The 461,373-nt window shown below is 62.8% G+C and carries 403 protein-coding genes, 8 tRNA genes and 2 pseudogenes (2 of these 413 only partly in view); 144 read left to right on the forward strand and 269 right to left on the reverse strand.

What is annotated here, in order from left to right; genetic code table 11:
• Positions 1–391 carry the 3' portion of a hypothetical protein gene (locus tag AEQU_RS08980; protein WP_041714669.1) on the forward strand. The gene continues 158 nt to the left of window position 1, outside the view, so 391 of the gene's 549 nt are visible here — the last part of the coding sequence; the start codon falls outside the window, past its left edge; its stop codon occupies positions 389–391.
• Positions 392–887: 496 nt separating this feature from the next.
• Here the strand turns inward: AEQU_RS08980 and AEQU_RS08985 are convergent, their stop codons facing one another.
• Positions 888–2,087, reverse strand: a complete 1,200-nt coding sequence (locus tag AEQU_RS08985) for a competence protein CoiA family protein (RefSeq protein ID WP_022740614.1) — start codon at positions 2,085–2,087, stop codon at positions 888–890.
• A 1-nt stretch (position 2,088) separates the two neighbouring features.
• Positions 2,089–2,805 (reverse strand): TetR/AcrR family transcriptional regulator, encoded by a 717-nt coding sequence (locus AEQU_RS08990; RefSeq protein ID WP_244874821.1) that lies wholly within the window; start codon positions 2,803–2,805, stop codon positions 2,089–2,091.
• Positions 2,806–2,941: 136 nt separating this feature from the next.
• Between AEQU_RS08990 and AEQU_RS08995 the strand changes: the two genes are divergently transcribed.
• Together AEQU_RS08995 and AEQU_RS09000 are read left to right on the forward strand one after the other, a co-directional pair.
• Positions 2,942–3,904 (forward strand): DUF5692 family protein, encoded by a 963-nt coding sequence (locus AEQU_RS08995; RefSeq protein ID WP_022740616.1) that lies wholly within the window; start codon positions 2,942–2,944, stop codon positions 3,902–3,904.
• A gap of 318 nt (positions 3,905–4,222) precedes the next feature.
• On the forward strand, positions 4,223–4,705 hold the full coding sequence (locus AEQU_RS09000; protein WP_022740617.1) for a peptide-methionine (S)-S-oxide reductase: 483 nt from the start codon (positions 4,223–4,225) through the stop codon (positions 4,703–4,705).
• A 25-nt stretch (positions 4,706–4,730) separates the two neighbouring features.
• Here AEQU_RS09000 and AEQU_RS09005 read toward each other — a convergent pair whose 3' ends face one another.
• The 4 genes from AEQU_RS09005 to AEQU_RS09020 all read right to left on the reverse strand — a co-directional run bounded on the left by AEQU_RS09005 (position 4,731) and on the right by AEQU_RS09020 (position 8,703).
• A complete protein-coding gene (locus AEQU_RS09005; protein ID WP_022740618.1) occupies positions 4,731–5,402 on the reverse strand; it encodes a Fic family protein in 672 nt (223 codons plus the stop codon).
• 86 nt (positions 5,403–5,488) lie between these two features.
• Positions 5,489–7,093 carry a glutamine-hydrolyzing GMP synthase gene (guaA, locus tag AEQU_RS09010; RefSeq protein WP_022740619.1) on the reverse strand — a complete coding sequence of 535 codons (1,605 nt, stop codon included), beginning with the start codon at positions 7,091–7,093 and terminating at the stop codon, positions 5,489–5,491.
• Positions 7,094–7,275: 182 nt separating this feature from the next.
• Entirely contained in the window at positions 7,276–8,151 is an 876-nt protein-coding gene (locus tag AEQU_RS09015; protein WP_022740620.1) for a tyrosine-protein phosphatase, read from the reverse strand.
• A gap of 174 nt (positions 8,152–8,325) precedes the next feature.
• On the reverse strand, positions 8,326–8,703 hold the full coding sequence (locus AEQU_RS09020; RefSeq protein WP_022740621.1) for a sulfurtransferase: 378 nt from the start codon (positions 8,701–8,703) through the stop codon (positions 8,326–8,328).
• Positions 8,704–9,011: 308 nt separating this feature from the next.
• Between AEQU_RS09020 and AEQU_RS09025 the strand changes: the two genes are divergently transcribed.
• From AEQU_RS09025 to AEQU_RS09045, 5 genes are all read left to right on the forward strand, one after another.
• Complete coding sequence (locus tag AEQU_RS09025; protein WP_022740622.1) at positions 9,012–9,416, forward strand: ArsR/SmtB family transcription factor; 405 nt, start codon at positions 9,012–9,014, stop codon at positions 9,414–9,416.
• Between the two features lie 70 nt (positions 9,417–9,486).
• Positions 9,487–9,714 (forward strand): cation transporter, encoded by a 228-nt coding sequence (locus AEQU_RS09030; RefSeq protein ID WP_022740623.1) that lies wholly within the window; start codon positions 9,487–9,489, stop codon positions 9,712–9,714.
• An 8-nt stretch (positions 9,715–9,722) separates the two neighbouring features.
• Positions 9,723–11,750 carry a heavy metal translocating P-type ATPase gene (locus AEQU_RS09035; protein ID WP_022740624.1) on the forward strand — a complete coding sequence of 676 codons (2,028 nt, stop codon included), beginning with the start codon at positions 9,723–9,725 and terminating at the stop codon, positions 11,748–11,750.
• Positions 11,751–11,961: 211 nt separating this feature from the next.
• The gene (locus tag AEQU_RS09040) at positions 11,962–13,212 is read left to right on the forward strand and encodes a baeRF8 domain-containing protein (protein ID WP_022740625.1); all 1,251 of its coding nucleotides are present in this window, start codon (positions 11,962–11,964) and stop codon (positions 13,210–13,212) included.
• Between the two features lie 82 nt (positions 13,213–13,294).
• Positions 13,295–14,212, forward strand: coding sequence for a patatin-like phospholipase family protein (locus tag AEQU_RS09045; RefSeq protein WP_022740626.1), 918 nt, complete (start codon positions 13,295–13,297; stop codon positions 14,210–14,212).
• A gap of 242 nt (positions 14,213–14,454) precedes the next feature.
• Here AEQU_RS09045 and rplL read toward each other — a convergent pair whose 3' ends face one another.
• The 22 genes from rplL to AEQU_RS09160 form a co-directional block, all read right to left on the reverse strand.
• Complete coding sequence (gene rplL / locus AEQU_RS09050) at positions 14,455–14,832, reverse strand: 50S ribosomal protein L7/L12 (protein WP_022740627.1); 378 nt, start codon at positions 14,830–14,832, stop codon at positions 14,455–14,457.
• 91 nt (positions 14,833–14,923) lie between these two features.
• Positions 14,924–15,445, reverse strand: coding sequence for a 50S ribosomal protein L10 (rplJ, locus tag AEQU_RS09055; RefSeq protein ID WP_022740628.1), 522 nt, complete (start codon positions 15,443–15,445; stop codon positions 14,924–14,926).
• Between the two features lie 407 nt (positions 15,446–15,852).
• Positions 15,853–17,310, reverse strand: a complete 1,458-nt coding sequence (locus AEQU_RS09060; RefSeq protein ID WP_022740629.1) for a helix-turn-helix transcriptional regulator — start codon at positions 17,308–17,310, stop codon at positions 15,853–15,855.
• 432 nt (positions 17,311–17,742) lie between these two features.
• On the reverse strand, positions 17,743–19,371 hold the full coding sequence (locus AEQU_RS09065; RefSeq protein WP_041714671.1) for an FAD-binding protein: 1,629 nt from the start codon (positions 19,369–19,371) through the stop codon (positions 17,743–17,745).
• A 290-nt stretch (positions 19,372–19,661) separates the two neighbouring features.
• Positions 19,662–21,857 carry a hypothetical protein gene (locus AEQU_RS09070; RefSeq protein WP_022740631.1) on the reverse strand — a complete coding sequence of 732 codons (2,196 nt, stop codon included), beginning with the start codon at positions 21,855–21,857 and terminating at the stop codon, positions 19,662–19,664.
• A 173-nt stretch (positions 21,858–22,030) separates the two neighbouring features.
• Positions 22,031–22,438 (reverse strand): type II toxin-antitoxin system VapC family toxin, encoded by a 408-nt coding sequence (locus AEQU_RS09080; RefSeq protein WP_022740632.1) that lies wholly within the window; start codon positions 22,436–22,438, stop codon positions 22,031–22,033.
• 9 nt (positions 22,439–22,447) lie between these two features.
• On the reverse strand, positions 22,448–22,681 hold the full coding sequence (locus AEQU_RS09085; protein WP_022740633.1) for a hypothetical protein: 234 nt from the start codon (positions 22,679–22,681) through the stop codon (positions 22,448–22,450).
• 141 nt (positions 22,682–22,822) lie between these two features.
• Positions 22,823–24,139 (reverse strand): histidine--tRNA ligase, encoded by a 1,317-nt coding sequence (gene hisS, locus AEQU_RS09090; RefSeq protein WP_022740634.1) that lies wholly within the window; start codon positions 24,137–24,139, stop codon positions 22,823–22,825.
• A gap of 168 nt (positions 24,140–24,307) precedes the next feature.
• Positions 24,308–25,417, reverse strand: a complete 1,110-nt coding sequence (leuB, locus tag AEQU_RS09095) for a 3-isopropylmalate dehydrogenase (RefSeq protein ID WP_022740635.1) — start codon at positions 25,415–25,417, stop codon at positions 24,308–24,310.
• Between the two features lies 1 nt (position 25,418).
• The gene (locus AEQU_RS09100; protein ID WP_022740636.1) at positions 25,419–25,919 is read right to left on the reverse strand and encodes a 3-isopropylmalate dehydratase small subunit; all 501 of its coding nucleotides are present in this window, start codon (positions 25,917–25,919) and stop codon (positions 25,419–25,421) included.
• Between the two features lie 11 nt (positions 25,920–25,930).
• Complete coding sequence (gene leuC, locus AEQU_RS09105; RefSeq protein WP_022740637.1) at positions 25,931–27,217, reverse strand: 3-isopropylmalate dehydratase large subunit; 1,287 nt, start codon at positions 27,215–27,217, stop codon at positions 25,931–25,933.
• 401 nt (positions 27,218–27,618) lie between these two features.
• On the reverse strand, positions 27,619–28,521 hold the full coding sequence (locus tag AEQU_RS09110; RefSeq protein WP_022740638.1) for a peptidoglycan-binding domain-containing protein: 903 nt from the start codon (positions 28,519–28,521) through the stop codon (positions 27,619–27,621).
• Between the two features lies 1 nt (position 28,522).
• The gene (locus AEQU_RS09115; RefSeq protein WP_022740639.1) at positions 28,523–29,578 is read right to left on the reverse strand and encodes a polyprenyl synthetase family protein; all 1,056 of its coding nucleotides are present in this window, start codon (positions 29,576–29,578) and stop codon (positions 28,523–28,525) included.
• Between the two features lie 170 nt (positions 29,579–29,748).
• Positions 29,749–30,054, reverse strand: coding sequence for a type II toxin-antitoxin system RelE/ParE family toxin (locus AEQU_RS09120; protein WP_041714673.1), 306 nt, complete (start codon positions 30,052–30,054; stop codon positions 29,749–29,751).
• Positions 30,044–30,283: a type II toxin-antitoxin system Phd/YefM family antitoxin gene (locus AEQU_RS12510; protein ID WP_144079485.1), complete on the reverse strand. Its 240-nt coding sequence runs from the start codon at positions 30,281–30,283 to the stop codon at positions 30,044–30,046. Before AEQU_RS12510 ends, AEQU_RS09120 begins: the two co-directional genes overlap by 11 nt.
• Positions 30,284–30,613: 330 nt before the next feature.
• Entirely contained in the window at positions 30,614–31,345 is a 732-nt protein-coding gene (locus AEQU_RS09130; protein WP_022740642.1) for a hypothetical protein, read from the reverse strand.
• A gap of 10 nt (positions 31,346–31,355) precedes the next feature.
• Entirely contained in the window at positions 31,356–32,102 is a 747-nt protein-coding gene (locus AEQU_RS11940) for a TorD/DmsD family molecular chaperone (RefSeq protein ID WP_051353420.1), read from the reverse strand.
• Positions 32,103–32,174: 72 nt separating this feature from the next.
• Complete coding sequence (locus tag AEQU_RS09140) at positions 32,175–32,837, reverse strand: 4Fe-4S dicluster domain-containing protein (protein WP_041714674.1); 663 nt, start codon at positions 32,835–32,837, stop codon at positions 32,175–32,177.
• Positions 32,838–32,851: 14 nt separating this feature from the next.
• A complete protein-coding gene (locus AEQU_RS09145) occupies positions 32,852–35,332 on the reverse strand; it encodes a molybdopterin-containing oxidoreductase family protein (protein ID WP_022740645.1) in 2,481 nt (826 codons plus the stop codon).
• A 309-nt stretch (positions 35,333–35,641) separates the two neighbouring features.
• Positions 35,642–37,000, reverse strand: a complete 1,359-nt coding sequence (locus tag AEQU_RS09150) for an ATP-binding protein (RefSeq protein WP_022740646.1) — start codon at positions 36,998–37,000, stop codon at positions 35,642–35,644.
• A gap of 180 nt (positions 37,001–37,180) precedes the next feature.
• Positions 37,181–37,891: a response regulator transcription factor gene (locus AEQU_RS09155; protein WP_022740647.1), complete on the reverse strand. Its 711-nt coding sequence runs from the start codon at positions 37,889–37,891 to the stop codon at positions 37,181–37,183.
• An 85-nt stretch (positions 37,892–37,976) separates the two neighbouring features.
• Positions 37,977–39,692 (reverse strand): ATP-binding protein, encoded by a 1,716-nt coding sequence (locus AEQU_RS09160; protein ID WP_022740648.1) that lies wholly within the window; start codon positions 39,690–39,692, stop codon positions 37,977–37,979.
• 235 nt (positions 39,693–39,927) lie between these two features.
• On the opposite strand from AEQU_RS09160, the gene AEQU_RS11945 reads away from it, so the two are divergent.
• The gene (locus AEQU_RS11945; protein ID WP_022740649.1) at positions 39,928–40,599 is read left to right on the forward strand and encodes a sortase; all 672 of its coding nucleotides are present in this window, start codon (positions 39,928–39,930) and stop codon (positions 40,597–40,599) included.
• Positions 40,600–40,752: 153 nt separating this feature from the next.
• Positions 40,753–40,835: transfer RNA gene (locus AEQU_RS09170), tRNA-Leu, on the forward strand.
• Here AEQU_RS09170 and AEQU_RS09175 read toward each other — a convergent pair.
• The 7 genes from AEQU_RS09175 to AEQU_RS09205 form a co-directional block, all read right to left on the reverse strand.
• Complete coding sequence (locus AEQU_RS09175; RefSeq protein WP_022740650.1) at positions 40,836–41,786, reverse strand: Ppx/GppA phosphatase family protein; 951 nt, start codon at positions 41,784–41,786, stop codon at positions 40,836–40,838. It lies immediately after the preceding tRNA gene.
• Between the two features lie 25 nt (positions 41,787–41,811).
• Positions 41,812–42,750, reverse strand: coding sequence for an FtsB family cell division protein (locus AEQU_RS09180; RefSeq protein ID WP_144079486.1), 939 nt, complete (start codon positions 42,748–42,750; stop codon positions 41,812–41,814).
• 99 nt (positions 42,751–42,849) lie between these two features.
• Positions 42,850–43,230 (reverse strand): metal-dependent transcriptional regulator, encoded by a 381-nt coding sequence (locus AEQU_RS09185; protein ID WP_022740652.1) that lies wholly within the window; start codon positions 43,228–43,230, stop codon positions 42,850–42,852.
• A 109-nt stretch (positions 43,231–43,339) separates the two neighbouring features.
• A complete protein-coding gene (locus tag AEQU_RS11950) occupies positions 43,340–43,642 on the reverse strand; it encodes a hypothetical protein (RefSeq protein WP_022740653.1) in 303 nt (100 codons plus the stop codon).
• Positions 43,643–43,658: 16 nt separating this feature from the next.
• Positions 43,659–45,995 carry a ferrous iron transporter B gene (gene feoB / locus AEQU_RS09195; protein ID WP_022740654.1) on the reverse strand — a complete coding sequence of 779 codons (2,337 nt, stop codon included), beginning with the start codon at positions 45,993–45,995 and terminating at the stop codon, positions 43,659–43,661.
• Between the two features lie 146 nt (positions 45,996–46,141).
• Positions 46,142–46,372: a FeoA family protein gene (locus AEQU_RS09200; protein WP_022740655.1), complete on the reverse strand. Its 231-nt coding sequence runs from the start codon at positions 46,370–46,372 to the stop codon at positions 46,142–46,144.
• Positions 46,373–46,518: 146 nt separating this feature from the next.
• A complete protein-coding gene (locus AEQU_RS09205) occupies positions 46,519–46,800 on the reverse strand; it encodes a FeoA family protein (protein WP_225885503.1) in 282 nt (93 codons plus the stop codon).
• A 197-nt stretch (positions 46,801–46,997) separates the two neighbouring features.
• Between AEQU_RS09205 and thrC the strand changes: the two genes are divergently transcribed.
• Complete coding sequence (gene thrC / locus AEQU_RS09210) at positions 46,998–48,572, forward strand: threonine synthase (protein WP_022740657.1); 1,575 nt, start codon at positions 46,998–47,000, stop codon at positions 48,570–48,572.
• 28 nt (positions 48,573–48,600) lie between these two features.
• Positions 48,601–48,945 (forward strand): winged helix-turn-helix domain-containing protein, encoded by a 345-nt coding sequence (locus AEQU_RS09215; RefSeq protein ID WP_022740658.1) that lies wholly within the window; start codon positions 48,601–48,603, stop codon positions 48,943–48,945.
• On the opposite strand, the gene AEQU_RS09220 is transcribed toward AEQU_RS09215, so the two are convergent.
• From AEQU_RS09220 to AEQU_RS09295, 17 genes are all read right to left on the reverse strand, one after another.
• The gene (locus AEQU_RS09220) at positions 48,942–49,235 is read right to left on the reverse strand and encodes a hypothetical protein (RefSeq protein WP_022740659.1); all 294 of its coding nucleotides are present in this window, start codon (positions 49,233–49,235) and stop codon (positions 48,942–48,944) included. The two genes, AEQU_RS09215 and AEQU_RS09220, sit on opposite strands and share 4 nt — an antisense overlap.
• A complete protein-coding gene (locus tag AEQU_RS12330; protein WP_306766846.1) occupies positions 49,232–49,813 on the reverse strand; it encodes a DUF192 domain-containing protein in 582 nt (193 codons plus the stop codon). Before AEQU_RS12330 ends, AEQU_RS09220 begins: the two co-directional genes overlap by 4 nt.
• Positions 49,705–50,151 carry a hypothetical protein gene (locus AEQU_RS09225; protein WP_041714675.1) on the reverse strand — a complete coding sequence of 149 codons (447 nt, stop codon included), beginning with the start codon at positions 50,149–50,151 and terminating at the stop codon, positions 49,705–49,707. Before AEQU_RS09225 ends, AEQU_RS12330 begins: the two co-directional genes overlap by 109 nt.
• Positions 50,151–50,591, reverse strand: a complete 441-nt coding sequence (locus AEQU_RS09230; RefSeq protein ID WP_022740661.1) for a hypothetical protein — start codon at positions 50,589–50,591, stop codon at positions 50,151–50,153. The genes AEQU_RS09225 and AEQU_RS09230 overlap by 1 nt, the downstream gene beginning before the upstream one ends.
• A 3-nt stretch (positions 50,592–50,594) precedes the next feature.
• A complete protein-coding gene (locus AEQU_RS09235) occupies positions 50,595–52,736 on the reverse strand; it encodes a molybdenum cofactor biosynthesis enzyme (RefSeq protein WP_158318409.1) in 2,142 nt (713 codons plus the stop codon).
• Complete coding sequence (locus AEQU_RS09240) at positions 52,687–53,202, reverse strand: TadE/TadG family type IV pilus assembly protein (RefSeq protein ID WP_022740663.1); 516 nt, start codon at positions 53,200–53,202, stop codon at positions 52,687–52,689. Before AEQU_RS09240 ends, AEQU_RS09235 begins: the two co-directional genes overlap by 50 nt.
• 14 nt (positions 53,203–53,216) lie before the next feature.
• Positions 53,217–53,441 (reverse strand): hypothetical protein, encoded by a 225-nt coding sequence (locus AEQU_RS09245; RefSeq protein WP_041714676.1) that lies wholly within the window; start codon positions 53,439–53,441, stop codon positions 53,217–53,219.
• Entirely contained in the window at positions 53,405–53,647 is a 243-nt protein-coding gene (locus AEQU_RS12805) for a class III signal peptide-containing protein (protein ID WP_022740665.1), read from the reverse strand. Before AEQU_RS12805 ends, AEQU_RS09245 begins: the two co-directional genes overlap by 37 nt.
• A 30-nt stretch (positions 53,648–53,677) precedes the next feature.
• Entirely contained in the window at positions 53,678–54,628 is a 951-nt protein-coding gene (locus AEQU_RS09255; RefSeq protein ID WP_022740666.1) for a type II secretion system F family protein, read from the reverse strand.
• Positions 54,628–55,614, reverse strand: a complete 987-nt coding sequence (locus AEQU_RS09260) for a type II secretion system F family protein (RefSeq protein WP_041714677.1) — start codon at positions 55,612–55,614, stop codon at positions 54,628–54,630. Before AEQU_RS09260 ends, AEQU_RS09255 begins: the two co-directional genes overlap by 1 nt.
• Complete coding sequence (locus AEQU_RS09265; protein WP_022740668.1) at positions 55,578–56,909, reverse strand: TadA family conjugal transfer-associated ATPase; 1,332 nt, start codon at positions 56,907–56,909, stop codon at positions 55,578–55,580. The genes AEQU_RS09260 and AEQU_RS09265 overlap by 37 nt, the downstream gene beginning before the upstream one ends.
• 12 nt (positions 56,910–56,921) lie before the next feature.
• Positions 56,922–58,238, reverse strand: a complete 1,317-nt coding sequence (locus AEQU_RS09270; RefSeq protein ID WP_022740669.1) for a CpaE/TadZ family protein — start codon at positions 58,236–58,238, stop codon at positions 56,922–56,924.
• Positions 58,235–59,050: a Flp pilus assembly protein CpaB gene (cpaB, locus tag AEQU_RS09275; protein ID WP_022740670.1), complete on the reverse strand. Its 816-nt coding sequence runs from the start codon at positions 59,048–59,050 to the stop codon at positions 58,235–58,237. The genes AEQU_RS09270 and cpaB overlap by 4 nt, the downstream gene beginning before the upstream one ends.
• Positions 59,051–59,247: 197 nt before the next feature.
• A tRNA-Val gene (locus tag AEQU_RS09280) sits at positions 59,248–59,322 on the reverse strand.
• Positions 59,323–59,485: 163 nt separating this feature from the next.
• Positions 59,486–60,706, reverse strand: a complete 1,221-nt coding sequence (locus tag AEQU_RS09285; RefSeq protein ID WP_022740671.1) for an ABC transporter permease — start codon at positions 60,704–60,706, stop codon at positions 59,486–59,488.
• On the reverse strand, positions 60,693–61,880 hold the full coding sequence (locus AEQU_RS09290) for an ABC transporter permease (protein WP_022740672.1): 1,188 nt from the start codon (positions 61,878–61,880) through the stop codon (positions 60,693–60,695). The genes AEQU_RS09285 and AEQU_RS09290 overlap by 14 nt, the downstream gene beginning before the upstream one ends.
• A 9-nt stretch (positions 61,881–61,889) precedes the next feature.
• Entirely contained in the window at positions 61,890–62,945 is a 1,056-nt protein-coding gene (locus tag AEQU_RS09295) for an ABC transporter ATP-binding protein (protein WP_022740673.1), read from the reverse strand.
• Positions 62,946–63,069: 124 nt separating this feature from the next.
• Between AEQU_RS09295 and AEQU_RS09300 the strand changes: the two genes are divergently transcribed.
• The 5 genes from AEQU_RS09300 to AEQU_RS09320 all read left to right on the forward strand — a co-directional run bounded on the left by AEQU_RS09300 (position 63,070) and on the right by AEQU_RS09320 (position 67,155).
• The gene (locus AEQU_RS09300; protein ID WP_022740674.1) at positions 63,070–64,227 is read left to right on the forward strand and encodes a sensor histidine kinase; all 1,158 of its coding nucleotides are present in this window, start codon (positions 63,070–63,072) and stop codon (positions 64,225–64,227) included.
• Entirely contained in the window at positions 64,224–64,913 is a 690-nt protein-coding gene (locus AEQU_RS09305) for a response regulator (RefSeq protein WP_022740675.1), read from the forward strand. Before AEQU_RS09300 ends, AEQU_RS09305 begins: the two co-directional genes overlap by 4 nt.
• A gap of 144 nt (positions 64,914–65,057) precedes the next feature.
• A complete protein-coding gene (locus tag AEQU_RS09310) occupies positions 65,058–65,444 on the forward strand; it encodes a helix-turn-helix domain-containing protein (RefSeq protein ID WP_022740676.1) in 387 nt (128 codons plus the stop codon).
• Complete coding sequence (locus tag AEQU_RS09315; RefSeq protein WP_022740677.1) at positions 65,441–66,364, forward strand: DMT family transporter; 924 nt, start codon at positions 65,441–65,443, stop codon at positions 66,362–66,364. Before AEQU_RS09310 ends, AEQU_RS09315 begins: the two co-directional genes overlap by 4 nt.
• A gap of 95 nt (positions 66,365–66,459) precedes the next feature.
• The gene (locus AEQU_RS09320; protein ID WP_022740678.1) at positions 66,460–67,155 is read left to right on the forward strand and encodes a pentapeptide repeat-containing protein; all 696 of its coding nucleotides are present in this window, start codon (positions 66,460–66,462) and stop codon (positions 67,153–67,155) included.
• Between the two features lies 1 nt (position 67,156).
• Here AEQU_RS09320 and AEQU_RS09325 read toward each other — a convergent pair whose 3' ends face one another.
• Positions 67,157–68,140 carry a DMT family transporter gene (locus AEQU_RS09325; RefSeq protein ID WP_051353423.1) on the reverse strand — a complete coding sequence of 328 codons (984 nt, stop codon included), beginning with the start codon at positions 68,138–68,140 and terminating at the stop codon, positions 67,157–67,159.
• A 245-nt stretch (positions 68,141–68,385) separates the two neighbouring features.
• Between AEQU_RS09325 and AEQU_RS09330 the strand changes: the two genes are divergently transcribed.
• Positions 68,386–69,273, forward strand: a complete 888-nt coding sequence (locus tag AEQU_RS09330) for a LysR family transcriptional regulator (protein WP_022740680.1) — start codon at positions 68,386–68,388, stop codon at positions 69,271–69,273.
• Positions 69,274–69,728: 455 nt separating this feature from the next.
• On the opposite strand, the gene AEQU_RS09335 is transcribed toward AEQU_RS09330, so the two are convergent.
• The 5 genes from AEQU_RS09335 to AEQU_RS09350 form a co-directional block, all read right to left on the reverse strand.
• On the reverse strand, positions 69,729–70,934 hold the full coding sequence (locus AEQU_RS09335) for a Fic family protein (RefSeq protein ID WP_022740681.1): 1,206 nt from the start codon (positions 70,932–70,934) through the stop codon (positions 69,729–69,731).
• Positions 70,882–71,460 (reverse strand): hypothetical protein, encoded by a 579-nt coding sequence (locus AEQU_RS12515; protein WP_144079488.1) that lies wholly within the window; start codon positions 71,458–71,460, stop codon positions 70,882–70,884. Before AEQU_RS12515 ends, AEQU_RS09335 begins: the two co-directional genes overlap by 53 nt.
• Before the next feature lie 334 nt (positions 71,461–71,794).
• On the reverse strand, positions 71,795–72,667 hold the full coding sequence (locus AEQU_RS09340) for a dimethyl sulfoxide reductase anchor subunit family protein (protein ID WP_022740683.1): 873 nt from the start codon (positions 72,665–72,667) through the stop codon (positions 71,795–71,797).
• Positions 72,667–73,329, reverse strand: a complete 663-nt coding sequence (locus AEQU_RS09345) for a 4Fe-4S dicluster domain-containing protein (protein WP_022740684.1) — start codon at positions 73,327–73,329, stop codon at positions 72,667–72,669. The genes AEQU_RS09340 and AEQU_RS09345 overlap by 1 nt, the downstream gene beginning before the upstream one ends.
• 3 nt (positions 73,330–73,332) lie before the next feature.
• Positions 73,333–76,479, reverse strand: a complete 3,147-nt coding sequence (locus AEQU_RS09350; protein WP_022740685.1) for a molybdopterin-containing oxidoreductase family protein — start codon at positions 76,477–76,479, stop codon at positions 73,333–73,335.
• Positions 76,480–76,764: 285 nt separating this feature from the next.
• Here AEQU_RS09350 and AEQU_RS09355 point away from each other — a divergent pair, with 285 nt between their 5' ends.
• The 8 genes from AEQU_RS09355 (at position 76,765) to AEQU_RS11955 (ending at position 88,451) form a co-directional block, all read left to right on the forward strand.
• A complete protein-coding gene (locus tag AEQU_RS09355; protein ID WP_022740686.1) occupies positions 76,765–78,282 on the forward strand; it encodes a helix-turn-helix transcriptional regulator in 1,518 nt (505 codons plus the stop codon).
• Positions 78,283–78,336: 54 nt separating this feature from the next.
• Positions 78,337–79,878 carry a helix-turn-helix transcriptional regulator gene (locus AEQU_RS09360; RefSeq protein ID WP_022740689.1) on the forward strand — a complete coding sequence of 514 codons (1,542 nt, stop codon included), beginning with the start codon at positions 78,337–78,339 and terminating at the stop codon, positions 79,876–79,878.
• A 136-nt stretch (positions 79,879–80,014) separates the two neighbouring features.
• Positions 80,015–82,291: an oxidoreductase gene (locus AEQU_RS09365; protein ID WP_022740692.1), complete on the forward strand. Its 2,277-nt coding sequence runs from the start codon at positions 80,015–80,017 to the stop codon at positions 82,289–82,291.
• A gap of 438 nt (positions 82,292–82,729) precedes the next feature.
• Complete coding sequence (locus AEQU_RS09370; protein WP_022740696.1) at positions 82,730–83,584, forward strand: hypothetical protein; 855 nt, start codon at positions 82,730–82,732, stop codon at positions 83,582–83,584.
• Positions 83,585–83,660: 76 nt separating this feature from the next.
• A complete protein-coding gene (locus AEQU_RS09375; RefSeq protein WP_022740699.1) occupies positions 83,661–84,386 on the forward strand; it encodes a TorD/DmsD family molecular chaperone in 726 nt (241 codons plus the stop codon).
• 84 nt (positions 84,387–84,470) lie between these two features.
• Positions 84,471–85,115 (forward strand): 4Fe-4S dicluster domain-containing protein, encoded by a 645-nt coding sequence (locus AEQU_RS09380; protein ID WP_041714678.1) that lies wholly within the window; start codon positions 84,471–84,473, stop codon positions 85,113–85,115.
• Between the two features lie 15 nt (positions 85,116–85,130).
• Complete coding sequence (locus AEQU_RS09385; protein WP_022740707.1) at positions 85,131–86,126, forward strand: 4Fe-4S binding protein; 996 nt, start codon at positions 85,131–85,133, stop codon at positions 86,124–86,126.
• Between the two features lie 174 nt (positions 86,127–86,300).
• Positions 86,301–88,451 (forward strand): UvrD-helicase domain-containing protein, encoded by a 2,151-nt coding sequence (locus AEQU_RS11955; protein ID WP_022740710.1) that lies wholly within the window; start codon positions 86,301–86,303, stop codon positions 88,449–88,451.
• 931 nt (positions 88,452–89,382) lie between these two features.
• Here the strand turns inward: AEQU_RS11955 and AEQU_RS09395 are convergent.
• Genes AEQU_RS09395 through AEQU_RS09405 form a run of 3 tightly spaced genes read right to left on the reverse strand, consistent with a single transcriptional unit; the run spans position 89,383 to position 93,821 of the window.
• Positions 89,383–90,267 (reverse strand): dimethyl sulfoxide reductase anchor subunit family protein, encoded by an 885-nt coding sequence (locus AEQU_RS09395; RefSeq protein WP_022740712.1) that lies wholly within the window; start codon positions 90,265–90,267, stop codon positions 89,383–89,385.
• Positions 90,267–90,929: a 4Fe-4S dicluster domain-containing protein gene (locus tag AEQU_RS09400; RefSeq protein WP_022740714.1), complete on the reverse strand. Its 663-nt coding sequence runs from the start codon at positions 90,927–90,929 to the stop codon at positions 90,267–90,269. The genes AEQU_RS09395 and AEQU_RS09400 overlap by 1 nt, the downstream gene beginning before the upstream one ends.
• Before the next feature lie 3 nt (positions 90,930–90,932).
• The gene (locus tag AEQU_RS09405; RefSeq protein ID WP_022740717.1) at positions 90,933–93,821 is read right to left on the reverse strand and encodes a molybdopterin-containing oxidoreductase family protein; all 2,889 of its coding nucleotides are present in this window, start codon (positions 93,819–93,821) and stop codon (positions 90,933–90,935) included.
• A 323-nt stretch (positions 93,822–94,144) separates the two neighbouring features.
• Here AEQU_RS09405 and AEQU_RS13150 point away from each other — a divergent pair.
• Together AEQU_RS13150 and AEQU_RS09415 are read left to right on the forward strand one after the other, a co-directional pair.
• Positions 94,145–94,195: pseudogene (locus tag AEQU_RS13150) on the forward strand (hypothetical protein); the annotation flags it as partial.
• A gap of 90 nt (positions 94,196–94,285) precedes the next feature.
• Positions 94,286–95,011, forward strand: coding sequence for a LysR substrate-binding domain-containing protein (locus AEQU_RS09415; protein ID WP_041714680.1), 726 nt, complete (start codon positions 94,286–94,288; stop codon positions 95,009–95,011).
• A 112-nt stretch (positions 95,012–95,123) separates the two neighbouring features.
• On the opposite strand, the gene AEQU_RS09420 is transcribed toward AEQU_RS09415, so the two are convergent.
• The 3 genes from AEQU_RS09420 to AEQU_RS09430 form a co-directional block, all read right to left on the reverse strand.
• Positions 95,124–96,983 carry an FAD-dependent oxidoreductase gene (locus tag AEQU_RS09420; RefSeq protein ID WP_022740725.1) on the reverse strand — a complete coding sequence of 620 codons (1,860 nt, stop codon included), beginning with the start codon at positions 96,981–96,983 and terminating at the stop codon, positions 95,124–95,126.
• A gap of 192 nt (positions 96,984–97,175) precedes the next feature.
• Positions 97,176–98,453, reverse strand: coding sequence for a 4Fe-4S binding protein (locus AEQU_RS09425; protein ID WP_022740728.1), 1,278 nt, complete (start codon positions 98,451–98,453; stop codon positions 97,176–97,178).
• A gap of 245 nt (positions 98,454–98,698) precedes the next feature.
• A complete protein-coding gene (locus tag AEQU_RS09430; protein WP_022740729.1) occupies positions 98,699–100,195 on the reverse strand; it encodes an ATP-binding cassette domain-containing protein in 1,497 nt (498 codons plus the stop codon).
• A gap of 750 nt (positions 100,196–100,945) precedes the next feature.
• Here AEQU_RS09430 and AEQU_RS09435 point away from each other — a divergent pair.
• From AEQU_RS09435 to AEQU_RS09455, 5 genes are all read left to right on the forward strand, one after another.
• Positions 100,946–101,320 (forward strand): GntR family transcriptional regulator, encoded by a 375-nt coding sequence (locus tag AEQU_RS09435; protein ID WP_022740732.1) that lies wholly within the window; start codon positions 100,946–100,948, stop codon positions 101,318–101,320.
• Positions 101,321–101,333: 13 nt separating this feature from the next.
• Positions 101,334–102,218, forward strand: coding sequence for an ABC transporter ATP-binding protein (locus AEQU_RS09440; protein WP_022740735.1), 885 nt, complete (start codon positions 101,334–101,336; stop codon positions 102,216–102,218).
• Complete coding sequence (locus tag AEQU_RS09445) at positions 102,215–102,919, forward strand: ABC-2 transporter permease (protein ID WP_022740737.1); 705 nt, start codon at positions 102,215–102,217, stop codon at positions 102,917–102,919. The genes AEQU_RS09440 and AEQU_RS09445 overlap by 4 nt, the downstream gene beginning before the upstream one ends.
• 267 nt (positions 102,920–103,186) lie before the next feature.
• The gene (locus AEQU_RS09450; RefSeq protein WP_022740739.1) at positions 103,187–103,675 is read left to right on the forward strand and encodes a MarR family winged helix-turn-helix transcriptional regulator; all 489 of its coding nucleotides are present in this window, start codon (positions 103,187–103,189) and stop codon (positions 103,673–103,675) included.
• Between the two features lie 53 nt (positions 103,676–103,728).
• Entirely contained in the window at positions 103,729–105,114 is a 1,386-nt protein-coding gene (locus AEQU_RS09455; protein ID WP_022740741.1) for an MATE family efflux transporter, read from the forward strand.
• Positions 105,115–105,245: 131 nt separating this feature from the next.
• Here AEQU_RS09455 and AEQU_RS09460 read toward each other — a convergent pair whose 3' ends face one another.
• From AEQU_RS09460 to AEQU_RS09490, 7 genes are all read right to left on the reverse strand, one after another.
• Positions 105,246–108,290: an ABC transporter permease gene (locus AEQU_RS09460; RefSeq protein ID WP_022740742.1), complete on the reverse strand. Its 3,045-nt coding sequence runs from the start codon at positions 108,288–108,290 to the stop codon at positions 105,246–105,248.
• A complete protein-coding gene (locus AEQU_RS09465; RefSeq protein ID WP_022740744.1) occupies positions 108,287–108,970 on the reverse strand; it encodes an ABC transporter ATP-binding protein in 684 nt (227 codons plus the stop codon). Before AEQU_RS09465 ends, AEQU_RS09460 begins: the two co-directional genes overlap by 4 nt.
• Positions 108,971–109,143: 173 nt before the next feature.
• On the reverse strand, positions 109,144–110,151 hold the full coding sequence (locus tag AEQU_RS09470; RefSeq protein WP_022740747.1) for a sensor histidine kinase: 1,008 nt from the start codon (positions 110,149–110,151) through the stop codon (positions 109,144–109,146).
• 99 nt (positions 110,152–110,250) lie between these two features.
• Positions 110,251–110,922 (reverse strand): response regulator transcription factor, encoded by a 672-nt coding sequence (locus tag AEQU_RS09475; RefSeq protein WP_022740750.1) that lies wholly within the window; start codon positions 110,920–110,922, stop codon positions 110,251–110,253.
• A gap of 437 nt (positions 110,923–111,359) precedes the next feature.
• Positions 111,360–112,814 carry a bifunctional phosphopantothenoylcysteine decarboxylase/phosphopantothenate synthase gene (locus AEQU_RS09480; RefSeq protein WP_022740754.1) on the reverse strand — a complete coding sequence of 485 codons (1,455 nt, stop codon included), beginning with the start codon at positions 112,812–112,814 and terminating at the stop codon, positions 111,360–111,362.
• Between the two features lie 283 nt (positions 112,815–113,097).
• Positions 113,098–114,015, reverse strand: coding sequence for a 3-phosphoglycerate dehydrogenase (locus tag AEQU_RS09485; RefSeq protein WP_022740757.1), 918 nt, complete (start codon positions 114,013–114,015; stop codon positions 113,098–113,100).
• Between the two features lie 174 nt (positions 114,016–114,189).
• Positions 114,190–114,828: a TetR/AcrR family transcriptional regulator gene (locus AEQU_RS09490; protein WP_022740760.1), complete on the reverse strand. Its 639-nt coding sequence runs from the start codon at positions 114,826–114,828 to the stop codon at positions 114,190–114,192.
• A gap of 353 nt (positions 114,829–115,181) precedes the next feature.
• Between AEQU_RS09490 and AEQU_RS09495 the strand changes: the two genes are divergently transcribed.
• The gene (locus tag AEQU_RS09495) at positions 115,182–115,622 is read left to right on the forward strand and encodes an IS1096 element passenger TnpR family protein (protein ID WP_022740763.1); all 441 of its coding nucleotides are present in this window, start codon (positions 115,182–115,184) and stop codon (positions 115,620–115,622) included.
• Here the strand turns inward: AEQU_RS09495 and AEQU_RS09500 are convergent.
• Together AEQU_RS09500 and AEQU_RS09505 are read right to left on the reverse strand one after the other, a co-directional pair.
• Positions 115,611–116,456, reverse strand: coding sequence for a hypothetical protein (locus AEQU_RS09500; RefSeq protein WP_022740766.1), 846 nt, complete (start codon positions 116,454–116,456; stop codon positions 115,611–115,613). The two genes, AEQU_RS09495 and AEQU_RS09500, sit on opposite strands and share 12 nt — an antisense overlap.
• A gap of 10 nt (positions 116,457–116,466) precedes the next feature.
• A complete protein-coding gene (locus tag AEQU_RS09505; protein WP_022740770.1) occupies positions 116,467–117,162 on the reverse strand; it encodes a SanA/YdcF family protein in 696 nt (231 codons plus the stop codon).
• A 173-nt stretch (positions 117,163–117,335) separates the two neighbouring features.
• Here AEQU_RS09505 and AEQU_RS09510 point away from each other — a divergent pair, with 173 nt between their 5' ends.
• A complete protein-coding gene (locus tag AEQU_RS09510; protein WP_022740774.1) occupies positions 117,336–120,086 on the forward strand; it encodes a PAS domain-containing hybrid sensor histidine kinase/response regulator in 2,751 nt (916 codons plus the stop codon).
• A gap of 224 nt (positions 120,087–120,310) precedes the next feature.
• Here the strand turns inward: AEQU_RS09510 and leuS are convergent, their stop codons facing one another.
• Entirely contained in the window at positions 120,311–122,884 is a 2,574-nt protein-coding gene (gene leuS, locus AEQU_RS09515) for a leucine--tRNA ligase (RefSeq protein WP_022740777.1), read from the reverse strand.
• 152 nt (positions 122,885–123,036) lie between these two features.
• Complete coding sequence (locus tag AEQU_RS09520) at positions 123,037–123,270, reverse strand: hypothetical protein (RefSeq protein WP_022740781.1); 234 nt, start codon at positions 123,268–123,270, stop codon at positions 123,037–123,039.
• Positions 123,271–123,353: 83 nt separating this feature from the next.
• Between AEQU_RS09520 and yihA the strand changes: the two genes are divergently transcribed.
• A complete protein-coding gene (gene yihA, locus AEQU_RS09525; protein ID WP_022740782.1) occupies positions 123,354–123,938 on the forward strand; it encodes a ribosome biogenesis GTP-binding protein YihA/YsxC in 585 nt (194 codons plus the stop codon).
• A gap of 326 nt (positions 123,939–124,264) precedes the next feature.
• On the opposite strand, the gene AEQU_RS09530 is transcribed toward yihA, so the two are convergent.
• Positions 124,265–125,254: a TDT family transporter gene (locus AEQU_RS09530; RefSeq protein WP_022740784.1), complete on the reverse strand. Its 990-nt coding sequence runs from the start codon at positions 125,252–125,254 to the stop codon at positions 124,265–124,267.
• 211 nt (positions 125,255–125,465) lie between these two features.
• Here AEQU_RS09530 and AEQU_RS09535 point away from each other — a divergent pair, with 211 nt between their 5' ends.
• Positions 125,466–126,347, forward strand: coding sequence for a LysR substrate-binding domain-containing protein (locus tag AEQU_RS09535; RefSeq protein WP_022740788.1), 882 nt, complete (start codon positions 125,466–125,468; stop codon positions 126,345–126,347).
• Between the two features lie 300 nt (positions 126,348–126,647).
• Here AEQU_RS09535 and AEQU_RS09540 read toward each other — a convergent pair whose 3' ends face one another.
• The 4 genes from AEQU_RS09540 to ngr form a co-directional block, all read right to left on the reverse strand.
• Entirely contained in the window at positions 126,648–128,165 is a 1,518-nt protein-coding gene (locus AEQU_RS09540; protein ID WP_022740792.1) for an IMP dehydrogenase, read from the reverse strand.
• 107 nt (positions 128,166–128,272) lie between these two features.
• Positions 128,273–128,605 (reverse strand): hypothetical protein, encoded by a 333-nt coding sequence (locus AEQU_RS09545; protein WP_022740796.1) that lies wholly within the window; start codon positions 128,603–128,605, stop codon positions 128,273–128,275.
• Between the two features lie 190 nt (positions 128,606–128,795).
• Positions 128,796–129,605 (reverse strand): alpha/beta fold hydrolase, encoded by an 810-nt coding sequence (locus tag AEQU_RS09550; protein WP_022740804.1) that lies wholly within the window; start codon positions 129,603–129,605, stop codon positions 128,796–128,798.
• A 216-nt stretch (positions 129,606–129,821) separates the two neighbouring features.
• Positions 129,822–130,430, reverse strand: a complete 609-nt coding sequence (gene ngr / locus AEQU_RS09555) for a nigerythrin (protein ID WP_022740807.1) — start codon at positions 130,428–130,430, stop codon at positions 129,822–129,824.
• Between the two features lie 165 nt (positions 130,431–130,595).
• Here ngr and AEQU_RS09560 point away from each other — a divergent pair, with 165 nt between their 5' ends.
• Positions 130,596–132,029 (forward strand): aminopeptidase, encoded by a 1,434-nt coding sequence (locus AEQU_RS09560; protein ID WP_022740810.1) that lies wholly within the window; start codon positions 130,596–130,598, stop codon positions 132,027–132,029.
• A gap of 293 nt (positions 132,030–132,322) precedes the next feature.
• Here AEQU_RS09560 and AEQU_RS09565 read toward each other — a convergent pair whose 3' ends face one another.
• From AEQU_RS09565 to ptcA, 3 genes are all read right to left on the reverse strand, one after another.
• Positions 132,323–133,528 carry an agmatine deiminase family protein gene (locus tag AEQU_RS09565; protein ID WP_022740813.1) on the reverse strand — a complete coding sequence of 402 codons (1,206 nt, stop codon included), beginning with the start codon at positions 133,526–133,528 and terminating at the stop codon, positions 132,323–132,325.
• Between the two features lie 25 nt (positions 133,529–133,553).
• Entirely contained in the window at positions 133,554–135,074 is a 1,521-nt protein-coding gene (locus AEQU_RS09570) for an APC family permease (protein WP_022740814.1), read from the reverse strand.
• Positions 135,075–135,137: 63 nt separating this feature from the next.
• A complete protein-coding gene (gene ptcA, locus AEQU_RS09575; protein WP_022740818.1) occupies positions 135,138–136,208 on the reverse strand; it encodes a putrescine carbamoyltransferase in 1,071 nt (356 codons plus the stop codon).
• 321 nt (positions 136,209–136,529) lie between these two features.
• On the opposite strand from ptcA, the gene AEQU_RS09580 reads away from it, so the two are divergent.
• On the forward strand, positions 136,530–137,498 hold the full coding sequence (locus AEQU_RS09580; protein ID WP_022740822.1) for a helix-turn-helix transcriptional regulator: 969 nt from the start codon (positions 136,530–136,532) through the stop codon (positions 137,496–137,498).
• A 123-nt stretch (positions 137,499–137,621) separates the two neighbouring features.
• Here AEQU_RS09580 and AEQU_RS09585 read toward each other — a convergent pair whose 3' ends face one another.
• From AEQU_RS09585 to AEQU_RS09615, 7 genes are all read right to left on the reverse strand, one after another.
• Positions 137,622–138,461 (reverse strand): hypothetical protein, encoded by an 840-nt coding sequence (locus AEQU_RS09585; RefSeq protein ID WP_022740826.1) that lies wholly within the window; start codon positions 138,459–138,461, stop codon positions 137,622–137,624.
• A gap of 796 nt (positions 138,462–139,257) precedes the next feature.
• Positions 139,258–139,548, reverse strand: coding sequence for a YerC/YecD family TrpR-related protein (locus AEQU_RS09590; RefSeq protein WP_022740830.1), 291 nt, complete (start codon positions 139,546–139,548; stop codon positions 139,258–139,260).
• Positions 139,548–140,471, reverse strand: a complete 924-nt coding sequence (locus AEQU_RS09595) for a branched-chain amino acid transaminase (RefSeq protein WP_022740833.1) — start codon at positions 140,469–140,471, stop codon at positions 139,548–139,550. The genes AEQU_RS09590 and AEQU_RS09595 overlap by 1 nt, the downstream gene beginning before the upstream one ends.
• Before the next feature lie 126 nt (positions 140,472–140,597).
• On the reverse strand, positions 140,598–141,983 hold the full coding sequence (locus AEQU_RS09600; RefSeq protein ID WP_022740836.1) for an MFS transporter: 1,386 nt from the start codon (positions 141,981–141,983) through the stop codon (positions 140,598–140,600).
• Positions 141,984–142,169: 186 nt separating this feature from the next.
• Positions 142,170–144,404 (reverse strand): carbohydrate-binding domain-containing protein, encoded by a 2,235-nt coding sequence (locus AEQU_RS11960; RefSeq protein WP_022740840.1) that lies wholly within the window; start codon positions 144,402–144,404, stop codon positions 142,170–142,172.
• A 279-nt stretch (positions 144,405–144,683) separates the two neighbouring features.
• A complete protein-coding gene (locus tag AEQU_RS09610; protein ID WP_022740843.1) occupies positions 144,684–145,379 on the reverse strand; it encodes a DUF4956 domain-containing protein in 696 nt (231 codons plus the stop codon).
• Positions 145,380–145,630: 251 nt separating this feature from the next.
• Positions 145,631–146,575, reverse strand: coding sequence for a polyphosphate polymerase domain-containing protein (locus AEQU_RS09615; protein ID WP_022740847.1), 945 nt, complete (start codon positions 146,573–146,575; stop codon positions 145,631–145,633).
• Positions 146,576–146,878: 303 nt separating this feature from the next.
• Here AEQU_RS09615 and AEQU_RS09620 point away from each other — a divergent pair, with 303 nt between their 5' ends.
• Together AEQU_RS09620 and AEQU_RS12965 are read left to right on the forward strand one after the other, a co-directional pair.
• Complete coding sequence (locus tag AEQU_RS09620) at positions 146,879–147,553, forward strand: response regulator transcription factor (RefSeq protein ID WP_022740850.1); 675 nt, start codon at positions 146,879–146,881, stop codon at positions 147,551–147,553.
• Positions 147,554–147,559: 6 nt separating this feature from the next.
• Complete coding sequence (locus AEQU_RS12965) at positions 147,560–149,203, forward strand: sensor histidine kinase (RefSeq protein WP_022740853.1); 1,644 nt, start codon at positions 147,560–147,562, stop codon at positions 149,201–149,203.
• A 181-nt stretch (positions 149,204–149,384) separates the two neighbouring features.
• Here AEQU_RS12965 and AEQU_RS12810 read toward each other — a convergent pair whose 3' ends face one another.
• Both AEQU_RS12810 and AEQU_RS09635 read right to left on the reverse strand, forming a co-directional pair.
• A complete protein-coding gene (locus tag AEQU_RS12810; RefSeq protein ID WP_022740856.1) occupies positions 149,385–149,675 on the reverse strand; it encodes a cytochrome c3 family protein in 291 nt (96 codons plus the stop codon).
• 395 nt (positions 149,676–150,070) lie between these two features.
• Entirely contained in the window at positions 150,071–151,795 is a 1,725-nt protein-coding gene (locus AEQU_RS09635) for an FAD-binding protein (RefSeq protein ID WP_022740860.1), read from the reverse strand.
• Between the two features lie 280 nt (positions 151,796–152,075).
• Between AEQU_RS09635 and AEQU_RS09640 the strand changes: the two genes are divergently transcribed.
• Complete coding sequence (locus tag AEQU_RS09640) at positions 152,076–153,500, forward strand: helix-turn-helix transcriptional regulator (RefSeq protein WP_041714685.1); 1,425 nt, start codon at positions 152,076–152,078, stop codon at positions 153,498–153,500.
• Between the two features lie 324 nt (positions 153,501–153,824).
• Here AEQU_RS09640 and AEQU_RS09645 read toward each other — a convergent pair whose 3' ends face one another.
• From AEQU_RS09645 to AEQU_RS09680, 8 genes are all read right to left on the reverse strand, one after another.
• Positions 153,825–154,109 carry a type II toxin -antitoxin system TacA 1-like antitoxin gene (locus tag AEQU_RS09645; RefSeq protein WP_022740867.1) on the reverse strand — a complete coding sequence of 95 codons (285 nt, stop codon included), beginning with the start codon at positions 154,107–154,109 and terminating at the stop codon, positions 153,825–153,827.
• 5 nt (positions 154,110–154,114) lie between these two features.
• Positions 154,115–154,384 carry a hypothetical protein gene (locus tag AEQU_RS09650; protein ID WP_051353425.1) on the reverse strand — a complete coding sequence of 90 codons (270 nt, stop codon included), beginning with the start codon at positions 154,382–154,384 and terminating at the stop codon, positions 154,115–154,117.
• Positions 154,385–154,849: 465 nt separating this feature from the next.
• Entirely contained in the window at positions 154,850–156,049 is a 1,200-nt protein-coding gene (locus AEQU_RS09655) for a 4Fe-4S binding protein (RefSeq protein ID WP_022740872.1), read from the reverse strand.
• Between the two features lie 62 nt (positions 156,050–156,111).
• Entirely contained in the window at positions 156,112–157,182 is a 1,071-nt protein-coding gene (locus tag AEQU_RS09660) for a 4Fe-4S binding protein (RefSeq protein WP_022740875.1), read from the reverse strand.
• A 12-nt stretch (positions 157,183–157,194) separates the two neighbouring features.
• A complete protein-coding gene (locus tag AEQU_RS09665; protein WP_084280665.1) occupies positions 157,195–157,947 on the reverse strand; it encodes a 4Fe-4S dicluster domain-containing protein in 753 nt (250 codons plus the stop codon).
• 454 nt (positions 157,948–158,401) lie between these two features.
• Complete coding sequence (locus AEQU_RS09670; protein WP_022740880.1) at positions 158,402–159,313, reverse strand: dimethyl sulfoxide reductase anchor subunit family protein; 912 nt, start codon at positions 159,311–159,313, stop codon at positions 158,402–158,404.
• Positions 159,314–159,319: 6 nt separating this feature from the next.
• Positions 159,320–159,979 carry a 4Fe-4S dicluster domain-containing protein gene (locus AEQU_RS09675; RefSeq protein WP_022740883.1) on the reverse strand — a complete coding sequence of 220 codons (660 nt, stop codon included), beginning with the start codon at positions 159,977–159,979 and terminating at the stop codon, positions 159,320–159,322.
• A 15-nt stretch (positions 159,980–159,994) separates the two neighbouring features.
• Positions 159,995–163,639 carry a molybdopterin dinucleotide binding domain-containing protein gene (locus AEQU_RS09680; RefSeq protein WP_022740887.1) on the reverse strand — a complete coding sequence of 1,215 codons (3,645 nt, stop codon included), beginning with the start codon at positions 163,637–163,639 and terminating at the stop codon, positions 159,995–159,997.
• 365 nt (positions 163,640–164,004) lie between these two features.
• Between AEQU_RS09680 and AEQU_RS09685 the strand changes: the two genes are divergently transcribed.
• Both AEQU_RS09685 and AEQU_RS09690 read left to right on the forward strand, forming a co-directional pair.
• Positions 164,005–164,958 (forward strand): hypothetical protein, encoded by a 954-nt coding sequence (locus AEQU_RS09685; protein ID WP_022740890.1) that lies wholly within the window; start codon positions 164,005–164,007, stop codon positions 164,956–164,958.
• A 9-nt stretch (positions 164,959–164,967) separates the two neighbouring features.
• Positions 164,968–166,920 (forward strand): UvrD-helicase domain-containing protein, encoded by a 1,953-nt coding sequence (locus AEQU_RS09690; RefSeq protein ID WP_022740894.1) that lies wholly within the window; start codon positions 164,968–164,970, stop codon positions 166,918–166,920.
• A gap of 345 nt (positions 166,921–167,265) precedes the next feature.
• Here the strand turns inward: AEQU_RS09690 and AEQU_RS09695 are convergent, their stop codons facing one another.
• Both AEQU_RS09695 and AEQU_RS09700 read right to left on the reverse strand, forming a co-directional pair.
• Positions 167,266–167,976 (reverse strand): TorD/DmsD family molecular chaperone, encoded by a 711-nt coding sequence (locus tag AEQU_RS09695; RefSeq protein WP_022740897.1) that lies wholly within the window; start codon positions 167,974–167,976, stop codon positions 167,266–167,268.
• A 4-nt stretch (positions 167,977–167,980) separates the two neighbouring features.
• On the reverse strand, positions 167,981–168,817 hold the full coding sequence (locus AEQU_RS09700; protein WP_022740899.1) for a PD-(D/E)XK nuclease family protein: 837 nt from the start codon (positions 168,815–168,817) through the stop codon (positions 167,981–167,983).
• A 331-nt stretch (positions 168,818–169,148) separates the two neighbouring features.
• On the opposite strand from AEQU_RS09700, the gene AEQU_RS11965 reads away from it, so the two are divergent.
• The 4 genes from AEQU_RS11965 (at position 169,149) to AEQU_RS09720 (ending at position 173,791) form a co-directional block, all read left to right on the forward strand.
• The gene (locus AEQU_RS11965; protein WP_022740903.1) at positions 169,149–169,664 is read left to right on the forward strand and encodes a hypothetical protein; all 516 of its coding nucleotides are present in this window, start codon (positions 169,149–169,151) and stop codon (positions 169,662–169,664) included.
• Positions 169,665–169,896: 232 nt separating this feature from the next.
• A complete protein-coding gene (locus AEQU_RS09710; protein ID WP_022740906.1) occupies positions 169,897–171,780 on the forward strand; it encodes a helix-turn-helix transcriptional regulator in 1,884 nt (627 codons plus the stop codon).
• Positions 171,781–171,802: 22 nt separating this feature from the next.
• The gene (locus tag AEQU_RS09715; RefSeq protein ID WP_022740909.1) at positions 171,803–172,120 is read left to right on the forward strand and encodes a LysR family transcriptional regulator; all 318 of its coding nucleotides are present in this window, start codon (positions 171,803–171,805) and stop codon (positions 172,118–172,120) included.
• A 228-nt stretch (positions 172,121–172,348) separates the two neighbouring features.
• The gene (locus AEQU_RS09720) at positions 172,349–173,791 is read left to right on the forward strand and encodes an FAD-binding protein (RefSeq protein ID WP_022740912.1); all 1,443 of its coding nucleotides are present in this window, start codon (positions 172,349–172,351) and stop codon (positions 173,789–173,791) included.
• A gap of 113 nt (positions 173,792–173,904) precedes the next feature.
• On the opposite strand, the gene AEQU_RS12765 is transcribed toward AEQU_RS09720, so the two are convergent.
• Both AEQU_RS12765 and AEQU_RS12770 read right to left on the reverse strand, forming a co-directional pair.
• Positions 173,905–174,516: an ATP-binding protein gene (locus AEQU_RS12765; protein WP_197536794.1), complete on the reverse strand. Its 612-nt coding sequence runs from the start codon at positions 174,514–174,516 to the stop codon at positions 173,905–173,907.
• Between the two features lie 128 nt (positions 174,517–174,644).
• The gene (locus tag AEQU_RS12770; RefSeq protein ID WP_022740919.1) at positions 174,645–175,460 is read right to left on the reverse strand and encodes an AlbA family DNA-binding domain-containing protein; all 816 of its coding nucleotides are present in this window, start codon (positions 175,458–175,460) and stop codon (positions 174,645–174,647) included.
• Between the two features lie 214 nt (positions 175,461–175,674).
• Between AEQU_RS12770 and AEQU_RS09730 the strand changes: the two genes are divergently transcribed.
• On the forward strand, positions 175,675–176,199 hold the full coding sequence (locus tag AEQU_RS09730) for a hypothetical protein (protein WP_022740922.1): 525 nt from the start codon (positions 175,675–175,677) through the stop codon (positions 176,197–176,199).
• A 140-nt stretch (positions 176,200–176,339) separates the two neighbouring features.
• On the opposite strand, the gene AEQU_RS09735 is transcribed toward AEQU_RS09730, so the two are convergent.
• The 3 genes from AEQU_RS09735 to AEQU_RS09745 form a co-directional block, all read right to left on the reverse strand.
• On the reverse strand, positions 176,340–177,230 hold the full coding sequence (locus AEQU_RS09735) for a sensor histidine kinase (protein ID WP_022740926.1): 891 nt from the start codon (positions 177,228–177,230) through the stop codon (positions 176,340–176,342).
• Between the two features lie 135 nt (positions 177,231–177,365).
• Positions 177,366–178,505: a hypothetical protein gene (locus AEQU_RS09740; RefSeq protein ID WP_022740930.1), complete on the reverse strand. Its 1,140-nt coding sequence runs from the start codon at positions 178,503–178,505 to the stop codon at positions 177,366–177,368.
• Positions 178,498–179,433 carry an ATP-binding cassette domain-containing protein gene (locus tag AEQU_RS09745; protein ID WP_022740934.1) on the reverse strand — a complete coding sequence of 312 codons (936 nt, stop codon included), beginning with the start codon at positions 179,431–179,433 and terminating at the stop codon, positions 178,498–178,500. Before AEQU_RS09745 ends, AEQU_RS09740 begins: the two co-directional genes overlap by 8 nt.
• A 118-nt stretch (positions 179,434–179,551) precedes the next feature.
• Between AEQU_RS09745 and AEQU_RS09750 the strand changes: the two genes are divergently transcribed.
• Together AEQU_RS09750 and AEQU_RS09755 are read left to right on the forward strand one after the other, a co-directional pair.
• Entirely contained in the window at positions 179,552–180,328 is a 777-nt protein-coding gene (locus AEQU_RS09750; RefSeq protein ID WP_022740937.1) for a response regulator transcription factor, read from the forward strand.
• Positions 180,329–180,551: 223 nt separating this feature from the next.
• On the forward strand, positions 180,552–182,609 hold the full coding sequence (locus tag AEQU_RS09755) for a tetratricopeptide repeat protein (RefSeq protein ID WP_022740940.1): 2,058 nt from the start codon (positions 180,552–180,554) through the stop codon (positions 182,607–182,609).
• Between the two features lie 6 nt (positions 182,610–182,615).
• Here the strand turns inward: AEQU_RS09755 and AEQU_RS09760 are convergent, their stop codons facing one another.
• Positions 182,616–184,163, reverse strand: a complete 1,548-nt coding sequence (locus tag AEQU_RS09760) for a helix-turn-helix domain-containing protein (protein WP_158318410.1) — start codon at positions 184,161–184,163, stop codon at positions 182,616–182,618.
• 246 nt (positions 184,164–184,409) lie between these two features.
• Between AEQU_RS09760 and AEQU_RS09765 the strand changes: the two genes are divergently transcribed.
• A complete protein-coding gene (locus AEQU_RS09765; protein ID WP_022740942.1) occupies positions 184,410–186,434 on the forward strand; it encodes an FAD-dependent oxidoreductase in 2,025 nt (674 codons plus the stop codon).
• Between the two features lie 297 nt (positions 186,435–186,731).
• On the opposite strand, the gene AEQU_RS09770 is transcribed toward AEQU_RS09765, so the two are convergent.
• Positions 186,732–188,825, reverse strand: coding sequence for a glutamine synthetase III family protein (locus AEQU_RS09770; RefSeq protein WP_022740943.1), 2,094 nt, complete (start codon positions 188,823–188,825; stop codon positions 186,732–186,734).
• A gap of 214 nt (positions 188,826–189,039) precedes the next feature.
• Entirely contained in the window at positions 189,040–190,551 is a 1,512-nt protein-coding gene (locus tag AEQU_RS09775) for an FAD-dependent oxidoreductase (protein WP_244874822.1), read from the reverse strand.
• Between the two features lie 395 nt (positions 190,552–190,946).
• On the opposite strand from AEQU_RS09775, the gene AEQU_RS13155 reads away from it, so the two are divergent.
• Complete coding sequence (locus AEQU_RS13155) at positions 190,947–191,201, forward strand: helix-turn-helix domain-containing protein (RefSeq protein ID WP_084280671.1); 255 nt, start codon at positions 190,947–190,949, stop codon at positions 191,199–191,201.
• Positions 191,132–191,836, forward strand: a complete 705-nt coding sequence (locus tag AEQU_RS09780) for a LysR substrate-binding domain-containing protein (RefSeq protein ID WP_022740945.1) — start codon at positions 191,132–191,134, stop codon at positions 191,834–191,836. Before AEQU_RS13155 ends, AEQU_RS09780 begins: the two co-directional genes overlap by 70 nt.
• A 78-nt stretch (positions 191,837–191,914) precedes the next feature.
• Here AEQU_RS09780 and AEQU_RS09785 read toward each other — a convergent pair whose 3' ends face one another.
• The 12 genes from AEQU_RS09785 to rplM form a co-directional block, all read right to left on the reverse strand.
• Positions 191,915–192,181 carry a hypothetical protein gene (locus tag AEQU_RS09785; RefSeq protein WP_022740946.1) on the reverse strand — a complete coding sequence of 89 codons (267 nt, stop codon included), beginning with the start codon at positions 192,179–192,181 and terminating at the stop codon, positions 191,915–191,917.
• Between the two features lie 5 nt (positions 192,182–192,186).
• A complete protein-coding gene (locus tag AEQU_RS09790; RefSeq protein ID WP_022740947.1) occupies positions 192,187–192,462 on the reverse strand; it encodes a hypothetical protein in 276 nt (91 codons plus the stop codon).
• Between the two features lie 204 nt (positions 192,463–192,666).
• Positions 192,667–194,028, reverse strand: coding sequence for an MFS transporter (locus AEQU_RS09795; RefSeq protein WP_022740948.1), 1,362 nt, complete (start codon positions 194,026–194,028; stop codon positions 192,667–192,669).
• Positions 194,029–194,054: 26 nt separating this feature from the next.
• Positions 194,055–194,987: a rhamnulose-1-phosphate aldolase gene (rhaD, locus tag AEQU_RS09800; RefSeq protein WP_022740949.1), complete on the reverse strand. Its 933-nt coding sequence runs from the start codon at positions 194,985–194,987 to the stop codon at positions 194,055–194,057.
• 9 nt (positions 194,988–194,996) lie between these two features.
• Positions 194,997–196,250 (reverse strand): L-rhamnose isomerase, encoded by a 1,254-nt coding sequence (locus AEQU_RS09805; RefSeq protein WP_051353427.1) that lies wholly within the window; start codon positions 196,248–196,250, stop codon positions 194,997–194,999.
• A 68-nt stretch (positions 196,251–196,318) separates the two neighbouring features.
• Complete coding sequence (locus tag AEQU_RS09810; RefSeq protein ID WP_022740951.1) at positions 196,319–197,833, reverse strand: rhamnulokinase; 1,515 nt, start codon at positions 197,831–197,833, stop codon at positions 196,319–196,321.
• 309 nt (positions 197,834–198,142) lie between these two features.
• The gene (locus AEQU_RS09815) at positions 198,143–198,433 is read right to left on the reverse strand and encodes a molybdopterin-binding protein (RefSeq protein WP_022740952.1); all 291 of its coding nucleotides are present in this window, start codon (positions 198,431–198,433) and stop codon (positions 198,143–198,145) included.
• A gap of 7 nt (positions 198,434–198,440) precedes the next feature.
• The gene (locus AEQU_RS09820) at positions 198,441–199,250 is read right to left on the reverse strand and encodes a molybdopterin-dependent oxidoreductase (RefSeq protein ID WP_022740953.1); all 810 of its coding nucleotides are present in this window, start codon (positions 199,248–199,250) and stop codon (positions 198,441–198,443) included.
• Between the two features lie 9 nt (positions 199,251–199,259).
• Positions 199,260–200,921, reverse strand: coding sequence for a molybdopterin-dependent oxidoreductase (locus tag AEQU_RS09825; RefSeq protein WP_022740954.1), 1,662 nt, complete (start codon positions 200,919–200,921; stop codon positions 199,260–199,262).
• Positions 200,922–201,042: 121 nt separating this feature from the next.
• Entirely contained in the window at positions 201,043–202,536 is a 1,494-nt protein-coding gene (locus tag AEQU_RS09830) for a hypothetical protein (RefSeq protein WP_022740955.1), read from the reverse strand.
• Positions 202,537–202,941: 405 nt separating this feature from the next.
• The gene (gene rpsI / locus AEQU_RS09835) at positions 202,942–203,334 is read right to left on the reverse strand and encodes a 30S ribosomal protein S9 (RefSeq protein WP_022740956.1); all 393 of its coding nucleotides are present in this window, start codon (positions 203,332–203,334) and stop codon (positions 202,942–202,944) included.
• 2 nt (positions 203,335–203,336) lie between these two features.
• A complete protein-coding gene (gene rplM / locus AEQU_RS09840) occupies positions 203,337–203,771 on the reverse strand; it encodes a 50S ribosomal protein L13 (RefSeq protein ID WP_022740957.1) in 435 nt (144 codons plus the stop codon).
• A gap of 777 nt (positions 203,772–204,548) precedes the next feature.
• On the opposite strand from rplM, the gene AEQU_RS09845 reads away from it, so the two are divergent.
• The 4 genes from AEQU_RS09845 to AEQU_RS09860 all read left to right on the forward strand — a co-directional run bounded on the left by AEQU_RS09845 (position 204,549) and on the right by AEQU_RS09860 (position 207,096).
• Complete coding sequence (locus AEQU_RS09845) at positions 204,549–204,806, forward strand: type II toxin-antitoxin system Phd/YefM family antitoxin (RefSeq protein WP_041714688.1); 258 nt, start codon at positions 204,549–204,551, stop codon at positions 204,804–204,806.
• A complete protein-coding gene (locus tag AEQU_RS09850; RefSeq protein ID WP_022740958.1) occupies positions 204,790–205,161 on the forward strand; it encodes a type II toxin-antitoxin system VapC family toxin in 372 nt (123 codons plus the stop codon). Before AEQU_RS09845 ends, AEQU_RS09850 begins: the two co-directional genes overlap by 17 nt.
• A 141-nt stretch (positions 205,162–205,302) precedes the next feature.
• Entirely contained in the window at positions 205,303–206,169 is an 867-nt protein-coding gene (locus AEQU_RS09855; protein WP_022740959.1) for a ZIP family metal transporter, read from the forward strand.
• 231 nt (positions 206,170–206,400) lie between these two features.
• On the forward strand, positions 206,401–207,096 hold the full coding sequence (locus AEQU_RS09860; protein WP_022740960.1) for a DUF3800 domain-containing protein: 696 nt from the start codon (positions 206,401–206,403) through the stop codon (positions 207,094–207,096).
• A 363-nt stretch (positions 207,097–207,459) separates the two neighbouring features.
• Here the strand turns inward: AEQU_RS09860 and AEQU_RS11970 are convergent, their stop codons facing one another.
• The 5 genes from AEQU_RS11970 to AEQU_RS09885 form a co-directional block, all read right to left on the reverse strand.
• Positions 207,460–207,735 carry a type II toxin-antitoxin system Phd/YefM family antitoxin gene (locus AEQU_RS11970; RefSeq protein WP_022740961.1) on the reverse strand — a complete coding sequence of 92 codons (276 nt, stop codon included), beginning with the start codon at positions 207,733–207,735 and terminating at the stop codon, positions 207,460–207,462.
• Positions 207,736–207,859: 124 nt separating this feature from the next.
• Positions 207,860–208,156 carry a hypothetical protein gene (locus AEQU_RS09870; protein ID WP_022740962.1) on the reverse strand — a complete coding sequence of 99 codons (297 nt, stop codon included), beginning with the start codon at positions 208,154–208,156 and terminating at the stop codon, positions 207,860–207,862.
• A 24-nt stretch (positions 208,157–208,180) separates the two neighbouring features.
• Positions 208,181–208,450: a hypothetical protein gene (locus AEQU_RS09875; protein ID WP_022740963.1), complete on the reverse strand. Its 270-nt coding sequence runs from the start codon at positions 208,448–208,450 to the stop codon at positions 208,181–208,183.
• A gap of 9 nt (positions 208,451–208,459) precedes the next feature.
• A complete protein-coding gene (locus AEQU_RS09880) occupies positions 208,460–208,861 on the reverse strand; it encodes a hypothetical protein (protein WP_041714689.1) in 402 nt (133 codons plus the stop codon).
• 67 nt (positions 208,862–208,928) lie between these two features.
• Entirely contained in the window at positions 208,929–209,447 is a 519-nt protein-coding gene (locus AEQU_RS09885) for a TlpA family protein disulfide reductase (RefSeq protein WP_041714690.1), read from the reverse strand.
• Between the two features lie 420 nt (positions 209,448–209,867).
• Here AEQU_RS09885 and AEQU_RS09890 point away from each other — a divergent pair, with 420 nt between their 5' ends.
• The 5 genes from AEQU_RS09890 (at position 209,868) to AEQU_RS09910 (ending at position 214,334) form a co-directional block, all read left to right on the forward strand.
• Positions 209,868–210,407: a DUF2975 domain-containing protein gene (locus AEQU_RS09890; protein WP_041714691.1), complete on the forward strand. Its 540-nt coding sequence runs from the start codon at positions 209,868–209,870 to the stop codon at positions 210,405–210,407.
• Positions 210,408–210,417: 10 nt separating this feature from the next.
• Positions 210,418–210,687 carry a helix-turn-helix domain-containing protein gene (locus AEQU_RS09895; RefSeq protein WP_051353428.1) on the forward strand — a complete coding sequence of 90 codons (270 nt, stop codon included), beginning with the start codon at positions 210,418–210,420 and terminating at the stop codon, positions 210,685–210,687.
• 124 nt (positions 210,688–210,811) lie between these two features.
• On the forward strand, positions 210,812–212,098 hold the full coding sequence (locus AEQU_RS09900; protein ID WP_022740967.1) for a class II glutamine amidotransferase: 1,287 nt from the start codon (positions 210,812–210,814) through the stop codon (positions 212,096–212,098).
• A gap of 3 nt (positions 212,099–212,101) precedes the next feature.
• On the forward strand, positions 212,102–213,607 hold the full coding sequence (locus AEQU_RS09905; RefSeq protein ID WP_022740968.1) for a glutamate synthase-related protein: 1,506 nt from the start codon (positions 212,102–212,104) through the stop codon (positions 213,605–213,607).
• 4 nt (positions 213,608–213,611) lie between these two features.
• A complete protein-coding gene (locus tag AEQU_RS09910; RefSeq protein ID WP_022740969.1) occupies positions 213,612–214,334 on the forward strand; it encodes a GltB/FmdC/FwdC-like GXGXG domain-containing protein in 723 nt (240 codons plus the stop codon).
• Between the two features lie 178 nt (positions 214,335–214,512).
• Here the strand turns inward: AEQU_RS09910 and AEQU_RS09915 are convergent, their stop codons facing one another.
• On the reverse strand, positions 214,513–216,162 hold the full coding sequence (locus tag AEQU_RS09915; RefSeq protein ID WP_022740972.1) for an FAD-dependent oxidoreductase: 1,650 nt from the start codon (positions 216,160–216,162) through the stop codon (positions 214,513–214,515).
• 472 nt (positions 216,163–216,634) lie between these two features.
• Between AEQU_RS09915 and AEQU_RS09920 the strand changes: the two genes are divergently transcribed.
• Positions 216,635–218,029: a response regulator transcription factor gene (locus tag AEQU_RS09920; protein ID WP_022740974.1), complete on the forward strand. Its 1,395-nt coding sequence runs from the start codon at positions 216,635–216,637 to the stop codon at positions 218,027–218,029.
• Positions 218,030–218,031: 2 nt separating this feature from the next.
• Here the strand turns inward: AEQU_RS09920 and AEQU_RS09925 are convergent, their stop codons facing one another.
• The 3 genes from AEQU_RS09925 to AEQU_RS09935 all read right to left on the reverse strand — a co-directional run bounded on the left by AEQU_RS09925 (position 218,032) and on the right by AEQU_RS09935 (position 220,720).
• On the reverse strand, positions 218,032–218,259 hold the full coding sequence (locus tag AEQU_RS09925; protein ID WP_022740975.1) for a hypothetical protein: 228 nt from the start codon (positions 218,257–218,259) through the stop codon (positions 218,032–218,034).
• 242 nt (positions 218,260–218,501) lie between these two features.
• Entirely contained in the window at positions 218,502–219,428 is a 927-nt protein-coding gene (metA, locus tag AEQU_RS09930) for a homoserine O-acetyltransferase MetA (RefSeq protein ID WP_022740976.1), read from the reverse strand.
• 8 nt (positions 219,429–219,436) lie between these two features.
• Positions 219,437–220,720 (reverse strand): O-acetylhomoserine aminocarboxypropyltransferase/cysteine synthase family protein, encoded by a 1,284-nt coding sequence (locus AEQU_RS09935; protein WP_022740977.1) that lies wholly within the window; start codon positions 220,718–220,720, stop codon positions 219,437–219,439.
• Between the two features lie 263 nt (positions 220,721–220,983).
• Between AEQU_RS09935 and AEQU_RS13160 the strand changes: the two genes are divergently transcribed.
• A complete protein-coding gene (locus AEQU_RS13160; protein WP_161959486.1) occupies positions 220,984–221,163 on the forward strand; it encodes a type II toxin-antitoxin system HicA family toxin in 180 nt (59 codons plus the stop codon).
• A 29-nt stretch (positions 221,164–221,192) separates the two neighbouring features.
• Positions 221,193–221,642 carry a type II toxin-antitoxin system HicB family antitoxin gene (locus tag AEQU_RS11975; RefSeq protein WP_022740978.1) on the forward strand — a complete coding sequence of 150 codons (450 nt, stop codon included), beginning with the start codon at positions 221,193–221,195 and terminating at the stop codon, positions 221,640–221,642.
• Between the two features lie 15 nt (positions 221,643–221,657).
• Here the strand turns inward: AEQU_RS11975 and AEQU_RS09950 are convergent, their stop codons facing one another.
• A complete protein-coding gene (locus tag AEQU_RS09950) occupies positions 221,658–223,331 on the reverse strand; it encodes a response regulator transcription factor (RefSeq protein WP_022740979.1) in 1,674 nt (557 codons plus the stop codon).
• A gap of 220 nt (positions 223,332–223,551) precedes the next feature.
• Here AEQU_RS09950 and AEQU_RS09955 point away from each other — a divergent pair, with 220 nt between their 5' ends.
• Entirely contained in the window at positions 223,552–225,294 is a 1,743-nt protein-coding gene (locus AEQU_RS09955; protein WP_022740981.1) for an FAD-dependent oxidoreductase, read from the forward strand.
• Between the two features lie 100 nt (positions 225,295–225,394).
• Here the strand turns inward: AEQU_RS09955 and AEQU_RS13060 are convergent, their stop codons facing one another.
• The 5 genes and pseudogenes from AEQU_RS13060 to AEQU_RS09975 all read right to left on the reverse strand — a co-directional run bounded on the left by AEQU_RS13060 (position 225,395) and on the right by AEQU_RS09975 (position 231,683).
• Positions 225,395–225,880 carry a putative ABC transporter permease gene (locus AEQU_RS13060; protein WP_280508361.1) on the reverse strand — a complete coding sequence of 162 codons (486 nt, stop codon included), beginning with the start codon at positions 225,878–225,880 and terminating at the stop codon, positions 225,395–225,397.
• Between the two features lie 27 nt (positions 225,881–225,907).
• Positions 225,908–226,951: pseudogene (locus tag AEQU_RS13065) on the reverse strand (O-acetylhomoserine aminocarboxypropyltransferase/cysteine synthase family protein); the annotation flags it as partial.
• Positions 226,952–227,172: 221 nt separating this feature from the next.
• Entirely contained in the window at positions 227,173–228,108 is a 936-nt protein-coding gene (locus AEQU_RS09965; protein ID WP_022740987.1) for a dimethyl sulfoxide reductase anchor subunit family protein, read from the reverse strand.
• A gap of 3 nt (positions 228,109–228,111) precedes the next feature.
• Positions 228,112–228,726 carry a 4Fe-4S dicluster domain-containing protein gene (locus AEQU_RS09970; RefSeq protein ID WP_022740991.1) on the reverse strand — a complete coding sequence of 205 codons (615 nt, stop codon included), beginning with the start codon at positions 228,724–228,726 and terminating at the stop codon, positions 228,112–228,114.
• Positions 228,723–231,683, reverse strand: coding sequence for a molybdopterin-containing oxidoreductase family protein (locus tag AEQU_RS09975; protein ID WP_022740995.1), 2,961 nt, complete (start codon positions 231,681–231,683; stop codon positions 228,723–228,725). The genes AEQU_RS09970 and AEQU_RS09975 overlap by 4 nt, the downstream gene beginning before the upstream one ends.
• Before the next feature lie 331 nt (positions 231,684–232,014).
• On the opposite strand from AEQU_RS09975, the gene AEQU_RS11980 reads away from it, so the two are divergent.
• The gene (locus AEQU_RS11980; protein ID WP_022740998.1) at positions 232,015–232,956 is read left to right on the forward strand and encodes a LysR family transcriptional regulator; all 942 of its coding nucleotides are present in this window, start codon (positions 232,015–232,017) and stop codon (positions 232,954–232,956) included.
• Positions 232,957–233,030: 74 nt separating this feature from the next.
• Here AEQU_RS11980 and AEQU_RS09985 read toward each other — a convergent pair whose 3' ends face one another.
• A complete protein-coding gene (locus AEQU_RS09985) occupies positions 233,031–234,596 on the reverse strand; it encodes a putative ABC transporter permease (RefSeq protein ID WP_022741001.1) in 1,566 nt (521 codons plus the stop codon).
• A 412-nt stretch (positions 234,597–235,008) separates the two neighbouring features.
• Positions 235,009–235,929 carry a hypothetical protein gene (locus AEQU_RS09990; protein ID WP_022741007.1) on the reverse strand — a complete coding sequence of 307 codons (921 nt, stop codon included), beginning with the start codon at positions 235,927–235,929 and terminating at the stop codon, positions 235,009–235,011.
• 142 nt (positions 235,930–236,071) lie between these two features.
• Here AEQU_RS09990 and AEQU_RS12970 point away from each other — a divergent pair, with 142 nt between their 5' ends.
• Both AEQU_RS12970 and AEQU_RS10000 read left to right on the forward strand, forming a co-directional pair.
• Complete coding sequence (locus tag AEQU_RS12970) at positions 236,072–236,653, forward strand: response regulator transcription factor (protein ID WP_022741011.1); 582 nt, start codon at positions 236,072–236,074, stop codon at positions 236,651–236,653.
• Between the two features lie 13 nt (positions 236,654–236,666).
• Complete coding sequence (locus AEQU_RS10000; RefSeq protein WP_022741014.1) at positions 236,667–237,104, forward strand: virulence RhuM family protein; 438 nt, start codon at positions 236,667–236,669, stop codon at positions 237,102–237,104.
• On the opposite strand, the gene AEQU_RS10005 is transcribed toward AEQU_RS10000, so the two are convergent.
• Positions 237,101–237,907, reverse strand: a complete 807-nt coding sequence (locus AEQU_RS10005) for a spermidine synthase (protein ID WP_051353429.1) — start codon at positions 237,905–237,907, stop codon at positions 237,101–237,103. The genes AEQU_RS10000 and AEQU_RS10005 overlap by 4 nt on opposite strands.
• 164 nt (positions 237,908–238,071) lie before the next feature.
• On the opposite strand from AEQU_RS10005, the gene AEQU_RS10010 reads away from it, so the two are divergent.
• Positions 238,072–238,383: a hypothetical protein gene (locus AEQU_RS10010; RefSeq protein ID WP_022741020.1), complete on the forward strand. Its 312-nt coding sequence runs from the start codon at positions 238,072–238,074 to the stop codon at positions 238,381–238,383.
• Positions 238,384–238,655: 272 nt separating this feature from the next.
• Here the strand turns inward: AEQU_RS10010 and AEQU_RS10015 are convergent, their stop codons facing one another.
• On the reverse strand, positions 238,656–239,786 hold the full coding sequence (locus tag AEQU_RS10015) for a hypothetical protein (RefSeq protein ID WP_041714694.1): 1,131 nt from the start codon (positions 239,784–239,786) through the stop codon (positions 238,656–238,658).
• A gap of 68 nt (positions 239,787–239,854) precedes the next feature.
• Positions 239,855–240,538, reverse strand: coding sequence for a YiiX/YebB-like N1pC/P60 family cysteine hydrolase (locus AEQU_RS11985; protein WP_022741028.1), 684 nt, complete (start codon positions 240,536–240,538; stop codon positions 239,855–239,857).
• Positions 240,539–240,860: 322 nt separating this feature from the next.
• Between AEQU_RS11985 and AEQU_RS10025 the strand changes: the two genes are divergently transcribed.
• From AEQU_RS10025 to AEQU_RS10035, 3 genes are all read left to right on the forward strand, one after another.
• Positions 240,861–241,586, forward strand: coding sequence for an RNA polymerase sigma factor (locus AEQU_RS10025; protein WP_144079489.1), 726 nt, complete (start codon positions 240,861–240,863; stop codon positions 241,584–241,586).
• 124 nt (positions 241,587–241,710) lie between these two features.
• Positions 241,711–242,247: a hypothetical protein gene (locus AEQU_RS10030; protein WP_144079490.1), complete on the forward strand. Its 537-nt coding sequence runs from the start codon at positions 241,711–241,713 to the stop codon at positions 242,245–242,247.
• Positions 242,248–242,639: 392 nt separating this feature from the next.
• Positions 242,640–242,921, forward strand: a complete 282-nt coding sequence (locus AEQU_RS10035; RefSeq protein WP_022741040.1) for a hypothetical protein — start codon at positions 242,640–242,642, stop codon at positions 242,919–242,921.
• A 163-nt stretch (positions 242,922–243,084) separates the two neighbouring features.
• Here AEQU_RS10035 and AEQU_RS11990 read toward each other — a convergent pair whose 3' ends face one another.
• Complete coding sequence (locus AEQU_RS11990; protein ID WP_022741043.1) at positions 243,085–243,828, reverse strand: helix-turn-helix transcriptional regulator; 744 nt, start codon at positions 243,826–243,828, stop codon at positions 243,085–243,087.
• Between the two features lie 214 nt (positions 243,829–244,042).
• On the opposite strand from AEQU_RS11990, the gene AEQU_RS11995 reads away from it, so the two are divergent.
• Positions 244,043–245,089 (forward strand): PD-(D/E)XK nuclease family transposase, encoded by a 1,047-nt coding sequence (locus AEQU_RS11995; protein WP_022741046.1) that lies wholly within the window; start codon positions 244,043–244,045, stop codon positions 245,087–245,089.
• A gap of 340 nt (positions 245,090–245,429) precedes the next feature.
• On the opposite strand, the gene AEQU_RS10050 is transcribed toward AEQU_RS11995, so the two are convergent.
• The 3 genes from AEQU_RS10050 to AEQU_RS10060 form a co-directional block, all read right to left on the reverse strand.
• Positions 245,430–246,092: an HAD family hydrolase gene (locus AEQU_RS10050; protein WP_022741049.1), complete on the reverse strand. Its 663-nt coding sequence runs from the start codon at positions 246,090–246,092 to the stop codon at positions 245,430–245,432.
• Positions 246,093–247,376, reverse strand: coding sequence for a homoserine dehydrogenase (locus AEQU_RS10055; RefSeq protein WP_022741052.1), 1,284 nt, complete (start codon positions 247,374–247,376; stop codon positions 246,093–246,095).
• Positions 247,377–247,659: 283 nt separating this feature from the next.
• Entirely contained in the window at positions 247,660–248,055 is a 396-nt protein-coding gene (locus AEQU_RS10060; RefSeq protein ID WP_022741059.1) for a molybdenum cofactor biosynthesis protein MoaE, read from the reverse strand.
• A gap of 241 nt (positions 248,056–248,296) precedes the next feature.
• On the opposite strand from AEQU_RS10060, the gene lysA reads away from it, so the two are divergent.
• The gene (gene lysA, locus AEQU_RS10065) at positions 248,297–249,652 is read left to right on the forward strand and encodes a diaminopimelate decarboxylase (protein ID WP_022741063.1); all 1,356 of its coding nucleotides are present in this window, start codon (positions 248,297–248,299) and stop codon (positions 249,650–249,652) included.
• 215 nt (positions 249,653–249,867) lie between these two features.
• Positions 249,868–250,368, forward strand: coding sequence for a nitroreductase family protein (locus tag AEQU_RS10070; RefSeq protein WP_022741069.1), 501 nt, complete (start codon positions 249,868–249,870; stop codon positions 250,366–250,368).
• Between the two features lie 2 nt (positions 250,369–250,370).
• Here the strand turns inward: AEQU_RS10070 and AEQU_RS12000 are convergent, their stop codons facing one another.
• Positions 250,371–251,984, reverse strand: a complete 1,614-nt coding sequence (locus AEQU_RS12000; RefSeq protein WP_144079491.1) for an Mbeg1-like protein — start codon at positions 251,982–251,984, stop codon at positions 250,371–250,373.
• Between the two features lie 92 nt (positions 251,985–252,076).
• Here AEQU_RS12000 and AEQU_RS10080 point away from each other — a divergent pair, with 92 nt between their 5' ends.
• Together AEQU_RS10080 and AEQU_RS10085 are read left to right on the forward strand one after the other, a co-directional pair.
• Complete coding sequence (locus AEQU_RS10080) at positions 252,077–253,540, forward strand: sodium-dependent transporter (RefSeq protein ID WP_022741080.1); 1,464 nt, start codon at positions 252,077–252,079, stop codon at positions 253,538–253,540.
• Positions 253,541–253,658: 118 nt separating this feature from the next.
• A tRNA-Leu gene (locus AEQU_RS10085) sits at positions 253,659–253,742 on the forward strand.
• 56 nt (positions 253,743–253,798) lie between these two features.
• On the opposite strand, the gene AEQU_RS10090 is transcribed toward AEQU_RS10085, so the two are convergent.
• The 12 genes from AEQU_RS10090 to AEQU_RS10145 all read right to left on the reverse strand — a co-directional run bounded on the left by AEQU_RS10090 (position 253,799) and on the right by AEQU_RS10145 (position 265,996).
• Positions 253,799–254,308: a GNAT family N-acetyltransferase gene (locus AEQU_RS10090; protein ID WP_084280685.1), complete on the reverse strand. Its 510-nt coding sequence runs from the start codon at positions 254,306–254,308 to the stop codon at positions 253,799–253,801.
• A gap of 205 nt (positions 254,309–254,513) precedes the next feature.
• Complete coding sequence (locus tag AEQU_RS10095) at positions 254,514–255,461, reverse strand: beta/alpha barrel domain-containing protein (protein ID WP_022741084.1); 948 nt, start codon at positions 255,459–255,461, stop codon at positions 254,514–254,516.
• 149 nt (positions 255,462–255,610) lie between these two features.
• Complete coding sequence (locus AEQU_RS10100) at positions 255,611–256,390, reverse strand: TVP38/TMEM64 family protein (RefSeq protein ID WP_022741087.1); 780 nt, start codon at positions 256,388–256,390, stop codon at positions 255,611–255,613.
• Between the two features lie 152 nt (positions 256,391–256,542).
• The gene (locus tag AEQU_RS10105) at positions 256,543–257,361 is read right to left on the reverse strand and encodes a PRC-barrel domain-containing protein (RefSeq protein WP_022741091.1); all 819 of its coding nucleotides are present in this window, start codon (positions 257,359–257,361) and stop codon (positions 256,543–256,545) included.
• Between the two features lie 3 nt (positions 257,362–257,364).
• A complete protein-coding gene (locus AEQU_RS10110) occupies positions 257,365–257,937 on the reverse strand; it encodes a YtxH domain-containing protein (protein WP_022741095.1) in 573 nt (190 codons plus the stop codon).
• A 157-nt stretch (positions 257,938–258,094) separates the two neighbouring features.
• A complete protein-coding gene (locus AEQU_RS10115; protein WP_022741099.1) occupies positions 258,095–259,096 on the reverse strand; it encodes a D-alanine--D-alanine ligase family protein in 1,002 nt (333 codons plus the stop codon).
• Between the two features lie 40 nt (positions 259,097–259,136).
• A complete protein-coding gene (locus AEQU_RS10120) occupies positions 259,137–260,573 on the reverse strand; it encodes an aminotransferase-like domain-containing protein (protein ID WP_022741101.1) in 1,437 nt (478 codons plus the stop codon).
• A gap of 1 nt (position 260,574) precedes the next feature.
• Positions 260,575–260,976: a cyanophycin synthetase family protein gene (locus tag AEQU_RS10125; protein ID WP_022741105.1), complete on the reverse strand. Its 402-nt coding sequence runs from the start codon at positions 260,974–260,976 to the stop codon at positions 260,575–260,577.
• Entirely contained in the window at positions 260,969–261,814 is an 846-nt protein-coding gene (locus AEQU_RS12005) for a hypothetical protein (RefSeq protein ID WP_022741108.1), read from the reverse strand. Before AEQU_RS12005 ends, AEQU_RS10125 begins: the two co-directional genes overlap by 8 nt.
• A gap of 6 nt (positions 261,815–261,820) precedes the next feature.
• A complete protein-coding gene (gene serS, locus AEQU_RS10135) occupies positions 261,821–263,116 on the reverse strand; it encodes a serine--tRNA ligase (RefSeq protein WP_041714699.1) in 1,296 nt (431 codons plus the stop codon).
• Between the two features lie 169 nt (positions 263,117–263,285).
• A complete protein-coding gene (locus tag AEQU_RS10140; protein WP_022741115.1) occupies positions 263,286–263,480 on the reverse strand; it encodes a DUF6724 family protein in 195 nt (64 codons plus the stop codon).
• Positions 263,481–263,578: 98 nt separating this feature from the next.
• Complete coding sequence (locus tag AEQU_RS10145; protein WP_022741118.1) at positions 263,579–265,996, reverse strand: bifunctional serine/threonine protein kinase/MFS transporter; 2,418 nt, start codon at positions 265,994–265,996, stop codon at positions 263,579–263,581.
• A gap of 416 nt (positions 265,997–266,412) precedes the next feature.
• Between AEQU_RS10145 and AEQU_RS10150 the strand changes: the two genes are divergently transcribed.
• Positions 266,413–267,249: a deoxyribonuclease IV gene (locus AEQU_RS10150; RefSeq protein WP_022741120.1), complete on the forward strand. Its 837-nt coding sequence runs from the start codon at positions 266,413–266,415 to the stop codon at positions 267,247–267,249.
• A 126-nt stretch (positions 267,250–267,375) separates the two neighbouring features.
• Here AEQU_RS10150 and AEQU_RS10155 read toward each other — a convergent pair whose 3' ends face one another.
• The 8 genes from AEQU_RS10155 to AEQU_RS13070 form a co-directional block, all read right to left on the reverse strand.
• Positions 267,376–268,182, reverse strand: coding sequence for a hypothetical protein (locus tag AEQU_RS10155; protein ID WP_041714700.1), 807 nt, complete (start codon positions 268,180–268,182; stop codon positions 267,376–267,378).
• 137 nt (positions 268,183–268,319) lie between these two features.
• Positions 268,320–269,786: a GAF domain-containing sensor histidine kinase gene (locus AEQU_RS10160; protein WP_022741132.1), complete on the reverse strand. Its 1,467-nt coding sequence runs from the start codon at positions 269,784–269,786 to the stop codon at positions 268,320–268,322.
• Positions 269,787–269,855: 69 nt separating this feature from the next.
• A complete protein-coding gene (locus tag AEQU_RS10165; protein WP_041715521.1) occupies positions 269,856–270,716 on the reverse strand; it encodes a sulfite exporter TauE/SafE family protein in 861 nt (286 codons plus the stop codon).
• 13 nt (positions 270,717–270,729) lie between these two features.
• On the reverse strand, positions 270,730–272,175 hold the full coding sequence (locus tag AEQU_RS10170) for a glycosyltransferase (protein WP_022741140.1): 1,446 nt from the start codon (positions 272,173–272,175) through the stop codon (positions 270,730–270,732).
• Between the two features lie 158 nt (positions 272,176–272,333).
• Complete coding sequence (gene rsgA, locus AEQU_RS10175) at positions 272,334–273,347, reverse strand: ribosome small subunit-dependent GTPase A (RefSeq protein ID WP_022741143.1); 1,014 nt, start codon at positions 273,345–273,347, stop codon at positions 272,334–272,336.
• Positions 273,347–274,204 (reverse strand): hypothetical protein, encoded by an 858-nt coding sequence (locus tag AEQU_RS12010; protein ID WP_022741146.1) that lies wholly within the window; start codon positions 274,202–274,204, stop codon positions 273,347–273,349. The genes rsgA and AEQU_RS12010 overlap by 1 nt, the downstream gene beginning before the upstream one ends.
• A complete protein-coding gene (locus AEQU_RS10190; protein WP_022741149.1) occupies positions 274,201–275,721 on the reverse strand; it encodes a TrkH family potassium uptake protein in 1,521 nt (506 codons plus the stop codon). Before AEQU_RS10190 ends, AEQU_RS12010 begins: the two co-directional genes overlap by 4 nt.
• Positions 275,722–275,732: 11 nt before the next feature.
• Positions 275,733–275,864: a hypothetical protein gene (locus tag AEQU_RS13070; RefSeq protein WP_270357011.1), complete on the reverse strand. Its 132-nt coding sequence runs from the start codon at positions 275,862–275,864 to the stop codon at positions 275,733–275,735.
• A gap of 380 nt (positions 275,865–276,244) precedes the next feature.
• On the opposite strand from AEQU_RS13070, the gene murB reads away from it, so the two are divergent.
• On the forward strand, positions 276,245–277,165 hold the full coding sequence (gene murB, locus AEQU_RS10195) for a UDP-N-acetylmuramate dehydrogenase (RefSeq protein WP_022741151.1): 921 nt from the start codon (positions 276,245–276,247) through the stop codon (positions 277,163–277,165).
• Here murB and AEQU_RS10200 read toward each other — a convergent pair whose 3' ends face one another.
• The 5 genes from AEQU_RS10200 to AEQU_RS10220 all read right to left on the reverse strand — a co-directional run bounded on the left by AEQU_RS10200 (position 277,166) and on the right by AEQU_RS10220 (position 285,685).
• Positions 277,166–281,008, reverse strand: a complete 3,843-nt coding sequence (locus tag AEQU_RS10200; RefSeq protein ID WP_022741154.1) for a phosphoribosylformylglycinamidine synthase — start codon at positions 281,006–281,008, stop codon at positions 277,166–277,168.
• 81 nt (positions 281,009–281,089) lie between these two features.
• Positions 281,090–281,809 (reverse strand): hypothetical protein, encoded by a 720-nt coding sequence (locus tag AEQU_RS10205; protein ID WP_022741158.1) that lies wholly within the window; start codon positions 281,807–281,809, stop codon positions 281,090–281,092.
• Between the two features lie 155 nt (positions 281,810–281,964).
• Positions 281,965–282,846 carry a phosphoribosylaminoimidazolesuccinocarboxamide synthase gene (locus tag AEQU_RS10210; RefSeq protein ID WP_022741161.1) on the reverse strand — a complete coding sequence of 294 codons (882 nt, stop codon included), beginning with the start codon at positions 282,844–282,846 and terminating at the stop codon, positions 281,965–281,967.
• A 497-nt stretch (positions 282,847–283,343) separates the two neighbouring features.
• Positions 283,344–284,903, reverse strand: a complete 1,560-nt coding sequence (locus AEQU_RS10215; RefSeq protein ID WP_022741165.1) for a sensor histidine kinase — start codon at positions 284,901–284,903, stop codon at positions 283,344–283,346.
• Positions 284,904–284,974: 71 nt separating this feature from the next.
• Positions 284,975–285,685 (reverse strand): response regulator transcription factor, encoded by a 711-nt coding sequence (locus tag AEQU_RS10220; protein ID WP_022741169.1) that lies wholly within the window; start codon positions 285,683–285,685, stop codon positions 284,975–284,977.
• 262 nt (positions 285,686–285,947) lie between these two features.
• Here AEQU_RS10220 and AEQU_RS10225 point away from each other — a divergent pair, with 262 nt between their 5' ends.
• Entirely contained in the window at positions 285,948–287,273 is a 1,326-nt protein-coding gene (locus AEQU_RS10225) for a twin-arginine translocation signal domain-containing protein (protein ID WP_022741170.1), read from the forward strand.
• Between the two features lie 181 nt (positions 287,274–287,454).
• Here AEQU_RS10225 and AEQU_RS10230 read toward each other — a convergent pair whose 3' ends face one another.
• On the reverse strand, positions 287,455–288,687 hold the full coding sequence (locus AEQU_RS10230; RefSeq protein ID WP_022741173.1) for a glycoside hydrolase family 3 N-terminal domain-containing protein: 1,233 nt from the start codon (positions 288,685–288,687) through the stop codon (positions 287,455–287,457).
• Between the two features lie 230 nt (positions 288,688–288,917).
• On the opposite strand from AEQU_RS10230, the gene AEQU_RS10235 reads away from it, so the two are divergent.
• A complete protein-coding gene (locus AEQU_RS10235; protein WP_022741176.1) occupies positions 288,918–289,580 on the forward strand; it encodes a cytochrome c biogenesis CcdA family protein in 663 nt (220 codons plus the stop codon).
• 36 nt (positions 289,581–289,616) lie between these two features.
• Positions 289,617–290,468, forward strand: coding sequence for a TlpA family protein disulfide reductase (locus tag AEQU_RS10240; RefSeq protein WP_022741178.1), 852 nt, complete (start codon positions 289,617–289,619; stop codon positions 290,466–290,468).
• Between the two features lie 104 nt (positions 290,469–290,572).
• Here the strand turns inward: AEQU_RS10240 and AEQU_RS10245 are convergent, their stop codons facing one another.
• Positions 290,573–292,210 (reverse strand): FAD-dependent oxidoreductase, encoded by a 1,638-nt coding sequence (locus AEQU_RS10245; protein WP_022741180.1) that lies wholly within the window; start codon positions 292,208–292,210, stop codon positions 290,573–290,575.
• A gap of 181 nt (positions 292,211–292,391) precedes the next feature.
• On the opposite strand from AEQU_RS10245, the gene AEQU_RS10250 reads away from it, so the two are divergent.
• The gene (locus tag AEQU_RS10250; RefSeq protein WP_022741183.1) at positions 292,392–293,894 is read left to right on the forward strand and encodes a response regulator transcription factor; all 1,503 of its coding nucleotides are present in this window, start codon (positions 292,392–292,394) and stop codon (positions 293,892–293,894) included.
• Positions 293,895–294,038: 144 nt separating this feature from the next.
• On the opposite strand, the gene purB is transcribed toward AEQU_RS10250, so the two are convergent.
• Entirely contained in the window at positions 294,039–295,388 is a 1,350-nt protein-coding gene (purB, locus tag AEQU_RS10255) for an adenylosuccinate lyase (RefSeq protein WP_022741186.1), read from the reverse strand.
• Between the two features lie 249 nt (positions 295,389–295,637).
• On the opposite strand from purB, the gene AEQU_RS10260 reads away from it, so the two are divergent.
• Positions 295,638–295,728, forward strand: a tRNA-Ser gene (locus AEQU_RS10260).
• Positions 295,729–295,970: 242 nt separating this feature from the next.
• Here the strand turns inward: AEQU_RS10260 and AEQU_RS10265 are convergent.
• The 3 genes from AEQU_RS10265 to AEQU_RS10275 form a co-directional block, all read right to left on the reverse strand.
• A complete protein-coding gene (locus AEQU_RS10265) occupies positions 295,971–296,333 on the reverse strand; it encodes a hypothetical protein (protein ID WP_022741192.1) in 363 nt (120 codons plus the stop codon).
• A gap of 132 nt (positions 296,334–296,465) precedes the next feature.
• On the reverse strand, positions 296,466–297,530 hold the full coding sequence (locus AEQU_RS10270; RefSeq protein ID WP_022741193.1) for a 4-(cytidine 5'-diphospho)-2-C-methyl-D-erythritol kinase: 1,065 nt from the start codon (positions 297,528–297,530) through the stop codon (positions 296,466–296,468).
• Positions 297,527–298,063 carry a nucleoside deaminase gene (locus tag AEQU_RS10275; RefSeq protein ID WP_041714702.1) on the reverse strand — a complete coding sequence of 179 codons (537 nt, stop codon included), beginning with the start codon at positions 298,061–298,063 and terminating at the stop codon, positions 297,527–297,529. The genes AEQU_RS10270 and AEQU_RS10275 overlap by 4 nt, the downstream gene beginning before the upstream one ends.
• A 135-nt stretch (positions 298,064–298,198) precedes the next feature.
• Between AEQU_RS10275 and AEQU_RS10280 the strand changes: the two genes are divergently transcribed.
• Positions 298,199–298,286 (forward strand) — tRNA-Ser (locus AEQU_RS10280).
• Positions 298,287–298,371: 85 nt separating this feature from the next.
• Here the strand turns inward: AEQU_RS10280 and AEQU_RS10285 are convergent.
• A complete protein-coding gene (locus tag AEQU_RS10285) occupies positions 298,372–299,799 on the reverse strand; it encodes a citrate synthase (protein WP_022741195.1) in 1,428 nt (475 codons plus the stop codon).
• A 189-nt stretch (positions 299,800–299,988) separates the two neighbouring features.
• Here AEQU_RS10285 and AEQU_RS10290 point away from each other — a divergent pair.
• From AEQU_RS10290 to AEQU_RS10305, 4 genes are all read left to right on the forward strand, one after another.
• Positions 299,989–300,065: transfer RNA gene (locus AEQU_RS10290), tRNA-Arg, on the forward strand.
• 268 nt (positions 300,066–300,333) lie between these two features.
• Positions 300,334–301,701, forward strand: coding sequence for a magnesium transporter (locus AEQU_RS10295; RefSeq protein ID WP_022741196.1), 1,368 nt, complete (start codon positions 300,334–300,336; stop codon positions 301,699–301,701).
• 9 nt (positions 301,702–301,710) lie between these two features.
• A complete protein-coding gene (locus tag AEQU_RS10300) occupies positions 301,711–303,072 on the forward strand; it encodes an NRAMP family divalent metal transporter (RefSeq protein ID WP_022741197.1) in 1,362 nt (453 codons plus the stop codon).
• A 310-nt stretch (positions 303,073–303,382) separates the two neighbouring features.
• Positions 303,383–303,868 (forward strand): Rrf2 family transcriptional regulator, encoded by a 486-nt coding sequence (locus AEQU_RS10305; protein WP_022741198.1) that lies wholly within the window; start codon positions 303,383–303,385, stop codon positions 303,866–303,868.
• Between the two features lie 107 nt (positions 303,869–303,975).
• On the opposite strand, the gene AEQU_RS10310 is transcribed toward AEQU_RS10305, so the two are convergent.
• From AEQU_RS10310 to folE, 8 genes are all read right to left on the reverse strand, one after another.
• A complete protein-coding gene (locus AEQU_RS10310; RefSeq protein ID WP_022741199.1) occupies positions 303,976–305,622 on the reverse strand; it encodes a Na+/H+ antiporter NhaC family protein in 1,647 nt (548 codons plus the stop codon).
• Positions 305,623–305,931: 309 nt separating this feature from the next.
• Positions 305,932–307,512 (reverse strand): sodium:solute symporter family protein, encoded by a 1,581-nt coding sequence (locus AEQU_RS10315; protein ID WP_022741200.1) that lies wholly within the window; start codon positions 307,510–307,512, stop codon positions 305,932–305,934.
• A gap of 99 nt (positions 307,513–307,611) precedes the next feature.
• Entirely contained in the window at positions 307,612–307,890 is a 279-nt protein-coding gene (locus tag AEQU_RS10320; RefSeq protein ID WP_114540098.1) for a hypothetical protein, read from the reverse strand.
• A gap of 125 nt (positions 307,891–308,015) precedes the next feature.
• Entirely contained in the window at positions 308,016–308,936 is a 921-nt protein-coding gene (locus AEQU_RS12645) for an alpha/beta fold hydrolase (RefSeq protein ID WP_051353433.1), read from the reverse strand.
• A gap of 11 nt (positions 308,937–308,947) precedes the next feature.
• On the reverse strand, positions 308,948–311,170 hold the full coding sequence (menD, locus tag AEQU_RS10330; protein WP_022741203.1) for a 2-succinyl-5-enolpyruvyl-6-hydroxy-3-cyclohexene-1-carboxylate synthase: 2,223 nt from the start codon (positions 311,168–311,170) through the stop codon (positions 308,948–308,950).
• Between the two features lie 75 nt (positions 311,171–311,245).
• The gene (locus tag AEQU_RS10340; protein ID WP_022741204.1) at positions 311,246–312,529 is read right to left on the reverse strand and encodes an isochorismate synthase; all 1,284 of its coding nucleotides are present in this window, start codon (positions 312,527–312,529) and stop codon (positions 311,246–311,248) included.
• 559 nt (positions 312,530–313,088) lie between these two features.
• Positions 313,089–313,364 (reverse strand): ACT domain-containing protein, encoded by a 276-nt coding sequence (locus tag AEQU_RS10345; protein ID WP_022741206.1) that lies wholly within the window; start codon positions 313,362–313,364, stop codon positions 313,089–313,091.
• A gap of 107 nt (positions 313,365–313,471) precedes the next feature.
• On the reverse strand, positions 313,472–314,035 hold the full coding sequence (folE, locus tag AEQU_RS10350) for a GTP cyclohydrolase I FolE (RefSeq protein WP_022741212.1): 564 nt from the start codon (positions 314,033–314,035) through the stop codon (positions 313,472–313,474).
• Between the two features lie 115 nt (positions 314,036–314,150).
• Here folE and mscL point away from each other — a divergent pair, with 115 nt between their 5' ends.
• Positions 314,151–314,630: a large conductance mechanosensitive channel protein MscL gene (gene mscL, locus AEQU_RS10355; protein WP_022741216.1), complete on the forward strand. Its 480-nt coding sequence runs from the start codon at positions 314,151–314,153 to the stop codon at positions 314,628–314,630.
• A 166-nt stretch (positions 314,631–314,796) separates the two neighbouring features.
• Here the strand turns inward: mscL and AEQU_RS10360 are convergent, their stop codons facing one another.
• The 8 genes from AEQU_RS10360 to AEQU_RS10395 form a co-directional block, all read right to left on the reverse strand.
• Positions 314,797–315,972 (reverse strand): MFS transporter, encoded by a 1,176-nt coding sequence (locus tag AEQU_RS10360; protein WP_022741218.1) that lies wholly within the window; start codon positions 315,970–315,972, stop codon positions 314,797–314,799.
• 6 nt (positions 315,973–315,978) lie between these two features.
• Positions 315,979–316,677: a Crp/Fnr family transcriptional regulator gene (locus AEQU_RS10365; protein ID WP_022741222.1), complete on the reverse strand. Its 699-nt coding sequence runs from the start codon at positions 316,675–316,677 to the stop codon at positions 315,979–315,981.
• 120 nt (positions 316,678–316,797) lie between these two features.
• Positions 316,798–317,358, reverse strand: coding sequence for a 4Fe-4S dicluster domain-containing protein (locus AEQU_RS10370; RefSeq protein WP_041714703.1), 561 nt, complete (start codon positions 317,356–317,358; stop codon positions 316,798–316,800).
• A gap of 7 nt (positions 317,359–317,365) precedes the next feature.
• Positions 317,366–319,828 (reverse strand): molybdopterin-dependent oxidoreductase, encoded by a 2,463-nt coding sequence (locus AEQU_RS10375; RefSeq protein WP_022741230.1) that lies wholly within the window; start codon positions 319,826–319,828, stop codon positions 317,366–317,368.
• Between the two features lie 192 nt (positions 319,829–320,020).
• Positions 320,021–320,491, reverse strand: a complete 471-nt coding sequence (rlmH, locus tag AEQU_RS10380) for a 23S rRNA (pseudouridine(1915)-N(3))-methyltransferase RlmH (RefSeq protein WP_041715546.1) — start codon at positions 320,489–320,491, stop codon at positions 320,021–320,023.
• 136 nt (positions 320,492–320,627) lie between these two features.
• Complete coding sequence (locus AEQU_RS10385; RefSeq protein ID WP_022741238.1) at positions 320,628–321,416, reverse strand: exodeoxyribonuclease III; 789 nt, start codon at positions 321,414–321,416, stop codon at positions 320,628–320,630.
• Between the two features lie 66 nt (positions 321,417–321,482).
• Positions 321,483–323,183, reverse strand: coding sequence for an LCP family protein (locus AEQU_RS10390; protein WP_244874823.1), 1,701 nt, complete (start codon positions 323,181–323,183; stop codon positions 321,483–321,485).
• A gap of 230 nt (positions 323,184–323,413) precedes the next feature.
• A complete protein-coding gene (locus tag AEQU_RS10395; protein WP_022741248.1) occupies positions 323,414–325,639 on the reverse strand; it encodes a MurT ligase domain-containing protein in 2,226 nt (741 codons plus the stop codon).
• A 375-nt stretch (positions 325,640–326,014) separates the two neighbouring features.
• On the opposite strand from AEQU_RS10395, the gene AEQU_RS10400 reads away from it, so the two are divergent.
• Both AEQU_RS10400 and AEQU_RS10405 read left to right on the forward strand, forming a co-directional pair.
• A tRNA-Thr gene (locus AEQU_RS10400) sits at positions 326,015–326,090 on the forward strand.
• A gap of 63 nt (positions 326,091–326,153) precedes the next feature.
• On the forward strand, positions 326,154–328,796 hold the full coding sequence (locus AEQU_RS10405; RefSeq protein ID WP_022741250.1) for an excinuclease ABC subunit UvrA: 2,643 nt from the start codon (positions 326,154–326,156) through the stop codon (positions 328,794–328,796).
• On the opposite strand, the gene AEQU_RS10410 is transcribed toward AEQU_RS10405, so the two are convergent.
• From AEQU_RS10410 to AEQU_RS10440, 7 genes are all read right to left on the reverse strand, one after another.
• A complete protein-coding gene (locus tag AEQU_RS10410) occupies positions 328,769–329,188 on the reverse strand; it encodes a DUF4405 domain-containing protein (RefSeq protein ID WP_022741253.1) in 420 nt (139 codons plus the stop codon). The two genes, AEQU_RS10405 and AEQU_RS10410, sit on opposite strands and share 28 nt — an antisense overlap.
• Complete coding sequence (locus tag AEQU_RS10415; protein ID WP_051353528.1) at positions 329,175–329,537, reverse strand: hypothetical protein; 363 nt, start codon at positions 329,535–329,537, stop codon at positions 329,175–329,177. Before AEQU_RS10415 ends, AEQU_RS10410 begins: the two co-directional genes overlap by 14 nt.
• A 149-nt stretch (positions 329,538–329,686) precedes the next feature.
• The gene (nrfD, locus tag AEQU_RS10420) at positions 329,687–330,889 is read right to left on the reverse strand and encodes an NrfD/PsrC family molybdoenzyme membrane anchor subunit (RefSeq protein ID WP_022741259.1); all 1,203 of its coding nucleotides are present in this window, start codon (positions 330,887–330,889) and stop codon (positions 329,687–329,689) included.
• A gap of 15 nt (positions 330,890–330,904) precedes the next feature.
• Positions 330,905–331,525: a 4Fe-4S dicluster domain-containing protein gene (locus AEQU_RS10425; RefSeq protein WP_022741263.1), complete on the reverse strand. Its 621-nt coding sequence runs from the start codon at positions 331,523–331,525 to the stop codon at positions 330,905–330,907.
• A 15-nt stretch (positions 331,526–331,540) separates the two neighbouring features.
• Positions 331,541–334,027 (reverse strand): molybdopterin-containing oxidoreductase family protein, encoded by a 2,487-nt coding sequence (locus tag AEQU_RS10430; RefSeq protein WP_022741266.1) that lies wholly within the window; start codon positions 334,025–334,027, stop codon positions 331,541–331,543.
• Between the two features lie 161 nt (positions 334,028–334,188).
• Positions 334,189–335,094, reverse strand: coding sequence for a LysR family transcriptional regulator (locus AEQU_RS10435; RefSeq protein WP_022741269.1), 906 nt, complete (start codon positions 335,092–335,094; stop codon positions 334,189–334,191).
• Positions 335,095–335,355: 261 nt separating this feature from the next.
• A complete protein-coding gene (locus AEQU_RS10440; protein ID WP_022741272.1) occupies positions 335,356–336,936 on the reverse strand; it encodes an FAD-dependent oxidoreductase in 1,581 nt (526 codons plus the stop codon).
• 203 nt (positions 336,937–337,139) lie between these two features.
• Between AEQU_RS10440 and AEQU_RS10445 the strand changes: the two genes are divergently transcribed.
• The 3 genes from AEQU_RS10445 to AEQU_RS10455 all read left to right on the forward strand — a co-directional run bounded on the left by AEQU_RS10445 (position 337,140) and on the right by AEQU_RS10455 (position 340,796).
• On the forward strand, positions 337,140–338,063 hold the full coding sequence (locus tag AEQU_RS10445; RefSeq protein WP_022741276.1) for a LysR family transcriptional regulator: 924 nt from the start codon (positions 337,140–337,142) through the stop codon (positions 338,061–338,063).
• Positions 338,064–338,228: 165 nt separating this feature from the next.
• Positions 338,229–339,227: a Fic family protein gene (locus AEQU_RS12015; RefSeq protein WP_022741279.1), complete on the forward strand. Its 999-nt coding sequence runs from the start codon at positions 338,229–338,231 to the stop codon at positions 339,225–339,227.
• Between the two features lie 132 nt (positions 339,228–339,359).
• Entirely contained in the window at positions 339,360–340,796 is a 1,437-nt protein-coding gene (locus AEQU_RS10455) for an MATE family efflux transporter (RefSeq protein WP_022741283.1), read from the forward strand.
• Between the two features lie 95 nt (positions 340,797–340,891).
• Here the strand turns inward: AEQU_RS10455 and AEQU_RS10460 are convergent, their stop codons facing one another.
• A complete protein-coding gene (locus tag AEQU_RS10460) occupies positions 340,892–341,461 on the reverse strand; it encodes an NAD(P)H-dependent oxidoreductase (protein ID WP_022741287.1) in 570 nt (189 codons plus the stop codon).
• A gap of 522 nt (positions 341,462–341,983) precedes the next feature.
• On the opposite strand from AEQU_RS10460, the gene AEQU_RS10465 reads away from it, so the two are divergent.
• Complete coding sequence (locus tag AEQU_RS10465; RefSeq protein ID WP_022741290.1) at positions 341,984–342,349, forward strand: DUF488 domain-containing protein; 366 nt, start codon at positions 341,984–341,986, stop codon at positions 342,347–342,349.
• A gap of 153 nt (positions 342,350–342,502) precedes the next feature.
• On the opposite strand, the gene AEQU_RS10470 is transcribed toward AEQU_RS10465, so the two are convergent.
• The 3 genes from AEQU_RS10470 to AEQU_RS10480 all read right to left on the reverse strand — a co-directional run bounded on the left by AEQU_RS10470 (position 342,503) and on the right by AEQU_RS10480 (position 346,915).
• Entirely contained in the window at positions 342,503–343,888 is a 1,386-nt protein-coding gene (locus AEQU_RS10470; protein ID WP_301289909.1) for a uracil-xanthine permease family protein, read from the reverse strand.
• Between the two features lie 447 nt (positions 343,889–344,335).
• Complete coding sequence (locus AEQU_RS10475; RefSeq protein WP_022741296.1) at positions 344,336–345,457, reverse strand: aminotransferase; 1,122 nt, start codon at positions 345,455–345,457, stop codon at positions 344,336–344,338.
• 21 nt (positions 345,458–345,478) lie between these two features.
• The gene (locus AEQU_RS10480; RefSeq protein ID WP_022741299.1) at positions 345,479–346,915 is read right to left on the reverse strand and encodes a basic amino acid/polyamine antiporter; all 1,437 of its coding nucleotides are present in this window, start codon (positions 346,913–346,915) and stop codon (positions 345,479–345,481) included.
• A 350-nt stretch (positions 346,916–347,265) separates the two neighbouring features.
• Between AEQU_RS10480 and AEQU_RS10485 the strand changes: the two genes are divergently transcribed.
• Entirely contained in the window at positions 347,266–348,234 is a 969-nt protein-coding gene (locus tag AEQU_RS10485) for a helix-turn-helix transcriptional regulator (protein WP_022741301.1), read from the forward strand.
• Positions 348,235–348,281: 47 nt separating this feature from the next.
• Here AEQU_RS10485 and AEQU_RS10490 read toward each other — a convergent pair whose 3' ends face one another.
• Positions 348,282–349,304 carry a VanZ family protein gene (locus tag AEQU_RS10490; RefSeq protein WP_022741304.1) on the reverse strand — a complete coding sequence of 341 codons (1,023 nt, stop codon included), beginning with the start codon at positions 349,302–349,304 and terminating at the stop codon, positions 348,282–348,284.
• Between the two features lie 214 nt (positions 349,305–349,518).
• Between AEQU_RS10490 and AEQU_RS10495 the strand changes: the two genes are divergently transcribed.
• Positions 349,519–350,106 carry an LOG family protein gene (locus AEQU_RS10495; RefSeq protein ID WP_051353434.1) on the forward strand — a complete coding sequence of 196 codons (588 nt, stop codon included), beginning with the start codon at positions 349,519–349,521 and terminating at the stop codon, positions 350,104–350,106.
• Positions 350,107–350,127: 21 nt separating this feature from the next.
• Here the strand turns inward: AEQU_RS10495 and AEQU_RS10500 are convergent, their stop codons facing one another.
• From AEQU_RS10500 to AEQU_RS10510, 3 genes are all read right to left on the reverse strand, one after another.
• Positions 350,128–351,531 carry a GGDEF domain-containing protein gene (locus AEQU_RS10500; RefSeq protein ID WP_022741310.1) on the reverse strand — a complete coding sequence of 468 codons (1,404 nt, stop codon included), beginning with the start codon at positions 351,529–351,531 and terminating at the stop codon, positions 350,128–350,130.
• A 263-nt stretch (positions 351,532–351,794) separates the two neighbouring features.
• Positions 351,795–353,285 (reverse strand): DUF2252 domain-containing protein, encoded by a 1,491-nt coding sequence (locus tag AEQU_RS10505; protein ID WP_022741314.1) that lies wholly within the window; start codon positions 353,283–353,285, stop codon positions 351,795–351,797.
• Entirely contained in the window at positions 353,285–353,614 is a 330-nt protein-coding gene (locus AEQU_RS10510) for a thioredoxin family protein (RefSeq protein ID WP_041714704.1), read from the reverse strand. The genes AEQU_RS10505 and AEQU_RS10510 overlap by 1 nt, the downstream gene beginning before the upstream one ends.
• Before the next feature lie 355 nt (positions 353,615–353,969).
• Between AEQU_RS10510 and AEQU_RS10515 the strand changes: the two genes are divergently transcribed.
• Positions 353,970–355,268: an MFS transporter gene (locus AEQU_RS10515; protein WP_022741323.1), complete on the forward strand. Its 1,299-nt coding sequence runs from the start codon at positions 353,970–353,972 to the stop codon at positions 355,266–355,268.
• Positions 355,269–355,560: 292 nt separating this feature from the next.
• On the opposite strand, the gene AEQU_RS10520 is transcribed toward AEQU_RS10515, so the two are convergent.
• Positions 355,561–357,777 (reverse strand): cation:proton antiporter, encoded by a 2,217-nt coding sequence (locus AEQU_RS10520; RefSeq protein WP_022741326.1) that lies wholly within the window; start codon positions 357,775–357,777, stop codon positions 355,561–355,563.
• A gap of 436 nt (positions 357,778–358,213) precedes the next feature.
• Here AEQU_RS10520 and guaA (AEQU_RS10525) point away from each other — a divergent pair, with 436 nt between their 5' ends.
• The gene (gene guaA / locus AEQU_RS10525) at positions 358,214–359,194 is read left to right on the forward strand and encodes a glutamine-hydrolyzing GMP synthase (protein ID WP_022741328.1); all 981 of its coding nucleotides are present in this window, start codon (positions 358,214–358,216) and stop codon (positions 359,192–359,194) included.
• A 635-nt stretch (positions 359,195–359,829) separates the two neighbouring features.
• Here the strand turns inward: guaA (AEQU_RS10525) and AEQU_RS10530 are convergent.
• Positions 359,830–360,039 (reverse strand): hypothetical protein, encoded by a 210-nt coding sequence (locus AEQU_RS10530; protein ID WP_022741331.1) that lies wholly within the window; start codon positions 360,037–360,039, stop codon positions 359,830–359,832.
• Positions 360,040–360,251: 212 nt separating this feature from the next.
• Here AEQU_RS10530 and AEQU_RS10535 point away from each other — a divergent pair, with 212 nt between their 5' ends.
• From AEQU_RS10535 to AEQU_RS10560, 6 genes are all read left to right on the forward strand, one after another.
• Entirely contained in the window at positions 360,252–360,470 is a 219-nt protein-coding gene (locus tag AEQU_RS10535) for a hypothetical protein (protein ID WP_022741334.1), read from the forward strand.
• Between the two features lie 139 nt (positions 360,471–360,609).
• A complete protein-coding gene (locus AEQU_RS10540; RefSeq protein WP_022741337.1) occupies positions 360,610–361,845 on the forward strand; it encodes an alpha/beta hydrolase family protein in 1,236 nt (411 codons plus the stop codon).
• 18 nt (positions 361,846–361,863) lie between these two features.
• Positions 361,864–362,625 carry an MBL fold metallo-hydrolase gene (locus AEQU_RS10545; protein ID WP_022741340.1) on the forward strand — a complete coding sequence of 254 codons (762 nt, stop codon included), beginning with the start codon at positions 361,864–361,866 and terminating at the stop codon, positions 362,623–362,625.
• 23 nt (positions 362,626–362,648) lie between these two features.
• Complete coding sequence (locus AEQU_RS10550) at positions 362,649–363,137, forward strand: MarR family winged helix-turn-helix transcriptional regulator (protein ID WP_041714705.1); 489 nt, start codon at positions 362,649–362,651, stop codon at positions 363,135–363,137.
• Positions 363,138–363,192: 55 nt separating this feature from the next.
• A complete protein-coding gene (locus tag AEQU_RS10555; protein WP_041714706.1) occupies positions 363,193–363,852 on the forward strand; it encodes a nitroreductase family protein in 660 nt (219 codons plus the stop codon).
• 269 nt (positions 363,853–364,121) lie between these two features.
• On the forward strand, positions 364,122–364,460 hold the full coding sequence (locus AEQU_RS10560; RefSeq protein ID WP_144079493.1) for a hypothetical protein: 339 nt from the start codon (positions 364,122–364,124) through the stop codon (positions 364,458–364,460).
• Positions 364,461–364,540: 80 nt separating this feature from the next.
• Here AEQU_RS10560 and AEQU_RS10565 read toward each other — a convergent pair whose 3' ends face one another.
• Complete coding sequence (locus tag AEQU_RS10565) at positions 364,541–365,152, reverse strand: helix-turn-helix transcriptional regulator (RefSeq protein WP_022741346.1); 612 nt, start codon at positions 365,150–365,152, stop codon at positions 364,541–364,543.
• Between the two features lie 219 nt (positions 365,153–365,371).
• Here AEQU_RS10565 and AEQU_RS10570 point away from each other — a divergent pair, with 219 nt between their 5' ends.
• Entirely contained in the window at positions 365,372–365,839 is a 468-nt protein-coding gene (locus AEQU_RS10570) for a hypothetical protein (protein WP_022741349.1), read from the forward strand.
• Positions 365,840–366,367: 528 nt separating this feature from the next.
• On the forward strand, positions 366,368–367,750 hold the full coding sequence (locus AEQU_RS12775; RefSeq protein WP_244874849.1) for a GNAT family N-acetyltransferase: 1,383 nt from the start codon (positions 366,368–366,370) through the stop codon (positions 367,748–367,750).
• A 70-nt stretch (positions 367,751–367,820) separates the two neighbouring features.
• On the opposite strand, the gene AEQU_RS12540 is transcribed toward AEQU_RS12775, so the two are convergent.
• On the reverse strand, positions 367,821–368,045 hold the full coding sequence (locus AEQU_RS12540) for a TetR family transcriptional regulator C-terminal domain-containing protein (protein WP_158318412.1): 225 nt from the start codon (positions 368,043–368,045) through the stop codon (positions 367,821–367,823).
• A gap of 84 nt (positions 368,046–368,129) precedes the next feature.
• Positions 368,130–368,285, reverse strand: coding sequence for a 3-methyl-2-oxobutanoate hydroxymethyltransferase (locus tag AEQU_RS12545; protein ID WP_144079494.1), 156 nt, complete (start codon positions 368,283–368,285; stop codon positions 368,130–368,132).
• Positions 368,286–368,475: 190 nt separating this feature from the next.
• Here AEQU_RS12545 and AEQU_RS10580 point away from each other — a divergent pair, with 190 nt between their 5' ends.
• Positions 368,476–368,925, forward strand: a complete 450-nt coding sequence (locus AEQU_RS10580) for a zinc ribbon domain-containing protein (RefSeq protein ID WP_022741359.1) — start codon at positions 368,476–368,478, stop codon at positions 368,923–368,925.
• Positions 368,926–369,029: 104 nt separating this feature from the next.
• Here AEQU_RS10580 and AEQU_RS10585 read toward each other — a convergent pair whose 3' ends face one another.
• Positions 369,030–369,887 (reverse strand): AraC family transcriptional regulator, encoded by an 858-nt coding sequence (locus AEQU_RS10585; protein ID WP_022741363.1) that lies wholly within the window; start codon positions 369,885–369,887, stop codon positions 369,030–369,032.
• A gap of 344 nt (positions 369,888–370,231) precedes the next feature.
• Between AEQU_RS10585 and AEQU_RS10590 the strand changes: the two genes are divergently transcribed.
• A complete protein-coding gene (locus AEQU_RS10590; RefSeq protein ID WP_022741366.1) occupies positions 370,232–370,705 on the forward strand; it encodes a GNAT family N-acetyltransferase in 474 nt (157 codons plus the stop codon).
• On the opposite strand, the gene AEQU_RS10595 is transcribed toward AEQU_RS10590, so the two are convergent.
• Positions 370,683–372,092 (reverse strand): MFS transporter, encoded by a 1,410-nt coding sequence (locus AEQU_RS10595; protein ID WP_022741368.1) that lies wholly within the window; start codon positions 372,090–372,092, stop codon positions 370,683–370,685. The two genes, AEQU_RS10590 and AEQU_RS10595, sit on opposite strands and share 23 nt — an antisense overlap.
• 260 nt (positions 372,093–372,352) lie before the next feature.
• Positions 372,353–373,003, reverse strand: a complete 651-nt coding sequence (locus tag AEQU_RS10600) for an HAD family hydrolase (protein ID WP_022741371.1) — start codon at positions 373,001–373,003, stop codon at positions 372,353–372,355.
• A gap of 161 nt (positions 373,004–373,164) precedes the next feature.
• On the opposite strand from AEQU_RS10600, the gene AEQU_RS10605 reads away from it, so the two are divergent.
• A complete protein-coding gene (locus AEQU_RS10605; RefSeq protein ID WP_022741374.1) occupies positions 373,165–373,992 on the forward strand; it encodes a PmeII family type II restriction endonuclease in 828 nt (275 codons plus the stop codon).
• A 52-nt stretch (positions 373,993–374,044) separates the two neighbouring features.
• Here AEQU_RS10605 and AEQU_RS10610 read toward each other — a convergent pair whose 3' ends face one another.
• Positions 374,045–375,409, reverse strand: a complete 1,365-nt coding sequence (locus AEQU_RS10610) for a DNA cytosine methyltransferase (protein WP_022741377.1) — start codon at positions 375,407–375,409, stop codon at positions 374,045–374,047.
• Between the two features lie 203 nt (positions 375,410–375,612).
• Between AEQU_RS10610 and glsA the strand changes: the two genes are divergently transcribed.
• The 3 genes from glsA to AEQU_RS12020 all read left to right on the forward strand — a co-directional run bounded on the left by glsA (position 375,613) and on the right by AEQU_RS12020 (position 377,798).
• On the forward strand, positions 375,613–376,581 hold the full coding sequence (glsA, locus tag AEQU_RS10615) for a glutaminase A (protein WP_022741380.1): 969 nt from the start codon (positions 375,613–375,615) through the stop codon (positions 376,579–376,581).
• A 63-nt stretch (positions 376,582–376,644) separates the two neighbouring features.
• Positions 376,645–377,397 (forward strand): NAD-dependent protein deacylase, encoded by a 753-nt coding sequence (locus AEQU_RS10620; protein WP_022741383.1) that lies wholly within the window; start codon positions 376,645–376,647, stop codon positions 377,395–377,397.
• A gap of 2 nt (positions 377,398–377,399) precedes the next feature.
• Positions 377,400–377,798, forward strand: coding sequence for a hypothetical protein (locus AEQU_RS12020; RefSeq protein WP_022741387.1), 399 nt, complete (start codon positions 377,400–377,402; stop codon positions 377,796–377,798).
• 18 nt (positions 377,799–377,816) lie between these two features.
• Here the strand turns inward: AEQU_RS12020 and AEQU_RS10630 are convergent, their stop codons facing one another.
• Positions 377,817–378,767: a restriction endonuclease gene (locus AEQU_RS10630; protein WP_022741388.1), complete on the reverse strand. Its 951-nt coding sequence runs from the start codon at positions 378,765–378,767 to the stop codon at positions 377,817–377,819.
• Between the two features lie 102 nt (positions 378,768–378,869).
• Here AEQU_RS10630 and AEQU_RS12360 point away from each other — a divergent pair, with 102 nt between their 5' ends.
• On the forward strand, positions 378,870–379,166 hold the full coding sequence (locus AEQU_RS12360; protein ID WP_084280710.1) for a type II toxin-antitoxin system RelB/DinJ family antitoxin: 297 nt from the start codon (positions 378,870–378,872) through the stop codon (positions 379,164–379,166).
• A 27-nt stretch (positions 379,167–379,193) separates the two neighbouring features.
• On the opposite strand, the gene AEQU_RS10635 is transcribed toward AEQU_RS12360, so the two are convergent.
• A complete protein-coding gene (locus AEQU_RS10635; protein WP_022741389.1) occupies positions 379,194–380,120 on the reverse strand; it encodes a HipA domain-containing protein in 927 nt (308 codons plus the stop codon).
• Between the two features lie 177 nt (positions 380,121–380,297).
• On the opposite strand from AEQU_RS10635, the gene AEQU_RS10640 reads away from it, so the two are divergent.
• The 3 genes from AEQU_RS10640 to AEQU_RS10650 all read left to right on the forward strand — a co-directional run bounded on the left by AEQU_RS10640 (position 380,298) and on the right by AEQU_RS10650 (position 382,352).
• Positions 380,298–381,158 (forward strand): DegV family protein, encoded by an 861-nt coding sequence (locus AEQU_RS10640; RefSeq protein ID WP_022741390.1) that lies wholly within the window; start codon positions 380,298–380,300, stop codon positions 381,156–381,158.
• 15 nt (positions 381,159–381,173) lie between these two features.
• Positions 381,174–381,713, forward strand: a complete 540-nt coding sequence (gene thpR, locus AEQU_RS10645; protein WP_022741391.1) for an RNA 2',3'-cyclic phosphodiesterase — start codon at positions 381,174–381,176, stop codon at positions 381,711–381,713.
• 165 nt (positions 381,714–381,878) lie between these two features.
• On the forward strand, positions 381,879–382,352 hold the full coding sequence (locus AEQU_RS10650) for a flavodoxin (RefSeq protein ID WP_022741392.1): 474 nt from the start codon (positions 381,879–381,881) through the stop codon (positions 382,350–382,352).
• Between the two features lie 116 nt (positions 382,353–382,468).
• Here the strand turns inward: AEQU_RS10650 and AEQU_RS12155 are convergent, their stop codons facing one another.
• A complete protein-coding gene (locus AEQU_RS12155) occupies positions 382,469–383,137 on the reverse strand; it encodes a TetR family transcriptional regulator (protein ID WP_022741393.1) in 669 nt (222 codons plus the stop codon).
• A 205-nt stretch (positions 383,138–383,342) separates the two neighbouring features.
• On the opposite strand from AEQU_RS12155, the gene AEQU_RS10665 reads away from it, so the two are divergent.
• Positions 383,343–383,867 carry an HsmA family protein gene (locus tag AEQU_RS10665; RefSeq protein WP_022741394.1) on the forward strand — a complete coding sequence of 175 codons (525 nt, stop codon included), beginning with the start codon at positions 383,343–383,345 and terminating at the stop codon, positions 383,865–383,867.
• 130 nt (positions 383,868–383,997) lie between these two features.
• On the opposite strand, the gene AEQU_RS10670 is transcribed toward AEQU_RS10665, so the two are convergent.
• Entirely contained in the window at positions 383,998–384,753 is a 756-nt protein-coding gene (locus tag AEQU_RS10670; RefSeq protein WP_041715585.1) for a MerR family transcriptional regulator, read from the reverse strand.
• Positions 384,754–385,256: 503 nt separating this feature from the next.
• A complete protein-coding gene (locus AEQU_RS12025; protein ID WP_022741396.1) occupies positions 385,257–386,009 on the reverse strand; it encodes an SOS response-associated peptidase family protein in 753 nt (250 codons plus the stop codon).
• A gap of 277 nt (positions 386,010–386,286) precedes the next feature.
• On the opposite strand from AEQU_RS12025, the gene AEQU_RS10680 reads away from it, so the two are divergent.
• Positions 386,287–386,652 (forward strand): arsenate reductase family protein, encoded by a 366-nt coding sequence (locus tag AEQU_RS10680; protein ID WP_022741397.1) that lies wholly within the window; start codon positions 386,287–386,289, stop codon positions 386,650–386,652.
• 137 nt (positions 386,653–386,789) lie between these two features.
• On the opposite strand, the gene AEQU_RS10685 is transcribed toward AEQU_RS10680, so the two are convergent.
• Positions 386,790–387,281, reverse strand: a complete 492-nt coding sequence (locus tag AEQU_RS10685) for a hypothetical protein (protein WP_022741398.1) — start codon at positions 387,279–387,281, stop codon at positions 386,790–386,792.
• A 12-nt stretch (positions 387,282–387,293) separates the two neighbouring features.
• Positions 387,294–388,811, reverse strand: a complete 1,518-nt coding sequence (locus AEQU_RS10690; protein ID WP_022741401.1) for a molybdopterin-dependent oxidoreductase — start codon at positions 388,809–388,811, stop codon at positions 387,294–387,296.
• 217 nt (positions 388,812–389,028) lie between these two features.
• Here AEQU_RS10690 and AEQU_RS10695 point away from each other — a divergent pair, with 217 nt between their 5' ends.
• Together AEQU_RS10695 and AEQU_RS10700 are read left to right on the forward strand one after the other, a co-directional pair.
• Complete coding sequence (locus AEQU_RS10695; RefSeq protein ID WP_022741404.1) at positions 389,029–390,495, forward strand: helix-turn-helix transcriptional regulator; 1,467 nt, start codon at positions 389,029–389,031, stop codon at positions 390,493–390,495.
• A 63-nt stretch (positions 390,496–390,558) separates the two neighbouring features.
• Positions 390,559–391,440, forward strand: a complete 882-nt coding sequence (locus tag AEQU_RS10700; protein WP_022741407.1) for a Fic family protein — start codon at positions 390,559–390,561, stop codon at positions 391,438–391,440.
• Positions 391,441–391,932: 492 nt separating this feature from the next.
• Here AEQU_RS10700 and AEQU_RS10705 read toward each other — a convergent pair whose 3' ends face one another.
• On the reverse strand, positions 391,933–392,592 hold the full coding sequence (locus tag AEQU_RS10705) for a hypothetical protein (RefSeq protein WP_022741410.1): 660 nt from the start codon (positions 392,590–392,592) through the stop codon (positions 391,933–391,935).
• Positions 392,592–394,259, reverse strand: a complete 1,668-nt coding sequence (locus tag AEQU_RS10710; RefSeq protein WP_022741414.1) for an FAD-dependent oxidoreductase — start codon at positions 394,257–394,259, stop codon at positions 392,592–392,594. The genes AEQU_RS10705 and AEQU_RS10710 overlap by 1 nt, the downstream gene beginning before the upstream one ends.
• Positions 394,260–394,464: 205 nt before the next feature.
• Between AEQU_RS10710 and AEQU_RS13165 the strand changes: the two genes are divergently transcribed.
• A complete protein-coding gene (locus AEQU_RS13165; RefSeq protein WP_425304132.1) occupies positions 394,465–395,613 on the forward strand; it encodes a hypothetical protein in 1,149 nt (382 codons plus the stop codon).
• A gap of 154 nt (positions 395,614–395,767) precedes the next feature.
• Here AEQU_RS13165 and AEQU_RS10720 read toward each other — a convergent pair whose 3' ends face one another.
• Entirely contained in the window at positions 395,768–396,238 is a 471-nt protein-coding gene (locus AEQU_RS10720) for a YbaK/EbsC family protein (protein ID WP_022741420.1), read from the reverse strand.
• A gap of 84 nt (positions 396,239–396,322) precedes the next feature.
• On the opposite strand from AEQU_RS10720, the gene AEQU_RS10725 reads away from it, so the two are divergent.
• From AEQU_RS10725 to AEQU_RS12975, 3 genes are all read left to right on the forward strand, one after another.
• The gene (locus tag AEQU_RS10725) at positions 396,323–397,363 is read left to right on the forward strand and encodes a threonine aldolase family protein (protein WP_022741424.1); all 1,041 of its coding nucleotides are present in this window, start codon (positions 396,323–396,325) and stop codon (positions 397,361–397,363) included.
• 237 nt (positions 397,364–397,600) lie between these two features.
• Positions 397,601–397,765, forward strand: coding sequence for a rubredoxin (gene rd, locus AEQU_RS12160; RefSeq protein ID WP_022741427.1), 165 nt, complete (start codon positions 397,601–397,603; stop codon positions 397,763–397,765).
• A gap of 448 nt (positions 397,766–398,213) precedes the next feature.
• A complete protein-coding gene (locus AEQU_RS12975; RefSeq protein WP_244874824.1) occupies positions 398,214–399,242 on the forward strand; it encodes a DUF559 domain-containing protein in 1,029 nt (342 codons plus the stop codon).
• Between the two features lie 850 nt (positions 399,243–400,092).
• Here AEQU_RS12975 and AEQU_RS10735 read toward each other — a convergent pair.
• The 5 genes from AEQU_RS10735 to AEQU_RS12650 all read right to left on the reverse strand — a co-directional run bounded on the left by AEQU_RS10735 (position 400,093) and on the right by AEQU_RS12650 (position 407,476).
• Complete coding sequence (locus tag AEQU_RS10735) at positions 400,093–401,610, reverse strand: APC family permease (protein WP_022741433.1); 1,518 nt, start codon at positions 401,608–401,610, stop codon at positions 400,093–400,095.
• Positions 401,611–401,684: 74 nt separating this feature from the next.
• Positions 401,685–403,982, reverse strand: coding sequence for an APC family permease (locus AEQU_RS10740; protein ID WP_022741436.1), 2,298 nt, complete (start codon positions 403,980–403,982; stop codon positions 401,685–401,687).
• Between the two features lie 178 nt (positions 403,983–404,160).
• The gene (locus AEQU_RS10745; RefSeq protein ID WP_022741440.1) at positions 404,161–405,507 is read right to left on the reverse strand and encodes a C1 family peptidase; all 1,347 of its coding nucleotides are present in this window, start codon (positions 405,505–405,507) and stop codon (positions 404,161–404,163) included.
• Between the two features lie 87 nt (positions 405,508–405,594).
• Complete coding sequence (locus AEQU_RS10750; protein WP_022741444.1) at positions 405,595–406,953, reverse strand: C45 family autoproteolytic acyltransferase/hydrolase; 1,359 nt, start codon at positions 406,951–406,953, stop codon at positions 405,595–405,597.
• Between the two features lie 364 nt (positions 406,954–407,317).
• Positions 407,318–407,476, reverse strand: a complete 159-nt coding sequence (locus AEQU_RS12650) for a hypothetical protein (RefSeq protein WP_158318413.1) — start codon at positions 407,474–407,476, stop codon at positions 407,318–407,320.
• An 86-nt stretch (positions 407,477–407,562) separates the two neighbouring features.
• Between AEQU_RS12650 and AEQU_RS10755 the strand changes: the two genes are divergently transcribed.
• Positions 407,563–408,882, forward strand: coding sequence for an MFS transporter (locus AEQU_RS10755; RefSeq protein ID WP_022741448.1), 1,320 nt, complete (start codon positions 407,563–407,565; stop codon positions 408,880–408,882).
• 539 nt (positions 408,883–409,421) lie between these two features.
• On the opposite strand, the gene AEQU_RS12780 is transcribed toward AEQU_RS10755, so the two are convergent.
• Both AEQU_RS12780 and AEQU_RS10765 read right to left on the reverse strand, forming a co-directional pair.
• A complete protein-coding gene (locus AEQU_RS12780; RefSeq protein WP_022741450.1) occupies positions 409,422–409,967 on the reverse strand; it encodes a hypothetical protein in 546 nt (181 codons plus the stop codon).
• Between the two features lie 152 nt (positions 409,968–410,119).
• Positions 410,120–411,763, reverse strand: a complete 1,644-nt coding sequence (locus tag AEQU_RS10765; protein ID WP_022741453.1) for an FAD-dependent oxidoreductase — start codon at positions 411,761–411,763, stop codon at positions 410,120–410,122.
• Between the two features lie 432 nt (positions 411,764–412,195).
• On the opposite strand from AEQU_RS10765, the gene AEQU_RS10770 reads away from it, so the two are divergent.
• Positions 412,196–413,578: a helix-turn-helix transcriptional regulator gene (locus AEQU_RS10770; protein ID WP_022741457.1), complete on the forward strand. Its 1,383-nt coding sequence runs from the start codon at positions 412,196–412,198 to the stop codon at positions 413,576–413,578.
• On the opposite strand, the gene AEQU_RS10775 is transcribed toward AEQU_RS10770, so the two are convergent.
• On the reverse strand, positions 413,532–414,500 hold the full coding sequence (locus AEQU_RS10775) for a LysR family transcriptional regulator (RefSeq protein ID WP_041714708.1): 969 nt from the start codon (positions 414,498–414,500) through the stop codon (positions 413,532–413,534). The two genes, AEQU_RS10770 and AEQU_RS10775, sit on opposite strands and share 47 nt — an antisense overlap.
• Positions 414,501–414,655: 155 nt before the next feature.
• Between AEQU_RS10775 and AEQU_RS10780 the strand changes: the two genes are divergently transcribed.
• Together AEQU_RS10780 and AEQU_RS10785 are read left to right on the forward strand one after the other, a co-directional pair.
• On the forward strand, positions 414,656–416,587 hold the full coding sequence (locus AEQU_RS10780; RefSeq protein WP_022741461.1) for an FAD-dependent oxidoreductase: 1,932 nt from the start codon (positions 414,656–414,658) through the stop codon (positions 416,585–416,587).
• A gap of 158 nt (positions 416,588–416,745) precedes the next feature.
• Positions 416,746–418,419: an FAD-dependent oxidoreductase gene (locus AEQU_RS10785; RefSeq protein WP_022741465.1), complete on the forward strand. Its 1,674-nt coding sequence runs from the start codon at positions 416,746–416,748 to the stop codon at positions 418,417–418,419.
• Between the two features lie 39 nt (positions 418,420–418,458).
• Here AEQU_RS10785 and AEQU_RS10790 read toward each other — a convergent pair whose 3' ends face one another.
• Positions 418,459–419,118 carry a hypothetical protein gene (locus tag AEQU_RS10790; RefSeq protein WP_022741468.1) on the reverse strand — a complete coding sequence of 220 codons (660 nt, stop codon included), beginning with the start codon at positions 419,116–419,118 and terminating at the stop codon, positions 418,459–418,461.
• The gene (locus AEQU_RS10795) at positions 419,119–419,982 is read right to left on the reverse strand and encodes a DUF364 domain-containing protein (protein WP_022741472.1); all 864 of its coding nucleotides are present in this window, start codon (positions 419,980–419,982) and stop codon (positions 419,119–419,121) included.
• A 216-nt stretch (positions 419,983–420,198) separates the two neighbouring features.
• Between AEQU_RS10795 and AEQU_RS10800 the strand changes: the two genes are divergently transcribed.
• Genes AEQU_RS10800 through AEQU_RS10810 form a run of 3 tightly spaced genes read left to right on the forward strand, consistent with a single transcriptional unit; the run spans position 420,199 to position 423,153 of the window.
• The gene (locus AEQU_RS10800; RefSeq protein WP_022741476.1) at positions 420,199–421,179 is read left to right on the forward strand and encodes a FecCD family ABC transporter permease; all 981 of its coding nucleotides are present in this window, start codon (positions 420,199–420,201) and stop codon (positions 421,177–421,179) included.
• Positions 421,176–421,961, forward strand: coding sequence for an ABC transporter ATP-binding protein (locus AEQU_RS10805; RefSeq protein WP_022741479.1), 786 nt, complete (start codon positions 421,176–421,178; stop codon positions 421,959–421,961). Before AEQU_RS10800 ends, AEQU_RS10805 begins: the two co-directional genes overlap by 4 nt.
• A gap of 22 nt (positions 421,962–421,983) precedes the next feature.
• Positions 421,984–423,153 carry an ABC transporter substrate-binding protein gene (locus AEQU_RS10810; protein ID WP_022741482.1) on the forward strand — a complete coding sequence of 390 codons (1,170 nt, stop codon included), beginning with the start codon at positions 421,984–421,986 and terminating at the stop codon, positions 423,151–423,153.
• A gap of 141 nt (positions 423,154–423,294) precedes the next feature.
• On the opposite strand, the gene AEQU_RS10815 is transcribed toward AEQU_RS10810, so the two are convergent.
• The 5 genes from AEQU_RS10815 to AEQU_RS10835 all read right to left on the reverse strand — a co-directional run bounded on the left by AEQU_RS10815 (position 423,295) and on the right by AEQU_RS10835 (position 428,201).
• Positions 423,295–424,554, reverse strand: coding sequence for an ammonia-forming cytochrome c nitrite reductase subunit c552 (locus tag AEQU_RS10815; protein ID WP_022741485.1), 1,260 nt, complete (start codon positions 424,552–424,554; stop codon positions 423,295–423,297).
• Positions 424,555–424,705: 151 nt separating this feature from the next.
• Positions 424,706–425,449 (reverse strand): response regulator transcription factor, encoded by a 744-nt coding sequence (locus tag AEQU_RS10820; protein WP_022741488.1) that lies wholly within the window; start codon positions 425,447–425,449, stop codon positions 424,706–424,708.
• Positions 425,436–426,956: an ATP-binding protein gene (locus AEQU_RS10825; RefSeq protein WP_022741492.1), complete on the reverse strand. Its 1,521-nt coding sequence runs from the start codon at positions 426,954–426,956 to the stop codon at positions 425,436–425,438. Before AEQU_RS10825 ends, AEQU_RS10820 begins: the two co-directional genes overlap by 14 nt.
• Positions 426,957–427,107: 151 nt before the next feature.
• Positions 427,108–427,662, reverse strand: coding sequence for a flavin reductase family protein (locus AEQU_RS10830; protein WP_022741495.1), 555 nt, complete (start codon positions 427,660–427,662; stop codon positions 427,108–427,110).
• 137 nt (positions 427,663–427,799) lie between these two features.
• The gene (locus tag AEQU_RS10835; protein ID WP_022741498.1) at positions 427,800–428,201 is read right to left on the reverse strand and encodes a pyridoxamine 5'-phosphate oxidase family protein; all 402 of its coding nucleotides are present in this window, start codon (positions 428,199–428,201) and stop codon (positions 427,800–427,802) included.
• 127 nt (positions 428,202–428,328) lie between these two features.
• Between AEQU_RS10835 and AEQU_RS12385 the strand changes: the two genes are divergently transcribed.
• The 3 genes from AEQU_RS12385 (at position 428,329) to AEQU_RS10850 (ending at position 430,058) form a co-directional block, all read left to right on the forward strand.
• Positions 428,329–428,868 (forward strand): winged helix-turn-helix transcriptional regulator, encoded by a 540-nt coding sequence (locus AEQU_RS12385; protein ID WP_022741502.1) that lies wholly within the window; start codon positions 428,329–428,331, stop codon positions 428,866–428,868.
• 565 nt (positions 428,869–429,433) lie between these two features.
• Positions 429,434–429,715: a type II toxin-antitoxin system RelE/ParE family toxin gene (locus AEQU_RS10845; protein ID WP_022741509.1), complete on the forward strand. Its 282-nt coding sequence runs from the start codon at positions 429,434–429,436 to the stop codon at positions 429,713–429,715.
• Positions 429,690–430,058 carry a HigA family addiction module antitoxin gene (locus tag AEQU_RS10850; protein WP_022741512.1) on the forward strand — a complete coding sequence of 123 codons (369 nt, stop codon included), beginning with the start codon at positions 429,690–429,692 and terminating at the stop codon, positions 430,056–430,058. Before AEQU_RS10845 ends, AEQU_RS10850 begins: the two co-directional genes overlap by 26 nt.
• Before the next feature lie 170 nt (positions 430,059–430,228).
• Here AEQU_RS10850 and AEQU_RS10855 read toward each other — a convergent pair whose 3' ends face one another.
• From AEQU_RS10855 to AEQU_RS10880, 6 genes are all read right to left on the reverse strand, one after another.
• Positions 430,229–431,086, reverse strand: coding sequence for a pyridoxamine kinase (locus AEQU_RS10855; protein ID WP_022741516.1), 858 nt, complete (start codon positions 431,084–431,086; stop codon positions 430,229–430,231).
• 114 nt (positions 431,087–431,200) lie between these two features.
• Positions 431,201–432,262, reverse strand: coding sequence for a nucleoid-associated protein (locus AEQU_RS10860; protein WP_022741518.1), 1,062 nt, complete (start codon positions 432,260–432,262; stop codon positions 431,201–431,203).
• A 9-nt stretch (positions 432,263–432,271) separates the two neighbouring features.
• Positions 432,272–433,141 (reverse strand): GH25 family lysozyme, encoded by an 870-nt coding sequence (locus AEQU_RS10865; RefSeq protein ID WP_084280735.1) that lies wholly within the window; start codon positions 433,139–433,141, stop codon positions 432,272–432,274.
• A 26-nt stretch (positions 433,142–433,167) separates the two neighbouring features.
• A complete protein-coding gene (locus AEQU_RS10870) occupies positions 433,168–434,772 on the reverse strand; it encodes a helicase HerA-like domain-containing protein (RefSeq protein ID WP_022741520.1) in 1,605 nt (534 codons plus the stop codon).
• A 180-nt stretch (positions 434,773–434,952) separates the two neighbouring features.
• Complete coding sequence (locus AEQU_RS10875; RefSeq protein ID WP_022741521.1) at positions 434,953–435,765, reverse strand: ABC transporter permease; 813 nt, start codon at positions 435,763–435,765, stop codon at positions 434,953–434,955.
• Positions 435,762–436,631 (reverse strand): ABC transporter ATP-binding protein, encoded by an 870-nt coding sequence (locus tag AEQU_RS10880; protein WP_022741522.1) that lies wholly within the window; start codon positions 436,629–436,631, stop codon positions 435,762–435,764. Before AEQU_RS10880 ends, AEQU_RS10875 begins: the two co-directional genes overlap by 4 nt.
• Positions 436,632–436,825: 194 nt before the next feature.
• On the opposite strand from AEQU_RS10880, the gene AEQU_RS10885 reads away from it, so the two are divergent.
• From AEQU_RS10885 to AEQU_RS10895, 3 genes are all read left to right on the forward strand, one after another.
• Positions 436,826–437,350 (forward strand): ferredoxin domain-containing protein, encoded by a 525-nt coding sequence (locus tag AEQU_RS10885; RefSeq protein ID WP_022741523.1) that lies wholly within the window; start codon positions 436,826–436,828, stop codon positions 437,348–437,350.
• Between the two features lie 187 nt (positions 437,351–437,537).
• A complete protein-coding gene (locus AEQU_RS10890; protein ID WP_244874825.1) occupies positions 437,538–438,956 on the forward strand; it encodes an RNA-binding domain-containing protein in 1,419 nt (472 codons plus the stop codon).
• 78 nt (positions 438,957–439,034) lie between these two features.
• The gene (locus AEQU_RS10895) at positions 439,035–439,502 is read left to right on the forward strand and encodes a hypothetical protein (protein ID WP_022741528.1); all 468 of its coding nucleotides are present in this window, start codon (positions 439,035–439,037) and stop codon (positions 439,500–439,502) included.
• Between the two features lie 129 nt (positions 439,503–439,631).
• Here the strand turns inward: AEQU_RS10895 and AEQU_RS10900 are convergent, their stop codons facing one another.
• The 3 genes from AEQU_RS10900 to AEQU_RS10910 are packed head-to-tail and all read right to left on the reverse strand — an operon-like array spanning position 439,632 to position 440,581.
• Positions 439,632–439,844: a DUF3791 domain-containing protein gene (locus AEQU_RS10900; protein WP_022741532.1), complete on the reverse strand. Its 213-nt coding sequence runs from the start codon at positions 439,842–439,844 to the stop codon at positions 439,632–439,634.
• Positions 439,841–440,080, reverse strand: coding sequence for a hypothetical protein (locus tag AEQU_RS10905; RefSeq protein ID WP_114538962.1), 240 nt, complete (start codon positions 440,078–440,080; stop codon positions 439,841–439,843). Before AEQU_RS10905 ends, AEQU_RS10900 begins: the two co-directional genes overlap by 4 nt.
• Positions 440,081–440,086: 6 nt before the next feature.
• Positions 440,087–440,581 (reverse strand): DUF3990 domain-containing protein, encoded by a 495-nt coding sequence (locus tag AEQU_RS10910; protein WP_041714709.1) that lies wholly within the window; start codon positions 440,579–440,581, stop codon positions 440,087–440,089.
• Positions 440,582–440,816: 235 nt separating this feature from the next.
• Here AEQU_RS10910 and AEQU_RS10915 point away from each other — a divergent pair, with 235 nt between their 5' ends.
• Both AEQU_RS10915 and AEQU_RS10920 read left to right on the forward strand, forming a co-directional pair.
• Positions 440,817–440,996, forward strand: coding sequence for a topoisomerase DNA-binding C4 zinc finger domain-containing protein (locus AEQU_RS10915; RefSeq protein WP_022741543.1), 180 nt, complete (start codon positions 440,817–440,819; stop codon positions 440,994–440,996).
• 151 nt (positions 440,997–441,147) lie between these two features.
• Positions 441,148–441,654, forward strand: a complete 507-nt coding sequence (locus AEQU_RS10920) for a MarR family winged helix-turn-helix transcriptional regulator (protein WP_022741546.1) — start codon at positions 441,148–441,150, stop codon at positions 441,652–441,654.
• Positions 441,655–441,820: 166 nt separating this feature from the next.
• Here the strand turns inward: AEQU_RS10920 and AEQU_RS10925 are convergent.
• Positions 441,821–441,898 (reverse strand) — tRNA-Met (locus tag AEQU_RS10925).
• A gap of 180 nt (positions 441,899–442,078) precedes the next feature.
• On the opposite strand from AEQU_RS10925, the gene AEQU_RS10930 reads away from it, so the two are divergent.
• Positions 442,079–443,083 (forward strand): DMT family transporter, encoded by a 1,005-nt coding sequence (locus AEQU_RS10930; RefSeq protein WP_022741550.1) that lies wholly within the window; start codon positions 442,079–442,081, stop codon positions 443,081–443,083.
• On the opposite strand, the gene AEQU_RS10935 is transcribed toward AEQU_RS10930, so the two are convergent.
• The 15 genes from AEQU_RS10935 to AEQU_RS11005 all read right to left on the reverse strand — a co-directional run.
• On the reverse strand, positions 443,084–444,508 hold the full coding sequence (locus tag AEQU_RS10935; RefSeq protein WP_022741554.1) for an amidophosphoribosyltransferase: 1,425 nt from the start codon (positions 444,506–444,508) through the stop codon (positions 443,084–443,086).
• Positions 444,509–444,647: 139 nt separating this feature from the next.
• Positions 444,648–447,371, reverse strand: coding sequence for an AMP-binding protein (locus AEQU_RS10940; protein ID WP_022741558.1), 2,724 nt, complete (start codon positions 447,369–447,371; stop codon positions 444,648–444,650).
• 84 nt (positions 447,372–447,455) lie between these two features.
• Positions 447,456–448,295 (reverse strand): 1,4-dihydroxy-2-naphthoyl-CoA synthase, encoded by an 840-nt coding sequence (gene menB / locus AEQU_RS10945; protein WP_022741562.1) that lies wholly within the window; start codon positions 448,293–448,295, stop codon positions 447,456–447,458.
• 187 nt (positions 448,296–448,482) lie between these two features.
• Positions 448,483–449,556 (reverse strand): type IV pilus twitching motility protein PilT, encoded by a 1,074-nt coding sequence (locus AEQU_RS10950; protein WP_022741566.1) that lies wholly within the window; start codon positions 449,554–449,556, stop codon positions 448,483–448,485.
• Positions 449,557–449,575: 19 nt separating this feature from the next.
• On the reverse strand, positions 449,576–450,136 hold the full coding sequence (locus AEQU_RS10955) for a hypothetical protein (protein WP_022741569.1): 561 nt from the start codon (positions 450,134–450,136) through the stop codon (positions 449,576–449,578).
• The gene (locus tag AEQU_RS12035; RefSeq protein ID WP_022741573.1) at positions 450,129–450,905 is read right to left on the reverse strand and encodes a hypothetical protein; all 777 of its coding nucleotides are present in this window, start codon (positions 450,903–450,905) and stop codon (positions 450,129–450,131) included. Before AEQU_RS12035 ends, AEQU_RS10955 begins: the two co-directional genes overlap by 8 nt.
• Complete coding sequence (locus tag AEQU_RS10965; protein WP_022741577.1) at positions 450,905–451,531, reverse strand: DUF4860 domain-containing protein; 627 nt, start codon at positions 451,529–451,531, stop codon at positions 450,905–450,907. Before AEQU_RS10965 ends, AEQU_RS12035 begins: the two co-directional genes overlap by 1 nt.
• Positions 451,528–451,851 carry a hypothetical protein gene (locus tag AEQU_RS10970; RefSeq protein ID WP_041714710.1) on the reverse strand — a complete coding sequence of 108 codons (324 nt, stop codon included), beginning with the start codon at positions 451,849–451,851 and terminating at the stop codon, positions 451,528–451,530. The genes AEQU_RS10965 and AEQU_RS10970 overlap by 4 nt, the downstream gene beginning before the upstream one ends.
• Before the next feature lie 5 nt (positions 451,852–451,856).
• Positions 451,857–452,909 carry a type II secretion system F family protein gene (locus tag AEQU_RS10975; RefSeq protein ID WP_022741584.1) on the reverse strand — a complete coding sequence of 351 codons (1,053 nt, stop codon included), beginning with the start codon at positions 452,907–452,909 and terminating at the stop codon, positions 451,857–451,859.
• Between the two features lie 19 nt (positions 452,910–452,928).
• Positions 452,929–453,921: a transglutaminase-like domain-containing protein gene (locus AEQU_RS10980; RefSeq protein WP_051353439.1), complete on the reverse strand. Its 993-nt coding sequence runs from the start codon at positions 453,919–453,921 to the stop codon at positions 452,929–452,931.
• Positions 453,922–453,925: 4 nt separating this feature from the next.
• Complete coding sequence (locus AEQU_RS10985) at positions 453,926–456,922, reverse strand: response regulator (RefSeq protein ID WP_022741590.1); 2,997 nt, start codon at positions 456,920–456,922, stop codon at positions 453,926–453,928.
• A 16-nt stretch (positions 456,923–456,938) separates the two neighbouring features.
• Positions 456,939–457,301 (reverse strand): Hpt domain-containing protein, encoded by a 363-nt coding sequence (locus AEQU_RS10990; RefSeq protein WP_022741594.1) that lies wholly within the window; start codon positions 457,299–457,301, stop codon positions 456,939–456,941.
• A gap of 31 nt (positions 457,302–457,332) precedes the next feature.
• Positions 457,333–459,441 carry a bifunctional diguanylate cyclase/phosphohydrolase gene (locus tag AEQU_RS10995; protein ID WP_022741598.1) on the reverse strand — a complete coding sequence of 703 codons (2,109 nt, stop codon included), beginning with the start codon at positions 459,439–459,441 and terminating at the stop codon, positions 457,333–457,335.
• Positions 459,442–459,483: 42 nt separating this feature from the next.
• On the reverse strand, positions 459,484–460,719 hold the full coding sequence (locus AEQU_RS11000; RefSeq protein WP_022741602.1) for a phenylacetate--CoA ligase family protein: 1,236 nt from the start codon (positions 460,717–460,719) through the stop codon (positions 459,484–459,486).
• A 512-nt stretch (positions 460,720–461,231) separates the two neighbouring features.
• Positions 461,232–461,373: the final stretch of a response regulator transcription factor gene (locus AEQU_RS11005; RefSeq protein WP_022741608.1), read on the reverse strand. The gene runs 590 nt beyond the window's last position; 142 of the gene's 732 nt are visible here — the last part of the coding sequence; its start codon lies beyond the right edge, outside the window; the stop codon is at positions 461,232–461,234.

Genomic DNA, 461,373 nt, shown 5'->3' on the forward strand with positions numbered 1-461,373 from the left:
GCAAATCGACAACTACGAGAAGCTACAAGAAGTTGTTCTCGATTGCGCAAGGGCAAATGTCGTCGAATATATTCAAATTAGGGATCTTTATGCTACCGGCGTCACGCATGCAGAGGTACGAACCGATGAAGAGAAGAGCGAACTGTTGCGATTGAGCCAGGTCCAATTTTCGATCCTCTGCGATAGGGTGCTTAGCGACAGAATTCGCTCTCTTGCGAAAGAATTCAATAGCGCAAGCAGCAATATGGTTCTATTTGCACGCAACAGCCGAGAATTGGAGGATGCTTTTCTTGCATATAGAACCGCCACAGATGAACTAATTGACGGCATAGGCACAGAACTGCGAAAACTGCTTGCTTCCGAGGCCTCGACGACAAGCACCACAGCATAATGCAAGCAGTTGATGGCAGCGAGCGGTACATAAACATGCAGGATTGAAGATTGACGAGCAAGTATTATGATTGCAGAAGTCAAGACTGAGAGCTGCCGTAACTTAAGAAACATTGATGTGCGGCTTGATGTCCTTTTCCAAGACCGCGCACCGCTCCGGATGAAATCGCCTCCAATGAAAAATGGACCCTGCCGTAATGGCATAGACGCCCATACTGGAGCATCAGAAAATACGTCGCATATTCATCTATAGGAATGCAAGGCGACGTAAGCTGACGAGCTATTTGACGAGCTATTAGAGCTATTGAGGACAAAGCGATATTGCCGAGCAGAGCAACGTTGAAGCCACCGGCCTCATCACAGGACCCATCGCGAAACAAAAGATCAAAATAGAGAGCAAGCGCACCTACACACGTCAAGAAAATCGAATTGGTGCGTACGGCGTATGCACTTTTGAGATAGTGCGAAGCTGATTTTTAATTGCGCAACAGCTGTTCCTATCCATACAACCCGGCGACATGCGAAAAACCCGCTAGCTTCACCACTATTTCCGACTGCCCAGCGCATTCAAAACATATCCCGCGATTCCAGACACAGCCAGTGTCGCCGACGGCGAACTCGTCGGCTGGACCCACTTTGCCGCATTTCTCGCACCGATACCATCGTTTGCCGCCCAGGCCTCTTGCCGGCCTCCTCACATCGTCCACGATGGGGGCCATTATTTCGCGGGCACGATCCATGTCGCTGAGGGCCTTCTGGCGACGCGCTTCATCTCTTATCGACCTCCCCTGCACGGGATGCGCTTCTTCCCAAGCCTCGCGCGCTGCCTCCCTCTCTGCTGCTGCCTTTGCCGCCTGAGCCAGCTGCGCCCGTTCTTTTTCGGCCCTCTTGGCGGCCGCCAGGCGCACCTTCTCTCGCCTCGCCTGATCGATGACGGCTTTTCGTTCCTTCTCTGCATCTGCTTTTTGTCTTTCTTCTTTCTTGCGCTGCGCATAGAGTGCCCACGCCCGATCGCCAAGCTCCTTCGCCTTGGCATTCCACGCCCATTCCAGATGCCGCTGGCGCCTCCCAGACAACAGCTCCTCCATGACCTCTTTGCTTTGGATCCTGACCGCAAGCTCTTCGCGGTCGTAGTGTTTTCCTTCCAAGGTCTTCATCGAACGCATCAAGCTGCGAAGGCCAATCCTGACGATTCCCCGGCACTCTTTTCTAAGACTCGCGATTTGCTCGCCGTCGAGAACGTGCACCAGCTCGGGAACGAACACGTATCGGGCATTGCCGCGGGATGTTCGGATCTCTAAGGCAATGGCTGGGGCTTTTCTGCCTTCCACCTCAATTTTCTCCGCACAGCACACCGGTAGTTCCATACCCTCGGAAACCTTTTCAGGAAGATGCGTTCCTGGCGCCTCGTAGGCCAGCTCCGGAAACCAGACGCGCCCACGTTCTCTTATGACCTCCAGGGCCAATTCGGCCAGCAGGTATTCAGCCGACCATGCGCACGTGCCGCCGATATGGGCGAAATGGTGGATCTTCTTCTTGCCGTTGTTGCGAGCGATGAGTGGCTGGCCGCACCCCGGATCAGGGCACACGCACCCGCACGCCTTCCCGTTCGGAGCATCGTCCACATGGACGAGCTCGCCAGTCGTCACACTTCTACCGTAGAGAATCGGCAGGCTCTCACCCCAGACATCGCTCATCTTATCCCTCCCCCTTCCCAATCGGCGCCATGTCGAGGCGCAGGGTTTGCTCTATCACTTTCATGAGGACGTCGTCTTCTATCTGGGGATTCATCTTCACGAGGCCCACCAAGCCGAATATCACGACGCAGAACATCTCGCGCACCAGCTCGATCTCAATCCGATGATAGGCCGCGTACTCCTTCGCGATGTGGTTCGCCAGGCAGTCCGCCGTCTCGCGCGTAGCGCGCACGTCGAAGGCGTCCCGCACGCCCAGCTCCTCCAGCACGCCTATCATCGGGCGCGGACGTCCCGTCCCGTCGTAGAGCGAGTACCGAAACGTCCGGATGCACTTCTTCAGCGATCCCGACGTGTCGCCGAAGACCCTCGCCTCGTTCCACACGATCACGCTTTCGACCAAGTCTTCCACGTAGTCGTCGATGACCGCCTCAATCAACCCGTTGCGGTTCGCGAAGTGGTAGTAGATAAGCTCGCGGGTGACGTTCGCCTCCTTCGCGATGGACGCGATGGAGGTCGCCCGCACCCCTCTCAGCTCGAAGAGCTTGCGCGCCGTGGCCACAATCGCGCCCGGCGTGTCGGTCAGGCGCCGCGATTCCTTCAGGTCGCGGCGCCTCTCCCGTACGCAGCCGGCCGCCTGCAGCGGCGTCATCTTCCCATAGTCGTGCACCATCGTCATCCCCTGGAACGCCCCGTCTCTTCTCCGCGAAATGTCCTGCACAAATCATAGCCTTTTGTGAAAAATTGCGATACCGGCATTTGCTAGACTTCAAACAAACCGACCCGTACACGGGCGCATCGCAAGCCGCATTCCCGCTTCTGAAACGCGCGGGCACATGCCGACGAAAGGAGACCCCATGGGCATCCTCTATCAAGCAGCCGATCCGATTTACTGGGTCATTTGGCTCTTCGTTCTCTTCTCCCTGATGGCCTTCAACGAGCTGGGGCGCGTCAAGCTGTGGTGCGGGCTCGCCCTGTTCGCGGTCGTGCCGATTGCGCTCACCCTGTTCGTGTGGCCCGTAACCGCCGCCCCCGGCAACGAGTACGGCACAGGCACCTGGTTCAACTGGGTGAAGACCTATTCCGCGCTGGCAGGGTGCCTCGGGTTCATCGCCCTGCGCTTCGTGAAATGGCGCGGCAAGGACGGCAAGACCCACTACCTGTACGAGAAGCGCTGGGCGCTGTGCTTCCCGCCGCTCATCCTGGCGATCAACATCGCCGAGGCGGTCATCCGCGATTTTCAGGTGTTCAGCTTCGGGCTGTGGCAGGGCGGCGTCGTCGAGAACCTCTGGACGATATCGGGCCCGTGGAACATCATGAACGGCATCGCGGGCATTTTGAACATCCTCACCATCTGCGGTTGGTTCGGCATTTTCATTTCGAAGGATCCCTCGAAGGACATGATCTGGCCGGACATGATCTGGGCCTGGATCATCGCCTACGACCTTTGGAACTTCGCCTACACCTACAACTGCATCTCGGACCACTCCGCCTACTGCGGCCTGGCGCTGCTTCTGGCCTGCACCATCCCGACGTTCTTCATCAAGCGCGGCGCGTGGCTGCAGCACCGGGCGCAGACGCTGGCGCTCTGGATCATGTTCGTGATGACGGTGCCCCAGTTCGCCGACGTGCTCGCCCCCATCCCGACCACGCACAACCCCACGGCGTTCTTCGTGGTGAGCCTGATTGCGCTGGCATCGAACATGGCGCTGGCGGCCTACCAGCTCTATCGCATCCGCAAGCTGAAGCTGAACCCGCTGAAGGACCAGATCTACGCCGGCACGAAGACTTACCAACGCATCGCGGAGGAGAACGAGTAGGAGGGACGCGGATACTAAGGCCACCAAAGCCATCGCGTTTCCCGAGGGCACGATCCACGCCATCTCGCATGGCACCGGGGTCGTGCCCTTCGTAATTCTCTCCAGGGGGTGCGTTCCAGGCACCACATAGGGCAACCCCGGAAAACAGCTATCTGTCGGCAACAGATGCGGGGCACTTGGCCGTCGCCGCAAGCTTCTCCGGCAGTCTAACGACACTTTATCGCGATAATTAGTCGTTAGAAAGTGAACAGCTGCGCTAACGACACATTCCTATCGTTAGCGCAGCTGGCTCGCACGTGTATTTCAGGAGGCCGACGCATGCAGACGATATACTTTGCCGGTGGGTGTCTGTGGGGCGTGCAGGCGTTCGTCAAGACGCTGCCCGGGGTCGTCGCCACGGAGGCGGGGCGGGCGAACGGGGCCGGCGATAGCCTCGAGGGGCCCTACGACGGGTACGCCGAGTGCGTCAAGGTGACGTTCGACGAGGGCCACGTGACCGTGACCGAGCTGATGGGCTACTTCTTCGAGATCATCGACCCCTACAGCGTGAACCGGCAGGGCGCCGACGTCGGCGAGAAGTACCGCACCGGCGTCTACAGCGAGGATCCCTCCCACCTGCGTGAGGCGGAGGCCTACATCTGGGCGAGGCCCGACCGCGACCGGATCCGCGTCGAGGTGCTGCTGCTTGCCCGCTACGTCCCGAGCGCCGAGGAGCACCAAGACCACCTGGACAAGTTCCCCAACGACTATTGCCACATCCCCAGGGAGCTCATGACGAAGTACCTTCAGAAGGTGGAATAGCTTTCTCCACTTGTGCCAAACGCTGCTATAGCTCGGCAAATCTTTCCATACGCTCGGTCTCCGCCTCAGACAGGCGGCGCAGCATGGCGGCCAGGCCGTCGTAGTCGCTGCGCGCCAGCAAGTCCATGTAGGCGGCGCGCTCTTCCACGGGGATCACTACCGGAGCGAGACCGGCTCGCATGAGCCCGCGGTTTACGAGGATGCGACCCGTCCGCCCGTTGCCATCTTCGAAGGGATGAATTCTCTCGAAGCGGATATGGAAGCGGGCCTCGCGCAGGAAGGGGTCTCCTCCCTCGTCGTGGTTGTACTCGTACACGAGCTGCATCATGAGCTGGTTCACTTGATTGGCGGCCGGCGGCAGGTGCTCCGCCCCGCGAATGATCACCTGGCCGTGACGATAGTCGTCGATGCCGCTTATGTTGCGGTTGATATCCCGCGCTATGGCCTTGACGAGCCGCTCCGAAAGAGGGTCGTCCATATTTTCCGATGCCGTGGCCAGGGCGTACTTGTGGTTGATCGCCTCGTACAGCTCGCGAGCCGTAGCCGTCACCTTCAGAGTATTGTCGTTCCAGAGGATGGCATAGGTCTCGGCAAAGGACAGCGTGCTGCCCTCGATGGCGTTCGAGTGGTATGTGCTGCGCGTCACGTAGTCTTCGAAATAGGCCTGGTGATCACGCATGAATTGCAGGACATCCACGGGGCGCTCCTCATAATGAAGCGGGCGCCCTCGCTGTAGAGAGCGCCCGCCAGGATGATCAAGCATCGGAGGGAAGAAGGGAACCTCTACTCCCACTCGATCGTTGCGGGCGGTTTGCTGGTGATATCATACACCACGCGGTTCACGCCGGGGACTTCGGCTACGATGCGGCCGGAGATGCGGGCTAGGACGTCGTAGGGCAGGCGAGCCCAGTCGGCGGTCATGGCGTCGGAGCTCTCTACGGCACGCAGGATGACCGGGCGGGCGTAGGTGCGCTCGTCGCCCATGACGCCAACGGACTTGATGTCGGGCAGTACGGCGAAGTACTGCCAGACGCTGTGCTCGCTGTTGCGCTCGCCCGTCTCGGCGAACAGGCGCTCGTTGTAGGCGTCCAGCTCCTCGCGGACGATGGCGTCGGCGTTCTTCAGGATGTTCAATTTCTCGGCGTCCACGTCGCCGATGATGCGGATGGCCAGACCCGGCCCCGGGAAGGGCTGGCGGTGCACGATGTAGTCGGGCAGCCCCAGCGCCGTGCCCAGCGCGCGCACCTCGTCTTTGAAGAAGTGGTCCAAAGGCTCGATCAGATCGAAATGCACGCCCTCGGGAAACGGAATCAAATTATGATGCGACTTGATGGTGCTCGCCTTCCCGCCGGTCTTGCGTGCGCCGCTCTCGATGATGTCGGGGTAGATGGTGCCCTGGGCCAGGTACTTCACCGGCCGACCGTCCTGGGCCAAGTCCTCCGCCACGGCGAAGAACTCCTTCCAGAACTGCGTGCCGATGATGCGGCGCTTCTCCTCCGGGTCGGTCACGCCGGCCAGAAGCTCCAGATAGCGCTCCTCGGCGTGCACATGGATGAAGTCCACGTCGAACTGCTTCGTGAACACCTCTTCCACTTCCTCGGGCTCGCCCTTGCGCAGAAAGCCGTGGTTCACGAACACGCAGGTCAGCTGCTTGCCGATGGCGCGGGCGCACAACGCCGCCACCACCGATGAGTCCACGCCGCCCGAAAGGCCTAAAACGACGCGGTCGTCCCCCACTTCGGCGCAGATGGCCTCGATGGAGTCGTCGATGATGGAGTCCATAGTCCAATCGGGCTCAAGCTCGCATACGCCGAACAAGAAGTTGCGCAGCATGGTCTGGCCGAACTCAGTGTGGCGCACCTCGGGGTGGAACTGCGTGGCGAACAGGCGCCGCTCGGGGTATTCCATGGACGCCACCGGGCACACCTCGGTGCGCGACGTGATGGAGAAGCCCTCGGGCACGCGGCTCACGGCGTCGCGGTGGCTCATCCACACGGTCTGCTCGCCGGGGGTGCCGTCGAACAGCGCCGACTCGCCCGCCCGCGTGATGACTGCCGGGCCGTACTCGCCCTTCTCGGTGTGGCCCACTTCCCCGCCGAGCGCCACGGCCATGGCCTGCTGCCCGTAGCAGAAGCCGAGCACGGGAATGCCCAGGGCGAGGATCTCCGGGTCGATGGAAGGGGCGTCCTCCGCGTACACCGACGCCGGACCGCCGGACAGGATGATGGCCGCGGGCGCGATGGCTCGCACCTCCTCGGCCGTGATGTCGCAGGGCACGATTTCGGAATACACGTGCGAATCGCGCACGCGACGGGCGATGAGCTGCCCGTACTGGGCACCGAAATCGACGACGATGACTTTCTGTTCCGGGGTAGCGGACTCGGCCACAATGCCTCCTTGGGTCGCGAAATGTTCGAGGGCGATTTTACACCTCCCCGCGCGCAGAGGTATTTCTGCGAGGTAAAATGTCGAGAAAGTGCGGAATGGATGGAGGATAGGGAGATTAGGGCAGACCAAGGTCTGCCCCTACGGGCGGACAAGCGAGATGGCGGGATGCAGCGCCGGATGACCTACCGGAGATACTTCGCCCGCAGGGCCTGGCGCTTCTCGGGGCCGAAATCCAGGGCCTCGGCGAGGTAGGCATCGAAGGAGCCGTAGTTGGCGTTCACCGCCGCCAAGGCGCAATCGTAGTAGTCGTTGTAGGCGTAGAACAGCGAGTCGATGTCCGCATCGAGCCCCTTCATGAGACCCAGCTTCTTGCTGATGGCGTCGACGATCCCCTCGGCGCGGTTGCGCGCGAACAAATTCGTGGCCAGGTAATCGGCGCGCACGTAGGCCTCGGGCACCCCGAGCGCCCGCTCCACGATAACCGCGCCCAGGCCAGCCCGGTCCTTGCCCTCGGAGCAGTGCCACAGATACGCCCCGCCGTCGCCTTCCAAAAGCACCTCGAGAAACGACGTGTAGGCCTGCCGCCCCGCGTCGTCCAGCAAAATCTGGGGGTACATGCTTCGCACCAGCTCGTGAGGACTGGCGTTGTAGCTGGCGAAGGTCTTCAAGTCCTGGGCCACGCCCGCGCCGTGGGTAATGCCGATAGTCTCGCCGGACAGCGCCGGGAAGTCGTAGAACACCACGCCTTCCATAAGCTCGCGGGGGTCGGGCTCCTTGTCGCGCTCGAGCTGGGTGCGGAAATCGATGACGCCGGCCAGGTCGTAGTCGCCCACAAGCCGCGCCAGGTCCTGCTCGCTCGCCTTGTGAAGGCACCCGCTGCGGATGAGTTTCGCCGGCGCGATGCGGCGCCCATCGGCCGCCGGCATGCCGCCCAAATCGCGCGTGTTGTGCAGCCCTTCGAAGGGGATGTGCCCGAATTCGGGGAACCCGGGGATGGGGTCGGGCATATCCAACGGCGAGGACTCTTCCTCGTCGACGCGCTTCTCTTCCGTGGTCATGGCGGCCTCCTGTCTCGGCGAGCGCGGGATGCGCCCGCATCGATATCTCCCGCTTATGGTAGAGCAGCGAAGGGCCGCCCGCTACAAGCAGACGGCCCTTGTCATCGTTTCGTCGCGACGAACGCGCCGACATCGGCAGCGTCGAACGCTCGGCCGCAGGTCTTCGCGCTCTCCCTAGGACGCCTTCGCGAAGGCGACCGACGAGGCCTCCACAGGACGCGCCGAATCGCGCATCCAGTCGTTCATGCTGCCGGCATACAGATACAGCTTGCTGTAACCCACCGACGCCAGGTAATCGCAGGCGATCTTGGCGTGCACGCCCATCTGGCAGTACACAATGACCGCGTCCTCGGGGAAAATGCCGTTGTCCTGGAACATCTCGGCCAGCTCCTCGGCCGGATCGTCCGAGGCGGCGGCCACATCGAGCCGAATATTGATAGCCGAGGGAATATGGGCCGTGTCATAGCGCAGCGGCGGTCGCACGTCCACGATGGGCATGCGTCCTATCTCGCGCTTCACGAAGTCGGCATCGACGATTTGGTAAGCCTTCATTGCAACACCTTTCAGATTCGCATCGGGCGCGATGGGACAGCCATCCGCGCCTTCTTCCCCGCCTCGTATCAATGATTGGGAGATAGCCGGATCGTGTACGAGACAAAGGCATGCGACACTGCGTCCTATCGCGTTTTCTGCCTTCAATGGTAGCTTTGACACGCCTTCCGATGGCGACGGAGCCGTTACGCTTCCCCTTCCGTTGCTCTTCCAAACGAAATCTTTTATTCCTCCCCTTGACAGATCGGTGGCGGTGCCTATACTTATGAACAGTTGCTCATATGTTTAATAGTTTGCAAGGAGTCAAGATGGACGAACCGACAGCCATAGAGAAAGAAGCCGGCAAAATCGTGGAAGGCGCCTGCGCGTCGCTGGAGGCTTGCCCCTGCGGCTGCAATCGCGAGGCCACGGCCAATCTGTTCGCAGAGATGCCCGACGAGGAGCTGCTGTTCGACGTTGCTGACCTGTTCAAGGCCTTCTCCGACACCACCCGCATCAAAATCCTGTTCGCGCTCATGGGCGGCGGCCTGTCCGTCGGCGACATCACTGCCGTCGTCGGCTGCACCCAAAGCGCCGTGAGCCACCAGCTGCGCACGCTGAAGCAGGCGCGCCTCGTGAAGGCCACCCGCGACGGCAAAAACGTCATCTACGCCCTGTCCGACGACCACGTCTACACCATGCTCGCCCAGGGCATGACCCACGTGTGCGAGTAACCCTGTCCCCCTTGCGATTCACCGAACCGCCCGCCACTATCGAGTGGGAACAACATTGAAAGGAACCATCATGCGCAAGTCATTCAAACTGGAGAACCTCGATTGCGCCAACTGCGCCGCGAAAATGGAAGCCGGCATAAACGCGTTGCCCGGCGTGAACAAAGCATCCATCAGCTTCATGACGAGCAAGCTGACGATCGACGCGGACGCCGCCGACGCGGAGGCCCTAGCCGCCATCGTCGACGCCGCCCAGTCCGTCTGCACCAGCTACGAAAAAGACTGCCGCATCGTCCGTTAGGATTCCCCATGAACCCGAAGCAGAAGAAACTCCTCACCCGCATCATCGTCGCCCTCGCGCTGTTCGTCGCCATTGAAGTGGCGGCCCAGACCGAAGCGCTTGCCGCCACCTTTGGCACGCCCGGCGATGTGTACGCCGAGTTCGCGCTGTTCCTCATCCCCTACCTCATCGCCGGCTACGACGTCATCGCCGGCGCGCTGCGAGGCCTTGTGCACGGGCACGCGCTGGACGAGGACTTCCTCATGACCGTGGCCACCTTCGGCGCGTTTGCGCTGGTGCTGTTCCCCGACACCGAGCCGCACATGGCCGAAGGCGCGGCCGTGATGCTGTTCTTCCAGGTGGGCGAGCTATTCCAAAGCTACGCCGTGGACAAGTCGCGCCAGTCCATCGCGGACATGATGGATATCGCGCCCGAGTACGCGAACGTCATGGAGGAGGGCAAGCTGAAGCAGGTGGATCCCTTCGAGCTCGCCCCCGATGACGAGTTCATCGTCATGCCCGGCGAGCGCATCCCGCTTGACGGCACGGTGCTGACCGGCGAAAGCCAAATCGACACGGCGGCGCTCACCGGCGAGTCGGTGCCCCGCACGGCGCGCCCAGGCGACGAGGTCATCTCCGGCTGCGTGAACCTGACGGCCAAACTCGTCGTACGCGCCACCAAGCCCTTCGAGGACTCCACGGTAAGCCGCATCTTGGAATTGGTGGAAAACGCCGCCGAGAAGAAGGCGCGCACCGAGAACTTCATCACTCGCTTCGCCCGCGTGTACACCCCCATCGTCGTGGGCGTGGCCGCTGTACTCGCCATCGTGCCTCCGCTGTTGTTCGGCGGTCAGTGGTCCGACTGGATCTTGCGCGGACTCACCTTCCTCGTGGTGTCGTGCCCCTGCGCACTGGTCATCTCCGTACCGCTGTCGTTCTTCGGCGGCATCGGCGGGGCATCACGCCTCGGCATTCTGGTGAAGGGGTCGAACTACCTGGAGGCCCTGGGCTCCACCGAAACCGTCGTGTTCGACAAGACTGGAACCTTGACCGACGGCACCTTCTCCGTGACCGAGCTCATCGGCGCCCCTGGCGTAAGCGAGGCCGAGCTTGCCGACATCGCCGCCGCAGCCGAGACGTTCTCCACCCATCCCATCGCGCAATCGGTGCGGGCCTATCGCGACTCCCTGACGACCGACGCGCGACCGGACAGCGACAACGACGCGAATCTGGCGCAACCGGACAGCGACTCCACCACGACCGGCGCGCGACCGGACAGCGGCTCCATCACAACCGCCGAGCGGGTGCGCGACGTCCGCGAGATCAGCGGCCAGGGCGTGGAAGCGGTCGTGGACGGACGAAACGTGCTCGTGGGCAACGGTAAGCTCATGGCGGCCCATGACATCGCCTTCACGGCCACCGACGTGCCAGGCACCGTGCTCTACGTGGCCGCCGACGGCACCTACCTGGGCGCCATCGTCATCGCCGACACCGTGAAGCCCGACGCCGCCCGCGCCATCGCCGATTTGCGCGCGGCCGGCGTGAAGAAGACCGTCATGCTCACGGGCGACCGCACACCCGTGGCCCGGGCCGTCGCCGCCGAACTCGGCATCGACGAGGTGCACGCCGAGCTGCTTCCCCAAGACAAGGTGGCCGAGGTGGAGGCGCTTCTCGCCCAAACCGAGCGCGACACCAATGGCAAGGGCAAGCTCGCCTTCGTGGGCGATGGCATCAACGACGCACCCGTGCTCACCCGCGCCGACATCGGCATCGCCATGGGCGCCATGGGCTCGGACGCCGCCATCGAGGCCGCCGACATCGTGCTCATGAACGACGACCCCGACGACATCGCCCGCGCCATTCACCTGGCGCGGCGCACCATGGGCATCGTCTGGCAGAACATCGTGTTTGCCCTGGGCGTCAAGTTTGCCGTGCTGGTGCTGGCCGCCTTCGGCATCGCCAACATGTGGATGGCCGTCTTCGCCGACGTGGGCGTGGCCGTCATCGCCATCTTGAATGCCATGCGCGCCATGAACGTGAAGCGCTATCTCGACTAAAGGCGACTAAAGGCGAGCGGCTAAATCAACTTTAAACTGCATTTCGGCAACCGCCCGTTCACAGGCTGGCTCATAGCCCCCGATTTTCCTCGTCGGGGGCTATGCTCTTTTCAGCACATCAGTTGCACCACGCGCCGTCGCCTTCCAACCGCAACGGCACGGCGACACTGCTGCGCGCACTTTGTGTTCCCGACCACTTTGGAGGTTCGTCATGAAAGACGAGAAGGAGACCTTGCGGAAGACCGCCGATAGCATTCACGTGATGGAGGACTTCGATCCGGCCATCCTCGCTGATGTGACCGCGCCCGTCGTGTCGCTCTATATTCCCGTGCACCATACCGAGCGCGAGGAGCGCCGCGACATCTGGGATCGCGACATGTTCAAGGATCTGATGAAGGACGCCGAGCGCACCCTGGCGGAAAGCTACGACAAGGACGCCTATAAGGGCATTGTGGAAAAGGCCGACTACCTGCTGGCGCATCCGGACATGCCGCTTTGGCTGCATGCCGGCGAGGGTCTGGGCTTCCTCATGAACAACGACGACATCTACGTGTACAACCTGTTCTTCGCCCCCGATCCCATGGTGGCCGCCGGCGACACCTACTTCGTCAAGCCGCTTTTGCGCAACTTCCAGTACGGCACCGAGTACTATGTGCTGGAACTGGGCAACGACCGCTTCAGCTGGGTGAAGGGCGACCGCACCCATGTGGAGCGCCAGCAGCTGCCGCAGGAAGTGCACGACTTCTTCAGCGAGCTGTTCGCCAACAGCGACGACATCGCCGCCGACGCCCGCAAGGGCGAGAAGGGCGCGCTGGACTACATCTCGCTGGAGGGCCACATGGGCCAGTACCACGACCATCAGTCCCGCAACGAGGTGAAGAAGGACGACGCCCTGCCGTGGTTCCGCTACGTGAACCAGGCCGTGAACGACTACCTCGTGCGCGATGACGCCACCCCCATCATCCTGTGCTGCGACGAGGAGTACGAGCACGCCTTCCGCAAGCTCTCCACGCTGCGCCACCTCCTGCCTGTCGGCATCAAGAAGGATCCCGCCGGCCTCGACGGCAAGGCGCTTCTGGAAGAGTCGCTGGCGGTGATGGACGGCATCCGCGATGCGAACATCAAGGAAGTCGCTGAGAAGTTCGGCGCCGACGCGGCCCATGGCAAGGCCTCGGACGACTTCGACGCCATCGGCATGGCGCTGGCCGAGCGCCGCGTGGGAGCGCTGTTCCTCGTGAAGGGCAAGATCCTCCCCGGCGGCTTCGACATCAACACCGGTACCGTCACCTTCGACGGCGATCCGAACCCGGTCGATGACGGCTACATCGACCCGGCCGCGCCCGACATCACCGACGCCTTCGCCCAGGCGGCACTGGCTCAGGACACCCACATCTACATCGTCGAGCAGAACCAGATGCCCACCGACCAGCCCGTCGCCGCCCTGTTCCGCTACGCGGAGTAACGTCCGCGGCGGCGCGACAAATAGCTATACTGAAAGGGAGCTCTTACGGGCTCCCTTTTCTCATGCCCTTAAAGGAGCTTCCATGACCGACCCCGCCCAACTCGCCGACCTCGCCATCAACCAGCCCGATGTGGCGCTCATCTTCGAGGGCGGCGGCATGCGCAACAGCTACACGGCGCCCATGGTGGTGGAGCTGCTCGCGCGCAACCTGAACTTCGGGTGCGTCTACGGCATCTCGGCCGGATCCAGCCATACGGTGAACTATCTGGTGCGCGACGCCACCCGTGCCCGCGCCTCGTTCGTCGAGCTGGTGAAGTACCCACGCTTCGGCGGCTGGGGCAGCTTCTTGCGGGGCACCGGCTACTTCAACAGCCCCTACCTTTACGAGGAGCTGATCGAAAACGCGCCCGCCGACGACCCCATGGCCTTCGACTGGGGCACCTTCGCCACCAACCCGGCCGATATGCACATCGAGGCCATGGATTGGGACACCGGCGAGACCGTCGCCTGGACCCGCGCCGATGTGAAGGACGCCCACGACCTGGGACTGAAAGTGCGTGCATCGTCCACCATGCCCCTTTTCATGCCGCCCACCACCATCGACGGGCACACCTACATGGACGGCGGCATGGGAGATAGCTGGGGCATCCTGCTGAATGCCGCCCGCGCCGACGGCTACGAGCGTTTCTGCATCATCCGCACCCAACCGCGCGGCTACCGCAAGCACGCCATGAGCCGGGGCGCCCAGGCGCTCTTCCGCTCGGCCTTCCGCAAGCATCCCATCGTGGCCGAGCGCACCATCGCACGCTGGCAGCCCTACAACGAGCTCTGCGACGAGATAGAGCAATTGGAAAAGACAGGCGCCGCTTGGGTCTTCTACCCCGACACCATGGACGTCACCAACAAGACCACCGACTACGACGCCCTCGTTCGCTCCTACGAAACCGGCCTCGCCCAAGCCCAGCGCGACATCGAGTCGTTGGAAGCGTGGCTTGGCTAAAGCCCGAAATGAGCAAAATACCCCCTTTCTCGTAGCCTTTAGAAAGGGCTAGAGTGGATCGAACTCGCTCTACCTGGGAAAACGCAAAGAACTGTACCCGTTCTGCTTCTTACAATTACGAGAAGTGGGTCTTTTTGCTCAAAATCGGCAGTCGAACTTTGGGCAGACCAAAAAGGGACCCCGCTCGAAAGCGGGGTCCTTGCAACCGAATCGGTTGGGAGAAGCTTTTCGCGAAAGCGAATTTACTTCAGGGTCACAGCGGCGCCGGCCTCTTCCAGCTTGCCCTTGATCTCCTCGGCCTTCTCCTTGTTCACGCCCTCGGCGACAGCCTTCGGAGCGCCCTCGACGACCTCCTTGGCCTCCTTCAGGCCCAGGCCGGTGATCTCGCGGACAACCTTGATGACGGCGATCTTGTTGTCGCCGAAGCCCTCGAGCACGACGTCGAAGTCGGACTTCTCCTCGGCGGCAGCGCCACCCTCAGCCGGAGCGGCGGCGGCCACGGCCACCGGAGCGGCGGCGGACACGCCAAAGGTCTCCTCGATGTCCTTCACGAGCTCGGAAGCCTCGAGCAGGGACATCTCCTTCAAAGCCTCAATGATCTCTTCACGAGTAACAGCCATGTTAGTTTCCTTTCAAAGGGGGCCGGCACCTCTTCGCGCCGACCGTCATTTCTTCTTGCGTTACGCGGCCCGTCTCAGGCCGCCCGAGCTGTTAGGCAGCTTCCTTCTGCTCGGCCACGGCCTTGACGACCTGGGCCAAACCGCGCGGCACACCGTTGATGGTGGTAGCCAGACCGCGAGCGACGCCGGAGATGGCACCGGCGATCTGAGCCATGAGCTGCTCGCGAGAGGGCAGAGAAGCGATAGCCTCCACCTCTGCGGCCGACACGGCAGCGCCTTCCATCAGGCCGCCCTTGATCTCAAGGTTCTCGTTGGCCTTGGCGAAGGTCTTCAGGGCCTTAGCCGATGCGGCCGCGTCGTTGCCGGAGAACACGAACGCGCTGGGGCCGGCGAGCATATCGTCGAGCGTCGGCAGTTCGGCCTCGGCAAGCGCCAGGTGAACCAGCGTGTTCTTGTAGACCTTCAGCACCGAGCCGGTCTCGCGAATGTCGCGGCGCAGCTGCTGCATCTCCTTCACGGTGAGACCGCGGTAATCCACGACCCACATGGCGGAAACGCCGTCGAGATCCTCCTTGATGCTGGCGAGCATCTCCTTGTTCTGAGCGTTGGGCATGTTGTACGTACACCTCCTTCTCAAGCTTATCCGGGTTCCGCACCTTGGTGGGTGGGCCGCAAGCCTGAGAAGCGAAAACGGCCCCCGCCCATAAGACGGAGGCCGCACGTATTCACGGAAGCGAATCTGTCGACCACCTCGGCGGGCCGCTTGCGCGATTAAACCGAGCCGTTGCGCCGGGTGTCGCCCCTTTCGGAACGCCCCGCAGGCGGTTGCAGACTCGGTACCTGCTGTCTTAAGTAGCGGAACATATCTGTTCGTTGCACTGCCCACCTTTGGGCAGCTCGTCTATTCTAGAGCGAATCCCGCCCGTGTCAACGGGTTTTTCTCCCCTCTTCAAAAAACCCGCGCGAGCGGCATGCCCGAATGGCATTCTTTGGATGCGCTATGGGCGCCTTAGGGGTGCGCTACGAGGGCACGCCCAGCAGCTCGAAGAGCTCCTTGCGGGAATTGATGCCCATCTTCTCGTAAATATGGCGCGTGTGCGCTTTGAAGGTACCCTCGGCGATGAACAGCTCCTGCTGGATGACGCGCCCGGTCTTCCCCTCGGCCAGAAGCGCCAGCACCTCCTGTTCGCGGGGGCTCAGCCGGTAGGTGGCCGACAGCTCCTCCACCCGCTGGCCCACGCGCTCTTCCTCGGCCGTGCGCTCGATAAGACCGCCCTCTTCCAGAATGTCCACGCCCCACTTGCTCGCCAGCTCTTTCTCCGAGAACAGCAGCACCGTGGCCGCCAAAATGAGCACCGACACGATAATCGTCACCACAAAGTCCTGAGTGGCCGCAGGCAACCCCGCTTGCGCAAGCAGCCCCGGAACCTCGCCGCCGACCACTTGAAAAAGTTGTTCGGCGTTCTTGATCGCCATGAAGACCACGATGGCAACGCCAAGCCGTCGGGAAATATCATAGAGCAACAGCACCACGAGGAACGACATGAGCGAGTAGCTGATGGCGATGAGATAGCTTGACGCCGCCGCACCGAGCAAGCTTTGGGCCGGCACCAAAAGAAAGCCGCACACCATGAGCACCACAGGCGACCGGTACAGAAGCCCGATGTTAAACCGGCGCGAGGCGAAGTAGGCCGTGAGGAACAGCACCGCCATGAGGATGAACGTGGAAAGCGACGAATGTCGACCCGCGCCCCACGCCAGCTGGTTCGCGCGCATGCCATAGGCGAAGGCGTACAGGCCGTACAGCACGAACAGCTTCCACGGATAGGAGAACTTCGGCACACCCCGCTTGGGTCGTTCAGCCGCGGGAATCCGCTCATAAGCTCCATGCAGATACAGCGAGGCAAGCACGGGAAGCGCCACTAAAGCCGCACTCGCTTGCCACACGCCCATGCCCTGGCAGAAGAACGTGATGACAACCCCAAGCAGCATAGCCCCCGACAGAAACAGGAAAATCCGCAGCAGACTAAACGAGCATAGAACCTCAGCAGCCAACAGCAAAAAGAGGCCGTATCCCACCCCCGCAGCAAGCGAGCCTCCCACCATCAGAGAAAACGACGCTTCGGGCACCCACGGGGCCAAGACTACGGCAATCGAAGCCGCGAGCATGCACCCGAACGACACGAACTTCATCATGCGATTCTCGTTGAGGGGAATGAAGCGGCGGAACAGCAGCACCAGCAAGATGCTCACGACAATATAGGCAAGATCGAAGGTGAAATGAGTGTCGAACGACCAAGGAATCGCCGCTGCGACCGCAGCGCCTCCCGCAGCGCCTCCCGCAGGGCCGCCAATCGCCCCGGCACTTGCCCCCGTGAAGGTCAACGTCGCCCAAGCGCGGGCGCACCCGTAAGCCATCACATAACGGCGCCCGCCCCGCAAAAGCGCCCGGCGATCTTCCACGTTTTCATTTTTCACGCTCGCAGCCCCTTTGCAACCCTTGCGTCAATCTTACCCGCCCATTATGGCAGAAATTTCGAGTTGTTAGACATGCCCCTGCTCACGCTTGAACCAAACTATCGCTTTTCGCCTTTCAAAAGGCAGAAACGCCTCTTTCGAGTTCCTCTTTCGCTGAAATCAGGCTGCCTTCAGGGAGCAAATGTCTAACAACTCGAAATTTTCCCCGGAAAAGATGCCCCGCATTTTCCGGAAAGCCCCGACTCAAAGCAAGCCCCGCCTCTTCCATGTTCCCGGCCCGACGGAAACAGCAAAGCCGACGCCCGGTGAGGGGCGTCGGCTCAGAGGGAGGGTACGGAAAACTCGATGCGGGACATACGAGCACGAGAACCCGGGGGTGGCCCCCGAAAGCTCAGGCAGTCGAGTCCCGCAATTCCCGCCGAATCCTGCGACCTACAGGCCGGCGACGTAGCGGCCCGTGGCGAAACCGGTGGTGATGGCGCGGCCCACCGACAGGCCCTCGATGTCCATCGGGTAGTTGCTGTTGCCGAAGAAGGGACCGGAGGCGTTGCCGACGGCGAACAGGCCCTCGATCGGCTTCATGTCGACGTCCAGGCACTGGAAGTTGCCGTCGCACCACAGGCCGTCCACCAAAGCGTCGATGTTGTTCGCGCCGCGCGGCACCGCGTAGCAGGGGGCCTCGATCGGCACCATGTACTCGTCGCGCTTGCCGAAGTCCTCGTCGCCGTTGCCGGCAGCCACCAGCTCGTTGTAGCGGTTGATGGACTCGACGATGGCCTCCACGGTGTAGTCGTGGGCCCAACCCTCTTCGTCGGCGTAAGCGATCATGCCCTCGGCCAGCTCCTCCAGCGTGTCGCCCTTGATCCAAGCCTCGGGATCGACGTTGCGGTAGGCGTTGTGGATGGAGATGTCGGAGAAGTCCTTCCAGGCATCGTAGTGCTCCTCCCAGTTCGTGGGCACGATGGAGAAGAACTTGGCGGCCGTGGACTCAGCGAAATCGACTTCGGCCAGGTACTTGTTGGTGAACTCGTTCAGGTAGCCCATGCGGCAGCAGCCCTCGTCCATGAAGCGCTTGCCATGACGGTCGAGGAACAAATACGGCATCTCGAAGCGCACCTTCGGGCCCTCGCCGTGCACCATCTTGGTGTGCGAGGCCGGGCACATCTGGGCGCCGGCCCACATGGCGGCCTTCAGGCCCGTTCCGTTGCGGAAATCGACGGCCTGATGCAGGCCCTTCGCGTCGGGGGTGTAGTAGTACAGCATCTCGGAATCGCCCACATAGTCGCCGGCGGCCATGATGACGCCCTTGTTAGCGCGCAGCAGCACGTGAGTGCCGTCCTTGGTCTCGCCGATGGCACCCGCCACGCGACCGTCCTCCACGAGCAGCTGCACGCAGGGGGTCTCGAAGAAGATCTCGGCGCCCTCGGCCTGCACGGCGTCGCCGATGACGAGCGCGCCCTTCTGATGGCCCTCGTCATGGAAGTAGGTGTTGGCGTGGAAGAACACCTCATGACCGTTGCAGTTCACCGTGTAGTCGTAGGGCTTCGACTCGCTGCCGCCCTTGGCCGCGGCCTCGGCCCACCAGGCCAGCGCCTCCTGGGAGTTGCGGGCCCAGGTCTCTACCTGGCCCAGGTTGGCGCGGTAGTCGCTCTTGTAGTTGATGAAGGACAGCACCGCCTTGATGCCGGCCTCGTTCGTCTTCGTCAGATCGATGGAAGCGCCCATGTTGCCGGCGGTCTGCACGATGGAGAGGCTCTGCAGCGCGCCCACCGTGGCACCCGCCTCCAGCGCGGCGTGCATGGCGGAAAGCCCCGACTCGCCCGCGCCGACGACCACGACGTCGTAGGTGTGCTCCTCATCGAACTCGGTGATTTCGGCCGGCTTCTGCAAAAAGCTCGGGCCCACGTAGGTAGATCCGTCCTCGGCAGCGGCGGCGCCCGTGCTCGCCATCTTCTGCTGGGGAGCGCAGCCTGCAAGCGCGCCGGCGCCGGCAGCGGTGATGGCGGCCAGACCGCCGAACTTGAACAGGTCGCGGCGAGAAACATTCATTCCGTTGGTCATGATGGGTCCCTTTCCCTCACTCGTGACGCCGAGCTTCTCTGAAAGCTCGGTTGCAGCGTCCGTGCTGCGTTGGTTTGCGGAGAAGCTTTTCGCTTCGCCGCCGCAGCTCCCTCGCTGCACCACGCACTATGGACGCCTTGGCAAATCCACGCATCGACCAAGCGGGAAAAAGAAGTTTAAAGCTTTAAACCCTCCTATAAACCTTCATGTTGAACTGGGAAAACAAGAAGCGAGCGAGATTACTCTCGCTCGCTTTAAACCCTGAGAATTACGTTGATCCCGAAGCGCCCCTAGGCCACTTTCTCGGTGTCCTCGCCAGAAGCAACGTCGGCAGGCGTCTGGGCGGCCCCGTTATCCTGCACCACGTCGTCCTCGGGCTCGCCGGAGGCGTTCTCGTCGCCGGTCCGAGCCTCGCCAGTCGCGGCCGCACCATCACCGGAAGCGCCCGCGGCGTCCTCGGTCGCCGGCGCCTTGCCGCCCTCGCCCAGGATCTCGTAGGCCGGGCTCACGTTGGAGCCGGCGGCTTCCACGTACGTGAAGTTGATCTCGTCGCCCACCTTGTAGCCGACGATGTCCAACAGCCCCGGCAGCGCGAAATCGAAGATGGAGCCGTCCTCCCCTTCCACGGTCAGGTAGAAGTGGGTGTTGCCCTCGATGACCGCCTGATTCATGGAGCGGATGGTGCCCTTCACCGTCACTACGTCGGTCGCACCGTCTCCACTCTCAGCCACGACACCGTTGGTGGCGAGCAGCGCCTCGTAGGCCTTCTGGGTGTCGGCCACCGTATCGCCCACGGCCACGTTCTGGTAGCGCTGGATGTCGATCATGGCGAACTTCTTCACCAGGCCCGCGCCGTCCTTCAGGGCCATGAAGTAGGTCGGCTGGTTCGACACGTTGATGAGCAGCGGGAACGTGGAGGTGTAGCGCAAGTTCTGCACCTGGCCCTCGGCGGACTGCATGGCAGAGTCCTCCGTGGCGCCCGAGACGCTGTAGAAGTGCGACTCCTGGGTGCGCTGGTTCACCAGCACGAAGCCGATGATGGAGTTGTCGGCCGTGGCAGAGGTGACGCCGGTGTACACCCACACGTCGTCGTCCTTGGCGATGTAGTTGTAGCCCAGCGTGCCATCGGTGCCGGGCGTCGTGCGCACCACGCCCTCCTGACCGAGGAACGAGTTCAGCCAGCCGTTGTTGTAGGCGCCCCACCAGTTGTACTGCTGGATGAGCAGCTCAGCGGGGAACACGCGGTCGACCCACTCGGGGCAATCGGCCACAGCGAGATCCTGGGTCTCGCCGGTGGTGGCGTCGCACAGCACCACGCGGCTGATGGTCTCGCCACCGAAGAGGCCAATGGTGAAGTCCTTCACGGGACAGATCCACCAGGGGTGGCCGTCCTCATCGATTTCAAAGGACTTCTCGCCGAACATATAGAAGGGATAGGACAGCTGCACGTGGCGGTCGATGTTGCGCACGAGCGGCTCGGACTGCGAGTAATAGATGGGGCTGTCCTCCAGACGCACGATCTCGGCGTCCTGGGTGGTCATGTTCACGAGCGCGTAGGCCGGGATGCCGCCCTCGCGGTTGGTGAACCACTTGAACAGGTCGGCGTAACCCAAGGGGCTCACGCGCACCGGCGTCCCCTGGTAGTTGATCTGCGAGTACAGGTTCGACACCTCGAACTGGCTGACGTACTCGGGGATGGAGCCCATCTCGCGGTTGCCCAGCAAAATGGCGGAATCGCGGTCGATGACGGGAATCTCCGAATAGTTCACTTCCTTGATGTCCTGGGCAAACTCCAGCGTGTCGGTCTTCAGCACGTTGGAGTACTTCTCGGCGTTGCCCGGGAAGATCGCCATGGACATAAGGGCGCCGATGGCCACGAGCGCCACCACCGCCACGGGCACGAAGGACAGAATGCGGAAGGTCTTCGCCTTGCCCTCGTTTTTCGTCACTTCTTTGGTGCCCGTCTTGTACTGCTTGGAGCGCATCCAGAAAACGAGGAACAGCGGCAGCAGGATAACGATGAAGACGAAACCCCAGAAGTCCGTGGAGTGAATGTTGATGGCCGGATGGAACCACCAGTAGGCACCGGCAATGACGAGCAGCGCCAGCACGATGATGAGCGCCAGCCATTTCTTAGAAGGCAGGTGGAAGTCGTTGGCGAGGAACTCGAAATCGACCGTAGGGCCACCATGGCCGCCATCGCCGCCGTCACCGGAGCCGGAGCCGCCATGGCCGCGACCGCCGCCGCTGCCCGCACCCCCGAACCCGCCGAAGCCTCCGAAGGGAAAGCCGCCGAAGCCGCCCACACCGCCGCGCGAGCCCGACGCTCCCGCGCCGGCGCCCGAGCCAGAGCCCGAGCCGGAGCCCGGCGTCTGCGGCCCGGACGATGCCGCGCCCGACGCGCCGGCGCCCGAGCCCACGCCATCGGTGTTCATGCCCGACTGGCGCAGCGCCTCAAGCAGCGAATCCAAACCAGATTGTGCCACGTAACTCATCCTCTCTTATCGGCCGCAGCGCACCGCGCGGCGACCTCGTCCTGGGGCCCCGTTGGCCCCGTAGAAGGTTTCGTGACACTATACAGGAAGGCCCCGCGCCAACACCCAACCCGTCAAATACCCGAAAGAAAACCACGGGCCTGAAGATTTTCTTCACTGCGACCTTAAAAGTCTACCTCTGCCCACGACTCTAGAAGCAGTCCCTCGACGCGTCGGAACTCCCTCGTGTTGTTCGAAACGAGCGTCGCGCCATGGGCAAGGGCCGTTGCGGCAATCAGCAGATCGTTCGGCCCGATCATGCAACCGCGCCGCTTCAAGTCGGCCCGGACTCGCGCGTAGCAGGCGGCGCACCGGGAATCGAAGGGAATGATGTGCAGCGGCGACAAGAGGCTCTCTACAAAATAGCGGCCCTCTTCGGGATTGTTACTGTTCTCGGCCCCGTACAGCAGCTCGGCCTCGACGATAGCCGGCACGCCGAACAGATCCGGCGAGCTTTTCCGCATGATCTCCTGGGCCCGCGGCAGATGCCCCCGCATGATCTCGATGCACACATCGGAGTCGAAGAAATACATGACGGCCCCTTACGCGAACAGAACGATCTCGTCGAGGTCTCCCTCTTCCTCGGGGACGACGAACGTCGGATCCTTCAGACAGCCGTAGACGTTATCCCAGTAGCCTGACGGCCAGCCGCGCCCTTCCCCACTCTCGCGAATGAGCCCCGTCACGTACCTCGACATCGACTGATGCGCCCGAGACGACTTCTCGCGCAGCATTTCCATGGTCGGCTCATCCAGATACAAAGACAACTGCGGCATAGCGCACCTCCTTTATACTTGCAATCCAAGTATACTTGCAGCTATACTTGCTGTCAAACCCGAAGAAACAGGAAAAGCTGTCGACGCATCGCCGCATCGACAGCTCCCTCTTTGACGCCAGAAAGCAGAGCGAGAAAGTTCCTACAAAATCGCGCGACCCAGCTCGCCGACGACTTCTTCCAGGCACACCTTGGCCTCGGTGTGGGTGGCCATGTCGCGCAGAGTCACCTCACCCGCATCCAACTCGTCGGGGCCGAGGACGGCCACGCGGGCCGCACCCAGCTTGTCGGCCAGCTTGAACTGGCTCTTCAGCGAGCGCTTCTGGTGATCCATCTCGGTCGTGAAGCCGGCGTCGCGACATTCCTGCACGAGCGCGAAGGCTCGAGGACGCACGGAATCGTCGACGCAGGCCACGAACAGGTCGCACCTCTGGGCCCGCGGGAATTCCACGCCGGCCGCTTCCAGGGCCAGCACGCAGCGCTCGAAACCGAGCGCGAAGCCGAGGCCCGGTGTGGGACGGCCCCCCACCTCCTCGGCCAGCTTGTCGTAGCGCCCGCCGCCGCCGATGGCGTTCTGGGCGCCCATGCCGTTGTCCACCTGCACCTCGAACACCGTGCGGGTGTAGTAATCCAGGCCGCGCACGAGCTTGTAGTCCTCCTCGTAGACAACCCCGGCGCCATCGAGCAGAGTCTTCACCGCATCGTAGTGCTCGCGGCACTCGTCGCACAAGTGGTCGGTGATCTTCGGTGCATCAGCCATAATGGCCGCGCACTGGGGGTTCTTGCAGTCGAACGCCCGCAGCGGGTTCACCTCGGCGCGCGTCATGCAGGTGTCGCACAGCTCGTCGGCGTGCTCGTCCATGTAGGCGCGCACGAGCTCGCGGTAGGCCGGACGGCACTGCTCGCAGCCCATGGAGTTCAACAGAAGGCGCATGGAATCGCGCGGGATGCCCACCTTCTCGTAAAAGCACATGAGCATGATGATGGCTTCGGCATCGATCGTAGGCTCCTCGGCGCCCAGGCACTCCACACCCACCTGATTGAACTGGCGCTGACGCCCCTTCTGCGGGCGCTCGGCGCGGAACATCGGGCCTGCGTACATGAGCTTCGCCGGGGCCGCGCCCTGCGGCACCAAATCGTGCTGCACTACGGCGCGCACCACACCGGCCGTGCCCTCGGGGCGCAAGGACAGGCGGCTCTTCGCCTTCGGGGCCTTCCCCTCTTCCACCCAGCGACGCAGATTCTCACCGGAAATGGCCGTGAACATCTCCTTGGACACCACATCGGTGGCCTCGCCGATGCCGCGGACGAAGAGCTCGGTCTGCTCCATGATGGGCGTTTCGATGGGCAGATACCCGTAGGTGCCGAACACCTCGGCCGCCGTCTGCTTGAACTGATTCCAGAACAGCGCCTCGTCGGGCAGAAGATCGCGAGTCCCCTCGGGAGCGTTAATGGCCATGGTGATATCCTTTTTCGTCGACGGGGCTTTGCGGCCCTGGTAAGTGAAACTTCGGGTATTGTAACGCAGAAAGGACGACCCCGCAGGCCGCCCTTTCCCAATGGTTTTGCAAGTTTAATCCCAGCGGCGATGGCGGCGAGCCGACAGGCCGACGAAACGGGCGAGGCGCTACAGGTGCTCGACCACCAAGTCGCCCATCTTCGCGGTGCCCACAACCTTGTCGGCCGGGGTCTCGGCGTCCTTGATGTCGCCGGTGCGCCAGCCGGCATCCAGCACCTCGGTGACGGCACGGCGGATGTCGTCGGCGGCCTCGCCCATGCCGAAGCTGTAGCGCAGCATCATCTCCACGGAAAGGATCTGTGCCAGCGGGTTGGCGATACCGCGCCCGGCGATGTCCGGCGCGCTGCCGTGGCTCGGCTCGTACAGGGCCACGCCGTCGCCCAAAGAAGCGCTGGCGAGCATGCCCAGCGAGCCCGTGATCTGGGCGGCCTCGTCAGAGAGAATGTCGCCGAACATGTTCTCGGTCACCACCACGTCGAAATCGGCAGGGCGGTTGATGAGCTGCATGGCGGTGTTGTCCACCAGCAGGTCTTCCAGCTCCACATCGGCGTAGTCGGCGTCGTGCACGCGGTGCACGATCTCGCGCCACAGGCGGCTCGTCTCCAATACGTTGGCCTTGTCCACGCTCGTCACCTTCCCGCGACGCTTGCGGGCGATTTCGAAGGCCTGGCGGGCGATGCGCTCGATCTCGTACTCGGAGTACTCCAGCGTGTCGTAGGCGCGCTGGCCCGGCGCTCCGTTCACGCCGGCGGCCGGCTCGTCGTAGAAGCGCTCGCGGCGACCGAAGTACAAACCACCGGTGAGCTCGCGGACGATCATCATGTCCACGCCGTCGACGATCTCCGGGCGCAGCGTGGAGGCGTCGGCCAGAGCGTTGAAGATCTGCACGGGACGCAGGTTGGTGTACAGGCCCAGCTCCTTACGGATGCCCAAGAGCCCCTGCTCCGGACGCGGGGCGGCAGGATCGGTGGTGTCCCACTTAGGGCCGCCCACGGCAGCCAGCAGCACCGCGTCGGAGGCGCGGGCCGCATCCAGCGTCGCCGTCGGCAAGGGCTCGCCTGTCGCATCGATGGCCGCACCGCCGATGAGCGCGTCGGTGTGCTCGAAGGCGGTGTCGTACTTCGCACCCACGGCGTCCAGCACCTTCACGCCCTCGGCAATGATCTCCGGCCCGATGCCGTCGCCGGCCAATAAACAGATCTTGTAGGTAGTCGTCATGCTACGCGTCCTTTCCGAGCTTCTTCTGCCAGCGGGGCACGAGGCCTCCCGCGTTGATGATCTCCATGAGGAACGGCGGGAAGGGCTGGGCCGTGAAGGTCTCGCCCGTGGTCTCGTCGGTGATGGTGCCCGCATCGGCGTCCACGCTCACAACATCGCCGTTGCTGATGGCGTCCACGGCCTCGGGGCATTCCATAATGGCCAGCCCCGTGTTGATGGCGTTGCGGTAGAAGATGCGCGCGAAGCTCTTGGCGATGACCACGTCCACCCCGGCCGCCTTAATGGCGATGGGGGCGTGCTCGCGCGATGAGCCGCAACCGAAGTTCTCATCGGCCACGATGATGTCGCCGGGCTGCACGTTGTTCACGAATTCCGTGTCCAGATCCTCCAGGCAATGCTTCGCCAGCTCCACCGGATCGGAAGTGTTCAAATAGCGGGCGGGAATGATGACGTCAGTGTCGATGTCGCGCCCGTACCGGTGCACGGTTCCCTTGAATTTCATGGGGCTTCCTCCTACTCCGCCGCGTCCGCGACGGCTTCCAAATCTTCCGGAAGGCCGATGTGGCCGAGCACGGCCGAAGCGGCGGCCACGGCCGGCGAGGAGAGGTACACCTCGCTGGTGGGGTCGCCCATGCGGCCGACGAAGTTGCGGTTGGTGGTGGCGATGGCGCGCTCTCCGGCAGCGAGGATGCCCATGTAGCCGCCCAGGCACGGCCCGCAGGTGGGGGTGGACACGGCGCAGTGGGCGTCGATGAAGATGTCCATGAGCCCCTCGGCGATGCACTGCTGGTACACCTTCTGGGTGGCGGGGATGACGATACAGCGCACGTCCGGATGCACCGTGCGGCCCGCGAGCACGGCTGCGGCCTGGCGCATGTCGGCGAGGCGCCCGTTGGTGCAGCTGCCGATGACGGCCTGGTCGATCTTCACGTCGCGAGCCTCGGCCACCGGGCGCGTGTTGCTCGGCAGGTGCGGGAAGGCCACCGTCGGCACGATGTCGGCGGCGTCGATTTCGACGACCTGGGCGAACTGCGCGTCGTCGTCGGAATAGTAGGCGGTATAGGGCCGCTCGGCGCGCTCGTCCAGATAGGCGCGGGTCACATCGTCCACGGGGATAAGGCCCGCCTTGCCGCCGGCCTCGATAGCCATGTTCGAAATGGAGAGGCGCTCGTCCATCGGCATACTTTCGATGGCGCTGCCCGTGAACTCCATAGCCTTGTACAGGGCGCCATCCACGCCGATCATGCCGATGATGTGCAGGATGACGTCCTTGCCGGTGACGCCGGGGGCCAGCTCGCCGTTGATGACGAACTTGATGGTCTCGGGCACTTTGAACCAGGCCTTGCCCGTGGCCATGCCCACGCCGGCATCGGTGGAACCCACCCCCGTGGAGAACGCGCCCAGCGCGCCGTAGGTGCAGGTGTGGCTGTCGGCGCCGATGATGAGGTCGCCCGCGCCCACGACGCCCTGCTCCGGCAGAAGTGCGTGCTCCACGCCCATGCAGCCCACCTCGTAGTAGTGGATGATGCCCTGCTCGCGCACGAAATCGCGCACGATCTTGGCTTGCTCGGCGGACTTGATGTCCTTGTTGGGGGTGTAGTGGTCGGGCACGAGGGCGATCTTGGTCGGATCGAACACCTTGTCGGTGATCTCGCGAACGGTCTTGATGGCGATGGGGGCCGTGATGTCGTTGGCGAGCACCAGATCCAGATCGCATTCGATCAACTGGCCCGGTTCCACCTCATCCAGCCCCGCATGGGCGGCGAGAATCTTCTCCGCCATGGTCATGGGACGAGTCAAGGGATGCTCCTTTGCGCGCGGTAAACATTACTCTCAAACTCGGCTATTGTAGCACCGCGCGCTTTTCCGCTTTGTTTCCTCGCCCGCGAACACGGTAATTTCCACGCAAAAGCGCTCGTCGCCTTTTCCGGGTCTTTCAAACCCCTCTTTTCGGGATTTCGCCCGCGAATGCCACTTCGACCCCGAAATGGCCGATCCCGATCCCCCCCTTCTGCCATTTCTGCCCTCAACTGGCATTTTTCTGCCACTTGAGGCCCGGAATGACGCACCTCCATCCCGCAGGTCGACCATTTCGGGGTCGAACTGGCATTTAGTCCGGATAATCCGAAAATGCCGCATCTCCAATAGCGATAGTTCCGACAAGCGCAATCGATAGGCTCCCGCAGGAAGTCACCTGTCGTCTACTCCTGCAAGGCGGAGCAGAGGGCGTCGAGCAGCGTGATGGCGTAGTGCTGGGCGGAGCGCTCCGGGCCGGCCTCTAGCCACATGGTACCGGGGAGCAGCACCGACACGCGGGGCCAGCTCGCATCGCGGGCCACATCGACGGCCGAGGCCAAACGCAGCCCTAGCGTATCCTCTTCCGCATAGGACACCAACGGCACCCCGGCCTCGGCGTCCGTCGCGCTCAGCAGCACGTGCACGAGCATCATAGACGCGTCCGGCGGTACCGAGAGCGCGTCGGCGCTGATGATCTTGGAGGCGGGATTGGTGGCCTGAGCCACGTTCGACATACGCGAGGCCACGGCCCGAGAGAACTCATCGGTGCCGAACAGGCACACGGCGTTGCGCTCGAGCACATCGGCCGCACGGGCGAAGCCCAAATGGCGCACCGGGCTGTGAGTAGCTTCCTTGCCGACCCAGGAGTGGGCCAGGTTGCGCAGCGCCGCATAGGTGTAGGCGCCGGCGATGCCATCGGAGGGCAAACCCAAGTTCAGCTGGAAGCGACGGAGCGCCTCTTCGGTGTGAGCACCGAAGATGGCATCGCGGGTGCCGTAGAAGAACCCGAGCGCGCCCAGCGCTTGCTGCAGCTCAAGCACGTCGTGCCCGTGGAAGTAGGGCATGCGCAGATACAGCGTGCGGTCGCCCAGATTGTAGGTGGCGTCTACCAGCGCCGCCCACACCTTCTCGGTCACCTCTTCGCTCGGCGGGAGCGCCGAGGCAGCGAGGAACTCGGCCAAAGCGGCGGCGGTAGCGTCATCGAAAATGCCGGTGATGGCGTCCTCGGGAAGATGCCCGATGCGGGCCAGGCGCGTCTGCACGTCCTCGACGGCGGCGCCAGTGTCGTTTCTCTTGATAGGTTCCATGTTACTTCAACCTGTTCACGAACCAGTCGGCCATGGATACGAGCAAGTCGCGGTACTGCGAAGGGGGCAACGCCCCGGCCAACCGCGCCTTGGCATTCAGCGTCAGATCCTCGGCAAAGGTGCGGGCGTAATCGATGGACCCCGTCTCCTCCATGATGGCCACGGCCTCGGCGAGCACCTCCGGGTCGCGCTCCTTCGACGACAGGATCTCGACGAGACGCTCGCGCGCCTCGGGCGCCGCGTTCTGCAGGGCGTGCACCACAACCAGCGTGCGCTTGCCCTCGGTGATGTCGCTGCGGAAGTCCTTCTTCTTGGCCTCGTCGGTGCCCACGAGGTTCAGCAGATCGTCCTGAATTTGGAAGGCGAGGCCCGTGTCCAGACCGTAGCTGCGCAGGGCTTCCACGATCTCGTCGTCGGCGCCGCCCACAATGGCGCCCACGGCCAGGGGCACAGCACCCGAGTAGTGGGCCGTCTTGTGGATAGCCATGGTGAGGTAGTCCTCGGGCGTGATGTCGTAGCGCCCGTCGCGGGCCCAACCCAGATCGAGCGCCTGGCCCTCCACCGTGCGGCAGGTCATGGCGATGAGCTCCTTGATGACGCGCACCTTCACGGCGTCCTCCAGAAGCGGATCGTTCACCACCGGGCCGTTCACCATGGAAAGGGCCAAGTCCCCCATGTTGATGGCCAGCCCCAGCCCCTCGGTGAGGTGCAGGCAGGGCTCGCCGCGGCGCAGCTCGGCCTCGTCGGCGATGTCGTCGTGAATGAGAGCCGCGGAATGGAAATGCTCGATAGCCGCGGCGGCAGTGGCAGCGCGATCGGGATTGCCGCCCACGGCCAGGCAGGCCGCGAAGCAGATGAGCGGGCGGTGGCGCTTGCCCGCGTTCTCACTGTAATGGTAGAGCGGATCGTACAGGTAGCGATCCATATCCCCATGAGTCCCATGGGGAATGTAACTGTTGATCAGCTCCCCGACCGGATCGGCATAAGCTTTCAAATAGTCTTCGAACGTGACGGGCGTCTCTTCGACGCTGGCGAGGATTTCTGAGATGTTCTTCATAGCGCTTTCTTGCCAGAGGGCGGTCGTTTCAGCATCGAACCATAATACCACGGGCTCACGGCCCCGCACCGCGCGATCAGCCCACCGACAAGAATGTAAGATTTGACGGCGAGGGCAAACAGCCGGCCGCCAATCAACTTCTTTCCGCAGGGGCATTCGAGCAGCACTTCCTACAAAAGACGGGTGTAATCCCGCGAGCGATGGATAATGCGACAGACGACTATCTGCCCATCCGCCACCTTGTACAGCACAAGATAGTTCTTCACAGGAGCGCACCGGTAACCCAGCTCTGCTAGCTCAGGAACGCGAGAAAGGCCATACAACTCGGGAGTCTCCGTCACGAGGCTCACCTGCTTGTCGAATTCCTCCATAAAATTCCGCGCAGCCTGCTTGCTCTGCAACACGCCGACGAGATATCCGACGATATCGCGGTACTCCTGCTGAGCCTCGGCCAATATGGCCTTCCTATAGGCCATATTCTTCCCTCACCGCAGCAGCAAAGTCATCGTAGTCGTCATAAGTCCCCGCCGCCAACTCGCGCTCGGCCCTCATGACATGAGACAGCAGGCGTGCCCGCACCACCTCGTCTTGCATAGCGCGATACTGCTCTTCGCTGAGACAGTGGAATACCTCGCAGCCGTTCTTCGTCACCGTCACATCGCGCTCACGCTCGACGAGTTCGGCGAACTCGGCCGTATTCTTCATGCTTCTTACGGGAACGCACACTGACATAAAGACTCCCTTCATAGCGTGGCCTAATTGTACCACACCCACGAAAGGCTTCATGGCGGCCGTCATCGCCGCCCCCGTTGCCAGACCACTCTCACCATATCTCATTGCCCACCAACTTTCTTCGGAATCGCTTTGCTAGCTCTTTCGATAAAGGAGCCTAACAGAGCCGAACCGCAGAAATGACGCGGGAAAGTCCCGTTTCGTTCCTCGCGCCGACCGCAATCGAGTCGCAACCATGAACCACGCGAGCCCCAGCCGAAAATGCCAGGGCCCGCTCTTGGGAGACTATTCGGTTCGCAGCAGCTAGGCGGCGCAATCTCTGGCCTCAAGATCGTCGACCGGCGCAGTGGCCGAGACGCCTACCGCAGCAACGACGCGTCGGTCGATGAGCGCCCGGCGCACCCGCAGCACGGCGTAGGCACCGAAGACCACCGTGTACACCGCCACAGTGACCAGCGCCGCCTCGCCGCCGCGGCTCGCAGCCGGCGCGAGCATCAGCATCAGGTGCACGTACACCAAACCGAAGAACACGTAGGCCCACCGCTGCAGACGCTTCCAGCTTTCGGTGCGCATATGCTTTTTCACGAAGCCGAACGACGTCACGCCGAGCACCAACAGCAGAACAAGCAGCGCCAGCGCCACCACCAAAGCACTCAGCACGTTCGCCCCCATCGCGCCCCCGAGCCGCGGAGCATAGGAGGCCAGATACACCGCCATATGTCCGCAGGCCAGAATGCACGCGAGGATGGAAAGCTCCGCACGCACCGGCTTCAGCCACTGGTGAACCCGAGAGCCTTTCGCGAACACACCGATGTACATAACCACCACGAACAGCGCCAGCGACAGCATGCACTTGCCCATAAGCAGCGTGAGCGGACTCATCACCGCGCGCGGCAGCAGCCCCTCAATACCCGCGATATACGCCACATCCGCCACCACGGCCAGGGCGTAGAACGCCACGGGCCACTTATGCAACGGCTGCCGCAGCGCGAGCACAGCAACAATAGTCGCCACGAGAACCATAAGAAACGTCACGGACTACCCCTTACCTTTGTTGCAGGCCCTCGCGCTCATTGAGCGCGGCCAGCAGAAGATGCCCGTAAGCAGCGAGTGCGCCATAGAAGCGCTTGGTTACGACATCGATCTTTCCTGTCTCAGCGAGACGATCGACCTCTTCGGCGGTGCGCTTGAAGAAATCCGGCATCCACTGGGAGACGTGCGCGCAAACGAAATCCGCAGACCGATCCCGCCAGAGCGCCGCGCTTTCCTCGTCGCCCTCACGCAGCGCCTTCGCCTCGCTGCCGATCAGAAACGAAAGAAACGCCCATTCGTTCCAGACGCTATCGCAAGGCTCAGTCTCGGCATCCTTCGGGAGGACGCCACTCTCGCGCATAGTCCGCTCGACGCGCAGGGTCAGCGCTGAGCGAAACAGCGCCGGCTCCCCAGGTACGCCCGCACGCACATGGATAAACGCGCTCTCATAGGGAAAGACAGCCACCCCGCTTCCCTGGCGAACGTAGAGGAGCGACCACGCTCGTCGAAGGGCGCTGCACAAGGCGTCTACCTCCTCGTTCCCAACGCACCCGAACCCTTCACAGAGTATCTCGACAGCGTCTCCTTGCCCGTCGCCGTGCTCTGAGACGATATCTCGCGCGCAGCCTATTGCATCGTCACGTACCAGCCCACTTGTCACGGCCAAAGCCAAATCGCTATCGGGAAAACGCGTCAAGGCACCCATCAGCTCGCAGCCATCGGCCAAACCGATCGTCTCTCTCATATTTCCCGCACCCACGAAGCCTCCTTGCAAAGAGGCGGGCACCGCACCCATCGACACCCGCCTTACGTACCGCCTTAACGCCGGCGTCTACTTCAAGTAGTAGACGTTTGGACTTGTCCCCGCCGACTCCATCATAAGATGGAAGTCGCGACCTTCGATAGCCTTCGATACCGCAGAATCGGGATCATCGAGATCGCCCCAATAGCGGGCACGCCCTGGGCACAACTGCATACAAGCCGGCTCCTCCCCCCGATCGATGAGATTCTTACAGAACGTGCACTTCTCCACCGTGCCGGGCGTATGGGGCGGCGCATCGAACTCGCCGACCTCAACCTCAAGATAATACTCAGGGTTGTCGCTAATCAAACTGCGAACACCCTCGTAGGGACAAGCCTTGATGCACGACTCACACCCAATGCACAGATCAGTATCGACGAACACGATACCGTCTTCTCGCTGCTGGGTCGCGCCGGTGGGGCACGCGCTCAGGCAAGCAGGCTCCGCGCAATGCTGGCACTGCATAGGCAGGAAGTTCAGCGTGCAATTGGGGAAGGTGCCGCCAGCGTTGTCGTTGGCAAGAGCGCCGCGCGACACGGCGGTGCCAATGCTGTCAAAATCGTCATCGCCTTTGGTGTACACAACGTTGTACGTCAGCTCCTTCGGCAGATTGTTCGCCATTTTGCACGCCGCAGCGCACGCCTGGCATCCAATGCAACGACGAAGGTCGATCGCCATTCCGTATCGAGTCATCTATCTCAGCCTCCCTAGAGCTTCTCAATGGCCACAGCGCAGTCGAAATAGGACTGGTTTCTGCAAGCCTGGTTGTAGTCGTTGAAGGTCGTGCGGGCAAGATCACCGTCAATGTGCTCACGGGTCAGGAAGCTGCGCGGGCAATGAACCGCTTTGCGCTGCTGACCGGGATTAAGAACAGCCAGCATGGTAACCGAACCGCGATCATTGTAGAGGCGAATGGTGTCCCCCTCTTCGATGCCGAGCTCGGCGGCGTCTTCCGGATTGATGCGGCAAACTGGCGCGGCCTCGAACTCCTTCAGATAGTCCACGTCGTACCACTGAGTATGAGCGCGGGTGCGCATATGCTCACAGCAAATGGTGAAGGGGAACTTCTCGCGAATGGGATTGGAGAGATCGGCCTCGCGAGCCGGCTCCCAGAACACGGACAACTTCTCTTTCTCCAAATCCAATTCCTGGCCCATATTGTAGTCGGGCTGCGGCGCCTCGCGGTAAAACATGGCGCGTCCCGTGGCGGTTCCAAAAACGCCGCCCTCGAAGGCGATAGTGGGATCGTTGTCGCAGCGCAGGTAATTCTTCTCGCGAATCTTGTCGATGGTGATCCCCTTTTCCTGCCCATAGGGGGTGGAGAGGACAACGTTCAGATACTCGTCGGCGGTGAACTGGAAGAAGTCACCGTACCCCATAGCCTCGGCGATGAGCTTGTATATCTCAAAATCGGGCTTGCTTTCGTACAGCGGCTCGACGGCCTTCTCGTTCCACAGCAGATAGGGGTTGCAGTAGTAGCGCACGCGCAAATCCTCGGTCTCGAACCAATGGCAAGCGGGCAGCAGGATATCGGCATACAGCGCGGTATCGTTCATGGTCATATCCTGGATGACGATGAACTCGATCGCGTTCATGAGCTCCAAAGTCTTGTTCTGATCCGTTTGATTCGAAACAACGTTAGTGCAAGAGGCATAGAAAGACTTGATGGGGAAGTCCTCGCCAAGCTTTTTGCCCGTGGGCACGATGTTATTGCAGAAGTCGGTCCAGTTGAGAATGGCGCCGACGCCTTGGGGAACTTCGCCCGTGGCGCTCGGCATCGTAATGCAGGCCTGCACGTTGCCCTCTCCAAAGTTCGGCTCGCCGGTGAACAGACCCGAACCCGACCGACCCATCTGGCCGGACACGAGCAAGAGAGAATTGACGCATTTCGAGCTGTACATGCCGTTGTTGTAGTGGTTCAGGCCGAACTTCATGTCCGTCTGAACATCGCCTTCTTGCGTGTAAAGGTGCGCGAGATGCTGAATGTCCTCAACGCTCACACCAGTCACTTCAGAAGTGTGCTCCAGCGTCCACGGCTCAACAGCTTCCCGAATCATCTCCATTTCTGTGCGCACCGCGATGCCCTCGATCGGAGCCACGCCGCCAAGCGCGGGCTTAGTGGCCTGGGCCAGAGGCACGGCGCTGGAGCTCGCCTCATCCCACACTACATACGGGTCGACGGGAATCTCTTGGCCCTGAGCATTAGTAGTGGTCTCAGTTGGCTCCACGCCCAAATCGCTCATGCGCAAGAACATACCGTCTTCCTTGATCAGCAGGGGCGCCTCGGTGTGGTCGCGCAGGAAATCAGTCGCCTCCCAACCTTGCTCGAAGATCTCGCGAATAGCACCGAGCGCCAAAGCGCCATCAGTAGCCGGATGAACAGGGATGAACCAGTCGGACTTCGAGGCCATGGTGCGATAAGCGATGTCGATAACAACAAGTTCAGTGCCGGCGTCACGGGCTTCGAGGAAGAAGTGAGCGAGCTGCTTCTGGGACACTGCCGTGTCACCACCCCAAATCACATGGTGTTTGGCGTTGATGGCGTCTGATGAGCGATTGCCGTAGGGGCCAGCTCCGAACATGTAGGCCCAGGACATCGGCGTAGCGATATCGCGATCCGGCAGGACCCGGCTCGCACCCATGACATTCAGAAGTCGGGCCATGACAGAACCTTCCGGCGCACCGCCGCCGAGCGTACCAGTGTTGCCGCTGCCCAAGAAGAACGCAATGGACGTGGGGCCGAACTCTTCCCGATAGCTCTTCCATTTCTCAGCGATTTCAGCAATCGCCTCATCCCAGGTGATACGCTCGAACTCCCCGCTTCCGCGCTCGCCCACGCGACGCATGGGGTACTGCAAACGCTCGGAGCTGTACACGCGAGCGGGCTGGACAAGGCCCTTCGGGCAAATACGATCGAACTCGGGGCCGTCATCGAAGTGACCCGCTGTCGTACGAACCACGCGACCATCGCGCACATGAACATTCAGATAGCAGCCCTGACCGCACTGGGCACGGCATGCGCCCGCATAGATCTGGGTCTCCGGAACCTCCACCGGCTCCTCGCCCGTTTCCGCCAGCGTCTCCTTGGCGGGAGCACAACCGACAAGCGCGCCGGTTGCCGTCAGTGCGGCCGCCCCCTTGATGAAGTTTCTGCGCGAGAAACTCATGCCCGTTTTCGATTCGGTCATGTTCTGACTCCTCTCTCTCCCTCGCGGGCTCGGACGACGCGACGCAGGGGAGGGGTCGTAGCGTCACGTCGTTCGAGCAGGAAAAGTCTCCTCGTTGGACTTTTCGATGTTCCCATTCTGCCCAAGCCCCCGATTAATAGCGATACGCCGTGCCTAAGCTTTGCGTTAAGTTGACCTTAACCGGAGATTAAGACGTCAATCGGCAATGGTTTTGATCAGGGCGTTTTAGGATTTGGCGTCGTTTTACTTTAGGATTTGGCACTCGGTACAACTCGCGCGACCCGAGCGACCCAGCATACCCAACGGCACCTAAATCTTTGGCAACGTCACCTTCGGCAGCTCTGCCTCGGGAAGCAGAACCTCTTCAAGGCAAAACTGCGCGTACCATGGCAGATAAACAACCTTCTCATCCACTTCGATGTTCAAGCGAGACAGCACGATGCCTCGAGGGATACCGAACTCTTCCGAGGCCAGCAGCTTATCGAGGGCCGCATGGGCTCGCACGCTCGCACCTGATTTCACTTCCAGAGGCACCACTTCCCCGGCACGGCCCTCCGTTAGAAAGTCGACCTCTCCCCTCTTGCGGCTCATGGAGTAGTACAACGGATAGCCGGCCGCCACCAGCTGCTGGGCGACGACGTTCTCGAACACAGCGCCTTGGTTCACCTGGCGCTCGTCGAAATACACGGCTCGCGCAAGACTTTGAGGATAGCGACTCACCAGCATGCCGGTATCGGACTCGTACAACTTGAACAGCCCCGGCCGCTCGGTTGCCTTCAGAGGCGCCTTCGGATCGGTCACTTGATCGCATTTGAGCGCCACCCCCGCCGACGTGAGCCAAACGAAATCCTTCCGATAGCTCTCGTAGCGAGCCTCGTCATCGATGGAGTTAAGCACAAAACGCCTCGTACCGCTATCAAGCTGCAGGGGCAGCTCATCGAAGATGGACTCTACATTCAGCGCCCGCGCACCCGCGTACTTCTTGATGTCGTGACGGTAGCTTTCCACCAGCTCGTCTTGAAGGACTCGAACCGCCGCCAAGTCGCCGCGCTTGTCGGCAAACTCCTGAATGGCGCCGGGCATACCGCCCACCACCACATAGGTGCGGAAGTAGGACAGAAGCGCATCGTGAAGATAATCGGGCACAGGCTGCAGCGCGCGGCAAGAGGTGCGCACTGTTTCTAAACCCTCGCGGCTCACCCCGACAGCCCAGCAGAACTCCTCGAAATCCATCGGATGCATGACCAGCTCCGTCACGAAGCCCACGGGATACGAGCGCACTTTCCGCAACTCGGTTCCCAGCATCGAGCCAGAGAAGGCGTAGTGGAACCGCCCGTCTTCCACAAGAAACTTTGCCATGGTGATGATATCGGGAAGCTCCTGTATCTCGTCAATGAAAATGAGCGTCCTCCCCGGTTCGAGGGGCGATGCGGCCATCAGCGAAATCCGACTTAAAAGCTCCTCGGTGTTCCGGGCATTGGCAAGCGCCTCCTTCGCGGCAGGATCGCTGTAGAGGTTCACTTCCACAAACACGTCGTAGCAGGTTTCGCCGAGATGGCGCACCAGCGTACTTTTACCGATTTGGCGCGCGCCGCGCACCAGAAGAGCCGTGCGGTCGGCCGACCTGTGCCACCGGAGCATTTTTTCGTAAGCCTTGCGCTCGAACATAACGCCCTCCTTCGCCTATTCTGTAGCGGCGATTCCTGCTTTTCCAAGCATCATTCTACGTTATGCAGAAATTTTTCGAGTCAAAATCCTACATTATGCAAAGATTTATTTGAATCAACCCCTACATTATGCAAAAATTTCTCAATCTGAGCCAAATTGAGACTCGCGCCGAAATCGCCGCTATCCCAAGGTGTCGGCCATTTTGTAGCCGACGCGCTGGACGGTCAGCAGGTACTTGGGCTCGCTGGGGTTCTCCTCTATCTTCTCGCGGATCTTGCGCACGAACACGGTGATGGAGTTCGAATGCGCGTCCACCTCTCCTTCGCCCCAGATGTACTCCTGAATCTGGCTGCGGGTGAACACCTTGCCCGGGTGTGTCGCCAGAAAGGCCACGATCTCGAACTCCTTGGTGGTCAAGTTCGCAGGCCGGCCGCCCACAAGTACCTGGTACTCGTCGAAGCGCACCTCCAAGTCGCCGATGGTCACCGATCCGTCGCGGGCCGTGCAGCGGGCGAACTCGATGGTGTCCTTGTGGCGGCGGATGTGGGCCTCGATGCGCAGGATGAGCTCGGTGGCGTCGAAGGGTTTGGTCACGTAGTCGTCGCCCCCGGCCCGAAACCCGATGGACTTGTCCACGATGTCGTTTTTCGCCGATAGGAAGATGATGGGAATGCGCCGCTCCTCGGCGCGGATGCGCGTGCACAAGTCGAACCCGTTCATGCCCGGCAGCATGACGTCCAAAAGCAGCAGGTCCGGCTTCTCGGTGGCGAGCATCTCCAGCCCCGACTCTGCGTCGGTGGCCCCGCAGTACTCGTAGCCGCTCTTCGTGAGCAGCTTCTCGATGGCCATATGCAGGCTCTTCTCGTCGTCGATGAGCATCACCTTGTACACAGCCGCCTCCTCGTCTCTCGTGCTACGCGGCCCCAGGGCGCCGCCGCGCCGGCCACTTACCGACCGGCACCCTCGCCCGGCCCGCTTATTCGTCCTCGTCCAACTCTACCACGGCCGCGGCGGGAATGCGCACGGTGAACGCGCTTCCCTCCCCCAGCACGCTTTCCACCGTCACCGTATACCCCTGGGCCACCGCGTACTCGCGCACGAGCGCGAGCCCCAGCCCGCTACCGCTGTAGATGCGCGTCGCCGAGCTGTCCACCTGGAAGAACCGCTCGAAGATGCGCTCCTGGTTCTCCGACGCGATGCCGATGCCGTTATCGGACACCGTCACCAGCACATCCCCCGTGGCCTCCTCGCGCACGGCGGCGATGGCCACGGTGCCCCCGGCCGGCGTGAACTTCACCGCATTGCTGCCCAAGTTCTCCAGAATGCGCAGCATCTTCTCGTAATCGCCGGAAACGAGCGGCACGTCCGGCGCCACCGTCGTTGTCAGCATCACCCGCGCCCCCACGGCCAGAGGGCCGATAGTCCCCTGAGCCGAAGCGACGATGTCGCCCAAGTCCATCAGCTCCATGGACACCGCCATGGCCCCCGCGTCCGACCGCGCGATGTCCAGCATGTCGTTGATCATCCCCAGAAGCACCGAGCTGGACTTGCGCACCTCCTCCCAGCTGCGCCGCTCCTCCGCATCAGCCCCACCCGATTCCAACGCAATCTGCGCCAGCGTGATGATGGAGGTGAGCGGGGTGCGCAGCTCGTGGTTCACCATGGAGAGCAAATCGCTCTTCACCTGGGACTCCTTCGCCAGCTTCTCGCTTAAGGCCTCCAGGCTGTCGCGCTGGGCGGCCAGCTCCTCGTTGGCGCGGCGCAAGTCCTGGGTACGCGCCTCCACCTGCTCTTCCAGCCCCCCATAGGTGATGCGCAGCTCGCGGGCCATGGCGTTGAAGCGGTCGATAAGACTCGCCATCTCCCGCGCCGTGCCCGCATCGTCCATGGATTGCGCGAGCCGGCCCTCGCCCACTTCCCCGAAGGCCCGCTTCATGGCCTCCAGCGGGCGCAGCACGAACACGGTCATGAGCCCGAAGACCACCAGTCCGATGAAGGTGGCCAGAAGCAGGAAGAATCCCACGTCACGGATGACGTTCTCGCGCAGGGCCTGGTACTGCTGCTCCAGCGGAATGACGATGCTGATGGCGCCGCCGATGGAATCCAGCGTCCAGCCCTCCTTCGGAAACCCGGTGATGTCGATCTCCCCGGCCGGTTCGCCATGGCACTCAAGGCAGCTCTCGTTTACCCTGAGCGCCTGCACATAGCGGAACTGCGCGGCGCCGTTGTCGGCCGAAGTTTGGGCGCGGTCGACCTCGGCCGGGTCGTCGCTCACAATGCGGAAGAACTCCTGAGTGTCCTTTTGCTCGTTGAACAGGGCCAGCGCCTCGGTTTCGAAGGCATCGGGCTTGTCCTGAGCCCGGCGCGGCTCGAAGTTCGTGTAGCGGATGGAGTAGTTGTTGCCCGCCGAGAAGATGGCGCCGACGCTCTTGCCGACGATGGCGCAGTGCAGCCCCTTGAACTCGTAGACGCCCGTCGTTGTGTTGTTGATGGTGTGCTGGGAGTTGTCCATGAACTCCCACACGGCGTCCATCTCGCGCGCGAAGGTGCGCGCCTCCTCGGCGAGCGAGTCCTCCATGTTCTGGGTTTGCATGCGGATGTCGAAGAGCGTGAACACCGCGGTGGCCACCACGAACACGAAGGTGAGCACGAGCAGCGATACCACTCGCAAGCTGATATTGCGTATCCTCATGGCCACCCCCTCGCACCGACAAGATTCTCCAAGTTCCCATGGTAACCCGACGCCTGTGCACCGCAGCCTAAGTTTTGCCTAAGCTTTCGATTAACAGGATATTAAGGGATGAGGGGTGGAAATCTTGACGGGAAGTCGATAAAGTGAGGGCAAAAGCTTCGGCGCGCTCCTTGTTCCCTGTCGGCGGCGCGCATCGGGGCTGCACCGAGAAAGCATCGTGGAAAGGAAGAGCCTCGTGAGCCTTCGCCCCCTCCTCGCATCGCGAAAGGCAGCCAGGGCCTTTGCCCTGGTTCTCGCGGTGTGCCTGGGGCTGTCCATCATGCTGGGAGCCGCCGCGCCCGAAAGCGATGCCGACGAGGTGCCGCCCTTCCGCTTCACGGGGCGCATGGGCCAGGGCGTGTGCGACACCTTGTGGGTGTGGGCCCACCACCTTGATGAGGCCCGCCAGGATGTGCTCACCGAGCAATCCCTGCAGGCAGCGCGCCGGGCCGAGCCCGCACCTTCGGCCGACGACGACAGAACGCCCAATGCCGCAAGCAGCCTCATCTGCTTCCTCGGCGAGGAAGTGCCCTATCGCCAGGGCGAGCCAGCCGACATCACCGCGCCCGACGGCTACGCCAGCACCTGGGTGGGCACCGGGTGCGTCTCCGACAACGCGAACACCTACTTTATCGGCCACAACCCCGGCGTCTTCGAGCGCGTCATGGATTTGGAAATCGGCGACAAGATCACCGTGTTCGACGACGACGGCGCCTCGCGTACCTACTACGTGTTCGACACGCTCTTTCTGCCCAACGGGTCGAACTACTTCGTCTACGAGGGCCGCATCGCGCCGACCGGCGAGACCATCACCCTGCAGACCTGCACCGGAGACAACCAGCGGGTGCGCTGCGTCATGGCCCGCTAGGGGCGACGGGCGCGAGCCCCGCGCGGCTTGGCGGAAGCAGAGGACAGCAGAGACGCGCGCCATTGGAGACGTCCGGCGCGAACCTCGCGCGACGCTCCCCTCGGTCGTGGTATCATGCGTACATTCGTCGTCATCGGACGGCACTCGATGCGCGGGGGCGTGGCGGAATTGGCATACGCAGCGGACTTAAAATCCGCCTCTTCGGATTGTGGGTTCGAGTCCCACCGCCCCTACCATCAATCTTCCCGGGCGGCCTCGAAGATCATGCCGTGGAGGATGTCCGATTCGCTGGCCGTGTAGGCGTCGGCGCCGGCCAGAGCCAGCACCTCTTCCAAAATGACGAATCCGGCCACGATGACGCCGGCGCGCTTCGGGTCGAGGCCCACCGTAGCCTTGCGCTCTTCCAGCGGCTCGGCGGCCAGACGTTCCTCGATGGCCGCAAGCTCTCCAGCAGCGACAACGGCCTTGTGCACGCGGGAGGAATCGTAGACCTCCATGGCCTCGCGGATGCTCACGACGCTCGTGGCCGTGCCGGCCACGGCCACCACGCGGTCGATGGCGAACCCGGCGGTGGCCAAGCCTTCGAAATACGGCGCCATGGTCATGCGAATCCACTGACGGGCCGCATCCATCTGGTCTGGCGTCGGCGGATCGTCGCGGAAGAACCGCTCCGTCACGCGACGGCACCCGATGTTGAAGGAATGGGAAGCAACGGGATCCTCGCCGAAGCTCCCGGCGACCACCTCCGTCGAGCCGCCGCCGATATCGACGACGAGCAGGTTCTCGCCGGGGAAATCGCTGGAGGCGCCCAAGAAGGTGAGCTGCGCCTCGCGGGAGCCGGGGATCACCGCCAACGTGACGCCGCGCTCTGCCAAGCGGGCCGCGAACTCAGGGCCGTTGGCCGCATCGCGGGAGGCTGAGGTGGCCATGGCGATGAGCCGGCGCACCGGATGCTCGGGGGTATCGTAGCGCGCGAGCACCTCCAAGTAGCGATCCACGCAGGCGAGCACCCGCTCGATAGCCGCCTCGGACAGGCGCCCCGTAGCGTCCACGCCCACGCCTAGATCGGTGATGGCGTACTCCTTGTCCACGTCGATGATGCGTCCGTCCTCCACGTCCGCCACAAGAAGACGGCAGGTCACCGTCCCGATATCCAGGGCTCCATAGCGCCCATCAGCGTACGTCATATCGTGCTCCTGTCGATGTTCAACCTTATTCCACGCCGAAGAGGGGGTCGAGGAGATCCGAGTACCAGGTGTCGGGGGCGGTGATGTCCTCGGAAACGATGTTGCCGCGGAACTCGGAGGCCTCGTCTTTCTCGTCCAGCCCGCTCACGGACACGGCGTGCTCGCCCTCGTGCACCCAGCCGAGCTGCGTGCGGGCCGCGTCCTCGATGCCGGCCTCGGTGGAAAGGGCATCCACCGACGCCTCAATGGCGGCGTTGCGCTCCGTGACGGCCTCGTACTCGGCGGCGAGGCGGTCTCGCTCGCGGATGTCCTGATAGAGCTGCTGGGCCGGCCCGTAGAGGAAAGCCGCCCCCAGCCCCAGGCACAGAACCGCGGCGCAGGTGACGATGAAGGGCGCCCGAGTAAAAAAAGGAGCTTTTGCCTCGGGCATCTTGACGCGCCCGGAGGCGCCCGATTCCTTCTGCTGCATCCGAGACGAACGGCGGTGCGACGAGCCCATCTCGCCTTTGTACACGGCGGCGCGCGGACCGGCTTGGGAGGCGTCCGAGGGCTTGCCGGCCTCGTACTGGCGATAGTAGGCGCGACCCGCCCGCTCTTTCGCGCGCTGGCGGCGCTTCTTGCCGAACCGGGAGGTCAGGCGGCCCAAGGGCCCCAAGGGGGCTTCCAGCTCCTCGTCGTCGACATCTGCGGCGCGCACGGCCCCGCGCGATTCCAAAGAGCCCGGCCCGCGGTGGGCGTCGCTCATGGAAAGGGGCGCGTAGCGAGAACCGGATGCCGGCGCGGCGAACGACCGGGCCGAAGAGCGCCCGGCGCTTGCGTCTCGACCGGTCACGCGCACCTCGAAATCCGGGTCGTCGGCGAAGCGGCCGGCATGGGCGCGCACAGGCGGCGTCTGGCGCGCACGACGATCCGACGCAACGCGTCGCGCTGTGTCGAAGGAAACGATATTCGCCTGTCGTGGCACGGGAGTTCGCTCGTCCTTTCGCTGCCGGGGTTCGTTTCTGGTGCGGGTAGTCAGTCGAAAGCGGGTAGATTATCGGTCAGGCGCCGAGGCGCCCCTTGCTCACAAGTCGAGGCTACGGACGAACGCGCCCCATTTCTCGAAGGAGGCATCGCTGATGGCGTGTTCCATCTGGCAGGCCTCGACTTCCGCCACCTCGGGTTCGATCCCCAAGGCCTTGGTCAGAAAGTCGAAGAGCATGCGATGGCGGTCGAGCACCGACCGACCGTAGGCGTAGCCCGCCTCGGTCAGCGTGATGTCGCCGTAGTGCGGTTGCACGACCAGCTCCTGCTCCTTCAGAGCGGAGATGGCCTTGTTCACCGACGCTTTGGAAACGCCCAGCTTGTTGGCCACATCCACCGAGCGCACGGGCGCGTCGGTCGTGCCGCCCAGCATGACGATGGCCTCGAGGTAATCCTCGTGGGACATGGACGTTTTCACCACAGCAATCTCCTTATCGAACAAGTCAGATCATCATAGCACGGCGCGCGAAGAAAAAAGAGGCTCGGAGCCGAAACTTCCGAGCCTCTTTCACATTGTCTTCGCCAAACGGTTACGGACGGCGCGGGGCCTGATCCCCCACGGCCTTGGCGGCGGCTTGGGCCATGGCCTCGGCCGCCTGGCAGCACGGCGGCATCTCGTCACCGGCACCCGTGCCGTTGATGCGGCTTAAAACGGTCGGTCGAACGGCCGAAGCGCAGTGGGAGCAACCGGCGCAGCCGCCTTCCCCATCGCCGCAGTGGTCGCCGCAGTCGCACAGGCCGCGGCGCGTCATGCGCCGGATGGCGAGCACCGCCAGGGCCAGGATGACCAGAAGGATGACGACGGTGGGGAAATTGAGGCTGAGCTCTTGCATAATGGCTCCTTGCAACTTAGGCGTTCTTTCTCGCCGCTTCAAGCTTGCCCACGCCCTTGGGCTTGGCGGCCGGGCGGAACAGCAGGTACAGCATGCCCGCGGCCACCACGACAGCCAACGCCGTGAACGGGCCGAAGGCGATCTCACCGGCGATAAGGCCGCCGAACTGGTAGATCATGAGGCCCACGCACCAGGCGAAGGCGCACATGTAGCCGATGGCGGCCCAGGTCCACTTCGCCGACATCATCTGGCGACGGATAGTGCCGATGGCCGCGAAGCACGGCGCGCACAAAAGATTGAAGGCGCAGAAGGCCATGATGGCCGCCGAGCTGCCGCCGAGCATGGCGGCAAACGAGGCCCACAGCGACGGGTCGGTCTCGCCGATTTCCTCGCCGAGGCTCGTGATGACGCCCACGGTGGCCACGACATTCTCCTTGGCCACAAGGCCCGTGATGGAGGTGACGGTAGATTCCCAGTTGCCGAAGCCGAGCGGCGCGAAGATCCAGGCGAGCAGGTTGCCGAGGCCGGCCATGAGGCTGTACTGGATATAGTCGTCAACCTCGGGGTCGAGCAGGCCGAAGGAGCCCTCGTAGAAGCCGAAGTTCAGCAGGAACCAGATGACCATAGAGGACAGGAAGATGATGGTACCGGCTTTCACCACGTAGCTGCGCACGCGCTCCCACATGGAAAGCAGCACGTTCTTTACCGTGGGCAGATGGTATTGGGGAAGCTCCATGATGAAGGGGGCGACCTCGCCGGAGAAGGCGCGGAACTTCTTCAGGATGATGCAGGATAGGATGATGGCGAACAGCCCCAGGAAGTAGAAGACGGGGGCGACCCACCAGGTGGCCTCGTAGTCGCCGCCGGCCAGGGCGCCGAAGACGAGCGCGATGATGGGCAGCTTGGCGCCGCAGGGGATCATGGTCGTCGTCATGATGGTCATGCGGCGGTCCTTCTCGTTCTCGATGGTCTTGGTGGCCATGACCGCGGGCACACCGCAACCGGAGGCAATGAGCATTGGGATGAAGGATTTGCCGGACAGACCGAAGCGGCGGAACACGCGGTCCATGATGAAGGCGACGCGGGCCATGTATCCGCAACCCTCCAAGAAACCGAGCAGGATGAACAGCACGATCAGCTGCGGGATGAAGCCGATGACGGCGCCCACGCCGGCGATGATGCCGTCCAGTACGAGCGACTGCACCCAGGGAGCGGCGCCGATGGATTCAAGCCAGCCGCCCACCACGACGGGCACGCCCACGTGGTAGAGGCCGTAGTCGGCCGGATCGGGCTCCTCCAACTCGCCGGCTTCGAAGGCAGCCACGCCCTCGTCGGTCTCGAGGATGCCCTCGAACTCCTCGACAGCGGCTTCGTACTGTTCGGTGCCGGTGTAGAGCCAGCCGTCGCCGAACAGGCCGTCGTTGGCCCAGTCGGTCACGATGGTGCCCACGGTGGACACCGAGATGTAGTACACGAGGAACATGATGGCGATGAAGATCGGGATGCCCAGGATGCGGTTGGTGACCACGCGGTCGATCTTCTGGGTGGTGGTCATGGTCTTCGGGGACTTCCTCACGCAGGCGTCACAGACCTCCGTGATATTGTCGTAACGCTCGTTGGTGATGATGGACTCGGCATCGTCGTCCTCCGCATCTTCCAGACGCTCGCGGATGGCGGCGATCTTCGAGAGCGCGGCGGCCGGCAGGTTCAGCGCGTCGATGGTGAGCTGCTCGCCTTCCAGGAGTTTGATGGCGTACCAGCGGGCGTGGCGGCCCTTGATGGCCGCGCCGGCCACGTCGATGACCTGGGCTAAGGCCTCTTCCACCTCGTTGGTGAAACGCAGGGTGGTCGCAGGGGCGGCGCCCTTCTTGCCCGCCTCGATGGCGGCCTTCACGACCTCCTCCATGCCGCGGCCCTTGAGCGCCGAGGTCGGCACCACCGGGCAGCCCAAGCGCTTGGCAAGGGCATCGACGTCGATCTTATCGCCGTTTTTCTCCACGAGATCCATCATGTTGAGGGCCACGACGGTGGGGATGCCCAGATCGATGATCTGGGTGGTGAGGTAGAGGTTGCGCTCGAGGTTCGTCGCGTCCACCAGGTTGATGACCGCGTCCGGTTTGCCGCTCATGAGGTAGTCGCGGGTGACGATCTCCTCGGGGGTGTAGGGCGAGAGCGAGTACACGCCGGGCAGGTCGGTGACGACCACCTCCTTATCGGCGCGGTAGCGGCCCTCTTTTTTCTCAACGGTCACGCCGGGCCAGTTTCCCACGTACTGGTTCGCGCCGGTCAGATCGTTGAACATGGTCGTCTTGCCGCAATTGGGGTTGCCGGCAAGGGCAATGTTGATAGCCATGATCAGCCTTTCCTTCTCCAAAAAACCGTTGTTCGCCGGGCCCTTCTCGCGCCTCCCAATGCGCGCCGCGGCGAAGACAGAAGTTAGATAAAACTAACTAGAGGGGAGAAAAAATGCGCCCTCGGGCGCAGGGGGGTGCGGTTCCCCTAGGATACGAGCACGTTTTGCGCCTCGTCCTTGCGAAGCGACAACTCGAACCCGCGGACAGTCACCTCGATGGGGTCTCCCAAAGGCGCCACCTTGCGCACGTAGATACCGGTGCCCTTGGTGATGCCCATATCCATGATGCGGCGCTTGATGGCGCCCTCGCCCACCAGGCGGCGCACCGTCGCCGATTGCCCCACGGGCACATCGCGCAGGGTCTTGTCCTCAGCCATGTTCTTCCTTTCTGTCCTCTCGGCGATTCCGGTTGATTGGGTCGGCACGACAACGTAGGCGCCCCGCGGCGTCCGTCATTGCGATCGCGCGACGACGCGAACGCCTCTTGACGCCCATCTTTGCGGGCGCGAACGGGCGTGCCTTCTTATGAAACGATGATCTTCGCGGCCACCGATTTATCGAGCGCCACACTCGCGCCCTTGATCTCCACGATGAAGTTTCCTGCCTGCTCGGAAACGACGGACACCTTCGCTCCCTCGACAAACCCGAGGTTCTCGAGATGATGGTGCACATCGCCCTTTCCCCGCACGCGGACAACTTGAGCGGCATCGCCGCGACGCAGGAACGTCAGCGGCATCGGCTGGCACGACGCGCCCGCGCTGCTGGCCCGGCAGACGGCGCTCTCCATAACCATCGCATTGCTCATGATGACTCCAATCAATGTTAGCTGCATGCAACATTGTATTGTAGCCAAAAGTTAGACTATGTAAACCCTAAAAGTTTGCTTTTTCATACTTTGTCACGTGAGCGCGAAACTCGCACAGTCCGCCTGAAACGCCCCTCCAAAGAGCGGGCGACGTGGTATCCTTTATCCTATCTGACCTCTTTGAAGAAGGATGATTCATGGCGCAACGCATCGATCGGGCCGCCTCGTTCGGCCAGAACCTGTACGTGGACACGCGTGGAGCAGCCGGCGAGCCGGTGCCTTTCACCCAAGCCGTCATCAACGGCCTGGCCCAAGGCGGCGGTCTCTACGTTCCCGAAGAGCTGCCGACGCTGAGCCTTGACGAGATCTGCGCTCTGGCGCGTCTCCCCTACGCCCAGCGGGCGGCCGCCATCTACAAGGCGTTCAACGTCGACCTGCCCGACGAGGCCATCGACGAGCTCATGGGCCGCGCCTATGGCGACAATTTCGACGATGAGGCCATCTGCCCTATTACCTCACTGGACGAGAGCACCCACATCCTGGAGCTGTGGCACGGGCCGACGAGTGCCTTCAAGGACATGGCCCTGCAGTGCCTACCCCACTTCTTCTCGGCCAGCGCCGAGAAGCTGCGCGAGGAGGGGACGCTCGATCACGAGTTCATGATCCTCGTGGCCACCTCCGGCGACACCGGCAAGGCCGCCCTGGAGGGTTTCAAGGGCGTAGACGGCGTTTCCATCGGGGTGCTGTTCCCCGATGGCGGCGTGAGCGACATCCAGCGCAAGCAGATGGTCACCACCACCGGAGACAACGTGCAGGTGTGGGCCGTGCGCGGCAATTTCGACGACTGCCAGACCGGCGTCAAGCACGCCTTTGCCGATGAGAAGTTCGCCGAGAAGTTGCTGGACGAGTACCGCATCGCCCTTTCCAGCGCCAACTCCATCAACTGGGGGCGGCTGCTGCCTCAGGTGGTCTATTACATCTCCAGCTATGCCGAACTCGTGGCGGCGGGCAAGATCGAAGCCGGATGCCCCATCGACGTGTGCGTTCCCACGGGCAACTTCGGCAACATCCTGGCCGCTTGGTACGCCAAGCAAATCGGGGTGCCCATCGAACGGCTGCTGTGCGCCAGCAACGACAACCGCGTGCTCACCGACTTCATCAACACCGGCACCTACGACATCTCCGACCGCGAGTTCATTCTTACCTCCTCTCCCTCGATGGACATTCTCGTCTCCTCCAACCTCGAGCGCCAGCTCTTCGAGCTCACGGGCCGCAATGGCGAGGCTATTCGCCAGTGGATGGCCGATCTGGCCGACGCCCGCTGCTTCCGTGTAGACGCCGAGACGTTCCACCGCGTGCGGGAGAACTTCAGCGCCGATTCCGTGGACAACGCCACCTGTCTCGCCACCATCCGCGAAGTGCTCGACGCCCACGACTACCTGCTGGATCCCCACACCGCCGTGGCCTACGCCGCCGCTCAGAACCTGCGCGGCGAGAACCCCGTCCTCATCGCCTCCACGGCCCACTGGGCAAAATTCGGCAACAACGTCTACCGGGCGATTCACGGCATCGAGCCTTCTGGCGAGCTGCCCGCGGACGTGGCCGCGCTCACCGGTTGCGAGCTGAACAAGCTCATCGCCGAGGAAACGGGCAAGCATCACATCCCCGCCGGACTTGCCAACCTGGATACAATGCAAGTACGATTCACCGAAGTTATCGACAACGACGTCGAGGCCATCGAGGACGCCGCCGAGGCGTTCCTCACCCGCTAGGCCTCCCGGGAACGGAAGCGATGCCATCATGGGCCAGTTGAAGAACCTCTCCACCACCGTCCGCCTCACCGTGGCGAACCCCTCTTCCGAGAACAAGTCCGCCTTCGGACCGGGCATCGCCAAGCTCTGCCTGGGCGTGCGCGAGATGGGCTCCCTCAACGCGGCCGCCAAGGGCATGCGCATGGCCTACAGCAAGGCCTGGCGCATCATCAAAGACACCGAGGAGACACTCGACGTGCAGCTCCTCCTGCGCGACGGGGCTCACGGCTCCACGCTCACCGAGGACGGAAACCGCCTCCTCGATGCCTACCTGGCCATCGAGGAGCACCTCTCAGCCGAGGCCGATCGTCTCTTCAAGGAGATGACCCGCTAGACGGGCTCGATCTCTATGGTAAGCGAACTCCCCCGGGGCTGAAGCCCCTCGGAGCGCACGCGCAGACGCCAGCCAGGAACGCTCATCTCCTGGGCGGTGGGGGCGGCAGAACCGCCTTCGCCGCCTCTGCTGGCAGCGCACTCCCCTTCCCCTCCATCTACGGGCCAGGGCACTGCCTTCGCAGAGCGGGCCGCCTCGAGAGCCGGATCGCTGCCGAAACGGTACAGGCACCCGAAGCACGTATCCATGTCATCGAACAGGGTGCTCTCGCAAACTGGGCAGATTTTCATCGATGTCTCCTTCTCTTGGTTTCGTTCTTAACCGCTCCTCTGCCGCCCGACGTTTCCGGAGCGGCCTGAGTTCTTGCGAGAGCGGGCGCCCTCGGCTTTCTGCGTCGCGGAGCATCGGGGAGCAGGCACACATCGCCTCGGACGAACCAGGGCCCCGGCCGGGCAAAGCGCTCCACTACCGCCCAGGCTCGACCGCAACGCAGGCGCGCCCCCGGCAGCACGAGACGATGAACCGCTATCACCCGGCCCCTCCTGTCGAGAAAGGCAACGTCCAGAGGATGCCGCATCGTCAGCGTGTGCACATCGCGACAGCGCGGGAACACCATGACCGTAGAATCCGGCCTGCGTCCCGCCAATCCGCGCAACCGCAGAAGCGGACTTGAAGCTACCACCCATCGGCCCTCGAAGGGGGCGCGATCGCCATCCCTTACCGTGCAAAGACGCGCAAACGCCGTTTTTGCGTCTCCCCTCATCCCATCGGCGCATTTACTTGAAGGACCACGCATAGCACGTCGCCCACCCATGTGCAGCTGAGTGCGAGCCATGAGCACCGCCCTCCTTCCTTGACTCCCGTCCATACTCCTTCTTGGCCACTGGCTACCAGTGCCCACCCGCGTTCCTCCAGCTCGCCAACGAGGCGATTGGGCAGGCCGTCCCCCTCCTCAACGAAGGAGACCACCGACCAGTCGTCGTTGGCCCGCAGCTCCTCGCGACCGTCCACATCAACCACTTCCTCGGCGAACCAGTTGGGGGCCTCCCACGCCGCGCGCAGACCGACGTCGGGCTCAAGCTCCCCTGGCGCCCCGGGCAGCATGGCCTCCCCCATCGGTTGCCCCAAAGCCAGAGCGAGCAGGGGGGCCAGGACAAGCGCGAGGGCACACCCGAATCGACGGCGCCATGTCTTCCCGGCACCCATCAGAGCAGCACCCCCGGCCGATAGGCGTCCACCGTCAGATCGACTTCGTGGACGAGCCTCGGAAGCGAGACACCGAACACCTCGTCTTTAAGCCCCAGCCCGAAAAGCGTAGGGGCAAAGGAGAGACGTCCGCAATAGCGCTGATAGGAGCCTGCCCGCCCCTGAACCGTTACCTCGATTGCCAGGTTGGAAGTACCCAAAGCCCCCTCCAGCTCGCTTTCCACAAGAGCGGCCACCTCGGCCGGCCCCTGGCCCGCATCGGGCGACGGAGCATAGGCGCAGATGGCTTGACGGGCCAGCTGGTCAAAAGCCGCGCATGCCTCGAAAAACGACAGCGCGTTCACGACGATGACGGCGAGCACAATGGCCACGGGAAGGACGACAGCCAGCTCGACGGTAGCCTGACCCGCATCCCCGCGCTCCTTTCGCAGAACGTCCATAGCTCACTCCCATCTCTCGAGATACGTCGGAGCGCCGACGATGTTGCGCAGGGCTGCGAAAGCGCCATCGACAAGTCCGGTCGCTCCTTCGGCCAAGGTGGCGGGGAGGGTCACCGTCAACGGAACCGAGACCCCTGTCAGAGGAATCTCGACAACCGCAAGGGTGATCTCCAGGGAGGCCAAGCGCTGATAGGCCTCGTCGCTCACCCGCTCCGCTAGCAAACCGAGGGCATCGCTGGAGGCCTCGGGGCGCGCCAATGCCTGCTCGCGCAGAGAGAGGTACCGGGCTGACCAGTCGCCGCCGCCAGCGCGCGCCACGGCTTCCGTACCGGCAAGAACTGGCTTGAGGGGAGCCGTGTCGGCCGGCTCGAGGCCCACCGCCTCGAGCCCTTCGCGAAGGCCATTGGCGGCCCACTCTCCCAATCCCGTCGAGCCGGCGAGCGGTATGCCCGAAAGCACGGCCGCCACCCCGTTTTTCAACCCTTCGGTGCCGCTGCTATAGGCCTCCAGGACGCCGGCCCATCCGTCCAGCACCAAACCGCCGACGCCGGAGAGAGCAGAGCCCGACCCCGACAGATCGTCGAGCAAGTCGCCTATCACCGACGCCTCCTCGCCCTCGTCCCGGATGAGCGTCGCCGCCGACACCGCGGCCCGAGTGCCCAGCGTGCCCGAGGGCGCAAAAGCGCTCTCGAAGGCGGTCGGCTCCGACGTTCCCGTCGAGACGACGAAGGCGATGCACCCCGCCGCTCCGGGAGGATCCGCTTTAATGCGGAAGGCGCCCGCATCGCCGAGCGCGGCCAGAACCTCGTCCAAAAGGCCCTCCGCGTTGCCCTTCGCCGCGCGACTCAGCGGCTCAGCATCCGCTCTCGCCTTCTGGTAGTCGGCAGCAGCCTGGGCGACGGCGTCGTAGTGGTACTCGAACCCATTGTCGATGGAGGTGGAGGCCGAGGCCACCGATCCTAAGGCGCTCGCTGTGAACTTGCAGGCAGGGCAGGTTTCGAAGGAGCCGGACTCCCACTCCTCGGCCGACCCGTAATAGTCCACGAGCCCCGCCTCCGGGCAGCCGTCCCAGGCATGCATCACCGGCAGCTCTCCATCGACGGTCACCGGGTAGACGGGCTCGGTGTACAGCCGCGTGGCCCGCATCTGCTCGGTGTTCCGCGGAAAGCGGGGGAACGACGCTGAGAAGCCGTCGGCCGTCTCGTGGACGAAGGCCTCGCGCAGCTCGCTTACGGCATAGGCGTAGAATCGCTTGCGCAGGGCGCTGCGGGCCTGCTCCTCGGCAGAGTCCGAGGCAGGACGCTCGCTCAGCAGCCGCTCGCGGTAATAGACTCGCGCCCGTTCGAGAGGCACGGAGAACGACCAACTGTCCACCGAGGCGAACAGAGGGTTATCGGCACCGCTCAGCCCTGCGAGGCGCCCCGCGCGCTCGTACATGCAATAGGACGGATTGTCGCCGCAGTCGCGGGCGAAACCCCGGGCCCGGGCTTCCTCGGCGGCACGCGCCGCCTCCTCGGCCCGGGACGCCGCCTCGGCAAGCTCGCCCTCGCCCGCTTCCACGGCCTCCTCCATGGACTCCTCGACCGCGCTCGCCCCTGACGCAATAGACGATCCCTCGCCGGGCAGCAGCAGGGCCATGGCCGCATAGCCGCTCCCCTCACCATTGGCCGCCGTCACCGCCGCACCGTTGGCCGCCGCGAGAAACGGCAGCGCCCGCTGCAGCGCCTCCAGCCCCTCGCAGGCCTTCTGGGAGAACGCGTCGCGCGCCTTGAGCACCTTCTGGCCGGCCGAAACGAGCTGGCTACCCAACTCTGCCGCCGGCGGGACGCACAGGGCGACGACGCCGGCCCCGTACGCAATGTCCCCCAGAAGCGTGAGTGACAGCACGGCGGCATCGGCCACGCGCACGGCCACCATGAACTCGGCCACGGGGTTTAAGGCCGCGCATGCGGCGGCATCGGCCACCTCCTGCACCTCGGCACCAGCGGCGTGGATGCGGTACACCTGAGCCGCTGAGAACAGCAGCGACAGAGTGACGAGCAGCGCCACGGCCATGCCGGCCGTCGTCGAGCCCTCCTCGTCGCGGAATATCGACTTACCCTTCATGGTGCCATTCACCTGCCTTTCCATTGACGCTCGCGCCATTCAATGATTCCTGAGCCCACGAGGCGCGCGTCGGCGCCGTCGCCGTCACCTCCACCACTAAGTTGCCCCGCTCGTTCACCATCCCGAGCAGCGTCGCCCCTCCATCCAGCAGGGGAAGCGGCCTCACCTCCGTCCGCACGGTCACCCGCGCGACATCCGCCGCACCACCGCCCTCGCAGCGCACCTCCCATGTGCAGCCGGAGTCATGCACGTGGAAGACGTCGAGGGGCGGGATCGCCCCCAAGCGGCGGCGCACGTACTCCTCGCAAGTCGCCGCATCGCCGTCGCTCGTCGCCAGAAGCCGGCAGCCCTCGGCCGCCGCACCGGCCATGACCATGCGGTCGTACAGCACGATGCCCGGCTGCACGAGCAGAAGAACGAGCAGGAAAACCACCGGCAGGGCCACGGCGGCCTCCACCGTCGACTGGCCGCGCGCATCGCGAGCCCTCGCACCCATCCGCCCCATTGCCTCGCACCTCCTTAAAACACGAGCACATCGGCGATCCACGTGGCCGCCCCAGCGAGATGATGCGACGCCGAGGCGAGCCCATGATCGACGAAAAGCCCCTGGGACAAGGCCCGCCAGAGCGCCGCCCCGGCAACAATCACGCATAGGAAAGCCGCCGCGACGATGGCGTACTCCACCGTGCCCTGACCGCGCTCGTTTCCTAAAGGCTGTTTATTCCCGAGGCGATGGCGTCCCAAAGCTCTTGCAGCTTTGGCCGGAACAGGGTGATAGCGATGATGGCAATGACCACGAGCACCCCAACGAGAATGGCGTACTCGGTCGTCCCCTGGCCGCGCGTGTCCGCCAAGCACGAGCGCACCGCGGCGCACCACGCGCGTGTGCGCCGATCGACCGCCTCCCGCGCACCCGCTACTTTTCTCACAACGGATTCGAGCCTCTTCATGTCGCACTTCCTTTCTCGTTCGTTTCATCTTCAAAAGCCCCCCGCCAATTCCAGGAGCACCGGCCCCAGCACGAGCATGAGCATGGCGGGCAGGATGAGCACGCCGGTGGGAACCATCATCTTCACCGGCGCCTTCGCCACCGCCTCCTGGCGACGCGCCTTGTATCCGCTGCGAGCCTCCCGCGCCGCGTCCTCCAAGTTGTCGGCCATAGTCGCGCCGAAGCGCAGGGAGCGCACAATGTTCTCGATCACCCGGGCGAGCAGCGGGGAGGCGTAGGAGTCGGCCACCTCGCGCAGCGCCTCCGGCCGCGATGCCAGGCCGCAGGCCCATTGGCGCTGGGCGCTTCGGAACGCATCGGCCAACTGCGTGCGGAAATACCCGGTGTACAAATCGAGGCTGCGGTCGAAGGACATTCCGCTGCGCATGCCGAGCGCCACCACGTCGAGCATCTCGGACAAGTCGCATTCCATGGCCTCGGCTCGCCGGCAACTTCGCCGCTTCACCGCCCAGGGCAACGCCCTCCACCCGGCGGCGGCGCCGATGACAGCGAGCAGAGCCGCCAGCTCGGTCGTCGCCGTCAGCCCCACTGCACCGCCGAGAACCGCGCCGCCGAGCATCAGGCGCACTCGCGCCTCCCCATAGCCCGCAGGCGACAGCGCGCCGCCAAGACCGGCTGCGGCCAAGCGACGGTCGGGCAAGGGCCGCTCCCGTAGAGACGACGGCGACAGGAAGCGGAACAGCGGACTTCGGGCCCGCTGGGACAGCTCCGCCGCATAGGCGACTATCCGCGCATCCACTCCTTCTTCCCCGACTGCTGCGGCACGGCCGGCCTGGAGCGCGGACGACCCTTCCACCACCGCCGCGCGATGACGGATGCGACGCCGCCATGCCCCGACGATGCGCGAGGCCATACCTCCGAGCAGCGCCGCCGAGCCGACCGCAACGACCGCCGCCGCTCCCTGCGCCCAACTTACATCCATCACGACCGCCTCCCGCCCGCGTCCAGTATCCGATGCACCAAGACGACGCCGGCCACCTGCATGACCAGAGCCGCCGCCAGAAGAGCCATACCCGCCATGCTCTCGAAGAACGGCGAGAGGAAACCGGGGCTCATAAGCGAGAACAGGGCGATAAGCACGAACGGCATCGCCGTGACGATGCGCGCTGACAGCTGGGCCTGGGCCGTCTGCACCTTGAGGGAGCGGGCAAGATCGATCTCGCTTTCCACCGACTCCCGGGCCGCATCGAGCACCGCCGCAAGACTGCCGCCGCTCCGATGCTGCACGTCCAGGGCAACGGCCACGAAAGCGAGTTCCGGCACATCGGCCCGCTGACGAAACAGCGCCAGCGCCTCCGAGGCCGTGCCCCCCGTCTGAAGCACCAGGGCCGCCGAGAGGAACAACTCGCCGAGAGGACCCTTCATCTCCGAGGCCGTCTGTTCCAGCGTCTGCATGAGGGAGAGCCCCGCCCGAAAGCACACGCCCAACGAGCGCAGCGCATCGGGAATCTCGTCTCTCAAGGCGGCCTCGCGCCGTTCTGCATCGTTTTTCACCGCAGCGCAGAGCGCCACCAGGGCGCACCCCGCCACCGCCGCCCCGAATACCGGCGATGCGGCCACCACCCAGCCGGCGACAAGCAAGGCAAGGCAAGCGCCCAGAACCAGCGAGAGCAAGGCGTCGGACGTCGAGGCATAGCCCCGCTGCTCCAAGGCCATCCGCGCCCACAGGACATAGCGCCGCACCGGCTCGCGGCGCAGGAGCGCCTCGGCGACCGGCCGCAAGCCCGAAACCCCGTGGCGCAAGCGCCAAGCAAGTCCGGGGTGGGCGACTCCCCGACCGCCTTCGGCCGCAAGGGCCCAGGTGCGGCGAAGGCGCTCATGCCGAACCGTCGCAAGCCGCGCGACCAGATATCCCGCCGCCCCCGACGAGGCTACGCCGACTGCCGCAAGTCCAACGACCGCATCCATGCCTTCACCTCCCGTCTGTCCGCCAGGCCCATGGGAGCCAGCCGGTCGACCCACTGCGGATAGTCCAGCCAAAAGCCCGCTTCCTGGCCCACTTCCCACCGGTACAGCGTGCGAACGACGCAGCGGCGGCGCCCGTGGTCGAAGGACACCTCGGCGATCTCGGAGATGCAGCGGGCGCCCCCAGGACGGCGCGCCGTCTGCACGATCAGATCTAAAGCGTTGCCGATCTGCGCCTCGATGGCATCGGGAGGCAGCTCCACGGCGAACCGCACCATGGTCACCAGGCGCTCCACCGCCTCGCGCGGGGCGTTGGCATGCAGCGTCGTCAGCGATCCGTCGTGGCCCGTGTTCATGGCCTGCAGCATGTCGATGGCCTCGTCGGAGCGGCATTCGCCCACGATGATGCGATCGGGCCTCATGCGCAGGGCGTTCACCACCAACTCCCGTATGGTCACCTCGCCGGTGCCCTCGGCGTTGGGCGCCCGAGCTTCCAAGCGCACCACGTGGGGGTGCTCGTCGAACTTCAATTCGGCGGCATCCTCGATGGTGATGACGCGCTCCTCGTGGGAGATATGGCAGGAAAGGGCGTTCAAGAGCGTCGTCTTGCCGCTGCCCGTGCCACCGGAAACCGCAATGGAACGGCGCGACCCCACAGCCCAAATGAGAAACTGCTCTACCGTCTCGTCGAACGAACCTCTCGCTTTCAGCTCGGCCAGCGTCATGACGCGCCGCGTGAAGGCGCGAATGGTGAGCAGCGGCCCATTGAGGGAGAGCGGCGGCAGCACCGCGTTGACGCGATGGCCCTGGGGCAAGCGGGCGCTGGCCATGGGCGACGATTCGTCGACCCGCCGGCCCAAAGGGCCTAAAATGCGATCGATGAGCGCCCGCACCTGCTCGTCGCTCTCGAAGCTCACGCTCGCTCGGGACAGGCGGCCGTCGCGCTCTATGTACACGCTGTCCGTTCCGTTGACCATGATCTCGGTCACCGTCTCGTCGGCAATCAGATCCTCCAGCGGCCCGAGCCCGAACACCGTGCTGATCAGGCCCTCCACCAAGTCGCGGAACACCGCGGGCGCAAGCGCCTTCCACGGATCTCGCGTCGAGAGCCTCCGGCAGGCGGCCCGGATCTCGTTGCGCGCCCGCTCCGGGCTGTCGACGGCGATGAGCGCGACCCTATCCAGGGGAACCAGCTCGCCCACGGCCATCCGCAAGGACTCGAGCCCCGTTGCCACGCGCTCATCGTCTTGCTGCTCGCGGGCGTCTTCCGCCACGCGAACCCATTCCAGAAGAGACATTTCCTCACCTCCTTACGATGCGTCCTTGGCCAAGGCGGCCTCGCGACGGCTCGTGCGACCCTTGCGTTTTCGCTGCTTGCCCCGCAACCCCGCGTCTGCCTTGGGCGCCAAGCCGATGCGGGCGAGAGGAGCCTGCACCCCCGCACTTGCAGGACGAGAAGCCAAGGGCAGCAGCTCGTCGAGAACACCCTCAATGCTTATGCACAAAGGGCTCGAAGCTTCTACCAGGCTCTGCGCCATGCCCGCGCCGAGCAGCTCCTCCACTTCGCGACCGCCGTCGGCCAGCTCCGCTACATGGGCCCCATCCAACGCACTGGACACGTCGATGGACGTGAAGGGCGCATGACGCGTGCAGCGGTTCACGGCGAGCAGAAACGATCCCGTTGCAATGCCGCAGCGCAGGCACAAATCGAGGGCATGGCGGCAGGCACGTACCGAGGAGGCGCGCTGGTCGACGAGGAACAGGGAGGCGGCAGCCCGCTCCAGCAGAAGGAGATGCACGTCGTCCCAGCCGCCTCCCGTGTTCGCAACCACGAAATCGAAGGAGGCGACGAGGACGTCGATGACCGATCCCATGGAGGCCGCTACGACCTCCGAGCGCTCCAGTGCCCGCGGGGCGCTGACAAGCACCAGCGGCGCCCCACTCAGCTCGTCGGGCACTGCTCCCGTTCTCGCAACTTCTTCAGCCGGCACCGACGGAGCGTCTCCCATCAGGGCCGCGAGATCCCCAAACTGCAGATCAGCGTCGAGCAGCGCCGTGCGCAGGCCGCGCCGAGCCCCGAGAAGGGCCGCAAGGGTCGCCACCGTGCTCTTACCCGCACCACCGCTCCCGCTCACCACCGTCAGCAGAAAGCCCGCGCGATTCTCTTCCGGCGTTTTTGCCGTCGTGAGAGCTTGTCGGACGCCTTCGGAGTCGGGTAGCGCCAGCGCGACGGATTCCCCATCGCCCCTGTCGCCATCGATGTTGCGCGCAGCTTCTTTCAGCAAACGCTCCCCCAGCTCCGCGGGGGACACGATGCCGTCCAGCTCGGCGGTCTGAGCCCGGGAGGCCACCGATCCCGTGCGATCCGCCGTCACAAGATAGACGGCCGTCTGCGGACTGTCGCGCTTGCAGGCCGCAGCGAGATTAATGGGCTCTGCCCCTTCGCAGCACGACACCCACACGGTATCGAAATACTCCTCGTTGACGCGCCGACGAGCCGAAACCGCCTCGGCGCACACTTCCACAGCCAGCTCCTCCAACACCGAAGAAAGCGAGGTTGCGCCGTCTTCCGCCATCGGCAGACTCTCGCCGTGGCCGCAGAGCAAGTAACGCTTGCGCTTCGTCATAGGTTCGCTCCTTCCCCCGTCGCCCCATTCTCAGGCGCCGCCGGTTGCCCAGAAGCGGAAGGCGCCTCGGCGGCGGGGCCCTCCACAGGCGTCTCCGCCGAAGCCGACGGCTCTGCCGCCTCCTGCCCCTGAGGCGCCGCTTCGCGAACCTCCCCTTCCGTCGAACCGTCCGATAGCGCGCTGCCGCCTAAAGCCGGCAGCGCGAAATAAAGTTCCAAGTTCTGCGCCGCCGCCACGACCTCCTGCACCCGCTCGGGCTCGACGGCCAACGTAACCCACTCCGCCGTCGCCCCCGATTCGGACGCAGCGCTCGTGGCCAGCACCAGAGCGCCGCCCACCAGCTTGGTCGTGGACACGGGGCCCGTGGCGTACACGTCCACTTCCATACCCGGCTCCACCGAACCACCCACGGCCTGCACGGGCCGCGCCGGCACGCTGATGGCGGCCATGCCCGCAGGCACCGCCAGTTCGGAGTCGGACACCTCGGTGCGCCGGAAGCAGAGGACTTCCCCCTTGATGACGTTCGAACCCAGACGTCTACCGATGATTTGGGAGGAATCAGTCACGGCAGTGTCGGGCAGAAGATCGGCCACCCACATCTTCGTGACGACGGCCGAGGCGTCCACCACCTCGCCCGCCGCCAAGTCGCGCTTGGCCACGCACACTTCCACCTGATCGCCCCCATAGCGCTCAAGCGCCTCGGCTCGGGCCGCGTCCACCTCCCCGCGCACGCTGGCCAAGTAGAGGGCCACGCACAACGCGCAGCACAGCCCGCAGGCCAGAGCACCCCATTTCGTCTTGTTGATTGCCATCGCTTCTCCTGACTTTCGGAAACGATGACATCATGCAAGATCACGACCGTAAAAATGACGCGGGAATGTCCCGTTTCGTTCCTCGCGCCGACCGTCATGGAGTCGCATCCTCGACCGCACTGGCGTCCCAAGGGCGAGGGGAATGCCAGGGCAAACAAGAAAGCCCCAGGCAACTCGGGGCTTTCTGCTTCAATTCATGGTGGTCGCGGAGGGATTTGAACCCCCGACCTTGTGCTTGTAAGGCACCTGCGCTCCCGCTGCGCCACGCGACCGAACATATTACGCGCCTAAATGCGCGAGTCCGTATTGTGCCACAAGTTCCCCGCCGGAGCAAATGGAAAGCAGGGCGCCGAGACGATAGCGCATCCCGCGCACCTCGCGGCACAGCGCCCACGGCGCAGCGTGCGGCGCGATCCCGGCACGGCGCCCACGGCTCTACCTCGGCACAGCGGCCGCGGCATTGCCGCCGGCGTCGTCGCTGGTCGCGCGCATCCGGCCCACCACGAGCGCCGTAACGAAGACGGCCGCCGCGAACAGCAAGAGCACGCCGACCGCAAGCGCGACGCCTTCCGCCGCCGACCCCGTCGCGTCGCCCACTGCCGCGCGCAGGCCCTCGCCGAGCCAGTACACCGGCGTGAAGGTGGCCACGACGCGCACCGCCTCGGGCATAAGATCCAGGCTGATCCACGTGCCGCCTAGAAACGTCAGCACCATGCCGGTGATGTTGCCCACGGTGTTCGACACACTCTCGCCGCAGCCCAGCTGTCCCAGCAGAAACGCGATGGCCAGCGGGATGAGCACGAACACGAGCTCCACCGCCAACACGCAGGCAAGATCGGCCGGTGCGAGGGTGAATGCGGAATAGCCGAATGCGACAAGGCCGATGCCCATGATAACGGCCCACACGAGAAGCGCCACGACGAGCCCCGCCGCCGCCTTCTGCAGCCCCAGACCCAAGCCCGAGGTGGAGGAGACGGCAACGCGCCGCCGCACGTCGGTGCGGTTGAAGGCCCCCATGAGAATGCCCACCGACACCACCACGGCCACCGTGAGCGGGTAGGCGCTCCACATAAGGTAGAAAACGAAGGCCTCGCTCCCCACCGCCGCACCCGGGACGGAAACCTCCTCGATGCGCGGCTCCTTCTGCGCGGAGGCCTCGGCCTGGGCCACCAGCGCCTCCGGCGATGCGTCCGGCTCGAGCACCGCCGCGGCCCGCACCAGCCCCAGATACTGGTTCACCTGGGTATCGACCAGCGTGGCCGCCATCGATTGGAAGCTGAACACCGTCTCAAGATGCGGGCCGTCGCCGCCGTCGCGGGCCGCCGCCAGGTAGCCCTCCTCGAACCCGGCGGGCACGATGAGCAGATAATCCACCAAGCCCGTGGCCACGGCATCCTGGCAGGCCCGCGCCTCGTCGGCCACCTCAACCGACGTTCCCCGCTCTTCGAGGAACGCCGCCACCGAGCGCGACAAGTCGCTTTGATCCCGATCGATCACCGCGAAGGGCACCTCGGCCGACTCATAGCCCGCACTTGTCGCCGGCGGGTACACGCCGCTGGTGATAAACAGGCCCATGAGGCTCAAAAAGCCCACGTACACCAGCAGATAGATGGGATGCTTCGCCACCACTTCCAAGGCATATCTACAGGCTTGCATAGCGCTGCCTCCTCACGAACAGGGCCCCTACGGCGAACAGCGCAGCCGAGAACAGGCCGATGAGCGCCACGTTCCCCGCGAACACCTCCAGCCCGTCGTAGTAGTACAGGCTGTAGAACATATCGCAGATGGCCTTCGCCGGGTTCAGCGAGGCCAGCACGGGGAATTCCCGCGAGACCATGTCGGCCAGCTCCATGCAGGGCTCGCCGTAGAGCCCCGTGAACAGCGAGAGCAGGCACACCACCCCGGTGAGAATGCCCGTCTTCGATCCCACATCCAACTTGGGGAGTGACCCGAGCGCCGTGCCCAGGGCGCAGGCGAGCAGCGATGCGGCGCCCAGTCCCGCCACGCACAGGCCCTCGCGGCCGGCGAAGTCGACCCCCACGACAAAACGCGTGTACAGAAACGCGATGAGCAGGCAGCAGAACGACAGCAGCCAGCAGGCCAGAAGCGTCGCCAGAAGCGTGCGCGTGCGCCCGATGGCCCCCAGCGCCCGCCGCGCGCCCAACGGCGAGAGGTTCGGCTGGGTCCAGCAAACGGCCACCACGGCGATCTGGGCGCCGAACAGGGCCGCCATGGCGAACAGCGCGTAGTAAAAGCGCACCGACTCCTTGGGCGCGGCGTGGGTGAGCGAGACCTCCTCAGTCGCATCGACGCTCGAGAACAGCGCCTCCAGACGGCCCGGATCGGCGAAGGCCCCGGGGTTCTCGCGGGCGACGGATGTCATCAGGTCGGCATCGCGCACATAGGTGCCCACCACTGATTCCAGGATGCTGCGATCGATGGCGTCCATATCCGTCGTCTGGCCGATCTGCAGCCCCGGCGCCAGGGACAGCACCGGCTCGCCGTCCTCGTCGACGGAGAACACCCCCATCACCTCGCCGTCGACGAGGGCCGATGCGGCCGCCTCCCCATCGGCGAAGCGGCGCACGTCCAGCAACTGATCGTCGCCCCTTTCCCCCAGCGCCTCCGCCACCGCTGAAAACGGCGACGCGCCCCACGCCTCATCGGCCACCACGCCGGTGGGCACGGGGTCGAACTCCATGGCGCCGTCCAAGTTCGCGAACATGAACATGAAGATGGTCGCCATGAGGATGGGGAAGGCCAAAGACCAGATGAACAGGCTCTTCTCGCGAACGAGCGCCCGCAACGTGCTTGCGAACAACGTGCCCATAGCCCGCTCCTAATCCCTCAGCTCTTTACCGGTGATCTCGAGGAACACATCGTTTAAGGTGGGCGGCTCGGCATAGACGCGGCCCACGGCGCACCCCGCGTCCGCAAGCACGCCCAGCACGTCGCCCACGTTGTGGCCGCCCTGCTCGCACTGCACGACCAGCTCCGGCTCGGTGTAGGTCACGCGCCGCACATGGGGCAGCGAGGCCAGGCGCCCGCGCACGGCATCACCAAGCGCCGCCACCTCCACGATGATGCGCTCGCCGGCCCCCACCAGGGCCTTCAGCTCGACATTGGTGCCCACGGCCACCGATCGGCCGCGATCCATGATCATGATGCGCGAGCAAATCTCCTCCACCTCTTCCATATAGTGACTCGTGTACACCACGGTGCAGCCCTGCGCGTTCATGCGGCGAATGCCCTCCAGAATGGCGTTGCGGCTCTGCGGATCCACCGCCACCGTCGGCTCGTCGAAGAAGGCGAGCCGGGGCCTGTGGGCGATGCCGCAGGCGATGTTGAGCCGCCGCAGAAGGCCGCCGGAGAGCTTGCGCGGGCGGAACTTCACGTAGTCCTCGAGGCCCACGAACGCGATGGCCTCGTCCACGAACCGCGCCCGCTCGCGCCGATCGTCCACGTACAGGGCACAGAAGAAGTCGATGTTCTCCCGCACGGTGAGCTCCTCGAACAGCGCCACGTTCTGCGGCACCACGCCGATCTTACGCTTCAGGTCGTAGCGCGTGGGCGTCATGGGCTCGCCGAACAGGCAGATGTCGCCCTTGTCGAAGGTGAGCAGCTGCAATATGCAATTGATGGCCGTCGTCTTGCCCGAACCGTTCGGGCCCAAAAGCCCGAAGATCTCGCCGGGCTCGATGCACAAATCGAAGTGGTCGAGCGCCACCACGTCTCCGTAGCGCTTCACCAAGTTGCGCACCTCGACGATGGGCGCCGACATAGCGCCGGCCCGTGCGCTATCGTCTCTCGCGCAGTCGCCCTGCGCGCCATCCTGCGTGCCATCGATCCTCAGCGCGCCGGTCCGCGCGCTGCCGTTCGTAAGCTCGCCGTCCATGAGCGCTCCTTCCCCTATTGGTCATGGCCCCATTATTCCAAGAACCGCCGCGCCGCAGAAGTGCCAAATGTCACGAATGTCGACGTGCCCCTTGCTTCGCGAACGTGCGCCTTATAATGGCCCCATGGATAGAATCGTCGACGAGATCGTTCTCTTCGGGCTGGGGCTTCCCCTCCTTCTGCTCGCTCCCGCTGCCCCCGCAGCCGTAGCGGCGCCGCTTCTCGCCCTCATCGCCACGGGCGCGCTCGAACTGCTCGATCGCGGCGAAGGCGGTGCGCAGCGCCAGGCCCCTGCCAGCGCCGCAAGCCCTGCCAGCGCCGCGCGCTTCATCCGCGTCGCACGTCCCGCCATCGCCGCCGCCTACCTCATCGCCGCGCTCGCCGCGCCGGCCCTCGCCGCCTTCGTGCCGCTTCTGGCCTACGCCGCCGTGGCGCAGAACCTCGGCCCCCTGCGCTTTCTGTGGCCCGCGGCCCTCCTGGGCGCCGCGACGTCAGGGAGCGGCGCGCTGGCGGCAGCCGCCCTTCTGCTGGGAGCGCTCGCCTGCCTGGCCGCCCGGCGCACGACCAAAGTTCAAACCGAGCGCGCCTCGCTGCGCCAATGGCGCGACGCCGTGCAGGAAGACCGCCTCGCGCTGGCCGAGCAAGCCCGCGACCTCGCCGAGCGGCAAGATTTGGAAGTGAGCTGCGCGGTGCTGGCCGAGCGAGCCCGCATCGCGCGGGAGATCCACGACAACGTCGGCCACCTGCTCACCCGCTCGGTGCTGCAAATGGAGGCCCTTGCCGTCACGCACGAGGACGATCCGGCGCTTGCCGAAGAGCTGGCGGCGGTCGGCGCCACCCTCCACGAGGCCCTCGGCACCGTGCGGGCCAGCGTGCACGACCTGCACGACGAGGCCTTCGATCCACAGACCACCTTGGCCGAGCTGATCGGGGAATTCCCGGGGATCGTCGGCGCGCTCGCCTTCGAGGCCGAAAGCCTTCCGCGCCCTGTCGCCCTTGCCGTCGTGGCCATCGTGCGCGAGGCGCTCGCGAACGCCCGCACGCACGGGCGCGCCACGAGCGTCGCCGTCTCCCTCCTCGAGTTCCCCGGCTTCTATCAGCTCGCCATCGAGGACAACGGACGCGCGGCGAACCTGGTCGGCGAGGGCGGCCTCGGTCTCACCTCGATGGAAGAGCGCGCGACGGCCTTGGGCGGCACCTTCTCGTTCGGACCGTTGCCCCCACCGCGCACCGGCTCCCGCGTCTTCGCCACCTTCCCCAAAACCCAGGAGGTTCGCCCATGAGCGCCCCATCTCCCCTTTCCGTCGTCATCGTGGACGACGACGAGTTCGTGGCCCAATCGCTGCGCACGATACTGGAGGCGCGCGGTAGCGTGCGCGTGGCGGCCCTCGGCACGAAGGGGGCCGAGGCGGCGGCGCTTTTCAACGAGCACCGCCCCGACATCATGCTCCTCGACATCCGCATGCCCGACCTGTCGGGCCTGGCCGCCGGCGAGGCCATCCTCGCCGCCCACCCGAAGGCGCGCATCGTTTTCCTCACCACCTTCGCCGACGACGACTACATCGTGCGCGCGCTGGCGATCGGGGCCCGCGGTTACCTCATCAAACAGGAGGCACGCGGTCTGGCCGAAGCGCTGCATTCCGTCATGGAAGGCCAGATCGTCCTGGGATCCGATGTCACCGACCGCGTGAGCGCGCTCATCGGGCAACGGCCAGCGAACGGCGCCGGAGCCGCCTTCGACGACTCTCTGTCGCACCCCGATAACAGCCAGGCCGCCCCCGCCTTCGCCGAGGGCCTCACGCAGCGCGAGCGCGATATCGCCGAGCTCATCGCCGAAGGATTCGACAACCGCGAGATCGCGCAGACGCTGTTCCTGTCCGAGGGCACCGTGCGCAACCACATCTCGGCCATCCTGCAGAAGTGCGGCCTGAGAAACCGTACCCAGATCGCCATCGCCTGGTGGAGGTAGGCCGCAGCGCCATCCGCTCCCCACCGCCCGCGACGTTCCCCGGCGCCCTCAACGTCCGCAAGACCGCATGGTGCGCCGCTGCAATTTCATGCAAGAAATCTGCGGGCAAATGGCTATCATCTCTCCTTGTTATGGAGATGACTCATGCCCCACATATTCAGCAGCCCCGCCACCCCCGGCACCGCGAGACCGTGCGCTGCGGCCGGCCTGGACAAGTACCGCGCCCTGCGGTCGTTCACCGCCGCCTTCGGGCTCACACCCATGCGCTATCTGACTTCGCTGCGGGTGGAGTCGGCCCGCGAGGCGCTCGCCAGCGGTGCCAGCTGCGCCGAGGCGGCCCTGGCGGCAGGGTTCTCCGACCAGGCTCACCTGACCCGCGCCTTCAAGGAGCGCCTGGGGATGACGCCTGGCTTCTATCAACGGGCCGTCACTGAATCCAGCGTCGGCGCCGACCGGGCCAAGGGCGCCCCATTGTCCCCCTCTACCCCGAGAGGCTCCGTCGATTCGTCACCCGAGCAGGTGCGCCCATGAAAGCGCACGCGCTCGCCCTGTTCACCATCCTCGTTTGGAGCACCACCTTCGTCGCCACCAAGGTGCTGCTCGCCGCCGGGCTCACGCCGCTGTGGATTCTCGTCATCCGGTTCGCTTTGGGTTTCGCCGCCCTCAGCTGCCTGCGCCCGCACCGCCTGCGCCTGGAGAATCCGCGTGACGGCCGCTTGTTTGCCGCGGCGGGCTTTACCGGCGTGGCCTGCTACTTCCTGCTGGAGAACGTGGCGCTCACCTTCACGAGCGCCACGGCCGTCGGCGCCATCTGCGCCACCTCTCCCCTCTTCTGCGTCCTCATCGCCCTTGCGCGCGGGCAGCGCCCCGCCTCCCCCGCGAGCTTCGCCATCGGGTTCGTCCTGGCCATGGGCGGCATCCTGCTCGTCGGCACCGCCAGCGGTGGGAGTGCCTTCACGGGAAGCACCGCGGACAACCTCATCGGCTGCGGGCTGGCCTTTATCGCCTCGCTCGTGTGGGCCGTCTACTCAACCCTTGTCAGCCGCATCGCCGAAGCCGGCTACGAGACCCTGACCGCCACCAAGCGCATCTTCGCTTGGGGCCTCCTGTTCATGGCCCCGGCCCTCCCCTTCGCCGGAACGTTTCCCGCAGAAGCTCTCGGGAACCCCCTCGTCGTCCCGAACCTGCTCTTCTTGGGGCTTCTCGCCTCTGCCGCCTGCTTTGCCACCTGGAACTTCGCCGTGAAGCATCTCGGCGCCGTCGTCACGAGCACCTACATCTACCTGGTACCGGCGCTCACGGGCGCCGCCTCAGCCCTCGTGCTCGGCGAGCCGATGACGCCTCCCATCGTCGGCGGCGTCGCCCTCACCATCGCCGGCCTCATGCTTTCGAACCGCAAAGGCTCTCGCCGAGGGCAACGCCGCGGCCGCGCCTCGCCCTCCTCTTCGTAGACGTAGTACAATGGCCGGAGCGTCAAGGGATCGCTGCTCGCACCAGCAGCATGGCCCTCACGCACCACCATCGCCATGTCGAAGAAAGGACCCCCGTGGCCGCTATTCCCGATCCCGTCCAAACCGCCTACGAGACGGCGGCGGCCCAGCGCACCTTGTCGCTGCCGACCATCCCGGAAGAGCTGCGCGCTCTGGAGGCCGACGACTTGCGCGGCGGCGCCGACGAGCCCCTGGAGGCCATCGACGCGAGCGGCCTCATCATCGCCGACGAGAATTTCTCGGAGCTGCAGGCGGCCCACGCCCGGTTCGCGAATTGCTTCCTCTCCTGCTGCGACTTTTCCGGCTCGCTGTTTACCGATACGGTATTCGAGGGATGCGACTTCGCCAACAGCTACTTCGATAGCGCCGGATTCACCCGCTGCACCTTCAAGAACTGCAAGCTCACAGGCGCGTCGTTTATGGAGGCGAACCTGGAGCACGTGGCCCTTGAAGACTGCACGCTGGACTTCGGCGCCTTCAACCGTTGCCGTTTCTGGGCCGTATCGGCCACGCGCTGCGATTTCTCCGGCGCCGACATGGCCGAGATGGAGCTGCACTACGTGACCCTGGACGACGACCGCTTCATCGGCACGAGCTTCTTCCGCACGCCCCTGCTCGGGCTCGATTTCTCCACCTGTCAGCTGGAGGGCGTGGCGCTCTCCGACACCATGGCGGAAATCTACGGCACGAAGATGAACGTCTACCAGGCCGCTGCCCTGGCCCGGCGCCTCGGCGTCATCGTGGCGGAGTAGCCTAAGCCGCCATCCTGTCGTCGCGGCGCTTCGACACGAGCAATCTCGGGCGCGGCACGGCTCGACGGGAAACGACGACGGGAGCAGCCGGAGCTGCGGGAGCGCCCGTGCGTCCGTCGGCCCAGGTGGCGGCCACCACCGTGCCCACGATGACCGCGGCACCCAGAAGCCCCATCGCCGAAAGCGTCTCTCCCAGGAACAGATAGGCGAATAGGGCCGTGAACACCGGCTCGCCGGTCAGCAGCAGCGACACCGTCGTGGAAGAGAGGCGGTCGAGCGCCAAGCTCTGCAGGAAGAACGCCAGGCAGGTGGAGAACAACGCCAAGAACACGATGATGCCCCAGGCCACCGGCCGCACGGCGGCCACGTCCAGCATCGGCTCCCACGCCAAAGCGCACCCCAGGCACAGCGCGAAGGCCACGGCGATCTGCGTGCCGGCCACCGTAACGGCGTCAAGCTCGGCCAGCGCCTGCTTGCCGAACACGAGCGCACCGGCCAGCGCCACCGACGACCCTAAAGCCAGAAGCTCGCCAGACCCCACGGCGAGGCTGCCGCCCTGGCTGCACAGAAGGTACAGGCCGCCGGCTACTCCCACCTGAAAGGGAATGATGGCGCGCGGGTAGCGGGAGCGCTCCACCACCGTCGAGAGGAAGGGCGCGAACACCACCGGCAGCGCCACGAGGAACCCCACGTTGGTGGCGGTGGTAAGGTCGAGCGCCACGTTGCAGCACAGATACGAAATACCCATGCACAGCGCCTGGGGCAGCCACAGCCGCACCCTCACGCTGCGAAGCCGCGCGATGATGCGACGCCCGAAGAAGAGGGCGAACACCGCCGTGGCCAAGCCGAAGCGGACGGCCAGGCACCACAGAGGCGTGATGGAGTCGTAGGCGAACTTCGTCACAGCGCTGCCCGATCCGAAAATGACCACTTCAATGAGCACGAAGACCACGAACGGCCAACGCGCCTGCTTCCAATGACTCATGGCTCCTCCTCTCAGCTTCGTCGCGGCCCGCATCCGGCACATGGCGGCACGCAACCTCCTTCAAAGCGCAAAAAACCAAGCCCCACCTGGGGCGTTCTTTCTCTGAATTTGGAACGATGGCTATACTAAACTCCGAGTAGGGAAAAGTAAAACGAGACTTCTTGTAAAACATTTTAAGAAAGTCTTATAATTGTGCAGACGCACAACACAGAGCAGGCTTATCCGCACCCCCAGGGAGACACCTTATGGCCAATCAGAAATACGACGCTTTCCTCACGGTGGCGCGCCTCGGCAGCTTCAAGGCCGCTGCCGAGGAATTGGGCTATACCCAGGCCGGCATCAGCTACCTGGTGAACGCCCTGGAAAAGGAGCTGGGACTGACGCTCTTTTTGCGCGAGTACGGAGGCGTGCACCTGACCACCGAAGGCCGCGAAGTGCTCGGTCTTGTGCAGGCGATCAACGCCGACGAGCACGCGCTGGCCACCCGCGTGCGAGAGCTCGCCGACCGGGAGGGCGGCCTTGTACGCGTGGGCGCCTTCACGAGCGTGGCCATCGAATGGTTCCCCTCCATCGCGCGGGCCTTCCTCGACCAGTATCCGAAAATCGACCTGAAGCTTCTGTGCATCGACGACGAGGAGGAGCTCGTGAACGCCGTGTGGGAGGGCCGCGCCGACTGCGCCTTCTCCATCGCGCCCGAGCGGCGCAACCTGGAGGCGGTGCCGCTGCACACCGACCCGCTGCTTGTGGTGCTGCCGCCAGACCATCCCCTCGCGGGCGCCCCCTTCTTCCCCACCGAAGCCTTAGCCCGCGAGCCCTACGTGCAGCTGCAGGGCAACGCGCGCCCCTCCGAGATGGAGGCGCTGTTCGAGGCCAACGGGGTCACCCCCAACGTGCGCTTCACGGTGGACTCCGACTACGCCGTCATGTCCATGGTCAGCGCCGGCCTGGGCTTCTCCGTGCTGCCGAGCCTCATTCTGTCGCGGCCCCTGTTCCCGCTCGCCGTGCTGCCCGCCGAGCGCGAGTGCTCCCGCGAGATCTCGCTCGCCGTCCGTTCGCGCGAGGCCGCCTCCGCCGCCACCCGCGCCTTCGCCGAAGTCACCCGGGAATGGGTGGCCGCGCGCTACGCGAGCTAGCACCAGCTTCCGAAATGCATACTTGAGAACGGCCGCCCAAACTTGCTTTTTCGCCTTCTGCGCGGAGAAAAGTGCGATCGTGCGAGTCTTTTGAGCCGGGAAAGAGTCCTCGTGCAAGAAAAAGTGCGATCATGCGAGTTTCGAAAGCTCTGAAACTCGCACGATCGCACTTTTCTCCGCACGGAAGAGATAATTCTCGTCCTGGATCTTCGATAACTGCGACTTCTTGCGCACGTAACGCCCCTTCACCAAAGACGGAAAGCCCCGGAGGAAGGCGATTCGCACTGCAAGGGGTTTGGGGATGCGAAACCTACGCCGTCGGCGACTGCGCAAGTCCCTTCAACATCGCCATGGCCGTTAGAGCCGGCAACGATGCGGACCGCGCAATTTAGATCCCTAAACTAAACTCGCCCTCCCCCAACCGGGGCAGCCCCTCCGAGTTGCCCCGGTTTTTGCTATCGACCGTTGCTCGCCATAAGGCGGCGGATGCCGGCGATGCTCGATATCTCATCCAGAAGATCCACGGCATCGGGGGCCTGGTAGAAATCGCCGCGCTGCGCCCGCCCTAGCGGCCGCAGAATCTCATAGGAGCACGCACGATTGATGAGATCGGTCGCCGCGCGGCGCGTCATGCCAAGACGCTGGGCGATATAAGCCGAGTCGACGACGGGCTGCTCCCACAGCAAAGCCGGCAACTCGTGAATCTTGGCACCCGCGCGTTCGGCAATTCTCTCCCTCCACGCGTCGTCGATCTCCGCAACCCGCGCAGACGTCAGAGAGGCTATCACGATGGCAGAGTCAAGCGCGTCGGCGAGCTGGTCGATAATAGGCTCGGGGTCGCCCTGCTGGTAACTGCTGAGCGCCTGCATGTAGCGATCGACGTCGTGCAGCAAACCCGCCGAAACCGGCACCGTTCCGTGAGTGAGTACGCCATCTATCTTGAGCATTCGATGGAGCAGCGTCCGGCCCGTTCTCCCATTGCCGTCGATGAAGGGATGGATGGTCTCGAACTGCGCATGGACGATGGCGGCCTTCGCGACGGGATCAGCGGAATCGATCTGCGCAAACCGACACAAGTCATCGAGACACTGGGAAACACGTTCGGCAACGGGAGGGACGAAAAGCGCCTCATGGGGGCTGTAGGGCGTACCGCCAACCCACACCTGCTCCTCCCGCAGGCGACCCGCAAAAGGCGCGTCGGTGCGCCCGAGAAGAGTTTTGTGAATGCCGCAGATGCCCTCTGGCGTCAGCCCCCCGGGCAAAGCGAGCGCCCGCCGCATCGCATCGATGTTCGCGGCGATGATCTGCGCATTCTTCGGAGCCGATTCCGACAACCCGGCAAGGGCGATATTGCGCGCGCTGGAAGTGAGGTTCTCGATCTGGGAGGACGCCGCCGACTCGCTTCTCAACAGCAAACTCGGCACGTTGAAGGAAAGGCGCGCTTGCTGCTCATCGAAACGGGCGAGGCGCGCGCGAATGTCGGCAAGGCGCTCCGTCTGCTCCGGAGTAAGCGGAACGGAAAGACCCTCCAGCGAGACGGGAATGGCCGCAAGATACGTCGGCGTGATCTTGCGACGCCTCGCTTTGGGCACGAGCATGAGCTCTTCATCATCCCGAACCCAGGGAACCTCTTCGCTGCCGATAGCGGGCCACGTCGCCATGCCATCCTCCTTTGCCCACGATTTCGCTTCCGCAATTTAACCATAGCGGAAGTGAAAGAATATTCACTTCCGCTAATTCAACATAGCGGAAGCGAATCGATTTCGCTTCCGCCCATCGGAACAAAGAGAAGCGAATCGAAAAAGCCGCCATCGAGCGGCTTTTCTGCTGCCGGCCGAGCGCGAGTGCTCCCGCAGCATCTCGCTTGCCGTCCGCTCGCGCGACACCGCCTCGGCCGCCACCCGCGCCTTCGCCGAAGTCGCCCGAGAATGGGTCGCCGCGCGCTACGCGAGCTAGCACCAGCTTCCGAAATGCATACTTGAGAACGGCCGCCCAAACTTGCTTTTTCGCCTTCTGCGCGGAGAAAAGTGCGATCGTGCGAGTCTTGAGGGCCGAGAAAGAGTCCTCGCGTAAGAAAAAGCGCGATCGTGCGAGCTTCGAAAGCTCTGAAACTCGCACGATCGCGCTTTTCTCCGCACGGAAGAGATAATTCTCGTCCTGGATCTTCGAAACCGCAACTTCTTGCACTCATATGAAAGCAAGAAGTTCTGACCCACCGAAAGCGCCGGTTCACAAAGCGAAGAAAGCCCCCAGTGGGGGCGATTCGCGTTTGCAAGGGGTTTGGGGATGCGAATCGCGCCCACCGGAGGCTTTCGGGATCGGGGGGTCGGGAATTAGCAGCTGCTCTTCCGTAGGGGCTGACCTTGGTCAGCCCTCCTCAACAAAGACAATCTTTCTCAGTCGGGAGGGGCGACCAAGGTCGCCCCCTACGGGGATGGACCAGCACAAGTTTCTCAGTCGGGAGGGGCGACCGGGGTCGCCCCCTACGGGTGCCAACCGGAAGACCGGCCTCCCTCGTGCTCTAGAAGAACGGGTAGATGGACACGCCGGTCATGTAGAACACCGCGCGCAGGGCGAGCGCGCTCACGAGCACGCAGGCCGCGCCCACGGCGCCCCACACCTTCCAGTCGCCCTTGGCGCGCCCGGCCAGCGCGGAGCCCAGGCCGGCCACCGCGGCCACGATGGCCGTGACGGCCCAGGCCACAGACGCGCCGGAGAAGGGCGCCGTCGAGCCGTCGGGAGTGATGTCCATGGTCGGGCTCGTCGGGTCGAACCAGAACTCCACCGCCGTGTAGGAGCCAGCCGTGGCCTGCATGGCGACGAGATAGGCCACCACGAGCACCACGTTCACGGCCTGGCCGATGAGGTTCGCCTTCGCATCGAGGTCGGACGCCTCGTCGCGCACGGCGCAGATGAGCGCCATGGTGGCCGGGCCGAAGCCGCAGGCCGCGCCGAGCAGCGAGGCGATCTGCAGCACGGAGTCCCAGGCGGGCAGCGAGGCCATCATGTAGGAGTGGCCCATGACGATGACGAGAATCGCCGCCACGACGATGCCGATGGCGGAAAGCCACGCCGACACGCGCGCCTCGTCACCCGCGCGGCGCAGGTACACGAAGTAGACGACCATGACGACGGCGAGCACCACGATGGCGATGAGCTCCTGGGTGATGCCGCTGGTCAAGTGTCCGAAGCCGTTGAAGATGCGCTCCCAGTGCTCCAGATGGAAGAACACCGCGATGCCGCCCACGACCAGAAGCGCGGCCGAGGTGATGAGCGCCGGCATCTGGGCGCGGCCGCCCTTTCCGCGCAGCGCCCAGAGGCACTGGGCCGCGAACAGGCCGGCCGCCCAGGCCAAGAGCGTGGTGAACAAGATAAGGGGCCATTGCAGTTCCATTATTCCCCACCCTTCCAGTCGCGGTCGCGCAGGATGTAGGCGAAGTGCGGGCCGTTGCCCACATCGGGCAGGTGGTGCACGTCGGCCTCGGTGTACTCCTTGGCCATATCGCCCAGCTTCACGCGGTTGCCGGTGTACAAATTGTCATAGGAGCGATCGACGTCGTAGCCGATCTCCGGCGCCTCGAAGGAATCGATGCCCTCGTCCAAGTCGCCGAAGAAGCGGGCGCGGCCGCCGCACTGGATGACGCACTGGGGCAGGCCGCCCTGGGCGGTGATCTGCTCGCAGAGCGTGCACTTCTCGACAACGCGCTCCTCCTCGTTCAGGTAGCGCACGCCGTAGGGGCAGGCCATGGCGCAGAACTGGCAGCCGATGCACTTCGACTTGTCGATCTGCACGGTGCCGTCCTCCAGCTTGTGGGAGGCGCCCGTCGGGCACACCTTCACGCACTCGGGGTTCTCGCAGTGCTGGCACTGCACGGGCAGGTAGTACATCTCCACGTCGTGGGCGCTCGTGGCGCCGGCCTTCAGGCTCGGGCCGATGCGGAGCACCTTGTTCCAGTACGAGCCGATCGGCACGTTGTTCACGGCCTTGCACGCGACCATGCACGCCAGACAGCCCACGCAGCGGTTCAGGTCGGTGACGATTGCTTTGTTCGCCATGGCTTAGGCCTCCTCTCGGATATCGTAGTTGGGCAGCCATTCCTTCAGGCGCGGGTCGGAGGCGTCGCAGATGATCTGGGTGCCGTCCTCCGGCGCGCAGGGGATGACCTTGCCGTCGGGGCAGTTCTCGGGCGTGGCCTTGTAAATCTTCACCGGCACGCCGCGCATATGGTGCGAGCTGATGAACTTGTCCTGGCCCTCCGGGTCCCAAATGCACTCGATGTTGGAGAGCAGGCAGCCGTGGGTCGGCGCCGACAACTCCGGGAACCACCAGGCATGCTCGGCGTTGGCCCAGCCGGGGGCGATGCCGTGGTACAGATCGACGCACTGGCGCACCTTGCCCCACGCGGTCTCGATCCAGGCCCAGTCGCCCTGCTTGAGACCGAGCTTCTCGGCGTCGGCGGGGTTCAGCTCCAAACGCGGCGCCGGCCACAGCTCGCGGCACCAGGGCAGCTGGCGATGCTCGCTATGGAAGTACACCGGGATGCGGCGGCCGGTGGTGAGGATGATCGGGTACTCCTCAAGATCGATCTGACCACCCTGGGCAGAGGACGCGGGCGGCTCGTAGTTCGGCATGATCTCCTTCATCACGTCGAACTTGCCCGGCTCGAACTGGTTGGCCATATCGAGGCAGAACGTCTCGAACTCCATGGACCAGAAGCTCACCAGGCCCGTCGGCGTGGGGCAGCCGAAGTTGTTCACTGGCTGGCCGGTTTCGGGATCGGTCGACCAGGGAGCAGCCGTGCAGGCGTCCTTGCCCATGCGCATCCAACCAGTCTCGAAGCGGCGGTAGGTTCCCCAGCGGTTAGGCTCGATCACCTTGGCGTTGATCCAGCCGTTCTCCTGGAAGTCGTCGCGGAAGTCCTCCCAATGCTCCCACTTGCAGCCCGGATAGCGGTCGCCGAAACCGGACACCTCGTTGTGGGCCTGGAACCAATCCTCCAGACGGTCGTCGTGATGGTAGGCACCGGGCGCGTCGCCGGCAATATTGGTCCACGTGCCGTTGGGGTTGCCCTGCTTCTCGATGGCCTCGAAGATGAGGCGGTTGATGTCGTAGTCGAACTTCGTGTCGGCCGGCGGCTCGATGCAGCGCTGCGTGAGCCCGATGCCGCCCGAAGCGCCCTGGGACACGCGGATGTTGTTGATCTCGGTCCAGTGCTGGCACGGCAGGATGATGTCGGCCATCTCGGTGCCGGGGTGATGGAACATGTTGATGTCCACCCAGAAGTCCAGCTTCGAGAGCGCCTCCCACGCAAGCGTCGCGTTCGACATGTTCATGAACGAACCGGACTCGTTGATGCCGCCCTTCAGCGGGTACTCGCCCTCGCCCAGGCACGCCTTCCAAATGCAGGTGGCGTCGGCCCACTCGTTGTAGTACGGCAGAATGGGGAACTTCTCGGCGCCGATCATGTTGCCCAGCACCTCGCGGCGATCCGGGATGTTCATCGGATCGACCTGCTTGTCGGCCAGATACATCGGCGGGCACATGGGCTCGCCGGTGAGCGCCTCCATGCCCTTCAGCGTCCACTTCACCTCCTGGGGCATGTTGGTGCCGGGAGCGGCCGTGGCCTGCTCGTCGACCGGCGTGCGGGAAAGGCCGCGGTTGCCGGCCGGGCCGTCGAAGTTGCCCGAGGAGTAGATGAGGTTGAGCACCGCGCGAACCGTCTGCGCGCAGTTGCCGATCTGATCGGGCGCCAGGTTCAGGTGGATGCCGCCGTTGCCGTAAGTCTGGCCCTCGGGACGCGTGGCCCACACCGTGCACGACTCCTCGATGAGCTGCGGGTCGAGACCGGTGATCTCGCTGGCCCACTCCGGGGTGCAATCGGCCACCGACTTGGCGAGGTAGCTCCACACCGGGCGCGCGATGTGCTTCGTGCCGTCGGCCAGCGTCACCTCGTGCTCGCCTTCCAGATCGAAGTCGATGCCGGCCTCTTCCAACTCCCAGTAGGAGATCGGCGGCAGGTAGCCCTCCTGCGAGGTGCCCGCGTACACCACTTCCATCTGGTCGCGGGTGGGGGCCACGTGGTTGCAGCCCTGCCACTGGGTGGTGTCGGTATCCCAGTACACCAGGCCGCCCTTACCGTCGTTGGCCTTCTTGTTCCAGGCCATGAACTTGTGGGGGCTGCCGCCCTCTACCAGATCCATCTCCTTCAGAAGGCGCGTCTTCAGCTTCGTGCCGATAAGATCCTGCAAGGCCGGAACCTGAATCGGCGAGGAGAGATCGAGGTAGCGGCCGCCCGTGGGCTCCATGTCCTCCACCACGAGCAAGGACGCATCGGTCCAGCGCTTCACGAACTCCCAGTCGATGAGATCCTTCTCAATGAGAATGTGCTGCCAGGCCAGCGCCAGCGCACCGTCGGTGCCCGGCTCCAGGTTCAGCCAGTAGTCGGCCTCCTTGCCCGAGCCGGACAGGCGCGGGTCGATGCAGATGTGCGTCTCGGCGGCGCTCATGCGGTCCACCAGGTTGCGGCAGCTGTCGTCGTAGTTCGAGTTCTCCGGCGCGGTGCCCCACTGCACGTACACGCGCGGCCCGTCGCGCAGCGCCATCCACGGGGCGCCGTCGACCGAGCTGATCCAGCCCATGAGACGACGCGGGCCCTTGCAGATCTCGGACGCCACATGGGCGTTGGGGGTGTCAAACAGCCACTTGTAGAACGCGTAGGGGCCGTAAACCCACTGGCGGGACGTGCCGCACATGTTGAAGATGGACTGACCGCCGTACTGGTCCATGATCTCCTGGAACTTCGAGCCGATGGTTTCCATGGCCTCATCCCAGGTGATGCGCTGCCAGCCCGGCTCCTCGCCCTTGGGGTTGGTGCGCTTCATGGGATGGTAGATGCGGTCGGGGTGGTAGGCCGCCTGCAGCGACGACTGCGACTTGCCGCAGCAGTTGCCCGACGACTGGAACGACGACTGGTCGCCCTCCACCTTGACGGCGCGCCCGTTCTCCACCGTGACCCACACGCCGCACTCCATCTTGCCGCAGCCGCGGCAGCACGTGCGCACGCACTTGATCTCGCTGCCGCGGCTGGGCGCCTCGGCGTCCTCGGCGAGTGCGGCGCCCGGCACCGCGCATCCGATGACCGCCGTGGCAGCCGTGGCCGCGGACAGCTTGGCGAAGGTACGGCGGCTCAAGTTGAGCTTACCCATCTCTCCTCCTTTTTCTCTCATCCTTTCGGGCGCCCCGGACGGGTCGCCCACGTTGACATAGTGGCAAAATCAGGCCCCCGCCGCATCATATGTTTGCCATGATTTTTGAGTTTTCCCAGATGAGAGCTTTATTAGTCCCATGAAAAGGTCGGGGGCAAGCACGGGGTTTCGCCGTATAATTTTTGCCAAGGAAAAGGGGAGTTTTCCTTGAGGAATTCCAGGGAAAGGGCTCTCGGCGCGCACATGCGGCGACCGCCCTACCATTCTTTCTATCGAGGGGGTCGCGTGAGTTTTCGTTCCATCTCAGAGAACCTGAACGCCTACCGCGAAGAAGCCGGCAGCCATCCGGTGGCCCTCGATCGCGTGCTCGGCTTTACCTTTATTCGCGCGTGGGTATACCTCATGTTCGTGGGCGCGGCCGCCAGTTCCATGACATGGAGCGGCGAGCAGATCCCGCCTTTGTTCTACGTCGTCTCCACGGCCAGCCTCTGCGCCGTGCTCTTCGGGAGCGCGCTGGCCGGCGAGCGCTTCGTGCGCTTCATGACCCATCCGGCCGCGCGCTTCGCGGCACCCGCGCTCACCACCGGTGGAACCCTGCTTCTCGCCTCGTCGGCGGCGGGCACCGGAGCGGCCCTCTCTTTCGGCATCTTGGGCGCCATCACAACCGGCATCGGCTCGGGGCTGATCGATCTGGGCTACGGCGAGTTGTACCGCAACGAGCCACCCGCCCGCGCCACGTTCGAGGTGCCCCTGGCCTTCTTTCTGGCCGCTGTGGCGTTTTCCCTCGTCATCATGCTGCCGTCAGTTGTTGGCTGCCTCATCTGCTCGCTTCTTCCCGCCATTTCCGGCTGGATCCTGTTCGTCGAGCAGCATGCCTGGTCGCGCAAGCACCAAGCCAGCGTCCTGCCCATCGATTTCGACCTGAAGTCCTTCGCCTGGCGCATCGGCGTGTGCGCGTGCTTGGTGGGCGTGGCCGACGGCATGGTGCGGGCGGCGTTCCTCTCGTCGAACAACCTGAGCATCCACGTGTTTTTGCAGTGGCCCCTGGCCGGCGCCGGGCTGCTCACCATGGTCATCGTGTACGGCGCCGCCCTGCTCTCCTCCGAGCAGAGCACGCGCACCATCTACAAAGCGGCCATCTGCGTCATGGCCTTCTTCTTCATGCTCCTGCCCGTATTCACCAGCGCGCAAGACGTGGAAAGCGTGCTGGCCCTGGCAGGCTACGGCACCTTCAACGTGCTCATCTGGATGCTTCTGGCGGAGATCTCGTCGAACTACCGACTCTCTTCCACCGAGGTGTTCGGCATCGGGTGGGGCATGGTCACGCTCGGCGTGCTGCTCGGCTCCATCGCCGGCAACATCGTGGATCGGTTCGCCCCGTTCACACCACAATTCCTGAGCCTCATCGCCCTTATCGCCACCATGGCGGTGCTGCTCTCGTTTCTGTTCGTGTTCCGCGAAAGTGACCTCATCGCGCTGACCGAGGAGCCGGAAAGCGAGGCCGAAAGCGCCGAAGATCGCGCGCTCGCCAGCTCCAGCGACGTACCTCCCGCAGCTAGCGACAACCCCCGCCCGCGCTTCCAGGACCGCTGCTTGGAAGTGGCCGCCGCCTTCGAGCTGTCGCCGAAGGAGACCGAGGTGATGATACTCTTCGCCAAGGGCCGCTCGGCCGCCCGCATTCAAGAGGAGCTGTTCATCTCGAAGGGAACCGTGAGCACCCATTTGCGCCACATCTACCAGAAGATGGACGTCCATTCCAAACAGGAAATGCTCGACGTCATCGAAGGCGTCATAAGGGAGTAGGGCCTTCCCCTTTTCTATGCCTTCAGTATAATAGCGGGCGGAAAGGAGGGGACTATGAGTTTACGAGGGCGCACTGCGCTCATTGTCGCGGGTGCGGGAATGAATCTGAGCACCTACGGTATCGGCGTGTGGGGCGACAGCGTGCTGCTCTCGAGCGGTTCCTTCGTGGGACCGGCCCTCGCCGCGCTGTCGGACATCTATCTGCTCTTCTCGGCCCTGGGCCTGTTCGGCGCCCTTATCGCCCGGGTGATTATTGCCGTCGCGTCGGGAGCGAGCAACCATCGCTACCTCGCCTGCGGGCTTGGACCCATGGCGATGGCAGCCGCACTATTCATATCCGGTGTTTGGAACACCTCAGGGCTTCTAGTGGCCCTAGCGGCTTTCTGCGTCGGCTGGAGCTTCGCCTGCCAGAGCCTGTTCTGGGTGACGTCAATCTCTTTCGAGCCCAAGCAGATGCGCACGATCTTCCCTTTGGAACTAGCCTGCGCAGCCGCGTTCAACGGACTATTCGTCATCGGCTTCATGGACAACCAGGGGCTGTTCCTCGGGTTGTGCATCGCCCTTTCCGCCGCCGCCAGCGTAGCCCTGGTGCGCCTTGATCAAAAATGTGAGCAGCCGAAAATGGTGCCCGTAGCGGGATTCTTCGAGAGCCGCTATGTGCCTGCTTTTCGCACCTTTGCTGAGGTGCTATTCTGCGTGGTGGCCCTTCAGACCATAGCCCCCACTCTGAACTACATGGGGTTTTTGGGAGATCTTTCCCCGATCGAACAGCAGCTGGTCGTAGCAGGAGCCAAGCTCGCCGCCGCCGTGGCCCTCGTAGCCATCCTGCGCTTCTCGAAGGCGCCGCTGCTCTCCGTCCAGGTGTTCAAGGTGGTCACGCCCGTGCTCATCCTGTTACTGTTCGCCGTGCCCTTTGCGCCGGCGCCCTACCTGCTCGGACTGTTGGCAGCGGGTTCTTGCTTGCATTTCGTTGTAATGAACTCGCTGTTCTGCATTGACGCCATCGCTATCGCGCAACGGCACCGTCTTGTGTTCGAGGCGTTCTACGGCGCCGGCTACCTCTTACTCATGGGCTTTTGCTCGGTGCTGGAGAAAGTCATGCCCCAGCTTCTGGCCGCCGGCTCCTCCGCCGAGCTGCTGCTGGTGTTCGGGGTGTTCTTCTCCGTGTACGTGCTCAGCATGGTGCTTGTGTTGGTGCGCAGACGCCGCCGTGATGAGGATGGCGGCGCACTGCCGTCCGACCGTTTTGTACCAGATGCAGACACGCGGAGAGATGCTTCAGCGACGCTCTCGGAAGCAGAGCCTTCCTCGGGCATCGCCACCACCGAAGATGCTCCCGCCCCTCTACCTATTGCCGAACGCGTAGGCATCGTACAACGGAAATTCGGTCTGTCCGACAGGGAGGCCGAAATCGTGCTGCTCATAACACGAGGACGCAACGTGCCAGCCATTGCCGAGGAACTCGTTATATCCCAAAATACCGTGCGCACCCACATAAAGCGCATCTATAGAGCTTGCGGCGCTCACGCTCGCCAAGAGCTTATCGAGCTCTGCGAGACTGCGGAGACCGAAAAGGACTCCCTCTCCCAGGATTAGACTGGATCAGATCGTATCACCAGGTAAATCACCCATTCATCCCGTGAATCACCCATTTTGAGACACCTATCAATCCTCTTTTTGCCCTATCGTCTTCCCGTCGCAAAAAGCGATGAAAGACGAAAAGGAGGGTCTTATGTCGAAGATTACCGAAGGCGGCCTGTCGCGCCGCCAGTTCCTGACCGGCTCGGCGCTCACCGCCGGAGCCGTAGCCTCGCTCGGCTTGGCCGGATGTGCCCCAAAAGCGCCGACGGAGGCACCCGCGACCGGCGAGAGCGATCTAGCAGCCACCGGCGCCGACGGCACTACCGTACGCGCCCATGCAGCCCAGTTGAATCCTCAGTCTGATCCGAAACCGGTATCGAACACCACCTGCCCCTCACTGTTTACCGAGTGGAAGATGGGCTCGCTCACCTTGCCCAACCGCGTGGTGAAATCGGCTGCCGGCTATATCGGCGTCACCTCGCAGGGCATCACTGGCGACTTGCACATGCAGCACTACGGGAAGTTGGCCGCCGGCGGCGCGTCAGTGGTCTACTGCGACGACTTCGCCGAGCTGTACGATCACTTCCGCGCTATTCCCGACGTGGGCAAGTTCACCGACTGGACCGACGAGGATCTGACGGCCTTCGCCAACAACATCAAGGAAAACGGCGCGAAGGCAGGCTACCAGCTAGCCACGATGGGCCTCGTGTTCAGCGGCTTCGAGCCCGATCCGACGGCCATCTTCCAATCCTCCGACTGCATGGATATGACCGCCGAGGAGATCAGCAACCTCATTGCCGACACCATTAAGGCGGCAGCCACCCTGAAACGCTGCGGCTTCGACTGCGTGGAGGTCAACGCAGCCGGCGAGAATGTCGGCCAGACGTTCATGTCCCGCAATCGCAACAAGCGCGAGGACGATTACGGCCCCCAGACCTTCGAAAGCCGCACGCGCTTCGTCTGCGAGATCGTGCGCGGCATCAAAGCCGAGTGCGGCGAGGACTTCCCCGTGCAAGTGCTCATCAACGGTGTCGAGGAGAACGATAAGGCCATCGGCGACAACGCCTTTTTCACTACCGTTGAAGAGAACAAAGAGATGTGCAAGCTCATCGAAGCCGCCGGTGCCGACTCGCTGCATATCCGCATCGGGCCCTGCGGCCAGCACGTGGCCGAGTTCGCCGGCGACTTGTACTTCTGCGGTACCGGCATCGAGGGAACGACCGGCTATGGTACCCAGTTCGATTTCACGCGCCATTGGCAGGGTATGCTAAAGGCCGATCAGTCGGGCCTCGGCATCATAGTGCCCGTGGCCGCTGAGATCAAGAAAGCCGTGAGCATTCCCGTGGGCGCTGTCACCTACATGGATCCAGCTCGCGATCCCGAGTTCTTCGAGAGTCTCATCGCCTCCGGCGAGCTAGACTTCATCCTGATGAACCGACCGCTGTCGGTGGACTACGATTACCTGCACAAGCTGGAAGAGGGCCGCATCGATGAGATCCGCCCCTGCACCCGGTGCATGCACTGCCATTGGGATGCAGCCGATGACGGCAACCTCACTTTCAGCTGCCGCACCAACGCCGCCCACCCCTTCCGCTTCGTCACCGGGCAGCTGACCGGCAGCTACGATCCCGAGCCAGTCGCCACGGCGAAGAACGTGGTAGTCGTGGGCGCCGGCCCTGCTGGCCTCGAGGCGGCGCGCGTAGCCGCCGAGCGCGGACACTCCGTGACCCTCTACGAGAAGAAGGGCTCCGTGGGTGGCCTTCTGGAATTCGCCAATAACGTGAAGGGCCCCCATGAGAACCTGTCGGTGCTGCGCAGCTACTTCGAGCGCCAAATGGAAGTACTCGGCGTAAACGTGATGCTGAATACCGAGGCCACCGCCGACATCATCGCCGAGGCCTCCCCCGATATCGTAATCGCGGCCACCGGTGGCGTGCGCGACACCTTGGGGCTGTCCGACACGGCCGGCACCAAGGTGGTGGGCATCGACGACTTCATGATGGCCGACATTGCCGAGGAGGTCGTCATCGTTGGCTCGAACGTGCAGGCCATCGACGCCGCCATGTACCTGCTCGCCCAGGGAAAGCACGTGCAAGTGGTCACGCCAAACGCGGCAAGCGCCATCGGAGCAGGTCACTCGTTCTGGGTGAAAACCTTCACCCAACCCAACATGAAGGCCTTGGGCGTACGCTTCTGGCCCGAGGCGACTGTGACCGCCGTGAACGACGGCTCCGTCACTGTGAAAACGGCCACGGGCATCGAGCAGGAAATTGCCTGCGGCACCGTAGTCGAAGCCCTGGACTGCCTGCCGAATGACAACCTCAGCACGGGACTCTCCTGCGAGGTAGTCACCGTCGGCGACGCGGCGCGCCCCTTCAACATCGGCGAAGCCATCTGCTCCGGCAACGCCGCCGCCCGCGCGATCTAGATTCGACCCAAAAGCTCGGCCGCCTAGACGTCGCACTCAATCTCAGTCCTCCCCTTCAATCGGGGCAGCTCCCCCCTCCGAGCTGCCCCGATTTTTATCGCCACCTGTAGCCCGGAGCCACTTTTTGGCATCGCCGCTCGGACTTCCCGGCATTTTCTTGGGTCGGGCTGCGGGTATTCTGGCAGAAAGCCGCGTCGGGCTGCGGATTCGGAGCAAAAACCCGCAGCCCGACGCGGCTTTTTGCCAGGCAGACTGATGGCGCGGGGGAATTTCCCCCCCTTGACGAATCCAACAGCCCTCGGCTACTATGCGCTGTGGGGATACCGCCCGAATTCTCGGACGGACAATGTTTGCAAAAGTCGAACCTCGGGGGCGAGGTTCATCTCTCGCTGCGTGCGAGAGGGAAGACTGCAAGCATTTGTTCAAAGGGCGGATGATATGAAAGACACTTCCTCGTTCCTCGATCTCGCATTAGACGATTCTCTGGGCTTCGACCCTCTGGGCGCCTTCGACGATGATGTCGAAGAGGATGCCGAAGAGGTAACCGAGGGCTATTTGGGCACGCCCCACACCGATGACCCGACACCCGTTGTGGACACCCGCCCCGCGTCCGAGCGCATCGCCGACCTGTTCAGCGCTATGGCGCCGCGCCGTCGCACGCTGCTCGGCATGATCGCCTTTTGCTCTGCGCCTCAGACCACCGACGCCTTGGATGCTGAGGTGGATCGCCTGCAGGCGGACAACTTCTCCGTGTACTCCCCCGCTTCGCTCGCGAACTTGCTCGAGCGCGCCGGAGCCCTCGCCCGCGTGACCGCCGACGGCGAACCGTACCCCGAGGGCGACCCGGAGCCGGTGCTCGTGGAAGTCGACGGCGCGTCCTACTACGAGGCCGGCGAGGCGCCGGAGGTCTGCTGGCTTGCCACTGCGGACGGCGCGGCCTACGCCGAGGCCGACAAGCCCCTCGACCGCCTGACCGACCTGCTTTCCGAGGACGCGAAGTACGCCACGATCTACGAGCGCATTCTCGGCCTTACCGCCCAGGAGAGCGGCGCCTCGATGCCGACCATCAACGAGGCCGTGGACAACGACGAGCTGCTGAAGAGCCCCCGTCTGTACGCGCCCCACTTCATCGACAAGCTGGAGAAGTGCGACGCTGTGGAATGGCGCGACAAGAGCTGGCGCATTACCGAGGTCGGCCGTGCGGGACAGCGCATCGTGGCCGACCTCGTAGCGGCCCAATCCGCGCCCGAGCCCGAGGCGCCGGCCGACAAGACCGCTGAGGACGCCCAGTAGCGCGACGCCTTCCACCGTTTCCTTTCCGGCACCTAAGGGGCGCCCGCGCGCCTCATCGAGAACAGAGGAGATTCCCATGACCGACACCGCAACCACTGCCGCCGCAGCAACCCCCGCCGCCGAAGAGGCGACCGACCTGGCCGCGCTCGCCGAGCTCACGGCCCAGCGCTCGGCCGTCTACCGCCTGCTCGCTCGCCTGTACCGCGTGGAGGTAGACGAGGAGTTTTTGGCCGAGCTGAAGGCCATGCGCTTCCCCGCCGCCACGGGGAACACCGCCGTGGACGCCGGCTACCGCGCCATCGCCACCTACCTGTCCGGCGCCGATGCCCATGCCGTCACCGATCTGGCCGTCGATTACGTGCGTGCCTTCATCGGCCACGGCGTCGATGCCTACTCGGCCGCCTACCCCTTCGAGTCGGTGTACACGAGCCCCAAGCGCCTCATGATGCAGGAGGCCCGCGACGAGGTGCTGGCGGTCTACCGCAGCGAGGGCCTGGACAAGCTGCCCAGCTGGAAGGAGTCCGAGGATCACATCGCGCTGGAACTGGAGTTCATGGCCGTGCTCGGCGACCGCATCGTGACGGCGGCCGAGACGGCCGACGAGGCGGAGGTGGAGCGCCTGCTTTCCACCCAGCGCAACTTCCTGGAGGATCATTTGGCAAGCTGGGCGCCGCTCATGACCGCTGATCTGCGCCGCTTCGCGCAATGCGGTCTCTACCAGGGCCTCGCCAGCCTGACCGACGGCTTTCTGCAGGTGGAAGAGGAGTTCTTCGACGAAATTTTTGAAACCGAGGGCGAATAGCCGCGCAGCCGAAAGACAACATCCAACGAGGTCGACACCGACCATCCATGACGACGAGGGCGAATGAGAGAGGAAGAGAAGACCATGGCAGACACCGAAAACACGGCGGCCCCGAAAAAGGAGGGGCGCCCCGTCATCAGCCGCCGCGCGCTGTGCGTGGGGCTCGGCGGCACGGCGGCGCTTCTGGGCCTGGGCGCGGTGCGCTACGCCGGCAGCGCACCACTCGTGCGACCGCCCGGAGGCCAGGACGAGGAGGCGCTCGTCTCGGCGTGCATTCGCTGCGAGAAGTGCTACGAGGTGTGTCCGCGCGGCGTCATCGCCCCGGCTCATCTGGAGGACGGCATCCTGAACATGCGCACACCCGTCATGAACTTCGACGCGAACTGGTGCGATTGGTGCACCGAGGAGAACGGCGGCAAGCCTCTGTGCGTGGCATCGTGCCCCACCGAGGCGCTCAAGGTCGGCTCGACCCCCGAGACCGGCGTGCTCGGCGTGGCGGAGCTCAACCAGGACCTGTGCCTGGCCTACCGCCTCATCGGCTGTCGGTTCTGCTACGACGCCTGCGAGTTCGAGGCCATGGAGCTTGACGAGAACAACCGACCCTACGTGATCGCCGACGCCTGCAATGGCTGTGGGGCCTGCGAGAGCGTCTGCGTGTCGCTGCAGAACGGCTCCATCTCCGCCGGCGCCACCGAGCGCGCCATCATCGTCCGTCCCCTCGAGTCGTAAAGGAGGGCCGCACCTGTGAACACCAAGCGACTCCGCACTATCATCCCCCTCGCCGTCATCGGCGTCATCGGCGTGGGATTCGCCACCCATGTGGGCGTGGGCACGCTGTCGGCCATCGGTTGGCAGGACATCTCGCTTCTGTGCCCCTTGGGCGCGCTCGCGACTATGATCGCCACGAAGACCCTGCTCCCCCGCGCGGTCATCTCAATCGTCATCGCGCTCGCCCTCATTCTGCTGCTCGCCCGCGCCTTCTGCGGCTGGATCTGTCCCGTGCCCGTGGTGTCGAAGATCCGCGGCATCTTCTCGAAGAAGACGTCGAACACTGACATGACCGGCACCGGCGTTTTGCCCGCCGACGAAAATCCGCTGGTGAAAGCTGCGAAGGGATCGGAGGCCGCCGACGCGCCCGCGCCCCTTTCCGCCGACGAGCAAGCGGCCCTCTCCGGCTGCGGCCACAGCTGCTCTTCCTGCGCCGAGAAGCGGGCGACGTTCGATTCCCGCCACGTCATCTTGGGCGGTTCGCTGCTCTCGGCGGCCGTCTTCGGCTTCCCCGTGTTCTGCCTCATCTGCCCCATCGGGCTCACCTTCGCCACCATTGTGCTGGTCATGCGCCTGTTCGCCTTCGGCGACGTGGCCTGGGGCGTCATTCTCGTGCCGGCGCTCTTGCTCGCCGAGGTGGTGTTCTTCCGCAAATGGTGCAGCAAGTTCTGCCCCATAAGCGCGCTCATGAGCCTCGTGGGCAAGGCAAACCGCACCTTCGTGCCCGCCATCGACAACGCGAAATGCCGCGAGAGCGCCCAGGGCACCTCCTGCGAGGCATGCGCAGCCGTGTGCCCCCAGGGCATCAACGTGCGGCATCCCGAGGCCGGCATGAGCTTCTCGGAATGCACCAAGTGCCGCGCCTGCGTGGAGGCCTGCCCCACACGTGCCATCACCATGCCGTTTCTGCCGAAGAAAGCGGCGCCTTCCACCGTTGTCGTGGAGGACGACGAGACCGTGCCGGCAGCCTAGGGCAAGCCCGCTCGCGTCGTCACCCCTCCTGCGACGCGAGCGGGGCGCGCGTTTCCGCGACGCCGCGCCCAGGAAAGATCGCCCTGCGCGGTCTTTCCCCGTCAGCCTGCCGCCCGGGGCCGGCTGACGGGGAAAGACACGTTGAACGAGCCCTTTGCGGAAGAGAGGAATGCTATGACGTTGGAACTTGCCCCCACCCCGACCGCCGTACTTGTTGAAGGCGGCGTCGGCTGCGGGAAGACCACCGCGCTCATCGCGCGCGCGGCGACGCTTTTGGAAGATGGCGCGGTGCCGAAGGACATAATGGTACTGGCCGCCACGCCGGATGCGGCCCGCGTCTTGGCCGCACGCCTGACCGAGGCCGCCGGCGAGCGCGGAAGCGCGATTGAGGTCACTTGCGCCCGCGAGGTGGCCTTAGGGCTGCTCGCCAGCGAGGAGGGCCGCGCCTTCAGCGGGCGCGCCGGGCGCCTCGTCACGCCGGTAGAGCTCGGCTTCATCATGGAGGACATGAAAACAAGCGGCCTGAAGCAGCGGCGCCTGCGCGAGATGCTCAAGTTCTTCTACCGCAACTGGACGGAACTGGCCGGCGGCGCCGACGATAATGACCGTTGGCTCATTCCCGGTGAGGAGGCCGATACCCACGCGCTTCTGAAGGACGTGCTACGCTTCACCGGCGGCATCCTGGAACCGGAAGCGTCGGCGATGGCCGTGCGCTTTTTGCTCGCATGCCCCGAAGTGCTGGCCAGCGTACAGCGAGCCCACGTGCTCGTAGACGACTACCAGATGCACTCCCGCGCCTCCCAGCATTTAGCGAATCTGCTCGCCCGCGATTCCGTCATTGTGGCTGCTGATCCCGCTGCCGTGGTAGAGGTCTTCGACAGCTACCCCTACGGTGAGGGCATCGGCGAATTCACCCAGGCCAACGAGGGTTGCAAACGCATCGTGCTGAACGAGAGCTACGCCTGCGCTGCGGCTGCGCGAGCCGCAAGCCGCCTGCGCGCATCGCTGGATGCGGGCGCGGCACCCTTGGGCGATGCGGAGGCGGAAAGCGACGCCCCCTCGCCCTCCCAAAGTGCTTCATCCGCGACGTCGGGCACGACGGCCACGCCGACCGTTCCCGACCGCGCAGCAATCGCCGCCTCGTTCACGGCTCTGAAAGCCACCGACCCTGCCGCAGAAATGGCCTCCGTGGCCGACGCCGTGCAGACCGCCCTGGAGGCGGGAGCCGACCCCTCCTCGATTTACGTGCTCGCTTTCCATCCCGCTTGGGAGCGCCGCGTTGCCCGCGCGCTTGAGGCCCGCGGCATTGCGACGGCGACGCCCGTCCGGGGGCGCGTGGCCGCGGGCGACTACCGCGACCTTGACCGCTGCGCCGCCGCACGCCTGCTGACGGCCCTCGCACTGGTCGCCAACGCGCATGACGCCCTGGCGTGGCGCGCCTGGTGCGGCTTCGGCGACTACCTGGCCAACAGCGCGGTATTCGCCGATATGCGCGCCGAGGCCGACGAGCAGGGCAAGGATCTCGTCGCGATGCTCGACGAAGTGGCAGCCGCCGCGCCCGAAGAGGGATTCCCGGGCACCGGCATCGGCCGCGTCCTGGACGCCTACCGCACGGGCCGCACCCTCATCGAGCAAGCCCAGGGTTTGGAAGGCGACGAGCTGATCGGCGCCCTCGCCTCCGCCCTTAACTTGACCGGCGAAAACGGCGAGCACGCGATGCAGCTTGTCCGCGCCCTCACCGCTCCCGAGCCCGAGCCTGTTGTATCCACTTCCGGCACCTCTTCCGATGCGAACGCGCCCGTGCCCGCACCGTCAATCGCCGTCGCGCCAACCTCTTCCGAAACGGATACCGCTGCGCCGAGCGACGCCCAAACCCTGATCGCTCGAGCCCGAAACCGTATGAGCGCCCCCGCCTTCGAAGCCGCCGAAGGCTGCGTGCTTGTCGGCGACAGCGCGCACCTGACAGGCCGCGCGCCCGCCATGCTGGTGCTCGCCGGCTTCACAAACGGCTTCTTCCCCACGCGCGACTTCTTCGACGCCACCGTAACCACCCCGGACAAGCAGAAGCTCGTCCGTGCTACCGACACGCGACGCCTCTACGCCGCCGCAGGCAAAGCGACACAGCGCCTGGCGGCCAGCTGGTTCACTTCCATCGGACTCGTAGAGGCCGAGACCCTGAAGCTGGAAATCGGCCGCGTGAAGCTTCGCCGCGGCGAGCGCATCGCCGTCACCACGCCGAGCATCTACCTGGCCGACATCGACCCTAGCGCAGAAAGCCGCACCGTCGAAGTCGCCAAAGCCGCAGCCACAGCACCCTCGTCCTAGACCACTCGGAAAAGGCGACACGGCCGCCCCGCCCTCCCCCTCACGCACCCCTCGCGTCGGGACGGCCGCCCTCGCCGCATACGTCGGCCTCGGCATTCATTCGCCCGCCGAGGCCGGCACCCGTCAAGAAAGCCCCCGTCAGGGGAGGCTCGCGCTGCAAGGGATCTGGGGAGCGCGAACCTCCCCCTCCGGGGGCTTTTATTGCCCCTCTCATCCCCTTGTTAGCTCATTCCTCATTTGCTCGTCGTGTTTTTCTTACAGAATGGGATGACGCAAGATTCTAGAGAACCAAATTGTGCTACAGTTTATCTAACAACGACGCCATCCTGCGCGGATGGTTGGAAGTCGAGCCGGTGTACCCGCGGTGGCGTGGGAGCTGGCTCGTCGCTTTTATCGAGGCCTGTCGATCGCTGCAAACAATTTCGTGGATCACCGTCGATCTCTCAGTATTTGAACGCTTTGCTTCAGCTCAAACCCCCCCAAACGCGGCTCCGTGACAGAAAAGGGCCTCCTCGTGCAGGTTTTTGGACTTATACAGACATTTCCAATCGGGAAAACCAGAGCCCCGAACGCAGCCGTCCATTCCTTGTCGTATTTCCCCTGGTCAGGCGTTAGCCACAGAACGCCTTTCCCTCCATGCCAGCATGCTCCGCGCCCTCGAATGTCTGTATAAGTCGAGAAACGTGCACGAGAGGCCCAGCTTTTGTCACCGCGATGGGAACGGAACTCCTTCCAAGCGGCCGCGACGAACGCCATCGGCGCTAAGCGCCGGCCCGATCCCCCGTGGGCCCGCGCCGCGAACGCAAAAGAGCCCCCGCCGGGGGCCGGTTCGCTGTTTGCAAGGGGGTTTGGGGAAGCGAACCGGGCCCGGCGAGGGCTCTCGGGGAAGGGGCGTCCGGCGCCCGGAGGGAAGGGCGCCGGACTCGTCGGGCTAGTAGAACAAGCACACGGAGGCGCCCACGGAGTAGAAGGCCATGCGCAGGGCCACAGCGCCGACGACGGCCAACGCCACCGTCACGGCGCCCCACAGCTTCCAGTTTCCGGATCTTTTGCCCAGAACGGCTGTTACGATAGGAGCGATGGCGCATATCGCCGCCACGACCGCCATGGCCGCAGACTCTCCGGCAAAGGGCGAGAGCGCCGCCATGTCCACCATGCCCGCCGTAGGGTGCGTGGGGTCAAAATAGGTTCCGACCTCGGTGTAGGCTTCCGTCGATCCTTCCATGACCAGCAGATAGGCCACCGACAGCACCGCGTTGGCCGCAGCGCCGACCACCGCGCCAAGTGCAATGCCCCGACCGACGGCCTCGTCGCGCACCGTCTCGATGACCGCGAACGTGGCCGGCCCGAGAGCGCAGGCGACTCCGAGCAGCGACAGGGGGCCGAGCACCGTGTCCCACGCGGGACGCGCCTCCATCATGTAGGAATGCCCGGTGACGAGCACCGTCACCGCAGACGCTATGACCATCAGCGCAGCAAGCCATTTCGGCGCGGCGACCGCATCGGCCGCTCCCTCCGACTTCCGCAGCATCACGAAAAGGACGACCATGAGCACGGCCATGACCACAATACACACGAGTTCCTGGGTGATACCGGAAGTCGGGTTGCCGAAGCCGTTGAAGATGCGCTCCCAGTGCTCCAGGTGGAAGAACACCGCGACGCCGCCGATGGCCAGAAGCACGACTGAGCCGATGAGCGCCGGCAGTTGGGCGCGCTTGCCCTCGCCGGACAGCACCGCCAACCCCTGAGCACCGAACAGACCGGCCGACCAGGCCACAAAGGTGGTGAACAAGATAAGGGGCCATTGCAATTCCATTATTCTTCACCTTTCCATTCGTGGTTGCGCAGGATGTACAGGAAGCTGGGATCGTTGCCCACGTTGGGCAAGTGATGCACATCGGAGTCGGTGTAGGGCTTGGCGATATCGCCGTAGGTGCAGAACTCCGAGAGCACCGCATCGTAGCCAGCATCCCCGGCGATGGACACCTTGCCCGCCCCGACGAAGCTGTCGAGACCCTGCTCAAGATCACCGAAATAACGGGCGCGGGCGCCGCACTGGGCCACGCACTGGGGCAGCTCGCCTTGGGCGATTTTCTGCTCGCAAAGCGTACACTTCTCTACCACGCGCTCGGTCTCATTCAGGTAGCGCACGCCGTAGGGGCAGGCCATGGCGCAGAACTGACACCCGATGCACTTCTCCTTGTCAATCTGCACCGTGCCGTCCGCCAGTTTCTGGGAGGCGCCCGTCGGGCACACTTTCACACAGGCGGGGTTCTCGCAATGCTGGCAGGTTACCGGCAGAAAGTACGTGTACACATCCGGAAACTGGGCTCCCTCGCTATCGGGAAACGGCCCGATGCGCAGCACTTTGTTCCAGAAGGAACCGATTTCCACACCGTTGACGACTTTGCACGCCACGCTGCAACCGAGGCAGCCCACACAGCGGTTAAGGTCGGTGAGGATCGCATACTGGGTCATGGCTTACTCCTCCCCCTCGAAATTCAATTTCGCCCATTCCTTCAGGCGCGGATCGGTGGCGTCGTGGATGATCTCGGTGCCATCGTTGCCGCAGGGACACGGATTTCCGAAGGGCGAGTTCTCGGCCGTGGCCTTGTAGATCTTCACCGGATAGGCGCGCAGATAGGATGTGGCCGAGTGCCGGTCGCGCAGATCGCGACTCACCAGGCAGTTCACGCCGGACAACTCAAAGCCGTGGCCCGATTGGTTCAACTCGGGGTACCACCATTGATGCTCGCAGTTGATAACGCCCGGCTCGATGCCCGCATAAATGTCGGCCACCTGGCGAATCTTGCCGTTCTCGTTCTCGATCCACACCCAGTCGCCCTGCTCGATCCCGTACTTCTCCGCATCGCTGGGGTGAATCTCCATGCGCGGCACGGGCCACTGCTCACGGCACCACGGCAGCTGGCGATGCTCGGAATGGAAGTACACGGGAATGCGGCGCCCGGTGTTGCAGATGAGCGGGTACTCCTCCTCAAGCTCGGGACGCTCGGTGCGCGACAGGGGCGCCTCGGCGTAGTTCGGCAGGATATCGTCGGGATTCTCGGGGAAGAAAGTCTCCATGGTGGTGTTCCACAGCTCCATCTTGCCCGTGGGCGTTTGCATGCCCGGCTTCATATCGGGACGCAACATGCCCAGCTGGTAGCGGCGGTAGAAGCCCCAGGTGCCCCCGTAGGCCGGATCCATGGTCTTGCAATCGGCCCAGCCGTTGGCCTGGAAGTCGTCGGTAAGCTCCTTCCAGGTCTTGCCGGAAGCCTGCACGTACCAGTCGCAGTACTCCTCTTCCGTGGGCCACGGGTTGTCCGGATCGGCCGAGAACGGCACGCCCATCGCCTTGTAAAGATTGATGTCGAAGTTCAGGTCGTACTCCACCTCGCCGGGGCGCTCGACGCACTGGACGTTGTAGCCCATGCCGCCGGATGAGCCCTGGGAGGGACGCGTGGCGTTGATCTCGAGCCAGTGGGCGCAGGGCAGAAGCAAGTCGGCACGATCGGAAAGGGGCGTGTGCCAGAAGTCGATGCAGACGAAGAAATCGAGGCCCTTGAACGATTCCCAGTTGTACAGCGAATTCGCCATGTTCATGAAGTCGCCGGACTGGGCGATGCCGGCCACAATGGGATACGGGTCGTGGGTCTGCATCTGCTCGTAGGTGGCATTGGCATCGGCCCAGTACTGCCACCAGTTCAGCACGGGGAACTTGTCGATGCCGGCCAGCTTCGCCAGCGTGGCCTCGTCCAAAGGCTCGGTACCGCCCATGTTGATGTTTCCGGCGAAGTTCACCTGGGGCGCCGTGAGGAAGCTCGTAGTGCCTCCGCGGTTGCCCGCCGGGGTATCCCAGTTGCCCGTGATGCCCACAAGGCAATCCAGCGCGCGAGAGTTCTGTATGGCGTTGCATCCATGCTCGATGGCGAGCATGTAGCCAATGCCGCCGTTGCCGTAGCCCGTCTCGGGACGCAGACGCGTGGCATAGGTCGTGGCCGCCTCTTCGATCTGCTCGGCGGGAATGTGAGTGATGGCCGCCGCCTTGTCGGGTGCGTACTGGGCGCAGCGCTCCTTGAAATGCTCCCATACCGGACGCACGGCATGCGTCGAGCCGTCGGCAAGCGTGACTTCGTAGGAGCCTTCAAGGGCGGGGTCTATCTCCGCCGCGAACCCATCGGCCTGGGTGAATCCCGTCTGGTCGGGCACCCAACCTTGGGCCACACCAGGGAACAAGTGCTTCTGCTGGGCCTCCTTGCCACGCACGAGTCCCGCCTCCGCAGACCACGTCTCGCCTTCCCAAAGCATGGTCTCGGTATCGAAGTACGTGAGCCGGTTGCCGATCTTATCCCAACACATCATCTTGAGCGGACTGCCGTCGGCCACAAGATCGGACTCCTTCAAAAGCCGTGTCTGCGTCTGGAACACGCCGGCCTGGAACTTGGCGCCGAAAGGCCCCGGGGTGGGTTCCATGTCCTCTACCACGAGGAAGGGCGCGTCGGTCCATTTCTGCACGAACTGATGGTCCCATAGATCCTTCTCGATGATGACGTGCATCCAAGAAAGGGCCAGCGCGCCATCGGTCTGGGGATAAAGCGGCTGCCAGATATCCGACTCCTTGCCGAGGTTCGTCAGGCGCGGATCCACCGTGATGAACTTGTCGGCGTACATGGCCATGTCCACCGTCTGACGGCAGGAGTCGTCGTAGTTCGACATCTCGGTGGAGCCGCCCCAGCGCACCATGACCTCCGGCTGATCCACCGTGGCCTGCCAGCTGAAAGCATAAGCCGAGTTCATGAGCGTGGCGAAATGACGCGGCCCCTTGCACACCTGATAAGGCGTCACGCGATTGGGGCTGCGGAACAGAAGCGGGAACACGCCGTAGGCGCCCATGCACCAGCAGCGGCTCGTGCCCGACATCATCATGATGGCCTCGCCGCCGAACTTGTCCATGATCTCGCCGTACTTCTCGGCCATGGTAGCGTAGGCCTCGTCCCAGCTGATGCGTACCCAGCCCGGATCGTCGGCGTCCTTGGGGTTGGTGCGCTTCAAGGGGTACAGCACGCGGTCGGGATGATAAGCCGCTTGGATAGACGATTGCGACTTAGCGCAGCAGTTGCCGCCTGAAGTGAAGCAGCTGGTGTCGCCCTCCACTTTCACGGCGCGGCCGTTCTCCACGGTGACCCACACGCCACACTCCATCTTGCCACAGCCGCGACAGCAGGTGCGGATGCGCTTGATGTCGCTACCTTGGGTGCCCGCGTCCGCCTCAGCAAAGGCAACCGCCGTCCCCGCCGAAAGCCCGGTCGCGATAGCGGTGGCAGCTGAAAGCTTCATGAACGTACGACGTGAGAGTGCTCTTGTCTTCATGATTGCCTCCTCCTATCTTTCTCTTTTCTTCCCCTGTCCTCAAGGGGCACAACGCCAGTATGGGAAGCAAACGGAGGTGTCAGATCGGCGCATTCGGAATACTGATTCCGCGTTGCCCACTGATTCCGCAGAAGCAACGGTAATTCCCAAATAGAATCAACAAGGCGCGGCGCAATAAAGTCGAAAGACCGGCCCGACGCCTCCTGGCGTTATAATCGGCAAGACATGTAAAGGAACGAGGGGGCATCGCTATTCATATCGAGTATTACAACGAGTTCATCACGCTGGCAGGCGAACTCAACTACCACAATGCAGCCGAGCAGCTGCACGTCTCCCAATCGGCGCTCAGCAAGCACATCGCGGAGCTTGAGCGCTACCACGGCGTACGCCTGCTTGAGCGCGACCGCACCTCCGTGCGGCTCACCGCGAAGGGCGCGGTTTTCCTCGAGCAAGCCAACGAGCTCATGAGCGCCCATGCGGCCCTTATGAATCTTTTCTCCCAAAGCGACGACGCGCCCGCGCTCTCCATCAGCGGCGTGCTGGACAGCCCTATCGACTTCCCCTTGGTTTCACGGGTGCTTGAGCTGTGTCAGGAAGAGGGCATGGCGAAGATGCCGACCTTTCTTCCCTGCGAGTCGGTGTCCCTATCGGATCAAGTCGATATCCTCCGTCGCGGCGAGGCCAATTGCGCTCTTATTTTCACTACGCCCGATGCCGTCGGGGAGCTGCCCGACGACATCGGGCTGCAGAGCCGTGAGGTGTTCCGCATCCCCATGGACGCCATCGTGCAGCGCGACCATCCCCTTGCCGATCGCGACCGCCTCACCATGGACGACCTGGACGCCCAAACAATCATCCGCATCATCGGCCCGCGCTTTTCCACGGCATGGTCGAGCCTTGAGGCGCAGCTGTCCCGCGCTGCCATCCACGTGAAGACGAAGCTTGCACCCGCTTCGTCGGCCTACGAGTACGTTACTTGGAACCCCGAAGAGGCCGTTCTGCTCGTCCAACGCGCTCCCGTGTTCTCCACCGCCATGCAAAGCGCCAGCTGTTTGCGCATTCCCATCGAGGACGAGCGTTTGCGTCTGCCCCTCACCGCCATCTATCCCGCCGGCGCGCCTTCGCAGGAGTTGTCCACCTTTCTCGACAAGTTGGAGCAGACATACCGGGAGGCTTTCGACCCGTCGTAACCAGAGAGGACTCTCCAGGGCGAGCGCTCGATCCGACAGAAAGAGCCCGCGGTTCTGAATGAACCGGGGCTCTTTTGCTCGCCGCTGGAGGGAGGATCAGGGCGGCGAGGCGCTAGATGCCGTCGACGCAGTTGCGCGCGGCCACGTAGGAGAGCGTCGTGGAATGGCCCGAGAGGCTCATGGGCACCTGCGGCGCGTAGATGTTGCCGTAGAAGCAGCCGGCCGGGTTGCCGCCGGCGTACAGGCCGGGGATCGCCTGGCGGTTCACATCGAGCACGTGCAACGCCGTGTCGATTTCCAGGCCGCCCACCGTCGTCATCCAGGAGGAGCCCATCTCGGCGGCGTAGAACGGCGGCGTGTCGATGGTGGTCATCCACTCCGCGGGCTTGTAGAAGTCGTCGTCGGAGCCGACGGCGCACAGCTCGTTGTAGCGGGCGAGCGTCTCCTTGAACTTCTCGCCGTCGAACTTGCCGTTGTCCCATTCGGGGGCGTTCATCTTCTCGACGAGCTCGTCGATGGTGTCGGCCTTGATGAGAAGGCCCGCCTCCACCATCATCTCCGAATGCTCGTCGGTATCGATGCCGTCCACGAGTCGGTCGAACTTGTGAGGCTTCACCTTGGTCTCGGAGTCGCCGTCCCAGAAGGCCCAGAACAGGCCCTCCGGCTGCTTGTCGATGGTGGGGCCGCTCATGAAGTAGCCGATCTCCTCGTTCATGAAGCGCTCGCCCTTTTGGTTCACGTAAAGCACCGGGGCGAGGGCGTTGGAAGGAAGGGCCCATTCCACCCACGGGGTAATGAAGGCCTGGGACTCGGTCTGCATCATGCGCTCATCGCTGCGCATGACGGCGGCCGGCGCCACCGTCCCCATCATATGGGACACGTACTGACCCGGATCCTCCATCTTGGCGCCGACCCACACGCCCATCTTGTGGCCGTCGCCGGTCATCCACTTCTGCCAGGTGCGGCAGGTGCGCAGCCCGATGGGATAGTAGTAGCCGACCATCTCGTCGTCCCAGTCGAAGCCGCCAGTGGCGAGGACGACGCCCTTGGCCGCGTTGATGCGCACGTAGCCGTCGGGTCCCTTGGCAATGCAACCGGTCACGCGCTTGGCCGGGTCGTCCTCCCAGCCCTCCTCGCGCTCGAGTTGCTCGGCCGTGGTGTTGAACAGAAACTCGGCGCCGGCGTCGACGGCGTGCTGGTAGACGGGCGTGAGCCAATCGGCATCCGAGAGGTCGGGGCGCCCCCACAGGCACACGCCCGGCGCCTCATTCTCGCCCACCTGGTGCTGCAGGGCGTACATGTTCCAATAGGAGTCGCTGTAGATGCCGCCCGTCTTCTTCATGTCCTCGGCGCTCTCAGCCACGGTGTCGAAGTGCTTGTAGTAGCCGTAGTAGCCGCCCACGCGCACGGGGATGCCAGAGGCCTCGATGATGTCGGTGAGGTAGTCGCCCGCCTCACCGGATTCGTCCAGCCACAGCCTCACGATATCCTGCTTCGATGTGGCGTTGGCTCCACCGAAGATGTCCTTGACGATGACGGCCTTCTCCTCCTCGGTGCACAGCACGCCCAGCTCCTTGAGCTTCTTCGTGCCGAACCACGACATACCAGTCGGACGCGTGGCGCAGGGCGCCGACCCCTTCTCGACGCAGATCACCTTCGCTCCCTTGTCGGCCGCGATGGCCGCGGCGGGGCAACCAGAGATGCCGGCGCCGATGACCAGCACGTCACAATCGATCGTCGAGGCAATCTCGTCCTCGGGAACGGGATCGGGCTTGGCCATGGAGGCCGGCAGCGTCTGGCCGTTCAGCTCGATGGTTTTCGATGCTCCGCCCCCGACTGTCGAGGCCAAAGCGTCGTCTTTCGCCTCCGTCGGCGAAGTCGGTGCGCAACCGCTGATGCCGACAGCAGCCGTAGCCGCCGCAGCCAATCCCGCTCCTTTGAGGAAGCTCCTTCGAGAAACATCGTTTTTCATCGCAATCCCCTTTCAAATCGTCCTTCTTTGCCCTCGGCCTTTCCTCGGGCGATAAAACGATCTTAAAGGGATGCTTCGGTTACGCCTCTTTCGCTTCGGGAGCGCTGATTCGCTTTTGGCCAGATCACCGCTTGCAGCAATCACCGCCCACGAATCGGAATCAACGGGCCAGCGACTCGGTTCTTTGCTTCTCTACCTCTCGTAGACGTTGGGGACGCCGAGGAGGTCGCTCATGGCGTTCACGATGGACTTCGGGTCGTTCACCTTGCGCTTGCGGGGCTTCATGGGAATGCGCTCCGAGCGGCCGCGCTTGGTCACGTCCGTGGCGAACACATTGGTCGAGAGGGTCAGCGCGCCCGTCGGGCAGATGTTCTCGCAGCAGTGGCATTGCACGCAGCGACCCGTGTAGTGGTCGATGCCGAAGGGCCTGCCGGTCTCGGCGGCGGTGGCGGCGTCGCCGAACTTGCGGATGGCCTCGGTGGGGCAGAAGGTGGCGCACATCTGGCAGGAGGTGCACTTCTCTGAATCGATGATGACGTGGCTGAACAGGCGGGTGTCGATCATGACATCTTCCGGCCTGCCCAAATTGCTGAGGGACAGAAGCAGCCGCCCGCGGCGCTCAGGCAAGAAGTGGGGCAGCGTGCCGTCCTCGGCCACTTTTGCGAACTTGGGCTCTTCCGGCTCTTCGGCACCCAGCTTCTCGCGCACCACGTGCTCGGCGGTGATGGCGGCCGCGGCGCGCGCCTCGTCGCGCACCGACGAGAAGAACCCGCGGCGACCCGTGTCGAACTCCGCGGGCTCCACTCGGCGCACCGAACGAGGTAACTTGCTCGCAAGCTTCACCGACACGTCGCTGCCCCAGGTTTCCAGCAGAAGCGCGGCGGTATCGCACACAAGTTGGGCGGTGCGGTCGGGAGCAGCGCCCTCCGCCTCGGCAGTCTCCGCAGCCCCAGCGTCTTCGGCACCGCTCTCCTGCGCCGCTTCTTCGTCGGCGCCGGCATCCGCGACCGACCCTTCCACAGGCCCGGCCACCAGCGCAATAGACGTCGCCCCGCCCGCAGCGAGCACGGCGATGAGGCTCTCGTCCACCCGACCCAGGCTCTTCACCACGACCACCTTCGCCGGGTCGTACTTGCCCTCGGCCGCCGCTTGCATAGCAGCATCCATGATGACCGCCGCGCCGTCGTTGGCCTGCATGGCCGCCACGGCCGCGCGCAAAAGCTCCTTGTCGTCGGGCTTCTTCGACTCCAACGCCGCCGTAGGACACACGGTGGCGCAGGTGCCGCACCCGACGCAGTGCTCCGGGGCCACGGCCAGATCGTTACCTTCCACGCGGATGGCACCCGTAGGACACGCCTCGGCGCAGCGACGGCAGGAAGCGTTGCGATTGCGCACCACCACGCACCGGCTCGGCTGCACGGCCAGCGACTGGCTCTCAAGCTTCTCGAAAAGTCCCAGAATGTTGTCCATGGATATCCTCCCTCTGTGGGTTAATTGGCACAACGAAATACGGCCGCCTCTAAGGGCTAGCCGCGTCGCTCCTCGATATCCATGTCAAAGATCAAAGAGGGCCGAATCGTTGCGGTCATGGTGGTTCCTTCCACAAATCATCGTCCCCAAACCCACTGCTCAGTATGGCGAAAACACCCCGCTCTGTCAACGGGAAGGCGGCGCAAAGTCGGCAAGGCAAAGCGGCTTCCTGCGGCTCTCGCATCCTACCGCCAGCCCATTGTCAGGACCGACGTCTCCGGAGACGATTCGGAAATCTCCCAGCACACCGACGTCGTCGCCTCAAGCAGAGCGGCGTCGTGGGACACGAGCAGCAAGGCGCCGGGAAAGGCGACCAGAAGGCGCTCCAGGGCCTCGACGGACCGAAGGTCCAGGTAGTTCGAAGGTTCATCCATGACGATCAGCTCCGGCTCGTCGAGCATGCCGAGGCCGAGCATGAGCTTGCGCATCTCGCCCGGGCTCGTTCGCTCGCCTTCCACCAAGCGATCGGGATCGGAATTGAGCGCCGCGGCCACCGCCAGCACCCGCCCCCGACTACGCGAATCGAGGGAGGCCAATCGAGAAAGCGCGTCGCGGCACTGCTCGGCGGTGGGCTCCTGCGGGATGACGAGCACCCGCGCGGTCGGGTCGATCCGCCGTGCCACCTCACTCACCAACGTGGTCTTCCCGACACCGTTGGGGCCGGTCAGGGCGATGTGATCGGTGTTCCCGATGGAAAGCGGAGGCACGAGAAGCTGACGCTCCCCCAGAGCTAGCGTCATTTCCGGCTGGCGGTAAAGAACCTTGCGCGCGCTCGGCTCGGCGCGCATCCACAAATCGCCGTCATAGCGCTTTTCCACCTTCACCTGCGCCAGCGTCTCCTCGGCACAAGAGAGGCGGCTCTCCATACGGGAGCTGAGCTTGCCGGCCACGCCATCCTTTCCCGTGTAGACGGCCAGCTTGACGCGCTCTTTCCCGCTATGATCCTTCGGGTCGAGGTTGCGGCAGCTGCGCATGCCGGCCGCGCGCGAGGCCTCCTCCCGACGGCGCTGGGCCTCCCCTGCGAGACGTTTTTTCTCACGCCTCGCCCGTTCGCGCTGACGAAGGGCCGTTCCCCGTTCGAGTTCCTCCTGACCGCGCCCTTGGCTGTAGCCGCCGGGCCGCGCCGTCAGGCGACCCTCTGCCATGAACAGACACTGCACGCAGAGGGCATCGAGCAGGGCACGATCGTGGGAGATCAGCAGGCCCACGCCCTTGAAACGCGCGAGAGCCGCCGTGATTGCCTCACGGGTCGAGGCATCAACGTGGTTGGTGGGCTCGTCCATAATAAGCAGATCGGGACGCTGCCAGAGCGCGCAAGCTGCCTGCAGCCGCTTCTGCTGGCCGCAGGACAAGGTGTCGTAGCGCCACGGCCAGTCGTCTTCCACACCCAAATCACGGCGAAGGGCCACGGCGTCGCGGTCGTAGGCGGCCGCGAAATCATAGAGCGCGTCCGGTTCCGCACTCGCGTCCTGCTCGCAGTAGACGCTGAACAGGTGCGGCGCCACCGTGCCCCTATCGGGAGTAAGCCGCCCGCATGCAATGCGCGCGAAGGTCGATTTGCCGCATCCGCTGTCGCCCACCAGCCCCGTCCAGCCCCAGGGCAGCGTGGCCGACACGTCGCGCAACACGGGATCGACGCACGAAGGATAGGCGTAGGCAAGATGCTGAAGTGATAGTTGCATGAGAACCTCCTCGCAAGGAGGCCATGCGCTGGTGCGCAGGAAAAGACAGAGCTAACGATGCGGCACCCGCGAGCATGGCCGTAGAGTCATACCGATAAGGGGCGCCCAAAGGGGCATCGTTAGTTCTTCATGCACCGAATCCTCTCTCGTGCCGGCGCTTGCCAAAGGCTCCGGCGGAACAGTGCCCCTATTTTGGCGAGGGCGCACCGCTTTGTCAAGGTGGAAGCATGCGGGAATGCGCAGGCGAAGTGATTCAACGAACCATTGCGACGAGGCAGCGCACTTTCCATCTCCCGACAGATCCGAGCCGATCCCGAGCCTGCAATTCCCTCATTCAGACAAGAAAGCTCGCGCACGAGGACAAGATTTTCGAGTTGTTAGGCATGCGCCCGCAAAACACTGTCAGGATTCATCATGCCGTAAAACCACTTCGTCGTAAAACACCAGGTCGCAATTATTCTAACCAAACACTAAACTTCCTGTCGCGCTCTGCATCTCTCTTCTCATGTCTAACAACTCAAAAATCTGTACCGCAACCGACGGAAATCTTTTCCGGCGGCCTTGACGGCTGTGTATAGGTGTGTATATACTATGCATGTAGGGTATATACACTATTCACGCCCTCGCCGTACCCGGGACGCCGGGGCGGCGAGGGCCGAAACCAGGACGGCACATCGCCGCACCTTCGACGATCGTCCCAAGGACGAGCGCTGCCGGGGCTCGCGATACGCCGTCTGCGAAAGAGGCACCTTGGACATCATTATTTCAAACGGAAGCAGCGAGCCCATCTACGAGCAGATCACGCGCCAGATCAAGGCGGCCATCATGGCCGGCGACGTGAACGAGGGCGACCCCCTTCCCTCCATCCGCGCCCTGGCGAACGATTTGCGCATCAGCGTCATCACCACCAAACGGGCCTACGCGGAGCTGGAGGAGGCCGGCTTTATCGACACCGTGCAGGGCAAGGGTTCCTTCGTCGCCGGAGGAAACCTGGAGCTTCTGCGCGAAGAGCGGCTGCGCCAGGTGGAGGGACACCTCGCCCGCGCCGTGGCCGAAGCGGAAAACGTCGGCATAGAAGCCGCCGATCTGCACGCCATGCTGGATGTGCTGCTGGAAGAAAACTGAACGAGGAGCGAACATGTCTTACCTCATGGAAATAGACAACCTGGGCAAGCGCTACGATGACTTCGAGCTTTCCGGCGTGAGCCTGGCCGTGGAACCGGGCTGCGTCGTCGGCTTCATCGGATCGAACGGCGCCGGCAAGACCACCACCATTAAGGCGATCCTTGGCATCATCGCCGCAGACGCAGGCACCGTGCGCCTGTTCGGGCAGTCCGTTACCTGCGGCAGCGCGGCGCTGGACGCCATCAAGTCCCGCATCGGCATCGTGCTGGACACCTGCGCCTTTCCCGACACCTGCCGCGTGTGCGATGTGGGCGCTATCGGGCGGGCAGCCTACCGCGAATGGGACGCCGCCCAGTTCGCCGCCTTGTGCGACCGCTTCAACCTGGCCCCAAAAAAGAAGGTGAGCGAGCTCTCGCGTGGCATGGGCATGAAGCTGACGCTGGCCTTCGCGCTCTCGCACAACCCGGAGCTGCTCGTGCTGGACGAGGCCACCGCCGGGCTCGACCCCATCGCCCGCGACGAGGTGCTCGACCTGCTGCGCGACTTCATGGCCGAGGGCGACCGCGGCATCCTCATGTCCACCCATATCACCTCCGACTTGGAGAAGATCGCCGACGAGGTCGTCTGCGTCGATGCCGGCAGCATTGTATTTTCGGCCCCCAAGGATGCCATTACCGACGAGGCCGGCGTGGCCCGCTGCCGCGTCGCTGATGTGACCGCCATTCTGGACGCCGGCTTCTTCGCCCCCGGCGAGGCCCGCATCCTGCGCCACGACTACGGCTGCGACGTGCTCGCCCCCGACCGCTTCGCCTTCGCCCGCGCCTTCCCCGACATCCCCGTGGACAAGGCCACCATTGAAGATTACATGACCCTCACTTTGAAGGGAGAATCACGATGAAAGCCATGATTGTTTCCGACTTCGCCGTCCTGCGGAGCGCCATTCTGCAACTGCTGGGCATCTGCGCCATCATCGCCCTGTTCATGGGATACGCCATGGGCACACTCGTGGGAGGCGCCGCCGCCATTGCCGCCATGCCGCCGTTCATGCTACTGTTTTCTCTTGCCGCCACCGACGAGCAGAACGGCTGGGAGCGCTTCCGGCTCACCCTGCCCCTCACTCGCCGCCAGGTGGTGTTCGGCCGCTACGCGAGCCTCGCGCTCGTCGCCATCGGCACGATCGTTTTCGCCCTGACACTGTCGTTCCTGCTTCTGGGCGTGATCTCCTGCGTGCCGGCCGGCGTGCTGCCCGAGGGGCTGACACCGGCTGAAAATCCGCCAGCAGCCCTCGTTGGGAGCGTCGTGGGAGCCGTAGGCGTCATCACATTGGGCATGGCCGTCACGCTGCCGCTCATCATGCGCTTCGGCATGACCCGCGCCACCCGTTTCGTGCCCGTGGTCGTGGTGATCGCCCTCGCTTTGGGAATCGGCTTCTTCGACGCTGGCATCCAGCCCACCGGCGTGCTCGCCGACCTCGTGCAGTGGCTCGACACCGGCAACAACTACCTCTTCCTCGCCGCCGCCCTGGTAGCCGTCGTCGCCCTCATCTACGTGGCCAGCGCCCTCGTCGCCGCCAAGCTCTACGAGAAGCGCGAGTTCTAGCCTCAGAAGCCCGAGGCGCCTTCCGTGCGCAAAAAAGTGCGATTGTGCGAGTCCTAGCCCCCTTTTTCGAGGCGTCGTGCAGAGAAAAGTGCGATCGTGCGAGCTTGAAACTCGCACGATCGCACTTTTTTGCGCACTAACTCGGCAATCGCCACCGAGAGGCCTTGGAAACCTTGTGAATCTCTTGCTTTGGTCTGATTTCGGACTATACTAGCGAACTCGTTAGTCCGAAATCAGACCAATCGCATTTTGAGGTACAGAAAGCCCATGAACGCCGACAAGATCGCACTCAACGAAAACACCGCGCTCGACGAGAAAAGCCAAATCGCGGAGACAATCCGCGCCATCGATGATTTCTACCGCCAAGCTGACGAGTTGTATCGCCAAACCGCGTGGCGCATGGGACTCCCTGATTGCGCCTTCGATATCGTGTACGCGCTCGTCAACGAAGATGGGCTCACGCAGAAGCAGTTGTGCGAGCTCGGATTCTCTTCGAAGCAAACGGTGCACTCGTCTATCAAGCGCATGGTCGACAAAGGCGTAGTCGAGCTGCGAGGAGACACGCCCCGCACTCAACGCGTTTATCTGACTGGTTACGGGAGAAAGCAGTACGAAGCCCGCATTCAAGCCGTACTGGCCGCCGAGCATGAAGCCGTCGCAATCTTCACCGATGAAGAGCAGCGCCAACTTACCAGCGCCATGAAGCGCTACATCAACGCGCTGAACGAAAACCTCTCGGCTCTCACCTTCCACTAGAGACGCCCGCTTTCCTTGCTTGTTCTGCCCTCTTTTCTCCGAAAGGTTTCCCCATGTCAGTCGATATGTCCAAACATTTCTCCACCAGCGCCCTCATACGGTTCACGCTGCCCACCATCGCCATGATGATCTTCACCTCGTGCTACACCATCGTGGACGGGTTCTTCGTGTCGAACTACGCCGGCAAAACGGCGCTCGCCGCCGTGAACCTGATCTTCCCCGCCGTCATGATTTTGGCCTCCGTGGGCATGATGATCGGCACCGGGGGCAGTGCCCTTGTGGCCAAGACCTTGGGCGAGGGCGACCGGCCCCGAGCGCGGCGCCATTTCTCGCTGCTCATCATCTTCGCCTTCGTCGTGGGCTCGGTGCTCTCCCTTGGCGGCTGGTTCTTCATGGAGCCCACGGCCACCATGCTCGGCGCCACGCCGGGAAGCCAGATGCACCACGACGCCGCGCTTTACGGCCGCATGATGATGATCTCGCTGCCGTTCTTCATCTTGCAGTACGCCTTCCAGAGCTTCTTCGTCACGGCGGGCAAGCCCAAGTACGGCTTTCTGGTCATTGTGGCGGCCGGCGTGGCGAACATCCTTTTGGACTTCCTGTTCGTCGGCGTGTTCGGCTGGGGGCTTCCCGGTGCGGCGCTCGCCACGAACATCGGTGAACTCATCGGCGGCGGCATTCCGCTCGTCTACTTCGCCCGCAAGCGCTCGACGCACCTGTACTTCGTGCGGCCGCATCTGCGCTGGCCCGTCATCGGGAAGGCCTGCGCCAACGGCTCGTCGGAAATGGTCACCAACATCGCCATGAGCCTCGTGGGCATCCTATACAACTGGCAGCTTCTGCGCTTCATCGGCGAGGACGGCGTGGCGGCCTACGGCGTCATCATGTACACCGTGATGATCTTCTCGGCCGTGTTCATGGGCTACTCCGTGGGTACTTCCCCGCTCATGAGCTTCCAGTACGGCGCCCAGAACCATACTGAAATGCGCTCGCTTCTGTGGAAGAGCCTCGGGATCATCGGCGTGGCGAGCATCGTCATGTTCCTGCTCGGCCAGTGGCTCGCCGCCCCGCTTTCGGCCATCTTCGTGAGCTACGATGCGGCCCTGCTGGAGCTCACCGTGAGCGCTTACAAGCTGTACGCCCTGTGCTTTCTGTTCATGGGATTCGCCATGTACGCCTCGGCGTTCTTCACGGCGCTCAACAACGGGCTCGTCTCGGCGCTCATCTCGTTTCTGCGCACGCTCGTGTTCCAGGTGGCGGCCGTCATCGTACTGCCGATGCTGTTCGGCATCGACGGCATCTGGCTCTCGGTAACGGTGGGCGACGGGCTCACGTGCCTGGTGGCCGCCACGTTCATGATCGCCCTGTCGGGCCGCTACGGCTACCGCAAAGGCGGCCTGAGCCCGAAGGCGAAAGCGAAGGCAGAAAACGGGGACTAGGCCACGTTTTCTGCATCGTAGTCAACTTATCTGCATCATTTCGGCACCCCTTGATGCAGAAACCAAGTTTACTCGGGCGGGTGGGGGACGCAGCGCACCCTCACCCGCCTTGCTTGATGTCGCAGCACCTCCTACACAGCGTCGGCGCGTAGGGCCTCTACCACGTTGTCGGCGCGACAGCGGTGCATGCCGTAGGCCACCGATGCACCCACGGCGACCACGGTCATGGCGGCGGCCAGGGCCACGTAGTTCCAGGGCAGAGTGAAGGGCAGCCCCGTCATGGAGCCGGAGATCACCTGCCACAGCAGGAAGGACACGAGCAGCGACAGCAGCACGCCGGGCACGAGGCCGCGGATGCACCAGGCGACGCATTCCTCGGCCACCATGGCGCGGAACTGCCGGTTCGAAAGGCCCACCGACTTCATGACGGCGAACTCGCGGCGGCGCAGGATAAGGCTGTTGGTCACCGTGTTGAACACGTTGGCCATGGCGATGAGCGCCAGAATAACGGCAAACAGCAGGCAGAACACGTTCACCACCGTGGCAATCATCTGGTTGGAATCGCGCTGCTCGATGTAGTCGTTGAAGGAGTAGAACGCCAGCCCATAGGGGCTCTTGTCGTGGAAGTACGCGCTACCGGCCGTCGCCAGCTCCTCGGCAAGCGCGCCATGATCGCCATCGGCCGAGTCGAAATAGCTATAGAAGATGGGGGACGTGCTGCCGAAACCCTGGTAAGCCGCCATGGACTCGGGCACGATGAGCTGCAGGCCCTCCCCACGGGCACTGGCGATGGCAGGCGCCTCCTCGGCCAGGGCAACAACCTCGACGGAGACCGTCTGCACCTCCGCCTCCTCCAGAGGAAACCATTCGACCCCGTCGTCATCGCCTTCAAGGTAGGGCTGGAAGGCGAAGGCCTCAGCATTGCCCTCTCCGGATGTTGCGCCGACGCCGATGCCCGCCGCCGGCTCGCCGTGATAGGTCACCGCCGTAAGGGCCTCCAAAGTGCCCGGCTCTCGCAGCACGTTGAGCAACTGGTAGACGCTGCCATTGTTGCCGTAGCCCTGGGCCAGGGCGATGGCCCGCAGGTGAGCCGGATCGCGAAAGTCGGCGGGGTCAAGCCCCAAGCTCTTCGCGTAGTCGTCGAAGGCGGCGTCGTCGAGGTAGGCTACCGACCCCACGGTGCCGACGCGGCCGTCGGCCATCTTGCCGCCCATGCCGTTCTCCTGATCGACGAGGGCCTCCCCTGCCATGGCCTCGGGCAGCATGGCGTACAGCCCCGTCCCCATTTTCCAACCCACAGGCTGGGCGCCTGCCACCTGGGAGAGGTCTTGGAAGGCGCCGGCGAACACCTTGGCCTGTGAGGCGAACAACTCGTTGTTCGCGGTCGCCACCGCCTCCGGCGTCGTGGGAGCGGCGGGCTGGGTCGCAGCGGCATCGGGGGTCGCAGCGGCGTCGGCGCCCGTCGCGTCGCCATCGCCGGCTTGCGCGTCCCCGTCGGCCGTACCCACGTCCTGCGGCGTCTCCACATCGAGCTGGGCCATGACGCCCACCTCGCCGGCCATCTCGCCGCCGCCGGTCACAACGTCGGTCAGGGTGCCGAGGAACACATTCAGCGAGCCGGCGGTCATGAGCAGCACGATGGCCAACGCCAGCGACACCGAGGCCGCCCGGCCCTTCCCCGTGCCGCGCTTGCGGTTGATGCGCGCCAGCATGCCGCCGACGCCGAGCACGCGCCCGGCCGCCCCGCGCGTCTTCCACAGCGACGAGGCCCCCGTGCACTTCGCGGCCCGCGCCGCCCCACGCTTGGAAACGCGGCTACCGCTGGCGGCCCGCAGCGAGTCGATGATGTTCGTACGGCTCGCTCGCTTCGCCGGAATCCACACGGACACGAGCACCGTGACGAACGTGAGTACCGAGGCCGCCGCCAACACCCAGCCGTTCACGGCCACGCGGAAAGCCACTTCCCCCGAGCCGGCCAGCTGGGAGATGGCCGGCCCAAGCGCCGCGAAAGTGGCAGCGCACCCGGCAAGACCGATGAGAAGCCCGCAGGGGATGCCGATGACGGCCACGATGGCCCCTTCCAGCACCACGGCCCGGCGCAGCTGACGACGCGACGCGCCCACCGAGGACAGAAGCCCGAACTGCTTGATGCGCTCGGCCACCGAGATGTTGAAGGCGTTGAAGATGAGCGACACGCACGCCACCACGATGACCGCCGCCAGCACCATAACCAGGCCGTAGAACGTCGTCCAAATGGAGGAATCGCTGGAAATGCCCATGTAGCGCAGCATGGCAACGTGCAGCACAACGTGCTCGTCGGGGAACAGCGCCTCTGCGGCTTCTTCCACCTGCTGGGTGTTGGCCACGTCGTTCAGCGTGAAGAACACGTCGGTAAAGGCGTCGGGCGCAGCGCTCCCGGCGGTCACGCCCACCATGCCTGCCGCCGTGGAAAGGGCGTAGCCCGGACGATCGTAAAAGCCCACGACAGTGTAGGTGCGCTCTTCGGTGTTCGCGATCTCCTCGTTGAAGATGCTGCCGTCGATGTCCGCCTCCAGCACGCCCATGGAGGAGTTGAGCGGCGTGCCGTCGGTGATCTCGCTCTCGTGGGCCTCCCCCTGCACGCCCCACGAGGCGGTCATGGTGCCCGCGGACATGAATCCCTCCTCGCCCGGGGCGAGCCGTGCCACCCGCTGGCCCACGTCGAAGGTGACCGCATCGCCGAGGCTCACGCCCCCGTAGTCGTTCCACGTGGAGAAGAGCATGATCTCGTGGTCGTTCTCGGGCAGGCGCCCCTCGCTGGGTTCGATGCCGCAGATGTCGCCCACGTCGCCTTCAATGGAGCGGATGGCCAGATAAGTTCCCTGGGTATTCTGCTGGTCGGCGGTCAACTTGGCGAAGCCTACATCGCGCATAATCGCCGTGCCGGCCACCTGCGGGTCGGCTTGAGCGTCGACGATCTTCTCGTCAAGCGCCGAGCTGCCATCGGCTTCCACGCAAGCCATCCACGTGCCGGCCAGGTGCGCCTCAGAACGATAGAGATAGTCGTTCAGCGACACATAGGTGGTGAGCACCGCCGTGAGCAGGGCGGCGGCCAAGGCCACGCCGGCTATGGTCACCAGCGTGCGCACCTTGTTGGCGCGCAGGCTCTTTACGGTGAAGTTCGTCGTGGCGTTCATCGGCGGATCCTCTCGTCGCGCACGATGCGGCCGTCCTCCACGGCGATGATGCGATCGGCGGCCAGCGCGATCTCTTCGTCGTGGGTGATGACGATCATGGTCTGGCCGAACTCGCGGTTGGAATCGCGCAGAAGCTGCATGATCTCACAGCTGTTGCGGGTGTCCAGGTTGCCCGTGGGCTCGTCGGCGAGCACTACCGCCGGCGCGTTCATGAGGGCGCGCCCGATGGCCACGCGCTGCTGCTGGCCGCCGGAAAGCTGGCTGGGCAGATGCCCCTCGCGGCCGGCGAGCCCCAACCTTTGCACGAGGCCCTGCAAGCGGCCCGCGTTCACCGTGCGGCCGTCCAAGGCCACGGGCAGCGTCATGTTCTCCACTACGTTCAGCACCGGCACGAGGTTGTAGAACTGGTACACCAGCCCCACCTCGCGGCGGCGGAACACCGCCAGCTCCTCATCGGAGCGCGCGTACACGTCGGCGCCGTTCAGCAGCACATGGCCCGAGGTGGGCCGATCCACACCGCCGATGAGGTGCAGCAAGGTTGACTTACCCGAGCCCGACGAGCCCACGATGGCCACGAACTCGCCCTCTTCCACGCTGAAGGACACGTCGTCCAGGGCGCGGGTGGCCGCCTCGCCCTCTCCGTAGATTTTCGTCAAGTGGCTGACCGTCAAAATGTCCATGCCAGATGCCTTTCTTCTCCTGGTTTCCCAATCTACGGAACAAGTATGGCGGCCCCCCATTGCCGCCCCCTAACGCGCCCATTACGGTAATGTAATTAAAAGGCTTAATGCTCGAAATTTGGAACACTAACGGGCCTAATGTCCCAAATTTCGAGCATTAACAGACGCGCCACCTATACCACGAGTTTCGGGAAGGCGATTTCGAAACGGGCGCCGCCGGCGGGGTTGTTGGAGGCACGCAGGGTGCCGCCCTGGGCGGAGACGAGGGCCTGGGCCAACGAGAGCCCGATGCCGAACCCGGCGGGCTGGGCGACGTTCGCTTCCTCCACGGCCCCTCCCCGGTAGAAGCGCTCGAAGATGTGGGGCAGATCCTCCGGGGCGATGCCGGGGCCGGTGTCGGAAACGGCAATAGTGGTGGCCAGGGCGTCCTCGCTCACGGCCACGGTCACCGTGCCACCGGGAGGGGTGTGCTCCATGCAGTTCTTCGCGATGTTCTCCACGGCCTCGGCAGTCCACGGCGCATCGCCCTGGAAGGTGGCGGTCTCGTCCAATTCCAGCACGAGATTCACGTCGCGCAGATCCATGGCGGTGGCCAGAGGCGCCACCGCCCGGCGCGCTACCTCGGCGCCCCGCACCTCGCGCTGCTCCACGTGCATGGCGCCGGCATCCACCTTCGCGATCTTCAGCAGCGTGGTCACGAGCCACGAGACGCGCTCGATCATCGATTCCAGCTCGCGCACGGCGCGTTTGCGCTCGCGGGCATCGTCGGCGCGCTCCACCACGGGCAGCATGAGGGTGATGGCCGTGAGCGGCGTGCGAATCTGGTGGGACACGTCGGCCAGAGAATCGGCCAGCGCGTTGCGCTCGCGGGACAGCTGGTCGCGGGTGCGCGAAAGGCGCGACACCATCTTCGACAGCTCGTTGGCGAGCACCGCCACGTCGCCCTCGCGGCAATTCGAGAAGCCCACCGTGCGGCCCGAATGCAGCACCTCGTCGATCTCCTCGGCAAGTCGGCGAATCTGGCGATGGCGGTACAGCGACACCGCGAGGAACACCGCCAGCAGCACCGCGCCCGTGCCGGCGACCCACGGCTTCGCCTCGCTCGGCGCCGCCCACGCGAGCACGGCCATGAGCGCCACCATGACCGCGCACTGGCGCAACAGCGTCGATGCGGAGCCCACGCTACTCGCCCCCTCGTGCCGCGGCGGCGCACTCCATCAGCCACACGACGCACTCCATCGGCCACACGGCCTCAGACCACCGAACTCGCGCCATCGCCCCTACTCCCCCACCTTGTAGCCAAGACCGCGCACGGTGACGATGAGTTCAGGCTCGGCGGGGTCGGTCTCCACCTTCTCGCGCAGCCGTTTCACATACACGTTCAGGGCGTTGTCCGACACGTACTCCCCGGCGCTGTCCCAAATAGCGTCGCGCAGGTTCTCGCGGGTGACAAGCTTGCCCTTGCGCTGGAGAAAGTACAGCAGCAGGCGGTACTCCAGCGCCGAGAGGAACACCTCGCGGCCGCCCTTGGTCACCGTCGCCGAGGCCACGTCGAGCCTCACGTCGCCGGCGGTGAGCACGTTGGAGGTCGGGGCCGTGCGCCGCAGCGCTCCGCGGATGCGCGAGATGAGCTCGCGGGCGCGGAAGGGCTTGGCGATGTAGTCGACAGCCCCCATGTCCAGCCCCGCCACCGTAGAGTACTCGTCATCGGAGGCAGTGAGGAAGATGACGGGCATATCCGGCGCCGCCTCGCGGGCCGCCGCGCACACGGCGAACCCATTGCCCTGGGCCAGCGTCACGTCCAGAAGCGCGATGTCGAAGTCGTCGGCCGCCAGCGCCGCGCAGGCCCCGTCCTGAGTCGCGCAGGAACGTACGACAAAACCCTCGCCTTCCAAAAGGTCAGTGAGCGCCCGCACGATGGCATGGTCATCCTCAACCAGCAGAATCCGCATGGTGCCCCTTTCCACGTGCACGTCGCCACAATCAGCACCCGAGCCGCTGCGCCCGATGCCCCTTTCTCGTTCGCCACCATGATAGCGTCCTATTATGGGAAACTGTGCCCGAACGGCGAGAAAGCAAGTCTCCTTACGAATTCGTAATTAGCCGCAATGGAGACCCCAATACCTGCGTCATCGAAGCCTACGCCATCTCATCGAAACGCGCACTATTCCTCGCTTCAGAAAAGGCACACCCAATAAGGATGCCATTTTTTTCGAGTTGTTAGAGTTGTCAGCCCTAAAAGCAAGACCATTTCGCCCCTGGCTGCTCTCGGTTTTTGCTCCCATCTCGCAAAACCCCAGGTCACCAAAAGCCTGAACCGGCAGCGTACGACCGCCGCTTCGCGCAAAACTCTAACAACTCGAAATTCTCGTCCAAAACGGCGATGCCTCTATTCCAGATGCGCGGCCACCACTTCCACGAGGCGCTCGGCTACGGCGCGTTTGCTCATGAGGGGCAGAAGCACGTCGTCGCCTTCCGTGACGAGCCACACCTCGTTGTTGTCGGTGCCGAAGGCGAGGCCGTCGCCCACCTGGTTGGCCACAATCATGTCAGCGTTCTTCTTCTTGAGCTTGGCATGGGCGTTCATGAGCACGTCGTTGGTCTCGGCGGCGAAGCCCACCACATACTGATCGGGACGCTTGCCCGCGGCCAGAGTGGCCAGGATGTCGGGGTTCTCCGTGAGAGGTACGTTGGCGAGCGCCGCATCGTCGCGGCCCTTCTTCAGCTTGCGGTCGGCCGGGTTCGCCGGGCGCAGGTCGGCCACAGCGGCGGCGAAGATGGCAGCGTCGGCAGCCGGGAACACGGATGAGGCGGCAGCCAGCATGTCGCGGGCCGTCTTCACGGGCACCACTTCCACGCCATCAGGTGCGGCGAGGGCCACCGGGCCCGACACGAGCACCACCCGCGCGCCGGCAGCCGCAGCGGCCTCGGCGATGGCATAGCCCATCTTGCCCGAGGAGTAATTAGAAATGTAGCGCACCGAGTCGATGGGCTCCACTGTGGGGCCCGCCGTCACAAGCACCGTGCGACCAGCGAGCGCGCCCGCGGGCATGGTGGCCGCGCCATCGGCCACGGCGGCCGGCAGCGGGGTGTCGGGAGCGGCAGCAGTTGGGAGATCCTTCGACTCCGAGCCTTCGGCGCTCTGCTCGGGATAGCACGGGGCGGAAGCGCTTGCGGCAGCGTCCTCAGTGGAAGACGCAGAAGCCGACGCGCGCGCAGCATCGATCTGCTCCATCACGGTCGCGAACGGCACCTCACCGTGCTGCTCACAGGCCTCCCGCAGGGCGTCCAAGCCCACGCGCTCGGCCAACAGGGCCAGCGTCTCGCGCACGATGACAGCGGGATCGGCCAAACGACCGCGACCCACATCGCCGCAGGCCAGATAGCCCGCGCCCCCTTCGATGAAGCGCACGCCCCGGCGGCGCAGCGTGGCCATGTTCTCCTGGGTGGCCGCCGCCTCGTACATATGCACGTTGGCCGCCGGCGCGATGGCCAGCGTCGCCGTGGTCGCCAGGGCCGTCGTGGAAAGCAAGTCGTCGGCAATGCCGCAGGCCACCTTCGCCATTACATTGGCCGTGCACGGCGCGATAAGGAACACGTCGCATTCCTGAGCGAGCGAGATATGGTGGATGGGGTCGGACGGGTCATCGAACAGATCCACCGCCACCTTCTCGTGGGTAAGCGCCCGGAAGGTCACGGGGTCGACGAAGTGCGTGCCGTGCTCGGTCATGACCACCTTCACCCGCACGCCCGCCTTCTGCAGCCCGCGCACGATTTCCCCGGCCTTGTAGGCCGCAATGCACCCGGTCACTCCCACCAATACGCAAGGCCGCTCCACACTCATCGCCCTCTCCTTCCAAGAAGTTTTCCGCCTATTATAGGCGAACCAACTGGCTAATTCGAATCGCATCAGCCAGCGAAGGAGAACGCCCTCTCGGCGACCTCTTATCGCCCTACGGAGAACGCGGCCGTTAAGAAGCAGATTCTACTTCAGCAGCAACGATGTCGGGATGGTACCGACCCATGTGCGTCATCTTCTCTGCTTCTTTTGCCGCATTCGCAGCAGGATCAAGCGATAAGCGGGCGACGAGAGAGCGCTCTACTTCGCCACCCGCATTACCGAGTTGCTACATATTCACGCAGTGGATCTTCTCGCCGCGCTCGAGGTAGGCCATGACTTCCTCGACGGCCATCTTGGCGCAGTTATCCTCGGCCTCGGCGGTGGAGGCGCCCAGATGCGGGATGACGATGGCGCGCTCCATCTTCACGACGGCCGGGTTGGCGAAGTCGGTCACGTACGCCGCCACCTTGCCGGACGCCAGGGCCTCGGCCATGGCGACGTCGTCGACCAGCACATCGCGGGAGAAGTTCAGGAACACGACGCCGTCCTTCATCTGAGCGATGGCGTCGGCGTTGATCATGCCCTTGGTGGCAGGCAGCGCCGGCACGTGGATGGTGATGAAGTCGCTCTCCTTGAGCACCTTCGGCAGGTCGGCGAACTCCACCGTCGGGGAAATCTGCTCGTGCACGGTGATCTCGTCCATGGCCGGATCGTAGCCGATGACCTTCATGCCCAGCGCCTCGGCGGACTGCGCCACCAGCTTGCCGATAGCCCCCAGACCAATGACGCCCAAGGTCTTGCCCAGAATCTCGCCGCCCGCGAACTGCTTCTTGGCCTTCTCGGCGGCCTTGCCCACGTTCTCGTCGTCGGCGTTGTCGCGCACCCACGCCACGCCGCCGATGATGTCGCGGCTCGCCAGCAGCATGCCGGCCAGCACAAGCTCCTTCACGGCGTTGGCATTGGCGCCCGGCGTGTTGAAGACGGCGATACCGGCCTCGGCGAACTTGTCCAGCGGGATGTTGTTCACGCCAGCGCCGGCGCGGGCCACGGCCTTCAGGTTCGCGGGCACTTCCATCTCGTGCATGTCGGCGGAGCGCACGAGGATGGCGTCGGCCTCGTCGATGTTCTCGGTGACCTCATAGTTGTCGGTGAGCAGGGCCAGGCCCTCAGGAGAGATGTTGTTCAGGCAGTAGATCTTGTACACGAAAAGCTCCTTTCAGTAGGCACCCCCAGCATACCGCGAACTTTAGCGCGCTAAAGCAACAGTTGCGCTGACGGAGAAAAAGCGGTTTCGTGCGGCGGCGGGCAAGGGTCGGCGGCGCACGCGGGTGGCGGCGCACGCGGGTGGCGGCGCAAGGACGGCAGAAGCCCCGGCCCCCTACGCGTTGGCGTGGTGCACGTAGTCGCAAATGCGCACGGTAAGCGAGCGCTCCGCCGCCGCAAACGCCTCGGCGCAGTCGCAGCCTTCCTCGGCGCGCTGTTCGGCCTCGCGGATGTAGTGCAGCGTCGTCGTGAGCACCATGCCCACCACGGCCACCGCCTCGAACGCCGCATCGATATCGCCGCGAATGCTGCCCTCGCGCTGCCCGCGCTCGATCTGCCCGCGCAGCACCGCCAGCAGGCGCTCCTCCAAAGCGCGCATCGGCTCGGACCATTCGCGCCCGCGCCGCCACAACTCCGACACGAGGATGCGCCCGAATCCGGCGTTGCGGAAAATAGTCGCGGCGAAAGAATCCATCATGGCCGTAAGGGCTTCCACGGCCGAAGGGGCCTTACCAGCGATAGCCACAAAGTCGTCGACGATCTCGCCAATGCCCTCCACGAGGATGCAGGTGGCGATATCGGCCTTGCTGGAGAAGTGGTAGTAGGCCACGCCCTTCGAAACGCCCGCCACCTCCACGATGCGCTCCACCGTCGTGTCGGCGTAGCCGCGTTCGGAAATGACCTCGATCGCCGCATCCAGCAATTGGCGCCGGGTGGCGTCCGCCTTGCTCGTTCTCCCCTTCTGCTGGGCCATGCCCCACCTTCCCGCCCGCGCAACCGACAATGCCGCGTGCAAAACGCCTCGACCGGCTCCGCGCCGTCGGGCAACCACTCATTTTGGTCATCGCAGCGCAGCTGCGGCCATTAATCTCTCATCAACGAGGAGAGACGCTGCTGCGATGATAATACCGGGCTCCCGCAAGACCGGGCGCCCCGGCGAAAGACTCACCAAATCCCTTGAATTCCTGACTTATTTACTTAGTGTAAATAGACACCTTATCCCTGCTTGAAGCTACTTTTTCGGCCAATTTCAACCATTTGATTTCCCTTAGGGAAAACTCCTGTTACAATGCCCCCGTCATGAGGAGGACGAGAAAGGCTCGAGTCGTGACCGCCAAGATCATCGAATTTCCCGGCCAATGGTGGCGCGCGCCCGAAGCGACCCCGCGCGAGGGGGTCTTTTCGAATGCTGCGCTCACCCTCGTTATCGGGCCGGCGGACGACTCCTCCCCGCAGTGCAGCGCCTTCATGAGCGCCGACGAGACCCTTGCCGACCTGCATCGGCTCATCATCCAGCACTTCGGGTGGGACGACGCCCACAACTACTTCTTCAGCCAGGGCTGCGACCGCTACGAGGATCCGTTGCTGTTCGCCACCCAAGATCGCGTCTCGGCCCGCTGCCGCCGCATCTACTGCGCCGCCGACGTGCCGCTGAGCCGCGTGTTCAATCGTCCAGAGGCGCCGCTCTACTATACCTACGCGCTGCCGAATGGCCGCGAACTGAAAATCGTCCTCGACGACACCGTCGCCTTGAAGCTATTCGGCTGAACCGCCCCGCAGCGCCTCGTCGCGCAGCGGCTCCGACGTTCCCGTGCGCTTAAACGCGTGCTTGCCGGCCAGCAGCGGCGGAGCCTTCCGCACCCAAATGGAACCGAGGCGCAAGCCCAGCAGGCGGGCGCGCGACCGAATGGCCTCGGAGTACGCCTCCACGATCGGCTTCGTCTGCGCCACGTCATCCACGTAAAGAAGCAGCCGATAGCGCTTCTCCCCCTGTCGCTTGCCATCCCGAACCGCCGTCTCGCCAGTTGGTCCCGCGGCGAACATCTCCCGCACCGAGGCACCGCGAACCTTCTCGAGAAGAGCCCAGGCCAGCTCGGTGTCCTCGAAGACGAGAAACACGGCCCGCTTCACGATATCCAAGGCCCGCGCCTCGTCCTGGTACTTGAGCCCGTCACGGTTGCCGGGAACGCAGGCGCTCTCCCCTTCCTCCCACAATTCCGGAAACAGCCGCCGCTGGCGCATATCCCATTTCGCAGGGAAGAAGCGCAGCTCGTTGACGGCGAAACCCTCTTGCTCCAAGTTCATGAGCAGTACCGACTGCCAGGCGTCCACCTCGGTGCGCGCCATGGCGTCGTCCAGGTACATGCCGAAGACCCACCAGTCCTTATGGCGGTCGGGCCCTTTGCGGGGGCGCTCGTCCTTGGCGATGTAGATGCCGTTGGTGTGCATGAGGACGAACCGCCCCACATCCGGGCGCAAACGCCACGTGCGCTCCACGGCGGCGCGGAAGCGATCCTTATTCCGCGAGCGCTTGAGAGCTGCGGCGGCTTCAGGACCCCAACTGGCAATGGTTCGGTCCAGTTCAGTGCCTAGCGTCTGCACAAGCGCCCCCTCACGTCAGATCTCCGGAATCGTTCAGCGATACCGCCTCGCCGGCCGTGTCCACGGGCAGGCGCAAAAGCGCCGCGTAGAAGTCCTTCGTGCGGGCGAGCACCTCGCGGATGCTGTAAGCCCGCTGGTTATCGTAGGCCCCCTTGTCGCAGGGCACGCCCCACGCCTGCATGCCCAGACAATCGGCAGCGAACATGGCGCGATACAGATGGTAGGCCTGGGTGGCCACGATGATGCGGTCCGCCCCGAACACGTGCCGCGCCCGCCACATCGACTCGTAGGTGGTGTTGCCCGCATGGTCTACGTACACGTCCTCGCTCGGCACGCCCAATTCAACGCAGTACGCCTTCATAGCATCGGACTCGTTATAGTGGGAGGTGCGGTTGTCGCCGCTGACGATGATGGCCCGGGCCGCACCGCTCTTGTACAAGTCGCAGGCCACTTCCAGCCGATCGGCCAAAATGTCGCTCGGCGTGCCGTCGGCGTACACGCTGGCCCCCAGCACCACCACGGCATCGGCGGCATCGCCGGCCAGGACCGTCGCCGCGCCTTCCACGGTAACTACCCGATCGCGCGTCGTGGCCACGGTGACCACGTTGGCCACGCCCACGATGAGCACCGCCAGCGCGCAGACGGCCAGCAGCACGCGAGCGCACCAGCGCCACCAGGGCACGGGTCGGGCGTTGTCGCGGGCCACAGGCCACCTCCTTCGTAGCATCGGAAAAGCGGGGTACACTATAGCAAAAATTCAAACTTGTCCAGTGGTGCGGGAAGTCATCCCTGATAAAGTTGGTATACTACACAAGTTGAGAAACCGTTTCCTCGTTGTTACGGCAACGACACGTTGAGCAACTCCAAAGGACGCGCGCCATGTACCATTGCCCGGTGACTTTCTATCTCGTGGGCCTGCCCGACGAGATCGCACGCATTATCGAAGATGCGCAGCCGCAGCCAAGCTTTACGCACCATTTCACGCGCAGCGATGAGCCCGAAGAGGCGCTCACCGCCCAGGCCAGCGCCATTTTCGCCGATGCCACGGGCCACGATGCCGCCGCCTGGGCCCGCGTCTTCGCCGCTCACCGGCAGGCCACCACAACGGTCACCCTCATCGTCACCCACGACCAAGTGCCCGCCGTCGAGCCCTACTTCAACGACATCGCCGACCTGTGGATCGCGCCCTTGAGCGCCGCCGAGGCATCCTGGCGCTTCAACCATTGGCAGCGCGCCTGCAAGCGCTACGCCGACTCCTGGGAGACAAGCCAGTATTTGGAAGCCACCATCAACTCTATTCCGTCGCTTGTATGGTACAAGTCCAAGGACGGCATCCACCACAAGGTCAACGACGCCTTCTGCGCCACGGTGAACAAGACCAAAGAACAGGTGCAGGGCCGCGGGCACGCCTACATCTGGGACGTGGAAGCCGACGATCCCGCCTGCATTGAATCGGAGCGCCGGGTCATGGCCGCCAAGTCCACCATCGTCTCGGAGGAGACCGTGCAGACCAGCGACGGCACGCGCCTGCTCACCACGTACAAGTCGCCCCTCTACAACATCGACGGCTCGGTCATGGGCACCGTCGGCGTGGGCATCGACGTCACCCAGGAACGCGCCTACGAGGACGAGATCGTCGAGAAGAACCGCACCATGGAAACCATTTTCACCACCATGGACTGCGGCGTCATCACCCATTCGCTCGACGGCACGCGCCTGCTCGGCATCAACCAGGCGGCCCTGGACATTTTGGGCTACGATTCGGCGGAAGACCTCATGGCCGCCGGCTTCGACATGGTGGCCCCCTCGGTCGTCGACGAGGACGCCGGGAAGATGCGCGAATCAATCGCCACTCTGAAAAACGTCGGCGACTCGGTGAGCACCGAGTACCGCGTGCGCCACGACAACGGCGACATCGTGCACGTCATGGGCAACGTGAAGCTCATCGAAAGCGATGGCGAGCTGCTCTTGCAGCGCTACCTGCTCGATTACACGGACAAGAAAAAGGAAGAAGTGCGCAAGGAGCGCCGCCAGCGCGATCTCATCCAGGCGCTTTCCGAGGACTACCTGCTCGTGTGCTCCTTCAGCCTGGACACCAAAGCGGGCGAGGCCCTGCGCGTCAGCGGCGACAGGCTTCGCAAGCTGGACGAGCTGTTCGCCGGCGAGCTCAATCTCGACAGCTGCCTCGGCGGATACATCAATGAAGCTGTCGTGGAAGAGGACCAGGCCATGCTGCGCGACGCGCTTTCGGCGGAAAGCCTCATCACGCGCCTGACCGACGAGAGCCGTATCCATGTGAACTATCGCATCAACCACGGCGACGTTACGGAGTACTGCCAGGCCACCGTCGTGCGCGGCGGCGATTGGCCCCAAGCCCACAACATGGTGCTGGGCCTGCGCAGCGTCGACGTGCAGACCCGCGAGGAGATGAAGAAGAAGGCCCTGTTGGAAGAGGCACTGACCCAGGCCAACAAGGCCAACGCCGCCAAGAGCGCCTTCCTCTCGAACATGTCCCACGACATCCGCACGCCCATGAACGCCATCGTGGGCTTCACCACTCTGGCTGCCAGCCGCCTCGATCAGCCGGAGAAAGTGGAGGAGTACCTGAACAAGATCAAGTCCTCCAGCACGCATCTCTTGAGCCTCATCAACGACATTCTGGACATGAGCCATATCGAGAGCGGCAAGGTCTCGCTGGACGAGCAGCCCTACAACCTCGTCGATCTTCTGGACGATCTCTACAGCATCATTCAGGCCGAGACGAGCGCGCGGCAACTGTACTTCTCCATCAATACCGAGAGCGTCCGCCACACCGAGGTGCGCTGCGACAAGCTGCGCATCAACCAGATTCTCTTGAACTTGCTGGGCAACGCCCTGAAGTTCACGAATCCCGGCGGATTCATCAAGGTGACGCTGGACGAGCTGCCCGGCGCGCCAGTCGGCTACGGGCGCTACCGCTTCACCGTGTCGGACACGGGCATTGGCATGAGCCCCGAATTCGTCGAGCACATCTTCGACCCCTTCGAGCGCGAGCGCACCTCCACCATCAGCGGCATCCAGGGCACGGGGCTCGGCATGGCCATCACGAAGAATCTCGTGGACATGATGCACGGCACTATTTCCGTGAAGAGCACCCAGGGCAAGGGCACCTCGTTCACCGTTGAGCTGACCTTGCAGCTGGCGTGCGAGGGCGCGACCGCAGCGGCCCAAGAGGCCAAGACCCAGCACGTCGACCCGAGCCACCGGCTGCGCCACAGCCGCATCCTGCTCGTGGACGACAACGACCTGAACCGCGAGATCGCCATCACCCTTCTGGAGGACGAGGGCTTCACCGTGGAATACGCCGTGAACGGCTGCGAGGCGGTGGAGAAGATCATGGACGCACCATCGGGGCACTACCAGCTGGTGCTCATGGACGTGCAGATGCCGGTCATGAACGGCTACGAGGCCACCAAGGCCATCCGTCGCCTAAACGATCCGACCCGAGCGCAAGTGCCTATCCTCGCCATGACCGCGGACGCCTTTGAAGAGGATCGCCAGAAGGCCCTGCGCAGCGGCATGAACGGCCACCTCACCAAGCCCGTCGAAATCGACAAGCTCTTCGAAGCTTTGGACGAACTGCTCAGCTAGCATCGCTCGCTGCGGGAGGGCGGACCCGCTCGCAGGCCTCTGCGCGCCCTGCGGAGAACGCCGTTAGTTAAAGAAATAGCCCCACGTCAGCAGCAAGCGTGCTGGGATGGGGCTATCTTTTGTGCGTTCCTTCCGCTATTTCCTTTAACGGCGTTCGCAGCAGGATAAAGCACCAAGCGGGCTGCGAGCGGGTTCGTCCTCCCGCAGCCCACAAGAAGTCGCAGCTACACCGCGACGATGTTCACCAGACGGCCGGGGACGTAGACTTCCTTCTTCACCGTCTTGCCCTCAAGGGCGGCGGCCACGGCCTCGCGAGCGGCGGCGAGCACCTCGGGCTCCGGAGCGTCGGCGGCCACGGTCACGCGGCCCTTGATCTTGCCGCAGATCTGCACGGCCAGCTCCACCTCGTCGGCGCGGGCCTGATCGGGGTCGTATTCCGGCCACGGCTGGTCGTAGACGAATCCCTCGCGGCCCAGCGCCTCGCGCCACAGCTCGTCGGCCAGATGGGGCGTGAACGGCGCCACGAGCTTCACCAGCACCTCGGCCACTTCCGCGTCGAGCGCGCGATGGTCTTCGCAGGCGGCGCGATCCTCGGGGCTGAACGCACGCAGGTACTCGCCGGCGGCATTCGACAGCTCCATGATGGCGGCGATGGCGGTGTTGAAGTTGTTGCGCTCGATGTCGGCCGACACCTTCTCCACCACGCGATGGCGCTCGCGAATGAGCTTCTTCGCCGCGGCCACGGCCGCCTCGTCAGCTGGCTTCTGCGCGAACAGCGTCTCGTCGCCGGCCTTGCCGCACAAGTCGTGCACCTGGCGCCACAGACGGTTCAGGAACTTGTACATGCCCGGCAGGCCGTCCTCGTTCCACAGCTTCTCCTTCTCGGGCGGCCCCAAGAACAAGATGTAGGCGCGCACGGCGTCGGCGCCGTATTCGGCGATCATCTCCTCCGGCGAGACCACGTTGCCCTTCGACTTGCTCATCACATCGCCGTGGGCGTCGAGCACCATGCCCTGGCACAACAGGTTCGTGAAGGGCTCGTCGAAGTCGAGCAGGCCGCAGTCGCGCAGCACCTTGGTAAAGAAGCGGCTGTAGAGCAGGTGCAGGATGGCGTGCTCGATGCCGCCGATGTACTGGTCGACGGGCATCCAGGCGTTGGTCTTCTCCGGATCGAAGGGCGCGTGCACGTTGTGCGGGTCGGTGTAGCGCATGTAGTACCAGCTGGAGCACGTGAAGGTGTCCATGGTGTCGGTCTCGCGCTTGGCCGGGCCGCCGCATACGGGGCAAGTGGTGTTCACGAACCCGGCATGGGTGGCCAGCGTCTCGCCGGCAGCCAGGTCGATGTCCTCGGGCAGGCGCACGGGCAGATCTTCCTCGGGCACGGGCACCACGCCGCACTTCTCGCAGTGGATAGCGGGGATGGGGTTGCCCCAGTAGCGCTGGCGGCTGATAAGCCAGTCGCGCAGGCGAAACTCCACGGTGCGCTTGCCGCGGCCCATTTCTTCCAGCGCGGCCACGATGGCGGCCTCGCCCTCGGAGTGCTTACCGCCGGTCATGCCCGTGTAGGGGCCGGACTGCACGAGCATGCCCTCAGCGGCGTAGGCCTCCGGCCAGTCGACCGTGGTCACCACGCGGCCCTGCTCGTCCTTGAGCTGCGGGTACAGCGGGTCGTCCTCGGGCAGAATGATGGGGATGATGGGCAGATCGTACTTGCGGGCGAACTCGAAATCTCGCTGGTCGCCGCAGGGCACGGCCATGACGGCGCCGGTGCCGTAGTCGGCCACGATGTAGTCGCCCACCCACACGGGCACCTTCTCGCCGTTGATGGGATTCACCACGTAGCGGCCCGTGAACGCGCCGTGCTTCTCGTGGTCGCCCTGGGCGCGTTGGACGGCGGTCACCTTCTTGGCCGCCTCAACCAGCTCCATGACCGACGCCTCGTATTCGGTGCCTTCCACGAGGCCGCGGAGCAGCTTGCTTTCCGGCGCCAGCAAGAAGAAGCTGCAGCCGAACAGCGTGTCGGCACGGGTAGTGAACACGGTGATAATATCGTCTTCCGTGGGCTCGGCCGGCGCGTTGCCGTCGCGGTCGCACAGGATGAAGTCCACGTTGGCGCCCTCGGAGCGGCCGATCCAGTTGGCCTGCTGCTGCTTCACGCGCTCGGGCCAGCCTTCCAGCTGATCCAGGTCGTCCAGCAGCTCCTGGGCGTAGTCGGTAATCTTGTAGTACCACTGGGTGAGATCGCGCTTCTCCACCTCGGAGTCGCATCGCCAGCAGCGACCCTCGATGACCTGCTCGTTGGCGAGCACGGTGCCGCAGCTCGGACACCAGTTCACCGGCGAGTTGCGACGCTCCACGAGACCGCGCTCCCAGAACTTCAGGAAGATCCACTGGCCCCAGCGGTAGTACTCCGGATCGCACGCCACCACCTTGCGATCCCAGTCGTAGGAAAAACCCATGCGGGAGAAGCTCTTCTTCTGGGTCTCGATGTTCTCGTAGGTCCAGATGGCCGGATGGCTGTGATGCTTGATGGCAGCGTTCTCCGCTGGCAGACCGAAGGCGTCCCAGCCCATGGGATGCAGCACGTCGAAGCCCTGCATCTTGGAGTAGCGGGCCACCACGTCGCCATAGGTGTAGTTGCTCGCATGCCCCATGTGCATGTCGCCGGAGGGATACGGGAACATCTCCAGGACATACTTCTTGGGCGCATCGGAATTCTCCGGCACCGTGTACAGCCCGGCCTCTTCCCAGGCCAACTGCAAACGGGGCTCGATCTCATGGGGGTTGTAGGCTTTCATGGCACTCCCTCGAAAACGTGGCTTTCGACCGCGCGCATTCCCCGCGGCCGTGAGTTGATTTCCCCATTATAGCCATGATGCGCTCTTGGAAAAGGGGCGCCAGCGCTCGACCGCGCCCCTCACGGGACAGACGGCGGCTATACGTTCCGCCCCTAGCGCACCCGGCGCAGAGAAGCGCCGCAGTTCCAGCAGGTCTCCCGGGAACCGTCGTTGTCGGCAGCGCACACGGCACAGGTGCGGCGCCCCAGCGGCACCTCCTCGGGCACGGCCCCCGGCAGGGGTACGTCGGCCTCCTCATCGGCCAAGCGCGCCATGGCGGCGCGAATGCCCTGCACGCCCGTGATGTGCGCCACTTCCAGCGCATCTTTCCTATGATTTGCCGTCATTTCCGCGCCCCTTCGCCCTTCGATCGTCCAATTCAAGTACCATGATAGCGAAATACCGCGATCCCCTCCGCGAAGGAGCACCCATGAACTTCCACAACGCATCGTTTAAAGCCGCTTACGGCACCTCGGAGCAGCTGCCAGCATCCACAGGTCCCGAGGTTTCCTTTGCGGGACGCTCGAACGTGGGTAAGTCGTCGTTGCTCAACAAGCTCATGTACCGCAAGGGCCTGGCGAAGGTGTCGTCCACGCCGGGCAAGACGGCCACCATCAACTTCTACGATGTGGACGGCCACGATCTCGTGGATCTGCCTGGCTACGGGTACGCGAAAGTGTCGAAAGCAGAAAAGGGCCGGTGGAGTGAGCTCATCGAGGGCTACTACAATCAAGATCGTGACTTCGCACTCGTGGTGTCGCTCATCGACATCCGCCACGAGCCCTCGGCGCTCGACCGCAACATGGTTCAGTTTCTCATGGACGCCGAGCTGCCCTTCGCCATCGCGCTGACCAAAGCGGATAAGCTGTCGAAGCAGCAGCAGATGAAGCAGCGCGCCGCCATCAAGAAGGCGCTCAAGCTGCCAGGCGGCGTGCCCATGGTGGTGACGTCGTCGGAGAAGGGCGACGGCATCGACGAGCTGCGCGCCCTCATCAACCGCGCCATCGAGAGATAAGGGCCGCAAGCCCTGAGACGCGTCGCAAGCTCCGAGGCGTACCGCAAGCTCCGAGGCGTACCGCAAGCTGAAAGCTCATCCCCCATGGAGCACAATATGGCGGGATTTCCCGATTTCCACCTCGTGAGGTATGCATTAGCGTGGCAATCGGGAAATCGCGGCGATGCCGAAGGCGCTGCCGATGGAAATCGGGAAATCCCGCCACAAACGAGACTCCCCTCCAAAAAGGAGAGCGCCCCAGTGGAGGACCGGGGCGCTGAGGAGAGGAGGGGCCGTCGTTGGCCAGAGCAGAACGTCGGGCCGGCGAGGCGATAGGTGTTCAAGCGTTATTCGGTGACCTCGACAGTGAGAGCCGCAGGAACCTCGGGACGCGTCTTCGGGGCCTTGGCCGCCTTCGGCGTACCGAAGAAGAACTTCATGAAGTGCACGAAGACGTAGGCGACCATCACGGCGGCGAACAGCGTCTCCACGGCGATGAGGGCCTCGATCGCCGGGAGCGCCGGAATGGAGTAGCCGGCAGCGTAGAGAGCCTGCACGCCCTTGCCGAGCGCCATCGCGGAGATGACGAAGGGGAAGGTCATGGCTGCGTAGCTCGGATAGAACTGCAGGGCGAGGAACTTCGGCACCCGGGTGACGACGCCGATGAGCATCAGCTGGCCGAGGCCCATGAGCACGGCCACGAACACCAGGTTCGGATCAGGCATAACCGACAGATATCCCATCAGCGACAGACCCATAGGAGCAGCATAGATGCAGAACAGCGGGCGAGCGCCTTCGGGGATCTCATGCTTGATGTAGCGCATCGTCACCACGGCGAGCAGCACGAGGTAGCAGGCAAAGCCGAACCAGAAAATGCCCTGGCCGAAGGCCTCGGCGCCGAAGACGGGAGACGTTACAGCCGCCACGATGATGCCCACGTAGCAAATGAAGTACGTAGGAAAGACCTCGGTGAGCTTGAAACGGCGGATATAGTACAGGGTAAACCACGTCATCAGCACGAAATGCCCCGCCACCGCCGAGCACCACAGCCCGAAAGCCGGCACGATAGCCACGGGAGCCAAGTATCCGGCCAGCTGCATCAGCGTCATGAAGAACGTGGCAGAAACACTTGCGAAAACGGAGTTCTTCATGTCCTCGCGAAGCATGGAGGGGAACATGATCAGCTTGGCGACGAGCATAGCCACCAAGAAGAGAGACAACGCCCCGCAAGCAATGTGGGCGATCTCGGCATAGGGTTGAAGCAAGTTGCCCAAAGCGGCCAGGCCCAAGGCCACGCCCGCTGTGGGGATGGGTACTTTCTTGATAATGTCGCGCATAGAGCACCTTTCGTCGGGGCCTTTGGAGCCGGAAATGTCTCGACCACGAATCGCCGGAGATAACGCAACGACCCGCAGGAGTAGGATGGCTTTATTATGCGCGGTTTCTTACCAAAAGAAAACTTATATATCATTATGTAGCCATTAGAGAAGTTTATTGATATGCTACCCGAGTCCCTAAGGAACCACCGCACCCATCGAAGGAGACGCAATGCAGGACTTTCGCGTAAAGACGTTCCTCACCGTGTGCCGCACTCTGAACTACACCCGAGCCGCCGAGGAGCTGGCGCTCACCCAGCCGGCCGTCTCCCAGCACATCACATACCTGGAGCGCGAGTACGGCGCGAAGCTGTTCACCTACCATCGCAAAAAGCTGGAGCTGACACCGGCGGGGCGCGTCCTGCGCGACGGGCTAGCGACCATGGCCCACGACGACGTGCTACTGCACGAGCGCATCGAGGAGGTGGCCCATGGCGCCACGGTCAAGCTGCGCATCGGCATGACGCTGACCGCCGGCGAGTACGTGGTGGCCCGGCCCCTCGCCCGCTGTCTGGGCGCCCGACCCGACATTCAGGTCACCGTGCGCTCGGGCGGAACCCAGCACCTGATGGAGCTCCTCGACGCGGGAACCATCGATTGCGCCTTCGTGGAAGGGCTCTTCGACAAGGCCCGCTATGCCTCACGCCCCTTCTCGTCCGAGCGTTTGGTGCCCATTTGCGCGGCCGAGCATCGCTTCCCGCGTACGCCACGCACCCTGGAAGACCTCTTGGGCGAACGACTCATTCTGCGCGAGGAGGGCAGCGGCAGCCGCAACGTGCTTGTCCACGCGCTCGCTCAGCGCAATCTCTCGCCTGCCTCCTTCGCCGATCATTTCGTCGTGGAAAGCCTCGATATCATCAAGATATTCGTCCAGACCGATCTTGGGATTTCCTTCGTCTACGAGGCCGCCGTGCAGCGGGAGGTGCAAGAGGGCACGCTGCGCGTTATCCCCCTCTCCGATGCGGGCATCTTTCACGACATCAGCTTCATTTACCTGCGCGACAGCATCTACGAGCAGGATATGGAAAACCTCTTCGCCGCTTTGAGCGCCTAGGGGCGCCGGGGCGCGATGCTCGCAGGCCGATCATTCGAAGCCGCGTCAATCTGGCAAGTTTTCTTCGGAATTCGACACCTATCATTTTATCTCAGCAATTGGCATATCGAATAGTGTTGATCTTTTATCGCCTATAAACAAAATCGAGGGACTGCCAATATACCGCAGCCCCTCGATAGGGTCGATCATGTCGAAAACCTCGAAAAGCTCGCCTCGGAAGCTACAGCCTCTTTACGCGACCCTCGGCACCGCCCCCGCCATCCTCGCGACAGCATACAGCGGCGCAAAATCCCGGCCGGTTTAGCGGGTGTTGCTCGCGTAGGGGGCCTTGTCCTTCAGCAACACGTCGTGGGCGCCGCCCTCTACGATGGAGGTGGCGGACACCAGCGTGAGCTTCGCCTTGTCTTGGAACTCGGGAATGGTGAGCGCACCGCAGTTGCACATGGTGCTCTTCAGCTTCAGCAGGGTGATAGCCATGTTGTCCTTCAGGCTGCCGGCGTAGGGCACGTACGAATCGACGCCCTCTTCGAAGGACAGCGACTTCTTACCGCCCAAATCGTAGCGGCCCCAGTTGCGGGCGCGAGCACTCCCCTCGCCCCAGTACTCCTTCATGTAGGTGCCGTTCACCATGACCTTGGCCGAGGGGCTCTCGTCGAAGCGGGCGAAGTAGCGGCCCAGCATGACGAAGTCGGCGCCCATGGCCAATGCGAGCGAGATGTGATGATCGTACACGATGCCGCCGTCGGAGCAGATGGGCACGTAGATGCCGGTCTCGCGGAAGTACTCGTCGCGGGCCTTCGCCACTTCAATGGTAGCGGTGGCCTGGCCGCGGCCGATGCCCTTGGTCTCGCGGGTGATGCAGATGGAACCGCCGCCGATGCCGATCTTCACAAAGTCGGCGCCCGCGTCGGCGAGGAAGCGGAAGCCCTCGGCGTCAACCACGTTGCCCGCGCCGATCTTCACGTCGTTGCCGTAGTGCTCGCGCACCCATTCGATGGTCATCTTCTGCCAGTCGGAATAGCCCTCGGAGCTATCGATGCACAGCACGTCGGCGCCGGCCTCGACAAGCGCCGGCACGCGCTCGGCGTAGTCGCGGGAGTTGATGCCCGCGCCCACCATGTAGCGCTTGTGGGCGTCCAAAAGCTCGTCGGGATTGGACTTGTGGGAGTCGTAGTCCTTGCGGAACACGAGCGCCACCAGATGGTCGTCCGCATCCACAATGGGCAGCGAGTTCAGCTTGTGATCCCAGATGATATCGTTGGCGGCCTTCAGAGAGGTGCCATCCGGAGCCACCACGAGCTTCTCGCGCGGCGTCATGAAGTCGGCCACCTTCTCGTCCATGGACATGCGGGAGAGGCGGTAGTCGCGCTCGGTCACGATGCCGAGCAGCTTGCCGTGGGCGCTTCCGTCATCGGTGACGGGCATGGTGGAATGCCCGTACTGCTCCTTCAGAGCCACTACCTGCTCGAGCGTCATGTCGGGGGAAAGGTTTGCGTCGGAGGTGACGAAGCCGGCCTTGTAGTCCTTCACGCGGGCCACCATGGCGGCCTCGTCCTCGATGGATTGGTTGCCGTAGATGAACGACAGACCGCCCTCGGTGGCGAGCGCCACGGCCATCTTGTCGTCGGACACGGCGGCCATAATGGCGGAAACCATCGGCACGGAAAGCGAGAGCGGGCACTCCTCCTCGCCCTTGCGGTATTTCACCAGCGGGGTCTTCAGGCTGACGCGCGCCGGAATGCAATCGGCCGGCGTATGGCCCGGAACCAGCAGGTACTCGTTGAATGTGCGGGACGGTTCATCGAAATAGTAGGCCACGGCTGCGCTCCTTCTTCCACTCGGTGCCCTAACGGGGACGGGCGGCCGTCGGTGCCACGACGACCAAGTGTTTCAACCCACGCTCCCCGCAATGAGTAATTGACTCATTATAGGCCGAGACGGGACCTGGTGCCAGACCCGCCGCAGACCCGCCCCATTTTTTCGGCAGCGGTCGAAGGCGCGGCGGCCGCGACGAGCGCGAGCGCCGGAAAAGGGAAGGAGCCCCGAGAGGCTCCTTCTTGTCGCATCCGTCGCTGCCAAGCCTGCTTGGCTCGCGCTCGGCTGTACTTCACCGAACCATGAGCGCCGTGCCCGCAGGCGAACCCGTTGTAGCGCGGCTTAGCCGCCAACGTTGCTTCCTCGGCCGACTGCCGCCACACGACATCGCTTTTCGGCTTCGCCGCCTGCACCGGATGCGCCTTCTTCCGCTTCTTCGACATTCCTCTCACCTCCTTCACGTTATGGCTTCTTCAGCGGAAGCATTCTAGCAGAATCTGACCAGCCAGAGCCGTCTCTCGCACGATCGTTTGGAAGTTGGCAAGGCGAGCGCCGAACATCTGCGCCCGATCATTTGCAAGCTGCGAGGCGGCCGCGAGTGCCTGAAGCCGCCGCAATCCGCTGGGTGCAATCTCAGTTGCCGCCGAGCGCCTCTTCGATGATGGCGTTCACGGCAGCTGGATTATCGGCGTTGGAGTTATGGGCGGCGCCTTCTACCCAGCGGATGGGCAGGCCGGTGCGCTCCGACCACAGCTCGTTGTACTTGCGGACGAACCCCGTGCGGTCGAGTTCGCCAACGATCAACGTGAGCGGAGCGGTCGGCGCGGCGTACTCATCGCTTCTCACCACCTCGGCCAGCATGGCGAACCCATGGGCGGAAAGCCGGCAGTACTCCCCTTTCTCGTAGCCGGCCAGGATCGAGCTCATGATGGCGCGGCCCTCGGGAGTTGCGGCATTGCCCTCGGTGCTCGTCTTCTTAAGCGTCCCCCAGGGGTACAGGTAGAACATGCGCGTCACGAAGGGCAGACAGGCCAACTCCCACCGCTTGTAGTAGTCGCGGCCGAGCGGCGCGGAGTCCACCGACACGATGCCGCAGGCGCGCCCCGGGAACAGCACGTCGAACACCTGAGCCACATAGCCGCCCATCGACTGACCCACGAGCACAGGTGCACTGACGCCTTCTGCCTTCATGATCTCCCCCAGCCAACGGGCTAGCTCAGGCAGCGAGAAGTCCAGCGGAAACGGGCGCGACTCACCATGGGCCGGCGCGTCCCACACCAGGCAGTTGACACGGCCCTCGAAGTGCTCGATCTGCGGCGCGAACAGGCGACGATCCGCCGTAAGCCCCGGCAGGAACACCACCCACGGCCGCGTCGCATCGGGTGCATCGCTTACCCAGTAGACGATCTTTCCCCGCCCCGTATCGAAACTCGCCTTCCGCATGTTCTCGCTCTCCTTTCGCCGCCGAACGACACCCAGTATCGCACATTGCCGGCAGAAGAAGCGCGAGGGCCGACCCCTGCGAAAATGCTCAGCCACAAAGCCCATCCCCGTGTCCGTCGCTCGCGTCCGGCAACAGCGAGAAGCACCCATGCGCACGAAAAAAGCGACCGCCCCGAAGGACGGTCGCATGAGGTGCGCGCTATGCGTACGAACGATTTAGAACTTGCGGAACTTGTCGGCCGGGGTGAAGCAGATGGGGCACTTCTCGAAATCGTCGCCCTTGTGGATGTAGCCGCAGATGGGGCACAGGTAGTAGGCCTCGTCGGTGGGAGCGTCGATGTTGTTGTAGGCGTCCATGTACAGCTCGGCGTGCACGGCCTCGGCGAGCTTGGCGCGGGTGAACACGAACTCGGCCTTCTTGTTGCCCTCCTCCTGAGCGACCTTGATGAAGCTCGGGTACATGTCGGAGGTCTCGTAGATCTCGCCCAGGGCGCCGGCGATGAGGTTCAGGTCGGTAGCGATGCCCTCGGCCTCGGGAGCGGCGGGGCGCTCGTAGCCCGGCTCGATCTCGGCGATCACGCCGGCCTCAAGGCCGATGTGGATCTGCTCGGCGGCGCTGGTGGCCTCGAACAGGCGGGCGATCTGGTCGAAACCCTGCTCCTTGGCGGCAGCGGCGCAGGCGGCGTACTTGGCGGACGCGCCGGTCTCGCCGCACACGGCAGCCTTCAGGTTCTCAAGCGTGGTGCCCACCTCGGTGATGGACTCGGGAACCACGTCGAAATTGCTGGAGTTCTCAGCGGTAGGGATAACGTCACGCAGATTCATGGAATCTTCCTTTCTTAAGCATCGACGACATCGTCTCAATGTCTGGGTCATTATAGTACGGCGCTCCCGCCCCGCGCATCGAGAAAGCAGGATGTAACAATTTCCAAACTTTTCCCCACAGATTGGTTCATACTGTGTTCGATCGCACAAGAGAAAGGATGTTACGTGGAACGCGAAGTGGCTTGGAAGAAGTACGACGAGGCGTCGCTGGACGAGCTTGAGGCGCTGGCCGTCGACTACATCGATTTCATCTCCGAGAACAAGACCGAGCGCGAGTGCGCGGCGGCCGCCATCGCCGCTGCTGAGGACGCCGGCTACGATTCGCTGGCTGATTGCATCGCCGCCGGCACGCCGGTGGGCCCGGGCAGCAAGCTGTGGGCCTGCGCCCAGGGCAAGGCCGTCATTCTCGTACATGTGGGGGCCGCACCGATCTCCGAGGGCATGAACATCCTGGGGGCGCACATCGACTCGCCGCGCCTCGACATCAAGCAGAATCCGCTGTATGAGACGAACGACTTCGCGCTGCTGGACACGCACTACTACGGCGGCATCAAAAACTACCAGTGGACGGCGCTGCCGCTGGCGCTTCACGGCGTCGTGGCCAAAACCGACGGCGAGGTGGTGGAGGTGAACATCGGCGACGACCCGGCTGACCCGGTGTTCTGCGTGACCGACCTGCTCCCCCACTTGGGTTCCCAGCAGATGGATAAGAAGGGCTCGAAGGTCGTGGAAGGCGAGGACTTGGACGTGCTCGTGGGCAACCGGCCGCTCGCCGCGACCGACGCCGACGAGGCGGACGACGGCGCCGGGAAAGCCGAAGGCGACAAGGCCTCCAAAGATCCCGTGAAAGCCTACGTGCTGGCGCTTCTGTCCGACAAGTACGGCATCGCCGAGGAGGACTTCCTCTCAGCCGAGCTGGAGGTAGTGCCCGCCGGCCGCGCCCGCGACCTCGGCTTCGATCGTTCCATGGTCATCGGCTACGGCCAGGACGACCGCGTGTGCGCCTACACCTCCCTTGCGGCCCAGCTGGCCTTGGGCGACGACATCCCCGCCCGCACCGCTGTCTGCGTGCTGGTGGACAAGGAGGAGATCGGCAGCGTGGGCGCCTCCGGCATGGCCTCGATGTTCTTTGAAAACACCATCGCCGAAATCATGGCGCTCGCCGGCGAGAGCAGCCCGCTGCGCCTGCGCCGCGCCCTCACCCGCTCGCGCATGCTGTCCTCGGACGTGTCCGCCGGATTCGACCCCGCCTACGCGAGCGTCTTCGAAGCGAAGAACTCCGCCTATCTGGGCTGCGGTCTCGTGTTCAACAAGTACACCGGCGCGCGGGGCAAGAGCGGATCCAACGACGCCTCGGCCGAGTACGTCGCGCTCGTGCGTCGCATCATGGACGACGCGGGCGTGAGCTTCCAGACCGCCGAGCTGGGCCGCGTGGACGCCGGCGGCGGCGGAACCATCGCTTACATCCCCGCGAAGTACGGCATGGACGTCATCGACTCCGGCGTGCCCGTGCTTTCGATGCACTCCCCCTGGGAAGTCACGAGCAAAGCCGACATCTACGAGGCCCGTCGCGGCTACGAGGCGTTCCTGCGCGCATAAAGTTCGCGGGAACCGAGGCTTCGACCGACTCATGCAATCGATGAGCGATTTTCGGACGGTTTTTTCGAGTTGTTAGGGTTCGGGATGACCATCCGAAAGAACCGGATGCAGATGATCGTGTGGCGACCTGGGGTTTTGCCGTTGTGTTCCCTAAACCGAGCGGCGAGAGGCCCTTTCCGCTTCCCCCACGACTCTAACAAGTCGAAATTCTTGCATAAAAAAAGGGGGCGGCTCCTTATCCCGGAGCCGCCCCTTCCATCATCGGAGGATGTCGAGCCGAACGCGCGAAGCCCCTACGCCGTGGGCTCCTGCTGGGTGATGCAGTGGATGTTGCCGCCGCCGAAGACGACCTGCTCGGACTGCACGCCCACGCACTTATAGGCGCCCGCGCCCCACACCTCGTCGTAGATCTCCTGCAGCGTCTGCACCGCCAGCGCGTCGTTCTCGTCGCCGTACTGGGGCACGATGACGCCGCCGTTGGTCACCAGGTAGTTCATGTAGGAGGCGATCAGCGGCTCGTCGGCCACGCGCGGCTCGGCGTTCTCGTCGACGTCGATGGTGTCGCAGGAGGCCTGGTCCATGTACAGGGGATTCGCCGGCATGGGGAGCTTGTACACCTTCAGCTGGCGTCCCTTCGCGTCGGTCGCCGCGGCCAGGGTGTCGTAGGCCTCATGGCACTGGCGGTAGAAGGGGTAGTCCGGATCGTCGGTCCAGATGACGGCCACCACGCCCGGGGCGATGAAGGTGGCCACGTCGTCGATGTGCCCGTTGGTCTCCTCCGGGTCGATGCCCTCCTTGACCCAGATGACCTTCTCTACGCCCAGATACGCCTTCAGGTGCTCGTCCATGTAGGCGCGCAGCTCCTCGCTCCAGGGCTGGAACTTCTTGGCGTAGGCGGGCCAGATGGTGTCCTCGTCGGCCTCCTCGGCGAGCACGGCGGACGCGGTGCGGCCCGGGGAGAGCAGGCACTGGTCGGTGACGATCACGGTGCCCTCGCCGTCGACCGTGATGGAGCCGCCCTCGAGGATCATGTCGTCTGGACGGTAGCGCACGCAGCCCGTGAGCTGGGCCATCTTCGCGGCGATCTGGTCGTCGGCGTCCCACGGGAAGTACAGGCCGTCGATGAGGCCGCCGTAGGCGTTGAAGTGCCAGTCAACCGCGCGCTTGCCGCCCGCCCCGTCGGTGACGAAGGTGGCGCCGGTGTCGCGGAACCAGGCGTCGTTGGTGGTCATCTCGACGACGGTCACGGCGTCGTCGTCCTCGAAGGCGGCCAGGCAGTTGGCGAAGTCGGCCTCGTTGGCGCACATGGTGACCGGCGTGAACTGCGAGATGGCCCGCGCGATGGCGGCGTACTGCTTCTGGGCCGGCTTGGCACCGTGGGCCCAGGTGTCGGTGCGGTGCGGCCAGCCCATCCACACGCGGTCCTGCGGGGCGAACTCGGCCGGCATGGAAAAGCCGTCGGTGGCGGGGGTGGAATCGGACTCGTAGATGGTCTTCATAGGGGATCCTTTCGGAGTAAATCAGCTAGAAAATCTTCTCAGACTTGCCGTCGTCGGCGGCGAGGATGGCCTCAATCTGCGCGGGGTCGGCTGGCTCGAGCTGGTCGGACTCGCCTTCGGCCTCAGCAGCCAAGCGCTCAGCGGCCATCGCGGGCGTGAGACCCTTGAACTCTTCTTTGCGACCGCGAGCACTCACAATACGCACCACCTCGCCCATGATAAGGAACACGACGAAGATGGCGAGCATCGGAACCTTGTCGGCCACTTCTTCGGCCGACAGCGGAATGACCGTGGCCACGCAGGCCAGCACCAGCTCGATAACCGGGATGGCCAGGATCACCTTCGCAGCCGTGCCCGAGAACGGGAAGCGGTACACGCGGGGGCGATTCGCATCAACCTTGCGCAGCTTCAAAAACGCCGGGAACATAGGGATGTAGGTGAGCAGCAGGAACACGACGGAGGTGGCGAACAGCGTCCAGAACAACCCGTCGGAGATGGCCTCGTTGGGGATGAGCTGGATGAGCAGCACAGCGGTTGCCACGATGCCGTTGACGATGGCGGCGCCGGTGGGCATGCCGGTCTTCGGGTTCTCGTGGGCGAACACGCGGGGCATGTTCTGATTCTTCGCGGCGTACTGGGCCACGGCGTTCACACCGAAGGACCAGGAGGCCATGTTCGCGAACAGGGTGATGAGGAACACCACGGCGATGATGATGATGAAGATGGGAGACGCCTCGCCCACCATGGTCATCACGGCCACGATCATGCCGAAGTCCGGGTCGATCTGGTCAGCCGGAATGGCAGCGCCGATGCCGAAGCCGCAGAACAGGTAGATGGCGCCGATGGCCAGGCCGCCCAAGATGATGGCCTTGGGGATGTCGCGGGCGGGGTTTTCCATGTCCTTGGCGAAGGTGCAGACCACCTCAAAGCCCATGAAGTTGAAGATGATGATGGACAGGTATCCGAGCGCCGCCGTGTTGGTCACATCCGGCAGGAAGGTCTCGGGAGCCATGGAGCCGGCGAACCCGTTGGTGCAGGCAAACCAAATGCCCAGCACGCCTACGGACACGGCCACGAGCACCTTCAGGATGGCGCCGCCGTTCAAAATCCACTCGGAATCGGACACCTTCGAGAAGCTCATGAACACGACGACCCATACGAATGCGATCTCGATGCCCAGCGTGAGCCAGATGTTTGCTTCGATGTCGGCGCCGAAGATCATGCCGAGAATGGGCGGGAACAGCGTGGCCAGGCTGGCGATCCACAGAGGGAAGTTGATCCAGTAGTACCAGCTGATGCGGGCGCCCCATTTGTCGCCCAGCGCGTCGCGTACCCAGTCGTAGATGCCGCCCTCCGAATCGTAGGTGGTGCCGAGCTCGGCCACCACCATGCCGTAGGGCAGAAGGAAGGTGATGATGAGGAAGATCCACCAGAAGAACTGCTGGTTGCCGATGGCGGCGGCAGGCGCGGCGGCCTCGCACACGAACACGACGCAGATAACGGACAGGATAACGGACATAAAGGAGAATTTCTTCTTACCACTCATAGGGGTAACTCCTTGCATTCGATAAGAGTCGGGAGAGTTGCGGCTCTCCCGACTCCGCGTGTCTTACAGGCCGTGCTTGCCGAGCTTCGCCATGCACTCGTCGATGGTGGCGCGGTAGGCGGTCGCCTTCCCCTCGTCGGGCTCGCTCTGCGGGCACAGGGTGGCCAGGATGGCGCGAATGGAGTGCTTGCGGTTCTCGGCCTCGTCCCAGCACAGGCTGCGCGCCGGGTCGTCCATGACCTCGTCCACCACTTCCTCGCCGCGGGTGGCCGGCAGGCAGTGCATGAACTTGGAATTGGGGCCGGCGGCGTCCATCATGTCCGGGGTCACCTGGTACTTGGGGTAGAACACGTCCATGTAGCTGTCGCCCTCGACCTCGTCGTCGTAGAGGCCGTACCACACGTCGGTGTAGACGAAGTCGGCGCCCTCGATGACCGAGATGTCGTCGGAGATCTCGATGGTGCCGCCGGAGACCTTGCAGTTCTCCTCGCCGATCGCCATGAGCTCCTTGCCGAAGGCGGCGCGCTCCTCGGGCGTGCCCACGTGCAGGCCGCCGTCGCAGATCTGGTGGCCCTTCGGCCCGAACTGCGCGAAGTCCATGCCGATCTTGGAGCAGATGAACATGAGCGAGACGCACACCTGGGTGGCGTCGCCGACGAAGGCGAGCTTGCAGTCCTCGATCTTCTTGCCCTCGGGCAGGTTCTCGACCATGGTCATGAGGTCGCCGAGCTCCTGGGTGGGGTGGTTGTACTCGCTCATGCCGTTGATCACGGGCGCCGCGGAGTACTTGGCGAGGTCGACGACGTCCTTGTGGCGGTCGACGCGGGCCATGAGGATGTCCACCAGCGACCCCATGACGCGCCCGGAGTCCTCGATGGACTCGTGACCGCCCAGCTGGATGGAGCCGGGGCCGAAGAACTGCGCGTGGCCGCCCAGGTCGGTCATGGCCGTCTCGAAGGAGATGCGGGTGCGGGTGGACACCTGCTGGAAGATCATGCCGAGCGTCTTGTGCTTCAGCAGCAGCGGGTACTCGCCGCCCTCCTTGATGAGCCCCTTCATGGCGATGGCGAGATCCACCATCCCGAGCAGCTCCTCCTTGGTGAAGTCGTTGGTGTCGATGTAATCCTTGACCATGGAAATCCTCCTTGGACTCGCGGGGCCGTCCTGCCCCTTGCAGGACTGAGCACCCCTCAAGCGTCCCCGGGATCGGCGGGGCGCTCCTCTTGGCGCACAGCATGGGCCGCACCGCAAATTTTGAAAAGAAATAAGCAAGATTATTTTTTCTTTCCCGCTAGACGACCCCTATCTAATCCGAAATAATCCCCCCGTTTAGAGGTGATGAACGGGGATGTGTGGTATGAATAGGGCATCCGCTTACACTGCCTCGCGCGAAAGCGCGCAGACAATCTAATCTCCTTGCATCCAGAAAGTTCGATAGCGCGGAGGAGGCTCGCTATGGAGACAGCGTTCTACCTCTACACCATCGTTGTGATGCTTTCCTGCGTAGCCTCAGGCTCGGTTTCGCTCTCGGCCTATTTTGTCTCGCGCCGCAAAGCGTTTCTTTATGCCGCGATTATGCTGCTGTTCTATTTTCTCGATCTGGCCCTTATCTTCCAGTACGAATACTTAGGCCAGAACACGGAGTACTCGATCGCCCAGTTCTATACGATCGACCACCCTCAGCTGAAAATGATTTTGGCCCTAGGCACCCTTGAGTCCATATGGCTTATCCTGTGTGATTTCATGAACGAGCGCCGGCGCGCGTGGCGCCTTGTGCCGGCCCTCGTGTTCATTGCCACCAGCGAGCTCGTCGTTTGGTGCCTGCCCGTGGATCAATTTCGCCAGTGGCTCTTCTACACGCTACGCCAAGCTTTTCTCCTGTGGTGCATCGGGTATGCGGTCTTCCGCTATGCGACATCGAGAAGCGAGGTGGAGAAGGCCCGGATGCGCCGTCAGGAGCCAGTGCTCATCGCCGCGGCGGTTCTCTGCCTGTGCATCATCATCGAGGACGTGGCTATGATCCTCGTCTTCGACTCGTCCGTGTTCGCCGCGGCGGCGCTTTTGCCCCTCTATATCAGTGAGCGGAATTTCTCGGAGAACATCCTGCTTCTCGCGTTCTCCTTCTTCACCCTGCGCGCCGCTTCCGACACGCTGCGTCTGCGCTTCAAAGAGCCGCCCGCCGCCGACGCGCCGGACACCCAAACCTACGTGGACGAGCTGCTGCCCGCTTTCTGCGAGCGTTACAACCTCACAGCCCGCGAGCGCGTCATCGTGGAGCAGGTGCTGCAAGGGAAAGACAACCAGAACATCGCCAGCTCGCTGCAGCTGGCGCTGGGCACCGTGAAGGCCCACGTGCACAACATCCTGAAGAAGACCGGCGTCTCCACCCGCCAAGAGCTGACCCAGCTGTTCTGGAAGGGATAAGGTCGCCGCGCTTCCCCGTAGGGGCCGACCTTGGTCGGCCCTCCCGGCAAAGAAAGACTACCATGCACGAAAAAGGGGCGACCAAGGTCGCCCCCTACGAAGGTTTACTCTACTGCCTCGTGCCTACTCGGCGGCATCCTCGGCCCAGGGGCTGGCGTACACGGCGTAGCTCGCGAACTGCGGAGCGCCCACAGCGTAGATGTCGTAGTCGGCCGCCTGGCCGGGCTCGGTGTCGACGATCTTGAAGAAGCCGCCCTCAATATTGCCGTCCTGATCGAGCAGCACCACATCGACGCGCGACTGCGTGGCGCCATCCAGGGATTCGGACGCGGTCACCGTGCCCGTGAACTCCTTGGCACCGAACTGAGTGTCAGTCGCGCCCTTGTCCTGCACGGTATACACGTCGGCCAGCGTTTGATCCGTGGCCTTCCACGAGCCCTCGGGCGTCGTGATGGCGAACTCGACGGTCGCCGGCTTCACCACCTCAGTTGAAGTGGCCGAGGAGTTGGCGGTGGATCCGGCCACATAGGAATAGTAATAGGTAGAATCGGGCAGCACGCCGGGAGTTTCGATGGTCTCGTCGAAGATGACGTTGCCGCCATCGTCCTTGCCCACGACTTCGATGACCGGATCAACCGCCTCAACGGTCTTATTGGGGTTCTGCACCTCTACGGCGAAATCTACCATGCCGTTGTCGGCTACGAACCATCCGGAATCGACGATCTGCAGCTCAGCGGGATTCGCGGCCTCCTGCTCGGCCGTGGCCGCATCGGCCTCGGCGTCGGTTTGCTCATCGACGGCGGCCTGACCCGCCGCCGGGCCCTGGGTCTCTTCAGTCTGCACCACCGCCTGCTCCGATCCGGCCGGTGCCGTCTGACCGCTTTGGGCCGCGCACCCCGCAAGGCTTACCGCGAACAGACCGGAGAGTGCCACCCAGCCCATGTACTTCAGCTTCATTGTCATCACCATTCCCTTGAAGGTTCTTGTTACGCAAACCATGCAAGTAAATGATTACCCCGCTCGTGTACTAATTTAGAGTGCAGTGCCCTTTCGTAGCCTCTGCGCCACTGCTTTGTTTCAGCTGAAATTCCCACGTCAACGCTAGGAAATCAAGATGCGGAAGGTCATAGTTCACAGAGCATCAACCGAAGTGACCGCCCCTTGAACGCTTTGCTTCAGCTCCATGGCAATACAAGAGATTTGGCCCGAAAAACACGAAGGCCCGCGGGAGGGGGGATCCGCGGGCTTCATGTTGTGGCGACAGCGAGACGAGGAGAAGCTTCGCCACCCAGTAAAACAAGAAGAGAGGAGGTGTTGCAGGACTTCGTTCCCTCGGCCCTGCTGACAAAAGTTATAATAGGTTAACTGATTCGTTCGCACAAGGGAGTTAACCTAGGTTTACACTTTCTCCACAACTCTCGCGCACCCAGCCCGCACCTTCGTCGGTATCACGCAGCCCGGTCGCCCCGCCCCTGTTTGACGGAATCGTGCACGGTTATTTACGCCATGGTAACTGCAAAGCCGAAAGTCTTCCCAAAGATCGTCCCTCCCCTATACTGCAACCAGCGAAACGGAAAAGAGCTGATCAATCTTCTCCTTTCCCCTTTCCTTTCCTTCTTCTCTCTTTTGGAAGCGGGCGCCCCTCAACAAGCCCGCTTCCCGAGAACGAGATTCCCCGATCCGTTCTCGAACCCCTGCAAAGAGGCGGCTCCCCCAAGCCGCCTCTTCTCTTTTTTGAATGCGTCTACGGTCGCTCTATCTACTGCCGCTCGTCTAAGATCTTGAGCGCCTGCTCATAGCCGCCGGCACCGTAGCTCAGGCATTTGGAAACCCGGGCGATGGTCGTGGCCGAGGCTCCCGTCTCTGCCTCGATGGCCGCGTAGGACTTCCCCGCCGCCAGAAGCCGCGCCACGCCCAATCGCTGGGACGTCTCGCGGATCTCGCGCACGGTGAACAGATCTTCCAAAAGAGCGAATATGGTATCGGGATCGTCGATGGCGGCCAGCACACACAGCAAATCGTCGACGTCCGGGGTGCGAATCTCAGCCATTAGACCTCCGTGAGCCAGTCAGCGTACTCGTCGATACGCCCGTAAACCAGGTCGAAGAAGCGGTCCTGCAGCGCGCGGGTGATCTCGCCGGGCTTGCCGATAACGCGGCCGTCAACGGAGCCCACGGGCGTGAGCTCGGCGGCCGAACCGGTCATGAACACCTCGTCGGCGATGTAGAGATCGCTGCGGGTGAGGCTTTCTTCTACGGCGGGAATCTCCAGGTCATCGGCCAGGCACAGCACCGCGTCGCGCGTGATGCCCTCGAGAAGTCCATCGGAAAGCGGCGGGGTGGAAAGCACGCCGTTGCGCGCAATGAACAGGTTCTCGCCTGTGCCTTCGCAGACGAGCCCCGCCTCGTTCAACATGATGGCCTCCGCGTAGCCGTGGGCCTTCGCCTCCATTTTCGCGAGGATGGAATTCATATAAGAAGCCGTGGCCTTCACTGCCGGCGGGATGGCGTTGTTCGAGCGCTGCCGCCACGATGAGATGCCCACGGCCACGCCGTTTTCCAGCGCGTCGGCGCCCAGGTAGGCATCCCAGGGCCACGCGGCAATGACGACGTCCACCGGCGCGCCCGTCGGATCGACGCCCATGACGCCGTAGCCGCGGTACACCAGAGGTCGGATATAGCAAGCCGGAAGCTTGTTGGCGCGAATGACCTCAAGCGTGGCGTCCATCAACTCGTCGACGCTGTAGGGCAAATCGATCTGGGCGATCTTGCAGCTACGGTGCAGCCGCTCCATATGGTCGCGCAGACGGAACACGAAAGACTTGTCCTCATCGGGCACCTTGTAGCAGCGGATGCCCTCGAATACGCCAGAGCCATAATGCAGCGAGTGCGACAACACATGGCAGGTCGCCTCCGCCCACGGCACCAACTCGCCGTTCTTCCAGATGTAATCGACCTCGGTGATGTCGGCCATGCAACCATCCCTTTCTCAAAAGAGGCGGCCCGCGCCTTCGCGTCTCGCCGCCGTTTCCGCCATTGTACTCCAACGCACTAAAGCGCTGAAGCGCTTCCACGAAGGCGGCAGAATCGCCTCGGCTCTCTACAGCGGACGGCGCTTCGTGAAGCGGGAGTAGAAGACGGCGGTGACCAGACCGGCGGCGGCCACGACGAGGGCGGCGATCATGGCGCCGGCGAAGCCCTCGGCGCTAGCCTGGGCGGCAGGCACACCGGCTGCGGCGGCCGCTGCCGTGGCGGAGCTCATAATGCCAATATAGGCCGCCGGCCCCAAGCATGCCGACAACTGCACGGCCATGGACATGAGCGTCACGCCGTGGGAATCCAGCTCGTCGGGCAAGCGGCGCAACCCGGCCGTCTGGGCTGGCGAGAGCACCATGCCCGTGCCGAGATAACCGAAGAAGATGCCCGCCGTCGCCACGACGACCGACGACGTCAGCGCCCCGGCAATGGTGGCCGCAAGCCCTGCGACGGCGATGGCGAGCCCCGCCGGCAGCAAGGGCCACTCGCCCCACCGGTCCAGAGCGCGCCCCGAAAGCACCGAGGCCGCGGCGTTGGCCAAAACCGGCGCCACCATGAGCACGCCGGCCGCGCTGGCCGCAAGCCCCGCCGCTTCTTCGAAATACAGAGGCGCCATGACCGACAACGAGAAGTAGGTCATCATCGTCACCATGACGAGCAGCGCCGCCGGCCAGAACATTCCGTGGTGCAGCGGCTCCATAGACACAAGAGGGCGCGCCAAATGTTCTTGGCGTCGGGCAAACCAGCCGAGGGCCAGCGCAGCGCCGATGAGCGCCGCAGCGCCCACGGCTGGACGCAGCGTCACCTCCGAGAGTCCCACGCACAGAAGCGTCACACCCGCCGCCGTGAGCAGCGCCGAGGGGAGATCGAAGCGCGCCCGCTCGGGCTCGCGGCCGCCGCGCACGACGAAGATGCCGGCCACCGTCAGCGCCACGGCCGCCGCCAGAGGCACGAGAAACACGCTGCGCCAACCCAGGTCGCTCACCATGAAGCCCGTCACAATAGGCGCCGTGGCGGGGCCGATGGTGATCATGGCCGAGCCGATGGCCAGATACGTCCCCAGGCGCCCATGGGGCACGCGGTCGACGATGACGTTCATCATGAGCGGAATGAATACGCCCGTGCCGACCGCTTGCACGAGCCGCGCCACCAGAAGCAGCGGGAAGTTCGGCGCCAGAAAGCCGCCCGCAGAGCCCGCAATGCTCAAAGCCGCCGCCGCGAAGAACAGCGTCCGCATAGACAGGCGCCGGTACAGGTAGGCCATGCAGGTGACCACCACGGTGACGGCGATCATGTAACCGGTCACAAGCCACTGCGCCGCCACGGCATCGATGGAGAAATCGCCCATGATGGCAACGAGCGCCATATTCACCAGGTTCTCGTTGAAGCCAGCCAGAAACCCGCAGCCATAAAACACCGCCAAAAGCGGGCCCAGTGACGAATCGCGCATATCTTTCCTTTCCCTTTCGAGTTCGAACCGTGAAAGCGCGGCGGAACCTGAAGGGACGGCCGCAGGCAGCGTAGATACGAGGGGCGCGCCGGCCTATTCACTGCCGTCGCGCTCCTCGCCGCGTTCTGCTGACGAAAAGTGTAGCGCACAAACTACGCAAAAAGGTGCGCGAAGCGCCGTAGATGGCTAAGCCGTTGCTTCCGGCGTCGAAGCTTGAGCGTCGCGGCCGCCGCGATCGCCGCGGTCGCGGGGGGCTTCCATGCCGCCCGGGGCACCCATGGCGCCCATGCCGCCGGAAGGCGTCGTGGAAGCGGTGAAGTCGGTCGTAGCGTCGCCGGCAACGAGCTTGCTCGTCGCGCCCTCGGCCAGTCCTGGCACCGACAGGGTGACACACTGGAAGGACACGGGCACCGTGCAGCGGGCAAGCACCTCGCCGCTCTCGCTTTCCACGGATAGCTCGGTATTCGCCGAACCGTTCAGGCTCACCAGGGCGAAGGGCTGGGTGCTCCCTTCCGAAAACGTCTCGGCCATGCCGACGCCTCCGGCCAGAATGACCGTGCCCCCCGTCACCGTAGCGCCGTACTCGTAGTCGAGCGCACTGTCGCCGGCCCCGGAGCTGGCTCCGACAAGCTCGCCGCCCGTGACTTCCACGTACCCGTTGGAGTCCACCGCGTCACCGCCGGCGTTGATGGTCACCACGCCTCCGTTGATCTGGATGAGGCAGTCCTCACTGGCGTTAGCACCCATGGGGCCGCCCGCGCCGCCGCGACCGTCGCGAGCGCCGAAGCCACCGCCTTGCTCGCCGTCGGGCACCTGACCGGGCTCGACACCCTCCGGAAGCTCCGGACGCTCGCCTTCCGCGCCTTCGGGACGCTGGGGCATCTGACCCTCCTCCATATCTTCGGGACGCTCGGGTCGCTCGCCGTTCTGGGGGCCGAATCCAGCAGGCGGCTCGGGCATCGCATCATCGCTGTTCTGTCCAGCAGGCGGCTCGGGCATCGCGCTGTCGCCGTTCTGGCCAGTCTGAGGCTCGGGCGCCTGGTCCGATTCCGCGCCGTCCGGAAGCTCCGAACGCTGGCCGCCCCGTCCATTCTGCGCGTCAGCGCCCTGACCGCCGTCGCCCTGGCCCTCACCGCCTTGGTCGCCAGCATGATCGTCCTGGCCGACAGTCGATCCCGCGTCACCGGACGCATCGATTGTCGCGTCGTTGGAGTCGCGCTCGGCCACAGCGGCGTTAATACCGTCATCCGACGCCGTGATGTTCAGCTCGCCGTTGTTAACGATAACTTCCTGCGCCTCGATGCCCTCCTCGCAACCGGTTACGGTGAACGTGCCGCCGTCCATGGTGAACTTCGTCTCGGGGTTCATGCCCTTGCCGCCGGCTTCCACGACATAGGTGCCCCCGATCATGGCCGCCTCCACGTCGGAGCGCAGGGCGTGATCGGCCGCCTTGATCTGCGCGTCGCCGCCAGCCAGACGCAGATACGTGGCCGCCTGGAAGCCCTCATCGCCCGCTTCCACGGTGAACGTGCCACCGTCGATGGACACAAACCCGCGCGTCGGATCCTCGTCGTTGCTCGACTTCACACCGTCGCCGCCGGCCGTGATGGCGAAGGAGCCATCGGCCACCTTCACGCAGTCCTTGCCGCGCAGTCCGTCCTCCTTGGCGACCACGGCAATCGCGCCGCCCGTGACCACAAGGTCGTCCTTGGAGTTCACGCCGTGACAGTAGTTGCCTTCGATGCTCAGCGCACCGGTGCCGTTGATGGTCAGGTCGGCCTTTGAGTACAGCGCCGCATTGGGCTCGTCCTCCCCTTCTGCAAGCGCATAGCTCGCACCGTCGGCCAACGTGTTCTGTGTGCCGTCGGCCAAGGTCACGAATACCCTGTCAGCCTGCTGGATGTTCAGCGCCGGCCCCGCCTCGTTGCGAATAGACACGCCGCTAAGCACGATCTGCACCTTGTCCTGGTCACCGGCGTTCACCACCAGCGACCCGGCCGTCAGCTCTCCGGTCACTGCATAGGTGCCGGCGGCGGATATAGTCACCGTGGCGCCTTCCACCGCAGCACCTTCGCCGGACACCGTCGCGCCCTGGCCCGACAACGCAATGTTTGTCGCGGAGGCGACATCGTAGGAAGCGTCCTTGTCGCGGTCGGAATACTCGAAATCCATACCGGGGATGTCGATAAGCGACGCCCAGTCCACCCCGTCAGTCGTGCCCGTTGCGCCGCTATCGCCCTGGGCCCGGCCGCTCTGTCCCTGCTCGCTTTTCTCGCCAGCGCCTTCGGCGGCTTCCTCGAACGTGCCGCCCGTGCACCCCGCCAGCGCCAGCGACCCCGCCAGCGCCACAGCCAAGGCTCCACAGCCCCAAGCCCGTCGTCGCGCCACGCAAGCGCCCATCATCTCGTTCGTCTTCAACATCAATTCTCCCTTTGTCGTTTGCCCTTATGGTCTTGCACTACTATTGGGCTCATCTCCCTAGGTGCTTCCCGACATCGGTGCTCGCCGACCTCTGCGCGCCCCCTGAAGAACGCGGCCGTCAAGAAACAGCTTCCACGTCAGCAGCAGCGATGCCGGGACGGTACCGACTCATGTGCGTCATCTTCGCTGTTTCTTTTGCCGCGTTCGGAAGGGGATCAAGCGCGCAGCGGGCGGCGAGCACCGATGCCGGAAAGCACCCCGTGGAGCACCCCCGAGGACCTACAGCGTCTCGCGCCCCTGAGGCGACATCCCCAGAGAGATCTTCAAGTTCCCGTTCAGGCACCGCAGCTCGTCGATCATCGCCTTCTCAAGCCCCCGCACGCGCAGACGCAGCTGGTAGGTCAGCTGGAAGAGGCTGCCCATGTTGGTGGTCGTCACCTCGGTCAGCTCCGATTCCGCGGCGTAGCGGTTGAGCACTTCGTCGAAGACGCCGTCGTATTCCAGATCCTCCGGAATGGTGATCCGCAGCGTCTTGCCCGGCTCGCGGGGACGCCCGAACGGCGTCAGCACGAACAGCAGGTTCACCACAGCCACCACCACGGTGAATACGCAGGCCAACCCCAGAAAGCCCATGCCCGTCGCAAGGCCTACGGCCATGGCGAGAAACACGCTGCCGATGTCCTTCGCCGAGCCGGGGATGGAGCGGAACCGCACGAGATTGAACACTCCCATGACCGCGATGCCCGCGCCCAAATTCCCGTTCACCAGCGTGATGACCATCTGCACGATGAGCGGTAGAAGCGCCAGGGTCACCACGAAGTTCTTCGAGCAGCTGTGCCGGAACATGTACACACCAGCGCAGACTGCGCCCAGCACCACCGAGAACGCGCAACACAGCAAGAAGTCCGCCGCCGAAACCGCTCCTACGAGCGATTCCGCCGTTCCGAACACCGACGAGAACGTTGATTCAGGCATGAGTTTCCTTTCTTGTTCATTCTCTGCCTACTCTTGCGAGCAACCTTCCAGACAATGCGCTCCCTCATTTTGGGCAGGAATTCCGACTTGTTAGACGTCTTTGTTCTGAGCTTCGCCGAAAAGAGGGCCTGCGAGTGGGTTTTCGCCCCAGATCGGATCACTTTTCCTCCGTTGAAGGACCTTGAAGCTTAGCCCATGTCTAACAACTCCGTTTTTTCGCCTATTTCCAGGACTCGCATTTCCCGAACGGTTCACGCACCACTACGCATAGCCCTTCGATGATTTCGAGCGCGCGGCTCAGCCGTTGCCATCTGATAAGCGTTGCCATACTTGGTAAACGAGGCCGGGTAGATGCGCTCGGCCGACAGAATCTCCACCAGCCACGGCGGGTAGGGCCCGGCGCTCTTTATCTCCATGATGGACTCGCTCGACTCGATGCTGGGCCGCCATGGCGAATGGAAGCAATGGCAGTCGAGATACTCCAAGCGATCATCGAAGGTGATGCGCAGATCGCTATCGAACAACTCGTCGCCACGCCGGCCCTCAAGCACCTCGGGCCGGTAAGCCCAGGCCACACGATCGCAGGCGATCCCCATGGACGGCACCAGGGGCAACCAACGGTCCATGGCCGCCTCCAACTCGCGGGCGATCTGGCGCGTGGCCGGCGAGAGCGCCGCAGCCGCAAGCGCCGCATCCGACAGCGGCCAGCGAGCGCAGGCCTGCTCGTAGGGCAAACCGCTCACGAAAGCCAGCGCCGCCGGCAACGTCAGGGCGAGCCGGCGCTTGTACACAATGCCCTTGAACTTCTTCTTGATCCCGAAAAACACAGGGAGGGCAGCCGCCGCGCCGGGCGCCTGCAGCCCCGCAGCCACCCGCGTTTCCACTTCCCCATCGGAAAGCGGCAGGCCGCCTGGCTCACGCACAATCGGCCCGGCACCGAAAGCTCCCATGAGGGCCACCCCAGCCGCATCCCCGTAGGCGCGCAGACGCAGCTTCTCCTTATAGAGCGGCTTTTCCACCGATCGGGCGATCATGGAGCGCTCCGGGGTGTCCAGGTACAAGCTCGTAATGCGAGTGCGCCCGTAGGCGTCCACCGCCATAGGCCCTCCAGCCGCGGCTTCCACGACGGCGCGCTCGGCCGCGCCGATGCGGTACTTCTTCTCCACGCGCTTGAACACGCTACTGTAGGCGGCCACGAATGCTCCTTCCTCGATAGCCCGCGCTATCCTGCTTCTGATTGGCCGGCGTTACCCTGTTCCCTATTGGCCCGCGAAGTCCCGATCCTCCGCAGGGCGGCCCCAACAATAAGGGGACTTCCTGAAAACTGCCTGAAGCAGCCGATTCCTTTCAGGTTGCCTTCAGGTGGGCCGTTACAATGAACCCCAGCGCTTCCCCAGGCCGCACGGTCCCGGAAGCGCACCGCGAAACGCCGCAACCGAGCCCCCGAGGCGTCGGCGCACAACAGCCCTTGGCGGAGGCCCCTTACGGAAAGGATCACCATGCACGTTCTGGTCGTGGAAGACGACGCCCGCCTCGCCGAGGCGCTGGCCCGCATCCTTCAGGACAATGGCTACGCCACCGACGTCGTGCACGATGGGGAGGCCGGCGTGCAGTACGGTGGGACGGGCACCTACGACGTCATCATCCTGGACGTCATGCTGCCCAAGGCCGACGGCTTCACCGTGGCCCAGCGCCTGCGCCGGGCCCACGTGAGCACCCCCATCCTGCTGCTCACTGCCCGCGATGCCATCAGCGACAAGATCTGCGGCTACGACTCCGGCGCCGACGATTACATGACCAAGCCCTTCTCCCCCGCCGAGCTTCTGGCCCACCTGCGCGCCCTCACGCGGCGCCAGGGCGATGTCGTCTTCGAGACGCTCACCGTGGGCGACCTCACGCTGAACCTGGAATCCATGGATCTCACCTGCGGAAACGAATCCATTCGCCTGTCGCAGAAGGAGTTCGCCATCGCCCGCATCCTGCTGGGCTCGCCGGGGGCGGTGCTTTCGAAGGAGCAGCTCATCAGCCGCGCCTGGGGTCCCTCCTCCAGCGCTTCCGACAACAACGTGGAGGCCTACATCTCGTTTCTGCGGAAGAAAATGGCCCACGTGGGGTCGAAGGCGAGGATCGAGACCATTCGCTCGGTAGGCTACCGGCTCGCCGAAGGAGACTAGCCGCCCATGGGCCGTCTGTCGAAGCTTCGCATCATCCCCCGCCCGCATCCCGCCAACGCGAGCGCCCCGAAACGTTCCGCCGGCGACGGCGCCACGCCCATGCTTCGCCAACTGAGGACGAAGTTCATCGCCCTGAACATGGCGCTGGCTGCCCTCGTGCTGGCCGCTTCCTTCGCCACCATCTGCTACGCCGACTACCGCGCCGACATCGACGACGTACGCAACCGGCTCATGGCAGCCACGAGCCGCTCCCTGCACGAACCGCAGCTCATCCCTGATGCCGAGCCGTTCCACCGGGGCGAGGGCCCTCGGGAAGGGGACGAAAGCGCCGCAGATGGCGCCCGCACAGAGGATGAAAACGCCCGCGCTTACGACGGGGCGGGCGGCAGCGCAAACGCAAGCGACAGCGCGGAAGACGCGAGCGCGACCCCCGAAGGCAGCGGCGACTCCGCAGCCGAAGCCGACGACCGTGCCTCCGAGAGCGGCTCGGCCCCCACCCCCACCCAGGACATCGGCGCCGGCACGAGTGATCCCGGCTTCGCGCCGCCCCGCATCGGCGGCCCGGGCACCACCGAGGAGGCATCGCTGCCCGTGGCGGTCTACTATATCGCCGACCGCACGGTTATGCAGCTAACGGATCGCTCGGGAGCCACCGTGCCCGAGGCGCTCCTCGTGCGCGCCATACCTGAAGTCATCAGCACCACCGAATCCTGGGGATACCTGCCCGACGTCGGGCTGTACTTCGCCAAGCATGAGGCCGGCCCCGACCTCATGGTGGCCTTCGCCGACGGAGGTGCTGCCGACGGCTGGCGCTCGCTCGCCCTCGTGCTCACCGCCGTGGGCCTGGGCGCTTTGGGCCTGCTGTTCCTGCTGAACCTCGTCTTCTCGCGCTGGGCGCTGCGTCCGGTACAACGCGCCTGGGCCCAACAGCAGCAGTTCATCGCCGATGCGTCCCACGAGCTGAAAACCCCGCTCACGGTCATTCTCGCCAACAACGCCATCCTACGGCAGCGTGGCGGCAACACCATCGCCAGCCAGCGCCAGTGGATAGAGAGCACCCAGATGGAAGCTGAGCGCATGCAAGGCCTTGTGACCGATATGCTCGATCTGGCCCGACCGGCTCCGGAGGGCGCCCAAGCCTCGGAAGGCCCTGCAGGCATCGTCGACCTCAGCCGTCTGGTGGAAGGCGAGGCCCTCACGTTCGAAGCCGTAGCCTTCGAGCGGGAACTCATGTGGGAGTGCGCCATCGACAAGGGAATTACCGTGCGGGGCAACGCCACGCGCCTCCAGCGGGCCGTGGCCGTGCTTTTGGACAACGCCTGCAAGTACACCAATGCGGGTGGCACCGTGACCGTGACGCTGAGGGCGCACGCCAGCGAGGCCGTCCTCTCCGTGCGCAACAGCGGCGAGCCCATCGATGAGGCCGATCTGCCGCATTTGTTCGACCGCTTCTATCGCGCCGATGCGGCCCGCACTCACAACGCCGCCGACGCCGAAAACAACGGTGGCGAGCCCGGCGCCAACACCGGCGGCTACGGGCTGGGGCTGGCCATCGCCCGCGACATCGCCCAAGCCCACAAGGGCACCATCGCCGTCACCAGCACCGCGAAAGAAGGCACCACCTTCACTCTGCGTTTGCCCTTGACGTAGCTCCAATTACGCACCATCTCTCGACAAAAAGTCAATGTTGTTCAGGAGCGCCCGGCCTGCCATGTGCGACCTCGCGATGAGCAGAACATGACCACTAGCCTTTGCTCGCTTGCGCCCGCAAGTAAACCGGCCCCCGCAACTGCGAGGGCCGGCAAGGGAGGGCGAATAATTGTCAGAGCTATCAGGCGTGACAGGTGAAGCACTCGTAAACGTTCTCGTGATGACAGGAGCCGCAGAGGCTCTCAGCTTGATCGGCGGCAGCGCGACTGTCGTGCATGATATGACAGGAGGCGCAATCGATATCCTCGTGCTCCACATTCGTCGGCAGGCCATGGGGATTCACTACGAGGCCATTCTTGTCGGTGCAAGCTTGAGAGTCGACTGTCTTTCCTGCAAGCGCTTCGTAGCTGTCGTGGCAAGTGAGACAGTAACTGGAGTCGATGTCGGTTTTTTTCAAGCGCGTCAGTTCCACCTCGGCCGACGCGACCCCTTCATGTACGTTCTGCAGTCCCTCGGAGTCAGAATGGCAGGAATTGCAGGCACTATCCTCATGGGTCGATGCGAGGCATTGAGCGTCAGCTGTAGATGAAGCCTGCTTAACATGACAGGTTGCGCAATCCGCTTCAGGAGACCACTCAAAGGCTGTCGCAGCCGTTCCGACAGTTGCAGATTCGGCTGTCCCAGCATTGTCCAAAGTTGTTTGCTGAGGGGCACAACCTGAGACAAGGGCAATGGCAAGAGCCATAACCGCCGCACCGAGGGCTTTCTCGCATCTGCCCCAGCGAGCTCTTTGCTGCAATAGAAAGTGATTAAGCATACGTTTCTCTTTCCTTACGAGGCCGCATTGCCTCAGAGGCGCAACCTTGGCTATGCCGCATCCCAAGGTTCCAGGGTGGCGGCATTCTCAGCAGCCACCTTACCAGTCATAACGGCCTCAGTCGTGTTGCCGGAACCGTGGTACACAAGGCCAAACTGCGATCCCAGCTCGCCGGCTGAATAGAGCCGCGGAATCTCATTACCCTCGTAGTCGACCACGCGACAGGTGGCATTGCTGCGCTTCGGACCGCCCTGTGTGTTCAGCAGGCTCGGCCACACTTCGATGCCATAGAACGGACCGGTCTCAATCTTGACCATCTTCTCCGGATCGCGACCGAAGTCCTCGTCGCGACCGGCGTCCACGAAGCCGTTGTAGCGAGCCACCTCCTCGGCGAACTCGGCCACGCCGACGAAGCCGAAGGCCTCGGCCAGCTCTTCAAGGGTTTCGCCCTTCTTGATGATGCCGCTGGCCAGCTCCTGGGAGTTGTCGTCGCTCCACTGGTACAGCTCGTGCTGTCCGAACCAGCCCATGGCCAGCTTGTCCTTGCCGCCATAGAAGTTGCCCGCACCCTCGGCAAAACGCGTCTGATCGAAGATGACGTAGGCCGGAGCACCAGCCCAGTCGTTGATGGTGTCAGTGCTGTCGGCAAAGCCGAGGAACTCTACGCCGGGGAACTGGCGGGTGTGGCCCATGCGCATATCCTCGCGGAAGAAGCGGCGGCCGTATTTGTTCACCATGATGACGGCCGGCTCGCTGTGCCAGTTGGTGCTCGTGCCCACGCGGCCGTTCACCTCGCTGTCGGGTTCGATGCGAGCGCCGTAGCCCTGCCATTCGATGCAGTCCATGTGATGGAGCCGTGCGCCGGCGGCCTGGGCCATGAGCACGCCATCGCCGCGGTTGAAGGGCGAGCCGGTGACGGCGATGTCCATGCAGGCGCGGATGTACTCCTGGGTGAGCTCGGGACTGGCCTCGTAGCCACCGCAGGCCAAAACAACTCCCTTGCGAGCTTTGATGAAGATGCTCGATCCATCGGCTTTTTCAGCCCGTACGCCAAGCACTTCCTTAGTTTGGGGGTTTTGCACGAGCTCACGACCGCGGGTCTCGTAGAGCACGGTTCCGCCCATGCCCTCGTAGATTTCCGCCATGGGCTCGTAGAAGTACTTGCCGCCCATGGCCTGATTGCCGTCGGCATCGGCCATGGCATGATGCTCCATGCCCGTCTCGGAGACGCCCTTCAGGCTGTTGTTCATGGTGGGGGCCATCTCGTGGAACTCTTTGGGATAGAAGTTGAAGCCGGCCCGCTTCGTGTCCATGTAGTCGATGCCGAGCTCTTCGATCCAATCCACCATGCCCGAGAGGGTTTGGCTGAATTCCAGCAGCTCCTGCTTATCGTCGCGCTGCAGGTTCAGGCGGTAGAGAAAGTCCGCATAACCTTGGACGTCGGTAGGACAGATCCATCCGCCGCCGCACACGCCGCTGTTGCCGCCGCGTAACTCTTTGGGGGCCACCTCCAGCACTACGGTATCGGCACCGGCCTTCATGCCGGCAATGCCGGCAGAGACGCCTGCGGCACCGAAACCAACTACGACAATATCGTGCTCCTCGTCCCAAGCCTCGGGCAGCCAGAACTCGTTTGGCGTTGTGGAGGGCAGCGTTTCAGTGGCCTCAGTGGCGCATCCGGCAATGCCCGCTACCGCCATGGTGCCGGCTACGAGCGCGCCAGTCGTCTTCAAGAAGTCACGACGATTAAGGGAATGGGCCTCAATTGTTCTCATGGTTCCTCCTCCTTGCAGTGAACCGATTCTATGGGGCGTCACGACTAACACCCTAAGTCCATCCTAGGACACCCGAGCCTGCTTGATTTGTTACGTACCGTTTAAACCAGAGACGCCCTGCTTAAACGAGAAAGAGAAAGATGTCGCAAATTACCAGGTCATAGCCTTGTGGCGACTTTAAGCGCTTAAGCGTCTTGAGGGCGGAGGAACGAAACGTTAGGATGGAGGGCAGGAGAGGGCGCATTCAGCAAGAAAGCGCAGCATGAGGGGAGGGAATGTAATGGGACACGAGGCGATCTTTCCTCCATGGCTCGAAAGACTGATGGATCTAGCCGAGCGACAATGGAACGTCGTAGTGCTGGTAACAGGATATGCGCTCTGCCGTTGCGCATCGCATCTCTCCTTTCAGTGCGCAGGGTCGAGCGATTTGAGCACATGCGCCGATGCTGGCAAGATCGCGGGCCTCCTGCTGCTCGTGACCTTTGCCTACGGGCTGGATCGTGAGCACCAATCCTTCAAGATACTTGCGGCTCCCGGACTGATAGCCTTGGCCGCTTGCGGCATACTTGTGCTCGTCCGTCTTTCAGTGCTGGATGCCTCAACGCTAGCGATAGGCATGTTTCTTTTCGGGCTGGGAACAGCAGCCATGATGCTGCAATGGCTTGAATTTGTAAGCACGACCTCGCTCAAATTCATCGTTCTCATTATCGGAACTGCCGAGGGGCTCAACTCGCTCCTCGTCATCATATTGGGGGCGAGCCTGGAGACAGTTACCTACTGCATGCCACTGCTCATTGCGATCTCCCTTACGCTGCTGGTGGGGTACCGTCGCATGGTTGAAGAAAGTCATGCGCCCTCTTTGCTGGTCGCCCAGCGCATATCTATCGGACTGGGGTCCATCGTCTCGTGGCGTCTTGTTGTATGGGTGAGCATCTATTGTTTCTCTTACGGACTCGTGAGTTCTTTCATGCATTTCTCCAAGCTGTCGCTGTTCGATAACTTTGGAAACATGATTCCCGGCGCCGCCATCGCGGGACTCGCCTTTGGACTGCCGAGTCGTTTCGACATGCGCGCTTTGAAGAACATAGCTTTCGTATTTATGGTAGCAGGTCTACTGCTCGCAGGGTTTTTCGACAACGACAATGCCTGGGTGCAGGTGTTCGCCAGCGCTGGCACCGCCAGCTGCCGTCTATTCGCTTATTCGCTGGCTTGCATGAGAGCACACGCTGCTCGCACTTCAGCGCTACCAGCCTGCGCGATAGTGAAGCTCCTTATCATCGCGACAACGGAAACGGGCATCCAAACAGGCCTTCTCGATTTAGCCATCGATCCTGGGGTGCTAGGGGCAGCTATAATCTTGACAATCAGCCTTTTAAGCGCAGGTCTCTCGCCATTCAGCATCGATGAGCGCTACGTATTGGAACGGGCCGTTCAATCGTCTCCCGCCTCTCGTCGGCAGGAGGCCTTAACATCGCTCAGCACCGAACGGGGGCTCTCAAAACGAGAGACAACGGTGTTCATGCTCATGGCGAGCGGGTGTGACATTGCCGCCATCAGCGACGAGCTGTTTATCTCGAAGAGTGCCGTGCGGGCTCACGCAAGTCGCATCTATGCGAAATTTGCCGTGCACAATCGCCAGGAGTTCAATGAGGTGCTCGACGCTTACCTGCCGCCGCTGCCTGAAGAGGAGTCGTCCGGGAGCTGATTTATGTCGCCGCTCGAGGCGGTGGCTTTAATGTCTCCGCCTTACGACGCACCCTTTGCTTTATAGAACTTTGATTTGCCAAAGCATCCTAGTTCACGACCAACGCGAAGAGATGCATGGGCTTTCAAGGCAGTTTGCAATCTCAATGTTAGACATCGTCAGCGCAAAAAGTTTATAGCAACCAGCAAAAAGTACCCCATAGCAGATCTTTTGTCTACGATATCGCCCAGGCCACAAGGGCACCATCGCCGTCACCGGCACCGCGGAAGAAGGCACCACCTTCACTCTGCGTTTGCCCTTGACGTAGGAGTTGCTAAAGAGACCTTATCCGGCCAAAGATAGCACTTGCGCCGCCTTCTCGAGAGCGGCCTCGCGGATGAACGCCGACTTTTTCACGCCGGCCACCTCGGCAGCGCGAGCTATGAGCTCTGCCCCCGATTCAGGGCATTTGAACGAGAGGTTCGCATTGGGCTCCCCTGACAAGGGCGGCCGGCCGACGCGCAGAGGAACAAGCCCTATCTCCGCGTCATCGCTCTCCCATTCCGCAGCCCGTCGCTCGATTTCCTCATCAGTGAGAACGTAGCCGTTTTTCAACTTGTACTCGGCCATACTACCTAGCGCCTCGCTTTCTCAACCTCTAGCCGCACTCTTCGCGAAAGCGGCGTATTCGCATGATAGATGAGCCATCCATCATCGGTTAGCGTTCCGACCATCTCGACGTCGCGACCCTTAGAGTCAACGCCTATCCAAAGATACTCAGGATAGTTCTGGCTATCGGCCCTAAGAGCTTCGTAGTAGGAGTTCCTCCAAGCCGTGCGAATATCCTCCTCGTTCAGTTGGGGGTGACGAAGAAAGATCCGCGGATGAATTTCGAGCATTGCCATGATCGGATTCCTTTTTCTACTACTTTATTCTACTACTTTATTTGTGTGAGATCAACTATCCTCCTCGCATTAATCGCACTATAGCACGATTTTATAGAAATAGAACCGAGATTTGTATTATAGTTCACTAGTTTGCGAAACATCGCCCAAGCCCACAAGGGCACCATCGCCGTCACCAGCACCGCACAAGAAGGCACCACCTTCACCCTGCGTTTGCCCTTGGCATAAAACGCCCCCGGCGCCGTGAAGAGGATAGGGGCGCCGGGGGCTGGAGCAGATCGAGACCGCGTGGCTGCCAGGGCGGGGGCTCGGGCAGTCGGGAGATGCGGCCTCTCCTGCTTTGCGGAGAAGTCTGAGATTTACCGCACGACGCCCCGTCGACGCCGTGCCAGCTTCGGCGAGACGCCCGGCAGGGACAGCTCGCCGACATTTTGCGCAAGATCGCCAGCGATCGCTGCGGCTCCCCTACCGCTCGAAGATGTCTCCGTTGAAGTCGAGACGGAAGGTGTCGAGGATCTGGTGGGGGTTGTCGGTAAGGCTCACAGGACGGGGCGTCATGACGTAGCGGTGGCGGTTGCCGCCGGTAAGCCAGCTTGCGGGCACGGCGTCGAGCAGTGTGATGGCATCGGCGGGGCACACGTCCCGGCAGCTGCCGCACTTCACGCAATCGCCCGGCGTGTGGGTCACGCCCAGGGTACCGTCGGCGTCATCGAACTTCGCAATGGCGCCCGTGGGACAGAACGTCGCGCACATGCGGCAAGAGACGCACTTCGTGCCATCGATGACCACCGCACCCCACAGCCGGGTTTCCAGCTTGTCGCCTTCCGGTTCCCCCAGCTGCGCCAGTGCGTCCAGCAAGCGCTCACGCCGATCGGGAATGAAATGCGGCAACGTGCCGTCTTTCATCACGTGGAGGGAATGGGCAGGATGCTTGGGAGCGTCCTGCCCCGCAGATGAACCGACACGCACTCCTTCGGCTTCGCGAATGGGCGGGCAGGAGCGCTCTTGGGCAAAGTAAGCTGCGCGGGCGGTTTCGGCAGCGGCCTCATCGGCGCCCTCGGCGAGAATGCTCGCAGGAGGCACATCGGTCACGACAACTTCCAAATCGTCGCCCCAGGTGGCGAGCACCTGGCGCGCCGTTTCGGCTACCAGCTCCGCCGTGTCGCGACCGTGGCGCTGGGCACAGTGATCGCAATCGCCGCAAAGCACCGTCACGCGGCCTACACTCTCGGCGGCGAGTCCCGCCAGCAGCGACTCATCCACGCGCCCCGCGCAGACCACGAACGCCGCGGCACCGGGCACTAGCAAATCACCCAAGGCCGCCTCCATCTGGCTGCAGGCAATGACCACCTCGTCACCCCGCACGGCGCGCAGACAGGCGGCTTTCAACTCGGCGTCCGAGGGATTCAGCGACTCCAAGGCGCACGTGGGGCACACCGTGGCGCAGGTGCCGCAGCCGACACACTTGGAGGCATCGATCACCAGCTCGCCGTCTTCCAAGGAAATGCACCCTGAAGTGCACGCCGCCGCGCACTTCAAGCAGTCCACGTTGCGGTTGCGCACCTTCGCGCACCGCTCCCGATGAACCCGAATGGCCCCACTATTCACAGCCGTAAACGCGGTGCCCACATATCGGTGAGCCCCCGCATCAATCGTCTCAACCATTGTTGCTCCTCTTCAACGATGGCCCGGCCTCTCCCAAAGTCGAGCCATCGCTCACTGATTGGCTAGTCCAGCTTCGGCTCCAGGTCGTCCATAACCGGGTCGGGAATTTCCACGACGGTCTTGCCCGCCTTCTTGCCGACGAACACCGGCATGGTGATGGCATGGGTGGGACACACGTCCACGCAGTTGCGGCAGCGCGTGCAGTCGGCCATGGTGCGCAGACCGAATTCCGGATGACGGATGTTGATGTCGGCATCGCACACCTCGGCGCACTTGCTGCAGGAGGTGGCGCGGGCCGTCTCCAGGCACTTCTCGTCATTAATGGTAGGCACGAACGTACGCGAGAAACGCCCGACCAGGTTCATGAGCGCCGAAAGCGGGCAGAAATTCGAGCACCACTTGCGTAGCACCACCAACTCGATAACAAGCATCGCCGGAATAAGGATAAGCCCGATCGTCGCGTCGCCATGGGCGAAGGCCCGCCAAATAACGAGCACGGTGGCAAACGACAGACCCACGGGGCACACCAGGCAGAACACCGGGAATCCGAAGACCGCCGTCGAAAGCAAGGCCCCACCGAGCACCGCATGGCGCGAGTCCACCTTGCCGTGATGGACCGGCTGGCACTTGCCGCAGGCGCCGCAAGCGTGGCCGCCCTTCGCCGCCTTCAGGCTCGCCAGCTCCTGCTGCGAGATGGCCTTGATTTCGGAGCTCTTCTTCTCCTCGAGCTCCCGACGTTTCTTGGGCGAGCGGAAGAAATCGCGGATGCGATCGATGAGCATGGTCGGGCACAACCACGAGCAGAAGGCGCGACCGAACACGAGCACGAGCGCGGCGATAAGCAGAAGCGACACCACGGCGCGCGGGATCATCATCTTCGTGGCGATCATGGTGCCGAGCGCGCCTAGGGGGCATAGCATCGAGAACGTGTCCCAACCGAAGCCGGACATCGTGCCCATGCTCACCCCGGCGATGAGGCCGGCGGCCATGCCGACGAACACCACGGCGCCCACCACGGTGCGCAGCCGACGCGTCTTCAGCTTCGCGGCCAGCGCGTTCGCAGAGTTTTTCGTCTTCGCGCCCGCAGTCGGGGACGAAGCGGGCGTTTCCATCGTTTCGTTCTTCTTAGCCATGGTTTACCCCCTTTAGGCCTCGACGGGGCGCACGACAATGGCACGCTCGCTGGACTTGATAGAACCGGAGGACAGCGACAGGCAGGCGGCCTGGCAGGCACCGCAGCCGTTGCACTTGTCTTCCACGACATAGGGAATGGGGTTTGCCCCGCCCTCATCCTTCAGCTCGATAGCGCCGTAGTTGCAGGCGTCGTAGCAGTCGCGGCATCCGGTCATGCGATAGGCTAGGCACGTGCGCGGATCAATCTCCGCCGTGCCAATGATGATGTCGCCGGTCTCGCCGGTCTCCGGGTTGCCCACTGTGTAGGTTGCCGGCAGCTCGAGCGCGGCCGTGGGGCACACCGCCACGCACAAGGGGTTGCCGCCGTTCTCCTCGTAGCAGAAGTCGCAGTAGTTCCCCGTGTTGAAGTCGAGCATAGGGCTGCGCATGCCGAGTAGCCCGTCCTCGATCTTCGCCGGCACGATGGCTTGGCGCGGACACGCCTCATAGCAGCGCTCGCAACGGATGCAGCCGCTCACCAGATGGGCCTCGTCGGCACCTCCGGGCGGTCGGTTCAGCGGATTGTGGCCCGCATAGCGCAACCCGCCCAAGCCGAGCAGGGCCACCGTCGAGCCCACGCCGATGAACAGCCCGCGCCGCGTGATGCCGCCGCGAGGTGCGCGCTTGGCCTCGGCCGCATCAACGCTCTCCAGCGTCGGGGCGACTTGCGCGCCCGCTGCTCCAGCTGAAGCAGACGTCGGCGCCTCTTTCTTCTCCTCTGTCATTGATTCCTCCTCTTCAAGAATCATCTGAGGGTTTGCTCCTCCTGAAGCCTTTTCGCAAAAAAGCTTCAGGAGACCCAAACGCTCCTTCGTCAGGGCGAAATGAGCAAAATAGGGCACTTCTCGTAACTTGCCAAAAAGCCGATCCCTAAAGCAGCAATCGCCACCTGGGGTTTTCCTCCCATCCACAGAGCTAATGGAGAAATCACACCCTAAAAACTACGAGAAGTACCCCATTTTGAACAAAAAGCGAGGCGGGCGCATGCGCGTTGCCTGCGGGGCTCGTCTGTCAGAAAAGCCCGCCTCGCTTAGGTTCTCAAAGAGTGCCGACCGACCGACCAGAGACGAGCGGCTCCCTCATACCGGATGCCAGGGGGCATCCGGGATCGGGCGCCTCGCAAGCGCCCTGCCAGATGCGGCCGCAGCTGCAGCCGCATCTGGCTTCGTTAACACACTGCTAAAGCGCCCACTGGAACTGGATGAGGGCGTTCACGGCCACTTCGTAGAGCAGCACGCGCCACACGATGGTGCCGATCACGGCGCACACCAGGGCAACTACCGCCACAGCCAGGGCCTTCTCGGCGGGAATCTTGCCCGTCATCACCAGGGCCGCCAGCACGGCAGGCACCGCACAGCCGATAGCCACATTGCCCAGCCAGAAGGCCACGGCATGCTCGCCGGCCAAAATGGCGCCGGTGATCTGCTCGGACTGGCGCATGGCCACGTCGGGCAGCGTCGGATCGAAGTAGTACTGCATCTCGGTGTAGTTCGCGCCCATGCCGGAGATGGCCACCGCATAGATGACGCTCACCACGGCGCACACCACCGCGCCAATGAAAGCCACCGTAGCAGACAGCTTCACCGCGTCGTCGGCCTTCGTGGCGCCGGCGATGATCATGGCGGCCAGACCGCCCAGCATCACCGTGGCCACCACGTAGTACAGAGGCAGCAGCATGGTGTCCCACACGGGAATGGCGCTCATCAGGTAGGAGTCGCCCGTCGCGAACGGCAGCGCCAGCGACACGACGATGGCCAGAACGGCGCACCATTTGGGGGCCACGCCCTCCTCGGAACGGCGCATCATGAGGAAGTACAGCACCACGGCGATGGCGAACACGATCACGAAGATCAGCTCGATGGTAATGCCGGAGGTGATGTGCCCAAAGCCGTTCAGCATGCGCAGCGGATGCTGCAGGTGGAAGAACACCGACAGACCGCCGATGGCCAAAGCAACAATCGCGCTCACGCAGGAGGCGAGCTGCATGGCCTTGCCCTTGCCGGACAGGGTGAGAATGCCCTGCATCAGGAAGATGCCGCCGGCGAGGCAATTAAAGAAGGTGAAGAGAATAAGGGGCCACTGAATTTCCATGGGTTGTTACTCCCTCCACTTCCGGCCCTCGCGCAACAAGTACATGAGCTTGGGGTTGTTGCCCTTGTTGGTGAGGTGATGAATGTCGTTCTCGGTAAAGGCTTCCACGTAGTCCTTGAGCTTCACGCGGGTCTTCGTCATGTCGTCGTACTGGCAGCCGGGGGTATCCGGATGCGCCGGGCCCTCGAAGTTCTCGACGCCCTGATCGAGGTCGCCGAAGAAGCGGGCGCGGGCGCCGCACTGGGCCACGCACTGGGGCAGCTCGCCCTGGCTCGTGCGCTGCTCGCACAGCGTGCACTTCTCCACAACGCGCTCGGTCTGGTTCAGGTAGCGCACGCCATAGGGGCAGGCCATGGCGCAGAACTGGCAGCCGATGCACTTGTCCTTGTCGATCTGGATGGTGCCGTCCTCGGCGACATGAGACGCCTCGGTCGGGCACACCTTCACGCACTCGGGGTTCTCGCAGTGCTGGCACTGAACGGGGAGGAAGTACATCTCCACGTCCGGGAAGGTGCCGGAACCGCCCTCAATGGGATGCGGACCGACGCGCAGCGTTTTAATCCAGAAGTTGCCCACGTCCACGCCGTTGATGGCCTTGCACGCCACGGTGCAGGCAAGGCAGCCCGTGCAACGGTTCAAATCGGTGATGATCGCGTAATTCGCCATTGATCTTCCTCCTTTCTATTCCTTGATGAGGCTTAAGGTCTGCAGGCCCTTGGCATCCGCGCTCGCGTAAGTGAGCTCCACCTTCGAGTCGTCCAAACGCGGGTCGTTGGCCAGCCATTCCTTCAGACGCGGGTCGTTGGCGTTGGTGATCGCCTCGTTGCCCCACGGGTCGCACGGCACGGGGTTGCCGAACGGCGAGTTCTCCTCGGTGGCCTTGTAGACGACCATCGGGTTGCCGCGCAGCTGGGAGGCGCCGCAGATCCAGCACTGGGCGTACTTGTCCATGGTGCAGTTGATGCCGACGAGCTCGAAGCCGTGGGCGGCATGGTCCATCTCGGGGTACCACCAGGCATGGTTGGCGTTGGTGGTGCCTTCCTTGATGCCGTAGTACAGATCGGCCACCTCGCGGATGGCGCCCCAGGGGGTGCGCACCCAAATCCAGTCGCCCTGCTCGATGCCGAGGCGGGCGGCGTCGTTGGGGTTCATCTCGAAGCGCGGAGACGGCCACAGCTCGCGACACCAGGGCAGCTGACGGTGCTCGGAGTGGAAGTAGACGGGCTGGCGAGCGCCGGAGGTGCAGATGAAGGTCGCCTCCGGGTTCTCCTTCACGGCCTGCTTGTAGGCCTCGAGGTTGTCGGTGGTGCCGTTGTCGGTCGCCTGGCCGTTGCCCACGCCGGCGATGCCGTGGTAGGGCTTGTTCAGGTAGTTGTCGCTGTTGTAGGACGCGCCATCCACCAGGTTGGCGTCGTACCACTCGGGCGCCTGAACGCGGGAGTTCTTCGGCTCGAACCAGTGCGGGAACTTGTCGATGTCCGGAATGTCGCCGGCATAGGCGTCGCGATCCGGCGAGCACACCTGAGCGAAGTACGGGGTCTTCTCGCCCACCTTGGCGGCAGTGCCCGGCGTCTCGAGCACGTAGGACTCGGTCACCGTATCGCCGATGTAGGACTCGCAGATGGTCGACCAGATCTCCACCTTGCCGGTGGGGGTGCCGAAGGCGCACTTCTCGTCCACGGCGGCGTACAGGTTGTAGCCGGCCTGCTGGCGACGGTAGCCCATCTCCCAGCGACGGTAGGTGCCCCAGCGCTCGGGATGCCACTTGCGGCAGTCGAACCAGCCCTCTTCCTGGAACTTCGCCGCGTACTGCGGGAAGTCGGGGCCGTCGGGGTACTCCTCGGTCTTCCACCAGTCGGTGGCGTCCTTGAGCACGCGGTACTCCTGCTCCTCATAGCCCACCGAACCGCCGGCCTGGATGAAGTCGTGGTAGTCGAGGTTCAACCACTCGTCGTATTCGGGGTCGCGATCGTTGAACGGCACGCCCATGGACTTGTGCAGGCACACGACAAAGGTCGGGTCGAAGACCACGTCTCCGATGGGCTCGACGCAGCGCTGGCCGGCACCGAAGATGCCGCCGGCGCCCTGGGACACGCGGCCGGTGTTGGTCTCCAACCAGTGGGTGCAGGGGAACACGTAGTCGGCGGTGCCGTTGTTCGGGCACGACCACAGGTTGATGTCCACCCAGAAGTCGAGCTGCGTCAGCGCGTCCCACGCCTCCAGCAGATTCGACTGGTTCATGAAGTCGCCGGACATGCAGATGCCGCCGTAGAGCTTGTAGGGGGAATCGATCTCGCGGATGGCGTCCCAGATGGAGGAAGCGTCGGTCCAGGAGTTCCAGAAGCGCAGAAGCGGGAAGCGCTCGGCGGAGATCTGATCGGCATTGTTCTCGAACGGGGTCTTCAGGCCCGGGAAGGAACGCGATCCCTTGTAGTCGCCGCCCTTGCGCATAGCGATGATGCGGGCCTCCTCATCGGTGGGGATGTGGTTGCCGTAGCGCTCCATGAGCGGGGAGTTCTCGTCCTGCAGGTACTTCACGAAGTTCTGGATCAGCGGAATCTGGTCTTCCACGGAAAGGTCGCGCGGCGTGTTGCCGAGCTCCATGGTGCCGATGCCCTCGCGAATGCCCCAGTCGACCGGATCATGGTCGGTCACGATCATGTTGGCGCGGCCGCAGCAGCCGTCTACCTGGGCCTTCGAGGAGCCGCGGTTGCCGGCGGGCTCGTCGGAGTTGCCGGTGAGGCAGGCGATGAGCTGCAGAGCGCGGGTGTTCTGCACGGCGTGGCCCGTCTGGTCGGGGGCCAGCTGGTAGTGGATGCCGCCGTTGCCGTGAAGCGGGTTCAGGCGCGTGGTGTAGGTGCGCACGGCCTCTTCGATCTTGTCGGCGGGAACCTCGGTGATCTCGGAGACACGGTCGAGCGTGTACTCCTCCAGGTTGTGCTCCCACTCCTGCCAGACCGACTTGGCCTCGATCATCTTGCCATTGGCGAGCTTGACCTGCACGCCGTCGGGCCACAGCTCCGGGTCCTTCGGCAGCCCCTTCGGGTTCGACTTGGCGCCCTTCTCGTTGCCCTCGCCGGTCCAGTAGGCGTCGTAGGCCGGATCGACCGGGTCGGCGAACTTCGAGGGGTCGGGCAGCCAGGCATCGGCGATGATGGGCTTGTAGGGGTGCTCGATCCAGGTACCGGTGGTCGGGATCTTGTGCTTCTCGCCCTCCCACTGGCATTCCTCGGCGTCCCAGTAGGTCGGCTTCTCGTTGGCGGCGTCCCAGCAGATGAAGCGGCGGTAGGAGTACTGCTCCGGCGCCGGCTCCCAGAACTGGGAGACCCACTCGCGGTCGAGGTCGGCCTCGGTGAGCAGGCGGCTCGTCATGTGGATGCCGCCGTTCATTTCCAGGAAGTAGCCCTTGTAGGTCTTGCCGTCGGCCTCGGGGTTGTAAAGGAACGGGCCGTTGGACCAACGCTTCACGAAGTTCTTGTCGTAGGCGTCGTTGTCGACGATCCACTTCAGCCAGCCGAGCGACATCGCCAGGTCGGTGCCGACGCGGATGGGCAGCCACAGATCGGCCTCCTTGCCCAGCGGGCTCATGCGCGGGTCAACCAGAATGTGCTTATAGGCGCGCTGCGAGCAGTCCACGACGGTACGGTTGGTGGAGTCGTAGTTGGAATACTCGGAAGCGGTACCCCACTGCACGTACACGATAGGGCCCTGCTCCACCTCCATCCACGGCGAGCCCTTCTCGTCGGTGAGCACGCCGCCGAAGTGGCGAGGGCCCTTGCAGATCTCGTAGGCGGAATGAAAGTTGTGGGTTCCGAAGACGGACTTCAGGGTGCCGTAGGGCGGCTGGGCCCACACGCGCGAGGTACCGCCCATGGAGAAGATCGACTTCCCGCCGTACTTGTCGATGAGCTCGTTGTACTTGGCGCCGATCTCGTCCATGGCCTCGGCGAAGTTGACGCGCACCCAGCCGGGATCGTCCTCGCCCTTGGGGTTGGTACGCTTCATGGTGTAGCGCAAACGATCGGGGTGGTACAGCGCCAGCATGGACGCCTGGGACTTCGCGCAGCAGTGGCCGCGGCTGTGTGCGTTGGACTCGTCACCTTCTACCTTGATGACCTTGTTGTCCTGCACGGTGACCCACACACCGCATTCGCATTTGCCGCACGCGCGGCAGCAGGAACGGATGCGCTTGACCTCACCAGCTGATTCGTCGACGCCCTCGGCCAAGGCCGCAGACGGTGCTACAGCAAAGCTCAGAGTGCTCGCAGCGCCCGTGACGGCGGCCGCCTTCAGGAAGCTGCGACGAGTCAGTGAAAGTTTAGCCATGGGTCCTCCTCTCTCTTTCGTTCGATGCTTTCCAACAAAACACCGGCGGCCCTCGGCGGCGTCGGCGGCCTTCGCGAGTGGAGGGGGTGAAGATCCGCCTCCGCTGTCGAGCGGCCACCGATGTTTTGTTGCCCAACGGTTGAAAATGGTATGGGCCGTGCGGGCCGCGCAATCATAAGAGCAGGCCGATTTAAGGGACGGCAATCATCCCGCGCGCTCATCTCGATGGGATGATTTACCTGTTCGAGGCCTCTCTATACTGGATGGCGAAGAGGATAGGCGGCAGTTTCCCCTCAGGATTCAAGACGAGCCGAAGCTGGCTGAAGGATCTTTCGCGGAACCTGCCAAAAAGAAAGGAGAGACGGATGAGCAAGCCCCATCCTTCCATGGCCCTCACACTTGATTTGGACGAGTCGATCGTCGATCACGAGCTGCGATTGGAGATCGATCGCTGCTACTCTTATCTGGGAACGCCCGCGGTGCGCACCCACCCGGCGGCCGACGGCGAGCTGGTGAACACCCTCCGCATGACCGTGCGCGTGGGAGCCCGCGAGTACCTGGATTCCTCCGTGGAAGGCGCCGACGCGCTGTGGAGCGACTACATTGAGCACTGGCTGCTGAACCAGGTGCACGCCGTGGACAATCAGATGAAGATCTTCAACCGCCGCCAGCGCGAGGAGGGCAAGCCCGAGCTTGTGTTCACGTGGCTGGAAATCGAGCTGCAGGGCGGTCGCCTCGTGGTGCGCATGCGGCTGGATTCCACCTGCGGCATCGACCCCGAGGAGAGCAAGTGGGTGAGCCGCGTGCGCGAGGCCCTGAACGCCGGCGCGCTCGGCAAGGACGTCGTCGCCGTGACGCTGCCTTCCGCGGCCTCCTACGAGCAGCAGTACGCCGCCGGCATGGAAGCGCTTGAGGCCCGAAAAGTTGCCGAGGCCGCTGCGGCACGGGCCGCCGAAGAGGCGGCCGCAGCCGAGGCCGAGGCTGCCGAGAGGGCCGCCGAGGAGTCGTTCATGGCCTCCCCCGCTCTGGTAGCCGAGGCCGCCGAAGCGGCGCTTGAGGCCGAGGAAGCGGCCGATATCGTCGTGCGGGCCCGCATCGCCCACGACCTGGAAGAAGTCGAGCGCGGCGAGCTTGACAAAACCGCCGAGGAAATCGTGGCCGAGCGCATCGCCGAGGAGGCGCATCTGGGCGAGGACATCCAGAAGAAGTACGCCCTGCCCGATGCCGATTTCTCCCTCGTCTTCGATCAGTGGACGGTCGTCTACGCCGATGGCTCCACGCGCGATTTCGACTCGACCAGCGGCATCTTGGCCGATTAGGAGGCACTCATGACTGACATGATGGTAGAAATCGCCGCTTTCGACGGCCGCACGGCCAAAATCGTCGGCCCCGCGCGCTCCGGCAAGACCGAGGCGCTGCTGCGCCGGGCCGCTGCCGCCGTGGCCGCCGGATGCGCCCCCGAAGACATCCTCATCGAGACCTCCACGGCCGAGGCGGCCCGCGTGGCGCGTCGCCGCCTGGTGGACGCCCTGGCCACCGCCGGGGCGCAGGATGTGGAAGACATCGCCGGCCGCATCACCGTGGCCTGCGCCCAGCAGGTGTGCCTTGCCGTGCTGGAAACGCCCGAGGCCCGCGCCACCACCGGCCGCACTCCCCGCGTGCTCGCGCCTTTCGAGTGCAACTTCTTCCTGGAGGACATGAAGACCCTGGGGACTCCCGCCCGCCGCTTGCGCTCGGAGCTCAGCCACATCAAGAAGCAGTGGTGCGCGCTTGCCCCCGAGGACGACTGGGCCGTGGGCGAGGAGAAAGACGCGCTGGAGCTGGCCCATCGCCTGCTTGACGCCACGAACGCCATGCTGGAAGACGAGGTGGCCTACCTCTGCGGGCGCTACCTGCAAAGTGATGCGGGCGCTGGCGCGCGACAGCGGTTCTCTCTCGTGCTCGCCGACGACTTCCAGAACCTTTCCGTCGCACAGCAGACCTGCCTGTGTCTGCTCGCCCGCGATCAGCTCATCATCGCCGGCAATCCCGACGAGACCGTGCGCGTCGCCACGAGCTTCCCGGCCCCCGAGGGTTTCGCCACCTTCGACACCCTGCGCCGGAACGTGACCGTGTTCGCCCTGAACACCGCTTTCGGCAATCCCAACGTCACCGCATTCTGCGATGCCGTTGTCCGCGCGGGCAACGAGGAGGCGCTTGCGGCCGACCAGCGCGAGGGAACCATACGCGACATCGCCACCGTGAAGTGGAACACGCCGGACGAGGAATTCAACGGGCTGACGCGCTACCTGTTCGCCGTGAACGCCGAAAATCCTGAGGCGGCCCAATCCGACCTCTGCGTCGTCGCCCCCAACAAGCAGTGGGCGCACGCCTTCGAGCAGATGCTCGTCCGCCGCGGTTTTGCGGTGTCGTCGCTGGGCTTCGAGCGCCTGGCCGGCGATCCGCGCGATACGAACCGCGCCCGAGCGCTTATCGCCTACACATCGCTGAACCTGCTGGCCGACCCGGACGACCCGTTCGCCTGGCGCGCATGGGTGGGCTTCGGCAACTACCTCACCTATTCCGACGGCTGGCACTTCCTGATGGAGTGGTGCGACGAGCACGACGCCGGCATCCTGGATGCCCTGGAGGCGGCCGCTGCCGCCCGCACCGCCGGCGAAGCGGAGCCCTTCCCCCGGGCCGAGCGTCTGGCCAAGCGCTATGAGGCCGGCCGCGCGATGATCGCCGCGCATGCGGGACGCCGCGGACACAACCTGCTGGCGGCCCTCGACGCCGACAAGCTGCGCGACTTCGCAGCGCTTTCCGCGACGCTGGCCGGCGACGAGGACGCCGCGACCCTGTACGCCATGGTTCGCGAGACGCAGTTCTTCCCCACCCACGAGGCCAACGTCCGCGCCGTGCGCGTCAGCTCCTACGAGCAGCTGTGCGGCTGCGGCTACCGCGCCCTGTACGTCACCGGCTGCGTGGACGGATTCATGCCCGCCCGCGACGCCTTCGAGGTGGTCTCCACCGACGCCGACCGCGACCGCGTGCGCGAGGCCGATCGCCGCACGTTTGCCGCTGGCGTCGCCAAAGCCACCGACGCGTTGATGTTCTCCACGTTCAGCCGTGCCCCGCTCGAGTTGGCCGAGCGCACGAAGATGCAGGTGGCCCGCGTGCGCATGGAAGACGGCGAGCGCATCGCCACCCTGCGCCCCACCTGCTTCCTGGAAGAAGCCGGCGCCGCCGCCCCCATCACCTTAGGCGGCCAGGCCCTCCTCGCCGACGCAGGGATCGACTAGGGCCACGGCAACCCATCAACCGCCGACAAACCCTCTCAAGAAAAGCCCCGCAACCGGGGCTTTTCTTGTTTCGCCATTTCCCCCCTCACCGCCGGACGGTATCCCTCAATTGCTTGAGAAATGACGGTTAGCGTAGCTTTTCTCCTTCCTCGCTCTTCATTCTGCTTGGAAAACAACGGGTAGCGTAGTTTCTGGGTACGCTACCCGTTGTTTTCCAAGTAGCTTCCTCTCGCACACCGCGGGGCAGCACGCGAAAATGGGTCGGCCCCGCCGAGGAGGGGTGGGGCCGACGAAGGGAGGGGAAAGAAGGAAGGGGTTGGTAAGGTTTGGGCCGCTAAAGGCCGCTTAAGCTTCCACGGAATCCAAAAGCTCGCGCAGGACGGCTTCGTCCTCCTGCAGGGAGCCGAGCGTCAGCTGCCCCAGACCCTGGTAGAACAAGGTGCGGGCGTGCATGCGCATATCGGCGACCAGCATGGGAACCCAGTTCATGAGGTGGTTCTCAAGGAAGTCGTAGGACGTGCGCAGGTAGGCGATCGCCTCGTCCTCGGCGTTGTCGGACAGCGCCTCGGCGGCGCGAAGGGCCATGCGCTGCATGAACTCGAGCTCCAGCGCGATGTGGTCCTCGGCCTCGTTCCAGTTGCCGCGTTTCAACTCGTTTTCGCGCAGCGTGGCGAGCACCTCGGCGCGGGCCTCCTGCATGAGCAGACGGCGCTCGGACGTGTACACCGACTCGTACGGATAGGCGGCGGAATACCCGTTCACGCCGTGGCCGATGAACGTGCTCACGTAATCGATGGCGAGCTCGGTCACCGAGTCGTCCCAGGCGCGCTTCAGGTAGTCGTACAGCTGGTGGTAGCCCTCATCGGCGGCCGCATTGCCCGTGGCCTGGGGAAAGCGCATCTTCTGCAGCTCGCGCAGCGCCGGCAGATCCACCTCTTCGCGGAACAGACGCGCCAGCATGCCGTAGGATCGGGCGCGGGCGTTCATCAGCTCGACGAGGTTCACATCCTCGGAAGCGGCAGCTTCCTCAACGACGGCTTCTTCCATAACGACCATAGCGTTAAGCCTCCTTCGCGCTCTTCAGCTCGGCGAGCATAGCCCGCCCCAAATCGGTCAAGTTCCAGGCGCCATCGCCCCAGATGACGCAGTCGCAGGTTTCCAGCACATCGATGAAGTGCTGACCGAAGCGGCGCGGCGACTTGGTGATCTCCAGGGCGTCGGTCAGGCTCTCAATGGCGTCCAGCTTTCGCGGCGCCTCTTCAAGGGCTTCCATAACCGCCGCGTACACCTCGGCGTAGCGCGCCTCGTCGGATCCCAGCACAACCGCGCGGAAGCTCTTGCCGGCGAGGTACTCCGCGCGCAAGGCCAACGCCTCGGGAGTCGCGCGCCACACCGGATCCACGGTCTCGCGAATCTCCAGGTACGCCACACCCTCCTCGGCGCTCTCGTGCTCCTCGGACACGTCGGGCATCTCCAACGTAAGCGCTCCGGCGCGCTCCAACATGCGGCAAAGCGTCATGGGAGCGTATACCGACCAGTTGTCGCGCTGCCACTCATCCACGCGCTCGGAAATGACGCTCGAGGGGCAGCCGCCCTCGCACAGGCCGATGACGTTCAGCAGCACGGGCCGACGGTTGGGGTTGCGGACAATGAGCGCCTGAAGCGCCTCGGTGGCGCTGCCCTGGCGTGCCGGCGAGTACACCGGATCGTGGTGCACCGTCTCGGGCATGTTGCGCATGGTGGGGTAGTCGATGGTGTCGTAGGGGTTCTCGTCATCCATCCATTCCTGGTCGATCTCCGAGTCGTCCACCGCCAAAGGGTCGAACTCGTCGTCGAAGGCGAGCAGCTCGAGGGTGTCCCCGGCACTCGCACAAGAACCCTGATGCTGATAGGCCATACAGGTTTCCTCTCTCGTTTCGCGTGCGGTCGTCATCGCGAACCCCGATGCGCAGAAGGCTCTCTTCGCCCTTCGTTCGCTCGGGCAATCCGATAGCAGACGCCGCTTCCTATCCTCTTCGTCCTACATTCTAGGAAGCATCGCGGCGCCCAGCTCATACGACCAGGCCCATCTTTGCGAAAAGCGGCATCATCCTCTCGTGATGATTTCGCCCTTCCACGAGGATGATTGTGCGCTGCACCTGGGGTTTTGCCCTTGACCTTTTCCGTGCGCGCGCCATAATGGGGCTGCGTTGCGAAACTGCGGGGCGACCACGATTGAGGGAGCACTTATGACCAACGCAGCATTCGGCAAGAAGGTTCTTGCCATCGCGGTTCTGGCCTGCCTGTGCGCAGCCCTGATCGCTGTCCCGGCGTACGGCTTCTACTACGTGCACGACGACAGCGTGTCGGATTCCTCTGACGGTCTGGGTAGCTACGAGGTCTTCATGGTGGTCGACGAGACCGCCGTGGGAGGCGACGTGCACTCCGACCTGATGTTCGTTCCGGCGGGCAGCACGGCCGATGTCGTCCTTACCGAGGGCATCATCTCCAGCGAGAACCAAAACGGGCTGGACGCCATTCACAACTATGACGTTCAGTCGGTGGCCGACTACCTCGCCGCCAACGGCTACAACGCTGAGATCAGCGTGTACCCCACCGGCGAGCAGCAGGCCTACAAGGACGCGGAGGGCGCCTACGCCGCCACGTCCCAGAACGTGAGCGAGGCTTACACCGCCCCCGCGAAGGGCGATGGCTCGACCGTTCTCGATCGCTACGACAACGTGGTGATCACGGTGACCAAGTAGGTCGCCGACCGTTGCAGGGCCATCGTCGACCAGCGGTGGCCCTGCGCATCCTGCGCAGGGCGCGCACGCGAGGTCGCAGGCACGAGCCGGAACTCGCACGCAGCGCGGGCCACGGGAAAGGGGCTTGGGAAGGCGGGGTTGACGAAGCATCATCCGCTATCTATAATCCCCTGACTCAACTATTAAGCACCATCTTGCCTGGTGAGACGGCCGGGCGCACAGGAGGGGGATTATGGGGTTTCAGGTTCCTCGCGTTACGATCAAAATCGACTTCAAGGAAGGCGCATCCTTCGGCGAATTAAGTCTCATTTCGTTCGGCTACGGCCTGCATCAAGCGTGGATCTACAGCTCCATGTTCGACAAAGGCGGCATTTTCGGAACCGGAGGCCTCCAGGCCGGGCCCTTCAACGATCAACTGTCCCTGGCCTATTTCGTCTCGATCCTCATCTACGGCCTGCTGTTGCTTATCGCAAGCATCCTCGACACCAAGCTCATCCGGGCGCTGCACGCCACCCCCACCCTCGTTGCAGCCGCACTGCTCGGCGCAACAGGAACGCTTCTCTTGCTCGGGTCGGGCGCGGAGTCGCCCTTCGACGGCAGCACGCTGCAAATCATTTCGGGTATCCTGACGGGAACGGGCTCTTCCATCTTGCTGCTTGCTTGGGGCATCGCCTTCTCGCGGCGCGACTCAGCCTCCATCATCATTAACGGAGCGCTCTCCATCGCCATCGGATTCGGCATCTACGGCCTCGTGCTACACCAGATCCCCTTTCCGTGGGGCGGCGTGGCAAGCGCGCTCATTCCCTTTGCGGAAATCGCCCTTCTGCTTGTGCTGCGTCGCCACGTGAGCCTCGATTTCGACAATCGCCAGCTCTTTTTCCAGCCGCTGCCCATCAATCACGCGCGTTTCGTGATGCGCTTCGGATTGCCGGTGTTCTTCCTCGGCGTGGCCCTGGGCATCATGCGCCAAACCTCCATTGAGACCATCCTGCCCGGCAGCGCCTTCGAAGATCAGGCGTTGCTGTTCGTCACCGCCTGCGTCGCCACGGTGCTCATTATGGTGACGTTTCTCGCCCTCGGCGGCGACGAGCGCTGGCATATCTTCTTCCGGCCGCTCATCCCGTTCATCGCCGTAACGGCCATTTTCATCCCCTTCACGACCGGGGGCACGTCGTTTTGGGGGACCTCGGTGGTGCTTGTCGGATACATGTCCTTCGAGGCGCTTATGTGGATCTTCTTCTCGGAGCTCTCCCAGCGCTTCCGCCTCTCCCCCATCTTCGTATTCGGCCTCGGCCGCGGTGTTATGGCGCTGGCGGCCCTCGGCGGCTCTACCTTGCCACTGTTCACCGGGGCCCTCGGGACGCCCACCGGCCTCGGCGAAATGGGCACCGTGCTCATCGTGCTTGTGGCCATGATGCTTGCCTACGCCCTTCTGCCCGACGAGCACGAGATGGCCGCTATCGTTGCCGTGACGCCGAAGAGGGGCGCCGCCGCGCAGAACCTTCCCCGCACCCCGCTCATCGTGGTGAACGAGGGGGACGCGGCAACGGCCGTCCACACAAGCGATGAGGCGCCCGAGATCGCCGATGCGACCTCGTGGGAGCGGGCCGTGGCCTCCGCCCTCGCCGATTTGGGCGACCCCGAGGAGGTGCTCGAGGCGCTCTCTGCCGCGGCAACCACCGCAAACCGCGGAAACGCCCCGCAGGAGCAAGGTGTCGACGCAGAGGGAATCGAAGACGAGGTCGAAGGAGGAGGGGTCGAAGCCGCCGCGACTGGCGCTGCGACCCCCGCCCCCTCCCCGGCCCGCCAGGCCATGGACTTCTCGCGCTCCATCTTCACTGAGGGTTCCGACGCCACCCCGCCAGCCGAGGACACCCCCGCTGCCCGAGGTCGCTTCCGTCAACGCTGCGAAGTCATCGCCAACACCTACCTGCTGTCGCGCCGCGAGAGCGAGGTCATGTACTACCTGGCCCGCGGCTACAAGTCATCTCACATCCAGCAGCAGCTCTACATCTCCGAGGGCACGGCGAAGACCCACATCCGCCACATCTATCGCAAGCTGAACATACACAGCCAGCAAGACCTCATCCACCTCATCGACGAAGTGGAATTGTAGGATGAGAAGCTAGGAGGTCGTCATGCGCACATCTCAGCTTGAGTACTTCACCGCCGTAGCCGAGACGCTCAGCTTCACTCGAGCCTCTGAATTGTGCCACGTGGCCCAACCGGCCATTAGCCAGCAGATCCAGTCCCTCGAGAAGGAGTTGGGATTCTCGCTTTTCGTGAGAAGCACTAAAGGCGTGGAGCTCACCCCCGCCGGACGCCAGTACCACCAGGACATCTCAAGCGTGCTTGCCGCCCTGCGGCGCGCCGACCAACATGCCGCAGCCATCGCCCACGGGCAGGCCGGCACCTTGGATATCGGCGGTGCCAGAAACGGTCATCGCCTCTCTTGAACACGGCTATGTCATGCGCGAAGTGCACGGCTATGAGGCGACCCTCGAAATCGGCTGGGTACACTTGGTCGACAACGAAAACCCCGCTCTCGCAACTTTTCTCAATTTCCTGAATCATCAGGAGTTATAAGACGTTTATATAAGTATCGAGCAAAGGGATATTTCACAAGCCGATCTTCCCAAACCTACACTGAGGGCGCATCGAAAGGTAGGGAAAAGGAGGATCTCATGAGCAACATTTCACAGCCCATTTTGTCGCGTCGTAATTTCCTGGCAGGAGCTGCTGCCAGCCTCGTTGGCCTGACCGGGGCCACCAGCCTTGCCGGCTGCGCGCCGGCAGCCAAGAGCACCGAGGAGACCGATCTGGCCCCCACGGGCGCCGAGCCAACCCTCAAAGAGCCCACCGAAACCCGCAAGGCCGACATCGTCATCGTCGGTTCTGGCGCCGCGGGCTGCTTCGCCGCTTACGAGGCCGCCAAATCAGGCGTAGGCAACATCCTTGTCGTCACCAAGAGCGGCAACGCCACCGACTCCAATTTCAACGAGATCACCGGCACCGCCTCGGTGGAAACGGCAGCCTTGAAGGAGGCCGGCGAAACCTTCACCGTGGAAGACATGTACCAGCGCATGATCAACTACGCCCACTGGACCGTGAACGCGCGCCTTCTGCACGAGTGCGTCAAGCTGCTGCCCAGCAACATCGACATCTACGATGAGATGGGCGTGGAGACCATGGTGCTCGGCGATCGCTACAATTTCGGTTTCCTGAACGTCCATGGCTTTACCGGCAAGAACAAGGGAGTGAACTTCGAAGAGGGTCTTCAAGCTCTGGGCGCTGAATTCCTTTACGATGCCCCGGCAACCGCCATTCTCATGGAGGATGGCGTGGCGACAGGCGTGCAGTGCGAGAGCGGTAAAGATGTCATCAACGTGAATGCCAAGGCCGTGCTCGTGTGCACGGGCGGTTACCTCGCCAACGAGGAGAAGGTTGCGGCTGAATACGGCGGCTGCAAGGTAGTGAACATGGGTTCGCTCAACAACACCGGCGATGGCGAACGCATCGTGCTGGCAGCCGGCGGCGAGGCCACGCTGCACGAGAAGCGCTACTACGCCATCTTTAGCGAGAATACGGTGAATGCTATGAAAGACTCGCCCTACTATCAGAGCATCGGCGCCCCGGCCGTATGGACCTCGGCTGCCACCATGTTCAACGCGCCCCTGGCTAACTTTGATGCGAACCTAGCGTCGGCCCAAGAGGAGGGCTGGTGCTTCAAGGCATCGTCCATCGCCGAACTAGCCGAGGTGACGGGGCTTGAGGCACTTCCCGAAACGGTGACCGAATACGACTCCTACGTAGCCGCCGAAGCCGATCCCGACTTCCTCAAGGATCCGGCGTTCCTCCAGCCCATCGAAGACGGCTCGACCGCTTACTACGCCTTCGAGTACAACCCGAGCGCTTTCAACACTTTCGGCGGCCCGCGCACCGACGAGCAGTGCCGCGCGCTGGACGCCAACTCCGATCCCATCCCTGGTCTGTACGTCGCCGGCGTGGAGAACGGAAGCCTGTTCTGCTCGCCTTACTACGCCGTGGGCGGCTCCTGCTCCGGCCTGTCGCAAGCCTCGGGACGCGTGGCCGCCAAGGCGATGGTCGAGTACATCGCCAACGCTTAAGCGCTCTCTTTTCGAAAATAGACCGCGCGTCCGTGCCGAGGCTAAACGAAACCCTCCCCTCTCGGAAAAGCCGTCGCCAGGCGGCTTTTCCGTTGCGAAGGATCTGGACAGCCTCACAACACGCGCCAACACCCCGACTTGCTGGATCCTTCTCGCATCAATCTTCCTTCTTGCTTGAGCACTTCAACATCGCGGTTGACGGTGGCGACGCTCACACCGAGACGCTTGCTTGCCTGGAGAATGGAGCTAGACGGCTCTTCCTCGAACATGCGCAGCAGCAGCTCACGCCTCTCGCCGGCGCCTACCCTTCTGCAGGTGGGAGCATCCCTATCCTTCTCCGTCGACAAACTACCCTCGCTCCCATAGCCCCGAGAGGCCACGCTGCCTTCGTGCGCAAAATCCCCCGAGGCGTTTCCGAATTGCTCTTTCTCGTCTTGGCGGGCGAAAATGGTCACAAGAAAATAGAGGCGCTCCTCATCGGTCTCGAAGATGGGATCGGGAGAGCCGTTGTTCCTCAGCGCGGCGAGCATCTTCCTTATGCCAGTGTTGCGGCCCTCAGTGAGACCCAGCTCCTTCAGGTACTCGCCCACCCGTCGGTTTCGGTACCGTCGGCTCACCGCCCGAAATTGCCTTAGGCCCTCGGCGCTGATCGAGCGGTCGGCTCCGGGAAAGCTGAGTAATTCAATGCGGTCGGGCAGAACGCGCACCTCTATGGGCTCGCGCACATCGTAACCCTTATGATAAACAGCGTTCGCAAGCGCTTCCTCGATCGCATCGTAAGGATAGTTGAAGTAGCGATCGGACTCGGCTCTGTCGGGATACTTCCGAACACGTTCCTCGATGACATTGTTCCTCAGGTAGCGCAAGGCATCTTGCATCTGATGGTGAAGGGGGCCTGCAAAAATATGCTCCTCAAGTCGACTGCCTCCCTCCCCTTCGGGCAGTTCAACGATATCGATGCGCGCATAGGGGAAAAGCGTTCCGGCTCCGACGCGAAGAACAAGAGCCCGACGTTTTTCGGCTTCAGGTATTCCTTGGGACCCTGCACGATATCCATGCGCTGACAGAGTTCTACGAAGCCCATCGTATCGGCTTCCGCGTACAGCGAGCTTCCCACCTCGCGAAGATATCCCTTGATGAGCGTGATGTTCAGGTCGTCAACTTCCGCTCCATGGTGCACGCGATCATCGAAAGGGACATTATTGGCGAGGTTGTACAGGTCGCGTCTCTCAGCCTCGGATGGCGACAGAGTGCTCGCCATTTTGCGTATCCAATAAATCCGCTCACTCTTTTTCCCCATGCTTTTAGGGGAGGAGTAGGGACGCACGCTTCCGCCGGGCGCCCAAACGACGATGAGGGCTTTGCCCTCGTACTCAGCAACGTCCACAATGGGCATGTAGTCGGGCTGGATAAGCTTGCACTTGTTGACCATATCCTTGAGCCACAGATCAACTTTATCCGTCGGCACCCCCACTACCGTTCGATAGCCTGCGGTATCCTCGCGAACGCCAATGACGAGATACCCTCCACCCCAGTTGTCAATATCATTGGCGAACGCGCAAATAGTCTTGAGAGATGCCTGCGGATCCCACGTCTCCTTGAATTCGATGCGCGCACTTTCCACAATAGTCCCTTCGATCAGGGTTTCTATACTTGTCGGAAGTCCCATGGCATCTCCTCATCACTATCATATTGTTGCAGGATGATAGTATAAATGATAGTGATGATACTGAAAATGATAGCGATAGACGAACGATAGCGATGGGCCATCGCCGCTCGTGGGGCATTTGTGGCGATCGCGAACTTGTTCTTGATTAATTCGGTCATGAAAAGTATTATTTGATTCTATTAATAATTTCGGCCCTCAGAGAGAAAGGAGAAGTATGGCCTGTTCATTCCGCTATTTCCTACTTAAACGCTGCCAAGGTTTGACCGGTTTAAACACTACAAGCACGAAGAAGTTCTTCGCCGCCGCCGAGGATGCGCATCCCGAGGCATTCGCGCCGCTTCTTCTGCTTGCGATCTGCGACGGACGCGAGGAATACCTGCTCCGGCGCGCGGAGGGCACGAAAGCGGCCGAAATGTTCGACGAGTTCGTCGAACACTGGCATGCGTCGGGGCGTCCGCTGGAGGTGTACCTGGGCATGTTGCCCGACGGCGACCCGTTCAAAACCATCCTCGTCGAATGGCGCACCGATTCCTCGCGCATCGAGGTCGACCGCAAAATCCTGAAGTACGTCTCGACCGCCTTCGGCGATCTTCTGGCCGACAAGAACATGACCCGCGCCGAGGCCTGCCGCGTCACCCGCCTGAACAAGGGCAACTTCTACGCCTTTCTCAAGGGAGACACGTCGAAGATGAGCCGCAAGACGGCCATGAACGCCTACCGCGAAATCGCCGCGCTCTAGCACCCGCAAGGCCGAGCAAGGCCGAGCAAAGCCGAGCAAAACCGCGCCCGAACGCCACGGGCCCGCAGCCGCAAAAGGGCTGCGGGCCCGTTTTCATTGCGGAAGAGCGCGACCTCGGCAGCCGAATCCGCCCTCCCCTCTCACACTTCTCCGGAAACAGGAGGAAAGATAAGGGCCAGGGAAAGCTCGTCGCCCTCCAAAGAGGCCTCGACCTCTATGTTCTGGGCGGCGGCGAGGCTGGCCACCACAGCGAGACCCAGCCCCGCCCCTCCGTGGGCACGGGCCGCATCAGCGCGGTAGAAGCGCTCGAAGAGGCGATTGACGTCGATAGCCGTCGGATCGGGCACCTTGTTGGAGAAGGTCAAGCTGCGGCCCCGCTGAACGATGGACGGCGCGGACGTCCCATAGCGCAGGGCATTGCTCACCAAGTTCTCGAACATACGAGCCAGCGCCTCGCCGTCAGCCTCGACCACCAGGGACTCGTCGGGAAAGTCCACCAGAGGCTCCCAGCCGCGCTCTTCGAAAGCGGGGAACTGGCCGGCGAGCACTTCGGCGAGCACGGGCAGAACGACAAGAAGACGCATATCCAGCTCGGCGACGGCATCGGTGGCGCGGGCGTAGGCGAACAGCGCGTCCAGCAAGCCCTCCATGTCGGCCAGGCGCGCTTCGGCCGCCTGCAAGTAGTGGGCGCGACGAGCGCCGTCCGGCTCCTCGGCGGCCAGGGAGACGTAGCCCTTCGCACCCATGAGCGGCGTGCGAATGTCGTGGGACAGGCTCGCCAGGTCGCGCTGGAACTGGCGCTGCTCGGCGGCGCGCTCGCGCTCGCGTTGGTCGGCGGCCTCCAGCGTGCCGTTCACCGCGCGGGCCAGATCGGCGAAACCAGGTCCGGGCATTTCGGTGGTCAGGCGGCTGTTGGAACGCCCGTCGCGATTCCGCAGGAAGCGAGCCATACGACGAAGCTCGTGGCCGTACAGCAGCACCATCGCGAACCCGCAGAGCGCCAGGCCTCCGAAGCAAATGGCAAGCGTCACAACTGTCCTTTCTCGTTTCGTTTGTTGCAGAGCACCTGTCGCATGGCTCTAGTTGTGGCAAGGGGCGACCGAGGTCGCCCCCTACGGAGACTAGCATGCAGTGAGACGTTGTCACGCCACTCCACCAGATGTCTCCTACAAATCGCGTTTGCGCAGCGGGCCGAACGTCAGCGCGGCGCAGAGGGCAACTGCGGCGGTACCCACGATGAGTACCTGCACGGCGAGGGGCGCCATGGTCAGCGGGGCGGCAGCAGGCGTCGCGAGCAGCGTCGAGGCATGATTGCCCACATTCTGCATGCACGACGCGAGCATCCACGGCTCCAGCGCGCCGATCCAGGGCACACCTCGACCCAGCAGAAGCAGCACCTGGCCGAGAAGCGAGCCGGCGATGCCGGAGCTGACCACCAGTGCCCAGGCCACCCCGGCCCCGGCGCTGCGGGTCGCCCACACGATGACCGCCGTCGTGCACCCGTAGGCGAAGGCCAGAAGCCAGGCCAACCCGAGGAAGAGCGCCAGATCGCCCAACGGGCTTGCCGCCGCATAGGTGAAACCTGCCGCCGCGAAGGACGCCGCTCCGGCCAGGGCGGCCACGGCCAGATAGAAGGCCGCAAGAAGACCGACGAGCACCAGCTTCTCGCCGTAGTAGCGCACACGTCCCCGGCGATCCATCACCAGGTTGCGCGCGAAGCGCATGGAGAAGTCCTGGGCGAGGAAGAGTGCCGTCACCAGCGAGACGACCACGGCCAACGCCCCTCCCGACACCGCCATATCTCCCAGCATATCGGCCGGCGAGGCCAGGGTGCGCATGTCGCGGGACACTCCTTCGAAATCGGCGTCGCTGAGCGCCTCGGGATTGTCGGCGACGAGATCCCACAGCTCGCTCGAGGCGAATGCGGAATCGCTCGCCGTCTCATCGTCGCGCATGCTGTCCTCTTCGGATTCGGCCGACCCGGCGGCCTCGGCAGCGCCTAGCGTGTCCAGCTCATCCAGCGACAGGCCGCGCCCCGAGGCGCCGGCCGCAGCCGCAGCTTCCGCCGATGCATTCGCAGCGGCAGCATCCCCTTCGCCCAGGACGCCGGCCCCGCCGGTCGCCCCATCGCTGACGTTCACGGTCATCTCGAAGCTCGTCGCCGTCATACGCAGAAACTCCGGCGAGGACACCCAGTGCATCATGCCGGCCGCCAGAACGGACAGGGCCACCAGCACGATAGCGGCCACCCAGAGCATCTTGCCGTGCACGAGGCGATATATATCGCTCTTCAGCAAGTTAAACATACTGCGCGCCCCCTTCCATCAGTTCCACGAAGTACTCTTCCAAATCGCGGTGGTCTTGGGACAGCTCGCGCACCACCTCGCCGGAGCGGGCGAGCAGGCGGCTGATGGCACCATCGTCGTAGTCGCCCGCGACGACAAGGGCCCCGTCCGACTCCGCTTTGAAGGCGAGCGCGGGATACGCCTCTTCCAAAAGCGCCAGGGCCCGGGCCGGGTTCTCGGTGCGAACGCGCAGGCTGCTGCGACACTCGGCGGCCACCTCTTCGGCCGTCATTTCGCGCACCATGCGCCCGTCGGCGATGACCCCGTAGCGCGTGGCCATGCGATCGAGCTGATCGAGCACATGCGAACTGACGACCACTGTGATGCCCAAGGTTTCGTTCACGCGCACGATGAGATTGCGCATGGCGCGCGTCGCCTCCGGGTCGAGCCCGTTGAACGGCTCGTCTAGCAGCAGCACGTCGGGGCTGCCGAGCAGCGCCATGGCGAGCCCCAGCCGCTGCTTCATACCGAGCGAGAACCCGCGCACCTTCTTGTTGCCAACCGAGGAGAGTCCCACGAGCCTGAGCACCTCCTCGCAGCGGGCCGGGCCGTCCACGATGCCCCAGGCAAGCGCCTTCGCCATGAGGTTCCGGTAGGCCGACAGGTTCACAAGCAGCCCCGGCTCTTCGATCAGCACGCCGATGCGCCGCACGCCGCCGTCTTCGGGCTCCCCGTCCCCCGCCGAGGCTCGATCGCTTTCGAACAGTACGACCTCGCCAGCCGTCGGAAGGGCGTCGCCGCAGATCATCTTCATGACCGTCGATTTGCCCGCGCCGTTTTTTCCGACGAAGCCGTAGATGTCCCCCGCAGCCACGGTCATGGCGAAATCGCGCACCACAGCCCGGCCGTCGTAGACCTTGGTCAGCCCGCGCGCTTCAATGACATTCACGGCCGTCTCCCTTCTCTCACAGATCCCATCGCTTCCGTCCTTTCTCGCTTATACCGCATTTCCAGCGACCTTCAGTGTGGACGCGGGAATTAAAGAAAGTTCTGGCGAAGCGTTAAGATTGTTTGAAGATGCCAGCGCCTTTGCGTCTGCGCGTATTATCCTGCTTGCCGTGGAAACCGTTGCCGACATACTCATCATCGAGGACGATCCCTCTATCAACGAGGTGGTCTGCGCGCATCTTGAGCGCCGCGGCTACCACTGCCGTCAGGCCTTCTCGGGCACCGAGGGCCTCATGCTTTTGCGCGAGCAGCGCCCGGACGTGGTCATCACCGATCTCATGCTGCCCGGCGTGCCCGGCGAGGAGATCGTGCGCGCTATCCGCGGCACCGATAGCGCGCTGCCCATCATCGTCATCTCGGCGCGCATCACCGCCGCCGACAAGATTTCCCTTCTGCAAGCCGGCGCCGACGACTACCTGACCAAGCCCTTCGATTTAGACGAGCTGCAGGCCCGTATCGAGGTGCAGCGACGCCACCATGCCGAGCGCGCGCATGCCGGGACGGCCGTGGGCGCCGCGAAGGCGGACGGCTCCTCGCAGCTGCTCGCCTTCCGCCGCTGGGAGCTGGATCCCGACGGGCGCGTCTTTTGCGTCGACGGCGAGGAGGTGGCCCTCACGCGCACAGAGTTCAACATCCTAGAGCTGCTCATGGGCCGGCCGCAGAAGGTGTTCACCAAGCAGGAGCTGTTCGAGCTGGCTTGGGGCGAGCCCTACTCGGTGGAGGACTCCACGGTGAGCGTGCACGTGTCGAACCTGCGCCGCAAGCTGAAGCCCACCGGCACCGACGGCTACCTGCAAACCGTGTGGGGCATGGGCTACAAACTGCACAATGCCTGACGGGCGGCGCCGCAGAGGGCTTCGCCGCGCATCGCTCGCCAACATTCCTGACGCTTTTACTCATGAATGTTGTTGACCTCACCCCCTTTCCCGTCAATTAAGCTCGTAAATCTCCTGAAAACCGTGATGGTCTGGCAATTTCTCCCAAGTTGACACGGTGAAACACCGCGCACTGTGGGACAATGGGCAGACTTACCCAACTACTCCGGTGAAAGGTTCCGCCGTGTTCGATTTCTTCCGCAAAAAGGGCAACAACCCCGAGGAGCCCGCCAAAGACGGCGGCTCCCAGAACGCGGCCGGCGCCACCGCCTCGGGCCGCACCACCCGCGACGCGCTGGCGGAGTTCACCGCCACCCCGCTGCCCGACGCCATCGACGGCCTGCTGTTCCGCGTGTCCATGGCCGACCCGACCGACCCGACCTCGTCTTCGGGCTTCGACGCCTACGCCGCCCGCCTGCTCTCCGAGGCCGAGGCGCCCAGCCTGCGCGCCATCGCCGTGGAGCATCCGGTGGAGCTGCGCCGCCTGAACACCACGGGCCTGTTCTGGTCCATCTTCGACGACAGCACGATTTCAGCCGGCAACCGGGGCACCATTTTGCGCATCGAATCCGTCCTCGATCGTTTGGCCCTCATTTCGAAGGCCTTGGAAGGCGACGAGGGCACCGCCTTTGTGAGCGCCACGACCGAGAGCGCCTGCAGCCAGCTGGACTGGCAGGTGCTGCGTTCCATCGCCAACGATGCCAACGATTACCTGACCGCCGCCGAACGCGATAACAAGCTGGACACCCAGTACGGCACGACGGGCACCCGCGGCGGCAACTGGGATCTCTCCACGCGTCTGGCCGCCGCCTGCGAGGCCATGGTGCTCCCCTTCCGCCTGGAATACCGCTTCGCCTGCGATGCTGGCACGGGCACTATTGTGGCCAGCGTGTCGCTGCCCGCTCCCGACGTGTTCCCGAAATCCCGCTTCAGCAGCGCCACGGGCCAGTGGATCGACTGCACTGCGCAACGTCCTGCCGCCGCGGCCGCCTACGCCCTGCGGCTTGCGGCCCTCATCGCCGCCGCCGCTTTCGGCACCTCCGTCGGCGTGACGCGCGTCGTCGTGAACGGTCGCGAGGGTTCCATCGCGGGCCCGACCGTGATGTCTTTGGAGTTCGGCCGCATCCCCTTCACCATGGGCGCCATGGCGAAAATCCGCAGCGGCGAGTTCTCCGCGCCGGCCACCGAATGCGACCCGGCTGCGCTGTTCGACATGCTGCATCTGGCCCAGTTCGCCGTCAACATCGACGAGGCGGGCAACTTGCAGCCCGCCGAGCCGCTGCCGGTGGAGCTGTCGGTTCCCTTCACCCCCGTGGCCGAGGACACCCGTCCTTTGCCGGAGAACCTGCGCGGGCTTCTGCATGCCGACATCGTGAGCGATTTGGACGTTATGAGCGAGCAGAACGCCGATCTGGCCGCCCGCTACCGCGCCATCATGGAGGAGAAGGACGACTCGCTGCTTCTGGCGGTGGCCCAGCTGGAGGACATCGTCGCCGAGACGAGCGCCGCCGCGACGAGCGACGTCATAGCGGACGACCTCGCCCAGCCCGCCGAGCCGCGCCGCCTTCTGTACTGCGAGAACGTCTTCGCCCGCTATCTGACGAGCCTCGTGGAAAGCGACCCCGCCGTGCGCTACGTGCGCGCCTCGGACATCGGTCAGGCGGCCCGTTCATCGCTCTCGCGCATCTACCGCGACATGGGCGACTTGGACGCCGCCGAGGCCCAGGCCCGAGCCTGCATCAAGCTGGCCCCCACAAGCGCCCCGGCCTACAACGACCTCATCACCTGCTTCGCCGAGGGCGACCACTACGACCGGATCATCGACGTGGCCCGCGATGCCCTGCGCGTGGCCGTCACCGGGAACGACATCGCCTATGTGTATTACCGGCAGGCCTTCGCCTACTGGCAGACGGGACGTTTGCCCGAGGCGCTGGCCTGCTACCTGCGCGTGCCGGAGACGAGCCCCATGGGCGAGGCCGCCCTGCGCGAGCGCAACGACTTGGTGAGCGAGATGGGCAACAACGTGCCCGGCAGCGATTGGGATCCCACGGCCTGCCTGCGCACGGCCGGCGTGCCCTTGGCGCCCCTGGACGACGTGATGGAAGTGGTGGGCCGCGCGCTCATCGAGCTCTGCGACGCCAACATGCCGCTGGCCGCCGCTCCCTTGGCGAGCCTCGTGGCGAGCACCCAGCGCAACGACATCCTCCACGCCGTAGCCGCCAGCCTACGCCAGGGCGTGTAAGAAGCCTCAGTTCAGACTGGCCTCGATAAGCGACAGGAGCTCTTGCTGGGTATGGATGCCCAGCTTGCGGTAGAGATTCTTCCGATGAGTGTTCACCGTGTTGCGGGAGATGAAGAGCTCCTTTTCGATATAGCCCACATCGCGCCCGCGGGCAAGAAGGGCGAAGATCTCCGTCTCCCGTTCGGTGAGGCCATGGGTCACGGCAACTTCGCGACAGCGCTCGTCCAGCGACTCATGGGAGAGCCGCAAAAGCCGCGGCGAGAGCAAAAGCAGCGTGCGCTCCGGCAAGACGAACACGAAGGCGACGACGAGCAGCGCAATAGCGGAGAAGCCGACATAGGGAAGCAGATCCGATGACGCAGAGGCCGCCGCGAGCTGCTGCATAAGCTTAGCCGCACCGAAACCGCAAGGCAGCGCGATGTACTGGAGGCCGAACACAAGTCCCACAACGCGGCGCGGCGGCACATGGCGCATGAACACCACACTCCAAACCAGCAACCACATCGCAGCCGACATGAGCGCATAGGCGACATAAATCACCGCGTAGGAGAAGAACAGGTGGTTGTAGGCCAGAGGCAGCGCGGCCGAGCCCACAACACCGAAGGCGAAGGCCGCACGGTAGAACAGTTCCATACGATAGGCGCCCCACCGGTCCATGAGGCAAAGAATGGCGATCATAATGACGGCGCAGGCGACGAACACGCACAGGTATACGAGCCAGAACAGGCCCTGATCCAAAGGCTCGCTCGTCATGACCACGTTGCAAGTCCAGACGAACTGCACCACGAAGGCGAAGCAGAATAGCGCTGCGGCCATTCGAGCCACCATCCACCGGGAATCGCCTTCCGCTTCGCCGGCACTCGAGCCTTCGCGGCTCGAGGCGCTCTCCGAAGGGGTGCTGGTAAACCCCCGAAGACCCCACAACGATAGCAGGGGGAGGCCTCCTGCAAGCACGGCTTTGCCAACAGCACCGAGAAACTGCACCGCGATAAAGGGCACCCATTGCAGGCACAGGGCCGTGCAGAGCGCCACCATCATCTCCCGCAGATCAAACGAGGCGATGAGCACTCCCCAAGCAAGGGTGTAGCGAGCAATGAACACGGCGGCCATCATACCGAGAACCACCGCCAAGGTCATTACCACAGAACCTGCGGTCGTAGCGGAGGAGCTGAGGGCGACGCCCGCCACACCGGAAAGCGACCCCAAGATCCCACAGACCGCAGCTCCCCTCCATCGCGGCATCTCGCCGTCTTCCGGCAGCTGGAGAAAAGGCCGCTGGCGCAAGGCCGCCGCAATGAGCAGAGCCCCTCCCAAGAGCAGCGCCGCGACGAAAAGCGGGTCGCGAACGACGCCTCCCCCGTAGACAACGGTATCGCGCAGAAACCCCTCAAAGCCGATGAGCAAATTGACCCAAGCGCTAAACGCGGCAAATCCCAGAAGCAGACGAGCCCGGGGACCGTCAAGATACATCGAGAGGAAGGGGGCAACTTCCGAAGCGTCGTTCCCTTCGCTTCTCGTCCTCGCTTGCGCCCGCGCGCCCTGACGTTCCTTCACAAAACCCTCCCCCAGCATTCATTCGTTAAAGCGTTCACCTATTATACGTCCGACTTGGTCGCCCTACCGAAAAACAACGAAGCGATCACCTGCAGAAACAGCGATTTCACCTTCTCGTGGTGAAGCGTTTAGGCACGGTTTCACCACGGCGACGGTATGGCCTGCGCCCAAGCGATGGCCCATCCTGTGGCTCAACCCGACGAAACGGGAACAAGAATCACGGAACGCACGAGAAAGGGGATGGGGATGAAGCACCATCACAACATCGATGAGCTGCGCGAGGCCCTGGCCGACAAGCGCGGGCGCATCGCGCTGAGCCGTCGCGGCTTTCTGCAAGGCGCCGGCGTTATGGCTGCCGGCGCTGCGGCCGCGGGCATGATCGCTGGATGCAGCCCGCAAACCGAAGGCTCTTCGAACGCTTCCGATCCGCGCGGCGGCGAGACCATGGCCACCACGGGAAGCACCGCTGCCGCCACGGGCAACGAGGGCAAGACTATGGGCGAGGTGCTCGGTGCCGGCTGGCTCGGGGAGGAACCCGAGATCGCCGAAGACGAGATCGCCTCGGTTCAGGAAGCCGACATTATCGTGTGCGGCGCGGGCCATGCCGGCACCGCCACCGCCCGTCGTGCCGCAGAGCTCGGCGCGAAGGTCATCGTCGTTGAAATGCAGCCCGAGGACACCTTCAGCGCGCTCGGCAACGACATCGGCCATCTGAACTCTTCCTGGCAGCTCGATCGAGTCGGCATTCCGGAGTATTCGGTTGTCGACTTCATGAACGAGTACCAGATGTACGGCGCCGGCCGTGTGCAGCCGACGCTGCTCTCCCAGTTCGCCAATCGCTCCGGCGAGGCCCTCGACTGGTTCATCGACGGCTACACTGAGACCGAGAAGGACGAGCTCATTCCCCTCAACTGGCCCGTTGTCGAGGGGTACAACTACAAGAAGGGGCCCTTCACTTCTTATGTGGGCACCTGCCAGTTCGGCGGCTCCGTGGGCATGACCGACGCCGTCAAGCGCTCTCAAGAAAAGGCCAAGGCCGCCGGCGCCCAATTCGTCTACGGGCAGGCCGCCGTGCGCCTTGTGCACAACGAGGACGGCACCGAGGTCACCGGCGTCATCGCCAAGGACTCCAACTCCGGTGAGTACACCCAGTACAACGGTCGCGCCGTGGTGCTCGCCTGCGGCGACATCGGCAGCAACTCCGCTATGTACAACGCCATCTGCCGCGAGAACTACGAATTGGGCGAGTACAAGGATTGCTCGGCCATGTCCGGTCGCGACGGCTCCGGCATCGCCATGGCCATGCGCATCGGCGCCAAGGTGGAAATCGCCACCGGCGGCGACATGGGCAGTCATGCGTTCATTCCGCTGTCCCCCATGGAGGGCGTCGAATGCCTGTGGCTGAACAAGTACGGCGAACGCTACTGCAACGAGGCTTTCGGCGGCCCGTTGCTTTCCGGCTGCGCCGGCGCCCGCGAGCCGGGCGACCGCGCCTATCTGGTGTGGGGCAACGACTGGCAGGAAGTGTTCCTGAACCAGCTGGCGGGACACCTTGCCCCGAAGGAATGGGACGCGGACGCCATCGCCAACGTCAAGTCCTACATGGACGCCGCCGTGGGCTCGGGCGCCGAGGGCGACGACACCTCGGGCAAATTCCTCTATTGCGCCGACACCTTGGAGGAGTTGTGCGATTACATGGGTATGGAAGAGGGCGTGAAGGCCAACACCCTCGCCGCTATCGAGAAGTGGAACGCCGCCCATGACGCCGGCATCGATACCGAGTTCGGCCGCGACCCGGAGACCATGTGGCCCATCAAGGACGGTCCCTTCTACGGCTATCCCTGCAGCAAGCGCATAGGCGGCGGATCGCTCGTGGCCACGTCCGGCCTGCTCGTGACCGGGCGTCAGCAGGTGCAGGGCCAGGGCTTCGAGCCCATCAAGGGCCTTTTTGCCTGCGGAAACACCTCTGGCGGCCGCTTCCCCATGGGATACAACGGCATCATGAACGGTGTGTCCATCGGCATGTGCCTGTGCCTCGGCTACACGTTGGGCGAGTATCTCGCGACCGAGGACTTCGATCGCTATTGCACGCTCGGTGCCGGCAACGCCGACATCAAGCAGTCCGACAAGGGCATGGCCGGTCCGCCGCCGGGCAGCGGCGAAGGCGATGCCGAGGGTGGCGCGCCCGGCGGCGACGGAGCCCCAGCCGGCGACGGTGCCGAGGGCGGCGCACCAGCCGGCGGTGCCCCGACCGGCGGTGCCCCCGCTTAGGCGGAACGACGCTGACATCATCTGACATCCCCCGCTAACTTGTGGGCGCTTCTCCCCCTCCCCCCTCCAAGCGCCCCCGAGCATGAGACGAGAAGACCTCCCACGGGAGGTCTTCTCACATTATTAAAACGCGGGGATGCGCCCAAGGAAAGCAGCGAGGATCCGACAGGTGCCTGCATCTGTGCTGAAAAGCGGCTGAGCGTACTTCGTTACGCGAAGGCAAGCTTTGAAGTGCAGAGGCAGGCACCTGTCGGATCCGCAGCATCAGGCTTAAGTTAGAAGCCGAAAGCTTCTAACTTAAGCATAGAAAAGAATCTCGTTGTAGGTGGGCACCGGCCAGGCGTCGCGCTCGACGATGATCTCCATGGCGTCCACCGCCTCGCGCAGGGCGTCCATCACGGGGATGATCTCGTGCGCGTTCATGTTCGCACGCTCCTGCTGGTTCTCAATCTCGCGGGAGGCGTGATGCAGCTCGTGCAGCTTCTCCAGCTGGCGGTTGATCTCGGCGGCACCGGCCACGAGCTTCTCTAACTTATCCTTCATGAACGACGTGTCGCCCTCCGGCAGCACGTTTTTGATAGCGCTGATGCCGTTGGCGAGCTTGGCGGCATAGCGGTTGATGGCCGGCAGATAGTCGCGACGCACGAGACGCTTCATAGCGCGGATCTCGATGTTCATGATCTTGTTGTACTTCTCCAGCTTCACCTCGTAGCGGGAGCGAATCTCGTCCTCGGTGAGCACGCCGAATTCAGTGAACAGGTCGATAGACTTCTGATCTACCAGGCACGGCAGCGCGTCGGCCGTGGTGCGATGGTTCGCCAAGCCGCGGCGCGCGGCTTCCTTCTCCCACTCCTCGGAGTAGCCGTCGCCGTTAAAGATGATGCGCTCGTGATCGCGCAGAGTGCGCTTGATGTAGTCGATGGCGGCCGCCTCGAACTCGTCGCCGGTCTTGCCTTCCATCTGGTCGGCGAATTCTTTCAGCGACTTGGCCATGGCCGTGTTCAGCACCATGTTCACATCCGACAGGTTCTGAGCGCTCCCGGGCATGCGGAACTCGAACTTGTTGCCGGTAAACGCGAAGGGGCTCGTGCGGTTGCGGTCGGTGTTGTCCTTGATGAAGTTCGGCAGCACATCAACGCCGAGATCCATGGCGACGCGCTCGGCCGAGGTGTAGTCGTGGTCGTCGATAAGCGCCTCCACAATGGCGCCCAGCTCGTCGCCGAGGAACATGGAAACGATGGCCGGCGGCGCCTCGTTGGCCCCCAGGCGATGATCGTTGCCCGCCGAGGCCGCCGACATGCGCAAAAGCTCCTGGTACTCGTCGACCGCCTGAATGACGCCGGTGAGGAACACGAGGAAGCGCAGGTTCTCCATGGGGTTCTCGCCCGGATCCAGCAGGTTGCGCCCGCCGGCGGAGATGGACCAGTTGTTGTGCTTGCCCGACCCGTTGATGCTCTCGAAGGGCTTTTCGTGCTGCAGGCACACGAGACCGTAGTGGCTCGCCAGAAGCTTCATCTTCTCCATGGTAAGCAGGTTCTCGTCTACCGCGCGGTTCGTCTCGGCGAAGATGGGCGCCAACTCGTGCTGGGCCGGCGCCACCTCGTTGTGCTTCGTCTTCGCGGAGATGCCGAGCGCCCACAGCTCGTCGTCGAGCTCCTTCATGAACTCGTTCACCGTGGGGCGAATAGCGCCGAAGTAGTGCTCCTCCAGCTCTTGGCCCTTCACCGGCGGATAGCCGAACAGCGTGCGGCCCGTGAGCATGATATCGAGACGGCGCTCGTAGTCCTTCTCGGAGATGAGGAAGTACTCCTGCTCGGCGCCCAGCGTCGTAGTGATGCGATCGGAGGAGTCGTCGCCGAACAGATCAAGCACGCGACGGCCCTGGGTCTCGATGGCCTTCATGGAACGGAGAAGCGGCGTTTTCTTATCGAGCGCCTCGCCGGTGTAAGAGCAGAAGGCCGTGGGAATGCAGAGCACCTCGTCCTTGATGAAGGCGTAGGAGGTGGGATCCCAGGCGGTGTAGCCGCGAGCCTCGAAGGTGGCACGCAGGCCGCCGGAGGGGAAGCTGGAGGCGTCGGGCTCACCCTGGATGAGCTCTTTGCCCGAGAACGTCATGATGGCGCAGCCGTCATCAGTGGGATCGATGAAGCTGTCGTGCTTCTCGGAGGTGATGCCCGTCAGCGGCTGAAACCAGTGGGTGTAGTGGGTGGCGCCCTTCTCGATGGCCCACTCTTTCATGGCGTGGGCGACGACGTTGGCCACGTCCTCGTTCAGGGGGGCGCCTTCTTTGATGGTCTTCATCAGCTGCTTGTAGGTGGTCTTCGGCAAGCGCTCGCGCATGACGTGCTCGTTGAATACCATGGAGCCGTACAGATCGGTCACTTTCGACATAACGGGTTCGCTCCTCACTCGGGTCGATGATCGGAATAAGATACCACGTCGGAGCCACCGCAACCGCTGTACCCCGGCACGTTCCAAATTAACGGCGCATTGTTTCGAGGAGTTTTCTGCTCAGCGAAACCGAGGTTACGAGAGAGACGCACCAGATCGGGCGCGCCCCTCTCGGGGAGGGAAATATCACCGGACGTTTCGCCGGGTGCCGGCGCTACTCGTTCTCGCTGATGTAGCGGACAGCGTGACGCCCTTCGGTGAGCGTGCGGCCTATGGCGCAACCGACGAGGTACTCGGGGTAGTTGCCCGAGAACACGCTGCCGCTGCAATCTCCGGCAGCATACAGTCCGGGAATGGGCTCCAGCGCCTGGTCGAGCACTTGCATGTTCGCGTTTATCTTCAGACCATCGAGCGTGGTAAGCAACGAGCCACCGAACCAGCAGCCATAGAACGGAGCCGTGCGAATCTCCGACAGGCGGAACGCCTCCTTGCCGTAGTCCTCATCAACCTGCTTGTCGTACAGCTCATTGTAGCGCTCCACCGTGGCGAGAAAGGCATCCTGGGGCAAGCCAAGCTGATTGGCCAGCTCTTCCAGCGTATCGGCCTTCTTGAGAGCGCCCTGTTCGAGCAGCTGCCGTCCTCCAGGAAACACCGCCACAGCCTCCTCGGGCGGAAAGCCCTGCAACACCTGCGCGCCGATCTTCGCGCAGCCAACAACCTGAAACCGCGCGGCATCGGCGCTCGCATTGGCGTCGAATACGGAGCACCACACCCCGCCCGGCTGATTCGCCGCGGCTGCAGCGCACCAATCGTAGGGAGCCGACTCGTTAAAGAAACGCTCGCCGCGGCGGTTGACCTTCAGGAAGGGCAGGCTGCCGAGAACGTTCTCCGGGCAGACGCCGGGGAAGTCGGCGTCCATGCCCTCGCCCTCAAGACCGCAGTCCACTCCAGGGGACACCGCACCGCGGTCGAAAATCATCGGCGCAGATTCCCGATCCATGCGCGCACCGGCCCACAGGCCGGCCCTGATGCCGTCACCCGTACAGTTCGGCATTTTGTCGGCAGCAGTGCAGGAATCCAGAACGGCCGGCGCCAGCGCCGAGAGCATCACAGGGTTCGCAGCATAGCCTCCTGTGGCAAGGAGGACACCCTTAGCAGCATCCACCTGCACATAGCCATCGTTCGTCTCGAAAATCGCTCCCGTGACACGACCGCTCTCCTCGCGCATAAGCTTGGCCAACTTATAGCCGAAGGAGACCTCGGTGCCCTTGGAGGCGATATAATCCGCCAGAATCTTGTTGCGAGCCATTCCGGCCTGAGCGGAGGCGTCCCCCCAAAGAGCCGGAGGCACCGCTTCGGCCACCGCAGGGGAATACCACATATGCTGTTGAATGGGAACGTAGTAGTCGGTACCACCCGTTGGGTGATCGTAATCGTCCACATCCAGGTAGATCTCCATGCCAGCGGCGGCCAAAATGTCGTTCAGGTACTCGATCGTCTCGCCGCTCTCGTTGATCCAGACCTTCCACACGTCCTGGGAGCACTTGCCCGAGGCGTAGCGCGTCAATTCGTTCAGCAACTTGTTCGTATCGGTGTTGATGCCGGCCTCCTTCTGCCACCGACTATTGACGGCGCCCACCCAATGCCGCGACGCCTGCACGTCACCCGCCTTGTCACACACCATGAAGTCCATACCCAGATCAGCGGCGGTAGCAGCAGCCGACATGCCGGCATTGCCTGCACCGATAATCAGCAGATCGGTAGCCTCGGTACGGACGATCTGATCCTCGGCGATTTCCGGTGCCTCACCCAGCCAGGATGACGCCCTCTCCGAGCCCTCAGCGGGCTGGGATCCCCCCCGTTCCCGCCAGTGACGGCTTCGCCGGGCTGCATCCCGCCAATCCCATAGCCGCAAGCGTGCCCGCGCCGATACCGGCCAGAGACACGAACTGACGTCGATTCATTTCGGTTGCACTCATCGTACCCTCCTTTTTCAGATCCCCGGGCGGACCTTCGCCGCGCCCCTTCGGCATTAGTTAACAACGAGCCCTGAGAAAAGAGAAATACCAATGCGGTTTTGATTTATAATGATGCGGTATAAATCGAGATCAGGGGAATTTTATGCGCATCGAACAGCTTCGTAGCTTCATCGCCATTTACGAAACCGCGTCCTTCACCGCTGCAGCCGAGCAGCTGTACACATCGCAGCCGGCAGTGAGCCGCCATGCGACTCAGCTGGAAGAAGAGCTGGGAGGTCCACTTTTCGTTCGCACAACAAGGCAGGTAGCCCCACCAAGGCCGGCAACGTGCTTTACGAGAAGGCCCACACTGCCCTCGCGCTCATTGACGAGGGGGTCGCAGCGTGCAAGGCTCTGAACAGCCATTGCGGTAGAGTTGCCGTTGGGTACGAGTATATGTACATGGATCAGATCAGCGTCCCCTGGCTGCAAGAGTACAAAGACAGCATCAGCAGCCATACCCTGATCGACCTCGTGGAACAACCTTTGCCGCAGCTGTTCAAGGGACTTTTAGAGGAGCGCGTCGACTGCGTCTTCGTTGGCTTGACGAAAGAGGCGATCATTCCAGCCTACCTTGAGAAACGCGCTATTACCTCAATGGAAGAAGTGATCTTCGTTGGACCCGAGCACCCCCTGGCAGGCCGCCCCTTCGTCACCATAGACGATCTCCTCGATGAGGAATTTGTATACCCGCTCATCAAACCCACCTCTCGCGAGAGCGTCGTCGTGAGGGATTTCGAAGAGCGCGGCAAGAGTCCCCGCTGCACCACAACCCTTCACCAGCCAAGCGCCTTGAACGTCGTGGAGCGCGGGAGCGCCATTATCGACCTCCCGGCAAAATATGCCCTTGAGAGCCCCCATCTGGTGCGCGTCCCTTACCAGTCGGCCAACCAGATTACCTACTTTTTCATCTGGAACCGCGCCAACGACAACGAGTCCTTTGCCCAGTTCCGCACTTTCGTGGAGGAGAAGATCGCCGCGCTGCAGGACTGAGGACGCAACATTTATCGCTTTGAATTCCCAAGGAGCAGACTCGCGCTTTCCCGCCAGCGCATTTACGCTCTGAGAGCTTTACGCCGTCATCAAGTCACAAGCGACGAGGCGTCGTAAATAGTCAGAGCGGCTGATGCCCTCATCCTTCGCGCGAGCATCCATCTCGGTAAGCTCTCGACGCGGGATCTTGAAGGTGACGGACGTCAACTCCTCACCCAGCTTCAAAGGACGACCGCGAACGATGCGCGTTTCTCCCGCAGGCCACTCGCCGCTCTCGAACATCTCCGCCAAAGCCTCAAGTTGTTCGTCACTAACCACGGAACCGTTTTTTGTTGTAATAGGCACAGCAATCACCTCTTCAATCCTGTTTCCCGCAATGTCTTTGCCGAGGGCGGCGTCATTGCATGAAACACAAGCACTGTTTCGTCGTCTTTCACCGTGGCAACCATCTCGATGAGTCTATTGCGAGAGTCGCTTCCAACCGCCACGAGCACCACGTCAGGAAACGAATCTGTCACACGCTCTACGAGTACGCTCGCATTGCGCCAGGCGCTTTCCACGTCCTCAACCTTAAGTTCAGGATGCCGCGCAGAAACACGATCATGAACTTCTACCTTCTCAAACATCGACGCTATCCTTTCGAATTTCGTCTTTCATAATTGTAAGACGAATATCGGATTCTGTCAACATGCCCGCAGAGTGCGGCAAAGCACTCCGCCACGGTATGACGGAGCGCCTTCAATTACTCAACTTGAACGGTTCACCTATTTTGCAAGCTGAAAGTAAGCATATGTGAGCGCTTTGGAAGTTCACCACTCCCCGCCGAGCAGCTAATCGATGTGCTTGCCGTAGCGCTCCTCGGTGATCTCGTCGAGGGTGCGGCCCTGGGTATTGGGGCACCAGATGACGCCCACCACGAGCGACACCAGAAGGAAGCCGCACATGATGATGCCGGCGGTCACGAAGCCCGAGGGGGTTTCCACACCGAGGCCCGCCACGGCCACGAGCGACCAGATGCCCAAAACACCGCGAACTAGGAAGAACATGATGCCCTGCACGCCGCCGCGGTACAGCGTCGGGAACAGCTCGGTAGACCACAGCGCGTAGAAGCACTGGGCCGAGAAGCCAGCTGAGATGCCCCACAGCGCCACGAACACCCACAGAAGCCAGCCCCAGCTGTCGGCCGTGCCCGCCTCCAGCTGCATGCCGAAGAACACCATGACCACCCAGGCCGCCAGCGCCATGACAGCCGTGGCCGCGAACAGGATGCGGTGAGGAATCTTGTCGCCGAACTTCGAGAAGATGGCAAGCGAGCCCACGGCCGTGAGGATCCACATGACCGCCTGCAGAAGCGAGATGGTCGTGTCGTCCAGGTTGCCGGCCGCCGCGTACATGTAGGGCATGAACTGGCCCATGGTGCCGGCCACGATGTTCCAGGTCAGATACACCGCAACGAGGAACACGATGGACTTCACGTTCACGGAGTTGGTCAGCGCGCGGCCCATCATCTGAATGAAGGTGTCGCGCTTGCCGGCGGCCGCGTCCTGCTTTTCCGTCCAGTCCTTCGACTCCTCCAGCTTGCGCTGCAGATTCCACGCGATGAGTGCCACCACGAACAGGATAAGGAACAGCAGGCGCATGGCGAACAGGCCGTCGAAGGGCCCGTAGGTGCCCGCCGGCAGAAGCGCGCCATCCGGCCCGAAGGTCGGGAAGATAAACGAGAACAGCAGTGCGATGAGGAAGATGACCGCCGGGCCGCAGGACCAGGCGAACTGGCTGATGCCGATGTTGGCGGCGCGGCTCGTGGAGGAGGACATCTCGGAGATGTAGCTCCACGACGACGGCACGCCGGCGCCCACGGACAGGCCGGAAATGACGATGCCGGCGCAGAGCATGGGCAGGTTCACCGCGCACATAATGAGGAACACGCCCGTGGCGTACACGAGCAGATTATAGGTGTAGATGAACTTGCGCCCGAAGCGGTCGGCCAGAAAGCCGCCGATGAGCGCGCCCACCGCCGCGCCGAAGGCGTTCGCGCCCACGGCGCCCAAGATGGACACCCACACGTTGTCGAAGTTGAAGGCGATCGCCCAGGCCGCCAGCGCCACACCCGAGGCCACGATGCAGCCGGAGTCGAGGAAGTTGGTGAGCGATACGGCGATGGTGCCTTTTTTCTCTTGGGACAGAGCCATAGTTTTGCAGACCCTTTCTTAGTTGCTTAGTTGTCGGTCGCCGAAGCCGCGGGGAAATCCAGCATGGCCTCGTTGATCTTGACGTTGAACTCGCGGCCGATCTGCCGCAGCCCCTCGTCGGTGATGGTGTTCAGGAACTCACCCGAGCCGCCGTTCATGGCGCGGGCGCGCCCGTAGATGTCGGCGGCCTTCTCGATGGTGTGCAGAAGCCCGAAGGTGGCATCGAAGTCGGTGCCGGAGACGAACAGGCCGTGGCTCGCCCATACCACCGCGTCGAAGGTCTTCATCTGCTCGGAGGTGGCCCGGGCGATATCAGCGCCGCCGGGCACCATCCACGGCACCACGCCCACACCGGCCGGGAACACGACGACGCACTCGGTCATAGCCTTCCACAGCACGCGAGTGAAGGTACGCGCGTCCAGCGGCAGCAGGTAGGAAAGCGCGATGATGTTGGTGGGGTGCGCGTGGTAGATGACGCGGCAGGCGCCGTCGGTAGCCGCAGAGCGCACGGCGTGGTTCATGACGTGGGTCGGGAACTCGGACGTGGGGCGCCCCCCATCGTCGAGACCCCACACGATGCGGTAGGCATCGCCAGCCGCGGACAGCTCCACAATGCCGATGTTGCGAGAGGGATCGGACGCCACATTGCGCATGTAGTTGCCGGTGCCGGTGACGAGGAAGTACTGACCGCCCATAGTCGGCGCCTCAACGCCGAGGGGTGTCCAAGGGCGCGGCTCCTTGTCGAAGAACTTGCGGGCGGTATCCACGTCCTCGGGACGCAGGCGGTAGCTGAGGTTGCCGCCGTTGCGCTCGTGCCAACCCTGCTCCCAGCCGTCGTTGCACAGGCGCACGAACCCGCGCACGAACCCCAGCTGCTCCATGGCCACGCCGGACACCGCCCCGCGCGCCGTATCGATGCCCTGGGAGAGCATCTCCTGTGCCTGATCGAAAAATGCCATGATTGCTCCTTACATGCGCTCGGGCAGGATTTTGGCCTCGTAGGCGGCCACGGCCGGGTACAGCTCGCCATCGAGCGGGCAGCCGGCGCGGCGGCAGTACTCGTCCCACACGGCGCCGAAGGGCATCGACTTCGCCTGCTCGGCCAGCATCATCTTCTCGGTGAACTGGTAGGTGTCCTGCAGCTCTTTCAGGCGCTCGCCCGGCTGCAGCAGCGCGTAGAGCAGCGACTTTTCCATGGCGCGCGTGCCCGTGGCCCAGGCGCCCACGCGGTTGATGGAGGCGTCGAAGAAGTCGAGGCCGATGATGACCTTCTCCCAGGCGCCGGGGATGTGGGCGATTTCCATGGCCACTTCCTTGGTGGGGTCGTCGAAGAGCACCACGTGGTCGGAGTCCCAACGCACCGGGCGCGTCACGTGCATCGGCACCTTGTCGAAGAACAGCAGCAGCGCCGAGAGCTTGTCGGCCACGTTCTCGGTGGGATGGAAGTGGCCCAAATCCAGCAGATCGTACACGCCGGGGTGCGTGGCGGCGTAGGCCAGGTAGAACTCGTTGGAGCCCACGGTCATCGACTCCAGACCGATGCCGAACACCTTCGACTCGCAGGAGTCGATGACGCGGTCGTACTTCTCGGCGTAAATCTCGTCGAGCGAGTCGCGCAGGCGCTCGCGCAGGCCATAGCGGTCGCCGGGCACGTCCTTCAGGCCGTCGGGGATCCAGATGTTGCAGAGCGTCTGGTCATCGAGCGCCTCGCCGATCTGCTGGGAAATCTTGCGGCAGGCCTTGCAGTGGCGGATCCAGAAATCGCGCGTCGCCTTATCGGGCGAGGACAGCGACAGCTCGTTGTTCATCATGGGGTGGCCGAAGATGGTGGGGTTGAAATCGATGCCGTAGCCGTGCGCCTTCGCCCACGCGACCCAGGGCTCGAAGTGCTTGTACTCGATGGTGTCGCGGTCGACCCAGGGATTCTCGTCGGTGAAAACGGCGTAGGAGGCGTGCAGGTTGATGCGCTTGGCGCCGGGCACGAGAGCCATGGCGGCCTCGAAATCGGCGGTCAGCTCCTCGAAGGTGCGGGCGCGACCGGGGTAGTTGCCCGTGGTCTGGATGCCGCCGGAGAGGCCCCCTTCCTGGTCGAAGCCGAGCACGTCGTCGCCCTGCCAGCAGTGCACCGAGATGGGCTTGGCGGCCAGCTTCTCCATCACCGCCTCGGTGTCGATGCCGAGGGCGGCGTACTCCTCGCGGGCCAAATCGTACATGGTAGTCATCGGGTTTCCTTTCTGTTCACCAGTATCTAGAAGCTCTTGCTGTAAATCGTCGGGGTCGGAATCGCCCATCACGGCTCCACCTTCTGCACGTCGAAGGACTCGGCGATGGCGGCGCGCACGGCCTTGAGGTGCGGGAACACCCCGTCGGCGAGCATCTGCACGGCCAGGTTGCCGAGCGCGGTGCCTTCCACGGGGCCGGCGTACACGGGAATGCCGCATACTTCGGCGGTGCGGCGGTTCAAGTGGCCGTCGCGGCAGCCACCGCCCACGATATTGATGGACGCGTACTCGTGGCCGGCCAGCTGCGAGAGGCCTTCGACGGCCTCGCGATAGCACAGCGCCAAGCTCTCGTACACGCAATGCATCAGCTCGCCCAAGGTCTCGGGCACGGGCTGCCCCGACTCCTCGCATGCCGCGCAAATCTCCTCGATCATGGAATCGGGCGAGAGGAACCTCTCGTCGTTCACGTTCACAATGGAGGCCGTCACTCCAGCGGCCTCGGCCTCGTCGGCCGCCTTGATGAGGTCGGCGAATCCTACCTCGTGCCCCAGGCCCTCGACGCGCATGTACTGGTGCAGGCGCCCCTTGCGGATGGCCTTCTCGTCCACCACGTAGGTGATGCCGTTCAGCTCGCGGCGAATGGACTGGATCATCCACAGCCCCATGATGTTCTTCAGGAAACGGTAGCGGAAATGGTAGCCGCCCTCGTTGGTGAAGTTCTCGCGGAAGGCCGCCTCGGCACAGATGGGGCTGCGGTTCTCCACACCGAGCAGGCTCCACGTGCCCGAGGAGAGGAACACCGCCGGCAAATCGCAGGCGGGCACGGCCAGATATGCGCTGCCCGTGTCATGGGTGGCCGGCAGCACCACGCGCGTGTCGTAGCCGATGGCGCGGGCGATCTCGGGGCACACGGGCCCCAAGCACGCGCCGGCGTGAGTAACGTTGCGGAACAGCCGACGAGGAATGCCAAAGGCCTCCATGACCGTCTCGTCCCATGCGCCAGTCTCCGCATTCAGAAGGCCGGTGGTGGAGGCATTGGTGTACTCGATGGCCTTCTCGCCCGTGAGCAGGAAGTTCAAGTAGTCGGGAATCATGAGGAACGAGTCGGCCGCCTCAAGCTGCTCGGGATGCTCGCGCTGAAGCGCCAGCAGCTGGTAGATGGTGTTGAAGGGCTGGCGCTGCAGACCGCAGCGGCGGTACAGCTCCTCAGGAGCCATGATGGCATCGGCCACCTCGTACATGCCAGCCGTACGGGAGTCGCGGTAGGCCACGGCATCGCCCACCAGGTTGTCCTCGGCATCCAGCAGCACGAAATCGACGCCCCAGGTGTCGATGCCCACCGATTTCGGGGCAAAGCCCGCCTCCTTGCAGAGGGCAAGGCCCCGCACCAGCTCGCTTGAAAGCAGCTCCACATCCCAGCAGTCGTGGCCATTCCGGCGCACCTGGCGGTTGTCGAAGCGATGCACCTCTTCCAAACGAATGAGCCCGTCTTCCACGAAGCCCACCACCACGCGGCCCGACGAGGCCCCGATGTCCACGGCCGCGTAGCAGTCGCGCCGCAACCCCTGCGCACGATGCGCCATGTCGCCATTCCTATCTTCGCACGCCAGCAGGGGGCACCGCCGAGGGCGATCCCCGCTGACCATGAGCGTATTTCTCAACTTTTACCTGGGAAAACGCGCAAGCCATTAATGCGGCGCACAGTGTACCAGCAAAGGGGCCCTCTGCAAGGGCGCGCGCCCAAAGAGGTGGCGGCCTGTAACAAATCAACAACAATGACTTCATGGGTCGCCATTGAAAGGGGCCCGGACGAACCGGGCCCCTCAGAGAAGGATATTTGCTCAGACGCCCTCACCGCGCCGCCAATCGTGCAGCTTCGGGCGATCCGCCCCCTAACCTTCCGGCACGAAGGCTGTGAATGCGGCGGTATCGGGCTCCGGGCTCACCTCGCCGCGCTCGTTGACCGAGCGCACGAGCAGGCAATAGGTTCCCGGCACCTCGGGCGTGTACTCGAAGGTCCAGTGCACCCATCGATCGCCCGTGGAACCAGAGACGTCGTAGTCGGTCCAGTTCTCGCCGTCGTCCAACGAGAACTGGACCGTCACGATGGGCACGCCGTAGTCCTCGGCGTAGCCCTCAAAGCGCACCGGGCGCCCTACTTCCACCGCGAGCGGCGCAATCATCGCGATCCTACTCCTGCGCGCCCGCCAGCACACCGGCGTTCGGGCTGTTGGGATGCTCGTCGCCCTCGCCGGGCACCGCCGGCGCCTCGTCCTCGGCCGATACCACGATCTCCACCACATCGCGCACGAAGTAGTTCGCGGGCGTGCGGGTCATCCACAACTGGTTGCTCCCGCCCACCGAGGCGGTGAGCGCCTCCTCGTTGATCTCATAGCTGAGCACGCCGTGGCGCCCGATCACGTAGCCGAGCGGCAGCATGGTCTCGGTGCCATCGGCCGACACGAACGTCACCGCATTGGCCCCGGGCTGCACGCCAGCGCGCTCCAGGATGGACTCGATCGGAATGCCCTTCACGTTCGCCGTAACGATGGCGCGACCGCCCGCAGGGTTGCCGCCGCAGGTGCACGTCATCTTCTGCTGCACCGACTCGTCGCCGGCAAGATCGCCCACCGAGGCGGTGTAGGCGTCATTCACCGCGCCCGACACCGTCAGTTGCCAGTCGAGCGGGTTCTCCGAAGCAAGCGCGATACCGGCGCCGCACACCACGCGCACGGCCTTCTGGAACATCGTGCGGATGGTCTCGTTGGGTGTGACGGCCTCCTGGTCGTAGGAGAAGACGCCCTCGGCTCGGGCCACCTTCACCGCACCGGCCACGGCGGCGTTCTCGCCCACCTCCGCTTGCGGGTCGGCGGCAGCATTCCCGTCAGCGCCATCGCCCGGCGCCACCGCCAAGGCCGGCACTGCCGACATGGACGCGATCATCGTCAAACTCGCCAAGGCGCCAGCCGCGGCCCGGCCCTTCGATTTCAAATCTCTCATGGTCTCCCCCTACTCCACCGTGAACATGAACTGGGTATCATACTGGCTCACATGATCGGAGCCGTCCGGCGCGATGCTCGTCGTGCGGATGTCCATCAGGTACGTCCCGGCCTCAGGCGGCGTGAAGTCCATGCGCCAGTAGGTCCAGTACTTGGAATCGTTGTTCGGCGTGTCCAGCGTTGTCCAGGTCGCGCCGTGGTCGAAGGAGAACTCGAGCTTCTTGATAGGCTCGTTCCACGCATCGGCGAAGCCCTCCAGATGCACCGGCTTGGCCTCGTCGCCCGTGAGCACCACATTGGTGGGGTAGTTCAGCACGCCGCTGTTGGGCTTGGAGTACACCTCGCCCGTGCAGTCATCGGCAAACTCGCCCAGGTACACCTGGTTCATGGCGGCGTCTTCGGGCTGGGTCATGAACGTGAGGTTGCTGATGCGCTTCACGAAATTGCCGCCGGAGGTGTTGTACACCCACACCATGCAGGGGTAGCCCTGGGTGTTCGGCAGCACTTCGCCGTCCATCTTCGTGACGAGGATGGCATTGTTGTCCACCACCCAATCGATGGGCATCTGGGCGTAGTCGTAGCCATCCGAGCCGATGGGGCTCACGATGTTCGCACTGGCCTTGGGCTTCGCAAACTCAATAACCTTCGACAGCGGAATGCCCTCCACCTCGCTTTGCATGATGGTGGCCTGGCCAACGCCGTTGATGGTGCAGTCCATCTTCATGACCTGCTTCACGGTGCCGAACTGCTCTTCCATCTCGGGAAGGGTCATGGTCACCGGATTGCCGCAGTCGCCGTCGATGGAGACGGTCCAGTTCTCATAGATGGACGGATCCACCTGCGTGTCGTCCACGAGCCACTCGGACGGCTCGTCCTTCACCGTCTTGAAGAAGCGGTTCTCGGCCGGAGTGATCGTGGTCTGGTCGTAGCTCGTCGTCACCTGGACCTCTTCGGCGGCCACGTCGGTGATGCCGTGGTAGAGGTTGTACTTGTAGTCGTCCCAACGACCGAGGGTCTGCGTCTCCACGTCGTTGTAGTGGCACGAGAAGCAGGTGCCACCCTGGCTCGTGAACATCGCGTTCGTCATATGGGTGTTGTGGATGGCCTCGCCCAGGTAGTTCGTTCCCTGGTAGGTCTTGGAATGGCACGCGATGCAGTTCGCGAAGGTCTGCTCGGTGGGATAGCCGAAGAAGATCAGGCGATGGTAGGTGGGCAGACTCATGATGGCGCTCTCAAGCGTGTGGCACGAGGTGCAGCCGCGGTTCTCGGCGTTCAGGTATGTGATGTTGAACGCGCGATCGTCGGAAGGCACCGGCTGCACGGTGAACCCATTGCGGTCGGTGTAGCGAAGCGGCTCGTTGGCCTCGGCGTTGGCGGCGTTCTTCTCGCTGTTCTGATAGAAGCCGGGCAGGGCGGTCACGCCGTCCACGAAGCGACCCTCCGTGGGGAACCCGCTGATGCTGGCCAGCTGATCGCTGTAGCCGTCACTTGTCGCGGCAGCCGGCTCGGTTGTTGTCGTGGAATCGGCCGCCTTGTCGGCCCCATCGCTCGGCGCGGCAGCCGGAGTGCAGCCCCAGGCCAAACATCCCGCTCCCAAAACGCACGCGAGCACCGCCGCGCACGCAATCCCCTTGCGCGAGCGCCGCTCCGTTCTCGTTGCTTGCTCTCTCATATCTCCTCCTTAGGTTTTGGAAAATAAGCTCCCCTGACGCTTCGCGCCTCCTTTCCGGGCTTTCGAAACTTGATGGAATTGGAATGGGCGCTGCGCCGGCACCTGTGTGCGGCCGCAGCGCTTAATCCCGGGTTGGACTTCGCCGTATCAGGCCGTCGCTGTCGGCGATAGAGGCGCGTCGGAAGTCGTAGTGCTCGGTGTACATTTTGTCCAGCAGCGCCTTCTCGTAGAAACCGATGTCGCGGTTGTACAGCGCGGACGCCTCGTCGGTAGCGCGAAATTCCGGACGCAGCCGCCCCTCATCGTCGTAGTAATGCAGATAGGCTTCGGCGCAATGCTCGCGCAAATAGGCCCGGCACCGCTCGTGCAAGTCGTCGTTGGCGAAGAAGAAGTGCCGCACGCCGTCGTCGCTCTGCTGGAGAAAGCCCAGATCCATCAGGCGCCCGAAATCGCTGCGGGCGCTCGGATAGGAGATGGCGTAGCGCTTCATGTGAATGTCGTAGGTGAACTCCGCGTTACTGTGCAGCACCGCCTCGAGCAGCACTTCCTTCTGGCGGGCGTTCATCGAGCCGTCGGCGTCGATGATGGCGCGCAGTCGATCGCGCCGGCGGCTCATGCCCTCGAGCTTGGTCATCACCCAGCGCTGCTCTTCCAAAATAAGCTCGACGGCGCGCTCGAACACGAGCGTCCAATCGTAGGTGCCGTCGTATTCCACGGCCAGATCTCCCGGCTCGAACGGCAGCGCCGGCGCGTCCGCCTCGGCGGCGTAGCGCCCGCGCTCTTGGGCGCACAGGGCGCTGCCGGTACCGTAGAGCAGGCGCATAACGGGAACGTGGGCCGAGAAATGATAGCCCGAACGATGAAGGAGCAGCAGGTAGAGCAGATAAGCGAACGGCGCATTGCCCACGGGGAACACCCCCGATGCGCTCACGAAGAACAGCGCCGTCAGCGCCACAATAAGGCGATGGTCGCCGCACTGGCCCTTGAGGGGGCCGGTGCCCCCATCGATGAACGAGCAGAGCAGCTCGAGCCCCTCGACCCGGGCCGAAGTATCCTCGGGAACCGCCTCGATGCCGGCCACCAGCCTGGCGTAGAGCATCTCAATGAAAGCAGGGGTGACTGCTTCGTCGCGGTACTCCTCTATTGACAGCAGCACCTTGCCGGCATTGGCCGCCAGAAGCTCGATGCCGCATTCCGGCTCGCAGGCATGCACGCACACTCGCCGCAGCCGCGCGACATCGATGTCGGGGTGTTCGAGGCCGATGGCGTACACCACCTCGTTGGCCGCCATGTTCAGTTCCAGATGGCCGCCTTCCGGATCGTAAAAGATGCGCCCGTAATGGGATGCAAGCCCCTCGTTGATCTGGAATTTTTCAAGAAGAGCCTCCAGATGCCAGGTGGGGTCGTACCAGCAGCGAGCCGAAGCCGAAAGCGGGGGCAGATCATGCCCGAGGCCGCGGCGCAAGCTGTTGATGGAGAACCAATACAGCGCCGCATCTTCGGGAGTGACACCGAGCGATTCCGCCAAACTGTCGTAGGTTTGCGCCCGCTGGGAGGCGATACGCAGGGCCCGATCGAGCAGCGGCGCCGAGCGAAATGCCGGCTTGGATTCCACGATTCTCCCCTCCCCTTTGCTCTCCCATTCTTCCTCCGAACGAAACTAGAAACTATGTTCTCAGAAAGACGCGCCCGACTTCAAGAGGTTGGGCGCGCGCTAGAAAGTTTTTTCCACCCTTTACCCCTCGCCATCCCGCTACCGCAAGAGCGGTTCTATGCAAGAAAAAGTGCGATTGAGCGAGCTTTTTCATCCCGAAATGGCAGCACATGCAGAAAAAAGTGCGATTGAGCGAGTCCGAAACTCGCTCAATCGCACTTTTCTGCGCACGACCGTTGTATTTCTTTGCAAGCGAGCCGGATCTCGCACAATTCCACGAACAGAGACACGAAAAAGCCCGCTGCGGACAGCGGGCTTTCGATTGCAGCATGCGCGGCACCGACAAACGATGCGCGACTCCGAAGCCTAGCGCTTGGAGAACTGCGGGCGCTTGCGGGCCTTCTTCAGACCGTACTTCTTGCGCTCCACCATACGGGCGTCGCGCGTGAGGTAGCCAGCCTTCTTCAGCTCGGCGCGGTAGTCGCCGGCCTCCAGCAGAGCGCGGGAGATGCCGTGACGCAGGGCGCCGGCCTGACCGGACACGCCGCCGCCGTCGATGCGAGCCTTCACGTCGAAGTGGCCGGTGGTGTCGGTCACCTTGAAGGGGGTCATCGCGTAGTTGAACAGCGCCTCGCGGCCGAAGTACTCCTGGCCGTCGCGACCGTTGATGGTCACCTTGCCAGTGCCGGGAACGAGACGGACGCGCGCCACCGCGTTCTTGCGGCGGCCGGTGCCGTAGTACAAAGCCTCATCTGCCATGATTAACCCTCCAGATCGATCTTGCGGGGCTGCTGAGCGGCATGGGGATGCTCAGCGCCGACGTACACCTTCAGTTTCTTGCCCATCGCACGGCCCAGCGTGTTCTTCGGCAGCATGCCCTTGACGGCATGCTCGATGACGCGCTCGGGGTGCTTGGTCATGGCCTCGGTGAACGTCTCCTGCTTGAGCCCACCCGGGAACCCGCTGTGACGATAGTAGGTCTTGGTGGCAGCCTTGGTACCGGTGACCTTGATCTTGTCAGCATTGATGATGATGACAAAGTCGCCCGTGTCCACATGGGGGGTGTACTGCGGCTTGTGCTTGCCCTTCAGAATCTGAGCAGCCTTGGTGGCCACACGACCGAGGACCTGGTCCTCAGCGTCGATGATGACCCACTCGCGCTCAACCTCACCGGGCTTTGCATGATACGTCTTCACTGTTTTCCTCCAATAGATTGCAGGTTCTGTCGGGCGGGTGAAGCCTCCTCCCCCGCGTCGGCGTGGCAGCCGCAATAGCAGGGGCGGAACCGTCCGCCAGAGTGTTTGTTTTCAAAAGTGCACGATTCTCAGACGCCGGTTTCCTACGCCGACACGCGGTGCTTCGGGCCTGGACAACCCTCGGCGGTTGCGTTTCCTTGAACCCATGCGTTTACGGGGCTTTTGAAAGCGAACTTTTGCATTCTCACCCGCCCGCGCGCGAATGTCAACGAAACCGCTCCGAGAAAGCGAAGAATCGCCAAAACTCCACCCCCGAACGGCAGGACGGGCGCACTTCACCACAGAAGGGGACCATGCACAGAAGGACGATCCCTCTGCAGTAGGGAAGGACGGCCGCCACGTTGCGCTCCGTCGACGAACCAGTCGAAAAATGCACGAGATCGACGGTTATGAGCGTCTAGGGGGTGCGGACGAGGCGCATTCCAGGAAGACGCTTGACAAACCCCAGGTCAGAGCATCGCGCGTGCAGGAGCACCTTCACAGCTGGCAACCTCGCACCCCTCCAGACGCTCATAACCGTCGATCTCGTGCAAAAAGGCCCCTCTTCGGCAACCAACTCCGAAGAGACCGGCACGGATCTCCCTGAGGTAGCGCGAGTAAATCGCCATGGGGGCTATCTTGCGACCAAGGAACCGATATGACTAATAAGCTAGTCAAATAGTCATTTCTAAGGTAAAATTCCCTCAAAACCTTGTGGGACTTTAGAAGGGAGCTCCCGTGGTAGCAAGCATTGCTTTGGCGGAAGCGAAGGCGAACCTCTCCTCCGTCGTTCGACGCGTGGACGAAACAGGAGCCGAGTTCGTTGTCACCGTGAGAAACCGACCATGCGCGATGATCGTGCCTATCCCTAAGCCAGCACCGCGCAAGCTGAAGGCTGCTGGCGCGCTCGCGGGAAAGAGACCGAAGGCGTCGCGCGCCGAGGAAAAGGCCGCTTACCAAAATGCGCTGGAGGCGAAGTATGTCGACCTTCCTTGATACGAACTGCCTGCTTCGCTATCTTCTTGCTGATATCGAAGATCAATTCGAGACGGTATGCCGGCATGTGGAAAACGGTGCGTGCACCTCACCCGAATTCGTAGCCGAATGTGTCTATGTACTCGGCGGAACGGTTTACGGCTTCGACCGAACCGACGTGGCCAACACCATGACAGCGCTCCTCGACGACATCGCCTGCGAACACGAGGCGGCCGCACGCTACGCCCTCGAGCTCTATCGGAACCACACGCTCGACTTCGCCGACTGTATGCTGGCCGCCCGCTTCGTCGTGGAAGGCACCCCCGTGCTCACCTTCGACAAAAAGCTCAATCGATTGCTGGAGGAACTCGCGTAGCCCTCTCTGCGCCTGCGCCGTTGCGAGGGGAATTGTTTCCGTTGGCTTACACGCGGGCGGTTGCGCTCGCAGGCGCGCAGGCGATGGCGCACAATACGGAATGCTTTGTGAAATCCCGGGGTCTAAGGAAGCCTGTCCGTTATGGAAACTCTGTCGCCGTTCGCATTCGTCACGTTGGTCACGCTCATCTCCGGCGCCGGGGGAACGGGGCTCGGCGGCCTCATTGGCGCGCTGTTCAAGAGCGAATCGAACCGCACCATCAGCCTGCTTCTGGCCTTCGCCGGCGGCGTCATGACCGCCATGGTGTGCTTCGACCTTCTGGCCGAGGCCGAGGAGGCTGCCAGCCAGATCGCCGAGCACGGGGTGCTGCTGGTCATCCTCGCCGTGGCCTTAGGCGTGGCCGTGGTGTATTTGCTGAACCACCTCATCGACCGCAAGACCCGCAAAGAGGTCTCGCACACCGCCGATGCGCACCACCCCGAAACCCACGACGACATCGACGAGCTGGTGCACGCCGACCACCTGAACATGCACAAGCGCCACAACGACTCGAAGCTATCGCTGTTCGTGGCCGGCGTCGTCATGGCCTGCGCCATCGCGCTGCACAACATTCCCGAGGGCATGACCATCGGCGCGAGCTTCGCCGTGTCCGACAACCTCATGTGGGGCACGGGCATGATCATGGCTGTGCTCATCGGCCTGCACAACATTCCCGAGGGCATGGCCGTGGCCGTGCCGCTCATCTCCGGCGGCACCGGGCGCGTGAAGGCGACTCTCATCACGGCGGCCTGCGGGCTGCCCACGGTGCTCGGCGCGTGGCTCGGCTTCTGGCTCGGCGACATCGGGCCTTTGGGCCTCACGCTGTCGCTCGGGTTCGCCTCGGGCGCCATGCTGTACGTGGTCTTCGGCGAGATCCTGCCCGAGGCCTACCTCATCTACCGGAGCAAACTCCCCGCCTTCGCCGTCATGGTGGGCGTGGCCCTGGGCATGTTCATGATCTTCTTTTAGAAGGCCGAGCGAAAGGCGCATCGTCGGCTGGCGGTTGGCATCGTAAACGCCGACGAAAGAAGATTGTTTCTTGACTCTGCCCCCCTCCCCCTGTAGGATGCTTGGTACAGGCAGCAATGCGCTGTATACCCGGGCTCCCGAACTAAACGTTTAAGCGGCATTTTCTGTCGTCGGCCCCGGGCGAGATACCGCCTTCGGGCGGTATTTTCGTATCAGGAGGCAAGGAGCTTCATGAGCATATTTGTATACGGAGACGAGTCAGGCGTATTCGATGCCGCTCATCACGATGTGTTCGTCTTCGGAGGCCTCGTCTTTCTCAACAAGGAAGCTCGCGACGCCGAATATCGCCGGTTCATTGCAGCTGAAAGAAAACTTGCACCGCTCTACGGTGCCACAGATCGCAACTTCGAACTCAAGGCATGCCGCTTGAAGAACAAGCATAAGGCGGGTCTTTTCCGTTCCACCAACCATTGCATACGTTACGCGTTTGTAGTTGATCAGCGCAACGTCAATGAGAATATCTTCTCCAGCAAGAAGTCGAAGCAGCGCTACCTTGACTACGTTTACAAAGTAGGGCTAAAGCGGGTATTCGGACGGCTCATCCAGGCGGGCAAGCTAAAACCCTCTTCCGTGTCCGGCCTCTTCATTCGATTCGACGAGCACACCACAGCAACCGATGGCCGGTACGAGCTTCGAGAGGCCATCGAGCAGGAGTTCAAGTTCGGGACGCACAACTTTAAATACAACACTTTCCACCCCCCTCTTTTCCCGGGGATGCAGGGAACCGTGCATCTGGAATTCAGGGACTCAAAGAACGACGCACTCATTCGCGCCTCAGACATCATCGCCAATCAAATGTGGTACCACGAGATAAGCGGCCAATTTGAAAAGATGGAAGGAAAGGCCATCGTCGTGCGTTTTCCCTAGCTTGAACACTCAACCGAGACAATGCGCCCCCGTTGGCAAACAGAAATCGTTCGACATATGCTCGAGACCTTACTTGAAAATCCATCTTCCCAGCGGTCAGAGCAGCAACACAACTGCTGTCTTCTAGCGCAGCGAAGAGCATTAGTTTGAATTGCGAACCGCACGATTTCGCGCTCTCCCCCGAGTTGGGCTGACGCGCCGCGCTACCTCATCTACCGGAGCAAACTCCCCGCCTTCGCCGTCATGGTGGGCCTGGCCCTGGGCATGTTCATAATCTTCTTCTAGAAGGCCGGGCGAACCTTGCCGATGCCTGGATGATCGAGAAATTCAACGTAAGCAAGCCAGATCTCTCCGGGTTTGGGGTCATGCGAGGGCATCGTAGACTCCGTCGTCCTCTTCGTCGTCCCAATCGGCAGGCAAAATGGTCCGGCGCGTTTCCGGATCGACTCGGACAACATCCTGCTTCGCCCAGTCGATACTCGGAATATGATCGCCATAGCCACTTTCTATGGGCGCCACCAAGACCCACGGTTTCGAATTCTTGAACACGGTGACGGGTCGCCCCGTTTCGCGCACCGTTGCGGCGATTTTCGAGAAATTGGCCCGCGTCTCGGCGACGGTCGCAGTCATTTCGGCCATGATGCCCCCTTTCAAGATGTTTGACGATCTCGATTATAGCCATTTTCATGTACAAATCTATGTACATAAGATTACATTTCTCTCATAGAGATGCACCGCTATGCCGAGATCAGCGGAAAGAAGGTCATATCGCCAGAATAAAGGCGATGACCGCCGTGCCGATGGCTGCGGTACGGCGCTTCGCCCTTAGCTGGTAAATGAAGAGAATGAGAAGGTAGCCGAAGACGATCCCTTTCGTAATCACATCAGCAACGAAGCGGGGCATACCCCAGAAAAACGTCGCCAGCGCACAGAGCACAATAACGACAAGGAGGGCAAGGGGGCCGACGACCCACGGGTTCCGCAGGCTCCAGAACTCGTTGGTGCTCTCGTGCTCGATCCACCATAGGGCTGTCCTACGTTCACGCTTATCGCCGATCATCGCTTGCCCTCCTTTCTGTCGTTGCTATTGAAAGTACACGAAGAAGATGGAATAGGTGAGCGCTATGCCGCAAAGGTCGAGGGCGGTGCAGAAGTAGCGCTTTACCTGAATCGTGCGAACTACGACAAAGCATTCATACGCTATCGTGGCTATCCCCCATCCAACACGTCGGACGCCTTCCGGAAAGCCAAAGAATGGCAAGACAGCAATCGCCACCACAACAATCAGCCAGATAGCAGCTGCCATCTTATCGATTCGAGTCCACAGGCTCGACGCATTTGCGCTTTCGCCCATATCGACCACCTACTTAAAGCACTTGTATAAGGTAAAAGCAACTCCAGGAGCAGCAGTGAGAACACCCCCAACGTTGCCAACCATCGCGCACAGCGCGGCCTTGCTTCCGCTTCTCATAAGTCCCCAATAGCACTCTCGCTCCTTAGCGTTAAGAGGAACTGCCTTCGGAACAGGCCGATTATTCTTGTAGCCGTGCGAGTCGCACCACGCCTTAGAATATACATCTGTGCATTGGCCGCGTTCGAGGGGCATGATGCCGGGATCCTGATAGTTGTCGGGGACGTAGATGTCGCCTGATCCGCCGGGATTTGCGGGTTCACCACCGATGTCGGCGAAGGCCATCGCCGCAGGCGACAAAGTCAGGGCCGCGCAAAGGGCCAAAGAGGTCAGTGTTGCACTTACTTTCTTCATCGTTGTTCCTTTCGTTGTCCGATAATACCAGCAATTGCTCACTCCTTTCTCCCATGAGTGCTGGTGCTCACTGGTTGTAAGAGGCATATTCCTGGAGCAACGTCAGAGAATCTTCTTCCCCTTGTGCTGAGCCAAGAACTTCCCCCTGATCATTCAGGATAAAGACCGTCGGAATGTGCTCTAACCCGTACGCCTCATAGACGCTCTCGTCCTGATCGAGGTAGATAGGGAAATCCCCCTCATGCCCTTCAACATCGTCAAGGCTTTCGTCTTCCGCAACGGTAAATAAGTTTTTCTTAATCGCATCGGCGCTATCTAACTGATCGATTCTCTCGATCAGCGACTCACAATGGGGGCACCATGAGCCCCAAAAAAGCAGCACGTTCTCCTCGTCTTTTTGAAGCTTATCAAAATAACGATCTTCGCCACCCAAGCTAAAATCTGTCGCCATCGTCAGCGCTGAATAGTTCTGAGTGTACGGTTCATGGCTCTCTGCAACACAACCTGTCGCTGAGCCCACAAGCACCCCAAGTAAAAGCACCGCGACGACAAATGAGGCGTTTTTTCGAAGCCATTTTTTGCACATAGGAAACACCTCCTCTAAGAGCTGATTCTGGCCTGTCATAGTAAACGTAAGCTGATCAGCAAAATTACTATATAATAATTATTTTTGTAACACAAGGTCAATAGTTACTTTTTTTTAATAATTTCTAAGTAGCAGTATCGAGCGAACTGCCCAAGTAACAAAGCAGCAAAAAGACATTCCAGGTATTCGAATTGTTTTAGATTTCCCCTAGACTATCGTTGATGCATGGTCTACTATGTTTATTGTCGTACAATAATTTTTACGAGAGGAGTCCTCATGCTGTTCTTTAGTGACAACACATTCGCCGCCGCTTGCCTAGGCATAGGCCCTACAGGTCATTGCGTTCAAATTGGAATTGCCACGCCCGCTCCAGACGATTGCCCCGAGCAATAGCAGCAAGACAGGCGTTGGAGCCCAACAGTGGATAAGCAATTAGCCGCAATCAAGACAACGCGGAGCAAGCTCGTTTCAACAAGTCGTGGACTCGCCACTCTCTTCTTGATCATTTTCGTTTTGTACTGCGCCGCCCATGTCGCGGTTTTTCTTTATATGGCCCTATTACCCAATGGGTTTTCCTATCTCGGCCCTTCAACGCTTGCGGGCACCTTGCCTTTCATCATTCCTTCTATATCAGGCGGTTTCACCATTTTCTTGCTCTGGCGCATTTTCCGTGAAATCGGGCGCAATGCCTCCCCTTTCACACCATTGCGGGTTCGACAAATCAGAGCGTTAGGTTTCCTCTTTTTGGCTACGGCGATTTGCGGCTTCTTCATCACCCCCGGCACAGATGTTGGCGCCATCAATGGGGATGCCCATATGCTCATCGAAAGCGATGCGTCTGCGAGCGATTCGATTCACGTTGATGCAACCAGCTTCATGATCTCCATAGTGTGTTTCGCGCTCTCATTTATTTTTAGCTATGGTGCCACTCTTGAGCAGGAAACCGACGACCTAGTGTAAAATCACGGCCATGAAATACGCAATCCAGCTCGGTAAGCTCATGAAGGAACGCGGTGTGCGCGGCACCGACCTCGTTGAGCTTACCGGACATACTCCGGCCAATATTTCGCGCTTGCGACAGGGGAAGATCCGTTCGGTGCGGTTCTCCACCTTGTTCGCTATCTGCGATCGCTTGGACTGCGCCCCCGGCGACATCCTCATTCGCATCACCGATGAGGAGGCCGAACATCCCGAGAAGGGCGTCTTCGTGATCAATTTAGAAGACGAAGCCGACGACTAGCGCTTCCGCTCCCCACCCCTCACCCCAGGGCTTAACAAAGGCGAAACACCGGGGTCGGTTTCGCGAAACATTGCTCTCCTATGCTGACGATACAGCATTCCGCACAATGCACAAGGAGAACGCTATGTACGATTTCGACCGACCGCGCACCGCGCGCCCCGACGCCGCAGGCACCGGGACCGTCGCCGGCTCCGCCCGCCTTGCGCCCTGCGACCGGCACCCACGCGCGCCCCGCGAAGGCGATGTCCGCATTCCCGCCGGATGCGCCATCGCGGCCATCATGGACCGAAGCGGTGCGCGCCACGATGGAAGCGACATCCTGCGCTCCATCGCGCTCATGCACGACCGATCCAACGGCCTGGGCGGCGGCTTCGCGGCCTACGGCATCTACCCGGAGTACGAGGAGCTCTACGCCTTCCACATCATGTACGAGTCCGATGAGGCCCGCCGCGAGACCGAGGCCTACCTGGACACCTACTTTATGAGCGAGAAGCAGGAACGCATCCCCACCGAGCCCGTCGCCTCCATCAAGAACCCGCCGGACATCTGGCGCTATTTCGCCGCACCGCACCCCATGCGCCTGGCGGCCAGCGGCCTGGACGAGGCCGAGTACACCATGGCCCACGTCTTCCACATCAACGGGAAGATCGACGGGGCCTTCGTCGCCTCGTCGGGCAAGAACATGGGCGCCTTCAAGGGCGTGGGCTACCCCGAGGACATCGGCGCGTTCTACCGCATCTGCGACTACGACGCCTGGGCCTGGACGGCCCACGGGCGCTTCCCCACCAACACCCCCGGCTGGTGGGGCGGCGCGCACCCGTTCACGCTGCTGAACTGGTCGGTGGTGCACAACGGCGAGATTTCCAGCTACGACGCGAACCGCCGCTACGTGGAGCAGTTCGGCTACGACTGCGAGCTGCAGACCGACACCGAGGTCATCACCTACCTGTTCGATCTGCTGAGCCGCCGCCACGGGCTCACGCCGGAGCTGGCCGCCCACATCATGACCGCGCCGGCCTGGGACGAGATCGACGCCATGGAACCGTCGCAAGCCGCCTTCGAAACCGCCCTGCGCACCACCTACGCGAGCGCTCTCGTGAACGGGCCCTTCTCGGTGATCTTGGGCTCGAGCGAGGGGCTGCTCGCCATCAACGACCGGCTGAAGCTGCGGGCGCTCATGGCCGCCGAGAAGGGCTCCATGGTGTATATGGCCAGCGAGCAGGCGGCCATCGAGTTAGTGTGCCCCGACGCGGAGAACATGCGCGCCATCGGGGGCGGCGAGCCCTTTGTGGTGCAGCTGGATTCCGTGGTCGCAGCCAAGGCCGCCGCCGATGCCGACGCCGAGAACGATCCGCACAACGCGCCGCTGGCCCACGAAGTCGGCGTGCTGCCCCGCCGGAAGGAGGCCTAAACCATGCGCGACTTCCGCAACCCCCGCTACAAAGTACTGCGCGACCGGGAAGAATGCATCGAATGCGACCTGTGCGTGCGCCAATGCGCCAACGAGGTGCACTACCGCGACGAGAAAACTGGCGCCCTGCGCGCCGATTCCATGAAGTGCGTGAACTGCCAGCGCTGCACGCTCCTGTGCCCCACTCGGGCCCTTGCCATCACCCACTGGCCCCAGGTGGATGCCGGAAGCGCCGTGTGGACCGAAGGTGCCATGGACGACATCACCGCCCAGGCGCAGACCGGAGGGGTGCTCCTCGCCTCTATGGGCAATCCGAAGAGCTATCACATCTACTGGGAGCATCTGCTGCTGAACGCGAGCCAGGTGACCAACCCCTCCATCGACCCATTGCGCGAGCCCATGGAAACCCGCGTGGTGCTGGGCAGCCGCCCGAGCAAGCTGCGCGTGAACGAGCGCACCCGCACCGTCGTCTCTCCCCTGCCGCCCCAGCTGTCCTGCGATGTGCCCATCATGTTCTCGGCCATGAGCTTCGGCTCGGTATCGCTTAACACCCAGAAGGCGCTCGCGATGGCCGCGCGCGAGCTGGGCACCTACTTCAACTGCGGCGAGGGCGGCCTGCACCGCGATTTGGAACCCTACGCCGACCGCGCCATCGTGCAGGTGGCCAGCGGACGCTTCGGCGTGGACCCGCATTACCTGAACGCCGGCGCCGCCATCGAGATCAAGATCGGCCAAGGCGCCAAGCCCGGCATCGGGGGGCATCTGCCCGGCGAGAAGATCAACGAGGAGGTGTCGCGCACCCGCATGATTCCCGAGGGCACCGACGCCATCTCGCCGGCGCCGCACCACGACATCTACTCCATCGAGGACTTGCGCCAGCTCATCTTCTCGCTGAAGGAGGCCACCGGCTACGCCAAGCCCGTGGCCGTGAAGGTGGCCGCCGTGCACAACGTGGCAGCCATCGCCTCCGGCATGGCCCGAGCCGGCGCCGACATCATCGTGCTGGACGGCTTCCGCGGCGGCACGGGCGCGGCGCCCAAGCGCATCCGCGACAACGTGGGCATCCCCATCGAGCTGGCCCTGGCCGCCGTGGACGAGCGGCTGCGCCAGGAGGGCATCCGCTCCACCGTGAGCCTCGTGGCCTCGGGCACCCTGCGCAACGCCGCCGACGTGGTGCGGGCCGTGGCCCTCGGCGCCGACGCCGTCTCCATTGGCTCGGCGGCGCTCATCGCCATGGGCTGCCACCAGTGCGGCGACTGCGCAAGCGGCCGCTGCAACTGGGGTATCGCCACCCAGCGGGCCGACCTGGTGGCCCGCCTGAACCCCGAGGCCGCCGCCGAGCGCGTGGTGAACCTCGTGTCCGGCTGGAACCGCGAGATTCAGGAGATGATGGGCGGCATGGGCATCAACGCCATCGACTCCCTGCGCGGCAACCGGCTCATGCTGCGCGGCGTGGGGCTCAACGAGAAGGAACTGGAAATCCTCGGCGTAAAGTACGCGGGAGAGTGATCGCATGGCTGAAACCATCATCGTGGAATTGGGAACGAAGCACTTCCAAGAGGCCAATGCCGCCGTACGCGCGGCGCTCGCCGAGGCCGACACCGTCTGCATCGTGGAGGCCTACGCCCAGCGCTACCTGGGCTGCACCCTGCCCGCGGGCAAGCGCTTGGAAGTTCACGGAACCCCGGGCAACGATCTAGCCTGCTATATGGACGGCGGCGAGGTAGAGGTGTTCGGAAGCGCCCAGGACCAGACCGCCAACACCATGAACGCCGGCACCGTAGTGGTGCACGGGCGCGTGGGCGATGCGGCCGGCTACGCCATGCGCGGCGGCGAGCTCATCGTGCGCGACGGCTGCGGCTGGCGCGGCGGCATCAACATGAAGCAGTACGGCGGGAAGTGCCCGGTCATCGTCATCGGCGGGGACGCGGGCAACTTCCTCGGCGAGTACATGGCCGGCGGCATCATCGTGCTTATGGGCCGCGCCGGCGATCATTTGGCCTCCGGCATGCACGGCGGGGTCATCTATTTGCGCCGTAACAACGCGCCGGCCGTGGTGCCCGACGGGCTGGATGTGGGAGGGCTGACCGACGATGACTCGGCGACTCTCGGCGCGCTGCTCGCCCGCTACGACGCCTGCTTCGGCACCGAGCCCCACGAGCAGGCGAGCGTAGACGAGTTCGTCGCGCTGCGCCCCGCCTCCAGCCGGCCTTACGCGGCCATGTACGCGAGCTAGGCACATTTCAGCCGCAGAAAACGGGGGACCGACGGTCAGAACCTCCCCGAAAACCAGCTCGCCCGCCGCCGGGCCCGCAAAACACAAGAGGCGCCTCGGGGAGGGTCGAGGCGCCTCTTAACAAGAATGACGCCGGGCGCTCGTAGAAAAGCACCCGGCAGAGGGGGATGGAAAAAAATTACAGGCTGGCGACGTACTTGCCGGTCACATAGCCCTGCGTGTGGGCACGGCCGAGGGACAGGCCCGGCATGTACATGGAATAGTCCACGCCGCCATAGAAGTTGCCGGCGGTGTTGCCGATGGCGAACAGGCCCGGAATGGGCTCGTTCGTCTCAACGGCCAGCACTTCCATGTTCGGGCCGACGTTCACGCCAGACACGACGGCCGACACGCGCACATGGCGATGGATGCCGTAGAAGGGCGGCGTGTCGATGGCGGTCAGCCACTTGGCTTCCTTGCCGAAGTCGAGATCCTTGCCGGCGGCGACGCACTCGTTGTAGCGCTTCACGCTCTCGACAAACGCAGCCGTGTCGGTAATGCCCAGCTTCTCGGCCAGCTCTTCCAGCGTGTCGGCCTTAAACGTGGCGATCTGATCCTTGAAGACGCCGGTCTTCTCGCCATCCTCTTCGGGCATGTACACCTTGATGGCCTCGGGGTCGAACAGCTTGCCCGGCCACTCGGCGGCGGCGGTCATATAGTTGCTGTCGAAGATCTGGTTGTAATCGCCCTGGTCGGCCTCGCTGCGCAGGAAGTTGTTCATGAGCGACATGCCGAGCGTCTCGTCGCAGAAGCGCGTGCCGTCGTTCTTCACGGCCAGGAAGGGCATGTCGGCCATGGAGCCCGGGCCGCCGTCGAAGTCGTGCAGCATCTTGGTGTGCGTGATGTCTTCGATGGCACCGCCGGCCCACACGGCCATCTTGTGGCCATCGCCGGTCTTGTTCATCTGCTTGCGACCGAGATTCTGCAGGTCGGGCAGGTAGTAGGCCATCATATCGTCGTCGTTCTGGTAGTCGCCCGTAGCCAGGATGACGCCCTTGGCGGCGTTGAACTGCACGTTGCCGTCAGCGGTTTCCGCAATGACACCGGTCACGCCGGAGGCATCGCCCACGAGCTGCTTGGCCTCGGTATCGTAGAACACCTCCACGCCCTGAGAGGCGGCGTACTCGGCCAGCACCTGCATGCCGTTGCCCGTGTTGTAGGGCTTCGGGCCGAAGTCGATGGACAGGTAGTCCACGGGATACCCATTCACTTCCTTGATGGCAGCCGTCCACTTCATCGTGCTGTCGGAAATCTGGGCACCCTGGGCGGTGGCCAAGTCGAGCAACCACGTGATGCACTCGCCGGAGTTCTTCGCCCACAGCTCTACCTGCTCGCGCTTGCCGCGGTACTGATGGTCCTTGATGAGGCGCGACACCACGGCCTCCACGCCGGCCGGGTCGGAGGTGTCCAGCAGAATGCCCGTAGCGGTGTTGCCCTGGGAGATGGCCGTCGACTCCTTCTGGATGAGGGCGACGGTGGCTCCGGCCTCGCGGGCCGTAATGGCGGCGGGCACACCAGAAGCGCCGGCGCCCACGATAACCACGTCGTAGTCCTTGGTCTCGGCGATATCGGTGATGGGCTCGGGCGCGGCCAGGAAGCTCGGAAGCCCCTCGCGCACGTGACCGGCCACGGTGGTCGTACCGGTAGCGGCAGTCGGCGTGTCGCTCGCAGTGGAGCCGGTAGCGTTGCCGGCCGGCGAGCAGGCGCCCAGAAGCGCAGCACCGCCGAGACCCGCCGCAGCCAGGCCGCCGATCTTGAACAGGTTACGTCGAGTGAATTCAGCAGTCATGGTGAGTCCTTTCTGTTACCCCTTGATTGCCTGCGCCAGAAGATCTCGGGGTTCCCTCCCCTGCGACTCCTCGGGACGCTGGGGCCACCCTAGCAGTCATCATGGGCGCACAAACATCGACCATCAGCGCATTTCGCGGGTTTATTTTTATAACCCCTTGTCATAACCCCCGCCTGATCAGGCCCGTTACCCAATGCTCCCAAAACATGATGGAAAAGGTTACGGTATCATAGACCCTAGTTTTTTCGGAAAGACTCGGAGGGGGGTTAAGGCCATGCACAGCGCACCGCAGGCTGCGAGCAAGAAACTCATAGGCAAGCCGGGGTCGGAGCCAACTCCGACTGCAGGCTCGGCTCCGACCTCAAGCGCGGCGCAAGCGCCGTCAGCATCCGGAGCATCGTCGGCACCTTCCGATCCTTCGGTCTTCGGAGGTACGGCGACCCCGGAGGTCGCCGAGAGGCACCGCTTCCCCGTGGTTCCCTTCGTCTTCCTCGGCGTGGGCTTCTACCGTGCCTGGATCGAGATCGCTTTCGTCGGCTCGTTCGTGTCGTTTCCCGCGATCCCCTTCGGCGCGCGCGAGTGTTTTGATGGAGTGGGCGCCATCGTCATGCTCATCTGCGTGCTGCTCGCGCGGCGCATTGGCCCCTTCTACCGCCATCCGTCGATCTTCGTGCTCTGCGGTGCATGCATGACGCTTGCCACCGTGGCACTGTTCGCCACCATGATCGTGCCGAGCCTCGGCTACACGGCAACATGGCTGGCCGCTATCGTCGGCGGCGTGGGAATGGGGCTTGTCATTCTTATATGGAGCGAGGTGTTCGGCTGCCTGAGCCCTTTGCGAGTCACTCTCTATTACACGGCCTCCATCGCCCTGGGCGCGGTGATCGTCTATGTTTTCATGGGGCTGCGCCTACCGTGGCTCGCTTGCCTCACAGCGCTGCTGCCGGCGGTATCGCTTGTACTCGCACGGCGCAGCATGGATCGCATCCCTGCAGAAAAACGGCCCCAGCCGAACCTCGTCAACTTCAAACCGCCGTGGAAGATTTTCCTGCTCATGGCCTTGTACGGGTTCGCTTACGGTATTTTGGAGACTCGTGTGTATACCGACTCCTTCGGGCCGCACTCATCGCCCGGCGTGCTCGTAGTGGCGCTCGTAATCTTCCTTAGCGTGGGCTTTCGCCGTGAGAAATTCGATTTCAACTCCATTGTGCGCATCGCGCTGCCGCTCACGGTGGCCGCGCTGTGGCTCGTGCCCATGTGGGGCGCGGGAGCCACCCTCCTCAGCGGCCCTTGTGCTATCGGGGGCTACACGGCCGCCACCGTGCTGATCATGGCGCTGTGCTCGAATATGTGCTATCGCCACGGCGTATCAGCCATCTGGCTGTTCGGCATCGAGCGATCGCTGCGACTCGCTTTCATGTTCCTCGGACGCACCGTGGCTAACATGGGAGAGCACGGAAGCCTCGGAGCCGGTGATGGCGGCCTGCTCATTTCGGGCCTTTCCATGATTGCCGTCATCATGGCTACCGTGCTGCTGCTCTCCCAGAAGAACGTGGATGGCCAGTGGGGCCTCTCGTTCTTGAACGGCAGCGGGAAAAGCCGCGCCGATAAACATGCGCAGCAGGTGGACAACCGGTGCGTCGCCTTAGCTACCGAATACCACCTCACGGCGCGAGAGCTGGAGATCCTCAAGCTGCTCGCCCGACACAAGACCGTGGGCATGATCGAGCGCGAGCTGGTCATTGCCAACGGCACCGCCAAGGCCCATGTGCGCCACATCTACCAAAAGCTGAACATCCATTCCCGAGAAGAGTTGTTCAACCTGCTTGATCCCCGTCAGCTCGACCCTCTGGAAGAGCAGGAATAGAACTAATTCCAGGGGTCTTCCGAGAACAGAGGCTCGTGCTCGGCGGGACGGTCGGAATAGGGGTCGTAGCCGTCGTCGTCCTCGTTTTCCGCGCGAACGAAGGGGTCGCCGGAGGCCGCAGGACGCAGATGCCCCGATCCGGCGGCTGCGTCGCGCCCTTTCGCCTGCTGGCTCGGCAGCGGCTTCACCACGATGCGAGCGTGGGGGTCGTTCTTTGGATCGATTGCCACAGATTTCCACCTTTCAAAAACGCGTCTCGCTGCCTACCTTTTCGGACAACCGAAAAGCCCGAGTCCTTCGAAATGGGCAAAATGGCCTACTTCTCGTAGTCGCCGATAGCGAAATCACTCTACAGCTAATCCCCCACCAGGTGAAATAGCACCAGCAACAGAAATCGCCCTGCAGAAAACTACGAGAAGTACCCTCGTTTGCTCATTCGCGCAGACGGAAGCTGCCCGAACGCCCATCTCCCCTATTCCCTATCGCCGGCGCGGGTGATGTCGTAGGGGGTCGTTTGGTACACATAGTAGTTCAGCCAGTTGGTGTAGAGCAACTGGGCGCAGGAGAACCACGTGGAAACCGGCTCGCGCGCCGGGTCATCGTCGGGGAAGTAATGGGCCGGCACGGCGATGCCCATCCCCTTGGCGATGTCGCGGTCGTATTCCGCTTTCAGCGCCTCGCGGTCGTACTCGGGGTGACCGAACACGAAGAAGTTCTGCGAGTCGGTGGACTTCGCCACGTACACGCCCGCCTCGTCGGACACGGCGATCAGCTCAAGTGCGGGATGCGCCTCGATGTCGGCGGCCCGCACCTCGGTGAAGCGCGAGTGGGGCGCGAAGAACGTCTCGTCGAACCCGCGCACGAGCGGCGACGTGCGCTTGACCACCTCGTGGGGGAACACGCCGAACATCTTCTCGGGCAGCTCGTGCTTGGGCACGCCGTAGTGGTAGTAGATGCCGGCCTGGGCGCCCCAGCAGATGTGCAGCGTGGAGTGCACGTGGGTCTTCGACCACTCCATGATCTCGCAGAGTTCCGGCCAGTAGTCCACTTCTTCGAATTCCAGACGCTCCACCGGCGCACCGGTGATGATGAGGCCGTCGAAGTGTTCGTCGCGCACTGCGTCGAAGGTGGTGTAGAAGGTCTCCAGGTGCTCGGCGGCCGTGTTCTTCGAGTCGTGGCTCGCGGTTTGCAGAAGCTCCACTTCAACCTGCAGGGGCGTGTTCGACAGCTTCCGCAGAATCTGGGTCTCCGTGGTGATCTTGGTGGGCATGAGGTTCAGCAGCAGCAGCCGCAACGGGCGGATGTCCTGGTGCATGGCGCGATGCTCGGTCATGACGAAGATGTTCTCGGCCTCAAGCGCCGCCGTGGCCGGCAGCGCATCGGGAATGCGAATGGGCATGCGTCCTCCTATTCCACGGCAGCCAGGGCCTGGTCGATGTCGGCGATGAGGTCGGCGGCGTCCTCGATGCCGCAGGACAGGCGCACGAGGTCGGCGCTGATGCCGGCCGCCTCAAGCTCCGCGTCGTTCATCTGCCGGTGCGTGGCGTTGGCCGGGTGAAGCACGCAGGTGCGCGCGTCGGCCACATGGGTGGCGATCTGGGCCAGGCGCAGGTTCTTCATGAACGTCTCGGCCGCCGCGCGCCCGCCGGCCACGCCGAAGCTCACCACGCCGCAGGATCCGTCCGGCAGGTACTTCGCCGCCAGCGCCGCCTCGGAGTCGCCGGCAAGCGAGGGATGGCGCACCCAGGCCACCTTCGGGTGGGCCGCCAAGTGCTCGGCCACCGCGCGCCCGTTCTCGGCGTGCCGGGCCATGCGCAGATGCAGGCTCTCAAGCCCCAAATTGATGAGGAAGGCGTTCTGCGGCGACTGGATGGAGCCCAGATCGCGCATGAGCTGGGCCGTCGCCTTGGTGATGTAGGCGCCCTCCAGACCGAAGCGCTCGGCGTACACCACGCCGTGGTAGCTCTCGTCGGGCGTCGTGAGCCCCGGGAACTTGTCGGCGTGGGCGCTCCAGTCGAAGCGGCCCGCATCCACGATGACGCCTCCGACGGAAGCGCCGTGGCCGTCCATGTACTTGGTGGTGGAGTGGGTCACGATGTCGGCGCCCCACTCGATGGGGCGGCACAGCACCGGCGTGGGGAAGGTGTTGTCCACGATGAGCGGCACGCCGTGAGCGTGGGCCGCCGCCGCGAAGCGCTCGATGTCGAGCACCGCCAGCGCCGGGTTCGCGATGGTCTCGCCGAAGACGCACTTCGTGTTGGGCCGGAAGGCGGCTTTGAGCTCCTCGTCGGTGCAGTGCGGATCGACGAAGGTGCACTCCAGGCCCATGCGGCCCATGGTGTGGGCGAGCAGGTTGTAGGTGCCCCCGTAGATGGCCGACGAGGCCACCACGTGATCGCCCGCGCCGGCGATGTTGAACACCGCGAAGAAGTTCGCCGCCTGGCCCGAGGAGGTGAGCATGGCCGCCGCGCCGCCTTCCAGCTCGGCGATCTTCGCCGCCACCGCGTCGTTGGTGGGGTTCGCCAGCCGCGTGTAGAAGTAGCCGGACTCCTCCAGATCGAACAGGCGCCCCATGTGCTCGCTCGTGTCGTACTTCCAGGTGGTGTTCTGGTAGATGGGCACCTGGCGCGGCTCGCCGTCGCCGGGCCGCCACCCGCCTTGCACGCAGGTCGTTCCAATCCGCTCGCTCATTCAGGACTCCTTCAGGGTCTCGCTTTTTTCGTTCGCCCATTATAGGAGCACTAGCGCCACCCCGGTTATAGGAAGTCCCCAGCGAACGTCATCGGAAAAACCGAGGGCCTTCCGCTAAGACCTCCTCGATTATTCTGAAATGAACTATTGTTCTAAGAACATTTGTTTGCTCTAATTCGCTTTGAGAAGACGGCAGTGCTTGCATTTATTGTTACTAATTGTTACAATAAATTGTGCCATGCAGGAGGTCGAGAGACATGCCCATGACAGCTAGAGAAGCGATACGGCTCACCAAGAAAATGGGCGGCCGCTTCGTCAGACACGGGGCGAGACATGACATCTTCGCGAATGCGGCTGGCGAAGAGTTTCCTATCCCCCGCCACCCCGGAGATCTTTCGCCGGGGGTCGAGCGAGCCATCAAAGAAAAGCTAGGGCTTCTCTAATACTTCACCCAATAGAGAGGAAGCGACCTATGAAGTTTCTCTACGAAGCCATCCTCACCCCGTGGAGCGGCGGGTGGGAAGCTGAGTTTCCCGACCTGGGCATCTGCACCCAGGGGGACACGTTGTTCGATGCGGCCTTCATGGCACAAGATCTGCTGACCCTCTGGATTTCCCAGGCGCTTCGCGAAGGGCGACCCTTGCCGGAGCCTCGGATGGACCATCCCGCACCCGCAAATGGCAAAGCCATCGCCGTTGCCGTGGAGTGCGATGCCGACACGCCTCCCCTCGCCACCATGACCGTTCAGGAGGCGGCGGATACCCTCGATGTCAGCACTTCGCGTATACACGCTATGATTCGCGACGGCATCCTGAGAACCGAGAAAGTCGGCAGCGCCCGCCTTGTGTCAGCCGACGATGTCATAGACTATTTCAATAGCCCCCGAACCGCTGGCCGCCCAAAGAAGGTCGCGACCGCCTGATTTCGGGAGATATGTCTAGCGGGCCTCCACCTTGTCGAGGAGTTCCTGTCGGTTGTTGACCAGGGCCTTCTCGTAGATGTGGCGCACGTGGGTCTTCACGGTGCCCGTGGTCACGAACAGCTCGTTGGCGATGTAAGGAAGGGTGCGACCGCGCACCAGCAGTGAGAGGATCTCCGTCTCGCGGGCCGTTAGTCCTACTGCCCGCGCAAAAACAGCGGCGGAATCTTCTCCCTGCGCTCCGACGCCAGCGGCACAATCACCATTCGGCAGCGTTGCAGCCTCGGTGGTGCCGCCGTCCTCAAAGAGCCGTTCTCCTGCCGCAACACCAGAAGAGCCGCGTCCAGCAGCAGCAGCCTTAACCCGATCGGCGCCTCTCGTTTCGGCTTCCGTTTCTTCCGTACCGCCGTCTTTCTCCTCGTTCCCCTCTTCCCCCACCTGCGCGGCTCGGGCCACCACCATGAAGAACAGCGCGAGCACACCGGCGCCGCATACGGCAGACAGTAGCAAGGGCGTCTCTCCCGCCATCTGAAACAGCAGCTTGCCGACGAGGTTCCCCGCGAGCACCACGGCGCTGATCAGCGCTTGGCCCACACCGAAAGCCACCAAGGGGGACAAGCCCCGAAGACGGGTGCTGCGCGTCACCACCACATAGACGAGCGGCTGGAAGAACAGCGTGCAGCCCTGAACGAGCGCCCCTCCGACCGGCACCGCCGCCGCGCCGAGCACCAGAATGGCCACAAGACCCACGACGCTGAAGGTGACGGTGATGCGATACAGCTGCGCTACGGAGAAGGCCGCCCGCTCAGCCGTCAGGGGCACGAGCGCCATGGTGGCGATGCAGGCGCAAAGAGCGATGCCGCCCGGGTAAAGGCTGTCGGCCCCCTCGTAGGAAGTGCCCATGATGACCGAGGCCATCACGTTGCCCACAAGGGCCGCCACGGCAATCACCCCCAGCGAGCGCCACGGAAGCGCATGCAGCTCGCGCGAGCCGGCCGTCACCTCACCGGGAGCCTTCCCGGAGGAACCCGGCGAACCCGCTATGTCGGTGGAGAGAGCAGAGGAGGGGAACACCTCGGGAGCAAGCCCCGAACGTGCCGAGGCATCCCAGAACCAGAGGCCCCAGGAAGCTATGGGCAGAAAGACAACAACGACCTGGGCCGCCACGACAAAGGGCGTTGCGACGTAAAGCAAGAGAATTACGAAATAGATCCCATAGGCCACGAGGAACGAGACCATGACGACTGCCGACACATCCCTCGACTCCAAGGAGTAGCGGGCGCCCCAGGCGCAGCCGAGCAGCGTTCCCGCCACCCCGCATATCGCCCCGCAGCCGACGAGGGGCCATGGCGCGTCGATCGCCACCGTCAGCGGAAGCAGCGCGCTCGCCAGCGCGAGCAGCGAGGCACACGCCAGCAGCACGCCGCGCCCCACCGCGACGGAATGCTTCCGCAAAGCGAGGACGATGGCCACAGCGGCAACCACCACCGCACCTTGGGAGACGAAGAAACCGACTTCGATGCCGACGCCGCCGACCGGTCGCTCGGCGGGAATGAGCACGGGGCTCAGATACGCCAGAAACCCCCAAGCCCACAGACAGGCCGAGCCGAACACCGCCCGGCCCCAGCCCACGCGGTGGGCGCCCCGCACCGCCTCGGCACCTTCTCGTTCATTTAGCACAGCCCCAGCCACCACACGCTCCTCTCTTGAACGGGAGTAAGTATCGCACAGATCAGTGCGGCCATCACGAACAACCACGGGAGACGACATGACTTTGACCTGCGTTTTCTCAAATATCTACCGTTTCGGTAGATGGGGTTAGCGCACCTGGCGAGCAAAGATAGGGCCACCGCGTTGAGGCTCCGGCAAAGGGCCGGCACCCGACGCCGAGAGACACGATGGAGGGAACATCATGACCGAATGCACCCAACCCAGCACCCCGTCCGCCCCGTGCCCAACGGGCAGCTCGAACCCCGCCGCGGCGCCTTCCGTGAGCCGGCGCGGCTTCCTCTCCGGCGCGGCCGTCGCCGCCGGGGCCGCCGCCCTCGCAGGCCTTGCGGGTTGCGCGCCCAAGACCCAGGCCGAAGTCGCAGGCGAGACCATAGCCGCCGACGATGCGGCGACCGGCGGCGCCATGCAGACCACCGATCCCGCCAAGGCCGTCTGGCCCGTGGTGGAGGAAGTGGAAGTGGGCTCGGCCGGCGAGGGAGTGGTCGCTTTCGTGGCAGAGCCCATCGCCGCCGATGAGATCGTCGCCACCCACGACGTGGACGTCGTCGTCTGCGGCCTGGGACCGGCCGGCGACGCTGCCGCCCTGGCCTGCGCCGAGCAGGGCCTGAAAACCGTGGCCGTGGAGAAGCAGAACCGCGGCAACTACAACTCGGCCACCATCGGCGGCACCAATTCCGAGCTGCACAAGTTCTGGGGCATGGAGTACGACACCACCGAGTGGATGTCCGACGCCATGATCGGCTGCTCGTTCCAGGCGGACATGACGCTGTACCAACACTACCTCGAAAAGAACGGCGAAGCCGTGAACTGGTACATCAGCCACTTCGACAACCAAGACTTCAACGACTACCCCCTCACCTTCGCCGCCGGCGACTTCCCCGACTTCCGCGAGCAGTACGACCCCACGGCGCTCAGCCGCTCGTGGAACACCTCGCTGAATCTCCCCTACCCTCCCGGTGAGCTGGCCGATATCCTCGCTGGCATCCTCACCGAGGCCGGCGTCGAGATCCGCTACGAGACCCCGGCCTGCCAACTGGTGGCCGACGACGCGGGCTCCGTGACCGGCGTCATCGTGAAGAGCGCCGACGGGTACGAGCAGTACAACTGCGCCAAGGGCGTCGTGCTGGCCACCGGCGGCTACGAGTTCAACCAGCAGATGCTGAAAGAGCGCTGCCGCCCGCGCAGCGTGCCGGGCCGCTGGCTCACCGGCGCCTTCGGCAACACGGGCGATGGCCTTCAAATGGGCGTGGCCGTCGGCGCTGCCGAGGATGAGTTCCCGCAGTCCATCATGCTCGATCCCGAGCAGCTCATGCCCTTCGTGCGCGTGAACAAGCTCGGCAAGAGGTTCACCCCGGAGTACGACCCTTACGGCCAGCTGGCCATGGCCATCCAGTACCAGCCCGGCACCTACGATTTCTACATCGTGGACAGCGCCCTGGACACCAAGATCGACAAGGTTTGGACGCCGAGTTCTTCCTGCTACGGGCCCAAGGAGCAGTGGGTAGCTGCTGCCCAGAGCGAGAACGCCTTCAAGGCCGACACCCTGGAAGAGCTGGCCGAGCTCATGGAAGTGCCCGCCGACACCTTCGTGGAGACTATCAACCACTGGAACGAGATGTGCGCCGCCGGCGCCGACACCGACTTCGACATGCCCGGCTCCATGATGATGACCATCGATCAGCCGCCGTTCTACGCCACCAAGGAGTTCGCCGACGGCCTGTGCACCACGGGCGGTCTCATCGTCGACACCGAGTGCCGCGTGCTCGACAAGGATCGCCAGCCCATCGAGGGCCTGTTCGCGGCAGGCATCGTGTCCGGCGGCATGTTCTACAACACCTATCCGCACCACCTGAACTGCCTCTCGCACACGCGCAACTGCCTGATGGGCTACACCATCGGCCAGGTGCTCGGCGGCAAGGAGTAGCTCCTCATCCCCACTTATTCCGATAGGGCGCCTTCCCTCCCCGCGCCCTGCACGCGAACGGGCGGCCGCCAAGCGCGCCGCCCGTTTCGTTGTCGTCCTTCTACCCGCGCACCGCGTCCGAGGGCACGATGGTCATCGATTGGAAGCGGTCGGCCATGCAGGTATCGCCGAACTCGTGATCGTAGAACTGCTGGATGGGCGTGTCGATGGGGTCGTGGGACAGGCGCATGTACCAGCAGTCGAGGGCCTGCAGGGTCATGACGGCGTCGGCCAGCATGAGCACGGCGCACGCGGTGGTGAGCACGTAGCGCCAGTTCCGCGGGATGAGGTTCACGAGCCTCAGCATGAACGGCAACAGCAGTTTTATCCACACCACGCCGAGCAGACCCCAGCAGGCCATGAACGGAAGGCACGTGCGACCGCCGAACAGCGAGCCGGGCATGTTGGAGTAATCCCAGGCCACAGCACCGAACGCATACTGCATGAACAGGCTTACGAACGCCTCGAACGCACCGCCGATGACCGCCGCCACGAGGAAGATGACGAGCCAATTGCTTTTGTGGAAGCGGTTGAGGAAGATGGGCATGAGGTTTAACAGCAGTAACCGCAACGGGCGGATGAGGTCGGCGCTGATGCCGGCCGCCTCAAGCTCCGCGTCGTTCATCTGCCGGTGCGTGGCGTTGGCCGGGTGAAGCACGCAGGTGCGCGCGTCGGCCACATGGGTGGCGATCTGGGCCAGGCGCAGGTTCTTCATGAACGTCTCGGCCGCCGCGCGCCCGCCGGCCACGCCGAAGCTCACCACGCCGCAGGATCCGTCCGGCAGGTACTTCGCCGCCAGCGCCGCCTCGGAGTCGCCGGCAAGCGAGGGATGGCGCACCCAGGCCACCTTCGGGTGGGCCGCCAAGTGCTCGGCCACCGCGCGCCCGTTCTCGGCGTGCCGGGCCATGCGCAGATGCAGGCTCTCAAGCCCCAAATTGATGAGGAAGGCGTTCTGCGGCGACTGGATGGAGCCCAGATCGCGCATGAGCTGGGCCGTCGCCTTGGTGATGTAGGCGCCCTCCAGACCGAAGCGCTCGGCGTACACCACGCCGTGGTAGCTCTCGTCGGGCGTCGTGAGCCCCGGGAACTTGTCGGCGTGGGCGCTCCAGTCGAAGCGGCCCGCATCCACGATGACGCCTCCGACGGAAGCGCCGTGGCCGTCCATGTACTTGGTGGTGGAGTGGGTCACGATGTCGGCGCCCCACTCGATGGGGCGGCACAGCACCGGCGTGGGGAAGGTGTTGTCCACGATGAGCGGCACGCCGTGAGCGTGGGCCGCCGCCGCGAAGCGCTCGATGTCGAGCACCGCCAGCGCCGGGTTCGCGATGGTCTCGCCGAAGACGCACTTCGTGTTGGGCCGGAAGGCGGCTTTGAGCTCCTCGTCGGTGCAGTGCGGATCGACGAAGGTGCACTCCAGGCCCATGCGGCCCATGGTGTGGGCGAGCAGGTTGTAGGTGCCCCCGTAGATGGCCGACGAGGCCACCACGTGATCGCCCGCGCCGGCGATGTTGAACACCGCGAAGAAGTTCGCCGCCTGGCCCGAGGAGGTGAGCATGGCCGCCGCGCCGCCTTCCAACTCCGCGATCTTCGCCGCCACCGCGTCGTTGGTGGGGTTCGCCCATTAGAGGGGCACCAAGCCCGCACCCGTTATAGGAAGTACCCAGCCAATGCCATCGGAAAAACCGAGGAACGCCCCAATGCCGCAGTTCGGAGCGAAAAAGCAGCGGGCCCCCGGAGCGTCATACGACGTCCCAGGGGCCCGATTTTCTATCGGCTCGCTTCCGCAGCGCACCCGTTTGCAAGGGGGTTTGGGGAAAGGTGCCCTGCGAAAAGCGGCTTTTAGTAGAACATGAACACCGATGCACCCGCCGAGTAGAACACCATGCGCAGGCACACGGCACCCACGATCGCGCAGGCGAGGCCGACGCCGGCGAGGGGCACCGCGGGCGCACCCTTGCGACGGCCGAGAACCGCGCATACGACCGGTACCGCGCAGCCGATGACCACCACACCTATCCAGAACAGAAGCGATGCTTCTCCGGACAGAATGTTCGCCGCCTCAGCAGGATTGGCGATGGGATAGTTGGGATGGGTCGGATCCCAATACAGACCCACCTCGGTAAAGGACGCCGCGCTCATCACGACCGACGCGCCCCATGCCACCGAGAGCACGGCGTTGGCGACGGCACCGACCACACCGCTGGTGGCGAGCACCGATCCCGCTCGCGCGACCGCTTCCGTCGAAACGGCTTCCGGGGCATCCTCAGGAACACCTTCCGCATCGGGGAAGAACGCAGCCAAGAGCGTCACCGTCAGCGGGCCGAAGAGGGCGGCGTTACCCAGGTAGGCCAGCCAAAGCAGGGGCGAATCCCAGGCCGGACGGGCCGCCATGTTGTAAGAGTGGCTCATCACCACCACAAGCGCCACCGACACCACGATCGCGGCCACCGCCAGCCACCGGGGCACCACAGGCTCCGGCTTGCGCAGGTACACGAAGTACACCACCATCACCACCGCCATCAGCACGATGACGATAAGCTCCTGGGTAATGCCCGACGTGGGGTTGCCGAAGCCGTTGAAGATGCGATCCCAGTGCTCCAGATGGAAGAACACCGCGATGCCGCCCACGGCCAGCAGCACGACCGACGTCACCAGCGCGGGCATTTGCACCCGCTTGCCGCCACCTGCCAAGGCAAGCATCGCTGCCGTTCCAAATACACCGGCCGACCACGCCATGAACAGCGTGAACAGAATAAGGGGCCATTGCATTTCCATTGCCTACTCCTTTCCCCGCCAGGTGTGGTCGCGCAGGATATAGAGGAACGACGGCCTATTCCCCACATCAGTCAGCGTATGCACATCGTGCTCTCCGTCGAAGGGCTCGCAGAAGTCGCCCATCGTTTTCCCACAAGGCCCGCGGAAGCTCTCGATGCCCTCGTCCAAATCGCCGAACCATTTGGCCATGCCCACGCAATTCGTCACGCACTGGGGCAACTCGCCCTGGGCGATCTGCTGCTCGCAGAGGGTGCACTTCTCCACGACGCGCTCTTCCTCGTTCAGGTAGCGCACACCGTAGGGGCAGCTCATGGCGCAGAACTGGCAGCCAATGCACTTGTCCTTGTCAATCTGCACCGTACCATCAGGCAGCTTATGGCTGGCGCCCGTGGGGCACACCTTCACGCATTCGGGGTTCTCGCAGTGCTGGCACTGTATGGGAAGGAAGTAGAAATCGTGGCTCGGCACCTCGTCCTGGCCCGGCTCATTGGGGCCGATGCGCAGCACCTTGTTCCAGAAGCTGCCGATGGGCACATTGTTTACCATTTTGCACGCACCGTTGCAGGCCATGCAGCCCACGCATCGGTTGCAGTCCACCGCAATGGCGTATCGAGTCATCGCTCGTCCCTCCCTTCGTAAACCGGCGCCCAGTCCTTCAAGCGCGGGTCGTTGGCATCATGAATGATCTCCACCCCGTCATCGGAGCAGGGACATGGATTGCCGAACGGCGAATTCTCTGGAGTGGCCTTGTACACCTTCACGGGATAGCCGCGCACCACCGACGCACCGCAATGGGGGTCATCGATATCGTTGTTGACCAGCTGATTGACCGCCGAGAGCCGCCAGCCGTGCTCGGGAGCGGGCATTTCCGGATACCACCACATATGCTCGGCGTTGATGACGCCGCGCGGAATACCATAGTAGAGATCGACTGTTTGGCGAATCTTGCCTTGGGGGCTCTCGATCCACACCCAATCGCCCTGCTCGACGCCCCAGTCGGCCGCATCTTCTGGGTTGATTTCCACGCGCGGCACCGGCCACACCTCGCGGCACCAGGGCAGCTGGCGATGCTCGCTGTGGAAGTACACGGGGATGCGACGCCCCGTCAGGCAATGCACGGGATACTCTTTCCAAAGCTCGGGATTCTTGTCCATCGTGTCGGGGTGGGGACGATAATCGGGTAGCGCATCCTCAGCACCATGGTAGGTCTCCATAATGGTGCACCAAATTTCCTGCTTCATGGTGGGCGTGTTGAATCCCGGAATAACATTCGATGGGGTGGGGTCTTCCGCCATCGACTTCTTCATAAAGCCAGTCTGGAATCGATAGTAGGTGCCCCAGTCGTCTGGACGCAGCTTCTTCACGTCCCACCAGCCGTTTTCCTGGAATTCCTCAACCAATGCCTTCCACGACGGACCCACTTTGCGCACAGTGTGGTCGAGAATCTCCTCCATCGTGGGATAAGGGTTGTCTTCGTCCCAACCCCAGGGTAGCCCCGCGCGCTCGTACAGATCCTCGACGATCTGCGGATCGTAACGCGTATCGGCTGGAGGCTCCACGCAAGGTACGCACAGTCCCAGCGCGCCACCCGACCCCTGGCTCTGGCGCGGCGAGGGCACCTCCAGCCAGTGCTGAGCTGGCAACAGAACATCGGCCATTTCAGCGGTGGGATGGTGCCACAGGTCGATGTCGAACATGAAGTCCAGCTGGGCAAGGGTGTCCCACGCCATCGTGGTATTGCCCATGTTCAGAAAGTCTCCAGACTGGCACACGCATCCCTTCACCGGATAAGGCTCGCCCGTGACGCCCGCCTCCCAAACCGTATTGGCGTTCGCCCAGTTCGTCCACCACGCGAACAGCGGATGCGTGTCGCGCCCCAGTTGCTTCTCCATAATTTCCGGATGGAACTTCGGGTTATCCAACAGGGGCGATTGGGGAAGGCTGTCGAAAGAGCCCATATACGTGACGTCTATCTTCGTGGAGCCGCGCTGACCGCCGGGGCCGTCGGTGTTCCCGGTAATAGCGGTGAGCAGCTCGATGGCCCGGCAATTCATGATGGCATTGCCGTGATGCTCTACCGCCAACTGGTACATGATACCGCCATTGCCCCAACGCGGATCTACCCGCGTGCCGTACACAAGGGCCGCTTCGGTCACCTTTTCCGCAGGAACTCCGGTGATGGATTCCGATTTCTCGGGCGCATATTCAGCGCAACGTTCAGCGAACTTCTGCCAAACGGGAATGGCTGTGTGCTTCGTGCCATCGGCGAAAGTTACTTCGAATGTCCCCTCGGTAGCAGGATCAATGGACTCGAAATCATCTAGCTCGGGAGACCACGCCTGCATGTGGCCCTCCCGCACGTTCGCCTCTCCCCATTGACCCGGGAAGTTCTCCTTTGACCAATGCTCCTCGAAGCCGGATCCGTCATAGCGCTTGTAGGGCTTCTCCCCTTCCCAGATGCCGCACTCCGGATCGGTGGCGGGATCGTAGTCGGGATTGGCCTTTGCCTGGTCGGCCGAAGCGTTGAACCACTTCAACGAATTGGACGCCTTGTCCCACACCATGTACTTCCAGGGACTTCCGTCTTCCTGCAGATCTGCCTGGGTCAACAACTTGGTCTTCACCATTGTTGTGGCATTGTACGTATGAGGAATGGGCGGTCCCGAGGGCTCCTTATCATCTACCACAAGGAAGCACGCATTGGTCCAGCGCTTCACGAACTTCCAATCCACCAGGTCATTCTCGATGATCACGTGACACATGGCCAGGGCGAGCGCTGCGTCGGTTCCGCCCTTCAGCGCCAGATGAATGTCCGCCTCCTTGCCCAGGTTTGTTGTGCGCGGATCCACCGAGATAAATGTCTGAGCCTGCATGGCCTCATCAACTACCGAGCGGCCTGCCTCATCATAGTTGGAGCCCTCGGGCGTGGAGGCCCAGATGGTGAACACTGGAGGCCGTTCCACCGTGGCCGACCAACTGTGGTTGAATTCGGAGGTGAGTGCCGAAGCAAAGTGGCGCGGTCCCTTACACACCTGCCATGCCACCACGTTGTTAGGGGTCATGAACCAGCTATCATAGCCGTTGTAGGGGGACATGCTCCAGATACGCCCCGTGCCTCCCATGGTGAACAGCGACTGGCCACCGTATTTGTCCTTTACCTGCTGAACGCCGGCCACAATGATGTCCAGTGCCTCATCCCAGCTAATGCGCACCCAGCCTGGATCCTCTCCCTTGGGGTTGGTACGCTTCATTGGATGGTACAGGCGGTCAGGATGGTAGCACGCCTGCAGCGACGCGACCGACTTGTTGCAGCAGCTGCCCATGGTGTGGGGCGCTGTCTCGTCGCCCTCGATCTTTACGGCCCGGCCGTTCGCCACGGTCACCCACACACCGCACTCCATCTTCCCGCATCCGCGACAGCAACTGCGAATGCGTTTGACTTCGCCCACACCATCTGCGGCAGTGTGCGAAGTTTCGGCCAGAGCGCTTTCCGCATTCAGAACAAGATTCGCCGCAACTGCCGTGACCGCCGCCGTTTTCAGGAAGCTCCGTCGGGACAAGTTCAATGAGCCCATTTCTCCTCCTTCTCTTTCCTCGTGGGGTTTTCCCGCATGGATCCGAGCCCGTACTCACGCATCTCCTCCCAGCAAATCGGACCGGTCGGCTACAATGCTGAGAGCGGCACTCGTCTAGCGGATTGTGCAATCAGTCTATCGCGCTGCTCCCAGCGATGGTGGTGCATTCTTTCTAGCCTTTACGCAGACCACGACGCCCTGTTGCGCAGCCGCCTAGCCTCATGCGCTCGCCTCCTACGGTGATGTTATATTTGCATCACCAATCCCATGAAGCCGCGCCACCGAACGGAGCCCTATGGCATACTGTTCATGGTTGAGGGAAAGAGGGGATATGGAAATAGAGCATCTACGAGAATTCGCCATCCTCGCACGCCACTTGAATTTTCGCGAGGCCGCAGCAGATCTGCACATCTCGCAATCGGCACTCAGCCGCCACATTGCCGCACTCGAGCAGTTCTACGGCACGGCCTTATTCAAGCGCGATCGCCACGCCGTCTATCTCACCGATGCCGGAGCCTTCCTTCTCGATTACGCCGAGCAACTTTGGGAGCAGTTCTCCCTCTCCCGGGAGCATCTCCAGCGTCTTTTTTCCGGAGAGCGCCACCTGCGTATCAGCGGCATCGTCGGGCACCCTTCGTTTTATCCTTACATCCTTAATGCGGAAACTCGCTTGCGTGCCACCGATCCCACCGTTACCCTGCGGGTCGAGCGCAATACGAGCGCCTCGCTCCTCGAGCAAGTCGAGGCGTTGCAGAGCGATGAGACCGATTGCGCCCTGCTTCTCTCCTCCGTTGCCAGCACCAGGGAGTCCTACGAAAACATGGAGAGCATCCGTCTGGGTCATGTCCCCGTGTCTCTCATCGTGCGACGCGACCATCCCCTTGCCCATGAGCCGCTTCTCACCGCTGACGCGCTCCAGAACGGCCGTTTCGTGCACTTTACCGGCCCCGATTTCTCACCTTACTGGCACGTTTTCAGCCAGTTGCTCGATGAGGCCGAAATAACCTACACGACCGCACCCTACCCCGCCAACAGCGAGTACGACATCATCCGGGCCATTGATGCCATGGGTACCGACCTCTATCTCTCGCCCCGGACTTCCATTCTACCCGCCATCGCCCAAAACCCCGATGCGGCCATCATTCCCCTCGTCGGCGAAGAACTTACCCTGGACCTGGATTTGCTCTACCGCCCGGGGCACAAGGAAGATCTCGTGCGCCTGGTCGCTCCGTGCCTCGAAGGCGCCTTCGCCGCATTCAACGCAACTCTGTAGGTGGGCACCGTCGGCCCACCCCGCACTTCACTCGGATCCCCGCATGGCCGCGCATCCCCAGGCTTACGGCGCCCCTACTTCCCGCGCACGGCGTCGGCGGGGTGGATGGTCATGGATTGGAAGCGGTCGGCCATGTAAGCGTCGCCGAACTCGTGATCGTAGAACTGCTGGATGGGCGTGTCCACCGGGTCATGGGACAGGCGCATGTACCAGCAGTCGAGGGCCTGCAGGGTCATGACGGCATCCACCAGCATGAGCACGGCGCACGCGGTGGTGAGCACGTAGCGCCAGTTCCACGGGATGAAATTCACGAGCCGCAGCATGAACGGCAACAGCAGCTTTATCCACACCACGCCGAGCAGCCCCCAGCAGGCCATGAACGGCAGGCACGTGCGGCCGCCGAACAACGATCCGGGCATGTTGGAGTAATCCCAGGCCACCGCGCCGAACGCGTACTGCATGAACAGGCTTACGAACGCCTCGAACGCGCCGCCGATGACAGCCGCCACAAGGAAGATGACAAGCCAGTTGCTTTTGTGGAAGCGGTTGAGAAAGATGGTCATGAGCACCGCGCCGCACCCGTAGATGGGCGAGAACGGGCCGAACAGCAGGCCCGCGCGGTCCTGCCACTGGCCCGGCACCACGAACAGAAAGTGGACGATCTCCTCCATGAGCAGCCCCAGCACGCTGGCCACAACGAAGATCCAGAACAGGTTGAAGAAGTTCAGCGTGATGTAGCCCTTGCCCGAGGGGTCGCGACCGAGCGTGCCGGCCTCCCCCTCCGCGTGCTCCTCGGCCTCGCGGGCCTTGCGATGGGCGCGGCGTTCTTCGAGCAGCGAGGGGTCGAGGTAGCTTTGCAGCGCCACGGTGACCGCGAAACCGACGCCGTAGGGAATAAGCTCGTAGCCGATGCCGGCCAGCATGATGGAGCACAGGGCCCCGGCCAGAAGGAGCACGTACAACCCGTAGGAGAGCAGCGCCGCCCAGCGCCGCTGGTTGCGGATGAGGCGCACGCCGAACACAATGAGCGTGACGGCGAGGGCCACCAGCACGGCCAGATTCACGAAGGTCACCACGATGGTGGAGATGCCCTCCCCGCGCATAGCCCCAGAGTCGAACATGGTCACAGCCTGATACATGGTCTTCGCGATGACCGGCAGCGCGACGCCCGAGCCGATAATGAGCAGCACGCCGAACACGCGCAGCACCACCGGCAGGCGCTTCTTGTCGGCGGGGCTGGTGAATTCGGCAGCGATAGTGGCCGCGGTCTCATCAAGGGCGTGCTTTTTCTCGGCTAGAGCCTCCTTAGCGTCATCGACAATGACGCTCGGGTGCTCCACGGCGCGCACGACATCGCGGGCCTCGTCGGCGGCGTGGGCGAGCTTTTCCTCGGCCGCATGCACGATGCGCTCGGGGTGGCGCGCGTCGTCTAAAGCCTCGCGGATCTCTTCTTTGTCGCGAGCAACGTCGGCCACCAACTCGGCATGATCGTTGTGCAGCTGATCGTGCCATTCGCGATGAGTTTCAGCCACGTCGGCCTTTTCGAATTCCACGGCCTTCTCAAGGTCGTCCCGCAGGTCGGCCTCGGCCTTGCGCGCGGCCTCTTCCAGGTGATCTACATGGCGTTTTTCGTCTCCCATGGCCGGCCTCCTTTTCCCTGAACGCGTGTCTCGGCATCCAGTGTAAAGGGGCGCTCTGTGAAACCATGACCAACTGACGCAACGTCTGCCAACCCGATAAGCCCTCGTTATGCAGCGGTTACGGGAAACAAGCGGCCGGCGGCCTATCCCCAGCAGGCGATGAACATCGCAATGCCCACGAACACGACGGCTAGCCCCATAACGGCCATAATGTCGCTCAACTTGTGCACGTCAGCCTCCTCGCGCTCGTTCTGCTCTGATTCTCTATCTACTAGACGTTTGGGAAGCCCGCTTTGTTGCACGCCCCACCCACCTTCCACAAAAGCAGCACGAACCAGAGAGCGCCTCGACCGCGAAAGAGGGCTACAAAGAAACGCGCAGGACAAGAACGTCGAGCAGGCGCCTCGCCAATCTAGCGCCCGAGGATCCCGTCGGTGTAGGCGTTGCGCGGGTGCACTTGGGCGGCATCGCGAGCGTTCGCCAGCTTCAGGGCGATAACGCGCCACGGGCTGCAATCGAGATACGCAACTTCCATGGCCGAAAGATCGGCATTATCGATGCCGTCCTGCTCGGCGAAGCTGTTGCGGTAAATGACGAAGGCGTAGCGGATCGTGCGCGTCTCACCCGGCATCAGCGTGTCATACCCGCCGGCAAGGCCCACTATGAAGTCATCGCCACCAAGAGGATACAGCGCTGCTTGAGCATAATTGTCTGGAAGCATCCCGGCATCCATCATCGCGTTATCGCCCGTGAAGGCGGCACACCGCAGCACAGGGTTCGGCGGCGCCGCGGATTCGGTGCCGAGGTTGCCAACTTCTACATCGACCACCACCATGCGAACGTCCTCGTCGGCAAACAGCATTCCCGAGCCTGCTGAGAGGTTCGTCTCGGCATACAGCGGATACCATTCCGTAAACGCCGCCTGAGACACCATGGCGCAATCGACGACGCGGGCCGAGAACGGGGCGATCTCCTCATCCCAACCCTCGCTTTCCATCGCGGCTTGTCTCTCGGCTTCGGTCTTGGAATCCCAGTCCTCCTGCAGGTAGGGGCTTGCCTCCAGGTCGTATTTCATTCCCCAGTCCAAGTCATCCAGCACGACGGTCTCGCCAAAAGGAACTTTCACAATCTCCTCGGCCTTCCAATGGGGAGCGTAACCCGATGACATCCCCGTCGGCGTCTCCTGGGTTAAGGTAGCGCGTGCGGGCTGAGCGATAAAATGCGGAATCATCCAGGCGAGCGCCGCCAGAAGCACTCCTATGGCCGCAACGCCGACAACAACGCGGATCGCCCGGTTCGGCCCTGGCGCCTTCAAGCTCGTTTCTTCGGCCATAGCTCGCTCCTTTTCGCTCGATTACCGAGCCCAAACTAGCATGGGATCAGGCCAAAGGGCAATGGTGAGGTTTTTCACCCTAGGGCAAGCGCCTGCGATAAGATAAAGTGAGAGGCATCCAATCGGAAAAGGAGCCGAACCCGTGATTCCCTTCGCCAGCTTCATTATCGTCTTTTCCGCCCTAATCGGCGTAGGCGCGGCCTGCGCGGCCGTTGGGCAAGCTTGCTTTCGCCGACGCAGCGACGATGTGAGCACACGGCTGGCGGTACTGTGGTCGGTCGCGAGCATCGGGCTCTCCATTGTCGTGCCGGCACTGGATGGATTTCAGGCATCCAAAACGGCCGCGATCGCCTCAGCGGCGCTGCTGGCAGCAACCGCACTGGCCTCCTTTTTCCTAAGTCGTTACTGGCGCGAAGCCGCCATGAAGCGCGAGGCAGATCGTTTGCAACTGGCGAAAAGCGGCTACGCTGACTCGCAGCTGGCCGACCCGGAGGTGCCGCAAGAGCCTGATATCGAAGCCCTCTGCGCCAAGGCCGCCCGCACCTACGACCTCACCCGCCGCGAAGAGGATGTGCTGCGCCTCCTCGTTGAAGGGCGCACGGCACCGCAAATCGCCGAGGAGCTCGTCGTCTCGCCCAACACCGTGAAAACCCACGTGCGCAACCTCTATCGAAAGCTCGGCATCAACCGCCGCGCCGACCTCGCCTGCCGCCTCGGGAGCTAAAGGAGACTTGAGCATGTCTGAAGCAGCTAGCACATCGAACATCGTCCTTTTCGAATCCTCCGATGGGGAGGTGAGATTAGATGTCGCGGTTGACGTCGGAAAGGACGAGATCTGGCTCAACCGCTCTCAGATGTCTCTCCTGTTCGATCGCGATGTCAAAACCATTGGCAAGCATATCGCCAACGCGCTTAAGGAGGAATTGGAGAACTCACCGAAACCAACTGTCGCAAAATTTGCGACAGTTCAAAAAGAGGGGAATCGCGAGGTAGAGCGGCAGGTCGAATACTACAACCTCGACGTCATCATCTCGGTGGGCTACCGCGTGAAGTCTCAGCGCGGCGTTGAGTTCCGTCGCTGGGCCACCGACGTCCTGCGTCGTTATATCGTCGAGGGCCGCGCCGAGAACGAGAAGCGCCTGATCGACGGGCTATCATCGTGCAGCTGCCCCTAATCCCCGTAGGGGATGACGCCTGTGAAAGGGTAGGAGCCGTCGGTGGCTATGAGGAGGTAGTTGTCGGCGCCGCCGAACTCGTCGTCGGAGGCGTCGATGACGTACACGTTGGCGAAGTGATCGCGCAGGCGTTCCACCTGGGAGAAGAGGCGGTACATGGCATCGCCGGTGTATTCCACGACGCAGTTAGCCATGAGCAGGCCGCCCGGCGTCAAGCGCGCGCGGGCGCAAGCAATGCCCTCGTCGCTAGCGAAGAACGGCACCGCCTCGCGTCCGACGAAGACGTCGTTGATGATGACATCGTAGGGGGCACCGTCCGACCGCCGCAGGAACGCCTCGCCGTCTTCCACGAAGATGCGCAGATCGTCGGCGCGACCCTCGGCGGCCAGCTGCATCTCCAGACGATCAAGGAAGAAACGCTCCCGGGCGATCTGCACCATGGCCGGATCGATTTCCACCACGTCCAGAGCAACGCCCGGATGCTCCAGCAGCAGCTGCTTGGGATAGGCGAACCCGGCGCCGCCGAGCATGAGCGCGCGGTTTACAACCAGCGGGTCCGGCGCCTCGGGAAGCGCCGCCTCGAAGAGGTGGTCGAAGGATCGCAGGTACGCAAAGGGGCACGTTGCCCAACGTTCGTCCAGATAGGTCGCCGACTGCAGCACTCCGCCCACGTTCAGCATGCGCACAAGCGACCCGTCCTCCGCAGGCATCGCATACACCGTCGCCTCCCCGAACCGAGAAGGAAACACCTCGCGCTTCCCCGCGCGCCCGGTAACCCTGTCCCACCAATCCGCCAGCACCATCGCCCCTTTCCGAGCCTGCAACTGCGACCACGGCCGAACCTTATCGCACTCTGTGCCACAGTATCGCACAGAAACCGCCGTGTTAGTTTCAGTTGCTTGCCTGATAGGGCGGCAATCGCTATGGTTGAAAGGAGAATGAGATCATCGGCGACAAGGAGGGCCTTGTGCTGGCCGTCGCCTTCTACGCCATACCAGAGCTCTCGGGTTCCATAGCGATCCAAGAAGCGGCGATCAACCGTACTATCATAGAATACGAGCTCAACGGCCAGGCAAGCCAGTTCGTCATCGACCTAGACGCCTACGACCCCACGACAGCCATCGGCTGCACCGGCTCACCCGTCATAGCCGACGCCGTGAACGCCCAGCAGTTCTACAACATCCCAGGCAGCGCCAGCGAATTCGAAGAAGCCGTCTGCACCTACATAGAAGACCACGGCGGCACCGTCATCTCCATAGAAACCAGCTCAACGGTGTAACGCAGGTCGTCGAAAGTGAGTAGCAACCAGCAGCTCTCACCGCCGTCGGAGAGCTCCTGCTTGATAGAGGCACTCCCCGCCGCCTGGAACGAGGGCGACAGCTCGAAGGGCGCGTCCACCTCGCCGACACGCACCTCCGCATGCCCTACTGCACACCCGCACAGCCCGGCCAAGACAACTGCAACCGCCACCGTGAAAGCGAGAAAGTTTCCATAGCAAGCCCCTTTGCCCATCGCTTGAAACACGACAGACGAAAATTATAACGAGATCACCTAATCCGCATCATTCATTGAAAAAATATTCGATAAATAACTGTAATCGTCGTCCATGGAACTTACAACCACGCTTTTCTCAAGCTCAAAACTATTGGCGTCGTAAGCATACAACTCCCGTTCCCAGCTATTAGCCATATACAGTTTTGTGCCGATCACCACCATCTCCGTGACATCATGAGCCAGCTTTCTAGTCTCCACTTTGCCGCCCGCAAGATCGCAAACGCTAAGATAGCTGCACGTATTTCTCCCCGCAATTACGTCGCAATGAGACACAAGCAACTTGCCGTCGAAAACGGCCATCGCACTGGGGTAGTCCTTCTCGAGCTGAATCCAGCTCAATTCATCCTCAACCAGATCGAACACTCCCACACGACGCAAATCACATCCCTGAGCTTTCTCGAGACTCGTGAAATACAGTTTCCCCTCGTGGACTAAAACCCTGTATTGCCCCGATCCGCAGGCGCTGACATCGTAAATACCGATTTTCTCAAGTTCTTCGCTGAATTGGTAGAGCAGCCCTATCTGGTCCTCTTCTTCCCCAGTGGATCCCTGCCTCTGCGCAAATACCCACAGCGAACCTTCGGCGAAGATCGCACTCGTCACATGGTCATCAGGAATGATGACCTTTTTCACCTCTCCTGTCTCTTTGCTGCAGCGAGAAATAGTGCTCGTCAGATTCAGGTCATTGAAGGCGAAGACATATCGATCGCTCGCCGCTGCACCATTCAAGACCCTCTCATCGACGTCAAAAGGCGTTACCGACAAATCGGTTCTATCTATCTGAAGCACCTCATGGCCTTGCCCCTCCTTGAAGTTGCCATAGGGTGCAACATATACACAAGTACCCACCACGGGCAGATTGCCCCACGCCTGCTCGACCCCAGCAATATCAAGAGGCACTGACCCAATCTCATTAAGATCTTTATCATATAAAACAATGCGGCTTTTATCTATGTTGGATCTTGTTTCTATAATTCCTATTTCTGCATGATCCGCAATATACACATTTCGGCTATCGACTGCGTCCATGCAGACAACGCAACCCGAAGCCCCCAGCAGCAACACCAGCAGGACAAGCGCCTGAACCACCATACGCACGCAAGAGCATCTGTTACCTGAACACATCATGCTGCCTCTTTCGCGAAAAGAGAGGTGACGCGACCTACGTCGAGCCACCTCCGCCCACAAGTAATAGACTACTGCTGCATGTAAAACACGCTCACTCTGCTTGACATAAGCAGCTCAGAGGGATGAATCGCGTTTCCGCATAGCGCAGCATTCTCGAGATTGATGCCGAGAGTATCCTTATATGCCGCCCAGACAAGCTGTGAACAGTAAAACGCTTTCCTAGTGTTGGGGTTATAGAAGTCGTAATTATATGGCTTGCCCATTTGCCCTTTCGCCCAATTCGCTGCCTTATCCTTTTGGGCCTGTGAGATATTCTTTACGTAAGCACCATAGCAGGTCTTATAGCGAGAATACCAATTATTAGACTTTCGCACTACACCCTCCGGCATTGCCTCAATCACAGTGCTTTCGCTGTATATAATACCGGCATGACCAGAAGGAACAACTCCCTTGTACTTATCTTTAGTCACCAAAATGAATCCTTTGGCAATGGGGTATTTCGCCGGCCGTTTCGCAGCTGTCGCATATGGCTGAGCATCCGTTCCAGACACCAGCGTTTCTTCACACACAGCACCGTCTTTCTTGGCCTTGTCATCAACCATCGCCCACAAAGCAGCATCGTCCTGGAAGGACGATGCATCTCCTATATTGGTTGAACTTTCGTCTGCAAATGCCGCAGAGGCAGCCACGAGTGTTAAGGCTAATGCAATGACAGACATTATACCGAGCTTATTCAGGATACAAAGCTTCATTCCTCTACCTTCTCTAAGCGTCGCCCCAGCCGGTCGTCACCGGCCGAGACTGAACTCCGGGAAAATTTTCCTCTCGTCCTTATAAACGTTTGAGAAGACGAAAGCGCAACGAGAATGCAAAAATATATTTCAGAAAATGTCTTCCGTCGTTAATCCATGACTATTTTCGGTGTATTTGCGATTCTGGTTGCGTTTCAATGGTCTCAAACGTAATTGATAGTAAGGCACGCGCAAAGAAGAAGCTCGCGTCTGCAAGATCGGGACGGCCAAAACACCTGAAGGAGGTGAGTAATTGAAAAGCAGCCACTTCGTAGAGGAGGCCATGAACGCCTACCAGGACCTCGTGTTCCGCACCGCCTGCAGTATGCTGAACTCTCTTGAGTCGGCTCGGGACATCACTCAGGAGACATTCGTCAAGCTGTACCAGAGCGACAAGGAGTTCGCCGACGACAGGCATCTGCGCAATTGGCTCGTCACCGTGACACGCAATGCCTGCCGGGATGCGCTTCGCCGCCAAAAGAACGTGGCTATCGAGTTGGTCGACCCCACCGCACCGGACGCCCTCGAGAAGCTGATGGCCGACAAGGCCCAATTGAGCGAGAGCTCAATTCCCATTGACAAAGACGACTACCTTTGGCGGCATGTGGCGCAGCTGCCTGTCGCGCAACGCACGGCCGCGTTCTTGCACTACGCGGAAGATTTATCCATTGCCGAGATCGCCGGCATTATGGAAAAATCGCCTGCCAACATACGTGCTCAGTTGAGTCGCGCCAAAAAGAGCCTAAGGAAGATGATCGATGCCGAACGCAACCAGCGGAAGGAGGACGAACAATATGAGATGGCCCGCCAGAAGACGATTCGAGACCTATCGAAAGCAAGCGCAGTCGCTGAAGCTGGACGACGAAACGAGAGAGCGAACCCTTCGGGTCATACGCTCCTTGGAGGAACGAGAGCAAGACCGGGCATGCGCAGCAGCCACCACCAACAAACAAGCATTTCCCGCCCCAACGACGACGAAGACGGCCATCCCTGCGCTGAAGTCGCCTAACCGCCGCAAGCGCTCCCGCGTGCTGGGCGTCCCCTTCAAAGCGGCCGCATGCGTCGTCCTCACCGTCGGTCTCGCGGCGGTCGCTATCGCCGGAATCTCTCCCGCCGTCGACGAAGAGCGCAGCATGGCAACAGCCTCGTCCCCTCTTTATCCCTATCAGCGCGTGCAGTTCGACTTTAATATGCTGGCTCTATACACCCTCCCCACAAGAGGCGTTTACGCCATAACGCCCACGTTGCTCTGCCTGCCAGGAAACCTGCCCGAGCACATTACCCTGACCGTGCAAAACTCGCACGACGTTATCTTTTCTCCTACCGAATCCGACGAATACCTCAAGCAGGGCAATGGCCCTATGAGTGTCACAACTAATCACGGTAAGATCTGGCTGTTCGCCTCCTATCTCACTGACATTACCTACACAGAGATGGAAGAAGGCCGAACCGTACCCGACGGTTGGTGGTGGGATCCCACCGAAGCGGTTGAGTTAATCGAACGCCTTCGCGACTGCGAGATCATAGTCGAAACAGACGCAGGCGAGCGCTTCGTATACATCTTAAACTTCGACGATCGTCCCACACGAGAGGCTGTCACCGCCAGCCTTTACGCTAAGCAAGGCATCCCTTCATCTTATTTCAACCTCGAAAGAAAAGAGCCCCAGTGAACTTATCTGCCATTTCCCAATCTGCACCAACCATCACCCGCCGTTCTTTTATCGGCATCGCATGTATTGCCGGCATCAGCTTAGCGTTCGATTCGATCTCTGCCTACGCAGCACCTACATGGGGCACATCCCTTAAGAAAACAGTGGGCGGGATCACCTACACCTATGCATCAGGCTATGAGCTTGGGGCAACCCCGCAGGCCTATGTCAGAATCAACGCAAGCAAGTCTGTCGCAGCAAAGACCATGCAAGCTTGCGCATACGTAATCAAGGAATCAAACCTCAACATCGTTGCTTCAAGCGGCTGGGCAAAAAACGCCGGAGGCACCTCCTCCCTTCAAACCAGAGTTGCTTCTTCCTCCCTTAAACTTGGCCTCCGCTCATGCGGGAAAGTGATCATTGCAGGCGTCTCGGGGCAGCTGTGGTGCAACCCCATCAAGCCACGCTCCCTGCCGCCCGAGCTTGCCGTGAACGAGAACGGGCAGACGCTCGGCACGTACCTCGACGCCGAGCGGGGCTCTGTTCCCGACCTGGTGGGCATTGTGGCCGACTCCGGCCTCGACGGCTACGCCTACTGGGAGCAGTTCGACGCCGAGGACTGCCCGGAGGTCATCCCCGTCTACACCGAGGACGGCACCACCCAAATCGGCATCTTCACCTTCGGCGACAAGTAGCGGCGCCTGAATGCACTCTCTGCGACGAAAAGTATTCCGAGTGAGGAATACTTTTCTGCACTACTGTGTGAACCACTCTTTCAGCCAGGCGTTGACGTCGCATATCGGAGATTTCGTTGAAGCGCCATCGCTTGCGAAATGCCCCGCCTTCAATCCCGAGCGATCACCATGGAACATCTTGATCGGCAGAATCAGCATAAAAGCTAACCGAATAAGGCATATCGTCATTGAGGGGGTCATCGTCTTCGCGACTAGCGGCGGCAAGCCAGAGCTCGTGACGAAGCACGGTGCCTCCCATCGCCTCTATGGCTTGATTCGCTCGCTCAGAAAGCGTATCTAGGCTTCCCGGCTCGTTGAGCAGCTCCGCTGCGTCCATGGCCTCAGCCATGCCTGGCTCCCCAGCGCAACCGATAACGCGCCCATGATCCTCGGGATCCAGGAGAAGCCGCAATGATTTCTCCTCGCCATTGAGGCGATAGACAATCTTATTGTAATCTGGATCGTCAGCCACGCTGTCCCACCATATCACATATGAGAACTGCTGGTTTGGCAGCCAGACGAAAAGTCCGAAGGCCAGCGCCATAGCCGCCGCGCCGATGAGCGCCCATTTGAGGGAGCGCACGAGGCGATCGAGCCGTTGCGACTCGCTGGTAACGCGCTCGTCCAGAAGAGAGGTCTCCCACGCAAGATCGCGGGGCTCTTTCTCCGCCATCGCACTCTCCCCCAGCAGTTCAGCGGCGCTCACTCCGAGGGCGCGGGCCAGGGCCACAAGCGAATCGGCGTCGGGAACCGAGGTGCCACGCTCCCACTTCGAGACGGTCTGGCGCACCACGTGGACGCACTCGGCCAGCTCGTCCTGGCTCAATCCCTGCTGGATGCGCAGCTTCTTGATGGTGTCCTTCAACATGGCGCCGGCCCTTCTCGGAAACGTTCTCACCGCTTCACCGTAGCAGTACGACGCCGAGGACACAAGCAACGATGTTTAACAAAGGGACACTGAACTGGTCTTGCGACGCAAGTGCGGTCGGCGCGAGGAACAAAACGAGACCTTCCCGCGTCATTTATGCGGTTGTGATCGAATAAAGTGGCCCTCCCCCTTCCATCGATTTGAGGAGAAGCCCATGAAGGAAAACGAACTCGAGTTCAGTGATTGGCCCATGTTCGATCTTCTGATGACGAACGAGGAGCTTTGCCGCGAGCTGCTTGAAGTAGTCCTCGATGCACCGGTGTCGAACATTGAGTACATCATCGCCGAGAACGATATCCGTCCGACGCTCACCAACCACGGCGTGCGTCTCGACGCCTACGTAAAAACCGAGAACGAGGTTTACAATATCGAGATGCAAACAGTCAAGCGGACTAAACTCGGTCGCCGTTTGCGCTTCTACCAGGGCGCCATGGACACCTTGGCACTACGCCGTGGCGAGCACTACGGAAACCTCCCTCCCTGCTACATCGTTTTCATCTGCCTGCACGATCCCTTCAATGCGGGGCTGCCGGTATACACGCTAAACGTAAAGTGCCAGGAGAATACGAGCGTGGAAACGGACCATGGGTTCACCTGGGTCGTCTTGGGTGCCTCTGCCTGGGACAGGCTCCCTCCGGGACGCCTGCGAAACCTGCTACACTATATTGCTACCGGAGAAGCGGGCGACGATCGGTTCGCCACGAAACTAGCCGCCGCCGTAAGGGCAGCGAACGGCGACGAAGCGTGGAGAAAGGAGAAGATGGCCTTGCTGACATTCGAGGAAGACATGGAGATCCAGAGACGCATGCTCGAGGAAGACCGGGAAGACCTCGAGACTCTAAGACGCATGCTCGAGGAAGACCGGGAAGACCTCGAGACTCTAAGACGCATGCTCAAGGAAGACCGGGAAGACCTCGAGGCCCGAAGGCGCATGGTCGAGGAGCAAAGGCGCACGCTTGAGGAGCAACAGCGCGTGCTTGAGGAGCAAAGGCGCATGCTTCAGGAAGATCTCGAGAAACTAGAGCACATCGCCGTCGAGACAACGGAAAGCGAGGGACGGGCTGAAGGCCTTGAAGAGGGAGAAGCGCGTCTTGGCGCGTTGGTGACGGCGCTGATCGAATCGGGTCGCTCGGAAGAGGTAGCACTCGTTGCAACCGATGCTGCCGCTCGCCGTGCGCGATTCGAGGAATTCGGCCTCTAGAAAGAGCTTTCTCACGCTCACGTCTCCGCTCCACGTAAGACGGACTCGCGCGTCAGAGGGACCATCCTCCGACGCGCGAGGTTCGCCGTGGGCCGAAAGGTGAACCGTTTTATAGGGCCGCGGTGGCAATGCAGCCAGCGAGGACGAAGACGGCGACGGCGAGCAGGGCGGCGGCGCAGAGCGTGGTGATCATGATAGGCTCCTTTCGCTCGGGCGGGACGCGGGCTACGGGCAGTGCCCCGTTACGCTTTTCGGCGGTTCCGCATCCCCCAATTTCGATGGTTCCATCATGGCAGCATCCACTTACGCTGCCGTTGCGCGTATCTTACGGTTTTGTCGTTTAAGCGCCGGCCTTGGCGAGAAAGATGTCGGGGTCGAGATCCTCCCATGAGGCGATGAGGAAGTCGGCGCGCTCGAAGAGCTGGTCGCGGGTGCCGGAGATGTCGTTGTCGTAGATGGCGCCAGTGCGGTAGCCGGCCGCGCGCAGGGTGTCCAGGGCGTAGGCGGCATCTTCGAAAGCCCAGGTGTGGGCGCGATCAGTGCCGAGGAAGCTGCGGGCGTGGTCGTAAACAGCCGGTTCGCGTTTGCTCGTCTGCAGGTCGTCCACAGACACGACGGTCTTCATGTAGGGGGCGAACCCACAGCGTTCCACGCACGTGGCCAGCATATCGGCCGGCGTGGAGGAGGCTACCGCCATAGGCACGCCGCGCTCGTGCAGGGCCTGCACGAAGGCCAGCGCGCCCGGACGAGCCTCCACTTCGTTGGCGTAGAAGGCGCGCATGCGGTCGAAGATCATCTCGAGCACCGCCTCGTTGCTCTCGCCGAGACCGCATTGCTCATGTAAATAGGCGCTGGCCTCGGTCAGCGACATGGTGGTGATGGCTTCGGCGTCGGCCTCGGTCAGCGTGATGCCGGCCTCGGCCGCCAGGGTGCGATCCACCTCATGCCACGCTCCCATGGAATCCACCAGCGTTCCATCGCAATCGAAAATGATGCCGATCACTTATTCCTCCACGCGGATGACGGAAGGCGTGTCCAGCACCACGTTGTCCAGGGCCAGGGCCTCTTCCAGAGCCTCGCGGATGTCGCGCTCGCGGCAGCGGTGGGTGACCACTACCTGGTCGACGCGCTCGGCACCGGAACGGCCGCGCTGCACGATAGACTTCACCGAGATGTTGTGGCGCGCGAACACGCCGGCCATGGTTTCCAGAACGCCCGGACGGTCGGTCACCGAGAAACGCAGGTAATAGCGCATGACCAGCTCGTCCATGGGCAGGATGGGCAGGTCGTCGGTGCAGGTGCAGCCCACAATGGGAGCCACGCCCTGCTGAATGTGGCGCGCAACTTCCAACACGTCGCCCATGACGGCGCTAGCCGCGGCACCCGCGCCGGCGCCCTCGCCGAAGAACATGGTCTCGCCCACAAAGTCGCCCACCACGTAAATGGCGTTGAACACGCCGTTTACGGTGGCCAGCTGATGGTTCGTCGGGATCATGGTGGGATGCACGCGCACATCGACCCCATCCTCGCGGCGATGGGCGATGGCCAGAAGCTTGATGACGTAGCCCATGTCGCGAGCAGCCTCGATATCCACCGGCGAGATATTCGTGATGCCGTCGGTAAAGACATCGTCCAAGGTCACACGCGAGTTGAAGGCGATGGAAGCCAAGATGGCGATCTTCGCCGCCGCGTCGAAGCCGCCCACGTCCGCCGTGGGATCGGCCTCGGCGAAGCCCTTCTGCTGCGCCTCGTGCAGGGCGTCCTCGTAGGACAGGCCGTTGTCGGCCATGCGGGTGAGCATGTAGTTGGTGGTGCCGTTCACAATGCCCATGACCGAGGTGATCTCGTTGGCGATGAGCGAGTGCTTCAGCGGATCGATGATGGGGATGCCGCCGCCCACGGACGCTTCGAAGGCCAGTTCCTTGCCAGCAGCCTCGGCGGCTTCCATAACCTCCTTGCCGTGGGTGGCCATGAGTGCCTTGTTGGCCGTAACCACGTTCTTGCCGGCGGCGAGCGCGTTCAGTACGACCGTGCGGGCGATGGTGGTGCCCCCGATGAGCTCCACCACGATATCGATCTCGGGATCGTTGATGATGTTGTTGAAGTTGTCGGTGAACAGGTGGCCGACCCCGTGGGCCTCGGCCTCGGACGGCGACAGCGAGCACACGCGCGCCAGCTCGATATCCACACCGAAGTGGCGCAAAAAGTCGTCCTTGTGCTTCTGGATGATGTCGATGCACCCACCGCCGACGGTGCCGGTGCCCACCAAGCCGATTTTCACTGCCATGTTACGTCCTCTCCCGAGCGCGAAAGTTCTCTATGATCGGACGATTATACAAGCACCGCGAAGGAAGTCGTGCATCAGAGCGGGGAGAGGGCGGTTTCCCAGACCTCTGCGCGCCCCCTGGAGAACGCGGCCGTTAAGAAACAGCTTCCACGTCAGCAGCAACGATGTCGGGATAATACCGACTTATGTGCGTTCCTTTCGCTGTTTCTTTTGCCGCGTTCGGAAGGGGATAAAGCGCGCAGCGGGCTGGGAAACCGCCCTCTCCCCGCTCCACCATCAGCTTCTACGCGAAGATCTCTTTCTCAACCACCAGCTCATTCTTGATGTGACCCACGAGCTTCTGCAGCGCGTCGATGCAGTTGGGGCGGATATCGGCGCCGATGAGCACGTACATGAGCGAATCGCCCACCTCGCAGCGCCCCTCGTTCAGCCAGGTGCGCACATAGTAGACGCCGGGCCAGGTGAGCGCCTCGGCCTCGGCGGCGGCCAGACCCTCCGCATCATAGGAGAACTCGACGGCCACCACCTCGCCCAAGCCTTCCACGCCTTCGCGCACCTGGGCCTTCGGGGTGATACGCACCACGCCGTTGTGGGTGAGGAACATGCCGCACTGGGCCGCCGCCGGATCGGCCTTAGCCTCGCGCAGCCACTGATCAACGGAAGGTTCAGTCTTCGCCATCTCGCGTCCTTTCGTTCGGAGCTTTCCAAAGTAGAGCATTTCGCTCGACATTATCTGTCGCCGAGAATATACCACAGGAGCTGGAACCTCGGCCGCACGCCGCCATTCCCTCCCAATTATCACACGGAAGGCCGCCGATTTTAAGCGCTTGAAACAGAGCCTTGTTACCATAGGCGCCAGACCATGAGAGACCTGCGCTGCGGCAACGCGGCGCTGCAACACGCCGAGAAAGGACGCGGCCATGAGCTTGCCCGCCTCAGACCTGACGAAGAAGCCCGATATGCGCACCACCATGGAGCTGGGTGCTGTACTGCCCGAGACCGCCGAGGTGCGCGACGACCACCTGTTCATCGGCGGCGTCGACATGGTGGAGCTGGCTCGCAAGGAGGGCACCGCGCTCTACGTGTTCGACGAGGCCGACCTGCGCCACCGCATGGAGGCCTACCGCGAGGCCTTCCGCAGCCGCTACGAGAACTCCGACATCATTTACGCGTCGAAGGCGTTCCTGAACAAGGAAGTGGTGCGCATCGCCGAGGCCGAGGGGCTGTGCCTGGATGTGTCCGGCGGCGGCGAGCTGGCCTGCGCCCGCTCGGTAGACTTCCCCATGGAGCGCGTGTTCGTCCACGGCAACAACAAGACGCCCCGCGAGCTGGAAGAGGCCATCTCCGCCGGCGTGGGGCGCATCGTGCTTGATTCCCGCATCGAGCTGGCCCGCGTGAACGAGATCGCCGGGCGCCTCGGCGTGGTGCAGGACGTGTACATGCGCATCACCCCCGGCGTGGAGGCCGACACCCACGAGTACATCCGCACCGGTTGCGAGGACTCGAAGTTCGGCTTCACCATGCGCGAGGACTTCGCCTTCAAGTGCGTCGGCGACGTGCTGGCCGCCGAGAACGTGCGCCTGGTGGGCCTGCACTGCCACATCGGCTCGCAGATCTTCGCGCTGCACTCCTTCCGCGAGGCGGCGGCGGTCATGGTGGAGTTCATGGCCCGCATCCGCGACACCTACGGCCACGAGATCACCGAGCTGGACTTGGGCGGCGGCTTGGGCATCGCGTATTTGGCCGAGCATCAGCCCTCTTCCATCGACGACTTCGCCGAGGTCACCTGCTCGGCGGTGCGCGATTTGTGCGAGAGCCACAACCTGCCGTTGCCGCGCCTTCTGGTGGAGCCGGGCCGCTCGCTTGTGGCTCCGGCCGGCGTCACGCTGTACACCGTGGGCATCTTGAAGACGCTGCCGGGCATCCGCAAGTACGTGGCCATCGACGGCGGTATGTCCGACAATATCCGCACGGCGCTCTACCACGCCGACTACGAGCCCACCATCGCCAACAAAGCCGGGCAACCCCGCGAGGAAATCGTCACGCTGTGCGGCAAGCACTGCGAGAGCGGCGACGCCGTGGTCATCGACATGCCCCTGCAGAAGGCCGACCTCGGCGACATCGTGTGCGTGTTCGGCACCGGCGCCTACAACATGACCATGGCCAGCAACTACAACGGACAGCCCCGCCCGGCCGTGGTGTTCGTGCGCGACGGCGCATCGCGCGTGGTCACTCGCCGCGAGACCTACGAGGACCTCTACCAGCGCGACCTGTAGGGCACCGGCTTCTTGTCGGTTTTATTGCGGCGGGTTGGCGGAACCGTAATAAGGAACGGTTCACACCCTGGCAACGAAACCAGCTTGCTAAGGTGAAGGCAATCGCGGGAAGCGGCACCCACCCTCATGCCCATTTCCGCTCGTCCCTTGAGGCTCTGGGGCTCGCCGTTGGCGCGAGGCCTTGCGCCGCACGTTCAGGATCGAGGCCAAGCCCTATGAATGCCATTTACCTGCGCAGCAGCGTCCGTCAGTACACCGACGAGCCGGTGGACATCCGAGATATCGAGAAGCTGATGCGTGCCGCCATGGCCGCCCCCTCCGCCGTGAACCAGCAGCCCTGGGAATTCTACATCGCGCGGGACGAGACCACGCGTCTGGCTCTGGCCGCTTCAAGCCCCTACGGCACGCCGGCCAAACTCGCCCCCTGCGTCATTGTGGCGTGCCAGCGCACCGAGGGCCTGCGCGCGCCACAAGATGCCCCCTACGACATGAGCGCTTCCGTGGAGAACATCCTCATCGAGGCCGCCAACCTGGGCCTGGGCGCCGTGTGGCTCGGCATCGCGCCGGAGAAGGATCGCATGGCCGCCGTTGATGTGGCCCTGGGAAGCCCGCGCGGCGTTACGCCCTTCGCGCTCATCGCCGTGGGCCATCCCGAGCACAAACCGGAGCCCAAAGGCCCCACGCGCTACGACGAGACGCGCGTGCACTGGATTTAGCATCACTCGGCCTTGGCCTTACGCTGGGCATCGCGACGGGCGCTGTTGCGCTCGGCGGTGACGTCGCTGAAGGCGCGGGTGAGGCCGCGCAGGGCGTTCAGCATGATCGTACGGTCCTCCGCAGGCGCTCCCATCACGCCGTCGCGCAAAATCGCCCACTCGCGGCCGCCCTCGAAGAGTTGGGAGGCATCGGTGATGCCGGCCGCCTTCAAAGCGGCGAACAGCGCGTTCACCATGGCCTCGCGCTCGCTGCCATCTAACGAGGCGAGCCAGCGATCCAGCGCCTCAGCGCGACGCTGCGTGCGCTCGGGAAGCTCGGGGAGCGTGGCGAAGGCCTTCAACGCCCCGCTCACGTTTCGCGCAGTCTCTGCATCCCGCACCTCGCCCGTATCGCGCGCACCTTCCGCATTGCTTCGACCCGCCTCGCCGTCCGCGCCTTCTACGACCCACCGGAACACCGAATGCTGCTCGAAACCGCGCCCGGTGGCCTGCACCACCTCCACGGGCATGAAGGATTCCATGAGGATGCCCACCATGGAATCGGCCGGCACCTGCTTGGTCATGCGGCCCGCAAGCGGCTCGTAGTCGGTCGCTGCGAACAAACCGGCTTTGAACCCGGGGCCATCGTGGTTGTAGAGGCGCGCGATGCGCTGCTGCACCTCCGGCGCCGCCGTGAGCGCCGCGTACTCGGCCAGGTTGCCGCCCTTGGAATGGCCGCCCACCAGGAGCGTCTCGGGAAGACGCGAATCGGCGGCCACTGCCGCCAGATAGCGGGCCGCCAGCACCTGGGCCTCGACCGGCGCCCGATAGGCCATGTTGAAGTCCTCGCGCCACCCCGTGAGCGTCGTATCGGTGCCGCGAAAGCCCACGTAAGCGAAGTGCCCAGGGCACACGTAGGTCGTGGCGGCGAACTGCAAGTCGCGTGTCTCATCGAACGCAGCTGCGTGATCGTAGATGAGCAGATCGCGGAAACGCGGGCTGGCAGCCATCCAGAACAGCTGCTGCTTCATCTGCGCCGCGTGCATGCCGGAGAACATCGTAGGGAACAGCTCGGCCCGCATAAGGTCGGCGAACCGCACGGGATCCAGCGGCGCCGTCGCGTCCTGGGTCATTTCGGCTCGGTCCCGCCTCGCCGCCGGAGAAAGCTCCGCGGCCTTCTCCATACTCGCCGCTTTCGTCCCCGCAGCGCCAAGACCCTGGGGGCCGGCCAGCGGATCGTCGGCTCGAACGTCCGCGCCCTCCTTCGCGGCCCGCAGGCCTGCGCGTTCACCTGCACGTTCGCCCACACGCCCCCGCAGACGGCCGAGCAGACCGCGCAGCTCGCCCAAAGCCCCATGGCCCGCACGCGCCTTCGGAGACGCAGCCCCACCCGAAACCTGCGCACGGTACACCTGGGGCATGACGCCTTCGCCCCGTGCCATGCAGAACTGCGCGAGCAACGCCGAATCCACGGCATTGAAAGGCACTTCATCGAAAGTAGCCAGCTGGGTTTGCAGATATGTGAGCACATCGTTCATGACTGCATTATGGGATACCGCCGCGCCGCGCACGGCAGCCTCCCCCACCAGACACGGAGCCGTTGCCAAAGCAGCCTCGCGCCACCATGACCTTTCCACTTATCTTCCGCTACAATGACGCTGCAATTTCATTCAAAACGCTCGGGAGTCCAATGCAAAAGCATCTGGAATCCTGCACCAGGAAGGTTCCCATGACCACCGACACCCCCTCCGCTTCCCCAGTCCGCACCTCGGGCAACAACGCCGACGCCCCTACTTCGGTCGCCGCGCCCCGCGAGCACTTCGCCAGCCGCCTCGGCTTCATCCTCATCTCGGCCGGCTGCGCCATCGGCCTGGGCAACGTGTGGCGCTTCCCCTACATCGCCGGCGAGTACGGCGGCGCGGCCTTCATTCTGATGTATCTCATCTTCCTCGTCATTTTGGGTCTGCCCGTCATGGTCATGGAGTTCGCCGTCGGCCGCGCCTCCCAGCGTTCGGCCGCCCAAGCCTTCGACATCCTGCAGCCCTCGCGGCGCTGGCACTGGTTCTCCTGGTGGGCCTACATCGGTTGCATGCTGCTCATGATGTTCTACACCACGGTCTGCGGCTGGATGCTCGCCTACATGGCGAAAATGGCCACGGGCACCTTCGACGGCCTTGACCCCGACGGCGTCGCCGGCGTCTTCGGCACCATGCTCGCCAACCCCTCCGAGATGGTGGGCTGGATGCTCGCCGTCGTCGTCATCGGCTTCTTCGTCTGCAGCTTGGGCCTGCAGAAGGGCGTCGAGCGTATCACGAAAGTGATGATGATCGCCCTGCTCGGCGTCATGGCGCTGCTCGTGGTGCGCTCCGTCACGCTGCCCGGCGCCGCCGAGGGTCTGGAATTCTATCTGGTTCCCGACTTCGGCAAGATGTTCGCCGGCGGCCTGTCCGGCTTCGGGGACGCCGTGTACGCCGCCATGGGCCAGGCGTTCTTCACGCTGTCGCTCGGCATCTCGGCCATGGAGGTCTTCGGCAGCCGCATCGGCAAGCAGAACTCGCTCACGGGCGAGGCCCTGCGCATCTGCGGCCTGGACACCGCCGTGGCCATCCTCGCGGGCCTCATCATCTTCCCCGCCTGCTTCGCTTTCGCCGTCGCCCCCGACCAGGGCCCCTCGCTCGTGTTCGTCACCCTGCCCAACGTGTTCAACCAGATGCCTTTGGGGCAGCTGTGGGGCACGCTGTTCTTCGTGTTCATGAGCTTCGCGGCGCTCTCCACCATCATCGCCGTCTTCGAGAACCTCATCACCTTCACCATGGAGAAATGGGATCTCGACCGCAAGCGCGCCTTGGCCCGCACCGCCGTGCTCGTCACCGTGCTGAGCCTGCCCTGTGCCCTGGGTTTCAACGTGCTTGCCGGCATCACTATTCCGGGCATCGGCGACATTCAATCCATCGAGGACTTCATCGTGTCGAACAACCTGCTGCCCTTGGGCAGTCTGCTGTACGTGGTGTTCTGCGTGTCGCGCAAAGGCTGGGGCTGGGACAACTTCCTTGCCGAGGCCGATGCGGGCACGGGCATGAAGTTCCCGCGCTGGGCCCGCGGCTGGCTCACCTTCGGGCTGCCCGCGCTCATTATCATCATCTTCATCATGGGCTACGTGCCCAAGATCATGATGTGGGCGGGTTTGGCGTAGCAGCTTGGCGTAGTGGTTTGGCGCAGCGGCGTGACGTAGTTCGGGGAATTCCCTAAGCATCGCCGATTTCACCTCGACGTTGGCGAGCCCTTCCGCTATACTGCACTGGTGCCCCTGAGCCCGAGTGGTGGAACGGCAGACACGACGGTCTCAAAAACCGTTGCCGAAAGGTGTGCGGGTTCAAATCCCGCCTCGGGCACCATCGAAGACCAACGGCCCCGTCCCCACGGGGCCGTTCTGCATGCTTGAGTCGAAGACCTACTCCGTCGGGTGATAGTAGATGTACATATCCTCGTAGACGTCGTCTTTGTTGCGGAAGCCGCCGGGAATCATGCCGATGCGCGCGAAGCCGAGGCTCTCGTAGAGCGCTCGGGCCCGTTCGTTGCTGGCAACCACGGCGTTGAACTGCAGGCCGCGGAAGCCGCATGCGGCCGCTTGGCGCAGGCAGTCCTCCACAAGCAGGCGCCCAATGCCCTCGCCGCGGCTGGCCCCCGCCACAGCGAAGCTCGCGTTTGCAACGTGGCCGCAGCGCCCGATATTGTTGGGATGCAGAATGTACAGCCCGCGGATGCGCCCACCCACCGTAGCCACGGCCGTATGGGACTGCTCGGCAAAGAAAATCCGCGCCTCTTCCAACGTCATCGGCTCGGTCTGCGGGAAGGCATTGCCCGCTTCTACGACCTCGTTCCATATCTCCGCCATCGCCGGCAGATCTTCCTCCTGGTAAGGCCGGGTAACCTTCAAGGCTAATGGGTCCAGTGTGCTCATAGTGGCTTTCTTTCCATGGTATTCTCAAGAAGCGATATCTGTAGGGAGCAATTTCCGTAGGGGCTGACCTTGGTCAGCCCCCCCCCCCGCAAGCGGCACAATGCCGCACGACAAAAAAGGGGCGACCGAGGTCGCCCCTACGGGATCGAACGCAAGGTTGGCGGACGCTCTGGGCGCGAAGCCGCCAACAAGCTCCGAGGCCGGACTAGATGTCGGCCAGGGTGAAGTCCTTCTCGCCGTTGAACACAGCCAGGGCGTCGGCGACGGCCCAATCGGCCAAGGTGATGGCGGAGATGGCCTTGGTCAGGCGCACCGCCTCGTCCAGGGAGCGCTGGTGAATGTTGCGACCCGTGGCGTTACCGTCGGCACCGCCCACGTGAATCTGGTCATACAGCTGGCTGAGGAAGGTCTCGGCATCCACGGTGGAGCCACCCGCGCACACGAGGCCCGTGCGGCCGGCGGCGGTGGAGGCCACCTTCAGCGCCTCGGCCGGGGTGCGGCCGTCCTCGGGCTTCGGCGGGTTCACCTTCACGAAGTCGGCGCCAAGGCAGAGGGCCACGCCGGCGGCACCGGCGATGAGGTCGGGATCCTTCTCGGCGGTCACGGCCTTGCCGCGGGGATAGATCCACAGCACGACGATGAGGCCGTTGGCATGGGCCTGGGCGATGAGCTCGCCGGCCTCGGCCATCATGGTGGCCTCGTACTCGGAGCCGAGATAGATCGTGTAGCCAAGGCCCACGATGTTCACGCCGGCCTCCTTCATGGCCAGCACGGCGTCCAAATCGTACAGCTGCGGGGAGTAGGGATCCTCCTGCTTGGTGCCGACGAGGTTGGTCTTGGAGTTCATCTTGATGAGGTAGTTGATCTCCGGGTAGTCGGCCGCGTACTGGGCCACCAGCCCGCGCTGGCCGGCGAGCACGCCGCACACGCCCTCGGAGCCGATCTTGAACAGATGCTCCGGATCGAGATCGGCGATGTCGATGCCCTCGCCGTAGAAGTCCTTGTTCAGGTGCTCGATCTTCTGATCGCAGGCGAACAGCATGAGACGGCCGGTCTCGCGCGTGGCCTTCAGGTAGTTGGTGATGTACTCGTCACGGGCCTCGGGCATGACGTCGGCGGGAACGCGCACCTCTTCCCGGGTGATCTTCGGCATGGGTTTCCTCCTAGAGAGTCGTTAGAGTCGTTGCAATAACGCGCTTATTGTACAGAAACAAAGCCTGACCGCGCCTTCTTTCACAAAGAAAGTAGGCGCAGAACCTCTCGTTGCGCCCAAGCGCTGGCACGGAGGCGGCGCGGCACGGATTACTTCTCGGAGCCGTTCGACTTTTTGGTCACACGTCCGTATACGACAAGCGCCACGATGGCCACAGCGGCGGTCACGGCGAAGATGATGACCGATTCCACGATGTTGCCCGACACAAGCCCCGCTGCCGCGTAGGTGGAAAGCACGATGCCGGGAATACGGGCGAAGTTCGAGATGAGCACGAAGTTCTTCATGGACATGTGCGTGAGCGGCGTGATGTAGGTGAACACGTCCTTAGGCAGCCCTGGGATGAGGAACAGGATGAACACGATGGCGTTGAACTTGTCGGAGGTCTCCCAATCGCGGAACTTGCCCATGTACTTCTCGGGCACCATGGCCTGGACGAACGGGGCGCCCAGCTTGTGCACCAGCACGAAGATGAACGAGCTCGAGATAATGCAGCCGAGCCAGATGATGAGCGCGCCCACCCAAGGCCCGTAAATCATGCCGGCGGCCACCTGGACTACCTCGCCAGGGATGAAGGCCACGACGATCTGAAGGAACTGGATGGCCAGCAGAATGAGGAAGCCCCAGGGGCCGGCGTTGCGGATGTCGGAGGTGACGCGGTCGACACCGCCGGGCTCGAACAGCTCGTGGATCATGGGCCAGATGAGCACGACCACCACGATCATGATGACGAAGAACGCGATGAGCCCCACGAACTTGAAGATGTCCGCCGCAGGCATCGGATGCCCGGCGACCGACTTCTCCTCGTGGGCCTTCGCCTCGAGCTTCTCGAGCCGTTCGGAATGGTGGTGGTTGTTCGGGTGCTTTTCCATGGCTTCCAGTCTAATGCAGCCGCCCCACGACGGGGGCGGCTTTCAGGAACTCTTTACCTTAGTGACGAAATCGTAAGCCGCAGGCCCGCGGCGCGCAGGTCGGCGCCTCGGCGCCCAAAACGTCGGCGCCCAGCGCCCGCCCACAGCGCGGCCTAGTCGTCTTCCTTGCGAGCCTTGTCGTACTCCTCCTTGAAGGCGGAGAACATGCCGCTGGCGCGCTTGATCTGGCGGCCCGTGGCGTAGGCCCCCTTGTTCACAGCTTTGCCCGCAGCCTTGGTGGCAGTGGACACGGCCGGTTTCACAGCCTCCACGGTCTCGCGGGCGCGGTCGGCCACCACGGCCGTGGCCTCGCCGGCCTTCGCGGCCAGGCCACCCTCGACGGCAAGCTCGGCCACCTCGTCGGACACGAGGATGGCGCCTAAAATCGGCTCTTCCCCCTCGTCCTGCCCGTTCACGGAAAGCGCCGTGCCGATGCCGCGCTTGAAGCCGCGGATGAGGTGCCCGGGGATCTCGCGAACGCCGAGCAGCGCGTTGGCCGTGGCCCCCTGGGTCACCGTGAGCGAGCGCACCTCGCCGGTCTTCGGGTCGAAGGACACGTCGCCCACCGTGCCGTACACGGTGCCGTCCTCGCCCATGACGGGCAGCCCCGCCCACAGCACGCAATCGTCGTAGTTCACGCCCATGGCCTTGCAGGCGCCCTTGCCCGTGGCCTCGGGGGCCTGGGACACCACGATACGGCCGTCCACCACGTCGTAGCCGTTGTAGGCCACGAACACGTCCTTGCGGCGGAACATCCACAGCAAGTCGGGGCGTTTCACGATGAAGCCGACAAAGCGGCGCTGGGTGGGGTGGAACACGCAGTGGCGCACCTTCCCGAGCCGCTTTACCGCCTCAGGTTTCTTCGGCGTGCTCTTGTCGAGAAGCACGCGCTTTCCAACGATCTCGCCCGTGGTGCCGTATCGCTTGGCCATGATTTACTTCTCGTCCTTCTTGCCCTCGGCGGCCTTCGCCACCTCGCCGGCGGCTTCCTTCACCTCGGCGGCCGTCTCCTTGGCGCCTTCCTCGGCCGTGGCGGCGGCGTCCTTTGCGGCTTCCTTGGCCGTCTCGGCGACGTCCTTGACGGTCTCGGCGGCATCGGCGTCGGCGTCGGCGTTCTTGGCCACCTGATCGGCAATGCGCTGACGGGCAGCTTCGATCTTGTCGCGCAGCTCGTCGCCCTTCTCGTTGATCGTCGGGGAGATGTTGCTGGCGGCCTCCTGGATAGTGGCGGCCACATCGGCCCCGCGAGCGGCGGCCTCGGAGGCGATCTCCTGGCCACGGGCCGTCACGTTGTTCACGACCTCGGCACCCTTGGTGGCCGCTTCCTGGTAGATGTGCTGGGCCCCGGCGGCGGCGGAATCGCCCCACTGCTGGGCGTTGCCCGCGAACTCGCCGGCTTTGTCAGCCACCATGGCGCGCGTCTCGGCGCCAGAACGGGGCGCGGCCAGCAGAGCTGCAACGGCGCCAACGACGCCACCGATGAGGAACATTCCAAATTTGTTGGCCATAACTGCCTCCTTTATCGACAGAGTATCAGGTTCGCCCATTATAGGCGGAGAGCCCCGCGCGGGGGCTCTCGCTGCTCATTGCTCACCTTACGGTAAACAAGTTGTAATTCGTCATAGATGAGGAAATCTCTCAGAGAAAACCTCAGTCCGTGCGAACCTAGAAACAGGCACCGCGGGCGTAGGCCTCGTTCACGAGCGTGTCGAGCACCGCGGGCAGCGACAGGCCGGCCGCGGCGCAGGCCATGGGGAACAGGGAACGCTCGGTCATGCCCGGGGACACATCCACCTCGAAGCAGCGGGCCGCGCCGCCGTCCCAGATGAGGTCGACGCGCCCGAGATCGCGCACGCTGTAGGCGCGGTAGACTTCCAGCGCCGCCCGCTCGATTTCCGCGCGGATGGCCTGGGCATCGGCTGCGTTGGGGGAAAGCGACTCGTCGCGCACGGGGCAGAAGAACTCCACAGCGTCGTCGGCCATGCGGGCCGCCGCGTCGTAAAAGCCCTCGCGAGTCACAATCTCTACCGGCGGCAGCGCGTGGGCGTCCCAGCCGGTGCCGAGGATGGACACGGAAAGCTCCACGCCATCGACCCACTGCTCGATGTTCACGGCCTCGTCGTAGGACAGCGCATCGAGCACCGCCTCGCCCAACTCCTCCTGGCTTTTCACCTTGTGCACGCCCAGGGCGCTTCCGCCGTGGGCCGGCTTCACGCAGACCGGATACCCGCCGATCACACGGTCGGCCACCATATCGAGCGCCGTGGCCGCACCCATGCCCTTGAAAGCATCGCGCGCCAGGTAGACGCCCTGGGGCCAGGACGCGCAGCCCTCCTCGCCGGTCAGGTCGCGGTACTTCGCCAGTGACGAGTGCAGGGCGTCCTTGTTCCAAGCGCGATGGCAGACGCTCGCCGGCGAGCCCACGAACGGGATGCCGAGGAACTCCAGCAGGCTTTGGATGGTGCCGTCCTCGCCGTGCTTGCCGTGCAGGGCGTTGTACACCACATCGGGCCGCTCGCTGCGCAGCGTGGGAACCAGATCGGCGTTGGTGTCCAGGGGCACCACCTTGTGGCCAGCCTCTTCCAGCGCCTCGCACACCACCTTGCCGGAGGCCAGCGACACCTCGCGCTCGAAGGACTTGCCTCCCATGAGCACTGCAACTTTCATACACGTCTCCTTCGTTGTTGGAACTCCTCGGGGGCGGCCTTTATTCTGCCGCGGCTTCCTGCGCCTCGGTCACCTTCTCCTCGGCGATCTCGATCTGCTCGGCATCGCCTTCGCGGGCCTGCATGACCGCTTCCTCGTTCTGCTCGGAATCGACGATGACGTCCTTCCAAGAAGTGGCATTCTCGTCCATGGCTGCATCCTTTCTGTCGTAGCCGGGCAGCGCGCCGGCCTCAATGAACACGCGGTAGAGTTCGAGGCGCTCCTCGATCACCTTCGCCAGGCGTCGGATGGCCTCGGTGATGGATTCGGGCGTCTCGAAGCTGAAGTTCACGCGCATGGAGTTGCGCCCGGTTTTTCCATCGGGGAAGAACGAATTCCCCGGCACATAGGTTACGCCCGACTCCAGCGCTTCGGCAAGCATCGAATCGGTATCCATATAGTCCGGCAGCGTAATCCAGAGAAACATGCCGCCGGCCGGATGCGTCCAGGTGGCCTCGGGGGGAAAGAACTCGTCGAGGGCCGCCAGCATGGCGTCGCGGCGCTCCTTGTACAGCGCGATGAACTTCTGCAGCGTGCGCTGCCACGCGACATCGGCAAAGTAGTGCTGCACGACCAGCTGGTCGAAGGCGCTGCCGCACAAATCGGCACCCTGCTTCACCAGGTTGATGCGGGCGAGCACGGCCTCGGGCGCGGCGATCCAGCCCGTGCGCAGCCCCGGCCCCAGCATCTTCGAAATCGTGCCCAGGTAAATGACCGAATCGTCCATGGCCTTCAGGGGCACCTGGTGGCCGCCGTCGTAGCGGAGACGGCCGTAGGGGTCGTCTTCCACCACCATGAAGTTGTACTCATGGGCCAGCTCGAGCAGGCGGCGCCGGCGCTCGGCCGTCATGGTGACGCCGCCGGGGTTCTGGAAATTCGGGATGGTGTAGCAGAACTTCAAACGCGGATTGTCCTTGCCGATGCGCTTGAGTTCCTCCTCCAGAAGATCCATGCGCATGCCGTCCTCGTCGAAGGGGATCGCACGCACATCGGGCTCGAAGGCGGAGAAGGCCTGCAGCGCCCCCAGATAGGTGGGGCCCTCGGTAATGATGATGTCGTCGGGGTCGATGAAAGCCTCGGCGATGAGTGTTAGGGCCTGCTGGGCGCCCGTGGTGACAAGCACCTGGTCGGCCTTCACGCGGATGCCCAGATCGCGCATCATATCGGCGAGCACGGCGCGCAGCCCGGCGAGCCCGTCGGTGGGGCCGTACTGCAGCGATACCGCGCGGGCCTCGGGGCTCTCAATGGCGGCCAGCGTGGCGCGGCGAATGTCCTCCTCGGGCAGAAGCGACACAGCGGGCATGCCGCCCGACAGCGAGATTACATCGTCGCGCGTAGCGGCGGCGAACAGGTTGCGCACGGCCGACGGGCGCATCTTGCGCACGCGTCGGGCGATCTTGTCGCCGGTGGTGTCGAAGGTGATGTGAGCTGACGACATCTTATTCAACCGTCCCTTCCAGAAGCGCCAAGGCGTCCTTCAGGGCGCCCAATGCGATGAGGTCATCGGTAAAGTTTACTGTAACACGGGCCAAACCGTCCCGCTTCGAGAGCCATTCCGTCGTACCTACAAACGTGGCATCGGAGGCGCAAGCGGGGTTCGCAGCCTGCAAATCGATGACCAGATGCTCCAGCGCATGGGGCAGCGACGTGCGGGCGAGCACCTCGGCAAAGGGGGCGTCCTCGTCATTCAAGCAGGTGTGGAAGGCGAGGGAGGGGCGCGCGGCAAGCAGCCGATCGGCGCCGCACGCGCCCAAAGAGGCGTCCGCGCCCTCGGGCACGCGCACGAGCAGGGCCATGCGATCGCGCTCGAAGGCAATGCGCTCGACGGCGAGCCTAGGCACGGTCGTCAGCTTTGTCCGAGGTGCCGGGGGCCGAGATGGCATCGGCCTTGTCGGGCTCTGCGCCGCCGTCGTCGTTGCCGGATTTCGAGCCATCACCGGTGTCGGCCTTGGCGTCTTCGCCAGCCGGGGCCTCGGGCGTGTCAGCCGCCTCGGGAAGCGACGGCGTCCCCGTGGGCGTGCGGGAAAGCAGCGTGACGCCCCGGGCCGCCTCCTCCGGAGCCAGCACGCGCCCCTGGGCGCCCTCGGCCAGCGCGCGCAGCGTCCAGGCGATATCGTCGCCCAAGGTGTCGGCGCCGGAGAAGTCGCCGTCCACCAGGGCCAGCTGGTTGCGATCGAGCGAGAACCGGTAGCGGCCGCCGCCCTTCAAGTTGCCGAAGGATAGCTCGAAGGTTTTGTCCTGGTCGTTCAGCGCATAACGGTAGGACACATCATCGGTCAGCTGGATGCGATCCTCGGTGATGGTGATGGGCGTAGCCGTGCCGGCCAAATACCAGGTGCCCGCGAAATCGGCCGCATCGTCCTCGGAGAACCAGTGGAGCCACGCGAATCCGCCCGCCGCCGCACCGACGAGCAAAACGACAACGACAACTACGGACACCACCGCCACCCGCACCGGATGGCGGCGTTTGCGAGAAGGCGCAGTGTTCGAACGGCCTCCCCTCCCCCTCCGCACTTCGCGGCCGCCATCGCCTTCACCGGACGACGCCGCGCGACGAGACGACGGCTTCTGCGCCGTCGCCGTGGCGGCTGTCGTCGCAGCGGAGCGGAGACGACCCTCGGCAGGCGGCCGGCCGCCGGAACCGGTCGGCGCGGCCGCCGCCGGCGACTGCTCTTCCATGGCTCTTTAGACCTCTTCCGGCCCGATCACCGTCTTGCCGCCCATATAGGGAACGAGCACCTCGGGCACCGTGATGGTACCGTCGGGATTCTGGTAGTTCTCGATGACGGCGGCCATGGTGCGGCCCACGGCCAGGCCCGACCCGTTCAGGGTGTACACGAAGCGGCTACCCTTGAAGTTGGCCGGGTCGCGGTACTTGATGTTGGCGCGACGGGCCTGGAAATCGGTGCAGCAGCTGCAGGAGGAGATCTCCTTGTAGGCGCCGTAGCTGGGCAGCCACACTTCCACGTCGTAGGTCTTCGCGGAGGAGAACCCGATGTCGCCGGTGCACAGGCTGATAACGCGATAGGGCAGCTTCAGCTGCTGCAGGATGTTCTCGGCGTCTTCCACCATGGATTCCAGCTCGTCGAAACCGGTCTCAGGTGTGGCGAACTTCACCATCTCCACCTTGGAGAACTGGTGCACGCGAATGATGCCGCGGGTATCGCGACCGGCGCTGCCCGCCTCCTCGCGGAAGCACGGGGTGAAGGCGCAGTAGTGCAGCGGCAACGAATCGGCGTCGAGCACTTCCCCGGCGTGCAGATTCGTCAGCTGCACCTCGGCCGTGGGAATGAGGTAGAGGCCCTCGGTGGTGTGGAAGAGGTCCTCCTCGAACTTCGGCAGCTGGCCCGTGCCCGTGAGCGTGGCGGCGTTGGCGAGCGCCGGCACCCACCACTCCTTGTAGCCGCGGGAGGTGTGCTGATCCAACATGAAGGCGATGAGCGCGCGCTCGAGACGGGCGCCGGCGCCGCCGAGCACGTAGAAGCGGCTCTCGGCCAGCTTCACGCCGCGCTCGAAATCGATGATGTTCAGGGCCGGCCCCAAATCCCAATGGGCCTGCGGTTCGAAGCCCTCGGCGGCGAAATCGCGGGGCGTGCCCCAGCGGCGCACCTCGGGATTGTCGTTCTCGTCCTCGCCCACCGGCGTGGTGGCGTCCACCATGTTCGGAATGGAGAGCATGAGCGCGTCCATGGCGGCCTCGGCCTCGGCGCGGGCATCGCCCAGAGCGGTGAGCTTCTCGTTGATCTGGCGGACGGTCTCCTTGGTGGCGTTGGCCTCGTCGGTCTTGCCCTGGCCCATGAGCGCGCCGATCTCCTTCGAAAGCTTGTTGCGCTCGGCCTGCAGGGCCTCCTCCTCGGCGATGACCTCGCGGCGCTGCACATCAAGGGCGGTGAACTGCTCCGGGTCGAAGGAGGCGTGGCGGTTCTTCATCGTCTCGGCAACCTCGTCGAGGTGCTCGCGTACGTACTTGATGTCCAACATGGGGCGGCTCACTTTCACAATGATCGGTTGCCTTAGGCGCCGGCAGTCCGGCGGTTTTCAATGCGGCCCAGTATAGCACCGCCCGCTGACGCGGGCGGGAAGTCTTCGGGTGCGGCGGGCGCAGGCGGGCAGAAGTCAGGCTGAGGGTTTTCGCGCGGCCGGGGCGAAGCTATTCGCTTTCGTCCTCGTCGTCATCGAACAGCGACCAGTCGTCCTCGGTCTTCTCGTGGTTCTTGAACTGCTTGCGCGTCTTGCGCTCCAGAATGAAGCACACGATGATGCTGATCACAAGACCGCCACCGACCAGAATGCCGATGCCGGGCATGGTCTCGAACAGAAAATGGTACAGCTCTTCGATGTTCATAGGTCGCTATCTCGCCTTCTTCGCCTACGCCGCTCGCGCCGCGGCAGGTGGGTTCGTCATTGGTGCTGTCAGTATACTATGACCTGCAGGGAAGTGGTCTACTTCTCTTCTTCCACATACCATTCTTCTTCGGCCCAGCGGGCGCGATCGGGAATGCTCATAACCGCGGCCAAGATGCCGAGAACGCCGGGCACCAGCGCTCCGAGCAGCGCCGCCGGAGCGGGCAGCCACGAGCCGCCGAAGGAAGCGAGATAGGCCGCCGCGCACGCACCGAGCATGAGCACCGCGGCCGCCACCACCGAACCGGCGATGTCGAAGGCACGGGTGCCGCGCACGCACAAGAGGCTGTAAAGGCCCGCAGCGGCGATCCAGCTTGCGCCCACGACCCAGGTGGCCGGCTGCGACGCCACCGCCAGGCACCCTGCCGCCGGGTTGCTCGAGAAGCCGAGGTGCATGACCGCGTCCCAGTTCGTGATGTCGACCGAGCCGCAGCCGGCCATGATGAGGGCGCTCGCGAAGGCGAAGGCCGCCGTGATGACCGATTGCAGCACCGGCAGCAGCACGCCGCACGTCACCGGCGAGGCCGCCGCGAAACCCACGGAGCCGAACAGCGGCTGCATGAGCGCCGAGACCGTCTGGGCGGTGCCGCGGCGCCCGACAAAGTACCACCACGCGCCCGTAGCCGCGGTGAGCAGCACCGCCGGCACCCAGGCGCCCGCGCCGGCAAGCCCCACCACAAAGGCCCCGTAGCCAAACAGGACACCGATGGAAGGCCTGATGGCAGTCACTAAAGCACATACGGCGATCACCACCCCGTAGGCAATGGGGGCGTCGGTGGCGAGTCCCATGGCAGAACCCGGAGTAAGGTGCAGGTTCGCCATGCCCGCCGCCGCCAGCAACGCCACAGCCGCAGCGGCCACGATGCGCCCCACAATGGCGGCGCCGCGCAGCCCCAGGCGGTCGACGAGCGGGGGCAGCGGCTCCCAAACGCGCTCCGGCTCCTCGGCAGCCGGCTCTTCCATCTTCCCATTCACGATGTCGGCGAGCACCCGCTTGCCCTTCTTGGCGTTGCCCAGATAGGGCGAAAGCGCGGCCGCAAAGGCGGCGACATCCTCGTAGCGCTCGTCCATGTCGGGGTCGAGAGCGGCGAACATGACCTCGTCGGCCTCGGCGTCCAGCTCGTCCCAGCACAGCGACGGCAGCACGAGCTCCGCCTCTTCGATGGCCTCCTCCGCCGCGTCCAGATCATCGGCGAAAAACGGGTTCGAGCCGGTGAGCATCTCGTAGGTGAGGCTCGCCAGGGCCCACTCGTCGGTGCGTACATCGAGCGGCTCCTGGCGCATCTGCTCCAAAGGCATGTAGCCGATGGTGCCACCGCCCGTGGTGCCCGATCCCGTGGCGTCCATGAGGGCGGCCAGGCCGAAATCGGCCACCTTGGCCTGGCCCTTGCCGTTCACGATGACGTTTTCCGGCTTGATATCCAGATGCAGGGTGTGCTCGCCGTGGGCCACCTCCAGGGCATGGGAGACGGCCGAAAACACGGCGGCCACCACATCCAGCGTGATATCGTCGTCCACCTCGTCGATGATTTGCGCGAGCGTCTTTCCCTCGACGTATTCCATGATCACGTAGGCGCTGCTGCCCTCCACGGCGCAGTCGTACACGGTGACGATATTCGTATCGGACAGCTTCGCGACGGAGCGAGCCTCTTCCAGGCCGGGGATGTGCTCGAACAGATCCAGCTCGTCTTCGGCATCGGACTCGGGCTCTTCAGCGATGACCCGCGAGGCACGCACGCCGCGCAGATGGCGCACGTCCACCGATTCCGCGTCGGCGGTCGCGTCAGTGGCATCGGGTGCCTCTTCTACCACGGTCTGGGGTTCGTAGGGCACCTCGGGAGCGTGGCGCGTCTTGCGGCTCACCCGACCCGTGAGGCGCGCCGGCCCGCGCCGCCGACCGGCAAAGTCGGTCGTGGAGGCGTTCCAGGGAATGAGGGAGTCCTCCCACTCCCCTTCGCCTTCCACGTCTTCTTCGGCGGCGGCATCGTCCCACTCTTCCCAGGGCGGCACCTCCTCGGAGGCGACACGCCGTGAAGCAGCCGCCGTCGCGGATCGGCGCCGACGGCGCTCGTCGCGGGCCGCCAGGAAATCGGGGTCGGCGGGGAAGGCATCCGCCGACGAGCTGCCAGCAGGATCGCCCGCAGCGGCGCCCGAGGCTGCACCAGTGCTCGAGGCTGCACCGGCGACCGAGACTGCGCCCGGACCCGCATTCCGGCCAGCGACCCCCGTCTCGGCGCCCGATGCCCCCGCCTCTACCTCTTCCAAATCCGCCGCCATGCGCGCCTCCAAGGCCTCGAGGCGAGCAGCGGCCAGCTCGTCCTCGGAAAGCTCGATGCACTTGATGGCCACATCGCGCTTGAGATGCGTGTCGAAAGCGTGCACCACCGTGCCATAGCCGCCAGAGCCGGCCTGGTCGATGACGCGGTAGCGGTCGAGTATGAGCGGGGATCGTGCCATAGGGGCAAAACCTCTCTTGGGTACGTTTCAGGAGTGTTTTCGAGGTAGCGCAATTCTACCATTGCAGCACTCTCTGCGCGATGGCGGTTTCGCAGCAAGCATCTCCCCGTCAGATGTTCGGCTGCCACGACGGCGCCAAAGCGCCCGCGCAAAGCGCGCCCGCAAGGGCCGTCATGCTGGGGCCACTATGCAAGGGTCGCCATGCAAAGATTTCTCCACTTTTGGTCACAAAATCGAGTCCTGGGTTTTTCCACGCACCCAAATCACCCGATATTGCCCGAAACTCAACGAAATACTGAACAAATGCACGCATTGGGGATACCCGCCAACACCAGAGCTATGATTTTCTGGCTTACAAAACCCAGAACTCGATTTTGTGACCAAATTTCAAGAATTCTTTGTCGAAAGGACTCATCATGCTGACCATTGGTTGCCATCTCTCGAAGCGCCGCGGCTATCTGGAGATGGCCAAAGAGGCGGCGTCCATCAACGCGAACACCTTCCAGTACTTCACCCGCAGCCCCCGCGGCAGCGAGCAGGCGGCCCTCGACGAGAAGGACGTCGCCGCCTACCTCGCCTTCGCGAAGGAGCACGGCATCCACGACGCGCTGGCCTACGCCCCCTACGATGCCGACCCGGCCACGGACAAGATGAACGAGCGCGACTTCGCCCTCATGGTGTACTCGGAAGATCTCGCGCGCCTGGCCGAGGTGGACGGCTCGCTGTACCTCATCCGCCCAGGCAGCCGCCTTGACATCAGCGTGGAAGAGGGGCTGGCCGACGTGGCCGACGCCCTGAACAAGATCATCACGCCGTCCATGAAGACCTGCGTGCTGCTGGACACCATGGCCGGCGAGGGCACCCAGGTGGGCACGAGCTTCGAGCAGCTAGCCGCGATCATCGCCAAGGTAGACCATCCGGAACACGTGGGCGTGTGCTTCGACTGCGCCGGCGTGTGGGCCGAAGGCTACGACATCGTAGGCGACCTCGACGGCGTGCTGGAGGAGTTCGACCGCACCATCGGCCTGGACAAGCTGAAGGCCGTGCACTTGAACGACGCCACCCACGAGCGCGGCAGCCACGTGGATCGCCACGCGCGCATCGGCGAGGGAAAGATCGGCTTCGACGCGCTGGCGGCCCTCGTGAACCATCCGAAATTGGCCGGCGTGCCGTTCTATCTGGAGGAGCCCGACTCGACGCTCGTCATTTACGAGCGCGACGTCGCGCGGTTCCAGGAAGCCTACAAGGGGTAGAAAGCCCCAGCGCATCAGCCGTATCGCAAGAAGGCCCGCGCCAAGAGCATCCTCGGCGCGGGCCTTTTCAGGCTGGAAGGGACATTGCGCAACGGGAAACCCCCGACGCGCGTGGCGGAAAGGCCCCTAGCGCGCGTGGCGGGCGCGGGCACCGGAAGGCGCGCCGTAAGCGGGCTGCACCGGGGCGAAGCCCTGGGCCTGGGCGGGAACGCCCGCAGCAGGACGGGCGGCTGCGGCGGGGTGCGCAGGAGCAGCGGCGCGGGCCGGCGCCGCTCCGAAAGAGCGCTGGGCCGCAGCGGCCTCCTGGGCTCGGCGAGCCTGGCGAGCCTCCAACTCGGCGGCCGCGCGAGCGGCAAAGGCGCGCTCCGCCTCGCGACGAGCCTTGCGCGACATCTTGCGATCGGGCACCACGATGGACTGCTGCACCGCCGGTGCGCCCTGCACCCAGGCGTCCACCTCCGACTGCGCCGGCATCGGAATGCTGCTGGGCGTCCACCCGCTGCCAGCCGGGGCGGGGCGCGACCCACGTCCTCGGGGCACCGCGCCCGCAGGGGCGCCCGCGGAAGCCGGCACGGACCCCCGCGGGGGCACGGCCGTGCCGCCCGATGCCCCCATCGGCACCGGAGCTCCCGCACCACGTGCGGACATGGGCGCACCAGCAGGAGCGGCCGGGGCAGCAGCGACGAGCGCCGGGGCGGGAGCGGGCGCTGCCGCCCTCCCCCGGTTTCCGTAGCTGCGGGCCGCGTTGGCGCGGCGCCCGATGACCATCTGCAGTTCGGCCACCTTGCGACGCTCGGTTTCCAGACCGTCGGCCATGCCGCGCATACGACGGTCGAGAGTCGTGATCCACAAGCAAAGGGCGAGCACGGCCACCGCCAGCACACCGAGGCCTACAGCCACCAGGCCGAACGGCGAAGATAGAAACTCGAACACGGGCGCGCCCTTCCCCAGAAGACGAATAGTTGATGACTGGGATGATAAACGACCGCGCCCCTATTGTCGATACGAAAATAGGCGATTTACCTGCTGGGATCGGCCTGGGATCACCCGAGATCACCCGAGATCGGGCTTTATTCCGATACCTGAGCCACAAGCTCAGTCAGCTCGGCCATGGTGGCGTTGTTGCGCGCCGCCTTCTCCGCGCTTTCCGCCGCTTCCCCGGCCACCTCGTCCAATGACGCTGCGAGCGCCTCCGCCGATGCCGCCGCAGACGCCGGCGCCTTGGCGCAGCCGGGGCAGCGCAGCGTCACCTGGGTGCCCTCCCCCAGCACGCTCGTGTACACCATCTGCGCATCGGGGCCGAAGAAACCGATCATGCGGTCGTGCACGTTCTTCACGGCAATGCCGAGACCGGTGGACGACTCCACCTGCGTGATGTTCGCGCAAGTCTCCTCAGTCATGCCCACGCCGTCATCGCTCACCACGATGACCACGTCGTCGCCATCGGCGTCGGCCCTCACCGTAATGGTGAGCTTGCCCTCCGAGGGCATGGCGTGCTTGATGGCGTTCTCCACGAGCGGCTGCACCAGAAATGGCGGCACCATCATGTCCAGCAGCGCGGGGCTCGCGTTCACCTCGAAGGCAAGGCGCGCATCGCCGAAGCGGGCCAGCTCGAAGTTGAAGTAGCGCTGCACCTGGTCAAGCTCGCGAGCCAGCGAGATGCGCTCGGTGGAGTCCTCCAGGGTGCGCCGATAGAACACGGCGAATTCCCGCAGAAGCGTGCGGGCCTTCATGGGATCGGTGCGGATAAACGAGGCGATGGTGTTGATGGTGTTGAACAGGAAGTGGGGGTTGATCTGCGTCTGCAGCATCTTCAGCTCCATGGAGGCGGCCAACTTGCGCTGAGTCTCCATTTCCACGGCGGCCATCTGGGTGGCGAGCAGCTGGGCGAAACCGTGGGCGATAGAGCGCTGGGTCTCGGTGATTTTGCGCGGGTCACGGTAGTAGAACTTGAGCGTCCCCTCCACCCGACCGCCGACGAACAGGGGCTCCACGATGGCAGCCTTGATACGGTTCTGCTCGATAGGCGCCGGCAGCCCAATCTCCTCGGGCGTCAGCAGCACGAGCGTCTTCCCCCGGCGAATGCACTCGTGGGTGGCGCTCGTGCGGATGGCGATGCCCGCCGGGTTGTGGGCCTCCTGGTAGCCGGCATAGCCGAGCACGCTCTCGCAGTTGGTGAGGGCGACCGCGATGGCCGAGGTGTTCGGAAGCAGAAGCTCGCACACCTCTTGGGAGGCCTCCTCGGTGAGCCCGTCGCCCATAGCGTCGATCATGGACGAGGCCAGTTGCAGCATGGCATCGGATTGCAGGGCGCGCACGGAATCCGGATCCATCATGAGCCGGATGACCATGACGATAGAAACGGTGAACACGGCGCCGGCCGCTATGAGCACGGGCACGGGGAACTCCGGCTGCGAGAACGTCCACACGAGCGTGATGCCCGCCAGGGCGGCAATGGTGGCCGCGAGCATTTCCTGGTTGAACTTGGGCACCCCGATGCCCCGCGTGGACACCGTACCCGATTCGCGCTTCGCCATAATCGTACCCCCTGATCGCCGCCATAATTGACGCCAGTATAACAAACTTAGGAACGCCAGGGAAACGACCTAGCCCCAAACCCCTAGCTGGTTCACGACGAGCAGGACGGCGGCCACCACGAGGAAGCCGGCAAACAGGAAGCGCAGCTGGCGCTCGGGCACCTTCGGGATGAGCTTCGCACCCAGGGTTGCTCCGGGGATGGAGCCGCAGGCCACGGCGATGCCGGCGATCCAGTTGATGTTGCCGAGCAGCGCTTGGGTCACCGTGCCCGGCACGGCGAGGATCATGACGGCGATAAGCGACGTGCCCGAGGTGAGCTTCATGGGAACATGCAGGATGGACATCATAAGCGGCACCATGATAAAACCGCCGCCCACGCCCACGTAACCCGAGGCGAGACCGGCGAAAAGTCCGATAGCAGCCCCGATGCCCGCCTCGCGCCAACCGATCGTCGGGGCCTCCGCATGCGCTCGTTCGATGGCGGCGGCACGATCCTCGGCAGCAGCTTCCTTTGCCGCCGCATCCGCGGCACCGGCCCCAGCGCCCCGAGGTACCTTCGGAGCCTTCAGCGCTTTGCGGAACATCGTAACGGAAGAGTAGGCGATGATGAGCGCCGCCGCTCCCATGACGGCCCAGTCCGGCGAGAGAGTGGCGAGCCACACCCCTAAAGGCGACAGGCAGGCGCCCCCGAGGCCCGCGGCCACGCCGAGCTTCGGCAGGCACGTCTTGTTGCGAATATGGGAAATCGCGCCCGAAACCGACGTCGGGATAATCGTGAACAGCGAGGTGGCCGTGCACATGAGCGAGTCCATGGCATAGCCGAGCTTGAACGCCGGCACGAGCAGCATGCCGCCGCCGATGCCGAGCAGTCCTGCCAAAACGCCGACCGCAAGACCGACGACCAGTGACACGAGGAACAGCGGAACCATCGCCTCCACGGTGCTAGTCCTCCATATCCAGACGGATCTGGGTGGTCATGCCGGCGTCGATGTTCGTGCGCGGCACGGGCCGGGGCGCCGGAACGCTCGCGGGGGCCGGGGCGCTCGCGCGGGCCGCGGCGGCCGCAGGAGTCACACCAGCAGCCTCGCCTGCGACGACCTCCGCCGCGACGTCCGCAGCAGCCGGGGCGCCCGTCGGGACGTCCGCAGCCGCCGCAGCCGCCGGGGTCGGGGCCGCGGCCGCCACATCCTGGGCGCGCAGCATGGCCGAGCGCACCAGCGCCTCGGAGAGCAGCTGGTCGCTTTCCAAACGATTCATGGCCTCGGGCCAGACGTACTGGAACTCGAAGTATTTCGCGCAGTTGGCCTCGGCGTAGGCCGAAGCCGCACCCGTGGCGGCCTTGGCGGCCAAGCGGTAGGCCTTCTTGTCGGGGCGTCCGAAGCTGCGCATCCATGCCGTGAGCCGAATGCGGCGCAGAAGACCCGGCTCCAAAAACGGCCCCGGGTAGGGCTCGAGCGAGGCCGGCTTCACCTGCTGAAGGTCGATGAGCGCTCGGGAGTATTCCAGCTTGCGGTACTCGTAGAGCCACCGGAAGATGTCCTGGCGGAAACGCGTGCCCTCGCTTGCGGTGCGCGGGGGCAGGTGACGCAGCACCCACTGGTTGTCGAACCAGATATCCGAGCCGTACATGCGCAGATCGAGCATGTAGTCCAAGTCCTCGCCGCGGGTGATCCACGGGTCGAAGGCGAGGCGCCGGAACGCCTCCTTGTGGACGGCCAAGCAGCCGCCGCACACATGGTTCGAGCGCGACAGGCGCGGGCCGCGCATGGCCTTGGTGATCCACTCGTTGAAAGCGCGGCCCTGCTGCCAGAAGCGGTTGTACCACTTGTCCTCCCATTTCGAGAGGTAGGAGTCCTGGTCGTTCAAATAGTACCCCGTCTTCGCCACGATGGGCACGCCCTGGCGCGTGAGCTTCCCGAGGCCGTACATGGCCTTCTCTAGGAATTTCGGATCGTCGATCACCTCGTCATCGTCCAAAAACACCACGGCATCGAAGCCGAGCACGTTGGCCACGAGCAACCCCAAGTTCCGGATGGCGCCGTAACCTTGCAGGCCGATTTCCTTGGAAAGGCGTTCGATGTTCTGCTGGGCCATGCGCTGCTCGATAAGCGCCAGCTCCGCCGCGCCGATGACGAGCGTGGTCACGTCCGAGTGGCGGTTGGCGATGGCCTGCACCTTCTCGGCCGCCTGCACTTCCAACGACACGTCGGCGGACACGAGGATGACCACGAGTCTCAGGCCCTCCACCTTCGCCAGCGACTCCAGGCAACGGCCGAGCTCCCCTTCTTGGTTGGGGGCGGTAGGGTGGTCGTAGGTGCTCACCACATCGGCCCCTCCGCGATGGCGGCGAGGGTAGATGAACGTGGGAATGACGACGACGGGATTCATGGAGGTCCTTTCGAGTTCAGTCGAAGAGTGTCACATCATTTTAGCGCGTCTGCATCCGACGGCAATCTCGGTAGGCAAAATGTCATGAATGGAACGAGTCTGCATCCTCATCGACATTCTGCGCTTACACGGGGCGTTGTCACGATGGCGCCTTGCTATCACCGCCGACGCTTGCCCTTGGGCGCACCTGCGCGGCGCCGCTTGGTGTCGCTCACCTTTTCCTTGTTCATACGGCGCGCCTCTTCGCGACGGTCGCGCATGGCGGCCATCTCCTGCTGAAGGGCCTGGTAGGACCCGTAGCGCTCCGGCGTCAGCTCGCCGGATTCCACGGCCGCGCGCACCGCGCAGCCGGGCTCCCCGTGGTGAGTGCAGTCGCGGAAGCGGCACTGCGCGGCCAGCGCCTCCACATCGGGGAAGGCGGCGCCGATGCCCTCTTCGGCGTCCCACAGCCCCAAGCCCCGCACGCCCGGCATGTCCACGATGCGACCGGCACCGGGCACCTCCACAATCTCGCGGCTCACCGTGGTGTGGCGGCCCTTGCCATCCCCCTCGCGAACCGCACCGACGCTTAAAACCTCGGCGCCCACCAGCATGTTCACCAGACTGGACTTCCCCACCCCCGAGCGCCCGATGAGCACCGTGGTGGTGCCCGGCGCCAGAAGCGCGCGCACGGCCTCCACCGATGCCGGGTCGTCCTCGGACACGACGAGCACGTCGGCCGCCGAGGCGGCCAGGGCCCGCACAGCCTCCACCGTGGCCCGGGTGGCGGCGTCATCGGCCAGGTCGGCCTTGGTGAGCACGACGGTCACCTCGGCCCCCGTCTCGAAGGCCAGTACCAGCTCGCGCTCGAGGCGCCGCAGGTTCACCTCGCCCACGGGTTGGGCCACAATCACGCGCTCGAAGTTGGCGGCGAGCACCTGGGGCACGGCGCGCTCGGTGGGATCCTTGCGCACGAACTCGCGGGTGCGCGGCGCTATGGCCTCGATGACGCCCTTGTCGTGAGCCGGGGGCACCGCCACTTCCACAACATCCCCGATAACGGCCCGTCGGCGCTCCCCCTTCACCAGGGCCGTCGCGTGCTCGCAGCGCAGAAGCTCGCCGTCTTCCAAACGCACGAGCGGGTACCCCCGGTCCAGCTTCACCACTTCGCCGCGATAGCGCGCCTCAGCCATCAGCGCTGCCCCTCCCTCATCTGGTGGAACACGATGAGCATGATGAAGCCGATGGCAACCAGCATAAGCCCCGGCAGAAACGCGCCGATGTCGAAGGGCTGTTCGGTAACCGAGCCTTTCTCGACGAAGGTGACCGTATCTGCGTGCAAGTCGGTCAAACCCTCGTGCTCCGGGCAGATCAGATGGAAGGTACCGCGCACCTGCAGCGTGGTGCCCTTGCGGCCGTAGGCGCCGTAGGTGTCGATGATCTCGGTGGACTCCGTATCCATGAACACGGGGATTTCGGAATGAACCCTATCGGAGCCCTGCAGGACGATCCAGCTGTAGCCGGGGTCGAACTCGGCGCGAATGCGATCGCCGATCACCTCGCCCGTCACCTGCACGGTCTGGTCGTTCAGGTAGGAGTCGGCCCCCTGCAAGGCGGAGATGGACGTATCGTAGATGAAGGAGCTATCAGGCTTCTGCTGGGGGTTCACGAGGTTGTCCTCGTTCACGTCCTCGCCGAAGACCGGGTCGGGAAGCTTCGGGCGCGCGGGCTTGTCGACGGCCTGGCCGTCCTCGCCATCGGCCCCGTTTTCGCCCTCGGTCGCGCCGCCGCTCGCTCCTTCGCCCTCGGCGCCTCCGCCTTGCACCGCGCCGCCGTCCGCGCCTTCGCTTCCAGCACCTTCGTTCCCAGCGTCTTCGCCGGCCTCTACGACGCCCGTGTCGTCCGTCGGCACATCCTCGTTGGTCACACCGCCATCAGAGGAAGCCGCCGCGTCGCCGTTGGCAGCCCCCGTCGCCCAAGCCACAGGACCCGGCGCGGCCAGAACCGCCGCGAGCGCGATCGCCAGAAGCGCGATACCCCGCCGCCTCATGAGCGCTCCTTCGGTCGAGGCCGCGGCACCAGGGAGGCCACCACTTCCACAATAAGGGCGAACAGCGTCATGAACTCCAAGCGGCCAGCCCACATCTGGAAGATGTAGAACAGCTCGAGGGTTCCCGCCATGCCGGGCCCCGCCACCGACGTGATGATGCCGCCGTTGGACGTCATGGCCACCGACTCGGAGATTGCGGGAATGGCCTCGAACCCGTGCGCAATGCCCACCAGCGCGCCGATAACGTAGGTGATCACGTACAGGATGAACACCGTCATGGCCTCTTTCACAATTTCCGGCGTCAAGGTGCGCCTGCCCACGTGATTGTAGGAAACGACGACGCGAGCCGAATCCGGTGCCAGCGTCTCCTTCACGTTCGACACGATGGACTTGAAGATGATGCCCATGCGCGAGAACTTGATGCCGCCGGCCGTGGAGCCGGAAGCGCCGCCAACGGCCATGATGAACGCCAGGGTGAGGAAGGCGCCGTTGCTGAAAGCGGTGGTGATCTGGTTGGTGGTGACCACCTGAAAGCCCGTCGTGGTGAACGCCGAGATGATCATGAACAGGCCGCGGCGCAAAAGCGCGAGCATGTCATCGAAGGGCGACAGGGCGAGCGTGGCCGTGAAGACGAAGGCCATGACCCCTATCCAAAGCACCATCGTCTTCGTCTCGATGTCGCGGAAAAACGGGAGCGGACGCCCCTTCCACACCTCGGCGTGAATGACGAAGCTGATAGAGCCCAAAATCATGAGCACCATGAGAATCGCCTCAAGGGGGAAGGAATGGTAGTACATGATGGAAAGCTGCATGGGCGTGAAACCGCCGGTCACGAACCCGGAGGTAGACACCCACAGCGCGTTCAGGAAGGCGCGGGTGGGCTCCATGCCCATGAACAGGCATAACGCCGTGATGATCACCGTGGCGACGGAGACGATGACCAGGGTGATGCGAGCAATGAACTGGGTGGTCTGCACCACGTTGGGCACCACGTGCTCGCTGCGGCCCTCCGACGAAAACAGCGATGCGCCGCCGCCGCGGCCGAAAAGCCCGAAGGACAACGCCACCACGATAAGGCCGAGACCGCCCAGAGCGTGCATAGCGAAGCGGAACATATTATCGGCGTAGGAGAGGTGATCCAAATCGACGATGAGCGAGGCGCCCGTGGTGGTCAGGCCGGAGACGCCGTCGAAGATGGCATCGAGGTAGGTCATGTAATGCCCCGAGAAGTACAAGGGGAACGAGGCGAACAGCGCGAGGACGACCCAGGCGAAACCGGTCACCGCCAGCGCCTGGCGGCGATCGAGGCGTCCGGGCTCGATGCGCAGAAAGCGCAGACTGCAGCCCGCGACCATGGTGATGCCGATTGCCGCGAGGTAGCGCGCCGCCGGCTCCCATTCCTGAAAGACCAGCGCCGTCGCCAAGGGAAGAGCCATGAGCGCGGCGAAGAACAACAGGAGCGTTCCCAGGTAGTGCCCGATAACGCGCAAGTCGTAGAGGGTGAATCGCTGCCACATAGTCGTTGCCCCTAACCGAGCACGATGCGCGTGAGCGCCATAAGCGCCCACAGGCCGATAATGAAGCAGACAATGAACAGCAGCACGAGCACGATGGCCGCCGCCGGCGAGGTGGGCTTAACCTCGGGAACCCTGCGCGCCATGGCCTAGCGCCCCGCTTTCGTGCGCGCGGAAGCATCCGCAAGGACGGACGCGGAAACGGCCGCAGTTACGAACGCGGGCGCGAGGCGCGAGCGGCGATGGGCGGGGACGTTTTGGTGATCGCGCGGATATGTCAGCGATTTCGTCATGGGCGTATTCTAGTACAATGAGCCATGCGGGTCACCAACGGTAACCCGATCGCTATGGCAAACGGAGAGGTTGCACCTCCCCGCGTGTCGGAGCCGCAGGGTATTCTGATTCGCTCAGACAGTCCTCGCTTTGTGAAACAGCCCACTGGGCTGTTTCAGTCGCTGCGGAACTCGCTCGGTCAGAACACCCTCCGTCTCCTCTAAGCCGTCACTCAGTTGAGGAGGAACAAACAGTGAGCGCCCCGAGCTTCGAGAAGAGCCTTCAGGATATCGTCGGTTCGCAGAATGTGCGGCCCAGCGAACCCCTGGCCGAGCATACGACATTTCGCATCGGGGGGCCGGCGCAATGGCTCGTGACGCCGCGCTCCGAAGACGAGGTGGCAGGCGTGGTGTCGACTTGCGAGGCGGCCGGGATTCCCTGGCGTGTGCTGGGACTCGGCTCCAATGTGCTCGCGCCCGACGAGGGACTTGACGGCGTGACGCTTCTGCTGGCGGACAACTTCGCCGCCGTGGAGGTGCTGCCCGGCGGCCTCGTGCGAGCAGCAGCCGGGGCCACGAACGCCGCCGTGGCCGCCGCAGCGCGGGATGCCGGGCTTGCGGGCTACGAGTTCGCCAGCGGCATTCCCGGCACCATCGGAGGCGCAGCCATCATGAACGCCGGCGCCTACGAGGGCCAGTTCTCGGACGTAGCCGTGGAAGTACGCTGCCTGGTGCCGAGCGAGGGGTCGTGGCGCGTCGCGAACGTGCCAGCGCCGGAAGCCGCGTGGGGCTATCGCCAAAGCCGCATGATGCGCGAGAGCTGGGTGGTGCTCGGGGCCACGCTGCAGCTGCGCGCTGACTCCCCTGCCGCCATTGCCGCGCGCATGGAAGAGCTGCGCGAGCGCCGCGAGAGCAAGCAACCGCTGGAGATGCCGAGCGCCGGCAGCACCTTCAAGCGCCCCGAGGGTCACTTCGCGGGGGCTCTCATCCAAGAGGCCGGCTGCCAGGGCCTTCGCGTCGGCGGCGCGCAAGTATCCACCAAGCACGCCGGCTTCGTCGTGAACACCGGCGACGCCACCGCCGCCGACGTGCTGGCCCTCATCGCCGAGGTGCAGCGCCGCGTCCACGAAACCACCGGCGTGCAGTTGGAGCCCGAAGTGAGGCTCTGGCAGTAACTACTTCGTGCGGAAGTAGTCGACGCCGCCTTCGAAGAGGGGCTGGTAGGTGTTGCCGAAGGCGTTCTTGTACAGGCCCGCGCCGGCGCGCTCCGTGTGACCCATCTTGCCGAGCACGCGGCCGTCGGGGCTCGTGATGCCCTCGATGGCGAGCACCGAGCCGTTGGGGTTCACCGCCAAGTCCATGGAAGGCTGCCCCGCGGCGTCCACGTACTGGGTGGCGACCTGCCCGTTTGCGATCATGGAGTCGAGCAGCGCGGGGGGCGCCACGAAGCGGCCCTCGCCGTGGCTGATGGCCACCGTGTGCATCTCCCCCACTTCCATGCGGCTCATCCAGGGAGACATCGTGCTGGCCACGCGCGTGCGCACGAGCGTGCTCTGGTGACGGCCGATGTTGTTGAAGGTGAGGGTGGCGCAGTCGGCATCCATCGGACGGATGTCGCCGAAGGGCACCAGGCCCAGCTTCACCAGGGCCTGGAAGCCGTTGCAGATACCGAGCATGAGGCCGTCGCGCGCCTGCAGAAGGTCGCGCACCGCCTCGGTCACTTCGGGCGCGCGGAAAAACGCCGTGATGAACTTCGCGGAACCGTCGGGCTCGTCGCCGCCGGAGAAGCCGCCGGGAATCATGACGATCTGGGACGCGCGGATGAGGCGCGCCAGCTCGGCGGTGGACTCGGCCACGGCCTCGGGCGTCAGATTGTTCACCACGTACACGGTGGGCACGGCACCGGCCCGCTCGAAAGCGGCGGCGGAGTCGTACTCGCAGTTGTTGCCGGGGAACACCGGGATGACCACGCGCGGGGCGCCGGAGGTGTCGCCCAGCAGCGCCGGGCCGTGGTAGGCCGGGGCCGCCTCCCCTTCGAAGCTGATGGCGGGCACCGTCTCGGCCGCTGCGCGCTCTTCCGGCGAGGTGCGGTACGGGAACACGCTTTCAAGCCCGCCTCCGCGCTCCCAGGCCTCCTGCACCACGGCGAGATCGGCCACCTGGCCGTCGCAGGTCAGCTCGTAAGCGCTGGTCACCTGACCGAGCGCCACCACGTCCACATTGGCATCGAGCCCGGCGTCTTCCAAGCGCGTGACGACGGACTGGGCATCCTCGCCGACGGCCAGCTCGATCACGAACGTGCCGTAGGCCGGCTCGAACAGCTGGCCCATGTCGATATCCTCGTCTACGGTGATACCCAGGCCGTTGCCCACAGCCGCCTTCACCAGCGTCTCGGCCAAGCCGCCGTAGGCGCCGCTCGCGCACGCCCGCACGATACCCGCACCGATGAGGTGCTCCACCGCGTCGAAGGTCGCGCAGACGCTCGACGCCAGCGCATCCTCGAAGGAAACCCAGATGAGGTTGTCGCCCGCCTCCTTCAGCTCCGGTGAGGTGATGCGGTCGATATTGCCGATAGCCGTCGCGAAGGACACGAGCGTCGGCGGCACGTCCAAATCCTCGAAGGAACCGGACATGGAGTCCTTGCCGCCGATGGCGCCCACCCCGAAATCGATCTGGGCCATGAGCGCGCCGAGCACCGCCGCCATGGGCTTGCCCCAGCGCTCCGGATCCTGGCGCAGCTTCTCGAAGTACTCTTGGAAGGTGAGGTACATGTTCGCCCGCTCGAAACCGGTAGCCACGAGCTTCGCCACGGAGTCGAGCACGGCCATGTAGGCGCCGGCGTAGGGATCGTAGGACGAAAGGTACGGGTTGAAGCCCCAGGACAGGCCCGAAACCGTGGTGGTCTTGCCGCCGAGCACCGGCAGCTTCGCCACCATGGCGAGTGCCGGGGTGAGCTGGCGAGCGCCGCCGAAAGGCATGAGCACCGTGGCCGCGCCGATAGTGGAGTCGAAGCGCTCCACGAGGCCCTTGTTCGAGGCGCGGTTGATGTCGCCCATGAGCGCCGCGAGGGACACCTCCAGCGAGTCGGCGTCGCACACGGCGTCCACCACGGGGTCGGTCAGCTCGCTTGTCGCCTCGAAGGCGCGGTCGCAGGCACTTTCGGCGAAGCTCTCGTCGGCCGGCGCGGGTACGGCCACCGCCGCATGCTTCGGCGCTCCGTTGCTCGCGAGGAACTCGCGGCTCACGTCCACGATAGTGTCGCCGCGCCAATGCATGCGCACCCGGGGCTCTTCCGTAACCACGGCCACCGGCGTGGCCTCCAGGTTCTCCTCGTGGGCGAGTGCGATGAAGGCATCCACGTCCTCGGGCGCCAGCGCTACGGCCATGCGCTCCTGCGACTCGGAAATGGCGAGCTCCGTGCCATCGAGCCCATCGTACTTCTTGGGCACGGCATCCAGGTTGATGTCCAGGCCGTCGGCCAATTCACCGATGGCCACGGACACGCCGCCGGCGCCGAAGTCGTTGCAGCGCTTGATCATGCGGCACGCGTCGCCGCGGCGGAACAGGCGCTGGATCTTGCGCTCCACGGGCGCGTTACCCTTCTGCACCTCGGCCCCGCAGCTTTCCAACGACTCCACGGAATGGGCCTTGGAAGAGCCCGTGGCGCCGCCGATGCCGTCGCGGCCCGTGCGGCCGCCGAGAAGCACCACCACATCGCCCGGCGCCGGGGTCTCGCGGCGCACATGGTCGGCCGGCGTGGCGCCCACTACCGCGCCGATTTCCATGCGCTTGGCGGCGTAGCCGGGGTGGTACAGCTCGTGCACCTGACCCGTGGCCAGGCCGATCTGGTTGCCGTAGGAGGAGTAGCCGGCCGCCGCCGTGGTCACGAGCTTGCGCTGAGGAAGCTTGCCGGGAATGGTGTCGGCCACGGGCACCGTGGGATCGGCCGCGCCTGTGACGCGCATGGCCTGGTACACGTAGGAGCGGCCCGAGAGAGGGTCGCGGATGGCGCCGCCCACGCAGGTGGCCGCGCCGCCGAAGGGCTCGATCTCGGTGGGATGATTGTGGGTCTCGTTCTTAAAGAGGTACAGCCAGTCCTGCTCCTCGCCATCGACATCTACCTTGCACTTGATGGTGCAGGCGTTGATCTCCTCGGACTCGTCGAGCCCGGTGAGAATGCCCTCTTTCTTCAGCCACTTCGCGCCGATGGTGCCCATATCCATGAGGCACACCGGCTTTTCGTCGCGCCCAAGCTCGCGACGCAGCTCCAAGTAGCGGTCGAAGGCGGCCTGCACGTTGGCGTCGGCGATTTCCACCTCATTCAGCACGGTGCCGAAGGTGGTGTGGCGGCAGTGATCGGACCAGTAGGTGTCGATCATCTTGATCTCGGTGATGGAGGGGTCGCGACCCTCCTCGGCGAAGTACGCGCGGCAGAACTGGATGTCGGCCAGATCCATGGCCAGGCCGCGCTCATCGATGAAACGGGCCAGCTCGTCATCGGCAAAGGTAGTGAAGCCCTCGATGACCTCCACGTCGGCCGGGCGCTCGAAGGCCATGGCCAGAGTGTCGCGCGTATCCAGCGAGGCCTCGCGGGCCTCCACCGGGTTGATGACGTAGCGCTTCACGGCCTCCACGTCGTCTTCAGTCAGATCGCCTTCCAGGTAGTACACCACCGCCGAGCGCACAGCGGGGCGCTCGCCCTGGCTGATGAGCTGGATGCACTCGCTCGCCGAATCGGCGCGCTGGTCGAACTGGCCGGGCAGAAACTCCACGGCGAACACCGCCGCGCCGTTGGCCTCGGGCAGCTCGAAGGTGGCGGTGTCGGATTGCGGCTCGGAGAACACCGTGGGCACGCAGGCGGCGAATAACTCGTCCGTCGCGCCTTCCACGTCGTAGCGGTTCACCAGGCGCACGCCGGTCAGCCCCGAAATGCCGACGATGTCGCGCAGCTCGGCTGCCAGGGCGCGGGCCTCGCCATCAAACCCGGGCTTCTTCTCAACATAGACGCGAGATACCATGGATGTGCCTCTCTCTTCAAGGGACGGGCGCTCGAACTTTTCTGTAGGGGCAGACCTTGGTCCGCCCCTACGATGGGGGTTCTAATCGGCTTTTTCAGCTTCCTTCGCAGCCTTCTTCTCGGCTTGCATCTTCTCACGGTTGGAAAGACGGAAACCGCTGCCGAACAGGCCACGGCGGGCCGGCTTCACCGGAGCCTCATCGGACTCTCCGGCACCGGCGTCGGCGTCTTCCTCGACCTCGCCGCCCTTCTTCTGAGCCGCATGGCGGTTCTGGTTCTTCCCCGAGCCCTTCGCCTTCACCTGCTTGGCCTGCTGCACACGGCGCGCCTGCTTCTCGGCCTTGGCGTTCTTCTCCTCAAGCGCCAGCATGCGCTCCTGGTAGGCGACGCGCTCTTTCTTGATCTTCCAAAAATCGAGCACGAAAGCGGCGATGATGAACACGTAGGCCAAGATGAGCGTGACCGCGCCCACCGCCGGCGGCAGCGACTGTTGGCCGACGAAGCTCAGCGTGGTGCAGCCGATAGCCGCAATGAGCAGCACCCACCAGATGGCGCGCAGACGCTTGTAGCGCGGCGTGTCGGGCTTGTAATACTTGCGCTCCACCTCGCGCTGCTTGGCGGCAGCGGCCTTGCGGGCGGCCTTCTCCTCGGCCTTGCGCTGCTCGGGCGTCTTCTTCGCCGACTTCACGGTGACCGAGGCGGCGGCCTTGGCCTTCGGCTTGGCCGAGGCGGCCGACTTGCGGGTCACGCCGGTGCGGTCTTCGGAGGTGTACCGCTCGTTCATGGGGTTGCGCTGGGACATGTTGCTGTGGTTCTCCTTCAAGTGGTCATTCGGGTGGTAGCGGTCACGGGCCCGAAACTTACCCGGCTCCTCCAGGTCGCTTCAGGAAAAATGCCCTGGTCGATCCTTCCTTCGCGGCGAGATCGCCGGCAGTTGCCGTGACCTTTTCTTGCATGCTAGAACGTCGCCGGGTCAAACGTCTTTCCCGTGATGGTCTCGTAAGCCTGGATGTACTTGGCCGAGGTGGCGTCGATGATGTCCTGGGGCAAACGCGGCGGGTTGCCAGTCTTGTCCCAATGGGCGGTGAGCCAGTCGCGGACGAACTGCTTGTCGAAGCTGGGCTGGTCGCTGCCCTCCTCGTAGGTGTCGCCGGGCCAGAAGCGTGAGGAGTCGGGCGTGAGCACCTCGTCAGCCAAAATGATGGTGTCGCCGAGGCGGCCGAACTCGAACTTCGTGTCGGCGATGATGACGCCGCGCTCGGCCGCGTGATCGGCGGCGGTGGTGTACACTTTGAGCGCCAGATCGCGCAGGGCGGTAGCATCCTCTTCGCCGAGGATTTCCACGAGACGGTCGAACGAGATGTTCTCGTCGTGGTCGCCGATCTCGGCTTTGGTGGACGGAGTGAAGATGGGCTCGGGCAGCTTCGAGGAGTTCACGAGACCCTCGGGCAGTTCGATGCCGCAGACGGTGCCCTCGCGGTTGTACTCCTTCAGGCCGCTGCCAGCCAAATAGCCGCGCACGATGCACTCGGCGGGGAACATGTCGGCTTTCTTCACCAGCATGAAGCGCCCGCGTAGATAGTCGGCATAGGGCTGAAACTCGTCGGGCAGGTCGGCCACATCGGTGGAGATGAGGTGGTTTTCCACGACGCCATCGAGCAGCTCGAACCAGAACTTGGAGAGCTGGGTGAGCACCTGACCCTTATAGGGAATCTCGTCCTCCAGAATGTAGTCGAAGGCCGAAATGCGGTCGGTGGCCACAAGCAGCAGCTTGTCGCCCAAATCGTACAGATCGCGCACCTTGCCCTGCGCGTCGGGGGTGATGTCGATTCCCGCCATGGAACGCCCTTTCTCCTTGATGAGCCCGAGCGCCGCCCCTCTCGATCGTCGCCCAGCGGACGCCGTTCGAACGCAAATGCCCGAGCATTTTTCGCATACCGGACATTATGGCACAAATGAGAACACCCGCGCCGCGCCGTCCCCCACACGGCACAGCATCCCTAAAGGACGGAACCGACGGGACAAACCTTATGGCTCTTCGGAGGCGGAGTTCTGCAGAAAACGGCAGTTGATCCCTTCTCAGGACTCCCGTCCGATAAAGCGCCCCTATTGGCCCTACCCTCGCAGGACCCCGTCCAGTAAAGTACCCCTAAAGAGTGCTGATCGGCACCCTCCCCAGAAAAAGTAGCCGCAAATCGACGGTTGTTACGTAAACTTCGGCGATTTGCGGCTAGAGATGGCTTCCAAAGAGGCCATCTCGGCGAAAAGCAGCCACGAATGAACGGTTGTTATGTAAACTTCGTCGATTCGGGGATAGAAATGGCCAGCAGCGAGTTTTATCGGCTCGCTTTCGCGGGCTTTTTGTGGCCGGTGCGCTTCTTGGAGTTGCGGCGGTGCTTGGAGGCGTCTTCGTCATACAGCGGGATATGGATGGTGAAGCAGGCGCCCTTGCCCTTCTCGCCTTCCACCTGCACCCAGCCGCCGTGGCGGTCGACGATCTCCTTCACCACGGCCAGGCCCACACCAAGGCCGCCGCTCTCGCGGTTGCGGCCGGCATCGGCGCGCCAGAAGCGCGAGAACACCATGCGAGCCTCCTCTTTGGAAAGGCCGATGCCGGTGTCGCGCACGGCAATGGAGGCCATGATGTCGCCCTTCTTCACCGACACCGTGATGTGGCCGCCCTCCGGCGTGTAACGCACGGCGTTGGAAATCAGGTTCGCCGTGGCCTGGCGGATCATATCGGCGTCGCCCACCACCATGACGTCGGGCTGGGCGTCGTATTCCAGGGTGAGGCCGGAATCGGACACGAACATCTCGTGGGTGGCGACGATGCCGGAGATTAGCTCGCCGACGTTGACGACCTCCTCCTTCATGGGCTCGGCGCGGTTTTCCAAACGGGACAGCTTCAGAAGGGCGTTCACCAGCCGCGACAGGCGCTGGATCTCGGAATTCACGGTGACTAGGCGCTCCTCGTCGGCCTCGTAGACGCCATCGATCATGGCCTCAACCGTGGCCTGAATGGCCATGAGCGGGGTGCGCAACTCGTGGGCGACGTCGGTCGTCAGGCGCCGCTCCAGGTCGCGATCTTTCTCGACCGACTCGGCCATGACGTCGAAGGTCTCGCCGAGCCGGGCTACCTCGTCCTCGCCGGTCAAATGCGTGCGAGCCGACAAGTCGCCGTCGCCGATGGCCCGGGCCGTCTTCATGATGCGGTTGATCGGCGACACCAAGTTGCGCGCGAAGAGAAAGCCGATGCAGGACGCGAGCACGATGGCCACGCCACCGGCGATGAACATGGCCTGGTATGAATTGTCGCGGAACTCCTGATCGGGCTGGCGCATAAGGGCCTCGGAGCCGTAGACCCACAGGCGCACAGTGCCCACCTTCTCACCATCAACCTTAATATAGGCCGTGGCCACCTGCGAGGTGTCCTGCGGCGCGAAGGACTTGAACACATCGCCCTGCTGCTCGTCGATGATGACGGATGAGTCGAAAACGGTGCTCCCCTTCAAGTCGATCACCCGCACGCCGACGCCACTCGTAAGCTCGGTGGCCTGGGCGGCCGGGCGCGTGGTCTCGGGGTTCCACAAATCGCCGGTCTCCTCGTAGATGGCCGCGATGCGGTTCGCCGTGGTTTCGCAGAGCGTCTGCATGTTGTCGGCCGTGTAGGTGCGAAAATGCTGCTCCCACACGAAGGAAACCACGCCGATGGCCACAAGGGCAGTCATGGCGGCAATAAGGGCAAAGGCCAAGGTCACGCGGGTCGTATAGGAAAGGTTCGACCAGCGCAGGTGCTTTTTTTCCTTCTTGCGCTCCGGAGAAGGAGAAGAGGCCGCCGGCGGGGCGACCTCTTCAGCGGTTTCCAGAATGCGCGGTTTTGCTTCCGTCTCGGTCATGGAACTCCTTCGAAGCGGACGGGGGACGCCAGAGCCGAACGGGCCCGACGGCAACGACGCGAAAGGGGCGGCTACTGGCCGTTCTTGGTGGGATCCTCGAAGCGGTAGCCCACGCCATGCACGGTGTGGAGCCACTTCGGGTTGCGGGGGTTGTCGCCGATCTTGGCGCGCAGGTTCTTCACGTGGGAGTCGATGGTGCGCTCGTAGCCCTCGAAGTCGTAGCCGAGCACCTTCTCGACGAGCTCCATGCGGCTGTACACGCGACCGGGGTAGCGGGACAGCGTGGTGAGCAGCTTGAACTCGCTGGCAGTGAGATCGATCTCCTCGCCGGAGACGAGCACCTTGTGGCCGGACACATCGATGGTCAGCTCGCCGAACTCGAGCACCTCGCGCTGGGGCTCGGAATCGGCGTGCACGCGGCGCAGCAGCGCGCGGGAACGGGCCACCAGCTCGCGGGGGCTGAAGGGCTTCACCAGGTAGTCGTCGGCGCCCAGCTCCAGACCGATGATGCGGTCTTCCACCTCGCCCTTGGCCGTCAGCATGATGATCGGCACATCGGAGGTGTCGCGGATCACGCGGCAGACGCGCTCGCCCGGCACGCGGGGAAGCATGAGGTCCAGAATGACCAGATCGAAGTGATGCTTCTGGAACTCTTCCAGGGCGTCCTGGCCGTCGCCGACGGCGGTCACCCAGTAGTTCTCGCGCTCCAAATAGGCCGTCACCGCATCGCGGATGGCCTTCTCGTCTTCAACCAGAAGAATGCGTCGCGTCTCGTTGCTCATGGGGATACTCTCCTTGCATGTTCGCTTGCAGTTCCTAGGATGCCAAAGCTTCATTGCGCTGACCTGCGATTTCATCAGTTGACAGCGCATATATCAGCCCAGCAGTCGTGTTTGCGTTTATTGTAGCGTTTGCCTTCGTATGGTCGCCGAGGCGTATGCGAAATGACACAATAGTCCCATGCCCCAGAGAAGATCCGCGCCCACGCGGCGCGTTGCAACAAAACAACCCACATCCCTCTCCTTGCCCGGAGGCCACGAGGTCTTGCTGACGCGCCGTCATTTCCTCTACGGCGTGGCGGGCGTGGCCGCGCTGGCCGCCGTGGGCGGCGGGGCCGCTTGGGCAGCCGGGCGCTCCGGCGACGACGACGCCCTGAAAACCCTTAAGGTGCCCGAAAACGCCGTCACCGCGCAGACCGACTTGGAAGAGATGGAAAACTATGAGGACGCCGTCACGCTGGCCGGCTCGGCGAAGCTGCCCTTCGGCACGCTCGTCTGGTGCAGCGACGACGCCGTTGCCGCCTGCCTGCTTCCCACGGAAACCGCCAAGCCCCTGGCCGAGGTGGGGCTCCTCGACCTGTCCTCAGCCGAGTGCACCACCATCATCGAGCATGCCGTGGGCGAGGCCGAGGGTTTCGAGATTTACGATGTGCGCGCGAACAGCGCCGGCGTCGTCTGGACCGAAGCCGACATCCTGGACAATGTCTGGCGCGTGTACGCGGCATCGCTTTCCGGCACAACGCTGGGCGAGCCGCAGCTGCTCGACGAGGGCGACGTGAACTGGGAGATGCCCACCTTGGCCGTCGCCGCCGGCTACGCTTTCTGGCAGCGCCTTCCGCAGCTCGACGGCAACGCCCGCGTGGAAGATTCTCGGCTTTTGCGCGCCGCCTTCGGCACGACCGATTCCCAGGTAGTGTATGCCTCTCAGGGACGCGTGGCCTGCGCGCCCACCTCCTGCGGAGACAGTCTCGCGCTGGCGCCCCGCGCCCGCACAAGCGGCACCTACTACCAGCTCACCCACCTGGACGCCGCCACCGGCGAGGTTACCGACGCCTGCGTTCTGCCCTCGTCCATGAAGCCGATGGAATGCGGCTGGGGAAAAACCGGCTTCAGCTTCGCCTTCGACGGCATTTACAACTACGGCGAGGGTATCGCGAATTTGGGCACCTACTTGCCCATGGAATCCCCCGAGGCCGCCTCGCTCGTGGCAGCCAACACGGAGGAAGCCGCTGCCGAGACGGGTGAGGCAGACGCCGCCGCGCCGTACCTGCCCATCGCCTGCGCCAACCCCGGCACCGAGGCCTACAGCGCCGTGCCCTGGTTCCATTTCGCAGCGAACCCGCTTTCCCCGCCCTGCTGGTGCGGCAACTGGCTCATGGTGCGCGGCGGTAGCTTCGTGGTGGCCATCGATCTTGCAGGACGACGCTATGTGAAGCTGCCCCTTGAGGAGGGATCGGGCGACTACAACGATTTCCTCGCTTCCACGCATATGGGCACGCGCGCCGTCACCTACTGCAACGTGGACTACACCCCCATCGGCGGCGAGCAGCAGAAGCACTGCCTCGTCCGCATATGGGAACCGGCGGCGTAAGAGCCTCGCCGTCGAAACCCCGTAAGCGAACCGCTATGACCCCGTAGGGGGCGACCTTGGTCGCCCCTCCGCAAGCGGATCGACCTTGCATTGAAAAGGCGCCGTTGTCTTCAAATCCCAGCACCCGCCGCCATTGCGGCCCAGGGGCGACCAAGGTCGCCCCTACGGAGAAAACACGCCCCTACAGTCCGAAGTACTCCTGTTTGGCGGAAAGTATGCGGATGAGGGATTCGTCGAGGCGCTCTTCAGTCAGCTCGCCTGCCTGCACGGCGTCCAACACCCCCTGGTAGGCCTCGTCGAAACGCTCGGGCATGAGCGGAATGTCGCAACCCGCCTTGAGCGCCGCGACCGCCGCTTCCGCCGGGGTGTAGTAATTGGTGATGGCGCCCATGGAAAGCGAGTCGGTGACGACGATGCCCGTGTAACCCAGGGAATCGCGCAGCATGCCCTGGACAACGGTCGAACTGAGCGGGGCCGGCGTACTGTCGCCGATGATGTTCGGCAGGCTCACATGTCCCACCATGATCATGGGCACCCCTGCTTCGATGGCCGCGCGGAAGGGCACGAGATCCACCGTTTCCAACCCCTCGCTCGTCGCTTCGATGGTGATGGCGCCCTCGTGGGAATCGCCAGCCGCCGCGCCGATGCCCGGGAAGTGCTTGGCGCAGCAGAGCATCTTCTTGTCGCGGAAGCCCTCCACCTCGGCCCGCACCATGTCAGCCGCCACGGCGGCGTCGCTCGAGAACGAACGCAGGCCCATGGTGTCGCTGCGCAGGGGATCCACCACATCGGCCACGGGGGCGAGATCCAGGTTGAACCCGAGCGGCGCCAGGTAGTCGGCGATCTGCTCGGCGGCGCGCTTGGCCGCCTCGGTATCGCCAGCGCTGCCGAGAGCAGAAGCGTCGCCCACGTCCTGGACACCGAAGGCCTCGTTGCCGGCGACGCGCACCACCGTGCCTCCCTCTTCATCGACCGCGACAAAAGGCGCTACATTGCCGCTGTCAGCGTAGAACTGCTTCACGTTCGCGAGCATGGTCGTCGTCTGCTCGGGATCGAGCAGGTTCTGGGCGAAGTAAACGATGCCGCCCACGGGATGGGCCGCAACACCCTCGCGGGTCATATCCCCCGCCTGGGTAACCTGGGACACACCTTCCACCAGCGCTTCGGGGGTCACGATAAACAGCTGGGCCACCTTCTGCTCGAGCGTCATGGCGCCGATGCGCTCGTCCGCAGCAGCACGCGCGGCGGCCGCAGCATCTTCGGGGCCTTGGCTCTCGCCCGCGCCTTCGCCAGCTGAATCGTCCGCCCCGTTCGACCCGTCGCCCGCGCAGCCGCCCAACGCCAGGCTTCCGCCGGCCAAAGCCGCCAACCACACAAAACGACGGCGCGTGATGGAATCAGCCAAAACAGTCACACTACTTCCCTCCGAACAACTCAATCCCTTCGAGCCAATCGCGCACGCACTCGTAATTTCACTTACGCCCACCAGCATAACGCCAGAAACGCCTTGCGGCAACGGGCCACCGCACGATGCCGAAGCACGTAACGGTCACTTCACTTTCTGTGAAGACGGAGGCACGTCGCTCGCAAATAGGGAATAATGCGAGACATCGCAAAACGGCGAGCGAAGCAGGAGGAGGATTTGTGACCTATCTCATCACCTTTCTGGAGGGCATCATCACCTTCGTGTCGCCGTGCCTGCTTCCCATGATCCCCATCTATGTCACCTACTTTGCCGCCGGCGAGGAAGTGCGCACGTCCATCGTGCTGCGCAATGCCCTTGGGTTCGTGCTGGGGTTTACCTGCGTGTTCATCGCCATGGGCGCTTTGGCCTCATCGGTAGGTGCGTTCTTCATCGAGTACCAGAGCGCCGTCAACGTGGTGTGCGGTCTGGTGGTCATCGCATTCGGTCTGTACTTCCTCGGCATCATCAAGATCAACCTCTTCCACGGCGCGAAGAACCCGCTGGCAGGGCGCCAGCTGGGATTTTTCTCCTCGGTGCTGTTCGGCGTCATCTTCTCTGTCGGATGGACGCCGTGCGTGGGGGCGTTCCTCGGCTCGGCGCTCATGCTGGCCTCGCAGCAGGCGTCGGTGGCACAGGGCGTTATTCTGCTTCTGTGCTACTCGGCCGGCCTCGGCATTCCGTTTGTGGCGGCCGCCGTGCTCATCGACAAGCTGAAGGGCGCTTTCACCGTCATCAAGCAGCATTACGATATCATTAATAAGGTATGCGGCTGGTTTCTGGTCGCCGTGGGCGTGCTCATGGCGACGGGACTGCTCGGCGGCTTTTTGCGCCTGCTGAGCTAACCCGCGGAATCCAGCCCGAAGGAGAAAGGTTCGAACATGAGCGAGAACGAGAAGATGCCGACCGATGCCGGCGCCCCAGCCGAGACGACAGCGGCCCCGACCGATAGCAGCACCCCAGCCGAGACGGCGGCAAGTGCGACCCCCGCAGCAGCTGAGCCCTCAGCGGCCGAGCAGCGGGGCGAGGCCATCGGCGAGCGCTTGGCGTCCCTGGAAGCCGAAGAGAAAGCCGCAGCTGCCACGCCGGAGGGCGAGAAGGCCGACCGCAAGAAGCACGTGGGCGTCATCGTGGCCGCCGTCGTCTTCGCTGTGCTGCTCATCGGCGCGGGCGTGGCCTACAGCGTTCTCGCGCCAGCGGCCGACAACAAGCAGATAGAGGTGACCGGTACCGATGCTGTCCAAGAAACCGAGGTAGATGCCGCCGACGACACCGGCGACGGCAACGGCGCCAACGCAGCCACCACCCCGGCGCCGGACTTCACCATGACCGACGCGGACGGAGCGACCCTCACCCTGGCCGACTTCAAGGGCAAGCCGGTGCTGCTGAACTTCTGGGCCAGCTGGTGCGGCCCTTGCCAAAGTGAGATGCCCGACATCCAGACCGCGTGGAAAGAGCACGGCACTGATGTGGAATTCGTCATCGTGAACATGACCGGCATGAACGGCGAGACCGAGCAGAGCGCCAAGGCCTTCCTCGCCGACGCCGGCTACACCTTCCCGTGCTATTTCGATGCCAACAACTCGGCAGCCACCGCCTTCGGCGTGAGCTCCATCCCGCAGACCTACTTGATCGATGCCGAAGGCAATATTCTTGGCGGCTATATGGGCGCCATGACCTCCAGCATTATCGACGAGGGCATCCAGATGCTGCTGAACACGGCGAAGGACTAGCCAGCTTCCACGCACGCACCGCGCGCCTTCCGCAGAGGCGCAAACCGCCCCGAGACCTTAACAGAGATCTCGGGGCGCAGGGAGGGCATCGTAGAGAGCAAGTATTAGTTGGCAAGCGCGCTTCTGGCGGCAATGCGACCGAAAGCAAGACACTCGCCCAAGTTGCCTCCGCCTTGGTAGAGACTAGACCACACCGAACCGAACTCGCCGGCCGAATAGAGGTGCGGAATAGGATTGCCTTCGACGTCGATGATCTCGGCCTTCGCGCTGCGAACGGGGCCGCCGTCGGTGTTCAGCATCTGAGGCTGCTGCATCATGATGTAGAACGGCGCCGTCTTAATGGGCGTCAGTGTATTCGGCGGCCGGAAGAAGGCCGGATCCTTCCCGTTCTCGCAATAGGAATTCCAAAGGTCAACAGTTTCAATGAGCTGCTCGGCAGGAAGATCTGCCTGAGCAGCAAGCTCCTCGAGCGTGTCGGCCTTGTAACCGAAGCCCTCGGCCACCGGGTCTTCGCCCTGCAGGGCGAAGACGCCGTTGTCAATCGCCGCTTGGTCGCACACGAACCAGCTGATCTTAGGCATAGGCAGCAGGTGCCAATCACCCCCGAACTGCATGTGGCCGTGATGCGACCCCACGGAGGCATTCAGCGGCACGCCCTCATAGTACTGGTCCCAATCGATCGTGCCACACGCATCCCAATCCATGTAGAAGCGCCGTCCGTTACTCGCTACGGTAATGCCGAGGGCCGTATTGATGCTGCCGGTTCCGCTGTATTTGCCCCACCCAGAGTCATCGAGCTTGCGGATGGTGTTCCAGAACCCGGCCCCAGAATTCATATGCCACTCAGCAGCGCCCAGAAGCGTGCAGATGCGATGGCCGTCACCTGTGTTCTCCTGCGCGGCGACCGGCTTCACCGTCGGCTCGGAGAAGTAATTAGCCATCATGCCGGGATTGCTCTCAAAGCCACCGCACGTCATGATCACGCCCTTGTTCGCTTTGACGCGAACCTCGGTGCTTCCGTCAGAGTAAATGCCGCCGAGTACCGTTTTCGTGGAAGGATCTTGCACCAAGGCCGTCAGGGGGCATTGGGTTTTCAAGGTAATGGCAGGCAAGTCGTTTAGAACGTCGTTCATGAACTTCGTGACATGGTCCCACTTGCTGCCCTCCGCTCCGAAAGCGGCATAATCGCACGACGCGGAATGCTCGAGTTCGGGGTACTCCGGGAAACACACGAGGTCGGCCGTGCCGGGGATGATGGTAAGATCCGCGTCGGTGGCGCCCAGCTCTTTGATCCAATCCAGATTATGGACTATCTCGCTCGCGAATGCCTCGAGCACATCATCGGGCGTCCCGGTTTCCTCATTCTCCCGAAGCTCCTTGAGATACTCGAGCGCATCCTGCTCGCGATCTTCCGTCGTGTACATGAAGATACCGGTGGAAAACGGGCTGTTTCCATTGCCGAGGGGGCTTTGGCCCTTCTCAATGAGAAGGCATGTCGCATTCGGGTCTTCCTTTGCCACGGTAACGGCTGCCGCCACGCCGGCCAAGCCCGAGCCAACGACAAGGACGTCGGTCTCTTCATCCCATTCGAACCCATCGGAGGACGCGTCGCCCGTGCTGCCCGTGCCACTGGAGGCACCTTGCGAGCTGCAGCCCACAAGTCCCATGCCCGCGAGCCCAGCAACCATAAGCGTTGTCCCCGCTGTCTTCACGAACGTCCTTCTGCTTTGATTTGCCGCCATAAGATCTCCTCTCCTGAAACTGCTCAATCACTGCATGCAACGATTTGTTATCATGCACAGGTCCGATCATGCGAAAAGACGGAGGGAAGCGAAACTCCCGTTTTTGGACAATTTTGGAAATCTCGCATTTCGGGCTGTGACCAAAAACAGGGCAAACAACGTTTTGAACAGGGGAAACTCAATGCCTTCAGCGCAGAGTGAATTTTCTGAAAACACCGAAGTTGCGAAAAGCACTTTCTCCCCCCAGCAGAAGCGACAGGTCGTTTGGTGCTTTTTCAGCCTCCTGTTCCTCATGCCCTACCTGCAGCACAACTTCTTCCACACTACGCTTTTCGGCGTATTCGGAACAAGCAGTTTCGCCGTCTTCACCCTTTTTTCGACCGTTCTCGCCCTGTGTCTCGCCTGCTGCATCGCCTTCCAGAAACAGGTAGGGCAGTGGCTTGCCATGCGCTCCAGCATCGTGGCGCTATCCGCCGTGGCGCTGGGAGGAACAGCTGCCATTTTCGTTGCCCCGACTTTATTCGACGCCGATGTCGCTCTGATTTGGGGGCTTCTCGGTGCCGTTTGCTATGCTGTGGGGCTCTCGGGGGTTGCCGTGCGCACGTTCATGGTGCTTGGGGAGCTCAGTTGCCAGACTGACCTGAAAACGGTCGTCACCACCATTCTAATTGCGGCGCTCGTCAGTCTAACCGCCTTCGCGAAGCTCGTTCCCACACAGCTCTACACTTTCATCGCCATCTGCGGCGTGGGGCTTTCCGGGGCGGCTCAAATCGGCTTCGGCGCCCTTGAGCCCCCCGCCAAGGCCCGCGATGCAACCAAGCCCGCCTTGTCCGATGCCTATAATCGCAGCTGGCAATTTTTCTACGTGATCTTCTTCGCCATCGTGCTCTTGCACGGACTGCTGTATGTCGCCGACCCCACCATTGAGAGCCGTGGTGATGCCCCGCTGTCCTTGACGATCACTTTTGTGCTCCTGCTCGCTCTCAGCTTGATCCTTGCGGGAGCGTCCTCAAAGCCGAACCAGTATCTCCAAATCATCTGTCTGTTCGGCAATGTGCTCTTCGTTTTCCTATTCCTCGGCTTGATAGCCGTCAGCTTCCTCTCGGTCACGCATGGCGATTTTTCCTTTGCCGCCATCGTGGTGCTGGCACTTGCCCGCGTGTTCGACGGCCTGCTTCTTGTCGCCCTGGCCGTGAACTCCTTCTCGGGGAACTCGGGCCCTGTGCGCAGCTTCTCCCTGTACCTTTTAATACTTTACTGGCTACCAACGGCGTTTTCCTATGTGCTGCTTCCTGTCTTGACCACCAACTTCGCGTTCGACACCTCTGCCATCCTCGGATCGGCCTCGCTTGCCATTGCCGCCGTGCTCGTGCTCGCCATCGTAGTCATCTTCTCCTTCTTCATGGTGAAGGCCGGCCCGCGTGAGTCGAAGGAAGACGGCAACACCAATGCGGAGAACCGCCGGACGGCCTGCGCATTCCTTGCAAGGCAGTTCGGCCTTACCCAGCGGGAAGAGGAAGTGCTCTATTACGTTTCCCTCGGCTATTCGAGCAAGATTGCCGGCGAGAAGCTTTTCGTTGCCCCCGGCACGGTGCAATCGCACACAAAGCGCATCTACACGAAACTGGGCGTTCATTCCAAGCAACAGCTCATTAGCCTTGTCGATGAGTCCGAGAGCAAATAGATTTAACCGAGATTCACGAAGGCCAAAGGCAGATTGGACGGTTGCCGCTGCAGACGGAGCCTGCGCTACAGGGTCGGTCTTGTAGCGCAGCCTTTGCCTGCGGCGGCAACCGGATTATCTTCCTGCCAGCTGCGAGTGCACTCCCTAGAACTCCAGCTCCTGCAGGCGATCGAACACGACGTCCTTGCGGGTGAGGAAGTCCCAGGGATCGAAGATCTCGTCGAGCTTCTCCTGGGAAAGCAGCGCCATGGCCTCGTCGTCGGCTTCCAAACGTTCGCGGTAAGTGGGGCCGTCAACGGCGTTCTGGATGTCTTCCCACACCTTCATGGCGTTACGCTGCACGATGACGTAGGCATCCTCGCGGGAGATGCCGGCGTCCACGAGCGCCAACAGCACCTTGCTGGAGAAGATGAGGCCTTTCGTACGCCACAGGTTGTGCTCCATCTTGGCCGGATAGGTCTGCAAGCCGTCGAGCATCCACTGCATCTTACCGAACATGTAGTCCAACGCCGTGAAGCTGTCGGCCAGCACCACGCGCTCGGCGCCGGAATGCGAGATGTCGCGCTCGAACCACAGGGCCACGTCGTCGAAGGCCACCTGGGCGTTCGCCTTCACCACGCGGGCGAGGCCGCACACGCGCTCGGCCGTGATGGGGTTGCGCTTGTGGGGCATGGCCGAAGAGCCCTTCTGGCCCTTGGTGAACGGCTCTTCCGCCTCGATGACGTCGGACTGCTGAAGCAGGCGCACCTGCATGGCGATGGATTCCAGGGTGGAGGCCGTCACGGCGAGGGCCGCCATCACCTGGGCGTGACGGTCGCGGGCGAGCACCTGGGTGGACAGCGGGTCGGGGGTGAGCCCCAGCTTCTCGCAAACGTACTGCTCCACGAAGGGGTCGATGGAAGAGTAAGTGCCCACCGCGCCGGAGATAGCGCCAGTGGCGGCCACAGCGCGGGCCTCCTCCATGCGGGTGAGGGCGCGCTTCAGGGCCCAAGCCCAGCTGCCGAACTTCATGCCGAAGGTCATGGGTTCGGCGTGAATGCCGTGGGTGCGGCCGACGCACAACGTGTTCTGGAACTCGAAGGCGCGACGCTTGCAGGTTTCGCCAAGGCGTTTGATGTCGTCGATGATGATGTCGCAAGCCTGCGTGACCTGGTAGGACAGGGCCGTGTCGCCCAGGTCGGAGGAGGTCATGCCGTAGTGCACCCAGCGGCTCGGCTTGTCTTCGCCCTCGGGGATGTCGGCGTCGATGTAGCCCGCCATGCATGTGGTGAACGCGATGACGTCGTGGTTCGTCACTTTCTCGATCTCGTCGATCTCCTCTACGGTGAAGTCGGCGTGATCGCGGATCCACTGGGCCTCCTCGCGCGTGATGCCCGCCTGGCCGAGCTCGGCCTGGGCCTCGCAGGCCAACACCTCGATCTCCTTCCAAATGGCGAACTTGTTCTCAAGCTCCCAGATGCGACCCATTTCCGGACGAGTATAGCGACCGATCATGCGCGTTTCCTTTCCCTGGCAATGTGCGCGGACGCCCCAGCGGCCTGCGCGTTTTCCTTCGTGAACAGGGTACCAGAAATAGCCCGCTTCGTCGGCGGCTCTCGCCCAAGCGATCGATTCCGGCGCGCCGAGACGCCGCGGCATCGCCAGCACACGTCGGTCTGTGCGCAAATCAGCAGGATTCTTTGAGCAACGAGGAATATTTTCGTTGCAGAAACCGGAGCGCTCGGGTAAGATGCATTGTTACGCGGAGGAGTGACCGAGAGGCCGAAGGTGCTCGCCTGCTAAGTGAGTATGCCCCACAAGGGCATCTAGGGTTCGAATCCCTACTCCTCCGCCAGTTTGCCTTTTCTCGAACTCCCTGCGGGGAGTTTTTTATTTGCGAAGCCCCGATCCCCGTTTCCGAGCGTCCCGCTCCTTTACGCTTGGAAAATGCGGGTTGATGCCAGTTGAGGCCCGAAATGGACAAAGACAGCTAGCCATTTGGAGCCTCAACTGGCATTTTTTACCATTTCTAGGCCCAACTGGCAGCCCCTTCATGCCATTTCGAGTCTCAACTGGCATCCACCTCTTCTAAAACTCCTACCGTTGCCACGGCCAGCGGCGGCGGGTGGTGGCGGCGAGGCGCTTTTTGCGGTAGTTGGGGTGATGCGCGAGGAAGCGCCAGTTGGCGAGGCGCGTGACGAGGAGGCCGACAAGGCCCACAACCATGAAGCTGAGCGACAGATCGAGCACCGCCGGAGCGTTGTCGAAGAAGGCGTACACCGACACCAAGGCGAAGAAGCCGACGACGATGCCGTTGAACCACGTGAAGATTTTGATGAGCACCTCTTTGGCGCGAGCCGGAGAATGACGGTAGGTGACCACCACATAGATGAGTCCCGCCGCCACCGCCATGACGATGAGCAGAGGGACAACGCGGGACAGGCGAGCGAGAAAACCCACTTCTCATCCTTTCTCTTCGGGCGGCATCGGCGAGATGCCTTGGACACTAGCGCACGTGATTGTGGCAGTGCCAGTGTATACGAAAAAGACGAGTGCCGAGCGACGGCGCGGCCATTCGTTACCCGGCGCTCTTTATCGCGAAGGGGCGACGGCGGCGCGCAGGCCGGAGAGACTCGTCGGGCGCGCCCACCAGCCGCGAGCCGCAGCGGCCGTGGCGATGCGGCTGGCCTCGGCGAAGGTGTCTACGAGGGCGAAGGTGGCCGAGCCGCTACCGGAGAGGAGCACGTTGTTCTCCCCTGCCTGTTCGGCGAGCCATGCACGGACGACGGACAACTCGGGCAGAAGCGCCTCGGCCGCGGGGGCGAGGTTGTTGGCGAGCGCCACATCGTCGGCACGGGTGGCAGCAAGGTCGCGGGCGAGCTCTTCTTCGGGCACCGGGCGCGGCGCAGCGTCGAAGCGCTTATAGGCCTCGGCAGTGGAGACGCCCTCCGCCGGTTTCACCAGCACCACGGCGCGCCGCGACGTTTCCAAACGGCGCTGCAGCACCTCGCCGACGCCGCCGAGCAGAGCGCAGCCGCCATGGAGGAAGAACGCGACATCAGCTCCGAGCGACCGGGCAACGTCGGCCACGCGCTCGTCATCGGCCGCAAGATCCCACGCCTTCGCGAGGCCCACGAGCACCGCCGCCGCGTTCGACGAGCCGCCGCCCAAGCCGCCCTGGACCGGAATGTGCTTCTCGATGCGCAGCTGGATGGCCTCGGGAAGATCGCGGTCCACCGCCCGGGACAGGCGATCAGCAGCTTTGAAGGCGAGGTTGTCAGCCGCCGGCACAGCGAGGTCTAGGCCCGTGCGGTCGGCCAAGTCGATGGTCATGACGAGGTTGTCCGCCGGGCCGCCCACCGCGACGTCGGCGCGGGCGCCCCCTTCGGCAACGCGCTTCGCCAACTCGTCGGTCGAGACGCCTTCCGCACGCAGATACAGCGTGTCATGCAGCGCAAGCGCATGCATGATGGTATCGGCATCGTGGTAGCCGTCCTCGCGGCGCGCCCCGATGGCCAAAAGCAGGTTCACCTTCGCCGGTGACACCAGCTTCATCGTGTTCGGCCCCATGAAGGCGGCCGCCGACCACTGAGCCTCACGGGCCGCCGCCAGCAAATTCACTTCCGCCTCGCGATTGCGCTGCGCATTCTCGGTCATTCGCGTTCCTTCTCTTTCTTGCGTCGGGCGCGAAAGAAGTCGCGCAGCAGGGCCACGCACTCCTCTTCGCACACGCCGCCCGTTGCCTCGAACTGATGGTTCAGACGCGTATCGGCGTGGATGTCGTACAGCGTGCCCACCGCGCCCGCCTTCTGATCGGGTGCGCCGTATACGCAGCGAGCCACCCGCGCCTGGTGCATGAGACCGGCGCACATGATGCAGGGTTCCAGCGTGACGTACACGGTGCAATCGGTTAGCCGCCAGGCGTCCAGCACGCGAGCCGCCTCCTTCATGGCAAGGAACTCCGCGTGCCCCGCCGGGTCGCGGTCGGCCTCGCGGCGGTTGCGGCCCCGAGCAATGACGCGTGGCTCGGCAAGCGGCCGGCGTGTACCGCGGTCAATGGGCTCGTACATCACGACGGCCCCGATGGGCACCTCCCCCGCCGCACCCGCAGCCCGCGCCTCTTCTAAGGCCAGCGCCATATACTGCGCATCAAGCGCCTGCTGTTCTTCGGGTGTGCGATGTTCGTTCATGAAGGGAATTATAAGCGGTGCCGCACAAACAACCGCCGCGCGGCGCGGCAAAGCAGGCGATTCCCCATAATCGCAGCGGGAATGTGGTATCCTGTGCGTCACGTTCGCCGCGCAAGGGCGAACGCCCAATGATGCGGAGGCGTGTCCGAGTGGCTTAAGGAAGCAGTCTTGAAAACTGTCGTGCCGAAAGGTACCGTGGGTTCAAATCCTACCGCCTCCGCCAGAAGAGACTGAAGCCCCGATTCGCTCGGGGCTTTTTCAAATCTCGATCCCCGTCGGTGACAAAACAGCCTTGTTGGCTGCAATCCTTACCGACGCTCGATCGGGATGTAGGGCTTGGTGCCGCGGATGGTGTTTTTGTAGGCGGGGCGGATGATGCGCTTGCCGGCGGCGATTTCCTCGAAGCGGTGGGCCGCCCAGCCGGCCATGCGGGCACAGGCGAACAGGGGCGTGAACAGATCTTCCGGAATGCCCATCATGGAGTAGATGAAGCCCGAGTACATGTCCACGTTCGCGCACAGCTCCTTGGTGGAGCCCTTCTCGCGCGCGAACACCTCAGGCGTCAAACGCTCGATGGATTTCAGCAGGTTCAGCTCGGCCTCGTATTCCGTGCCGGCGGCCAGCTGCTCGGCGAAGCGCTTGCCGATGACGGCGCGCGGATCGGAAAGCGTGTACACCGCGTGCCCCATGCCGTAGACGAGCCCCGTGCCGTCGTAGGCCTGCTTGTTCACGATCTTCGCCAGGTAGGAGGCCACTTCGTCGTCGTCTTCCCAGTTCTTCACGTTTTCCTTGATCTCCGCCTGCATGGCGCGCACCTGGTGGTTCGCGCCGCCGTGGCGATGGCCCTTCAGCGAGCCGAAGGCCGCCGCATAGGTGGAATAGGGGTCGGTATCCGCCGAGGAGAGCACATGGGTCGTGAACGACGAGTTGTTGCCGCCGCCGTGTTCGGCGTGCAGGCACAGCATGATATCGAGCATGCGGGCCTCTTCCGGCGTGAACGAGCGGTCGGGGCGCAGCATGGAGAGGATGGTCTCGGCCGTGGACTGCCCGGGCACGAAACGGTGCATGATCATGGATTCATGGTTGAAGGCGGCCTGCTTGGCGTAGTAGGCCAGCACCATGATGCGCGGCAGGCGGCTGATAAGCGAGAGCGCCGTGTGAATCTCGTGCTCGGGCGAGCGGTCCTCGGCGGACTCATCGGCCGCGTAAAGGCGCAGGATGGAGCGGGCCATCATGTTCATGAGGTCGGGTGAGGTGTCCACCATAAGCGTGCTGGCCGTGAACCCGTCGGGCAGCTCGCGCTGGGAATCGATCACTTCCACGAAGCGGTTGAGACGCTCCTGCGTCGGCAGCTCGCCCATGAGCAGCAGATAGGCCACCTCTTCGAAAGCGAAGCGGCGCGTCGGGTCCAAATCGCCCAGAAGGTCGTAAAGGTCGTAGCCGCGCAGGCGCAGCGAGCCCTCGGCCGGCATCTTCTCGCCGTCGGACATTACGTAGCCGTGCACGTTGGAGATGTTGGTCATGCCCGCGAGCACGCCCGTGCCGTCGGCGTTGCGCAGGCCGCGCTTCACGTCGTGCTGGGCATACAGCGCCGGATCGATGGCGTTCACCTGGTAGAAGTTCTCGTACAGGCGCACGCGGCGAGCCTCGTCGTCGCTGATCTCGATGGGCTCGACCTCGTCGATTTCGGCATGGTTGTCCACGCGGATGACGGCTTCATCTATTTCCATGGCCATGGGGCACCCTCCCGGAAAAATGGTCACTACACGGGTATCGGACTATTCTAACGCCTGCACAAGGCGGGGCGCGCGGGGGCTTCCACGACCGCCACTCCACACGGCGAACGGCGCACTTTCAAAAAAGTTGAAAATTCTCGTTGACAAGGCTTTGGGGTCATGGTTAAATAGTCGTTGCTGTTCGGAAGTGCGCCGTTACCTCAGCTGGATAGAGGGACTGACTACGAATCAGTACGTCGGGGGTTCGAATCCCTCACGGCGCACCATTTTAGATCGTTCAGAACAGAATAGAAGCCGCCTCGAGCGGTTCTTTTTTTGTCAGGCCAAGGAAAGGAACGTACTTGAAGGTTCGAAAATCGAAACCTCACAGTATGTAGACTTCCGGCTTCTCGCCTCCGCGCGGTCGTCGGAAGGGACGACTGCTGAGCATCACCCATCGCCCTGGGCGTCATCGCGCTTAATCACGCAGAGTCAGCGACTCGCGCACGCCGCCCCATTCCGATGCGCTGATGCCTACCGCACGGAGGAACGCACATGCTCTATCTTTCTCAAATGATCGGCGAGCCCGTGGTCGACGCCCAAGGCGAGCGACTCGGCACCATATCCGACCTGGCCATTTCCACCGGCGAGGTCTTTCCGCGCATCACGAGCCTGGCCTTCCAGGGGCCCGGGCGCGTGCCGTTCATGATCTCGTGGCGCAAGTACGTCGACACCTTCGACGACGACGGCATCACGCTGTCGGTGGACGCCCACGACATCCGCTTCAGCTACCTGCAGCCCGACGAGGTGCTGCTCGCCCGCGACCTTATGGACCGCCAGATCGTCGACACCCAGGGCCTTAAGGTCGTGCGCGTGAACGACCTTAAGCTCTCGCAGTCCGGCACGCAGCTGCGCCTGCTCGGCGCCGAGGTGGGCGTGCGCGGCATCCTGCGCGGGCTGCATCCGCTGCTGGAAAAGGCCGTCGTGAATGTGGCGAAGCTCTTCCACAAGAAGGTGGACGAGCAGCTCATCGCGTGGAACTACATGGATCTGCTCGACCGCGACCTGTCCGAAGTGCAGCTGTCGGTGACCCACCGCCGCTTGGACGAGCTGCACCCCGCCGACGTGGCCGACATCCTGGAGCAGCTGGATCCCCAGCAGCGCGCCAGCGTGTTCGCGCACCTGGACGACAGCCGCGCCACCGAGGCCATTTCCGAGATGGAAGACGAGTACCAAGCCGAGTTCATCGACGACTTGCCCGACGCCCGGGCCGCCGAGCTCATCGGCAACATGGACCCCGACGACGCCGCCGACATCGTACGCGACCTTCCCTACGAGAAGGCCGAGACCCTTCTGCGCCTTATGGGCGTGGAAGACGCCGCGGAAATTCGCCGGCTGCTCGGCTACAAGGACGGTACCGCGGGCGGCATGATGACCACCCAGTTCGTGGCCGTGCCGAAGACGGCCACCGTGGCCGACACCATCGAAGTGCTGCGCGCGCTGCCCGAGGATCACCCGACGGTGCACTACGTGTACATCACCGATGAATACGGCAAGCTGCTCGGCGTAAACTCCCTGCGCACGCTCGTGCTGTACAACGCCGACCGCCTCATGGGCGACATCATGTACGACGACATCATCAGCTGTCTTCCCTCCGAGGAAGAGGAGGACGTGGCCGCCGACATCTTCAAGTACGACATCCCGGCCATGCCCGTAGTGGACGAGCACGGCACCCTGCTCGGCATCGTCACCACCGACGACGCCTGGGACGCCATCGAGGACGACGTGGCGGGCGACAAGACGAAGATGAATGTGCTGTCGATTGCCGGCATTACCGTTGCGTCTCTCATGGGCCTGTTCCTTTACTCGCTGATTTTGCTGCAGCTGGCGGGCTCGCTGCATCTCGGCGGCCTGCACTACTAGGAGGCTGTCATGAACGCGAAGGACATCCGCACGACGGCCGCCGAGCGCCTAGGTGCCGAAGAGAGCACGCGGCGCCAGGCAGCCGAGGAGATCGCCGATACGGGCATTCCCGCCGGCGAGCAGATCGGCCCCACCGCGACGAAAAAGCCGTCGAAGCTGCTGCTGGTGCTGGCGGCCATGGGACCGGGCATCGTGACCGCCATGGCCGGCAACGACGCCGGCGGCATCTCCACCTATTCCACGGCCGGCGCGAACTTCGGCTTTGGCACCCTGTGGGTCATCCCCATCATGTGCGTGCTGCTCGCCGTCGTGGAGACCACGGCCGGACGCATGGGCGCCGTCACGGGCAAAGGCTTCGCCGCCCTCATCCGCGAGCGCTTCGGCATCCGCATCGCCGCCTTCGCCATGCTGGCGCTTCTCATCGGCAACGTGGCGACGACCTTCTCCGAATTCGCCGGCATCGCCTCGGGCATGGAGATGTTCGGCGTGTCGAAGTACATCTCGGTACCCGTGGCAGCCTTGGGCGTGTGGCTGCTCGTGGTGGGCGGCTCCTACAAGCGCGTGCAGCGGGTGTTCTTAGGGCTGTCGCTGGTGTTTCTCACCTATGTGGTGGCCGCATTCCTCGCGCAACCGAACTGGAGCGAGGCGCTGCACGACACCGTAGTGCCCACCTTCGTCGGCGACGTGAGCTTCATCTCGCTCGTCATCGCCATGATCGGCACCACCATCGCGCCGTGGATGATGTTCTTCTCCCAGAGCAACGTGGTGGAAAAGGGCCTCACCCCCAAAGACCTCTTCTCGCAGAAAGCCGACGCCGTCTCCGGCACCATCGCCGCCTGCGTGGTGGCCTGGTTCATCATCGTGACCACGGGCGCGGTGCTCTTCCCCGCCGGCATCACTATCGACTCGGCCGCCGACGCCGCCGCGGCGCTCGCCCCCTTCGCCGGCCCCTATGCCGAGGCGCTCTTCGCCGTGGGGCTCATCGCGGCGTCGTTTCTGGCTGCCTGCGTGCTGCCCCTCACGACGGCGTTTGTCATCTGCGAGGCCTTCGGCTGGGAAGCGGGCGTCTCCTTCAAGTGGCGCGAGGCCCCCACGTTCAAATCCATCTTCACCTTCGTGATCGCGTTCTCGGCCATCGTGGTGCTCACTCCCGATGTGAACCTTTTGGGCATGATGCTGACGGCCCAGTTCGTCAACGGCGTCATTTTGCCCATTCTGCTGGCGCTCATGGCCATCATCTCGGCGGACAAGTACATCATGGGCGACTACCGAAGCGGACGCGTGTCGAAGGTGCTTCTGTGGGCCACCGTCGGTGTGGTGGCGGCGCTCACCGTGGCGCTGCTCGTGATGCAGGTGCTGGGGCTCGCATAGCCGTCCGTTCCGTCCGCTCCATCCGCCCGCCGCGCCCCTCCTGTCAGCTTCCTTGCGCTCCCCTTCCCCACTTAAACGCTCATCGATTACTGAATTCAACAGGGTGTTTACGTAAGCGAATCGGTGCGCTCATCGTTTGGTACATCCCTTGTATTTGCGTTTTGCGGCTCGCATACTGCTAAGTGCCGGGAACAAAAAAGGACCGCTCCCGACACACCTGCGGGTGACGCAACGTCGGCACGAGCCGTTCGTTCGCGTCGATGGAGCGCAAGCTGCAGACCCGTAGGCGTTCACACGTTAGGAGGCTGCAGTGCAATTCAAAGCATCAACAGATTATGGACTGCGCGCCGTCTTGTACCTGGCCGCGCAGGGGCACACCTGCTCGTCGAAGGATATCGCCCAGGACATGTCGATCCCCCGTGACTACCTCATTCAGCTCGCGCAGCTTTTGCGCAATGCCGGCATCATCGAGGCGAGGCCCGGCAAGCACGGCGGCTATCGTTTGGCCAACGACCCCTCGAAGATCACCCTACTGCAAGTGGTGAACGCGCTGGACGACGACGCCAAGGACACGACGCGCACCCGTCGCAAGGATCGCGCCGATGCGTCCATGGTGCAGGGCATCAAGCAAGCGTACGATCTGGTTCTCACCGGCTACGACGCCTACTTCGACAGCATCACGCTTCAAATGCTGCTGGACGCTTCTCAGAACGAGGCCATGGGCAAGGAATTTCTGGCCGGACGCCTCATCGCCGAGAGCCAGCGCCTGCTCGCCGAAGCTGCTGCGGCGGCCTAAGAGGCCGCGAAACGGATGCGGCGCCGCATTCCATGACCAACCAACGAAGAAGGCCCCGATTTGGGGCCTTCTTTCTGTTCGTTCCGTAGGGGTGACCAGCGAGCGGTTTACGCCTTCGCCTTCTTCGACGCCTCCATGCGCGTAAGCACCAGCACAGCGATCACGATGAGCACTACGCCCAGCGCCAGCGAGATCCAGGGGCTCTTCGTGAAGCCAGCGATGACATAGCCCACGAAGCACACGATCATAACCAGGGTCGCGTAGGGAATCTGCGTGGCCACGTGGCGCAGGTGGTTGCACTTCGCACCGGCCGAGGACAGAATCGTCGTGTCGGAGATAGGCGAGATATGATCGCCGTAAACCGCACCGGCCAGCGCCGAGCCCACGGCCACGAGGAACAGCGGGTCAGCGGCATCGAACACGCCGATGATGATCGGCAGAATGAGCGCGATGGTGCCCCAGCTCGTGCCCATGGCGAACCCGATGAACGCCGCCACCAGGAAGATGATCGCCGGCAGAAGGTCGAGCCCCACGCCCAGCCCGTTCAAAAAGCCGGACACGAACTCGCCGGTACCCAGAAGATAGCGGCAGCAGCCGCCGAGCGACCAGGCCAGCACGAGGATCATGATGGCGCCGATCATGGAGCGCACGCCTTCCGACATCGCCTCCACGAAACCGCCCAGGTTCATGAGCTTGCGCGGCAGGAACATGGCCGCCGCCACGCACAGCGCCACCACCGCGCCGATGCACAGGCCCATGACCGGGTTCTCGCCGACCGCCGTGGCGAAATCGACGCCGCTGAAGAAGCCGCCCATGTACATCATGCCCAGGATAGAGAACACGATGAGCACCAGGATGGGCACGATGAGATCCCAAATGGTGCCGCGATCGGAAATGTTCAGGCCCTTGTACTCCTCGATGGCCCCGGCGGCGGCATCGTCGATGTCGCCCTCCTCGGTCACCACGGTGGGAATGTTCGGCGCGCCTTCCAAATCGACCTGGGCCTTGTCGGCGATGCGGGCGAGGGACACCGCCTCAAGCGCCGAGCCCTCCGCCGGAATGCGGCCCTCGGCATCGGCCTGAGCCGCGGCCATAGGGCCGAAGTCCTTCTGAAGGAACAGCATGAAGAACACGAAGAAGATGGTGAGCAGCGCGTAGAAGTTGTAGGGGATGGAGGCCACGAAGGTGTTGAAGCCGTCCTCGCCCATGTAGCCGCCCACGGCCACCGCCCACGAGGATACCGGCGCGATAATGCAGACCGGGGCCGCCGTGGAGTCGATGACCCAGGCGAGCTTCTCGTGGCTGACGCGGAACTTGTCCGTCACCGGGCGCATGACGGCGCCCACGGTAAGGCAGTTGAAGTAGTCGTCCACGAAGATGATGATGCCGAGCAGCGCCGTGAGGATCGAGGCGGCACGGGCGTTCTTCACGTGCGTGGTCACCCACTCCGCATAGGCACGGGAGCCGCCGGCCGTGGCGATGACCACGGTAAGCGCTCCCAAAAGCGCAAGGAATAACAGCAGCGCCCCGTTGCCGGCTATTTGCTCGGCCATCATTTGTGGCACCATGGTGAACGAGGCGACGAGCTGCTCGCCACCGACGCCGTTCAGTGTGAACTGGTAGATGATCATGCCCGTGAACACACCGATGGTCAGCGACGAATACACCTCCTTGGTGATGAGCGCCAGGACCAGTGCCAGAATCGGCGGCACAATGGACCACAGGCCCGTGGCAATGAGTTCGAACCCTTCCATGACCTTCCTTCCTCAAGAGGCCGAGGGCATGACACCCGCGAACGCACGACGCCGGAGTGCGATGCGAGCACTCGGTGCGCGAATGCGCGAGGCGAATGTTGCGAGCTCTCTGCGCACGAATGCGCAATGCGAACGTTGCGAGCGCTCTTCGCGTGACAACGAAACGCGGCCGTCGCCGGTGCCCTGCCCCCGGCCTTCTGGTGACAGAACAGCATAAGTATATCCGAGTTAGTCAGAGAAAAGTCCCGCGATCACACGGGACTTTCCAGGTTTCTCTTCTTCAGTTGCTTCAGTTGCGGCTGCTGCCCCTTATGCGTCGGCAGCGGCGCTGGCGGTGGCGCTTTCCAGCTCCTCCTGGGCGAGCTCGCGGTCGTACTCGCGGTCGATGGCACCTTCGGTGGTCGGCGGCTTAATTTGGAAGGGCACCGCCGGCGTGAACAAGCTCACTACCGGCACGATGACCAGCGAGATGATCATGCACAGCGCGCCGCAGTTGATGGGGCTCGCGATAAGCGGCACGCCGCCGGACAGCGCCAGGCCCATGTTCACGGCGGTCAGACCCACGCCCACAGCGAACGAGCACCACACGCTCGCCTTCGAGATGCGCCCGGAATACAGACCCCACAGGAAGGGGCCGAGGAACGAACCGGCCAGCGCACCCCAAGAGTAGCCCATGAGCTGGGCGATGAACACCACCGAGGAATGGTACTGGAACAGCGCGATGAGCGCGGAGATGGCAATGAACACCACGAGCAGGCCGCGCATCCAGACAAGCTGCTTCTTCTCGGACATGTTCTTGATGATGTTGCCGTTGATGAAGTCGATGGTCAGGGTAGAAGACGACGTGAGCACCAGCGACGAGAGCGTCGACATAGACGCCGACAGCACAAGAACGATGACCAGGCCGATGAGCACGTCAGGCAAGGTGGACAGCATCGTCGGGATGATGGAGTCGTAGATGGGCGTGCCGTTGGCGGCGTACTCGATCTGGCCCTCGTAGAGACGACCGAAACCGCCGAGGAAGTAGGATCCGCCGGCCACCACGAAGGCGAAGATGGTGGAGATGATGGAGCCCTGTTTGATGGCGGGACCGGTCTTGATGGCGTAGAACTTCTGCACCATCTGCGGCAGACCCCAGGTGCCCAGCGACGTGAGGATGACCACGCCGAGCAGGTTGAACAGATCGGGCCCGAAGAAGCTGACGAAGGGGCCCTGCATGGCCGAACCCTCGGCGGGAATCTGGGACAGAGAGATGATGGCTTCGGAGAAGCCGCCGTTGTTCAGGATGACCGCCACGATGACGGCGATGATGCCGAGCAGCATGACGATGCCCTGAATGAAGTCGTTCATAACCGTGGCCATGTACCCGCCGAGCACCACGTAAACGCAGGTGACCACCGCCATGCCGATGACGCACACGTCGTAAGGCAGCGCGAAGGCCATGCCGAACAGGCGCGACAGGCCGTTGTAGACACTGGCGGTGTACGGGATGAGGAACACGAAGATGATGGCCGCCGCCGCAATGCGCAGCGCCCGGGAGTTATAGCGCTTGCCGAAGAACTCCGGCATAGTGGAGGCCTGCAGGCGATGGGTCATCTCGCGGGTGCGGGGGCCTAAGACCCACCAGGCAAGCAGCGAGCCGATGATGGCGTTGCCGATGCCGGCCCAGGTGGCCGAAATGCCGTACTTGAAGCCGAACTGGCCTGCGTAGCCGACGAACACCACAGCCGAGAAGTAGCTCGTGCCGTAGGCAAAGGCGCTCATCCACGGGCCGACGTTGCGGCCGCCCAGAATGAAGCCGTCCACGGTGCCCGTGTGCCGGCGGCAGTAGATGCCCACCGCCACCGCCACGGCCACGAAGGCAATTACCAAGAGAATTTTCGCGATCATGTCCTTCTACTTTCCTTTCGTTGCGCGGATACGTCCGATGGCGCACACGACTTTTCGCCCTTGGCTACAAAAAAATAGCCACGGGCGAAAACCCGTGTGCTAAAGGTATCGGAACTCGAATTGTGGGGAGACTTCGCGCAGGGACTGCTGGGCCTCGTGCTGGCTGGCGATAGCGCGGGCCGCCTCAGCGATACACTGAGCCGCCTTGTGCGCACTGGCCAGCGCACGCTCGACCGCGTCGGTGCAACACTGGGCAGCCTTGTGCGCGCTCATGAGGGCGCAGGCCACCGCATCGCACGACTGCTGGGCGATGTGCTGGCTTGCCACGGCGAGCGCCGCCGCGTCCATACCGCCTTTATGTCCCTGAACGAAAATCATGGCCGACACTTTAGCATAATAAAGTGTGTTTGTGACTCATAATTTAGAAAAGCCGGCGAGAAGGCTTTGCGCACGCGACTTAGAAAGCATGAGAAAGGTCCCTTTTCAGCCTGATATCCGATCTTTCATGATTTTCGAGCCACGGCACCTTCAGCAGAAACATCTTCAGCGAGAACGCCTTCAACGATCCCTCCAAACGCGGAGGGGGATTCAAGATGCACGTTGTGGCCGACATTGGGAACGAGTATCACCGGAACGCCGACAGCATGGGCGCGGGCGGCTACCGCGGCGTACTTCTCGTCAAGGACCCCGGCAACGTAGAGCACCGGAACGCCTTGCCTGGCCAGGTCGGAGACGGCAGAAAGCGTAGCCGCTTCAGCGGCTTGGTGGTGGGCACCCCAGGCTTCTAGCGAGCGGGCAAGGAGCTCGGCGCTGTGGGCCTCACGCTCGGCTCGGATGGCGACGCGCACCTCCGACGAAAGGTCGCGCTGCGTGGCGAACAGCGGCAGCGTCTCCCACCAGTCCATGAAGGCAGCGACCCCCTCTTCGCGAAGCCGCCGGGCCCAAGCGACGTTACGCTCGGCCAAGGTGGCCCGGGCTGCTTCGTCGGACGGCCCCAGCCCCGCGCTTTCCAAAACCAACCCGGCCAGCGGCAAATCGGGATGGCGCACTACGGTTTCGGCGGCGATGCGGCCGCCCATGGAATAGCCGACGAGCACGGGCGCGCCATCGGCCTGAGCGATTAACCGAATGATGGCCGCCACTCGGTCGCACACCGCCTCTAGGGAGGTCAGCGGGTCGCGCTCCGCTACCGCGATGCCCCCAGCATTCGTGTCACCTTCCCCGCCTTCCGTCTCTTTCTCGCCCTCCCCTGCTCCTTCCCAGCTCGACAGCTTGAGATCGCCCTTGCCCTCGTACAAGTCGGGGGCATAGGTGCGGTGACCGGCCGCCTGCAGCCGCCGCGCCACCTCGCCCCACGTGGCCGGTGCTTGGGCGAAACCGTGCAGCAAGACGTACGGGGGCTTTTCCGGAATCGCAGTCTTCACAGCGGCCGTCATTATCGCTGGTAGGGGGCGTAGCGGTCGCGAACGCCGCGCAGGGGCAGCGCCACTTCGATGAGGCTGATGCCCGGCGTGCCGAGGAACTGCTCGTAGGCGCTGCGGAAGGCTCCGACCGTGTGCACGCTGGCCGACGGAATGCCGAAGGCGGCGGCGGCCTCGGTGAAGCGCACGTCCTGGGGCGCGAGGAACAGCCGCTCGAAGTACGGGTCGGCGGAGGCCTGGGGCAGCATGTCGAAGATGGCGCCGCCGTTGTTGTTCAGAAGCACGATGACCAGCGACGGCGTCCCTGCGGATCCGCGGCGCTGGAGCAGCATCTCGCGCTGGAGCGCCAGGCCGGAGAGGTCGTGCAGCAGCGTGAAGTCGCCGGTGAGAAACGTCGTCTGGGCGAAGTGCTGCGCCACCCCCACCGCCGTCGAGACCACGCCGTCGATGCCGTTCTGCCCGCGATTGGCCATCACGGCCAGGGGCTTGCCGTCTTTCACGTAGAAGGTGTCCACGGCGCGGATGCTCATGGAATTCGCCGAAAAGAGACACGAGCCTTCCGGCGCCAGCTCCAGAAGCGAGCGCACGTAGGCGCCTTCCGCGGCCTCGGAATCGTGGGTGGCCACGCCGTCCCATTCCACGGCGAGAATGCGCAGGCGCGCCTCGTCGTTGAGGGCGACCCAGGCATCAGCGAAGCGGTGCTGGGCCTTGCGGCCCTCGGCGCGCCATCCGCTGCGCACGAACCCGAGGGGCGTCGTGCCCACGAACACGTCCGTCGCCGCGTTGAAATCGCGCGTCTCGGCAACATCAACGGCCAGGGAGACGGGACGCACGCGCTCGAGCAGAGCGGTTGCACTTTTCGAGACAGGATAGCGACCGAAGCGGATGACCACCTCGGGCACGGGGCAGTCGGCGCGAGCGCAGAGGTTGTCGTAGTTGTCGATGATAAGCGGGTCGTCGATGGAACGCAGGCCCGACAGCGGATCGGCAAGCACCGGCAGCGACAGCTTGCGCGCCCAAGCGAGGATCTCCTCTGCCTCGGCCACAGTCTCGCAGGAGCCCTCGCCGGCAAGCACCAAAGAGGGGCGCTTCCACAGAAGGCGCTCGATGGCCTCGATACTCGAGGGAGGCAAGGTACCGGCAGGGCCAACAAGCGGGCCCAGATCAAGAAGAGCGCCGTCCTTCGCGGCGATGCTGGCATTGCGGGCACCCAGAGCGAAGCAATCGCGAGCGGCGCGCTGCATGGCCTGCAAATCGGCGCCAGCGAAATCGGGTTTGAGCGGGGCATCGAAGGGGAAGTTCACGTGCACGGGGCCGGCCAGGTGCATGCAGGCGCGGGAAGCCACCTGCACGTTCGGGTTGTAGTTCACAATGTCGCCGGCCTCGTTGTAGAAGATCGGCTGGAAAGAATCGGCCTCTTCAGCGGCTGCGCCCGCAAAGTCGTCAGCAGCATCCCGCGCGGGAGCATCGGCGCGAGCGCCAGCGATCGCGGAATTCGCCGGCATCGCGACGGTGGCAGCAGGATCCATCGACAGCGCAACGGTGGCAGCAGGATCCATCGGCAGCGCGGCGGATCCGGAGCCAGCTGAAACAGCAGCATGCTTGCCGAGGGAAGCCGCCACGACCGCAGAATCCGTCCCTTCAAGCACACCGGTCGTCGCGGACTCGCGCAACCCCTCCTTTGCCGGCGCCGGCTCGCGGTAGGGAGCCAGCGTGGCCGTCGGGCCAAGCGCGGCGAGCACCGCCTCGCGGGCCGCCTGGCGGGCGAAGGCGATGTCGCGGTCGCGGCCGCGCGGCGTGGGCATGGCGCGGAAGGAGCGCACGTGATTGCCGTAGGCCTTCAGCTGGTCGGTGGTTTGCGGCGCGCCGAGGCCCTGCAGCTGCGGGGGCCGGTCGCCAGACAGAACGATGAGCGGCACCCGGGACGTTTCCGCCTCGATAACCGCCGGGTAGTAGTTCGCCAAGGCCGTGCCCGAGGTGCACACGAGCGCCACGGGGCGGCCGCTCGCCTTCGCAAGGCCCAAACCGAGAAAAGCCGCCCCGCGCTCGTCGATATCCACGTAAACCCGCAGGTCTTGCGGCCGGCGCTGCTCCAGCTCGTAGGCCGCCATGGCCAAGGCCGTCGACCGCGAGCCGGGGCTCACCACCACCTCGCGCACGCCCCAGCGCACCATCTCGTCGAAGAACGCCGCCACGAACAGCGCCGTATCCTGCTGATGAGTCGTCGTTATGGCCATCGCCACTTCCTTTCGCGCGTTTCGTCCGTCCATGATAGCGCACGAAACGCGCCCCAAGAACCGCGCAGCAAGAGGTTACGCGCCGAAAGCGGAAAGGGTGGTGCGCAGCTTCAGGTCGATTTCCTCGTACTCGGCGTCCGCATCGCTCTCGCCGACGATGCCGCAGCCGCCGTAGACATAGCCCATCTCGCCGTCGAAAACGCCGGTGCGCAGGGCCACGGAAAACTCGCCGTCGCCGGCGCCGTCCACGAAACCGCAGGCTCCCGCATAGAATCCGCGGTTGTAGGGCTCGATGGCCCGCAGCAGCATCTTCGCCTCCCCCACCGGCGTGCCGGCCACGGCGGGGGTGGGATGCAGGTCTTCCATGAGGTCGGCCAGCGTGATGCCAGCGAGCACGCGGGCGCGGGCCGGCGTGAACAGGTGCTGCACGTGGGCAAGCCGCATGATCTCGGGCACGGCGGGAACATCGACGTCGTAGCAAACGCGGTCAAGAACGCTGCGAATGAGCTGCACCACGTAATCGTGCTCGGCGCGGTTCTTCCCGTCGGCCAGAAGCGCCTCTGCCAATGCGTCCGATTCCGCCGCCGTAGCTCCGGCAGGACATGTCCCCGCCAGGCACATCGATTCCACCACATCGCCGCGTTTACGCACGAGAAGCTCGGGTGTGCAGCCGCAAAAGAAGACGTCGGCGTAACGGTACAGAAGCACCGTGCCGCGGGCATCGCCGTCGATGAGGTTTACGAGCAGATCCTTCGATGAGAAGGGGTGCTCGGCCAGAAGGCGCAACCGGCGCGAGAGCACCACCTTCGACACCCGGCCCTCCCCTATGGCCGCAAGCGCCGCATCCATGGCCTCGCCCCACGCCTCGCGGGAATCGGGCTCAAGCGCAAACGGAACGGTCGCGCGCTGGCGGGGCGGCGCGGCAGCCACCATGCGTGTGAAGCGGGCCACGCGGCCGGGGTACACCGGGCCCAGCGAGTTCACCTGCAAGAAGCGCCCGCGTTCGTTCTCGATGAGCACGATTTCCGGCAACATAAAGCGCAGCCGAGGGAACGAGGCCATCAGCTCGTCGGCCGGCGCGGGATTGGTGGCGTCGAAGCGATTGAACGAGAAGAACACCGGCGGCTGCTCGGCGGCATCCTCGCCAGCCGCGACCTCGTGCAACGAGCTGCCCTCGCCGTACTCGTATTCCACATCGCGCAAACTGGGCAGCGCGATGCAGCGGCCCAGCCCCATATAGCGGCAGGCACGCTGCTTATCGTAGTAGACGAACTGGTCGGTGAACCCCTTCTGCAGCCAGCAGAACGCATCCACCAGATCTGCCTCAATGGGCACATTGCACGTGTAAATTCGGGTCATCTTCCGTCCCTATTTGCCTTCGATTACGCATATTTGTGGAAAGCATTCTACCATCTGCAGTTCCGGAGGATACGAAACGTGGCTGGAGGAGAAAACGTCTCGCCAAGAGGGCGACGCACGTTTCAGCGCCCTCTCTTCCGGCTTCCTTCAGCGTCAGTTTTGGAAATTGTGAAATAATGGACAAAATCGGGTACGTGCAAAAATCGGCGATACAGAAAAACACATTTTCCAAGTAATCGCTTCCAAAATAGCACATTTTCCAAATCGCTCAGAAGCAAAGCTCGGGATGCAACTCGCTGACCTGGCATTTCTCGGTAATCAAATAGACGACCGAGCAAAAACCGGTACGACGTCTTGGAAAATGTGCTTTTTTGTTCTGAGCGCGTGGGCTTTAGCGACGCCTCAAGCGCTGGCGATGGACATCGGCAACGATCAAGAAGGCGCGCAGCAGGAATTTCGGGCGGCGGCACAGTCGCGGCGCAATCGCCCGTCGACACGCATCCGTAGCGGCAATTCTTCCCCAGCGCGGGCCGAGCGCATGCGGGATCGAAGCGGCGTTCTAAATCTCGTACATCGCTTGGAAGACGTCCTCGCGTTGGATGAGAACCTGCATGGACAGGCGCTCGCCGTCGGCGGCCAGGCGCTCCTGCACGGTGTTGAAGTCGGCGACGGCAGGATCCAGCGTCACCATCATGGTCATGGAGAACATGCGACCCTCGCCGAGAATCGTCTGGGAGATGTCGTCGATGTTGGCGCCGCAGTCGGCCAGCGTCGTGGCGATGGCAGCCACCACGCCGGAGCGGTCCTTGCCAAGGACGGAGATGACGCACTTCATGGGAAACCTTCTTTCTAGTGGGGACAGAATCCTTCAACTCGCTTGCGCCCGCTTAGGCTGGCGCGGGTAGATGCTTCATGCTCGCCCGCAGCGAAACGGGCATCGCTTTAGTGGCGGAAAATCAGCGACAGCGCCTCGGAACGCGCGTCGGCATCGGTTTCGAAGCAGCCGCGCACGGCCCGCGTGGTCGTTTTCGCGCCCGGCTTCTTCACGCCGCGCATGGACATGCACATGTGCTCGGCCTCCAGCACCACGATGACGCCAGCGGGATGCAGCGCTTCCACCAGCGTGTCGGCGATCTGCCCGGTCAGGCGCTCCTGCACCTGGGGGCGCTTGGCGAAGCCGTCCACAAGCCGCGCCAGCTTCGAGATGCCGCAGATGCGGCCGTCCTCGCCAGGAATGTAAGCCACGTGCGCCTTCCCGAAAAACGGCGCCAGATGGTGCTCGCACATGCTGAAGAAGGGGATGTCGCCCACGAGCACGATTTCCTCGTGGCCCTCGTCGAAGGTCACGTCGAAATGCCGCGACGGATCCTCTTCCAGGCCGCCCAGCACTTCCTCGTACATACGGGCCACGCGCGCCGGCGTCTCCCGCAGCCCCTCGCGCTCGGGGTCTTCCCCGATGCCTTCCAAAATCAGGCGGACGCCTGCTTCGATTTTCGCTGTATCCACGGTTGTCGTAACTCCTTGTAAACGGTTGGCGCCATGTTATCACGACGCTATGGACACACGGCAAAAGAGCGGCATAATACCTTGGCAGAAGGTTTCACGTAAGAAGGGATCGACCATGAAAAGCCTCCTGGCCGAGTTCAAGGAATTCATCAACCGCGGCAACGTGATCGATATGGCCGTCGGCATCATCATCGGCGCGGCGTTCACCGCCATCGTCACGTCGCTGACCGACGACATCATCAACCCGCTCATCAAGCTCATCACAGGCGGCAACGGCACCGATGTCGCCGGGCTCACCATCCCCGTCGCCGGCACCGAGAACGGCATCGATTTCGGCGCGTTCATCAGCGCCATCATCAACTTCCTCATTGTGGCGTGGGTCGTGTTCATGATTGTGAAGGCCTTCAACAAGATGAAGGACGGCACGGCGAAGCTGCCCTTCATGAAGAACGCCAAGGGCGAGGAAGCCATCGAGCACGCCCCCACCTGCCCCTTCTGCCTGGAAGAGATCAACGTGGGCGCCACCCGCTGCCCCCACTGCACCGCCGAGCTGCCCGCCCCGGCCGAAGTGACCATCGAGGTCGTGAAGAAGTAAGACGCCACTCGCTTTGCGCGCTCGCCTCGCGGGTGATTTCTGCTTGGAAAACGACGGGTAGCGTAGTTGCGACGCCCGCTTTCCCCTCTTTCGAGAAATGCGACCTGGGAAAATGCTGATCAGTGGCCGCCCCTTCTGTTTGCAGAACTACGCTACCCGTCGTTTTTCAAGCAGAAGAGCCTTTTGAAGCATCACGAGAACCCGATCGCACGGCCACGAGGACAACTCCACATATCGTCACAAAACATGCTTGAAAGAGAAACGGCTCTGCTGCGGAAGACCCGAGCGCCGAGAACACGCCTCCATACAGAGCGCTCGCGGAGGCGATGCCGACGTCGATGGCGTTCTGCTGCAGGGCGAGCGCCGTCGCCTGGCGCCCTTCCGCCACCTGGCGAGCAATCATAGCCTGGGCGCACACCATGGCGCCCGCATAGCCATAGCCGATGCAAAGGCCCGAAACGACAAGGGCTGGCAAAGACGATGCCGCCACGGCGAAGAGCGCAACGCCCATCCCCATGAGCAGCCCATGGATGCCGAACAGCCGGCGCGCATCGCGGCGATCGCAGAGGATGCCGGCAACGGGATTGGCCGCAAGGCCCCCGAGCCCAATAAGCGTGAAGCACCATCCCTCGTTTTCGGTCATTCCGGCAGCCGAGATGAAGGTGCCTCCAAAACTGAACAGCAGCCCGTACCCCATGGCAGCGACAAACGTCCCGGTCACCGCCATACCAACAACTCCCGATAGAGAAAGCGAGCCTTCCACACAGGGGGATTTTACCCGAAGCCGCTCGCGTCGACGGCGAGGGAGCCTCATGGCGCCAACGCAAGTCAAGGCAACAGCAGAGCATCCAGCAAGCATCCAGAAGCACGCGGCGAACCCCGCGGCCTTCACGAGCCCGAACGCCACAAGAGGCCCCAGAAGAAGCGAGGCGGAGGTCGTCAGGCGATACAGGCCGAGCCAGCGGCCCCGCGCCTGGGGCGGCGCCGCCTCCGAAACGGTGGCTGTGGCCGACGACCAGAAAGAAGCAAGGCCGACCGCCTGCACGCAGCGCACCAAAAGCATCTGCCAGAACTCGGCACACAGCGGGAACAGAATGCCCCCGAGCACAAACGACGCAAGGCCCACGAGCATGACCGGCTTCGTGCCCCACCGATCCGCCGCCGGGCCGAAGACGAAGCGCAAGAGGACTGCCGCGGCCAGATACACGCTGTTCTGAAGCCCCGCTTCCGCCAACGTCCCTCCCGCGGCCACCACGAAAGAGGGGGTCAGCGTCATGAAGATATTGTTGTAGCCGTAAGCGAGGAAGGCGGCGAAAAACAGTGGGGCAAGTTTCCGGCCCATGGCGACCTACTCCTGCTCGAGCTGGGCAATCTCGACGAGGCGTTGCGCATCGATGATGCGAATGGCACTGCGCTGCTTCTCGATGACCCCCTGGGCCTGCAAGCGCGAGACGACCGAGGTGACCGAGTTGCGGCTCACGCCGAGCATGTCGGCGATGTCGTTGTTGCTGTAGGGAAGCACCACCATTTGCTGCGCCGCGTCTTCCGCAAGACGCTCGGCCGCCAATTTGGCGAGCAACATGGGCACTCGCTGGGCCGTCACGTAGAACGACTGGTTCAGCATCTCGTTGGTCTGCATGGACAAAAGCCCGAACAGATAGCGCACGCAGTATTCGGAGAAATCCGCGCCCCCGCGAAGCAACTTGAAGAACGACTCCTTGGGAATGGCCAGAATGCGGCTGTCCTCCAAGCACTGCGCCGTCGACATCGTCAGATTGGTGTCGCGCAGGATATGGAATCCGAAGAACATGCCGGGGCCGTAGCGGTCGATGACTTTCTTGCGCCCAGCGGCATCGACGCCGTACAGCTCCACCGAGCCGCTTTCAACATAGTAATGGTTGCCATCCGGCTCGCCGCTCCAGAACACCATGGCACCGGCCGGAATGCGCCGCGAGGTATAAGTGGCGCCCGCCTCGTCAAGCATGCGCTCTAGCTCGGCACGGCTGATGACCTCGTCGAGCACCTCGTTCTTTCCCGTCCACGTCATAGTTCCCCTCCCCTCTCGCGTCCGATCCCCCGCGTCCGCGACCTCATTGTACCAAAGCGCCTTCCCTCGAAGCGAAGAGGGGCAGCGGCACTCGGTCGCTGCCCCTATGGGAGGGAGGGCTTACACGTAATAGACCGAAGGCGTCGTGCCGTTCTCTTCCAAATAAGGCACCGCACCCTTCTCGGCGATGTACTTCGACACTTCGCTTTCCGGATCGTTCAGGTCGCCGACGATGCGGGCCTCGGCCGGGCAGGCCTGCACGCACCACGGACGATGGTCGTTGTCCAGACGATCGAAGCACAGGGTGCACTTCGAGGACACGCCGGCCTCCTCGTCAATCTGCGGCACCCCGTAGGGGCACGAGTTCACGCAGGTGCCGCACCCGATGCACACGTCCTGATCCACTACCACAGCGCCGTTGTCCTCGCGCTTCGCCATGGCGCCGGTGGGGCAGTTGGCCACGCAGGCCGGTTCGGCGCAGTGGTTGCACAGCGTGGGGCGGAAGTTCATCTTCACCTTCGGGAAGGTGCCCGTCGGGCGGTACAGATCGCCCTCGAGTCCTTCCACATGGGCCCAATACAGCTCGCCGGGCACGTCGTTGGATACCTTGCAGGCAACCGCGCAAGTCTGGCAGCCCATGCAGCGAGTCGTGTCGATCACCATTCCATATTGCTTAGCCATGTCGCACCTACGCCTTCTCTACTTCCACCAGCACGTCGTAGAATGCCGTGCAGGTTTGGGAAATGTGCTCTTCTGTGGGGTTCAACGTCAAGTGGGTCAGCGTCTGGTAGTTGCCCTCAATGGTGTAGTCGGGAGTCCAGCCGCTTTGGGTGGCCACCGTACCGGGCACGATGCCCTCGGTGACAAACACCTTCATCTTGCAGGCGCCACGATCGTTTGTGATACTCACCACGTCGCCGTCGGCAATACCGCGGGCTTTGGCATCCACCGGGTTCATCTCCAGCAGAGGCTCGTCCTGAATGCCCGCCAGCGCCGGAATACCGATGTGCTGGGTGTGCACGTTCATGCGGTCGTGGTACTGCAGAAACACGAGCGGGTACTTCTCGCCGAGCGGGCCCTTCGGATCCTCCAACATGGGCTTGTAGCAGGGCACTTCCTCCTCGAATTCCACCAGGTCGTCGTTGTAGAACGTGAACTTCGTGGAAGGCGTCTTGAACACGCCGTCGGCGAAGACGATCTGGGAGTCGTAGATGCCGTCGGGACGTCCCCAGATGCCCTCTTCCACGGCCTTGTCGAAATCGAAGCCCTCCCAAGCCGGATGCTCCTCGTTCACGAAGCTGCGCACCCATTCCTCGTCGGTCTTCGACCACAAATCGCCCAGGCCCACCTTGGCCGCGAGAAGCGACATGATCTCGACGTCGGACTTGCTCTCGCCAGCCGGCGTCACCGCGGGGCTCTGGAAGAACACCCAGGGCGAGCGATCGAGGAAGTCCCATTTCTCCCAGTAGTTGCAGGCCGGCAGCACATAATCGGAGCACTTCGCCGTCCAGGTCCAGTAGGGATCCACCGTCACGATGGTGGAGATGTTGGGCAGCACCTCATTGATGATCTTGTTGGCATCGGGGCTCATGTTGATGAAGTTCGAGTTCGCGAACCACATGAAGTCGATGGGATTGGGGTCTTTGGTGATGATCTGGTCGTAGAGCGTCGAGCTCTTCACCATGTTCACCTCGTTGGCGCCCGTGTCGGCCCACTCGTCATAGTTGAACGCCGGAATGGTGACGCCGGGGGTCGAGCGGATGGACGCCGTGCCGCCCGCGTGGGACGCACCGCCGCCTTCCACGCCAATGTAGCCAGCCACGGCGGCCAGCGTGGCCACAGTGCGGAAGGGCGAGTGGGAGTTATAGACGCGCTGCATGCCCTGACCCATACGAATGCCAGCCGGCTGGGCGTTGATGTAATCCATGGCGAAGGCCTCGATGACCTCGGGATCCAGCCCGGTGATCTCGGAGGTGTACTCCAGGGTGTACTTGGACACCTCGTCGCACAGGTGGTCGAAAGCGGTACGGCACGCCTCGCCGTTCACTTCGAAGGTGCCGGAAAGCGCGGCCGTCACGCCCTCGGTGGTGTTGGGCACCGCCTGGTTCGCGGCCGTGTCCCACACCATCCAGGCGGCGTCCTCGCCCTCGCCGTCGCGCAAGAGCGCGCCGTCGGACTCGCGCACGAGGAACGGTGCCACGGAGTTCGCGACGAGCCAGTCCTTCGCGTGCAGGTCCTTGCTGATGATGACGTTCATCATGCCGAGGGCCAGAGCCGGGTCGGTTTGGGCCTTGATGGGGATCCACTGATCGGCGATGGCCGCCGTGGAGCACAGGCGCGGATCCACGACGACGATCTTGGCACCGTTCTCGCGAGCCTTCACGAGGTAGCGGAACTCGGAGGTGTGGGTGTCGGCCACGTTGCGGCCCCAGAGCACCACCATCTTGGAGTTCAGGTAGTCGCGCGTGTCGTGGGCGCCGCGGCCCTGGCCGAAGCAGAGCGTCATGCCCATGGTGGCGCCATGGTCGCCCATAATGCCCTCGATGTCGAAGGCGGTGGCGCCATAGGTGCCAGCAAAACGGGTGGGTGCCTCCCAGGAGAGCTTCGACAGGTTGCCCGTGAACGAGTAGAAGCCGCAAGCCTTAGGGCCATACTGCGCCTTGGTGGCCTCCATGCGCTCGGCGATCTCGTCGATGGCCTGCTCCCAGGTGATCTGCTCGAACTCGCCGCTGCCGCGCTCGCCGGTGCGCTTCATGGGATGCATGACGCGCACGCTCTCATCGTGAGTACGCGTTCCCAAGCCGATGGAGCGCAGGCAGCAGTTGGCGTAGTCGTCGCGTCCAGGCATCTGGCCGGGGGTGACGGTGTAGATCTTGTCGTCTTTCACGCGAGCGCGAAGGTGGCAGCGCGAGGTGCAGTTCACCGAGCAGCAGGCACTCTTGTAGGTGAAGCCCTCCTCGGGATCGGCCACCGGGCCGGTCTCGGCCAGGGGCTCCTCCTCGGCGCCCTGCTTCGACGGTGCGCAGCCAAGGGCGCTGGCGCCGATGGCGGACGTGATGGTCAGCCATCCCGCGCCCTTCACGAAGGTGCGGCGGGTGACCTTGCCGTCCTTCACGATCTCGGTGGGAGCGAATTGCTCTTTCTCTTCCATACTCCTCCTCTTTCTCTCGTAAGAGCAGCGATGCGCATTGCAACGCTAAATCGCCTGAAAGAGGAGGGTTCATCCTTCATGATTGCGCCCCCTCTTGGCGAATGAGGCCAGTATAGGAAGAGGACAGCCGGGCTTCTGCCCAACATTGGGCAGAACGCTTTCCCACTTTTGACTGGACGTCGAGAAGAGACCCTACTTGTGATAGGGCTCGCCGCGGGAGATTTTGAAGGCGCGGTAGAGCTGCTCGAGCAGCACGACGCGGGCCAGGTTGTGGGGCAGGGTGATGGGGCCGAAGGAGAACGTCTCGTCGGCCCGGGCGCGCACCGCATCGCTCACACCGTCGGAACCGCCGATGACGAACGCGAGCTCGCTTGCGCCGCGCAGAGCCAGATCGTCCAGGTGACGGGAGAAGTCGACGCTCGAGCGCTGCTTTCCCTCGATGGCCATGAGGATGACGTGCGCCCCCTCCGGCACGGCCGCCAAAATGCCTGCGCCTTCGCGCTCGCGAGCCGCCTCCACACCGCCGGCCCGCGCCGGATCGACATCGGGAATCTCGGCCACGGTCACCTTCGCGTAGGGGCGCAGCCGCTTCAAGTACTCGTCGCAGGCCGCCACCCAGAACTTCTCCTTCAGCTTGCCCACGGCAACGACGGTTATCTTCAGCATGATGGATTCCTTTTCTTGGTGACTCTTTGCGTAGGGGCGGTGCTTGCGCCGCCCTTGGCTCCGAGCGGCGCCGTTGTCGGGAGCAAGGGCAGCCCAAGGGCTGCCCCTACGGAATCAGCCTACGGTAATGGATTTAGTCGAGGTCGAGCTCCAGGCCGACTGGGCAGTGGTCGGAGCCCTCCACGTCGTCGTAGATGCTCGCCGCCACCACCTTATCGCGCAGCTCGTCGCTCACGAGGAAGTAGTCGATGCGCCATCCCGCATTTGTCGAACGGGCACGAAATCGGTAGCTCCACCAGCTGTAGCGGCCCGTCTCGTCGGGGTGCAGCAGGCGGAACGTGTCGGTGAAGCCGGCGTCCACCAGCTCGGTGAACTTCCCGCGCTCCTCATCGGAGAAGCCCGACGCCCCGCGATTGGGGCCCGGGTTCTTCAGGTCGATCTCCTCATGCGCCACATTGAAGTCGCCGCACATCACCACCGGCTTCGGATCGCTGGCGCTGCCGTCGGGCAGCACGCCGGCCTCGAGCCCCTTGCAGAAGTCGCGGAACGCGTCGTCCCATTCCATGCGATGGTCGATGCGCGCAAGTTCCATCTGGGAGTTCGGCGTGTACACGTTCACGAACCAGAACTGGGGAAACTCGCAGGCCACGATGCGTCCCTCGGCGTCCAGGTACTCGTTGCCCAAGCCGTGCAGCACCCGCAGCGGCTCCTCGCGGGTGAACACCGCCGTGCCCGAATACCCCTTCTTTTCGGCGGCGCTCCAGTACTGGTGGTAGCCCGGCAGATCCAACTCCACCTGGCCGACCTGGCACTTCGTCTCCTGAATGGCGAAGATGTCCGCGTCGAAGGCGTCGAACACTTCCAGGAAGTTCTTCTTCAGCACAGCACGAATGCCGTTCACATTCCACGAAACAAATCGCATGGGACTCCTTTGCTCGCAAAAGGGCCCCAATGCGGGGCCCTTTCGGTTGATGAGATGCACGGCTTCCTACTGCCAATCGCTACCGATCAGGATGAGGAAGTCGCCGTCGTAGACGTACTCGCCGTCAGTGTTCTGCACGGCGCGGCCGCAGCCGAGAGCGTCGATGAGCTCCTCGGCGTAAACGCGCTGATCGGGCGTATCGAAGACGACCACGGTCTCCTCGTAGCTGAAGCTGTTCGCGTTGGAGGCGTCGGCGGTATACCCGAGGGGCTTGATGCGCTCGAGCGCCTCGGCGCCCACGCCGTTGATGCCGTTGCCGTTCTTGATAGTGACGATGCCCGTGCGCGTCTCGCCGAAAGTCTGGCGCTGCGTGCCGTTTGCGCCCTGCACGCCCTCGCTGTCGCTCGCGGCCGCCTTGCCGTCGCCAACGCTAGCGAGCACGGTGCCGTTCAACTCGTCGACCTCATCGGCCTCGGTGGGCGGAAGCCCCTCGCGCACGCGGCCCATCATGGTGTTCCACGCCGCCACGTCAAGCTGCTCGTACCACGTGTCGTTCTTATACTCGCTGATCGTCGGCTCCATGGCGGAGTAGATGTCCTTCGACGGATCGATGCCCTGCATGGAGGTGGCCAGCGCCACGATATCGCCCACTTTGAAATCAGTAGTGATGTACTGGGAAAGCGCGCTGATGGTGTTGGCCATGGTGGCCGGATCGGCCGAGAGAATCTTCTTGGCAATGGCGCCCAGCACCAGGCGCTGATTGGCCGCGCGGTAGCGGTCGCCGTCGCCGTACTCGTCGTAGGAGTGGCGCGAGCGGCACAAAATGAGCGCCTCTTCGCCGGTCAGGGTCTGTTCGCCTGCATCGACATGGCCGCCGGCCTCGTCGTCGTTGATTTCCATCGGCACGTCCACTTCCACGCCGCCCAGAGCGTCAACGACCTCTTCGAAGCCGTCGAAGTTGATCTCGGCATAGTGGGAAATGGGCACACCGGCCATCTGCGAAACCGTCTTGATGGCAAGCGCCGGGCCGCCGATGGCATAGGAGGCGTTCAGCTTCTGCAGACCGTAGCCCTCGATCTCAATCTCGGTATCGCGGTGCATCGACACCATGGTGACCTTCTTGTTCTGAGGATCGACGCGCGTGAGGATCATCGAGTCGGAGCGGAAGGTATCGCCGGCATACTGGGTCGATTGCTCGCGAGCGGCCGACTTGTCGGTGCCCATGAGCAGCATGTAGAAGGTGCCACCGTCGTATTCGGCCGGCGCCTCCAGGGCTTCCACAACCTCGGGCGTGATGTCCTCGTTCATCTCCTGCTCGATGCCGGAGATATAGGCCCACGCGGCCCCCGTGGCGCCGAGGACGCCCACCAACACAAAGGCCAGCACGCCGAGCAGAATGCGCTTGCGCTTCTTGCGGCGTCGATCCTTCGCGTAGTCATCACCGGTGGCCCCGCGGGAATAGGGGTTGGGCTCGGCCATGGGAGGCAGCACCGGCATGGCGTCGGCCACCGTTCCCTCGAGGGCAGGCTGCTTGGGAAGCGGCTGGGAGTGCCGCGGGTTGTTCGAGCCGACGGGCTGAGAATGGCGCGGGTTATTCGACCCCACCGACTGAGAATGACGGGGGTTGTTCGTCACCTTCCCTATGGGCTGGGAGTTGCGGGGGTTGTTGGCGCCGACAGGCTGCGAATGCCTTGGATTGTTCGACTTCCCCGTGGGCTGAGATGCGTGCTGCGCGCGGGGGTTGTTCTTGCCTGGAGTTTCGGCCATCCTGGAAGGTCTCGCTTTCGTGGTTCGTGTTTCCTGACAAGCAGAACCGCAAGCCGCACAGCGCCGCAAAGCCAAGAATTGCTCAATTCGAAGTAACATTTTGGCAAAGAATTGCCGAACGGCGCAACAAAATGGGCCCCATTACCAGTGAAAAGCCATAGGAGAACGGCAGATTGCCCACAACTTCGCCACGGATGCGCCGAGCAGGAGCATCAACATTGAAGCGTCTCCTACGACAGGCGCTTGACCATGGAGGCGTTGGCGGCGAGCTCGGCGCTATCATCAAGAGGAGCGAGATCGGCGGCCGGGGTTCCGGTGCGCTGCGTCCGGCGCTCGAGAGCGCGGGCGAGCAGCCAGTCGGCCACTTCCGGGTTCTTGGAAAGCAGCGGCCCGTGGGAATAGGTGCCCACGACGTTCTTGTAGCGGGCGCCCTCCACGCGATCGTCATCGTTGTTGCCGTGACCGCAGGAGGACACGACGCGGCCGAAACCTTCCACGCCCTCGCCCAGGTAGGTACGGCCGGCGTGGTTCTCATAGCCCACGACGGGATGGGCGGCCAGCGGAGATTCGAGCACCATGTTGTCGATGAGACGGTCGGCCGACGTGCCGGGGCGGCGCGTCTCCATGTCGATGAGGCCAAGGCCGGGCACAAGCTCGTCGCCCCACAGCCACTGGCGACCGAGAATCTGGTAGCCCCCGCAGATGGCAAGCAGCGGGCCGTCTCCTTCCACATAGGCGGCCAGCTCGTCGCGCATCGCCAGCAGCTGCTCGCTGGCAAGCTTCTGCTCGCGGTCGGGGCCGCCGCCCATGAAAACGAGGTCGACCTGGGAGAAGTCCACCGCCTCTCCGTGCTGGATGCGGCGCACTTCCACGGGGATGCCACGCCAGCGCAGGCGCTGCTCAAGGATGCGCACGTTGCCGCCGTCGCCGTAGAGGTTCAGCAGGTCGGGCAGCATATGGGCGATAACGACGGGAGGCTCGGAAGTGGCGGTGGCGGTGGCGGAAGCGGAAGCGGCTGCGTCGTGGGAAGGGGCCTTGGGGTCAGCGCCCTCAGCGTGCGACGGTGATGCCAGATCGGAAGCAGCGGGTTCGGCGGCCTCGGCGGGTTCGGCGACCTCCATAGCGTTCAGGGCGGCGTGCACCGGAGGCAGTGCCGTGTAGTTCGCAATAGCATAGACGGCAGCGTCGGCTGGCAGCACGGCGGCAGCGGTAAGCGCCCCCAAGCGAGCGAAAGCGTCTTCGATGTTCTCGATGACCGCCGCCTCAATGCCAGCGTACTTCAGGCGCACGGCCAAATCGTGGGCGCGCGAGCCGCCGGCAAACACCACCGTATCCGATTGGTCGGCAAGCTCTTCGAAATCGATATCCCAAATCCAAGAAATGTCGCGGCCATCAGCTACCTGGTCGTTGATGAAGAAGGCCACCATCTTGGGGCCCCGGTCGGCTTCCACGATCTTCAGGTTCTGGTTGAAGCCCGTGGGGTTCTTCGCCAGGTTCAGCAGCACGTCGCGACCACCCAGACGGTAACGCTGCAAACGGCCGTTGCGCGGGTTGAAGGCATCTTGGGCCCGCTGGAAATCGGCCGTGGGAATGCCCACCTCGCGGCAAAGGGCATAGGAGGCCACAAGATTGTAAGCGGCGTAGGGCGTCGGCTGCGGCGTATGCACCGATTCGCAGCCGGCCGGCCCGCAGACCTCCATGGTCACGCCCGAAGGCCCGATGGCGATGTCGCGCCCAGCGAAGTCCAGCGTCGGGCGCGCGAAGTCGCATTGGTCGCAGAAATAGTCGCCGAGCTGGCCGTACTGGCGGTAATGGTAGCGCACCATGCCGTCGCACTTCTGGCACATCTGGGCGTCGGTGACGGTGTTTTGGGCCAAGCCCATAGACTCGCTCAGGCCAAAGGCGACCGTACGATTGGGCACCTCATCGGCGATACGGGCGCACAGCGGGTCATCGGCGTTGTACACGAGCACGGTGTCAGGCGAGGCGGTCAACGCGCCCGCAATGGACGTTTGGATGCGGTCGATTTCGCCGCAGCGGTCGAGCTGGTCGCGAAACAAATTCAGCAGCAGCACATAGTTCGAGCGCAGATGCGGCAGCACGTGGGCAAGCCACAACTCGTCGCATTCGAAGACGCCCCACTGGGCGGCCGGCTGCTGCAGAAGCGCCGAGGAAATGCCGGCGGCCAGATTGGCCCCGGTGCGGTTGCAGATAATAGTGCGGCCGGAGGCTTCGAAAGCATCGGCCAGAAGGTTGTTCGTCGAGGTCTTCCCGTTGGTGCCCACCGTGATGACCGAGCCCTGCGTGCACTTGCCGCGCAGCTCATCGAGCAACGACGGATCAATCTTGAGCGCGATCTTTCCCGGCAGGTTGGCCGCGGGCCGATGCGCCACATGGCGCAACCCCCAGGTTGAAACCGCACTTGCCGCCTTCGCAAGCGAAAACCTCAAGCTCATACACGCACCTCGTTGCTCTTAAGGGGAGACGGCCGCGCGGATTGCCGCACGCAGGCGAGTCGAACCGTTCAGTTTCAACTCACGCTCCCCGTTTTTTCGATGGCGACCAGTATAGCGTTGGAGCGCCCTCCCCCGCCCCGCCCCACGGCCTTTCCAGATTAACCGAGCGAAGACACCGACTAGCCGATTCGCACATCTGGCACCCCCCTCGCGTCCAGCCGCACCCGAAAGAGCAACGCCGGCTGCTCGAGCCAGCGCGAATTCCTGCATTTCGATACCGTCATTGTGCGCATCTGGGGAATTCCCCCATGCGGCTGCTTGCGCAGCGTCGACCAGTTCGCTATACTAAACAGCCGCTTCGCAAGAAGCACTTTTGCCAACGTGGCTCAGCTGGTAGAGCAACGCACTCGTAATGCGTAGGTCAGCGGTTCGAATCCGCTCGTTGGCTCCAGACTTTGAAAGCGCCCCGCCCCGCCGCGGGGCGCTTTGCATATCGCGCGAGAATCGAGCCTCCATGGAACACATCGAAACCGCCACGCCTCTTGCCTTCACCGAGCCTACCGCCATTGAGGTGCGCGGGGCGCGGGTGCACAACTTGAAGAACCTCTCGCTGGATGTGCCGCTGAGGCAGCTCGTGGGCATTGCGGGCGTTTCCGGCTCGGGCAAAAGCTCGCTCGCGCTGGGCGTTCTGTACGCCGAGGGCAGTCGCCGCTACTTGGAGGCGCTTTCCACCTACACCCGCCGACGCATCTCCCAGGCCGGACGCGCCACCGTGGACGAGGTGCTGCACGTACCGGCGGCCCTCGCCCTGCGCCAGCGGCCCGGCATACCCGGCGTGCACTCCACGTTCGGCACGTCCACGGAGCTTTTGAACTACCTGCGCCTCATGTTCTCGCGCCTCGGCTGCCATGTGTGTCCCAACGGGCACGTGAACGCGCCGACCCTGAACGTGGCCGCCGAGCTGCCCATTACCTGCTCCACCTGCGGCGTGGAATTCTACGGCCCCTCCGCCGAGGACCTCGCCTTCAACAGCGGTGGCGCCTGCCCCACCTGCGGCGGCACCGGTGTCGTGCGCGACATCGACGAGTCCACGCTCATCGCCGACCCCAACCTTACTTTAGAAGAGGGCGCAGTGGCGCCGTGGCGCAACCTCATGTGGTCGCTCATGCCGCAGGTGGCCCGCGAGATGGGCGTGCGCACCGACGTGCCCTACCGCGACCTCACCGATGCCGAGAAGGACATCGTGCTGCACGGCCCCATGGAGAAGCGCCACATCCTGTACGTCCCCAAGAACAAAGACCATGCCACCGAGCTGGACTTCACCTACTACAGCGCCGTGAACACCGTGAGAAACGCGCTGGCGAAAGCGAAGGACGAGAAGGGCATGGCGCGCGTGGCGAAGTTCCTCTGCGAGTCGGTGTGCCCCGACTGCCACGGCACGCGGCTCTCCGAGAAGGCGCGGTCGTCCACCATCGATGGGCGCAATCTCGCCCAGGTGACGGCCCTGTCGCTGGACGAGTTGCGCGAGTGGCTGCCTGGCGTGGCCCCGTGGCTTCCGCCAGAGATGCGCCCGATGTGCGACTCCATCACGAGCGAGATGACCGAGCCAATCCAGAGGCTGGAGCAGCTGGGGCTGGGATACCTCACCCTCGACCGTGCCAGCGAGACGCTTTCGAACGGCGAGCGCCAGCGCGTGGCCTTAACGCGCGCCGTGCGCAGCCGCACCACCGGCGTCCTCTACGTACTGGACGAGCCCTCCATCGGACTGCATCCGGCGAACATCGAGGGGCTGCTGGGCGTCATGGACGACCTTCTGTCCGACGGCAACTCCGTGGTGATGGTGGATCACGACGTGGCCGTGCTGCGCCACGCGAACCACCTCATCGAGATCGGACCCGGCTCGGGCGCCGACGGCGGCCGCGTCATCGCCCAAGGGTCGGTGGCCGAGGTGGAGGCGAACCCGGCCAGCCGCATCGGGCCGTTTCTGGCAGGCACAGCGAAGGTGCGGGTGCGCACGCCTGTCGCACCCGAACATCTCTTCGACGAAGGAGCCATCACGCTGGAGACCGACACCATCCACACCGTGCATCCGCTGGAGGCGCGCATTCCGAAAGGGCGTCTGACCTGCGTGACGGGCGTGTCGGGCTCCGGAAAGACAACGCTCGTGCTAGAAAGCCTGGTCGCGGGGCTGAAGGCATCGCTGGCCGGCACGCCGCTGCCGGGGCATGTGCTGTCCGTGGACGCTCCGGGCATCGCGCGGGTCGATCTGGTGGACGCCACGCCCATCGGCGTGAACGTACGCTCCACCGTGGGCACCTACTCCGGCGTGCTGGACGATCTGCGCCGTGCCTTCGCCACTCTGCCGGACGCCAAGGAGCAGGGGCTGAAGGCGGGCGCGTTCTCCTCCAACACCGGATCCTTGCGCTGCCCCACCTGCGACGGCACGGGACAAATTTCCCTGGACGTGCAGTTCCTCCCCGACGTGGACATCCCCTGCCCCGACTGCCGCGGCAGCCGCTACGGGCGGGAGGCCTACGCCATTCAAATGGCCATCGAAGGCGGCGTCGAACTGTCCGCCGACGCCGAGATGGAGCGAGAAGCGACCCGCGAACCCGCCCCCTGCGGAGATATGGCGGCGGGACACGAGCATGCCGACGATTTCGAAAGCGTGCACACGCTATCGCTGCCCGAGGTGCTCACGCTGACCGTTGACCAGGCGCTTTCCGCCCTCGCCCATCTGAAGAAGGTGCGCGACAAGCTGCAGATCCTCCACGATTTGGGCCTGGGCTATCTCACTCTGGGCGAGGCCACCCCGGCACTTTCCGGCGGCGAGGCCCAGCGGCTGAAGCTCGCCAGCGAGATGCGCCGCAACCAGGACGACACCCTCTTCATCTTCGACGAGCCCACCATCGGGCTGCACCCGCTGGACGTGGAAACCCTCATCGACGTGCTGCAGAACCTCATCGAGCACGGCGCCACCGTCGTGGTCATCGAGCACGACCTGGACATGATCGCCAACGCCGACTACGTCATCGACATGGGCCCCGGCGGCGGCGAGACCGGCGGCCGCATCGTGGCCGAGGGCACCCCCGCCCAAGTGGCCGCCAACCCGGAAAGCCTCACCGGCCGCTATCTAGCGAAAGAATTGGAGGAATGACGGCGAAACACCGACATAACCACCGGTATACGCAGAACAATATGAACGAGCAGGGCGGCTAGTAGTACTTTGGCGGAAAGGGCGTGCACGGGATCCCAAAAATAGTAGCCAGTCGCATAAAGGCCCAAGGAGGGAAGCAGCGCCCCCGACACCATGATCCCCGACACGACGCAGAAAGCGAGTGCAACCAGCAGCACGCCGTTGAGCACGCGCTGCGTCCAACGGCCACGACCGCCTAGACCCTCACCGCTCATCACGACATGAGCAACCATAAGCACAAAGACGCCCACGCCGAGATATTCGTGCAAGGGCATCCCCGTCGTCGCCGGATTTGCGGTCACCAGATAGAAGGCAAGCAACATGATATCGAAAGCGATTCTAGGCACTCGCATCGCGCTCTCCCTTCGACAAGCCGTGTACGGCCAACCAAAGGCCGAGCACCAGCGTCACGGGCATGAGAATCCACAGGTTCAAGGACATATCGGAGGCCTGGTGGTAACGGCCAGTGAGAGTATCCCAGCCGTGGCACTCGACCGACGCGCAACCAGCCTCGGGACAACGCATCTCGCTGTGACCATCGGGTTCGGGAACAGCGTCGTACCCGTGGCACATGACACTTGCGCATCCGGCTACCGGACAAACAGCCTCCGCCGTCAGAGGATGCACACCCGAATCCGGCGCAAGAGCAAACCCCACCCGTGCCACGCCGGCGAAAACGGCGCCAACGATGGCGACAGCCATAAGCCGCTTTCGCCGTGTCTTTCTCCGCTTCAAACTGTTCACTTCGCTCGAATTCGCTTTCACCGCTCATCCTTTCCAAGGCGAAAAGAGCCGCAAGCGCGGGCCTGCGGCTCTTCGAAGGGAGGTCTCCACTCTCGGCGATAAAGCCGCTAAGCGGTCTTCTCCGTGAGATGGAGCGGGAGGTACCTCAAACCCAGTAGCAGCAGGAAGCCACCGAGAGCCACCACGCCCAGGGCTACGCCGAACTCCAAGGGGGTCGGCCAGTACACGAGGCCTTGGTAACCGAACAGCGACATGCCGGACTCCCAGTTCGTGATGGTCATCCGGTTGGCCACGTCGGCGAACTCGATGTTGGGAATCTGGAAGCCGCCCACCAAGATCTCGCAGCGCTTGCAGAACACACCGGCGATCACGAGCGCCGAGGCGAGAACCACGCCGCCCTTGGTGCGCAGCCGCGGCACGAACAGGATGACGCAGGCCAGCACCATGCAGGCGATCTGCGTCCAGAAGAACGGCGCCAAGGGGCCGGTGACCAGCATCGCCACCACATTGGCACCCTCGCCGCCGGGGAAACCGCTCGTCAGCAGATCGCAGGCGAAGAAATACAGATCGACGCAGGTGAACACCGCGAGCATCTTCGCCAGGTTCACCATGGAGGAGCGCTCGATGGTAAGACGCCCGGCCTTCTGCAAAGCGATGACCACGATAAGCACGAGCGCCGTGCCGCAGTCCAGCGCTGAGGCCACGAACCACGGGCCCATCAGGGCGGTGTGCCAGAACTCGTGGGCCGCCGACAGCGAGAAGATCCAAGCCGTCACCGTGTGCACGCCCACCGCCACCACCAGAGCAATGATGGAGATGACGCGGATGGCGGTGTGCGACATCTTCCCCGCATCCTCGCGCCGGTAGGCCCACAGGTACACGATGGAGAGAATGAGATAGGTGGAAAGCACGATGATGTCCCACATGAGCGGCGATGAGAGGTTGGAATAGACGAACAGCTCCCACAGGCGCAAGGGACCGCCCAAGTCAACCACCACAAAGCCGATGGCCACGCAGGTGCAGCAGATGCTCGTCCAAATGGCCACCCGCGAGATGTCCCCGAAGCCCTTCATACCGAAGGCGTTGGGGATGGAGCTGATGATGAGGCCGCCGGCGGACAGGCCCACGAAGAACATGAACAGGGTGATGTAGAAGCCCCAGGAATCGAGGTTGCGCATGCCGGTCTGAATCATGCCACCGGACAGCTGCACCATCCACAGGGCAACGCCGATGACAGCCACCACCGCGCAAGCGATGATCCCCACGGTCAGTCCGCGATGAGACGCGGCGCTTCCTTTCGCATCGTTCATAGCGTATCTCCCTTCCTAGACGAGATAGTAGACAGAGGGCTTGGTACCGAACTCGGTGTGCAGCTGCGTGTACTCGCGGCTGGCCAGAAGCTTGGACACCTCGGAGTTCGGATCGTCCAGGTCGCCGAAGTGGCGGGCACGACCGATGCAGTCGGCCACACAAGCCGGCTGCTCGCCGCGAGCCACGCGCTGGGTGCAGAAGATGCACTTCTCCACGGTGTGCTTCTCGTGCTTGGCGGCATCGGCGTCGCCCAGGGCGAAGTCGGCGTAGTAGGCCGGCTCCTCCCAGTTGAACGAGCGGACGCCGGTGTAGGGGCAGGCGGCCAGGCACATGCGGCAGCCGATGCACTTGTCGTAATCCTGGCGCACAATGCCCGTCTGCTCGTCCTTCCAGGTGGCACCCACCGGGCACACCTTGGTGCAGGCCGGGTTCTCGCAGTGCTGGCAGGCCACGGGCCAGTGCTGCATCTCGGGATTGTCCCAGGTGCCACCAGCCGTGTCAGGCGCGTTGCCGCCCTCGGTGAGCACGCGGTTCCAGATAATGTCGTTGGGGATGTTGTTGGCCACTTTGCACACGACCGAGCAGGTCTTGCAGCCAGAGCAGCGCTTAAGGTCGATGACCATTCCGTATCTCATGGGTTCCTCCTCCTCTTATTCCTGAGACTCCGCCACCACTCCGTCCCACGGCTCAATTTCCACGAGGCAATCGTGGTAGGCGTAGGTGGGGCAGGTCCAGTCCACAATCTGCTTGCTCGTCAGGTCGTTATTGCAGCCGCTTAGGTACTGGGAGCGCTGCCAGCCGCGGTCGATATCCAGACAGCCCGGGCGAATACCGGCGCTGAAGGTGGCCTTGGCCACCGCATGGCCGCGGTCGTTGAACAGGCACACGTAGCTGCCGTCCTCGATGCCGCGAGCCTCGGCATCCACAGGATTGATGCGCACACAGGGCTCGTTGATCTCCATCTCGCGCAGCAGCGGGTTCTGGCCGTAGTAGGAGTGCACGCGGAAGCGACGGGTGCCGGCGGTCACGATGAGCGGGTACTTCTCGGCCAGGGGGTTGGCATCGAAGCCACCGGCTGTGACGGGCCACGCCTCCATGGGCGGCTCCCAATGGGGCAGCGCGATGCTCGCGGGGTCCATGGGCTGGCCGTAGTTCTCGATGGGGCCAGGGTTCTCCTGATAGAACTGCAGCTTGCCCGTCATGGTCATGTAGGCCGGCATGGGAACGGCGCCCACGTACATCACGCCGGCTTCCTTCAACTTGTCGGCATCGATGCCCATGGCGGCGCTCATGGCCGTGTTCACCACGTGCTTCATGCCCTCGTCGAACTCCTCTTGGAACCACTCGTCCAAACCGAGCCCACGGCCGATGAGGTTCGCCATGTCGTAGTCGGACTTGGCCTCGAACTTCGGCTCGACGGCCTTATCGGCCCAAACCAGACAGCCGTTCATGCCAATGGGGCCGCCCACTTCCTGAATGGTGGCCGCCGGCAGCACGATATCGGAAATGTCGGCCGTATCACACCACTCGATGTTGGCAGTCACAAGGAAATCGAACTTCTTGTACGCCTCGATGGTCTTGTTACGGTCGGGAGCTGAGTTCACGATGTTCGCACCGAAAGAGATGAGCATCTTGAGCGGTTGCTCTACCGTGACATCGGGAAGCTCCATCACCTGCTCGCCCATGTGCGCGGTCACGCCCGGGAATGTGTATTTTCCCGTGTCGAGCAGGTCGTTGAACATAAAGGTACCCAGCGACTGGACGATAGCGGGATGCTCGGTTTCCGTCTCATCGAAGCCGCTGGAATTAAGCGGGTAACTCATACGGGGCTCAGGCACCATACCGCGCATAATACGCAAAACACTCACTGCCGCAATGGTATTGAAACCGTGCCCGTAATGGTCGATGCCATAGCCTTGGAAGATGTCGGCCATGCCAGGGCGGCAAAGCAGGTCGGCGAAGGTGCGAATGGTTTCCTCGGGAACGGTGGTCACCTCGGATACCATCTCGATGGGATACTCGCTGATGCGGTCGATGAGGAGACTGTAGGCCGTATTGCAGCGCTGGCCGGCGACCTCGATGCCCTTCTTGCGCAGCACGGGGTTCTGCGCCGTGGAGGCGTAGCCCATGGCATTCGTGGCCTCGTCCCATACGGCGAAGTCGTCGGCGTCGGCCGCAACGCCCTCTTCCAAGTCGCTCTTGCGCAGGAAGCGGCCGTCGGACTCCTTCACGAGGAACGGGGCGCAGGACTTCTGCTGCATGAAGGCATCATCCGTCTTGCCCTCTTCCTCGATGATCTTCGCCAAACCGAGAGCGAGCGCGGCATCAGTGCCGGGCTGCAGCGACACGAACAAGTCGGCCTTCTGTCCGATGGTGTTCTTGTTGGGGTCGACGACGATGAGCTTGCAATCGTTGTTCTCAATCGCGTCGGCGATGTAGTGCCAGGCGTTAGGCCAGGACACGATGGGGTTATGGCCCCACACGACAAAGGTGCTCATTTGGGAGACGAGATCCATGTCGGCGCCGCCCTGATAGTAGAAGCCGCCCGCCGTGTACATGGTACCCTGCGTGAGCGCGAAGTCGGTGGTTCGGTTCTGGTGCGAGAACTGGGCCACGTTCTCCAAACGGTTGAGATTGTACATGTTGCGAGGCTCGGTGGTGCCGTAGGTGAAGGAGCACACACTGCCCGAGCCGAATTCCGCCTGGTACTCCTTGATCTTCGCGCAGATGGTGTCGATGGCCTCGTCCCAGCTGATGCGCTCCCACTGACCGGCGCCGCGCTCGGTGCCCTCGGCACGCTTCATGGGGTACTGGATGCGCTTCTCCTGCACGATGAGCGTGGGAATGGAGGCGCCGCGGGCGCACATGCGCTTCTGATCGATGGGCGCGCCCTCAATCTCCTTGGCGCGCGTGAGCACCACGTTGCCGTCGCGCACCACGGCCTCCAGCGGGCAGCCCATGCAGGCGTTGCAGTAGGTCGTGCAGGTCTTCTCGTCGCTTTGGGCTGACGCCGTCTTGGGCGCCAGCGCCGCGAAACCCGCAGCCGAGGCGCTGCCCGCAACGAGCGCGGCCGTGGCCGTGGTCTTGAGGAACCCTCTTCGCGTCAGAGTTCCCGTCGTGTTCTGAACAGACTCCAAGATGTCCCCTTTCCTCGTCTCGTGCGTCCGCCGCGTTATTGACGGGCATCTTGTGGCCTCATTCTGAAATCAAGCGAGACTTGAGGGGAGAATCTTTGAGTTGTTCGCCGGGAACTTTTGGTTTACGAAGGAGTTCGCTTAGATATGGAGACGAACCGCTGTCAGTCCTTCCAGAGGACGAAATCTTCTTTGCCGCTGAAAAACCGCAGCAGATAGGGGTCGCCGAGCCCCTTCTTCGCAATGGTGCAGTAGAACCATTTCATGGGAGCCTCTTCAAGAGGAATGCACACCACGTCCGGAGCAACACGGGGAAACCTCAGATCGCGGTAGGCATAGGTGAGCGTCACGCCGGTTTGCACCATTTCGAGCCGATTGCGCAAACCCGAACGCGTGCACACAATGTTAAGCTTGACACCACGCTCTTCGGTCGCCTCCACCAGGCGATCGTGCACATCGAACCCAGCTCCTTGAGAGGTGAAGGGACGTCCTTCCAAATCCTCGAGGCGTATGAAGCTTTTCTCAGCAAGGGGATCATCAGTACGGACGGCGATGTGGATGCGTCCCCCAATGGCCGTGTCGTAATCGAAAAGGGACTCGTTCACCACTGTGGCAATAAGGCTCGCATAATCAAGATCGCCCTCAAGGATTTGTTGGCGTAACTCCACGCAGTTTGCTTCGGTGAAGCGCATTCCCTTGGTCACGAGCTCGCTTGTCGAGGAAAAGTCGATGACCTGCCTCATCTCGCCCGAGGTCATAACGTCGCTTGCCTCCACCGATTGCCCAAAACGCACGATCCCTTGGCTCTTTAGCTTGCCGAGGTTCAACTCGGCCTCCATTTGCGCGAACGCACTCAACACCGGACGCGAGGCGCTGAACAGCAGATCGGCCGCCGACGTGGGGAAGAGCACGTTACCCCGGTTCTCGAACAGCGGCTCCCCCATTTCCTGGGCGAGCCGCGCCACCGACTTGCGCAATGCCTGCCGAGAAATGAACAGTGAATCAGCCGCCTGCGTGAAACTGCGCATCTCATAAACCCGAGAAAAGTACTTGATCTGCTGAATATCCATAGCCCCTCCTCGTGCCACGAGGTTTCGAGAGTCCATCCCGAGATGAATGACTCTTTAGCAACCATCCGGTGCGATGAAAGGCCCGCATGATGACAGGCCTTCCATCAACACCAGCTCGTTAAAGCTTAACATTCCAAACAGTATGGACGCTACGATTTTTAAGCACCGTAGGCGAGGGAGACCACCGACTGGGGCCACCCTCGCCTTCTTGGGTCGCACTGCCGGAAGGGAGGGGAAGCCCGGCAGACGACAACGAAATAGTTACGCGAGTGGCTCCAGCGTCACCACGTGCTGACCGGCGATGCGGCCCGAAGTGTAGGTCCAGCCGAGCGCCTGGCCGCAGCCGGCGTTCACCTTGCCCTTGAAGCCACCAACCATGTTGCCCACGGCATAGAGCCGCGGAATCACCTCGCCGAACACATTGAGCACCTGGGTGTTGGTGTTCACGTCCACACCGCCAGCCGTATCGGGCGAGACAGCGATCACGCGACCGGCGAAGAAGGGCGGCTGCATCAGGGGCATTGCGTTCTGACGACCCAGGGCATCGGCACCGGAGGCCGCGCCTTCGTTGAAGCCATCAATAGTCTTCTTAAGGGTATCCGCATCCAAATCAAGGGCCGCCGCCAACTCTTCCACGGTGTCGGCCTTGACGACATAGCCACCGGAAAGCTCTTCTTCGAACCCGTCGCTGCAGTACATAATCGGTCCACCGAAATCAGCCGTCGCATCCGCGAGACCCTGATCCCAGATGTTCCACACATAACCGTTCGGCTGCTTCCAGACATCACCCACTACGTTCTCAGTTGGACGGCCGTTCTCCAGCACGTGGCGCTGGCCATCGGTGGAAACGAAAATGCCCGGCATGGAGATATAGCCGGCAGAATTATCCTCGACCTTGCGCTCCAAGCCAGGGGCCACATTGTAAGCGCACCAAGGGTTCACCAGCTTGGCACCGAGCGCACACGCCATCATGATACCGTCGCCCTGCTGCCACGGCGAACCGTAGGATCCCATGATAGGACGATCGCTAAACATGCCGGGCATCGCGGGCGACATGAAGCTGCGCACCATATCGGCATTGCGGGAGAAACCGCCCGTGTTCAAGATGACGCCCAGGCGCGCCTTGATGCGCTGCTCCTTGCCGCCATCTGCCACAATAACACCTTCCACCTCGCCATCGGCATTGGTGAGCAGACGCGTGACCTGGGTGTCGAACATGAACTCCGCACCTTGCTCCTCAGCCTTCTTGCGCAGCGGCTCGGTGAAACCAGCGCCGATGCCATCGGCGTTCTGGTGCATGCGGGCCACGGCGGGCGTCACATCGGTGTAGTAGTCCACCATGGTGCCCTGGGTCGACAGGCGCTCAGTGGAAAGAGCCGCGCCCTGCTCGGCTAGCCAATCGATGGTCTCGCCGGACTTCTCGGCGTACAGACGGCGCAGCTCGGGATTCTCGAAGCCCTCGGCCACAGCCGTCAGGTACTTGTCGAACTCCTCAACCGAATCATCGATGCCGGCCTCTTTCTGCAGCTTCGTGCAAGCACCCTGAATCATTCCGGCACACAGGGCTGAATTGGACATGGTGGCGCTGCTCATCACTTCGCACACGACAACTTCCTTGCCCGCCGCAGAGGCCTCAACGGCCGCAGCCAGGCCACCGCCGCCGGCGCCGGCGATCACAACGTCCACTTCTTTGTCCCACGCCGAATCGCTCGTAGAGCTCAGTTCCTGAGAGGCGGACGTTTGGGGCGCGCAGCCAGCCATGCCGGCAAAAGCGGCGGCTCCACCCATGAGAGCCGCGCCCTTCAAAAAGCTGCGACGATTGAGTCCTTCGTTCAAATTCATGATTGTCCCCTTTCCTTACATTAGTTGTCCTTCGGCACGACCCCATAGTGCGCTGGTGCCAGGCCGATAGCTAAATGCAAATGCGCGATCCGCTATCACGTTTCATGATGGCTGTTCGTGAAATCCGATATCGCCGTCTCGGACGTCGTGCTCTTGTTTTGCGCAACATGCGATAATGCAAAAAGCAAGGGAGGAGATCCGCTATGAAAACCGAGTACTTGCGGGAGTTCGCCGTTTTCTCTCGCTACTTAAGCTTCACCGACGCCGCCAAAGAGCTGTTCATCGCCCAATCAACGCTAAGCACCCATATTACTGCGCTCGAGAGCGACGTGGGCTTTTCGCTCATCGACCGGAAAGCTGGCAACCGACTCACCGACAAAGGGGCCGTTTTTCTCGACGGAGCCCGAACACTGCTGGATGGACTCGACGAGACGCTGGCACGGTGCCGAGAGATGGGCGATCCTGATGCCACTCTTCGCATCGCTGTTCAATATCCAACTCCGCTTTTTGCGACCCAACTTAAAGAGTGGCTGCCCATGCCCTTTGCTTTCGTCGAGCACGATTACCGAGATCCCATCTTCCAGCCCATCGTCAATGGCTCGGCCGACATCGTGCTCGATTACGACTACACGCCTTTCGCCTCGCTCGTAAAGGAGGCGAGCGCTCTCGATCTGGTAACAAAAACGTGTTTGGTCTTCCGCATGAGTATCAGCATGATGGCGTCGAATCCCCTGGCAAACAAGTCCGCGCTTTCTCGCAATGACCTTCGCGGCGCATCCATCATCATCAACGATGCCCACAATTACGACCGCATCCGCTATCTTTACGAGCGCATGTTGGGCGACAATCTGAATCTGCGCTTCAGCCTTCAGCCCATCAACGGCATGAGCGGCCTGGCCTTCGCCACCTACGGCGACGGCCTCCACATCTGCGGGCTATCGGAAAATCGCCATTGGTTCGCCGACCGCGCCGACGTGGTGCTCTTCGAAGAATTGGACGGAAAGCCCTTCGGCATGCCCACCTCACTCACGTATTCAGCTAACGCCAGCGATTGGGTGCGTGAAGGTGCAGCCATCGTTCTTGAGTGCATGGAGACTTGCGGCAAAGAGAATGGCCTTACGAGCTAAGCGCCAGCCGTGAGCTCCAAACGCGAAGCTAGCAGACGGTTCCAACGGCTCGACGCATTACGTTTCCAGAAATGTCGTAATAAACTCACCAGTTATTACGACATTTTGTATCATATGGGAGAAACTGACACCCTTTATTACGACATCGAGAAAGACAGGTCCGCGATGTTGAGCACTTCGTTTCCCTCCAGCGACTACCGCGAGGAAATCGCACAGGTCGAATCTCTCGCCGTCACATGGCGTCGGCAGCGCAGGCTCATCGCGAGCCCCGAGGCCCTGCGTTCCTACGAGGAGGACTTCCTTGTGCGCATGGCCTACAACTCGAATGCCATCGAGGGGTCGACGCTTACGCTTGCGGAAACGGAGATCATTTACGAGGGCGAGTTCGTCCCCGGAAAGCCCGGTCGCGAGCAAATAGCCGCACGAGGCATTTTCGAGGGTCACGACTTCCTCGCCCGCTACAGCACCGATAAGCGGCCCTTCGACAAAGACCTCATCCTGGACACTCACGAGCGCTGCGCTCTCGACCTTCAACCCGCTGCCCGCGGCATCTACCGCAATGCGCCGGCCATCATACGGGCATCGCGGACCACGCCCACCTCCCCTTTGCGCATCCGCGAGGAAATGGATGACTTGATCTTCCATTTCGACCGCCTGGTTCAGGAGAGTAGCCCACTTTTGGCTTGCGCCTGGTTCCATGCCGCCTTCGAGGCCATCCACCCCTTCGCCGACGGCAATGGACGCGCAGGGCGCTTGCTGCTGAACGCCCAACTGGAGTCTTTCAAGTTCGCACCGGTCGCCATTAAGGCATCCCACGCCTTGGAATACAAGGGGTCGCTGGAGCGCTGGCAAGCCGATGGCGATGATGCTCCGTTCGTGCTCCTGCTGCTCGCCTGCGAAACCGAAGAGCTAGAGAAGCGCCTGGAATTCCTCGCGCAATTTCCTGAAGACGCGAAGAGCCGTGCGCCTCTCGACGAGCGCGTTCTCGAATTGCTGCATGCGAATCCTTCCTCGTCGGCCCGCGAGCTCGCGAATGCGCTGGACGTATCTACTCGCCATATGCAGCGTGTCATGAAGCAGCTCCAAGAAGAAGGCAAGCTTCGCCACACCGGCCCCCGTAAAGGCGGCCGGTGGGAGGTCATAGAAGAACCTACGGCTCGATAGCGGAACCATACCTATTGCCGTCGCGAGCGCATCGTGGGCCGATGGCGTAATCGTGGAATATGTCGGCGGCGGTCGCGTTATGATTCGCTCGTTATGGAATCTTCGCAACGAGACATACCAAACGAGAGAGACGTGCGTCGGCCCGAGGGGCGCGACAAGCTCGACAAGCCAAACAGCCCGGCCACCCGCCCCAAGCGAAGTCGACGCGATAAGCGCGACAGCGGCATCGACATGCTCAACGGCCCCTTGCCGGGCAAGATTTTGCGATTCGCCATTCCCCTGGCGCTGAGCAGCATCTTACAGCAGCTGCTGAACTCGGCGGATGCCTCCATTGCCGGGCAATTCGTCAGCAGCTTCTCACTCGCGGGCATCGGCGGCGTGAATCCGGTGACGGCCATGTTCGTGAACCTGTTCGTGGGGCTTTCCATCGGCGCCAATGTGGTGGTGGCCATGCACGTGGGCGCCGGCGAGTTCCACAGCATCAAGAAGAGCGTGCACACGGCCATGACGCTCTCGCTCATCGCCGGCGTGGCCCTGGGGGCGGCAGGCCTCGCCTTGGCCCCCTGGGTGCTGGACGCCATCGGCATGCCCGAAGACTCCCTCGCCGACGCACTCACCTACGTGCGACTTTACTTCTGCGCCATTCCGTTCCTTACCATTTATAACTTCGGTTCGGCGCTTTTGCGGGCCCATGGCGACGCGAAACGGCCGCTATACGCCCTTGCCGCCGCCGTCGTGATGAACTTCGTGCTCGACCTCGCCTTCGTGCGCCTGTTCAGCTGGGGCACCGCTGGAATCGGCATCGCCACCATCATCGCCGCCGCCCTGAGTGCCGTCATCGTGGTGGCATTTCTTATGCGCGAGGAGGGGCCCTTCCGCCTGCATCTGCGCGAGCTGAGCATTTCCGGCCCCGAGCTGGCAGGCATCCTGCGCATCGGCATCCCCGCCGGCGTTCAGGGCGCCGTGTTCTCGCTTTCCAACACCGTCGTGCAGGCGGCCATCAACGGTTTCGGCTCGGCAGCCATCGCGGGCTCGGCGGCCACACTGAACTTCGAGTACTACACCTACTTTTTCGTGAACGCCTTCGGCCAGACCGCCGTCACCTTCACCGGCCAGAACTTCGCCGCGAAAAACGCCGATCGCTGCCGGGCCATCTTCCGCTGGTGCATGCTGTTCGGGTTCGCGTCGTCGCTCATCCTGGGAGTCGCGTTCACGGCCCTGGGCACCCGAGCCCTGGGGCTGTTCACCACCGATGCGGCAGCCCTTAGCTTCGGCCTCGTGCGCCTGTGGTTCGTGGAACTGCCCGACTGCCTGACCACCTTCTACGAAGTGCCTGCCGGCGCCATGCGGGGCATGGGCTGGTCCACGCTACCGGCCATCATCACCATCCTCGGCTCCTGCGTGCTGCGCGTGGCGCTCGTGACCTGGGTGTTCCCGCTGTCTGGCACCTGGGACGCCCTCATGGTGATCTACCCCGTCACCTGGTCGTTCATGATCGTGGCCATGCTCGTCTCCTACGTCATCGTGCGCCGCCGCTGCTACCGATCTATTGAGCCTGCAGCGGCCTAGACCTGGGTCACCAGTTTCCTACAGAGCGGGTATTCTGCGGACTTGAAGGCGAGCTACACCTCTAAGTCCGCGAGGCGACGTCTCACGAAACGTCCCTAGCGCGTCGCCTTCAGGCGGCTGAGCACTTTGCGAGCCTCGTTCAGGTTCGCCTCGATGTCAGCGCCCACCACGTCCAAGTTTTCAGCGCAGGCGAAACGCGTCTCGGGAATGCCGAACATGCCGGCGATGCCGCAGAGGTACTCGTAGCCGTAGTTCATGGCGCTCACCTGGCCGCCGCCCGTGGTGATGTAGGTGAGGTGCTTGGCGCGGCACAGCCCCTCGCAGCGCCCCTCCTCCGTGTAGTGGAAGGTCATACCCATAACGGCCGCATGCTCGATGTAGATTTTCAGCGCCGCCGGGAACGACAGATCCCAGTAGGGAGCACCGATGACGATCTCGTCCGCCTCGGCGAAGTCCTTGCCGATGTCGAACATGGGGTCATCGAACAGGCCCTTGGCCTCCAGCTGCGCGCGGTAGGCCGCCGAGTCGCCATAGTAGGGCTCGAGGCGCAGCTCGGACAAGTTCACTTCCTTCACGTCCTCGATACCTTCCAGATACTCGCGGCATAGCGTAAGCGTGCGCGACTCGTCTCCGCGCAGGCAGGCATTCACGAACAGCACGGTCATGGTCTTCCTCCTTTTCCATTGAACGACGCCATTGTACCGCGAGCGGCCACTCACCTCGCGCCACCTTCAGCCACGAATCGACATCCGCAGCGTCAGACACCCTCATTCGGATGCCTCAGGAGACGTTCGCAGGGCATCCGCGCAAAAACAATCGGCAAATCTGGCAAGTTTTCGGCGGTTTTCGACATCAGAGGACGCAGCAAGGGATACGCATTATGGCCTGCACTACGTTTTCCCAGGTCGGAAACATACCTGGAGGAAGACCTCGCAGCTACTTGAACCTCCGGGGTGCGAAATACGTCGAACAACGCCGAAAACTTGCCAGATTGGCACCCTGCGACTCGCGCGCACTACAGGCAAAGTCGAATCAACCCTCGGGAAGCGCCCCTGCTTCGTAACGAGGCAGGGGCGCTTTGCTTACAGGAGACGCGCCAGGTGCCGACGATGGGCATGGCGCACGATAATCACAGGTGAGCTTACTGTGTCCTGCTCATTATCTACCATGCCCAAGGAGGCATTCTCATGAAAATCGCTATTAAGCGCGTGTACGAACCTTACGAAGAAAGCGACGGGTACCGGGTGCTCGTCGATCGGCTGTGGCCCCGCGGCCTCACCAAGGCCCGAGTGCATTACGACGAATGGGCGAAGTTCCTTGCGCCCTCGACGGAATTGCGGAAGGCTTTCGGGCACGACCCGGCCCATTGGGCCACCTTCCAAGAAAAGTACGTGGCGGAGCTGAACGCGAACCCCGAGGCGCTAAAGTTCGCGAAGAAGCTGGCTAGCCCCGAAATGGCCAAATACCCACGCGTCACCCTGATATACGCCGCCCGCGACGAGAAGGAGAACGAGGCCGTTGTCCTCCAGAAGTGGCTCCCCGCGCACGAATAGCAAAAGCACCCCCTTTATCTTGCGTCTGCTTCGCACCCCTCCGTAGGGGCAGACCTTGGTCTGCCCTCATGTCCCGGCAAAGGAAGATTGCGCTGGTTGAGAGGGGCGACCAAGGTCCCCCCTACGGGACAACGGCACAAGGGGACAGGCGATTTACTCCCGAATGGGCAGGTTGGTCACTTCCGCTTCCAGGGGCAGGGGCACGTCGTCGGCTTCGGCCTCGGCGGCGAGGCCTCCGTCCCAGGCGTCGAAGTCGGCCTTGCCCGGCAGGATGATGTTCAGCACGATGCCCACCACCGAACCCACGGCCAAGCCCGAGAGCGCCACCGTCACGCCGCCCACTTCGAAGGTGACGGCCCCGGCCGCGCTGTAGGCGATGCCGAGCGAGAGCACCAAGATGAGCGCCGTGATCAGCACGTTGCGGCTCAGCATGAAGTCCACGTGGTTCTCCACGAGGTTGCGGATGCCCACCGCCGAGATCATGCCGTACAGCACCAGCGACACGCCGCCGATGACGCAGGCCGGCATACAGGAGATGACCGCCGCGAACTTCGGGCAGAACGACAGCAAGATGGCGAACCCGGCGGCGATGCGCACCACGCGCGGGTCGAAGACACGGGTGAGGGCGAGCACGCCGGTGTTCTCGCCGTAAGTGGTGTTAGCCGGCGCGCCGAACAGCGACGCCACGATGGTGGCCAGGCCGTCGCCGAGCAGCGTGCGGTGCAGCCCCGGCTCGGCGATGAAATTGCGATTGCAGGTAGAGCTGATGGCCGACATGTCGCCGATGTGCTCGATGATGGTGGCGAAGGCCAAGGGCATGATGGTGATGATGGCCGTGATGGCAAGCCCCGCGTCGAAGCTGGGGCCGAACAGTGCGAACACCGTGTTGTCCCACAGCACCGGCAAACCGATCCAAGGCGCCTCGACCACCGGCGTAAAATCGACGATGCCCCCGATGGCCGCGGCCAGATAGGAGCCCACAACACCGAGAAGGATGGGAATGATGCGGATCATGCCGCGGCCCCAGATGTTGCTAATGACGATAATGATGATAGCCACGAGCGCGATAGGCCAGTTCGTCTCGCAGTTGGCAATGGCCGAGCTTGCCAGAATAAGCCCGATGCAGATGACGATGGGGCCCGTGACCACCGGCGGAAAGAACCGCATGATGCGCTGCGGGCCGAACGCCTTGAACAGCGCCGACACCACCAAGTACAGAAGCCCCGCGCAAGCCACGCCCAGACAAGCGTAGGGTAGCAGATGCGCTTCCCCGTTGGGCGCGATGGCCGCGTACCCCGCAATGAACGCAAACGACGATCCAAGGAACGCCGGCACTTTCCCCTTCGCAAGGAAATGGAACAGCAGCGTGCCCAAGCCCGCGAACAGCAACGTGGCCGAAACCGAGAGCCCGGTAAGCGTCGGTACCAAGATGGTGGCGCCGAACATGGCGAACATGTGCTGGATGCCGAAGACGGTCATCTTCGGCGCACCCAATGTACGGGCATCGTAGACGGCATCGGACGCGTCGGGGGCGCCCATGGTGGGCACGGTCTTGGGATCGCTCACGGAAACCTCGAATCATCGCGGGAATCGGTCGCCGCCCATTATGGCACGGCTTCCGTTGCCACTGGGTTTCGCGCCCGTGAAGGGGCCAAGCGCCCCGCAAACCGCCCGGCGCTCTCATGTTAAGAGCTGCCTCTTTCGCTGAAATGAGCAAAACCGGGCACTTCTCGTAATTTCTCGCGGGCCTTCCCGTCTCTTCCCAAGCGTTTCCCCAGGTGGCATCTGCATAATTCCCAGCTTTTCGCTCGAAAGACTACGAGAAGTACCCTATTTTGCACAAAGGGCCGCCCCGAGATAGGAGGGGCGGCCCCAATCGTCAGCTCCGGAAACGAAGGTTAAGGCAGACGTTTCGGAGGAAGTGAAATGGCGGATGTCGCACGCTGGCTGCATCGATCCGACCAGCCGCGACGAGCGCAAAAGCGGTTAGTCGAACTGGCGCAGGGCTCGGCCGAGACGCGCGAGGCCCTCGCGCAGCACCGGTTCGGGCGCGCAGTAGCCCAGACGCGCGCCGCCGGGGAGCTCGAAGCGGTTGCCGGGCACGAGCAGCACGCCCTCTTCCTTCAGCAGCTTGATGCAGAACTCCTCGTCGTCCATCGGGATGTCCCACTTGATATAGGCCACCGACACGCCCTTGGGCGCCTGCCAGGTGACGCGCGGCTCGTTGTCGATCCACTCCTGAGCGATGGCCATATTGCGGAACACAATCTCGCGGTTGCGCTCGAGCACGGCCTCGCGATTCTGCAGAATGTAGGTGGCCAGCGCGTCGTTGAACTCGCCGCAGCAGATCATCGTGTAGTCGCGGTACACGCGGAACTTGTCGGCCAGCTCGCGGTTCGACACCGTCCAGCCAATACGCGCGCCGGGCACCGAGTACGTCTTCGAGATGGAGTTGGTGACCACGGCCTTGTCGTACAGGTCGGCCATGGACCAGAAGTTCTCCGTGTTCTCCAGCGGCAGGTACACCTCGTCGGAGAGCACGTAGGCGCCCACCGACTGGGCGATTTCCACGATCTGCTCCAGCGTCTCGCGATCGAGCACCGCGCCGAGCGGGTTCGAGGCGTTGTTAATGCAGATGAGCTTCGTGTCGGGGCGCACCAGTTCCTTCAGCTCGTCGATAGAGGGGTTCCAGCCGTTCTCCTCGCGCAGGTGCCAGTACTCCACCTCGGCGCCCAGGGTGCGGGGAATCTCGTAAAGCGGCTGGTAGGTGGGGTACTCCGCAATCACGTGGTCGCCCGGCTCCACCAGCTGCATGAGCGCCATCAGGTTCGCGCCCGTGGTGCCGTTGGTCTGCAGGATGCAGTCCGGATCAATCTCCGTGCGGTAGAGCTTGGCCACCTCGGCCTTGAACTCCGGCGAACCCTCGATCCAGCCGTAATTCATCTTCTCCTGGTTCAGGCGATCGTAGAAGGTGGCACCCGCCTGACCGTCCAGCTGCAGGATCTCCCCCATCGTCATAGAGGCGATCGTGGACTGCGCGATGTCGTAAGTCGCGCTCTTCTCCCACACGTTCAGCCAGTCTTCAACACCGATAGTCTTGATGTCCATGGAACTTGCTCCTTTTATCGACTAGATCGAGATGACGCCCATGGCGAGCAGCACGAGGGACAGCACGCCGAGGGCGGACACGACGCCCATGCACACCTTCTCGCCCATGGTGATGGCGTTGCCGTAGTCCTTGCGCGCCTTCACGTAGATGAAGAAGCCGGGAATGTAACCCACGCAGGTCAGCAGCAGGAAGGACCAGCCGTTGAACAGCACGCCGATCACCTGGAAGGCCACGGCCACAAAACCGATGGCGGCCTGCACCATGTTCTTGTTCTGCACGCCCCACTTGGCCTGGTAGGCGGCTGCGAAGGCCCAGGTGATGACGATAGCCACGGTGCACATGGAGAACGCGAAGTCGTAGGCGTCGGCCGAGAACAGAAGCACGATCAGGAAGGCCTGGGTGCACGCGCCCACGATGAGCAGACTCATGGAAGGAGCGTTATGGCTGTTCAGCTTGCCCCACGAGGCCGGCAGCAGCTTGTAGTCGGCCATCTCGGAGGTCGTCTCGGCGGGCAGAATGGTGAACGACAGCCAGGAGCCCAGGATGGAGATAATGATGGCGATGGAGATGAACGGGCCGCCCCAGCCGGGAGCCATGGAGGAGAACACGTAGACGAGCGCGGGGTAATCGAGCGCGGCCACCTCGGTGGAGGACATGTAGCCGTAGGGCAGCACGGAAGCGCCCACGTAGATGAGCATCAAGCAGATGAAGCCGATGAGCGTGGCCTTGCCCACGTCGGTCTTGCGAGCGGCACGGGAGGACACGACCGAGGCGCCCTCGATGCCCACGAAGCACCACATCATGATGATCATGCAGTTGAAGATCTGGGTGCCGACGCCCCCGAGCGGCGCCGCGTCGGGGCCGTACTGCCCGGCGGCCACGGCGTTGTCGTACACGTTGCCCCAGAAGTCGGCCGTGAAGATGCCGGCGTTGAACAGGAAGATGCCGAAGATGAGGGTGACGGCGATGGCGGCCACCTTGCACACCATCACGATGGCGTTCAGGAAGGCAGCGCTCTCGACGCCGCGAATGACCAGATAGGTGAGCGCCCACATCACGATGGAAGCAATGATGATGCAGGGAATGGTGTTGCCCGGCAGAAACGCGGGGTAGAAGTAGCCGATGGTAGACATCATCATCGTGGCGAAGGCCACGTTGCCGAGCCACGCCGACAGCCAGTAGCCCCAGCCGGAGATGAAGCCGGCGAGCGGGCCCCAACCCGCATCCGCGTAGGAGAAGATGCCATGCAGATCGCTGCGCTTCTCGGTGAGGTTGTTCAACGAGAACGCCAGCGCCAAGAAGCCGACGCCCACAATGAGCCATGCGATCAGCACCGCTCCCGGAGAGGCGACGCCGGCCAGCTGGCCGGTGATGGCGAACACGCCCGAGCCGATGCACGAGCTGATCACCATACCGATGAGCCCGATGAGCCCAATGCCTTTCTTTTTCTCTTCCATACTTCAATCCCTTCTCTTGCCGGTTTTGTACCCACGAGCGCCCTGTGCGCTCGGTGTCCCCAAATAAGGGCCGCCCCATGGCGACGCGGCCCTGCGCTTGAGACGACTCTTTCCCTTAACGAGCCGCCTGGCGAAAACGAACGCCCCGTCGTCCCACGGTGGCGACACCCGTACCGTGCGAATGACCTATGAGCGATCGAGCTTATCGCCCGCGCGAACCACTATGAAAGAGGTCAACTAAACAGAAAAGCGGTAAAATGGGTGTATCAGAGGTAAGCAACGGGGCGTAATCGGAGCGCCAAGACCGATACACCTTCGATAAACGCCTGATGAGAGCCGAGGAGACGCCCGTGGAATTCGCCACCTACTACTTCACGCTTCTGGTTATGCTCGCCTCGGTTCTGGCCGCCGCCACGTGCTTCTCGGCTTATTTGGTGTCGCGGTCGCGCGCGATGATCCTCGCGTTCGGGGGCTTTCTCTGCTACTTCATCGACGTCGCCTTCATGCTGCAGGACAGCATCGCCGCCGTCGTGCTCGGCACCAGCGCAGGGGCCGACGCGGGCTACCTGCTCATGCGCTCGGTGGCCACCATCCTCATCGGCGATGCATGCCTGACCTTCTTCTGGCTGCTCGTCTGCGACTTCGTGGGCGAGCGGCGCCGCAGCCTTATGGCGGTGCCTCCCATCGCGTTCCTCCTTCTGAGCCTGGGGCTGCTCATGGGCGCCGACACGCCAGAGGGACGCTTCTGGTTCTACTCGCTGCGCATGATCTACGTGTTCTGGATGCTCGGCTTCGGCCTGTTCCGCTATCTGACCTGCCGCGACGAGACGGAGCGAACGCGCATGGCCCGAGGCCGCATGGCCTTCGTCGTGGTGGCCGTCCTGGCGGCTCTTGTCGTGGCCGAGGACGCGCTGCTGTTCCTCGTGCTGCGCACCGACGGGTTCATGCTGGGGCCCATCCTCATCTCCTCCGAGCGCAACTACGCGGAGAACCTGCTTTTCCTCGCCGGCGCCCTTCTGGCCATCGGCTACGCCGTTCGCTCACTGGCCCTGCGCTTCGAGAAACCGCCGGCCGACGAAAGCGACGAGCGCGCCGCACGCATCGGCGACAACCTGCTCATTTACGCACGGCGCCACGGCCTGACCGACCGCGAGAGCGAAGTGCTGCGCCTCATTTTGCAGGGGAAGGACAATCAGAACATCGCCTCGACGCTCACCATTGCGCCGAGCACCGTGAAGGTGTACGTGCACCGCCTTCTACAGAAAACGGGGTGCGAGAATCGCCAGGGCCTCATCCAAGATTTCTGGCGGAGCGCCTAGCTGCCTAGCCGCCACAAGAAGGCTGGCACACGGCGCAAGACGCTCCCCTACGGAATGAGGTCGTAGGGCATTTCCCGTTTCACCAGATAGAAGATGAGCAGGATGATCACCATCCACGGCACCCACAGATAAGCCAGCACGAGAGTGGCCGAGCGGGCCGCATAGAACACCACACGATAGCCCGTCGTGCGGGGATGGGTCTCGAAGGTCATGCGCACGAACGAGCCGCCCGGGGTAGATCCGTCGTGGAACCAGGGGATGGCCACTTCCACCACGACAAGCGTGATAAGCGCCAAGCCGTTGATGATAAGGGCGGCCGTCTGATTCGCCGTCATATCCGGAAACGTCGGCGGGGTTAGACCGGCCACCTCAAAGCCCACGGCCACCGCGCCGTAGGGCACGACCGCCACCAGCCACACGATGACGAGGTCGATCCACAGGGCCACGCAGCGGCGCACGAAGCCGGGATGCTCCGTCGGCTCTGCATCGGCCAACTGCCCCGGAGGTACCACGCGGCCGAGCAGCCATGCGCACACCCAGCCGAGGGCAGCACCCAGGGTGTTGGTGATCACGTCGTCCACATCGCAGCAGCGGTAGGCGTAGGGGTAGATGCCGAACAAGCACGTGAGCTGGGACACCTCGATGAGCAAGGACGCGGCCAGGCCCAGCAGCACCGACGGGAGGAAGCGCAGGCGCAAAAGCCGCCCGGCGATAAAGCCCAGCGGCATGAAGAACACCACGTTGAAGGCCAACTGAAACACGGCCTTCAGGCCGTCCTTCGCGATATCGTTCATGAAGTTCATTGGGTTGAAGTTGGGGGCGACGCCGTAGGTGATGCCGGGGCCCGCATCGCCCTGGGGCAACGGGTGCAGCGTGAAGCAGCCGAGGCCGCAGACGTAGAGCACGGTGAGGTAGGCCCCCACGAAGGTGCCGAAGCGCAGCCGCCCATCGCGATGGTAGAGGTAGGCCAGAATCGGCAGCGTGAGCATGAACGACAGCACCGGCCACAGCACGAGCGCCGCAGCGAAGTTCTCGCTGTAATTTCCCAGAAAATGTTTTACTGCGTTCATGGCCGGTTTCCTCGCTTGCCTCCGCGCTTCTCCTCTTGCAAAGCCAGCATAACGGACGCGCGAGGGCGACGCAGCAAAGGTGACAACAAGGTAAGTGAAGCGATAGCGGCTCGTAAGGAGCACCGCCCCCTCGACTCATTTGCTCCCGAACGATAGTGGTGCTATGCTGGGGACTTTCTCCGAGCAAATCAAATCCACCGTAGAGGAGAGAGCCATGAACATCACCGTGTACTGCGGGTCGAACTTCGGCGACAGCCCGCATTTCGAAGAGGCCGCCCGCAACTTGGGTGCCTGGATCGCCCGCGCCGGGCACACGCTCGTGTATGGCGGCAGCTCGGTCGGACTAATGGGAGCCGTGTCGCGCGCGGCCATCGAAGGCGGCACACCCGTTATCGGCGTAGAGCCCGCCTTCTTCATCGAGGCCGGCGTGGCCCAGCACGACCTGACCGAGCTTTTCGTCTGCGACACCATGGGCGAGCGCAAGGCGAAGATGATCGAGCTGGGCGATGCGTTCGTGGCGCTGCCGGGAGGCGTGGGGACCCTCGAGGAAATCTCGGAGATCTTCACTCGCGTGCGCCTGGACATGGGGCCCCATGAGTGCTTCTTGCTGAATATCGACGGGTTCTACGATCCGCTTCGCTTGTTTTTGGAATCGATGGTCGAGCACCGCTTTTTCGACCAGTGCGACCTCGATCGCTGCCACTTTCCACGCTCCGTGGAAGAGCTGGCACGCCTTCTGAGCACGGCGGACACGCGTCGCACCATCCGCTGCGACGGCCCGTTGCTGCAGAAAGCCGGCTAGCCCCGCCCCGAGGCAAACGCACTAACCGATGACGGTCAGCTGGTACTGGGCCTTCCCCGCTTCCTTCACCTGGTACAGCGTGCTGTCGGCCGCCGCGTAGAGCACCTCGAAGGGCATCGGCGGCGTCAGGCAACAGGCCGCACCGACGCTGATGGTGGGCGCTGCATGGTAGGCCGGGTCGATGACCTCATCGGTGGCGCGCTGGCCGGCGAACGGCCCGCGCGCCAAATGCTCCAGCACGCGATCGGCGGCAGGCCCCGGGGCCAAGCCCGGAGCGAAGATGAGGAACTCGTCGCCCCCGATGCGAGCAACGACGTCCTCCTTGCGCATGACCTGCGACAGGAAGATGGCCAGCTTCTTCAAAACGTAATCGCCCTCGGGGTGCCCGTAGGCGTCGTTCACGGCCTTGAAATCGTCCACATCGACGACGATGAGCATGCACGCGCGGCTTTCGGTGCGCAGCGCCGTCTCGATGCGATCGAGGGCGGCGGCGCGGTTGTACAGCCCCGTGAGACCGTCGCGCTCGGCCTTGCGCCGAAACTGACTCTCGCGCAGAGCCGCCTCACTCGTGTCCAGCAAACGTCCGACATGGCGCACCGGGCCGCCCTCCTCGTCGTAGAGGACCACCGACTGGTAGCGGTACCACACCGGTTCCCCGTCGGCACCGGGCGTCGAGGTTTCGAAATCGACAAGCGAGTTTTCGCCGATCTGCGTCATGAGAGGCGTGAGATCATGGGAGGTGATGGCCAGCTCGCACGGCTTCTGGCAACGGCGGTTCACCACGAAATCCCCCTGCTCGGGAGCGCGGCCGAAACGACCTTCGAAGTCGCCGTACACATGGGCTTTGCCCGTGCCGCATTCGATATCGAAGAGCACGTCGTTGGAAAGCGCCGTGAGAATCTCCAGCCGCTCGTTCGCCCGACGCAGCTCCTCCTTCTCGCGCACGCGCTCAGTCGCGTCCATGATTGTTGCGTAGAACCAGCGGGTGCCAGCGGCGTCTTCCACCAAATGACCCCAGTCGTCCACCCAGCGCACCTCGCCGTCGGCGCGGATGATGCGGTAGCGCACGTAGTCGCTGTCGCTGCGCCCGATCTGCTCGGTGACCGACGCGCTGACCCACTCCCAATCGTCGGGGTGCACGATGCCCTTGAACGTGTTGCCCGTCAGCGCGCGAAACTGCTCGGCGTCGGAGCACCCGAACAGGCGCACGAGCCCCGAGCTCACCTGGTCGATCGTGCCGGCCTCCTCGGCCCTGTAACGGAGCATGCCGCCCGGGAACTTGTCGAGAAACTCCTGCGGCAGCTCTACTGGCACCGCCGGCACCTCAGCTGTCGGCGCGCAGGCCGGCTCCGTCGGAGCCGTTGCAGCGGTCGCAGTTTTTTCACGCTCGTCCGTCTTGTGAAAGAGGCGGCTCAAAGACACCATGGAACCTTCCTTTTCCTCAACCTCTCATAGGCTTGAAGCGGCAACAAGGATGCGCTGCCGCCCTCGCGAGGTAAGCTCCCATGATAGCACTCCGCCCCTTCGCCGCTCCCGCAAACCGGATGGAAGATGTGCAGTTTTGTCAACAATTTTCCAGACCGAACGGCCAAAGCGAAAACGACCCATCCGCCTTGGGATGCGCCTCAGCAGCATAGCCGGTTCGACGCACGGCGACGCCGCCTCGTCGCTTTGAAGCGAGCAGGCACTCAACGCACCGCGATGCGCTTCAGGAATTGTTCGTAGTCCGACTCGTTCTGATCGGCGTAGGCCAGCGCGAACGACACCATGGACGTGTCGAACTTGTCCGACATTCCCAGGTAAGAGGCCATAGCCACGCGGTCTCCCGTGCGAGCATGGGCGCGAGCGAGAACCCACGCACACAGCTGGCTGTAAATCTCCAGCTCATCGGCGCTGGCGTGGTCCAAGTCGACTGACATCTTCCAATTCCACAATTGCCGCACGTAATAGTCACGCCGGCGCCCGCGCTCGTCCCGGGCGTGGGTCCAGCCGAGCAGCACCCCGCTCGTCGTCTGCATGAGGCGCTGCCCCGCCACCACGCGCTCACCGTGGGAAAGATAGGGACTCCGCCCGCAGAACCGCTCGAGCACCGATGCGTTCGCTTCCTTTATTTGGAGCACCAGCGGGTCGGCCATCTGATTGCCTGAGAACGCCGCCACCCAGCAGCGGGTGCCCACGCTGCCCACGCCCACCACCTTTTGCGCCGCGCCGATGAGCCGGTAGTTCTTCAGCAGCTCCTGGTAGGGCGGCCTCACCGTTGCGCGGTAGTCGTCGAGCATGCGCGCCAGGCTGCGCTGGACGCGCCGCTGGTTGTCCGGGGAGAGGAAATGGCTGAGCGGCACGATATCCGGCGGATCGTAGACCATCTGGGGTTGGCCGTCTTCCATGCGCACCAGTTTCTCGAACGCCCGCTCGTTGGTCTTGGAGAAAGCCCGTTCCAAATCGGCGGCCACCTGGCGCCGATCGTCCTTGGACACCTTGTCGGCCAGGCCCTGGAGCACCTCGGCCACATCGAGGTAGGCCCGCCACACGTCGAAGGATCCCAGCGTGGCGAAGTATGCCAGGGACTCCCGATAGCTTTGGGCCGCCAGACGCACGGCCTCGCGGCACCATTTGTCGCCGAAGCCGCGCGTGCGGCCGCAAATGGCGACGCTGGCCACCAGGCGCTCCACGTCCCATTCCCAAGGGCCGCGGGTGGTCTCGTCGAAATCGTTCAAATCGAACACGAGGTGCGACTCTGGAGAGCGGTACCCGCCGAAGTTCGCGATATGGGCATCGCCGCACGCCTGCACCAAAAGCCCCGTAGTGGGCAGGGTGGACAAGTCGGCGGCCATGGGAAGGGCCGCGCCGCGGAAGAAGGCGAACGGCGAGGCAGCCATGCGGCGGTGGCGCTCGGGCACGAGGAAAGACAGCCGATCGGCATCCTGCTGAAAAATGAGATCGACCGCCTCGCTGCGGCCAGGGCGTACCTCCCACTTCCCCAGATTGCTGCGAGGCAGCTTTTGCCGACAGGCCTGCCCCTTTTGCTGGGACGCCTCGAAATCCGGTCCTCGAACGGGCACTTCCTGGGTCTTCGCCTGGCGTCCCGCCACCTTATGCACGAGCGAGGAGCCCGTCGCGCGGCTCGCCAGCCCTTGCCCGGTAAGCGACTTGTGGAGCGCCTCTGCCTTCTTGCCCATCAGGATCCTCCCCCTTCGCGGCCGCCCTTAGCCAGAAGATCCTCGATGCGCTGGGCGGGTACCGCGCCGACGATGTCGTCTACGGGCACCCCGTCGCGAAAGAGCACGAGGGTGGGCACGCTCACCACCTTGAAGGCCCAGGCGATGTCGGGGTGCTCCGCCGCGTTCAGCTTCGCGAAGCGCACCTCGGGATGCCGCGCGGCCACAGCTTCCAGCACGGGCTCCATGGCTCGACACGGACCGCAACCTGGGCTCCAGAAATCAACCAGCACCGTTCCTTCCGCATTGGTCACCCGCGCATCGAAATTCTCTTTCGTCAGTTCCACCATGCCGCGCCCCTTTCGTATCTTGCATCAAGCCCAGTATAGCGAGCGAGGATGCCATCGCATGAATCCCCCACGCATCGTAGTCGGATTGACAAGCACAAAATGCTCTCTTACACTGGGCGCCACAGGAATCGACCAAGGCAAGGTGTTTTGATGGCGGGACTGCTGGCGCGCTAACAGAAATCGCTCGCGAACGAGAGCGTCTGGTTGCCCCGTGCGGGCAACTTCTTGTTGCGCCGTTTTTTCTCCGCGCCGCCCTTTGCAACTCGAAATCGCTGGCGCAACCCCATCCGCAACTGCACTCTAAAGAGGATCCGCCCTTTCCGCGCATCGCCTCTATATCCCGAAGGAGATTCCCGTGACTGAATTGTCCCCGCATTCCCGCACCGTCGCTGAAGAGGGCACCGACACCGCCCCCACGCCGCCCCTGAGTGCCGCCGGTCTGTCGCTGCCGAAAAACTGGCTCGCCATCATTGCGTTCATCTGGGCCGGTCAGGCTGCCTCCATGATAACGAGTTACGCTGCCGGTTACGCAGTGGTGTGGTACGTCACCGAGAGCACCGGCAGCGCCCTTATGCTGGCGGCCATGAACATAGCCGTCATGTTGCCCGTCGGACTCATCTCACCCTTCGGAGGCATCGTGGCCGACAAGCACAACCGCAAGCTCATCATGATCGCAGCCGACGGAGCCGTGGGCATCATCTCACTGGTGGCGGGACTGCTTATTCTGGCTGGCGATGTGTCCATTCCGCTTTTGCTCGCCGTTTGCATCGCGCGGGCTGTGGGCCAGGCCTTCCACAGTCCGGCCATGATGGCGGCCATGCCCATGCTCGTGCCCGACAAGCACCTGCTGCGCATCAACACCCTGGATCAGCTGCTGGCCTCGGTCGCCTCCATCGGAGCGCCGGCCTTCGGCATCTTCTTATACACCACCCTCGGGTTCTCCTCGGTGATGTTCCTCGATTTCGCCGGTGCCTGCGTGGCCGTTCTGGGTCTGGCCCTGGCGAAGATTCCCACCGTGGTAGACGCAACGGCCAAGGAGCAGCACGTGCTGGCGAACTTGCGCGACGGCTGGCGCGCCATTGCGAAAACGCGCGGACTTGTGCTGTTGATCGGCGGCGTTACCATCGGCATGATGATCTTCGGGCCGCTGTCAGCGGTGTTCCCGCTTATGACCTACCAGCATTTCGGCGGTGATGGCTATGCGGCGTCTCTGGCCGAGGCGGCCTTCGGCGTCGGCATGTTCGTGGGCTCGGGCATCCTTATCGCTTGGGGCGGCGGCAAGCGCCTCGCAGGGCTCATCGCCGTGGCAGCCGTGGTCGTGGGCGTGGCCACCGCGGCCTGCGGGCTTCTGCCACCCGACGCCTTCCCGGCCTTTATCGGGCTGGTGGCTGTGATGGCCGTGGCCTGCGCTTGGTTCAACGGCCCCACTATGACGCTCACCCAGCGCAACGTGCCCGACGACAAGATGGGCCGCTCCATGGGGCTGCTCACCGCCGCCATGGGGCTGGCCACCCCAGCAGGCATCGCCATCGGTGGCGTGCTGGCCGAAGCCATGGGCGTCGCCCCGTTCTTCATCGTAGACGGCCTGGCCTGCCTGACCCTGGGCCTCGTGCTGTACCTCCCGAAGTCCGTGCGCGCACTGGACGAGGGGTAGCACCGCGGCGAGACCCCCTACCTGCTTTTTCGCGAAAGCGAGGGGGAAATGCCAGTTCGACCCAGAAATGGCAGGGCCGGATTTCCCCCCTCTGCCATAGCTGCCCTCAACTGGCATTTTTCTGCCACTTCAGGCCCGTAATGGCAGAGAGCCCCAACGCCCATCGACCATTGCGGGGTCGAAGTGGCATTTGCCGAAGGATTTCCGAAATCCGCGAAATTGATGCACTCCTTGAGTGCATATTCTGACCTGATACTGCACTCCTTGAGTGCATTTCCAGCCTCCGGACACGCTACTCCCCCAAGCTCATCTGCAGGACGTAGACGCGTTGCCGCAGCTCGTTGGCAACGGGCAGGGAGATTTCACCGTGATCCTGCAAGTGCCGGATTTGGTCGAGCTCGATGGAAAGGGCGTCGGCGTCCACTTCGTCAGCGTAGCGGGCGGCCTCGGCGAACTGGCCTCCGAACAGGGGCTGTATGCCATCGGGAAGCGCCTGGTGGTGGGTCAGCGTGATGCCGGGGCGATCCTGCTGTTTCACGTCCTGGCCGTGGTTGATGCGGTTCCACAGCGAGTTCAGCACCATGCGATGCTCCTCCAAAAGCAGCTGCGCGGCACCCTGGCGGCCGTCGTGCTGGTCGACAACGTCCTGCAGATAATCGATGGCCGCGTGCTCAAGTTCGATGGCGAACAGGCAGGTGTCGTAATAGACGCGTTCGTCCTGGTCGCTTTCCACCGTCGGCAGCTTCGTGCGCTGCCACAGAAGTCGCGCTCGGCCGCGCAGAGTGGAAAACCGCGAGCCCACCTTCACGTCGGCACCATCGTAGCCCAGCGAGCGACGCACCTCGCGCAGCATGGCGTAGTAAGGAGCCCGCGTGCCGTTGTCGTAGCCACCTTTCTCGTGAATGGCATCGGCGGCTTTCTCCTGCACCTCGCGCACCTGGGTCACCAGAGCGCCGATCTGCTGGCTGCACGTATCGTCCACCGACTCGCGCGCACGGGCCAGGCGCACCCGGTAGTGAGCGATGGTCAGGCGCAAAGCCGGATCGTACTGAGTGTTTTCGTCGGAGGCCAGCATGGCCTGCAACTCGCGCAAGGTGCCTTCCAAAACGCGGATGGCAGCACGGGACAGTTCCTGCTCGTTGGAAGCTTCCGCCACACGCGGCGAGAGCAGCGGCAGCAGGCCGTCGGCCAGGAGCAACGTACACAGGATGACGCTCGCCGTGAGGAACACGATAAGATCGCGCTCGGGAAAGGGCGTCGCGCCGTCGGGCATCGTGAGCGGCAGGGTGAAGATGATGGAAAGGGTGACGGCGCCCTTCGGACCGCCCACGGTAAGCACCAGTGCGTTCTTCAGCAAGCTGCCGATGCGCTCGCGCCAATGGGGGCGGCGGTGACGCAGATGCGGCGTGGGCGAAGGCTGGTTCGTCTCCACCGTTTCCACCTTCGACGCCTTCTTCCGCAGCGTGCGGCGCCGGCTGCGACGACGACCGACGCGGTAGACCTCCTCCATGACGAGCACCCACCCGAAGCGGCACCCCACGATAAGTGCCGTGACCAGCGCCACCACCCCCAAAAGAAACGGCAGCGAGAAGTGATCGGCAATGGCCGGCGTGAAGGCCTGGGGCAGCTGCATGCCCAAAAGAACGAACACCACCGAGTTGATGAGGAACACGATGATGCGCCAAAAGCTGCGGGACACCAGCTGGCGTTGGGCGATGGAGGCGGAGGTGAGGCGCTGGGAGCGATCGGCCATGATGAGGCCCGCGGCCACCACAGCCAGAATGCCAGAGGTGCCGAGCCATTCGGCGAACAGGTACACGAAGAACGGCGAGAATACCTCGTAGAGCACGTTGATGGTGGTGCTCTCGTAGCCGCCGCGCCGCAGGGCCCGCATGGAGTACAGCCCCACGACGCCCACGACCACGCCGGCAGCGATACCGCCGAGAAACAGGCGGCCGAACTCCTCGGCGGCATCGAGGGCCGAGAAAGCCCCGGTGAGGGCGGCGGCACTGGCGAATTGGAAGGCGACAACGCCGGACGCGTCGTTGATGAGCGACTCGCCGGAGAGCAGCGTCGACTGACGCCTCTTCAGGCTGACCGACGACGCGAGTGCGCCCACAGCGGCGGCATCGGTGGGGGCCAGGGCGGCGGCGCAGGCGAAGGCGGCGGCCAGCGGGATAGAGGGCACGAACCAGTTCAGCACGAAGCCCACCACGAGCACCGTGAGCAGCACGAGTCCCACGGCCAACGACAGGACGGAGCCCTTGTTCTCCCACAGGTCGCGGGGGTTCGTCTCGCGGGCCTCGTTGAACAGCAGCGGGGCAATGAACAGCACGAGGAACAGCTCGGAGGAGATGCTCACGTCGCGGACAGCCGGAACGGCCAGGGCCACTACCGCGCCGACGGCGATCTGCACGAGCGGTAACGACAGCCGCGGCACAACTTGGCACAGCACCGCCGAGCCGATGACACAGGCCAGCACAATGAGCGCCAGTTCCAAAACTTCCACGTGCGCCTCTTCTCCTCACGCAATTTCCCATTGACGGCTTCTATTATGCCGACGCCGCGATTTCCGTGGTGCCAACGTCCCGCACCCGTTTCATCCCTGTCACGCCCCCGTCACGTCTCGCGCTGCGGAAAAGCATCCCGGGCATCACAGGCCCATCGCCCCGTTCATTCGCGTACTGCCCCGTTCGGCAGAGCACGCAGGGAATTCGCGCAGGATTTTGCGATAGGGAGAACTCAACGGGCGCAAAAAGGGCGTTCATACTCTCCCTATCGCAAAATCTTGCACACAACGATTCCGAAGCACTCTCCCTATCGCAAAATCCTGCACACTTGACCGCAGTTCGCCGCCAAACCGGAGGGCAGGCTCCGTCGCCCCCTGCCCCTGTACGCTATAATCTCGCCATCGGAAAAGCCGCACTGAAACCGAGGAGGTCTCAATGGACGAGAACGTTCGCCCCGACGACATGGAGCGCATCACCACCCCCGAGCTGGCACAGGCGTTCATCGACGAACAGGTTGCCGCCATTCGCGAGCAGGTGGGCGACAAGAAGGTGCTGCTGGCGCTGTCCGGCGGCGTGGATTCCTCGGTGGTGGCGGCGCTGCTCATTAAGGCCATCGGGAAGAACCTCGTGTGCGTGCACGTGAACCACGGGCTTATGCGCAAGGGCGAGTCCGAGCAGGTCATCGACGTGTTCCAGAACCAGATGGACGCGAACTTGGTGTACGTGGACGCCACCGACCGCTTCCTGGACCTTCTGGCCGACGTCGATGAGCCCGAGACCAAGCGCAGGATCATCGGCGGCGAGTTCATCCGCGTGTTCGAGGAGGAGGCCCGCAAGGTGGGCGACGAGGTGGACTTCCTCGCCCAGGGCACCATCTACCCCGACATTTTGGAGTCGAAGGACGGCGTGAAGGCCCACCACAACGTCGGCGGCCTGCCTGAGGACTTGCAGTTCGACCTGGTGGAGCCCGTGAAGCTGCTGTACAAGGACGAGGTGCGCGTCGTCGGCCGCGAGCTGGGGCTGCCCGAGAACATGGTTGAGCGCCAGCCCTTCCCCGGCCCGGGCTTGGGTGTGCGTTGCCTCGGCGCCATCACTCGCGACCGACTGGAGGCCCTGCGCGAGGCCGACGCCATCGTCCGCGAAGAGATGGAAGCGGCGAACGTGGGCGCCTGGCAGTACTTCGCCGTGGTTCCCGACATGCGCGCCACCGGCGTGCGCGACGGCGTGCGCGCCTACGAGTGGCCGGCTATCATCCGCGCCATCAACACCGTGGACGTCATGACCGCCGAGGTGCCCGAGCTGGACTGGGCGCTCCTCAAGCGCATGACCGATCGCATCACCCACGAAGTCCCCGGCATCTGCCGCGTCTGCTACGACCTGACCCCCAAGCCCGTGGGCACGGTCGAGTGGGAGTAAATTGCGAGGTCAGAGGCATTTTTTTATCTAGTCTAATGTTTTGTAAATTTGTGTAATTTACACCCATTCCGGTAAAGAAAAGTTGTAAGCCGCTGGGAAAAGCTCTCAAACGGAAATCGCAGAATTCAGACCCGCCGAAGCCTCGGCGGGTCTTTTTATCCCAGGTGGGGCACGCTTTTTGGTTCTTCAGTATTAAGAGAATTCGAAAGAAGTGGAAAGTTTTGGAAAGCTTTCCAAAACAATGGTCTCGATAAACCACTTGCAACGATTGCTTGGGTGTGTTTTTCGCTCGAAAAGACAAAAATAGTACCATTTTGAACTCACCTCTAATTTGAGGTGTCGTTTTTCATGTTTGCCCAGTTCGGGATGGGGTGTAAAAATTCGGGCGGTACTATGAAAAAGGATGATTTTGAGCTCATTTCGGCGCAATTTGCGCTCTCTTCGAGATTTGAAAAACGGTACCGGGTAGCCAGAAGTCGCTCATAAAGACTTGAATATGAACCTAAAACAGAGACCTTTTGAGGACGGCAGGTGGTACCATTCGTCGCTTTGTCGCTCGTGTAATAGTTTCTGCCGTGAACAGAGAAGGACGCCAAACGGCGTCCTTAGAGGTGTATTGATATGGAGTTTGAGTCTTAAAGCCTGAACGACGATTTCCAGAACCTGTAGTCGTCCTCGCTCATCTGACCGCTCTTCAATTCCTCTTTTACATTATGCCAAGTGCTTATAGCCTGAGCCATCTTCTGAGCTCCGTCGGCCTTCGGGTCGATGGATAGAGTGCCGTCCTCGTTAGGAGTGATGCCGATCGTGCGCTTGGCTACCTCCTTCGGCAGCCCGAACCACACGTGCTATGCGTTCTCGGGCGATGCGTGCTTCGTGCCGCGCGTGTGTTGCTCTATCGTCACAACCGGTTGCTACATGAAGAGGGAAAAGGAAAGGCTGCTGCAGAATACATCGAGCTCGAGCGCAAGAACGCTGATTTCGACACGGAGTTCACTAGCGAATAGCAACGAGCAGGCGATGCGCGCATACGTGCCGAGCAACCGAAAGGAGAATCATGGCTTACACGACTTCCTCCACTCTGGGAGAGCTGATGGCCGATCCCCAGATCGTTGCCATCATAGAGAAGTACGTTCCCGGATCCACAGAAGACCCTAACATGAAGAATGGAGGGAAGGTCAAGATCTCGACCTTCCTCAAATTCCCCCAAGCAGGCAAGAAGGGCTTCACGCCTGAAGTCATGGACAAGATCCTCGAAGAAGCCAACGCTTTGTAGGAATCTAATAGCGCCCATAGAGCACAGGGCTGGCGCGTTTCGCGCTGGCCCTCTTTTTCAACCTCATTATGGTTTACAACTATATTGTTTAGATCTATACTGTATTGACAGACAGCATCTGTAGAGAAAGGTTGACATCATGCCAAACAAAGAAGATATGATGCAAAAGATGCAGAAAATGGCAGAAGGCGGCCAACCAGAAGCGTCGCTTGTCGGCGATGCCGAGTACTGGTCAGAAATCAAACTCAGCAGCGATATATTGACCGATGCGGTCGCCAAGCATGTCCTGGGCCTCGTCTACACCGGCATGGCAGATGTGGGCGAAACCTTTCAGTGCATTTGCGACATCGATAAGTTTGCAGAAGACGGATGGGCGAAGTCGTGGGGCGCCATGGCTTGCAAACTGCAAAGCCAAGCAGAAGATTATGAAGCCAAAGGTCATACGCAATCCGCTGCATCCGCCTATCTACGCGCCTCAACGTATTGGCGTGTGATGCTCATGAATTACACCGACATCCATAGCCCGAAAGTTCAAGAGTACGCTCAGTCTTACATGAGCTGCTATGAGCGATATCTTTCCCTGTCAGGCTATCCGGGAGAGTACATTGAGATACCCTATGAAGGCACGTTTCTGCCGGGACATATCTATCGCTCGCCCCACGCCGAAGGCAAGGCACCGCTCCTGGTGATCACGCCAGGTCGTGACACCTGGGCGGAGGATACGCGATGGGTCTATGACGAGGCGCTGAGGCGTGGGATTCATTGCGTGATTTACGATGGACCCGGGCAAGGCCTAGCCCTGCGCATGCAAGGCCTCACCTTCCGTCCTGACTGGGAGCATGTCGTCACTCCCGTATTGGATTACGCATTGAGCAAGCTTGAAGGCGAAGTCGATCCAGACCGCATCGGACTCATGGGGATGAGCTTCGGAGGCTTCCTCAATACGAGAGCGGCTGCCTTCGACAAGCGCTTCAAGGTGATGGTGGCAGATCCTGGCAATCTCGCCTGGGGCGGACAGATAAAGCAGAGGCTACAGATGATACTTCAGATCCCCGAGGAGCAGCGTCCGCCCTTCATGAACTTCATGCTAGATGACTACGCTTGGAAGCAGGGCGTTCCAAAAGAAGACGTTCCAGCCGATTTGGATCGCTATGACAATTCCGATGTGGTTGGCCTTGTTTCGTGCAACACTCTCGTTCTCGATGGCGCAGCCGAAGTTCAGCCGGGAGCAGCAAAACAATACTTTGAAGCCTTACAGTGCCCGAAGAAGTATCACCTCTTCGACTTCGATTCCACCGCGCAATGTCATTGTCAAACCGGAGGATATGCTCCAGCTTCTGAGTTCATCATGAATTGGATCGAAGAGATTCTCTAGGGAGGAGGCGAGTCCGCAATGCAAAAGATAGCCGATGGCGTATATGCGCTTGAGCTCGAGATGGAGAGGCTGGGCCAGACAAGCACGATATATCCCCTGCTTGTATCTAATGAAGAAGGTTCTGTTCTGATAGATGCCGGATTACCGACTTCTATTCCCGAAATCGAAGAGCAGCTGAGTGAAATCGATATGACGACAATGGATATTGATGCCTTGATCCTCACGCATCAGGATCTCGACCATATCGGCGGTCTGCCTGGTCTTGTTGCCCTTGCCGGTGAAGGAACTGATGTTATATGTCATGAAGCAGAGAAGCCCTTTATCGAAGGAACAGAGCAGTTCGGCAGGCTCGATCCTGAGAATTTAAAAACCACACTCGATTCCATGCCGGAAAGCCTTCGTGAAGAGATGCAGAAGCTAGTAGCCGAAGCAAAGGCCTATAAAGGTGTTGCTGTCACGAAGACTGTTGAAGACGGGGATGTCCTTCCTTTTGGTGGAGGCATTACCGTAATTCATACACCAGGCCACACGGAAGGCCATATATGCCTCTATCTTAACAAGAATGGAATACTCGTCGCTGGTGACGAGCTCGATTTGGTCGATGGCGAATTGTTCGGCCCAAAACATGGTCTTTCAGCTGACGAAAGCGAGGCGTATTCTTCAATATCCAAGCTGACCAAGTATGATATCGAAGACGTGTTGTGTTACCACGGAGGACTTTTTGCAGGAGATGCCCGAGAGCGTATTGCAGAACTTGCGAATGAGGCTCTTAACGGTTAGAAAAGATAAGACGGGAAGGCTCCATGACAAATAGTGTGAGCAGAGCAAAAGACGAGAAGCTGCGCATCGAGCTTCTACAAACCATATTCAAGTTCAAGAAGCTTGCCAATTCTGGCTTGGGAATGAGGCCGCTGGACGGGAAGCAGGATATCAGTCTTGCTGAATTCATGCTACTAAGGGCCGTGGACAATAACTCGGCCGACAGCCCTTCGAATGTGAGTCCAACGGATATCGGGCAATTTCTCTCCGTCACAAAAGGTGCGGTGTCGCAGATGCTGCACTCGCTTGAGGAAAAGGGCTTCATCACGCGTGCCCTTTCTCGCGAGAACAGGCGCAACACACTGGTTTTGCTCACGCCGAAAGGACGCGAACTACTCGGTGACGAAGAGAACGAATTCAATGCAAAACTCGACGCCCTCATAGAAACGATAGGACGTGAGGACATCGAAGAGCTAATCGCCATAGTCGAGAGATTGACGGAGGTCCTCGATACGCCGCAGTTCATGGAATGAGCCTGTTCGTCTTTGGCGACAAGCTCCCCCATCCCTCAGTAAGGAGAAATACAGTATGGATATGAAACAAGCCATGTCCGAGAGGCATATGGTTCGCAAATACACCGATAAGCCAATTCCGATCGAGGTCGCTCAGGAGATTAATGAGCGCCTCAACGATATTAACGTAAAGTACCACACTGATATCCAACTGATAAGAGGTGACAGCTCCGCCTTCAATGCGGCGATCAAGCTCGTTTTGGCCAAAGGCGTGCGAAACTACTTCATCCTCGCCGGAAAAGCCGCTCCCGACTTGCGTGAGCGGCTTGGAATGGCAGGAGCCGATCTCATGCTGTTCTGTCAAACGCTCGGACTGAATACCTGGTGGGTAGGTGGTACGTATAGCCATGCCAGGGTGGCACAAAAGGCACCTGGCGATGAGGTAATCGGCATCATTGCCGTCGGCTACGGAGCCACGCAGGGAAAGCCACACAAGTCGAAGTCTCCCCAAGAGGTCGCAACATACGAAGGCCCTGAACCCGAGTGGTTCAAGAATGGCGTCGAGGCTGCACTCCTTGCCCCAACCGCTCTCGATAAACAAGCATTCAAAATAAAGGGTGTTGGAGACGAGGTTTCCATCACGTACGAGTCGGGAACGTTCTCGGGCGAAGATCTCGGCTTGGTGAAGTATCACTTTGCGTTAGGAGCAGGCAATCACTCATTCAGTTGGCAATGATGGCATCGAATCAAGTGCTTGTATGCCGTGCAGTCTCGCACCGATTCTCCACCACTAACAAAGTTTGCGAACCCTGCTCGGATTGAAAAGTTTGACAGGGTTCGCGTCTTTCATGGACCTGATATCCTCAAATCCGGAACCGATTACATTAAGCTAATTTGCATGGTCACCGGCACACATTACCTGGCAAGTTCCCTGACGAATGCCACGAGCTGTGCCATGGTGGTCGGTGATGCTGCCACAGGGACACGCCGCCTAGCGAAATCGCCATGAATTGCAGCGTGATAATGAGACAGTTGCTCAGAGACGGTGTCTCATTTTGCCCGAAAGGAAATCAATCACCAAGCAGCTTGCTCTGGGAGATGAGCCTCTGGATAATCGACGGGTACCTCGAGCATATAACCGACGAAAAGCCCATCTGCGCGAGACAGTGCATAAAACTGCTCCCCCTGCTCGCCGAGGCCAAGCCCACCCTTGCGCCCAAAATCGTCTCCGCGCTGAGAGATGCCGACGTCGCCCGCTACGCAGACAGCATGCGGCCCCTGGCTCAAAAAGACATCCGCGACAGCTTGCTCGCGATAGAGCACTCGGGAGAAGTCCGGGCATGATCCTTTGTCGCACAGAGCTGCATTCGCAGATTTAAACAATCACACTGAATTTATGCCAATACATCAGTGTGATTGGCGGCCTATCCTTCCAAAGCGAGCAAAAGCCCTGCGAGCAGTAGGCCGATTGCGGCGCCGCCGAAAAGCTTCACTACGACGCCGAGCGCCGGATGCTTGCGGGCGAAGCCTTCCGCATCGGGCTCGGCTGCCACTTCGCCCTTGAGGAACCGGTCGATCTCCCGATAGGCGACGACGTCGTGCTTCTTTTTCAGGCGATCCACCCCGACGGCCATGGCGAACCCGATGGCGTAGAGCACGATGAATGTGACCGCCCCCGCAAGGTTCCCCTTGCTCATGCGCGCGAACCCCGACGGTTCTGGCCACGCAATCGAGAAGCCGAGAAGGAAGAGGAAGGCCAGCCCCGAGAAGGTCAGCATCCCGATTGACAGCAGCCGCATCCGGCGTGCATCCTCCGCGATGGCACGCTGCATGGCGACCACGTCTCCCCTCACGAGCTCGTCGATGGAAACCTCGAACAGTTGGCTGAGCAAAAGCAGGCTCTGCACGTCCGGGTAGGTCTTGTCGTTCTCCCAATTCGAGATGGTCTGGCGCGACACGAAAATCGCCTTCGAAACCTCGTCTTGGGAAAACCCGCGCTCTTCCCGCTTGGCCTTCAACTGCCGAGCCAGCTCCATCGATCCCTTCCTTTCGATTACCCGTTGGCGTGTCGCGCCGCTTGTGTGCACCGAAATGATATCCCACAAGTCTTGCAAAATGGCGCAGGCGCAGCTGTCAAAAGTCTTTTACAGGCCCTTTGAGCAGGGATTTTACTAGTGCAGTCCATTTGCAGACATAGGAGCGAATCGGCAGAATAATGCCCGTCGACGCAAATCCGAGTGAAAGGAACAGCAGCTATGGCCCGCGAGGAAAAGGTCTGGAAATATGCGATGGATGCCGGCTACACGCCTTTGGAGGATCGATGCATTATCGTCAAGGGCGCGGCGGGAGATTTGAGCGAGAAGATCGTCCGCTTTTTCGAGACATGGGATGTGGCGGTCCTCCAGATGTGCGAGAACGAACTCATCCTGCTTCCATTCGAGTCGTTTTGGGGAACGTTGGAACGGGACGTCTCGCTCGTTATTCCGTATGCGGACATTGAATCTGTGAAGCTTATCGACGACTTGCGCAACGTAGTCATCGACATCGAGACCAGCAGCGGCGCCGTGCGCCTCACCACCCAGCAAAAGGAGCTGAGCGACCTGCGACTGTCCGGTATATACGCCACGCAGTACGCCGGCGGCTACAAAAACTGGCACGCCGAGAACGTGCAACCCACCCTGCAAGCCCTAAGCGAACTCGGCCGCAAAGAATCATGCGAGTAGAGCCTCTCCTGCCAATGCTCAGCATTGTCGAGCAACGACGGCGATGACCACATGGGCTTTCGCAGCGGCAACATCGCCCTGCGAAAGCCATCTTCAAACGGGGTTCGCAGCAGGGGCACCGACCGCATTCTACACTGGCCCTCGGTCGGCGAAGGTACCCTATTCTGCATGAAATCTTGAGTTATAAGCGTCCGAGGAAGGGCGTCGTCAGCCTTCTCGGGTAATCGCCCTAAAGCGCACCGCTCTGATCGGGCATTTCTCTCCAACCACTCGACGCGTCTTCTACCACAAGCGGAAGCAGACGCTTACAACTCGAGATTTGCTGCAGAAACCGGGGGGTTCGTCGACCGAAAGGGCGGCAAGAGCAGACCCTCGGCCATAGAACGCATTGCATCGCCCGAATACGCGTCAGGACTTTTCTCCTCTGACCCCTCTGCCTTCTGGCAGTATATTACCCTGAGCAGAAAAGCCTCGGGAATCCGGAGGACGAGCATGGCCGCGCGGAAATTGCACACCATCGAGAAAAGGATGATCCCCTCCTCGGATCGCGACATACGGGTTCTTATCTTACGCCCCACGGAAAGCGCGCGGTCGCAAGAAAACACTCCTGGCATCCTGTGGCTCCACGGAGGAGGCCATCTTCACGGCATGTACCAGAAAATACTCCTACCCCATGCCCGCCTTCTAGTGGAAAAGCACGGCGCCGTGGTAGTGGCCCCGGAATACCGCACCGCGTTCGAGAAACCGTTTCCCGCCGATCTGGAAGACTGCTACGCCGCTCTGCTTTTCCTGAAGGCTCACGCTGACGAGCTGGGGATCAACGACGCACAGATCATGGTGGGTGGGGAAAGCGCCGGGGGCGGCCTCACCGTGGCCACCTGCCTTTTGGCGCGAGATCTCGGCGAGGTCAACGTCGCCTTCCAGATGCCCCTCTACCCCATGCTGGACGACCGGGAGACCGCCTCTTCGCGAGACAATCACGCACCCGTGTGGAACACGCGCACCAACCGATTTGCCTGGAAACACTATCTCCGCGATTTAGGAGGCACGACGCCACCGTCTTACGCCGCTCCCGCCCGGGAAACCAATTACGCAAGGCTGCCTCCTGCCTACACTTACGTCGGCACTGCAGAGCCGTTCTATTGCGAGGCGCTTGAGTACGTCGCGAACCTCAAGCGCGCAGGCATAGAAGCGACAGTGGACGTGTACCCCCACTGGTTCCACGCCTACGACATGTTGCTCCCCTTCGCAAAAAAGTCGAGGGAAGCCGTGCAACGCTTCGAAGAGCGCTACCTTTACGCCACCGAGCACTATTTCGCCCCGCAAGAGAAGCGACTTTTTAGCCAGCAGCCAAAGGCAGAACCCGGCAAGCGAACGCCTGGCGATGGAGACCGCTGGCCTTCGGGGGAAGAGCCAAGCACGGCCTCGGACGCGCCTTGGCGCATTTGGCGGGTGGCGGATCATCCTGAAATGGCGGAAGAGGCGGCTGCGTGGTTCTCTGCGAAGTGGGGCATTCCAGAAGATGCGTACCTGGAGAGCATGCGGGAAAGCGCCCGAGCTGGCAGCGCCGTCCCTCAGTGGTACATCGTGCGCGCGAACAACGAGGTCGCGAGCCCCATCATTGCGGGCTGCGGCATCATCGAGAACGACTTCCACGACCGGCCCGACCTCGCCCCCAACCTCTGCGCCCTGTACGTGGAGGAAGAGTATCGTCACCGTGGTCTCGCGCGGCACCTACTCGATCACGCCCGGGCCGAAACGGCCACCATGGGCTACAACCGCCTGTACCTAGTCACTGATCTGGTGGGCTTCTACGAGAAGTGCGGCTGGGAGTACCTGGGCGACGCCCACGAACTCGAGGGCGGCACGATTCGCCTCTACGGCGCCGGCACGTGCTTTCGAGAATCGTAAAAGACTCTCCTTTCCATGAAAATGGTCGCCCCCCTTAATGCGGAGACTCCCAAAGAGCGCCCCGCGAATGCTATGGAACGAGCGTCGCCATATGACACCGAAGAACCGCCTCGGCAAACGATTGGTTCTTTTTTGAGGAATCATTGAGCAGTTGAAGAGTCAAACCATCAAGAAGAGCATGGAGTCTGGCGCCCTCGAGGCGATCGTCGAGTTTTTCATCAACCAGGGAATCAGCTTTCATTTGCGCGACAAGACTGACACAAAATCTATCGAGCGCGGATTGCGCATGCTTCACAACCCTTTGATCGACGATTAGCTCGTTTGACGAAACTGGACAAAACTGTCGTCGGGGCTTTACCCGGACAAGCGGTTGCAAGCCTTATGGGATCAGCACGGCGAAGACGCCTTCGAGTTCGGCATGCTCCAGCGCCTCGACCCCAGCGACGCGGACACAGATGTCGCCGAGGAGCTTGAAACGCTCCTCGACCTCTGTCCGGCCGAGCACCCGGAAGCCACCAAGCTGAAAGCCGCCCACGGCGCCCGGCGCCGATAGACAACCTCTTCTAACTTTCAACCATCCATGAGCGTCCGCGCGCAACAAGATGTTGCTTGAAGGGAGCCAGGCGACCAGGCAGAATGAGCTCATGCGAGAACGAGGGCAATCACCCAGACGCCCCTGTAAAAACGCGGGCAACCACCCGGGGGCCCTGCAAGAAAGGACGAACATGGCGTTCAAGGAAACCCTTGCCGCGGCGCGGGAGCAGCGCGGCATGACCCAACAAGATCTGGCCGAGAAGCTTTACGTCACCCGTCAGGCGGTGTCGCGCTGGGAAAACGGCGAGACCGAGCCGTCCGTGGACATGCGCAAGCTCATCGCGGCTGTGCTTGACGTGCCGGTCATTCAGCTCTTCGACATCGACGTGAGCCAGCTGTGCCAATGCTGTGGCACCCCCTTCACCGTTCCCAACATGCCCCACGGTACCGAGGCCGACGGCACAGAGAACATGGCCTACTGCAAGTGGTGCTATGACGGCGGCCAATTCGCCTACCAGAGCGAGGACGAGCTCATCGAGAAGACGGCCCCCTTCCTCATGGAGGCCACCGGCATGTCGCAAGAAGAGGCCGTCTCGTTCATGGGCGTCCTCGTCCCCCACCTGCAGCACTGGCAGAAGTAGCGCGCAGCTAGCGCCGGCCAACGGCGCTAGCTCCCGAGCATCTATGGGACGGCCGAAGACGCCCCATAGATGCTGCTGGAATGGCCGGAAAGAACCCGCTTCCGCTAGGCTTTCACCACCGGGAGCCAGACTTCGCTGCGGCTGTCGGGAGCGGTCATGCGCGGCGTGAAGTAACGCTCAACGTCCGTCTTGCTCTCCCAGCGATAGCCAGACGAGGGCAGCCACTCAGTCAGGATACGGTGCCACAGCTCGCACATCGCCTCGGGCATGGGCCCCACGCATTCGAACACCGCGTAGGTGGCCGCTTCCACGGTGCGCTCCTCCATGCCCTCGGGACACGGGCGGTTCGTCGCGACGCAGGCCATGTAGCAGTCGAACGCGCCGTCGCGGCAGAACTGAACGCCGAGCAGCCCAGCCGGCTCGCTGCCGTCCACGAGATCGAGAATCTCGTGCACGCGGGGTCCCAACTTCTCCCAGTAATCGACGGCCTTCTCCCCAGCATCTTCCACCTCCCACGTCCCGTTGTCGGACGGAATGCCGACGACGCGGAAGGCGCCCTGTTCAATGATGCGGTAATCCATTGGCTCTTCTCCTTTCACGGACAAGGTGAACACGAAGCGCGGGTAGAGCGTCAGCTTAGTCTGCGGGCGCCGAGCATCGTTGGGCGAGGCACCGTGCACGCGCCGGAACGCCCGAGCGAACGCCGTCGGCGAGTCGTAGCCGTAGCGCAGGGCCACGTCCACCACCTTCGCGTCCGTCGCCCGCAGATCCTGGGCTGCCCGAGTCATAGCGCGGCGACGGATGTATTCGGGCAGCGTCACGCCCGTCAGATAGGGGAACATCCGCTGCAGCTGATACTTCGAGCACACCGCAATGCGCGCAAGCACGTCCATATCGACCGTGCCATCCAAATGTTCCTCGATGTAGGCCATGGCGCGATTCAAATCTTCAAGCTGGCTCACTTCGCACCTCCTTACCCGATCAGAGTACCCATTGAACCACGCCCCTTCCTCTCCGTTCAAGTGCAACTTCGGCACGTCCGGCTCACGCTTCTGCCCCGCCTAAGCCGCGGTCGCTGCGGTTCCGTAGCGTCTCCCAGCGCTTTACTGTTTTGAACTTCTTTTACTGCCGTTTACTGTTTTGTCAAAGAGCAACAAGGTATCGCTACGAAGAGCCCGTCTCGTTCATGGGTGCTCTCGTCTCGCACCGGAAGTACTGGCAGAAGCAGCGCACGAGCAGCACCCCGACCGCTGCAGCACGGTATGCTATAGTCCTTAAAGTTTCATGCGTGCACGGAAGGAGCACAATGGCATTCCGCATCGAAGACATTGAGCTTGGCGACGACACGAGCTTGCTGGCCGAGCTGGTCGCCTGCTGGCGGGCTTCGGTTGAAGCAACGCACGCATTTCTCACGTCGGACGACATCGAGCGCATCGCAGGGTATGTGCCGGATGCGATTGCGTCCGTCGCTCACCTGGCGGCTTGCTGTGACGAGAATGGCCAGGTCGTAGGCTTTATCGGTGTCGATGGCGCTATGATCGAGATGCTGTTCATCCACCCGTCCCTTCGCGGCTGCGGGCTGGGCTCACTCCTGCTCGACCATGCCGTAAGCGAGCACGGCGCCACCCTCGTGGATGTAAACGAGCAGAACGGCCAAGCCGTCGGCTTCTACGAGCACTACGGCTTCGAGGTGTTCGACCGCTCGGAAACCGACGGTATGGGCGACCCCTTCCCCATCCTGCATATGCGCCTGCGCCCTACTTCCCACGGGTCAGCTTGACCACATGGCGCGCGTAAACCACCGATAAGATGGCCGCTACCACTACAAAGGCGACCGCCAGGTACACGGTGATCGAGAAACCTGCGCTATAGGCCTGCGCTTTCGCCATGCCATCGGCCATCAGGCGGTGAACCTGCCCCGACATGAGACCGACGAAGAGCGCCGACGAAATAGATCCTGCAATCTGCACCAAAGTGGAATGGATCGACGAGCCACTTGCGGACAGCTCGGGCGCGAGCACTTCCAGATCGACGCTCTTAATCGCAGGATACTCGGTGCCGATTCCCGCGCACGCAAGCGCCATGCAGCCCACGATGGCCAGCGCAAGATCGAGCCGCGTGAACACCGCAAGCGCCACGAACCCGACAAGGCACACGCCGAATCCGACGGGCACAAGCGGCCACACCCCCGCCTTCCCGAGCATCCGGCCGCTGACAAAGCACAGACCCGCATAGCACAGCGTCGCCGGAGCCAGCAAGCAACCAGCAATGAACGGCGTGAAACCCGCCACCCCTTCCAAATAAAGCGGAATGAGCAGGCTGAGGTAAATTGAGCTCATATAGCTGAGAACGATGAGGGTCTCGCCCAGAGCGTAAGTCTTGTTGCGAAGCGGACGCATGTCCAAAAGCGGATGGGCGAGGCGTCCTTGACGGTGGATGAACCACGCACACACGGCAATTCCCGCGATCATGAGCGCCGCCATCGGCAGCGGGTTGCGCGTAACCTCGTTCAAGCCGATCATGAAGGCGGAAAGCCCCGCGGCAATGAGCACGACGCTCAGCCCGTCGACGGGCAACTTCTGACGCGGCATAACATCGACGATCGTGCGACGCGCAATGAAAAAGAGAACGAACGCCGTCACTGCGGGAATGGCGAACAGTACCCGCAACCCCCAATAGGTGATGATAAGGCCCGCAACGATGGGAGCCACCGCAAGTCCGATGCCGATGATGCCGCTATTGATAGCGAGCAGGCGGCCGGCGCCGTTTTTAGGCGAAAGATTGAGCAGGGCCTCGTTCACGACGGGGAAGTAGAGGCCCGTGGCGACGGCCTGAATGAGTCGCGCCGCCACCAAGGAGGGAAAATCCCAGGCTAGAACGCCGAGCAGCGAGCCGACGAACGACACGATCAGCCCGAAGAGCATGACCTTCCTCAAACCGAAGCGGTGGAGCGAGAGGGCTGCGAGCACAATGACAATACCCGCCACGATGGAATAGCCGAGCACCAGCAGGTTCGCCTCGGACAGGCTCACGTGGTACTCTGCCGAAACATAGTCGAGCGCGACGTTCATGAGCGACTGCATCAAAGAGGCAAGCAGGTTGCACGCGAACAGCACCACGATCATCGCCTGGCGGTGTTTTGCGGTCTGCTTGTTTTGAACAGCCATAGCGGCAACTCCATTCTATATTGCGGCCGGCTAAAGCCAGGCGCCTTCACACGCGGCGCCCCGGCAGTCGACGCACCTCCACCGCCGGCGACTACGTTCGAGTTCGCCGCAGCGTGTTTCGCCGCAGCATGTTTCGTCGCAGATGCTTTCGCGCCAACGCGCCGAAAGCACGTAGCGCCTTGTGCCAAGAAATCATAGTACGAGAGAGCGTCCGCGCAACTTGCCGAGAGCGCGATATGGTTGTGCAGCTGTAAGCTGGCCTAAATGCCCAGTCGATCCGCGAGCCCTGTTAGCGAATCGCACATGAGCGTGGGACGTTCGGCCGCCAGGGCCTCGCGTGGGAACATGCCCCAGAGGGCGGCGGCGGTAGCGCAGCCAGCAGCGTTGCCAGCCTGGATGTCGAAGGGACTGTCGCCCACGTAAAGACTGCATTCTGGCGCCACACCCAAAAGCTCGCAGCCTCGCAGAATGGGGCCGGGAGCTGGCTTATGCTCGGGCCAATCGTCATGGCCGATGAGAAATTGGAAGTGGTCTGCGATGCCGCTCATTTCGAGTCCGCGCTGGGCCATGGCATGGCGCTTCGAGGTGACCACGCCCATCGGGATGCCCGCCGCCTGAAACCGCTCGAGCGCCGCCTTCGTGTCGCCGAAGGCGCGAATGCGCGCATCGTGGACGCCGTCATTGTGGTCGCGGTAGATTTGCGTGATCTCGGTAGCACGAGCCGAGTCGCCGCCCGTGAAATGCAGCATCTGATCGTAGAGCGGCGTGCCAACCCCCGCCATTAGCTCGGCGTCATCAAGCGAGCAGCCCAGCACGTCGTTCACGGCATAGCGCATCGAAGTGAGAATGATGTCGTAGGTGTCGATCAGCGTGCCATCCGCATCGAACAGCACGCCTTGAATGTCGTTCATAAAGGCCTTTCTGGAAAGGAATGTTTAGCTGACATTTTAGAACAAGCGAGCCTCACAACCCTTCAGCAAAGCCACGCTCGCAAACAAGCTCGTTTCTGAAATGGCCCCATGCATGCAATATAATGGTATTCGCAAACAAACGCCAAGAAAGGCAGTTCGCTATGGACACCCCTTCGCACCCATCCATTACCCTTTCCGCAGAACAGCGCATCGAGAACGGCGTTGTCTACACTGACGACGTAGCCCGGCAGCGCGCCATTGCCTACGACATGCTGCGAGAGTTCTCCGCCAAGAGGGCGGCCTACTATCGCGACAGCTCTAAGATCAACCTCAGGAAACTGCTTGGCAAAGATGTCATCATGTTCGCCGCCCGCGGCGTTGCCACCGCTGAAGAGTTCGTCCTCGAGGCATTCCGGGCCTGCGAAAGCTCCAGCGAGGAAACGGTCATGGGCAACCTGTGGCAGGCGCTGATTGCAGCGATTTCCTCCGACACCCTCGACACGGGGGACATGATGACGGTGCGCGACGGAGCCCTTTACGTATGCGAGCTCAAATCGCAAGTCAACACCACCAATTCGGCGTCATTCCCCCAGGAGCTCCGCGAATTGAAAGATAAGTGCGAGACTCAGCGGCGATTCAAGCGCGCCAGCAACCAACAAGTGCTGCCAGCGTTCTGCGTGCTGCGCCACAACAAGGCCATCGATGAGATACGCACCTACCAGCCCGACGAGCGCGATCAAGCCAACCGGGACATCGCCGGGTTTCAGTACCGCTACCTGACAGGGGCGGCTTTCTGGCAATGGCTCACCGGCTTCGACTCCGTCGAGGGTCTCATCGACGACGTTTCCCGCATCGAGATCGGCGATGTCCGCCAAGCGCGTCAAGAATGCATCGACCGGCTGCAGGAAGAGATGCGCCAGGCCCTTGAGGAGAACTCCCTTGGCAACACTATGAACGACGTCCAACTGCTCAAGCAGCGGCTTTGCTAGTTCGAGAGCCGCGTCATATCCCTCCATAGAACAGGCGCAGCCATGTCGGAAATCATCGTGCGACAGGCGCCTGCCACGTTTCGTCGTTGGTCAATCGATAGCGGGAATGGCGAAAATCGGCGAATCGCTCGTCAGGTTCGTCCCCGTTCATATCCCCGATAATCGCCCGCCCAATGGCCTCGCCAAGCGCTACCGGCACCGCATTGCCGATTTGCTTGTACATATCCGCAACATTCCCGCAGATACGCCAATCGTCGGGAAAGCCCTGAACGCGCTTGTACTCTTCCACCGAAAGCGGGCGATCTTCCGTAGGATGGCACAGATCCGTCGCCGGCATCGTCGGAGAGGTGACCAGCGTCGGAGACGGACGATCGAATCGTATGCGCCGATAGAATCCCGTCTTGCCACCCGACAGCTCAAAGGCCTTCCCCATAGCATCGCGCTGCACAGCCACGGGCAGATCTTTCCAATACTCCCCCTCTTTGAGCATTCTAAAATACTTGAGGCGCTTCTCGGGGAAATCAGTGTGCTGCATGGGACGCGCCTTCAAATCCCCCACGGCCTCGCCGAACGTTTTCCACGGCGGAAGTCCGTGCTGCCCATCGCACTCGTGAGTGGGCGTCAAATAAGGGGCTTTGCTTTCTCCCCGCTTTCCGATAAGCACAACGCGTTCCCGAATCTGAGGCGCACCAAAATTCGCAGCGTTATACAAATTGAAGCTCACGGAATACCCCGCCTCCTCCAATTTGCGAAGAATCACATGCAGCGCGCCCCCTTTGACCGGCTGCCCGTGTCGCTCAACAGCATAGGGAGCCGAAAGAAGCCCGCGTACATTTTCTATTACCAGGTACGTAGGTTTTATTTCTGAGGCCAGCTCAAGGTACTTCAGGAACACATTACCCCGCGCGTCGTCAAACGCACGTCGCGCGCCAGCCGTGCTAAAAGCCTGACAAGGAGGGCCGCCGAACATGACATCGACCTTCGCATCCGATTCCAAACCGGCCATCTGAAGGATCTCCGTTGCCGAGTACTGGTTGATGTCGCCGATCAGGGCGCCTTGCGGTCGCATTGCCTGAATGGTCATCCTGCATTTGCGATCGTTTTCGCAATAGAGAAGCGGCTCAATGCCCGCAGCCTCCATGCCCAGGTCAAGGCCGAGCGCCCCCGAAAAGAAGCTGAGCGCCACTATTCCCGGCTTTTCGCTCATCAAGCACCCATGATCCTTAGGCTCTGGGACGAGATTGTTGTCCCGCATGTAGTCCCGCAGCGCTTCTTCGCGAAGGACCCATTTGTTGCCGACTTTTTGGGCTGGCAGTTTTTCCTCTCGGATGAGCCGCGTCACCGTCTGCTTGGTAACGCCGATTGAATCTGCCGCGTCATCTACCGAAAGAAGACTTTCCTTCTTCTCCGAAACCATCTATCTCAACATTCTTTCTATTTGGAAAATTTTTCAGACCATATTATCACAGAGCGGCTTTAGCGCAGTCGTGGAGGCGACAGCCGGATGAAAGAACTCGCTCTACTCCCACAGTTTGCCAACGACCGCCGTCAGAGTGCGGCGGCCCCGTAGGCGGCGGCGTACCATGAGAAAAACTCTCACCACGAAGCGAGGAGCGCGCCATGATCACCCGTCTCACCTTCGACCAGATCAGCACCGCCGTGCACGACGCCTACGAAGCCTGCAAGGACATCAAGGGCGGCCAAAATGCGCACTACATTCCCTATCTCGCCAACGTGAATTCCGACCTGTTCGGCATCAGTCTGTGCCTGCCGGACGGCCGGCTCATCTCTGTGGGCGACACCGACTACCGCTTCGGCATTGAATCGGTCTCGAAAGTGCACACGGCTATTCTGGCACTGGAACAGCACGGCGCGCAGGCGATCCTCGACGACATCGGCGCCGATGCCACGGGGCTGCCGTTCAACTCCATCTTCGCCATCTTGCTGGAAAACGACCGACCCTCCACGCCGCTCGTGAACGCCGGCGCCATCGCGGCCTGTTCGCTCGTCAAGCCCCACGGCGATGCCGATGGGAAATGGAAGGCCATCTTCGACAACATGACCGCTCTTTTGGGAAGCAAGCCCCAACTCATCGACGAGCTGTACCATTCCGAATCCGCCACGAACTTCGACAACCGCTCCATCACGTGGCTGCTGCAAGAGTACGGCCGCATGTACGATGATCCGGAGATGTCGCTCGACCTGTACACGCGCCAGTGCTCACTGGGCGTGACGGCCGAGCAGCTGGCCATCTCGGCGGCCACCATCGCCGACGACGGCGTGAACCCCCTCACGAAGAAGCGCGTGTTCGGCGCAGCGCTCACTTCCAAGGTAGTCGCGCTTATGAGCGCCGTCGGCTTCTACGAGCACTCGGGCGACTGGCTGTACGCCACGGGGCTGCCCGCGAAAACCGGCGTGGGCGGTGCCGTCATCGGCGTCATGCCCGGCCTGTTCGGCGTGTGCGCCTTCGCGCCGCCGCTGGATGACGCGGGCAATTCCGTGAAGGCCCAGGCGGCGCTCAAGCACCTGATGAAGAGCCTGAATCTGAACGTCTTCTCCAACACCCATTTCGATCTCGTCGAGGCCTAGGGTCGGGTACAATTCCTGGAAAGCCCCAAGGCCCCAAGCGATTGGATGCGGAAAGGACGTGCCATGGTCAGCGATCAAACCGAACGTGATATTGAGCGGCTGCGCCAGTGGATTGACGAGTGCGCGCCGGGCCTTATGGTGTTCTTCGGGGGTGCTGGCGTGTCCACGGAAAGCGGCATCCCCGACTTCCGCAGTGCCGACGGGCTCTACGCCCAGCGCTACCCCTATCCGCCCGAGACCATGGTATCCCGCAGCTTTTTCGACGCCCACCCCCGCGAGTTCTTCGACTTCTATTGCGACCGCATGCTGGCCCTGGACGCTGCGCCCAACGCCGCCCATCGCAAGCTGGCCGAGCTGGAGCGGCAGGGAGCGCTTTCAGCCGTCGTGACCCAGAACATCGACGGGCTGCACCAGAAGGCCGGCAGCCAGAACGTGCTGGAGCTGCATGGCAGCGTGTGGCGCAACTTCTGCATGGGCTGCGGCGCCTCGTGCACTGCAGAGGAGCTGCTGGCCCTGCGCGAGCAGAGTCCCGACGGCGTGCCGCGTTGCGCGCACTGCGGCGCCATCGTGAAGCCGGACGTGGTGCTGTACGAGGAGCCGTTGGACGACGCCACCGTGACAGCGGCCGTGCGCGCCATAGCCAGCGCCGACCTGCTCGTGATCGCCGGCACAAGTCTGGCGGTGTACCCAGCCGCAGGTCTTATCGACTACTTCAGCGGCGATCACTTGGCCATCATCAACCGCACCCCCACCCCACGCGACGCCCACGCCGACCTCTGCATCCCCGCCAACGTCGGCGACGTGCTCGGGTACTAAAGATGCATTCGCTTCTGAAAGCACGGAAGATTCTCGCTCTCGGACTGGCTGCGCTCCTGTGCCTATCGGGCTGCGGGTTTGCGCCCGGCGAAAGCGGAAGCGCACCTTCCCCCGACGCAACCGCCACCGAAGCTACCTCGCGCCTCGCCTTCCGCACCGAAGACAAACTGCAGCAGCACTTCGAAAAGCACGGCCAGGAGACCGGTTGTGCCACGGCCGAGGAATACCTCGCCGCCGCCAACGCCGTCGTCGCCAACCCAGCCGCCCTCCACAAGCTGCAAGCCAAAGACGGCGACGACCTCTACTTCCTGGAATCCACCGGCGAGTTCGTCGTCGTATCCCCCGCCGGCTACATCCGCACCTACTACCTAACCGACCGCGACTATTTCGAGAGGCAATAGGGTCACACCATTCCCAGCTTAGCTATCAATATCGAAGTAGTCCCGATCAATTCCTTTGATCTCATAGGTATGCCGCACCGACACACCGACATTGTGCGCAATCATAAGACGCGCAAGCTGGTCTCCGTCGACAAGGACAAGCTTTACCGCATGCTGCATGCCCGCATATTCAAGCGCACCTTTCGAAAACCGCGCTGTTGTAATGAAGAGACCTTTCGTTGCCCCCGTGCCCGTCAATGCTCCCACAAATGCCTGAAGATCAGGACGCCCGACACATGCATTTAAATCCCATCGCTTTGCCTGGATGTAAATGTTGTCGAACCCCAACTTATCTTCGCGGATCACTCCGTCAATGCCTCCATCGTTTGAAAGAGGAGTAACCGAGCCCGAATCGTCGAGCGAGTCACCATATCCCATGGCGAGCAAAAGCTGAACAACGAGACGCTCGAAGAACGCTGGCGATTGCTGCATGATGGCTTCGAGGATATCCGACACCAACGCCGTCTCAATACTGCGAAACGCCTCGTCTATCGTGTCTTCCGGAGACTCGCTCTCTTCGACAGCCATAGGTTGGGTGACCGTCTCCTCGGTCTTTTTCTCGGAGACGTCTTTTCCCTTGCGGCTCCGATTTAGGAAGTCGCAGAACTCAGGAAACCGCATAAGCGCTTGGCGATCGAGCTTTTCGACACCGCTGTTGACCAGGTCGAGCCCTCGCTGGGTGACCAGGTAAGTCCCCCTCTTTGGCGACTCGATGCATTTTGCCTGCTTAAGATAAGTGCAGGCCCACAACATATTGTTGGCATAGCGTTCGAACCCACTCGAAATCGTTTCAGCCACTTCGTTGTCGTTCAAACCCCAGTAGTCGATAACAAACCGCCGAAGCTGCTTGCTCGTCACAGCGTCTCCAGGCGTCTCCGCAATACGCCGCAGAACCGGAACCATCATCTCATCGTACTTCGGAACCGCCATGAACCTCTCCTTGGTTAAATATTACGCCCGGCCCTTCGGCTTGAGTCGTAAAACACAAAGCGCTATGCTCGCAATACTAGCACATGCGAGATTGGGGCTTTCTTGGCAGCATCATATATAACCATCGAGATCGACAGCGACACTAGAGATGCCGCTTCTGACGTTGTCGAGTATTTTGGACTGGATTTGGCATCGGTCACGCGAGCTTTCTACAAGCAGATAGTTAGAGAGCACAGAATTCCAATTACGCTGTCTGACCCCGAGCCTAACGATGAATCGCTCGAGGCGATTCGCGAAACCGAAGAGCTTAAAGCGGCAAATGGCCCCGGCTATCGGACAGGAGCGGAATTGCTTGCAGCGATTCAGGCAGAATGGAATGAAGAAGACGAGGAGGCTTAAGACAGGCCCTCCAACGCATCGCTTTATTTACAGAAGCGGAAGAATACCCTCTTCGAGACGTTTTCTCAGCAGTCGCTTGTGCTCCTCGCGCATCGATTCCGATAGAATCACGACACCGTAGGCCTCTTCAGGCACGCTGTCGATGAGTCCGTCGATGGCCTCCATGTCCACGGCTGCCGCAAAGCGCTTGATAGCAGCCGTCAAGTCGGGGTTCGTCGTCTTCGCCATATACTCGAAGGGGTGGATCGCAACGCTGCCGCCTTCGCCATCGGGCAGCCGATAGCACGAGACATTCGTTCCGAAGGCGTCCTCGTGTTCGGCTTCCTCGTCGCCCAGCCGGCGCGCCGCCACGCTGGGGCTGCGCTTGCTGAAGAGCGAGCTGCCCATATCGTAGACCGGCGCCAGCTCATAGATCATCGGTGCCGTCATGAGAACGCCCCAGTTTCCGTTGTTGCGGTCGGGGTTCTTGATGAAGGCGTCTACCACGAACATGTCCCAGAAGCGCTCGCGCACACCCGGCACGCTTCGCAGCAAATCGGACGTTTCGATGGCGGCGAGCACATCGCCGAGCAGAACGACCTCCCCGTCCGACGGCGCAGAATTGAAGCCGGCATCGTCGTCGGAAAGGGCGTTCTTGATCTCCTTGAACTCGAAGAGCCGCGCGTTCGGGAAGGTGAAGTCGCGGCAGGCACAGACGATCTTCCCGGCCCGATATCCCAGCATCGTCTCGTGAACGGGAATGCCCAAAAGCCCGTAAATATGCGAACCCAGATACTCGGAAACCGGGCTTGAGGTGTACGATGGCAGGTGCTTGCCCGCCAAATCCCGCGTCGTGCGCGGATACTTGGCAATCCAGGGCTCCCCTTCGATGAGAATGCCCTCCTTCTGTCCCGCGCGTCCTCCATAGAAAAGGCCGCTCGGGGCACAATCGCGCAGATCAGCGATCTCAACCATGAAACGACCTCCTTCAATTCGCGCAAAACGGTTCAGCCATTGTAGCATGGCCCACGACGGTGATCCTAAAGACGCGATACGGCAAAACAAGATGGCCGGAAATGCTTTTATAATGCCCACTGCCCGCAATAGCGCTACAATGCATTCCAGCTTTTAACCCCTTTGAAGGGAATGGCCATGCCTAACGTCATCATCAGCGCGGACAGCACGTGCGATTTGTCGCCGGAGCAGCGGGAGCGCCACCAGGTTCGCAGCTTCCCGTTCCATATTGAGTTTCGCGGGCGCGACCATTTGGACAACATCGACATCACGCCCCAGGTGCTGTTCGACGGCTTCTACGAGGACAAGTCGCTGCCCCAAACGGGCGCCTGCTCGCCGGAGGCCTACCGGCAGCACTTCGCCGAGCTTGTGGCCGACGGCTCGCAGGTCGTCCACTTCAACTTGGGCAGCGCGCTTTCCTCCGCCTACGAGAACGCGAGCGCTGCGGCGGCCGACATGGAGGGCGTCTACGTCATCGACGGCAAGAGTCTTTCGACCGGCATCGGCCTGCAGGTGCTCGCGACGTGCCGCATGCGCGATGCCGGCATGAGCGCCGCCGACATCGCCCGCGAGGCAGCCGATCTGCACAGCCGATCCCATGCGTCGTTTGTGCTGGACACCATGGAATTCCTCGCCGCCGGCGGCCGGTGCCCCACACTGGTAGCTTACCTGGGCGGCAAGCTCAGCTGCCGGCCGGGCATCCTCGTGGACAACCAGAGCGGCGCCATGAAGGTGGGCAAGCTCTACCGCGGCAAGCAGGAGAAAGTGCTCGAACGCTACGTGAGCGACACCCTGGCGCGCTACCCCGACATCGTGAAGGACGAGATCTTCGTCACCCACTCCGGTGTGAGCGATGAGATTGCCGACGCCGTGCGCCGCATGCTGGAAGAGCGCGGCTTCCAAAACATCTACACCACCACGGCCAGCTGCACCATCTCCAGCCACTGCGGGCCCGGCACTCTCGGCATCCTGTTCATGACCGAAACACCGAGCGCGTGAAAGCAGGAGATCGCCATGCGCGCATTCATCGCTTTAGAACTACCCACGGACTTCGCCGATGACGTGGCGGCCATGGCGCGGCGGCTCAGCGCCTCGCTAGACGGGCGCTTTCTCGACCGAAGCACCTACCATCTGACGCTGGCCTTTCTCGGCGACATCGACGACGCGGAGGCGAGTCGGGCCATGGACGCTCTTGATGCAGCTTGCGCTGGCTCGGCCTCTGTTCTGCTTGCGTCCGACAGTCTGGGAAAGTTTGGGCGCCCGGCCGACGCGACCCTCTGGCTCGGCATCGCATCTGACCCGGCTCTCGCGACCTTGGCCGAGCGCGTCCGCGAAGAGCTTGCCGCCCGCGACGTCCCCTTCGACCCGAAGCCCTTCCGCGCGCACATCACGCTGGGTCGCCGCGTGCGCATTCCGAAAAAGCCCCTGCCTCTTCTCGCCTTCCCCCTGCCCGCGCAGGCCCAAACCGTCACGCTGTTCAAGAGCACCCTCTCCCGCGACGGTGCCGAGTACAAGCCCCTTTACACCGTGGAGCTAGCGAGGCCCAATCTTTAAACCCGAGAGAAGCTGGCACAGCGAAGCCGCACAACCTTTGAAGCCGACCCCGTCTCGACCGGCTGTGCGCTGCCGACGTAGCGCTTTCGCCAAATCCTCCTTGACTTGAAGTCGACTCTAAGTTATAGGCTAAGACAAATACTGTCTTGTGAAAGGACATGCCTTATGACCACTTCGCTGGTTGCCTACTTCTCCGCATCGGGAACGACGGCCCGCGTGGCAGAGACGCTTGCCAGCGCCGCATCCGCCGACCTGTTCGAAATCGCTCCCGCCAACCCCTACACCGCCGCCGATCTGGACTGGACCGACCGCTCGAGCCGCAGCACCAAGGAAATGAACGACGAGGCCAGCCGTCCGGCAATGAAGGTCGACGCACCGTCGCTAGATGGCTATGACACCATCTTCGTCGGCTTCCCCATCTGGTGGTACGTGGAACCCCGCATTATCGACACGTTCCTCGAATCCACCGACTTCGCTGGCAAGACCATCGTTCCCTTCGCCACCAGCGGAGGCAGTGGCCTTGGGAAGGCCCCCGAGCGCATGGCCTCCCTGACGCCCGGCGCCACCGTGCTGCCCGGCAAGCTCCTCAACGGAGGCCCGAGCGACACCACGCTGCGCACGTGGATCGAGAACTTGTAGATCGTCCCCCCCTCCAGCAAGAGCTTTCTGCCACGCTGCGCCCCATGCATGGCACGCGCCGCAGACAAAAGTCGGATGACGAGCAAGTATATGCCGGACAATCTCGCAGAGCGCAACTAACGGTACAGGGCGATCCGGAGAAGCGCGAACAGCGTTTCGTCGAGCGGCTTGTGGTGCCGCGCCGCATCGATCATGGTTTCCCATACAAGATCGCAAAGCAGATCGGGAGCAAGGGAGCCTTTCAGACGCTCACGGCGCACGGCAGGGTCACGCTGAAGCGCCACTTGCAAGCCGAGACGCGCATGGGCAAAGCTCTCTGCTTCACGGCGGCGGGCCACCGCCAAGTCATAGGCCCCGAGCGCCGTCAGGCCGTCGAGAAAATCGCTGCGAAACTCTTCGAGAGCGCGAGCCATCTCGCCCGCCAACTGTCGGCAAAACTCGACGAAATCGCAAGAATCGCCCGCGCGGGCGTCGGCCTGTTGGATGCTGGCGCAATTCCCGGTATCAGCATGCGCAGTCGTGCCGGCGTCCCCTTCTTCCAAATCTGCAACGCCTCCCGCGGTTACCGCACCCATACGATCAGAAAAGGCACGCTGCCAAAACCGCCCCACCACATCGTTCACCAAATCCGATTTCGTCGGGTACGAGTTATACACCGTGCCCACGGCCACGCCACACGCCGCCGCCACCGCGCGAATGCTGAGCGCGCCAAGCCCCTTTGTCGTGGCGATCTCGTACGCCGCATCGAGAATTTGCTCCTTGCTGATCACTGGACGATTACCCATAGCGCACCTTCTCCCGCTTAAGATGAATCCCGTTCATTATGCCCGGTATTCGTGAACAGCAGAAAACAAAGCTGTGAAAACCTTGCGAATCCGCGCATTCGGCCTTGCGGTTCCTCCCCTCGGTCTCTATTGTGAACATAGTTCATTAATGAACGATGTTCAAGTTAAAGGTGAATCGTCGCTCAATCTAACCGAAAGGATTCTCATGTCTGCAGAGTTGGTATTCGCCTCCGTCGCCATCTCGTTGGCGCTCTTTTTCTATACCTGGGGCGTCTTCGGCGAGCGCCGCGGCGGCACCCTGAGCCTGAAGCACGTGCTGCTGTTCTGGATCGGCCTTGCGTGCGACACCACCGGCACCCTCACTATGAGCAACATCGCCAGCCAATCAGCGGCCTCCGGCTTCGGCATCCATGCCATCACGGGCGTCGTGGCCATCGTGCTCATGCTGGTGCATGCGCTCTGGGCCACCTTCACCTATAAACGCGGCAGCCAGCAGGCACGTCGCCGCTTCCACACCTTCAGCACCGTGGTATGGCTAGCGTGGCTCGTGCCCTATATCATTGGCATGCTCGTGGGCATCCCCGCCATCCACCTGCAGGCCGTGTGCGCCATCGGCACCAGCGTCATCATCGTGGCAATCTTGGCTGTCATTTTGTTCGCAAAAGGACGCAAGAAGAATGATCGCGGCGGAAAGAGTCGCGGCACCAGCCCCCACGCGATTTCGCACTAGCGATAGGGTCGGGAAGATCGCACCGCTTCCCGACCCTATCGAATGCGCATCCCCCAACCAGGGGCTACCTGCGAAAATGCCAAGTTGGCCCCTTTTGGGGGATGAGGTTTAGACGTTCCGCCTCTTCTTTCTACTGCTCGGCGCACCAGGCGATGAGGGCGTCGCGCAGGAAGGCCGTTGCGCCCTCGCCTGCCGCTTCGTCGTAGTAAGCCGTGAAGCGCTGGTCGGCCACATAGCCCTCGGCCAGAGCCGCGTGGGCCGCTGGCGAATAGGCTCCCTCGCCCCAGTGCATTTGCAGCCAGCGAGCGTGCATGGAGCACAGCTCCCGAGCCGCCTCACCCGTCGGATCGCCCGTCTCCTTCGCTGCAGCCAGCTGGTCAATGATAGCAGCTTCCAAAGCCTTGGCGTCGCTCCATTCCTCCTGGGACATGCCGGCCATGCGCTCATTGGCGGCATCCATGGCAGCGTCACCGTAAGCCTGCCGCACTTCGGCGCCGTAGCGCTCTTCGTTCTCGGCAATAGCTCGGGCCTTCATCCCTTCGAACCGCTCTTCATCAGTCATAGTGCATCTTCCTTCCAGGGACGCGATGGTCTTCTCCACCGTTCCCACCAGGGTTTCCAATTCCTTTTGCCGCGCGCGCAATGTGGCAAGATGATTGACGAGCACCCCGTGAAAGTCGAAATCGCCGTTGTCGAGGGCCACGCGAATGTCGCCCAAGGAAAGCCCGCAGGATCGAAGCAACAGAATCTGCTGCAACCGCTCAACATCTGCCGCACCGTAACGACGATAGCCGCTGGCCGTGCGCTCGGGATGCAGCAGCCCCTCGTCCTCGTAATGGTGCAGCGCCCGCACCGTTACGCCGGCCAGCTTCGCCAGCGAACCCACGGTGTACGAGGCTTCTTCCGCTTGCGTCTTTGGCGCCTTTCGCATGCTTGGCATTTTGGCCGTTACCGCTTTTGCCTTTGCTGCCACGTTCGCCTCTCCTTCACTCCCAGCACCTTCGCTTCCACTTCTTCGCAAGATCGCTCATCTCGCCTTGTCGAAACCAGCATAAACCCTCACGCTCCGTAAGGGTCAAGGGCTTTCGAAAGATTTTGCAGCCACAAATTGACGGTTCTTTCTGAACAACCGTGATTTTGAGGCTAGAAAAGACCCACTTTCTCGCAAATGGGCAAAAAGACAGCCCCGAATCGACGGCTCCTCCGTAAATACCGTCGATTCGGGGCTTAAAATTTCCGGGCACTTCTCTTGCACCACGGCTCAACGCCACTCTCGCTCAGCGCCGCCACTGCTCAGCGCCGCCACCTAAGTCGCCGGATCGACTGGCAGGCTTAGCGCCCTTCGGAGCAGCTCATAGCTCGCTACTTCCTCAACAGCCAACTATGAGCTTAGAACAGCGCCATTTGGTCGGGGTCGGCGGGACGCCGGGTGGGAGCGGGCTCTTCCTGGGCTTTCAGAGATACGGGAACGTGACGGGCGAGGAGATCGCGAGCGTCGGTGGAACGATCCAGCCACGCTAAGGCTTCCGGCGCCGTCAGCGAGAGGGGCATGCGGCTGTGCACGCGTCCCACCACGGCGTCGGGCTCGCAGGTGACCAGCACGAAGCGGTCGTTCAAGCACAGTCCCGCCAGCAGAAGTGCCGTGCCGCCCGCATTTGAGAACCGATATTGCGGCTTGCGACCGCGCGCCCCCTCATCGACATTCCGCGTCTCGTAGAAGGCCCGCACAGGCACGATGCACCGACCGTCTTCGATAGCCTGGTTCCACAGGCCCGACCCTGACAGCGCCGACTCGATGCGCGCATTGAACACGAGCCCTCGTTTCCAGGAAACGTCGACGCCCCACAAAAGGTCGATCCGCGCCAAATCGCCACCACAGTCACCGGCAAAGGAACCTCCCTCGCCGTCGGAAACCAAATCGCCTTCGACCCGCTCGCCTTCCATCACAATGACCGAGCTTTCTGCGCCGGGATAGCAATCGAGGGCATCGAAGGACACATCCACCGGCCGGCCAAACGCTAGCGGCACCACCGCCGTCGCAGCTGTCGAACCACCCGCGTTCAGCGCCCGCCGCACGGCCCGCAGCCAATCGAGCACCGCATCGGCCTCTTCCCCGCTCACCATCTCAAACCGATGACACACAACGGCCCCCTTCGGATTCGCGCCCGCACGCTTTCTCGCCCCAAACTCGCAGCTGAATAAGACCTATCCGGAAGATACTGTTTTGCAATATGCGTGAGCTTGATCTGCAGAACCCGTGCTGTAGCGAAATCTATTAAATATAGACAGGTCGTAGAAATATACCAAGTATAGTAAATATAGCAAATCTATTTTTCGGACGAAGTATAGCAAATATAATTCTCAAGCGAAGTATAGCGAACGCAACCCATCGGGCTGCGCGTGAGAAAGCGAGGGCGTCATGGCCGCCGATGTTCTGTTCTTGGAATACCCGAAGTGCTCCACCTGCCAGAAGGCTAAGAAGTGGCTGGACGCGCACGGCGTGACCTATGCCGACCGGCACATCGTGGAGGACAATCCCACGGCCGACGAGCTGCGCGCGTGGCACGAGCGGAGCGGGCTGCCCCTCAAGCGCTTCTTCAACACGAGCGGCATGCTCTACCGCGAGATGGAGCTGTCGAAGAAGTTGCCCGAGATGTCCGAAGACGAGCAATACGCCCTGCTCGCCACCAACGGCATGCTCGTAAAGCGCCCCCTGCTGGTCACTGCCGACACCGTCATCCCTGGCTTCAAGGAAGCCTCCTGGGAAGAGGCGCTGGGAGTTTAGAGCAACGACGAAACTGCGGACGAAACCGCAGGTATCTCAGATAAGCAAAGCTGACAGCTAAATCGGCCCGGCCTTCCCGCTAACGCGGGCCGACCGGGCCGATTCATGAAATAGCAAGTAGAGGGGAGGCTTGCTATTTACCGAGATTGGGCAAGTGCTGCCAGAGCCTCAAGGCTCACCCCCGAGACTTCAGCTTGCGCTACCGCCCCGCCACCCGGAGCATTGGAAGCGCAGGAGCACCCGATGATCTTGGCCAAGTCTCCTTCCTCGAGCATCTGCTCGGGAACCGTCCACGAAAGCCCATCGACGCCTCTCACCATCAGATCGCTTGTCACGGCGCGAACCGCGTAGTCGGGCAAAGACGCACAAAGCGTCGCAGCGGCCTTGGAGAAGATGCCGCTAATGTACTCGTTCGAACTTAGCGAATCCTGCGTATAGGCGAACGTACCGATAACTTTGGAAACAGCATCATGGCTCTCCGTCGCAACAATTTCCTGCGAGGCATCTTGGATCGCGACCGCGTCACAAGCCCCATTCGATTCGATGGCCATGGCTGGCGCAACTACGGCACTACTCGCAAGCATCGCGCAACCAACAACTGCCGTGGCCTTTTTCACAGTCTTGCTCATGATCTCCCCTTCCTACTCTTCCACAACCACATACACCGACGCGGCAGTCTGGGTATCGAAGCCACCCGCATCGCCAGGCTTCACCGACAGCATATACACGCCGGGCTCCGTAGGCGTCCACTTTGCCGTGAAGTACACCCATTGGTCTCCATCGAAGTCGGCAGGAACTTCGATATCAGTCCAGCTGTAGCCGTAGTCGGCGCTGAAGCGCACTGCCGAGGTGTGGTGCTCGTCGCACTGCGCCGCCCACACATAGCCCTCCAACGTTACCGTATCGCCTAACTTGTAGGTTTGGCCGTCCTTACTCGGAGTCCAGAAGGCACTGTCCAGCGGATCGCAAATCTGGTTGTAGATATCGGATCCCTCGGGCGGGAAGCCTGTGTACCAATCGTTCCAGCCCGTTTTGTCGGGACGCTCCTCTCCAATGAAGTCAATTTGCGTGAGATACTTCGTCCATGAATAGGCGGGCCATCCGGGAACCACGTAACGCAACGGTGCGCCCTCTTCTGGGGAAAGAGGCTCTCCATTCTGGGCCCAGGCGAGCATGGCCCCCTCGGCAAGATCCTCTTCAATCTGGCTGTACAACCCATTCATGAAGCCATCGGCCGTCGAGCGCTGCACCGTGACCATACCATCCTTCAAGCCACCGCACGCCTCAATTACATCTTCGAGCAGAACACCTGTGTACTCGATATTACCCACCTGCGTGCAATCGAATCCATTACCGGCGCAGATGGCGCAAGTCCCCTTGGTCACCTCTCCAAGCGCCTTCAATTCATCAAGCGTGAAAGTGCGAGGGTTGTTCACTCCACCGTCTACTTTCAACTCATAGGAAGCAGCATCGATATTTTCGACCTGCCCGTTGACGCTGCAAAACAAATCCTCGAGAGAAGATGTGCGCTGATCGAGCTCCACGCTATCAAGTTGCCAATCATTGACCACATTGATGCCCGCGATGGTATCTCCTCCCGACACATTCCCGCGCAGGGCAATCCATTCCTGCCATTCGGGACTACCGACGTTCTCGGGGAAACCGCCCAGCTCACCGGTGTAGATGTACTCGTCGAAAAGAACCAACTCCCCATCATTGGTGGTCGCGTGACACGTGAAGCAGTTGCCCGTGAACGCTTGGTTATTGTAATGCGCCTGATGGATTGCTTCTCCGATCATGGGACCACCGCCAATGGCTTGGGGTCGATGACAGGTCATGCAGTCAGTGACCTTCGTTCCCTGTCCATAGGCCGCCAGATCTTTATAGGGCAGATGCTGTCGATACCCTGAAACGAGCGAGTATAAATCGTCGCCATGGCACGACCCACAACCGCGATTGCCGGCATTGATAAAGTTTGTCGTATAATCGGCCTCGGGAAGAAAACCCGAGTCACGCTCCGTCGATCCCGATTGAGCCAAGGTGGTTGGCTCGGGCTCGGCAGCTTCCACCTCGCGCGTTTGCGGCTGGCAAGCTGCCAGGCAGAAGACAGCCAACGACAGCATCAGAACGATTATTCCAACGATGCGTTTTCTCTTCATTGTTTCTCCTCCTTCTCATAGAAGTTGTTCATAGGCACAGCCTCCTGCGGAACCACCTCCTTACTATTCCGCTGCACTTTCAACCTTAATCTCGGCTAACAAATTCGTCTTGAGCAAAACAGACGGGTCTTTTCACGCATCTACGCAACCATTACGTAGGCAAAGAAAAAAACAACCCGTATACTCGGAATCGTTCAACTGAAGCAGAGGGGGAGCCATGGCAGAACAACCGGAAGACAAGGAAGCCAGAATAACACTGCCTATTAGCGCATCGTCTGCGCTGCTCGCCATGGGCTTTGGCCTTTGGTGGGCTTGGACGGATTCGTTTTACTTGGCATCGCCGGGAGCAAGCCCTTCAGCCACCTCCATGATTCCTTCCGAGAGATGCTTCATCTCCCTAGGCTGCGGCCTGGCTCTCATCGCTCTCCTGCTGAAACAAAAACGCCAAAAGGAGAGAATACCTAGGGGAATCGTCTGGGCGTCTGCGCTGTGCATGAGCATGCTGCCTTTCATAGCGCGCGTCATCTCTCTTTATACAGAGGAATCATCATGGCGAGTTCTTCTGCTACTCGTTGCCGGATTTGCATCTGCACCGCTCTTCCTCGAGTGGCTGTCGAAAATCGCCAGCACCTCGGACGAGCCATCACTTATTGTTCCTCTCGCCCTCGTTGTCGATGTTGCGGTCAACGGCTTGGCATACTTGCTCGGCGCCACCCTACCTTCTGCGAAATACTCTGTACTTCAACTTGTTTTGCCCCTTGTCTCAGCTGTCGTCTTTGCAAAAACGAAGCCAATTTCCTCTGGCAACAAACCCTATGCCCAAACCACTGCGAAAGAGCATGCACCCCACGGCGCAACTCCTTGGATCTTGCTCGCAGGATCGCTTCTATTCGCGTTTGATTTCGCCTTGCTCCTTGAGTGCATCTCGTCGATCCCAGAAAGCGCATCTGCTCTTCAATCCCTGCGCCTCTTAGGACCTCTAGCCTCCGCCGCACTCTTTATCACTATAGAAAATATCCTGCACAAAAGAGGCAGTCTGAGCTGGGGACTCAAATTCATCGTGACGCCCTCACTTGCCATGGGCTTCCTCGCCCTCCCCGTCATCGGTTTCCAGATGCCCGCCCTCTCATGCATGATCACGTGGATTGGCATTGATTACTTTGTCTTGACGTTCTTCACGCTTCTCTGTCAGATCATTCGGCGAGTCCAAATACCTGCTCGCTCGCTTCTCGCCCAGGGCATAGCCAGCAATTGCATTGGTCTTGCACTGGGAGCGTTCGCAGGGAAAGCCATTTGCATGATGGTCAACCCATCGCCGCTCTTGTTCTCGATAATCGCCCTCGTCGTTGTCACTTCCATTATCTGGATCGCCTTCTGGATGATCGATGACCGAAAAGTCGACACCCTTTGGGGCCTCGACAAAAAACCGGCACAGCTTGTTCACGACGAACGTATTTGTCAATGCTGCGATGCCATTGCCGCAACCTATGGACTCACCCCACGCGAGCACGAGATCATCGTCATGCTTGCCCATAACCGCACCGTGAACGATATCGCTGGCGATCTGATCATCTCCGTCCGAACCGTAAACACACACATGAACAATATCTACGGGAAGCTCGATATCCACTCGCGCAACGAGTTATCCGATCTGCTGAGATCCACGCAAAGCGACATGCGGTAGCGGGGAGAGAAAGATGGCGGCTCGTGCTACAATAGCCCGAAGTCATCAGCGGGAAGGTGGGCCGTGGGCACGGAATCGGAATACGAGCGCTACGAAGAGCCTTATTCCTACGAGGTTCGCGACCGGCGCGTGCGCGGAGCCCGAGGACTGCAGGCCGTCGACGGCCTCACCACCAGCGCCGTCTTCGACGATGCGGCCGAGCGCTACGTGGCCGGCGACATCGGCGCCCGCCAGCTGAGCGACATCGTGGACGACTACTACGACCAGAAGGTCGAGCGCGGCATCAACCGTTACTCCCAGGAGGCCGACCTCGTCAGCGCCCGCATCTGCGACGCTCTGGACTCCAACGGGTTCACCTTCTCCCCCGCCACCCTGCGCGCCATCCACGGGCGCCTCTTCCGCGGCCTCATGGAACAGCCCTTCTACGAGCAGCACTACCGCGACTACAACATCTCGAAGCGCGAGTTCGTCCTCGCACGGGAATCGGTGGCCTACGGGGACTATGCCTCCCTCGAGGCCGATTTGGAAACCGCCTTCTCGGAGTTCAGCCCCGCTCCCGCGCAGGGAGGCGACTACACCGCCTACATCGCCTCGGTGGCCGACTTCATCGCGCGCATCTGGCAGATTCACCCCTTCGCCGAGGGGAATACGCGCACCGTCGCCGTGTTCCTCCAACAGCTGCTGCACTTCCACGGGTTTCCCCAAGACTGCAGCGAGGCCTTCGACCGCTCGTCTCTGCAGTTCCGCAACGCGCTCGTGCGGGCCAACTACCGCAACATCCCGCTCGAGGTCGAACCCGATCCGACGTTCTTGCGCGAGTTCATAGGCTGCCTTATCGCCGGCCGCCCCTTCCCCTACCGCAACCGCGACATGGCCGCCGCCGAGCTGTTCCGTTCTAAAGGACTCATCCCACCGCAAGAGGAGAGCCCCCGCCGACTTGGGTAAACTCGGGAAAGGGATGATGGAGTACCAGATTATCGGATGCTCCACTGCAAGATTATCAGCTTTATGACTGCCAGATTATCAGCGCATTTTTCGGGAAGACGTTCTTACACCTTTTTACACCAATTTGCACCGTTTTACACTCTTTTACACTCTTTTATACCATCTTGCACTGCTCCATAGCAGAGCGGTATTTCGTGCAGGATCCGACAAGATAAGTTGCTCCCTCACGAAAGCATTGGAGAGCTAGGTGATGTTGGGGACTCGGAAGCTTCGGGGAAGGTAGCCACATAGGTGCCACCGAAACCGGCGATGCCAAAGGAGCAAAAAGGTCGTACCGATCGCAAAAGAGCCGCCCGGGAGGTGGGCGGCTCGTAAAAGGAGCGGGCGCAGGGAGGGAAGCGCCCGCGCGGGATTGTTCGGGGGTTGGCAAACCGAGGATCCGCAGGCCTTCGCAGATCGAAGAGCCCCCGGAACCTCGCGGCCTTCTAACGACTAGGAGGTGGCCGATTGCGGAAGACCCTCCGACTCTTCGCCGTCTTCCAACTGCTGGCATACCGCCAGCGCTTCGGCGTAGTCGGCCTGGTAGGCCTGCACCTCGGCAGACAAAGCGGCGAGCGATTCCGCCGGCAGCAGAGCCGCACGGGCCTCTTCCACTGTGTCGAAGGGACTCGCCTCCAACGCTCGGGCCAGGGCGCGCTCGGCGTTTTGCGCCGGCCCCACCTTCAGGCCGCGCTGGGTGCCAGCGGCCATCAGCGCGAGGCGCAAGTCGCCCAGGTGCGCCGCCTTCTCGGCAGCATCTCCCCCGGCGGCCTCCGATCGGGCCAGAGCCGCTTCGGCCTCACACACGCGGGCGTCGGCCCGGGCTACCTCAGCCTCGGCCCGGGCAAGCTCGGCCGCCCGATAGGCCGCTGCCTTCGCCAGGCCGTCCACCTCGGCGGCAGAGCGGGCGCGCGCCAAAGCCGCGCCCTTCTCTTCCATCGCCGGCAGCTGGGCGTACAGGCGCTCTAGCCGCCCGAACGCCTGCTCCGCGTCAACCGCTTCCACGACTTCCGCAGCTTCCACAGCTTCCGCAGCTTCCACCGACATCGCCACCGCCCCCGGAGCGGCCGCCGCAACAGCGACTGCCCCGAATTTCGCAGCTTCCGCAGCCACTAGATCTCCTGGTACACGCCGGCCAGCTGCTCGCCGAGGCACTTGCCCTGCACGAGGCAGCGCCCGTGGCTGTTACCCTGGATGTTGATCGGGTAGTCCACGGCGTAGATGTCGCCGGCGCAGTTGCCGATGGCGTACAGCCCGGGGATGGGCTCGTCGTTCTCGTTCAGCACCTCGAAGTTGTCCGAGATGTGGATGCCACCACACACGGCGAGCAGGCCCGGCGCCACCATGCATGCGGTGAAGGGGCCCTCTTCCACGGGGAACAGGAAGTGGTTCTCCTTGTAGAAGTCCTTGTCTTCGCCTTCCTTGCACAGCTTGTTGTAGCGCTCTACGGTCGCCTTCAGCTCTGCCGGATCCACCTCGATCAGCTCGGCCAGCTCCTCCAGGGTGTCGGCGCGCTTGTAGTAGTCCGGGGTCTCGGCGATGCCGTTCTCGACGGTCTTAGTATGGCCGTCCACGGCCACCTGGTAGTCGGAGCCGTAGGGGCGGAAGGTGTCCCAGAACATGCCGCCGCCGTGCTCCAGCGAGCTCTTCAGATCGTTCTGCCAGTTGGCGTCGAAGATGGACCAGGCGTGATCGGAACCGCCGTTGTACATCACGCCGAGGCACTTGCCCTGCACCCAGGTGGCCTCGTTCATGAAGCGCTTGCCGTCGGGGTTCACGAACAGGAAGGGCCCGTGGAACACGGCCGCAGCCTGGGGATGCATCATGGTCGGCCAGGGGCCTTCCTGGAAGGCGCCGCCGGCCCACGCCGCCATGTTGTGGCCATCGCCCACGTTGCCCTGGTCGGAGCACAGGCGGGTGAACACGCGGTTGGCCACCGGCGCGAACGCATCGATGTACTCGTCGTTGTAGCTGATGTCGCCCGTGGCCAAAACGACGCCCTTGGAAGCGTTGTACTGCACGTACTCGCCGGACTTGTTCTGGCAGATGGCGCCGGTCACCTTCCCGGACTCGTCCTGCACCAGCTGCACGGCGGGCATCTCGTAGACGAACTCGGCGCCGGCCTTCAGCGCCTCGGCCTCGAACATGTACTCGACGAAGTCGGCCATGGTGTGCTCTTCGAAGATGGGGCCGCCGGACATGAAGTGGTAGCAGGCGATCTCCGGGTGCACCGTGGAGTTGGAGCCCACGGTGACCATGCAGTTGGCGCCGTTGGCCTCGGCCATGTCGAGGAACCAGTTCATGCAGCGCTCGGACTCGCGGAACCACTTGCCCACGAGCGACTCGCGGCAGCGGTTGCCGCAGGTGGAGACCCAGCGCTCCATTTCCAGGGATTTGTCGAACTTCAGGCCCAGGTCGTCCAGGGCGCGCGAGGCGATAGAGCCCGTGCCGCCCACGCCGTGGCCGTTGAGCACGGCGTCCTTCTCTACGAGGATGGTCTTGGCGCCGTTCTGGGCCGCGGACAGCGCGCAGCAGCTGCCGGAGTAGCCCCCGCCGATGACGAGCACCTCGGTGTCGACGGTCTGGGAGATCTGGTCGGCCGCGATGGGCTCGGGCTTCACTTCCCAGGTGTGCTTGGCAGCCTCGCCCGTCTCGGCCAGGCCGGCCTCAGCCTTGGTGGCCTCGGTCTGCGGCGCGCATCCGGCCAGACCGAGCGCGGCCACGCCGGCGGCGCTGAAGGCAGCGCCCTTGAGTAAGTTGCGACGAGAAATTCCAGTCATGTTTTCCCTCCATAGTCTCGGTGACTGAACGGTTCTGAGCTTTCCGCGAAAGCCGCCCGGGCCCTTCGCCCAAGCCGTCCGCGGGAAGTTGGAACCAACGGCCCCGGCCCTCTCATTGGCGGAACGCGAGAAGCACTATGCCCCCTTCTGCCGTTCCGCGTAAGCCACTAAATTGGGTAAATTCACAGCAACGGGAACCCGAAACGTGGCGCGGCATCACGCTTTTGAGGGGGACATATTTTGGGTTGTTTTTGAGAAACCCCAGTTCACAGCCGATCGTCACCGCAAACTTGTTGGGCGCTCCACCTCTCGCCACCGGTTGCGGCTGCTAAAATGCAGCGGGGAGGAAGGATGCCACATGCAACGCGCCAAAAGGCTTTTGGAAGGTCTGCGAATACACCACCTCGGTTTCGGCTTTTTCTGGACCGTCACCTTCATTGTGCTCGCAGGGTTCCAGGGCGCGGGCGCCATCGCCGACTATTGGCAAACGTATATCCTCACCGAACAAGCACTCATGCCCTTGGCTGTAGGAGCCCTCGGCGTCCTGTGCGCTTTCCGCCATCGCGAGCTGCCCCACTGGACAGCCTCGGCAGCGAGCTTCATGCTCAGCGAAGCCGCGCTTCTCTACTTCCTCGCATTCCATTTCGGCCAAGGCGACGGCGTGATCGCAGCTGCGGCAGGCATTCTCATGGGCGGCTCCTGCGCCTTGTTCTTCCTGCTTTGGGAAATGTTCTACGTAACCGAAGGCCAGCAGCGCGCTCTCATCTGCATTCCCCTTTCGGCGGCCATGTCGGTGGGCCTCTACTTGCTCATTTGCCTCCTGCCCTCAATCGCTGTGGCTCTGACCGCCGTCTGCGTGCTGCCATTTCTGGCGCTTCTTTGCCTTCAGAAGAGCCTCGCCGAGATTGAGGCCGACGTCACGGCGCCCCTCACGCGCCCTGCCCTAAGACGCGCCGTGGGCGACCTATGGCGGCCCGTGCTCTGCGTCAGTATCCTCGGGTTTTCGTGGAAGCTCATCGCTGGCATCGACCCGGCCCAAAGCTCCGGCGGCGCCGCGGTGCTCGTCGGTTTCGCGGCGGCGGCCCTTTTGGTGGTGGCCCTCGAGCTGTTTCTCTCGAAGGGCTTCGACATCCTGCATATCTGCCAGGTGCTCTTCCCCGCGCGAGATCGAGGTGGCCGAGCTGCTCATGAAGGGCCACACCGTATCGGCCATCGCCGGCAAGCTGTTCATCTCGGAAAACACCACCCGCGGTCACGCCAAAAGCATCTACAAGAAACTCGGCATCCATTCCCGCCAAGAGCTAGTCGACCTGGACGACCAGCTCACCCGGGCGTAACGCATGAAATGCTCTGATCAAGAAGACTCGGACGGTAACTGAATTCTAGCTCGTTCCGCAAGCGACGCATCAAGCCAAGCCCATCGGCGAAACCGCTCGAATCGTCGCCGCTCGCACTGCGGAAAAGGCTTGGCTAACCTGCGCGGCCGTCGTAGGCGTATCCACCTGACCCTACTCGGGCAGCTTGCAGACGTCGATCCAGGTGCTGCCGGGGGTGTACGCAGCCAGCTCGTCGGGGGTGAGGGCGATGGCGCTGTTGGAGCTGCCACAGGCCGGGTACACCACGTCAAAGCGGCGCAGCGATTCGTCGAGGTACACGTCGCAGCCCTCATTCACCGCGAAGGGGCACACGCCGCCCACCGCGTGACCGATACGCTCCTCGGCCTCTTCAGCGGGAAGCATACGGGGCTTGGTTCCGAACTGGGCTTTGAACTTCGGATTCGCGATGCGAGCATCGCCCGCGCACACCACGAGCGCCACCCGGTCGCCCACGGCGAAGGACAGCGTCTTGGCAATACGCGCCGGTTCGCAGCCCACCGCCTGGGCCGCCAGCTCCACGGTTGCGCTGGATGCGGGGAATTCCATAACGTCCCCCTCGCGCCCGAATTCCGCAAAGTATGCCTTCACCTTGTCGATCGCCATCTCGCTTACCGCCTTTCCACACCATCTTCGACGTTGTGGAATAATAGCACGGCACACATCTCCGGGAAGCCCTGAGGAGGACTCATGATCTCGTTCGAGAACGACTATTCCACCGGCGCCCATCCGCGCATTCTGGAGGCACTGGCGGCGACGAACCTGGAGCCGACGCCGGGCTATGGCGGCGATCGCTTCTGCGAAAGCGCGGTGGCCCATATTCGTGCGGCCTGCGATGATGAGACCGCCGACGTGTTCTTCCTCACGGGAGGCACCCAGACCAACGCCGTGGTCATTTCGGCGCTGCTGGCCGGGCACGAGGGCGTGATTGCTGCCGATACGGGGCACATCGCCGTTCATGAAGCAGGCGCCATTGAAGCCACGGGCCACAAGGTGCTCACCGTGCCCGAATGCGACGGCAAGCTGCGCGCCGCCGACGTGAAAGCTTACCTGGAGGCCTTCTACGCCGATGCCAGCTACACTCACATGGTGTTCCCGGGCATGGTGTTCATCGCGCATCCCTCCGAGCTGGGCACGCTGTACTCCCTGGCCGAATTGGAAGAGCTCTCGGCACTCTGTCGCCGCTACCAGATTCCTCTGTACCTGGACGGCGCACGCCTCGCCTATGGCCTGGCCGCTCCCGGCACCGACGTCACCCTGGCCGACATCGCGCGCCTCACCGACGCCTTCTACATCGGCGGCACTAAGTGCGGAGCCCTCTGCGGCGAGGCGGTCGTGTTCCCGCGCGGCGGCATGCCCCGCCACTTCCTTACCCACGCCAAGCAGCACGGTGCCCTGCTGGCGAAGGGGCGTCTGCTCGGCGTGCAGTTCGACACGCTGTTCACCGACGACCTGTACGGCGAAGTGGGACGCACAGCCGCCGCGGCCGCCGACGAGCTGCGCCGCATCCTGCGCGAGGCCGGCTGCACCTTCTTCCGCGAAAGCCCCACCAACCAGCAGTTTGTCGTCTTGGAAAACGCCCGGGCCGAGGCGCTGGCCGAGCGCATCCGCTTCAGCACCTGGGAAAAGCTCGGGGACGGCCGCACCGTCATCCGCCTCGTCACCAGCTGGTCCACCACCCCCGACGACCTCGCGGCCCTGGAAGCGGCCCTGCACGAGGTGATGCAGTAGCTCACGACGCCTCTGCTTGCCGCCTCGATGCTCTCGCCGTCTCCACTTCGTGCACCCATGGCAAGCCCGCAGCCCGCTTAAGATCAGGCGGCCGGCGCATTCGAAGCATTCTTCACGAATCAGTTTCGAGTTGCGCTGGGCGAGGGTGCGCCGTCTCGATCCGTGGCATCATAGTCGCGCATTGTTCATCGGGCCGCCAAGACGCTTCGTGCGGCCAGTGCGAGAATAGAGGAACTCATGGACAAGTACATCTGCGACATATGCGGCTACATCTACGACCCAGCTGTGGGCGATCCCGACGGCGGCATCGCTGCGGGAACTGCCTTCGAGGACATCCCTGAAGACTGGGTTTGCCCCGTATGCGGCGTTGGCAAGGACGACTTCTCGCTGTACACGGAATAGCGCCGCACTTCCACCCCTGTCAAGCGCAAAACCTCGCGACCGTTAAACGACTCAGCCATTGGAGCGCCGATCACCCAAGCATCTCAGCTGATCGGCGCTCCTTGCATTCAAGCGCCTTGCTTTCTGGCAAGTTTTCCAAAGTTTGCGACACGTTCGTGGCAAAGCAGGCTTCAGAAACTCTTTTCCAAAGGCAAATCCTGGTGTTTTGCCCTTTTTGCGCCTACTCTATGGGTTCGCAATGTCGAAACCCCCGAAAAACTTGCCTAAAACGTGCCCTCAAAATAACGCAGCTCTCTACACTTTGTTGCACCATCGTGATAAGATGCTGTCATCGATAACGAGCCAGTGCGAATCCTGCCAGCGCAGCCCATGATCGGAAGCCGTGCCCGACCTTCCGCATACCAGATTCGCAAGATCCTCTTCGCCCCGGGTGCAAGAGGAGTGTGCCATGACCCAGAAAAGCCTTTCTTCGGAAACCTGCCTCGGGTATCTTTCCGCTCTCCAAGTCCACGCTTTCTGCAGACGCCGCGGAATCACCCTCGCCACAACACGCCACCGCCGCTTTCCGTCAAAGGCAGCCAGTCGCGATCAGGCAAACGACCTCACCATCCGCACGTGCGACCCGTACTTGCCTGCCGGCATTCCAATGCCGCTCCACTGCGTTTCGTCAAGCACGTCAACTCCAAGATCCGCTGAATTCCGCAAGCCTCACCTCTGCAGACTCCCCCTTTCGGGAAACGCCCTGCAGCGCTGGAACGAGAGCATTCTTCTCTCCAGCCCCTCACTTGCTTTTATCCAAGAAGCCTCCCTGCGTTCTTTCGTGGACACCCTTGTTCTCGGATTCGAGCTATGTGGCACATACCAGCAGAAGACCCTGGCAACGTCGACCGTATATGGCACACAACCGCTTACGAGCGTGCGTAAAATTCGTGGGTTCCTCGAGCGCAATTCCCGTCTTTTTGGCGCCCAGCGAGCACGTGCCGCAGCTTCATATCTCGTCGACGGCTCCGCTTCTCCCCGCGAAACTCAAGCCGCGCTTCTCCTAGGACTACCCGCATTCTACGGAGGATACGGGCTCGGCATGCCCTCCATGAACTACGAAATTTCCTGCACCCCCGAAGCCACCGCAATCTCCGGACGGCGAACCCTTCGGTGCGATCTTTTCTGGCCCGAGGCCTCTATCGCCGTCGAATACCAGAGCCGGGAGTTCCACTCGGGCGACCTATGCCGCATTCGCGATTCGCGACGGACGAACGCCCTGCAAGCTATGGGCATCGCCGTCGTCGGACTGACCAACAACGAACTCGAAAGCGTTGAGGCCACGGATGTCATCGCGGAGACTGTCCGCAAAGCGCAAGGCGTCCGATTTCGCACGGCAGTCGGGAATTACCATGCCCGCAAGCTGAGATTGCGCCGACAGCTAGGGCTCCCCCTTTACCCCTATGAGACCTTTGCGCCTAGACCATACGAAGAATAGAGCGTCTGTGGGAAGAATATCGCAAGAATGCCGGCGATCCAGTTTCCGGAACAGCGCCGCCAGGCAGCCCAACGGGGCACCGCCAGCCAACACCAACGCAGTCGGGAAGGGTCGCCGCCGACCATCACCGCCGGCACCAGCGCAACGGGAGACGCCGGCGTCAATCCAGCCGACCAGCTTCCGAAGAGGCCCATCGGAAGGCATCGCCGCCTACCGCCCGAGATAGTCACCAGCGCATTAGCCCACGCTGCCATACCTGCTCATCGATACTTGCTGCAGCCCGAAAAATGGCAAGTTTTTTGAGGATTTCGACCTTATAGCTGGCCGTATTCCCTTGAAAAACCGAAGCTCGCTCCGGGAAGAGCCTAATGCTATCGTTTATCGACAGTTTACTAGGATAGCTTGATCTGCCATCGCCTTGTAACGTCGAAACCCTCGGAAAACTTGCCATAAAGAGAAGACCAAAATTGCACGCGGCCCCTCCAGAGCTTCGGGCGCAGCTCGCCAAACGGATGCGGCCAGCCGAGCGGGTGAGGCTCGCCAAGGAAGTGAGGCTCGCTAGGCGGATGCGGCCGAGCGGGTGAGGCTCGCTAGGCACATGCGACCAGCCGAGCGGGTGAGGCTCGCCAAGGGGGTGCAGCTCGCTAAACGGATGCGACTCGCTAGGCGGGCGCGACCAGCCGAGCGGGTGCGACTCGCTAAGCGGATGCGACCAGCCGAGCGGACGTCGGCAGGATAGCAAAGCGCCCAGGCAGCAAAAGGCGGGGCGGCCGCGCAATCTCGCGCGAACGCCCCGCCTTTGAGGTTTCCGGACAAGCAGCTTGCCTCTGATTGCGCGATTGGCAATCCCCTACCCGAGGTTGATCTGGCGATGCAGGACGCGGGTCAGCACCAGGTAGTAGGCGATGCCGATGAGGATGAACACCACGCCCGTCACCAGGGCCACGGTGCCCACGGACATCAGAATCGCGAAGCACACCAGCGCGCCGAGCGCCGGGAACACCAGGTGCATGAACACGGCCTTTGCGCCCGAACGCTGCTTCAGCTGGAACCAGCAGAACACGATGACCGACACGTTCAGCATCACATAGGTGGACAGCGCGCCGAAGTTCGAGATCTTCACCACGGTGTTCATGTCGATGCCGCTGAAATGGAAGAGCAGCGTCAGCACCACGGACAGGGCGATGATGAAGATGACGGCGTTCAACGGCGAGTTCGTGCGCTTGTTCATCTTGGCCATGAACTTCGGCAGGCAGCCGCCATTGGCCATGGTGAACATGACGAAGGCGATGGAGTTCTGCTGCGCGATAGCGGTGAACACGCCCTGGGCCAGCGCCACGCCCACGGCGCACACGATCATGAGCCAGGGACCGGCGGCCATCTTGGCCACGGCGTAGAACGCGTTGTCAGTGTTGCCGGCAAAGGCCGCGCCCGACGGATCGATGCACGTGGCGATGAAGCACTGCAGCGCGTACAGCACGCACAGCACGATGGCCATGACCATCATGGCGCGCGACGGCCCGTGCTTGGGATCCTTCGCCTCTTGGGTCAGCGTGGCGATGGCGCCGAAGCCCACGTAGGACATCACGGCCAGCGACACAGCGGACATGGTGCCGCCGAACTCGAACTTGGCGGGGTTGAACAGGTTGGTCGGCGAGAAATTCGCGCTCTCGGGATGCTGCACGACGAACATCACGCCGCACACGACGAACAGCGCGAGAATCGCCAGCTGGGCTACCAGCGCCACCTTGTTCACCACCATGGCGGTCTTCATGCCGATAAGCGACACGATGGCCACAATAATGAGGAACCCGAAGCACAGAGCCAGAATCGGCACATCCGGCAGCATACTGTGGATGGCGATAGCGGCGATGAGGTACACCATGGCCGGGCTTACCAAGTACTGCAACAGCATCAGCCAGCCGGCGATGAAGCCGGGCAGCTTACCGAACACGTGGCTCACATAGGTGAAGATAGAGCCCGAAGACGGGAAATGCTGAATCATGATGCCGAAGGAGAACACCGAGAACAGCACGGCCACGAACCCGATGAGGAACGCGAGCGTGGGCATGCCGCCGGAGTCGGCGAACACGCCGCCGTAAACGGCCATGGGCGAGATAGGCACCATGGTGATGAGGCCCCATACCACCATGTCCTTCACGGTAAGGGTCGCCTTGAAGTCGTCGCCGGCGTTCTGCTGGGTGGCCACGGTCGGCTTCGTCACTTTCTTCCCGTTGTTTTCCGGCATGGAGAGGCGAGCGGTCGTGGCGTCATCGGAGACGCCCTTCGCCGCACCGGACGCGGCCGTGGCTACGGCTACGGGAGCCTTCGGCGGCGCGCCCGCGTTTGTCTTTCCGTTTGCACTCATTGAGAACACCTCTTTTACCCTCGAGGGGGCCGCGCCGCCCGCACATCCTGCGGCGCGACCCCCTTCCGAACTACTTACTTAGAAGACCCCTTGGCAGCACCGGCGCCGTCGGCACCTGCCGCACCGGCAGCGCCGTCGGCAGCATCGCCGCCCTTGGTCGCGCCCGCATCCGCGGCGGAACCAGCGGCCTTCTCAGGCGCAGCCGCCGCCTCAGCGCCAGCCTCGCGCGCAGCCTTGCGCGCCTGGTCGGCCGCGGCCTTGGCCTCCTTCACCTCGCGGCGAGCGGACGCCAAATCGCTGTCGGCTTCCACCTGCTGCTCGAGCGCCTCGGCAGCCACCGCCTCGGCATGGGCCTTGTCCTGCGAGGACTTCTCGGCCGCCAGGGCTGCCGCTTCGGCAGCAGCCGCTCGCTTGGCGTCGGCCACCGGGTCGCGCGGCACCGGTTCGGCAGCCACCTCATCAGCAGGCGCCGCCGGCACTTTCGCATCAAGCCGCACGGGTTCGGTGCCTTCCACGGGAACCGTCTGAGTCGCCTTCTTCAGACCCACCGTGGCCGACGTGCCGATACCGGCCTTCTCCGAAATCATCGCCGGCTGGCTTAGGGGGATGGCACCCAGCGCGCCGATGGACGTACCGCTGGTCTTCACCGGGTGGTTCATGGCCGCAGGATCGTCGCCGGCCTCAATAGCCGGAGAGGACGGATGATGCTTGCCCGGCACGTACTCGTCGGGAAGCACGATCTGCTCGTTGGGGTTCCACAGCTTCTTGATGGGCATGCCCATGGGGTTCTGGCCCTCGCTCATCAGCTCGGACGGCACGTTGGACAGAACCTTCTGGGGCTTCTTCAAACCCTCGATCTGCCAGGTGAACGGCGCGAACACATTGTTCGGGTCGGCCCAATGATGGCGCTTGGAGGCCTGGTACACGCCGAAGCAAATGGCGAAGGTAACAACGATGATGGCCACGATAACCACCACGTAGGTCACCGGACTGCCCACTTCCTCGGCTACCTGGGCCGGCGGGATAATGGCCAGCACGATGCCGAACAGGCAGGCCAGAAGACCAAGGCCGGCCACAAGCCACGCGCCCACGTTACCGCCGGGCACCTTGAACAGACGCGGACGGTTCGGCTGGTCGTGACGCAGCTTCAAGAACGAGACGAACATCAACACGTAGTACATCATGTAGAGGATGGTGATGGCCTGGGTGATGAGCACGACGAAGCCCTCGATGTTCGGAATGAGGAAGCAAAGGAAGGCAATGAGGGTCATGAACGTCATCTGCAGGTACATAAGGCGGCTCGGCATGCCGTGCTTGTTGGAGTTCTGCAGCACCTTCGGCAAAAAGCCGGAGCGACCGGCCTGGCCGAGCATGAACGAGGGGCCGGCCATGTTGGTGACGAGCGACGCCATGGAAGCGCCGAGGCCGACCCACACGAAGGCCACGTAAATCCACGGGCAGTTGAACGTGGCGCCGAGGATCTTATAGGTCTGGTACAGGCCGTAGACCAAGTTCATGTCGGATTTCGGCGTGACGATGGCGATGCACACGGTACCAGCGATGAAGATGATCAGCGTCAGGATCATGGCGATGAAGATGGACAGCGGGAATTCCTTCTGCGGCTTCTTCAGCTGCTTGATGTGGGCAGCGTTCATATCGATGCCCGCGAAGCTGAAGAACACACCGGCGGCCAGGGCCAGGTTGGTGAGGCTGAAGCCGTCAGCGAAGGGATTGAACGCCTCCGGCGTGGGAGTCACGTTGGACACGTTGCCCTGGGCGAGCCACACCACCGTGAAAATGACGATGAACGCCAGCGGGATGAACGTGCCGATGATGACACCATACTTGGTCAGGCGGGCGAAGGCCTTCACGCCCTTGGTGGACAGGAAGGTCAGGCCCCAGTAGTAGGCCAGCCACGCCAGAATGATGAAGAACTGGTTCTCCGGATGGTTCATGAACTGCACGGCCCAGTCCCAATCAGGCGTGTAGAAGCCGATGGTGGCCGATGCCGACGCAACGCCCATACCGAAGTTGATGGAGGTCTGGAACCACAGGATGAGCAGGCACGTAAATGCCAGTCCGGGGCCCATAGCCTCGCCGACCCAGCGGAAGATGCCGCCGCGCTGGCCCCAGCCGGAAGCCAGCTCGGCCGCCACCAAACCGGTGGGCAGGAAAAACACCAGAGCGCCGATGATGAAGAGCGTGACGGAGGACAGCCCGTAATAAGCCTGCTGGACGTCGTTGGCGACGCTGCCGATGATGGTCACGTTCATCATGACCAGAGCCATCAGGCTGATATAGGTTCCACTGCTGGCCTTCGCTGCGCCCTTCGCCGGCGCTTTGGCCGCATGAGTTGTAGTTTGGGAGCTCATAGTTACCCCTCACGAAAGGGCCCGGCGGGGCGGGCTTTCCTTCCCGGGACGTCATTCCCGGAAAAGGCACCCCGCCGGACAGCGGATAGTTGCCGCGCGCGACTTGCACAAGCCGCCCGCAAGGGCCGACCTTGGGGCATCCCGTGCGGAACCCCTGCGGCCGGCGCCCGATTGCCGCTTAGGCGGAAACCGGGTTGAAGGTGTTCCAGAACGGCCACACGATGGGATCGGAGTCCAGCGCCTTCTGCATCTCGGGGCTCAGGCGATCCTTGCGGATGGCCACCTCGTAGACGAAGTTGTCGAACCACTCGTCGCTGCAGACGAAGTAGCCGTTGTTGCCAGTCTTCATGCCGTGGTTCTCGGTGCCCCAGGAGTTCTCGATCTTCCACTTCGTGGGCTTGCCGTCCTTGATATCGACGCCGGCGATGGTCATGGCGTGGGTCGGCAGGCTCTCGTGGGTGGCGAAGCGCTCGGCCTTGTTCATGGTGAACTTCACGCCGAACATGGCCTCAAGGTCGTACAGATCGAAGTCCATGACGCCGGCATTGCGATCGCAGTGCTGCAGCACATCGGAGCCGAACCAGACAGGCTCGCCGTCCTTCAGCGAGTCGATGACGTAACCCTTCAGCTCCTCCATCGGCACGTTCAGGTACAGATTGCGACGCTCGGGGATCTGATCGGAATCCTGGATGGCGTACATGCGGCCGTAGGGCTTGTCGTCGCCGGGCACGTTGATGACGCCGATGTAGTCGTCCAAGTTGATGGGCACGTACTTCTTCAGGAACTCCAACGGGGTGATGCCGAGGTCAGCATGGTAGTGGCCCTTGGCATCGTTGTAGGTGAAGTCGAACTTCTGCACCGGCTCACCGAAGCACACGGCCAGCACGCGGTACACCTCGTTGAGCATTTCCTCCTGGACGGCCTTCGTGTCCTTGTCCTCCTGGGCCATGGTGCGCAGCTTCAGGGCGTCCTGGCGCAGCAGGTGCGAGAGCACCGTGTTCAGCTCGGCGGTGTTGTTGGTGCAGTGGGTCTCGGCCTGGGCCTCGTGCGGCACAACGCCGTACTTCTTCACCAGGGCGCATACCATATCCCAATCGCCGCCGTCGGCCATGGGCGTCGTGAACAGCCAGTCGACCTCGCGGTCATCCAGCGGCTTGTCAGCCGTGGCCACCGCGTGCTCGAGGAACCAAGCAGCGCGCTCAAGCTTGTTGAAGAACGCCAGGTAGGCCTGGGACAACTCGAAGGTGCCCTTCGGCAGATCCAGCTCCTTCTCAATGTGGAAGCGCAGCACGTTTAAGCAGGCGAACATCCAGCAGCGGCCCGACATCTTCTGGTTGGCCACGGCCTGGTCGTCCACGTCGATGGAAAACGCGAAGTTCTTGGGGCTCATGCGCTTGAGCACCTCCACGCTTTCCGCCGACTCCAGAATGCCGTTCTTGGTCACCGCACGCTGGGCCACGTGCTGGGTTTCGGCCTTCTTGTAGGATTCGGCCATCTTCGCGATTTGTTCCTTTGAGATTTCCATAATCTATGCTCCTTATCCTCGATTGGTTAGCGATGATCTATATGGAAGGAACGCGGCGCCGTGGAAAAGCGCCGGTTCGAATTCCCTTTAGTTGAAGAGCGTCCAAGGCTGAGTCGGGCGATCTTCCAGGTAGCCGTCCATCCACTTCCACAGCGGGTGCTGGTCCATGAAGTCGCGGGCGTTGAACTCCACGCCGTCGGCGCGGCCGTAGCGGCCCCACATCTTCAGGTGCTTCACGTCGTCGGGGCCAGCGGCCTTGGCGTCGCAGGAGCCGGCCGGGTAGAACGGGATGTTCCACACGGCATCGGGGTCGTCGGCGTAGTACTGCGGATCCACGTCGTAGTGGGCACAGATGTCGCGGCTCGACGGGCAGTTGTAGCCGAGATACACGTCGTAGGTGTCGGCGAGCATCTTCTTCACGACTTCCAGGTCGATCTTGCCGTAGTACTGATCGATGAGTTCCATCCAGCGCTGGCGACGGGCACCGGTCTGCTGGCGCGGGTCGTTGAAGCCGTTGTCCTTGCACTCCAGGTTGCGGATGCGCGGATCGAACACGGCGTTGCAGCCGAAGTACGCGCCGTCGAAGGTGCGCTCGAGGCTCGTGAATTCCAAGCCCTGCTCGAAGCGGGCGATCTCGCCGGTATTGTGATCGGCGATGAGCCAGGCGTTGGCGTAGCCGCCGTTGTTGCCTTTGTTCAGGCGCTCGACGAACTCGTCGATGGTGGCCGCGTACTGCACGGCGTCGCGGATGCGCACCCACTCGGGCATGCCCGCATCGTCGTAGCGGTCGAAGCCGGCGAGCGTGGTCTCGGTGATGTTCAGGCCCGCGGCGGTCACGTAGAAGTCGGTCATGGACGACAGCATGCACGGCGCCGAGGCTTGCATGATGAAGGCGTAGCCGTCATCGGGCTCCACGCGTTTGCAAACGTTGAAGTACTGGCCGCTCCAGAACTCGTCGAAGCTCTCGTGGCCCAGGTAGGGCTTGCCGTCCACCGTGGCTGAGCCAGTGGCCACGATGGCGGAGCAGTGCTCCTTGCGGTGGGTCTTCATGAGCGGGCGGCTCATGACCTTGCCGGCGTTTTGCGGCCACCAGTAGCCGGTGATCTCCATCCAGTCGTTCCAGGCGATCATGTCGTCGGTGGTGGTGGGAATGCCCGCCGCCGTCAGGCCCTCGGCCATGCCGCGCAGCTCTTCGAGCCAGCGGGTGGGAATCTTGTCGCGGTGCAACTTCAGCGCCTGCTCGGCGAACCACTCGTAGGTCATGCCGAAGGTTTCCAGGGTCATGAACTTGTACACGCGCAGGGCGTCTTGGTACTCGTCGGCCAGAAGGTAGCCCTCCTGGAAGCCGCACTCGTAGGGGGTGCCCTTCACCTTGATATGCTGCCAGCCGTTGATCTTCTGCAGCTGAGCGTGATCGATAATTGATTGCTGCTCTTGAGTGACCATTGTCGTCTTCCTTTCCAGGTGCGCCGGGGCAGTCGGGCGTGCGGAGCCGTTCTTTTCGAGCCGCCCCGCGAGCGAGCTTCAACGCACGAACTCGCGGATTCGTGATATATCCTGCGCTCTTGCTCGGCGTTTTGGTGACGGGGGCGGTTTTCGTTGCTGCGCCGTTATAGATTAGTTTTCCGCTGATTTTCTAAGTTCTAGCTGGGTGTTTCCCGAGGCCGTCAGCAGGGACGACTTCTCGCTGTACGAGGGGTAAGCTCCGCTTCGCAACTTGCTCCTTGCAAGAATGAATGTACAAGGCAACTCCTTGCAAGAGCGTGTGCACTGGGGTAGCTCCGCGAGAATACGCGTTCCTTCCTCGGCCTTAAGCCACAAAAGAACGGTTTTGCCGTGACAACCGTTCATTTGTGGCTACCTTCTTCCCGAATTTATCGCTTTTCATTATAGTAATAGCCGCAAAATCGCCCTTTTTACGTAAAGGACGTGATTTTGCGGCTAGCTTTTTAAGCTGTTGCTGCACCATTTTCCTCTTGCTCTTTTTTGTGCAGTTGATAGACTGAGCAGTGGCTGGCACTGGAATCCCGACCCACGCAATTCCAAGGGGGAGCCATGTCCCATGCAGCATCGCAGACGCACGCCACAGCGACTCAAACAACGCCGCACCGTCTGCTGTACTTCTTCGTTGCCTTCGTCCTGCTCATGTTCTTCGGGCTCATCTATGCCTGGTCGCTGTTCGTCGATCCGCTGGAGGCGGAATTCGGCTGGGATCGCTCGGCCACCTCAGTGGTGTTCACGCTCTCCATCATCACCTTCTGCGCCGGCATGCTCGTAGCGGGCGCGCTGGAAGAGCGCACGTCCCCGCGCACGGTCATGCTCATCACCGCCGCCTGCCTGGGATTGGGGCTTATCGCTTCGGCCTTCACCGAATCGCTGCCCTTCATTTACGCCACCTACGGCGTGTTGGTGGGAGCCGGCGTGGGCCTTGGCACCGACGTGGTCATGTCCGTCACGCTGAAATGGTTCCCCGATAAGCAAGGCCTGGCTTCTGGCGCCATGCTCATGGGCTTCGGCGGCGGCACCATGCTGCTGTCCCCCGTTGTCACTACGATGCTGGGCGCGCTCGGATGGCGCATGACCTTCGGCGCACTGGGGGCCGTTTTCGTCGTGCTGGTGGGGGCCGGCGCCTTCATCATGAAGCTGCCGACGCCGGAGTACGTGAAACCCCTGCTTGAGAAGGCGCGGCAGAACGCCACCGTGGCAGCCGTCGACATGACCGGCTCCCAAATGGTGCGCACGCCGACGTTCTGGGTGTTCATGGTGTATTTGATGCTCGTCACCTGCGGTGGTCTGGCGCTCATCAGCCAAGCAGTGCCGGCGGCCATGGAGTTGCTCATGGGCGCAGGCGCGGGAGCGGGAGCGAGCGGCGCGGCGGCTGGCGCGGGCGCCAGCGCCGTGCTATCCGAAGCCGAGGCGCTTATGCTGGCTACCGCGGCCATGGGCAGCGTGTCGGCCATGAACGGGCTCGGGCGCCTCATCAACGGATTCATCTGGGACAAGTTCGGCTATCGCGTGTGCCTCACTTGGATCGCCGTGGCCTTCGCCGCGGGCATGCTCTGCTGCGCCTTCGCCATGATGGGCGGCAACTTCCCGCTGCTCGTCGCCGGATTCATGTTGCTCGGCCTCATGTACGGTGGGAATATGTGCTCGATGTCGGCCATGGTGGGCACGTTTTTCGGCCCGAAGTACTACGGCATCAACTACGCCATCGCCACCTGCCAGATGATCCCGGCCGCCATCGTAGGTCCGCAGATTCTCGCCCTCTCGCAAATGGGATCGGGCAGCTACCTCGGCGCCTTCTGGGTCTTCTTCGGCGTGGCCATCGCGGCCCTGGCGGTTTCCTTCTTCATCAAGCCCCCGAAGGCCGCGTAGCGCGGCGAGCGCTTCCAAACCTGCATCGGCCGTGCGGCCAAATCCATAGGTAGATGAAGTACTCGGAAAATCTTTCCGTACTCGTTGGAGAAACCTGCCCAGCGCGCTGCCGACCCAGCTCCAACGGTGACAAAATGAGGGAGCTTCGTGCACGAAAATCGACTTATATAGACTTTTGAAACAGCGGGGAGCACATTTTGAGGCTTATATAGCGTTCTTTCTCCCTTTCCGCATCCCCGAATGTCTATATAAGTCGATTTTTGTGCACGAGAAGGCCTTGTTTTGTCACGGAAACGGCGGAGACCGTGGAAACGAAAGAGACGTGGAACAAAATAAGGCGCACCGGGGCTGCTAGCCCGGCGCGCCTTTGAGCGGCTACGTGTTTGGCGACGACGCGTTTTCAAAATCACGAGACCACGCAGTTTGCAGGCCGCGAAGCTGCGCACGCGCGAAATCGTGGGCTACGAAGTTGTGTGCGCAAAATGCCAGGTCCCCGAGACTCACCAGCTTGCGAGCTGACAAGCTCTGCAGAGAGCATCTTATCGATCCTTGTTCGAGCACAGCAGCAGGATGCCGGCCACCAGCGAGCAGAAGATGAGGGTGCATACGTCGAAGGCGACGGTGTTGGCCTTGGTGCCCTTGTAGATGCCCCAGGAGATGACCGACATGGGGATCATCCATGCCAGCGGGATGATGAGCCAGCACGAGCCCACCAGCGACAGGATGCAGAAGATAAACGCCACCAGGCGCAGATTGCGGTCGGCGTCGGTCATGGGATAGAGGGCCGCAGGCGCCGCCGGAGCCACGGGCTGGGCGTACACTTGCTGATAAGCCGGCTGCGGCTGCTCGTAGGTAGCCTGATAGGGCTGCTGGTAGGTTTGCTGGGCCTGATAGGGGTCATAGCCCTGGCCGGCGCCGTAGGGTTGCTGCGCCTGGTAGGGGTCGTAAGCCTGCTGAGCGGTTGGGTCGGTGTCGTAGGACTGCGCGGCCTGCCCCTGGCCCTGCGCGTTGTCGAAAGCCTGGGCCGGATCGGGCGCAGCGGGCGGCTCGGGCATGGTGCTGAAGGGATTCTGCTGGTCAGTCATGGGAGATACCTCCTGTTTCGAAATGTCATGCTGCCAGTATAGCCCCTTCTCCGCCCCCCACGCCTTACGAATCGACTTTCATTGTTGTAAGAGAAACGAGAGCCCGCGTGTCGGCGGGCTCTCGAGGGGAGGGTGTGGGTATGGAAACGTCGCTACAAGCTCGCTACGTGCTTGCCGGCGAGATAGCCGCCGGTGATGGCGCGGCCGATGGAAAGCCCCAGCACGTCCATCGGGTAGTCGACGCCGCCGTAGAAGCAGCCGGACACGTTGCCCACGGCGAACAGGCCGTCGATGGGCGTGTGCTCGTCAGCTTTCAGCACTTGGTTGTCGGCGTTAATGAGCAGGCCGCCGATGATGGCCGAAAGTCCCATACCGAACTCGTGGGGCACCACGATGAACGGCGGGGTGTCGATGGCGCGCATGAACGTGGAGTTCTTGCCGAAGTCGTCATCGGAGCCCTTGGCGCAAAGCTCGTTGTAGCGATCCACCGTTTTCTGCACGGCTGCGGCGTCCAACTCGTAGGCGCCCGATTCCGTATCGGCGGCCATGGCGGCGCAGGCCTCCTCGATGGTGTTGCCCTCGTAGAACCACTTGCAGTTCGAGGCGTCGATCTCCGGGTCGATGGCCTTCCACTCCGCAATCTGGTCCTGCCACTTCGCGTCCACGATGGTGTACAGGTTGCCCGCCTTGGCGTCGCCGCCGGCCTCGTGGATGTACTCGCGCACATAGTTGTTCAGGTAGCCCTGCATGGGGCCCTCGCACATAAAGCGCTCGCCCTTGGCGTTCACCAGCAGATGCGGCGTATCCACACGGCCCACGCGGGCGTCATGGATCATCTTGGTGTGCGTCGTCGGCTCAATCTCGCCGCCGGCCCACACACCCATCTTGTGGCCGTCGCCGGTGCGGTTCATCTGGCAGGGCGGGAACTCCTTGATGTCGGGGCAGTAGTAAGCCACCATCTCCGGGTCGCACTGGTAGTCGCCCGTAGCCAGAATGACGCCCTTGCTAGCGTTGAACAGCACATTCTTGCCGTCCTCCTCGCACACCACGCCGGTCACGCGGCCGGACTCGTCGGTAACGAGCTGCTGGGCCGGGCAGCTGAAGAAGAACTCCACCCCCGCGCTTTCGGCAATGGGGGCGATGGCTTTCACCACCTCGTCGTGGCCGATGCGGAAGTAGGTGTTGGCGTGCAGGTACACGTCGTAGCCGTTGATGTGCAGCACGCGGTCGGCCTGGGGCTCATCGGAATTCACCTCGATGCCGCCGGCGGACGCGGCCTCGCGGAACCAGGACAGCGCCTCGAAGGAGTTGTCGGCCCAGGCTTCCAGAAGAGCGCGGTTGCTGCGGTGGTCGGCCAACTTGATGAGATAGCTGATAAGGGCTTGCTTGCCTGCTTCGCTCGTCTGGTTCAAATCGACGCCAGCGGCCATGTTGCCCTGGGAGGAAGGCGTGGCCTCGCGCTGCACACAGGCAATCTTGGCACCAGCTTCAGCGGCCGACATGGCGGCAGCCATGCCCGAGACGCCGGCGCCCACGACGACGACCTCAAAGTCGCGCGTCTCATCGAACTCCGTAATGGGTTCAGGCGCGATGAGGAAGCTGGGCGTACCGTCGGCAGCGCGCGTCGCGCCCGAGCCGTTATCGGCCATAGACGCGCTCTTCGGCTGAGGCGCGCACCCGGCCAGCGAAGCTCCGGCAGCGACGGCTGTAGCGAGCCCGCCGAGCTTGAACAGACTACGCCGGCTGAGCGAGCCGGCGGTGGAACTGGCGACATGCATGTTGGCGATCTTGTTCATGGGAACCCTCCTATGTGTTCTCTTTTCCCTTCCGCCGGCCCCGAGCGTTCCTTGCGACTTCGCGGCGCCGAACGGCTTTGCTGGCTCTCACTATGCCTGCTCGAGCTCCACCGCACATCTACCGCGCAGCACTTTCGCTGTTTATCTTTGTAAACAGGTGGCATAAACACCCTGTTTTCCTGGGGAAGCGCCAGCCCTACCGTCAATCTTATCGGCACTAGCGTTCCATGTTTCTGAGCGGTTGCCGACGTGCCCCGCACTCTTCTCACAACGAGAGCACCAGCTGCGGCCACGGCCATTCGCCCCCGCAGAGAACCCGTCACGTTATAATGGTCGCTGTTGACACCACGAAAGCACGACCCTTGCAGCCAAAGGCGGACAAGAGGGGGTAACGCCATGGCCCACAATGAAGCTGCACCAAAGCACTCACTCATGCGTTTGCTCGATATGCCCCAAGCCTTCCTCGGCTTTGCCCTGTGGCGCGCCTGGGTGTCGCTCACCTATGCGAATCCCTCGGTGCCCATGCCCGTCAGCGGCACCGCCGGCCAGTTCGCCTACGATGTGGTGCTCGCCGGCAGCGCTATCGTCATCGCCCTGCTCTCCAGCCGCATCGCGCCTTTGGCCGGGCGACGCTGGGTCTATGGGACCATCGCTCTTCTGCTTGGGTTCTCCGTGGCGGCGAACGTGGCGGCTCTGGCATTGCCCGCAACCACCGACGCCCTTGTTGCGCCGGCAACCCTGGCCGGCGGCATCGGCTCGGCCCTTCTCATTCTGCTGTGGTGCGAAATCTACAGCTGCCTCAGCCCTACCCGCGTGGCGCTGTACTACGCGCTCGCTATCATCGGTGGGGTCGTGCTTACCTTTGTGCTTCAGGGCTTCAGCGATGAGTACCTTTACGGGGCGCTACTCGTGCTGCCAGCGCTTTCGGCGGCCCTGGCCCATCGCTCCTACCGGCTCTACGTCCCGGCAGAAGATCGGCCCATCGCCGCCAACCGTCGGCTCATTCCCTGGAAGTTCTTCCTTATCCTCGCCCTCTTCGAGCTGGTGGCCAGCTACAGCTCCGCCCATATTCGCAGCGCCTACCCCCTGCTGGTCGGCTCCCATTCCACCGCGACCACCTTGGTCGGCGGTCTTGTGCTGTTCGCGTGGGTGTGGTGGTTCTCTAACCGACTGCCCTTGTCCGCCTTGTACCGGGCGCCGGTCATCCTCCTTTGCTGCGGGCTCCTCATCGTGCCGCTATTCGGCCTTGGCGGCAATTTGGCCGGCAGTTTCTGCACAGCCCTGGGCGTGATGCTCTTCAACGCCATCGTGTTTCTGTTCCTCTGCGACATCTCCAAGCGCTTCGGCGTGAGTGCGCTTCTGCTGTTCGGCATCGAGGAGTCGCTGATTCTCGTGAGTTGGGTCGGCCGCGAGGGGGCGCTCCTCTTCGATGGATCCGGCCTGTTCGGAGGCACGGGACCGGCCATCGGTGCCGTAGTCGCCATTGCGGCCATTGTGGCGGTGGCAACTCTCGTGCTTAACGAACGCGAGATCGGCGAGCGCTGGGGCATCGCCTTCATGGGCAAGCGACCACCCGAGGAGAACGAGCGCACGCGTCTGGCGCGTCGCTGCGCCACCGTGGCCGAAGCGCGCCGCCTCACGCCACGCGAACGGGAGGTGATGGAGCTGCTTGCTCAGGGCAAGTCGCTTTCCGGCGTGGCCCACGAACTCATCATCGCCGAGGGCACCGCGAAGGCCCACACCCGCCACATCTACGAGAAGCTCGGCATCAATACCCGTCAAGAATTGCTCGATTTGCTGATGACGGAGCAGTAGCAAGGTCTCCGGCGCGCTCCCCCGACAACAAGACAAATTGCTCGGCATATTCGAAAAATCTGGTCAGCGCAGGGCTCAAGCGATCTGTGCGAAAAAAGAAGCACAGTGGGAAAGAGATGTCCTCTTCCTCAAGGGGGATCGCCCGCAGGTAATCCCTATGAGGAAACTGCAGCGACGCAGGCGTAAGGGCATATCCTTTGCATTCGCTCAGCTTAAGCCCGAGCGTCTCAATCTGCTCAGTACGTCGTATGTCGCAGGGAGCACAACCGCGCTGCGTAAAAAATCTCAATATCTCTTCGTTCATGCGGCTGAATCCTTCGGCCCGATCGTCGAGAACCACCAAAGGCTCACCAGCAAGCTGCTCCAACGCTAGCGTCTCGCATCCCGCCAACGCATTGTCTTCATGAATCGTTGCCACAATTCTCTCACGAAGAAACAACCTCATGTTCATCGGGGGCTTCAGTTCCGTGGGAAGCCCGATACCAAAGGCAAGATCGCACCGGCCCTCCTCCACCGCGCTCAAACCCACAACAGGAGGATTCGATTCCAACTTGACGCGAAGAGCAGATTGCTCGAGGGAGAGAAACGCCAACAACGGCTCAAGATAACACGGTATCCAAAAATCCGGACAGCTCAGTCGTATGACTGGCACATCCTCCGCGAGTCGACCAAGCTCATCAAGCACATGAGTGTAATGGGCCTGCATGGCAGAGAAGTCGGCAATAACCGCTCGTCCCGCATCGGTCAGCTCCACTTTGCGAGTCGTACGATTAAATAGCCGAGCCCCCAGCGCCCGCTCCACAGCGTCAACGTGACGGCTCACAGCCGAATGAGACATGTGCAGCCTTCGCGCCGTCTCCGTGTAGCTGAGTGTTTCCGCCAGCACGAGCAACTCGGGCACATATTCCATGTTGAGCACCACAACCCCCTGATCCCCTTTGTCGTTGTAGCGAATTGTACGGTTTGTGCACAAATCACGCAACAACTTGCAAAAGACCCTCGGGCGAACCGATCCCATAATGAACGACAGCAGGGGCGAGGGCGTCTCGCCGACAAGATTCGAACATAGGAGGGAACATGGGACACGGAAAGAACCACGTCATCGATCGCAGACGGTTTGTGCAAGCAAGCTCGGTCGCAGCGGCAGCTCTGGCCTTAGGCGCGACGGGATGCGCTTCGTCACACCCCGTCGCAGAGACGGGCGGCACGACAACTCAATTTGTCGCAGGAACCTACCAGGCCACGGCACTCGGCAAGAAGAGCGATATCACCGTCGAGGTCGTCTTCTCCGACACTGCCATCGACAGCGTCCGCGTCGTCGATCACGGAGAAACCGAACGCATCGCCGCACCGGCGTTTGAGAAGATCCCTGAGATCATCGTAGCATCACAATCACTCGCCGTCGACGCGGTGACAGGAGCGACGCTTTCATCCCTCGCGCTGCTCTCGGCCGTAGAAGACTGCGCGCGTCAAGCCGATGGCGACGTGAGCGCTTTGAAGCGTGCGGAGGTTCCCAAAGAGCAGCCAACCGACGAGGAGATCGAATGCGACCTCGCCGTCATAGGCGCCGGCATTTCTGGAATGGCATCTGCACTAGCAGCTGCTCAGCAGGGAGCGAAGGTCGTCGTGTTCGAGAAGTCCTCGAGCATGGGCGGCAACGCCCTCGTGAGTGGCGGTTTCATCGAGTATGCCAACGCACCCGAAGAATTACGCGTCGAAGTGAACGACGGCTACCTGAAGATCTTCCAAGAAGTTCTTCAGTTCAATCGAGACGCCGGGCTTGACGCCTCTCTGGTAGATGAGGTGCAGCAACAATGGGACGACTACTACGCAAACGGGAACACCAAACTCTTTAGCTCGCCCGAATTCCTTGCGCTGCAACTCTGCATGCTTGAGGGCAACACCTACGACTTCCAACACACTTATGCAACGGATGTGGAGGGGGGCACGGCATGGCTCGACACCATGCAGTTTCCCTGGATGCCACTCGTCGCAATTCCCGGTTATTCTTGGGCGCATTTCTCGGGTTCCTCAGAAGACGTGAATGGAGAAGGCTATTTCAACGTGTTCGAACGAGAGATGGAAGGACTCGATCTTCGCATCCTGTTCGCCACGCCGGCAACCGAGCTCATCACTGAAAGCGGTCGCGTGACTGGCGTCATTGGCAGCAGCGCAAACGGCAGCACGTACACCGTGCGCGCTAAAGACGGTGTCGTTATCGCCTCTGGAGGCTATGCCGACAACCAGGATATGCTGAAAGAGCACGACAAGATGTGGAACTGGAAAGATCTCGACACCTTCCACTGCGACAACAACTACGGACACACTGGAGACGGCATCCGCATGGCCACAGAAGCAGGCGCCGCCTTCGCCGAATTGCCCTTTAACCAGATGGTCTTCCCCTTCGTGGACACCGTGCTCTACGCCACCGAAACAACCGTCGGAACCACCAATGAGAGCATCTACGTGAACAAGGCCGGCAAACGCTTCTGCGACGAGGGCGGCAGTCGAACTGACATGACGATCGCCCTGATGGAGCAGGATGGGGGTGTGGGTTTCCAGGTGGTCGACCACGACAGCTCCATGATCACGGACGGCAAGACCCACACAGGCATGGACGTCGAGTACGCCATTGAGCGGGGCATCCTCTACCGCGCCGACACACTTGAAGAACTGGCGGGCCTCATGGGCGTCGACGAGGCGACATTCCTGAAAACTGTCGACGATTACAACGAGATGACTCGTACTTTCAACGACCCAGAATTCGGCCGATCCAGCTTCGGGCCCAATGCCCCCCTGGACAATCCTCCATTCTATGCATCACCCCGCACCTGGGCGATGCATATCACGATGGACGGCATCTCGACCGACTCATCTCACCGCGCGCTCGATGCGGCCGGAAATGTTGTACCGGGACTCTACGTTGTGGGCGAAGCAGCTTGCGGCGGCCGCGGTGTCGGATCGCTCGGCGCAGGCTATGCGGTGGCGCAATCAATCTACAACGTCTAAGAACACGCGTTACGATAGATCAAGCCCTCCCCTCCCTGGTCGGGCGGGTAAAACCGCCCGACCGTTTTTTAAACAGCAACAAGCTCAGTGCGGACTTGAGCTCCAAAGGCTTTTGCCGCGCAATCCCACACTTTCATGGAGAAAAGGAAGGAACTGAAATGGACAATAATGGACTTGTAAGCCGCAGAGGGTTTTTGGCAGGTAGCGCCTTCGCGGGAGCCGGCGCCTTGTTCGGCCTTGCAGGATGCGCCCCGCAGACTGCGGATCCCCTAGCAAACACTTCGCCTGAGGCGGGATCGCAAGATTCCTCGGACTGGATCGGAGATGCCCCGAACATCTCCGATGATGAGATTGTCGAAACCATTGACACGGAGTTTTTGGTGATCGGCGCTGGCACGGGCGGTCTTTTTGCGGCCTGCGCTGCTGGAGATGCCGGCATGGAAACCTTCGTCATGGAGAAGTTCAACGGTGGCGTCGTGCGTGACGATCTTGCAGGCGTCAACTCTCGCTTGCAGCAGGAGAGCGGCTATGAAATCGACGCAATTGCTTATTTGCGAGATATGGATCATTACGCTGCGGGCCAATGCAATCTCGCGTTACACAAGGTCTGGCTTGAGCGATCGGGCGAGACCATCGACTGGTACGAAAACGTTCTCTCCTCTTACGGTATCGCGCTTTGGCATGAGGCTGCCGAGGAAAAGCATGAAGTCAACTACCGACATTGGGCTACAGGGCATTCTCCCGCCTGGCCAGTCGATGGATCGCTCGACGGGTTCACTGTGCTGACTGACTACGCAGAGAAGACGGGCCATGTAACGTTCCGCTACCAAACGCCCATGGTGAGCCTCACCGTCGAAAACGATCGCGTGACCGGTGCTATAGGGCAGGGCGCTGACGGCTACATTCGTGTCAACGCAAGCAAGGGCGTTCTTGTATGCACAGGCGGTTACGCCGCGAATCTCGACCTTCTTAAGCAGCTCCAGCCTCACACGACCAGCATTTACGCTTACAACTCAGCGCAGCCAGGCTGTGAGGGAGACGGCATAAAGGCGTGCCTTCGCGTTGGGGCAAAAATGGACGAAACACACTCTAGCATGCTTTTCGACCGAGCAAGCGTTCCCGCCGACTCCCTGGGAGGCGCCGACTGTGGTACTGCCATGGTATTCTGGATGGGAAGCCAACCCTGGTTGAAAGTCAATCTCAATGGCGAGCGCTTCTGCAACGAGTCCGGCACCTATGACTTCATCCTGCACGCCGATGCATCGCAACCAGGAAACATCCACGTGTGCCTCTGGGATGCAGACTGGCAGACCTACGCCCAGCAGTTCGACATGCATGGCTGCTCGCGCATGTTCCCCTTTGATAATGGAGCGGCTCCGAACCTGCCTATCGAAGTGGTGACGGCCATGAACGAGGAGGCACTTAAAGCCGGACACATTCAGCAAGCCGACACCATCGAGGAGCTCGCCGAAAAGCTTGGTCTTCCTGCAGAAGCCCTCGCGAAAACGGTGGAACGAAACAACCAGAATTACGACAACCAGCGCGATGACGACTTCGGCAAGGAACCATTCCGGCTTTCCCCTGTACGCAAACCTCCCTTCTTCGGCGTACGTACCACAGGCGCTTTGCTATGCACCATGGACGGCATCGTGATAAACACCCAAGGTCAAGCACTGCGCGAAGATGGAAGCGCCATTGAAGGCCTGTATGTCACAGGCAACGATTCCGGAGGATACTATTCCATGACTTATCCGAACCTGTCGACCGGCAACGCTTGCGGCAGGACAGTAACTTTCGCACGAATGATTGCTCAGAATCTGGCTGCCCAGTAGCCATCTCGACCAAAACCCGTTTTGTCGAGCCGCTATCCCTTACGCCCCAAACTCACAGGCGGACAGGATAACGGCTCGACCTGTATCATCGGGAGAAATGCGGCAGTGGTCGGGCCATGCTTCGGCGAGGAGGATCTCGGCATCGTCGAGGAGGTAGTCGCGCACGACGGCCAGCGCATGGGGGAAGACGGCCGTCGGGCCCTGGGCAAGCAGGGCCATGGCCGAGGTAAGGCCGCCACCACGCCAGATTTCCAAGCGGCCCAGCTCGTCCACGATAAGGAGACCGGGGGCGCGGGAGGCATCCTTCGACTCCGCGCCTTCGGCGCTCCGCTCAGGATGACACGAGGACGCAACCGCGAGTTCATCGAAGTGGGCGTTCACGCGGGCGATAGCGGCATCGTCGATATGCCAGGCCAACTCTGCCTTCGCCGCCTGGCTCTCTTCGTTGAAGGTACCGTCGGCCCGGGCCAAGTCGCCGCGCCGGGCGAAGGGGATACGCTCGCCCCCGGGCAGAAGAACGTTGTCGATGCCCAGCTTCTCGAAGCCGTTCGCATCGGCACGCGGCCCCATCGAAGGCACCCATTGGCCCGGTGCCAGCACGCCAGCGCAGGGCACCCCGAAAGCGCCCAGCTCCGTCACCAGCGATTCCAGCCAGCGCGTCTTCCCTATTTGCACCTCGCCCGTGAGAAGAAACAGCACCTATGCCTCCGGGTTGCGCAGGGCGGCCATCGTGAGGGCCTCACCGAAGAACTGGCCAGCACCGTTCTTCACAGCGAAACGGGCCTTGTCGGGGTCGGCGACCACGCTACCGGCCAGCATATCCACGCCCCAACGGAATAGGAACGGCGCCATGATCACGCTTGGCCCGACGAGCACCGTCGTGGCGTTCGCGGCCAAATCCAACAGACGCGGGGCCGTCTTGTTGATGAGGGTCACGCCGGTCATGAACAGGTAGTCGGCGCCGGGGATGACGTACTCGCAAGCCGGATCGGGCACGTCACCCGCCTGGGAGCACTTGCGCTCGAGCACCGTCAGGCGCGCATATTCCTCAATGCGCTCCACGTGGGGAAAGTGCCCCACGACAACCACGCGCGCGTCTCCGCCGGCAGCGCTGATCTGCGGGCGATACATTTCGAAAGCGTCCATCTTCCGGATGGTGCCATCGGGCACCTCCACCGCCGCATCGTAGGTGCACCCCAATGGGTCCAGCAGCGCCCGCTGCGAGTACCAGGCGTTCAGCGCCGCCACGCCCAGGCTCGCCTCCTCGAAGCACCACGATTTGGAAAGCTCCGCCACCTCGCGCAGGGACATCCCGCGCAGGTCGCCCGCGTAGCCACGACGCGCGCCGCCGGTGGTGGTGAAGCTCACCCCCATGCCACTGTCGGCTTCCACATAGGACCAGTGGGTGCCCAGACAATAGTCGCGCACCACGACGTCCTCGGGAACGCCGGCGATCAGGTGGTTGTACAGCTTCCAGGGCGTATTCGGCTCGTTTGTGCCCGGGAATGCAATGGCCCCCGTCGCAGCCCCCTTCGTGCAGCAGTCTTTCTCGGCGCAACCCATGGCTTTAGTCCTTTCTCAGATGATGGCGACCCGACATTCCGGGCGCTTTTGCTCAGTACTCATCCTACCGAATTGTTCTCTCTTGTAAATCATTTTACTCTATGAATAATTCTCTCTTGTAAATCATTCATGAGTGAGAATATAATAGATACCATGCAAACGAGCACTGCAAAATCCACGCTTCATTCGACCGCCTCCCGGAGGGCCCGATTTGTCGTGCTGGCCCTTGCCCTCATCCTCGTTGGCGCCGCCGCGATCTCCCTTTTGCTGGGCCGCTACCCCATTGACCCGGCCCAAGCCGTGGCCATGCTCGTCAGCAAGATCGTTCCGGTTGATCCCATCTGGACCGAGCAGCAGGCGACGCTCTTCTTCAACGTACGGCTGCCGCGCATTCTGCTGGCCCTCATGGTGGGATGCTGCCTGGCCTGCGCCGGCGCCGCCTACCAGGGCACCTTCCAAAATCCGCTCGTCTCCCCCGACATTTTGGGCGCAAGCCAGGGCGCCGCATTCGGCGCGGCCGTCGCCATTCTTCTGGGCGTGAGCTCCTTCACGACGTCCCTCTTCGCGTTCGGGTTCTCCCTGTTCACCGTGCTCTTGGTGCTGCTTATCAGTTCGCGGGCCCGCGGCAACCACATGATGGTGGTCGTGCTCGCCGGCGTCATGGTGTCGTCGCTGTTCCAAGCCGGCGTCTCCTACGCCAAACTGGTGGCCGACCCCACCGATGAGCTCGCCGACATCACCTACTGGCTCATGGGATCGCTCACCGGCGCGAACATGCGCGACATCGCCATGGTGTTCCCCATCATGCTCGTCGGTTGCGCCACGCTGTTCGCCCTGCGCTGGCGCATCAACATCCTCACCATGGGCGACGACGAGGCCGCCACCATGGGCGTGAACGCTCGGCGCACCCGCATCGTCGTCATCGTCGCCGCCACGCTCGTCACCGCCGCGAGCGTCTGCGTCACGGGCATGATCGGCTGGGTGGGCCTCGTCATTCCGCATCTGTGCCGCATGCTCGTCGGCGCCGACTATCGCCGCCTCATCCCCGCGTCCATGCTCATGGGCGCCAGCTTCCTGCTCATCGTGGACGACGTCGCCCGCCTTGCCACCACCGCCGAAATCCCCATCGGCATTCTCACCGCTTTCGTGGGCGCGCCGTTCTTTCTGTACCTCATCACGCGGAAGAAGAAGCTATGAGCATCGACGTAGCGCACTTGAGCTTCTCCTACGGAAACCGCGAGATTCTGCACGACCTCTCGTTCTCCATTCCCGACGGATGCCTCGTGAACGTGCTCGGGCCCAACGGCGTGGGCAAGTCCACCCTGTTCCGCTGCATCTTGGGGCTCTCCCCGCACTATAGCGGCACGATTCTGGTGAACGGGAAGGATCTGCGTACGCTTTCAGTGCGCGAGCGCGCCCGCGAGATCTCCTACATTCCCCAGTCGCACGCACCGGTGTACGACTACGAAGTGGTCGACGTGGTGCTCATGGCCACGGGCAACGATCTGAAGATGCTCGCCACGCCCGGGGAAGCCCAGCTGCAGCGTGCCCACGAGGCGCTGGCCCGCATCGGCATCGAGCACTTGGCCCATCGCACCTATACGCAAATCTCCGGCGGCGAGCAGCAGCTCGTGCTCATTGCCCGGGCGCTGGCCCAGAACGCGCGCACCATCATCATGGACGAGCCCACAAGCGCGCTCGATTACGGCAACACCATGCGCGTGCTCTCCTGCGTGCGGCAACTCGCCCGCGAGGGGCTCTCCATCGTGCAATCGACCCACAACCCCGATCACGCCTTCCTCTATTCCGATGCCACCATGGTGCTTTCCAAAGGCGGACTTAAGGCATTCGGCAACCCCCACGATGTCATCACCTCCGAGCTCATCAGCGAGCTGTACGACATCGAGGTGGAGGTCAATTCCCTTTATGGCGACAAGGTGCGCGTCTGCGTGCCCGTTCGCGAGATAGAACGTTCCTGACTTGGGAGGAAAGGAAAACTGCATGTTGAAACCTACGAGGAACAAACGCCGCATCGCGGCTCTGGCCGGGGCGTTCGCCCTGTCTGCCTGTCTGGCGCTGGGTCTGGCCGGATGCGCCGGCAACGAGGGCGACAGCACCGGCGAGCCCGCCGCACCGGCCACCGAGCAGGAGGCGAACGCCGACGCCGAGGCCGCTGCCGAGGCCGAAAGCGGCACCATCACCTTCACCGACGACCTCGGACGCACCGTGGAGCTGCCCGCGCAGATCGACAAGATTTGCCCGTCGGGCTTCACCGCCCAGCAGGTGCTGCTCACCATGGCTCCCGACAAGATGGTGGGCCTGGCCCAAGAGCTCAACGACGACCAGCTGAAGATCTTCGGTGAGAAGTTCGCCGACTACCCGGTGTTCGGCGCGGTGCTCGGCGCCAAGGACGACCTGAACCGCGAGGCCGTGGCCGGCGCCGCGCCCCAGGTCATCATCGACACCGGCGAGGCGAAGAAGGGCGCCAAGGAGGATTTGGACGCGCTTCAGGAGCAGCTGGGCATTCCGGTCATCTTCATCGAGGCGAAGCTGTCCGATTACGGCGCGGCCTACGAGCGCCTGGGCGAGCTCCTGAGCATGGAAGAGCGCGGCAGCGAGCTGTCCACCTACTGCACGGACGTGTACAACAAGACCGTCACCACCATGGAGAACATCCCCGAGAACGAGCGCGTGCGCATGGCCTACCTGCTGGGCGACAATGGCCTGAACGCCATCGCCAAGACTTCGTTCCAGGCGGCCGTGGTGGACATGGTGGCTGACAACGTCGTCGTGGTCGACGACGTGTCCGGCAAAGGCAACGGCAACGAGATCAGCCTCGAGCAAATCGCACTGTGGAATCCCGACCTCATCGTGTTCCAGACGGGCAGCATTTACGACACCGTGGGCGACGACCCGGCGTGGGCCGGCATTGCCGCCATCGACTCCGGCAACTACTACCAGGTGCCCAACGTGCCCTACTGCTGGCTGAACAACCCGCCGACGGTGAACCAGCTCATGGGCCTGCAGTGGCTGCCGCGCCTGCTGTACCCTGACGCCTTCGACGACTCCATCGAGGACGCGACCCGCGCGTACTACTCCACGATGTACAACTACGACCTGTCCGACACCGAGCTCGCCGACCTCATCAAGAACGCCGTCCCGAAGGCGTAAGGAGCTCAACTCGCTGCCACGTTGAGGGGTTCCGAGCCGCGTGAGCTCGGGACCCCTCATGGTATTGCGCACGTGATGTGCTGGATGAACAGGCATCGGCAATGCGCTCGACGCTCGACGCTCGACCGCCTCTAGCGAAGGTTAAGCAATCTGCGACATCCCCTCGGCAATGGCATCGTCAGCCTTCTGGAGCTGCTCGACGCTCTTGCTGAAGCTCATGGCAGCCATGGAACCGTCAGTGGGACGCATCGCAGTACCCTGATACAGGAAATACACGTTAGCGAGGTTGTAGGCATCCTTGGCAGCCTGCAGCTTCGCCTCATCGGCATTGCCAGCGGCCACAGCGTCGGCCAGCTTGGCATGGAACTCATCCAGCTTGGTCTTAGTAGCCTGCTGGATCTGCGCGAGCTCGTCCATCTTTCCCTTGACGAACGCAACCATGGCGTCAGCATCTTCAATACCCTGGCTCTTGTGGCACGTGAGACACTTTTCCAGCGCCGCCGGGTTCTCGAGCGGCGATTGCGTCATGTTGTGATATGTATAGGTGGTGCCGCCAGAGGCCTCGATCTGAGGCATATGGCAATCCGTGCAAGTGAGGCCCATCTTCTGGTGGTTGCTGTCTTGGAAGAGCTCCACTTCGGTACAGGCATCCGTTAGATATAGCACCGTATCAATCTCGGGATCAAGCATGGGGACCCCTACCATGCCGGCGCAGATCGTTGTTTCAGTGACAGGATTCGCCTCGTAGTACTCCTTCATGGCACGAAGCATCTCTTCGGGCTCGAAGCCATACTTGTATTGGTCGATCCCTTTGTTCGCGTCCTCAAGATAGGCCGCACCCGGGAACATGGCGTGGCACTGGCCGCATACATAGTCCTCAGCAGGGAACAGTGCCTTAGCGCTCGTGGAAGTAGCGTCGCCGTAGGCGTTGCCGCCCTCTACGTTGCCTTCGCCAGGATCACCTACATGGCAATTGGTGCAATTGGACCATTCCATCTCGTAGTCAGAGGCGTTTTTGTCAAGAATCACCGCGCCCTGTTCGTTATAAATAGTTTGGAAGTCTTCGCGGGCATGGCAAGCGGCGCAAGCCACTGCCGCGTCCTCTCCTCCAAAAGCCTGCTGGCTCGCCCCCGCAAAGGCGTCATAGGTGTGAGACATCTTCGCTTCCATGTAGGTGTTTCCCTCATTGGGATAAGCGGCTACCCATTCGGCAAGCGTCTTTTTGGCCACCTTCTCGGGAGCAGCAGTTTCTTGCCCTGGCTGCTCTTGCTGAACCGGTTCCTGAGCAGCGCCTGTATCCGCCGTCTGAGTCTGGGCCGCACAGCCAAGACAGCCGACCAGCGCTACGGCCGCCACCACCGTACCGGCAAGGGCGATCTTTCTCGGTTTCATGGTTTTCATCGCTTCCTCCTCTCATCGGTCATTCGAACGATGCAACCTTCCAACCTTCTGGGGCCATGTTAGAGGAGATCCGATCGCAGACGGACACTATTGCGCTTTCGCAACGGTCTTCCTCTCCCTATCGCAACCTTTGCGCAAGCCATCGACGCAGCTACTCCTCAAACTCGTCTCGCTCCTCGCCCCCTTCGTCGGTCAGCCGGTAACCGCAATGCCATACTGTCTGTACGTAGCGCGGCTCACTCGGGTCTGGTTCCAATTTGGCTCGAATGCGTCGTATATATACAGAAATAGCAATAGCCGAGTCTAGGTACTCCTCACCCCAAATCTCCTCGATAAGGTCACGCTTGCTGTACACCTCGCCCGGATGCGATGCCAGTACGGCCATGATCCGCGATTCCTTAGGGGTAAGCTCGATCCGCTTGCCCGCCAGGCGCACATTTCCGGTGCGCACGTTCACTTCCAAGTCTCCCACTCGGTACAACTCGCGCTGAGGCGCGGATGTCACGGCTTCCGCCGCAATTTGCGCGCGACGCAAAAGCGCTCCCACCCGCAGTCGCAGCTCTTCTCCACTGAAGGGCTTTACCAGGTAATCGTCCCCGCCAATGCCGTAGCCGATGCGCTTATCCACAATGTCGCCCTTAGCCGTGAGAAAGAGCACCGGAGTAATGCGATCGTGCTCGCGGATGCGCTCGCACACCTGAAAGCCATCGAGCACTGGCATCATCACGTCGAGGATAATCAAATCAGGCTGACTATCTCGAAACAGACGCAGCGCCTCCTGACCATTCGTCGCACGTAAGCAGCGATGGCCGTCCTTGGCAAGCATCTTCTCAATAGCGCTGCTCGAGCTGCTATCGTCATCAGCAATGAGGATCAGCGCATCACGACGACTCATGATTTCCCCCTTCACGGAAAGACAACGAATCAACGGACGACTCCGAGAGCAAACTCTCCCCGCCGTCGATGTCTTCGATATCTTCGATTTCATCAGGAATGGCCGGCAAGGGCAGCTCAACAGTAAAGCAACTGCCCTTCCCTTCTGCGCTCTTCACAGAGACGTCGCCGCCCATCATGGCAGAGAAATTGCGCACGATAGACAGACCGAGGCCCGTACCCCCCTCGCTCGTTGTTTCCGAATGGGGGGCGCTTACGAAGCGATCGAAGACGTGATCGAGCTGCTCGGCGGGAATGCCGCAGCCGTTGTCGCGCACGCAAACGACGAACCGTCCTTCCCGATAGGCGAGCCGTAACTCAACCCAACCACCCGACTCGGTGAACCGCAGCGCATTGTTCACCAAATTCACGACGATGCGACGCAGCACCTCCTCATCGCCTAAAAGCAGCGGCGTATCAGGACGCACCGTCACCTTAAGCGATACGCCCTTCTTCTTAGCCAGCGGTCCCATGGTGGCTCTCACCTGACTGGCCAAGTCGTACACATCGAACTCGTCTTGGGCGAGACTGAGCGTGCCCGCCTCCAGCTTGGCCGCATCCAGCACGTTGTCGATCATCGCCAACAACACACGAGCGTTCGTTTCCACCTCATTCACTAACACGCGACTTTCCGGCGAGTCGTCGGGCACGCGCTCTTTCCACAACTCCGTGAAAGCAAGGATGGACGACAGCGGCGTTTTCAGCTCGTGGGTGATAATGGTAAGGAAGTTCGATTGGTCCTCGGCCTCATGACGCAGCTTCTTGTTCTCATCAACAATGGGGGCGGTAATCCAGGTACGCAGGCCCAAGGCAAGAATCAACGTAACCGATCCCATGAGCACGCAGAAAAACACCACGGTACTGGCCAGGTCGGCCTTTGCGTCGGCAATAATGGAATCCATGGGCATGACAATGGATACCGCGCCGGCCACATCTCCCTCGGTCATGCCCTCTTTCGCATAACCTGTAACGTCCTCCTCGCCCGCCGGATCGCCATGGCACGGCAGACATCCCTCCTCCACTTCAAGCAGGCCCACATAGCGGAAGACCGAGCTATCTCCTTGATGCTCAAGCCCGTAGTACTCTTCAACGACGCCCTCCTCGAAGACGGCAAGCGCCTTGCGCTCGAAGCTATCAGGGGCATCTTCGGTGTTACGGGGGCTTTCGCGAATATAGCGAATCGAATAGGCAGATCCTGCAGAGAAACGCTTGGCGATATCCTTGGCCGCCACTGCGCAATAGACCCCCGAGGTTTCGCCCGTCGCGCGATTGATCTGCGGCTGGACGGCATCGATATAGTCCCAGGCAGCCCCGATCTCAGCCGATAGCACACGGGCTTCAGCGAGAGCGCGCCGCTCGTTCTCAACGCTTTGGGCGTGGTAGGACCAGGCAAGGTACACGCACAATACAAGTACGCTTACCACACCGGCAAGCAGAAAGAACTTCTTCGCAAGGCGGCGCCGCTCCAACCCAACCCCCTCTCATGGACTGACCACCATTCCATTGTAGCGATTCGGTCTTCGCGTTGCGCCCTGGCAACGGTTGCAAAATCGCAATAGTCGAGCATAGGGCCGAAGTCGCCAGCCGGAAATCGGCAGGGTTGTCGCAAGATGCCAGGGTCTAGCACCATGCGCCAAGCACATTTTGCGCGCCTACACAGCAATAACTCTTTTGGGATGCTAGAAGCGGATTTGCAGCGACGATATCATACGAGACGCCGGCGTTCTGAATAGAGGCATCGACCGTCGAGACGCCATCTATAGCGCATAAGTAGAGATTGCCACCCTCGAAGGAAAGGTTCTTCCGCAAGCTGATTTCGTAGCGCAAGGGACTCTCGCATAGTTGAGGAGCGTGCACGTGTTTGGCAGGCTCCAAGGCAAAGCGGGCGATAACCTTGTCCTTTTCCCTTCCTGAAGCGCGACCGAGAGCCTCCGCCTCATCGAACATATCGCGAGACAACGCATTGAGAACCATCACGCCTTCACGTTCGAAGTTCCGTTTTACCGTCTTGTCGCCATCCATACATAGCACAACCCCGAGCCCATCGTCCCAATAGAAGTTCACCCAGCTGACAAGGGCAAGATGAGGCGACTCGTTCTCGCTGTAGGTGCCCGCAGCAAAGAGCATCATGGGATGCGGAATGAACTGGTTCACGGCAAAAGTAGTGACGTCCATAGAGATCTCTTCTCATACGAATCGGCGCCTTCAATGACGCCGGCTTCTCATACATTGCGTCTATGCATTGGACTGACTTTCGCGGAGAGGGAAGGCCGAGCGAAAGCCAGTCCGATGTCTTCTCTCGATAAAACAGTCTACAGCTTTACCACCGTAGGCGCATTGCCGGTCATATCAGCAATGGTCGCCTCGCCATCAGTCAGGTAAAACACTTCGAAAATGGGATTGTCCGCCGTCTGGTACTGGTCTTTCAGCAGAGGGATATTCATGCAGGCCTCCTTCACAGCACGATTGTCTTCGAACACCGCTTTCCCTCCCAAGCGGATCCACTGAAAGTCGGGAGCAGACGTGCACACTTCAACGTACGGATTCTCCTGCATCTCGGCAAACACGGTCTTCTGATTGCTGGTACCGAACCACAGCTTTCCTCCACGCTCCATCAAGAACATGAAGGGGCGGCACTTCGCCTTCCCATCGGCACCAACCGTGGCCAGATACTGGACGGGGTTTGCGGTAAAGAACTCGACGATTTCTTGCATGGCTCGCTCTCTTTCTCTCGGTTGCGATCTACCGGGAAAACTATATAATGAGTTACATCCTTATGGAAAGTAGGAACATCTTTGTAATATAGTTTCATTTTGAATCTATTAAGGTAAGGAGAGTTAAATGGCAGCATCTTCCACCTATTCTCTTCCTCGGTGCCCCGTTGAAGTGACTCTTTCGCTCATCAGCAGCCGCTGGGTGGTGCTTATTTTGCGGGAACTTATCTACGGGACGCGACGCTTCGGGCAGATTCGCAAGGCGCTCGGCGGCGTATCGACCAAGGTACTCACACAGAACTTGCGAACCATGGAGGAGAACGGACTGCTCACCCGCGAGACCTTTGCCGAAGTGCCTCCGCGCGTAGAGTACACCCTTACCGATTTGGGTCAAAGCCTGAGACCGGTGCTGTTCTCAATGGTGGAGTGGGGCTCTCAGTATGCGCAATTGCGCGAGCACCGACGCTCGGTGCGCTGCGATACCGGCGAGGTGCTCATCGTACGCCGCAACGGCGATGCCTACGTTGCTTTAAACGAAGAAGGTAATGAAGTAGCACGCATCGTTCCAACAGATGCCGTATGGGCAGTTGAGATTAACGACCCGTATCGGGCGCATGTAGACGAAGCGGCTTTCATCGCCGCCGCTGAGGTCCTCGGGCAAGACTAGCCTCTCGGAATGCATGACATTCTAATCGATTCGCAGCGCCCATCGAGGGCAGTTGCCTCAATAATTAGGATGCTCGCTGATGCGCCAGGCCGCACTTTCAGGTTGTGTAGATCCGAGGTTACTGATCGTCTACGGCAGCTCCTCGCCCAAAAGGAAATTGAAGAGATTCAAATGGGGCACCCCGTCTTGCCCGCATCCGATGAAAGCCGCATCGGAGCACGCCCCCTACTCATCCGGGGAAAGCGTGACCTCATCGTAGACAAGGCCGCGCTCCTTTTCCAGATAACACAAGACTTCCGAGGCCGTCATGGCTTTGACCGGGCTCTTTGCCGCCAGCTCATTATCGCGCGTAACAAGATAGTCAGCTCCGACACGAGAGGCCGAATGGGCGATGAAATAGTCCTCTATGTCATGCCAATCAGACGTGAGCGCCGGCTTCAAGCAGGAAGTAATCAGAGGAATATCAACCGCACAAGAGCGGAACGCCCCGCAGCAAGATACCCGAAAACCCCTCATTCTTGTAACGTGTCACGCGACATGTTACACTATTGCGAGGAGGTGGAAGATGATAAAGACGTTCGCCGATTCCGACACACGGGCGCTGTTCGAAACGGGACAGAGCAAAAGACTTCCTGCCGACATCGTTCGCCGGGCGCTGCGAAAGCTGGAGTACGTCGACAACGCGGTCTTGCTGACCGATCTTCGACTTCCGCCGGGCAACCGGCTGCACGCCCTGAAGGGCGATCGCGCCGGCCAGTTCTCGATTTCCATCAACGACCAATGGCGCATTTGCTTCAGGTTCGAACCCGAAGGAGTCTACGATGTCGAGATATGCGACTACCATTGAGGCCGCTTGCGAGGGAGATGCTATGAACGATGACATGATTATGGTGTCGCGCGAGCCCGTGCACCCGGGCGAGTTTTTGCGCGAGGATTATATGCCGGAGCTGGGACTGACGGTGGCGACGCTGGCGAAGCGGCTGGGCGTATCGCGGCAGACCGTCAACGACATCGTGCGCGAGAAGCGGGGCCTGAGCCCGGAGATGTGCCTTCGCCTGGGACGCCTGTTCGGCACAACGCCCCAGTTCTGGATGAACATGCAGTCGAAGGTGGACATCTGGGACTCTCTGGCGCTGCACGAGGACGAGGTCATGGCCATCGAGCCCATCGAGATAGCCGCCATCGCATAAGCCGGACTGGCCGACCCCATCAAGAACGGTGTTCCGAAGGCGTAGAACAATCACCGGAACCGATCTCACTTGAGGAGGGGCGACCAAGGTCGCCCCCTACAGGATCTTCCAACGGCCGAGGCCGCATTCTGCGGAGGGCGAATTCCGTGGGGTTTCACCCCGAGGGAAACTTACCCCAGAAGCGCCGTCACCTTCCCGAGCAGAGGCTCGAAGGAGACGCCGCGGTCTTCGAAGTTGGGCTGCTTGGCGGAGATGAGCATGGCGTCGGCCGTGAAGTCGGCGGCGAAGGCCGTCGCCTCGGCCAAGTCGCGTCCGGCCATCACTGCGGCGAGCAGGGTGCTTGCGAACACGTCGCCCGTGCCGTGCAGCATGTAGGGCAGCTTGGCGTTGGTGGTTTCCGTGAAGTCGATGGCGTCGCCCCACACGTAGTTGTGGATGAGGCCGTCGCCGTGTTCGATGCCCTTCAGCACCACGTTCTTCGCGCCGCGCTCGCGCAGCTCCAGGATCATCTCGCGCACCGTGGGCTCGTCCACGTCGGCGCCCTGCCACTCGCGGCCCAAGATGATGGCCGCCTCGGTGAGGTTCGGCGTCAAGATGTCGGCGCCGTTGGCCAGCGTCCCCATGGCTTCCACGAGCTCCGGCGTGTAGGTGGGGTACACCTTGCCGTGATCGGCCATGACCGGATCCACTACGCGCAGGGCCTTCGGGTAGGTCTCCCACACCTGCTTGATGATATCGACCTGCTCGGGGGCACCGAGGAAGCCGGAATACACCGCATCCAATTCCACGCCGATACCCGTCCAGGCAGCCAGATAATCGCCCAGGATATCGGTGGTATCGTGCATGTACCAGCCGGGGAAGGCGGTGTGGCTGGAGAACAGGCCCGTGGGCACGGGGCACACGTCGCAGCCGGCGGCGGACAGCACCGGGATGGCCACGCCCAGCGAGCACTTGCCGTAGCCGCACAAGTCGTGGATGGCGGCCACGCGGGGGATGTAGGCGTCTTCGCGTTCGTAGAGGTTCGTCATAAGGTTCCCTTCGAAATCGGCCGACCGCGCGGGCCGGCAAGGGGCGTTCGCTGAATCGTTCACCATTCTAGCCCTCTTGCAGGCGCACGGCCCTCGGTTTTTCCGATAGACGTCCTAGCGGTTCTCGATGGCGCCGATGTTCTTCAGGGCAATCTCGATGCGGCCGTCCGGGGTGCTGAAGAACTCGATGAAATCGGAATTCTCGCCGTATTCGGCCGGGAAGGTGAGCTCAATGCCCGTGTCGGTGCGAATCTTGTGGCTCTTGGTGACCCGCTTGGCCACGGCCTTCTCCACCACGACGCGCTCGGGCAGGGCGCCCTCTTCCACAGCCCGATCGAAGCGCTCGGCGACGCGGGGCTGGTCGGCGAACACCTCGCGGCCGAGCTCGCGGGCGTCCACCTCGTCGGACTCCTCGGCGTTTACGGCCACGTAGGCCTTCGCCCGCGAAAGCGCCACCGCCGTGTTGGCGCCGAATTCCTCGGCGACCTCTTCCACCACGGTGGTCACCGCTTCCAGCACTTCGCGACTCGAGGCCTCCATGGAGCACTGCAGAAGGCCGTCGGGGATGATCCAGCGCTTCTCACCAGCGATTTCGCGCTCCTTGTCCACGAACCACACGGCCATGTCGTCGGCGGAGATGAGCGCGAACGACGCCACCTTCTGAGACGGGTTCGGCAGAATGGCGTGGTGCCGCGCGATGGTGGTAGCGGTGTCGCCGAAGTCGTTGCTGCCCACTTCGTGCATGTAGGCCTGGCGGCTCTCCAGCAGAATGATCGCGAAGTAGCGCGGGCCGCGGGCCTTGTAGGCGGCCTCAGCCTCCTCGTCGGTCATCTCGCGCACCGTCTGATCGGCGTCGCCTTCGAAATCGACGACGAGCAGGTCGGTCGAGGGCGTCTTCTCCATGCGCGACAGCTCGCCGACGATGAACTCGCCGATCTGCTGGGACAGCCCCACGAAATCGCGCTCGCCGCGGAAATAGGCGCGCAACTCCTCGGCGAACAGGCTGTTCTCTGCGAAGGTGCCGCGCTTGCTGTCCAGGTTGCCCAGCGCACGCTTGGCCTGGGACGTGACGTAGCGCTTGGCGGCCTTGTTTCCGAGATCCATGGGCGCCTGCGCGAACACGTTCACGCAGGACACGAAATCGAACACATGCAGAATGGCGTTGTTGATGTTCACAGGACTCCTTTACTTCTGCGGCTCAAGCCACACATTCAAATCGACGTCGGTGGGGATGCCGGGAACCGTGCCGGCGTTGGTGTACTGCCAAATGGAGAAGTCGAGCGGAGCGGTGGGGACTTCCACGTCGTACTCGGCCAGCCACACCGGATAGGCGGCGCGCAGCTCGGGCGCGAGGCGCAGCAGGTCGCGCTGGTTTCCGTAGAGCATGGGCGCATAGTCGGCCGCGGCGATGACCTCGCAGAACGCGCTGGCATTGGCGGTCAGCTGCTCGCTGGAGAGGTTGTTGGCCCGGGCGCCTTCGATTTCCACGGGCTCGTGGTCGTAGGCGACGTAGGCAAAGGTGGCGCCAGAGGCCTCGGTTTCGCGCAGGTTGTCCAGAGCGAACTGGGCCTCCTCGCGAGCCTCGTCTTCGGTCAGCGCCTGGGAGAAGAAATAGGCGCTCACCTGGATGCCCACCTCCCCGGCGCGAATGGCGTTCTGGAAGAAGAACTCGTCGGCGGAAAGCGCGCCTTCCGTAGCACCTCGGTTGCCGATGCGGGCGAAAGCGAACTGCACGCCGGCGTCGGCAACGGCGGCCCAATCGATGTCGTTGCCCTGGTGCTCCGACACATCGATGCCCCAGCGCGAACAGATCTCATCGTTTTCGTAGTACGCCAGCTTCTCGCCGTCGCGCACGAGGCCGGACCAATCGTAGGGACTCACGTAGGGCTCGATGGCGGCCACCTCCGCCGACTTAGAGGCCGACCCGCAACTGACGAGCAGCCCCGCTGCCGCACACGCCACTGCGCACGCCGCACCGGCCACGAAGCGTCGCCGCGTCAGCGTCGCGATCCGGGGCGCCCGCAGCCCATCTATGTTGCGGCCATTCAATATCATGGGCAGTATTGTACGGCAGCGAGAACCTACTTCCGCAAGTTCCCAAACAACCCCCGCAAAAGTTGCCGGCTCGTCTCGCGCCCGATCTGGCCGATGACGGAGCTGACCGTTTTCATGGCCTGCTCGCGTTGTTTCTCGGCAGCTCGAGCGGCGCGCTCGGCTTCTTTCTCGGCCGCTTTCTGGGCACGCTCAGCCTCTCTTTCGGCAGCCTTGGCAGCACGCTCTTCCTCCTTGGCCGCAGCTTTTGCGGCCCGGTCGGCTTCGGCGGCCTTCTGTTTCTCGAACTCAGCGCGCTCCTTTTCCAGCCGGGCACGCTCGGCGGCCAGCGCGTCGGCCTCGGCGGCGGCGCTCTTCTCGGCGGCGAGCTTCTCGTAGGCGCTCTCGCGGTCGATGGCCTCGCCGTACTTCTCCACCAAATGCGCTTGAGCCTCGCCGACGCTCTCCAGCGTCGCCGCATCGGCAGCGGCCATGCGGCACTCCGGCGGCAGCACGCGCGCCCGTTCCACAATGCTCGGCTGGCCATCCTCATTCAACAGCGACACGAGCGCCTCGCCGGTGCCCAACTCCAGCAATGCCTCGGCGGAATCGAAGGCCGGATTCTCGCGGAAGGCCGCCGCTGCCGCGCGCACCGCCTTCTGCTCGGCGGGCGTGTAGGCGCGCAGCCCGTGCTGGATGCGGTTGGAAAGCTGCGCGAGCACCTCATCGGGAATGTCGGCAGGCGACTGGCTGACGAAGTAGACGCCGACGCCCTTGGAGCGGATGAGCTTCACGGTCTGCACGATTTTGTCGGTCAGCTCCTTGGGCATGTCGTCGAACAACAGATGCGCCTCGTCGAAGAAGAACACGAGCTTGGGTTTGGGAAGGTCGCCGGCCTCGGGCAGAAGTTCGTAGATTTCGCTGAGCATCCACAGCAGAAACATGGCGTACACCTGGGGCGATGCCATGAGTTTCGCGGCGTTCAGGATGTTCACGGTACCCTGACCCGCATCGTCGGTCACGAGCCAATCCGTGATATCCAGCGCCGGTTCGCCGAAGAAGATGTCGCCGCCCGCATCTTCCAGGGTGAGCAGCGCGCGTTGAATGGCGCCAACCGACTGTGACGACACGCGGCCGTAAAGCGTTTCCACCTCGCTGGCATGCTCGGAGAGATAGCCGAGCATGGCGCGCAGATCCTTCAGATCGATGAGCAGCATGCCGTTATCGTCGGCCATGCGGAAGGCGATGGCCAGCACGCCGCGCTGCACGTCGGTGAGCCCCAGAAGCCGCGCCAGCAAGTCGGGCCCCATGTCGGAAATGGTGATGCGCACGGGCACGCCGTCGCCGCCGAGCATATCCCACAGGCGCACGTCGCAACCCCGAGGCTCCCAGCCTGCGGCGCCCAGAGCGGCCGCGCGCTCGCGCACCTTCTCGGTGTCGTCGCCGGGTTGGGCCATGCCAGTGACGTCGCCCTTCACGTCAGCCATGAACACAGGCACGCCGGCCTGGGCGAACCCTTCGGCCAGCACCTTCATGGTGACCGTCTTGCCCGTGCCCGAGGCCCCTGCAATGAGCCCATGGCGGTTCGCCTGGTTCAGCAGCAGGTAGCAGGGATTCTCCCCCTGCGCCACCTTGATTTTGTCGCCTTCGAGCATGGGTGCCTCCTAACCGGTCGGGGCAAACGTCGCCTCCATGGTACGGGAACGCCCCCGCCGCCCGGCCGCCTCGCACCAACCCGTTGGCATACCGTAGGCTTGCCAGCTAGGCGGTCTCGCCCGGAAGGTCACGTCCGCTGCCAGGCTAGTTGGTCTCGCCCGTGAGGCCGCGCCGCCAGGCTAGGCCGCCCCGCCGGCATCGTCGCGCAGGGCCTGCGACAAGTAGTAGCCTTCGACGGAGAAGCGCTTCTTGTAAGCGAGAAAGCAGATGATCACAACGGAGAGCGTCGTGGCCGCAGAAATCATGAGCAGCACGACGATCTGGTACTTCGCCGCGATAACAGGATCGGCGCCCGCCAGAATCTGGCCGGACATCATGCCGGGAATCTGCACGATGCCCGCTGCCGACAGCTGGGCCAAAAGCGGCGTCATGCCGGCGCCCACCGCCACCTTGATGGAAGGGAACGCCGCCTCGCGCGGGGTGGCGCCCAAAGCCACCATCATGTATATCTCGTTCGCGCGGGAATCCATGCTGGCAAACAGGCGGTCGGTGGCCACCGCTGCCGCGGCCAGCGTGTTGCCGAGAATCATGCCCGAGATGGGCACGAGCTGCATGGCGTTGTACCACGGATCGGCGTGGATGATGCCTTCCACCACGATGAACGCGATGACCATGGACGACACGGTAATAGAAAGGAAGACGTCGGCCCAAAGCCCCCGCACGACCTTGTTCGTACGGCCGGTGGCAATCTGCGTCGCCGCAACGCACATGCCCAGCAGCACCAAACACACGAGCCACCACGTCTGATACTTGAAAAGATAGCCCAGAAGCAGACCCATGGCGAGCAGCTGCAGAAACGCCCGCACGGTAGAGACGGCGATGCGGCGGCTCTGCCCGAGCCCCATGCGCCACGACACGATGCCCGCCACCAACATGAGCAAGCTTGCGCCCACCAGTTCCACATACCCGATGTTCACCACGCCGCCGGTCATCGGGAGCCCCCCTTCGCAGAGGGCTCGACCGGCTTTCGGTCGGCCGACGAAGACTGCAAGGATGGCGAGCCGCTCCTTGGCGATGCGACTGGGTCGAATGCGGAACCAACAAGAGGGGAAACACCGGAAGGCGCACTGGGCACCGCCTTCAGCTTCGCAAGCACTTCATCGGCTCGCGAGTCGCATCCTTTTCCAGCGCTTGTAGCGGGTGCGTTGTCGGCCGTGATCTCGTTTTGATGGTAGGTCATCTTCCCATCGGCCAGCGTGAACACCCCGTACGCGTAGCCATCCTCGACCCGATGGCGGATGCGCAAGCAGGCGGCCCCGCCCGCGAGCATCGCCCGCGTAAGCCGACTGACGGCCACGGCCGACTCCCCATCAAGCGCCGCTTCCACCTCATCGAGCAGCAGCACGGTCGGTCGTGTGGCGAAGGCCCGCAGCAACGCCACCCGAGCAAGCTGGCCGCCCGAGAGCTGAGCCGCCGCGTGATCAAGCGTCACGCCATCGAGCATTGCCAGGGAAAGCATCTCGTTCAGCACGTCGTCATCGGGCTTCGGCGAGCCGGCGTTCACCTTCAGCGTCCAGGGAAACAGCAGGTTGTCCCGCACCGTGCCGGGCACCAGCGACGCAGCCTGAGGCACCAGGCACACGCGCCGGCGCCATTCCGTCGGCTTGAACCGATCAACGGGAGCACCCTCGAGCGCCAGCGTGCCGCCCGAGCGCGGCAGCATGAGCGCGCACGCGTTCAACAGAGTGGACTTTCCCGATCCGGAAGGCCCCGTGAGGTTGTACAAGCAGCCGGCTTCCAACGAGAAACTCACATCCGCAACGGGCGCGAACAGCTGCCCGTCGCGACGAAACTGCACCCCGATATGTCCTGCCTCGAATAACGCCATGCGAGCATGATACCCGACCCCGCGATCTCCGCAACAAGTGCCCACCGTTTGTGACCCAGCCGCTATGCGAGCGCCTGCACGCGCTCGACCATACGAGGCGATCGCCGTAGTAAGATGGAACCAGAAACGCACGACAAGCGCGAAAGCGACGAAAGCGAGGCGGCATGGTTTACGACGAGAGGGACATTCGGAAGGCGCAGGCGCTGGACATCGCCCAGAAGATGCTGGTGGCAGCGCGGACGGCTCCCAAGGGCAAGGGCGTCGATGTCGTGGAATGCGCCGTGGTGGACGGCGACGATTTGGAAGCGCTCGCCTGCACCATGGAGGCCGTCGGCGAGGAGCGCGGGTTCGCATTCTTCCTGCGCGACGCCAACTGTGTGCGCAAAAGCCTCTGCGTGGCGCTCGTGGGCACGCGCGAAAAAGCCCAGGGGCTCAACTGCGGCCACTGCGGTTTCGCCACCTGCGGCGAGCGCACGCCAGGCGTTCCCTGCGAGGTGAACTCCGTAGACGTGGGCATCGCCCTCGGCGCCGCCGTGTCGCGCGCCCAGGCCTTCGGCGTCGACACCCGCATCATGTTCTCCGCCGGCCTAGCCGCTCAACAGCTGGGCCTGCTCGGCGAAGGCGTGGGGCAGGCGTACGCTATCCCGGTAAGCATCAGCTCTAAAAGCCCGTTCTTCGACCGTGGGTAGGTCAGCTGCGGTCGCATCCGCTCCAGCATGTTCCAGGAATCGCGCCATAATCGCGCCAATCGCGCCATAATCGCGCCAATCGCGCCATAATCGCGCCAATCGCGCCATAATCGCGCCAATCGCGCCATAATCGCGCCAATCGCGCCATAATCGCGCCATAATCGCGCCATGGCACGATTCCGAAGGGGTGGTCACCGTGAACGCGCATCAACTGCGAGACATTATCGAAGAGGGCGAGAACGACCGCATCGAATTCAAGCGTTGCGGCAACCAACCTGAAAAGGATCTCTTCGAAACCATCTGCGCGTTCGCCAACACGTTCGGCGGCACTATCCTGCTCGGCGTAGAGGACGACGGCTCTCTCACGGGCATCGATCCAGCCCAGGTGCTTCCCGTCACGAGAAACGTCCTCAATGTCGTCAACAACTCCAACGCCTTCGACGTGCCCGTCTCCATGGAATTCGAGCATATCGAGATCGGTGACCGCCAAATCATCAAGATCGACGTTCCCAACAGCCCGCAGATGCACAGCTACAAGGGCAAAGTATACGAACGGCGCGGGGATGCCGATGTCGTTGTGCGCGGAAGCGCTCCTCTCGCCGAGCTCTGCATTCGCAAGCAGGGAATCTATACCGAACAACGCATTTTCGAGCATGTATCCCTGAGCGACCTGCGAGAAGATCTCATTGACGAGGCCCGGCGACTCGCTCTCGCGAAGAGAAAAGACCATCCGTGGGGAGCCATGACGAACGCGCAGCTCGTTGAATCGGCCGGGCTCTTCGGCAAAGACTACTCAACGGGAAAGCAGGGCTATAACTTGGCAGCCGTCGTTCTTCTCGGCAAGGACGAGGTTATTCGATCGCTGTGCCCCACCTACAAAACCGATGCACTTGTGCGCCAGCACGACACGGATCGCCACGATGACCGGCTTGTAACAACCACCAACCTCATAGACGCCTACGCCCAGATCGCCGCGTTCTGCCGGAATCATCTTCCAGACCGCTTTCTTTTGGAAGGCGACTTCGCCCTCAGCCCCCGCGATACCATCGTGCGCGAGCTGGTCGTCAACTGTCTCATTCATCGCGAGTTCACCAGCCCCTTCCCGGCAAAAGTCATCATCGACAACGAGGGCATTCGAACCGAGAACGCCAGCCGTGCCTCTTTTGAGGGGCCCTTGGAACCCGACACCTTCAGCCCTCTTCCGAAGAACCCTCTCATCGCTTCCTTCTTTGCGCATATCGGCTTGGCCGAAGAGCTGGGCAGCGGCACGCGCGAGCTATTCAAGAATTCTCGTCTCTACACGGGCCGCGACCCCGAGTTGGAGGAAGGTCTGATTTTCAGAGCATTCGTACCAACCATTCCCGCAATCCAGGCGGTGAGCAATTCGCCCGACAAACAGAGCGCCCAAAAGGACGGCATTGACGAGGTTGCCTCTCTCGCCTTAAAGCTGGCCGAGAGCAATGGTGGGGTGCGAACTGCTGACCTGGTTGATGCGGGAATTTCCCGCCGTACAGCCCAGCGCACCCTAAGCGAGCTTGTCGAACGGGATCGGCTCACTCCGCAGGGCAACGGCCCGAGTCGCATTTATCGCCCGAATCGCAGATAAAACGATTCGGGAAGCCGAAACGTCACGACCGCAACAGCCGATTTAACTACGCAAGCACGAGAAACCAGGAGAGCCACCATGACAGACCACGCACTCGCGAGCTTTGAAGCGAAGGACGGCACGGGCCGGTGGGAGGTTTTCACCTGGGGCATTATCGCCAACGGCCAGCGCTACCACTTCACGAAGCAGTCCCATATCGTGTGCGCCGGCCTGCCGGGGCGCACCGAGAAACACGTCTATCAAACTGAGGAAGACGACGGCTTCGGGCTGTGGGCGGCGCTTGCCGTCTACCAAGAGACCGGAAGCCTTGCCGACGCCGGCCTCGCCGCCTGGGCCTTAGGCGGCCCGAGCATTGAAACACACATCGACACGCGGGAGATCCCCGGCAACGTGACGCTCTCCATCGGACACTTGCGCCGCGGCCGCGATGCCAACCTCTCCCTGCGCTACCGCGAGGACGGCCGCTGGGTTCAAATCGGTGCCATCCAGCACTTCGCCGACATCACCCTCGCCGCCATCAATGCCTATCGCGCGAGTGCGCTGTAACGGCGCTGACACTCAGGATTTCTGAATCCCTACAAAATGCAGTATGAAGAATCGCAAAAGTGCATAAATTAGCAATTTGAAGATGCTAAAAAGTGCAGCGGGCCGCTTTAACTGCGCCTCAACGACCCCCTAAAGAGCCGGCCGCTCCCCCGTTTCAACATAGCGATCAATGTCGGCAACCATTAGGTCGGGCGACTCTATGTGGTAGAGAAAGTAATTGTCCAGCACATATTGCGAGAGTCCTTTTTCGCGAAAGAGAGCCGCCACCTCCGGACCCGTCAGCCCCTTCGCCTGCCGATAGTACTCGATGGCGAACACGAGAAACCGCATTTCCTTGCTCATGACTGCTCCTCCGGGTCGTCGAAGAAGCCGCGCTCCACTTCCTGCCGGTACAAATCCGCCAGAGCCGCCGAGCTGAGATGCCACAGCCCGCTATCGGGATTGCGCAGCAGCTCATAAAAGTTCGATGCATAGAACTCCTCGATTTGGCAAGGCTCGGTGAAGCCCAGTCGCTCAAACAAGCCGGGAAGCGTCGCCGTGCCGAGCAGCACAGATAACTGCTCCGGAGACTTAGCCATTCGTCCTCACCTCTCCACCGTCCGCGCCGACTCAAAGGTCAGCCTCTCTAACGCCTTATCGTTGCAGAAAAGTATTTGCGTGAAAAGCTCTTTAATCTTTAACATTTCCAGAGCAGCACGAGCCGTGATCTGCCCTTGCTCGTAAAGCGTTACCGTTGTGAATACGTCATCGTTCGCCACGGGTCCGATGATAATATCCACTTCGAGAGCTTTATCGCGACCTTGCTTTCGGTTGTGCACGACGAACTCCAGCCACTCTTCATTAGGTTCGGAAAATTCGAGAACGCGTAGCTCGCGCCTGGCTCGCTCCATATCGCATTCGTAGCTATTCAGCGTCGGAGCCCCTTCCATGCCACGGCGCACAAAGGCCTTGCGAGCGAAATCCTCCGCTTGAGCAAGGTTTGTCGTGGTGTAAAACCCTGTTCCGAAATCCAAGTAGGGAGAACGATTCACAATCCTCGGCTCACTGGCCGTTTGAGTTGAAGCATGGTATAGCCGCATGAAGTTCTCGCCTTTCGGATAACACCTCTTACACTGGCCGAGACGGGTTAAAAAGGACCGCATCCCATGATGGCAGAATAGCACGCCCCAAAGCTTCAACCCACCCGAGAACGTGCCGATTCTCTACGCAGGCAACGCATCGGCTGGAATGCGCATAACGGGGAGCTGTCGAACCTGCTCGTCAAGAAAGAAAGCGGATCTTGAAATCACAGTCCGTGATTTCAAGTGACGGAGGATGGACCCTTACGCGAGCCCCTCCGGGCAATCGGCCACCGATGAAGTCGCCATCCTTTGCCCGAAGTGCGGCGCCCCCATGGTGAAACGCACCACCCGCAAAGGCCCCCGCGCTGGCAAACCCTTCTACGGCTGCAGCAACTACCCCAAGTGCAAGGGCATTGCGAACCTGGAAGCATAATACCTGTCCTCCTTCGTGTTGACACCTTTCGACGCTTCTCCAACGAGTCGGTAATGGTTGACGGCTGCTTCTGGCGCGGCGACGTCGAAGGCTTCTAAGATGGAGGTCGCGCCTGCGCCTGCGGGCGTCCATCGACGAAAGAAGGCTCATCATGACTGAATCGACTCAGGTTCTGCATCAACTGAAAGTGGCGACCAATTACAGCAAGCTGGCCATGCACAAGTGCGGCCCGCGCAGCTTCAAAAGCGGACAGGGCGCCATGTGTAAGGTGCTCTACAAGTTCGGCGACGGGAAACTGTCGCTGAAGAAGCTGGAGGAGCGTCTCGGCTGGGACGGCCACGAGGTCATTCGCGTGGCCGAGAAGGCCCAGGAGAACGGCTACGTGTGCTTTGCCACCAGCAAGAAGGGCAAGCTGTCCGTAGCGCTGACCGACAAGGGCACCATGGTCGTCGAGAAGCGCCTGGCCGCCGAGGATCGTGCGGCCGACGAGGTGCTGGAGGGCCTCACCGACAAGGAGCGCAAGTGCCTGCTGAAGCTAACCGGTAAGGTGATTGAGAACTGCAAGGCCATGGGCGTCGACTACCGCACCATCGCCGTCAAGGGCTGCCGCGCCCGCAAACCCAGCTACCATCACGGCCACGGCTGCTGCCGACGCTAGGAAACTGTGGAATGCGGCAAGTCAGAAAGACTTGCCGCATTCCACCCAGATTGATCTCTAAAGGATTTCTTGTAAGTTGCTACTGGTGGGCTCGCACACTTCCCACACACCTGCGGGAAGAAACGAAAAAGGTCAGCCACTTGCAAGCGACTGACCTGGTGTTTCTTGGTCGCGGGGGGCGGATTTGAACCACCGACCTTCGGGTTATGAGCCCGACGAGCTGACCAGACTGCTCCACCCCGCAATGGGTTGCCTCAAAGGGCAAAGAGATATATTACTCTCCTGAGCGCGAATTGCAAGTCTTCGATCACACTTCACCTCATTCGGCACAATTCCTGCACATGTTTGCCGTCCCAATAGCCTCCAGCACGATTTGTCGCATCGCACACGGACGATCGCCGTGCCCCGTGCTATGATGCCGCCTATGCTTTCCCAGATCAGACAAAACGGACTGCCCTCATGGGCCTACAAGGCGGCGCTGCTTTTGGCGGCCGCCATTTGGGGCATGGGCACGGTGGTCATCAAGTCTACCGTCGACGAATTCCCGCCCGCTTGGATCGTGGGCGTGCGCTTCACCTTTGCCGGCATCATCCTCGGCATTGCCACGGCGCCGCGCATCTCCCGCGCCTTCGCTCGCAACAAGCGCGGACATCTGCGCGACGGCGCGGTGCTGGGCGTCTTTCTATTCCTCTCCTACTGGTTCAACTCCACGGGACTCACCGACACCACCGCCTCCAACAGCTCGTTTCTCACCACGCTCTACTGCGTGATCATCCCCTTCCTCGGATGGATCATCATTCGGAAGCGACCGACCCGCTACAACATTGCGGCGGCTATCCTGTGCGTCACCGGCGTGGGCTGCGTGGCCTACGCCGACATCGGCGAGTTCTCGCTGCGCTTCGGCGACTTCATCACGCTGGCCTCGGCTCTCTGGCTGAGCTTCCACGTGCTGTACACGGCGAAGTACGCGCCGGGACGCTCTATGATGCTGCTCACGGTCATTCAGTTCATCGTGGCGGGCCTGCTGGGACTCATCACCGGGCTTATCACCGAGCCCGTACCCAACTTCAGCCAGTTGGGCACCGACACTTGGATGAACCTCATCTACATCACCGTGTTTGCCTCTTGTGTGGCCCTAGGATTGCAAAACGCCGCCGTGGCCCGCGTTGATCCGGCCCAGGCGGCGCTATTCCTTGCCACCGAATCGGTGTTCGGCGTGACGTTCTCCATCCTGCTTTTGGGCGAGGCGCCGGCGATTTCCACCTACCTGGGATTTGCCCTTATCTTCGTCGGCATCGTCGTCAGCGAGTACTTACCCCTGCGAGCCGAAAAGATCGCGGCCCAGAAGGCAAAAACGGCCGTCCTCGATTGCAAGCGGGCCGAAACCCAAGCAACCGACCTCGAAGAAGCCGACGCGTTCATGCGCTAGTTACTCGCGGCCGTCCCAGCAGTAGGTGCAGATTTTCTCCGGATCGATGCCGATGGCCTCTATCATGCCCTGGAGGCTCTGGTAGCTCAGCGAATCGAAACCCATGTCCTCGCAGATGGTCTTCAGCAGGCACTGGCCACGCTCGGTATCGGCGTCGGCGTACTCGGCCAGATGCGCAAGCCCCTCCTTGCCTTCCAGCGAATCCACCACACGCCGCGCGATAAGATCCATATCCGACTTGCTGGACGAGAAGCTCAGATACTTGCAGCTGTACATGATGGGCGGGCACGCGCTGCGCATGTGCACCTCGGCGGCACCGGAATCGTACAGGAAGTTCACCGTCTCGCGCAGCTGGGTGCCGCGCACAATGGAGTCATCCACGAACAAGAGCTTCTTGTCGCGGATAAGCTCGGGCACCGGCACCTGCTTCATGTTGGCGATCTTGTTGCGCAGATCCTGGTTCGCCGGCATGAACGAGCGCGGCCACGTGGGCGTGTACTTAATGAACGGACGGCCGAAGGGCATCTTGCTCTCGGTCGAGTAGCCGATGGCATGGGGGATGCCGGAATCGGGCACGCCGGCCACAAAGTCCACCTCGGGGCACGCGCCGCGCGCTGCCTCGTCGCGAACCATGATGGCACCGTTGCGGTAGCGCATCACTTCCACGTTCATACCCTCGTAGTTGGAGTTCGGGTAGCCGTAGTACACCCACATGAACGCGCACATTTTCATCTCGTCGCGTGCCGGCGAGAGCACCTCAATGGCATCGGGCGTAAGCCGCACGATCTCCGCCGGGCCCAGCTCGTACTCGTCGTGATAGCCCAGCTTGTGATAGGCAAAGCTCTCGAAGGCAACGCAGTGGCCGTCATCGTCGGCGCCCACGAGCACCGGCAAGCGGCCCATGAAGTCGCGGGCCGCAATAATATCGCCGTCCTCGGTCATAATGAGCAGCGTGAGCGATCCGTCAATCTTCGATTGGGCATACTGGATGCCGGCGACCAGGTCATCCTTCTGGTTGATGAGCGCCGCCACCAACTCGGTTGAGTTCACCGCGCCAGAGCTGAGCGCCATAAACTGCGCATCGTGATCCTCGAAATACTCTTCCACCAAGGCCTCGGCATTGTTGATGGCACCGATGGTCGTGATAGCGAAGGTGCCCAAATGCGAGCGCACGAGCAGCGGCTGCGGGTCGGCGTCCGAGATGCATCCGATGGCGCTCGTGCCGTGGAAGCGCACGATGTCGTCCTCGAATTTCGTGCGGAACGGCGTGTTCTCGATAGAGTGAATCTGACGCTGGTAGCCATCCTCGTGGTCAAGCACGATCATACCCGCTCGACGCGTGCCGAGATGCGAGTGGTAATCGACGCCGAAGAAAACATCCATCACCACGTCGCGCTTGGAAACCGCTCCGAAAAAGCCGCCCATGAAATCCTCCGTCTTAGTGTTTCAACGATAGGTCAAAGTATAAATGGTGCGCCTGAACGATTGTTGCCTTGCGGTTAATTGGCTCAAAATTCACGATTTTAGGGACAAGGCCTGCCAGATGAGCCAGGTGCGTCCGCGCCTACTCGATGACATAGCGATGCTGCCGAACGGCGGCCACAGCTGCGGCATTCAGCGAGCAGCCGATGCCCGTCTCGTGGCCCGGGGCGTTCAGCGTGATGATGCCGTCGGGGGCGGTATAGGCAGGCACCGTGAGGTCGGCGTCGAAGTAGCGCGCCGTAGCGCCCAGATCGCCGGGAATGACCACTCCGGGCAGCGTTTGGAAGGCCGCGTGGGCAAAGCGCGACACGCCGGTATCGTACATGCCGCTCATGCAAACCTCGCGGCCCTCGGCCAGCGCTCGGTGCACGAAGGCGAGCGACCGCTCGATGCCGCCAAACTTCCCGATCTTCACCATGGCGCAGCGCAACTCGGGATGCTCGAACAAGCCGGCGGCCTCTTCGGCGTTCACGAAGGATTCGTCCACGCAGATGGGCATGGCCAGCGTATGCTGGAACGACGCGAGTCGGGTGAAAGGGTCTCGCAAAGCCCGCTCGCCCCCGGCGGCGGCCAGGTTCAGTGGCTCTTCGATCCAGCCGATATCCAGCTCGTCGTAGGAGCGCAGCTCGGCCAGGTTGTGCAGGCCGAAGCTCTGGTTCGCGTCCAGGGTGATAAGCAGATGCGGGAACGCCCGACGCACCGCGCGTACCGCCGGAAGCCCCCGACCGGGAGCCACCTTCAACTTAATGCGCTGGTAGCCCGCGTCCACGCACTCGCGCACTTCGGCCACCGTTTGGGCGGGCGTGCCCAGGCCCACCACCGCGCCGCTGTACACCTTGCGCGTCGCCCCGCGCCGGTCGCCGGGACACGCCGAGCCCACCGCGACATCCTCCCCCTCGAAAGCTGTCGCGACGCGGGTCATGCGGTCGAACTCCTCGCCGAGCAGTTTCCAGAGGGGCTTTTCCGTGACCTTGCCATACAGGTCCCAGCAAGCCATCTCCAGAGCGCTCACCGCCATGGGAAACGCCTCCGCGCCTTCCAGCGAGAACAGGTCGGCCGCCACTTCGCGCGGATGCAGATAGGTGCCGGCGATGACCCGGGGCGCCAGCGTCTCGCGCAGCACACGCAGATCGCCACCGAGGGTCTCGGGCAGATACCAATCGGTGTCGAAGGCCGTGCACTCCCCTAATCCTACGCGGCCCTTGCGGTCGATCACCTCGACAATGACCGTATCGCGGTAGGTCAGCGTCTCCTTCGGCGTTTTGAAAGGCTTGGAAAACGGCAGGCGCCCGTGGTGAAGCACCACGCGCCGAATGTCGATGTTCTCGCTGAACAGCGCCTCGCAAGCGGCGCGGTCGATCTTACCGATGCCCGACCGCGGCAGCTCGTCCACAATGGATATTTGCTCGGGAACGTAAAGCTTCGACAGCCGCTGGGAAAGCGCCTCCCGCAGCGCGCGCGTGCTGATGAGCGGCGCATCCGGCGTCAGCTCCACTACCGCTGCGGGCCGCCGTCCCCAGCGCGCGTCGGGCAGTCCGAACACATAGGCGTCGGCCACGCCGGGAACGCGCACGAGAGCGTCGACGATTTCCGCCGGGTACACGTTCTCGCCGCCGGAGATGAACATGTCGCCCGTGCGCTCGCGCACGTAAAGGCAGCCATCGTGAAGCGCCGCCGTATCGCCCGTGAGGAAGAAGCCGTCCACGGTGAAGGCCGCCCGGGCGTTGGCGTAGCCGCCGAACACCCCTGGGCCGCGCAGGGCGAGGCGCCCGAAACCCTCCGCATCCGGCTCCACAATGCGGGCCGAATAACCCGGCAGAAGCCGCATACCTCCCGTGAACTGGGGTGTGATCAGCATGTTCGCCACTTGGCTCGACGTCTCGGTCATGCCATAGCTGGCATACACGCGCGCCTCGGCCTCCAGGGCCCGGGCCACAGTCTTCGCGTTCAGCGGGCCGCCTCCGAGCAGCACGCACTCGTACTGGGAAAGCGCGTTTGGCCGCGCATTCAGCATATCCTGCAGCATCTTGTCCACCACCGAGATGTGGGTGGCGTGCATCACCTCGGCATCGCGCAGCACCGCCGCCGCGTCGAAGCGCTCGTAGATGCGCAAGGGCCAGCGACTACAGACGCTGCGCACGAGCACTTGGAAGCCGCCCACATGGAAAAACGGCAGCACCGCCTGCCACAGACCGCGCCCGCGAACGCGCCCGGAAAGCACCCGGCTCGACGCCTTCGACGCCTCCACGAGGTTGCCCCAGGTGAGCTCGGCGGCCTTGGGCTTGCCCGTCGTGCCGGAGGTGAACATAATGAGGGCCCGATGGCTGGAATCGAAGACATGGGCGGCTCGTTCGGCGAAGTGGATGGCGTCCTCGACTGAGCCGCCGAGGGAGTCGTCCACCCGTCCCGCCCGCTCGTTGCGAAGAAGCGAGTTGCACACCGCTTCGAAGAGCTTGGGCTCGCCGGCCGCATCTACCGTGTAGGCCACGCGCAATCCCGCCCGCTCCAGTTCCAGCACGCGCGTGAGCTTCTCGGCATCGGTCAGCCGATGATTCAGCGCCACCAGGGCGAATCCCCCGTAGGCCGCCGCCAAGGCAAGGAACACGTACATGGGGCCGTTGGGCAAATCCACCGCCACCACATCGCCTGGGAAGACGCCCTTATCCCGCAGCCGCCGCGCAAGCTGAGAGGCGATGAGCCTCGCCTGGCGATAGGTGTAGGCCGTCTCGTTACCGCGCCGATCGACCGCCGTGAAGAACACGGCTTCCGGACGCAGCTGCGCGGTGCTTTCGAAAATATCGATCATGAACGGCTCGTGGAACTCCTCAGGCGAAACAGGTTGAACAAAGTTAAAGAAGGCCCCCGCCGGACGGAGCGGGGGCGAAGCATCCTACGGAAATTTCGGGAACTGGGTGAAGTCGGGAGCGCGCTTCTCCTTGAAGGCGTCGCGGCCCTCCTTGGCCTCGTCGGTGGTGTAGTACAGAAGCGTGGCGTCGCCGGCCAGCTGCTGCAGGCCCGCAAGCCCGTCGGTGGCGGCGTTGAACGACGCCTTCATGAAGCGCAGGGCCGTGGGGGAAAACTGCATCATCTCGGCGGCCCAGGCCATGCACTCGTCTTCCAAATCGTCGAAGGGCACGACCTTGTTCACGAGGCCCATTTCCAACGCCTCGTCGGCCGTGTACTGGCGGCAGAGGTACCAGATCTCACGGGCCTTCTTCTGGCCCACGATGGCAGCCAGATACCCCGCGCCATAGCCGGCGTCGAAAGAGCCCACCTTAGGCCCGGTCTGGCCAAACTTCGCCGTGTCGGCCGCAATGGTGAGGTCGCACAGAATAGAGAGCACATGCCCTCCGCCGATGGCGTAGCCGTTCACCATAGCGATGACGGGCTTAGGCACGACGCGGATGAGCCGCTGCAAATCGAGCACGTTCAGGCGCGGGATGTTGTCCTCGCCCACGTACCCCCCGTTGCCGCGCTTCTTCTGGTCGCCGCCGGAGCAGAACGCCTCGTCCTCGTGGCGGCCGCCGTGGTTCACACCGGTCAGCAGAATGACACCTACGGACGCATCGTCGCGCGCCTCGGAGAAAGCGTCGTACATCTCCATCACCGTCAGCGGGGTGAACGCGTTGCGCCGCTCGGGCCGATTGATGGAGATCTTCGCCACCCCATCGCACAACTCATAGCGAATCTCGCGGTACTCTTTACCCACTCTCCAATCATATTTACCCATTAATTCCTACTCCTTATCTCACTGGTCGTTCGCAATGTCAGCGAGGTTTCGACTGGTGCCTGCAATTGCCTTGAAGCGCGGCCGAGCGGCCTTCGGGCCGTGAGGGAAAGCGCTGAATGGCAAGGGCAGGTGCCAGTCGGAACCGCAGCGTCGGCCGTTCCGTTCGTCCCGAAGGGCGAACGGAACGCTACATCCCTTCTGTTTCGAAGCGCTTCTTCAGGGCTTCCTGGTGGATGGCGTGCTGCAGGGCCACTTCCTTGGAGATCGTGCCCTCCTTCACCAGGCGATGCAGGCTTTGGTCCATGGTGCGCATGCCGGCACCGGCCGACGAAGCGATGACCGAGTCGATCTGGTGGGTCTTCTCCTCGCGAATGAGGTTGCGGATAGCCGGCGTGGCGGTCATGATCTCGAAGACCGGCACGATACCGCCATCCACTGTGGGCACGAGCTGCTGGCTCACCACGGCCTGCAGCACGAGCGACAGCTGCATGCGAATCTGGCGCTGCTGGTTGGCCGGGAAGGCGTCGATGATGCGATCCACCGTGGAAGAGGCCCCGGTGGTGTGCAGCGTGGAGAACAGAAGCTGGGCCATCTCGGCGGCGGTCATGGCCGTGCCGATGGTCTCCTGGTCGCGCATCTCGCCGAGCAAGATGACGTCCGGCGCCTCGCGCATCGCGCTACGCAGCGCCTCGGCGTAGGTGGCGACATCGGAGGGAATCTCGCGCTGGGTGACGATGCAGCCCTCGTGGCGATGCACGTACTCGATGGGGTCTTCCATGGTGATGATGTGCCCCGCGCGCGCCTTGTTCAGCTTGTCGATGATGCAGGCAAGCGTCGTGGACTTGCCGGCGCCTGCAGGACCGGTGACCAGCACGAGGCCCTTCTGGAAGTCGGCGCAGGCCATGACGTCGTCGGGGATGTGGTAGTCGGCGGGGTTGGGCAGCGTGAAGGGGATCACGCGGATGACGGCGCCCAAAGACCCGCGCTGGCGGAACACATTCACGCGGAAGCGCCCCATGCCCGGCACGGCGAAGGAGAAGTCGTCGTCATGGTTGTGGCCGTCCATGAAGATCTGCTCGTCGCGGCCGGACAGCTCGTAGATGGCGTCCACCAGCTCCTTAGTATCGGCGGGCATGAGCGGCGCCATGTCCATGCGCACCTGACGGCCGTCGGCGGTGTAGGTCAGCGGCAGGCCCGCGACGATGAAGACATCCGAGGCCTTCTTGTCGATCATTTCCTGCAGCAGTGCCTTCAGTTCCATAGAAGCTCTCCTTATCTTTCTAGCCGAGCCACAGGTTCTCGCCTGTGCCGTCGTCGGTCCATTCCGTCGTGACTTTCCATTGCTCAATGGTGTAGGTATCGTTTTGAATGCGCAGCACAATGGCCAGCGTGCGTCCGCTTTCCATAGAGAACGTGACCGAGATGAGGTCGCCGTCGCGGGTGCCCGAGAAAGTGACGGGCGAGCCGTCGGCTGCCTCGGTTGCGGAGGGGCGACCAAGGTCGCCCCCTGCGGGTTCTCCGGTAACCGTGTCGTCTTCGATAACCAATTCCTCGGAGCCGCCAGTCGAAGAAGACTGCACCTGAATACCATAGTCGACAAGCACCTTGCTCAGAGCATCGCCACCTTCAGCCAGCGCGGCATCCACGTCGGCGACGAACTGCTGGCCGACGGATTCTAGCTGATAGGTCTCGGTGGTCGTGGCCGCTTGGCGCTCGGTGGTGGAAAGCTCCGCCAGCGACGTCGTAACGGAAAGCACCGTGAGCACAGCCAGGCACAGCACGATGATGAGGGTGAACAGGCTGATAGGACCGATGCGCACGGAGCCGTGGGGCTTAGCCATGGGACACCTCCCCTTCGGTTGGAGCCGCGTCCGCGCCATCGGCGGCCGGACCGCCGGTCACGCCCACCACGGGCGGCGCCGCCGGATCATCCAGCACGACCGACCGCGTCGCATCGTCGGCCGCACCGGCAGCCGAACGGGCGGTACGGGCACCGTCGGCGGGCACGTAGCGCGACGTCTCCAGCGCGTACACGGGGCTCTCTTCCCACTTCTCGAAGCAGAGACCGCCCGGGGCAAATCCAATACCTTCCTCGGCCGCCTTGGCCGAATCATTGAGGACTCGCACCTTCCACACCTCAAGCGTCAGGTAGTGCATCGTCCCGGCTTCGGTGTCCTCGGTGCGAAACGTGCACTCGGCGGACAAGAGGTCGGAGCCGTTCTCTGCCTCGTGCGCCGGTTGCGACAACCAGCGATCGGCCATGGGGTCGGCCTCGTAGGCTTCCTTGAAGGCAATCGGATCGGCGGCGAACTCCTCGGCCACATTCGAGGCCAGCACGAGCCCGTCCATCAGATCGGCGCTCTCGCGACCTATGCGGTCGGCCTCGGCGTTCAGGTTCATGAGCACCGCCAGCGAGCCCGTCAGAAACACGAGCAGAAGCAGCGCCTCCACGATGAAGGCGGCGCCGGGCCACACGGCCCGCTCCTTGCGTACGCGTCCGATGCGGTCGTTGTAACGGGCCAGGCGCGCGTCGGCGACATTCGCCTCGGCCCTATGGGCGGCCACAGAAGCGGACGCCATGGAGCGACGACTCTCGGATCCTCCGGCCATCACGCATCACCTCCCGCCGCGCGCAGAGCCACCGACGTCTGTCCGGCATCGGTGACGATGGTCAGCAATCCTCCCCCGTAGGAGAAGTCGAAGACGGACGACCGCACGATGGCCGTGGCCTTCGACGGGTCGTAGGGGGCATCGGCCAGGGCGTACTCCTCCATGATGACGCCGTCGTAGCGGTACAGGCGCGTCTCGTACACCCCGGAGGGCAGCGTCTCGCGCAGCACCAGGGCCGGGCCGTCCAAAAGGCAACGCGTGTCGCTGGCGCCGGCTGCTTCGGGCAGCCCCAGCTCCTCGCGGCCTTGGGCGACGACCATGTCGACTCCCTCTTCGGTCACCCAAGCACAGGCCACCGCATCAATCTGGTCGTTGGCCCGCACATCGTTGGCGAGCAGCGTGAGCGAGAGCCGCTGGTTGTCGGCCGCGTCTCCCTCGCGGTTCAGCCCGCGGTACACGTCGGTGCCGGCAAGGATGGCCATCAGCAGCGTCGCCACGAACAGCGCGAACAGAAGCCCTGTGAACACGCGACCGAAATCGCGCTCGCGCTGACGACGCACGCCGCCGGCCCCGTAGGTCTTGCTCGACGAGGCGAGACGGGTCGCCCCTTTCAGCTTCTCGGTCATCGCGGCACCACCACCACGCTGGGCGGCACGTTGGAAGCGAACGCCTCATAGGTGACCGCATAGTCCTGGTGGTTCACAATGAGTCCGTAGTGCTCTTCCAAATAGCTGAGCCGCGCCGGATAGGCCCCTTCCACCGCCGCGCACTGCATGGCCGCGTCCAGCACCGCCGTGCGCACCGAAGCCGCCGATTGGGCCTCGGTCTGGGCGCTCGTCATATCCCAGGCAAACCACAGCAGCACGGCCAGCACCACGGCCGCGATGACGGCAACCACCCGCCGGGTGCGCCGCTGCTGCATCTGGGCTGTCTTACCGTGAATCATGATGGCTAGCCGATCGAACCCATGATGCCGATCAGCGGCAGCATGACCGAGATGAGCGTGGCCCCCACGGCAATGGTGAGGAAGGCGGCCAAAGCCGGCTCGATGTTGTCGATGGCCGCGTCAATCTGCAGAATGGCGTCGTCGAAGAAGTTTGCCGACAGGCGGTCGAGCGCCGCGTCCAGCGAGCCGGAGCGCGTGCCGATGGTGAGCAGGCGCGCGTGAATTTGCTCGAACACCTCGGCCTCGCTGATGGCCTGGGCGAGCGAGCGCGGGCTTTCCGCATCAATCATGAGCCCGTAGGCGGCCGTGGCCTTCGCCTTAAGTCCCTCGTGCTCCACCACCTCGATGGCGCGCCGCATGGCCTCGTCGGTGTTGATGCCCGAGGCGGTGTAGGCGGCCAGCGCCGAGGCGAACCGGGACACGGCCAGCTGCTCCATGGCGGGACGGGTGGCCGGGAACTTCTCCATGAGGTGCATCACCGCGATGCGCCCCGCTTCCGAGCGGCAGGCGATGGCAGCGCCCACGGCCACGATGGCGCAGATGAGCGTGATGCCAAGGGCCACCCAGCCGATAGCCACCGACACGCCCACGGCCCCCGAGGAGCCGTCGGTGAGCGAGCCGGCCATGGAAACGTACACGTCCTCGAACACCGGCAGAATGATGATAACCGTGAAGGCCAAGATGATGCTCATGATGCACAGCAGCGCCGCCGGATAGCCCACCGACGAGCGGATCTTCGCGAAGAGGCGGTCCTCCTCGTCGTAGTAGACGCCGAGGGAGCGCAGCACTTCCTCCAAGCGGCCCGAGGCCTCGCCCACGCCCACCATGTCCACGGCGTAGCGGGGGAAGGCGCCGGACGCCTTCATGGCGACCGCCAGCGTATCCCCGGCGCACAGGCGCCCGTAAACGCTCTCGCAGGTCGCCTGCAGAGCCACATCCCCAATGTCCTCGGAGAGCATTCCCACGGCCTCGTCAGTCTGGATGCCCGCCGCCAGCATCATGGCAACGCTCTCGCAGAAGAGGCTGATGCCTGCGCTATCGAGTTTTGGTTTGGCCATGGCGTCCCCTGCCTTTCTTCTAGTAGGTGTAACGATCGGTATAGCTCGTGCCGTCGCCGATGGTGCTCGCGGCGCCACTGGCGGCAAAAGTCAAATCTACGCGCGTCCAGCTGTTCGGCTTAATGCTGATCTCGACGCTTATCCATTCTCCGTCAATATATACCATGTTCCAAGCATGGTACACATCATCAGGAGAAACGTAGCCGGTAATCACTTGGCAGGGAATGCCAAGGCTGCGCAGCATGGCCGCCCCCAGCGACGCGTAGTCGAAGCAGATACCCGTCCCCGAGGCCAGCGTTGCGTCCGGGTCGGGCACGTATCCTGTGGCCGAGGCCAACTGGGCGGCCTTGTCGTGGTCGTAGGTGATGTTGTCCACCACCCACTGGTAGATGTTGCGCACGACATCGCCCTGATTGGCAGCGCCCTGGGCTAGCTCGCGCGCCTTCGCCACCACGGCAGAGGACTCGTTGTAATTCACGAACATGTTCGGTACGAGGAAGGGCGCCGTCTCGCTGGAAAGGTTCACGTTCTCGATGACGCTGAACAGCTCCACGTAGTTGTTGCCCGAGGTGTTCTGCATAACGCGGAAGGTGTAGGGGCCGTCCCCCATGTTGATGGGCGCAATGATGGGCGTCCCGTCGCCGGGCAAATCGTAGTTGTAGCTCATCTCGCCCTTGACTACCTGGAACTTCAGGCGCGCATCGCTTCTCGCGGAAGCGCCCACGACGCCCTGGGCCAGCTGCGAGGTGTCGATGGCGCACTCGTTGCCGGTCTGGGCGGCGCCCTCGTTGAAGGCGACCAGGGCCACCGAACCGGGCACGGAGTAGGCCGGGCCCGAAGTGGTGCTCTCGCCGCCGTTCGAGTCGCCCGAGCCTCCGGGAATGCCGGATCCGCCCGAGCCTCCCGAGCCACCCGACGAGCCGCCGCAGGCCACCAGCAGGGACGCGCACGCCAGCATCAGGGCCACGGCAACGACGGTCGCCACGCGGCGGTATGTCAGTCTGCGCGCCAAACCGCTACAGCCACTCCTTCAGGGTCTTCACCAGAAGCTCGATTTCCATAGGCTTGGACATATGGGCGTTCATGCCGGCGGCACGAGCTCGGGCCACATCATCGGCGAAGGCATCGGCCGTCAGCGCCACGATGGGAATCTCGCCCAGATCGGGACGCGGCGTAATCGTCGTATCGTCGAGGCCCTTGCCCTCGGCGGCGGCGCGAATAGCGCTTGCCGACTCGTAGCCGTTCATCACGGGCATCTGAATGTCCATGAACACCAAGTCGTAGTAGCCCGGCTCCGCATCGAGCAGCTTCTCCACCGCGATGCGGCCGTTCTCGGCATGATCCACTTCCAAGCCCGTCATGCCCATGATGTCCAGGGCAATGGCGGCGGCAATGGAATTGTCCTCGGTCAAAAGCACGCGATGCCCGCTGAAGTCGCTCTGCTTGAGCACCTCGTACTCGCTGGTCGGCTCGCTCTCCTCTTCGGACGTGAGCAGGCCCTTCATCACATGCACGAGACGGCTCTTGAACAGCGGCTTGGCAATGAAGGCGTCCACACCCACCGAACGGGCCTCCTGCTCGACGGCCGTCCAGTCGTAGGCCGACAGGATGATGATGGGCATGTCGTCGGAGACAATCTCGCGAATCTCGCGGGCCGCCTCGATGCCGCTTTTGCCCGGCATCTTCCAGTCAAGAATAACGGCTACGTAGCTGCGCTCATCCTCGACCGAATGGCGCACCGCCTCAACGGCGTCTTCGCCCGACAGCACGTAGTCGGGCTCCATGCCGATGGACTTCAGCACCTCGCAAGCGCTTTCGGCGGCAGCCTCCTCGTCGTCGGCCACCAGCACCCGCAGGCCCTCCAAAGGCGTCAGATCCTGGTCGTCGCCGTCGCGCAGCTTCATGTACACCGTCACCGTGAAGGTGGTGCCCTCGCCGAGCTTGCTCTTCACGTCGATAGTGCCGTTCATCAGGTTCACCACCGAGCGCACGATGGACATGCCAAGGCCGGTGCCCTCCACCTTCGTGACGCGCGAATCGTTGGCGCGCGTAAACGGCTCGAACACCGTCTTCACGAAGTCCTCGGACATGCCGCAGCCCGTGTCGGAGAACGTGAACTCGTAGCAGCCCGAGCCCTTCACGCGGCTCGGCAGCTCCTTGATGCGCAGGCTCACGGTACCGCCTTCGGGCGTGAACTTCACCGAGTTGCCCATGATGTTCACGAACACCTGCTGCAGGCGCATCGGATCGCCCACCACATGCTCGTGCTGGATGTCGGCGATCTCCACCTTCAGGTTCAGCTTCTTGTCGTTGATCTGGGGGGTCATGATGGACATGAGGCTTTCCACCGTCTCCGGCAGATCGAAGTCCTCCTCCGACAGCCCCAAGTTCCCGCTCTCGATCTTCGCCATGTCAAGCACCTCGTTGATGAGCCCGAGCAAGTGACGGCTCGAGGTGGTGATCTTCGTGAGGCAGTCCTTCACGCGCTCCGGGTCGTCCAGATACATCGAGGCGATGGCGGTCAATCCCATGATGGAGTTCATGGGCGTGCGAATGTCGTGGCTCATGGAATTGAGGAAGTCGGTCTTGGCACGGCTGGCGCGCTCGGCCTCGCGGAACGCGTCTTCCAGCGCGTTGTGGTTCGCAATCTCGCGCTCTTTCACGTCGGTGACATCCTGCACCGAAAGCAGCACGCTCGTCACCTGGTCGGAGGCGTCGCGCTGCAGCGGCAGCATGGAGGCCTGCAACCAGCGAACCTCGCCCGTGTCGGGATCCTTCAGGCGATACTCGAAGTGCAGATACGTCGTGTCCGGCGTCAAATGCTCGCGAATGTGCTCCGGCGTGAGCTCGGTCTTCATGCGCTCGGCTTCCTCGTCGTCGCAGAAGCGCGTCTGCCAGTAGTAGCGGAACATATGGTACTCGCCGTTGCGCGGCAGGTCGTCCTTAATGCCCTCGTCCTTCAGATACTCGTAGGTGTTAGCAACCAGATCGATCACCGCGAAGCGCTGGAAGAGCGCCAGCGAAGAGTTCACGATGCTCGTCACATGGGCGCTCTCGCTTAAGAGCTTACGGCGCTGACGCATAGTCTGCACGAGCAAAAAGCCCGCCACCAGGGCCAACGCGCCACCAACGAGGGCCACCAGCATGAGACCGGCCGCATTCGCCCTGCTCTGCATGCCGTCGGTGATAGAGCTGGGGAAGGTGCGCATGATGAGCCAGTCGTAGTTCTCGATAGGCATGACGTACGCGGTACCCGCGCCCGAATCCCCCTTGTAGTTGAAGGTGACGGACACGCCGCTTTCCAAAGACGCCTCCAGCTCGGTGCGCGAGATATTGCCCGAGGATTCGTCCTCGAGATACAGATCGACGGCGTTTTTCACCCCGCTGGTATAGGTGATGGACGAGTGGGCCATCACGTCGCCGTTGCGATCGAGCAAGTAGGTGTTGGTCTGCTCGTTGAAAATATAGGTGCGCAGGAACTTCTCCATGGAATCTTCCCGATACGCGCCGCAAATGACGCCAACCACTTCGTCCTTAAAGTAAAGCGGCGTGTAGAAAATGACGGAGAGGTCGTTGTAGAACAGCGAATTCTCGACCGCGCAGACGCCCGACTCGCCTTCCATGCCCCGCGCGAAGTATTCGCGATCGCTCGCGTCGGCCTCCTGGCCCTTGTCATCGATGGTGAGGCCATCGCTGAGAGAAATCGTCGTGTAATCGAACTTCGTGTAGTTCGCCAACTGCTCGATACCGGCAGCGCTAATCTCGTCCACGCTCGCAAGCGTGCTCTCGTACATGGAGGACAGGAGCTTGATCTCAGTCTGAGAGTCGGTCATCCACTCGCTGATGCGCCGCGCCGACTGCTCGGTGGAGCCCTGAAGGTACTTGGTGTTCTGCTCGTAGATGCGCTCGTTGTTCATCGCGATAAACGAAACGAACGCGGCGATGACTATGGCCAGCGCGATAAGAATCACGGCAATGCGGCCGTACCTCGTTTTGTTGTCTGTTTCAGTCATTCGCTGTGTTCCTTTGTTAAATGATAGCGATGGCGTCGACGACCGTGGCGTAAGCGTCGCGCACGGCCGGCATAAGCTCGGGGACCGCTTCCATGTTGGCCGGCACGCCGGCGTCATCCAAACGCAGCGCGTCGGACAGCGCGGCGGCGGCCTCGAACAGGGGCGTGAAGCCCAAGTCGCGGCTCACGCCCTTCAGCGTATGGGCTCCGCGATAGGCCTCGGGAAGGTCGCCCGCCTCAAGAGCGCTTTCCAACGTCTGCATCGATGTGTCCTGCAAAAAGATCTTCGCGAACTTCTCGATGCGCTCGTCGGTAAGCAAGCGTCCGCGCACGGTTTCCAAATCGCCGCCCATGGCAGCGTAAGCAATCTCCAACGACATCTCAGTCTCCTTTTATCCCTTGGGTGACAGTCTACTGGTCAGATTCGTCTCTGTCGATGCCCGAAAGCGCCGTGTGCGCCTCTTCAAGCAGCAAATCCCGTTCTTTCTCGTCCAAATCGCTGTAAAACACGTACCCGCTGCGGCCACCGCGCTTCTTGTGATACAGCGCTACATCGGCCCGGCGGAACAGCTCATCGTAGTCGCGCACATCGCTACCGGCAATGGCCACACCCATGGAAACCGACAGCGGGAAGCCTTCGAAGTCACCCTCAAGCGACCGATGGATGCGGTCGATCAGCGGACGCGGGTCGACGGGGCATTCCATGCACAAGAGGAACTCGTCGCCGCCCACGCGAGCCACGACGTCCTCACCGCGCACGCTTTCCTGCAGGCGCTCCGCGAAGTGCTTCAGCACGCGATCGCCGAACTGGTGGCCGTAGGTATCGTTGGCCTGCTTGAAGAAATCCAGGTCGCACAGCGCCAGCACATGGCGGTCGCGATGACGGTCGCACGCCTCCCCCGAGCCCAAGCGCTCGGCAATGATCTTGCGGGCGAAGGCGCCGTTGACCACTTCCGTCAGCGGGTCGTGATAGGCTTTGAACTGCAGGTCGATCAGCTCGGCCTGGCGATCGTCGATATCGATGAGCTTGCCGATAGAGCCCAGGTAAACCGGATCGGACGGCCCCGACCACAGCGCGCGGGCCAGCACATGGAACCAACGCAGCTCGTCGCCCACGGTGGCTTCCATCTCCATATCGATCACCGGATCATCAATGGTGGTGGCACGAAGAAGACGGCTGAGCTTCTCCAGGTTCTCCTTGCCGAACGTCGCGCAGAAGGCCTCGTCGTTGTAGGGATCCATGATGATTTCGGGCAGATCGAGCTTGTGGTCGCTCCAGTCGGACAGCACGATCATCGGCGGCTCTTCGGTGAACTCGAACTGCACCTCGTTGCTCATGGAAGCGAAGAAGTGGTATTTCATGCGCTCGTAGTCGAGCAGCTCGAGAGTGCGGCTCGAGGCCTCGGCGTCGCCGTTATCCAGCGTCGCCTCGGACAAATGCAGCGAGTCAATCGAAATCTCGCGGCCCGTGATGCCGTGGTTCAGGCGCTTCTCCAAATCGCCCGCCACTGCCGTCAGGCATTCCAGAATAAGCGGGTTGAACGCGCCGCACTCCCCTTCGCGAATCATGCGCAGGGCCTCTTCGTGGCTGAACGGCGGCTTGTAAACGCGGCGGCTCGTAAGGGCGTCGTACACATCGGCCAGGGCAACTACCTGGGCCGATATGGGAATGTCGTCGCCCACAAGGCCATCGGGGTACCCCCGGCCGTCCCAGCGCTCATGGTGCCAGCGGCAGATGTCCCGCGCGACCTTCACTAGCTTCTCGTCCTTGTACAGCTCCAGATCGTCCAGCATATCGGAGCCCACGGCGGAGTGGGTCTTCATGATGGCGAACTCTTCGTCGGTGAAACGGCCCGGCTTGTTCAGGATCTCCTCGGGGATGGCGATCTTGCCGATGTCGTGCAAGCTGGAGGCCATCGTGATGAGCGAGATGTCCTCGGTGGTCAGCGGGTACTGATCGGTTAGGCGCATGAGCTGCGTCAAGATCATCTCGGTCATGGCCTGGACATTCAGCACGTGCATGCCGCTTTCGCCGTTGCGGAACTCCACGATGTGCGACAAGATGTACACCATGAGGTTGTTGGACTTCTCGCGCTCGTACACCTGGTCGGCCACCATGCCCATGAGCGTGCGCTGCTTCTGGTACAGCATGAGCGTGTTCATGACGCGGCGGCGGACGATGTTCACGTCGTAGGGGCGGTTGATGAAGTCGGTCACGCCCAGCTCGTAGGCGCGTTCGATATAGGCGGCGTCGGACTCGGCGGACACCATGATGACCGGGATGTCCTTGATCCAGCCGTTTTTATTCATGACCTCCAGCACGTCGAAGCCGTTCATCTGCGGCATGACGTAGTCGAGCAGCACGAGCGATATGCCCGCGCCCTCTTTCTGCAACGCCGCCACGGCCTGCTTGCCGTCCTCCGCCTCGATGATGCGGTAGGCATCGCCGATCATGTCGGCAAGCAGTGCGCGATTCAGCATCGAGTCATCAACGATGAGGATCGTCTGCTTCTCACTCAAGCTCGTAATGATGGCTCTCGCCCCCTTTCGAATGCGGCGCGCTTAGTAGCGGCTGTCGAAGATGCGCTTGGTCTTCTTCTCGGAACGCGGCAGCTCGCCCATGGGCACGCCCTTCGCCTCCGGCGTGCAGCCGAGCTTCGCCTTGAAGATGAGGGCGAGCTCCTCCTCGCAGCGCGCCAGCGCCTCGTCTTCAAGCGGCGTCTCGAACAGCACGGTGAGCACGTCGTGGCCATCGACGGCCTCGATCATCACCTGGTATTCGGAGCTGGTGCCGTCGGTGGCCTTGATGACCTCCTCCACCTGGGCCGGGAACATGTTGCAGCCCTTCACCTTGAACATATCGTCGGTGCGCCCGGTGAGCGTAGCGATGCGCGGATGGCGGCTGCCGCAGGCGCAGGTGCCGGGCACGATGCGCGTGAGGTCGTGGGTGCGGTAGCGGATGAGCGGCGCGCCCTGCTTGCGCAGCGTGGTGAGCACGAGCTCGCCCTCCTGGCCGTCGGGCAGCACCTCGCCGGTTTCGGGATCGACGATCTCGATGTAGACGAAGTCGTCCCAGATGTGCATGCCGTCGTGAGCGTCGCAGGAAATGCCGATGCCCGGGCCGTACACCTCGGTGAGGCCGTAAATGTCGTAAATCTCGATGCCCAGCTCGTCCTGAATGCGGTTGCGCATCTTCTCACCCCAGCGCTCGGAGCCGATGACGCCCTTCTTCAGGTGAATCTTGTCGCGCAGGTTGCGCTTGGTGATCTCCTCGGCGAGAAGCAGCGCGTAGGAGCTGGTGGCGCAGATGACCGTGGACTTCAGATCCTGCATCATCTTCAGCTGCTTCTCGGTGTTGCCCGGCCCCATGGGAATGGCCATGGCGCCCAGGCGCTCGGCGCCCAGCTGGAAACCGATGCCGGCCGTCCACAGGCCGTAGCCCGGGGTGATTTGGATGCGGTCGAGCGGGGTGATGCCCGCCATCTCGTAGCAGCGGGCGAACTGCGTGGCCCAGTCGATGACGTCCTGCTGGGTGTAGGGGATGATGACCGGCGTGCCCGTGGTGCCCGAGGAACTGTGGATGCGCACGACTTCCTCGTCGGGCACCGCCTGCAGCCCCAGCGGATACACCGCGCGCAGGTCATCTTTCTCGGAGAAGGGCAGCTTTTCGAAGTCGGCCTGGGTACGCACGTCCGCGACATCGATGCCCTCGAACTTCTTCGCGTAGAACGGCGACCGCTCCTTAATGGTGGCCAGCTGATTGGTGATAAGCTCAAGCTGCTCTTTCGTCATTTCCATGGGCGCGCATCTCTCCTTCGTGCACATTTATTGCGAGTATGCCCCATTCTAACAAATGGGCAACAACTCGCACTCGTGAATCACGACAATCACGCAGGGAAAAGGCGAGGTGATGGCTGGAAAGATGACTTTATCGCCCATCTAATCGATGGGGATCCTTCTGCGCGAGGCGAGGTAGCATGCCGACTACAACTCTGCGCAAGGCGAGAGGGCATGCCGACTACAACTTGCCCCCGGCAAATCTAGCGCTCGTTTTCGGACGCTTTTTTCGAGTTGTTAGACTTCGGGGAATCTCAACTTGAAGCCCAACCGACGATTTCCGGCTCTTTTCGGCGCAAAACCCCGCAAACCAAGCCGAAATCGAACATCGCGCAACATAAGACGTCTAACAACTCGAAAATCTTGCCCGCAAGCGAAGGCGACATTGGAAAAATTGCAAATGGGCAAACTTAGCCTTTAACTTAAGTAAGTTAACTACTCGGAGTGCGATGACGCCCTCTCTCCACGATCCTCTATTCTGCGGCCAGCTTATAGCCGACACGCCAGACGGTGAGCAGGTAACGGGGCTCGCTGGGATTATCCTCGATCTTCTCGCGAATCTTGCGCATGAAGACCGTAATGGAGTTCTCGTCCACCTCGGCCACCTCGCCCCAC

The sequence above is a fragment of the Adlercreutzia equolifaciens DSM 19450 genome, from assembly GCF_000478885.1.
GTDB classification, from domain to species: domain Bacteria; phylum Actinomycetota; class Coriobacteriia; order Coriobacteriales; family Eggerthellaceae; genus Adlercreutzia; species Adlercreutzia equolifaciens.

What these genes read in the sequence shown, in the direction of transcription:
- AEQU_RS08985 (WP_022740614.1), bottom strand. Translation starts at nt 2,087, where the DNA reads ATGAGCGATGTCTGGGGTGAGAGCCTGCCGATTCTCTACGGTAGAAGT.
- AEQU_RS08995 (WP_022740616.1), top strand. Translation starts at nt 2,942, where the DNA reads ATGGGCATCCTCTATCAAGCAGCCGATCCGATTTACTGGGTCATTTGG.
- AEQU_RS09000 (WP_022740617.1), top strand. Translation starts at nt 4,223, where the DNA reads ATGCAGACGATATACTTTGCCGGTGGGTGTCTGTGGGGCGTGCAGGCG.
- AEQU_RS09015 (WP_022740620.1), bottom strand. Translation starts at nt 8,151, where the DNA reads ATGACCACGGAAGAGAAGCGCGTCGACGAGGAAGAGTCCTCGCCGTTG.
- AEQU_RS09020 (WP_022740621.1), bottom strand. Translation starts at nt 8,703, where the DNA reads ATGAAGGCTTACCAAATCGTCGATGCCGACTTCGTGAAGCGCGAGATA.
- AEQU_RS09025 (WP_022740622.1), top strand. Translation starts at nt 9,012, where the DNA reads ATGGACGAACCGACAGCCATAGAGAAAGAAGCCGGCAAAATCGTGGAA.
- AEQU_RS09030 (WP_022740623.1), top strand. Translation starts at nt 9,487, where the DNA reads ATGCGCAAGTCATTCAAACTGGAGAACCTCGATTGCGCCAACTGCGCC.
- AEQU_RS09035 (WP_022740624.1), top strand. Translation starts at nt 9,723, where the DNA reads ATGAACCCGAAGCAGAAGAAACTCCTCACCCGCATCATCGTCGCCCTC.
- AEQU_RS09040 (WP_022740625.1), top strand. Translation starts at nt 11,962, where the DNA reads ATGAAAGACGAGAAGGAGACCTTGCGGAAGACCGCCGATAGCATTCAC.
- AEQU_RS09045 (WP_022740626.1), top strand. Translation starts at nt 13,295, where the DNA reads ATGACCGACCCCGCCCAACTCGCCGACCTCGCCATCAACCAGCCCGAT.
- rplL (WP_022740627.1), bottom strand. Translation starts at nt 14,832, where the DNA reads ATGGCTGTTACTCGTGAAGAGATCATTGAGGCTTTGAAGGAGATGTCC.
- rplJ (WP_022740628.1), bottom strand. Translation starts at nt 15,445, where the DNA reads ATGCCCAACGCTCAGAACAAGGAGATGCTCGCCAGCATCAAGGAGGAT.
- AEQU_RS09065 (WP_041714671.1), bottom strand. Translation starts at nt 19,371, where the DNA reads ATGACCAACGGAATGAATGTTTCTCGCCGCGACCTGTTCAAGTTCGGC.
- AEQU_RS09080 (WP_022740632.1), bottom strand. Translation starts at nt 22,438, where the DNA reads ATGTATTTCTTCGACTCCGATGTGTGCATCGAGATCATGCGGGGGCAT.
- AEQU_RS09085 (WP_022740633.1), bottom strand. Translation starts at nt 22,681, where the DNA reads ATGCCGCAGTTGTCTTTGTATCTGGATGAGCCGACCATGGAAATGCTG.
- hisS (WP_022740634.1), bottom strand. Translation starts at nt 24,139, where the DNA reads ATGGCCATTAACGCTCCCGAGGGGACTCGCGATCTTCTGCCCGACGAG.
- leuB (WP_022740635.1), bottom strand. Translation starts at nt 25,417, where the DNA reads ATGACGACTACCTACAAGATCTGTTTATTGGCCGGCGACGGCATCGGG.
- AEQU_RS09100 (WP_022740636.1), bottom strand. Translation starts at nt 25,919, where the DNA reads ATGAAATTCAAGGGAACCGTGCACCGGTACGGGCGCGACATCGACACT.
- AEQU_RS09110 (WP_022740638.1), bottom strand. Translation starts at nt 28,521, where the DNA reads ATGGAACCTATCAAGAGAAACGACACTGGCGCCGCCGTCGAGGACGTG.
- AEQU_RS09115 (WP_022740639.1), bottom strand. Translation starts at nt 29,578, where the DNA reads ATGAAGAACATCTCAGAAATCCTCGCCAGCGTCGAAGAGACGCCCGTC.
- AEQU_RS09120 (WP_041714673.1), bottom strand. Translation starts at nt 30,054, where the DNA reads ATGGCCTATAGGAAGGCCATATTGGCCGAGGCTCAGCAGGAGTACCGC.
- AEQU_RS12510 (WP_144079485.1), bottom strand. Translation starts at nt 30,283, where the DNA reads ATGAAGAATACGGCCGAGTTCGCCGAACTCGTCGAGCGTGAGCGCGAT.
- AEQU_RS09140 (WP_041714674.1), bottom strand. Translation starts at nt 32,837, where the DNA reads ATGACTCGATACGGAATGGCGATCGACCTTCGTCGTTGCATTGGATGC.
- AEQU_RS09145 (WP_022740645.1), bottom strand. Translation starts at nt 35,332, where the DNA reads ATGACCGAATCGAAAACGGGCATGAGTTTCTCGCGCAGAAACTTCATC.
- AEQU_RS09150 (WP_022740646.1), bottom strand. Translation starts at nt 37,000, where the DNA reads ATGTTCGAGCGCAAGGCTTACGAAAAAATGCTCCGGTGGCACAGGTCG.
- AEQU_RS09160 (WP_022740648.1), bottom strand. Translation starts at nt 39,692, where the DNA reads ATGAGGATACGCAATATCAGCTTGCGAGTGGTATCGCTGCTCGTGCTC.
- AEQU_RS09175 (WP_022740650.1), bottom strand. Translation starts at nt 41,786, where the DNA reads ATGACGTACGCTGATGGGCGCTATGGAGCCCTGGATATCGGGACGGTG.
- AEQU_RS11950 (WP_022740653.1), bottom strand. Translation starts at nt 43,642, where the DNA reads ATGCAAGAGCTCAGCCTCAATTTCCCCACCGTCGTCATCCTTCTGGTC.
- feoB (WP_022740654.1), bottom strand. Translation starts at nt 45,995, where the DNA reads ATGGCTATCAACATTGCCCTTGCCGGCAACCCCAATTGCGGCAAGACG.
- AEQU_RS09200 (WP_022740655.1), bottom strand. Translation starts at nt 46,372, where the DNA reads ATGGCTGAGGACAAGACCCTGCGCGATGTGCCCGTGGGGCAATCGGCG.
- AEQU_RS09205 (WP_225885503.1), bottom strand. Translation starts at nt 46,800, where the DNA reads ATGAGCAATGCGATGGTTATGGAGAGCGCCGTCTGCCGGGCCAGCAGC.
- thrC (WP_022740657.1), top strand. Translation starts at nt 46,998, where the DNA reads ATGGCGCAACGCATCGATCGGGCCGCCTCGTTCGGCCAGAACCTGTAC.
- AEQU_RS09215 (WP_022740658.1), top strand. Translation starts at nt 48,601, where the DNA reads ATGGGCCAGTTGAAGAACCTCTCCACCACCGTCCGCCTCACCGTGGCG.
- AEQU_RS09220 (WP_022740659.1), bottom strand. Translation starts at nt 49,235, where the DNA reads ATGAAAATCTGCCCAGTTTGCGAGAGCACCCTGTTCGATGACATGGAT.
- AEQU_RS12330 (WP_306766846.1), bottom strand. Translation starts at nt 49,813, where the DNA reads ATGGACGGGAGTCAAGGAAGGAGGGCGGTGCTCATGGCTCGCACTCAG.
- AEQU_RS09225 (WP_041714675.1), bottom strand. Translation starts at nt 50,151, where the DNA reads ATGGGTGCCGGGAAGACATGGCGCCGTCGATTCGGGTGTGCCCTCGCG.
- AEQU_RS09230 (WP_022740661.1), bottom strand. Translation starts at nt 50,591, where the DNA reads ATGGACGTTCTGCGAAAGGAGCGCGGGGATGCGGGTCAGGCTACCGTC.
- AEQU_RS09235 (WP_158318409.1), bottom strand. Translation starts at nt 52,736, where the DNA reads ATGGCGCGAGCGTCAATGGAAAGGCAGGTGAATGGCACCATGAAGGGT.
- AEQU_RS09240 (WP_022740663.1), bottom strand. Translation starts at nt 53,202, where the DNA reads ATGGGGCGGATGGGTGCGAGGGCTCGCGATGCGCGCGGCCAGTCGACG.
- AEQU_RS12805 (WP_022740665.1), bottom strand. Translation starts at nt 53,647, where the DNA reads ATGAAGAGGCTCGAATCCGTTGTGAGAAAAGTAGCGGGTGCGCGGGAG.
- AEQU_RS09255 (WP_022740666.1), bottom strand. Translation starts at nt 54,628, where the DNA reads ATGGATGTAAGTTGGGCGCAGGGAGCGGCGGCGGTCGTTGCGGTCGGC.
- AEQU_RS09260 (WP_041714677.1), bottom strand. Translation starts at nt 55,614, where the DNA reads ATGGATGCGGTCGTTGGACTTGCGGCAGTCGGCGTAGCCTCGTCGGGG.
- AEQU_RS09265 (WP_022740668.1), bottom strand. Translation starts at nt 56,909, where the DNA reads ATGTCTCTTCTGGAATGGGTTCGCGTGGCGGAAGACGCCCGCGAGCAG.
- AEQU_RS09270 (WP_022740669.1), bottom strand. Translation starts at nt 58,238, where the DNA reads ATGACGAAGCGCAAGCGTTACTTGCTCTGCGGCCACGGCGAGAGTCTG.
- cpaB (WP_022740670.1), bottom strand. Translation starts at nt 59,050, where the DNA reads ATGGCAATCAACAAGACGAAATGGGGTGCTCTGGCCTGCGGGCTGTGC.
- AEQU_RS09285 (WP_022740671.1), bottom strand. Translation starts at nt 60,706, where the DNA reads ATGCAAGCCTGTAGATATGCCTTGGAAGTGGTGGCGAAGCATCCCATC.
- AEQU_RS09290 (WP_022740672.1), bottom strand. Translation starts at nt 61,880, where the DNA reads ATGGGCACGTTGTTCGCAAGCACGTTGCGGGCGCTCGTTCGCGAGAAG.
- AEQU_RS09295 (WP_022740673.1), bottom strand. Translation starts at nt 62,945, where the DNA reads ATGGACGGCGAGCTTACGAACGGCAGCGCGCGGACCGGCGCGCTGAGG.
- AEQU_RS09300 (WP_022740674.1), top strand. Translation starts at nt 63,070, where the DNA reads ATGGATAGAATCGTCGACGAGATCGTTCTCTTCGGGCTGGGGCTTCCC.
- AEQU_RS09305 (WP_022740675.1), top strand. Translation starts at nt 64,224, where the DNA reads ATGAGCGCCCCATCTCCCCTTTCCGTCGTCATCGTGGACGACGACGAG.
- AEQU_RS09310 (WP_022740676.1), top strand. Translation starts at nt 65,058, where the DNA reads ATGCCCCACATATTCAGCAGCCCCGCCACCCCCGGCACCGCGAGACCG.
- AEQU_RS09315 (WP_022740677.1), top strand. Translation starts at nt 65,441, where the DNA reads ATGAAAGCGCACGCGCTCGCCCTGTTCACCATCCTCGTTTGGAGCACC.
- AEQU_RS09325 (WP_051353423.1), bottom strand. Translation starts at nt 68,140, where the DNA reads ATGAGTCATTGGAAGCAGGCGCGTTGGCCGTTCGTGGTCTTCGTGCTC.
- AEQU_RS09330 (WP_022740680.1), top strand. Translation starts at nt 68,386, where the DNA reads ATGGCCAATCAGAAATACGACGCTTTCCTCACGGTGGCGCGCCTCGGC.
- AEQU_RS09335 (WP_022740681.1), bottom strand. Translation starts at nt 70,934, where the DNA reads ATGGCGACGTGGCCCGCTATCGGCAGCGAAGAGGTTCCCTGGGTTCGG.
- AEQU_RS09340 (WP_022740683.1), bottom strand. Translation starts at nt 72,667, where the DNA reads ATGGAACTGCAATGGCCCCTTATCTTGTTCACCACGCTCTTGGCCTGG.
- AEQU_RS09345 (WP_022740684.1), bottom strand. Translation starts at nt 73,329, where the DNA reads ATGGCGAACAAAGCAATCGTCACCGACCTGAACCGCTGCGTGGGCTGT.
- AEQU_RS09350 (WP_022740685.1), bottom strand. Translation starts at nt 76,479, where the DNA reads ATGGGTAAGCTCAACTTGAGCCGCCGTACCTTCGCCAAGCTGTCCGCG.
- AEQU_RS09360 (WP_022740689.1), top strand. Translation starts at nt 78,337, where the DNA reads ATGAGTTTACGAGGGCGCACTGCGCTCATTGTCGCGGGTGCGGGAATG.
- AEQU_RS09365 (WP_022740692.1), top strand. Translation starts at nt 80,015, where the DNA reads ATGTCGAAGATTACCGAAGGCGGCCTGTCGCGCCGCCAGTTCCTGACC.
- AEQU_RS09370 (WP_022740696.1), top strand. Translation starts at nt 82,730, where the DNA reads ATGAAAGACACTTCCTCGTTCCTCGATCTCGCATTAGACGATTCTCTG.
- AEQU_RS09375 (WP_022740699.1), top strand. Translation starts at nt 83,661, where the DNA reads ATGACCGACACCGCAACCACTGCCGCCGCAGCAACCCCCGCCGCCGAA.
- AEQU_RS09380 (WP_041714678.1), top strand. Translation starts at nt 84,471, where the DNA reads ATGGCAGACACCGAAAACACGGCGGCCCCGAAAAAGGAGGGGCGCCCC.
- AEQU_RS11955 (WP_022740710.1), top strand. Translation starts at nt 86,301, where the DNA reads ATGACGTTGGAACTTGCCCCCACCCCGACCGCCGTACTTGTTGAAGGC.
- AEQU_RS09395 (WP_022740712.1), bottom strand. Translation starts at nt 90,267, where the DNA reads ATGGAATTGCAATGGCCCCTTATCTTGTTCACCACCTTTGTGGCCTGG.
- AEQU_RS09400 (WP_022740714.1), bottom strand. Translation starts at nt 90,929, where the DNA reads ATGACCCAGTATGCGATCCTCACCGACCTTAACCGCTGTGTGGGCTGC.
- AEQU_RS09405 (WP_022740717.1), bottom strand. Translation starts at nt 93,821, where the DNA reads ATGAAGACAAGAGCACTCTCACGTCGTACGTTCATGAAGCTTTCAGCT.
- AEQU_RS09415 (WP_041714680.1), top strand. Translation starts at nt 94,286, where the DNA reads ATGAGCGCCCATGCGGCCCTTATGAATCTTTTCTCCCAAAGCGACGAC.
- AEQU_RS09420 (WP_022740725.1), bottom strand. Translation starts at nt 96,983, where the DNA reads ATGAAAAACGATGTTTCTCGAAGGAGCTTCCTCAAAGGAGCGGGATTG.
- AEQU_RS09425 (WP_022740728.1), bottom strand. Translation starts at nt 98,453, where the DNA reads ATGGACAACATTCTGGGACTTTTCGAGAAGCTTGAGAGCCAGTCGCTG.
- AEQU_RS09430 (WP_022740729.1), bottom strand. Translation starts at nt 100,195, where the DNA reads ATGCAACTATCACTTCAGCATCTTGCCTACGCCTATCCTTCGTGCGTC.
- AEQU_RS09440 (WP_022740735.1), top strand. Translation starts at nt 101,334, where the DNA reads ATGTCTTACCTCATGGAAATAGACAACCTGGGCAAGCGCTACGATGAC.
- AEQU_RS09445 (WP_022740737.1), top strand. Translation starts at nt 102,215, where the DNA reads ATGAAAGCCATGATTGTTTCCGACTTCGCCGTCCTGCGGAGCGCCATT.
- AEQU_RS09450 (WP_022740739.1), top strand. Translation starts at nt 103,187, where the DNA reads ATGAACGCCGACAAGATCGCACTCAACGAAAACACCGCGCTCGACGAG.
- AEQU_RS09455 (WP_022740741.1), top strand. Translation starts at nt 103,729, where the DNA reads ATGTCAGTCGATATGTCCAAACATTTCTCCACCAGCGCCCTCATACGG.
- AEQU_RS09460 (WP_022740742.1), bottom strand. Translation starts at nt 108,290, where the DNA reads ATGAACGCCACGACGAACTTCACCGTAAAGAGCCTGCGCGCCAACAAG.
- AEQU_RS09465 (WP_022740744.1), bottom strand. Translation starts at nt 108,970, where the DNA reads ATGGACATTTTGACGGTCAGCCACTTGACGAAAATCTACGGAGAGGGC.
- AEQU_RS09475 (WP_022740750.1), bottom strand. Translation starts at nt 110,922, where the DNA reads ATGCGGATTCTGCTGGTTGAGGATGACCATGCCATCGTGCGGGCGCTC.
- AEQU_RS09480 (WP_022740754.1), bottom strand. Translation starts at nt 112,814, where the DNA reads ATGAGTGTGGAGCGGCCTTGCGTATTGGTGGGAGTGACCGGGTGCATT.
- AEQU_RS09490 (WP_022740760.1), bottom strand. Translation starts at nt 114,828, where the DNA reads ATGGCCCAGCAGAAGGGGAGAACGAGCAAGGCGGACGCCACCCGGCGC.
- AEQU_RS09510 (WP_022740774.1), top strand. Translation starts at nt 117,336, where the DNA reads ATGTACCATTGCCCGGTGACTTTCTATCTCGTGGGCCTGCCCGACGAG.
- leuS (WP_022740777.1), bottom strand. Translation starts at nt 122,884, where the DNA reads ATGAAAGCCTACAACCCCCATGAGATCGAGCCCCGTTTGCAGTTGGCC.
- AEQU_RS09520 (WP_022740781.1), bottom strand. Translation starts at nt 123,270, where the DNA reads ATGACGGCAAATCATAGGAAAGATGCGCTGGAAGTGGCGCACATCACG.
- yihA (WP_022740782.1), top strand. Translation starts at nt 123,354, where the DNA reads ATGAACTTCCACAACGCATCGTTTAAAGCCGCTTACGGCACCTCGGAG.
- AEQU_RS09530 (WP_022740784.1), bottom strand. Translation starts at nt 125,254, where the DNA reads ATGCGCGACATTATCAAGAAAGTACCCATCCCCACAGCGGGCGTGGCC.
- AEQU_RS09535 (WP_022740788.1), top strand. Translation starts at nt 125,466, where the DNA reads ATGCAGGACTTTCGCGTAAAGACGTTCCTCACCGTGTGCCGCACTCTG.
- AEQU_RS09545 (WP_022740796.1), bottom strand. Translation starts at nt 128,605, where the DNA reads ATGTCGAAGAAGCGGAAGAAGGCGCATCCGGTGCAGGCGGCGAAGCCG.
- AEQU_RS09550 (WP_022740804.1), bottom strand. Translation starts at nt 129,605, where the DNA reads ATGCGGAAGGCGAGTTTCGATACGGGGCGGGGAAAGATCGTCTACTGG.
- ngr (WP_022740807.1), bottom strand. Translation starts at nt 130,430, where the DNA reads ATGAATCTGCGTGACGTTATCCCTACCGCTGAGAACTCCAGCAATTTC.
- AEQU_RS09565 (WP_022740813.1), bottom strand. Translation starts at nt 133,528, where the DNA reads ATGAAGACCATCTACGAGTCCGATTCCACCCCCGCCACCGACGGCTTT.
- AEQU_RS09570 (WP_022740814.1), bottom strand. Translation starts at nt 135,074, where the DNA reads ATGAGTGGTAAGAAGAAATTCTCCTTTATGTCCGTTATCCTGTCCGTT.
- ptcA (WP_022740818.1), bottom strand. Translation starts at nt 136,208, where the DNA reads ATGGTCAAGGATTACATCGACACCAACGACTTCACCAAGGAGGAGCTG.
- AEQU_RS09580 (WP_022740822.1), top strand. Translation starts at nt 136,530, where the DNA reads ATGGAGACAGCGTTCTACCTCTACACCATCGTTGTGATGCTTTCCTGC.
- AEQU_RS09585 (WP_022740826.1), bottom strand. Translation starts at nt 138,461, where the DNA reads ATGACAATGAAGCTGAAGTACATGGGCTGGGTGGCACTCTCCGGTCTG.
- AEQU_RS09590 (WP_022740830.1), bottom strand. Translation starts at nt 139,548, where the DNA reads ATGGCTGAGATTCGCACCCCGGACGTCGACGATTTGCTGTGTGTGCTG.
- AEQU_RS09595 (WP_022740833.1), bottom strand. Translation starts at nt 140,471, where the DNA reads ATGGCCGACATCACCGAGGTCGATTACATCTGGAAGAACGGCGAGTTG.
- AEQU_RS09600 (WP_022740836.1), bottom strand. Translation starts at nt 141,983, where the DNA reads ATGCGCGATTCGTCACTGGGCCCGCTTTTGGCGGTGTTTTATGGCTGC.
- AEQU_RS11960 (WP_022740840.1), bottom strand. Translation starts at nt 144,404, where the DNA reads ATGTTGAAGACGAACGAGATGATGGGCGCTTGCGTGGCGCGACGACGG.
- AEQU_RS09610 (WP_022740843.1), bottom strand. Translation starts at nt 145,379, where the DNA reads ATGCCTGAATCAACGTTCTCGTCGGTGTTCGGAACGGCGGAATCGCTC.
- AEQU_RS09620 (WP_022740850.1), top strand. Translation starts at nt 146,879, where the DNA reads ATGCACGTTCTGGTCGTGGAAGACGACGCCCGCCTCGCCGAGGCGCTG.
- AEQU_RS12965 (WP_022740853.1), top strand. Translation starts at nt 147,560, where the DNA reads ATGGGCCGTCTGTCGAAGCTTCGCATCATCCCCCGCCCGCATCCCGCC.
- AEQU_RS09635 (WP_022740860.1), bottom strand. Translation starts at nt 151,795, where the DNA reads ATGAGAACAATTGAGGCCCATTCCCTTAATCGTCGTGACTTCTTGAAG.
- AEQU_RS09640 (WP_041714685.1), top strand. Translation starts at nt 152,076, where the DNA reads ATGGGACACGAGGCGATCTTTCCTCCATGGCTCGAAAGACTGATGGAT.
- AEQU_RS09645 (WP_022740867.1), bottom strand. Translation starts at nt 154,109, where the DNA reads ATGGCCGAGTACAAGTTGAAAAACGGCTACGTTCTCACTGATGAGGAA.
- AEQU_RS09650 (WP_051353425.1), bottom strand. Translation starts at nt 154,384, where the DNA reads ATGGCAATGCTCGAAATTCATCCGCGGATCTTTCTTCGTCACCCCCAA.
- AEQU_RS09655 (WP_022740872.1), bottom strand. Translation starts at nt 156,049, where the DNA reads ATGGTTGAGACGATTGATGCGGGGGCTCACCGATATGTGGGCACCGCG.
- AEQU_RS09660 (WP_022740875.1), bottom strand. Translation starts at nt 157,182, where the DNA reads ATGGCTAAGAAGAACGAAACGATGGAAACGCCCGCTTCGTCCCCGACT.
- AEQU_RS09665 (WP_084280665.1), bottom strand. Translation starts at nt 157,947, where the DNA reads ATGACAGAGGAGAAGAAAGAGGCGCCGACGTCTGCTTCAGCTGGAGCA.
- AEQU_RS09670 (WP_022740880.1), bottom strand. Translation starts at nt 159,313, where the DNA reads ATGGAAATTCAGTGGCCCCTTATTCTCTTCACCTTCTTTAATTGCCTC.
- AEQU_RS09675 (WP_022740883.1), bottom strand. Translation starts at nt 159,979, where the DNA reads ATGGCGAATTACGCGATCATCACCGATTTGAACCGTTGCACGGGCTGC.
- AEQU_RS09680 (WP_022740887.1), bottom strand. Translation starts at nt 163,639, where the DNA reads ATGGCTAAACTTTCACTGACTCGTCGCAGCTTCCTGAAGGCGGCCGCC.
- AEQU_RS09685 (WP_022740890.1), top strand. Translation starts at nt 164,005, where the DNA reads ATGAGCAAGCCCCATCCTTCCATGGCCCTCACACTTGATTTGGACGAG.
- AEQU_RS09690 (WP_022740894.1), top strand. Translation starts at nt 164,968, where the DNA reads ATGACTGACATGATGGTAGAAATCGCCGCTTTCGACGGCCGCACGGCC.
- AEQU_RS09695 (WP_022740897.1), bottom strand. Translation starts at nt 167,976, where the DNA reads ATGGTCGTTATGGAAGAAGCCGTCGTTGAGGAAGCTGCCGCTTCCGAG.
- AEQU_RS09700 (WP_022740899.1), bottom strand. Translation starts at nt 168,817, where the DNA reads ATGGCCTATCAGCATCAGGGTTCTTGTGCGAGTGCCGGGGACACCCTC.
- AEQU_RS11965 (WP_022740903.1), top strand. Translation starts at nt 169,149, where the DNA reads ATGACCAACGCAGCATTCGGCAAGAAGGTTCTTGCCATCGCGGTTCTG.
- AEQU_RS09710 (WP_022740906.1), top strand. Translation starts at nt 169,897, where the DNA reads ATGGGGTTTCAGGTTCCTCGCGTTACGATCAAAATCGACTTCAAGGAA.
- AEQU_RS09715 (WP_022740909.1), top strand. Translation starts at nt 171,803, where the DNA reads ATGCGCACATCTCAGCTTGAGTACTTCACCGCCGTAGCCGAGACGCTC.
- AEQU_RS09720 (WP_022740912.1), top strand. Translation starts at nt 172,349, where the DNA reads ATGAGCAACATTTCACAGCCCATTTTGTCGCGTCGTAATTTCCTGGCA.
- AEQU_RS12770 (WP_022740919.1), bottom strand. Translation starts at nt 175,460, where the DNA reads ATGGGACTTCCGACAAGTATAGAAACCCTGATCGAAGGGACTATTGTG.
- AEQU_RS09730 (WP_022740922.1), top strand. Translation starts at nt 175,675, where the DNA reads ATGGCCTGTTCATTCCGCTATTTCCTACTTAAACGCTGCCAAGGTTTG.
- AEQU_RS09740 (WP_022740930.1), bottom strand. Translation starts at nt 178,505, where the DNA reads ATGTTTAACTTGCTGAAGAGCGATATATATCGCCTCGTGCACGGCAAG.
- AEQU_RS09765 (WP_022740942.1), top strand. Translation starts at nt 184,410, where the DNA reads ATGAAGCACCATCACAACATCGATGAGCTGCGCGAGGCCCTGGCCGAC.
- AEQU_RS09770 (WP_022740943.1), bottom strand. Translation starts at nt 188,825, where the DNA reads ATGTCGAAAGTGACCGATCTGTACGGCTCCATGGTATTCAACGAGCAC.
- AEQU_RS09775 (WP_244874822.1), bottom strand. Translation starts at nt 190,551, where the DNA reads ATGTCGGCTGCTGCTACCGCCGCTGATCTGGGTATGGACTTCATGGTG.
- AEQU_RS13155 (WP_084280671.1), top strand. Translation starts at nt 190,947, where the DNA reads ATGCGCATCGAACAGCTTCGTAGCTTCATCGCCATTTACGAAACCGCG.
- AEQU_RS09790 (WP_022740947.1), bottom strand. Translation starts at nt 192,462, where the DNA reads ATGTTTGAGAAGGTAGAAGTTCATGATCGTGTTTCTGCGCGGCATCCT.
- AEQU_RS09795 (WP_022740948.1), bottom strand. Translation starts at nt 194,028, where the DNA reads ATGGCTCTGTCCCAAGAGAAAAAAGGCACCATCGCCGTATCGCTCACC.
- rhaD (WP_022740949.1), bottom strand. Translation starts at nt 194,987, where the DNA reads ATGGCATTTTTCGATCAGGCACAGGAGATGCTCTCCCAGGGCATCGAT.
- AEQU_RS09805 (WP_051353427.1), bottom strand. Translation starts at nt 196,250, where the DNA reads ATGACTACCATGTACGATTTGGCCCGCGAGGAGTACGCCGCCCTCGGC.
- AEQU_RS09810 (WP_022740951.1), bottom strand. Translation starts at nt 197,833, where the DNA reads ATGGCGCATCGTGCGCAGGGGTTGCGGCGCGACTGCTACGCGGCCGTG.
- AEQU_RS09815 (WP_022740952.1), bottom strand. Translation starts at nt 198,433, where the DNA reads ATGATTGCGCCGCTCGCGGTGGAAGTAGGGCGCCCGGTGCGCTTTGAG.
- AEQU_RS09820 (WP_022740953.1), bottom strand. Translation starts at nt 199,250, where the DNA reads ATGAGAGATTTGAAATCGAAGGGCCGGGCCGCGGCTGGCGCCTTGGCG.
- AEQU_RS09825 (WP_022740954.1), bottom strand. Translation starts at nt 200,921, where the DNA reads ATGAGAGAGCAAGCAACGAGAACGGAGCGGCGCTCGCGCAAGGGGATT.
- rpsI (WP_022740956.1), bottom strand. Translation starts at nt 203,334, where the DNA reads ATGGCAGATGAGGCTTTGTACTACGGCACCGGCCGCCGCAAGAACGCG.
- AEQU_RS09850 (WP_022740958.1), top strand. Translation starts at nt 204,790, where the DNA reads ATGTCGACCTTCCTTGATACGAACTGCCTGCTTCGCTATCTTCTTGCT.
- AEQU_RS09855 (WP_022740959.1), top strand. Translation starts at nt 205,303, where the DNA reads ATGGAAACTCTGTCGCCGTTCGCATTCGTCACGTTGGTCACGCTCATC.
- AEQU_RS09860 (WP_022740960.1), top strand. Translation starts at nt 206,401, where the DNA reads ATGAGCATATTTGTATACGGAGACGAGTCAGGCGTATTCGATGCCGCT.
- AEQU_RS11970 (WP_022740961.1), bottom strand. Translation starts at nt 207,735, where the DNA reads ATGGCCGAAATGACTGCGACCGTCGCCGAGACGCGGGCCAATTTCTCG.
- AEQU_RS09870 (WP_022740962.1), bottom strand. Translation starts at nt 208,156, where the DNA reads ATGATCGGCGATAAGCGTGAACGTAGGACAGCCCTATGGTGGATCGAG.
- AEQU_RS09875 (WP_022740963.1), bottom strand. Translation starts at nt 208,450, where the DNA reads ATGGGCGAAAGCGCAAATGCGTCGAGCCTGTGGACTCGAATCGATAAG.
- AEQU_RS09880 (WP_041714689.1), bottom strand. Translation starts at nt 208,861, where the DNA reads ATGAAGAAAGTAAGTGCAACACTGACCTCTTTGGCCCTTTGCGCGGCC.
- AEQU_RS09885 (WP_041714690.1), bottom strand. Translation starts at nt 209,447, where the DNA reads ATGTGCAAAAAATGGCTTCGAAAAAACGCCTCATTTGTCGTCGCGGTG.
- AEQU_RS09895 (WP_051353428.1), top strand. Translation starts at nt 210,418, where the DNA reads ATGAAATACGCAATCCAGCTCGGTAAGCTCATGAAGGAACGCGGTGTG.
- AEQU_RS09900 (WP_022740967.1), top strand. Translation starts at nt 210,812, where the DNA reads ATGTACGATTTCGACCGACCGCGCACCGCGCGCCCCGACGCCGCAGGC.
- AEQU_RS09905 (WP_022740968.1), top strand. Translation starts at nt 212,102, where the DNA reads ATGCGCGACTTCCGCAACCCCCGCTACAAAGTACTGCGCGACCGGGAA.
- AEQU_RS09910 (WP_022740969.1), top strand. Translation starts at nt 213,612, where the DNA reads ATGGCTGAAACCATCATCGTGGAATTGGGAACGAAGCACTTCCAAGAG.
- AEQU_RS09915 (WP_022740972.1), bottom strand. Translation starts at nt 216,162, where the DNA reads ATGACTGCTGAATTCACTCGACGTAACCTGTTCAAGATCGGCGGCCTG.
- metA (WP_022740976.1), bottom strand. Translation starts at nt 219,428, where the DNA reads ATGCCCATTCGCATTCCCGATGCGCTGCCGGCCACGGCGGCGCTTGAG.
- AEQU_RS09935 (WP_022740977.1), bottom strand. Translation starts at nt 220,720, where the DNA reads ATGAGCGAGCGGATTGGAACGACCTGCGTGCAAGGCGGGTGGCGGCCC.
- AEQU_RS13160 (WP_161959486.1), top strand. Translation starts at nt 220,984, where the DNA reads ATGACAGCTAGAGAAGCGATACGGCTCACCAAGAAAATGGGCGGCCGC.
- AEQU_RS11975 (WP_022740978.1), top strand. Translation starts at nt 221,193, where the DNA reads ATGAAGTTTCTCTACGAAGCCATCCTCACCCCGTGGAGCGGCGGGTGG.
- AEQU_RS09955 (WP_022740981.1), top strand. Translation starts at nt 223,552, where the DNA reads ATGACCGAATGCACCCAACCCAGCACCCCGTCCGCCCCGTGCCCAACG.
- AEQU_RS13060 (WP_280508361.1), bottom strand. Translation starts at nt 225,880, where the DNA reads ATGCCCATCTTCCTCAACCGCTTCCACAAAAGCAATTGGCTCGTCATC.
- AEQU_RS09965 (WP_022740987.1), bottom strand. Translation starts at nt 228,108, where the DNA reads ATGGAAATGCAATGGCCCCTTATTCTGTTCACGCTGTTCATGGCGTGG.
- AEQU_RS09970 (WP_022740991.1), bottom strand. Translation starts at nt 228,726, where the DNA reads ATGACTCGATACGCCATTGCGGTGGACTGCAACCGATGCGTGGGCTGC.
- AEQU_RS09975 (WP_022740995.1), bottom strand. Translation starts at nt 231,683, where the DNA reads ATGGGCTCATTGAACTTGTCCCGACGGAGCTTCCTGAAAACGGCGGCG.
- AEQU_RS11980 (WP_022740998.1), top strand. Translation starts at nt 232,015, where the DNA reads ATGGAAATAGAGCATCTACGAGAATTCGCCATCCTCGCACGCCACTTG.
- AEQU_RS09985 (WP_022741001.1), bottom strand. Translation starts at nt 234,596, where the DNA reads ATGGGAGACGAAAAACGCCATGTAGATCACCTGGAAGAGGCCGCGCGC.
- AEQU_RS09990 (WP_022741007.1), bottom strand. Translation starts at nt 235,929, where the DNA reads ATGGCCGAAGAAACGAGCTTGAAGGCGCCAGGGCCGAACCGGGCGATC.
- AEQU_RS10000 (WP_022741014.1), top strand. Translation starts at nt 236,667, where the DNA reads ATGTCTGAAGCAGCTAGCACATCGAACATCGTCCTTTTCGAATCCTCC.
- AEQU_RS10005 (WP_051353429.1), bottom strand. Translation starts at nt 237,907, where the DNA reads ATGGTGCTGGCGGATTGGTGGGACAGGGTTACCGGGCGCGCGGGGAAG.
- AEQU_RS10015 (WP_041714694.1), bottom strand. Translation starts at nt 239,786, where the DNA reads ATGATGTGTTCAGGTAACAGATGCTCTTGCGTGCGTATGGTGGTTCAG.
- AEQU_RS11985 (WP_022741028.1), bottom strand. Translation starts at nt 240,538, where the DNA reads ATGAAGCTTTGTATCCTGAATAAGCTCGGTATAATGTCTGTCATTGCA.
- AEQU_RS10025 (WP_144079489.1), top strand. Translation starts at nt 240,861, where the DNA reads ATGAACGCCTACCAGGACCTCGTGTTCCGCACCGCCTGCAGTATGCTG.
- AEQU_RS10030 (WP_144079490.1), top strand. Translation starts at nt 241,711, where the DNA reads ATGGCAACAGCCTCGTCCCCTCTTTATCCCTATCAGCGCGTGCAGTTC.
- AEQU_RS11990 (WP_022741043.1), bottom strand. Translation starts at nt 243,828, where the DNA reads ATGTTGAAGGACACCATCAAGAAGCTGCGCATCCAGCAGGGATTGAGC.
- AEQU_RS11995 (WP_022741046.1), top strand. Translation starts at nt 244,043, where the DNA reads ATGAAGGAAAACGAACTCGAGTTCAGTGATTGGCCCATGTTCGATCTT.
- AEQU_RS10055 (WP_022741052.1), bottom strand. Translation starts at nt 247,376, where the DNA reads ATGGCAGTGAAAATCGGCTTGGTGGGCACCGGCACCGTCGGCGGTGGG.
- AEQU_RS10060 (WP_022741059.1), bottom strand. Translation starts at nt 248,055, where the DNA reads ATGGCGAAGACTGAACCTTCCGTTGATCAGTGGCTGCGCGAGGCTAAG.
- lysA (WP_022741063.1), top strand. Translation starts at nt 248,297, where the DNA reads ATGAGCTTGCCCGCCTCAGACCTGACGAAGAAGCCCGATATGCGCACC.
- AEQU_RS10070 (WP_022741069.1), top strand. Translation starts at nt 249,868, where the DNA reads ATGAATGCCATTTACCTGCGCAGCAGCGTCCGTCAGTACACCGACGAG.
- AEQU_RS10080 (WP_022741080.1), top strand. Translation starts at nt 252,077, where the DNA reads ATGACCACCGACACCCCCTCCGCTTCCCCAGTCCGCACCTCGGGCAAC.
- AEQU_RS10090 (WP_084280685.1), bottom strand. Translation starts at nt 254,308, where the DNA reads ATGAGCACACTGGACCCATTAGCCTTGAAGGTTACCCGGCCTTACCAG.
- AEQU_RS10095 (WP_022741084.1), bottom strand. Translation starts at nt 255,461, where the DNA reads ATGCCGAAGATCACCCGGGAAGAGGTGCGCGTTCCCGCCGACGTCATG.
- AEQU_RS10100 (WP_022741087.1), bottom strand. Translation starts at nt 256,390, where the DNA reads ATGGAAAAGCACCCGAACAACCACCACCATTCCGAACGGCTCGAGAAG.
- AEQU_RS10105 (WP_022741091.1), bottom strand. Translation starts at nt 257,361, where the DNA reads ATGGCCAAGCGATACGGCACCACGGGCGAGATCGTTGGAAAGCGCGTG.
- AEQU_RS10110 (WP_022741095.1), bottom strand. Translation starts at nt 257,937, where the DNA reads ATGGCCAACAAATTTGGAATGTTCCTCATCGGTGGCGTCGTTGGCGCC.
- AEQU_RS10115 (WP_022741099.1), bottom strand. Translation starts at nt 259,096, where the DNA reads ATGAAAGTTGCAGTGCTCATGGGAGGCAAGTCCTTCGAGCGCGAGGTG.
- AEQU_RS10120 (WP_022741101.1), bottom strand. Translation starts at nt 260,573, where the DNA reads ATGTCGTCAGCTCACATCACCTTCGACACCACCGGCGACAAGATCGCC.
- AEQU_RS12005 (WP_022741108.1), bottom strand. Translation starts at nt 261,814, where the DNA reads ATGGAAGAGCAGTCGCCGGCGGCGGCCGCGCCGACCGGTTCCGGCGGC.
- serS (WP_041714699.1), bottom strand. Translation starts at nt 263,116, where the DNA reads ATGTTGGACATCAAGTACGTACGCGAGCACCTCGACGAGGTTGCCGAG.
- AEQU_RS10140 (WP_022741115.1), bottom strand. Translation starts at nt 263,480, where the DNA reads ATGAACATCGAAGAGCTGTACCATTTTCTGTTCGAGACCATGCCCGGC.
- AEQU_RS10145 (WP_022741118.1), bottom strand. Translation starts at nt 265,996, where the DNA reads ATGGCACGATCCCCGCTCATACTCGACCGCTACCGCGTCATCGACCAG.
- AEQU_RS10150 (WP_022741120.1), top strand. Translation starts at nt 266,413, where the DNA reads ATGCTGACCATTGGTTGCCATCTCTCGAAGCGCCGCGGCTATCTGGAG.
- AEQU_RS10160 (WP_022741132.1), bottom strand. Translation starts at nt 269,786, where the DNA reads ATGGCGAAGCGCGAATCGGGTACGGTGTCCACGCGGGGCATCGGGGTG.
- AEQU_RS10165 (WP_041715521.1), bottom strand. Translation starts at nt 270,716, where the DNA reads ATGGTTCCGCTGTTCCTCGTGTCACTGGTCGTCGGTCTTGCGGTCGGC.
- AEQU_RS10170 (WP_022741140.1), bottom strand. Translation starts at nt 272,175, where the DNA reads ATGAATCCCGTCGTCGTCATTCCCACGTTCATCTACCCTCGCCGCCAT.
- rsgA (WP_022741143.1), bottom strand. Translation starts at nt 273,347, where the DNA reads ATGGCTGAGGCGCGCTATCGCGGCGAAGTGGTGAAGCTGGACCGGGGG.
- AEQU_RS12010 (WP_022741146.1), bottom strand. Translation starts at nt 274,204, where the DNA reads ATGAGGCGGCGGGGTATCGCGCTTCTGGCGATCGCGCTCGCGGCGGTT.
- AEQU_RS10190 (WP_022741149.1), bottom strand. Translation starts at nt 275,721, where the DNA reads ATGTGGCAGCGATTCACCCTCTACGACTTGCGCGTTATCGGGCACTAC.
- AEQU_RS13070 (WP_270357011.1), bottom strand. Translation starts at nt 275,864, where the DNA reads ATGGCGCGCAGGGTTCCCGAGGTTAAGCCCACCTCGCCGGCGGCGGCC.
- AEQU_RS10200 (WP_022741154.1), bottom strand. Translation starts at nt 281,008, where the DNA reads ATGGTATCTCGCGTCTATGTTGAGAAGAAGCCCGGGTTTGATGGCGAG.
- AEQU_RS10205 (WP_022741158.1), bottom strand. Translation starts at nt 281,809, where the DNA reads ATGTCCCAGCGCAACCCCATGAACGAGCGGTACACCTCCGAAGACCGC.
- AEQU_RS10210 (WP_022741161.1), bottom strand. Translation starts at nt 282,846, where the DNA reads ATGGCGGGAATCGACATCACCCCCGACGCGCAGGGCAAGGTGCGCGAT.
- AEQU_RS10215 (WP_022741165.1), bottom strand. Translation starts at nt 284,903, where the DNA reads ATGACCGAGACGGAAGCAAAACCGCGCATTCTGGAAACCGCTGAAGAG.
- AEQU_RS10220 (WP_022741169.1), bottom strand. Translation starts at nt 285,685, where the DNA reads ATGAGCAACGAGACGCGACGCATTCTTCTGGTTGAAGACGAGAAGGCC.
- AEQU_RS10240 (WP_022741178.1), top strand. Translation starts at nt 289,617, where the DNA reads ATGAGCGAGAACGAGAAGATGCCGACCGATGCCGGCGCCCCAGCCGAG.
- AEQU_RS10245 (WP_022741180.1), bottom strand. Translation starts at nt 292,210, where the DNA reads ATGGCGGCAAATCAAAGCAGAAGGACGTTCGTGAAGACAGCGGGGACA.
- AEQU_RS10250 (WP_022741183.1), top strand. Translation starts at nt 292,392, where the DNA reads ATGCCTTCAGCGCAGAGTGAATTTTCTGAAAACACCGAAGTTGCGAAA.
- purB (WP_022741186.1), bottom strand. Translation starts at nt 295,388, where the DNA reads ATGATCGGTCGCTATACTCGTCCGGAAATGGGTCGCATCTGGGAGCTT.
- AEQU_RS10270 (WP_022741193.1), bottom strand. Translation starts at nt 297,530, where the DNA reads ATGACCGAGAATGCGCAGCGCAATCGCGAGGCGGAAGTGAATTTGCTG.
- AEQU_RS10275 (WP_041714702.1), bottom strand. Translation starts at nt 298,063, where the DNA reads ATGAACGAACATCGCACACCCGAAGAACAGCAGGCGCTTGATGCGCAG.
- AEQU_RS10285 (WP_022741195.1), bottom strand. Translation starts at nt 299,799, where the DNA reads ATGGCCATGGAAATAGATGAAGCCGTCATCCGCGTGGACAACCATGCC.
- AEQU_RS10295 (WP_022741196.1), top strand. Translation starts at nt 300,334, where the DNA reads ATGCTCTATCTTTCTCAAATGATCGGCGAGCCCGTGGTCGACGCCCAA.
- AEQU_RS10300 (WP_022741197.1), top strand. Translation starts at nt 301,711, where the DNA reads ATGAACGCGAAGGACATCCGCACGACGGCCGCCGAGCGCCTAGGTGCC.
- AEQU_RS10310 (WP_022741199.1), bottom strand. Translation starts at nt 305,622, where the DNA reads ATGGAAGGGTTCGAACTCATTGCCACGGGCCTGTGGTCCATTGTGCCG.
- AEQU_RS10315 (WP_022741200.1), bottom strand. Translation starts at nt 307,512, where the DNA reads ATGATCGCGAAAATTCTCTTGGTAATTGCCTTCGTGGCCGTGGCGGTG.
- AEQU_RS10320 (WP_114540098.1), bottom strand. Translation starts at nt 307,890, where the DNA reads ATGATTTTCGTTCAGGGACATAAAGGCGGTATGGACGCGGCGGCGCTC.
- menD (WP_022741203.1), bottom strand. Translation starts at nt 311,170, where the DNA reads ATGGCCATAACGACGACTCATCAGCAGGATACGGCGCTGTTCGTGGCG.
- AEQU_RS10340 (WP_022741204.1), bottom strand. Translation starts at nt 312,529, where the DNA reads ATGACCCGAATTTACACGTGCAATGTGCCCATTGAGGCAGATCTGGTG.
- AEQU_RS10345 (WP_022741206.1), bottom strand. Translation starts at nt 313,364, where the DNA reads ATGAAGTGCGTCATCTCCGTCCTTGGCAAGGACCGCTCCGGCGTGGTG.
- mscL (WP_022741216.1), top strand. Translation starts at nt 314,151, where the DNA reads ATGAAAAGCCTCCTGGCCGAGTTCAAGGAATTCATCAACCGCGGCAAC.
- AEQU_RS10360 (WP_022741218.1), bottom strand. Translation starts at nt 315,972, where the DNA reads ATGGGCCGGAAACTTGCCCCACTGTTTTTCGCCGCCTTCCTCGCTTAC.
- AEQU_RS10365 (WP_022741222.1), bottom strand. Translation starts at nt 316,677, where the DNA reads ATGACGTGGACGGGAAAGAACGAGGTGCTCGACGAGGTCATCAGCCGT.
- AEQU_RS10370 (WP_041714703.1), bottom strand. Translation starts at nt 317,358, where the DNA reads ATGGCTAAGCAATATGGAATGGTGATCGACACGACTCGCTGCATGGGC.
- AEQU_RS10375 (WP_022741230.1), bottom strand. Translation starts at nt 319,828, where the DNA reads ATGGAAGAGAAAGAGCAATTCGCTCCCACCGAGATCGTGAAGGACGGC.
- AEQU_RS10385 (WP_022741238.1), bottom strand. Translation starts at nt 321,416, where the DNA reads ATGCGATTTGTTTCGTGGAATGTGAACGGCATTCGTGCTGTGCTGAAG.
- AEQU_RS10390 (WP_244874823.1), bottom strand. Translation starts at nt 323,183, where the DNA reads ATGGCCGAAACTCCAGGCAAGAACAACCCCCGCGCGCAGCACGCATCT.
- AEQU_RS10395 (WP_022741248.1), bottom strand. Translation starts at nt 325,639, where the DNA reads ATGAGCTTGAGGTTTTCGCTTGCGAAGGCGGCAAGTGCGGTTTCAACC.
- AEQU_RS10405 (WP_022741250.1), top strand. Translation starts at nt 326,154, where the DNA reads ATGGAACACATCGAAACCGCCACGCCTCTTGCCTTCACCGAGCCTACC.
- AEQU_RS10410 (WP_022741253.1), bottom strand. Translation starts at nt 329,188, where the DNA reads ATGCGAGTGCCTAGAATCGCTTTCGATATCATGTTGCTTGCCTTCTAT.
- AEQU_RS10415 (WP_051353528.1), bottom strand. Translation starts at nt 329,537, where the DNA reads ATGGCTGTCGCCATCGTTGGCGCCGTTTTCGCCGGCGTGGCACGGGTG.
- nrfD (WP_022741259.1), bottom strand. Translation starts at nt 330,889, where the DNA reads ATGAACGATGCGAAAGGAAGCGCCGCGTCTCATCGCGGACTGACCGTG.
- AEQU_RS10425 (WP_022741263.1), bottom strand. Translation starts at nt 331,525, where the DNA reads ATGAGATACGGAATGGTCATCGACCTTAAGCGCTGCTCTGGCTGCAAG.
- AEQU_RS10435 (WP_022741269.1), bottom strand. Translation starts at nt 335,094, where the DNA reads ATGGATATTCAGCAGATCAAGTACTTTTCTCGGGTTTATGAGATGCGC.
- AEQU_RS10440 (WP_022741272.1), bottom strand. Translation starts at nt 336,936, where the DNA reads ATGAATTTGAACGAAGGACTCAATCGTCGCAGCTTTTTGAAGGGCGCG.
- AEQU_RS10445 (WP_022741276.1), top strand. Translation starts at nt 337,140, where the DNA reads ATGAAAACCGAGTACTTGCGGGAGTTCGCCGTTTTCTCTCGCTACTTA.
- AEQU_RS12015 (WP_022741279.1), top strand. Translation starts at nt 338,229, where the DNA reads ATGTTGAGCACTTCGTTTCCCTCCAGCGACTACCGCGAGGAAATCGCA.
- AEQU_RS10460 (WP_022741287.1), bottom strand. Translation starts at nt 341,461, where the DNA reads ATGACCGTGCTGTTCGTGAATGCCTGCCTGCGCGGAGACGAGTCGCGC.
- AEQU_RS10465 (WP_022741290.1), top strand. Translation starts at nt 341,984, where the DNA reads ATGAAAATCGCTATTAAGCGCGTGTACGAACCTTACGAAGAAAGCGAC.
- AEQU_RS10470 (WP_301289909.1), bottom strand. Translation starts at nt 343,888, where the DNA reads ATGGGCGCCCCCGACGCGTCCGATGCCGTCTACGATGCCCGTACATTG.
- AEQU_RS10475 (WP_022741296.1), bottom strand. Translation starts at nt 345,457, where the DNA reads ATGGACATCAAGACTATCGGTGTTGAAGACTGGCTGAACGTGTGGGAG.
- AEQU_RS10480 (WP_022741299.1), bottom strand. Translation starts at nt 346,915, where the DNA reads ATGGAAGAGAAAAAGAAAGGCATTGGGCTCATCGGGCTCATCGGTATG.
- AEQU_RS10490 (WP_022741304.1), bottom strand. Translation starts at nt 349,304, where the DNA reads ATGAACGCAGTAAAACATTTTCTGGGAAATTACAGCGAGAACTTCGCT.
- AEQU_RS10495 (WP_051353434.1), top strand. Translation starts at nt 349,519, where the DNA reads ATGAACATCACCGTGTACTGCGGGTCGAACTTCGGCGACAGCCCGCAT.
- AEQU_RS10500 (WP_022741310.1), bottom strand. Translation starts at nt 351,531, where the DNA reads ATGGTGTCTTTGAGCCGCCTCTTTCACAAGACGGACGAGCGTGAAAAA.
- AEQU_RS10505 (WP_022741314.1), bottom strand. Translation starts at nt 353,285, where the DNA reads ATGGGCAAGAAGGCAGAGGCGCTCCACAAGTCGCTTACCGGGCAAGGG.
- AEQU_RS10510 (WP_041714704.1), bottom strand. Translation starts at nt 353,614, where the DNA reads ATGGTGGAACTGACGAAAGAGAATTTCGATGCGCGGGTGACCAATGCG.
- guaA (WP_022741328.1), top strand. Translation starts at nt 358,214, where the DNA reads ATGGACGAGAACGTTCGCCCCGACGACATGGAGCGCATCACCACCCCC.
- AEQU_RS10535 (WP_022741334.1), top strand. Translation starts at nt 360,252, where the DNA reads ATGGCTTACACGACTTCCTCCACTCTGGGAGAGCTGATGGCCGATCCC.
- AEQU_RS10540 (WP_022741337.1), top strand. Translation starts at nt 360,610, where the DNA reads ATGCCAAACAAAGAAGATATGATGCAAAAGATGCAGAAAATGGCAGAA.
- AEQU_RS10545 (WP_022741340.1), top strand. Translation starts at nt 361,864, where the DNA reads ATGCAAAAGATAGCCGATGGCGTATATGCGCTTGAGCTCGAGATGGAG.
- AEQU_RS10550 (WP_041714705.1), top strand. Translation starts at nt 362,649, where the DNA reads ATGACAAATAGTGTGAGCAGAGCAAAAGACGAGAAGCTGCGCATCGAG.
- AEQU_RS10555 (WP_041714706.1), top strand. Translation starts at nt 363,193, where the DNA reads ATGGATATGAAACAAGCCATGTCCGAGAGGCATATGGTTCGCAAATAC.
- AEQU_RS10560 (WP_144079493.1), top strand. Translation starts at nt 364,122, where the DNA reads ATGAATTGCAGCGTGATAATGAGACAGTTGCTCAGAGACGGTGTCTCA.
- AEQU_RS10565 (WP_022741346.1), bottom strand. Translation starts at nt 365,152, where the DNA reads ATGGAGCTGGCTCGGCAGTTGAAGGCCAAGCGGGAAGAGCGCGGGTTT.
- AEQU_RS10570 (WP_022741349.1), top strand. Translation starts at nt 365,372, where the DNA reads ATGGCCCGCGAGGAAAAGGTCTGGAAATATGCGATGGATGCCGGCTAC.
- AEQU_RS12775 (WP_244874849.1), top strand. Translation starts at nt 366,368, where the DNA reads ATGATCCCCTCCTCGGATCGCGACATACGGGTTCTTATCTTACGCCCC.
- AEQU_RS10580 (WP_022741359.1), top strand. Translation starts at nt 368,476, where the DNA reads ATGGCGTTCAAGGAAACCCTTGCCGCGGCGCGGGAGCAGCGCGGCATG.
- AEQU_RS10590 (WP_022741366.1), top strand. Translation starts at nt 370,232, where the DNA reads ATGGCATTCCGCATCGAAGACATTGAGCTTGGCGACGACACGAGCTTG.
- AEQU_RS10595 (WP_022741368.1), bottom strand. Translation starts at nt 372,092, where the DNA reads ATGGCTGTTCAAAACAAGCAGACCGCAAAACACCGCCAGGCGATGATC.
- AEQU_RS10600 (WP_022741371.1), bottom strand. Translation starts at nt 373,003, where the DNA reads ATGAACGACATTCAAGGCGTGCTGTTCGATGCGGATGGCACGCTGATC.
- AEQU_RS10605 (WP_022741374.1), top strand. Translation starts at nt 373,165, where the DNA reads ATGGACACCCCTTCGCACCCATCCATTACCCTTTCCGCAGAACAGCGC.
- AEQU_RS10610 (WP_022741377.1), bottom strand. Translation starts at nt 375,409, where the DNA reads ATGGTTTCGGAGAAGAAGGAAAGTCTTCTTTCGGTAGATGACGCGGCA.
- glsA (WP_022741380.1), top strand. Translation starts at nt 375,613, where the DNA reads ATGATCACCCGTCTCACCTTCGACCAGATCAGCACCGCCGTGCACGAC.
- AEQU_RS10620 (WP_022741383.1), top strand. Translation starts at nt 376,645, where the DNA reads ATGGTCAGCGATCAAACCGAACGTGATATTGAGCGGCTGCGCCAGTGG.
- AEQU_RS12020 (WP_022741387.1), top strand. Translation starts at nt 377,400, where the DNA reads ATGCATTCGCTTCTGAAAGCACGGAAGATTCTCGCTCTCGGACTGGCT.
- AEQU_RS10630 (WP_022741388.1), bottom strand. Translation starts at nt 378,767, where the DNA reads ATGGCGGTTCCGAAGTACGATGAGATGATGGTTCCGGTTCTGCGGCGT.
- AEQU_RS10635 (WP_022741389.1), bottom strand. Translation starts at nt 380,120, where the DNA reads ATGGTTGAGATCGCTGATCTGCGCGATTGTGCCCCGAGCGGCCTTTTC.
- AEQU_RS10640 (WP_022741390.1), top strand. Translation starts at nt 380,298, where the DNA reads ATGCCTAACGTCATCATCAGCGCGGACAGCACGTGCGATTTGTCGCCG.
- thpR (WP_022741391.1), top strand. Translation starts at nt 381,174, where the DNA reads ATGCGCGCATTCATCGCTTTAGAACTACCCACGGACTTCGCCGATGAC.
- AEQU_RS10650 (WP_022741392.1), top strand. Translation starts at nt 381,879, where the DNA reads ATGACCACTTCGCTGGTTGCCTACTTCTCCGCATCGGGAACGACGGCC.
- AEQU_RS12155 (WP_022741393.1), bottom strand. Translation starts at nt 383,137, where the DNA reads ATGGGTAATCGTCCAGTGATCAGCAAGGAGCAAATTCTCGATGCGGCG.
- AEQU_RS10665 (WP_022741394.1), top strand. Translation starts at nt 383,343, where the DNA reads ATGTCTGCAGAGTTGGTATTCGCCTCCGTCGCCATCTCGTTGGCGCTC.
- AEQU_RS10680 (WP_022741397.1), top strand. Translation starts at nt 386,287, where the DNA reads ATGGCCGCCGATGTTCTGTTCTTGGAATACCCGAAGTGCTCCACCTGC.
- AEQU_RS10685 (WP_022741398.1), bottom strand. Translation starts at nt 387,281, where the DNA reads ATGAGCAAGACTGTGAAAAAGGCCACGGCAGTTGTTGGTTGCGCGATG.
- AEQU_RS10690 (WP_022741401.1), bottom strand. Translation starts at nt 388,811, where the DNA reads ATGAAGAGAAAACGCATCGTTGGAATAATCGTTCTGATGCTGTCGTTG.
- AEQU_RS10695 (WP_022741404.1), top strand. Translation starts at nt 389,029, where the DNA reads ATGGCAGAACAACCGGAAGACAAGGAAGCCAGAATAACACTGCCTATT.
- AEQU_RS10710 (WP_022741414.1), bottom strand. Translation starts at nt 394,259, where the DNA reads ATGACTGGAATTTCTCGTCGCAACTTACTCAAGGGCGCTGCCTTCAGC.
- AEQU_RS10720 (WP_022741420.1), bottom strand. Translation starts at nt 396,238, where the DNA reads ATGGCGATCGACAAGGTGAAGGCATACTTTGCGGAATTCGGGCGCGAG.
- AEQU_RS10725 (WP_022741424.1), top strand. Translation starts at nt 396,323, where the DNA reads ATGATCTCGTTCGAGAACGACTATTCCACCGGCGCCCATCCGCGCATT.
- rd (WP_022741427.1), top strand. Translation starts at nt 397,601, where the DNA reads ATGGACAAGTACATCTGCGACATATGCGGCTACATCTACGACCCAGCT.
- AEQU_RS12975 (WP_244874824.1), top strand. Translation starts at nt 398,214, where the DNA reads ATGACCCAGAAAAGCCTTTCTTCGGAAACCTGCCTCGGGTATCTTTCC.
- AEQU_RS10735 (WP_022741433.1), bottom strand. Translation starts at nt 401,610, where the DNA reads ATGAGTGCAAACGGAAAGACAAACGCGGGCGCGCCGCCGAAGGCTCCC.
- AEQU_RS10740 (WP_022741436.1), bottom strand. Translation starts at nt 403,982, where the DNA reads ATGAGCTCCCAAACTACAACTCATGCGGCCAAAGCGCCGGCGAAGGGC.
- AEQU_RS10745 (WP_022741440.1), bottom strand. Translation starts at nt 405,507, where the DNA reads ATGGAAATCTCAAAGGAACAAATCGCGAAGATGGCCGAATCCTACAAG.
- AEQU_RS10750 (WP_022741444.1), bottom strand. Translation starts at nt 406,953, where the DNA reads ATGGTCACTCAAGAGCAGCAATCAATTATCGATCACGCTCAGCTGCAG.
- AEQU_RS12650 (WP_158318413.1), bottom strand. Translation starts at nt 407,476, where the DNA reads ATGGTGCAGCAACAGCTTAAAAAGCTAGCCGCAAAATCACGTCCTTTA.
- AEQU_RS10755 (WP_022741448.1), top strand. Translation starts at nt 407,563, where the DNA reads ATGTCCCATGCAGCATCGCAGACGCACGCCACAGCGACTCAAACAACG.
- AEQU_RS12780 (WP_022741450.1), bottom strand. Translation starts at nt 409,967, where the DNA reads ATGACTGACCAGCAGAATCCCTTCAGCACCATGCCCGAGCCGCCCGCT.
- AEQU_RS10765 (WP_022741453.1), bottom strand. Translation starts at nt 411,763, where the DNA reads ATGAACAAGATCGCCAACATGCATGTCGCCAGTTCCACCGCCGGCTCG.
- AEQU_RS10770 (WP_022741457.1), top strand. Translation starts at nt 412,196, where the DNA reads ATGCGTTTGCTCGATATGCCCCAAGCCTTCCTCGGCTTTGCCCTGTGG.
- AEQU_RS10780 (WP_022741461.1), top strand. Translation starts at nt 414,656, where the DNA reads ATGGGACACGGAAAGAACCACGTCATCGATCGCAGACGGTTTGTGCAA.
- AEQU_RS10785 (WP_022741465.1), top strand. Translation starts at nt 416,746, where the DNA reads ATGGACAATAATGGACTTGTAAGCCGCAGAGGGTTTTTGGCAGGTAGC.
- AEQU_RS10795 (WP_022741472.1), bottom strand. Translation starts at nt 419,982, where the DNA reads ATGGGTTGCGCCGAGAAAGACTGCTGCACGAAGGGGGCTGCGACGGGG.
- AEQU_RS10805 (WP_022741479.1), top strand. Translation starts at nt 421,176, where the DNA reads ATGAGCATCGACGTAGCGCACTTGAGCTTCTCCTACGGAAACCGCGAG.
- AEQU_RS10810 (WP_022741482.1), top strand. Translation starts at nt 421,984, where the DNA reads ATGTTGAAACCTACGAGGAACAAACGCCGCATCGCGGCTCTGGCCGGG.
- AEQU_RS10815 (WP_022741485.1), bottom strand. Translation starts at nt 424,554, where the DNA reads ATGAAAACCATGAAACCGAGAAAGATCGCCCTTGCCGGTACGGTGGTG.
- AEQU_RS10820 (WP_022741488.1), bottom strand. Translation starts at nt 425,449, where the DNA reads ATGAGTCGTCGTGATGCGCTGATCCTCATTGCTGATGACGATAGCAGC.
- AEQU_RS10830 (WP_022741495.1), bottom strand. Translation starts at nt 427,662, where the DNA reads ATGGACGTCACTACTTTTGCCGTGAACCAGTTCATTCCGCATCCCATG.
- AEQU_RS10835 (WP_022741498.1), bottom strand. Translation starts at nt 428,201, where the DNA reads ATGCAAGAAATCGTCGAGTTCTTTACCGCAAACCCCGTCCAGTATCTG.
- AEQU_RS12385 (WP_022741502.1), top strand. Translation starts at nt 428,329, where the DNA reads ATGGCAGCATCTTCCACCTATTCTCTTCCTCGGTGCCCCGTTGAAGTG.
- AEQU_RS10845 (WP_022741509.1), top strand. Translation starts at nt 429,434, where the DNA reads ATGATAAAGACGTTCGCCGATTCCGACACACGGGCGCTGTTCGAAACG.
- AEQU_RS10850 (WP_022741512.1), top strand. Translation starts at nt 429,690, where the DNA reads ATGTCGAGATATGCGACTACCATTGAGGCCGCTTGCGAGGGAGATGCT.
- AEQU_RS10855 (WP_022741516.1), bottom strand. Translation starts at nt 431,086, where the DNA reads ATGACGAACCTCTACGAACGCGAAGACGCCTACATCCCCCGCGTGGCC.
- AEQU_RS10865 (WP_084280735.1), bottom strand. Translation starts at nt 433,141, where the DNA reads ATGATATTGAATGGCCGCAACATAGATGGGCTGCGGGCGCCCCGGATC.
- AEQU_RS10870 (WP_022741520.1), bottom strand. Translation starts at nt 434,772, where the DNA reads ATGCTCGAAGGCGACAAAATCAAGGTGGCGCAGGGGGAGAATCCCTGC.
- AEQU_RS10875 (WP_022741521.1), bottom strand. Translation starts at nt 435,765, where the DNA reads ATGACCGGCGGCGTGGTGAACATCGGGTATGTGGAACTGGTGGGCGCA.
- AEQU_RS10885 (WP_022741523.1), top strand. Translation starts at nt 436,826, where the DNA reads ATGGTTTACGACGAGAGGGACATTCGGAAGGCGCAGGCGCTGGACATC.
- AEQU_RS10895 (WP_022741528.1), top strand. Translation starts at nt 439,035, where the DNA reads ATGACAGACCACGCACTCGCGAGCTTTGAAGCGAAGGACGGCACGGGC.
- AEQU_RS10900 (WP_022741532.1), bottom strand. Translation starts at nt 439,844, where the DNA reads ATGAGCAAGGAAATGCGGTTTCTCGTGTTCGCCATCGAGTACTATCGG.
- AEQU_RS10905 (WP_114538962.1), bottom strand. Translation starts at nt 440,080, where the DNA reads ATGGCTAAGTCTCCGGAGCAGTTATCTGTGCTGCTCGGCACGGCGACG.
- AEQU_RS10910 (WP_041714709.1), bottom strand. Translation starts at nt 440,581, where the DNA reads ATGCGGCTATACCATGCTTCAACTCAAACGGCCAGTGAGCCGAGGATT.
- AEQU_RS10915 (WP_022741543.1), top strand. Translation starts at nt 440,817, where the DNA reads ATGGACCCTTACGCGAGCCCCTCCGGGCAATCGGCCACCGATGAAGTC.
- AEQU_RS10920 (WP_022741546.1), top strand. Translation starts at nt 441,148, where the DNA reads ATGACTGAATCGACTCAGGTTCTGCATCAACTGAAAGTGGCGACCAAT.
- AEQU_RS10930 (WP_022741550.1), top strand. Translation starts at nt 442,079, where the DNA reads ATGCTTTCCCAGATCAGACAAAACGGACTGCCCTCATGGGCCTACAAG.
- AEQU_RS10935 (WP_022741554.1), bottom strand. Translation starts at nt 444,508, where the DNA reads ATGGGCGGCTTTTTCGGAGCGGTTTCCAAGCGCGACGTGGTGATGGAT.
- AEQU_RS10940 (WP_022741558.1), bottom strand. Translation starts at nt 447,371, where the DNA reads ATGATCGATATTTTCGAAAGCACCGCGCAGCTGCGTCCGGAAGCCGTG.
- menB (WP_022741562.1), bottom strand. Translation starts at nt 448,295, where the DNA reads ATGGGTAAATATGATTGGAGAGTGGGTAAAGAGTACCGCGAGATTCGC.
- AEQU_RS10950 (WP_022741566.1), bottom strand. Translation starts at nt 449,556, where the DNA reads ATGGAACTGAAGGCACTGCTGCAGGAAATGATCGACAAGAAGGCCTCG.
- AEQU_RS10955 (WP_022741569.1), bottom strand. Translation starts at nt 450,136, where the DNA reads ATGGCTAAGCCCCACGGCTCCGTGCGCATCGGTCCTATCAGCCTGTTC.
- AEQU_RS12035 (WP_022741573.1), bottom strand. Translation starts at nt 450,905, where the DNA reads ATGGCCGGAGGATCCGAGAGTCGTCGCTCCATGGCGTCCGCTTCTGTG.
- AEQU_RS10965 (WP_022741577.1), bottom strand. Translation starts at nt 451,531, where the DNA reads ATGACCGAGAAGCTGAAAGGGGCGACCCGTCTCGCCTCGTCGAGCAAG.
- AEQU_RS10970 (WP_041714710.1), bottom strand. Translation starts at nt 451,851, where the DNA reads ATGATTCACGGTAAGACAGCCCAGATGCAGCAGCGGCGCACCCGGCGG.
- AEQU_RS10975 (WP_022741584.1), bottom strand. Translation starts at nt 452,909, where the DNA reads ATGGCCAAACCAAAACTCGATAGCGCAGGCATCAGCCTCTTCTGCGAG.
- AEQU_RS10985 (WP_022741590.1), bottom strand. Translation starts at nt 456,922, where the DNA reads ATGACTGAAACAGACAACAAAACGAGGTACGGCCGCATTGCCGTGATT.
- AEQU_RS10990 (WP_022741594.1), bottom strand. Translation starts at nt 457,301, where the DNA reads ATGTCGTTGGAGATTGCTTACGCTGCCATGGGCGGCGATTTGGAAACC.
- AEQU_RS11000 (WP_022741602.1), bottom strand. Translation starts at nt 460,719, where the DNA reads ATGGAAATGACGAAAGAGCAGCTTGAGCTTATCACCAATCAGCTGGCC.